Raw genomic sequence first — 461373 nt, 5'->3', positions numbered from 1 at the left:
CTGCATATGCATTTGCCTAACGCAAATAGTACGGGTGTAACTACGTCGTGACGGTGACGTACGTTTCGTGCACGTCAATTACGACGTAGCGTCTCCTTCTTGTGGCGAAGATTCTGACCAAGAAGCGTAAGTGGTTCCTGTGGAAGTTCTGGGGCTACCTCTTGTTGCCGATCATCGCCCTGGGGGCGTGGTCGCTGAGCTTCGGAGCTGCGCCGATCGCTGTTCTTTCCGGGCTCGCCACCGCCTATATGCTGCTGCAGGCGCCCGTGCCGTGCGGTGCACCGATCCGGAAGCGCAATACAGACAGCGATCAGGAGTATTGCCGGCGGAATGCGCGCGGACTCCTCGGCGGCTGCAATCAGAACGTTCAGCACAAGTGGGCTAATCTGCGCCTGTTGGCGGCACGTAGCCAGTGGGGTCAGTTTCTGTCGAGAGTGATGAAGGACGGTAAGGGGTTCGCTGCGAGTGTCAGCGCTGTCGCAACCTCCGGCGCCACGATCATTGCGCTCGGTGCACTGATCGTCAGTGTGTTGAAGTAATTCCTCCGTTCGAGCAGGCCGCCTCGGATGACCTGCTCCTCAGGAGCAGTCCGCGGCGGGGATCCAACCTGCCCCGGCGACGACCGCCGTCGTGACGGCCAGAGCGACTCGCGGAAAGACGCCGGCGCGGCGGCTGACGGGGCGGCGGTGCTGTGCGGCGGTCACGCCCGGCTCGTCGAACCCCGGCAAGCGGCCGTTGCGCCGTTCGACCTTGAATAGTCGGTACTGCATACGGCCGTTCGGCTCAAGGATCGGCCGGACCGTCACCAGGCGCGAAGTGGCCGCCCGAGGAGTGGCGATCCGGCCGGGCGCCATCGAGATGCGTCTCCGCCCGACCGGAAGCGCCGGCGGAGCTACGCCACGTCCGACGGGTCGTGGCAGGGGGCGTTGACGTCGGGCACTCCGAGGATGTCCTGGCAGATCGGGTCGGTGATCGGAGGCGAGGCGGGCGGGGGCTTGTCCTGGTCACCGGGAGCCGGTCCCTGCTGACCGGGCTGGTGCATCTCCGGCGGCGGCCATCCGGGAGGCGGGGGCGGAGGCTGCATGGGCTGCGTCATCGCGGTGCTCGTCGACACCGGCTGGACGGCGTGTCCGGGGGAGAGGGCCAGCGCCCCCACGACCCCCGCGGCGGCGATCGTTCCGCACACCATCCGCCGGGCGAAGGCGACCGCCTCGTCCCTGATGTTCCGACTGTCCTGATGTGTCATGAGCGGGACCGTAGGGACGCGCCTCGGGAGCCCTCCCGAGCGAGGGACAGGGCGCGTGCACCCGCTCCAGGGCGGCGGTGCGCTGCCAGGCGCGACTCACCAGGCGGCGCTCGAGGCTTCGGGCGTGACGGCACGGCGGAGCTGATCTACCTCGTCGGCTGCCACAGCCTGGTGTCGGTGCTGCTCAACGCGTTCGACGTGGACGTCTCGGGAGCGGACGAGACCACCGGCGGATCCTGAGTGGTGCGACGGGTATCAGCCTGTCGTGCAGCGGATCGCACGTGTCGTCGTCGCAAGATCGGGTAGTTCGATCTTCGATGCACTCGTCGCGTCGGCGGGGCCGGTTCTGGCCGCCATGGACGGTGCCCGACACGACCGGAGATCGTCATGAGCTCTCGTACGTCACGTCCGCCGCGCAGCCAGCAGGTGGCCCGGTGGGTCGCCGGTGCCGGCATGGCCTTCGCCGGCATCTCGCACCTCACGTTCGCCCGGGACGGCTTCCAGGCCCAGGTCCCGAACTGGGTCCCGATGGACACCGACGAGGTCGTCCTGCTTTCGGGGGCGGTGGAGATCTCGCTGGGCCTCGGCCTCGTCGCCCTGCCCAAGGAGCGTCGGCGGATGGCCGGGCTGACCACGGCGTTCCTGGTCGCGGTCTTCCCCGGCAACATCGCGCAGTACCGGAACCGCGCCGACGGCCTCGGCCTGGACTCCGACCGGAAGCGGTTCGTCCGCCTGCTCGTCGAGCCGCTGATGTGGGCCACGGCGCTGCACGCCGGAGGCCTGCTGCCGACCCGGCCCGGGCGTCGCCGCTGATCGACGGCCCGACCCGGTCCGGCCCCGCCGCCGCTGAGCGACGGCAGGCCGGACGGGGGAGCAGGGTGCGTCAGCGCGCGGCGAGTCCCGTCCGCGGCTCCCAGCCGAACAGGCGGCGGGCCTTGGCGACCGAGATCGCGCCGGAGTCCGGACGCTCGAGGTCACGGATCTCCGGGGCGTCGTCGCCGTAGGCCTTCGCGACGAGGTCGGCGAGGGGCTCCCCGCGCAGGTTGTCCGGCTGCGCCGCGTAGACGACCTCGTGGCCCGGGGTCTCCGTCGTCGCCGCACGCAGGGCGAGGTCGCCAAGGTCGTCGGCGTCGACGAACGTCCACTGGTTGAACGACGGCGCGATCTCGGCCTCACGGGTCCGCTTGATGAAGTCGCCGTACATCTCGCCGGTGGTGACCAGCGACGGGCGGATCGACACCGCGGTGACGGGCACGGCGTTGTCCTGACGGCGGACCAAGGCGTCGAGCATGTGCTCGCCGAGCACCTTGGTCAGCGCGTAGGCCTCGCGGGGACGCAGCGGGTGGTTCTCGTCGACGGGCAGGTAGTCCGGCAGCAGCACCGGGTCGCCGGTCATGTAGCCGGGTGCGGTCTCGCTGGACATGGCCACCAGCCGCGGGACGCCGACGAGCCGGACCGCCTCGGCGACGTGGAACAGCGCCGGGAGGTTCGTGTCGAAGATCGCGACCTCGGTGTCCTGGAACGGCTCGGGGATGCCGGCGGTGTGGACGACGGCGTCGGGCCGGACCCGTCCGACGAGGTCGACGGTCTGGCCGAAGTCGGTCAGGTCGGCGCGCAGGTAGGGCGCGGCCGACGGGTCGGTCGGGCCGTAGGACGGCGGGGCCTGGTCGGTGGCGGTGACGTCGTGTCCCGCGGCCTGCGCGGCCGCGACGGTGGCGCGGCCGACCTTGCCCAGTGCTCCGGTGACGAGGATCTTCATGCCGCCGGATTTCCCGATGTGATCACCGGGAAACGGCTCAGCCCGCGACGAGGGGTGCGACCTTCGTCCCCAGGAGCTCGATCGAGTGCAGGAGGTCGTCGTGGGCCAGGCGCGGGTTCGTCATCTGCAGGTTGATCCGCTCGACGCCGCCGAGCTGCTCGGACACGCGCAGGCACTTCGCGGCGACGGTCTCCGGGTCCCCGACGAAGAACGCGCCGTCGGGCCCGCGGGTCGCGTCGAACTGACGGCGGTTCGGCGGCGGGAAGCCGCGCTCCTGGGAGACCTTGGTGAACATCTCGGCCCAGCCCGGGTAGAACGCCGAGGTCGCCTTCTCCACGTCGTCGCCCAGGAAGCCGAAGCAGTGCAGGCCCACGCGCAGCGCCTCCGGCGGGTGGCCGGCCTGCGCGCCGGCCCGGCGGTAGAGGTCGATCAGCGGCGCGAACTGCTGCGGCTGGCCACCGATGATCGCGACCATCAGCGGGAGGCCGAGCAGGCCGGCGCGGACGAACGACTGCGGGGTGCCGCCGACGCCGATCCACACCGGCAGCCGCTCCTGCACCGGGCGCGGGTAGACGCCCTGCCCGGTCAGCGCCGGGCGCAGCCGCCCCGACCAGGTCACCTCGGCGTTCTCGCGGATCTTCAGCAGCAGGTCGAGCTTCTCGTCGAACAGGTCGTCGTAGTCGGCGAGGTTCAGCCCGAACAGCGGGAAGGCCTCGGTGAACGACCCGCGCCCGACGACGAGCTCGACCCGGCCTCGCGAGATCAGGTCGACGGTCGCGAACTCCTCGAACACGCGCACCGGGTCGGCGGCGGACAGCACCGTCACGGCACTGCGCAGCCGGATCTGCGACGTCCGGGCCGCCGCGGCGGCGAGGATGACGGCGGGTGCCGAGTCGTAGTACTCGGCCCGGTGGTGCTCGCCGATGCCGAACGAGTGCAGCCCGACCTGGTCGGCGAGCGCGATCTCCTCCAGCAGGTGCGCCACGCGCTCCTGCGGCCCCACCACTGCCTCGGTGGCCGGGTCGGTCACGGCTGCCACGAAACTGTCGATTCCCAGGTGCACGGACCCACCCTGTCAGGCGCCGCGGGTGCGGCCCCACCCGAGCGTTCGGGATCACCCCGAGCCGGCCGGGACGGCCCCGGCACCGGAGGAGGTCAGCCGGTGACGTCACGCCCGATCAGCGTCCGGGCCACGATCCACTGCTGCAGCTCGTTCGCACCCTCGAAGATCTCCAGGATCTTCGCGTCCCGGTACATCTCCTCGAGCCGTACCGACTCGCCGCTCTCCGAGACCTGTCGGGCGAAGCCCAGCGCGCCGTGGATCTGAATGGCCTCCCGGACCAGGTCGTTGGCCAGCCGGGTGCCGTAGGCCTTCGCCATCGCGGCCTCCGGCTCGGCGGAGCGGTCGCCGCGGTCGAGCAGGGTGGCGGCCTTCTGGTAGAGCGTGCGGGCGCACTCGATCTCGGTGGCGCGCTGGGCCATCGTGAACTGCCAGTGCTGCATCGCGCCCAGCGGCCCGCCGAAGACCTGACGGGTGCGCAGCCGCTCCACGGCCAGGTCCAGCGCGGCCTGGGCGACGCCGACACCGGCGGCGCCGATCCCGATCCGCCCGCGCACGAGCGCCGACAGCGCGACGCCGAGCCCGGCCCCGGGCTGCCCGAGCAGGTTCTCGCGCGGGACGTGCACGTTCTCGAACACGATGTCGGCGGTGATCTGGCCGCGGTGCCCCATCTTCAGGTCCGGCGTCCCGACGCGGATACCGGGCGAGGACAGGTCGACCAGGAGCATGTGCGCCCGGTCGCTGCCGGCCCCGGCGCGGACCAGCACCGACACCCAACCGGCCACGACGCTGTTGGTGATCCAGCGCTTGCGGCCGTTGACGACGAAGCCGTCGGGCGTCTCCTCGGCGACGGTCTGCATCCGCTCCGCGGTCAGGTCCGAGCTGGTCTCCGGCTCGGTGGTGGCGAAGGAGAACGCGACCCGGCCGGAGGTGAGCTCCGGGATCAGGCGGGCGCGGAGCTCGTCGGAGGCGAACGTGAGCGTCTGCGGGACGAGGATGCACTGCCCGTCGTAGACCCCGGCCATCGACGACGAGTGGTAGGCGATCTCCTCGGTCACCGTGCAGGTGCCGAGCATCGGGTGCTCGAGACCGCGGCCGAAGTCGGAGCCGAACGGGACGGCGAACAGCCCCTCGTCGGCGAGACCCCGGAACGCCTCCCACGGGAACGAGTCGGCGGACTCCTCGCGCCACCCGATGTCCCGGGCGAACGGCGCCAGCCGCTTCTCCACCGCGGCGCGGGCCTCGGCCCGCAGGGCGACGGTCTCCTCCGGCAGCCAGACGTCGTGGGTCATGCGGTCCTGGGTGCGGGGGACGGTCGGCTCGGTCGTCGTCAACGGGACCTCCTCGTCGGGGAGGACGACGCTACCAGTCACTTCTGACTGTTTCTGTCCGATACCGGGGCGGATCACCGGGTGGGGCCTGCCACGGTGCGGCATCGGAGGTAGCGTCGCCCCCTCGTCGCGCAGGGTGACCCCCTCGCGAACAACAGGAGCCACGGCTCCGTACCTGTGAGGAGCACAGGATGAGCATCACGCCCGACGCACTGGCCGACGAGCTGGGCACCGACGTCCGGACCGTCGTCGCGCAGGCCCGCGACCTGATGGAGGCGGGATACGAGAAGGTCCTGACCGTCGGGCCGGGTGCCTCGGAGACCGACGGTGACGTGGCGTGCCTGACCGACGAGGCCGCCTCCGAGATCCGCTCCCGGGTCTCGACGGTCGCCGCCGGCGCGCGCTGACCCACCCTCCGTCCGGCGGGACTCCGCCGGAGGGCCCGGTCGGCGCGGTGGACGTGCCGGTCGGCTGGGCCACGGACGGGGGACGGTTCGCCGAGGTGTCCGCGGGTACGGCAGGGACGACACCGGCGCCCGTGCCCGTCCGAGGACCGGGGCGTCGCCGAACGCCCTGGAGGACCCCATGGAACAGACCCGGCTCCGCAGCCTGCTGCAGGACGAGCTCGACCGCCTCGACACCGAGTCCTCGGCCGAGGACGCACTGCGCCCCGACCGCAGCGACGCCGACCGCGGCGCCGAGGGCACCGACTTCGGCGACAACGGGTCGCGTGCGACCGAGTCGATGGACGACGAGCTGATGATCGGGACGATCCGCCGTCAGCGGGCGCAGGTGGCCGCCGCCCTGGAGCGCGTCGACTCCGGCACGTTCGGCCGGTGCGCCGTCTGCGACCGCGAGATCGACGACGAGCGTCTCGAGGCCCGTCCGGAGACCGACCGGTGCCGCGAGCACCCGGAGGATGCGGCGTCGATCGGGTCGGTCGAGCACTGAGCAGGCGTCAGCTCCGGCGGAACGCGGGGTAGCCGGCCGCGGCCTCCTCCTCGCACTTCTGGCGGTAGGTGCCCACGCCGCCGATGTAGGACAGCATCCGGCGGGGCTTGCCCTCGACGTTCGACCCCATGTACCAGGACGTCGTCTTCGGGACGAGCGTCGCGTTCGCGACCTCCTCGTGGTGGGCCACCCACGCGTCCTCGCCCTCCCGCGTCGGCTCGATCACCGACTTGCCCTCCTGGCGCAGGTCCCGGATGGCGCCGTTGATCCACTCGGTCTGCTGCTGCAGGCAGGTGGTCATGTTGCACAGCGCCGCGGACGGGGCCAGCGGCACGGCCGTGGTCAGCATGTTCGGGTAGCCGTGGACCATCAGGCCCATCGTGGTGCGGATGTCGCGGCCCCAGTCCTCGGTCAGCGACCGGCCCTCGCGCCCGCGGATGTCGATCCGGGTGAGCGCGCCGGTGCCGGCGTCGAAGCCGGTCGCCAGGATGATCAGGTCGAGCTCGTGCACGGACCCGTCGGCCAGCTCGATCCCCTCGGGCACGACCCGGGAGATCGGGTTGTCCCGCACCCCGACGAGGTCGACGTTCTCCCGCAGGTAGACCTCGAGGTAGTCGGTCTCGAGCGGGACGCGGTGGGTGCCGAAGCCGTAGTCGGTCGGGACCAGGACGTCGATCAGGCGCTGGTCCTTCAGCCGCGCCCGCATCTTCTCCCGGACGAACTCCGAGATGGCCTCGCTCACCTCCTCGAAGAAGAACATCTCCCCGAAGCTCGCGAGCCAGAACTTCAGCGACCCGTCCTGGTAGATCTCCTCGAGGATCTCCTGACGCCTCTCCGGGCTGCAGTCCGCCCAGACGTTCTCGAAGTCGTACTCGAACCCGGTGAACGTGTGCGGGATCCGGTCGCGCAGCTCTTCGAAGCGGCTCTTGTACCGGTCCTGGTCGGCCCGGGAGTACTTCGGGTTCTTCATCGGCAGCGCGTACTGCGGGGTCCGCGCGAAGACGGTCAGGTGCCCGACCTCGGCGGCGATCGTCTGGATGACCTGGATCCCGGTGGCGCCGATCCCGACCACGCCGACGCGCTTGCCGGCCAGCTCCACGTCCTCGCGCGGCCAGCGCGAGGTGTGGAAGATCGTCCCCCGGAAGTCCTCGCGGCCGGGCAGGACGTTCTCCATCGGCGCGGACAGCATCCCGGCGCAGGTCACGAAGAACTGCGTGTCGACGGTCTCGCCGCGGTCGGTGCGCAACGTCCAGCGGCCGCGGTCGTCGTCGAACCGGGCCTCGGTGATCGTGGTGGAGAACTGGATGTCGCGGCGCAGGTCGAGGCGGTCGGCGACGTAGTGCAGCCAGCTCTCGACCTCCGGCTGGCCGGGGAACTTCTCGCTCCAGCTCCACCCCTTGTAGAGCTCCTCGGAGAACAGGTACTGGTAGATGTAGCCCTCGCTGTCGAAGCGCGAGCCCGGGTAGCGGTTCCAGTACCAGGTGCCCCCGACGTCGGCCGCGGCGTCGTACGCGCGCACGCGCAGCCCCTGCTCGCGGAGCTGGTGGAGCTGGTACAGCCCGGCCACCCCCGCACCGAGGACGACGGCGTCGACCTCCAGGGCGGCCGAGCTCTCGTCGGGCCGGGTGCTGCTGTCGGTCGCGGACGTCATCGTCGTTCACCCTCACTGCGGCCTGGGTCACGGACGCCGTCCATGCTCCGGGCCCACCGGGGTGCCGGGGTGTCCCATATCGGGACGTGCCCGGGGTCAGACGGAGATTCCGTACTGCCGGATCTTGCGGTAGAGGGTGGAGCGCCCCAGCCCGAGCGCCGCGGCCGCGGCGCTACGGTTCCCGCCCACCTCCCGCAGGGCGGCGACGATCGCGTCGCGTTCGATCTCGTCGACCGGGCGCAGCGCGCTGCGCGGCACGCTCTGGCACGACGCGGGCAGGTCGTCGGCGCCGATCGTGCCGACCGGGCGCCGGGCCAGCGCGGTCACCAGCGCGTCCCGCAGCTCGTCGACGTTGCCGGGCCAGCGGTGGCGTCCCAGCAGGCGCAGCGCGTCCCGGGACAGCCGGACGTCACGGTCCGGGGCCAGGACGGCCAGCAGCTCGTCGGCGAGAGCGGGCAGGTCGGGGCCGCGATGACGCAGGGCCGGCACGGTCGCCGACGCCCGGAACATCGCCGTCAACGGCGCGGCGCGTCCCACGCCGCCGAGGGAGCCGGCGGACGCGGTGGCCGCGACGGTGCCCGGGGCCCGTCCGTCCGCGGCGGAGCCGAGCGCCCGGACGAAGGCCCGGACCGCGGTCGGGGACAGGCGGTCGACGTCGCGCAGGACGTGGAGGACCGGTTGCCGGTCCGCGCGCAGCACACGTGCCGCGACGCCGGCGGGCTCGGCCTCGACCTCGTCCGCCTCGATCGCGACGACCCGTCCGTCGTCGTGCAGCGACCGGTGGAGCTCGGTGAGCAGGTGCAGCCGCCCGCTCCCGCGCTCGCCGAGCAGCAGGACCGGGTCACCGGCGCGCAGCGCGCTCTCCACCGTCGACGCCGCGTCACACCACGCCGGGGTGCGACGTCCGGCCGGTTCGGGACGGGAACGCGGGCCGGCCGGGGTGTCCACCTCGTGCAGCACCGCGACCGTGGCGACCATCCCGGCGACGTCCGGCCCGGCCGTCACCGCCGTCCCGCGCAGCCGCACCCGCGTCCCGGACGGCAGGTCGACCCGCTCGTCCACCGCGTCGCGGCGCAGCATCCGGAACCGCACGTGGTCCTGCAGGGCCTCGAGGTCGCCCGGGTCGAGCAACGTCTGCATCGGGGAGTTCGCCATCACCACCCGCTGCCCGACGGCCAGCACGGCCCGGCGGCCGTGCACGTCGGCGCGGGAGAACGCGTCGAACAGCGCCTGTTGAGGGAGTCCGCGGTCGTGCAGCAGGTCGTCCTCGACGCGCCGCGCGGCGGAGCGGACCAGCGAGTGCATGACCGGCGACGAGTGGTCGCTGAGGCAGCTGATGTCGAGGACGCCGGAGATCCGGCCGGTGAACGGGTCCCGGATCGGGGCGCCGGCGCAGGCGAACGACTGCAGGGTGTCCACGAAGTGCTCGGCGCCGACGATGTGCACGGACTCGCCGTACTCCAGGACCGTCCCGACGCCGTTCGTGCCGACCGCGCCCTCGGCGTAGCCGAACCCCTGGGCGAAGTAGACGCGGTCGAGGACGCGGGCGAACCCCGAGGCGGTGTCGCGACGGCTCAGGATGCGCGCGCGGTCGTCGGTCAGCGCGACGCAGATCGGGATGTCGGAGAGCTGTTCGGCGAGCTGCTCCATCGACGGCCGGGCGCACCGCACCAGCCGGGAGCCGACGTCGAGGCCGGAGTGGTACTCACTGGCCACGCCCTGCGGGGCGACCCCGCTCGAGGCGCTCCGCCGCCACGAGGCGGCGACGTGGCCGGGCACACCGCGCAGGTCGGTGCGGCCGCGGTCCAGGAAGTCCTCCCGGGCGGTCGTGAGCAGACGCCGCCGATCCGCGAGGTCGGCCATGACCTCACCTCCCTGTGGTCTACATCACATGGTGGAGCAAGAGCCGAAGACTCGCGCGCTGGCGTGTGCGACTGGCGCTGCTGGGCGAGAGGGACGCGGCCGAACAGAGCAGGAACAGCTGTAACGGGACGACTCGAGCTTGCGACACATGGGCGCATACATCGGTTGAGGGGCGTGAGATGAGGACGGCGTACAAGGTCTGGTCCGGGCTCGCGGCGGGCGTGTTCTGCATCGTCGCTGTCACCGACCTGTCCCGTACCGGAGCGACTCCGGCCCCCGCACCGACCGTCGTCGCAGGCTCCACCACGCCGACGACGCCGCCTCCAGGACACGGTCCGGCGGCAGTGGCATCGCAGACCAGCAGCCCGGCGACGGTCGGCGAGCTTGTAAGTGTCACGAAGGTCGTCGACGGCGACACCATCGAGGTCACTGGTGGTCGCAAGGTCCGCTTCCTGGGGATCGACGCCTGCGAGACCGACACGCGGGGCGGTCGGGAGGCGAGAGAGTCGCTCGAGCTCTCCGTGTCCGGCCAGCAGGTGCGGCTGGTCGCCGACGGTCGCCGCGACGTCGACGACTACGGCCGCCTGCTGCGCCGTGTCGAGCGGGACTCGACCTACGTCAGCGACTACGACCCGTACATCAACGACATTGGTCTCTCATTGATCGGTGACGACGCGGTCGGCGTCTATGAGCGCAAGAACGACGCGCCCGCTGCCTACCTGGCCGAGCTGCGCGAGCGGGACTACAGCAGCGCGCGCGACTGCACCGGGACCCCGGTGGCGCCCGCCTCGAGCGGCGGTGGCAACTACGTCTCAAACGGTGATGTCAACATGCCTGACGGCGCGCTGACAGGCGGGTACTGCGCGCGGAAGTGGTGGTGCTGAGCATGTCTAGTCGAAGCTCCACCTCGCTCGGGGCCAAATTTGTCGGTGCCGTCCTCGTCCTCGGCTTGGTGCTGCTGATCCTGAAGTGGGCACTCATCACTGCGGCGATCCTGATCGTGCCGTTCGGCGTCTGGTGGGCCTGGGATCAGACGAGGGATCAGCGGGCAACCCGCCGAGCGGAGGCTCAGCAGATGACGGACCGGCGACGCCGGGACGAGATCGAGTCCCGCGCCAGTGTGGATGCGGCCGGTGGATGCGGCTGGTGCGGATCCCGGATCGCCCATCGCGACGACCGCGGGACCCTTGTCTTCCCGGTGGACTTCCACCGTGCAGAGATCGAGGAGCAGCTCCGCTCTGCGTCTGCGTCGAGGTGAGACCTCGCTCCGCCCGAAACGGCGGTCCGAACGCGAGTCACGAACGGGTACTTCTACGGCCAGCGAATTTTCCGCGGGCTGGTGTCGCCCTACGATTCCCGCATGCTCGAGCCCAATGAAGAGATCGTCCGTCGGTTTTTCGAACGTAAGGGCTACTTCGTACGTTCTCGGCTGCGGTACAGGGTTCCGAACGGCTACTCCGACATCGACCTACTGTTGCTGCGTCCCGACGGGACGGTCGGTGCTGTTGAGGTCAAGGGCTGGCACGCAGAATCTATTACCGCAAGCACTCTTACCGAATGGCCGGTCTGGAACTTCACGAGCGCAGCTGCCGACGAAGCGATCTACTCCACGGTCGGCCGTAGGGTTGATATCGAGAGATTCCTGGTCGTAGGGCAGATAGGTAAGAACAGTAAGGACGCTGTCTTGTCGGAAGCGCGGACCCGCGGCGTCCAAGTCATCGAGTTTCCCGAAATCCTCGGCCTGCTCGTTCGCGAAGTCTCGCTTAACGAGAACGCCGACTCCGATGCAGAGCACATGATCAGGTTGCTCCTGCGGTACGGGTTACTGTCGAAGGACTCCTAGGCCGAGGAATCCAACCCTGCACTGCTCCTCGCCAGGCGGGTCTCGAGGCCGTCGACGAGGAGGTCGACCTTCTCGGCGATCCACGTGGTCGGAGGGTCGTCGACGGAACGCACGATCGCATCCCGCACGCGGTCGTCGAGCGGCTCCGGGGTGACCCTGGCCTGCTCCCGCCGGACGGCTCCGCCGGGGGCGGTGCCGGGGCTGTCGATCCACGGCAGGATCGCGAGCTCGAAGACGCCGGTCCCGGCGAGGATGGTGTCCCGGGGGGTGAAGCCCGCCTCGAGCAGCTGGTCGGTCATCTCGCGGAACAGCGCGACCATCCGGCAGGGGCGCTCGGGCAGTGCGACGATCGCCTGCGCCATCCCCGGGTGCCGGTGCAGCAGCAGGAACAGGGTGGCCGAGGTCTGCGTGAGGTACTTCTGCCAGGGCTGGCCGGGGGCCGGGAACTCGGTCTCGGCGAGGATCTCGTCGACGGCGGCCGAGAGCAGGGCGTCGAAGCTCGGGAAGTGCCGGTAGAACGTGGAGTACTTGACCCCCACCTTCGCCGTCACCGTGCCGACGGTCAGGTCCGCGAATCCGATCTCGCGGGCCGCTGCGAGCAGCGCGGTGCGATCGGTCAGCGGCGGTCTGCCTGTCCGCCTTGGTTTCTCTTCGGTCACTCCTCCGATACTACCGATGAGTAGGTCAGCCTGTCCTTGATCGAACACACGTCACACCCGCGGAGTCCGAGGTGGTTGGATCGCGGTGTCGGGATCGGACGGTGCTGGGGGACTCGTGACGGACGAGGAGCTGGTCGTCGAGTTCGCACTGACCCGTCTGGACAACCCGGGTCTGGACCTGCAGGAGATCGCCGCCCTGGTCGTCCGCCGGGTCGGGACGGAACGGATGCTGCAGTTCGCGTCGCAGAACCTCGCGGTGCGCGGCGAGCTGCGCGGTGGCGCGTTCGACTCGGCCACCGAGTACGTGCTCCGGGTCGTCCTGCGTCTGCGCGACGGCGACGACGGCTGAGCAGGACGGCCCGGACTCCCGCACCTAGTGGAACGGCTTGTGCGGGATCGCCGCGTCGTTGAGCTGCTGGTCCATGTCCACCCAGATCGCGCCGTCCTCGATCTTGCAGGCCCACACCGGGATCGGGGCGACCGCCGGGACGCCCTTCGGCTCACCGGTCCGCAGGTCGAAGCAGGAGTTGTGCGCGGGGCAGATGAGGGTGTCGTCCTCCTGCAGGTAGCCCTCGTTGAGCGGCTGCTGCTGGTGGGTGCAGGTGTTGTGCACCGCCGCGACCTCGTCCTCGTAGAGACGGACGAGGCAGACCGGCTCGCCCATGTCGACGACCATCATGTCGCCCTCCTCGAGCTGGTCCAGATCGGCGACCGCTTCCCAGGCCATGGTGTCTCCTCAGGTGGTGGTGGTTCGTGCGCGTCGGCCCTTGGGCAGGGAGCCCCGGACCTCGATCCAGCCGTTCCGCACCCGGGCCGGGAGCACCGGCTGCGGGTGGTGTGCGGGACCGCGGACGATGTGGCCGTCCCGCAGGTCGAACAGCGACTCGTGCAGGGGGCAGGTGACGATGCAGTCGCTGACGGGGCCGCGGCTGAGCAGCGCGCCGGCGTGGCTGCAGAGGTCGTCGATCGCGTAGATCTCGTCGCCGTCGCGGTGCAGCATCACCTGCCGTCCGTCGACGACGACGCCGGCCGACGCGCCGTCGGCCAGCTCGGCGTCCTCGATCGCGCGGGCCCAGCGGTTCGGCCCGGTCGTCGTCGCGACCCGGTTGACCATGACGGCCTTGCCCTGCACCAGGTGCCCGCCGACGTAGCCCGCGGCCGCGGTGACGGCCATGCTCGCGACGCCCAACGCCTGCGCGGGACGCCGGTGCCCGGACACCCGTGCGGCCAGCGACGCGGCCTGCAGCGCGGTCCCGGCGAGGTTGAGCATCCCGTGGAACATGCCCACCTTGCGGTCCTCGCCGTCGCTGACCGACCAGTCCGTGACCCCGGTCGCGATGGTGCCCGCCGCCGCGGCCAGGCCGGCCGCACTGAGCGTGCCCGCGGGGTCGAGCCGCCCGCGGGTGCCCCGTCCGGGGACGTCCTTGCCGAGGGCGTCGAGCACGACGGAGCCGGCCCAGAAACCGATCGGCAGGTCGCTCAGGGCCGCGTGCAGCGAGTGCCCGGCCCACCGGCCACCGTGCATGAGCTCGACGGCGACGTTGCCCCGGTGCCTGTCGTAGATCGGGTCGACGACCGCCGAGACGTCCTCGGTGACCTTCGTCAGCCAGGGCCACCGCTCCACCGCGCGGAACACGTCCTGATGCCAGGTGGCCAGCCGGGACGCACCGCCCGGGGGCGTCGCTTCGGTCTGCTGATCCGTGCCCGTCATCGTTGCTCCCGCTCCTCGCCGTCGCCGACGACGGGATGCTCGCACGTGTGTGACGGTGATCACGAGGGGTGGATCATTTTGCGACTGACCAGGTCCACCGTGACGTGGTCGAGGGCGACCCGATGCGAATCCGTTCTTGCCGATCACGGGGTCGGTGGGATCCGCTGGTGCGGAGGTCCGCCGTCGGCGGGCCCGCCACGCGTCACGTCCCTCGAGCAAGGAGGCCCGATGGAGTCCGCGATCCCCGCGCACCTCACCGTCCCGCGTACCCGCCCGTCGCGGGTTCCCGACGACTTCCGGCCGGCGTACCCGTCGTTCGTGGCGCGGACGCCGGAGTCGACGGCGCAGGTCGTGATGGCCTACCTCGGTGCGCAGCTGCCGGCGGGAACCGAGCCGGGTGGGGTTCCCGCGGCACTGGCGCAGGCGCTGGCCGGACCCGACGGCCCGGCCCACCACGACCGCGCCACGCAGGTCGTGCGCGACGGGCCCGTCGACGTCGTCACCGTCGCCTACTGGGACGACCCGGCGGCGTTCGACCGTTGGTTCGCCCGACACCGGGAGCCCTGGCTGACCGACCGCGACGGCGGCGGCCGGTGGGTCGAGGTGATCCGGCCCCGGGTCGAGGAGTTCGAGACGATCTTCGGTGCGCGGAGCCGTCCGGAGGGCGTCGCCGTGCTGGCCGAGGGCTTCAGCGACCAGGTCCGCGAGCACGCCTACTGGGGCGGGATGCGCGACCGGATCCCGGCCTCGCAGACCGGCCCGCTGCACGACCCGGGAGGCCTCGACGTCGAGCGCGACGGCGACCGCGTCCGGGTGCGCCCGCGCGGCAGCGTCTGCCTGATCCGCTCCGGGCAGGACTGGACCGACACCGCCCCCGACGAGCGTGAGATCTACCTGGAGGACATCGAGCCGAACCTGCGCGCCGGGATGGACTTCCTGGAGAGCGACGGTCTCGGCATCGGCTGCTTCGCCAACCGCTACCTCACCGTGCTCGACGCCGACGGCCGTACCACCGAGCGCAGCTACGGCCTGAGCTGGTGGCGCACGCTGGCCGAGCTGGAGCGCTGGTCCGAGTCGCACCCGACGCACCTGGCGATCTTCTCCTCGTTCGGGAGGATGGTGGCGGCCCGCGGCTCCACGAAGCTGCGGCTCTACCACGAGGTCTCGGTCGTCGGACCGGACGAGCAGTGGTTCGAGTACGCCGGATGCCACGAGCGAACCGGTCTTCTGGCGGCTCTGGGTAGCTGACGCTCCGCGTTCCCGCATATGCGGATTGAGAGATTGTAAGATCATGTGAATGAGTGTTCGTCCGGAGTGACGCGTGTCGGCCCTCCCGGTGGTCGAGCGTGATCACGACCCCGATGAGGTGGAGTCCACATATGAGCGTGACCAGTGACGCGAGGGCGCCGCTGCGCGGCGTGGACCGGTTCTCGACACGATCTACGGGCTGAACGCCTCGGTGTTCATCCCGGACGTCGAGCGCGCCCGCTCGGTGGCCCGGCAGTTGCGCTCGGGCACGGTCGGGCACAACGCGTTCCGGAACGGGTTCAGTCGAGCGCGGTACCCCACAGCGCCAGGTCGGCGGATGCCCGCGACCGGACCCGGTGCGTCATGGCGACGATCGCCGGGCCCTCGTCCGCGCACTGCGGGCACGGATGCCACGCCATGCCGCCCCGTCCGTCCGGGACCGGCGCGAACGGCAGCGACGTACCCCGGTGGTGCCAGACCTGCTGGCAGGACGGGTCGCTGCAGCGGTAGGACGGCGGTGCCGTCGGCTCGTCCCACGTCATGGCGATCGTCTCCTCGGGTCCGCCGGCCACCTAGTCACACTGTAACTACTGACCGGGCGTCCCGTCAGGGACGCGACCGCTCCCGGCCCGGTACGAACGGAGGTTCGGAATGACGCGGTCGCCGATGTCGTTCCCGCATTCGGGACGGACGGAACGGAAGGCGTACGAGCATGAGCAAGACATGGTTCATCACCGGGGCCTCGCGGGGCTTCGGACGCGAGTGGACGATCGCCGCGCTGGAGCGCGGTGACTCGGTCGCCGCGACCGCACGGGACGCGGCGACCCTCGACGACCTGGCCGAGAAGTACGGCGAGCGCGTGCTGGCCGTCGAGCTCGACGTCACCGACCGGGACGGCGTGTTCGCCGCGGTCGCCCGCGCGCACGAGCGGTTCGGCCGGCTCGACGTGATCGTCAACAACGCCGGCTACGGGCAGTTCGGCCTGGTCGAGGAGCTCAGCGAGGCCGACGTCCGGGACCAGATCGAGACGAACCTGTTCGGCGCGCTGTGGGTCACCCAGGCCGCGCTGCCGTTCCTGCGCGAGCAGGGGTCCGGGCACATCCTGCAGGTCTCGTCGATCGGCGGGATCAGCGCGTTCCCGAACGTCGGGATCTACCACGCGTCGAAGTGGGCACTGGAGGGGATCAGCCAGTCGCTGGCCCAGGAGGTCGCCGGGTTCGGCATCCACGTGACGCTGATCGAGCCGGCCGGGTACTCGACGGACTGGGCCGGTTCGTCGGCCCGGCACTCCACACCGATTCCGGCCTACGACGAGTTCCGCGAGGAGGCCCAGCGCCGGCGTGCGCAGCGCACGTCGACCCCGGGCGACCCGGCGGCGAGCTCGGCGGCGGTGTTCAAGGTCGTCGACGCGGAGACCCCGCCGCTGCGGATCTTCTTCGGCGACGGCCCGCTCGCCATCGCGACGAAGGACTACGAGTCCCGCCTCGCGACGTGGCGGGAGTGGGAGCCGGTGTCGATCGAGGCGCACGGCACGAAGTAACAGCTCCGACGACGACGGCCCGCGGTTCGGCTGGACCGCGGGGCCGCGCCTCGTTCTCGGCCGACGCTCGAACGCAAGTCCGGGAGACCCGGAGCAGTCCGGGCGGGACCGCCTGCGTGTCCCGGTCGCAGATGCCGCACGGATCCGCGTGCCCCGTTCGGCCGGGCGTAGCAATCTCACGGCGGGGCGTGTTTCGGGCGGCGGTAACCCTCCGTACGGGGTACCCATGGGGCATGGAACTGCGCGGGTACTGCGAGGTGACACTCCTCGACATCGGTGGGAAGGAGCTCCTCGACGACGCTCGTGCGGAGGCCACGACGTTCGCGGACCTCTACCACCCGTGGGACGGCGTCGGCGTGCCACCGACCGCCCGGCTGGAGGCCTGGTGGTACGTGATGGGGGCGCGGGTGCAGAAGGCGCTCTCCGAACGCGACATCCCCGACCGCTGCGGGTGCCAGGTCGAGGACACGGGCTGACCGGGCGTCAGGACCCCTCGCGCACCGGGAGCTCCACGCAGTCCGCGGCACACGACCCGTCGGCCGGTGCGGGTGCCTCCGGGGCCGGCCGGTGCAGCACCGCTCGCTCGGGGACGACCACCACCTCGTCGCCGCGCACGCTCGCGTTGCCGTCGACGATCAGCGAGTACCCGCCGGCGTCGCGCGGCGGCCACAGCAGCGTGACGGCGTCGTCGCCCTCGATGTTGCGACGGCTGCTGCGGCCCACCTCGGAGACGCGCAACGCGCCGTCGACGGCCGTGACGCCCACCGCCACGACGTGCGGGCGCGGTGAGGTCCCCAGCGTGAGCAGGTAGGCGAACGCGAAGCCCTCCATCGTCTCGGCGATCGAGCCCGTCTCCACCTTGATGCTCATCCGGCCAACCTACGGCCGGCAGCCCGCCGCGGACCACGGTCCGGCGCCGTGGCGGCGGCCGCCGGGTCGGCGCATGATCGTTCCCAGTCGCCGCACCCGGATCCGGAGGACACCGTGACCGCACCACCGCCCCGTCCGCCGTTCGACGCCGAGCTGGAGGCCGCGCTCGGCGAGGTGCACCGGGTCGTCCCGCCCGGAATCACCCCGGACATGGTCGAGCAGGTCCGGCGGGCCCGCGACGAGTCCTCGCCGTCGTTGGGCGAGATCGTGGCGGGGCGTCCGATCGACGTCTCCGAGCACGTCGCACCCGGTCCGGACGGGGACGTGCCGGTGTCGGTGGTCCGCCCGCGTGACCAGGTCCGTGGCGCGCCGGTCGTCTACTGGTGCCACGGCGGCGGGATGTTCATGGGTGACCGAGCCACCGGCGGGGAGCAGTTCTGCGACTGGGTGGAGCAGCTCGGGGTGGTCGTGGTCAGCGTGGAGTACCGGCTCGCGCCGGAGCACCCGGACCCGGCGCCGGTCGAGGACTGCTACGCCGGACTGGTCTGGACCGCCGGGCACGCCGCGGAGTTCGGGGCCGACGCGTCGTCGCTGGTCGTGGGCGGTGCGAGCGCCGGCGGAGGGCTGGCGGCCGGGGTGGCGCTGCTCGCCCGCGACCGCGGCGGTCCGGCGATCGCCGGGCAGCTGCTCGTCTACCCCATGCTCGACGACCGGAACGACACCGCGTCGGTGGCGCAGTTCGAGGGCGTCGGGGTGTGGGACCGGGTCAGCAACGAGACCGGGTGGGGCGCGCTGCTCGGCGAGCGGCGGGGCACCGCCGACGTCTCCTCGTACGCGGCACCGGCCCGCGCGCAGGACCTGACCGGGCTCCCGCCCGCCTACGTCGACGTCGCGTCCACCGAGACGTTCCGCGACGAGGACGTCGCCTACGCCACCGCCCTGTGGAACGCCGGGGTGCAGGCCGAGCTGCACGTCTGGCCGGGCGGCTTCCACGGGTTCGACGGCTTCGTCCCCGGCGCGGACCTGTCCCGGCGGGCCCGCGCCGCGCGGGTGGCCTGGCTGACACGGCTGCTGGGCCTGTAGGTCCGGTTGCCCCACGGCGCCCGGGGGTAAGACGGAGGACGTGGAGTACACGAAGCTCGGAACCACCGGAATGGACGTCTCCCGGATCTGCCTCGGCGCCATGAGCTACGGCGTGCCGAACCGCGGAGGGCATCCCTGGTCGCTCGACTACGACGACGCCCTGCCGTTCTTCCGCCAGGCCGTCGAGGGCGGGATCAACTTCTTCGACACCGCCGACATCTACTCCGACGGCACCAGCGAGGAGATCACCGGACGCGCGCTGCGCGAGCTCACCGACCGGGACGAGGTCGTCATCGCGACGAAGGTGTTCATGCCGCTGAAGAAGGGCCCGAACCGCGGCGGGCTGTCCCGCAAGGCGATCATGCAGGGGATCGACAACAGCCTGCGACGCCTGGGCGTCGACCACGTCGACCTCTACCAGATCCACCGCTGGGACTACGACACACCGATCGAGGAGACGCTCGAGGCGCTGCACGACGTCGTCAAGGCGGGCAAGGCGCGCTACCTCGGGGCGTCGTCGATGTGGTCGTGGCAGTTCGCGCAGGCGCTGGCCCTGCAGGAGCACCACGGCTGGTCGCGGTTCGTCACGATGCAGAACCACTACAACCTGCTCTACCGCGAGGAGGAGCGGGAGATGCTGCCGTTGTGCGCCGACGCCGGCATCGGGTCGATCCCGTGGAGCCCGCTCGCCCGCGGCCGCCTGACCCGTGACTGGGACACCTCGACCGCCCGCGCCGAGACCGACGACTTCGGCAAGACCCTCTACCGGGACACCGACCGCCGGATCGTCGACGCCGTCGCCGAGATCGCCGGCAAGCGCGGCGTGACCCGTGCCCAGGTGGCGTTGTCCTGGGTCGCGAACCGGCCAGCGGTGAGCGCACCGATCGTCGGGGCGACGAAGGAGAAGCACCTCGCCGAGGCGCTCGGGGCGCTCGACGTCGACCTGGACGAGTCCGAGAACGCCGCGCTGGAGGAGCACTACGTGACCCGGGAGCCCGTCGGGCACACGTGATCGCCGCAACACCGGGATCTTGATCGAGATTCGGTCCGCATGTGCGTGGGTAGGCATGTGTGCACGGGAATCGATCCGGAAGGACCCGAGAACATGAGCACGATGCGCGCGATCCAGGTGGCGAAGGCCGGCGGAGACCTCGAGCTGGTCGAGCGGGAGGTCCCGCAGCCCGGATCCGGCGAGGTCCGGATCCGGGTGAAGGCCTGCGGCGTCTGCCACAGCGACATGTGGGCCAAGGAGGGCGCGCTGCCGATCACGCCGTACCCGATCATCCCCGGTCACGAGATCGCCGGGACGATCGACGAGGTCGGCGACGGCGTGTTCGGCTCCTGGAAGGCCGGTGACGAGGTCGGGGTCGGCTGGTTCGGTGGGGCCTGTTACCACTGCGAGCGCTGTCGTCGTGGTGACTTCATCACCTGCGAGAACGGGAAGATCCCCGGCATCTCCTTCGACGGCGGCTACGCCGACTACGTCGTCGTCCCCGCGGACGCGCTGGCCCGGATGCCCGCGGGCCTGTCCGCGGCCGAGGCGGCGCCGCTCCTGTGCGCGGGCGTGACCACGTTCCACGCGCTGCGCGAGAGCCCGGCCCGCCCGGGAGACCGCGTCGCCGTGCTGGGCGTCGGCGGTCTCGGGCACCTCGGGATCCAGTTCGCCGCGAAGATGGGCATGGAGGTCGTCGCGATCTCCCGCGGCACCGACAAGGCGGACCTGGCCAAGCAGCTCGGCGCCCACCACCACATCGACAGCGAGGCCGTCGACGCCGGGCAGGCCCTCGCCGAGCTGGGCGGCGCGACCGTCATCCTGGCCACCGCCACCAGCGGTGCGGCAGCGAGCGCGCTGCTCCCGGGCCTGGCCGGGCGCGGGCAGATGATCGTCGTCGGCGCGGCGGAGGACCCGCTGGAGGTACCGGCCACGGCGCTGATCATGCCGGCGGCCGGGGTCTCCGGGCACCCGTCGGGCACGTCGCAGGACTCCGAGGACACCCTGCGGTTCTCCGACCTGACCGGCGTCCGCCCGATGATCGAGACGATGCCGCTGGAGAAGGCCGCCGAGGCCTACGACCGGATGATGGCCAACGACGCCCGCTTCCGGATGGTGCTCACCACCGAGTGAGCGGTCAGCGCCGGACGCTGACGTGCACGTGGTCGAAGTGGCCGCCCGTGGCGTCGGCCGGGTCGTAGACCCCGCCGCCGTTGTACGGGCGGCCCCAGCCGTCGGTGTCGCCGGTGCCGCGGTACCAGATCCGGCCCTGCCAGATCACGTACCGGACGCCCAGGTCGGAGGCGTTGTCGCGGAGCCAGTTCGCGACGGCCCAGCCGTTCGCGAGTTCCTCCCCCTCGGGGAAGGTGCCGGACCGGGTCGGGAAGAAGTCGCAGGCCCGCCCGGCCGGGTGGTCGCTGCTCGGGTTCCAGGCGTGCTCGGACCAGCAGGTGGCCGCCCGGACCGGCGCGTTCCGGCCGGGCTCGCCGAACTCGGCCAGGGTGCGGTCGTAGACGGCGCGCGCGGTCGGGGTGAGGCAGCCGGACGTCGTCGGGTCGTCGACGGTGCACGCCTCGGGCGGGCGCGGGCTCAGGGCGTCGGAGATCGAGAAGCCCCGCGAGTCCGCGACGACGGCGACGACCCCGGCCAGCACCGCGAGCGCCAGCAGCACACCGAGGACGGGCAGGGCTCTCGTGCGCACGCGCTCCACGTCCGTTTCGCCGGGATCAGGACCCGATCAACGTACGGCGACGGCAGGGCGTTCCCGCCGGCGCGTCACACCCCGCGCGGCAGCCACTCCCGCCGCGACGCACCGCGCGCGACCAGCACCGGGTCGTAGTGTCCCGGCGTCGCCGACATCTCCACCTGGTCGGTGACGCCCTGGTAGGCGCCCAGCGCGGTGTCCGCGGTGAACGTCTCCGGGTCGAGGTAGCGGTGCTCCTCGGCCGAACCGGCGGTCGCGTGCGCCCACTCCTTGTCGAAGATCCCGAGCGAGAGGATCCACAGCGCGACCCGGGTCAGGGAGACGTGCACGTGGTACGAGCCGCCCTCGACGGCCCGTCGCCGCAGCGCCGCCACGACCCCGGCCTGGGCCAGCCACGGGACGATGTAGTCGTTCACGACCATGATCGGGGGCAGCCGCGGCTTCTCCTCCGAGCCCTCCAGCAGCATCATCCCGGTCACCGACCCGGCCGACTGGTCGAAACCGGGGCGCTGCGCCCACGGACCGGACCGCCCGTGCAGCGACACCGAGACGTACACCAGGCCGGGGCGCTCGGCGGCGGCCTCGGCGGGGGTCAGGCCGATCTCGGACAGGAACGCGGGACGGCGGTTGTGGAAGAACAGGTCCGTGCCCTGCAGCAGCTCGGTCAGGGCGGCACGGTCGCGGCGCGGGTCCAGCCACGACGAGCGCATCCCGACGTTCGCCGAGGCGTAGGTCGTCTCGTGCTCGGTCTCGCCGGGGCGCCACAGGTTCAGCACGTCCGCGCCGTGCAGGGCGAACGACCGCCCGAACCCGGCGCCGGCGATCACGTGCCCCATACCCAGCGCCCGCAGCCCGGAGAACGGCTGCGCACCGGCGTCGGGCAGGGGCTCGGGCGCCGAGTCCCCGATCCGCGTGACCTCGATCAGGGGCAGGTCGGCGAGCACGTCGCGGTACTGACGGGTCTCCAGCATCTCCGGCAGCGTGCGCAGCATCGGCATCACCACGCCGGCGTCGGCGGCGGCGTCCTCCAGCTCGGAGGCCTTCCAGCCGGCGATCGCCTCGGTGACCGCGGGCTTCGTCAGCGGCACGCCGAGCAGGTCCTGGGCGCGTTGCCGCAGGCCCGGGTACATGTTCTGCGGCATCACCCAGCGGCCGTCGGCGCAGCGGAAGAACGTGAACGCCATCGCGTTGCCGGTCTCGACCGTCGAGGTGACGGGATAGTCGCCGAGCCGTTCCCAGGTGCGGTCGTAGAACGGGCACAGCCGGTGCGGTGCGCGCCGCAGGTCGATGCCGACGTCCTGGCCGGGCCCGCCGCGGTCGCGGTGCAGCGCCGCCGCGGCGACCGACTTGACCGCCAGCCCCAGCGCGGCCGCCCCGCCGACCCGGATCGTGCTCGGGACGATCGGGTCCGCGCCGGTGAACTCCACGCGTCCGCCCGCGTCGGCGGCGGAGAGCCCGACGCCGCCCAGGACGGTCTCCAGCTCGGCGTGCGGGTCGAACCCGTCCGCGGTGTGCGCCGGGGACTCCGCGGCGCGGCGGAGACGGTCGGTCAGCGGGTTCACGTGTGCCTCTTCTCTTCCCGGGCCGGTCGGACCGGATCGTGCGGGGCGGGACGGGTATCGATCGTGCCCCCGGGCGGCCGACCCGGCACGATGGCGCCGTGATCGAAGACGCCCGGCTCCCGCCGGAGGGACACGGCCCCTCCGGGGATGCGACGCGCCGGCTCCCCGACGTCGAACGACGGCGGCGCGCGGCCGCCAGCCTGCGACGGCTGCTGCCCGGGCTGCGCCGCGACGCCGAGGCCGCACTCGGCGGGACGGACGCGGTGGCGTTCGTCGCCCGCGTCGAGCGCTCCTACCCCGACGTCCACCTCCCGCTGGACGCGCTCTACGGCCGGGGTTCCGGCGTCGACGCCCTGACCCGGCGGCTGCTGCGCGTCGCCCTGGACGCCGCGGCGGCGCGCCCGCCGGAGCTGCGCGCGCTCGACCGTCGCCGGGAGGTCGACCCGCGCTGGTACCAGGACCCGCGGATGGTCGGCTACGTCGCCTACACCGACCGGTTCGCCGGGACCCTGGCCGGGGTCACCGGCCGGCTGGACCACCTCGCCGAGCTCGGCGTCACCTACCTGCACCTGATGCCGCTGCTGAAGCCCCGCGAGGGCGAGAACGACGGCGGGTACGCCGTCGCCGACCACGACGCCGTCGACCCGCGCCTGGGCACGATGGCCGACCTGGAGCACCTGGCCGGCGAGCTGCGCGCCCGCGGGATGAGCCTGTGCGTGGACCTGGTCCTCAACCACACCGCGGCCGAGCACCCGTGGGCGCGCGGCTGGCTGGCCGGCGACCCCCGCTACGCCGGCTTCTACACCGCGTTCGCCGACCGGGAGATGCCCGACGCCTACGAGGCGACCACCCCGGACGTGTTCCCGGACCGGGCGCCCGGGTCGTTCACGTGGGTCCCGCGGGCCCGCGGCGGCGCGGGCGGCTGGGTCCGGACGACGTTCTGGGACTACCAGTGGGATCTCGACTACTCCAACCCCGAGGTGTTCGCCGCGATGCTGGGCACCGTCCTGCGCCTGGCCGGGCACGGGGTGGAGATCCTGCGCTGCGACGCCGTGCCGTTCCTCGGCAAGCGTCTCGGGACCAACGGCCAGAACCAGCCCGAGGTGCACGACCTGCTCCAGGCCCTGCACGCGCTCACCACGGTCGCGGCCCCGGCGACGGTGCTCAAGGCCGAGGCGATCGTCGCGCCCGAGGACCTGGTGCCCTACCTCGGCGGGCACGACCGCTACCGCCCCGAGTGCGAGCTGGCCTACCACAACCAGCTGATGGTCCTGCTCTGGTCGAGCCTGGCCACGAGGGACGCGCGCCTGGCCACGACCGCGCTGCGGCGGATGGCTCCGGTGCCGGCGGAGGCGTCCTGGGCGACCTACGTGCGCTGCCACGACGACATCGGCTGGGCGGTGAGCGACACCGACGCCGGGGCCGTCGGCTGGGACGGGCCGTCGCACCGCCGCTTCCTCAACGACTTCTACTCCGGGCGCTTCCCCGGCTCGTTCGCGCAGGGTGCGCTGTTCCAGGAGAACCCGGAGACCGGCGACGCCCGGATCTCCGGCAGCGCCGCGTCGCTCTGCGGGATCTCCGACGCCGTCGACCGCGGCGACGCCGGCGCGCTGGAGGCCGGGATCCGGCGGCTGCTGCTCCTGCACGCGGTGGTCTACGGCTACGGCGGTGTGCCGCTGCTCTACTCCGGCGACGAGCTGGCGCTGCGCAACGATGTGTCCTACCTCGACGACCCCGCCCTGGCCGACGACAACCGCTGGATGCACCGGCCGTGGTTCGACGACCGGCCCTTCGCCCGTCGTCGTGATCCGTCGACGGTGGAGGGACGGCTGTTCGCCCGCCTCCGCGAGTTCGCCGCCGTCCGGGCCGAGCAGCTCGCCCTGCACGCCGGGGCGCCGACCGACGTGCTCGAGACCGACGACCCGGCCGTGCTGGTCTGGCGACGACGGCACCCGCGCAGCGGGACGTTCGTCGGCCTGGCCAACCTCTCCGACCGCCCCGCGTCGGTGGACGCGGGGCTGGTCGCAGGGCTGGACACGGTCCTGTCCTTGGACGGCCCGGTCCCGGTGCACGACGGTCGCGCGCACCTGCCGGCGCTCGGCTTCGCCTGGCTCGCCGAGCCCTGACCGGACCGTCCGCGGGCGGTCAGGGGTAGGTGATCAGCGGCTTCACCACGCCGTCGGACTTCGAGCTCATCGTCTCGAACGCCGCCTCGACGTCACCGATGGCGAACCGGTGGGTGGTCATCGGAGTCGGGTCGACCTTGTTGGTGTCGAGCAGGCGCATCAGCCGCGACATCCGCTCCCGGCCGCCCGGGCAGAGGTCGGTGACGATCTTCTTCCCGGACATGCCGAGCCCGAACGCGTCGAGCGGGATGGACAGGGTCGGGCCCTCGACGCCGTGGTAGCCCAGGTTGGAGATCGTGCCGCCGGCCTTCGTCGAGCGCAGGCAGCCCTCCCAGGTGTCGGGGTGCCCGAGCGCCTCGATCGCGCCGTCGACGCCGCCGTGGGTGATGTCCATGATCTGCTCGGCGACGTTGCCGTCGGCCGGGTCGATGACGATGTCCGCGCCGAACTGCTTGGCCAGCGCCGCTCGGCCCGGGATGCCCTCGACGGCGATGATCAGGCCCGCGCCGCAGAGCTTGGCGCCCATCGTGGCCGAGAGACCGACGGCGCCCTGGGCGAACACGGCCGCCGTCCCGCCGATCGGGATGTTCGCGTTCTCCGCCCCGATGAAGCCGGTGGAGAGCATGTCGCAGGCGTAGACGGCGACCTCGTCGGCCAGGCCCTCCGGGATCGGGGCGAGGTTGTAGTCGGCGTCGTTGACGTGGAAGTACTCGGCGAGGTTGCCGTCCTTCTGGATGGTGAACCGGTAGCCGCCCAGCGGCCCGCCGCACTGCGAGGTGTAGCCCTGCTGACAGGCGTCACAGGTGCCGTCCGGGGTGACGGCGTTGACCGCGACCCGGTCGCCGACCTTGCAGGTCGTCACGCCCTCGCCGACCTCGTGCACGATGCCGACGCTCTCGTGACCGAGCAGCCGCCCGTCGGGGACCGGCAGCGCGCCGGCCACGGTGTGCACGTCGGAGGTGCAGATCAGCGACGCCGTGGTGCGGACGACGGCCTCGCCCGGGCCCGCCCGGGGGATGTCCCGCTCGACCAGGCCGACCTCCCCGACTCGGAGAATGGCGAGGGCGCGCATCGTGTCGGGCATGGAGCACTCCTGTGGGGTGAGGCCGGGGCATCGTCGCCGCCGTGTGTGACCTGGACCACGATGCCCGGGGACGGTCCCCGGCGGCTTGTACGAACGTGCTCCCGCCTGGCACGTCCTTGCCGTGGGGTGTCCGACATGGATCGACCGCGCAGGTGGGGCCGCCGCGCGGCGCGGCGAATCATCGACGAACCCTTATGTGATCACGGTCACGTCTCGTACGGTGGGGCGACGGGTGTGGACGGGGAGGTGCGCGGTGCCGGACGACCACGTCGTGCCCGCGCGGGACCTCCCGCCCGACTACACCGTCGTGGCGCACCGCCGGGGACGGACATCGCTGCGCTGCCGGGTCGGCGGCCGCTGGCGGCAGGAGTCGCTCGGCCCGGGCGACGTGTCGCTGCTGACCCGCGACGCCGAACCGCTCTGGGACCGCCCGGCCGGCGTCGAGGTCGTGCAGGTCCCGCTCAGCCGCACGGCGCTGGCACGGGCCGGCCGGGAGATGTACGGCCGCGACGTCGCCGACATCGAGCTGCGCGACGTCATCCGGACCGAGGACCCGGCGATCCACCGCACCGCGCTGCTGATCGGCGACGAGACGGAGCTCGGCGCGACCGGCAGCGGTCTGATGGTCGAGGCCCTGTCGTCCCAGATCGCCGTGCACGTGCTGCGCCGACACGCCCGGGTGCGGCTGCGCGAGCCCGGTGGCACCGAGGCCCTGACGTTCGCCCAGGAACGCCGCGTCCGCGACCACGTGCACCGGAACCTGGACGCGTCGCTGACGCTCGACGAGCTGGCCGCCGTGGCCGGGATGAGCCGCTTCCGGTTCGCCCGCCGCTTCCGTCTGACCACCGGTACGACGCCGCACGAGTTCGTGCTGCAGGCCCGCGTCGGCCGGGCCCGCGTCCTCCTGGAACGGAGCGCCACCCCGCTGTTCGAGGTCGCCGCACGCTGCGGCTTCGCCGACCAGAGCCACCTGACCCGCGAGTTCCGCAAGCGCACCGGGACGACACCGGGCCGTTACCGGTCGGGCACCCGGTAGGCGCTGCAGATCGGCACGTTCGCTCCACCTGAAAGCTTTCGAGTAACTTGAAAGTCAGCTTGAAAGCTTGAAAGATGTGAGACGTGGATCCCCAGGACCTCGAACTCCTCCTGACCGGTCTCCGGCAGCTCGGCGGCGAGCCGACCGACGTCGAGGTCAAGAGAGCTGAGGGTGGTCTGCCGACCACCGTGGCGGAGACGGCCTCAGCATTCTCCAACGGCAACGGTGGACTGATCGTGCTCGGAGTCGACGAGCCGGGTGGATTCGTCGTCGTCGACGTGGGGGATCCGGTCAAGCTCCGCAATGACCTCGCATCCGCCTTGAGCGACCAGCTCGAGCCTCCCGTCCGGGCATCCGTCGAGATGGTGGACACCGGGAACGGAATCGTGGTGGTCGCCGAGATCGTCCCTCTGCCCTCCGACCTACGACCCTGTTTCGTCGTCAAGCGTGGCATCGCGAACGGGTCCTACGTCCGGACCGGCGACGGTGACCGGCGGATGACCCAGGCCGAGATCGGGCTGGCGATCGCGAACCGAGGGCAGCCGACCTACGACATCGAGCCGGTGACGGGCGCCGGTCTCGACGACCTGGACCCCGGCGCGGTCGGACGGATGCTGGAGCGAGCTCGATCGACCAGCCGGTCGTTGCGCGACGTCGGCGACGAGGTCGCACTGAGTCGGCTGCGGGTGATCGTGCGCGACGAGTCGGGTGAGTACGTACCGTCCCTCGGCGGCCTGCTCGCCCTGGGCGAGTTCCCCCAGAAGTTCTTCCCTCAGTTGATGGTCTCGTTGGTCGTCTACCCCGGTAGCGATGCGAATCGTCCCGGCGAGTCGCCCCGATTCCTGGACAACCCGGTCTTCCGGGGGTCGATTCCCGAACTCGTCAGCGAATCCGTTGCGGCGATCCGCCGCAACATCGCCGTCCGCGGGTTCGTCACCGAGGCTGGCCGGCAGGAACAGCTCGACTATCCGATGGAAGCGGTCCGCGAAGCAGTGGTGAATGCGCTGCTGCATCGTGACTACAGCCCGGTGACCCGAGGGACGCAGATTCTCATCGAGCTTCATCCGGACAGGTTGATCGTACGTAGTCCCGGCGACCTCTTCGGACCGGTCACGCTGGTGGACCTGGGCGAGGAGGGAGTGTCGTCGTCGAGGAACTCCTATTTGGCGCAGCTCCTCTCCGACACCTACATGCCCCGCAGCGACCGCCTTGTCGCCGAGAACCGGGCCTCCGGGATCCCGACGATGATCCGCGAGCTCCGGCGTTCGGGTCAGGCCCGGCCCCGCTTCGTCAACCCACCCGGTCGGTTCGAGGTCCGTCTCGCCCGTTCGGAGCTCATGGACCCGGACACCAGACGGTGGCTCGACGAGGTGCGACGACCCGGCTTCACCCAGCTGCACGATCTTGCGCTGGCACTGTTGGCGCACGGTCAGGACCTGAGCAACGCCGATCTCCGGGAGTACGGCGCCGATCGCGTCGAGGCGACGGGGGTTCTCGGGGACCTGGTCGCGACGGGTCTCGCCACCCGCACCGGCGGGCGTCGGTACGCGCGCTACCGGCTGGCCGGGCGGACCCGATCGGACGACGGCCTCTTTCCCGATCCACTCGATGCGGCGGACGAGGCGTCGACCTACGACGCGGTGGTCGCCGCGTTCCGACGGTCCGGACGTACGACGGCGGTCGACCTGGCCAGGGAGACACGCCGTTCTCGACCGACCGTGCTGAGTGTGGTCCGGCAACTGATGGAAGAAGGACTCGTCCGTGCGGACGGTGCTCCGACGAGCCCTCGTCGTGGTTACGTGTGGCAGGAGCCTCGGACAGCGGGGGACCGGGATCCGCGTCGCTGATCCGTGGCCGCGCCACCGTGCCTCGCGGCCCGACCTTCGGCACGATGGCCCCGACGGACGTCGAAGATCAGGAGGCGACATGGTGGCAGCGCGCGCGGTCGGAAACGGGAGCAGGGTCACGACGACCGGCCGGTACCTGCTGGTCCTGGGGGACGCCCTGTTGGGTGACGACGACTCCGCGGCCCGCAGTGCGGTGCAGGAGCTGACCGGGCTCTCGGAGGTGACCAGCACCCGCGACGCCGCGGGGCCGACCACCGCCGGAGGGGGCGCCCGGCCGACGCTGTTCTCCCGGCTGGGCATCGCCGTCGCCGACCTGACCTCGGAGCAGCTGCGCGCGGCACGCGCCGACCGGCGCCTGGTCGGGGTGGAGCCGGAGCGGGTGCAGTACGCGATCGGCAACCCGCTGTCCGAGGAGTACCTGCGCGGGTTCTCCGACGCCGCGCGGTTCCTGCACGAGCAGGCCGCGGGTGCGGGCGCCGGCACGGGGACGGTCGGCACCGCGCAGTTCGGCGACACCGACAAGGTGACCTGGGGTCTGCAGGCCACCGGCGCCGACCAGAGCCCGGAGACCGGCAAGGGGATCACCGTCGCGGTGCTCGACACCGGTCTCGACCTCACCCACCCCGACTTCGCCGGCCGCCAGATCGAGTCCCGCTCGTTCGTAGACGGGCAGCCGGTTCAGGACGTGCAGGGCCACGGCACGCACACCGCCGGCACCACCGCGGGCCCGCTCGCCCCCACCACCGGCCGCCGCTACGGCGTCGCGCACGAGGCCACCCTGATCATCGGCAAGGTCCTCGGCGACGACGGCTCCGGCACCGACGCCGGCATCCTGGAGGGCATCGACTGGGCCATCACCAGCGGCGCCCGGGTGATCTCGATGTCGCTGGGTTCGGACGTCAACGAGGTCTCGGCGGCCTACGAGAACGTCGGGCGCCGGGCGCTCGACGCCGGCTCGCTGATCGTCGCGGCGGCGGGCAACAACGCCGAGCGCAGCAAGGGCAACGCCGGCTTCGTCGGGATCCCGGCCAACAGCCCGTCGGTGATGGCGGTGGCCGCGGTGGACAGCGCGCTGGCGATCGCCGACTTCTCCGCCGCGAGCTCGGCCGTCGAGGGCGGCCAGATCGACATCGCCGGACCGGGCGTCGACGTCTACTCCAGCTGGCCGTCGCCGCAGAACACGAACACGATCTCCGGCACGTCCATGGCGACGCCGCACGTCGCGGGCATCGCCGCGCTGTGGTCGCAGCGCACCGGGGCGACCGGGCAGCAGCTCTGGGCCCAGCTCGTGCAGGCCGCGCAGCGGCTGCCGCTGCCGTCCGGCGACGTCGGGTCCGGGCTCGTCCGGGCACCCGGCGCCTGAGGGAGGGGAGGCACCGTGTCGGAGAAGGTGACGATCTCGGTCGCCGACGGCCACGTCGACCGGATCGACGAGGTCGTCGCCCGGCTCGAGGCGGCCGGCGTGCAGGTGGAGAACGTCCTGCGCGCCGTCGGCGTGATCACCGGGTCGTGCGAGGAGTCGGGCATGCAGGCCCTCGGCGTGCTCGACGGGGTCGGCTCCGTCGAGAAGGACCGCACGGTGCAGCTCCCGCCGCCCGACTCGGACGTGCAGTAGGTCAGTAGTTCGCGCAGGCCTCGCTCGTCGGGTCGGTCACGCAGATCGCCGGCGTGCCCGAGCCCGGCGACGAGCTGCTCAGCGACCCGAACGGCGAGGTCGAGAGCGTGTCGCGCAGCTGCACGTACCTGATCCCGCCGTAGACCACGAACGCCAGGAACACCAGGCTCGCCAGCGACACGAGGACGTAGGTGACGACGCGGAGCGCGGTCATCGCACCCGAGTCCCGCACGACCACGGTCGTCGCCGGGGCGGCGGGCGCGGACCGGGCTGCACGGGGCCCCACCAGGTCCCGGACGTGCGTCGGCCGCGGCTGGTCCGCGTCCTGCCGGGCGTCCGGCGACGGCTGCCGGGGCACCTGCGGGGCCGGGCGCGGCAGCCGCGGGTACGGCTCCCCGGCGTCGTACTGCCGGGCGGCATCCGGGCCCGCCTGGCTCGGTGCGGGGTCCGGGGACGGGCCGGCGTCGCGCTGGCGCGGGAACGGGGACGGCACGCGGCCGGCGGTCACCGGGCGGTCCGCGGGGTTGCCGTGACGGGGCGTCGGGATCTCCGACGCCGGGTCCCCGGACCCGTGCTCCTGCGGTGCGGACACGGCGGCGCCGGCGCCCGGCCCGGGGTCGGCGTCGCCGGCCTCCCGCCTGCGCTGCACGGTCGTCGGCCAGGGCTGCGGCTCGGTCACGGTCTGCCTCCGATCGGTCGGTGTGCGGGCCTCACACCCCTGACACCGGCCCCCGGACCTGCGGCGTTAGCGCGGACGGCCGGACTCCACCCGTCGTGGTGAACCTGCTTCCGCTCCCGCACCCGGACGTGTAGGTGGCGCCGTCACCGCGTGTAGATCCCGGTCGGGACGGCGTGATAGCCCTTCTCCCCGACGGCGCGGGCGAGCGGCGAGCGGGCGTCACCGGTCGTGGCGATCAGCTCCATCACCGCGTGCACGTCGTGGCGCGGGGTCCAGCCGAGGTCGGCGCGGGCCCGCTCGTTGACGTAGACGCGGTCCAGCGCCGGCAGCATCCGCCAGCCGCGCGCGTCGAGGAACCGCGCCAGCTCCGGCACCCGGCGCGCGACGACGGCCGGGGCGTCACGGCCGAGCTCGGCCAGGTCGTCGCGGGTGAACGGTGTGGTCGCGCTGACGACGTAGCGCCCGAACCCCAGCCCGGGGGCGCGCGTGGCGGCGAGCAGGTGCGCGTCGACGACGTCGGTGATCTCGACCCGGCGGTAGAGGTACTCGACGAGCTTGAGGTTCGTGTCCGGGTAGGCGTCGCGGACGTCGTCGCGGTCGTCGCCCTCGGGGAAGAACCGCGAGGTCCGCAGCACGACCACCGGCAGCCCGAGGTCGCGCGCGGTGAGCTCGCACAGGTCCTCGGCGGCGGTCTTGGTCGCGCCGTAGACGTTGCGGACGACCGGGGCCACGTCCTCGGTGATCCACGCCGCGGGCGCGCCGGCCGGGGGCGACAGGGCCCGGCCGAACGCGCTGGTGCTGCTCGTGAACACCAGGCTCGTCACCCCGGCCGCGGCGGAGGCCTCGAGCAGGGCGAGCGTCCCGCTCACGTTGACGTCGACGAACGCCTGCCGCGGGTGCGAGCCGACGTGCGGCTTGTGCAGCGTCGCGGTGTGCAGCACGTGCGTCACGCCGTCGAGCGCGCGCCGGACGACGCCGGGGTCGGTGACCGACCCGACCACCGACGTCCAGGGCGAGGGCAGCACGTCGAGGCCGACGACGTCGTCGCCGCGGCCGCGCAGCGTGCGCACCAGCGCCTCGCCGAGGTGTCCCGAGCTGCCCGTGACCAGGAATCTCTCCACGTCAGCAGACTCGACCACCTCGGCGGGGCCACGGGCAACCCGGTTCAGCTGAACCGCGTCGCTCACTCCGAGCCGAGCAGCTCCCGCAGCTCGGCGACCGCGCGGCGCAGCTCGGTGGCGAACGCGGTCATCTGCCCGGCGACGGCCTCCGGGGTGCTCAGGTGCACGTGCAGGCGGTCCGGGAGCAGCACGTAGGCGACGCCGATGCACTGCTCGCTGGTCGAGCCGAACCCGAAGTACCGGATGTGCGTCGACGGGGCCGAGCTGGTCGAGAGGTAGTCCGACCGCATGATCTGCCAGCCGGGGGAGTCGAACAGTGCCATCGGCTCGGTCACGCCGATGTCGGCGCCGCGACGCTCCTGGATCAGCTCCAGCTCCCACAGGTGCTGCTCGGGGGCGTCACCGGCCTGGCACTGCTTGGCCCGCGCACCGTGCGCGGCCGCGGCGGCCCGGAAGGCCTCCCGGCGGGCACCGGCGTCGGAGGAGGCGTCCTCCATCGCGTCGACGAACGCGACGACCTGGGGCGTCACCACCCGCATCGCCTCGGTGCGCCCGCCCCGGAACTGCCGGGTCGCGATCGACTCGTAGGTCGCCGCGGTCAGGCCGCGGGCCCGGCGGTGGGCGAGCTGGTAGGCCATCTGCACGAACGCGTCCGGCGAGCTGCCCAGCGATTTCGCCACCTCCGCGCCGAAGTCGTCGAACGTCAGCACGGTCGTCGCGGTCGCGGCCAGGAACGCGTCGAAGTCCTCGGCGGCGGCGCGGACGTCGGCGCGCAGCGCGTCGTCGAGCACGAACTTCACCGGCGTGACGGCCGGCTCGCCCTGGCTGCGCGCGCCGACCCGCTCGGCATGGGCGGAGACGGGCTCGCCGAGCATCGCGTCGACCAGGGTCAGGATCGTGGTGCCGTCGAGCAGGCAGTGCTCGACGTTGATCCCGGCGGTGCCGTCGGCGAGCACGACGAACGAGACGGCCTTGTCGAACCAGCGGTTGCCGCTGTCGCCGGCCAGCATCGCGCGGCAGATCTGCTGGTCGCGGTCGTCGCCTGAACCGGTGGGGGTGACGTCGTCGAGGTCGACGCAGAACAGCGCGCGCTCGATCAGGTCGATCGCGTCCGCGTTGGCCGGGTCGAGCGCGGCGAGCGCGGACCGGGACGCGGCCCACTCGGCGCGGGCCTTCGTGGTCAGGGAGCCGACCGACTCCTCGACCGGCGCCCGGTCGGTCGCCGCGGCCAGCACGGTGCGCATCCCGGCCGCGATCTCGTCGACGGTGTGCGGGTGCCCGTCGGCGCCGAGGACGTCCATCCGGTGGATCCGCCCGCGGGACAGCACCAGGATGTGGCGCTCGGTGGAGGGACCGGGCCACTCGTCGGAGTACGGCGTCCGGACGGTGTCCTGTGGCGCCCCGGGGATGCGGGTGGTGGAGAACAGGTGCCTGCTCTGCTCCATCGACTGCGGCGCGCCGCGGGCGAGCAGCGGCGGGAACGACTCGTCGTCGAGCTGTGCCTTGTGCCCGAGTGCGGCGACGGTCAGCTCCGCGGCACGGGTGGGCTGGTCGGAGTCCGAGTCCCCGAACAGGAAGAAGAAGTTCGCGTTGAGCGCGATCCGGTCCCGGCGGCCGAGGTAGCGGCGCGGCCAGAACTCGTCGAGCCAGCTCGCGACGTCGTCCCGTGCGGCGAAGCGCTCCAGGTCGGCGTGCAGCGCGCGGGCGGGGCCGTCCGGGGCGAGGAGCTCGTCGGTCGCGGCCCTCGTCGTGGCCAGCTGCTCGTCGGTCAGCAGCGGGGCGCACCACTCCAGGAACCGAGCGGCGCTGTTCTCGAGCGTCGGCAGCGGCACCTGCGGCAGGCGGTCGTCGTTGCCGAACGTGGCGGTGGAGACGTCGGTGTCGGTCACGGCGTCAGTCCATCAGCTCGTCGACGCGGACCGCACGCGGGCGGTCGTGCACGTCGGTCACCCGCCCGAACAGCTGCCGGGTGCGGTCGGGCGAACCGACGACCCCGGGCCGCTCGCTGAAGGAGAAGATCGCACTGTGCCGGTCGGTCGGCCCGGCGACCTCGGTGACCCGGTGCAGTGAGTACCGCCCGCGGAACAGCTGCAGGTCGCCGGGACGCAGGGCGATCCGCCGGATGAGGTGCTCGCCGCGACCGGCCAGCACGTCGGCGACGTCGTCGGGGTTCTCCGCTCCGGCGCTGCGGATGTCCGGGCAGTACTCGAAGACGCCCCCGGCCTCCGGGGCCTGGGTGAGCATGCTGATCGCGAACTCGTTGGTGTCGAAGTGCCAGGGGTGCGACCGCCCGTCGGTCACGACGTTGAGACACAGGCCCGCGAGCGGGTCGGCGAGCTCGTGCAGCTGCGCCAGCCCGAAGCAGTCGGCGAGGAAGGCCTGGAAGCCCGCGTCGCGGTAGAGACGGTGGATCGCCGCCGAGTCCGGGATGTGGTCGCGGGCGACGAACGCGTTGCCCCGCTCGAAGCGCACCCGCGCCGGGTGCCCGGGCGGGAGGGACTCGTCGACGGCCCCGGTGTTGTAGACGTTGACGGTGCGGGTCTCGACGAAGGCCCGCGGCGCGACGTCGCGGCCCTCGGTCCGTAGCCGGTCGAGCCAGGAGTCCCGGACGAACCCCGGCAGCACGGCACAGCCGTCGGCGGCGAGCGCGGTTCGGGCCCGCGCGACGGCCGCGGAGTACGTTTCGGCGCAACGATTTCCGAGTGGATAACGCTCGGTGTCCACGATGTCGGCCGGACCGAATTCCGGGTGCGATTCCTGCGAGAAATGTGCGGGGCTCTCGGTGTCCGTCACAGGCACGGTGCTCACCGCGCTCCTCTCCGGTCGGCGTCGTCGCTGCGTCATTCAAGCCGTACGGCGTCGCGGATGTCCATGCGTGCCAGCGTCTGTCCGGGCGGCCGGTCCCTCGCGGTGATCGGCGAGAGCGTCGATGCCGCAGCTCACGGCGGGTGGCCGTCGTTCCGTCCGGGGTCCGGCCCGGAGGCCTGCCCGGCTGCCCGGGTGGAGGGGACGGCCGTGCCCCGGCGTCGCCGACCTGTCCGTACCGCCGGGGCCACCGGGCCCGAGAAATGGGAACGGTGTCACGGATCGTCTGTCCGGGGAGCATTCTCGTTGCTCCGCACAATCGTGCATCGAAGAATTCAGGAATGCGGTTTTCACACGATCGGGTGACATCGTTGTCGGTGGCGTGTCGTTGGGCTCGGTAACGGGGGGCTCGCGCTTGCGGGCGTCCGTTGGGGCACGTCCGCCGACGTTTCCCCCGCCCCGGGGCGAGCCCGGGGTGACGGCACGGGCATGCGACGAGACACTGGAGACATACGTGTTCGAAGGATTCAACGAGACGTTCATCCGGGATGCGATCGACCGCAGCTCGGAGAACCCGATGGACCGCCGCCGCTTCCTCCGGGCGGCCGGTCTGACCGGTGTCGGTGTGGCCGGCCTGGGCGTCCTCGGCGGCGGGATCGCGCTCGCCGGTGACGAGGGCGACCACGGCAAGGGCGGCAGCGAGGCCGGCGGACCGTCCGACGCCGCCGTCCTCAACTTCGCGCTGAACCTCGAGTACCTCGAGGCCGAGTTCTACCTCCGCGCGCTGACCGGCGAGGGCCTCAAGGACAACCAGATCGACGGTGCGGGCACCCTCGGCGAGGTGACCGGCGGCTACAAGGTCAACTTCGAGACCAAGCTGGGCAAGCAGTACGCCGCCGAGATCGCGGGCGACGAGAACGCCCACGTCGACTTCCTGCGCAAGGCCCTGGGTGACGCCAAGGTCGCCCGCCCGGCCATCGACCTGCAGGACGCGTTCACCGCCGCCGCCACCGCGGCCGGTGTGATCAAGCAGGGCGAGACCTTCGACCCGTTCAAGGACGAGACCAGCTTCCTGCTGGGCGCCTTCATCTTCGAGGACGTCGGGGTCACCGCCTACAAGGGCGCCTCGCCGCTGATCGCGAACAAGACGTTCCTGGAGGCCGCGGCCGGCATCCTGGCCGTCGAGGCCTACCACGCCGGTCTCGTGCGCACCCTGCTGCTCGCCGGCGGCGCCGCGGACATCGCGAACAAGATCTCCGACGCGCGTGACTCGCTCGACGGCCCGGACGACCTGGACCAGGGCATCACCGACTCCGACGGCGACGCGAACATCGTGCCGGCCGACGCGAACTCGATCGCGTTCTCGCGTACCCCCGGTCAGGTGCTGAACATCGCGTACCTGAACCCGGCGCAGGTCACGAAGGGCGGCTTCTTCCCGGCGGGCGTGAACGGCGAGGTCAACACCTCCGACGCCAACGGCTGAGTCCCACCTCACGTCCGGCGCGGGCCGGTGTCCACACCAGCCCGCGCCGGATGGGACCCTGACCTCACGACCCCCGGGACCGACCCGGGGCACCTCGACCCGAGGAGATCCACATGGGAGCGATGAGCCCCACCCACTGGTTGATCGTGCTGGCCGTGCTGCTGCTGCTGTTCGGCGCCAAGAAGCTGCCCGACCTGGCCCGCTCCGTCGGCCAGTCCACGCGCGTCCTGAAGGGCGAGATGCGTGGGCTCAAGGAGGACGAGGAGGCCGCCAAGCCGGCCGTCGCCGCGCCCGCGCCCGTGGAGCAGTCCACTCCGGTGGAACAGCGCGGCGCAGTGCGCAACGACGCCGCCTGACTCCCCGATCGTCCGAAAAGCCGTCTTCACCTGCGGATACCTCATGATCGTGATGTGGGACGGCTCACGGAGAGCGAGTGATCGACAGGTGGAACGTCTCCCCTCAGGTGTGCGATTTTCTAGGTGGATGCAACACCGCATCGCACAGCGCAACGGGTGACCGTTGCTCATCGGAGGAGGTAGACCATGTCTGTGCTGCTCGCAACACTGATCGTCGGGGCCGGTACAGGCGTGGGGATCGCGGCCGGACTGGCGGCCTACGCCCAGAAGAACTGGGCCCGCCGGACCGGGAACGCCCACGCCGTGGCCTCCCCGACCACCGCCTGAGCCGGGCGGACACGAACGACCCGAGCCGGGGGAGCATCGCTCTCCCGGCTCGATCCGTCTCCGGGCGTCGTACGGTGCCCCGATGACGGGAACGGTGCTGGTGACCGGCGGCAGTCGCGGCGTCGGAGCCGCGACGGCACGGCTGCTCGCGGAGCGCGGACACGACGTCGTCATCGGCTACCGCGCAGACGGCGTCTCGGCCGACGCGGTGACGGCCGACTGTCGCGCGTCCGGGGTCCGGGCCGTCGCGGTGGCCGCGGACCTGGCCGTCGAGGCCGACGTGGTGAGGCTGTTCGACACCGCCGTGGCCGAGCTCGGCCCGGTGACCGGGGTGGTGGCCAACGCCGGCGGCGCGCCGTCGCGGCAGCGCCTGGAGGACATGACCGCCGCGCGGATCGACGAGGTCCTCTCACTGAACCTGCGGGCTGCCCTGCTGTGCTCGCGGGAGGCGGTGCTGCGGATGGCACCCCGGCACGGCGGCGCCGGTGGGGCCCTGGTGCACGTGACGTCGCGGGCCGCCGTCCTCGGCTCGCCGGACGAGTGGAACGACTACGCCGCGGCCAAGGCCGGCGTCGAGGCGCTCGTGGTGGGTCTGGCCAAGGAGGTCGTCGCCGACGGGATCCGGGTGAACGCCGTCCGGCCCGGGCTGATCGACACCGACTTCCACGCGACCGCGGGGGAGCCCGGCCGGGTGGAGCGGATGGCGCCCGGCATACCGATGGGCCGCGCCGGGCGTCCGGACGAGGTCGCCGGCGCGATCGCGTGGCTGCTCGGCGACGAGGCGAGCTACGTGACCGGAGCGGTCCTGGACGTCACCGGGGGACGGTGACCGGGCGTGTAACGCCTCCGCTCCGATCCGCGAGTCCGGCACCGATCCACGTCGGGGGGAACCGGAAGGGCTGGTGGCAGGGTGGACGAGGGACTGGCGGACGCCAACCACTACACGGTGTCGGGGGACGGGCTGGAGATCACGGTCTCGCCCGGGCCGGCCGGTGAGGTGCAGCTCGGCTACCGGGGTGCGGCTCCCGCGCGGACGTTCACCGCGGACGAGGTCGTCGACGAGCAGGGCATCGTCGGGAGCTCGGTCTCGGTGACGCTGCAGGAGGCCCCGGACCGCGGCCGCACCACGCTGACCGTGCTCGTGCCGCGCGTGCGCGTGCGCCCCGGCGAGCGGGTCCGAATACAGACGATCGGCATCACGACGGTGCACCTCGCCTCGATCGCCCCGGCCGCGGACCACGGCCAGCTCGAGCGCAGCACGATCACCGAGCTGCAGGGTGTCGCGACCTTCGTCCGCATCTAGGGGGCCGGGCTACCCTCCGGGCGTGACCGAGCAGCCCGGACCCGCCACCGCCGTCGACGCGCGCCCGCCCCTGCTCCGCCAGGTCCTGACGCTCCTGGTCGCGGTGCTGTTCCTGGTGGCCGGGATCGCGCTCACCACCGGGCCGCTGCTCGCGCTGCCGGTCGGGGTGCTGGCGATCCTGTTCTTCGCGCCCGTGGCGGTCTACCAACTCGCGCAGCTGGTGCGGGGCCGGCCGCGGGTGGTCGTCGACGACGCCGGGATCGTCGACCATGCCTCGCCGGCCGGGATGGGGCGGCTGGGCTGGGACCGGGTCACCGGCGCCCGCGTCGAGCCGTTCGACGAGAAGAGCAGCCTCGTCGTCGTCGAGGTCACCGATCCCGACGCCCTGGTCCGCGACTCGGGGACGTTGCTGCGACGGACCCGTCAGTCGTCGCTGGAGCGGTTCGGCAGCCCGGTGGTGGTCCCGGTACGCGGGCTCGGCGTCGACGCCGACGTGCTCTGCCGGGCGATCCTGGAGCGGGTCGCCGGGTCGTGAGCCGGGGTCAGTAGGACGCGCGGAGCGTGCGGCCCGGGAGCGTCCGCGAGACGCCCCAGCGGCGACGGGGCTCACGACGCGTCTCGACGCCGACGCCGGTGGCCTCCGCGCACAGCAGGCAGCGGGAACCGGGCGGGCTGGACAACGACGCGGGCAGCACCACGTGGCCGCAGACGGCCGTGCACTGCCCCGTGCCGGCGGCGAGCGAGTCGGCCAGCACGACGTGCGCGACGACGTGGTTCATGCCGTCACGGGCGCAGGTGACGAGGGCGTTCTGGTCACACTCGACGTCGGCCACGACCGGGGCTCTGCGGTTCACCGGAGCATCCCTCGATCGGTTCCCGGGCTACAGGCGTGCGAGCCGTGATCCGATGGATCAAGCGGAACGAGCACGGCGAGCACCTCCGGACGGCGGGTGTGAAAGTCCATGGTGAACCCGCCTGCGTGCAGATGCAAGTGCATCCGCACGAACGGCCGAACCCGCGAAGATCGTCGTCGCGCAGAGTGGTGAGGGCCACGAATGTGCGCCCGGTCGCGCCGCGCCCCCCGGGTCCGCGATCACGCGGTGTCGGCCCGCCGACCCTCCGGCCCGGGTGGCCAGCAGGGGGTTCACCCCGCCCGGGGTCCGGAGAAAAGCCGGTCCCGGTGGGCCGTCCGAGCGTGCTCCCGGTCACAGAACACGCACGTCGGACGCATGAACGACCCCCTCAGCGGCTGCATCCGGCGTAGGACGCTGTTAACTTTTCTCGACATGATCGCACCCGAAGAGGCCGAGACAGGAGCGCCTGCGCGCTCCCCGGACGCCGTATCCGACATCGAGATCCGCGTTCCGGAGCCGGCCGACGGTGTGGGCATGTGGCGACTCGCCGTCGAGTCGCAGGTGCTGGACGCCAACTCCCGCTACGCCTACGTGCTGTGGTGCCGGGACTTCGCCGCGACCTCGGTCGTCGCCGTGCGCGGCGACCGGGCCGTCGGCTACGTCACCGGATACATGCGGCCGGAGGCGCCGACGACCGTCGTCGTCTGGCAGGTGTGCGTGGACGCCAGCGCCCAGGGCGAGGGTCTCGCCGGCCGGATGCTGGACGCCGTCTACGACGGTGCTCCCGGCGTCGACCGGATGGAGACCACGATCACGCCGGACAACGACTCGTCGATCCGGCTGTTCACCTCGTTCGCGAAACGACACGACGTGCCGATCGAGCGCAGCGATCTGTTCGGACGAGAACTGCTCGGGGACGGTCACGAACCCGAGGACCTGTACCGCATCGGCCCGACGACCAAGGGTGAGACGACATCATGACCGTTTTCGAGGATCTCGAGTCCGAGGTTCGCAGCTACTGCCGGAACTGGCCGGTCGTGTTCGACACGGCCAAGGGCAGCCGGCTCACCGACGTCGACGGAAACGTCTACCTCGACTTCTTCGGCGGTGCCGGTGCGCTGAACTACGGGCACAACCCGGAGGCGCTGAAGAAGCCGCTGCTGGACTACATGGCCCGCGACGGCATCACGCACGGCCTGGACATGTACACGGTGGCCAAGGGCGAGTTCCTGCACACGTTCCAGGACAAGATCCTGGCTCCGCGCGGGCTCGAGTACAAGGTCCAGTTCCCCGGCCCGACCGGCGCGAACGCCGTGGAGTCCGCGCTGAAGCTGGCGCGCAAGATCAGTGGCAAGGAAGCCATGATCAACTTCACGAACGCGTTCCATGGTATGACGCTGGGCGCGCTGTCGGTCACCGGCAACTCGATGAAGCGCACCGGGGCCGGCATCCCGCTGGTGCACGCCACGCCGATGCCCTACGACAACTACTTCGACGGCAAGATGCCGGACTTCATGTGGTTCGAGAAGCTGCTCGGTGACTCCGGCTCCGGCCTGAACGACCCGGCCGCGGTCATCGTGGAGACGGTGCAGGGCGAGGGCGGGCTGAACCCGGCCCGCATCGAGTGGCTTCAGGGTCTCGACGACCTGTGCAAGCGCAAGGGCCTCCTGCTGATCGTCGACGACGTCCAGATGGGGATCGGCCGGACCGGCCCGTTCTTCTCGTTCGAGATCGCCGGCATCAAGCCCGACATCGTCTGCATCTCCAAGTCCATCTCCGGCTACGGCCTGCCGATGGCGCTGGTGCTGATCAAGCCCGAGCACGACATCTGGGGCCCGGGCGAGCACAACGGGACGTTCCGCGGCAACAACCCCGCGTTCGTCACCGCCGCCGCGGCGATCAACGAATACTGGAGCGACGACGCGCTCGAGAAGTCGACGATCGCCAAGGGCGAGCGCGTCGAGGAGGCGTTCAACAAGATCGCCCACGACACCCCGAGCACCGAGATGTTCGCGAAGGGCCGCGGGCTCGCCCGGGGCCTCCAGTTCGAGAACGCCGAGCTCGGTGACAAGGTGGCGGGGGAGGCCTTCCAGCGCAGGCTGCTGCTGGAGACCGCGGGACCCTCCGATGAGGTCCTGAAGGTCCTGTGCCCCCTGACCACGACCGACGACGAGCTCGACGAGGGTCTCGCGATCATCGCCGAGTCCGTCCGAGCAGCAACCGGGAGCTGAGCACCACATGATCGTCCGCACGCTTGACGAGATCACCGACACAGATCGGGACGTCGAGGCAGAGAACAAGAACTGGCGGAGCAAGCGCATCGTCCTGGCCAAGGACGGCGTCGGCTTCTCCGTGCACGAGACCGTGCTCAAGGCCGGCACGGTGAACGACTTCTGGTACGCGAACCACATCGAGGCCGTCTTCATCACCGAGGGTGAGGGCGAGCTCTACGACAAGGACAACGACGTCACCTACCAGCTGGCGCCCGGCTCGATCTACGTGCTGAGCGGCAACGAGAAGCACCAGGTGCGTCCGAAGACCGACATCAAGACGGTTTGCGTGTTCAACCCGCCGGTGACCGGCCGGGAGGTGCACGACGAGAACGGCGTGTACCCGCTGATCACCGAGGGCTGAGTCTCTCTCCCACGACGAGGGCGCCCCCACTCCGGACCGGAGTGGGGGCGCCCTCGTCGTGTGTGCGGGTCTCCCGGCGTCAGAACGGTGAGAGCTCCGGGCGCTTCGGGCGGTGGTCGTCCCAGACCTGCTCGCCGCGCAGGCGCTTGCCGACGTAGGGCATCACGTGGTGGCGGAACCAGCGCAGGTCCTCGCGCTGCCGCGCCACCCACGGGGCGGGCTCGCCGTCCGGCCACGGGGTGCGCCAGTCCGCGTCCACCGGCTCGCCCAGGGCCTCGAGCACGCGCAGCGCGACCCGCTCGTGGGCGTCCGGGAGCAGGTGCAGGCGGTCGCTCGCCCAGGCCCGCGGGTCGGCGAGGGCGTCCATCGCCCACAGGTCCACGACCCGGCAGCCGTGCCGCTCGGCGCTCGCCCGCATCAGCTCGTTGAAGCAGGCGATCCGGCCGCGCAGGCGGCGGATGAACGGGTGCATCCGGCCCAGGTCGAAGCCCGTGAAGATCAGGACGTCGGCGCCGGTGGCGACCAGGCGCCCGAGCGCGGCGTCGAAACGGGCGGCCAGGTCGTCGGTGTCGCAGGAGAAGCCGATGACGTCGTTGCCGCCGGCGCAGAACGTGATCAGGTCCGGGCGGACCCGCTCGGCCACCGGCACCTGGTCGGCGACGATCTGGTCGAGGACCTTCCCGCGCACGGCGAGGTTGGCGTAGGTGAACCCGGGATGGCGCTGGGCGAGCTGCTCGGCGACCCGGTCCGCCCAGCCGCGCGGGCGGCCGTCGTCGGTGAAGTCGTCGAGACCCTCGGTGAAACTGTCGCCGATCGCGATGTAGCTCCGGTGGTGCACGGCTACCGCCTCCCCACGTCCGTCGGCGGTCCCCTGGCCGCCTGACGGTCGTTCGCTCCGCTTCACCGGCGTGTTACCCGCCGGTACCCCCAGGATCACCCCATCGGGGCCGTCGGGCCAGGGGGAGGCGTGCGGACCGCGGAGGATAGGGCACCCTTGGTGGGTGACCTCCGACCGTGAGCCCGCCACCTCGTCCGAACCGGGGCTGGCGGAGATCCTGGGCGGCCGGTCGGGCGCGGTGGACGCGGCGGTCCCGGTCGTCGCCTTCGTCGTCGTGTGGCTCTCGACCGACGCCGCGGGCGTGGGCTCGTCCATCCGCTGGGCCGCCGGTGCCGCCGTCCTCGCGGCGGCCGTCGTCGCCGGGATCCGGCTCGCCCGCGGGGACCGTCCGCGGGCCGTCCTGCTGGGGCTTCTGGGCGTGGCGGCGGCCGCCGCGGTCGCGCTCTACACGGGCCGGGCGGAGGACTTCTTCCTGCTCCAGATCGTGTCGAACATGGCGAGTGCCCTGGTCTGGGCCGTGTCGATCGTGATCCGGTGGCCACTGCTGGGCCTGGTCGTCGGCGGGTTGCTGGGGCAGCGCACGCGCTGGCGCGGCGACCCCGACCTGGTGCGCGGCTACCAGCGGGCCAGCTGGGCGTGGGTGGCGCAGTACGCCGTCCGGCTCGCGGTCTTCCTGCCCCTCTACGCGGCCGACCAGGTGGTCTGGCTCGGCATCGCGCGGGCCGTCGTGAGCCCCGGTCTGGTGGCGTTGAGCGTGCTCGTCTCGTGGCCGTTGCTGCGTACGGCGCTGCCGGCCGATCATCCGGGAATCCGTCACCCCCGGTGACCCTGCGCGACCGACTGCGACGGTAGGATCGTGACGTCTTCGTGACAATCGGCCGGTCCCCCGACCCCGCCGGTCGGCGTGAACATCACCACATCGTGTGATCGTCCGGAGGCGTGCGCGGATCCGCGCACGTTGTCACCAGCGGAGCACTCGGCGACGACCCCACCAAGGAGCCATGCCTCACCAGCAGAACCCGGACCGCGGATCCGCCGACGCCGTACCCGGCGCCGGCCGACCGCCCCGGAACCCCGGGCACGACACGGCCACCCCCGACGCGCCGCAGCTGCCGCGCCAGCGACGCGAGATGCCGGCACGGCCGCCGCTGAACGCGACGCCGCCGGGAGGACGCCCGGCGACCCCTCCCCGGTCGGGTCCGCCCGCGGGCAGGCCGCAGGGCCGCCCGGGACCGGCCGGGCCGGTGAACCAGCAGCGTCCGACCCGGGCGATGCCCGGTCCCGGGACCCCCGAGGTGCCCGTGACCGGCGCGATCGCGCCCGGCGCCGGCTCGCCGGGCAGCGTGCTGCCGCGGACCACGCGGAACACCTCGGTGATGCCCGGGAACCTGCCCGGTCCCCTCGGTGGTGGGCCGAACGGTCCCGTCGGGCCGAAGGGACCCGGGGGACGCGGTCCCGGCGGCGGTTCCGGTGGGGACGGCGGCTCGGGCAAGGGCGGTTCGGGCAAGGGCGGGGCGTCCGGTGACGGCAAGGACGAGAAGCCGGCGTCGGACCTGAGCGTCAACAAGGTGGTCGCCGGGGCCGGCGCCGCGATCGTCACGGCGATCCTGGGCTCGTTCCTGGGTGCGGTCGGAACGATCCTCGGCGCGGCGCTCGGCTCGATCATCACCACGGTCGCGACGACGTTCTTCCAGCGCTCGATCGACGTCACCCGCACGAAGGTCGTCGGGACCACCCAGCGCATCAAGGAGCGCAAGGGCGGGCCGGGCGGCACCGCGGTCTGGCAGGCGGCGGCACAGGACGGTGGCACCGGCCTGGCCGGGCCGGACGGCCAGGAGACGGTCCTGCTGGACCCGTCGGCCACGAGCACCCGCCCGCCCGGCAAGGGACGGCACTGGACCCGCGTGCGGATGACCCGCAAGCAGGTCGTCTGGTCGGTCGTCGGGGCGGTGCTGGCGTTCGGCCTGGCGATGTTCCTGGTCACCGGCATCGAGTGGATCAAGGGCGGGACGATCACCGGCGGCGGCACCGGCACGTCGATCGGCAACGTGGTCTCCGGTTCGGCACCGCGGACGACCGAGAACACCGACACCGGCAGCAGCGACTCCACGTCGACGTCGGAGTCCTCGACGTCGACGTCGGAGCCGGACTCGTCGTCGAGCAGCACCGCCACCTCCGACCCGTCCTCGACCTCGGAGAACGGCAACGGCAGCGGCGACTCGGGCTCGTCGTCGAGCAACCCGCTGCAGGACGGCCTGAACCGGGTGCTGCCCTCGCAGCAGCCCGAGTCCGGGCAGCAGCAGTCCGGGCAGAGCGGTTCCGGCGGCAACTCCGGGGGCGGGGCCGCGAGCTCCAACTGACCTCCCCCGCACGTAGACCCCCGCACGCAGGCCCCGCCTCCGGTGATCCCGGAGCGGGGCCTGCGTCGTGTGCGGGGCGTCGTGCGGGTCAGCCCGCCGCGTCGAGCCGGTTCTTCAGACGCCGGGCGGCGTCCTGCGGGTCGGAGGCCTCGGTGATCGCGCGGACGACGACGATCCGGCTCGCCCCGGCGTCGAGGACCTCGTCGAGACGGTCGTGGTCGATCCCGCCGATCGCGAACCACGGCCGTTCCGGCTCCCGGCCGGCGACCGTGCGGACGAGGTCCAGGCCGGGGGCGGGGCGACCGGGCTTGGTCGGCGTCGGCCAGCAGGGGCCGGAGCAGAAGTAGTCGACGCCCGGCTCGCCGGCCGCGGCGGCGGTCTCGGCGTCGCTGTGGGCGGACCGGCCGATGATCACGTCGTCGCCGACCACCCGGCGGGCCCAGGAGACCGGCAGGTCGTCCTGGCCCAGGTGCAGCACGTCCGCGCCGGCGGCCAGCGCGACGTCGGCACGGTCGTTGACCGCGAACAACGCGTCGTGCCGGGCGCAGGCGTCGGCGAACACCTCCAGCGCCGCGAGCTCGGCCTTCGCCTCCAGCGGCCCGTCGGGTCCGCCCTTGTCGCGCAGCTGGACCACGTCCACGCCGCCGGCCAGGGCGGCGTCGAGGAACTCGGCGAGGTCGCCGCGGTCGCTGCGGGCGTCGGTGCAGAGGTAGAGGCGGGCGGTGTCGAGTCGTCGTCGCAGTGACGCTGCATCTCGTCGGGGCACGGCGGGAAGGCTACGGCGTAGCCTGGGGGCGAAGGTGGAACACGGGAGTCCGGCGACGCACCGGGCTGAGAGGGGACCGGCGAGGGTCCCGACCGTCGAACCTGATCCGGGTCATGCCGGCGCAGGGAGGGAGATCGTGGGAATGCATCTGGCCGTCGTCGGTGGCGGAGTGATCGGGCTGTCCGCGGCCTTCTCGTGCGCGAGCGCCGGGTGGCGGGTGACGCTGGTGGACCCGTCGCCGTGCTCCGGGGCGTCCTGGGTGGCCGGCGGCATGCTGGCCCCGGTCACCGAGAGCTGGCCCGGCGAGGAGGACCTGCTCGAGCTCGGCGTCGCGTCGGTGCGGGCGTGGGCGTCGTTCGCGGCCGACCTGGAGGCGGCGGCCGGGCGTCCGGCCGGGTTGCGGACCGAGGGCACCGTCGTCGCGGCGACCGGATCCGGTGACCGCGCCGAGCTGGACGCGCTGGCCGGGTACCTGGGCCGCCTCGGACGTCCGGTGCAGCGGCTCAACGGCCGTGAGCTGCGCCGTCTGGAGCCCGCGATCGGGCCGGACGTGCGGGGCGGGCTGTCGGTTCCCGACGACCTCGCGGTGGACAACCGGGTGCTCCTCGACGCCCTGCTCGCCGCCTGTGCACGGGCCGGGGTGGTCATGGACGCACGCGCCGCGACGGCCGTCCTCGACGACGGGGAGCGGGTCCTCGGGGTGCGCTGCGCCGAGGGGCCGGACGTCGACGCCGACGCGGTGGTCGTCGCGGCGGGCGCGCACTCGTCGTCGCTGCACCCGTCGCTGCGGGGCCTGGTGCGTCCGGTGAAGGGCGAGATCCTGCGCCTGACCCGCCGCGCGGGCGCGCTGCCGCCGCCGGCGCGCACGGTCCGCGCACTGGTCGACGGCCGTCCGGTCTACGCCGTCCCGCGCGACGCGCCCGGTCACGGCGACCTCGTCGTCGGGGCCACGACCAGCGAGAACGGCTTCGACACCGACGTCACCGTCGGTGGGGTGCGGGACCTGCTGCGCGATGCGGAACGGATCCTGCCGGGCATCGCGGAGTACGCGCTGACCGAGAGCGCGGCGGGGCTGCGCCCGGGCAGCCGGGACAACCTGCCGCTGATCGGCACGACCGGGCCGCAGGGACTCGTCGTGGCGACCGGGCACGGACGCAACGGGATGCTGCTCGCGCCGGTCACCGCGGCCGCCGTCGTGGACCTGGTGAACGGGGAGCCGGTGCCCGACCACGTGCGCCCGGCCGACCCGGCCCGGTTCGCCTCCGTCCCGGCCGGGAAGGGCTGAACGATGCAGATCTGGATCAACGGGACCGAACACCGGCTGGATGGGACGCCGACCGTCGCCGACGCGCTGTCGGCGGCAGGGGCGCCGGAGCGCGGCGTCGCGGTCGCGGTGGACGGCGACGTCGTGCCCCGCGCTCGGTGGGCCGGGCACGTGCTCGTCGAGGGTGCGCGGGTGGAGATCCTGACCGCGGTGCAGGGAGGCTGAGGCATGAGCGAGATGGAGCCGCTGGTCGTGGGCGGGCGCAAGTTCGGATCGCGGCTGGTGATGGGCACCGGCGGCGCGTCGAACCTGGAGATCCTGGAACGGGCGCTCCTCGCGTCCGGGACGGAGCTGACCACCGTCGCGATGCGGCGGGTCGACGTCGCCGGCGGGACCGGCCTGCTGGACCTGCTGCGCCGCCTGGAGATCGAGGTGCTGCCGAACACCGCCGGGTGCCGCTCGGCCGCCGAGGCCGTGCTGACCGCGCGGCTGGCCCGGGAGGCCCTGGAGACCGACCTGGTCAAGCTCGAGGTCGTCGCCGACGAGCGGACGCTGCTGCCGGACCCGATGGAGCTCCTCGACGCCGCCGAGCAGCTCGTCGACGACGGGTTCACCGTGCTGCCCTACACCAACGACGACCCGGTGCTGGCGTGGAAGCTGGAGCAGGCCGGGTGCGCCGCGGTGATGCCGCTGGGCTCGCCGATCGGCACCGGGCTGGGCATCCGCAACCCGCACAACATCGAGATGATCGTCGACCGGGCCGGGGTCCCGGTGGTGCTCGACGCCGGCATCGGCACCGCGTCCGAGGCCGCGCAGGCCATGGAGCTGGGCTGCGACGCCGTGCTGCTGGCCACCGCCGTCACCCGCGCCGGGGACCCGGAGCGGATGGCGCACGCGATGCGCCTCGGCGTCGAGGCCGGCTGGGCCGCCCGCGGGGCCGGACGGATCCCGCGCCGGTACTGGGCGCAGGCCTCGTCCCCGGAGCGCGAGGACGTCTAGCCCTCTCCGACGGTGTAGGTCAGGTGCGTCACGAACGGGGTGTGCCGGGCCGACACCGGGGTGAGCTCCGTGCGGGCCACGCCCTCGAACAGCCGCTCGCCCCGTCCCAGCAGCACCGGCGCGACGTGCAGGCGCAGCTCGTCGATCACTCCGGCGGCCAGGCACTGGTTGACCGTCGACGCGCCGCCCGCGACCGCGACGTCCTTCCCGCCCGCGGCCTCCCGGGCCCGCGACACGGCCTCGCCGACGCCGCCGGTGACGAAGTGGAACGTCGTCCCGCCCTGCATCGGCAGGTCCGCCCGCTCGTGGTGGGTCAGCACGAACACCGGGCCGTGGTACGGCGGCTCCGGGCCCCACCAGCCGGTCCAGTCCAGGTCCCAGCCGCCGCGCCCGGGGCCGAACATGTTGCGACCCATCACGTAGGCGCCGGCGGCGGTGATCGCCTCCAGCTCGGCGGCGTTGGTCACCGCGTCGTCGAACATCCACCGGTGCAGGCTCTGCTCGACCCCGACGCCGAGCGGCGCCTCCAGGCTCTGGTCCGGTCCGGCCACGTAGCCGTCCACCGACATCGCCATGTCGCAGGTCACGATGCTCATCGCCGACTCCCGATCCTCGCTCGCCGGGCCGCCGTCGGCCCCGCTCCCACCCTCCGGTCGGAGCCGTGCCTGGGTTCTCGACATCGAGCCGGGAAAGGTTTCGCGGTCAGTCGGCGGGGGTGACTCCGGCGGCGTGCCGGCGGGCCAGCTCCTGGTAGAAGCCCGGGTTGTTGCGCACCCACCACGCGGCCGACTCGGTGAGCGGGCCCTTCTCCTTCGCCGCCGGGCCCAGCACCAGACGGTCCGCCGCGATCTCGACGTTCGGTGCGACGAGCGACCCGGCCGCGACCATCGCGCCCTCACCGATCCGGGCGCCGTCCTGGATCGTCGCGCCGTTGCCGACCACCGCGCGGGCGCCGATCACGCAGCCGTGCACGACACAGAGGTGCCCGATCGTCGCGCCCTCGCCGACCTCGGTGAACGGGTCGTCGCCGCCGTGCAGCACCGAGCCGTCCTGCACGTTCGCACCCGCCCGGACGAAGATGGTCCCCAGGTCGGCGCGGAGCACGGCGTTGTACCAGACCGACGCCCCGGCCTCGACGCGGACGTCGCCGACGAGGGTGGCGGTGGGGGCCACGAAGGCGTCCGGATGCACGGTCGGGGTGAGCCCGTCGAGGGAGAAGAGCGGCATGATCGCAGCCTGCCACCCGGCTGCCGGAGGGCTGAGTGCGGTTCAGCTGAACCGCGGCCGAGGTCGAGTGACGCCGCATTGCTCCCGATCGGCCGCGGGTCCGCCATGGTGCGTCACCCGGGCGGTTCAGCTGAACCACCCGGGTAAGGGGGAGACCTACCGGCCGGGTCGGGGCCCGGCGGGGGCGCGCAGGCCCAGGGCGGAGAGCTCGAGGGTGGCGAGGTGGTGCACCACGGCCGGGTCGCCCTGACGCCAGGCGGTGGCCGGGTCGGGGGCCACCTGGACCAGACGGCGGACCGGGACCCGTCCGAGCGCGCGCAGGGCGAGCAGGTCCGGGCAGGTGTCCCGGGCGACGACGGCGGCCCCGGCGCGACGGGCGTAGCGCAGGCGCAGCGGGAGCCAGCCCAGCAGGACCGGCAGCAGCGCGCCGAGGACCACGAGCACACCGGCCCAGAACGCCACGGTCGCGATCGTGTCGCCGTACTCCTGCCCGGCGCGGACCAGGTCGGCCCCGGTGCCCGTGGCCGGGTCGAACGCCCGCGCCAGGTCCTCGCCGATGAACGGGATCCCGCGTGCGGCGCCGGCGGCACCGGCGAACGTCTCCCCGATCCGCCCGCCCGCCTCGGTCAGCGTCCGCCCCGGCGCCTGCAGGGCGAGCAGGCCGTCGTACACCGCGACGCCGGCGACGACGGAGAGCACGACCCAGACCACCGCCAGGACGTCCGCGGTGAGCTGCAGGCCGAGTCGATCCGGTTGTTCCGCGTAGAGGCGCACCCGCCCTCTCTACCGCACCGGTTCCCGGACGGCGGCCCGGCGGTGGCCGCCCGGAATCGCGGTGGCCGTGCACCACCCCGGGATGGTGGGGTGATCGCCGTGGACGACTCGCTCGCCGTGAACCGCGCCGGCTGGGACGACCGGGCCCCGCTGCACGCGGCCAGCCCCGGCTACGCCGTCGAGGAGCTGATCGCCGACCCGGCCCGGCTCTCCGGCGTGGTCCGGTTCGACCTGCCGCTGCTCGGTGACGTCACGGGGCTCCGCGCGGTGCACCTGCAGTGCCACATCGGCACCGACACGCTCTCGCTCGCCCGTCTCGGCGCCCGGGTGACCGGGCTGGACCTGTCCCCGGCGTCGCTGGAACAGGCCCGCCGGATCGCCGAGCGGGCCGGGGCCGCGATCGACTACGTGGAGTCCGACGTCGCGCGGGCGGCCGAGGTGCTGCCCCGGCACGCCTTCGACCTCGTCTACACCGGCATCGGCGCGCTGAACTGGGTGCCGAGCATCGAGCGCTGGGCCGATGCGGTCGCGGCGCTGCTCGCACCGGCTGGGCGGCTGTTCGTCCGCGACGGGCACCCGATGCTCTCCGCGATCGACGAGGAGGCCCCCGGCGAGCTCACCGTGCGCCACCCGTACTTCGAGACGCCGGAGCCGATGGTCTTCTCCTTCGGCGGGACCTACGTCGAGACCGACCGGCCGACCGCCGCCACGGAGTCGCACGAGTGGAACCACGGCCTCGGCGAGATCGTCACCGCGCTGCTGGACCGCGGCCTGACGATCACCGGCCTGGTCGAGCACCGCAGCGTGCCCCACTGCGCGCTGCCCGGGCGGATGTCCGAGCGCGACGACGGGGAGTGGGTGCTCGACGAGCACCCCGAACGGGTGCCGCTCACGTTCACGCTGCAGGCGGTCGCGCCCGGCTGAGCCGCTACAGCAGGCCCAGCTTCGTCGCCGCGTACACCGCCTCGGCGCGGCGGGAGACCATCAGCTTGCGCATCAGGTTGCCGACGTGGAACTTCACCGTCGTCTCGGAGATGAACAGCTCGGCGCCGATCGCCCGGTTGGACAGGCCGCGGGCGAGCAGGCGCAGCACGTCGAGCTCGCGGTGGGTGAGGCGCTCGCGGTCGGGCATGCCGCCGGAGAGCGAGCGGACCATCGCCGAGGCGCTGCGGGCGTCGAACGCGCTCTCGCCGCGCGAGACGGCCCGGATCGCGCGCACCAGCTCGGTGGTGTCCACGTCCTTGACCACGTACCCGCGGGCCCCGGCCTGCACCGACTCCACGACGAGCCGGTCCTCGGCGAACGTCGTCAGCACCAGCACACCGATACCGGGGTGCGCCGCGCACAGCCGTCGGCAGACGTCGAGGCCGTCGGTCTGCGGGCCGGAGGCCAGCTTCAGGTCCAGGAGCACCACGTGCGGACGCCCGGCGTCGACGGCGGTGATCGCGTCGGCCGGGCTGCCCGCCTCCCCGACCACGCGCAGGTCGTCCTCGCGCTCGAGTACGGCGCGCAGACCCTGGCGCATGATCGAGTGGTCGTCGACCAGCACGATCCGGATCGGTGCCGGCGGGGCCGACCCTCCGTTCCGGGAACTCGTGCGTGCGGTGTTCACTGCGGCTCCGATCCTCGTGTGGCCAGGGGGACGTCCACCTGGACCTGCAGCCCGCCGATCCGGGAGCGCCGGAAGCGCAGTGCGCCGCCCATCTCCTGGGCACGGGTGTTCATGTTGACCAGACCGCGGTGCTCTCCGGACGGGCCGCGCAGGTCGGCGGCGCGCAACGTCCGGCGGATCTCCTCGGGGCTCGCGCCGCCGTCGTCGGAGATCGTGAGCCGCACCCGGTCGGGCTGGTAGGCGAGCCGGACGACCGCGCGCGAGGCGGCCGCGTGCATCGCGGTGTTGAACAGCGCCTCGCCGGCGATCCGGAACAGCGACTGCTCGTGCTCCGGGGGCAGCGGCACGGGGGTGCCACCGATCTTGACCTCGACCCGGAGCTCGTCGGGCATGTGCACCGTGGAGAGCTGGCGCAGCATCGACGGCAGGTCCTTGTCGCCGTGGTCGTCGTCGTTGAGCGCGTAGATCGCCGAGCGCAGCTGCTCCACCGCACGCCGGGTCAGGTCCTTGGCCGTGTCCAGGTGCCCGACCAGCTTGACGTCGTCGAAGTCCCCGCCCTGGACCTCGCTGCGGCAGAGCTCGATGTGCATCCCGGCGGACAGGGCGTACTGGGTGACGCTGTCGTGCAGCTCGCGGGCGATCCGGTGCCGCTCGTTGTCGAGCACCTCGCGCTGCCGCGCCGCCCCGAGCGCCTGCTGGGTGCGCATCAGCTCCTCGTTGCGGGTGCGCAGGTCCTCGGCCTGACGCGCGGTGCGGACGTGCAGCCGTTCCGAGCGGTCGAGCAGAGAGCAGTTCTGCAGCGCCGACGCCGTCTGCCCGGCCAGGATCCGCAGCACCGAGTGGTCGGTGTCGTCGATCTCGCGTTCCGGCGGCGTCCAGGCCACGAAGCCGCCGACCGTGCGGCCGTTGAGCCGGATCGGCACGTGCAGGTGCCGGCGGGCCTCGACGTCGTCGTGGTGGGCGTGCTCGTCGACGACCGGGCCACCGTCCTGCACCGCCTCGACGTGGCGGCGCACCTTGTCCGGCACCAGTGTCAGGTTCGACCACTCGACGCCGTCCGGCCCCAGCACGACATGGCGGGGGAGTGCGTCCGGCAGCTCGCCCGCGACGAGCGCGAAGACGACCCAGTCCGCGGAGAGGTGGTCCGCGGCCGCGTCCGCGACGGCCCGGACGAGCGCCTCGGAGCCCTCCATCGTGCGCACCAGCGCCGCCGAGATCCGGTCCAGGGCCAGGATCACGCGGCGCAGGCGCTCGGCGCTGACCCGGTACTCCGGGTAGAACGACGGCTTGCCCGAGCGCAGCCCGGTCAGCGCGTCGAGATCGGCACGCTGACGGACGCCGTTCGCGTTCGGCGCGGGCGTGCGGCGGCGGGGGAACGGGGCGGCGGTCACGGCGCCGCGGTCGCCCTCCCGGGAAGGGCGATCACCCTGCTCGCCGTCACAGGGCCTCCCGGAACAGGCGCTCGATCTCCTCGACCGAGGCCGAGCGCGGGTTCGTGGTCAGGCACGCGTCGCCGAGGGTGAGCTGCGCAAGGCGCGGCACGTCCTGGTCCCGCACGCCGAGCGCGGCCAGCCCGGTCGGGACGCCGACCTCGTCGGCCAGCTTGCGGACCTCGGTGGCCACCATGTCGACGGCCTCGTCGCCGGGCATCCCCGGCCGGGCCGGCAGCCCCATCGCCTGCGCGATCGGCACGAACCGGGTCGGCTCGTCGGCGCCGTTGAACCGGATCACGTGCGGCAGCAGGACACCGTTGATCACACCGTGCGGCAGGTCGAGCATGCCGCCGACCTGGTGGCTCATCGCGTGCGTCGCACCGAGGATCGCGTTGGTGAACGCCAGCCCGGCCTCGAGCGCGGCCTGGGCCATCGCCGAGCGGGACGCGTCGTCGTGGCGGTGGATCATCGTGGTCGGCAGGTTGCCGTGCACCAGCGCGACCGCGTGCAGGGCGTGGGTGTCGGTGAGCGGGCCGTGCGCCAGCGAGACGAAGGCCTCGATGCCGTGGGTCAGGGCGTCCAGGCCGGTGGCGGCGTTGAGCCAGTCCGGCATCGTGACCAGCAGCCGCGGGTCGATCACCGAGACGTCCGGGACGAGCGCGCGCCCCATGATCGTGATCTTGGTCAGCCGCTCGGTGTCGGTGATGATGCAGAACTGCGAGACGTCCGCGCCGGTGCCCGACGTGGACGGGATCATGACCAGCGGGGGGATCGGGTTCGCGATCCGGTCGATGCCCTCGTAGTCACCGATCGTGCCGCCGTTGGCGGAGAGCAGGGCGACGCCCTTGGCCGCGTCGATCACCGAGCCGCCGCCGATGCCGAGGACGACGTCGCAGCCCGATGCCATGTAGCGCTGGTAGCCCGCCTGGATCTCGTGGTCCTTCGGGTTCGGCGTGATCTCGTTCCAGAGCTGGGGCCGCAGCCCGGCCGCGCGCATGTGCCGCAGCAGCTCGGCGGGCCAGCCGGCCTCGGTCAGGCCCGGGTCGGTGACGACGAACGGGCGGCTCGCGCCGAGACGGACCGCGGCGTGCGCGGCCTCGGGCAGCGAGTCGTGGCCGAACACGATCTCCGGTGCGTGGAACTTGGACAGCCGCGGGCTGCCCTCCCGGGGGTGGCCGGGTGGGTCCGCCATCGTGTCCTCGTCGAGCAGGAGCACCGTGTCCCCGGCATGGCCGGTGTCACCGGTGAGGACCACATTGCCCTCCAGGACGACGTCGTGACTTTCGCGTTCGGGCACGTCGGGTGTGTTGCCGCGAGACTACAGGGCGACACCCTCTCGCGACCCCACGATTCGCCGTCCGGTCCTGCGCCGCCTCCCCGAAAGGACGGGCGCCGTCGTCGTCCCCGGCGGGGTCAGGACGCGTGGATCGGGCCCTCCCGCTCGGCCAGCCGGGAACCGGCGGCACCCCAGTGCTGGGCGATCATCTCCGCGGCGATCGAGACGGCGGTCTCCTCGGGCGTGCGGGCGCCGAGGTCCAGGCCGATCGGCGAGGACATCTTCGCGATCTCGGCGTCGGTGACGCCGTTCTCCTTGAGCCGGGAGATCCGGTCGTCGTGCGTGCGTCGCGAGCCCATCGCGCCGATGTAGCCGACCTCGGGCAGCCGCAGCGCGACCTCCAGCAACGGCACGTCGAACTTCGGGTCGTGGGTCAGCACGCACAGCGCGGTGCGGGCGTCAATCCGCCCGGCCTCGGCCTCGGCCTGCAGGTAGCGGTGCGGCCACTCGACGATGACCTCGTTCGCGCCGGGGAACCGGCTCGCCGTGGCGAACACGGGGCGGGCGTCGCAGACCGTCACCCGGAACCCGAGGAACGAGCCCATCCGCGCCACCGCGGCGGCGAAGTCGATCGCGCCGAACACGATCATGCGGGGCGGCGGGGCGAAGGACTCCACGAACACCGACAGGCCCTCGCCGCGGCGCTGCCCGTCGACGCCGTAGGTCACCATCGCGTTGCGCCCGGCGTCGAGCAGGCCGCGCACGTCGTCGCGCACCGCGTCGTCGATCCGGGACGAGCCGGTGCCGCCCTCGACCGAGTCCGGCCAGACGATCAGGCGCTTGCCGAGACGCTCCGACGGGCCGGCGACCACGGTGGCCACCGCGACCGGTTTCTCGTCCCGGATGGCCTCGGCGATCCGGCCGAACTGCTCGTAGCTCTCCGGCGACACCTTCTCCACGAAGATGTCCAGGATGCCGCCGCAGGTCAGGCCGACGGCGAACGCGTCGTCGTCGGAGACGCCGTAGCGCTGCAGGACGGGGCGGTCCTCGCCGAGCACCTGCTGCCCGAGCTCGTAGACCGCTCCCTCGACGCACCCGCCGGACACGCTGCCGACGGCCTCGCCGCCCGGCCCGACCAGCATCGACGCGCCGGGCTGACGTGGCGCGGAGCGGAACGTCCCGACCACGGTCGCCAGCGCGGCCGGCTCGCCGTTCTTCCACCAGCCTTCTAACTGGTCGATGACATCACGCATCTCTGACCACCTTCAGCAGCTTCTCCAGCGTGTCCAGGCTGTGCCCGGCCAGCAGTTGGTCCAAGTACGGCAGGGCCGCGACTATTCCACCCTGCACGGGGGCGTAGCCGTCCTTGCCCGCGTGCGGGTTGACCCAGACCAGCTGATGGGCCAGCCGGGAGAGCCGCTGCACCTGGGTGCCGAGCAGCTCGGTCTCGCCGCGCTCCCAGCCGTCGGAGAACACGACGACCACCGCGCGACGGGCCGCGCCGCGCTGTCCCCAGCGGTTCACGAACGCGGCGAGCACCTCGCCGAGGCGGGTCCCGCCGGACCAGTCCGGGATGGCCTTGCCGGCCGCGGTCAGGGCCCGTTCGGCGTCGCGCTGGCGCAGCTCGCGGGTGATCCGGGTCAGGCGGGTGCCGAGCGTGAACGCCTCCACCGAGCGCGGGGAGCGGCGGACGAACACGTGCGCGAAGCGCAGCAGCGCGTCGGCGTAGGGCTCCATCGAGCCGGAGACGTCGATCAGCAGCACGACCTTGCGCGGGCGCCGCGAGACGTCGCGGCGGCGGATGTCGCTGAGCTCGCCGTGGTTGCGCAGCGCGGCGCGCAGCGTGCGGTCGGGGTCGGCCTCGCCGTGCCGGGACCGGCGCTTGCGCCGTGACGCCCGGGTCGGCGGCTCCGGGCGCAGCAGGGCGAGCAGGCGTCGCAGGTGCTCGCGCTCGGCGCCGGAGAGCTCGGCCAGGTCGCGGCTGCGCAGCACCTCGGTGCCGGTGGCCGCGGCCTTGATCTCCGGGCCGGCCTCCTGCTCGTCGTCCTCGCCCTCGCCCTCGCGGGTGGGCGCGAGGGAGGCGAGCTTGGGCGCCGGTGGCGGGCGGTCGTCGCGGACGCGGGTGCGCCCGCCCTGCGCCGGCTCGAACCAGGCCTCGAAGGCCAGGTCGTAGCGCACGATGTCGTCCGGGTCGGAGCACAGCGTCAGGCGCCCGGCCCAGTACGTCTGCATCCGGCTGGTGACGTCGAGGGTGTCGAGGGCCTGCAGGAACGCCGCGACGCGGTCGGTGGTGACCGGGACGCCGGCGCTGCGCAGGACCTCGGCGAAGCCGACCAGCCCGAGGACCGGGTCGCCCCCGGCCTCGGCGTCGGTGTCCGCGGGTGTCGGCGGAGAGGTTCGCGCCATCGAGGACGACCTAGGACGCGAGCAGCGCGTCGAGCTGGTTGCGCACCCGGTCGGCGTCCTCGCGGTACTTGAGGACGGCGCCGAGCGTGCGCGCGGCACTCTCGACGTCGAGGTGACGGGCGCCGACGAGCTGCAGCGCGCGGGCCCAGTCCAGCGACTCCGCGACGCCGGGCGGCTTGATCAGGTCGGACTGGCGCAGCTTGTGCGCGGCCCCGGCGACCTGCGCGGCCAGCTTCTCCGGCAGGTCGGGCAGGCGGCTGTGCAGGATCTCGATCTCCCGGTTGACGTCCGGGTGGTCGAGCCAGAGGTAGAGGCAGCGGCGCTTGAGGGCGTCGTGCACCTCGCGCGTGCGGTTGGAGGTGAGGACGACGATGGGCGGCGTCGTCGCCCGGATCTCACCGATCTCCGGGATGGTGACGGCGTGCTCGGTGAGCACCTCCAGGAGGAAGGCCTCGAACTCGTCGTCGGCGCGGTCGATCTCGTCGATGAGCAGCACCGACGGCGTGGTCTGCAGGGCGCGCAGGATCGGCCGGGCGAGCAGGAAGCGCTCGTCGTAGAGAGAGGCCTCCACGCTGTCCGCGTCGAGCTTCGCGCCGTCGACGCCGGCCGCGGCCTCGAGCGAGCGCAGGTGCAGCAGCTGGCGCGGGAAGTCCCAGTCGTAGAGGGCCTGCCCGGCGTCGATACCGTCGTGGCACTGCAGGCGGATCAGCTCCGCCCCCGTGGTCTGGGCGAGCGCCTGGGCCAGGGCGGTCTTGCCGGTCCCCGGCTCGCCCTCGCAGAACAGCGGACGGTTCATCTGCATGGCGAGGTAGGCCGCCGTCGCGAGACCGTCGTCGGCCAGATAACCGGTGGCGCGCAGTGCGGTGGCCAGCTCGGCGGGGCTGCCCGGCAGGGACTTCCGCGAGCCGTCGGATACGGGAGCGTTCACCCGGCCAGCATGCAGGACGGACGGGGCCCGGGCCACATCGGGCGTTGCTCGTGGACGGTCACGCTCGGTGGCTCGACGGCCTACTCTTCGTCATTTTTGATGATGCGATCATGGCAATGCTTCCGTTTTGGATCTATTTACGTCTGCGTGATGTGACCGTGATCCGAGCGCTCCGACCTGCATCTTTAACGATTCTCTGATAATTACAGCCATGTAACAGTGATTCCGGACACCGATTCCGTCATTGACTGCGGATAGCACTCGAAACGTACTGTTCCGCCTCGGTCGATCGCATCAGATCGGTCCGAATGCATCCGGAATCGCCGCGCCGGCTCCCTGTCCCGCGGTTCGCCGGTCCGTCGAGACAGAAGGACGGGACAGGGACGAGGAGTTCTTTCCGATCGACGCCGGCGACGGCGTCGCTCCCCGGGTCCCGACTCGACGCTCCCCCGCGACGATCGGCGGGCACATCCGTGCCCGGTAGACCTCGAAGAACTCTCGGACGGCGCGGTGGAGTCAGCAATGAACCAGGGAACCAAGGGTCGAAGTCTCCTGCGCCTGACTGTGGCGGGAGCCGTCGCCGTCGGCGCATCGGCCGCGATCGCCGGTACCGCCTCCGCAGCCCCCGACGACACGTGGGACGCCCTCGCCCAGTGCGAGAGCGGCGGCAACTGGTCGACGAACACGGGTAACGGCTACGCGGGTGGGCTGCAGTTCTCGCCGTCCACCTGGAAGGCCTTCGGCGGCAGCGGGTCGGCGTCGAGCGCGAGCCGCTCGGAGCAGATCGCCGTCGCGGAGCGGGTGCTCGCCGCCCAGGGCTGGAACGCCTGGCCGAGCTGCTCCAAGAAGACCGGCGCCAGCGGGAAGGCCGAGACCTCGAAGCGGGTCACCGCCGCCGCCGACGAGCCGGAGAAGAAGGCCACGCCGAAGGCGTCGAAGAAGAAGGCCGCTCCGAAGGCCACCACGCAGTCGGCCCCGAAGGCCACCGGCGGCGGGTACACCGTCGTCGCCGGCGACACGCTGTCGAAAATCGCCGCCTCGAACGGCACCAGCGTCGCGTCCCTGGCCTCGGCCAACGGTCTGGCCGACCCGGACGTGCTGTCCGTGGGCCAGAAGCTCAGCCTGCGCTGAGCCCGCTCTCCTGAGCCGACGACGGCCCGGGGCCGGGGAGGTGGGTTCCTCTCCCGGCGCCCGGGCCGTCGTCGTCGGGCACCGGCGGGTCTCAGGTCGAGTTGACCCACTCGTCGTCGCCGTCGGTGAACCGCTGGTGCTTCCACACCGGCAGCAGCCGCTTCACCTCGTCGACGAGCTCGGCACACACCTCGAACGCCTCGCGACGGTGGTCCGCGGCGACCGCGCAGGCCAGGGCCACGTCGCCGATCTCCAGCGGTCCGACGCGGTGGCTGACCGCGATCGCCCGGACCCCGCTCGCCCGCGCCGCGACGTCCGCGGCGACCTGACCGACGATCGATCCGGCGGTGGGGTGGGCGCTGTACTCCAGGCCCTGCACCGACCGTCCGCCGTCGTGGTCGCGGACGACCCCGGCGAACGTGACGACCGCGCCGGCCCCGGCGTGGTCGACCAGGCGGGCGTGCTCGTCGACGTCGAGGGGTTCTTCGCCGACGGCTGCGCGCACGACCTGCGCCGTCACATCGGGGGTGGTCATCGGTGGTCTCCTCCGTGCAGCTGGTCGACGGCGTGGTCGAGCACGTTCTCCAGGACCCCGAGGCCGTCCTTCACCCCGCCGGTGGACCCGGGCAGGTTCACCACCAGGGTGCGACCGGCCACGCCGGCGAGCCCGCGCGACAGTACTGCCGTGGGGACGGTCGGGGCGCCCGCGTCGCGGATCGCGTCCGCCAGGCCGGGCACCTCGTAGTCCAGGACGGCCCGTGTGGTCTCCGGGGTCGCGTCGGTGGGGGAGATGCCGGTGCCGCCGGTCGTGATCACCACGTCGACGCCCTCGGCGACGGCCGCGCGCAACGCCTCCCCGACCGGCTCGCCGTCCGGCACGACGGCCGGGTCCGGCGTCTCGTACCCGCGCCCGCGCAGCCAGTCCACGATCAGCGGCCCGCCGCGGTCGGCGTAGACCCCGGCCGCGGCCCGGTTCGACGCCGTCACGACCCGTGCGGTCCGTTCGCTCACGCCTGGTCCCCCTCGTCGTCCCGGCCGGCGGGGCGCACCCAGGTGCCGGTCTTGCCGCCGTCCTTGCGCTCCACCCGGACCGCGTCCAGCACGGCGGCCGGGTCGACCGCCTTGATCATGTCGTGCAGGGTCAGCCCGGCCACCGCGACCGCGGTCAGGGCCTCCATCTCCACACCCGTGCGGTCGGTGGTGCGCACCTGCGCCCGGATGTCGATCCGGGACCCGCTCGCGACGAGGTCCAGAGTCACGCCGCTGATCGCGATCGGGTGGCACAGCGGCACCAGGTCCGGGGTGCGCTTGGCCCCCATGATCCCGGCGATCCGTGCCGTGGCCAGGGCGTCGCCCTTCGGCAGGCCGTCGGTGTGCAGCAGCCCGACCACCTCGGCGGTGGTGTGCAGGACGCCGGTCGCGACGGCGGTACGGCGCCCCGGCGCCTTGTCCGAGACGTCCACCATGCGGGCCGCGCCGGCGTCGTCGACATGGCTGAGCGCAGGCTGGTCGTGACGGTGATCCTCGTGCTCGTCCACGGGCGAGACCCTACGTCCCCGCACCGTGGTCGCCCCGACACGCCCGCGCCACCGGAACGGGTGACAACGTGTGATGTGAATCACGTTTGGCGAACCGATTCATTCTGTGTTCTCACCGTTTTCCGTTCGTGATTCGTCGCTCTGACCAGCAATGATCGGAAAATGATCTTTAACGTGCTGGTCAGGGCGCCGGGCACGCAGCGTGTCGCAGGACTTTCGCTCGCCCCGGACGCGTCGTACCTTGCCTGTGGCCCGGACGACTCCCCCATTGCGTCCAGGCCCCGGAACCGCAGCGCTCCCTGTCCGGCGGATCTCCGGCCCCCGAAGCACGAAACAACGTGGGACAGGGTGGATCGACCGGTCGGCTCGCCGACCACACCGTCACTCCCCGTCGGTGGATCCAGGTGCGCAGCGGCGGAGATCTGCCATGGCTCGTTACCGCGGCAAGCATCGCAAACCCAGCACCACCGGTCGCAACATCGCACGGACCGCCGTCGCCGGCGCCGTGGTCGGAGCACCGTTGGTCACCCTCATGCCCGCGGCCAACGCCGCGACGGACTCCACCTGGGACAAGCTCGCGCACTGCGAGAGCACCGGGAACTGGGCCGCCAACACCGGCAACGGCTTCTCCGGCGGCCTGCAGTTCACGAAGTCCACCTGGAAGGCCTTCGGCGGCGCGAAGTACGCCCCGGTCGCCCACCAGGCCACCCGCGCCGAGCAGATCGCGGTCGCCGAGAACGTGCTGGCCGAGCAGGGCTGGAACGCCTGGCCGTCGTGCTCGAAGAAGGTCGGCGCCTCCGGCAAGTCCACGCCGCGCACCGTCGAGTCGGACAGCGGCACGAACGCCCCGCAGCGCCAGCGGCTCAGCGCCCCGGCGCCCGCCGCCGCCCCGGCCGCCCCCGGTGCCGCCTACGTGGTGAAGGCCGGCGACACGCTCGGCAAGATCGCCTCCGCGCACGGCATGGGCGACTGGAAGCAGCTGCTCGCGAAGAACCCCGGTCTCGGTGGTGGGGACATGATCCACCCCGGCCAGAAGCTCGCCGTCCGCTAGGACGCCGCGCTCCTGCCGGATCGGCAGGGGACAGTACCGATCTCCGTCGCGCCCCGGCGCGGTGCGGACCACGTGGTCCGCACCGCGCCGGGGTGTTCTGCGGTCCGGGCCCGGGTCGCTCTCAGGCGCCGGTCAGGCGGCGCAGCTGCTCGGGGGTGTCCACGTCGTCCGGGACGGCCAGGTCCCCGCACTCGACGAGCTCCAGGCCGGGGTGGCCGGCGAGGTACCCGCGGGCCCCGGCGTCACCGGTCGCGGACTCGGCCACCGCGGCCCAGTGGTGGCGGCCGATCAGCACCGGGTGCGCGGCCTTCCCGTCGTAGGCGGCGCGGCGCAGGACGTCCGGGTCGGGCCTCGACGCGGGTGCGTCCGTCCCGGCGGTGCGCCGGATCGCCCCGGGCGTGATCCCGGGCAGGTCGACCAGGTGCACCAGGGCGGCGTCCGGGGCGGGCAGGAGCTCCGACAGCGCGTGCAGGCCGCGGCGCAGGGAGGCGCCCATGCCCTCGTCCCAGTCGTGCGCGACGACGGCGCGCACCTCCGGCGGCAGGCCGTCGGCCCGCAGGGCGGTCTCGACCTCCGCGGCGCGGGCGCCCAGGACGACCGTCACCGGGTCGCAGCCGCCGTCGGCGAGCACGCGGACGGCGCGCAGGGCCAGCCGCTCGCCCTCGAACCGGACCAGCGCCTTCGGCCCGCCCATCCGCCGTCCGGCGCCGCCGGCCAGCAGCAGGCCGGCGACGGCGGGCGCCGCGTCCCCAGGGATGGCGGTGCTACTAGCGGTTGATCTCGGTGACCGGGTGCTCGTAGGGCACCTCGGCCAGCGGGAACTCGACGTCGCCGAACGGGGACATGTTGCCCTGCACCGGTCCGAGCAGCTCGGTCAACGGGTGCTCGCCGTCGGGCAGCTCGGGCCAGGCGGGGTCGATACGGCCGGTGTCGAATGCCTTCGCCACGATCTCTCCTACGGTTGCTCGGGCGGGGCGACGGCGACGCCCCGGACGGCCCCAGTATCCCGTAACGCCCCCGCGGCGTCTCCCCCGCGTCGTGACCACCGGTGTGACACCGGTCGTGGCGCCCGGTCGCGGTGAGCGGTGTGGCGCGGCACGACTACCGTGGTGGGGATGCAGACGTCCCTGGTCGACTGGCTGCGCGGCCAGGACGACGAGACCCTCGCCGCACTGCTGCGGGTGCGCCCGGACCTCGCCGTCCCGCCGCCCGCCGACCTCACCGTGCTCGCCACCCGGGCCGGCATCCGCGCCTCGGTGCAGCGGGCCTGCGAGGAGCTCGACACCGTCGCGCTGGCGGTGCTGGAGGCGCTCGTCGTCGCCGGGGCCGAGACCGTGCCCACCGATGCGGCCGAGGTCGCCCGGCTGCTCGGCCCGGACGTCCCGGCGGGGACCGTGGAGTCGGGTCTCACCGCGCTGCGCGACCGGGCGCTGGTCTGGGGCCCGGACGACGAGCTGGCCCTGGTGCCCGCGGCGCGCGAGGTCGTCCCGCCGTATCCCGGTGGCCTGGGCCGTCCGGCGAGCGGCCCGGCGGCCGTCGACGACCTGGCGGGTCTGCTGGCCGACGTGGACTCCGACGAGCAGCGCGTGCTCGACGCCCTCGTCGCCGGACCGCCGATCGGGCGCAGCCGCGGGGCGTCGGACCCGTCGACGCCGGTCGGGCGCCTGGTCGCGCGGGGGCTGCTGCTGCGGGTGGACACCGAGACCGTGGAGATGCCCCGCCAGGTCGGTCTCGCGCTGCGCGGGGACCGGCCGATGGGCGAGATCCACCTCGAGCGTCCGGACGTCGTGACGAAGGACCGTGAACCGTCCACCGTGGACGGCACCGGCGCCGGGGCGGCGCTGGAGCTGCTGCGCCGTGCGGACCTGCTGATCGACGCCTGGGGGCGCAACCCGCCCGGAGTGCTCCGTTCCGGCGGGCTCGGCGTGCGGGACCTGCGCCGCGTCGCCAAGGACTGCGACACCGACGAGACGACGGCGGCGCTGCTGGTCGAGCTGCTGCGCGCGGCCGACCTGGTCGGCGAGACCGAGACGACGCAGCCGGAGTGGCTGCCCACCACCACGGCGGACGCGTGGCGGGCGAGCCCGGACGAGATCCGCTGGGCGGAGCTGGCCCGCGCCTGGATCGACCTGCCCCGGCTGCCCGGCCTGGTCGGGCGCCGCGACGACGCCGACCGCCCGATCGCCGCCCTGTCCGACAGCGTCCGGCGCCCGCCGGCCGGGCGGGACCGCCGCCGCGTGCTGGCCGCGCTGGCCGAGATGCCGCCCGGCCGCTCGGTGGGGTCGGCCCCGGCGCTGGCCGAGCTGCTGGCCTGGCGCGCGCCCCGGCGCGGCGGACGGCTGCGCGACGACGTCGTGTCCTGGACGATCGCCGAGGCCACCGCGCTCGGCGTCGTCGCCCTGGACGCGATGACCACGGCCGGACGGGTGCTGCTCGAACGGCCGTTGCACGACCCCTCCCCGCGGAGCTCGGCCGACCTGTCCGCGGCGCTGTACGCGGCCCTGCCCGAGCCGATCGAGCACGTCCTGCTGCAGGCCGACCTGACCGCCGTCGCCCCCGGGCGGCTGTCCCCGGAGCTGGCCCACGAGCTGGGGATCCTGGCCGACATCGAGTCCGCCGGAGGGGCGAGCGTCTACCGCTTCACCGAGAACAGCCTGCGCCGCGCGCTCGACACCGGGCGGACCGCCGAGGACGTCCGCGCGACCCTGGCCGCCCGCTCGGCCACGCCGGTGCCGCAGTCGCTGTCCTACCTCGTCGACGACGTCGCCCGCCGGCACGGGCGGCTGCGCGGCGGGACCGCGGCGTCGTTCCTGCGCTCCGACGACGAGGTACTGATCTCGGAGGTCCTCGCGCACGCCGACGCGCCCGGGCTGGGCCTGCGCCGCCTCGCCCCGACGGTCGCGGTCAGCTCGCTACCGCTGGCCGAGGTGCTCGACGGCCTGCGTGCGGCCGGGTTCAGCCCGTCCGCCGAGGACGCCGGCGGTGCCGTGCTGGACCTGGGGGAGCGGGGGCGGCGGACCGAGCCGCGGCGCCGTTCCCGGTCCGGGGTCGTCTCCGAGGGCCCGCCCGCCCGGCAGGCCGAGGACCTGGTGGCCCGGATGCGCTCCGGCGACGCGCTCGCCGGGATGCGGCCCAGCGCGGAGCGCCGTCGTGCCGCGGGGTTCGACACCCCCGCCGAGGCCGCCGCGGCGATCCGCGGATCGACCACCACGCTCGCGTCACTGCAGGACGCGGCGCGCAACCGGCAGAACGTCTGGATCGGCTACGTCGACGCGCACGGTGTCGCCGGCGAGCGCGTGCTCGCCCCGACGACGATCGGCGGCGGTGTCGTCGAGGGCCGGGACGCCCTCGACGGCGAGATCCGGCGGGTGCCGCTGCACCGGATCACGTCGGTCGCCGTCGTGGACGGCTGACCGCCCGCCCTCGTCGACGACGGGGCGGGCGGGTCGTGCGGGTCAGCGCGGCGCGCCGGCGGCCATCCGCTGGTGCATGGCGTGCTGGACGAGCGCGATCAGGCACTCCTTGGTCGACGCCCGGTTGCGCGCGTCGCAGGTGACCATCGGGACGGACGGGTCGATCGACATCGCCTCGCGGACGTCCTCGACGTCGTGGGCGAGGATCCCGTCGAACGCGTTCACCCCGACCACGTAGGGCAGGCCCCGGTCCTCGAAGAAGTCGATCGCGGCGAACGAGTCCGCGAGACGGCGGGTGTCGACCAGCACGACGGCACCGATGGCGCCGCGGACCAGGTCGTCCCACATGAACCAGAACCGCTGCTGCCCGGGCGTGCCGAACAGGTACAGCACCAGCTCGGCGTCGAGCGACACGCGGCCGAAGTCCATCGCGACGGTGGTCGAGACCTTGTTCGGGGTCGCCGAGAGGTCGTCGTGCGAGGCACTGGCCTCGGTCATCACGGCCTCGGTGGTCAGCGGCATGATCTCGGAGACGGAGCCGACGAACGTCGTCTTCCCGACGCCGAACCCACCGGCCACCACGATCTTGGCCGACATCGTCGCGGTGCGGGCGACGGGCTGTGGCCTAGAGCCGACGGAGTCCACTCAGAACCCTTTCCATCAGCGCGAGGTCCGGCAGGTCGCCGGCGGTGCTCGCGGTCTGGTGCACGGTCACGGTGCCTCCCGAGGCCATGTCCCCGAGCAGGACCCGGGCCACGCCGAGCGGGAGGGAGAGCAGCGCGGCCACCTCGGCCACCGAACGGGTCTGCTCCAGGAGCAGGTCCGCCACGGAGCGGTGCTCCATCGGGAGCCGGTCGAGCTGGCTGCGCGCCCGGTTGCTGACCGAGACCAGGGTCTCGATGGCCAGCTCGTAACCGGACTTGGTCCGGCCCCCGGTCCAGGCGTAGGGCCGCACCGACGCGGCGCCCCCGACCGGGGACTGGACCGGTGGTGGCGGCTGCGGCGGCGCCGCGGCCGGTGGCGGCGGCCTGTCCTGCTCGGCCGCCAGTTCCGCCGCCGTGGGCGGCAGCCCGTAGGCGGCCGACCCGGTGATCGGCCCGGTGAGCTCCGCCGGTGACGGTGGCGGCTCGGCGGAGGGGCTGGAACGTCCCCACCTACGCTTCTTGGGCTTGCGCCCGGCGTCGAGGCTGAACCCGTTCATCACGTCGGCGAACGTGGGTTCGTACCGGCGGTCGTCGTCGTCCGGACCGGTGCTCATCGGATCTCACCTGCCTTGGCCGATCCTGCGGTGGGGGACATGGAAGGTACTCGCTCCCGGGCTCAGGGCCCGAAGGAGCCCTGGAGCTCGGCGCGCAGCTCCGGCGTCAGGAGCTGGCCGACCCGGTCGACCAGCAGCGTCATCTCGTAGCCGACCAGGCCGATGTCGCAGCTCGGCGACGCCAGCACGGCCAGGCAGGACCCGTCGCTGATCGACATCAGCAGCACGATCCCGCGGTCCATCTCGACGACGGTCTGCACGACGCCACCGGCGTCGAAGCAGCGCGCCGCGCCCTGGGTCAGGCTGATCAGCCCGGACGCGACGGCGGCGAGCTGGTCGGCGCGGTCGCGGGGCAGCCGGTCCGAGGACGTCAGCAGCAGCCCGTCCGACGACACCACGATCGCGTGCGCCACTCCGGGGACGCGCTCGGCGAAGTTCGTGACCAGCCAGCCGAAACGGCTCTGACTCGGCTGTGCCTGTGGTGCCCTCACGTGTTCTCCTCGTGTTCGGACGTGTTGGAACGGTCGCCGGACGGTTCGGGGGCCCCGTTGCCGGCTCGACTGGTGCTGGTGCGGCGGCCCTCTCGACCCTGCCGCACCCCCTGCTGGTAGCTGGCCAGCCGGCCGCGCACGTTCTCGGCGCTGCGCGTCTCGGACGCGGGCGGGCTCAGCACGGTGGATCCTGCCGCACTGCCCGGGAGCAGCCGCGCGCGCGGGCGCCGCTTGGGCAGCCCGGCCGAGGTCAGCTCGTCGGAGCGGTCCGGCTCCTCGGCCCCGGCCGAGGCCTGACGCCAGACCTCGTCGGCGGGCGAGGCGAACGCGGCGTCGTCGACGCCGGACGCCGGTGCGGCACTGCCGGCCGCGTTGGCGGTCGATGCGGCCGGGCGCGGCGACGGACTGGGGCGCGACGACGCGTCGTCGCCGGAACCCTTCGCGCCGTCGGCCCCGCCGGGGGCGCCGTCCTGCCAGCGGACCGGGACCGAGCGGTTCGACCGGAACCAGGCCGACGCGATCTCCTCGAAGATCGGGGTGGTCTGGCTGATGTCGTACCCGCCACCGGCCCGTGCGGTCTCCATGCCGCCGGGGCGGCGCAGCTGGCCGCGGTCGCCCTCGACCGGAACGGCCGGGGCGAACAACGCGTCGGGGGAACCCTCGGCGGCCCGAGCCTGACCCGAAGCGTTCTGGCCCTGTGCCGTCCGGCCCGGGCCGACCGGCGCGGCCTGGCCCGCCTGGTTCTGCGCCGCCTGGTTCTGCACCGCCTGGTTCTGGGGCATCGGGGCCCGGGTTCCGGGGCCGGCCTGGCCCGAGGGGCCGGAGGCCGCCGACGCGACCGGGGCACCCAGCGGACGGCGCTGCGGCAGCGCGGGCCCGCCGGGCATCACCGGGCGGCCGGACGGCGCGGGCCGCGGCCGGACGGGGAGGTCGCCCCGTGCCGGTCCGGCACCGCCCATCGGCTGCCGTGCCGCGGGCCGGGTGACCGGCAGGGCGGTGGTGTCGGAGTCGACGTCCCCGTCCCCGTCCCGGTCGCGGTCGCCCTGGTCGCTGCTCTGCTCGGCGGTCCGTCCCGTGCCTGCGCGGTCGTCGTCGGGCTGCTGCCCGGTGACGGCCAGGCCGTGGGCGGGCGTCGCCTCGTCGTCGGACCCGGACCCCGGGGTCTCCTCCGGCTCCGTCCCCGTCGTGGCGGCGGACGCCGCGACCCGGTCCTCGTCGTCCTGCCCGGAGACAGGGTCGGAGGCCCGGTCGACGTCCTCCTCGGCGGAGGTCTCGGGCGCGGCGGGGTCGAGGGCGGTGGAACCGAGGGCGGTGGCGTCGTGCGTGGTCCCGGCGGCGTCGGTGGTGACCGGCTCGCCGGCGGACCCGTCGTCCGCCGTGGCGCCGGCGACCGTCACGTCCCGGTCGTCGGACGCCCGGCCCGCGGTGTCGTCCCGGACGTCCTCCCCGGACCCGTCGTTCCGGTCCGCGTCCTGGTCGCCGCGCCGGCCGACCGCCGCGGCCACCGCTCCGCCGACGACGGCCGCGGCCGCGCCGAACAGCGGACGCCGCGAGCCGTGCTCCCCGGTCGTCTCCCCGTCCTTCTCCGCCGGGGTCCCGTCGGCGTCCGCGGAGTCCACGGCGTCTGTGGCGTTTGCGGAGTCGTCGTGGGTGGAGTCCCCGCCGGCCGGGCCGGGGGTGTCGTCGTCGGAGTGGAGGTCGTGGAAGCCGTTGCGCCGCTCCGGGTCGACCGCGGGGGTCTGCCCGGTACCGGCGGACCCGTTCTGCTCCGGGACGGACGGGGTGAACATGTCCGCCCCGTCGTCGGTGTCAGGGGTGCCGGTCGTGGAGAACGCCTGCGCGTCCTTGATGCCGTTCGGTGACGAACCGTTCACCGAGGCTTCCTGTCCGTTCGCCGACTGATCGAGACTGGTCGGCTGAGCGGAACCGTTGCGCCGCAACGCGGAGCCCGGAGTGCGGGTCGGCAGCTTCGGCGCCGAGCCGTTGCGGGTCGTGGTCGCGCCGGACTCGAACGTCGGCGTCATCGGGCCGTCCGTACCGGCGACCATCGAGGGCAGCGGCCCGTTGCGGCCGGCACCATTGGTCGCGGTACGCGGACGGTCCTCGACCGGCGGCATCGGCCAGGAGCCACTGGTGGACCCGTTCTGCTGCTCCGGCAGCGCCGCCGGACCGTCGCCCCGGCGGGGGACCGGTGCCGCCGAGGGCACCAGCGTGGCGGGGATCGTCACCGACGCGCTCAGACCGCCGCTGCGCCCGGCGCCGGACGCCGACGACAGCCGGACACCGACCCGGTGCCGGGCGGCGAGGCGGCCGACCACGAACAGGCCCATCCGGCGCGAGGCCGACACGTCCACCTCGGACGGCCCGCCGAGACGCTGGTTCGCGTCCGAGAGCTCGGAGTCGGCCATGCCGACGCCGCGGTCGGAGATCTCGATCAGCAGCGACTCGTCGGTGGTGCGGGTGGTGCTCATGACGACCTGCGAGTCCGGCGGCGAGAAGTTCGTCGCGTTGTCGAGCAGCTCGGCCAGCAGGTGCACGAGGTCGTTCGCGGCGCGCCCGGCGATGGTCGCGGTCGGCGGGGTCTGCACGACGACCCGCTGGTACTGCTCGACCTCCGACACCGCGGCCCGGAGCACGTCCACGACCTGCACCGGGGCGACGTTGCGCTTGGCCAGGTCGGTGCCGGCGAGGACCAGCAGGTTCTCGCTGTTGCGCCGCATACGGGTCGCGAGGTGGTCGAGCTGGAACAGGTTGGACAGCTGGTCCGGGTCCTGCTCGTTGCTCTCCAGCTGCTCGATCAGCTGCAGCTGGCGCTCGACGAGGGCCTGGCTGCGTCGCGACAGGTTGACGAACATGCTGTTCACGTTCTGCTGCAGCGCGGCCTGGTCGGCGGCGAGGCGGATCGCCTGGCCGTGCACCGCGTCGAACGCCCGGGCCACCTGGCCGATCTCGTCGCGGCTCTCCAGCGGCACCGGCTCGACCAGTGCGCTCGGCGCCTGGCCGGCGCGCATGCTCTGCACCGCCTGCGGCAGCCGTCGCTCGGCGACGTCGAGGGCCGAGGTGCGCAGCACGCGCAGCGAGCGGACCAGCTGACGGCCGAGCAGCAGGATGATGCCGATGGTGAGCAGCAGGCCCAGCATCAGCAGCACGGAGTTCAGACCGGCCGTGTTGCCGGCGTCGTTCGCGGCCTGGGTCCGGCCGCCGACGAACGCGTCCTCGGCCTGCTGCGAGGAGTTGCGCACGACGGTCGTCGACCGGTCCACCGCGGCGTTCCAGGCCGCCGGGTCGGCCACCACGGGCCGGTCGGCGGGCGTGGCCATGATGGCGTCGCGCAGGGCGACCCGGTCGTTGTTCGCCGGGTCCTGGTCGAAGTTGCCGAACTGCCCGACCTGCTCCGGCGTCAGGGACGCCTGGAAGTCGCTGGCGGACGCCTGGTAGGCGGCCTCCGCGCCGTTGACCAGGGCCTTCTGCGGCTCCTGGAGCTGCGAGGCGGCGATCGCGCCGTTCAGCACGGCGCGCTCGAGCTCGAGGGCCTCCTGCGCGTTGCCGCCGGCACCGAGCGCGGTCACCAGACCGGCGGTGTCGGCGGTCTGCAGCTGCCCGAGCAGCGCCCGGTCCAGGCCCAGCGTGCGCTGTACGACCGCGGTGTAGCGGTTGGTGACGTCGAGCGCCTGGGTCGGGCCCGCGGCGACCTGCGAGCGGATGACCGGCAGCTGGGCCAGCGTCGTCTCGGCCTGGCGGCGGGCGGTGGCGAGCTGGGGCGCCTGCGCCTCGGCGGTGTCGAGCTGCTGGGTGGTGCGCTGCACGGCCTGGTCGGTCGCGACCTGGGCGCTGTCCACGGCTCCCCGGTCACCGACCCGGTTGCCCGCGACGAACGTCACGGCGGCGGACCGCTCGGCCTGCAGGGACCGGCCGAGCGCACCGATCTGCTGGTGCACGGTGACCAGGCCGCTGCCCTGCCCGAGCTCCTCGGCGACGTTCGCCTGGTCGATCACCCGGATCGCGCCGATGGTCAGCGCGAGGATCAGCGGGACCAGGCCCACGACGGCGAGTTTCGCGACCAGGCTCCAGTTGCGCGGGTCGAGCCGCTCCGACCACGTGCGCCGGTGTTCGGTGCTGGTCACAAGGTCTCCCTGTCGGGTTCCGGCGCGGGCAGCGGGCTCCCCGGACGACGGCCGCGGGCACCCGGGCCGTCGGCGTCACGGTGCGGGCGGTGGGCACTGGGAGGGGCCGCCGGGCCGGACGGACCCGGACGCGGCCCTGTGACGGGGAGGGGGAGCATCGGCTGTACTGGAGCGCCTTTCCGTTCTCGGTGGCCACGCGCCACGGTCGTCGTCGAACCCCTGTTCGGGGCCCGCGTGACGCCGGTCTTCGCTTCCACTCCGACACGCGCCGACCGGTATCGGCGAGCCCGGAGAGGATATCCGGATATGATCGCTGTGGGACTCGTGAAGAACTTCGCGGACGGCTTCGAAGTCTAGCCGCTGTGGCGGGCCCTCCCGAGTGGCGTAAAGGGCCGTTCTGCCCAATCACGTCGTGTGACCCGCGACGACCGCTCGCCGATCCGCACCGTCCGGCGGACCCGGGAAATCCCGGTTCCGTCGTGGAAGGGATTCGCTCCGTGACCGACGGACCACTCATCGTCCAGTCCGACAAGACCCTGTTGCTCGAGGTCGACCACGCCGACGCCCCTGCGGCCCGTGCGGCGATCGCACCGTTCGCAGAGCTGGAACGCGCTCCGGAGCACGTGCACACCTACCGGGTCACCCCGCTGGCGCTGTGGAACGCCCGTGCCGCGGGCCACGACGCGGAGCAGGTCGTCGACGCGTTGGTGCGCTGGTCGCGCTACCCCGTCCCGCAGGCCCTGCTCGTCGACGTCGTCGACACGATGGGCCGCTACGGGCGGCTGCAGCTGTCCAACCACCCCGCGCACGGCCTCGTGATGACCGCGCTGGACCGGGCCGTGCTGGCCGAGGTGCTGCGTCAGAAGAAGATCGCCCCGATGCTCGGGGCGAAGCTCGACGAGGACACCGTGATCGTGCACCCGTCCGAGCGCGGGCGGCTCAAGCAGGCGCTGCTCAAGGTCGGCTGGCCGGCCGAGGACCAGGCCGGGTACGTCGACGGGGAGGCGCACAGGATCGAGCTGGACCAGTCCGGCTGGCAGCTGCGCGACTACCAGGCCCAGGCCGTCGACGGGTTCTGGGAGGGCGGCTCCGGCGTCGTCGTCCTGCCCTGTGGCGCGGGCAAGACCCTGGTCGGCGCCGCGGCGATGGCCCGGGCCGGCGCGACGACCCTGATCCTGGTCACCAACACCGTCTCCGGGCGGCAGTGGAAGCGCGAGCTGATCGCGCGCACCAGCCTGACCGAGGACGAGATCGGCGAGTACTCCGGCGAGCGCAAGGAGATCCGCCCGGTGACGATCGCGACCTACCAGGTCGTCACGCGCAAGACCAAGGGCGAGTACCGGCACCTGGAGCTGTTCGACTCCCGCGACTGGGGCCTGGTCGTCTACGACGAGGTGCACCTGCTCCCGGCCCCGGTGTTCCGGATGACGGCCGACCTGCAGTCGCGCCGGCGCCTCGGCCTCACCGCCACCCTCGTCCGCGAGGACGGCCGGGAGGGCGACGTGTTCTCGCTGATCGGCCCGAAGCGCTACGACGCGCCGTGGCGCGACATCGAGGCGCAGGGCTGGATCGCCCCGGCCGAGTGCATCGAGGTCCGGGTGACGCTGACCGACGCCGAGCGGATGAGCTACGCCACCGCCGAGGCCGAGGAGCGCTACCGGATGGCCTCGACCGCGCACACGAAGCTGGCCGTGGTCCGCGCGATCCTGGACAAGCACCCGGACGAGCCGACGCTGGTGATCGGCGCCTACCTCGACCAGCTCGACGAGCTCGGCGAGGTGCTCGACTCCCCGGTCATCCAGGGCTCGACGCGCAACAAGGAGCGCGAGTCGCTGTTCGAGCAGTTCCGCAAAGGCGAGATCAACCGCCTGGTCGTGTCCAAGGTCGCGAACTTCTCGATCGACCTGCCCGAGGCGACGGTCGCGGTGCAGGTCTCCGGCACGTTCGGGTCCCGGCAGGAGGAGGCGCAGCGCCTCGGCCGGCTGCTGCGGCCCAAGGGCGACGGGCGGCAGGCGCACTTCTACTCGGTGGTCTCCCGCGACACGGTCGACACCGACTACGCCGCGCACCGCCAGCGGTTCCTGGCCGAGCAGGGCTACGCCTACCGGATCGTCGACGCCGACGACCTGCTCGGACCGGCCCTGCCCGACGGGACCGGGCCCGACGCCGGCTGACGGTCCGGGCGACCGCTCCGTCCCCGGCGTGGTCGCCCTGCGTGCACGCGGGCGCCGGACGGGCGGCCATCCGGACCGGATCGGTCATCCGATCCGGTGCGTGCTCCCCGGACCCCCTGCTCGTTGGGCACACTGGGAGCACGAGTCCACCCGGCGGCGACCGGTTCGTGGCTCGCGCCGGTGGAGAGGGGGTCCGCATGTCGCTCGGCCTGTGGATCGGTCTCGGCCTCCTCGCGTGGGTCGTGCTCGCGGTGGGTGTGGCGCTGCTGATCGGGCGGATCGTCCGGCAGCGCGACCGCCAGGTCCCCGACGACGCACCCGGCGCCCCCTCGTCCGGACCGGCCGAGCCGGCGTCGTCGTCGGGGCAGGGCATCCCCCGGCAGGGCGGCCCGCCGGACGCCTCGGCCTGAGGGGCGACCCCGGGAGTCCCGCGGGCGATGTCCGGGTCCGGCTCCGGGGTTCGCCGGAGGCCGTGGCCCGCCGCGGTCGGCAGGCTCTGATGCATGGACACCACAGAGAACCGCACCGGAACCGACAGCACCGCCCCGGAGCCCGGAACGGCCGCCCCGTTCTCCGGCCCCTCCTCGTACTCCGACCCGGTCTCCTTCGCCGACACCGCCCCGACCTCCGCGGTCGTGGCGGCCGGTCCTCCGCCCCGTGAGCACCGCCGGTTCACGCTGCGCCGCAGCCGCACCGACGTGTGGCTCGGCGGCGTCTGCGGCGGGCTGGCCTCCGAGCTCGACGTCGACCCGGCGTTGGTCCGGGTCTCGACGGTCGCGGTCACCCTGTTCACCGGGGGCGGCCTGGCCCTGGTCTACCTCGCGGCGTGGATCCTGGCGCCGCGCGAGAAGCTCGCCGTCGTCTGACGCCGGACCGGTGGCCCGTCAGGGGGTCGGGCCACCGGGGACGTGTCAGCCGTGGTGGCTCGCGTGCCGGATCTCGTGGCGCTGCTCGGCGAAGGTGTGCGTCTCGACGCCGACGAGCGCGGCCAGGATCGCGGCCACGATCAGCAGCGTGACCAGGGCCGGGAGGAACACGAGCACCGGCGAGAGCACCACGAGCAGCACCGCGGTGCCGATCCGCAGGACGCTCGTGACCCCGGTCAGGTAGCGCTTGAACCCGACGTAGGCGAGCAGCACCAGCGCGATGCCGCCGACGAGCGCGGCGAGCGGGACGCCGTAGATCGGGTCGGTCAGCTCGTGCTCCTCGCCGCCGCCGACGTAGAGCAGGACCTTCTTCAGGCCGAGCGAGAGCATGATGATCCCGACGACCATCGGCAGGTGCAGGAACGTGTAGCCGCCGCGGGCCAGGCGGATCTGCCGGTCGCCGTCGCACCCGGCCAGCGCGCGCTCGCAGAGCAGGGCGCTGACGTCGAAGTAGGACCACCACAGCGACCCGGCCACGGCCAGTCCCAGCACCGACGCGGCGATGATCGGCCAGGAGACCGGGAGCTCGGCCACGCCGATGCCGATCGAGACGATGGACTCGCCGAGCGCGACGATGATGATCAGCCCGTGCCGTTCGGCGAAGTGCGCGGCCGAGGCGAGCCGCCACTTGGTGCCGCCCAGCGCGGTGCCCACGTAGTCACCGAGCACCGCCGCGATCCACAGCACCGTCTGCACGGTGCCGGTGGTCTGCGAGGCGATCAGCAGCAGCACGGTGCCGGCGGTCATCGACACCGCGAACCGCAGGACCTGCCCGCGCAGCACCGGGTCGCCGCGGCTGACCATGAGGAACAGGACGACGTGCACCGCGCGCACCACGAAGTAGCAGACCGCGAACACGACCGGCCCGGACAGCCCGCCCGGCAGGTCGTCGAACGCCTCCGGGATCGTGATCGCGGCGACGAACACCGCGGCCATGGCCACGAACATGCCCAGGCGCATCACGCCCTCGTCGGCCTTCACGACGTTGCCCAGCCAGCTGTAGCCGACCCAGCACCACCACATGACGGTGAGGATCAGCGCGCCGCGCAGGAGCGCCTCCGGCGTCGGGTCGTCGGCCATCCAGTCCGTGACCCGGGTCAGCGCGAACACGAAGACCAGATCGAAGAACAGCTCCAGCGGGGTCACCACGGACTGTGCCGGGTTCTCCTCGAAGCGGACGCGTCGCGGGGTCGCCATGACCGCAGATCCTGACATCAGGATTGCGCGGCGAGAAGACCGGGCGGATCGAGCACCGATCCGCACCTCTGCCGTCGATCCGCACCCGGGGCGGTGGGTGCGGATCGACGGTGGGGGTGCGGGCCGGGTGGTTATCGGGCGGTGGGGCGGCGGTGTCCGGACCAGTTCGCGAGCCGCTCGGTCGGCCCGGCGCCCGGTGCCGGCTCCACCACCGGCCCGAACGGGACGCCCTCGACGCGGATCGCCGCCGGGATCTGGTTCTGGGCCACGGCGAGCACGGCCTCGGCCAGGTCGGGATCGGCCTCGGGGTCCTGCCCGGTGGCGACGGCCAGGTCCCAGCCGTGCACGAGCGTCTCGTTCAGGTAGCCGCCCAGCGCCTCCCGCCCGGAGACCTCGCCCCACGGCACGGTCACGGTGCGCTCCAGCAGCGCGTCGCCGTCCGGGCCGCCCCAGCCCGCCCGCAGCGCGGCGACCTCGGCGACGTAGGCCGCGGCCGGCCCGTCGGCCGGGAGGTCGGTGCTGACGGGCGGGTGCGCCATGGGGTCGGTGCCCTCGGCGAGCGACCGGGGACGGCGGGCGGTGGTCACGAGGTGCCCGAGCAGGGCGCGGACGTCGAACTCCTCGCAGGGCGTCGGGTCGGCCATCCGGTCCGCGGGTACGGCCGCGGCGAGGCCGGCGACCCAGTCGAGTGCGCGGAAGTAGGAAGGGCGGGGATCGGCCTCGGTGATGTCGGTGTCGGGTGCGGTGGTCTCGGTGCGTGTCGTCATGGGGAGAACCCTGACCGGTAATCACGACACCTACTGTCGTGATTCTCTGGCAGTCTTCGTCCCGTGCGCGCGGACCGTCTCCTCTCCCTGGTGCTGCTGCTCCGCCACCGCGGCCGGATGACCGCGGCGGCGCTCGCGGCCGAGCTGGAGGTGTCGGAGCGGACGGTGCTGCGCGACGTCGACGCGCTCTCGACGGCCGGCATCCCGGTCTACGCCGAGCGCGGACGGGCCGGTGGGTTCGCGCTGCTGCCGGGGTTCTCCACCGACCTGACCGGCCTGACTCCGGGGGAGGCGGTGGCCCTGCTGACGTCGGGCTCGGCGTCCACACCGGGGGCCCTGGGCCTGGGCAGCGAGTTCTCGTCGGCGATGCGCAAAGTGGTCGCGTCGATGCCCGAGCAGGCCCGCACCAGCGCGACCGGCGCCGCGGAACGCGTCCTCGTGCGACGGGGCGGCTGGCTCTCGGATCCCGACGGCGAGTCCGGCGACGCGCTCGCCGCCGTCCAGCACGCGGTGTTCGCGGGGCGACGGCTGCGGATCGGCTACGCCTCGCGCAGCGACGAGGCGCCCCGGGAGCGCACGGTCGACCCGATCGGGCTGGTCGAGGCGGCCGGCCGCTGGTACCTGCTGGCCACCGACGGCGGTGCCGACCGGACCTACCGGGTCTCGAGGATCGCCTCGGCCGAGGAGCTCGACGAGCCCGCCCACCGGCCCGAGGGCGTCGACCTGGAGCGGCTGTGGCTGCGCCGCCGGGAGGAGTTCCGCGGCCGGCTGACGGGGATGCCGGTCCGGATCCGGATCCCCGCCGCCCGCCGCGACGAGCTGGCCCGCGCGTCGGTCGTGTTCGTGGCCGAGCACCCGGTGGGGGACGGCCTGCTCGAGGTCGACGCGCTCGTCGGCGACCTGCAGCACGCCGAACGGGCCCTCTGGTCACTGACGCCCGGCGTCGAGGCCCTGGACCCACCCGAGCTGCGGGAGGCTCTGCGATCCCGCGCCGATGCCGTCCGCGCCGCCCACACCTGACGGCCCCGGCGTGACCGAAGCCCCGGACACGCCGCAGGGGCGGCACCGGTTGCCCGGTACCGCCCCTGCGGAGTTGGTGCGTGGAACTAGGAGGCGTGGATCAGAAGTCCATGCCGCCCATGCCGCCCATGCCACCGGTCGGGTCGGCACCGCCGCCGCCGCCCTTCTCGGGCTTGTCGGCGATGACGGCCTCGGTGGTCAGGAACAGCGCCGCGATGGACGCCGCGTTCTGCAGCGCCGAGCGGGTGACCTTGGCCGGGTCGATGATGCCCGCGGCGACGAGGTCCTTGTACTCACCGGTGGCGGCGTCGAGCCCCTCACCGGAGGGCAGGTTCCGGACCTTCTCCGCCACGACGCCGCCCTCGAGGCCGGCGTTGACCGCGATCTGCTTGAGCGGGGCCTCGAGCGCGACCTTGACGATGTTCGCGCCGGTCGCCTCGTCGCCGTCCAGGCCGAGACCCTCGAACAGGCCGGCACCGGCCTGGATGAGGGCGACGCCGCCACCGGCGACGATGCCCTCCTCGACGGCCGCCTTGGCGTTGCGGACGGCGTCCTCGATGCGGTGCTTGCGCTCCTTGAGCTCGACCTCGGTGGCCGCGCCCGCCTTGATCACCGCGACACCGCCGGCCAGCTTCGCGAGGCGCTCCTGGAGCTTCTCGCGGTCGTAGTCGGAGTCGGTGCGGTCGATCTCGGCACGGATCTGCGCGACGCGACCGGCGATCTGGTCGGCGTCACCGGCACCGTCGACGATGGTGGTCTCGTCCTTGGTCACGACGACCTTGCGGGCGGTGCCCAGCAGCGACAGGTCGGCGTTGTCCAGCTTGAGGCCGACCTTCTCCGAGATGACCTCACCACCGGTCAGGATCGCCATGTCGGCGAGCATGGCCTCGCGGCGGTCACCGAAGCCCGGGGCCTTGACGGCGACGGACTTGAAGGTGCCACGGATCTTGTTGACGACCAGGGTGGCCAGGGCCTCGCCCTCGACGTCCTCCGAGATGATCGCCAGCGGCTTGCCCGACTGCATGATCTTCTCGAGTAGCGGCAGCAGGTCCTTGACCGTGGAGATCTTGGACGAGACCAGCAGGATGTAGGGGTCCTCGAGCTCGACCTCCATACGCTCCGCGTCGGTCACGAAGTAGGGCGAGATGTAGCCCTTGTCGAAGCGCATGCCCTCGGTGAGCTCGAGCTCGAGCCCGAAGGTCTGCGACTCCTCGACCGTGATGACGCCTTCCTTGCCGACCTTGTCCATCGCCTCGGCGATGAGCTCGCCGATCTGCTTGTCGGCGGCGGAGATGGAGGCCGTGGCAGCGATCTGCTCCTTGGTCTCGACCTCCTTGGCGCTCTTGAGCAGCGCCTGGGAGACGGCCTCGACGGCCTTCTCGATCCCGCGCTTGAGGCCCATCGGGTTCGCACCCGCGGCCACGTTGCGCAGGCCCTCGCGGACGAGTGCCTGGGCCAGCACGGTGGCGGTGGTGGTGCCGTCACCGGCGATGTCGTCGGTCTTCTTGGCGACCTCCTTCACCAGCTCGGCGCCGATCTTCTCCCAAGGGTCCTCGAGCTCGATCTCCTTGGCGATCGACACACCGTCGTTGGTGATGGTGGGCGCGCCCCACTTCTTCTCCAGGACGACGTTGCGGCCACGCGGGCCGAGCGTCACCCGGACTGCGTCCGCGAGGGTGTTCATCCCTCGCTCGAGGCCCCGACGGGCCTCCTCGTCGAACGCGATCTGCTTCGCCATGGGGGTGTTGCCCTCCGATAGACATGATCATGTGGTCGGATCCGGTGCCCGCGACGGACGACCGGCAACCCTGCGCCGGTCTCACCGACCCGACCTGGCACTCCACAGCATCGAGTGCCAGTGGACTCCGACTCCGTTTCTAGCACTCGCAGGGGTCGAGTGCAAGGCGACCCGGCCCGGGCGTCCGTTCCTCCCGCACGCGCGCGAGGATGGCCCGATGAGCGCCTCCGGATCGACGTCCTGGTCCTCCGCCGGCGGGTCCGCCCCGCGCACCGTGGCCGAGCACGCGAAGGCGGTGGCCTCCCTGCTCGTGGCCACCGCGAGCGAGGACGTGCCGCTGTCCGAGGCGAGCGGACGGGTGCTGGCGCGGGACCTCACCTCCGTGGTGGCGCTGCCGCCGTTCGACAACTCCGCGATGGACGGTTACGCGGTGCGCGCCGCCGAGGTGGCGGGCGCCTCCGAGGCCTCGCCGGTGACGCTGCCGGTCGGCGCGGACATCCCGGCCGGTCGGACCGACGTCCCGACGCTCGAGCCGGGCACGGCGCACCGGATCATGACGGGCGCCCCGATCCCGCACGGCGCGGACGCGATCGTCCCGGTCGAGCGGACCGACGCCGGCACCGAGACCGTCACCATCTCCGCCGCCGCCGACGCCGGGGCGCACGTCCGTCACTCCGGCGAGGACACCGCGGCCGGGCAGGTGCTGCTCACCGCCGGGACGGTGCTCGCCGCCCCGCAGATCGGGCTGGCCGCCGCGTGCGGCTCGGCGACGCTCGCCGTCCGCCGTCGTCCGCACGTCCTCGTGCTCTCCACCGGCTCCGAGCTCGTCGCGCCCGGGACGCCTCTGGAGCACGGGCAGATCTACGAGTCGAACGGCACGATGCTCGCCGTCGCCGTGCGGGAGGCCGGGGCCACCGCGGAGCTGCTCAGCTTCGTCCCGGACGACGTCGACAGGTTCCGCGCGGTACTCGCCGAGAAGGCCGTGGCCGGGGTCGACCTCGTGCTCACCTCCGGTGGCGTCAGCGCCGGCGCCTACGAGGTGGTCAAGGACGCGCTCACCGGCAACGGCGTGGAGTTCGGCAAGGTCGCCATGCAGCCGGGCGGCCCCCAGGGCGCCGGACGGCTCCGGCTCGACGGCGCGGGGGTCGAGGACGGGGTCGCCGTGGCGACACTGCCGGGCAACCCGGTCAGCTCGCTGGTCTCGTTCGAGGTGTTCGTCCGGCCCGCGCTGCGCGCGGCGATGGGCCACCCGAGCCCGGAGCGTCCGGTCGTGTCGGTCCGGCTGGACGGTGCGCTGGGCTCGCCGGCCGGTCGTCGTCAGTTCCGGCGGGGGGTCCTCGACGCCCGCGCCGGGACCGTCGCCGAGATCGGGACCGCCGCCTCTCACCTGATCGGGGCGCTCGCCCGGGCCGACTGCCTGATCGACATCCCGGCCGAGGTGGAGCGTGTCGAGGACGGCGAGCCGGTCGACGTGTGGCTCCTCGACGCCTGAGCAGGGGGCGTTCGCCGTGCTCGGACGCGCACCCCGACGGCTCGCCGTTGGTCCGTCTTGCTGAAATGTGACTCAGATCATAGACTGACCGGGCAACGATCTCACCGCACGCGACGTCAAACAGAGTGAACATTCGGCCGATCGGTGTAGATCAGTGGTTCCGCCAACGGTGATCTAGACGACGGGTCGTCAGCTCAGGAATACTTTTACCCGTGAAGGGGCACTCCCTTCACAGCACAGAGCCCACCGCCCGTCGCTGGGGAGCGGACGAGCGGTTCCAAGGTCGGGGTCGTCGTCTCGGGGGATGACGGCCCCGACCCTTTGCGTGCACCCGGTGGTCACCGGATCTTCCCCGCCCCGCCGCCGTGACGATCCCGGGCCCGGCACCGCCCGTTGCGGGGTTCCGCGTAGCGTGTCGCCGACAGTCCGGATCGGCGCACATGTCCAGGTCTTCTCCCTCGACCCGGACGCGGTGAACCGGCGCAGCGTAGACCGACAGCACCGGCCGCGGCCGTCGCCGGTCACCGGGAAACGGTGGCCCGCGCGCCCTCCGGCGCGGAGGAGCCGACAACCACCCATGCCCGACTCCACCGGGACCTCGCCGACCCACATCGCCCGACTGGTGCGGGAGGCGGTCCCGCCGATGCACCCGGGCGGCCGGCCGATCGTCGCCGGGGTCGGCCTCGCCGCGGCCGGTCTGCGGCTGCTGACCGGGCGGGGCGGCGCCACCGGGCTGCTCGCGACCGCCGCCGCGGCCGCGTTCTTCCGGGCCCCGCACCGCACGCCCCCGGCCCGCACCGGCGTCGTGCTCGCCCCCGCCGACGGCACCGTCGCGACCGTCGGCGAGGTCGTCCCGCCTCCGGAGCTGGACCTGCCGCGCGATCCCTGCGTGCGGGTGAGCGTGTTCCTCTCGCTGCTCGACGTGCACGTCCAGTGGGTCCCGGTGCACGGCCGCGTCCGCGCCGTCACCTACACCCCCGGGGCGTTCCTCTCCGCCGACCTGGACAAGGCCAGCGAGGACAACGAGCGCAACGCGATCACCGTCGAGACGGCCGCCGGGCAGCGCGTCGGCGTCGTCCAGATCGCCGGGCTGCTCGCCCGGCGGATCGTCTGCCCCCTGACCGCCGGCGACGAGGTCGCGGCCGGTGAGCTGTTCGGACTGATCCGGTTCGGGTCGCGGGTGGACACCTACCTGCCCCCGGGGGCGTCCGCGCTCGTGACGCCCGGGCAGCGTAGCGTCGGCGCGGAGACCGTGCTGGCCGAGCTGCCGCCCGTCCCCGGCGGGGATACGGGGCCGCGGGCATGAGTCCCGCGACGCCGCGCCGTCCCGAGGGCGGCTACCCCGCCGGGGTGCGGCTGCTGCCGAACGCGGTGACCGTGCTGAACCTGTGCGCCGGGCTGTCCGCGGTCTACTTCGCGCTCGGTGGCCGGTTCGAGTTCGCGATCGGCTCGATCGCCGCCGCGGGGCTCTGCGACGCGCTCGACGGCGGGCTGGCCCGCCTGCTCGACGCCAGCAGCCGGATCGGCGCCGAGCTCGACTCGCTCGCCGACCTCGTCTCCTTCGGGGTGGCCCCGGCCCTGGTCATCTACATCTGGGGCCTGCAGGACACCCGCGCCGGGTGGGTCGTCGCGCTGGTGTTCGCGGTGTGCATGGCGCTGCGGCTGGCCCGCTTCAACACCCTGATCGACGACGACTCGGCGCCGCCGTTCGCCCGCGAGTTCTTCGTCGGCGTCCCGGCCCCGGCCGCGGCGATGACGGCCGGCATCCCGCTCTACCTGTGGCTGCACCTGGGACCGGGCTGGTGGTCGTCGCCGATCGTGGTCGCGGTGTGGGCGCTGGTCACCGCGGGCCTGATGGTCAGCCGGCTGCCGACGCTGTCGCTGAAGACGATCCGGGTGCCGCAGCGGGCGATCGCCCCGCTGCTCGTGGTGATCTGCGTGATCGTCGCGGTCCTGCTCACCGTGCCGTTCCTGGGGATCACGATCGCGGCGCTGCTCTACCTCGCGCTGATCCCGTACACGATGTACCGCTACCGATGGCTCTCGAAGCACCCGGAGGCCTGGGACGTGCCGGTGCGCCAGCGCCGCGCCGTCGCCCGCGCCGCCCGCTCCGCGCGCCGCCTCGGCCTGCGCCCGCCGCTGCGCCGCCGGGTCGCCGGACGGGCCGGGGCGATGGCCCGCGGCATGGCCCGCCGCCTGGGCAACGAGGACCGGCCGTCGTCGAACGGGATCCCCCCGGCGTCGCCGCGCCGCGGCCCGACGCCCCCGCGTGGCAGCCGGCGCAACCTCGGTCTGCGCCGCCGCTGACCGGCCCTCCGGGCCTGCGCCGCTGATCGGGCCTCGGGCCGGGACGTCAGGCGAGGCGCTCGTCGCGGACGGCGGCCCAGCGCAGGGAGTCGGTGATCCCCTCGGCGACGGTGTGCTCCGCCGTCCAGCCGAGCAGGTCCCTCGCCCGGTCGCTGCGGGTGTAGGCGCCGGCGACGTCGCCGGGCCGGGCGTCGGCGGTGCGGACCTCCACCGGCTCGTCGACGACGCCGTTGAACGCCTCGACCAGCTCGGTGACGGTCGTCCCGGTGCCGGTGCCCAGGTTGATCGCGAGCGAGCGGTGCGCGCCCAGCACGTCGTCGAAACGCTGCAGGGCCGCGACGTGTGCGGCCGCGAGGTCCCAGACGTGGACGTAGTCGCGGATGCCCGAGCCGTCCCGGGTCGGCCAGCCGGTGCCGGTGACCGAGAACGGGACACGTGCGTCGCGGGCCTCGATCAGCTTGCCGAGCGCGTGGCTGGGACGGCGCAGCTGCAGGCCGGTGCGCAGGCCCGGGTCGGCGCCGATCGGGTTGAAGTAGCGCAGCGACAGCACCCGCAACGGCGTCCCGGCGGCGACGTCGGTGAACATCTGCTCGCAGACGGCCTTCGTACGCGCGTACGGGCTCTCCGGCCCGAGCGGGGAGTCCTCGTCGACGCTGAAGTCGTCGTTCGCGCGGTAGATCGACGCCGAGGAGCTGAACAACATCCGGGTGGCGCCGTGGCGGAGCAGGTGGCCGACGAACTCCAGGCTCGTCGACACGTTGGCCCGGTAGTAGCCGACCGGGTCGGCGACCGAGTCCGGGACGACGATCAGTGCCGCGCAGTGCACGACGGCGTCGATGTCCGGGTGCTCGGCGAACACGCGGTCGATCACCGCGCCGTCGGCGATGTCGCCCTCGACGAAGTGGCGGCCGCGGGTGAACTCGCGCCGCCCGGTGACGAGGCTGTCCACGATCACCGGTTCGATCCCCGCGTCGAGGCAGGCGGAGGCGACCGTGCTGCCGATGTAGCCGGCGCCGCCGGAGATCAGGACCTTCATCGTGGGGCGGGCTCCTCTGCGGGGCGGTCTCTCACGGGCCCGGGCCGGACCGCCGACGAGCGTAGGCGCCGCCGCGCCGGGCCGGGCCCGCGGGCCCGGCGGTCCTCGGCGATAGGTTGGGTGTGTGCCGGACCCGTCGCTGACCCTGGTCGCCCGCCTCGCCTCCTCGGCCGCCGACTCCCGGCGCGGGGTCGTCCGGCTGCACCCGGAGGTGCTCGACGCGCTCGGGCTGCGCTCCTGGGACGCGGTCTCGCTCACCGGGGCGCGGGTGACCACCGCCCTCGCCGTCGCCGACGGCAACGGTGCGATCCCCGGTCAGGCCCGGCTCGACGACGTCACGCTGTCCAACGCCGGGCTGACCGACGGGGCGCAGGTGGTGGTCTCGCCGGCCGCCGTCGTGCCCGCCCGCACGGTGCGCCTGGCCGGGTCGCGGCTGGCCAGCTCGATGGTCACCCCGGAGACGGCGCGCCTGGCCCTGATGGGCAAGGTCCTCGCGCCCGGTGACGCGGTGTCGCTGCTGCCCCAGGACATCGCCCCGCCGCCCGGCGCCGACGTGCACTCCGCCCGCCGCGCGCTGAGCAACGCCATCGGTGGGGCGTGGACCAGCGAGCTGCTGACCGTCGCCGAGGTCGAACCGGCCGGGACGGCGGTGGCCGTGCAGCCCTCGACGGTCGTCGGCTGGCACGGCGGTGCGAGCACCGGCGATCCCGCGCCCACGGCCCGCGCCACGAACCCGGCGGTGGCGGGGAGCCCGGGCACGCAGGCCCCTCCGATCACGGGGGCCGACGGCGTCCGTTCCGCGTCCACGCGCCCCGGGGAGACCCCGGCGGCCCCGGAGCCCGACGTCGCGGCCGCCCCTGCCGGGGAGGCCCTGCCGATCGACGCGCTCATCGGCAACGTCGCCGCCGCGCGCCGGCTCGTCGAATGGCTGGAGCTGACGTTCCAGCGCCCCGAGCTGCTCACCCGCCTCGGCGGGTCCCCGAGGCTCGGCGTGCTGCTGGCCGGGCCGGAGGGCGTCGGCAAGGCGACGCTCGTGCACAGCGCGGCCGCCGCCGTCGGGGCGCGGTGCGTCGAGCTCGTCGCGCCCGCCGCCGCGGCGCTGGAACCGGCCTCGGCCGCGGCCCGGGTGCGCGAGGTGCTCGCCGCCGCCCGCCCGGTCGACGGCGTCCCGGTCGTGCTCCTGGTCAACGACGTGCACGCGCTGCTCCCGGCCGCGACCCCGCCGCCGCTGGCGCAGCTCGTGCTGGACGAGCTGCGCGCCGCCACCGCGCCCGGTGGGCCCGCGCTGGTCGCCACCACCTCCGAGCCCGAGGGCGTCGACCCGCGGCTGCGCGCGCCCGACCTGATCGACCGCGAGCTCGTCGCGTCGCTGCCCGACGGCCGGACGCGCCGCGAGCTGCTGGAGCGCCTGCTGGCCGACGTCCCGCGCGCCGGCGACGTCGACCTCGCCGCGGTCGCCGAACGCACCCCCGGCTTCGTCGTCGCCGACCTGACCGCCGTCCGCCGCGAGGCCGCGATCCAGGCCGCGCTGCGCGGCGGCAGCGGAGACGGCGCGGAAGGGGACGCGGACGGGGACGGACCGCAGGTGTGCCAGCAGGACCTGCTCGACGCCGTCGGCTCGGTCCGTCCCATCTCGCTGTCCGACAGCGGCACGCTGGGCAGCGGCGGGATCACCCTGGACGACGTCGGGGACATGACCGAGGTCAAGCAGGCCCTGACCGAGGCCGTGCTCTGGCCGCTGCGCTACCCGGACTCGTTCGCCCGCCTCGGCGTCGACGCGCCGCGCGGCGTGCTGCTCTACGGCCCGCCCGGCGGCGGCAAGACGTTCCTGCTCCGCGCCCTGGCCGGCACCGGCAACCTCAACGTGTTCGCGGTCAAGGGCGCCGAGCTGCTCGACAAGTACGTGGGGGAGTCCGAGCGCGCGGTCCGCGAGCTGTTCCGCCGCGCCGCCGAGGCCGCGCCGTCGCTGCTGTTCCTCGACGAGGTCGACGCCCTGGCCCCGCGACGCGGCGGCTCCACCGACTCCGGCGTCGCCGACCGGGTGGTCGCCGCCCTGCTCACCGAGCTCGACGGCGCGACGCCGCTGCGCGAGGTCGTCGTGGTCGGGGCCACGAACCGCCCGGAGCTGGTGGACCCGGCCCTGCTGCGCCCCGGACGCCTCGAGCGCCTGGTGTTCGTGCCGCCGCCGGACGCCGCCGCGCGCGAGGACATCCTGCGCGCGTCCGGGCGCAACATCCCCCTCGCCGACGACGTCGACCTGCCCGCACTGGCCGCGGACCTGGAGGGCTACTCGGCGGCCGACTGCACCGCGGTGCTGCGCGAGGCGGCGCTGACGGCGATGCGCGAGTCCCTCGACGCCGTCGAGGTCACGGCGGCGCACCTGGCCGCCGCGCGCACGTCGGTCGGGCCGTCGCTGGACCCGGCGCAGGTCGCGGAGCTGCAGGCCTACGCCGACCGGCGGGCCTGAGACTCCTCTCGGGCCGACCCCGGGAACGACCACGGCCCCGGACCACTGGTCCGGGGCCGTGCGCGCGCTGGGGAGCGGAGTTCGGGGATCAGGCCGCCTTGAAGTCCTTGGTGATGATCACGATGATCCCCGGGGTGGCGTCCTGGATGCCGGCGAACCGGGGCTCGGAGCGGATGCCCCACTTGCGGGCCATCTCGTCCGCGGCCGTCTTCTCCGCGGTGCCCTGCCGGTAGTAGACGGTGGTGGCCGGGATGACGCCCTGCGGGTAGTTCTGCACGGCGGCGACCGTCCAGCCCGCGCGGCGGAACTCCTCGGCGGCCTTCTCGGCCAGGCCCTTGACCGTGCTGTTGTTGTAGACGCGCACCACCGGACGGGCCGCGGTGGCCGATCCGGCCGCCCCGCCCTCGGCTCCGGCGCGGGCCGCGCCGGGTGCACCGGCACCGGGGGCGCCCGCCCCACCGGCTGCGCCCGCCGCACCGGGTGTACCCGGAGCGCCGGGGGTCCCGGGCGCTCCCGGGGTGAGCGGCGTTCCGCCGCCGGCTCCGTTCGCGCCGGGGGCACCGGGGGTTCCGGGCGCACCCGGGGTCCCCGGCGCGGCGCCGTTCGCACCGCCGGCACCGTTCGCACCGGGGGTTCCGGCCGCGTTCGGGTCCGCGTCGGGAACCGCGTTCGGGTCGGCGTTCGGGTCGTTGCCCGGCGCGGCGGTCGCGCTCGGCGGCGCGGCCGAGGAGCTCTCGTCGCCACCACCGCCGAGACCGGTCAGGCCGAACAGGCCGACGACGCCGGCCAGGACTCCGACGCCGATCAGGGCGATACCGGCCACCTTCAGCGGCGAGCGGCCGCCGGGTGAGCTGGGTGCGGTCACGGCAACCTCCGGGTCGGGCACGGACGGCGCAGGGCCGTGTCGCGGGATGGCGTCACGCGCTGGACCGGCACGTCATCGCCTCAAGGCTCGATGCCGAGACGGCGCGCGGCGCGTGTGCGCTGACGGCTGGTGCGCAGCCGGCGGAGGCGCTTGACCAGCAGCGGGTCCACCGCCAGCGCCTCGGGCTTGTCGACCAGCGCGTTCAATACCTGGTAGTAGCGGGTGGCGGACATGTCGAACAGCTCGCGGATGGCCTGTTCCTTGGCCCCCGCGTACTTCCACCACTGACCCTCGAACGCGAGGATCTCGCGCTCGCGACGGTCGAGCTCACGGGAAGCGGCAGCGGAGCGGTGTGCTCCACGGCGTTCCGCAGCGGTCTCAGCGGACTCCATCACGCTCCTCGCGCGGCCGATCGACGATGTCCTGGATGGAATGACACGACTGTCATTCGCGGGGCACATTGAACCACGGGGCACCGACAGGAAACGCCCGCGACGCGCCACCCGGGAGTGAATCCTCCCGGCGTCCGCCGCCCCGGATGGCGCAGGCGCGCCGAGCGGATCGGATCGGACGTCGCAAGACCCGGACACGCATCGTGGCGGTCGGCCGTGACCGGTCGGAGATCGTCACCCGTCCGTCACGGTACGGGCGGCTGAACGCCGGACGACCGCCGAACGGCCCGTCCCGTCCGTCGTCGGCCCGTCCGATGCGGCGGGCGGATGATCCCTAGTATCCGAAGATCCGGAGAGCGGTCGACCGGTGCCGTCGCCGACGCGAGACTGTCGCCGACAGCGGGCACGCCTCGTCCGCTCCACACCGTCCGACGTCGCGCGGGGGCGCCCATGAAGGTCTGCATCATCGGCTCCGGGGCCTCCGGCATCACGGTCGCGAAGGCGCTCAGGCAACACGGCGTCGCGTTCGACTGGTTCGAGAAGGGCTCCGCCGTCGGCGGGATGTGGCGCTACGACAACGACAGCGGGACGTCGTCGGCCTACCGCTCGTTGCAGATCGACACCAGCTCCCGGAGCCTGTCCTACCCGGACTTCCCGGTGCCGGAGCACTGGCCGCCCTACCTGCGCCACGAGCAGGTGCTGGAGTACCTCGAGTCCTACGCGCGGCACTTCGGCGTCCTCGACGACGTCACCACCTCCACCGAGGTCACCTCCGTGGAGCCCCTCGACGGCGGCCGCTGGTCGGTCACCACGGCGACCGGCACCACCGGGGTCTACGACGCGGTCGTGGTCGCGAACGGTCACCTGAGCGTGCCGCGCACGCCGGAGGTCCCCGGCGACTTCGACGGCACGCGGATGCACTCGCACCACTACCGGACCCCGGAGGAGTTCACCGGCAAGCGTGTCGTCGTGGTCGGGATCGGCAACTCCGCCTGCGACATCGCGGTCGACCTGGCGCGCGTCGCCGAGCAGGTCCACCTCTCGGTGCGACGCAGCGCGTGGATCCTGCCCAAGTACCTGTTCGGGCGCCCGACCGACCACTGGGGACGGTTCTTCTCCGGTCGCCTGAAGCTGCCGACGAGGCTGTCGCGGACCGCGGTGCGGTGGGTGGCCCGCCTCGCGTCCGGCGGCCAGGAACGCTTCGGCCTGCCCGGGCCGCCGCACAAGGTCCACCAGGCGCACGGGACGGTGAGCCAGGAGCTGCTGCCCTACATCGCCTACGACTGGATCCGGGTGCACCCGACCATCGAGCGCTTCGACGGCGGCGAGGTCGTGTTCTCCGACGGGACCCGGGTGCGCGCCGACGCCGTCATCCACGCCACCGGCTACGACACGTCGTTCCCGTTCCTGCCCGACGACGTCGTGGACGCGGCCCGCCACGGCGAGCGGCTCTACCGGCGGATGGTGCACCCGGACCGTCCGACGCTGCTCTTCGCCGGTCTCGTCCAGCCGGTCGGGCCGACGATCCCGCTGGTGGAGGTGCAGGGACGCTGGATCGCGCGCGTCCTCACCGGAGCGGTGCCGCTGCCGCGACCGGCCGCGATGGAGTCCGAGATCGCCGCGCACCGGCGGTGGGTGGCGAAGACGTTCGTGGGATCGCCACGGCACCGGCTCGAGGTCGACTTCCGCGACCACGTGACGGGCCTGGCGAAGGACATGGAGACCGCGTCGTGAGGCCGGAGGGGTCATGAGGCTGGACGGGAAGGTCGCCGTCGTCACCGGCGCGGCATCGGGGATCGGCCGCGCCGGAGCCGCGCTGTTCGCCGCCGAGGGTGCCCGTGTGGTGGCGTTCGACCGCGACGCCGCCGGCCTGGACGAGACCGTCGGGGCGATCACGGCGCAGGGCGGCGAGGCGGTCGCCGTCGTCGGTGACGTGGGCGAGGCCGGTGACAACGAGGCCGCCGTCGGGACCGCGGTGTCGCGCTTCGGCGGGCTGGACGTGATGTGGGCCAACGCCGGCGTCGCGGCGCCGTTCCGGTCGATCACCGAGACCGCGCCGGAGGACTTCGACCGGATGATGACGGTCAACGCCCGCGGCCCGTGGCTGGCCGCCCGCGCCGCGTTCGGCCCCCTGCGCGAGCGGGGCGGAGGGTCGGTCGTGATCACCGCGTCGCTGTCGGGCCTGAAGGGGCGCGCCGACGCGAGCGCCTACCAGTCGTCGAAGGGCGCGACGGTGATGCTGGTCCGGTCGCTGGCCCGCGAGTTCGGCCCGCACCGGATCCGGGTCAACTCGGTCTGCCCGCTCGCGTCGGAGACCCCGATGTGGGCGACGCTGATGGAGGGATACATGGACCCCGACGTGGCCGCCGTCGAGTTCGCGAAGGTCGTCCCGCTCGGGCGCCTGGCCTACCCGGACGACGTCGCGAAGGCGGCGCTGTTCCTGGCCGGGGACGACTCGTCGTTCATCAGCGGGGTGAACCTCCCCGTCGACGGCGGCTCCTCCGCCTGAGGACCGCGGCAGCCGTACGATCACCGGCGTGACGGTCCTGCCCATCCGCATCGTCGGTGACCCCGTGCTGCACAACCCGACCCGCCGCGTCGAGCAGGTCGACGACGCGCTGCGGCAGCTCGCCGCCGACATGGTCGAGACCATGGAGGCCGCGAACGGCGTCGGCCTGGCCGCGAACCAGGTGGGCGTGGACCTGCGGATGTTCGTCTACGCGTGCCCGGACGAGGAGTCGCGCACGATCCGCCGCGGCCTGGTGGTCAACCCGGTGTTGGAGACCTCGGCGCGACCGGAGGTCATGCCGGACCCCGACGACGACCACGAGGGCTGCCTGTCGGTGCCCGACGAGAGCTTCCCGACCGGCCGCGCCGAGTGGGCCCGCGTCACCGGGACCGATCTCGAGGGCGGGCCCGTCGACGTCGAGGGCAAGGGCTTCTTCGCCCGCTGCCTGCAGCACGAGGTCGACCACCTCGACGGCCTGATCTACCTGGACCGTCTGATGGGCCGCAACCAGCGCGCGGCGAAGAAGATGCTCAAGCGCAACGCCTGGGGCGACCCGGGCCGCTCCTGGGACCCGGCCACCCAGCACGCCGAGGACGTCGAGCGGGGCTGAGCCGATGGACACCGTCCTCGTCGCCGACCGGGTCCTCGTCGGGGACGCCGGCGAGGTGGTCGAGCCGTCGCAGCCGCCCGCAGGCGTGCTCATCCGTGACGGCCGGATCGCGGCCGTCGGCACCGCCGCCGAGGTCCGTGCCCGGAGTGTCGACGCCCAGGAGCTGGCGTTCCCCGGCGGCACCGTCCTGCCCGGCCTCGTGAACTCCCACGTCCACCTGTGCGGGGACCTGAGCCGGGAGCCCTTCGGCACCGCGAGCTCCGGCGACCGGGACGCGATCGCCGCGCTGATGCGGCGCAACGCTCTCTCGGCGCTGCGCGGCGGGTGCACGACGGTCCGCGATCTGGGCGACAGCCACGGCCTCGCGTTCACCCTGCGGGACGCGATCGCGGCCGGCGAGGTGCCCGGCCCCCGCATCCTCGCGGCCGGGACGCCGTTGACGGTCCCGGGCGGGCACTGCTGGTTCCTCGGAGGCGAGGTCGAGGGCCGGGCCGCGATCGCCGACCGCATCGACCACCTGGCCGCCGCCGGGGCTGACCTGATCAAGGTCATGGCCGGCGGCGGCCAGATGACGCCCACCGGCCCGTCGATGTACTCCTCGCAGTTCGACCCCGCCGACCTGGCCTTCGTCGTGGAACGTGCCGCCGTGCACGGGCTGCGGGTCGCCGGACACGCCCACGCCACGCGCACGATCATCGAGTGCGTCGACGCGGGCGTGCACACCGTCGAGCACTGCGGGTGGCGGACCGGACCCGGGAAGGTGGAGCTCTGCGACGCGACCGCCGCCCGGATGGCGGAGGCCGGGATCGCGGCGGGGGACACGACGCCACCGCAGTGGCGGATGCTGGCCGAGAAGATCCCGTTCCCGGAGGACTTCCGGCTCGGCGACCAGCTGCCGTGGATGCGCGATCACGGCGTACCGATCCTCGTCGGCACCGACTCCGGACTGCCGAACGCGGTGTTCGACCGGTTCCCCACGTCGCTGGAGCTCTACACCGAGCGCGGCTTCGACCGTGCGCATGTCCTGGCCCTGGTCACCGCCCTCGCCGCGGACACCCTCGGGCTGGCGGACGAGACGGGCCGGGTGCGGCCCGGCCTCGCCGCCGACCTGCTGGTCGTCCCCGGCGATCCCCGCGACGATCTGCAGGCCCTGGGGCGGCCGCAGCTGGTCATGGCCCGCGGACGGCGCTTCGAGGGTTAGGAGACCACCCGGTTCTCCCACGCCCACGCCGCGACCTCGACGCGGTTGCGGGCGTCGAGCTTGGCGTGGATGTTGCCCATGTGCGTCTTGACCGTGGACAGCGAGACGAACAGGTCCGCGGCGATCTCGTTGTTCGTCCGGCCCCGGGCCACCGAGCGGACGACGTCGAGCTCGCGCGGGGAGAGCGTGTCGCCCGCGCCGCGGGCCGGGCGGGGCGCGGTGAGCCGCTCCAGCAGCCGCACCGTGACCGACGGCGAGACCAGCGCGTCCCCGGCCGCGGCGGCGCGCACCGCCTCGACCAGCAGCCGCGGCCCGGCGTCCTTGAGCAGGAACCCGCACGCCCCGGCGCGCAGCGCGCCGTAGACGTACTCGTCGTCGTCGAACGTCGTGACGACGACGATCCGCGGCGGCGACGGGTCCGCGGCCAGCGCCGTCGTCGCCTCCAGGCCGTCGAGCTGTGGCATACGGATGTCCATCAGCACGACGTCGGGGCGCAGCTCCCGGGCGCGGGTGACGGCGTCGACGCCGTTGCCGACCTCGCCGACCACCTCGATGCCGTCCTCGGCCCCGAGGATCAGGCGGAAGCCGGTGCGGACCATCTCCTGGTCGTCGGCCAGCAGCACCCGGATCGTCATGGACGCACCCCGATCGGCAGCCGGGCCGCGACCGTCCAGACGCCCGGACCGGTCGGCCCGGCGTGCAGCACCCCGTCCAGCGCGGCGACCCGCTCACCCATCCCGGCCAGGCCGAACCCGCCCGCGCCGCCGGGGATCGCCGGCCGTTCGGGGCCGACGCCGTCGTTGCGCACCGTCACCTGCAGATGCTCGTCGCGCACGTGCAGCTCCACCTCCACCGTCGCGGCGCCGGGCGCATGCCGGCGCACGTTCGTCAGAGCCTCCTGCACGACCCGGTAGCCGGTCGCGGCGACTCCCGCGGGCAGCACGGCGTGCTCGATCCCGGGGTCGGTGCGCAGCCGGACCCGGTCCCCGTCCCCGCCGACGCCCTGGTCGAAGCGCCGGACAAGCTCGGCGATCCCGGCGAGGTCGGCGCCGGGGGTCCGGGCGCCGTCGGTCTGCCCGCGCAGCACGCCGACCATGCGCCGCATCGCCGTCAGCGCGTCGGCGCCGGCGTGCTCGATCGAGGCCAGCGCCCGGTCGACCTCGTCGGGGCGGGTCCGCGCGACCACGGACGCGGCCTGCGCGGCGACCACGATCCCGGTCACGTGGTGGGCGACGACGTCGTGCAGCTCCCGGGCCAGCTCCATCCGTTCGGCGCTGCGGGCGTCCTGCAGCTGGGCCCGGCGCCGCGACGCCGCCTCGCGCAGCGCCAGCCCGATCGCCGCCGTCCCGATCCAGCCCATCACCGACAGCGAGACGAACGCGGTCGCGGTCCCGTCGAAGCCCGGACGCAGCAGCGGCGAGGAGACGATCACCGCCCCGGAGGCCACGACGACACCGACGGACTCCCGGTTCGTGGTCCGCTGCAACGCCGAGATCGTGACCACGGCCAGCGCGAGCTGCTCGCAGAACGACATCGACGGCAGGGCGGGCCAGGGGAGGGCGGGGACGACCCGCACGGTCCATCCGACGACGGTGGCCGCCGCGGACAGTCCGAACGCGACGGTGACGGCACGGTGGGGACCCAGCCGTCCGCGGGCCAGGACCACGGCCGCGACCCCCGCCCCGATCACCGGCGCGGCGACGGCGCCCGGCGTACCGGAGAGCGCGGCGACGCCGTCGGCCGCCAGCCAGAACAGGTAGCCGAGCACCTCCACCGGCGTCCGCAGCCGTCCCGCCAGCTGCGCCGCCCGTCCCGTCCCGGTCCCCTGCAACACCCGATCAGCCTAGGACCGCGACCGGCCCCGGCGGCTCGGTCGAAGGGACGAGTCCGGCGCTCCACGATCCACCCTCCGCCCGAGGTACCGGAGCGGCTCCCGGCGGGATCGTCACCGGCATGACCGAGAACCCGCATCTCACCCCGCCCGTCCTGGCCGGGCGAGGCGTGACCAAGCGCTACGGCGCGACGACCGTGCTGGACCACGTGGACCTCGACGTCGGGCCCGGGGAGACGGTCGCGGTGACCGGGCCGTCGGGCTCCGGCAAGTCGACACTGCTGCACTGCCTGGCCGGGATCACGACGCCGGACGACGGCGAGATCGTGCTGGCCGGGGAGCGTGTCGACAGGCTGACGGAGTCCCGGCGCGCGGCGCTGCGCCGGGAGCGGATCGGGTTCGTGTTCCAGTTCGGGCAGCTGCTCCCGGAGCTGCCGGCGGTGGAGAACGTCGCGCTGCCGCTGATGCTCTCCGGGGTGCGCCGGAGTGAGGCGGTGCGACGGGCCGCCGCCTGGTTCACCTCGCTGGGCATCGAGGGGCTGGAGCTGCGCAGACCGGGCCAGCTCTCCGGCGGGCAGGAGCAGCGGGTCGCGATCGCCCGCGCGCTCGTCGCCGGGCCCGCGGTGGTGTTCGCCGACGAGCCCACCGGTGCGCTGGACTCCGCCACCGGCGCGCAGGTGATCGGGCTGCTCACCGGGCTGGCCGTGCGCACCGGCACCGCACTCGTCGTCGTCACCCACGACGCCGACGTCGCGGCCCGCTGCCACCGGACGGTCTCGTTGCGCGACGGCCGGGTCGCCACCCCCACGGTCACCTCGGCCGGGGCGGGGGCGTGAGCGCCCGGCTGGCGCTGCGGCTGCTGCGCCTCGGCGGGCGTCCGGCGTGGACGTCGGCGGGTCTGGTCGCGGCCGGTGTCGCGATGGCGACGGCGCTGCTCTGCGTCGCGCTCGGGGCGCTGCACGGGCTCGACGAGCGGCAGTCGCGGACGGCCTGGCGCGACCCCGCCCCGGCCGCGTCCCCGGCGGAGGCGGTCGCGCAGCTGCGCACCCGGACCGACGCCGTCGCGGGGCGTCCGGTCACCGAGGTGAACATCGTCGCGCCCCGGGCCGGTGCGGCCCCGCCGCCGGGTCTGTCGCGGATGCCGGCGCCGGGGGAGGTGTGGATGTCGCCGGCGCTCACCGCGCCGGCCGCGACGCTGCCGCCCGGTGACCTCGCCGACCGCTACCCGGGCCCGGTGACCGGCGTGCTGGGCGACGCCGGGCTGCGCGACCCGGACGAGCTCGTCGCCGTCGTCGGACGGCCCGCGGGCGACCCGGTGCTCACCGCGCCGGGCACGTCCCCGGCCGTCGCCGTGGCCGCGTTCGACCGGCCGTCGGGTGCGGACACCGACGCCGCGATCCAGGCCGAGATCTACCGCCAGCTCACGATCGTCGCCGCCGCGCTGGTGCTGTTCCCGGCGGCCGGGCTGATCGGTGCCTCGGCGCGGCTGTCGGCGGCCCGGCGCGGCGAGCGGCTGGCCACCCTGCGCCTGCTCGGGGCGTCGACGTCACGGATCACGGTGGTGGCGGTGGCCGAGGTGACGGTCGCCGCGGCCGCCGGCGCGCTGGCCGGGATCGCGCTGGAGTGGCTCGCCGCCCCGGCACTGGCCACGATCCCGCTGGCCGGCGGCGGCTGGTTCGCCGCCGACGTGCGCCCGTCGTTCCCGACGCTGCTCGCCGTGCTCGGGGGGATCACGCTGCTGGCCACGGCGTCCGCGATCGGCGGGCTGCGCCGGGTCGTGATCAGCCCGCTCGGTGTCGTCCGGCGCCGGGACCCGCAGTTCGTGCGGGGTCTGCGGCTGCTCGGCCCGGTCGCGGCGGTCGTCGTCTTCGGGATCGCGAACGCCTACCGGCAGGCCTCGCCGATCGCGGCGGCCGGGCCGGTGTTCGCGATCGGGGTGCTGGCCCTGTTCGGGGCGGTGAGCGTCATCGGCCCGCTGGTCGTGCGCGGCGTCGGCTCGGTGATGGCGCGACGGGCGCGCTCGCCGCACCGGCTGCTGGCCGGGCGCCGTCTGCTCGACGACCCGAAGGGCGCGTTCCGCCCGCTGGCCGGGCTCACGCTGGCCGTGTTCGTCGCCGGCTTCCTCGCACCGCTGACCTCGGCGTTGTCGGCCGTCGAGCCGGGCCGGACCGACGTCGTGACGATCCCGGTGCCGGCCGCGGCGGCCGAGGCGGTCGCCGGGCGGGTCCGGGCCGAGCTCGGGCCGTCCGGGGTGGTGACCGTCGACGCCGAACCGGAGGAGTCCGCGCAGGCGGTCCCGGTGCGCGACGGCTTCGTCGCGCTGACGGTGGCGGCCCCGGTGGCCGAGCACGACCGCGTCCGCACGGTGCTCGACCGGGCCGTCCCGGGCACCCTCGCCCTGACCCCGGCCGAGTCCGCGCAGGACGTCACCGTGCTGGGGGAGGACCTGGGACGCGGTGCGCTCGTCGTGCTCGTCGCGACGTTCCTGCTCGCCGCCACCGCGGCCGGGACGACCGCCGCCGCCCGCGTCCTCGATCACCGGCACGTCCTGTACCTGCAACGGCTGACCGGGACCCCGCTGTCTGTGCTCGACCGCGCCCGCCGGGCCGAGACGCTCGCGCCACTGCTGGCCAACGGGGCGATCGCGCTCGCGCTGGGGCTGCTCTGCGCGTCCCCGTTCGCCCTGGCGGGCGCGGCGCTGCAGGCGCGGGGGCTGGTGGTGTTCGGCGGGCTGCTGGCCGCCGGCACGCTGATCGTGCTCGGGGCGACGGCGGCCAGCCGTCCGTTGCTCGCCTCGGTGACCGCGCCGGGACGCGAACGCGCCCGGTGACGCGGCCGGGTCAGGGCCGGCGCACCTGCCGGCAGGCGGACTCGATCTCGTGCCAGGCGCGGTGGGCCCGCTCGTCGGAGTCGGTCCAGGCCCTGGCCTCGGCGGCCGCGGCCTCGTCGCCGTGCTCGGCCAGGACGTGCAGCTCGACGAGCCGGTCACGCCACGCGCCGTCGGGATCGGCCGGGGTCGCGCCGTTCGGGGCGTCGATGTCGTTCGGGGACGGGACGATCCGGGGGTCGATCGACATCGTGGCGCACTCTCCTGCGGGTCACGACCGGCGTACGGACGCCGGCCGGGCTGGAGTTCCCGAGCCTCCCGGGGACCGGGGGAGCGCGACGGCAACCTGAGACACCGACAGTGCCCGCGCGGTCACCGAACCGCCATGGAACGTGACGAAGGCCGGTACCCGATCGGGTACCGGCCTTCCGTTGCGCCTCACACAGATGCGCTCCGCGGGGCTCAGGCCTTCGGCTCGAGCACGAACACGGGGATCACACGGCTGGTCTTGGTCTGGTACTCGGCGTAGGGCGGGTAGGCCTCGACGGACCGGTCCCACCACTGCTCGCGCTCGTTGCCGGAGACCTCACGGGCGACGAAGGTGCCGGTCGACGTGCCGTCCTGCACCGTGACGGTCGGGTTCGCGACCACGTTGTGGTACCAGGCGGGGTGCTCGGGGGTGCCGCCCTTGGACGCGATCATCGCGTAGGCGCCGTCGTGCTCGACCCGCATCACCGGGACGTAGCGCTGCTTGCCGGACTTGGCGCCGGTCGTGGTGACCAGGACGATCGGGCGGTCCATCACCGTCACGCCCTCGGTGGTGCCGTTCTCGAGGATCTTCTCGGTCTGCTCGCGGACCCAGTCGGTCGGGCTCAGTTCGGCGTTCTGCGTCATGTCCGCCGCAACGTCGCAGGCCGGGGCGCTATTCCGTCCCTGCGGGTGATGTCCGGCGCTCGCCGCCCGGAGATCGGGTCTGGTGCCGGGACGTGATCCGTGGTTACGGTTCGATCACATCTGAACACGCGGGAGCTCCGTGGCACGGGGCTGAGAGGGCGACGACTCGGTCGCCGACCGCTGAACCAGCCGGGTAATGCCGGCGAGGGAGGAAGTCGTCATGACGACGCTGTCCGGTCACGTGCGTCCACAGGTCACCACCGGCCCGATCCGCGGGTCGCGCAAGGCCTACCTGGACGGACCCGGGGGCCTGCGGGTCCCGGTCCGCCGCATCGACCTGAGCAACGGCGAGCACCACGACGTCTACGACACCTCCGGCCCCTGGACCGACGACACCGCGTCCGTGGACGTGCGGGCCGGGCTGCCCGCCGTGCGGACGAACTGGGTCGCGGAGCGGGAGCCGGAGAACGGGGCGGTGACGCAGCTCGCGTACGCGAAGGCGGGCGTGGTCACGCCGGAGATGCGCTACATCGCGATCCGCGAGAGCTGCGACGTGGAGCTCGTCCGGTCCGAGGTCGCGCGCGGCCGGGCCGTCATCCCGGTGAACGTGAACCACCCCGAGTCCGAGCCGATGATCATCGGCAAGCGGTTCTTGGTGAAGATCAACGCCAACATCGGCAACTCGGCGGTCACCTCCACCGTCGCCGACGAGGTGGACAAGATGGTGTGGGCGACGCGCTGGGGCGCCGACACCGTCATGGACCTCTCGACCGGCCGCGACATCCACACCACGCGCGAGTGGATCATCCGGAACTCCCCGGTCCCGATCGGCACGGTGCCGATCTACCAGGCACTGGAGAAGGTCGACGGCGACCCGCAGGCGCTGACCTGGGAGATCTACCGCGACACCGTGGTCGAGCAGTGCGAGCAGGGCGTCGACTACATGACGGTGCACGCCGGGGTGCTGCTGCGCTACGTCCCGCTCACCGCCAAGCGGATGACCGGGATCGTCTCCCGCGGCGGCTCGATCATGGCCGCGTGGTGCCTGGCGCACCACCGCGAGTCGTTCCTCTACACGCACTTCTCCGAGCTGTGCGAGATCTTCCGCCGCTACGACGTCACGTTCTCCCTGGGCGACGGCCTGCGCCCCGGCTCGATCGCCGACGCCAACGACACCGCCCAGCTCGCCGAGCTGGAGACCCTGGGTGAGCTGACGCGGATCGCGAGGAGCCACGACGTCCAGGTGATGATCGAGGGTCCCGGTCACGTCCCGATGGACAAGATCGTGGAGAACGTGCGCCTCGAGGAGCAGTGGTGCGACGAGGCGCCGTTCTACACGCTCGGCCCGCTCGCCACCGACATCGCGCCCGGCTACGACCACATCACCTCGGCCATCGGCGCGGCGACGATCGCGCAGGCCGGCACCGCGATGCTCTGCTACGTCACGCCCAAGGAGCACCTGGGCCTGCCGAACCGCGACGACGTCAAGACCGGCGTGATCACCTACAAGATCGCCGCGCACGCCGCCGACCTGGCCAAGGGCCACCCGCGCGCGCAGGAACGCGACGACGCCCTGTCCCAGGCCCGGTTCGAGTTCCGCTGGCGCGACCAGTTCGCGCTGTCCCTGGACCCGGACACCGCGCAGGGCTTCCACGACGAGACGTTGCCCGCCGAGCCGGCGAAGACCGCGCACTTCTGCTCGATGTGCGGGCCGAAGTTCTGCTCGATGAAGATCACCCAGGACGTCCGTGACTACGCCGAGGAACACGGCCTGACCAGCGTCGAGGCGATCGAGGCCGGGATGGAGGAGAAGTCCGGAGAGTTCCGCGACGAGGGCGGGCGCGTCTACCTGCCGCTGAGCCCGGCCGCCGGCGACTGACGGCCCGGGATCAGAGCAGGGCGTCGAGATCGAGCGTGACGTCGAATGGTGCGGTGGCGGAGAACGTGCCCGTCACCGCACCTCCGTCGGCGTAGCCGAACTCCCCGGCCAGGTGGCAGGCCAGCATCGACACCGGCTCGGTGAGGTCGACGATCCAGTAGTGCGCGATGCCGGCGTCGGCGTACTCGGCCCGCTTGTGCACGTGGTCGATCCGTCGGGAGCCGGGCGACAGGACCTCCACGGCGACCCGGATGTCCGATGCCAGGAACACACCGCCCTCCGCGCGAACACGCCGACGGGCCGATCGCGGAACGACGACCAGGTCGGGCCGCCGCACCGTCCCCGGTGCCCCGGGTGGGGAGAGCTGAAGGTCGACATCCATGTCGGTCAGCGACTCGAACTCGGCCGGGAGCTGACCGCGGAGCTGGAAGGCCATCTCCATCGCGGCATGGTTGTGATCGGGAGCAGGACCTGGGGACATGAGCAGTCGCCCTTCGACGAGCTCGCTGTACCCGGGCTCGATCTCGCCGATCTCCAGATACTCGGACACGGTGAGCAGATGTGACGGTGCAACCGGCTGGATCGTCATGGCTGACCTCCTCCCAACGGAGTGTCCCACGAGGTACCGACAGAATCGGGCGAGCAACGCCCCACCAGGAAGGGAACCTCCATGCCGGAGAAGACCGTCGGCACCACTCCACCCCGGGTGATCACGATCGCGGGCACCGACTCCGGGGGCGGTGCCGGGATCCCGGCCGACCTGCGGGCGTTCGCCGCGTGCGGGGTGCACGGCTGCCTGGCCGTGTGCGCGGTGACGGTGCAGAACTCGGTCGGTGTCACCGGCGTGCACACGATCCCCGTCGAGACGATCGCGGGGCAGATCCGCGTCGTGGCGCAGGACATCGGGGTACAGGCGGCGAAGACCGGGATGCTGGCCACCACCGAGATCATCGAGACGGTCGCCGCGACGTGCGACGAGGTCGGCATCGGCCGCGACCACGCCGCATCGTTGATCGTCGACCCGGTCGCGGCGTCGATGCACGGCGACCCGTTGCTGGCCGGCTCCGCGCTGGAGGCCTACCGGACGCAGCTGTTCCCGCGCGCCACGTTCGTCACCCCGAACCTCGACGAGGTGCGCCTGCTCGTCGAGCACGACGTGCACGACCGGGAGGGCCAGTACGCGGCGGCGAAGGCGTTGCACGCCCTGGGTCCACGCTTCGTCCTGGTCAAGGGCGGGCACCTGGCCGAGGACGTCGACGGCTGCGTCGACCTGCTCTTCGACGGGACGACGTTCCTCGAGCTGCCCGGCCCGCGGTTCACCACCGGCAACACCCACGGCGGCGGGGACTCCCTCGCCGCGGCGATCGCGTCCGGTCTGGCCAGGGGGCTGGACCCGGTGGCCGCGGTCCGGTTCGGCAAGCGCTACATCGTCGAGGCGGTGCGGCACTCCTACCCGCTCGGCGCCGGGCACGGGCCGGTCTCGCCGCTGTGGGCGATGCGCCGCTGGTGGGAGGACGACGATCAGGTTTCCTGATCATCACGATTCGCATCTACGGCGAGTTCCGGCAGAGGACACCGTGGATGCGGTCGTCAACGGGAGTGTTGAACCGCTTAGGGTCGGCTCATCCGCAGGTCAGGCACACGGCGACCGTCGCAGGTGACGTCCGGCGCGTATACCCTCGCGCTCGATGAGCATCTTGGGCACACGCGTTGTCCGAACCGAGGATCCGGTCTTCCTCACTCGCGGCGCGACCTACACAGACGACCTGACCGACGAGCGGCTGACCGGAGCGTTGCACCTGACGCTCGTCCGCTCCCCGGTCGCCCACGCCACGATCACCTCGATCGACACGGCCGAGGCGCTCGCCTCGCCCGGCGTCGTCGCCGTGGTCACCGGCGCCGACCTCGACCTCGACCCCGCGCTGCTGTTCCCGGGCGCGAACAAGTCGATGACCCGTCCCTTCCTGGCCACCGAGCGGGTCCGGTTCGTCGGCGAGCCCGTCGCCGCGGTCCTGTCCGAGGAGCTCTACCAGGGCGAGGACGCCGCCGAGCTGGTCGACGTCGACTACGACCCGCTCCCGGTCGTGATCGACCCGCTGGTGGCGGTGAACGACGAGACCCTGCTGTTCCCCGAGGCCGGGACGAACATCGCCGCGGCCTACGACTACGACGGCGAGCCCGACCCGGGCTTCTTCGACGGCTGTGAGGTCGTCGTCACCCGTGACCTGGTCAACCAGCGTCTCGCCGCCGCCCCGCTGGAGACGCGTGCGGCCAGCGCGTTCTGGGAGGGCGACAAGCTCACCGCCTACATCTCGAACCAGAACGCCCAGGGCGGACGGGACGAGATCGCCGGCTGGCTCGGCATCGACAAGGACAAGGTCCACGTGATCCTGCCCGACGTCGGTGGCGGCTTCGGCGCCAAGATCGGCTCGGACCCCGAGTTCGCGATCGTCGCCTGGCTCGCGCGGCAGCAGGGCCGTCCGGTCCGCTGGAACGAGAGCCGCTCGGAGAACATGACCGGGATGGTGCAGGGCCGCGCCCAGCGCCAGACGATCACCATCGGCGGCACCCGCGAGGGCAAGGTCACCCACTACCGTCTCGACGTCACGCAGGACGCCGGCGCCTACCCGCGCCTGGGCACGTTCCTGCCGATGTTCACGCGGATGATGGCGCCCGGCACCTACGACATCCCCAACGTCGAGTCCCGCGCCCGCGTCGTCGTCACGAACACGACCTCGATCGCCGCCTACCGCGGCGCCGGCCGCCCGGAGGCCACGGCCGCGATCGAGCGGGCGATGGACCTGTTCGCCGCCGAGATCGGCAAGGACCCGGCCGAGGTCCGCAAGCTCAACGTCGTCTCCCCGGACAAGTTCCCGTTCCAGACCAAGGGTGGCGTCGAGTACGACTCCGGCGAGTACGCCAAGGCGATCGACCTCGCGCTGGCCGAGTCCGGCTACGAGGGGCTGCGCGCCGAGCAGAAGGCCCGCCGCGAGCGCGGCGACGTCCGCCAGATGGGCATCGGCGTCTCCTCCTACGTGGAGATCACCGGTGGTGGCGCGTTCGCCGAGGACGCCTCGGTGGAGGTCCACCCCGACGGCAGCGTCACCGTGCTGACCGGCACCTCGCCGCACGGCCAGGGCCACGCCACGGCGTGGGCGATGCTGGCCAGCGAGCACCTGGGGATCGGCCTCGACAAGATCACCGTCAAGCACGGTGACACCGAGCTGATCCCCAACGGCGGCGGCACGATGGGCTCGCGCAGCCTGCAGACCGGCGGCATCGCGGTGCACCAGGCCGCGGGCGAGCTCGTCGACCTGGCCAAGCAGCGCGCGGCCGACCTGCTCGAGGCGAGCGTCGACGACCTCGAGGTCGACACCGACACCGCGTCGATCACCGTGCGCGGCGTCCCCGGTTCGAAGCACGTCACGTTCGCCGAGCTGGCCGCGGCCGAGCAGCTCAAGGTCGACACCACGTGGGACGGCAAGAAGGCCACGTTCCCGTTCGGCGCGCACGTGTGCGTCGTCGAGGTCGACACCGAGTCCGGCAAGGTCACCGTCGAGAAGATCATCGCGGTGGACGACGCTGGCCCGATCCTCAACCCGCTGCTCTGCGAGGGCCAGCGGCACGGCGGGATCGCGCAGGGCATCGCGCAGGCGCTGCTGGAGGAGGTCGTCTACGACGACGAGGGCCAGCCGCTGACCGGCACGTTCGCCGACTACGGCATCCCGTCCGCGGCGGAGCTGCCCAGCTTCGACCTCGTCGAGATGACCACGCCGACCCCGGTGAACCCCATGGGGTACAAGGGCATCGGCGAGGCCGGGACGATCGGTTCCACCCCGGCCACACAGAGCGCCGTCGTCGACGCCCTGTCGCACCTCGGCATCCGCCACATCGACATGCCGCTCACCCCGCTCCGTGTGTGGGAAGCGATCCAGACCGCCTCGGAGGGGGTCACCAAGTGAAGGTTCAGATCTCGGTCAACGGCGAGGACACCTCCGCCGACGTCGAGCCCCGGCTGCTGCTGGCGCACTACCTGCGCGAGCAGGTCGGGCTCAAGGCCACCAACATCGGCTGCGACACCACCTCGTGCGGGGCGTGCACCGTCCTGCTCGACGGTGAGGCCGTCAAGTCCTGCACGCTGCTCGCGGTGCAGGCCGAGGGTCAGTCGGTGACGACCATGGAGGGCCTCGAGGGCGCCTCCGAGGGTCAGCCGACGCACCCGGTCACCGCGGCGTTCCGCGCAGAGCACGGCCTGCAGTGCGGGTTCTGCACCCCGGGCATGGTCATGTCCGCGGTGTCGCTGATCAGCCACGACGACGACCTGGACGAGCGCAAGGTCCGGGAGGGGCTCGAGGGCAACCTCTGCCGCTGCACCGGTTACCACAACATCGTGCGCGCGGTCCTGGTCGCGGCGGGCAAGGACCCCGACGCCGAGCAGAAGGCCGAGGCGGAGTCCGACGCGCTGCGCACCGCTCCCGGGTTCTCGCGTGGCGAGTCCGCCGAGGAGGCCCGGGCATGATCCCTCTCGCGTTCGACTACGCGCGCCCGGACACCCTCGACGGCGCGCTCGCGCTGCTCGCCGAGAAGGGCGAGGACGCGACCGTCCTGGCCGGTGGGCACTCGCTGATCCCGGTCATGAAGGTGCGCCTCGGCGCCCCGGAGTTCGTGATCGACATCGGCCGCCTGTCCGAGCTGGACTACATCAGGGTCGACGGCGACGAGGTCGCGATCGGTGCCGGCACCAAGCACCGCGACCTGGTGACGTCCGAGGTCCTCGGCGCCGAGGTCCCGCTCGTCCCGGCCGTGGCCCGCACGGTCGGCGACCCGCAGGTCCGCGCCCGCGGCACCCTGGGTGGCTCGATCGCCCACGGTGACCCGGCGTCCGACCTGCCGGCCGCGATCCTGGCGCTGGACGGGAAGGTCGTGCTGCGCAGCCCGCGCGGCGAGCGGACCGTGGGCATCGCCGACTTCTACACCGGGGTGTTCTCCTCGGTGAAGGAGCCCGACGAGCTCGTGACCGAGATCCGCCTGCCCCGCAAGGCCGGCGTGGGCTGGGCCTACGAGAAGTTCACCCGCCGCAGCAACGACTGGGCGATCGTCGCCGTGGCCGTCTGCGACGGCAAGGTGGGCCTGGTGAACATGGGCTCGACGTCCCTGCGCGCCACCGCCACCGAGCAGGCACTGGCCGACGGGAAGTCGATCGCCGAGGCCGCCGCGCTGGCCGACGAGGGCACCGAGCCCCCGGCGGACAACGCCGGCACCCCGGCCTACCGGCGTGCCCTGGTCAAGGTCCTCACCCGCCGGGCGCTGGAGACCGCCTCCGGCGTCTGAGCGACCCCGCACATACGGAGGGCACCCCCGCCAGGGGGTGCCCTCCGTCGTCGTGAGGCCCGGGTTCGAGTTGGACGAGAGCTCCGTTCGTGCACCCGGATGGGACGAGAGCTCCGTTCGTGCGACCGGGCTCAGTCGGCGAGGCCCGCGTCCTGGGCGGCGATCGCGGCCTGGGTGCGCGAGCGCAGACCGAGCTTGGTCAGCACCCGGGACACGTGCGACTTCGTCGTCGCCTCGGTGATCACCAGGGCGGCCGAGATCTCGGCGTTGGACAGTCCCCGTCCGAGACAGGCCAGGACGTCGGACTCGCGGGCGGTGAGCAGGTCCAGCCCCGGCAGCGCGACGCGCCGGGGTGCGTTCGCGTAGCGGTCGATCACCCGGCGGGTGATCTCCGGGGCGAGCACGCCGTCCCCGCGGGCGACGGCCCGGACGGCCCCGCACAGGCTGGGCGCGTCCACGGACTTGAGCAGGAACCCGGCTGCGCCGGCGGCGAGGGCGTCGTCGACGTAGTCGTCGAGGTCGAACGTGGTCAGCACCAGGACCTGCGACGACGCCGCGTCGAGGATCCGCCGGGTGGCCTCGATGCCGTCGATGCCGGGCATCCGGATGTCCATCAGCACGACGTCCGGACGGTGGTGGTCGGCGGCCCGCACCGCGGACGTCCCGTCGGCGGCCTCGGCGACGACCTCGATGTCCTCGGCCGAGGAGAGGATCATCACCAGCCCGGTGCGGATCGCGTCCTGGTCGTCGGCGACGACGACGCGCACGGCATCCGAACTCATGACACCCATCCCAGCACGACCGGGCGGCGCCCGCGTCCCTCGAAGGTTGTAGACCCGTCCACCCGGCCGTGCCCGGGCGAGCGCGGCCCGACCGTCTCGGTGACCGTCCGCCGGGCGCGCTGATCGTCACACGGGACGCTGCTCCGCCTGCGCGTCCAGCGGCAGGGCGGCGCAGAGACGCCAGCGACCGTCCTCGGGTCCGGCGTCGAGACGTCCGCCGACGGCGACCGCCCGCTCGCGCAGGCCGAGCAGCCCGGTCCCGCCGGACGTCACCGGTGTCGACCGGGGTGCTCGCAGGGGCAGGTCGTTGTGCAGGCCCACCACGAGCGCTCCGGCGTCGTGGCCCAGGGTCAGGGTGACGGCCGCACCCGGAGCGTGCTTGGAGGCGTTGGTCAGGCCTTCCTGGACGATCCGGTACGCGGCCAGCTCCACCGCGGCGGCGGGCTCGGGTCCCTGTGGCCGCTCGTCGATGAGCTCGACCCGCAGGCCCTGCTCGCGGGCCGCGTCGAGCAACGGGCCGAGCTGGTCGAGCCGGGCCGGTGCGGTACGCGGCTCGGTGCCCGGTTCGGCGCGCAGCAGGCCGATCATCGTGCGCATCTCGGCCAGCGCGGAGACACTGCCCTCACGCGCGGCGCCGAGCACACGCCGGAGCAGCTCCGGGTCCGGGTCCGGGTGGTGCAGCACCGCCTCGGACTGCAGCGCGATCGCCGAGAGCTGCCCGGCGACGATGTCGTGCAGGTCGCGGGCCATCCGTGCGCGCTCCGCGGCCACGGCGGCGTCCCGGTCCAGCTCGGCCATCCGGGCCGCCTGCTCGGCCCGCAGGCGCTCGGCGTGAGCCAGGTCGCGGTGCCGGCGCACCTCGGCGGCCCACAGCACCGGGATCGCCACCAGCAGCAACATGTTCAGCAGGCTGAGCACGGCCACCCGGCCACCGTCGGTGACCAGCACGACCACCGCGACGGCGATCACGGCGGCGCCACTGGTCGTGATCACCGCCCGGCTCGTCCGGCGGGAGGTGTGCAGGACCGCGCAGTAGAGCACGTCGGCGAAGACCAGCACCGTGGCCAGGTCGGTCGTCCCGACCAGGAGCGGCCCGACGACGAGGGCGACGGTGACCGGGGCCAGGCCCGCCACCGGTAGGGATCGCCGGGCGACGGCGCCGAGACAGGCCGTGACCAGCACCGCCACCGAGGCCGGGGTGGGCGACTCGGACGGGAGCGGCCCCGTCCACCAGGCGATCTGCACCTCGGGCAGCCCCCACATCACGAGGACCCCGACCACCAGGTAGGCGACTGCGATCGCGGCGTCGCGCGCCCACCGCGACGCGGGCGTGGGCTCGGGTGGGTGCACGCTCACGTGCCCATCCCAGCACGCCCCGCCGGCCCCGGCGTCCGTCGAAAGGGGGAGGCGCGTGCCGCGAGGATCCATCGCGCGACCGACGACCGGGCGGACCGGACGCGCGAGACTCACCGTTCATGGGCGCATTCCTGAGCGAGAACCCGCTGGTCCTGCTGATCGGCGCGGCCGAGGTGGCCTTCTGGGTGTTCCTCGTCGCCGGTCTGGCCGCCCGCTACCTGCTGCGAAAGCCGCGGACGAGTGCGGGCCTGCTGCTCTGTGTGCCGCTGGTGGACCTGGTTCTGATCGTGGCCTCGCTCGCGGACGTGGCGGGTGGCTCACCGCCGGGCCCGGTACACGGGCTCGCCGCGGTCTACCTGGGTGTCACGGTCGCCTTCGGACACTCCCTGATCCGCTGGGCCGACGTCCGGTTCGCGCATCGCTTCGCCGGCGGGCCGGCTCCGGTCCGCCCGCCGCGCGGCGGTGCCGCACGGACGCGCCGGGAGTGGCGCGAATTCGGGAAGCTGGTTCTCGCGGCCGCGATCGCAGGAGTGGTGATGCTGCTGGTCACGGTCGTTGCGGGCAGCCCGATACCGGCACCGTCGGCGTGGCTCGACGATCCGATGTGGTCGTGGGCGGCCCGGGTCGGGATGGTGGGCGCGATCTGGTTCGCCGTGGGTCCGCTGTGGGCGACGGTGTTCCCCGGCCGCGACGAGGAGCCGGCGCGGGCCGGGTAGACCCGGCCGGTCACCGCGCCCGGTGCGGCAGTACCGCACGGACCTGCCACTGGTCACCGACCGGCCCGGCCCGCAACGTGCCGCCGACGGCCTCGGCCCGTTCGCGCATGGTGAGCAGGCCACGCCCCCCGCCGGTCGCGGCCACCGGGGCCGCGGGGCCGTCGGGGGAGAGCCCGTTGCACAGGCTGACCACGATCGCCGCGCCGGCGGTGCGGACGTCCAGCGTCGCGTGCGATCGCGGGGCGTGCTTGGCGGCGTTGGTCAGCGCCTCCTGCGAGATGCGGTAGGCGGCGAGCTCGACGGCGCCCGAGGTGAGCTCGGACGGCAGCCGGGTGGAGAGGTCCACCTCGAGCCCGGTGGCGCGGACGGCGCTGACGAGCTGCGGGAGGTCGGAGAGCCGGCCCGGTGCGCTGTCGTCCTCGCCCTCGTCCCCGGCACGCAGGACGTCGATCATGGCACGCATCTCGTGCAGCGCCCGCACACTCTCCGTGCGGATGTGGCGCAGGATCGATGCGACGGCCGGGTCCTGGTGCCCGGCCACCGTCGAGACCGCCTCGGCCTGCAGCGCGATCGACGACACGTGCCCGGCGACGACGTCGTGGAGGTCGCGGGCGATACGCCGGCGTTCGTCGTGCACCGCCGCGGCCCGGTCGAGCTGGGCGATCCGGGCGACCTGGTCGGCCGAGCGACGCTCGGCGGCGGCGAGCTCCTGGTGGTGGCGGACGTTGCGTCCCCACGCCACCGGGACGAGCACCAGCGGGATGGCCCCGGCCGCGCTGAGCAGCCCGTTCTGCCACACCGGGGTCACCGCCACGAAGCTGACGACGAGCACCGCCGCCAGTGCGGTGGCCACCGCGACCATGTTGCGGCTGAGCCGGGACGGCCCGTGCAGGGTCGCCGCGTAGAGCAGATCGGCGAACACGATCCACACCGGGACGCTCGGGCCGAGGAGAACGTCGACGATCATGAACACCGTCCCGGCGGCCAGGCCGGCGGGGGCGTGCCTGCGGAACAGCTGAGCGAGACAGATCGCGGCGAAGTTCGCCAGCAACAGTGCCGCGTGGACGCCACCGAACCGGCCGCCCAGCGCGGGCACGATCATGAGCGGGTAGAGGACCGCCCCCAGGGCCAGGGACGCCCCCACCAACGTCAGGTCCCGCGGGCTCGCCATGCGCAGCAGGCGGGCCGGTGCGGACGGAACGGGTGGCATGGCGCCATTCAAGTACACGACGGCCGCCCCGGAATCCGACCTTCTGACGATGTCCGGCCGCATCCGGCATGTCAGTGTCGGGACGGAGATCCGGTATCGAAGACCCCGGACACCCGTTGGAGGAAGAGGTTCCCATGGCAGATTCTCCGGACAACCGCTGGGCCCCGTGGTACGTCTATCTCGTCGCCATCGTGGGGTCGAATCTGCTTAAGCAACAGTTCATGGAGGGCGTCGCCGCCCCGGTGAACGTCGGCATCACGGTCGTCCTGGTCGTGCTCGTCGTGGCCCTCGTGACCTGGGTGTGGCGGGCCACCCACCGCCAGGGGTCGGACCGGTCGTCGCAGTAGCGGCGCGGTCCCGGAGGCGGTGGTGATCATTCTTTCGTCCGATGTAGCCGGCGATCGGTATCCGGACGATGGATCTCGTGACACGAGGATCCGAGCCGCAACGGCTCCACCAACAATCGGGCGGCGGTTCTGCGGATCCGGCGGCGACAACCGGGCCGATTCGCGCCGCGTCGCCGTCGACGGGGCGTCTGATCGGTCTCGACGCCGCACGCGGACTCGCCGTTCTGGGTATGTTCGTCGCGCATTTCAACCCCTACCAGACCTTTCCCGACTCGATGTTGCAGGCTCTGGTGTCCGGACGCTCCGCCGGGCTGTTCGCGGTCCTGGCCGGGATCACCACCGCACTGCTCAGCGGGGGGAGCAGGCCACCGTCGGGCCTCGACATGCGCGAGCGGCGGCTGCGGATCGCCGTCCGGGCCGTTCTGCTGTTCGCGGTGGGACTGGTGCTCTCGGCGATGGACGTCTCGGTCAAGGAGATCCTGACCGCCTACGGCGCGCTGTTCCTGCTGGCACTGCCGCTCCTGCGGGTGCGCCCGCGTCACCTGGCGGTCGCCGCGGCGGTGTCCGCCGTCGCCGGTCCGGTCCTGTCCTACGCTCTGCGCTCCGGTGTCGTGGGCGCGAACGGGGCCGGCGAGACGATGGTGTTCGGGAACTTCACCGGCCCGGCCGCTCTCGGAAACGGGCTGCTGGTGCTCACCGTGACCGGCGTCTACCCCCTGCTGACGTGGCTGCCGTTCCTGCTGGCCGGGATGGCCGTCGGGCGTCTGCGGCTGGGCGAGGCCGCGGTGCGCCGCCGCCTGGTCGTCGCCGGGGTGTCGCTCACGGTGGCCGCCTACGGGCTGTCCTGGCTGCTGATGAACCCGCTCGGCGGCTTCGCCCGGATCGCCGCGGCCACCGGCACGGACGTGGCGCGGGCCCGGGAGGCCGCCACGACGGCGGTCGGTGTGGTCCCCACCGTCCATCCCGCGGCCCTGCTCACCACGGCCTCGCACAGCGGTGCCCCCCTGGAGATCGCCGGGGTGGTCGGCCTGGCGCTCGCCATCGTCGGGATCCTGCTCGTCCTCGCCGACCGGGCCCCGCGGGTGTTCGCACCGCTGACCGCGGTCGGACGGGTGGCGCTGAGCGCCTACGTCGGGCACATCGTGGTGATCTGGGCCCTCGGGCCGGATCTGATCGCGCGGCTGTTCATCAGCACCGGCTACCTGCTGCTGGTGGTCATGGTCGTCGGCACGACGGGGCTCGCCGCGGTCTGGACGCGCTGGGCCGGGCAGGGCCCCCTGGAACGACCCGTGAGCCACCTGTCCAAGAGCGCCGCGGCCCTGCTCATCCGACGACACCGACGCCATCCCGAGAACAGGAGGTCGAGATGATCACACCTCGATGGACGACCCTGCTGATGGACGACGCGGGCCTGCGCGACATGCCCGAACTGCCCCCGGAGGCGGTGTTCACCCACGCCGAGGACGTGGCCGCGAGCCGGCCCGGTCCGGTGGAGCTCTACCGCCGCTGGGAACGCCAGCAGTGGTCCGCCGCCGACGTCGAGCTCGGTCCGGACGCCGAGGAGCTGGCCACGCTGCCGGCACCGGTCCGCCGGGCGGTCCTCGAGTCGATCACCACGTTCATCGTGGGCGAGTACACCGGGCTGGACATCCTCGGTCCGATCCTCGTCGGGTCGCCCGACGAGGAGTACTCGGTGTTCCTGGGCACCCAGATCGCCGACGAGACCCGGCACACCCACCTCATGCTGCGGCTCGGGGAGGAGGTCGCCGGCTACGACCCGGACCCGCACCGGATGCTCGCCCAGGCCTGGCGCTCGGCGGGTCCCGCGCACCAGGACCTGGCGCTGCTCGAGGGGCAGCTGGTCCGGGAGCTGCTCGAACGCCCGCGCGACTACGGGCGCTGGCTGCGCGCGGTGGTGCTGTTCCACTTCATCACCGAGGGCATCCTCGCGCTGGTCGGTCAGCGTGCGCTGGTTCGGACGCTGCGCCGGGTGGACGCCCTGCCCGGCATCCGCACCGCCTACACCGCGATGTGCCGGGACGAGTCGCGCCACGTCGGGTTCGGCACGCACGCGCTGCGCGTGGGCATGCTCGAGGGCCACCAGGACGACATCTACGAGGTCCTGGAACGGGCCGTCCCGATCGCGATGGAGTTCGACGGGCGGGGCGAGCGGGCCTCCGCCCCGTTCCGTGCCATGTGCACCGACCTGGTCCGCAAGCACCTGAGCTCCATCGGCGGCGACCCCGTCTTCGCCGACCACCTCGTCACCCACGCCGGGAGCGCCCGTGTCGGCTGAGCCCACAATCCCCCGTGCGGAGGGGCCGTCCCCGCAGGCCGCCGGAGCGTGGGCGGCGATCGTCGACGTGCTCGACCGCGCCGGGGTCTCCACCCTGTTCGGGCTGCCCGCCGACGACATCGCGCTGCTGCGTGCGCTCGCCGGGCGGCCCCGCCCCGACGTCGTCGTGGCCCGCGACCAGCGCGCGGCCGCCTACATGGCGATCGGGCACGCCCAGGCCTCCGGCCAGGTCGGTGTCGTCGTGGTCGGCAAGGGGCCCGCGGTGACCACGGTGAGCACCGGTGTCCTCGAGGCGGCGACGGCGGGCACCCCGCTGCTCGTGCTCGCCGCCGGGACACCGGCGGCCCGCCGCGACACCGGGGCGTTCCAGGAGCTCGACCAGGTCGCGGTGATGTCCCCGCTCGTGCGGCGGGCGTTGCGGGCCGACGCGCCGGAGCGGGTGGTCCCGCTGCTGCGGCACGCCCTCCTGACCGCCACCGGTCCGGTGCCGGGACCGGTCTACCTGGAGATCCCGGACGACCTGCTCGAGGTCCCCGTGCCGGTCCCGGACGGGCCCGTGCCCCCCCCGGAACGCGCTGTCACGTCGGTCCTGCCCGGTGACGCGCGGGCCTCCCGGCTCGTCGCCGGTGCGCGACGGCCGGTGGTCCTGGCCGGTGGCGGGGTCCGCAGCGCGGCCGCCGGGGCCGACGCCCTGGCCCTGGCCGAAGGGCTCGGCGCGCCGCTGTTCGTCACCGCGTCCGGGCGCGGGGCCGTCGACGAGGACCACCCCCACTTCGCCGGTGTCAGCGGCCTGTACGCACCGGAGGAGACCGCGGAGCTGTGGGCCGAGACCGACCTGGTCGTCGCCCTGGGCAGCCGGCTCGAGGAGACCGCCACCTACGGCTGGCCGGAGACGGTGGGGACCGACGTCCCGGTCGTGCAGGTGAACCGGGTGGCCTCGGAGTTCTCCACCGGGTTCGAGGGTCCGCTGGTCCTGGGCGACGCCGGCCCGGTCGCCCGCGGCTGGGCGGCCGGCGGCGCCGGCGACGCCCGGTGGCGCGCGCGCGTGCGGGACAGCTGCGCCCGCGCCGCGGCCAGGTCGCCCGAGCTCCCCGACCCGTCCTCCGGGCGACCGCCGCGGGTGCTCGACGTGCTCGCGGTACTGGAGGCGGAGCTGCCCGCGGACCGGGTGCTGGTCGGCGAGAACGGCCTGGCCGACATGTGGACCTACCACTGGCCTGCCTACACCTGCCGGTCGGTGGGCGGCTGGGTCGTGCCGTCCGAGCAGACCCCGCTGGGCTTCGGGGTCGCGGCGGCGGCGGGGGTGAAGAAGGCCCTCGGCGGGCGCTGCGTCGTGGCCGTGGTCGGCGACGGGGCGTTCACCCTCGTCGACGCCGATCTGCCCACCCTCGTCGACGCCGGTCTCGCGGTGCTCTACGTCGTCGTGGACAACGGTGGCTACGGCTGGCTGGAGAGCCAGCGCAGCCCCGGCGACGGGGTCGCGGCCGGGACCTTCGCCGCCCCGCGCGGCCACCCGCCGACGCTCACCGACCCGCGCGTGCACCACGAGGTCGTCACCGACCTCGCCGGGCTCGTCCCCGCGGTGCGTGCCGCGTACGGGGCCACCCGGTCCGGGCGGGTCGCGGTCGTCCACGTGCCGATCGGCCTGGACGACGGACCGCACGCGGAGTCCGTGCTCGAGGGCGACTTCCCGCACCTCGCCGGGACCTGACCCGGCCCGGACAGGCGGCCGCCGGCGCCCCCTCCCGATCGGGGAGGGGGCGCCGGCGGCGGCGGGGAGCGGTCAGGCCCAGCGGGTGAGGTCGCCGAGGAACCCGGGCACGGTGACGACGCCCTCGAGCCCGTCGGACTCCTGCAGCACCCGGGCCCCGACGGCGAGGTCGAGCACGCCCAGGCCGAACGGGGAGAAGATCGTCGGGCGGTCCGGGCGCAGCGCGACGTCGCCGGTCATCAGCCCGGCGAGGGTGCCGGTCACGAAGTCGCGGTTCCCGGCCCGCTGCTCGGCCAGGTGCACCGAGGTCTGCGCGGTCAGGCAGTGGTCGACGTCGTCGACGATGTTGTCGGCCCCCAGCACGGTGTCCGCGGGCAGGTCCCGCAGGGACAGCTCCAGGACCGTCTGCCCGGCCCGGAACGGATGCTCGTACCAGGGGGTCGCGGCGGTCGTGGTGAACACGACGAGATCGCACTCGCGTGCGTGCTCCGGTGCCGCCGCGGTCGTCGCCGTGATCCCGGCCCCGGCGGCGTGCCGCGCCAGGCGTTCGGCGTACTCGGGCACCGTGTCGTGGACCGCGAGCTCGTCGATCTCCCAGCCCCCCGCGGCGAGGTGGTCGACCACCGTCCGGGCGATCACGCCGGCGCCGACGACGAGCACCCGGCCGGTCCGGCGCCCGCCGAGGACGGTCTCGGCCCCCAGCACCGCGGACGCGGCCGTGCGGGCCGCGCTGATCCGGCCGGCCTCGAGGACCGCGACGGGATAGCCGGTGGCCCGGTCGTTGAGCACGAGGACGGCGGAGGCCCGCTGCCGGTTGTGCGCGACGTTGCCGGGGAAGCTGGCGATCCACTTGACCCCGGCCACCGGCTCGTCGTGCTCCAGCGAGGCGGGCAGGGAGATGATGCGGGCGTCCGGTGTGGACGGGAACCGCAGGAAGCCGCTCGCGGGGTTCACGGTCCGGCCGCGCTCGTGGGCGAGGTAGGTCTCGGCGACGGTGCGGGTCAGGTCGGGAAGTATCCGGTCGAGCGCCGCGGCGACCGCGGCCGCGGGGACGATCCGGATCGTGCCGGTCGGGTCGGTCATCTCGGGTGCACCACTCTCGTGTCGGGGCGGGTGTCGACGCGGGTCACCAGGTGACCCGCATCCGGCTCAGGCCGCGGGTGACGCCGACCGGCTTCCACGGCAGGTTCTCGGGGTCCTCGGCCAGGGTGAGGCCGGGCAGGCGCTCGCCGATCCCGCGCAGCGCGCTGACCAGCTGCAGGCGGGCCAGCGGCGCCCCGACGCACCGGTGCGGGCCGTACCCGAAGGTCAGGTGCCGCGGCGCCGGCCCGGGACCGCTGCCCGGGCTGCGGTTCGCACCCATGGCGAACACCACCACCGACTCGCCCCGTGCGACGAGCACGTCGCCGAGCTCGACGTCCTCGGTGGCCACCCGGGTGAAGCTCAGCGGCGTCGACGGCGTGTGGCGCAGCAGGTCCTCCACCAGCTCCGGGACCTCGTCCGGGCGCGTGGTGACGGCCTGCCGGCGCTGCGGGTCGAGCAGCACCGCCAGGACCGCCAGCGTGATCTGGTCCCCGGTGGTGTCGTAGCCGGCCATCAGCAGGGCCAGGCTCAGGGTCACGAGCTCACGCGAGGACAGCCGGTCGCCGTCGTCGCCCGCCTCGACGAGCGTCGTCAGCAGGTCCCGGCCGGGATGACGGCGCTTCCGCGTCACGAGGCGGTTCATGTACTGGGCGAGCAGGTAGGCCTTGCGCCGGCCCTCGGTCTCGTCGCCGTCGAGCTGGAACAGCACCGGGACCAGCGAGCGGAACTCCGGCTCGTCCTCCAGCGGGACCCCGAGGACGTGGCAGAGCACCGACAGCGACAGCCGCGACGAGTAGTGCGCCACCAGGTCCGCGGGCGGCCCCTGGTCCGCGAGCCGGTCGAGCAGCTCCGTGGAGAACCGCTCGACCGCCGGCCGGAACTCCGCGACCCGGCGTTCGGTGAAGGCCCCGGCGATCAGCCGCCGGATCCGGGTGTGCCGCGCGCCGTCCATGCTGATGATCGAGTCGGCCGACGGGTTGACCGTCATGAGCTTCTCGGTCCCCGGCGCGACCGCCGCCTCCCGGCTGAAGCGGGGGTCGGAGAGCACCCGCCGGGCCAGCGCGTGGTCGGCGACCGACCAGTAGGTCCTGCCGTCGGGCAGCGTGATGCTGCGCACCGGGACCGTGCGGTCCGGGTCCAGGCCGTCCGGCAGCGGACCCACCGGGCAGACCTCCGTCGTCGGTCGTGCCGTCACCTGCGTTCCTCCCACCGTCTCCCGGTGCCCGGAGGGGCCCGGCGTCGCGTCTGCGGTCACGTCGTGGACCCCGGGCGTGGCGTCGCCGCCGGGCCCGTCCCGGGCCCGGCCGTCCCGAGCGGGTGCGCGACCTCGTCGGAGGCGAGCCGCCCGGCGGCGATCGCCACCAGTGCGAGCGCGGCCGGGACGATCGCCGCGACCAGGAAGGTCGGGCGCAGGCCTGCGGCCTGCCCGACCGGCCCGGCCAGGGCGATCGAGAGCGGCAGCAGGCCCAGCGAGACGAAGAAGTCCAGGCCGGACACCCGGCCGAGCAGCTCGCGTGGCACCCGCCGCTGCAGGACGGTTCCCCAGATCACCATCGGGGCGTTGAACAGTGCCCCGACCACGAACCCGGCAGCGACCATGAGCCAGACCGGGGACCCGAGCCCGAAGACGGCCAGGGGCAGGCAGGCCAGCGCCCAGCAGACCATCATCGTGGTCAGGTACCGGCGCGGCACCGACGCGCCCATCACGGCCAGCGACCCGGCCGCCGCACCGGTCCCCAACGCCGCCAGGACCAGTGCGTGGTCTCCCGGGCCACCTCCCGCGGCGCGTATCGCGAACGGGGTCAGGACCTCCATCGGTCCCATCACCAGGAGCGTCGCCACCGAGGAGTACAGCAGTGTGGTCGACAGCCACCGCGTGCGCGCCACGTGGGCGAGGCCCTCCCGCAGGCCGGACCACAGCGAGAGCCCTCCGGTCGTCGCGGGGGCCGTCGCGGGCAGCCGGGCGGCCGCGACGGCGGACGCCGCGGCGACCACGGCGGTGACCCCGATCGCGGCGGCCGGTGACGCGTGGGCCACCAGCGCCCCGGCCAGTGCCGGGCCGAGTGCCTGCACCAGCACCGGCCGCAGGACGCCCTCCAGCCCGTTGGCCGGGAGCAGCTCGCCGGGCTCGACGACCCGTACCAGCAGCGCCGAGTAGCTCGGCATGTAGAGCCCGCCCGCGGTGCCCTGGACGACCGCCGCGCACACCAGCAGGCCGACGGTCAGGTGGCCGGTGGCCGACAGTGCCGCCACCGCGGCCGCGCTGACCGTGCGGACGCCTTCGGTGCCGGCCAGCAGGCGCGCCGGGCGGACCCGGTCGGCCAGGACCCCACCGAGGAGGAACGTGGCCACCGACGCCCCGGCCGTGGCGGCCGACACCACCGACACCTGCACGACCCCGCCACCGAGGGCGAGCACCTGCCAGACCGCGGCCAGCGTCCACGACCCGGTCGCGAGCAACGAGAACGTCAGCGAGGCCGCCAGCCTGCGGTAGGCGCTGCGCCGCAACGGGGCGGTCATCCGCCGGAGGCCGGCCGGCGCCGGGCCGCTCAGGGCGTGACCTCTCCGCCGGCCCGGCCGTAGACCTCACCGACCCAGTCGTCGTCGTAGACGGTGTCCAGGTACGGCACCCCGGTGTCGGGGGCGACGGCGACGGCGGTCCGGTCCGGCCAGCCGTGCTCGCGCGCCCAGCGCAGGGCGCCGCTGACCACCGTCCCGCTCGAGCCGCCGAGCAGGAATCCGGCCCCGGCGAGACGGCGGCACATCCGCACGGTCTCCGCCTCGGGCACGAGCACCACGTCGTCGACGAGGGACTCGTCCAGGATCGCGGGACGGATGGCGTTGCCCAGACCGGGGATGAAGCGGGGCGACGCGGGCCCGCCGAACAGGCTGGACCCCACCGCGTCGACCGCCACGATGCGTGTCTCGGGCCGGGTCTCCCGGAAGTAGGCCGCGCAGCCCATCGCCGTTCCGCTGGTGCCGACCCCCACCACGAGCACCTCGAGGTCGGGCCAGTACTTCGCGATCTCGGGCCCGGTCGTGCGCTCGTGGGCGGCACGGTTGGCCGGATTGTCGTACTGGTTGAGCCACAGGTAGCCCTCGGACCGGCAGAGCTCACGGACCCGCCGGGTCCGAGCGCCCACCAGGCCGGTCACCGGGTCGGGATCGCGTACGACGTGGACCTCGGCGCCGAGGGCCGACATCTGCCGTCGCATCACCTCGTTGCAGCGCACGTCGGTGACGCAGACGAACCGGTACCCGCGTCCGGCCGCCACCACGGCGAGCGCGACCCCCAGATTGCCCGAGGACGACTCCACGATCGTCGACCCCGGACTGAGCAGTCCGCGTTCCTCGGCGGAGTCCACCATTTCCTGGGCAGGTTTGAGTTTGATCGAGCCGGCGAAGTTGAATCCCTCGTGCTTCAACGCGAGAGGGGCGCCCAACAACGGTTCCAGATCGACATACAGGTCGTCGGTGTGAAAGTCCTCGGCACGTGAAATCAGCATCGGTTTCCGATGTTCGTCCGGATATCGCGGGGTGTCGTCCGGCCGGTAGGAACCGTGAATCGGACCCCTGCGAATCGGGGCGTCCTCCCCCATTTCATTCCGGCGGGCCTACCGCACGGAACCCGCGGACCGCCAGGCGATCCGACCGGCTCCGACTCTCGCATGACGGTTCTGACCACGCATCCTACGAAGGGAGGAGTCGCCAAGTGATCGTTCGCCACCTGCTCCGCAGAGGGGGAGCGAATCTCCGGCGCAGTATTACGGCCGATGTTGACGAGCGATCGACGATCTGCTTAGCCTTCACTCGATCGAGGAATGCAACGCACGAGCCTGGGGGGCTTCGTCGCCGTGTGTTCATCTGCCGTTAGTGATGGCGGACCCGAGTGGTCACTTCGATGGTGACCTGACACCGAGAGCGAATCATGCTGATCGATGCACGCGATCGTGAGACCAATTCTGCCGAGATGGGCGCCCAATGCGAGCGCCTGACGCAATTGCTCCGTGAGAACGGGGTCCGCCCGGAGGACCGGGTCGTGCTGACCGCCGCGAACTCGCGCGAGTTCGTGGTGGGGTTGTTCGCCCTGATGCACATGGGGGTGTCCGTCGCGCTGATCGACCGGTCGCTGCCGGCCGAGGAGTGCAGGGCCCTGGTCGCCGAGAGCGGGGCGGCCTGGATGCTCTCCGACCACGACGGGCTCGGCCCGGCCTTCGACGCCGTACAGATCGGCTGGCTGGACCTCACCGATCTGGTGGCCCGGACCGATCCGGTGGCCCGGACCGACGCGCGCACCGGCGACGGCGCCGCGACGCTCGACCTCGACGCCTGGGCGGCGCGCGACGACGCCCTGGTCGTCTGGACCTCGGGCAGCACCGGGCGTCCGAAGGGGATCGTCCGCTCCGGCGCGTCGGTGCTGCGCAACGGTGAGCGGACCCTCGCCCGGATGCGCTACCGGGCCGACGACGTGTTCTGCCCGCTGCTGCCCTTCACCCACCAGTACGGTCTGTCGATCCTGCTGCTCTGGTGGCAGGTCGGCGCGACCCTGGTGGTGACCCCGAGCGCTCGCATCGAGTCCGTCGCCGACCTGATCGCCCACCGGCGGGTGACCGTCGTCGACGCGGTGCCGGCCTCCTACGTCACGCTGCTGCGCCTGCTGGAGCGGCGCGACGGCGCTCCGGACCTCGGTTCGGTGCGGATGTGGTGCGTCGGCGGCGAGCCGCTGCGCGACGAGCTGCGCACCCGGGCCGCGGAACGGCTCGGCAGGCCCCTGCTCGACGGCTACGGCAGCAGCGAGCTGGGCAACATCGCCCTGGCCGGTCCGGACGACCCCACGGTCTGCGGCACCCCGCTGGACGGCGTCACCGTCGAGATCGTCGACGAGCGCGGGGTCGCGGTGCCGGCCGGGACCCTCGGGGAGGTCGTGGTGCACAGCCCGGACGTCATGTGCGGGGTGCTCGAGCCCGGCGGGCGGGTGCGCCCGGTACGACGGCCCCGCTTCGAGACCCGCGACCTCGGCCGTCTCGACGAGTACGGCCGCGTGCAGGTTCTCGGCCGCCGTCACGCCGTGCACCGCCGTGGCCACACCCTCTACCCGGACGCGATCGCCCAGAAGGCGGGTGCCTGCGGCGTACCGGTGCGGGTGGTGCCGGTCGAGGACCCCCGCCACGGGGCCCAGCTGGTGTTCGTCGTCGCCGATCCCGAGGCCCGCTCGGTGGACGACTGGCGCGCGATCCTCGCCGACCACGTGTCCCCGCACGAGCGGCCGAACCGGGTGCTGGTCCTGGACCGGTTCCCGCTGGGACCCACCGGCAAGGTGGACGAGACGGCGCTGCGCGAGCTCGCCGGGACCGGTCGCCGGCACCCGGCGACGGTCTCCGCCCGGATCCCCTTCCCGGACCGGGTCGAACGTCTCGACGACGTGGCCGCCGTGCTGCGCGACCGCCGGGACGAGGTCGTCTCGATCCTGACCGCGGTCAGCCACCACGCGACGGTCGAGGGGGAGATCGAGGCCTCGGTCGCGGCCCTGGCCGGGGCCGCACGGGAGGTCGACACGCAGGGTCCGCCGGCGCTGGAGCGGATCAGCGTCCTGATGCCGTCGAACATCCCGCTCTACGCGTACGTGCTGTACCTGCTGGTCCCGAGCCTCTACACCCGTGAGGTGGTGTTCCGGCCCTCGCGCCGCATCGCCGACGTCACCCGCAAGCTGCACGACCTGCTCGGCGACGTGCACGGCCTGCCGCTGGTGCTCGACGACGCACCGCAGCGGGAGTTCCTGGAGGGCCCGGGTGCCCGGTCGGAGCTGATGGTCTTCACCGGAACCTACGACAACGCCGAGAAGGTGCGGTCGGGTCTGCGCAAGGACCAGGTCTTCGTCTTCTTCGGACAGGGGGTGAACCCCTTCGTCGTCGGCCCGGACGCCGACATCGCCGCCGCGGTGGAGGGGCTCCTGCGGGCCCGGATGCTCAACTCGGGCCAGGACTGCTTCGGGCCCGACGTCGTGTTCGTCGACGCCACGGTCAGTGCCCGGTTCTGCAACCTGCTGTGCCGGCGCGTGCAGTCGCTGCGCTGCGGTGACTACGACGACCCGGCGACCGAGTACGGGCCGCTCTACTACAGCGACGGCCTGGACTCGGCGCTGGAGGTGCTGCGCCGCGACCGCCAGTTCGTCGCCGCGGGCGGCGCCGTCGACTTCGGGCTCGACCAGGTCGCGCCCACGGTGCTGATCCGGCCCGCGGACTCGGTGGTCACCCCGCCGGAGCTGTTCGCCCCGATCTTCAACGTGGTGCCCTACAGCACGACGGAGTGGCTGCACACGATGCTCGACCATCCCTACTTCGAGGAACGGGCGATGGGGGCCACCGTCTACGGCGACCTGCCCGGGACCGTCGAGATGCTGTCCCGGCGGCACACGGTCTCGGTGGACCGGACCCTGATCGACATCGACGACGGCAACGCGGCGTTCGGCGGACGCGGGATCCGGGCGAACTACGTCGCCCGGGGCAAGAAGCGCGTGGCCCGCCCGCTGCTGCTGAGCCAGGTCGTCGCCGACTACTTCACCGAAGGAGCGTGAGCATGTCCGACGTGGCGCGCCACCGCACCGTCATCACCGGCTGGGGTGCGGTCACCCCGCTGGCCCTGGACGCCCCGCAGACCTGGGAGGGCCTGCTGGCCGGCCGCAGCGGCATCGGGACCGTCACCGGTTTCGACTGCTCCGACCTGCCCACCTCGATCGCGGGCGAGGTCCACGACTTCGACCCCGACGTGCACCTGTCGCACCAGCAGAAGCGGCGGATGGACCGGTACTCCCAGTACGCCTACGTCGCCGCCGCGGAGGCACTCGCGGCCTCGGGGCTGGAGCTCGACGAGGAGTCCGCGGCCCGCACCGGTGTGCTGATCGGCAGCGGCTACGGGCCGACGGGTGCTCTGGCCCGCTACCACCAGATCATGCTGGACAAGGGGCCGCGGGCGGTCAGCCCGCTGGCCACCGTGGCCGGTGCCATCGACAGCGCGGCGGGCGAGATCAGCATGGCGCACGGGCTGACCGGGCCCAGCCGCGCGCTGAGCAGCGCCTGCGCGTCGGGGACCGACGCGCTCGGGGAGGCCATGCGCTGGATCCGGCACGGGGTCGTCGACGCGGTGGTGACCGGCGGGTCCGAGGACATCCTGACCCGGATCGACATGGCCAGCACCGGGAACGCCAAGGCCCTCTCGACGCGCACCGACTCCCCGCAGGAGGCGAGCCGCCCGTTCGACGAGGACCGGGACGGTTTCGTGATGGCCGCGGGGTCGGCGGTGGCGGTGCTGGAGAGCGCCGAACGGGCCGTCGCGCGCGGGGCGCCCATCCTCGCCGAGATCATCGGTTACGCGTCGACGTCGGACGCCCACCACTGGACCGCGCCGCACCCGGAGGGCCGCGGGGTCCGCGCCGCGATGACCGGCGCGCTCGCCGACGCCCACCTCACGCCGGAGGAGATCGGCTACATCAACGCCCACGGCACCAGTACCCGGCTCAACGACCGCAGCGAGCTCGACGCGATCCGCGCGGTGTTCGGCGACCACACCTCGCGCATTCCGATCAGCTCGACCAAGTCGATGACCGGCCACCTGATCGGAGGGACCGGCGCATTGGAGGCGATGGTCGCCACGAATGTGATCCGCGACCGTGCCGTGCCGCCCACCATAAACTGCTGTCAACCCATTGATCCCACCGTGAACTTCGTGGCGCACGAGGCCCAGGAACACGACGTCGACACGGTTCTGAGCAATTCCTTCGGGTTCGGGGGGCACAACGCCTCCCTGGTGCTGCGCCGGTGGGCCGGCTGATCCGCGCCCCGAGGCCTCGCCCACACCCGGACCGGACCGACGCAATGCGGGGGAGCACGAGCATGCACGCAGGTCAGAAGCGGTACCCGCTGACCGCCGCCCAGCAGGGCGTGTGGTTCGCCCAGAAGCTCAACCCGGAGCACGGGTTCACCGTCTCCGAGTACCTGGAGATCCACGGCCCGGTGGACCCGGCCACGTTCGCCCGGGCGCTGGAGCGCACGGTCGCCGAGGCCGAGACCTCGCAGATGCGGTTCGTCTCCGACGACGACGGGGTGTGGCAGTACCCGGCGCCCGGCCCCGGCCTGGTCGAGGCCGATCTCGGCGACCACGCCGACCCGCTCGCCGCGGCCCGGAGCTGGATGGAGCGCGACCTGGCGCTCGGGTTCGAGCTGGAGCACTCCCCGATGTCGTCGGACGCCCTGCTGCGCCTGGCCGACGACCACTGGATCTACTACCAGCGCTGCCACCACCTGGTCGGCGACGGCGTCAGCGGCGGGCTGTTCACCGCCCGGCTGGCCGCGGTCTACTCCGCGCTCGTCGCGGGCGAGGAGGTGCCGCCGACGCCGTTCGGCTCGCTCGCCGACTACCTCGACGCCGACGCCCGGTACCGGGCGTCCCCGGCGTACGACCGGGACCGGGAGTACTGGACCGCCCGGCTGGCGGGGGTCACGCCCGTGGGCCTGGCCGACGGGGAGGCGCCGGCCAGCGACACCCCGGTCCGGCACCCGGCGGTCCTGTCGCCGGCGCTGCTCGAGCGGCTGCGCCGGGTCGCCCGTGAGCACACGAGCACGTGGACGATGGTGCTCACCGCCGCGGTGGCGGTGTACCTGCACCTGCACTCGGGTTCGCCCACGGTCCCGATCGGCTTCCCGACCGCGGCGCGCAAGGACCCGAGGATGCGCGCCACCCCGGGCACCACGAGCAACGTCCTGGCCCTGGTCGTGGACCTGGACCCGACGGTGACGTTCGGCGAGGCGGTGCGCCGCACCACCGCCGAGGGTCGCCGGGCGCTGAAGCACCAGCAGTACCGCCAGGAGGACATCGTCCGCGACCTGGGCCGCGTCGGAGAGGCCGCGCAGCTCGCGGACGTCTCGGTGAACATCATGTCCTTCGACTACTCGCTGAACTTCGGTGGTCACCCCGTCCGCGCGCACAACCTCGCGAACGGCGCGGTCGACGACATCGAGGTCGCGGTGATCGACCGCGGCGACGGCGGCCCGGTGCAGCTGGAGATCTTCGCCAACGACGCCCTGCACGACGCCGACGGCGTGGCCGCACACATGTCCCGCCTGCTGAGGCTGCTCGACACGCTCACGGCCGACCCGTCGGCGAGGCTGGCCCGCGTCGACCTGCTCTCCCCGTCCGAGCGCGCGGCCGGGCGTGCGGCCCCCGCGCGCCCCTCGGGCGTCGACGGGGTCGTCGAACGCGTCCGCGCCGTCGCGGCCGCCGCCCCGGGCTCGATCGCCGTGACCGACGACGACGGCCCGCACCGCTACGACGTGGTGGTCGCCCGCGCGGCCGCGCTGTCGCGGGAGCTGGCGGATCGGGGCGTCGGGCCCGACGACGTCGTCGCCCTCACCGCCCACCCGGGGGCCGGCTACGTGGTGGCGGTGCTCGGGGTGCTCGGCGCCGGGGCCGCCTGGGTCCCGCTCGACCCGTCCGACCCACCGGCCCGGGCCCACGACCGGCTGCGCGCCTCCGGCGCCGTCGCCGTCGTGCACACCGCGCCGCAGGTCCCGCCGCCGGACACCCGGGGCCTTCCGCTGTCGGCGGTGCCCGGACAGGGCACCGACCCGGACCGGGCGCCCGTGCGCGGCGCCGCGCACGACCTGGCCTACGTGCTGTTCACCTCGGGATCGACCGGTGTGCCCAAGGGGGCGATGGTGCACCGCGCGGGGATGGTCAACCACCTCGAGGCCAAGATCGAGGACTGCGGGCTCGGGGCGACCGACACCGTCGTGCAGAACGCGCCCCTGACCTTCGACGTCTCGATCTGGCAGATGCTCGCCCCGCTGCTGGTCGGGGGCCGCACCCGGATCGTGTCGCGCGAGCTCGCCGCCGACCCGGCGCGATTGCTCGCGGTCTGTGCCGCCGAGGGCGTCACGGTGCTGGAGCTCGTCCCCTCGGTGCTGCGCACCGTGCTGGAGGCCTGGGACGACGCCGGCGCGTCGGAGGTGCCGGACCTGACGGCCCTGCGCTGGCTGATGGTCACCGGTGAGGCCCTGCCCGCCGAGCTGGTACGGCGCTTCTCGGCCCACCGGCCCGGCATCCCGATGATCAACGCCTACGGGCCGACCGAGTGCTCCGACGACGTCACCCACGCCGTGCTGGCCGCGGGCGAGGTGCCCCCGGCGGGCGCGGTCCCGATCGGCCGGGCCGTGCGCAACACCGGTCTCTACGTCCTCGACGGCGCGCTGCGGCCGGTGCCGCCGGGCCTGCCCGGCGAGCTCTACGTCGGCGGCGACGGGGTCGGTCGGGGCTACCTCGACGACCCGGCCCGCACCGCCGCCACGTTCCCGGCCGACCCGTTCTCCGCCCGGCCCGGCCGCCGGATGTACGCCACCGGCGACGTCGTCCGGACGCTGCCGGACGGCTCGCTGGTGTTCCTGCACCGGCGCGACGACCAGGTCAAGATCAGGGGGCAGCGGATCGAGCCGGGCGAGGTCGAGGCCGTGCTCGCCGACCTGCCGCAGGTACGGCGCATCGCGGTCACGGTGCGCGAGCGGGGGCCCGCGGACCTGCAGCTCGTCGCCCACGTGGTGCCGGCGCACCCGGGTGTGACCGCCGACGAGCTGCGTGCCGCGGCCGCGGCGCTCCTGCCGGAGGCGATGGTCCCCGGTGCCGTCGTCGTCGTCGACGCGTTCCCCTACACCGCCAACGGCAAGCTCGACCGCGACCGCCTGCCGCCGCCGCCGGAGCGCGCGGCGGGCCGCGCGGCGCGCACCGCGGGGGAGACGCTCCTGGTCGAGCTGTTCGCCGAGGTGCTCGGGCTGCCGGTCGAGCAGGTCGGCGTCGACGACGGGTTCTTCGCCCTCGGCGGTCACTCCCTGCTGGCCGGCCGTCTGCTGTCGCGGATGCGCCACCGGACCGGCGCGACGGTCGGTCTGCGCACGCTGTTCGAGCACCCGACCCCGGCCGGGCTCGCCGCGGCCCTCGACGACCCGGCCCCCACCTCGACGTCGTCCGCCGCACCGTCGGCGCCCGTCCCGGTGACACCGCAGCGCCCGGAGCACCTCCCGCTGTCGGCGTCCCAGCGCCGCCTCTGGTTCCTGGAGCGGCTGCACCCGTCGGCCGGTGCCTACAACGTGCCGCTGGCCCTGCGACTGCACGGGTCCCTCGATCCGGACGCGCTCCGGGCGGCGCTGCGCGACGTCGCCGCCCGGCACGAGAGCCTGCGCACGGTCTTCCCCTCCGACGGCGAGGAGCCCCGGCAGGTGGTCCTCGATCCCGGCGACGCCGCCGTGCACGCCGCGGCCGACCCGGAGGTCGAGGACGTCGACGCCCCGGGCCTGCCGGCACGCCTGGAGGCGGCCGCGGCAGCCGGGTTCGACCTCGCCGCCCGGCCGCCGATGCGGGTCCGGTGCTGGCGCGTCGGACCCGCCGAGCACGTGCTGCTGGTCGTGCTGCACCACGTCGCCGCCGACGGCTGGTCGCTCGTCCCGTTCCTGCGCGACCTGGCCACGGCCTACCGCGCCCGGCGCGACGGGGTCGCGCCGGCCTGGGCGGGTGCCGCCGTGCAGTACGCCGACGTCGCGCTGGCCCAGCAGGCCGCGCTCGGCTCCGCGGACGACCCGGACGGGCCCCTGGCGGCGCAGCTGGGGTACTGGCGCGACGCGCTGGCCGGGCTGCCCGAGGTCCTCCAGCTCCCGGTCGACCACCCGCGGCCGGCCGTCGCCTCGCACCGCGGTGCGAGGGTCCCGTGGTCGCTGCCCGCGCCGGTGCGCGCGCGGCTGGCCGCCCTCGCCGCGGAGCACCGGACGAGCCTGTTCATGGTGCTGCACGCCGCCGTCGCGGCCCTGCTCACCCGGCTCGGCGCCGGGACCGACGTGCCGGTGGGCACCGTCGTCGCGGGCCGGGCGGACGAGGACGTCGCCGACGTCGTCGGCTTCCTGACCAACACGCTCGTGCTGCGCACCGACACCTCCGGCGACCCGGCCTTCACCGAGCTGCTGGCCCGGGTGCGCGAGCGTGACCTGGAGGCCTTCGACCACCAGGACCTGCCGTTCGACACGCTGGTCGAGTCGCTCAATCCCGCCCGCTCGCTGTCGCACCACCCGTTGTTCGCGGTCCTGCTCGTGCTGCAGAACACCCCGGACCCCGATCTCGCCCTGTCCGGTCTGACCGTCGCGCACGAGCCGGTGCCGGTGCCGATCGCGAAGTTCGACCTCTGGTTCGACCTGCGCGAGGAGATCGACGCCGACGGGGCGCCCGCGCTGACCGGTGAGATCGAGTTCGCCACCGACCTGTTCGAGACCCGGTCGGTGGAGCTGCTCGGCGAACGCCTGCGCGCCGTGCTCGAGGCGGTCGCCGACGACCCGCGCCGCCGGCTCGGCGACCTGCCGGTGCTCGTGCCCGGCGAGCGGGAACGGCTGCTGACCGACGGGAACGACACGGCCCGCCGCGGCGCCCCCGGGCTGCCGCAGGACCGTCTGCGCGCCCGCGCCGCCGAGCGGCCCGACGCCGTGGCGCTGGTGCACGGCGCGACGTCGTCGACCTACGGTGAGCTCGCCGCCCGCGCCCGGCGCCTCGGACGACGGCTGCGCGCGTCCGGAGCCGGCCCGGAACGGGTCGTGGCCGTCTGCCCGCGCGCCGGCGCCGACACCGCCGTCGCGCTGTGGGGGGTGTGGGAGGCGGGCGCGGCCTACCTGCCGCTCGGCCGGGACCTGCCACGGGACCGGATCGCGTTCCTGCTCCGCGACGGCGCGGCGACGTGCGTCCTGGCCGACGAGCCCTCGCCGGCCCTGCGGGACGCGGCCGCCTCGGCCGGGATCGAGCTGCTCGGCGTCGACGGGCCGGACGGCCCGGAGCCCGACGTCGGCACGGACGCGGACCTCGCGCCCGTCCCCGGGCCCGACGCGCTGGCCTACGTCATCCACACCTCCGGCTCCACCGGGACCCCGAAGGGCGTCGCGGTGTCCTACGCCGCGGTCGACGACCTGCTCGCGTGGAGCGAGGGGTACTTCGCCCCCGGGGAGCTGTCCCGGGTGCTGTTCGCGACCGCGCTCGGGTTCGACGTGTCGGTCTTCGAGCTGTTCGCGCCGCTCGCCGCCGGCGGGACGGTCGAGGTGGTCGAGGACCTGACCGTGCTCGGCGAGCGCGGCGGGTGGAGCGGCGGCCTGGTCAGCGGCGTGCCCTCGGTCCTGGCCCACGTCCTCGACGGCGACGTCGCGCTGCACGTGTCCACCGTGGTCACCGCGGGCGAGGCGCAGCCGGCGTCGCTCGTGGAACGCCTGCGGACCGTCGCGCCGGGCAGCGACGTGGTCAACCTCTACGGGCCCACCGAGGCCACCGTCTACTGCCTGGGACGGCGGTCGGGTCGCTCCGGTACGCCCGCCGTGGTGCCCGCGGGGAGGCCGCTGGCCGGCACCCGCGCCTACGTCCTCGACGACCGCCTGCACCCGGTCCCACCCGGCGTCGCGGGAGAGCTCCACATCGCCGGTCCGTGCCTGGCCCGCGGCTACACCGGTCGCCCCGGGCTCACCGCCGACCGGTTCGTCGCCGACCCCTTCGGACCCGCGGGCACCCGGATGTACCGCACCGGGGACCTGGTGCGGCGCACCCCCGACGGAGAGCTGGTGTACCTCGGGCGCCGCGACGACCAGGTGAAGATCCGCGGGGTGCGGATCGAGCTCGGCGAGGTGGAGGCCGCGCTGGCCGGGCTCCCCGGCATCGCCGCCGCGGCTGCCGCGGTCCGGCCGGGCACCGGCGGTGACCCCCGCCTGGTCGGCTACGTGGTGCCGGCCGGCAGTGCGCCCGACCCCACGGCGGTCCGCGCCGCGCTCGGGTCGTCGCTGCCCCGCTTCCTCGTCCCCGACGTCGTCACCGTGCTCGAGGACCTGCCGCGCAACGCCAACGGCAAGCTCGACCGCACGGCGCTGCCCGCACCGGACACCGGGCCCGCGTCCGGCCCCGGCGCGCCGGGGCGCCCGGCCGCGACCGCCCACGAGGCACTGGTCTGCCGGGTCGTGGCCGAGCTGCTGGGCCGCGACACGGTCGGGGCGGACGACGACTTCTTCGCCCTCGGCGGGCACTCCCTGCTGGCCACGCGCCTGATCGCCCGGCTGCGCGGCGTCCTCGGGGTCGAGCTCCCGCTGCGCAGCGTCTTCTCCACGCCGACCCCGGCCGGGATCGCGACGGCCCTCGCCGGTGCGGGGACCGGCGACGCGCCGGTCCGCCCGCGCCACCACGAGCACCCGATCCCGCTCTCGGCCGGGCAGGCCCGGCTCTGGATGCTCGACCGGCTCGGTGTGCCGGACGGGGCCTACACCGTCCCGATCGGCGTGCGGCTGCGCGGCGCGCTCGACACCGCGGCGCTGGCCGGGGCCGTCGGCGACGTCGTCGCCCGCCACGAGCCGCTGCGCACCCTCTACGCGGCCGGGCATCCGCGTCCCCACCAGCGGATCCTGCCCGCCGGTGCGGCCGCCGAGCGGATCGCCGCCCGCGTGCGCCCCGAGCCCGTCGGGCGTGCGGAGCTCGCCGACCGGCTGGCCGGGGCCGCCGCGGTGCCGTTCGACCTCGCGGCCGATCTCCCGGTGGTGCCCCGGCTGTTCCGGCTCGCCGACGACGAGCACGTGCTGGTGCTCGCCGTGCACCACATCGCCGCCGACGGGTGGTCGCTGGCCCCGCTGCTGCGCGACCTCGGGGCGGCCTACCGCGCCCGTGTCGAGGCACCGCTCGACCCCCGGCCGGCGTGGCCGGAGCTGCCGGTGCGCTACGTCGACTACGCGGCCTGGCAGGCCGAGACCCTGGGCGAGACGTCCGACCCGGACTCGGTCGCCGCGCGGGAGCTGGCCCACTGGCGCTCGCAGCTGGCAGGGCTGCCGGACACGGTGACGCTGCCGGCGGCCCGGCCCCGCCCCGCCGTGCCCGGGCACGGCTCGGACCGCGTCGACTGGCGGATCGGGCCGGAGCGGCACGCCGCGCTGCGCGCGCTCGCCCGCCGTCATGGCACGACCCTGTTCACCGTCGTCTCCGCGGCGCTGTCGGGGCTGCTGACCCGCCTCGGCGCGGGTACCGACATCGCGCACGGCACGGTGGTGGCGGGCCGCACCGACGAGGCGCTCGACGACCTGGTGGGCTTCTTCGTCAACACCCTCGTGCTGCGCACCGACACCGCGGGCGACCCGACGCTGGCCGAGCTGCTCGACCGTGCGCACCGGGTGAGCCTGGAGGCCCTGGGCCACCAGGCGCTGCCCTTCGAGCGGCTGGTCGACGAGCTCGCCCCGGCCCGGTCGATGGCCCGCCACCCGCTGTTCCAGATCATGCTGGTGGTCCAGAACGTCGACGAGCCGGACCTGGACCTCCCCGGCGTCACCGCGAGCGAGGTCGACCTCGGGGTCGGCGCGGCCAAGTTCGACCTGAACCTGGACCTGCGCGAGCACCACGACGCCGACGGCGTCCCGTCCGGCGTGGACGGGGTCGTCACCCTGGCCCGCGACCTGTTCGACGCCGAGACGGTCGCCGAGACGTGCGCGCGCCTGGACCGGCTGCTCGACGCCATGGTGACCGACGGGGGCCTCCGCCTCTCCGAGGTCGACCTGCTCTCGGCGTCCGAGCGGCGGGTCGCGCTCGGCGCCGCACCCACGGCCGCCGTGCCCGGTCCCGGCTCCTCCGGGACCACCCTGGTCGACGGCTTCGAGGCCACCGTGCGGGCGTACCCGGACGCGGTCGCGGTCACCGACGGGCCGCGCACGCTGACCTACCGCGAGCTCGACGCGTACGCCGACGAGCTGGCCGCGACGCTCGTCGACGGGCACGGGGTCGCGCCCGACCGCCGGGTGGCCCTGCTCCTGCCGCGCTGCGCCGACCTCGTCGTCGGGATCCTCGGCGTGCTCAAGGCGGGCGGCGCCTACCTCCCGCTGGACCCCGACCAGCCCGCCGGGCGGATCGCGGACCTGGTCGCCGACGCGGCCCCGGACCTGGTGGTCACCGCCCCGTCCGTGTCCGGGACGCAGCTGCCGCCGGGTACCGCCGTGATCACCCTCGACACCGCGCACCGCCCGGTCCCCGCGCCCGTCGAGCGGCGGGAACGGGTCCGGCCGACCGGCGCCGACGCCGCGTACGTGATCTACACGTCGGGCTCCACCGGGCGGCCCAAGGGCGTGGTCGTCACCCACGACTGCGTGGTGCGGCTGTTCACCCACACCGCGGCCGAGTTCGCCGTCGGGCCGTCCGACGTGTGGACGCTGTTCCACTCCTACGCCTTCGACTTCTCGGTGTGGGAGATCTGGGGGCCGCTGCTGCACGGCGGCCGGCTGGTCGTGGTGCCCTACGACACCAGCCGGTCCCCGGAGGCGATGCTGCGCCTGCTCGTCGACGAGCGCGTCACGGTCCTGAACCAGACCCCGTCGGCGTTCGACCAGCTCATGGCGGCCGACGCGGCCGACCCCGGCCTCGGCGACCGGCTCGTACTGCGCGAGATCGTCTTCGGCGGTGAGGCGCTGGACCCGGGCCGGCTGGCCACCTGGTTCCGGCGGCACGCCGACGACGCCCCGCGGCTGACCAACATGTACGGGATCACCGAGACCACCGTGCACGTCACCCGGCTGCCGCTGACCGCCGCCGACGCCCGGCCCGGTACGGCGAGCGTGATCGGCGGGCCGATCGCCGACCTGCGCGCACTGGTGCTCGACGAGCACCTCGCGCCACTGCCGCCCGAGGTGCCCGGCGAGCTCTACGTCAGCGGGGGCGGCGTCGCGCGGGGCTACCTGCACCGGCCCGGCCTGACCGCCGGCCGGTTCGTCGCCGACCCGTTCGGGTCCGGGACGCGGATGTACCGCACCGGGGACGTCGTGCGGCGGCGCCGCGACGGTGGCCTGGAGTTCGTCGGCCGTGCCGACCACCAGGTCAAGGTCCGCGGGTTCCGGATCGAGCCCGGTGAGGTGGAGGCCGCCCTGACCGCCCGTCCGGGCGTCCTGGCCTCGCACGTGGCCGCCCGTGAGCTCCCCTCCGGTGAGACCGCGCTGGTGGCCTGGGCCGTCGCCGCACCCGACGGACCCCCGGTGGACGGGCCGGGCCTGCGCGCCGAGCTGACCGGCGTGCTGCCGGGGCACATGGTGCCCGCGGTGATCGAGGTGCGCGGGTCGTTCCCGCTGACCCCGAACGGCAAGCTCGACCGGGCCGCGCTGGCCACACCGCGGGTCACGGCCGGCACCGACGGCGCGACGGCGGGCTCGCCGCGCGAGCGTCTCGTCGCCGCGGCCGTCGCCGAGATTCTCGGCCTGGACGCCGTCGGTCTCGACGACGGCTTCTTCGACCTCGGCGGGGACAGCATCGGGGCCATCCAGCTGGTCGCGCGGATCCGTTCCGACGACCTCGTCCTGACCCCGCGCGACGTGTTCGAGCACCGCACCGCGCGGGCACTCGCGGCCGTCGCGCAGGAGCCCGACACGCAGGTGAGGGTCGCCGACGACGCCGTCGGCGACGTGCCGGCCACCCCGATGATGCGCTGGCTGGGAACCGCACCCGCCACCGACGGGTTCCACCAGAGCCGCCTGGTCGGCCTCCCGCCCGGGATCGATCCGGCCGACCTGACCGCCGCCCTGCAGGACGTCGTGGACCACCACGACGCGCTGCGGCTGCGTCGCGACCCCGGGACCGGGGTGGTCTCGGTCGGGCCCGTCGGATCGGTGCGGGCCGCCGACCTGCTCCGGCGGGTCGACGTCGCGGGGGAGCCCGGCGCCGACCGCGCAGGCAGGGAACGCGACGAGGCCCGCGCGGCCCGCTCCCGCCTGGCCCCGGCGCGGGGCCGCGTCCTCGAGGTCGTGCACCTCGACGCCGGCCCGCACGAGCCGGGGCGGCTCCTCCTGCTCGCCCACCACCTCGTCGTCGACGAGGTGTCCTGGCGGATCCTGCTGCCCGACCTCGCCGCCGCCTGGCGGGGCCGGGCCGCCGGCCAGGACACCACCTTCACGCCACCGGCGACGTCCTACCGCGGATGGGCCCGGTCGCTGGCCGACGCCGCCGGCGACCCGTACTGGCAGGCCCAGCGGGGGTACTGGCGCCAGGTCCTGGACGCCGCCGACGGCGACCCCTTGGACGCGCTCGTGCTCGACCCGGCACGCGACACCCTGGCCACGGCGGAGACGGCCACCGCCACGCTGGCCCCCGGCGAGACCGAGCTGCTGCTCACCACGTTGCCGTCGGCCTTCCGGGCACGCGTCGACGAGGTGCTGCTCACCGGCCTGGCCCTGGCCGTGCGACATCGCCACGGCACCGACCGGCCGGTCAGGGTGGAGGTCGAGTCGCACGGACGCGACACCGCGCCGTCCGGGGCGGACCTCTCGCGCACCGTCGGCTGGTTCACCACGCTGTACCCGGTCCGCCTGGACCCGCCCGCCGTGGACTGGCCGGAGCTGCTCGCCGGCGGTGCCGCCTGCGGACCGGCGCTCAAGGACGTCAAGGAGGGTCTGCGCGCCGTTCCCGACGGAGGCCTGGGCTTCGGGCTGCTGCGGTGGCTCGATCCGGACGCCGGGGCCGAGCTGGGCTCGCTGCCGTCACCGCCGATCGCCCTGAACTACCTGGGACGGGCCGGGGTCGCCGACGACGGCGGCGCGGCCTGGTCCCCGCTGCCCGAGCCCGAGGTGGCCGTGGCCGACGCGGCGCTGCCGCTGGCGCACGTCCTGGAGATCAACGCGGTGACCGAGGTGACCGAGCACGGGCCCCGGTTCCGGGTGCACGCGACGTACGCCCCGGCCCTGCTCGGCCGGGACGACGTCGAGTCCCTGCTGCGGGACTGGCTCGCGGCGCTGCGCGGTCTCACCGCTCACGCCGCCGCCGGCGGGGCGGGCGGCCTGACCCCGTCGGACCTGTCCCTGGTCTCGATCGACCAGGCCACGATCGACCTGATCGAGGACGACGACGGCGGGTTCGAGGACGGGTTCGACCAGACCGACGAGACCGACGACCAGATCGACGACGAGTTCGTCGGCGACCGGTCCGGCCGCGGCGACCCCCTGCGGGCCGCCGGACGGGCGAGGACCGGGACGCCGGCCGGGAGGTACGGCTCGTGAGCGAGTCCACTGTCGAGGACGTGCTGCCGCTGACCCCGTTGCAGGAGGGTCTGCTGTTCCACGCCCTCTACGCCGACGAGGGCACCGACGTCTACACCGTGCAGCTGACCGCCGACCTGCACGGCCCGGTGGACGCCGGCCGTCTGCGGCGCGCCGGGCAACAGCTGCTCGACCGGCACGCCACGCTGCGCGTGGGGTTCCGGCACCAGGGCCTGGACCGCCCGCTCGCCGTGGTCCGGCGCGGCGTGCGCCTGCCGTGGCGGGAGGTCGCGCTCGACGCCGACGGTGCCGACCCCGACGGTGCCGACCCCGACGGTGCCGACCCCGACGGAGGGGACGCCGAGCGCCGGTGCGCCGAGCTGGTGGAGGCCCAGCGCGCCACCCGGTTCGCGATGCACCGCGCACCGCTGCTGCGGATGATGCTCGTCCGGCTGCCGGGCGGGCGGGCCCGCGTCGTGCTGACCGTGCACCACATCCTGCTCGACGGATGGTCGTTCCCGGTGCTGCTCGACGAGCTGTTCACCCTCTACGACGCCGGGCCCACCGCACTCGGGCCGGTGGTCGGCTTCCGCGAGCACCTCGCGTGGCTGGCTGCCCAGGACACCGACGCGGCGCTGGACGCGCACGCCCGGGCGCTGGAGGGGGTGCCCGGGCCGACCCTGGCCGCGGAGCTGGGCCGCCGGGTCCCGGGGTCCGTCCCGGCCCCGCTGACCGAGACCGTCGAGCTCTCCGCCGACCTGACCGCCCGGCTCGCGGCGACGACCCGCCGGCACGGGTGGACGACCAACACGGCGATGCGCGCCTGCTGGGCGATCGTGCTGGGGACCGCGCTCGGGCGCACCGACGTCACGTTCGGCGCCACCGTCTCCGGCCGCCCCGCCGAGCTGCCCGGCGTGGAGCGGATGGTCGGCCTGTTCATCAACACGCTGCCGGTGCGCGTGCGCTGGTCCTGGGACGAACGCCTGGACACCCTGCTCGACCGCGTGCAGGCCGCGCAGGCCGACCTGCTCACCCACCAGCACGTGGGCCTGGCCGAGGTGCTGCGACGGGTCGGGCGGACCGAGCTGTTCGACACCAGCACCGTGTTCGAGAACTACCCGGTCGACGCCGAGGCGACGCCGGTCCTCGCCGACGGCGTGCGGATCACCGACGTGCAGGCCCGTGACTCCACGCACTACACGGTCGGGCTGGCCGGGCTGCCCGGCGACGACCGGCTCGGCTACCGGTTGACCTTCCGCGGTGACGTCCTCGCGCGGCCGGTGGTCGCCCGCCTGGCCGCGCAGATGCAGCACCTGTTCAGCCAGCTCGCCGACGACCCGTCCCGGCCGCTGGCCGGTCTGGACCTCCTCCCGCCCGACGAGCGCGCCCGCCCCGCCGCCGTCACCGACGGCGGGGCGGGCAGGGACGGGGACGGGGACACCGTCGTGGGCCTGCTGCGGGCGCGGGCCGCCTCCGCCCCGCACGTGCCGGCGGTGCGCGACGGCGCGACCGAGCTCGACGCCGCCGCCCTGCACGCCGCGGCCGGCGCGCTCGCCGACCGTCTCGTCGCCGTGGGCGCCGGGCCGGGACAGCGGATCGCCGTCGCCCTGCCGCGCGGGGCGGACGCGGTGGTCGCGGTGCTGGCCGTGCTCGAGTCGGGGTCGGCCTACGTGCCGCTCGACCCGGACCAGCCGGTCGAGCGGCTGCGCGCGATCCTCGACGACACCGCTCCGCTGCGGGTCCTCACCGTCGGTGCCGGGCCGGCCGTCGCGCTGCCGGTGCCGGAGGGGGCCGTGCTCGACGTGACCGGGTGCGCCCGTCCGCCGGCCGCACCCGGGGACGGGTTCTCGCGCCCGCGGCCGCACCCGGACGACGCCGCGTACGTGCTCTACACCTCGGGCTCCACCGGCACCCCCAAGGGTGTGGTGGTGACCCACCGCGCGGTCGCGAACTACCTGCGGTGGGCGGTGACCGCGCTGCCGTCGCTGCGCGTCGGGGCGCTGCTGCACGCGCCGCTGACCGTCGACGGCACCGTCCCGTCGCTGCTCGGCCCGCTCGCCGCGGGAGGGTGCGTGCAGGTCGGGGAGCTCACCGACGGCGACGCCGTCCCCGGTGGCCTGCTGAAGATCACCCCCAGCCATCTGGAGCTGCTCGACGCCCTCGGTGACGGGTTCGACCCGGGCGCCGAGCTGCTCGTCGGCGGCGAGGCGCTGTCCGGTCCGACGTTGCAGGCGTGGCGCGCCCACCGGCCCGGCGTCCGGGTGGTGTCGGAGTACGGACCGACCGAGGCCACGGTCGCCGTGACCGCGCTCGAGGTCCCGGCCGGCGACGACGCACCGGCCGGCACCGTCCCGCTCGGCACCCCTCTGCCCCGCACCCGGATACATCTGCTCGACACCGCGCTGCGGCCGGTGGCCCGCGGCGTGGTGGGGGAGGTCCACATCGCCGGGGCCGGTCTGGCCCGCGGCTACCTCGGGCGGCCCGCACTGACCGCCGAGCACTTCGTCGCCGACCCGTTCGGCGACCCGGGCGGGCGTCTCTACCGCACCGGCGACCTCGCACGCTGGTCCGAGGGCTGGGAGCTGGAGTTCGTCGGCCGGGCCGACGACCAGGTCAAGATCCGCGGGCACCGGGTGGAGACGGGCGAGGTCGAGGCCGCGCTCACCGCGGACCCGCGGGTCGCGCGCGCCGCCGTCGTCGCCCTCGGCGCGGCGGACCCGGACACCGACACGACACTCGTCGCCCACGTGGTCGCTGCCGGGGACACGCTCGACCGGGAGGCCCTGCTCGCCGACCTGCGCGCACGCCTGCCCGAGCCGATGGTCCCGTCGGCGGTCGTGCTGCACGACGAGCTGCCCCGCACCCCCGGTGGCAAGGTGGACCGGCGCGCGTTGCCGGCCCCGGACGCGGTGCCGTCCCGGCCGGGCCGGGGACGCCGTCCCGCTACCTTCGCCGAGCGCGTCCTGGCCGGGCTGTTCTCCGAGCTGCTCGGGATCGGCGACGTGCGCGCCGACGCCGACTTCTTCGCCCTCGGCGGGCACTCGCTGCTCGCCACCCGGCTGGTCAGCCGCATCCGGTCGGCGCTCGACGCCGAGGTCGGCGTCCGGGCGGTGTTCGAGGCGCCGACCGTCGCCGGCCTGGCCCGTCTCGTCGGCGGGGCCGCGCCCGGACGGCCCGCGGTGACCCCGCAGCCGCGCCCGGACCGGATCCCGCTCTCGCTGGCGCAGCGCCGGCTGTGGTTCCTCGAGCAGATGGGCGAGGACCCCGGCGCCTACCACCTGCCGGTGGCGCTGCGCCTGCGTCCGGCCCGTGCGGCCCTCGACACCACGGCCCTGATCGACGCCTGGGGCGACGTACTGGAGCGGCACGAGGCGCTGCGCACCGAGTTCGCGGTGCACGACGGTGAGCCGTACCAGCGCATCCTCTCCCCCGAGCAGGCGCGCGCCGGGCTGGCCGCGGCCGTCGTACGGGTCGAGATCCGCCCGGACGAGGTCGACGCGGTCCTCGCCCGGCACGCGGCGCGTCCGTTCTCCCTCGATGCGGAGCTCCCGCTGCGGCTGGTGCTGGCGCACGTGCACGGCCGGGACCCGGTCCTGCTCGTGGTGCTGCACCACATCGTCTCCGACGGCTGGTCGTGGACCCCGCTGCTGCGTGACGTCGCCGTCGCCTACACGCGACGGACCGGCGACGGCGACACGGCGGCCCCCGAACCGCTCCCGGTGCAGTACGCCGACCACGCCCTGTGGCAGCGCGACGTCCTGGGCGCCCGGGGCCGGCTCGACGAGCAGCTCGCGTTCTGGACTGACGAGCTGGCCGACCTGCCCCCCGCCCTGGACCTGCCGACCGACGGTGCGCGCCGCGCGGGGGACCCCGCCCCGGCCGCGCACCGCGTCCCGGTCGCACTCGACGCGGGGATGCACGCCCGGCTCGTCGACACCGCCCGCGAGCACCGGGTGAGCGTGTTCATGGTGCTGCAGGCCGCGCTCGCCGTACTGCTGACCCGGTACGGCGCCGGGACCGACATCCCCGTCGGCACCGTCACCTCGGGCCGGACCGACGCGGCGCTGGAGGACCTCGTCGGCTTCTTCGTCACCACCTCGGTGCTGCGCACCGACACCTCGGGCGATCCGACCTTCGCCGAGCTGCTCGCCCGGGTACGCCGCACCGACCTGGCGGCGTTCGCCCACCAGGACGTCCCGTTCGAGCGGCTGGTGGAGGTGCTCAACCCGCCACGCGCGCTGGGACGTCACCCTCTGTTCCAGGTGATGCTCGCCCTCGGCGAGGACACCGACCCGGGCCTGGGGGCGTGGGGAGGGCTGGACGTCACCGAGGAGCCACTGGAGACCGCGAACGCCAAGTTCGACCTGCTGGTCGACCTGGTCGAGCACCGCGACGCCGACGGCCTGCCCGCGGGCGTGCGCGGGTCCGTCCACCACGCCACCGACCTGTTCACCGCCGCCACCGTGGAGTCCCTGGTGGAGTGCTGGACCCGCCTGCTCGACGCGGTCCTCGCCGAACCGGGGGTGCGGATCGGCGCGGTCGACCTGCTCGGCGCCGACACGCGGCACCGCATGCTCGAGACCTGGAACGAGACCGGTCGACCGCGCCCGGAACGGGCCCTGACCGACCTGTTCGACGACCTGGTGCGCCGCAGCCCGCAGGCGTGCGCGGTCGTGGCCGGGGACCGCACGATGACCGTCGCCGAGCTGGACGAGGCCTCCGACCGGCTCGCCCGGGCACTGCGGGAGCACGGCGTCGGCGCGGAGTCGGTGGTGGGGATCGCGCTGCCCCGCACACCCGGGATGATCGTCGCGGTGTGGGCGGTGCTGCGTGCCGGCGGCGCCTACCTGCCACTGGACACCCGGATGCCGCCGGAGCGGATCGCCACCGTCGTCGACGACGCGCGCCCGGTGCTCGTCCTCTCCGATCCCGCGACCGCACCGCGGCTGCCCTCGAGCTGTGTCGCCCCGATCCTGGACGTGACCGGGCCGGACGCCGTGCCCGCACCGCGGGAACACGCCCCGGCCGGACGGGCGGCGCCGCCCCGGCACCCGGACGCGCTCACCTACGTCATCTACACCTCCGGCTCGACGGGACGGCCCAAGGGCGTCGCCGTCGGCGATCGGGCCGTGGTCGACCTCGTGCTGTGGGGCGTCGACCACTTCGGACCCGAACGGCTGTCGTCGGTGCTGGCGGCCAGCTCGCTCGCCTTCGACGTGTCCGTGTTCGAGCTGTTCGTGCCGCTGCTGGCCGGTGGGCGCCTCGAGCTGGTCGACGACCTGACCGCGATGGTCGACCGCGGCCCGTGGAGCGGCGGGATCGTCTGCGGTGTCCCGTCGGTCACCGCCGACGTGGTCGACGCCGGCGCCGACCTCACCGCGCGGTCGGTGGTGCTCGCCGGTGAGGGGCTGCCGTCGGCCACGTTCGACCGCATCCGTTCCCGGATCCGCTCCGAGGAGCTGGTCAACCTCTACGGTCCCACCGAGACCACCGTGTACTGCACCGGCTGGCGCACCACGACCGGCCCGGGCGGGCTGGACGGCCCGGCCGCCCCCACCGGTACCCCGCTGGACAACACCCGCGTCTACGTCCTCGACGCCGCGCTGTCGCCGGCGCCCCCCGGCGTCGTCGGAGAGCTCTACGTCGCCGGCGCCGCGCTGGCCCGTGGCTACCGGGGCCGTCCGGACCTGACCGCCGGCCGGTTCGTCGCCGACCCTTTCGGCCCCCGCGGCACCCGGATGTACCGGACCGGCGACCTCGCCCGGTGGCGGGCCGACGGGCTGCTCGAGCACGCCGGCCGCGCCGACGACCAGGTGAAGGTACGCGGCGTGCGGATCGAGCCGGCCGAGATCGTGGCCGCGCTGGCCGAGCACCCCGACGTGGTGCGCTCCGCCGCGCTCGCGCGCCCGGACGCCCGCGGGGACGCCGAGCTCGTCGCCTACGTGGTGCCCGCGCCCGGTGCGGCGCCGGACCCGGCGGCGCTGCGCGAGCACGTGGCCGCGCGCCTGCCCGCAGGGATGGTGCCGGCCGCGGTGGTCCTGCTCGAACGCCTGCCGCTCGGGCCCACCGGCAAGCTCGACCGGGCGGCCCTGCCCGCACCGGCCGCGGTGACCGTGCAGCCCGGCCGGGACCCGTCCGGCCCGCTGGAGGAACGGCTCTGCCGTCTGTTCGGCGAGGTCCTGGCCGGCCCGGTGCCCGGCCCCGACGACGACTTCTTCGCCCTCGGCGGGCACTCCCTGCTGGTCACGAAGCTGGTCGGGCGGGTGCGTGCCGAGCTCGGGCGGGAGCTGGCGCTCCGCACCGTCTTCCTGGCCCCGACCCCGGCAGCGCTGGCCGTCGAGCTCGCCGACGCCGGTACCGCCCGCCCGTCGGTCCGCCCCGGCTCCGGGGGTGACGCGCTCTCCTTCGCCCAGGCGCGGCTGTGGTTCCTCGAGCACCTCGACGGTCCGGGCGGCGCCGGGCGCTACCACATCCCGATCGCGCTGCGGCTGACCGGAGAGCTCGACGTCGCGGCGCTGCGTGCGGCGCTCGTCGACGTCACGGTCCGGCACCCGGTCCTGCGCACCTCCTACCCCGACGACGGCGGCCGTCCCCGGGCCCGTGTCCACCCGGCGGCGGAGGCGGAGCGGCTGCTCGGCCCGATCGGCCCGTACCCCGTCGACCCGGCCCGGGCGGTGTCCGAGCTGACCGCCGCGGCCGGTGCCCCCTTCGACCTGGCCGCCGCGCCGCCGTGGCGGGTCCGCCTGTTCGCGACCGCACCGGACGAGCACCTGCTGCTGCTCGTCGTGCACCACGTCGCGGCCGACGGGTGGTCGCTGACCCCGCTGCTGCGCGACCTGGGCACGGCCCACCGGGCGCGCGCCGCCGGTGCCGCACCGTCGTGGGAGCCGCTGCCGGTGACCTACGCCGACCACGTGAGCTGGCAGCACGAGACCCTGGGACGCGAGGACGACCCGGACAGCGAGATCTCCCGGCAGCTCGGCTACTGGCGCGACCGGCTCACCGGGCTGCCCGAGGTGACGGAGCTGCCGACCGACCGGCCGCGCCCGGACATCCTGGGCCACCGGTCCGGGCTCGTGCGCCTCTCGGTCCCGGCGCCGGTGCACGCGGCGCTGGCCGGCCTGGCCCGGGCCCGCTCGGCGAGCGTGTTCATGGTGCTGCACGCCGCCCTCGCGGGCCTGCTCACCCGGCTCGGTGCCGGCACCGACATCGGGGTGGGCACCGCGGTCGCCGGGCGCGGCGACCCGGCCGTCGACGACGTCGTCGGGCTGTTCGTCAACACCCTGGTGCTGCGTACCGACACCGGCGGCGACCCGGGGTTCACCGAGCTGCTCGACCGGGTCCGCGCGGACGACCTGGCGGCGTTCGCGCACCGCGAGATGCCGTTCGACCGGCTCGTCGAGGTGCTCGCGCCGGAGCGCTCGCTGGGCCGGCACCCGCTGTTCACCGTGATGCTCGTCCTGCAGAACACCGCAACCCCCGACCTCGACCTCGGCCCCACGACGGTCGTGGCCGAGGCCGACGCCGGGACCGGACCGGCGAAGTTCGACCTGTCGTTCGACCTCACCGAGACCGTCGACGCGAACGGCGACCCGGCCGGGATCGAGGGCACGGTCGTCTTCGCCCGGGACCTCTTCGACGACGACACCGTGTCCCGCCTCGCCGCGCGCTACACCCGGCTGCTCGACGCCGCGACGTCCGAGCCGGGACGGCCGCTGGGCTCGCTCGACCTCATGGCCGACGGCGAGCGGGACGCGGTGCGGGTCGCCGCCGAGGGCGCGCCCCTGCCCGCGGCGCCCACCGGGATCGTCGAGCGGTTCGAGCGGTGGGCGGCCCGGACCCCGGACGCCGTGGCCCTCGTCGACGGCGGGCGGTCCACCACCTACGGCGAGCTGGCGGCCCGGGCCGGGCGCTGGGCGGAGGTGCTCGTCGCGGCCGGCGTAGGGCCGGAGACGCCGGTGGCACTGCTGATGGGCCGCTCCACCGACCTCGCGACCGCGATGCTGGCCGTTCTCGCGGCCGGCGGTGCCTACCTGCCGCTGCACGACGCCTACCCGGTCGAGCGCCTCGACGCCGTCCTCGGCCAGGTCGCGGCGCCGGTCCTCCTCACCGACCGGGAGCCCCCGCCGGGCCTGGCCCTCCCGTCCCGGGTGCTGCGCCCGTCCGACCTCGACCGCCCGTCCGACGGCCGTGACGGTGCGGCTCGTCCGGTCGTGCCCGCCCCGGGACCCGACCGGCTCGCCTGCCTGATGTTCACCTCCGGCTCGACCGGCCGGCCCAAGGGCGTGGCGGTCACCCACGGCAACATCACGGGCCTGGCCGACGACCACGCGTTCTCCGGCCCGGCGCACGACCGTGTGCTCTGGCACTCCTCACCCGCCTTCGACGCCGCGACCTACGAGCTGTGGGTTCCCCTGCTCGGTGGGGGCACGGTCGTCGCGGCCCCGGCCGACGGTCTCGACATCCGCGCGGTGCGCCGTGCGATCGCCGAGGACGGCGTCACGGCGATGTGGCTGACGGCGGGTCTGTTCCGGGTGCTGGCCCTGGAGGACCCGGACGCGCTGCGGGGGCTGGGAGAGCTGTGGGTCGGCGGCGACGTCGTCCCCGCCGACGCCGTGGCCCGCGTCCGCGCGGCGTGCCCGGACCTCACCGTCGTCGACGGGTACGGGCCGACCGAGACCACCGTGTTCGCCTCCCGGGAGCGGATCCTGCCCGGGGACACCGTCGGGCCGCGGATACCGATCGGGGCACCGATGGACGCGACCGGGGTGCACCTGCTCGACGGGCGGCTCGCTCCCGTACCCGTCGGTGTCGTCGGCGAGATCTACCTCGGCGGCGTCGGTACCGCGCGCGGCTACACCGGGCGCACCGGCCTGACCGCGGAACGCTTCGTCGCCGACCCCGTCGGCCCGGCAGGGGGCCGGCTCTACCGCACCGGCGACCTGGGCGTGCGACGCGGCGACGGCCGGGTCGAGTTCCTCGGCCGCGCGGACGACCAGATCAAGCTGCGCGGGTTCCGGGTGGAGCCCGCCGAGATCGAGGCCGCGGCCGTCGGGCACCCGGAGGTGGACGCCGCGGTGGTGACCCTGCGCCGCGACGGGTCGTCGCCGCGGCTCGTCGCCCACCTGGTGGGGCCCGCGGACCTCGACCTCGGCGCGGTCCGCGCGGAGATCGCCCGCGTGCTGCCCGAGTACATGGTGCCCGCGGCGTTCGTGGTGCTCGACGCGCTGCCGCTGACCCCCAACGGGAAGGTCGACCGCGCCGCCCTGCCGGCGCCGGACCCGGCGGCCCCGGTCACGCAGGAGGTGCCGGCCGCACCGGTCTCGACGCCCGAGCGCGTGCTCGCCGGTGTCGTCGCCGACGTCCTGGGCCGCGGCCCGGATGCGGACGTCCCCGTCGACGAGGGGTTCTTCGCCCTCGGCGGCGACAGCATCACCTCCATCCAGCTGGTCAGCCGGGCCCGGGCCGCCGGGCTCGACCTGACCCCCCGCGAGGTCTTCGAGCACCAGAGCGTGCGGGCGCTGGCCGCGATCGCGCGACCGGTCGACCCGGAGCGCGACGCCGCCGTGCCCGGGTCGGACGACGGCGGCGCCGGCGAGCACCGGCCGACACCGATCGCGGCCTGGTTCCTCGACGGCGGCGGCCCGGTGACCGGCTTCCACCAGAGCCGGGTCCTCGTCTCCCCGCCCGAGCTGACCCGTGAGCACCTGACGACCGCCGTCGGCGCCGTGCTGCGCCGCCACGACGCGTTGCGGTCGCGCCTGGTCCGCGACGGCGCGGGAGACCGGATCGTCGTCGACCCGCCGGAGTCGGTCGTCGCGGCGGACCACGTCGTGCGGGTGCCGGTCGCCGGTGACGACCCGGACGCCGTGCACGCGGCACACGAGCAGGCACGCCGGGAACTGGACCCCGGGCGGGGCGCGATGCTGCGCGTCGTCTGGTGCGACGCAGGACCGGACGTACCGGGGCGGCTGGTCCTGGCGGCGCACCACCTCGGGGTGGACGCGGTCTCCTGGTCGATCCTGGTGCCGGACGTGGTGGCCGCCCTGCGGGCGGCCGGCTCCGGCCGCGACGCCGCCCTGCCCCCGGTGCCGACCGGCTTCCGGCACTGGGCCGCCGCGCTGACCGGCGCCGCCGGGGACCAGCGGTGGCTCGACCAGCACGCCTACTGGGCCGAGGTGCTCGACACCGCGTCCCCGGTCCTGTGGGAACGGACGCCCGACCCGCGCCGCGACACCCTGGCCACCGCCCGCTCCCACCGGTTCGAGCTCGGCGCCGACCACACCGCGGCGCTCGTGCACCGGGCCCCCGCGAGCTTCGGGGCCGGGGTGCAGGACGTGCTGTGCAGCGCGCTCGGCCTGGCCGTGCGGGAGTTCTCGCGCCGGCACGGACGAGCGGCCCCGGCGCGGATCGTGCTCGACCTGGAGGGCCACGGACGTCACGGCGAGCTGGTCGGCGATCTCGACCCGACCCGCACCGTCGGCTGGTTCACCGTGTTGCACCCGGTCGCGGTCGAGGTGGCCGACGCCGCCTGGGACGAGGTCGTCGGCGACGGCGAGGTGGTGGAGGACTCGCTGAAGCGGGCGAAGGAGTCGCTGCGCGCCGTGCCCGACCACGGACTGGGCTTCGGCCTGCTGCGCCACCTCGGCCCCGGTGCCGTCGCCGGGGACCTCGCCCGGCGCGACGGGCCCCGGATCGCGCTGAACTACCTGGGCCGGATCACCGGCGCGGGTCCGGCCGGGGACGGCGCGCAGGCGTGGGCCCCGGCGCCGGAACCGGTCCGGGTGCCGCCGGGGGAGCCCGACCTGCCTTTCGCCCACCCCGTCGAGGTACTGGCCTCGGTCCGGGAGGGACCCGGCGGGCCGGCCCTGGTCGTCGAGCTGACGTGGCCGGAGCGGCTGCTCACGGCCGGCGACGCCGTCGAGCTCGCCGGGCTGTGGGCCGCCGCGCTCGTCGCGCACGCCGAGCACCTCGCCGGCTCCGAAGGGGCGCTGACCCCCTCCGACGTCCCGTCGGTGGACCTGTCGCAGGACCAGCTCGACTCGTTGCAGGCCCGGCTGCGGGCCGTCGGAGGGATCTGAGTGACACGCCCGATCGAGGACATCACCCCGCTGACCGACCTGCAGGCGGGGATGGTGTTCCACGCCGCCGAACGTCCGGACGCGCCGGATCCCTACACGGTCCAGCTCACCGTCGTGATCGAGGCCGGAGCTCGCCCGGTCGAGCCGCTCCGGTGGCGGCGCGCGGTCGACGCCCTGGTCGCGCGGCACGCCTCGCTGCGCACGCTCTTCGTCCACGAGGGCCTGGAGTCGCCGGTGGCCGTGGTGCGCCGCGACGCCCGGCCGGCCTGGGCCGTCGAGGACCACACGCAGCTCACGGAGGCTGCGGCCGAGCGACGGTACCGGGCCCACCACGACGCCGAACGGGCCCGGCGGTTCGCGCTCGACCGCGAGATCCCGGTCCGCGCCGCGCTGCACCTGCTGCCCGGCGGGCGCGCCCGGCTCGCCCTGACCCTGCACCACCTCGTCGTCGACGGCTGGTCGGTCCCGGTCCTGCTCGACGACCTGATCGTGCTGCACGACGCCGACGGCGAGGCGGGCACGCTCCCGCCCGCACCGGCGTTCCGCCCGTACCTGGACTGGATCGCCGCCCAGGACACCGAGACCTCGCTCGCGGCCTGGGACACGACACTGGCCGGTCTGGAACCGCTGCGCCTGGCCTCGGCGGCGCCGTCGGCCTCGGCGGCTCCGCGCAGCACCGTCGTCGAGATGTCGGCGGAGCGCACCGCGGCGCTGACCGCCGCCGCGCGGGCCGGCGGCTGGACCACGAGCACGCTGCTGCAGGTCGCCTGGGGTCTGGTCCTGGGCCGGGTGAGCGGGCGCCGCGACGTCGTGTTCGGGGGCACGGTCTCGGGGCGCCCGCCCGCGCTCGCCGACGTGGAGCGGGCGGTCGGGCTGTTCATCACCACGCTGCCGGTGCGGGTGGACGCCGCGCCGGGCGACCGGATCGCCGACGTGCTGGACACCGTGGCCCGCGCCCAGGCCGACCTGTCGGCGCACCAGCACGTCGGACTGGGCCGTCTGCAGCGCCGGCTGGGCCGGGGCACGCTGTTCGACACGACGCTGGTGGTGGAGAACCTTCCCGGCGCCGGCGGCGCGGCGGAACCGGTCTCGACGGCCGGCGTGCGGGTGGTCGACGTCGAGGCCCGCGACTCCACCCACTACCCGCTCACCGTGGTCGCGATCCCCGGCGAGCGGTTGCGGGTGCGGTTCGACCACCACCCCGACGCCCTGGACCCGGACCTGGTCAAGCGCCTCGCCGAGATGCTCGAGGGCGCGCTGGACGCGATCGCCGCCGGTACCGGCCGCAGGGTGGCCGACCTGGTCCTGGTCCCGGACGGGGTCCGCGCGCGGGTCCGGCGCGCCGGGAGCGGGGCCGCGGTCGACGTCGGCCCCGGCACCCTCACCGAACGGCTGTCCGAGGCGGCGCGCCGCCGTCCCGGCGGGCCGGCCGTGATCGCCGCCGGCACCGTGCTCGACCACGCGGGACTGCACGCCCGGGCGCACCTGCTCGCCCGCCGGCTGATCGCGGCCGGGGCGGGGCCGGAGCGGGTCGTCGCGGTGGCGGTCTCCCGGCGGCCCGAGCTCGTGGTCGCGCTGCTCGGCGTGCTGCACGCGGGCGCCGCCTACCTGCCGCTGGACATGGAGGCCCCGGTGCAGCGGCGGGCGCAGCTGCTCGCCGACGCCCGCCCGGCCGCGGTCCTGACCGCCGCGGGGGAACCGGACGCCGGGACCGGCGACGAGCCGGGTCCGCCCGTGCTGACCGTCGACCTCGCCGAGCCCGGCGACCCGCGGCCGGTCACCGGCGCCGAACGCGGCGCGCCGCTGACGCCGGACTCCCTCGCCTACCTGATCTACACCTCCGGCTCGACCGGGCGGCCCAAGGGTGTCGGGGTCTCGCACGGGGCCGTGGTCAACCGTCTGGAGTGGATGCAGGACGCCTACCGGCTCGACCCCGGTGAACGGGTCCTGCAGAAGACCCCCAGCACCTTCGACGTCTCGGTGTGGGAGTTCTTCTGGCCGCTGCTGCAGGGCGCGGCGCTGGTCCTGGCGGCGCCCGGCGACCACCGCGACCCCGCCCGGCTCGCCGCCACGATCGTCGAGCACGACGTGGGCACCGTGCACTTCGTGCCCACGATGCTGGAGGCGTTCCTGGCCGGTCTCGACGGCCCGGCCGCCGACGCGGTGGGACGCACGCTGCGCCGGGTCGTCTGCAGCGGCGAGGGCCTGCCCCCCGCGGTGCGCGACCGCGCGCTGCGTCGCTGGGACGGGGTCGAGCTGCACAACCTCTACGGACCGACCGAGGCCGCCGTCGACGTCACCGCCGACCGGTGCGTGCCCGGCACCGACGACGTCCCGATCGGGCGCCCGGTGTGGAACACCCGGTGCCGCGTCCTGGACGCGACCCTGGCCGAGGTGCCCCCGGGCGTGGTGGGCGAGCTCTACCTCGCCGGCGACCAGCTGGCCCGCGGGTATCCGGGCCGCCCGGCACTGACCGCGGGGCGGTTCGTCGCCGACCCCGCCGGGCCGCCGGGCACCCGGATGTACCGGACCGGCGACCTGGCCCGCTGGGGCGAGGACGGCCTGTTGCGCCACGCCGGCCGGGTCGACGACCAGGTCAAGATCCGCGGGCAGCGGGTCGAGCCGGGTGAGGTCGAGGCGGTCCTGGGCGCGCTGCCCGGGGTGGAGGCCGCGGCCGTGATCGCGGTGCCCGACGCCACCGGTGCGCCGCAGCTCGTCGCCTACGTGGTCGCCGGCGACCCCGGGCCCCTGCGCGACGCGCTCGCCGCCCGGCTGCCGGCCGCGATGGTGCCCTCCGCGGTCGTCGCCGTGCCCACCCTGCCGGTCACGGCGCACGGCAAGCTCGACCGGGCCGCGCTGCCCGCCCCCGGCCGGCCGGAGGGCGGCGGGCGCGGACCGCGGACCACGACCGAATCCGTGGTGTGCCGGGTCCTCGCGTCCGCGCTGGGCCGGGACTCGGTCGGCGCCGAGGACGACTTCTTCGCCCTCGGCGGCCACTCGATGCTGGTCCTGCGCGTGGCCGCGGAGCTGCGTCAGGCCCTCGGCGTCCCGGTCGACGTGCGCACCGTCGTCGAGCACCCCAGCGCCGCGGCCCTCGCACGGCGTCTCACGACCGGTGCCCTCGACGAGGGGTCGCCGCTGGACACCGTGCTGCGGCTGCGTGCCGGTGGGGACGCGCCCCCGCTGGTCTGCGTCCACCCGGCCGCCGGTCTGAGCTGGTGCTACCTCGGCCTGCTGGGGACGCTCGACCCGTCGGTGCCGGTGTGGGGACTGCAGGCGCGCGAGCTGGTCGCCGACCCCGGTGAGGCGCCGTCGGGCATCGCCGAGCGCGCGGCGGACTTCGTGGCCCGGATCCGGGCCCTGCGCCCGCACGGCCCCTACCGGCTGCTGGGGTGGTCGGTCGGCGGCCGGATCGCGCACGAGATGGCCGCGCAGCTGGAGGACGCCGGTGAGGACGTCGACCTGGTGGTGGTGCTGGACGCCTACCCGCACACCACGCTCGCCGCGACCGACCGGGACACGATCCTCGCCGACGCCTCGGCCCGCACCGACGGCGCGGCCGCCGACGCCGACCCCGCGCAGCGTGTGCGTGCCGCGCTCGGCGACCACGACTGGCTCGACGACGACACCGCCGAGCGCGTCCTGCGCACCTACGTCTCGGCCACCGGCGCGCTGGTCGGGGCGGAGCCGTCGGTGCGTCGCGGCGACATGGTGTTCTTCGGCGCCGAGCACGCCGGTGACGACTACCGGCCCGAACAGTGGCGGCCCTACCTCGCGGGCGATCTCGTCTGCCACGCGACCGGGCGCCGGCACGACGAGATGGCCGACCCCGCGGTCCTGTCCGCGGTCGGTACGGCCCTCACCGAGATCCTCGCCGACCGCGAGGCCACCACAGATGGAGGAGAGCACCCATGACCAACCCGTTCGACGACGAGAACGGCTCGTTCCTCGTGCTGGTCAACGACGAGGGCCAGCACTCGCTCTGGCCGGCCTTCGCCGACGTCCCGGCCGGCTGGGAGGTCGTCCACGGCGGGCCCGACGGCACCGCCCGCGCGTCCTGCGTGGAGTACGTGGAGACGCACTGGACCGACCTGCGGCCGCTGAGCCTGGTCCGGGCGATGGGAGAGGTGTGAGGGCGGCGACCGCCGGGTCCTGGCTGAGCTCGCCGGAACACGACGACCCGCGGCTGCCGCACCTGGTGTGCCTGCCGTGGGCCGGCGGCTCGGCGGGGTCCTTCGCCCCCTGGGTCGACGCCCTGGCCGGTGTCGCCGTCGTCCACCGCGTCCGGTACCCGGGCCGGGAGTCGCGCTTCGGCGAGCCGTGCGTGCGGGACATGGACGCGATGGCCGACGCCGTCGCCGAGGCCGTACGTCCCCTCTGCGCCCGCCCGACCGTCCTGTTCGGGCACAGCATGGGGGCCGCGGTCGCCCACGAGGTCGCGCTGCGCTGCGAGCGCTCGGGGCGACCGCCCGCACTGGTCGTGGTCTCCGGGCATCCGGGCCCGGGGACCTACCGGGGACGGGATGTGCACCGGATGGACGACGAGGCGTTGCTCGTCGAGTTGGACCGGCTGGCCGGGGAGCCGGGGATGCTGACCCGGCATCCGGAGCTGCGGGAGATCCTGCTCCCGGTCGTGCGAGCCGACCTGGGGCTGGTGGAGTCGCACTCCGCGCGGCCCCCGGCGCCGATCCGCTCCCCGCTCGCGGTGTTCCGCGGAGCGGACGACCCGGACGTCTCCGACGAGCAGGCCCGGGCCTGGCGACGGTCGCAGGCCGACGGAGACCTGGTCCGTCACGAGGTCTTCCCCGGCGGCCACTTCTACCTCGAGCAGCACGCCGACCGGGTCCTGGCGGCCCTGTCCCGGCTGCTCGGGTCGCTGCCGGCGGGGGCGGGGGTCCCGTGCTGGTCGGGGTGATCATCGCCTGCGAGGTCGCGTTCTGGGTGTTCCTGCTCGGGGGTCTGGCGGCGCGCTACCTGCTGCGCCGCCGGCGGCTGAGCAGCGCGCTGCTCGTCGCGGTGCCCCTGGTCGATGTGATCCTGCTGGTCGTGGCCGCGATCGACCTCGCCACCGGCGGGACGCCGGGGACGGTGCACGGCCTCGCCGCGGTCTACCTCGGGCTCAGCGTGACCTTCGGGCCCTCGGTCGTGGCGGCCACCGACGTGCGGTTCGCGCACCGTTTCGCCGGCGGACCGCCGCCGAGCAGACCGCAGGGACGGGCGGAGAAGGTCCGGCACGAGTGGGTCACGTGGCTCCGCTGCGCGGGTGCCGCCCTGATCGCCGCGGCCGGGGCCGGGGCGATGCACCTCGTCGCCCCGCCCGGCGTCGACCCGCTGACCCTGTGGGGGTTCCCGGCCCAGCTGGGGATCGTCACCGCGGTCTGGCTCGCCGTCGGGCCGCTGCCCGCGACCTTCACGCGCGAGCACCGAACGCCCGCCGAGCAACCCGCTGCGTCCGCCGCGGGGGAGAGGAACGAGAGCCGATGACGATCCGCGTGCTCCTGGTCGACGACAAGCCCGAGGTCCGCTCCGGACTGCGGCTGATCCTGTCCGCGGCCCCCGACGTCGAGATCGTCGGGGAGGCCTGCGACGGCGGCGACGCGGTGGCACGCGCGCGCCGCGGCGACGTCGACATCGCGTTGATGGACGTGCGGATGCCCGGCGTCGACGGCATCCGGGCGACCCGGCTGATGGTCGGGGACGACCTGTGCGAGGTGCTGGTCCTGACCACGTTCGACCTGGACGAGTACGTCCTGGGGGCGTTGCGCGCCGGTGCGGCGGGGTTCCTGCTCAAGACGACCGCCGCCGACCGGCTCGTCGAGGCCGTCCGCTCCGTCGCCGCCGGTGACGGCGTGCTGGCCCCGGAGGTCACACGCACCCTGCTGCGCACCCTGGCCGATCCCGCCCCACCCACGGTCGGGGCGCCCGCGGGCTACGCCGACCTGACCGAACGCGAACGCGAGGTGCTCGACTGCCTGGGACGGGGCCTGTCGAACGCCGACATCGCCTCCGCCCTGTTCATCAGCGAGACCACCGTCAAGAGCCACGTGTCGCGGGTGATGGCCAAGCTGGAGGTCACGTCGCGGCTGCAGGCCGCGGTCGTCGCCGGCCAGGTCGCCACCGCCGCCCGCCCGGGCGTCACCGCCGCCCGCTGACAGACCACCCCCAACGCGTCCCAGGAGGACCGCTCGTGAGTGACAACCTGATGCGACTCGACACCCCGGGCCACGACGTCGTGGTCCAGGTCGCCGACCGGGCCGAGAGCCCGCTCGGCGTGGTGATCGCCTCGCTGGGCGAGTACCCGGTCTACGACGAGGCCGCCTACGCGCTGATGGGCCGCGACGAGGTCCGCAACGCCGCCTACCGGGCGGCGATCGCGGCCACCGTCGAGGGCCGCACCGTCGTCGACATCGGCACCGGCCGCGAGGCGCTGTGGGCCGTCACCAGCGCGCGCGCCGGGGCCCGGCACGTCTACGCGATCGAGGAGATGCCCGACAACGCCGCGCTGGCCCGCCGGGCGGTCGCCGAGGCCGGGTTCGCCGACCGGATCACCGTTCTGGAGGGCTCCACCGGCACCGTGGAGCTGCCCGAACGGGTCGAGGTCTGCATCTCGGAGATCATCGGCACCATCGGCGGCTCCGAGGGCGCCGCCGCCGTGCTCAACGGTGCCGCGGAGCGCTACATGCTGCCCGGTGCGGCCTACATCCCGCTGCGGTGCGCCACCACGATCGGGGCCGTGGACCTGTCCGGGATCGCCCCGGAGGGCATCACCGCCTACGAACGCGACCACGTCCGCTACCTCGAGATGATCTTCGCGGCGATGGGCGGGCCGTTCGACGTGCGCACCTGCGTCAGTGGTCTGCGCTGCACCCCGTACCTCACCGACCAGGCCGAGGTCGAGCACCTCGAGCTCACCGGGGCCGCCACCGCGTCCGGGAGCGACGCCCGCACGCTCACCGTCCGCCGCGACGGCCGGCTGCACGGCCTCTCGCTCGGCGTGCGCCTGTGGGTCGACGCCGGCCAGGATCCCATCGACTCCACCGACGCCTCGACGAGCTGGTTCCCGGTGTGGGTGCCGGTCAGTGCCGAGGGGGTCCCGGTACGGGCCGGTGACCGCGTCCGGGTGGAGTTCGGCTGGCGGCCCGCCGCCGACGGCATCCATCCGGACTACCGGCTCTCCGGGCGCATCGAGCGGGCCGACGGTGTCCCGGCCGCGTTCACCTGGGACTCGCCGTACCGCGGGTCCGGGTTCCGCGGCGACGACTTCCACCGCACGCTCTTCCCGGCGCCGGCCCCCGCCGACCCGGCCCCGTGACCGGAGAGGAGAGGCCCGGACATGGTGATCCATCAGGACGTGGTGCGGAGCGGACCGGCAGCTGCACCCCCGTCGACCGGCCCGGAGCCCGTCGACGGGCGTGACCCGGTCCTGCGCCTGGGCCTGCTCGGCGACCCGGGCAGCGTCACGGCCCACCCCGACGGCCCGGACGGGACCGAGCCGCACGGCGCCGCCTGGGCGCGGATGACCGTCGACGGCGCGCCGTGCGTGGCGTTCGCGCTCGACCCACGGGTCAGCGCGGGCGCCCTGAGCACCCGGACGTGCGCGACGATCCTCGACGCCTACCGGGCCGCCCGGGAGGCCCGGGTCCCGGTCGTCGGGCTGTGGCACTCCTCCGGGGCGCGCCTGCAGGAGGGCGCCGCCGGGCTCGACGCCGTCGCGCAGGTCTTCCGCGCGATGACCGCGGCGTCCGGCCGCATCCCGCAGATCTCGGTCATCGTCGGCCCGGCCGCGGGCGGGGCGGCCTACGGCCCGGCCCTGACCGACGTCGTGGTCACAGCTCCGGAGGCCCGGATGTTCATCACCGGGCCGGACGTCGTGCACACCGTCACCGGTGAGCGGGTCGGGGCCGACGAGCTGGGCGGGCCCGACGTGCACGGCACGCACAGCGGCGTCGCCCACGTCCGCGGTCGCGATCTCGCCGACGCACTCGGCGCGGCGCGCCGGTTGGTGACGCTGTTGCACCCGGACCGGCCGGAGTCCGTCGGCGAGGTCGCCGACCGCGACCTCGCCGCGCTCCTGCCGGCCGCCCGCAAGCGGGCCTACGACGTCCATCCGGTCATCGACGGCGTGCTCGACGGGCCCGGACTGGAGCTGCACCCGGACTTCTCGCCCAACATCGTCACCGTCCTGGGCGCCCTCGGCGGGCGCACGATCGGGGTGGTGGCCAGCAACCCGCTGCGCAAGGGCGGATGCCTCGACGCGCAGGGTGCGGAGAAGGCCGCGCGCTTCGTCCGGATGTGCGACGGGTTCGGGGTGCCGCTCCTCGTCCTCGTCGACGTGCCCGGATACCTGCCGGGCGTGCAGGAGGAGTGGGGCGGTGTCGTGCGGCGCGGGGCGAAGCTGCTGCACGCCTTCGCCGAGGCGACGGTCCCGTCGGTCTCGGTGATCCTGCGCAAGGCGTTCGGCGGGGCCTACATCGCCATGAACTGCCGCGGCCTCGGGGCAGGGACCGTGTTCGCCTGGCCGGGCGCGGAGATCGCCGTGATGGGGGCGCCCGCGGCGGTGCGGATCCTGCACCGGCGGGAGCTGCGCGACCATCCCGACCCCGGGGCCCGCGAGGAGGAGCTGGTCCGTGAGCACGCCGCGCGGGCCGGCACACCGGACGAGGCGGTCGGTCTCGGGCTGGTGGACCGGGTGATCGACCCCGACCGGACCCGGTCGCTCGTGGCCGCCGCCCTGCGCGTGCCGGCCCGGCGCGGCGACCACGCCAACATCCCGCTGTGAGACGGCTGCCCGGAAGGGCGGCCGTCCCCCGTGAACCGGAGACCCGAGATGACCGACGCCGACACGCGGTACCTCCGCATCACCGCCGAGATCCCCGCGACCGTCCTCGAGCTGGGCTGCGGCCCCGGCGACCCCGCGGTGGCCGGGCGGTCGCTGCTGCTCCTGGAGTCGATGAAGATGGAGATCCCGGTCCGGCCGGCCCGGTCCGGGACGGTGTCCGAGGTCCACGTCGCCGTGGGGGACTTCGTCCGCACCGGTGACCCGCTGGTCTCGCTGCGCGTCGGCTGACCGCGCCGGCGCACCCCTCCCGGGAGGGGTGCGCCGGCGCGGTGCGGCCGTCAGCCGCGGGCGGTCACGGCGGCGTAGGCGTCGACGATGCCGTCGCCGTAGAGCGAGTTGAACCGGGCCGTGCCCGTGCAGGGGGCGTCGTACTCGGCGTCGCGGCCCTCCCGGGCGTAGCTCTGCACCGGGCCCGGGCACGCCTTGTCGGCGGCGGTGGCGAGCACCGTCCGCTCGACGGCGGCGGGGTTCATGCCGAACCCGCCACCGCGGGTGGGCTTGCCGAACCGGCTCACGACCAGTGCCGCGACGCCGCTGACGTGCGGCGCGGCCATCGAGGTGCCCTGCAGGTAGGCGTAGTAGCCGCAGTTCCCGCTCGCGTCGCAGGCCCGCTGCACGCCGAACCCGGCGCCCTGCGCGGTGACGGTGCCGTCCGCGGCGACGTCGCCGACGGCCTGCAGCACCGCGCGCGGGAACGTCGAGAGGATCTGGTTCTCGTTGGCCTGGTAGCTCGGGGTGCCGAAGCCGTCGCGCAGCCAGCCGCCCGGAGCGGCCAGTGAGATCTGCTCGGTGCCGTGGTTGGAGTAGTCGGACTTGGTGCCCGACGGCCCGACCGCCGACACCCCGATCACGTGCGGGCCCTCCACCGGCAGGTCCAGGCAGGACCGGTTGTCGATCGGGCGCGGGTAGGCGCTGTTGGCCGGGTAGCTGGGGCTCAGCACGTCGGTCCGGGGGTTGCCGAGGTCCTCGTGGTTGTTGCCGAGCGATCCGACCAGGGTGACGCCCTTGCCGTGGGCGTAACGCAGCGCGCGCTGCATCGCCTCGATGGTCGTGCGCTGCTCCGCCTGCGCCTGCGGGGAGTCCGCCGGGTTGGCCCTGCAGTTGAACAGCCACGGGTCCACCGCGAACGACATGTTGACCACGTCGACGCCGGCGTCGGCGCCGTAGGTCAGCGCGTCGACGACCGGCTGCAGGAACAGCAGGCCGGAGTCCTGGCCGCCGCGCAGGTTGACCAGACGGACGCCCGGGGCGACCCCGGACGAGCCGATCCCGTTGGCCGCGGCGGCGACGATCCCGGCGACGTGCGTGCCGTGGCCGTTGTCGTCCCGGTCGACCGGGTCCAGGCAGCTCGCGACCTCGCACGGCCCGTCGGACGGGGCGCCGGTGGGATCGGTCGGGATGTCGCGCGCGAAGTTGCGGGACAGTCCGAGGTCGACCTGCCCGGCGAGATCGGGGTGGCTCGCGTCGATGCCGGAGTCGATCACGCCGACGAGCACGCGCCGGTCACCGTCCTCGACCGCGCGCGCCGCCCCGGCGCGGACCATCGCCATCCCGTACCGGGAGGCGTCGAGCGGGTCGAGCCGGGCCCCCGGGTCCGTCGGCCGCAGCCGCGGCTCGACGCTCTGCAGCGGTGGCAGGCCGCCGGGACCCTGCCGCGTCCGGTACTCCTGCTCCACCGTGTCGCGCTGCGGTGGCGGTCCCGCCTGCGCGGGGCGTCCCCGGCCGGGACGTTCCGGGTCCGCGGCGACCGCGCCGATCGACCGGGCGCGGGTGGCCCCCAGGACCCCGGGCCGCGTGCCGACCGCCTCGGCGAACCCCTCCGCCGGCGCCGTGACGACCAGCGCCCCGACCGCCGGGTTGCTCCGCACCACGGTTCCCCCCGCGGCCCGGACGGCGTCGCGCCCGGCGGCCTCGCCGGCCCCCTCGCGGAGCAGGACGGTGTACTCCTCGGCGCCCGCCGGCTCCGGTTGTGCGACCGCGGCCGGCGCGGCGAACACCACCGCCGTCAGCGCTGTCGCGGCGACCACGACCAGTGCGCGGCCACGCGGTTCTGTCACTCGATTGCGTCTCATCATCTCCCCCATACGGGTGAGGCTAGCGGCGTGATCGCGCCCGATAACGACCGGTCCGCGTGGTTCATCACCCGGTTCCGCACCGTCCATCCGGGCGTCGGAAACCGTTCTCCCGCGGGTCGTCACGGTCGCGGAACTGGTTCGAAAGTTCGACGACAGCGCCGGGGTGGTCCGGCAGCCTCGTCCGTGGCGGCATCGGTGCGGCCGCCCCACGACCCCGCGCCCACGCGACCCCTCGGAGGAACCCATGAGCCCGGCCCGAGTCCCGACCGGCTGGCGGCGGGTCGCCGTCGTCGTTTCCGCCGCGCTGCTCCTGGCCGGATGCGGGTCCGGGGCCCTGGACGGCATCGCCGCGGGCTCGGGGGACCGGGACACCGGCACGAGCACGAGCGCCGCGGCCGACACCGGCGCCGTCACCGCGGAGCAGGAGGAGTGGATGTCGGGCCTGTGCACCTCGCTCGCCGCGGTCGCCGACGTCGCCGGGACCCGGCGCACGGCGGAGGGCTCCGACGTCCGGGAGCTGCCCCGCGTCCTCGCCGAGCGCGTGCGGAAGGTGGAACGGGCGGTCGCCGATCTCGACGCCGAGCTGACCAGGCTCGGCCCGCCCCCGGTGGAGCGGGCCGGCTCGGTGCAGGACGAGCTGCGGGAGCTGGTGGAGAAGCGGCGCGCCTCGCTCGAGAAGTCGGCGACCTTCGTCGAGGACTCGGACCGGGGCGGCGCGATCGGCTACGTCCAGACCGCCCGCGCGGCCCAGTCCGCCTACACGGCGGGCCCGGTTCTCGTGAACGACGTCTCGAAGGTCCCGGAGCTGGAGGAGGCCTTCGCCGCCACCCCGGCGTGCCGCGAGGCCGACCCGGGGGACGACGCCGACGCGACGGCGGGCCCGCGGTGACCCGTCCGGCGGCGGGACACGTGAACGGAACGGCCGTCCCGACGGGCGGCGGGATCGGAACGGAGCATCGATGACGGACGAGCAGGGCCTGCTGGCCGGGCGCACCCTCCTGGTCACCGGGGTGATCACCGAGTCCTCGATCGCCTTCCACGTCGCGCGGCTGGCCCAGGAGCAGGGCGCGACGGTGATCCTCACCGGGTACGGGCGGATGTCGCTCGTCGAGCGCATCGCGCGACGGTTGCCCACACCGGTCCCGGTGGTCGAGCTGGACGTGACCGACGCCGGGCATCGTGAGACGCTCGCCGCGCGGGTGGGGGAGCACACCGACCACCTCGACGGCGTCCTGCACTCGGTGGCCTTCGCCCCGGCCGGGGCACTGGGTGGGCGGTTCCTGGACACCACGTGGGACGACGCCGCGACCGCGCTGCACGTCTCGGCCTACTCGCTGCAGTCGGTCGTGACGGCGCTGCGGCCGCTGCTGGGTTCCGGGGCCTCGGTGGTGGGGCTCGACTTCGACGCCTCGCGGACGTTCGCCGACTACGACTGGATGGGCGTGGCCAAGGCCGCCCTGGAGTCCTGCTCGCGCTACCTGGCCCGCTACCTGGGCCCTGCGGGGATCCGGGTGAACCTCGTCGCCGCCGGTCCGCTCGCGACGATGGCCGCGCGCAACATCGCGGCCGGTGGCGAGGACGGGGTCGGCGCCGAGTGGGACCGGCGTGCGCCTCTGGGATGGGACACCGCCGACGCGTCGCCGGTCGCGCGGGCGTGCGTGGTGCTGCTCTCGGGCTGGCTCGACGCCACCACCGGCGAGATCGTGCACGTCGACGGCGGGGCGCACGCCGTCGGCGACCGCGGTGACGGGGGCGCGGCGTGACCGCCGGGCCCGGCGCCGCCGTGGTGCTGGAACCGGACGAGGTGCCGGCCCGGGCCGGGAGCCGGCTCGGGCTCAGCGGATGGCTGGAGGTCTCCGCGTCCCGCGTCCGGGACTACCGGCGGGCGACGGCCGACACGTCCGCTCCGGACGCGGTGCCCGGACTGCTGCTGCTGTCGCTGCTGAGCCCGCTGGTGGCGCAGGTGCTCGAGGTCGGGAACACCCGCAACGCGGTCAACCACACCGTCGGGCCGGTGCGCTTCCCCGCCCCGCTCGCGGTCGGGGGCCGTGTCCGGGCGGCTGTCGACCTGTACTCGGCCCGGTGGCGTCCCCGCGGGTTCCTGGAGGTCGTGGTCGAGGTGGCGATGCTGGACACGGACGGGCACGAGGTCTGCACCGCCCGGCAGGGCACCCTCTACGCGACAGGAACGGACGACGCCCGGGACCTCACACCTCGATGACGAGCCACCCGCCGTGGTGCTCGGAGACGGTGTAGGGCCGTCCGGTGCGTTCGCCCATGGCGGTCAGCACGGAGGTGTCGAACAGGCGCACGTGGCCCCAGGTGGCACTGGCCTCGTCCTCGAACGGGACGGCGACGACGACGCGGCGTCGCGCCAGGCGCAGCATCTCGGCCACCACCTCGTCGCCCTCGGCCTCGGGCAGGTGCTCGACCAGGTGCACCGCGAACACGGTGTCGGCACAGCCGTCCGGGCGGGCGACGGCGCGGGCGTCGGCGACCATCACGTCCAGGTCCGCGCCGAGCTGCGGCGCCATCCGGGACAGCAGCTCCACGGTGCCGCCGGTCAGGTCGGTCGCGGTGACCCGGTACCCGGCCGCGGCCAGGCGCAGCGACAGGAACCCGAAGCAGCACCCCAGCTCCAGCACCTCGTCCCCGGCGACGAGCTCCAGCGCCCGCTCGTGCACCGGCTTCATCTCGGCGTTCGTGCCGCCGGGCACCGGCTCGCCGGCCAGCGCGTCGACGGTGTTGCGGTAGAACGCCAGCCACGCGTCGTCCGGGGCGTCCGGGTCCTTCGCGGCACCGGTCACGACCGCGACGAACGCCTCCTCGAAGGCCTCCGGCGCCAGCAGGCCCCTCCGGACGAACGTGGAGTCGAGCCAGCCCGCGAGGTCGTTGCTCAGCTGGTCGAGTCCGATCATGGACGGCTCCCTGGTACGTGCGGCGGTGCGGTGCCGTCGACGTTAGGTGGTGCACCCCGCCGCGACCACGGGCTCGCGGGACAACCCTCCGAGCGGAGGCGCAGACCTGCCCGGTCGGTCAGGTGGAGGCGTTACGGCCGTGGTCCACGCACCGTGGGGCGCAGGGCCGAACGGTCCAGTGACGCGAGCGACGGGTACCCGTCCACGGCCATCAGCAGGTCGGCCTCGGCCAGGAACGAGCGCAGCACGTGCACGATCCCGTCCTCCCCGCCGAGCGCCAGCCCGTAGGCGTACGGCCGCCCGACCCCGACGGCGGTGGCGCCCATCGCCAGCGCCAGCACCGCGTCGGTGCCGGAACGGACGCCGGAGTCGAACAGCACCGGAGCGCGCCCGTCCACGGCGTCGACGACGTCGGGCAGCATCTCCAGCGAGGAGAGCCCGCCGTTGGCCTGGCGCCCGCCGTGGGTGGAGACGTAGATCCCGTCCGCGCCGGCGTCCAGGGCGCGGCGGGCGTCGTCCGGGTGGCAGATGCCCTTGAGGACGATCGGCAGGTCGGTCAGCCCGCGCAGCCAGTCCAGGTCGTCCCAGGTGAACGCGTGCCCGAACACGCCGGCCCAGTACCCGGTCGCGGCGGCGAGGTCGTCCTCCGGCGTCGCGTTCAGATGTGACCGGAACACCGGGTCGGAGGTGTAGTTGGCGATGCAGTTGCCGCGCAGCTGCGGGAAGTTCGCCGTCGACAGGTCGCGGGGGCGCCAGCCGGTGACCCAGGTGTCGAGGGTGACGACGATCGCCCGGTACCCGGCCTTCTCCGCGCGCCGGACCAGGCTCTCGGCCAGCTCACGGTCGTTCGGGGTGTAGAGCTGGAACAGCCCCGGGGTGTCGCCGAGCGCGGCCGCGAGGTCCTCCATCGGGTCCACGGTCAGCGTCGAGGCGACCATCGGGACGCCGGTGCGCGCGGCCGCTCGGGCGGTCGCCAGGTCCCCGTGCCCGTCCTGCGCGCACAGCCCGATCACGCCGACCGGGCACAGGAACAGCGGCGTCGGGAGCGTCATCCCGAACATCTCCACCGTCAGGTCCCGCGACGTGGCGCCGACCATCATCCGCGGCACCAGGCCCCACCCGCCGAACGCGTCGGCGTTGGCGCGCTGGGTGCGCTCGTCCCCGGCGCCGCCGGCGACGTAGGACCAGATCGACGGCGGCAGCGCGGACTGCGCGCGGCGCTCCATCTCGTCGAAGGTCATCGGCAGCGCGGGCACGTGACCGCGCAGGCCCCCGCCGTAGATCTCGAGCTGGTAGTCGCCGTAGGACCGTTCCGCCATGCCCGCATCCTGCCCCACCGTTAGCGTTGTCAGCCATGGCAACCGTTCCCGCCGTCGTCGCACCCCGCCCGCTCCCGATCGACGACCCCGGAGCGCTCGTCGACTCCGAGATCGAGGTCGGTGCCCCCGGCCCGCACGACCTGCTCGTCGACGTCCGCGCCGTCTCGGTCAACCCCGTGGACGGCAAGGTGCGCTCCTCGTTCGACCCGTCCGACGGGCCGAAGGTCCTCGGTTTCGACGCCGCCGGCGTCGTCGTCGAGGTCGGTGACGCCGTGTCGGGCTACGCGCCCGGCGACGAGGTCTACTACGCCGGCGCGATCGACCGGCCCGGCAGCAACGCCCACCGCCAGCTCGTGGACTCCCGGATCGTCGGGCGCAAGCCGTCCACGCTGGACTTCGCCGCGGCCGCCGCCCTGCCGCTGACCTCGATCACCGCCTGGGAGTGCCTGCACGACCATCTGCGGATCACGCCCGGGTCCACCGGCACCCTGCTCGTCGTCTCCGCCGCCGGCGGCGTCGGCTCGATGGTGTTGCAGCTGGCCCGCCGGACCGGGCTCACCCTGGTCGGGACGGCGTCGCGGCAGGAGTCGCAGGACTGGGCCCGTGAGATGGGCGCGCACGAGACCGCCGACCACCACGACCTCGTCGGCAGCGTGCGCAAGGTCGCCCCGGACGGCGTGCAGTACGTGTTCTCGCCGGTGTCCGAGGGCAACGTCGAGGCCTACGCCGAGCTGATGACCCCGCGCGGGGTCGTCGTCGCGATCGACGAGCCCGAGGGCCTGGACACGCTGCCGCTCAAGACGAAGAGCCAGGCCTGGCACTGGGAGCTGATGTTCACCCGGCCCCTGTCCGAGCCGGGGTCGACGGTGCAGCGCGAGATCCTCGACGAGGTCGCCCGCCTGGTCGACGCCGGCGAGCTGCGGACCACCGAGACCGTCCGCCTGCAGGGCCTGACCGCGGAGAGCGTCCGCGAGGCCCACCGTCTGATCGAGTCCGGCGGCACCATCGGCAAGATCGTCATCGAACGCACCTGAGACACGGCTCCGCCCGCGACCCCGACGGGGCCGCGGGCGGAGTGCGTCCGTGCCTAGCGGCCGATCAGCTCGCCGGCCATCTCGTTCGTCGTGTTCTCCAGGCCCGACAGGTCCCGGACGACGCGCACGCGGTCGCAGTGCTCGGCGTACGCGGGCAGGTCGCACCGGCCCAGGCCCCACGAGTACCGGGGCTCGGGGGTCAGCCAGATCGTCTCCCGGGCGCGCCGGGTGATCTCGATGAACGCCTCCATGTTGGGGTCGTTCCCGTTGCCGCGGCCGTCGCCCAGGATCAGCACCGTGGAGCGGCGGGTGACCGCCGTCGGGTGGTCCTCCAGGAACTGCCCGAACGCGAGCCCGTAGTGCGAGTTCGCGTCCACGTCGAGCTGGTCGCCACCGAAGATCATCCCGAGCGCCTGCTCCACGGGGTGGTCGGCGAACAGGTCGGTGACCTCGACCAGGTCGGCCACGAACGCGAACGAGCGCACCTGGCCGAACAGGTCCTGCAGCCCGTGCACCAGGTGCAGGGTGAACCGCGCGGTGGCCCGCACCGACAGCGAGACGTCGGCCAGCACCACCAGACGCGGCTTGTCCTCCTGGCGCTGCACCGTGACCGGGTTGAACGGGATCCCGTCGTAGCGCATGTTGCGCCGCATCGTGCGGCCCGAGTCGATCCGCCCGCGCGGGGACACCCGGCGCCGGTGGGTCAGCGCCCCGTGCAGCGACTTGGCCAGGCGCCGCAGCGAGTCCTCGAGCTGCATCCGCTCGGTCTCGTTCGCCCGGTCCACCTCGGCGACCCGGTCGATGTCGTCGTGGCCCTCGACGATCCGCTGCTCGATCTCGAGCAGCTTCTCCAGGTGGGCCTTGATCGCCTCCGGCAGGCCCTCCAGCACCCCGGCGAGCCGACGGCGCAGCGCGGCCGCGTCGTCCTCGTTGCCCTTCTCCGCCTCGGAGAGCGCGTCCTCCTCGGAGTTGAGCCAGCCGAGCAGGGCGTCCTGCTGGGCGACCGAGAGGTCGGCGTCGACCTTCGTACCCTGGGCCTGGGAGATGTCGCCGGGCAGGCCGCCGCCGGAGAACCGGTCGGTCTCGATCTGGACCCGCTGGCCCTCGGTGATCTCCTGGCCCTCGTTCTCCTTGGAGAACACGATCTCGTCGGTCATCGCCGCCAGGTCGACCTTGTTGGCCTCCTGGTGCAGGTTGTACTGCTCGGCGAGGTCCTCCGGGTCGAAGTAGTCCCGGATGTCGACCGGGGCGCCGTGGTCGTGGCCCTCCTGCGGGGTGTCGCTCGGCTCCTCGGAGAGGGTGAAGTCCTCCAGCAGGCCGTCGTCGGTCAGGTCGCCGTGGCCGTGCCCGTGGCCGTGCCCCGTGTCCTCCTCGCCGACCTTGACCAGCGAGAAGAACAGGTCGAAGACCTGGTCGAAGACCTCCTCGTCGCGCCGGTCCTTGATCAGCGAGACGCGCAGCGCCTCCTTGAGGGTCGACTTGTCGGACATGACGCCCGGCTGGCCCGCGCACAACATCGCGTCCACGGCCTCGGAGACCGAGATGCGGATCGCGCGTATGCGGAGCAGCCGGACGAAACGATGGATGCTCGCTTCCACGCTGTCCTCCTCCGCCGATCTAGATCGGGCGCTTGCGGCTGCCGCCGAACGACCGGGAGCCCTGGCCGGGCGTCACCTTGCGGATCTGCGAGGGCGGCGGCGCGGTCCCGCCGGGCAGGCCGCCGTAGATCCCGCCGTGCCGGCCGGGTGCGTCCTTGCCGGCGCGCTTCGCGACACCGTCGACGTCGCCGTCGTCCGGGTCGTCGCTCGCCGCGGGGCGGGTGGACGGGGCGGGCTTCGGAGCCGGGGCGGCGGGCTCGTCGTGCGAGTGGTCGCCGTCGTGGCCGTGCCCGTGGCCATGGCCGTGCCCGTGGCCCTCGTCGATGACGGCGTTCGGGTCGACCAGGCGCGGCAGCGCGTCGAGCGCCTTCTTCACGTCCTTGTCGTATTTGACGACGACGGACACGGTGTCGGACAGGACCTGCGCGTTGAGGTCGTCGACACCGAGGACGGCCAGGGTGCGGGCCCAGTCGATCGTCTCCGAGATGCTCGGGGCCTTGCGCAGCTCCAGCTCACGCAGGCCGCGCACGACCGTCACGAGCTCCTCGGCGAGGGCGTCGGACAGCCCGGTCTTCTTGGACTTGACGATCTCCAGCTCACGCGCGGCGGCCGGGTAGTCGAGGAACAGGTGCAGGCAGCGGCGCTTGAGCGCGGCGGCCAGGTCACGCGTGTTGTTCGAGGTCAGCAGCACGTAGGGGCGCTTCTCGGCCTTGAACGTCCCGACCTCGGGCACCGAGATCTGGAACTCGCCCAGCGTCTCGAGCAGCACGGCCTCCAGCGCCTCGTCGGCGCGGTCGACCTCGTCGATCAGCAGCACGACGGGCTCGGGGGACCGGATGGCCTCCAGCAGCGGGCGCGGGGCGAGGAAGCGCTCGGAGAAGAAGACGCTGTCCTGCTCGCCGATCCGCTCGACCGCGGACGTCAGATCCGGGGCGTCGGCCACGACCTGGCCGATCTTCTCCCGCAGGATCTGGGTGTACATGAGCTGCTTGCCGTAGTCCCACTCGTACAGGGCCTTGGTCTCGTCCTGGCCCTCGTAGCACTGCAGGCGCAGCAGGCGGCGGCCGGTGGCCAGCGCCAGCATCTTGGCCAGCTCGGTCTTGCCGACGCCGGCCGGACCTTCGAGCAGCAGTGGCTTGTCCAGCCTCGTCAGCAGGTAGACGGTGGTGGCCAGACGCGTGTCGGCGATGTAGCCCTGCCCTCGCAGGGCCTCGACGACCTCGTCCACGGACTCGAAGGGCGCATCCCCGACACCGGAACCGGCTGGGACATCGGACTGCGACGGGGCAGCAACAACCTCGGACACGAACTCTCCTTCCGGGGCCACGTCCATGACAGGAACGCGGCGGCACGCAACCAGCGGGCCCACCCGACCTCCAGTATCACTCCCGGAGGCGGGGTGGGCCCGCTGGGCCGCGTCATATGACGGAACTACTCACCATCGGGCCAGGCCCGAGGGGTCGATCAGGGGATGAGCTCGTCCAGGTCACCGTTGAACGAGTGCTCGACGACCGGGCGGACCGTCTCGAACGTGCACTCCTTCGGGTTGCCCGGGGTGCAGGCGTCGCCCAGGACGTGGTTCGTGACCCGGTCGATGTCCGCGGCGTCACCCTTGACGACCTTCTCGTTCTCGTAGAACTTGGTCGGGCCGATGCCCAGCCGGTTCTTCGAGTACGAGTCCTTGGTGACGTCGTTGAACTTCTCCGGGATGCCCACGTCGCGGAGCAGCCGGATCGACGCGGCGAGCGCGGCGTCGGCGGCCTGCGGCTTGGTCATGCCGTGGGTGTCGATGCCCATCGCCTCGGCGATGTCGGCGAACCGGCTGTAGGCGACCGGCATGTTGAACGCCCACACGCGCGGCAGCGCGATGGCGTTGTTCAGGCCGTGGTGCAGGTCGTAGAACGCCGACACCGCGTGCGAGATCGAGTGGATGATCCCGAGCCCGCCGGAGTTGAACGCCTGGGCGGCGATGTACTGCGCGTACATCATGCCCTCGCGGCCGGCCAGGTCCTGGCCGTTCCACACCGCTGCCCGGAGGTGCTCCGAGGTCAGCTTGATGGCGTGCAGCGCGTTGCCCAGCGACGGCTGGAAGTTCAGCCGCGAGACGTAGGGCTCGGAAGCGTGCGCGAGCACGTCGAAGCCACACTGCGCGGTGAAGTCGACCGGGCAGTCGTAGTAGAGCACCGGGTCGTCGATCGCCAGGCTGGTCACCGAGGCGTCGTCGAACGCGACGTACTTGTGGGGGTTGTCCGGGTCCGTCGTCGTGTCGGTGATGACGTAGGCCCAGGAGGTCTCCGAGCCGGTACCGGCCGTGGTGGAGACCGCGATGTGCGGCGGGTTCGCCGGGTTCTCGGACTTGTTGAAGCCCTCGAACTCGTTGACGTTGCGGCCGTCGTGGGCGACCGAGATCCGCGCGCCCTTACAGGCGTCGTGCGAGGAACCGCCGCCGATGGAGACGAACGAGTCGCAGTTGTTCTGCTGGTAGAGGCCCACAGCGTCCATGACGTTGTAGTCCTTGGGGTTCGACTCGACCTTGTCGTACACGACCACCTCGAGGCCGTGGTACTTCATCGACTCGACGATCTTGTTGACGATGTCGGTGCCGCGCAGGCCCGACGTCATCACCAGCGTCTTCTTGAAGCCCAGCTTGAGGGCTTCCGGTCCGATGAGCTCGTGCGAGCCGGGGCCCATCAGTGCCCGGGGGAACGGGTGGAACTCCTTGATGGGGAACGGCTTCAACAGTTCGTCAACCTGCATGGCAGCCCTTTCTGGTGCAGGGGGTGGGTCAGCACCGGACGCTAGGGGTGCCGTGACCGCTCGCACAGGGCTTGCCGCAACAACCGTCGCGACAGCGGGGCAGGATCCCCCTCCGTACGGAGGGGTTCAGGGTGAGGTTCTCCCTGATCGGGAACTCCCACACTGTTGCAAGAATATGGCAACAAGGTCTGTCACGCAACGGCGCGGCCGGCGGTCAGGACAGGGCGTGTCCCAGCTCGCCGGCCCGGGCCAGCAGCTCCTCGGCGTCGCGGGCGACCACGACCGCGTCGACGATCTCGTCGTACACCGGCATCGCGCAGGAAGCCTGGTCCCAGTAGCGGCGTGGTTCCGGGGTGATCCAGCCGACCCGGTGCGCGCGGCGTCGCAGCCGGCGCAGCTCGTCGTCGCCCGAGGGCAGGCCGTTGCACCGGCCGTCGCCGACGAACAGCACCGCGGTGCGCCGGTCGGTGAGGTCGGCGAACCCGGAGTTGAGCTCGGCCATCACCCGCCCGTAGTCGCTGGTCGCGTCGAGGTCCAGGCCCGGGGCGGCGAGCACCGCGGCGAGCGCCTGTTCACCGGAGGTCCGCAGGAGACGGTCGGTCACGTCCACCGGGATGTCCACATAGGCCAGGACGCGGCAGCGGAACGCCATCCGGTGCAGGGTCTGGGCGAGGCGCAGCACGAACGCCGTCACCGATCGGACCGACAGCGAGACGTCCGCGACGATCAGCAGCCGCACCCGGTCCGGCACCTGCTTGCGGACGAGGAGGTGGAACGGGACGCCGTCGCTGCGCATGCTGCGCCGCACGGTGTGCCGCACGTCGAGCGGCCCGTGCGCGTGCTCGCGGGGGACCCGGCGCGGCGCGCCCCTCATCCGGTGCAGCAGCTCGTGGCAGGCGCGCTGCATGTCCGCGGGGTCGAACCGGGTGCCGTCGGCGGCATCCGGGTCCGGACGGATGCCGGAGACCTCCTCGGCCAGCGCGGAGACGAACGCGGCGATCGCCTCCACCAGGCGTCCGAGCTGGGTCTCCGACAGCGTCTCCAGGTCACCCTCGGGGCCGTCGGCGTAGACCGAGTACGGGTCGTAGGCCGCCAGCCACGCGATGATCGCCTCGGGGTCGTCCCAGTCGATCGAGCCGGACGCCTGTGAGCTGCCCGAGTCGGTCAGCTCCTTCGCGACGGCGGTCCCGGCCCGTTCCAGGTCGACGGTGTAGCTCATCCCGCGACGGCCCTCGTCCTCCTCCGACGACACCTCCAGGTCGGAGTCGGAGCCGCCCATCGCGACGTCGTCGTCGTCGCGGTGTGGGTCGAACCCCCGCTCTCGTTCGTCCGTGTCGAACAGGTCGCCGACGTCGCGGGTGGTCGGGTCGTGGTCGGCGTAGGAGGCCGACCGGTCGTCGTCCCCGGTCAGTCCGAGGTCGGTCGGCAGGCCGCCGTCGGGACCGCGCATCCCCGGGCCCGCGACGCCGCCGGTGCCGGCCGTGGGCGCTGCGATCAGTCCGAAGAAGACGTCGAACGTGCGCTCGAAGCCCGGTCGCTCGTGGTCGTACTTCACGGTGACCGCGCGCAGGGCGGGTCGCAGGACGTCGAGGTCACCGGCCCCGAACAGGGCCAGCACGCGCCGGACCTCGATCACCTCGGCGGGCGACGCGGAGACTCCCTGGCTCCGCAGCACCCGTCCGAACGCGGCGGAGAGCACGGCCAGGACGCGGCCGCCCCCGGCCGCGGGCGACGTACCGGCCGTCACCGCACGCCCCGCCGGTACCGGTCGGCCGCCGCGCGGCCGCCGGTGCTCGCCCCGCCACCGCCGCGTCCGGCGAACGCCGAGCTGGTCGGGCTCTTCCCGCGCGTCGAGCTGTTCACCCAGCCCTCGTCCGTGGCCACGTCCACCTCGGACTCCCCGGCCTCGTCTCCGTCGAGACGCCTGACCGCCATGTCCATGTCGGAGCCGTACTTCAGCAGCGCGGCCAGCAGGAACCTCCGGACCTCGTCCCCGGCGCCCCGGTCCAGCACGGCGGCGGCGCGGGCCGCGTCGATCACCTCGGAGATCGACGGCGACTTGCGCAGCGGCATCTCACGCAGCCTCCGGGCGAGCTCCACGACGCCCTCGACGACGTCGGCCGCCACTTCGGGAGCGCGCCGGGAGACGATCTCGGTCTCGCGCGCGGTGTCCGGGAAGTCCACGTGGTAGTGCAGGCAGCGCCGCTTGAGGGCGGGCGAGAGCTCACGGGTGTCGTTGGAGGTGAGCACGACCCACGGCGTCGACCGCGCGGTGAACGTCCCGATCTCGGGCACGGTGACCTGGCCCTCGGCCAGCACCTCGAGCAGCAGCGCCTCCATCGACTCCTCGGTGCGGTCCACCTCGTCGACCAGCAGCACCACCGGCTCGTCGGAGAGCACCGAGTCCAGCAGCGGGCGGACCGACAGGAAGTCCTCGGTGTAGAGGCCGGTGTCGGTGGCCTGCAACCGGGCCGACGCCTCCGCCATCGACGCGGTGTCCGAGAGCAGCTCGCCGATCCGGTCGCGCAGCATCTGGACGTGCATCAACTGCTTGCCGTAGTCCCACTCGTAGAGCGCGCGGCTGTCGTCGAGACCCTCGTAGCACTGCAGCCGGACCAGACGCCGCCCGCTCGCGGCGGCGAGGGCCTTGGCCAGCTCCGTCTTGCCGACCCCGGCCGGGCCCTCCAGCAGCAGCGGCCGCTCCAGGCGGGTCGCCAGGAACACGACGACCGCGAAGTCGGGGTCGATCACGTAGTTCTCGCCGGACAGGGCCTCGGTCAGCTTCTCGGCGCTCTCGTACACCGTTCTCCTCGGATAGGCGGGACACACGCGACGTCGCCGCGCCCGGACCGGCCGGGCGCGGCGACGTCGTGGTGGCGGCGGCGGATCAGTGCTGCTGCTTCGGCTCTCGGCCGCCGAGCCTCAGTACGCGTCGGCGAACGCGTGCTTGACCAGCGGAACCAGCGAGTCGACCGTGCTCTCGCGGGGGTTTCCCGGGGTGCAGTAGTCGCCCATCATGTGCTCGGCGATGCTCCGGACGGTCTTGTCGTCCGTCGGGATCGCGTCACCGACACCGGCGTACTTCCCGGTGTTCATCCGGTTCTTGTCGTAGCTGTCGGACTTCAGGACCCCGAAGTTGTCCGGGATCCCGACGTCCTTCGACAGGCGGATGGCCTCCTCGACCGCGGCGTCCGCGGCCTGCACGGTGGTCATGTTCGTCGTGTCGACCCCCAGGGCCGTCGCGATGCGGGCGTACTGGGGGTAGCGCGACGGCAGGTTGTACTCCCACACCCGCGGCAGGGCGATCGCGTTGTTCAGCCCGTGGTGGGTGTCGAAGTACGCCGACACCGCGTGCGACGTCGAGTGCACCAGCCCGAGACCGCCGGAGTTGAACGCCTGCGCCGCGATGTACTGCGCGTGCATCATCTTCGAGCGGGCCTGCAGGTTGCGTGGCTCGAACACGGCCTCGCGCAGGTACTGCCCGACCAGCTCGATCGAGAACAGCGCGTTGCCCAGCGACGGCTCGAAGTCCAGGCGCGAGACGTAGGGCTCGGAGCCGTGGGCCAGGACGTCGAACCCGCAGTACGCCGTGAAGTGCTGCGGGCAGCTGTAGTAGAGCAGCGGGTCGTCCAGGGCGAGGGTGGTCACCACGGCGTCGTCGAACCCGACCCACTTCTTCGGGTTGCTCATGTCGCTGGTGTTGGTGATGACGTAGGCCCAGGAGGTCTCCGAGCCGGTGCCGGCCGTGGTGGAGACCGCGATGTGCGGCGGGTTCTGCATGTTCGTGGACTTGGAGAAGCCCTCGAACTCGTTGATGTTGCGGCCGTCGTGGGCGATGACGACGCGGGCGCCCTTGGCGGCGTCGTGCGAGGAGCCGCCACCGATCGAGATGATGCCGTCGCACTTCTCGCTGTTGTAGAGCGCGGCGGCGTCCATGCAGTTGTAGTCCTTGGGGTTGGACTCCACCTGGTCGTAGACGACGACGTCGACACCCTGGTACTCGACCTTGCCCTTGAGCTCGTCGACGATGCCCGAGCCGCGCAGACCGGACGTGACGAACAGGACGCGCGTCATGCCGAGGTTCTTCGCCTCGACCCCCAGGATGTCGTGGGCCCCGACCCCGAGCAGGGCGCGCGGGAACGGGTGGAACTCCTTGATCGGGAAGTCCCAGATCTGGTTGAGCTCGATGGCCATGGGCTCTCCTCGGTGAGGGCTGTCTCGCGTACAGACCTCACCTTGGCTACTGCAACTTATTCGCAACAGCTACCAATGGGTGTCACCGTGCCCGGCCGGTCGGACCGGACCGCTCCTGCCCTGTCGGAGGGGAGCGCTCAGACCTTGGCGGCCACCCAGGAGCGTCCGGCGTCGGTGAACCCGTGCCGGGCATACCAGTCCTGCGGCCAGTCCCGGGCCAGGGTGCTCAGGGCGACGAGGTCGCAGCCGGCCGCGGCGGCGCGGTCGCGGGCGGCCTCGAGCAGGGCCCGCCCGTGCCCGCGGCCACGGTGCTCCGGCTCGGTCTCCAGCGAGTCCAGCCAGGCCGTCGCGCCGTCGATCTTGAGCAGGCAGGACGCGATCACCGTCACGCCGTCGAGCACCGCCAGCGGGACGACCCGGGTCGCGGTGTCCTCGACGCGGTAGCGGTCGGTGAGCTGGGCGATCTCGTCGTCGGAGATCTCCGGGAGGGTGCGGCGCCAGACCGCGTCCCACTGCGGGCGGAGTGTCTCGAGGTCGACGTCGACGACCCCGTCGGTGCCGCCCGCGCCCTCCCGTGCGGCGGGCGCGGTCATCAGGCGCAGCTCGTCGACCGCCCAGCCGTGGCCGTAGAGGTCCCCGGCCGCGCCGGCGAGCGTCTCGCCGTAGAGGGTGGCAGCCCGGTGCGGCAGCCCGTCGAGGGCCCGGTCCGCCTCGGCGACGACGGCGGCGGCATCGGCCGTCCCTTCCACGAGCAGCTGGTTGTGCATCCGCGAGGCCGGCACGGCGTCGGTGCGCACGGCGACGCCGCCGGTCACCGCGATCTCGGCGGTCGCGGCCCGGCGCAGCAACGAGGGCTCCAGGAGCGCGGCCCGGTTCGCGGCGTCCGGTACCGGCACCGACGGCGCACTGAACCGGCCCTCACCGTCCGGTCGGTAGGGCAGCACGGTCAGCACCGCCGACGCCGGCAGCGCTCCGTAGGCGTGCGGGAACCGCATCGACTCCGGGTCCCCGGGCACGCCCGGTTTCCAGCGGACCTCGATCCCGGCGCGGTCGATCGCGGCCCGGTCGAGCACGAGCAGGACCATGTCGCGCCGGCCGGCGAACAGCCGCTGGGCCGGCAGGGCGACCTGCTCGGCCGTCGAGAGGTGCACGAATCCCACCTCCTGAAGGGACGGCGGCGCGACCGAGCCCGAGGTCAGGGCGGCGCGCCAGTCGGCGGGGGTGCACAGGTGCAGCAGGGGGTCCTCCACGGGTGACAGCATGCCGCCCCCTCCGTTCGGACGGGCGGTGCAGGCGATCCTTGCTTTCGGCACCGGGTGCCAATAACGTCCGAAACCGTTGCCCGTCCCGTCACGCAGGAGGTACGCCGATGGCCCCGATCGAGCAGAACGAGTCCGCGTCCCAGGAGCCGCTCGTCGAGGAGACCCTCGTCGAGGAGGTCTCCATCGACGGCATGTGCGGTGTCTACTAAGCCGCTCGCCACCGAGACGGTGACCGGTCCGGGGTCGGGTTTCGACCCCGGATCGGCCTACCGGTGCAGCCCGAACGTGGCGCTGCGCCCGGAGCCGTTCGGTGCGCTCGTGTACGACTTCGTGACCCGCAAGCTGTCGTTCCTCAAGACCCCGGAACTGGTCGAGGTCGTCAAGGGCCTCGAGCACCACCCCGACGTGCACGCCGCGATCTCCGCGGCCGGCGTCGCGGAGGCTCAGCGGCCCGCCTACGTCAAGGCTCTCGCCGGTCTCGCCGAGTCCGGCACCATCGAAGCCCGCTGAGCGCCCTCGCCCCGTCCCGCCCGACGCGCCCCGATGCTTGAACACCACAGTGGAGTGTGCCCGTGAAGCTCGTCGATCACTTCCAGTACGGCTTGAACTCGCCCATCTGTCTGACGTGGGAGCTCACCTACGCCTGCAACCTGGCGTGCGTGCACTGCCTGTCCTCCTCCGGTCGCCGCGACCCGCGTGAGCTCGACACCGCCGAGGCCAAGCACGTCATCGACGAGCTGCAGCGGATGCAGGTCTTCTACATCAACATCGGCGGCGGCGAGCCGACCGTGCGCCCGGACTTCTGGGAGCTCCTCGACTACTCGATCGACCACAACGTCGGGGTCAAGTTCTCCACCAACGGCATCAAGCTCGACAAGAAGCGGGCCAAGCAGCTCGCCGCGACCGACTACGTCGACATCCAGATCTCGATGGACGGCGCGACCGCCGCGGTCAACGACCACGTGCGCGGCCCCGGCTCGTTCGACACCTCGATCCGCGCGCTGGAGAACCTGGCCGAGGCCGGGTTCGGGCAGCCGAAGATCTCGGTCGTGATGACCCGGGAGAACGTCGACCAGCTCGACGACTTCAAGGCCATCGCCGACAAGTACAACGCGCAGCTGCGGATCACCCGGCTGCGCCCGTCCGGCCGCGGCGCGGACGTCTGGGACGAGCTGCACCCGACCGCCGGCCAGCAGAAGCAGCTCTACGACTGGCTGGTCGCGAACGGGGACAACATCCTCACCGGCGACTCCTTCTTCCACCTCTCCGCGTTCGGTGAGGCCCTCCCCGGGCTGAACCTGTGCGGCGCGGGTCGCGTGGTCTGCCTGATCGACCCGGTCGGCGACGTCTACGCCTGCCCGTTCGCGATCCACGAGAACTTCCTGGCCGGCAACGTCCGCTCGCCCGGCGGGTTCCAGGAGGTCTGGCAGAACTCGGAGCTGTTCACCGAGCTCCGCCAGCCGCAGACCGGTGGCGCCTGCGCGTCCTGCAACCACTACGACTCCTGCCAGGGCGGGTGCATGGCGGCGAAGTTCTTCACCGGCCTGCCCCTCGACGGCCCGGACCCGGAGTGCGTGCGCGGCTTCGGCGAGCAGATGCTGGCCGACCGGGACGCCGGGACCGTGATCCCGAAGTCGGACGTGAACCACTCGCGCTCGGAGCCGCGCAACTCCCGCACGCCGAAGGCGCCGACGATGCTGAGCCTGGCCCCGCCGCCGCGGCGCCCGGACCGCGCCTGCGACGAGAGCCCGCTGGCCGGCATGCCCGTCCCGGACGCCGCACCCGTCGCGGTGCCGGTCGCCGGGAGCTGACCGACGCGCGAGTGATCGATTCTTGTGGGCGGATCGGTGCCATCCATGGCACTGATCCGCCCACACTCGTCGATCATGACGTCGTGGCCGATGGGCTGACCGCACCGGTGCAGATCCGGGGGCGGTGGGCTCCGTCGCGGGTGCTGTTCGGCCCGCACGAGACGAACCTGGGGTACCGGCGGGAGATCTCGGACGCCCACGTCGCCTACTACGCCCGGCGGGCCGAGGGTGGCGCGGGCCTGATCGTCACCGAGGTCGCGTCGGTGCACCCCTCCGACCATCCCTACGAACGCGCGCCGCTGGCCGCCCACTCAGGTCCGGGCTGGTCCGCGGTCGCCGGGGCCTGCCGTCCGCACGGTGCCCTGGTACTGGCCGGGCTCGGACACGCCGGTTCCCAGGGCTCCACCGCGTACTCGCAGCGTCCGCTGTGGGGACCGTCGCGGGTACCCGACGTCGTCACCCGCGAGGTGCCGATGGTGATGGAACGGCCCGAGATCGACGCGCTCCTCGACGGGTTCGGCGACGCCGTGCGGGGTGCCGTCGCGGCCGGTCTGGACGGGGTGGAGATCAACGCGGGGCAGCACTCCCTGCTGCGCCAGTTCTGCTCCGGGCTGACCAACCACCGGACGGACGACCACCGGGACCGCGGGCTGCTCCTACGGGAGGTCGTGGACGTGGTGCGGGCCGCGCTCGGGCCGGACCGGATCCTGGGCCTGCGTCTCTGCGCCGACGAGCTCGCGCCCTGGGCGGGGATCACGCCGCCCGACGGCGCCGCCCTGGCCGCGTCGGTCGCCGACGCCGTCGACTACCTGGTCCCGGTGCGCGGCAGCGCCCTCTCGGTCTCCTCGACCCGCCCCGACCTGCACACGCCGCCCGGCTTCAACCGGGAGCTGTGCGCCGCGGTCCGGGGCACCGGGTCACTGACCGTCCTGCAGGGCAGCGTCGTCGACCCGTCGATGGCGGAGGCCGCGCTCGCCGACGGCACCGCGGACCTCGTCGAGATGACCCGCGCCCAGATCGCCGACCCCGACCTCGTCGCGCTGGTCCGTGCCGGCACCCCGGAGCGGATCCGGCCCTGCACGCTGTCCAACCAGCTCTCCCTCGCGCGCGACCCGCGCAACCCGATCGTCGGCGACGAGGCCGAGCCGAGGTCCGGGCGCGAGACCACCGACCCGCCGGTCGACGGGCGCGATCCGGTGCCGCGGGACGTCGTGGTCGTCGGGGGCGGGCCGGCCGGTCTGGAGGCCGCCCGGACGCTGGCTCTGCGCGGGCACCGGGTCGCGCTGCACGAGCGCGACCGCGTCCTCGGCGGGTCGCTGCGTCTCGCCGCCGCGGTGCACGGGCGGGCGCGGATCGGGGTGCTCCTGCCCTGGTGGGAACGTGAGCTCCAGCGCCTCGGGGTGGAGGTGCGCACCGGCGTCGCGGTGACGGCGGAGGATCTCGACGAGGCCGAGCGGGCCGGCGCGGCGGTCCTGTTGACCACCGGGTCCCGCCCCGCGCCGGCGGCCTTCCCCTCGGACGTCCCGGTCGTCCCGGCGGCCGAGTTCGAACGCACGGTGCTCACCTCCGGGTCGACGTCGGCCGCGGTGACGACGGCGCTCGCCTCCGCAGGCGGTGCGCCGCGCGGGATCCGGGGTGTTCCGCCCGCCGTCGTCGTGTTCGACCCGGTCGGCGACTGGACCGGGGCCGGGGTCGCCGAGCAGCTCGCCGCGGCGGGCGTCGCGTGCACGCTCGTCACCCCGGACGCGGTGGCCGGCGACCAGCTCGGACGCACCGGTGACCTCGCCGACGCCAACGCCCGGCTGGAACGCGCCGGCGTCACCCGCGTCCTGTTCTCCACCCTGCGCTCGGTGACCGGTGGGACCGCCCGGATCGAGGACGTCCACACCGGAGCGGCACGCGATATCCCCTGCGACCTGGTGGTCGACTGCTCGGCGCGCCTGCCCGAGGACACGCTGTGGACGGCGGCACCGCACCGGCTCCGGGCCGGTGACGCCGTCGCCCCGCGCACGATCGCCGAGGCCGTCGGGGAGGGACGCCGTGCGGCCCTGGAGATCGGTGCCGGGCGTTCCGCGACCGTCCTGTCCGGGTCGTCGTCGTGACCGGCCTGCTGCACACCCCGCTGCGTCTGGGCCCGCTGACGTTGCGCAACCGGGTCGTGTTCACCGCGCACCTCACCGGCTACGCCACCGACGGCCTGCCCACCGCGCAGCACGCGGCCTACTACGCCGCCCGCGCGGCCGGCGGCGCCGGGCTGGTGATCACCGAGGAGCACTCGGTGCACCCGCACGACCGTCCCTACGAGAAGGTCGTGCGCGGTCACGACCCGGCCGTCCTGCCCGGCTACCGGGCGATCACCGAGGCGGTGCACGCCCACGGCGTCCCGGTGCTCGCCCAGCTCAACCACAACGGCGGCCAGGCGTCGGGGATGTACTCGCGCGAACCGGTGCCCGCCCCCTCGGCGCTGCCCGACCCGATGTTCCGCGAGGTCGCCCGCGCCATGACCACCGACGACGTCGACGAGGTCGTGGCGGCCTACGCGCGCACCGCCGCGCACTGCGTCGAGGGCGGGTTCGACGGCGTCGAGCTGCAGTGCTCGCACGCGTCGTTGCTGCGGATGTTCCTGTCCCCGGCCACGAACCGGCGCACCGACGCCTACGGCGGCCCCCTGGCGAACCGGGCACGGATCGTGCTCGACGTCGTCGCGGCCGTCCGGGCGGTGCTCGGGCCGGAGCGGGTGCTCGGCGTCCGGATCGGCGCCCACGAGGGGATCGACGGCGGCATCGGGCTCGACGACGGCGTCGCGCTGGCCCGGCTGCTCGAGGCCACCGGTCGGGTCGACCACGTCAACACCTCGATCGGCGTCGCGACCGCGTCGCTGCACCTGATCGAGGCGTCGATGCACACGCCGTCGGGCTACGCGGCGTTCATCCCGTCCGCGATCCGGGCCGCGGTGTCGCTGCCGGTGATCGGCGTCGGGCGGTTCACCGAGCCCGCGCAGGCCGAGGCGGCGCTGGCCGCGGGGGAGTGCGACCTGGTCGGGGTGGCCCGCGGGCAGATCGCCGACCCGGAGTTCGCCGCCAAGGGCGCCGACGGGCGCCCGGTGCGGACGTGCGTGGGCTGCAACCAGGAGTGCGTCGGGCGGGTCGGGCTCAACCGGTGGCTGGGCTGCACGGTCAACCCGCGGGCCGGGCACGAGGCCGTCCCGTTGCCGTCGCCGGTGGTGCGGGGCCTGCGGGTGGTGGTCGTGGGCGGCGGGCCGGCCGGGCTGTCCGCCGCGGCGGCCGCGGCCCGTCGCGGGCACCGGGTGACGCTGCTGGAGCGGGACCCCGCGACCGGGGGTCAGGTCGCGCTGGCGGCCACCGCGCCCGGGCGGACCGAGATCGGGCACGTCGTACGCGATCTGCTCGGTGAGTGCGTGGCGTCCGGGGTGGACGTCCGCACGCGTGTCGAGGCGGATGCGGACCTGCTGCGCGGGCTCGGCGCGGACGCGATCGTGCTGGCCACCGGGTCCGCTCCGGTCCCTCCGCCGTGGGCGGTCCCGGGCGTCGTGCCCGTGCACGACGTCCTGTCCGGCGCGGCGGAGGTGTCCGGCCGGGTGCTCGTCGTCGACGAGACGGGCTTCCACCAGGCGACGTCGGTCGCCGAGCTGCTCGCCGCCCGCGGGGCCCTGGTCGAGATCGTGACGCCGGCGATGGTCGTCGGGCAGGACCTCGGCGTCACCCTGGACCGGGAGGGCTTCCGTCGGCGCGCCCACGCCGCCGGGATCGACACGACCACCGACAGGGTGGTGACGGCCGTCGACGGCCGACCTGGGGCTTTGCGGGTGACGCTGCTGCACCACCCGACCGGCCGGACCGAGTTCCGGCAGGTCGACGGGGTGGTCACGGCGTTGTCCACAGCTCCCCGCGATGATCTGTGGACAACCCTGGGGGCGGCCCCGGACGTGGTCCGGATCGGCGACTGCCTGGCCCCGCGCCGGATCGACGCCGCGGTCCGGGAGGGCGAACGCGTCGCCGTCGAGATCGACACGCGCGCGCCGATGACGGAACGGGCAGTCTGACGGCGTGCTCCTCGGCGACCTGACCTGGACCGATCTCGACCCGGCCTCCGGGGCCGCGGCACGCACGCTCGTCGTCCCGGTGGGGTCGGTCGAACAGCACGGCCCGCACCTGCCGCTCGACACCGACGTCCGGATCTCCTCGGCCGTCGCCTCGGGCGTGCACGACCGCGACCCGTCGCTGGTGCTCGCGCCCGCCCTGGCCTACGGCGCCGCGGGGGAGCACGAGGGCTTCCCCGGGACGGTCTCGCTCGGGCACGAGGCCCTGCGCGCGGTGCTCGTCGAGTACGGGCGGTCGGTGTGCCGGTGGGCGTCGCGGCTGGTCCTGCTCAACGGGCACGGCGGCAACGTCACGACGATGGTCGAGGCCGTGACGCTCCTGCGCTACGAGGGCCGCGACGTCGCCTGGACCCCGTGCATTCCACCGCCCGCCGTGACGGCCGGTATCCCGCTCGACGCGCACGCCGGGCGGATCGAGACGTCGCTGATGCTGGCCCTGACCCCGCATCTGGTCCGCCTCGGGGCCGCCGCGCCCGGTGCGACGGGCCGCCTGCGCGACCTGCTGGAACCGATGCGCACCGGCGGCGTGGTCTCGGTCAGCCCCAACGGCGTGCTCGGCGACCCGTCCGGCGCCTCCGCCGACGAGGGACGACGACTCCTCGACGGGACGGTCACGGCCGTCGCCGACGCCGTCCGTCGCTGGGAGCCGGACGCGTCGACCGGCAGGCTGGCCTGAGAGTCCCTGCCACCGGCCGGCGCCGAGATGTACGAGAGCCCCGTTCGTACCGGATGGCTGGACGAACGGGGCTCTCGTACGGGTGGGCGGATCAGGGCGACGACGCCACCAGGAGAGGCACCAGCTGCTCGGCGGTGCTGAACGATCCGTGCTGGCCGGGCAGGCCCGCCATCATCGGTTCGGCCTCCGACCGCACGACCCCCGCCGTCCCGCGCATCGCCGCGACCACGTCGCCGACCCGGTCCCGCATGCCGGACGTGACGGGGCCGAACCAGTTCCGGTCGACCGCCTCCTGCCCGGGGAGCACCCACGCGTCGTCGCCGAGGGTCTCCCGCCAGGTGGCGAGGACCTCGTCGGCGGCGCCCGGGCTCGTGTAGATCTGCCGGGCCCGGGGGTCCCCGCCGAGGAGCGTGACGCCGTCGCGGAGCACGTCGTCATCGTCGTCGGCGTCGTAGACGCGGGTCAGTCCGACCATCCCGTGGTCGCCGGTGACGGCCAGCAGCGCGCCGGCCGGGAGACCGTCGAGCAGCATCTCCACCAGGTGGTCGAGCAGGCGCAGCTGCCATCGCCATGGAGCCGAGCCCGGGCCGTGCACGTGGCCGAGCAGGTCCAGCTCGGAGTGGTAGCCGTAGGCCAGTCGCGGGCCCGGGCCGGTCAGGCCGTCCAGGAACGCGGTCGCCAGGTCACCGAGCGCGTGCACGCCCCGGTAGGTCCCGCCGCGCAGGCCGGAACGGGTGAGCCCGGACGTCCGGAACTCCCGGCCGGACACGACGGTGACCTCCACCCCGGCGGCCGCGGCGCGCTCGAACAGGGTCGGCTCCGGCTGGACCCGCTCGGGCACCAGGCGCTCGCGCAGGTCGGTCCCGCCGTCCCTCCAGCTCAGCGCGTCGAGCAGGGTGTCCTCGACCCGGAACCGCACGCCCAGCGTCCCGTGCGCCCCCGGCGGCAGCCCGGTGCCGAGCGAGGTCAGGCTGATCGGCGTGCTGGACGGGAACCCCACCGTCAACGGCCCGGCGTCGGCCATCGCGGCCAGCACCGGCGCGTCCGCGGCGTGCGCGGCGAGCAGCTCGTGGCCGAGGCCGTCGATCAGCAGGAGCCCCGCCGCCCGCGACGGCGGGAGGCCGAACGCGCCGACGTCGGTACCGATACCGGTACCCAGCGAGGTGAGCAGGGCCGGGAGCACGTCGGACAGCGTCCCCGCGCCGTAACGGGGCAGGAGGGACTCCGGGGTCTCGGTCACGAGGGTGAGTGTGACGAGTCCGGCCCCCGCCGGGGCAACCGGGAATGCGACGCTGAAGGGGATGGCTCCCCCCGCCGCGGCCGACGGACCGCACGACCTCCGCCTGCCCGACGGGTTCCGGGTCGTCCTGGACCGCCGCGCCCGCCGGATCGACGGCGGCGAGGCGCTGCTCGGGGGCGCCCCGCCGCGGCTGGTGCACCTGAGCCCCACCGCTCGCGACCTGCTCCCGGCCGGGCCGCGCACCGCCCTGACCGTCACCGACCCGACGACGCGTGCGCTCGCCCGCCGCCTGCTCGACTCCGGCCTGGCGCACCCCGTGTTCCCCGACGCCGGGAAAGAGGGGGAGGAGGTCCCGGGCGCCGAGGACGTCACCGTCGTCGTGCCGGTCAAGGACCGGTCGTTGCTCCGTCTGCTGGCGACGCTGCCGGCGAACGTGGGCGGTCTCGTCGTCGTCGACGACGGGTCGGACGACCCGGGCACCGTCGCCGCGGGTGTGGTGGCCGCCGGCGGGACGGTCGTACGCCACGAGCGCCCGCGCGGCCCGGCCGCGGCCCGCAACGCCGGGGTGGCGGCGGCGCGGACACCGTTCGTCGTGTTCCTCGACTCCGACGTCGTGCCCGAGCCGGGCTGGCTCGCGCCCCTGCTCGCGCACGCGGCCGACCCGGCGGTGGCGATGGTGGCCCCGCGGATCGTCGCGCTCGGACCGGTCTCCGACGGGGGCGGGGCGCGCGGCGCGATCGCGCGCTACGAGGCCGTCCGGTCCTCGTTGGACCTCGGCCCGGACCCGGCGCTGATCGTCCCGCGCTCGCGGGTCGCCTATGTCCCGAGCGCGGCGATGCTGGTGCGCGTCGACGCCGTCAGCGGGAGTGGTGCCGACGGACGGGAGCGCATCGCGTTCGACGAAGGGATGCACGTCGCCGAGGACGTCGACCTGGTGCTGCGGCTGCACGCCGCGGGCTGGCGGATGCGCTACGAACCCACCGCCCGGGTCGCCCACGACCATCGCACCGACCCGTCGGAGTGGCTGGCGCGCAAGGCCTTCTACGGCACCGGCGCCGCCCCGCTCGCACAGCGCCACCCCGGGGCCGTCCCGCCGGTCGTGCTCTCGCCGTGGTCGGCGGCGGTGTGCGTGCTGCTCCTGCTGCAGCGTCGCTGGTCGGTGGCCGGCGCCGCCGTCGTCACGGCGGTGGCGACCGAGCGGCTCTCCCGCAAGCTCACCCGGCTGGACCGTCCGCGGCTCTCGGCGGCGCGGCTGACCGCGCTCGGCCTGTCGGGCGCGGTGTGGCAGGTGGGATCGGCGCTGACCCGGCACTTCTGGCCGGTCGTCGCGCTCGCGCTGCCCTTCTCCTCGCGGGCCCGTCGCGCCGTGGCCGCCGCCGCGCTGGCCGAGGGGATCGCCGACTGGTGGGTCCACCGCGACCGCGACCCGGCCGCGCGCCCCGGGCCGGTCGGGTTCCTCGTCGCCCACCGTCTGGACGACCTGGCCTACGGCGCAGGGCTGTGGTGGGGGGCGCTGCGGCGCCGGACGACCGCACCGCTGCGTCCCACCGGACCCGGAACCGCGCCGAAGCAGAAGTAAGCCTCACCTATGTTGTCAAGACCTGACCACTCCGTGTGGGCTGGTCCGAACGGGTGGTCTCTGTTGTGTCTCCGTTCCGCGTGTGCGGCATGCGGGGGGATCGGTTGCCCGCGCCTGCGGAAGGTGATCGGAAGCGGCCTCGTGGTTTGCGCGGGACAACGCGGCTCATGCCGCGGACCTGCGGATACGCGACCTTGCAACGCAGGATGATCGGGAGTGTGATGTGGGCGCCGCCACCCCGGACGTGTGCGGCGCCGAGGCGCGCCACCGCCTCCCGCGGCGGCGCAGCCTCGGTGGTCCCCGGTAGATCCCGCGCGGCCACCAGCGCGTGGTCGCGGACGAGGAGTGAGATTTCATGACACAGGTCAGGGTCACCGTCGACGGCGTGAACTACGCCGACGAGGTCGAGCCCCGGTTGTTGCTCGCGCAGTACCTCAGGGAGACCCTGGGCAAGACGGGGACACTGATCGGCTGCGACACCAGCAACTGCGGAGCATGCACCGTCCACCTGAACGGACGCAGCGTGAAGTCCTGCTCCGTCCTGGCCGTCCAGGCCGACGGGGGAGAGGTCACCACGATCGAGGGGCTGGCCCGCGACGGGCAGCTGCACCCGGTCCAGGAGGCCTTCCGCGAGTGCCACGGTCTGCAGTGCGGCTACTGCACGCCCGGAATGATCATGGCTGCGGTCGACCTGCTCGGGGACAACCCCGACCCGACCGAGCACGAGGTCCGCGAGGGCATCGAGGGCAACCTCTGCCGTTGCACCGGTTACCAGAACATCGTGCGGTCGGTCCAGAGCGCGGCGAAGAACATGAAGCCCGGTGCCGTGGCGCAGAGCGCCCCGGTCGCCGGTGGAGGTAACTGAGTTGACGACGACCGCCGAACCCACCACCACCGAGATCGGCAAGGCCCGCGTCCGCAAGGAGGACGCGCGGCTGATCGCCGGTCGCTCCCGCTACACCGACTCGATCACCCCGCCCGGCACGCTGCACATCGCGGTCGTGCGCTCCACGCTGGCCCGCGCCACGATCACCTCGATCGACAAGTCCGAGGCAGAGAAGGCCCCGGGCGTGTACGGCGTCTACACCGCCGCCGACCTGGGCGCCGAGGCCGTCGGCATGCCCTGCGCGTGGCCGATCACCCCGGACCAGAAGGCCCCGCAGCGCCCAGTGCTCGGCATCGGCCGGGTCAGCTTCTCCGGTGAGGGCGTCGCCGTCGTCGTCGCCCGGTCCCTGGCCGAGGCCAAGGACGCCGCCGAGCTCGTCGAGGTCGACTACGACCCGCAGGACGCGATCCTGGACATGGAGGCGGCGTCGAAGGACGGCGCCGACCTGGTGCACCCCGACCTGGGCACCAACGTCTCCGCGACCTGGGTCTTCGACTCCGGCGAGGCCGGCACCGGCGCGAGCGTCGACGAGGCCATCAAGACCGCCGAGGCGGACCCGGACTCGATCGTCGTCAAGCGCCGCTTCCGCCAGCAGCGCCTGATCCCCGCGTTCATGGAGCCCCGCTCCTGCGTGGTGGACCCGACCGGTGAGCAGATCACCATCTGGTCGGCCACCCAGGTGCCGCACATCCTGCGCACGATGACCACCGTGACGCTCGGCATCCCGGAGTCCAAGCTCCGCGTGATCGCCCCCGACGTCGGCGGCGGTTTCGGCGGCAAGATCGGCGTCCTGCCCGAGGAGATGCTCTGCGTGCTCATCGCGCAGAAGCTGGGCAAGCCGGTCAAGTGGACCGAGACGCGCTCGGAGTCGATGCTCACCGCGCACCACAGCCGGGACCAGATCCAGGACCTGACGATCACCGCCAAGAAGGACGGCACGATCACCGGCCTGGACGTGCACCTGTTCGCGGACATGGGCTCCTACCTGGGCCTCGTCGGCCCCGGTGTCCCGATCCTCGGCGCGTTCATGTTCAACGCGATCTACAAGATCCCGGCGCTGAAGTTCACGTGCTCCAACGTCTTCACGAACAAGGTGCTGACCGACGCCTACCGCGGCGCCGGACGCCCGGAGGCCACCTTCGGCATCGAGCGGATGATGGACGAGCTCGCGGTCGAGCTCGGCCGGGACCCGATGGAGCTGCGCGAGCAGAACTGGATCACCCACGAGGAGTTCCCGTTCACCACCGTCGTGGGCCTGACCTACGACACCGGCAACTACGAGCAGGCCACCGCCCGTGCGATGGAGCTGTTCGACTACGCCGGCCTGCGTCGTGAGCAGGAGGAGCGCAAGCGCAACAACGACCCGGTCCAGCTGGGCATCGGCATCTCGACGTTCACCGAGATGTGCGGCCTGGCCCCGTCCCGCGTCCTGGGCTCGCTGTCCTACGGCGCCGGCGGCTGGGAGGCCGCCAGCATCCGGATGCTGGCGACCGGCAAGGTCGAGGTCATCACCGGTGCGTCCGCGCACGGGCAGGGCCACGAGACCGCGTTCTCGCAGATCGTCGCCGACCAGCTCGGCGTGCCGTTCGAGGACGTCGAGATCCTGCACGGCGACACCCAGGTCTCGCCGAAGGGCCTCGACACCTACGGCTCCCGGTCCCTGGTCGTCGGCGGCATCGCGATCGTCAACGCCGCGGAGAAGGTCGTCGCCAAGGCCAAGAAGATCGCCGCGCACCTGCTCGAGGCGTCCGAGGACGACCTGGAGTTCGCCAACGGCACCTTCACGGTCAAGGGCACCGACAAGGGCAAGGCCATCCAGGAGATCGCGTTCGCCGCGTTCATGGCGCACGACTACCCGGAGGACATGGAGCCCTCGCTGGACTCCGACGCCGTGTTCGACCCGGAGAACTTCTCCTACCCGCACGGCACGCACCTCGCCGCGATGGAGGTCGACACCGACACCGGTCGCGTGAAGCTGCGCAACTACGTCTGCGTCGACGACATCGGCAACGTGATCAACCCGTTGATCGTCGAGGGCCAGGTGCACGGCGGTCTCGCCCAGGGCATCGCGCAGGCCCTGTTCGAGGAGGCGAACTACGACGACCAGGGCACCCTGGTCAACGCCACGTTCGTCGACTACACGATCCCGGCGGCGTCGGACCTCCCGAGCTTCACCACGGAGACCGTGTCCACCGCGGCGACGTCGAACAAGCTCGGTGTGAAGGGTGTCGGCGAGGCCGGCACGATCGCCTCCACCCCGGCGATCGTCAACGGCGTGCTCGACGCGATCCGTCACCTCGGTGTCAAGGAGATCGAGATGCCGACGACGTCGCAGCGCGTGTGGCGCGCTCTGCAGGTCGCCAAGGGCGGCAACCCGATGGAGACCCCGAGCGACACCCACTCGCCGGGTGCCGGCCTCGGTTCGATCGACCCGAACAACCCCAAGGGAGAGGTCCAGTGATCCCGGCCAAGTTCGACTACGTCCGGCCGACGTCGGTCGAGGAAGCCGTCACCGCACTGCGTGACGGGGGCGAGGACGCCAAGATCCTCGCCGGTGGACAGAGCCTGCTCCCGGTACTGCGGCTGCGGATGGCCGCACCGAGCGTCGTCATCGACCTCGGCGGCATCCCGGAGCTGCGCCGGATCTCCGAGGACGGGGACCGGATCGCGATCGGCGCGATGGCCGCGCACCACGACGTGATGCGCGACGACCTGGTCCGCACGCACGTCTCGCTCCTGGGCCAGGCCACCGAGACGGTGGCCGACCCTCAGGTGCGTCACCGCGGCACCCTGGGCGGCGCGCTCGCGCACGCCGACCCGGCCGGTGACCTCGGGGCGGCCGCCCTGGCGCTGGACGCCGAGTTCGTCATCCTGGGCGCCGAGGGCACCCGGCTGGTGCCGGCCTCGGAGTTCTTCACCGACTACTTCACCACCGCGATCGGCGAGGGCGAGATCCTCACCCAGGTCCGGTTCCCGAAGTACACCGGCTGGAAGACGCACTACGAGAAGTTCAACCGCACCGCCCAGGCGTGGTCGATGGTCGCCATCGCCGTCGCGCTGAAGGTGGACGGCGGCACGATCTCGGAGGCGCGGGTCGGGCTCACCAACATGGGCGCCACCCCGATCCGGGCGACCGGTGTCGAGCAGGCGCTCGTCGGCCAGACCGCGGGCAAGGACGTCGCCAAGGCGGCGGCCGAGCACGTCACCGAGGGCACACACGCACCGAGTGACGCGGATGCCGCAGCCGACTACCGTGAGCACCTGGCGAAGGTGCTCACCGGTCGTGCGGTCCTGACGGCCGTCGGCTGAGAGTTCTCGAGTAGACGGGTTGGGCGCCCGTCCGGGGTCTCCCGGGCGGGCGCCCACTCGTTTTCGACCCTTTCCGCCCCGACGAGGAGGCAGTAACAGATGCAGCTGGAGAACAAGTTCACGATCGCCGCGCCCATCGAGGAGGCGTGGGCGGCCCTGAACAACCCGGAGACGGTGGCCCCCTGCTTCCCGGGCGCGACGCTCACCGAGTACGAGGACGACTCGTTCACCGGCACGGTGAAGGTCAAGCTCGGCCCGATCTCGCTCACCTACAAGGGCAAGGGCACCTACATCGACCGGGACGACGCGAACCACAAGGTCGTCATCGACGCCAGTGGCCGCGACGCCCGTGGCAACGGCACCGCGAAGGCCAAGGTCACCGGCTCGATGGTGGCCGCGGGCCCGGACAAGACCGACGTCACGATGGTCACCGACATGACCGTCACCGGACGTCCGGCGCAGTTCGGCCGGGGCGTCATCTCCGACGTCGCGGACAAGATCATCGGCCAGTTCTCGTCCTGCCTGGCCGACAAGCTGAACTCCGGTGAGGCCAACGGCTCCGGCCCGAAGCACGCCGCCGACGAGACGTCGCCGATCCCGGCCGTCCCGCCGCCGCCGGGTGGGCAGCCGGTGACCCCGGCGACCACGACGCCGACCTCCACCGGCCCGCGCAAGCCGGCCCCGCAGAGCAACCCGGTCGAGGCCATCGACCTGCTCGACTCGGCCGGTGCCCCGGTGCTCAAGCGCCTCGGCCCGGTGCTGGGTGCGGTCGCGGCGCTCGTCGCCGTGTTCCTGATCATCAAGCGGGCGCGTAGCTGAGCCACGGCACGTCCGTTTCGGAACGGGCCGGCCCCTCGCGGGGCCGGCCCGTTCCGTTTCCCGGGGCCGCTCGCGCGGTGCGACGATGGGCCCATGCGTGCCGGCGAGCGGAACTGCCTGACCGACGTGGCCGGACTGCGGGTCGGGCAGGCCGCGCTGGACGGACCCGGTGCCCTGAGCGGCACCACCGTCGTCCTGTCCCCGCCGGGTGGCGCCACCGGCGGCGCGGACGTGCGCGGCGCCGCCCCGGGCACCCGGGAGACCGACCTGCTCTCCCCGTCCGCGACCGTCGACCGGGTGCACGCGATCGTCCTCAGCGGGGGCAGCGCGTACGGCCTGGACGCCGCGACGGGGGTGATGGCCCGCTGCGAGCGCGACGGCGAGGGGTTCGCGGTCCCGGGCGGCGTGGTGCCGATCGTGCCGTCGGCGGTGCTGTTCGACCTCGGCCGCGGGGGCGACTTCACGGCGCGTCCCGGCGCGGACCTGGGGGCCGCGGCCTACGACGCGGCCTCGGACGGCGCCGTCGATCAGGGGGTGAGCGGCGCGGGCACCGGTGCCGTGGCCGGAGGGCTCAAGGGCGGGGTCGGGACGGCGAGCGTGGTGATCGACGCGGGCTACACCGTGTCCGCACTGGTGGTGGTCAACGCCGTCGGGTCCGGGGTGGACGCTGCGACCGGTGAGCTGCTCGGCGTCCGGTCCGGTCTGCCCGGCGAGTTCGGCCACGTCCCGGTGCCCGGTCCGGGCGGTGCGGAGGCGCTGCTCGCCGCCGCGGCCGCGCACGCCGGTTCGACGAGCGCCGGGACCGCGACGTCGCTGGTGCTCGTGGCCACCGACGCCACCCTGGACAAGGCGGGCTGCGGGCGGATGGCGACGATGGCCCACGACGGGCTGGCGCGGGCGATCCGGCCGGTGCACACCGTGATGGACGGCGACGTCGCGTTCACCCTGGCCACCGGCACCCGCCCGGCCCCGGACCTGACCGCGACGTTCGCCCTGCACGCCGCGGCCGCGGACGTCGTGACCCGCGCCGTCGTGCACGCACTGCTCGCGGCGGAGCCGGCCGGGGGACGGCCGTCCTACCGGTCCGTCCTGGCCGGGGCGGTGAGATGACGGCCGACCCGTGGGGCGGGATCCCGCGCCCGCCGCGGCCCCCGGCCCCGGTCGATCCGGACGAGCTGCGGGTCCTCGGCCTGCGACGGCGCACCGCGGTCGCCCGGGCGGTGAACGAGGTCAGCCGGGGCGTCCACGTCCGCGCCTTCGAGTTCGGCTGGACGGTGTCGACGGTCTCCGGCCACATCTGCGTCTGCCACACCCTCGACCACCTGCTCGACGTCACCGCACGCCCCGAGGACGTCCGGATGCTGCGGGCCACCGCGCTCGCGGCGGCTGACGGGGCGGCCGGCGGGGCCTAGGGTCGCGCAGCATGGCCAAGGAGATTTTCGTGGCGTTCGGCATCGACGTCGACGCCGTCGGTGGGTGGCTGGGGTCCTACGGCGGGGAGGACTCGCCGGGTGACATCTCGCGCGGCGTGTTCGCCGGGGAGGTCGGGGTGCCGCGGCTGAACCGGCTGCTGGCCCGCTACGACCTGCCCGCGACCTGGTTCTGGCCCGGTCACTCGATCGAGACGTTCCCGTCGGAGTTCGACGCCGTCGTCGCGTCCGGGCACGAGATCGGGGTGCACGGGTACTCGCACGAGAACCCGATCGCGATGTCCCGGCAGCAGGAGTCGGACATCCTCGACCACTGCATCGACCTGATCACCGACCGGGCCGGGGCGCGACCCACCGGCTACGTCGCGCCGTGGTGGGAGTTCTCCCGGGTCACCAACGAGCTGCTGCTCGAACGCGGCATCACCTACGACCACTCGCTGATGCACCGCGACTTCGAGCCCTACTACGTCCGGGTCGGCGACTCCTGGACCCCGATCGACTACGACAAGCCGGCCCGGGAGTGGATGAAGCCCCTGGTCCGCGGCGAGGAGACCGACCTCGTCGAGATCCCGGCCAGCTGGTACCTCGACGACCTGCCGCCGATGATGTTCATCAAGACCAGCCCGAACTCGCACGGTTTCGTGAACCCGCGCCACATCGAGGAGATGTGGCGCGACCAGTTCGACTGGGTGTACCGGGAGTCCGACTACGCCGTCTTCACGATCACGATCCACCCGGACGTCTCCGGACGGCCGCAGGTGCTGCTGATGCTGGAGCGTCTGATCGAGCACATCAACGCCCACGACGGCGTCCGCTGGTCCACGTTCGACGGCATCGCCCGGGACTTCCTGGCCCGCCGGCCCCGCACGTGACGGCCGGTCGCCCGACGGGATGCGGCTGATGTGCGGAGGCTGCGGCGGCCCGCCGCCGGACCCGGACGGTGCCCGGGTCGCCGGGCCGCGACGACGGGCGGCGGTGGCGCGGGCGGTCAACGCGGCCCGCGGGGACTCCGCGGTCCGGGCGATCCCGGGCGGGTGGACGGTCTCCGGCCGGACCGGCCGTGTGACGGTGGCCCGGACCCTGGACGAGCTGCTCACGGCCGCCACCCCGCCCACCGCCGCCACCCTGCCCGCCGCTGCCATCCTGCGCAGCGCAGCCCTCACCGCCGCCGACTCCGCCTGAACGAGCGGCACCCCCGTCGGAAAGGTTCCGACGAGGGTGCCGCTCGCTGCACGTGTGCAGGCCCGCCCGGGCCCGGCGCCGGCTGAACCAGCGGCACTCCCGCCGGAAAGGTTCCGACGGGAGTGCCGCTCGCTGGGCCGGGGGAGGGTCAGTCGTCGGCCCGGTCGTCGTCGCGGTCGTCGTTGTCGTCGCGGTCGTCGCCGTCGCGGAGGTCGTCGGTGTCGTGGTCGACGACGGCGCCGGTGGCCGAGTCGACGTCGACGTCGTGCTCGGCGGTGCCGTTCGTGACCTCGACCTCCCAGACCCGGCGGTCGTCATCGTCGTCGTCGAGCTCGGTGGAGTCGGTGATCCGGCCGCCGCCGACACGCTCGAGGGCGATCCGCTCGGCGGTGGCGCGGTCGATCGCGGGAGCGGCGCCGGGGGCCGGGGCGCCGGGCGCGGTCCCGTCGGCCGGGGTGGTGCCGGCGGCGGTGAGCGAGACCGGCGTCGCGGGGGTCTCCGAACCGGCGCCGAGGGCGAGGGCGGTGCCGCCGCCGAGGGCGAGCAGTCCGGCGGTGGCGACGGCGGCGAGGGTGAGGGAGCGGGCGGCCATGATGTCCTCCGAGGGAGTCGGTGTCTGTCGGTTCCTGCTGACACCGATGACAGTGCCGCCCGCCGCCTCAACGTCGCGCTGCATGATCCCTAACGCCGTCTTAGGACTCGGGACGCTGCGGGGCGCCGAGGTCCAGCACCACCCGCAGACCGCCCTCGGGTGGCCGGTCCAGCGTGAGCGCGCCGGAGGCCTGGTCGGCCGTGCGACGGGCGATGTCCAGGCCCAGGCCGGTCGACCCGCCCCCGCTGACGCCCCGCTCGGCGGCCGCGGCCCCGGCCGGCAGGCCGGGCCCCGAGTCGGCGACGACCAGCCGCGCTCCGCCCTCACGGCGCGCCACCAGCGACACGGCGAACGCGGTCCCGTCGGGGGTGTGGGCGAACACGTTGCCCAGCAGCGCGTCCACACAGGCCTCCAGGTCGCCCTTGCCGATCGCGACCGGCAGCGGCCCGTCGGCCACGTCCACCCGCACCTCCCGCTCGGTGTCCTCGGCCAGCACCGCCCAGAACGCGACGCGGTCGGAGACGACGGCCGCGGCGTCGCAGGTCGCGGCGTCGGTGCCGCGCCGGCGCGCATGCTCGATCGCGCCCGTCACCGCGCGCTGCACCCCGTCGACGCCCTCGGAGATCCGGGCCGCGTCGGCCGGGTCCCGCAACGACTCGGCGTCCAGGCGCAGCGCGGTCAGCGGCGTGCGCACCCGGTGCGCGAGGTCGGCGACGTTCTCCCGCTCCTCGCGCAGCAGCTCCGAGATCCGTCCCGCGAGCCCGTTCAGCGCCCCGGCCACGATCCCCAGCTCGGCCGGGGCGGCGGCGTCGGCGCGGGCGGCCAGCTCGCCGCGGGCCAGCCGGTCGGACACCTCCGCGAGGTCGGTCGTGGCGTCGACCAGCGAGCGGGCCAGCCGGTCGGCCAGCAGCAGCCCGCCGGCGAGCAGCAGCAGCGACAGCCCGGCCAGCAGGAGCCAGGACCGTCCGACGCCGCGGGTCAGCTCCGCGTCGGGCACCAGGATCCGGATCGCGCCGCCCGCCCCGGCGGAGTCGCGGACCGCGAACACGATCTCCCTCCCGCCGGCGACGTCGGTGGACGCGCTCGTCCCGCGGGCACCGAGCTCGACCAGCGGGGTCCGCGGGGCCGGGGTGCCGAGCACCCCGCCGTCGGGGAGGTACAGGGTGACGTCGGCGACCGTCGTCGCGTCCACCTGCGCGACGCTCAGGTTCAGTGCGGCCCGGTCGGCGGTGGCGACCAGCGGCGTCAGCGACTGCGCCTCGGCGGTGGCGGTGCCGACGGCCCGGTCGATCGCGACCGTGCGCACCAGCAGGGCCAGCGGCACCGCGAACGCGACCAGGACGAGCAGCATCATCGCCCCGACCAGGGTGAGTATCCGGCGACGCACGGCCCTATCCCCCCGTGGGTGCGCTCAACCGCACCCCGACCCCGCGCACCGAGTGCAGGTAGCGGGCGTTCTGCGCGGTCTCGCCGAGCTTGCGGCGCAGCCACGACAGGTGCACGTCGACGGTCTTGTCGGCGCCGCCGTAGGGCTGCTGCCAGACCTCGGTGACCAGTTCCCGCTTGCTCACCACCTGCCCCTCCCGCGAGGCCAGGTAGTGCAGCAGGTCGAACTCGCGCGGGGTCAGCTCGACCGCGGCGCCGGCGAGTGTGACCTGCCGCCCCCGCGTGTCGATCCGCAGGTCCCCGACGACGACGGCCGGGTCCGGCTCGGCCTCGACGGCGCGGCGCAGCACGGCCCGGATCCGGGCGTCGAGCTGGGCGGCCCCGAACGGCTTGACCAGGTAGTCGTCCGCACCGGCGTCGAGAACGGCGACGATCTCGGCCTCGTCGTCGCGGGCCGTCGCGACGATCACCGGCACCCGGGAGACGCCGCGCAGCATCTTCAGCATCGCGGTGCCGTCGAGGTCGGGCAGGCCGAGGTCGAGCACCACGACGTCGGGGCGGTTGCCGACGGCGCCCTCCAGGCCGGCCATCGCGGTCGGCGCCGAGTCGACGGCGTGCCCGCGCTCGCCCAGACCGCGGATCAGTGCACCCCGGATCGCGGGGTCGTCCTCGATGATCAGAACCTGCGCCACCTGCAGGACCGTAGGCCACGCGGGCGCGGGTCCGCGGCGACGCGGGGCGATCTTGGGGCTCGCTTAGCCCCGCTTTAACCCGGCACGGGCGCATGCTGGGCCCATGTCGCGCCGATCCGCCCGTACCGGGGTGCTGCTGGCCCTGTGGGTCGCCGCCGCGGCCGGTGCGCTGCTGCTCGGCCTCTCCGCCGTCGGGTCGATCTCCAGCGGCCTGACCGGCGGGGCGTCGTCACCGCCGCTGAGCTCCGGGGAGATCGAGGCCCGTCTGGCGCTCGCCGCCCCGGCACCGCCGAGCGCACCGCCCGCTGCCCCGCAGCAGGGCACACCGGGCGTGGTGCCCGCCGGACCGGCCGGGACGGTGCTCGTGCGCTGCGTGGACGGGGTCCCGTCGGTGGTGTCGGTGAACCCCGCCCAGGGGTACGAGGCCGGCGACGACGACCGCGGGCGCACGGTGAAGCTCGAGGGCGATGACATCGACGTCTCGGTGGCGCTGCGCTGCGACGGCGCCCGGCCCGCGGGCACCGTCACGGTCGAGCAGGACGACTGACCTGCACGTCCCGCACGGTCAGACCTTGCAGACGCAGCCCCGGTCGGTCCGGGCGGAGGCGTTCGAGGCCGAGCAGAAGCGGCGGCCGATCGCGTCGTGGTCGGCCCACGGGTGCGGGCACGACTCGCAGATCGGTCCGGTGTCGGACTCCACGGCGGTGGATTCCAGGGTGTCGTGCTGGGGTGCCGACGTCATGCCGGTGTCCTCGGTCCTCGGGGCGCCGTGCGTCCCGGACTGGGCGGAAGTCGGGAACGACGGAGCTCGGTCGCCCGCGTACGGAGAGGTCCCGACGCCTCCGACGGTACGCGCAGCGGTTTCAGTGCGCCGTTCCGCACGGTCCGTGCCACCGTGGAGGGGAGACGGCGACGGGCCGCACCGGAGGTGTGCGCCGGATCGCCGATCACCCCCTGGCCCCCGGGGAGCACATGCAACGCAGTACCCGCCAGTGCCCCGGAAGGGACCCTTCATGACCAGCAGCACCGGACAGACCACCACCGGCACCACCGACATCCGCGAGTTCGGCCACGAGCTGTGGAGCTACCTGACCGGCAAGGGTGCCGTCGTCGAGTACGCCTTCGACAACCTCTCGGTCGAGGTCCCCAAGACGACCGGCCCGGACTCGCCCCGCGCGACCTGGAAGATGCACGGCACCGTCCGCGTGCGCACCAGCGACAACGACAACACCGGCTCGGTCACCAAGCCCGCCGGTAACGGCAACGGCGCGGCGTGACCGCCGGGCCGGCCGGCTGGAGCGTCGACGCCGACCTGACGATCAGCGTGGACGCCGGCCCCGGTCGCGGTACGACGGCGCACGTCACCGGCTCCGGCCAGGACCTGCACGTCCGCGCCGAGCGGCCGGACCTGCTCCTGGCCGCCGCCGGCGGGACGGCGAGCGGGCCACTGGCCCGTGAGCTGTCCGCGGCGGGGCTGACGGCGGAGCTGCACGGCCCGCGGGGCCGTGTCCTGAGCCTCGACCCCGGCCGGACCAGCCGCCTCGGCGCCCTGGTGTTCGCCAGCCGGCACGTCGTCGTCGACAAGGGCGGCTGGCGGGTGCTCGCGTCGTCGGTGTGGCACCGCGCCCGCGCCTCCCGGTCCCGGCCGGGCCGGTCGTCGTGAGCACGCCCCGTCCCCCGGCCGCTCCGGCGCAGGGCCGGTGGATGGACTCGCCGTCACGGCTCAACGCGTTGCACCGGATCAGCGCCGTCGTCCTCGGCGTCGCGGTGGGGGTCTTCGGGGTGCTCGGGTTCGTGAACCGGCTGCCGTTGTTCACCACCGACGGCGCGCCGGTCCTGGGCCTGAACTCCAACGGGCTGCTGTCGGCGATCTCGCTGGTCGCCGGCGTGGTCCTGCTGACGGCGGGCGCCTACGGCCGGTTCACCGGCCGCCTGCCGTCGCAGAACCCGTACAACAGGGAACGGCACACCGACGTCGACGCCGAGCCGGGCTACCTGCCGACGGTCTACCCGCACCCCGACGACGCGGCCGCCGCGCGGGCTCTGGGCGATGCGGAGTCCGCGGTGTCCCGCGGCGTCGCCACACCCGAGCAGCTGGCCGGGGTCCGGGCCGCGGCCGGGAACCGCCGGCACGAGGACCGGGTCACCAGCTGGCGCACCGGCGCGCACCGGCGGGACGCGGGCGATCAGCCGTAGCGGCGGCGTTCGTGGAAGAAGTCGTCGACGACGTGCAGGGCCCCGGACCGGGCCGTCTCGTCGTAGACGTACTTCCCCACGGCCAGGTCCAGGACGCCGAGGCCGAACGGTGAGAACACCACGGTCCGGTCCGCAGGCACCGTGACCCGCCCGGACATCACGTCGTCCAGCGTCCCGTCCAGGAAGTCCCGGTTGCCGGTCCGCTGCTCGACCAGGTGCGGCGACGTCTCGGCCTTGAGACAGTGCTCGACGTCGTCGACGAAATTTGCCGACTCCAGCAGGATCTCCGGCGCCAGGTCGCGCAGCGACACGTGCAGCACCAGCGGGTGGTGGTCGAACCACGCCGTCTCGGTGACGTGCGGGGTGGCCGCGACGGTGGCGAACACGACCAGGTCGGACGAGCGGATCAGCGACTCGGCGCTGTCGTGCACGGTGACCCGGGCCGTCGTGTCGGTCCCGCGCAGGTAGCCGCCGAACCCGGCGGCGCTGTCGGCGGACAGGTCGTGCACGCCGATCTCGTCGAAGGAGAACCCGGTCCCGGCCAGGAACGTGTGGATGTAGCGGGCGATCAGGCCCGTCCCGACGAACCCGACGCGGACCGGCCGGGCCCGGCCGCGGCTGAGCCGGTCCGCGGCCAGCGCCGCCGACGCCGCCGTCCGGGTCGCGCTGATGATCGAGCTCTCCAGGACCGCGAACGGGTAGCCGGTGTCGTGGTCGTTGAGGATCAGCACGGCCGAGGCACGCGGGATCCCGGACGCCACGTTGCCCGGGAAGCTGGAGATCCACTTCAGGCCGTCCACCCGGACGTCGCCGCCGATCGAGGCGGGCAGCGCGATGATCCGGGAGGTGGGCCGGTCGGGGAACTTCAGGAAGTACGACGGCGGGTTCACCGAGTCCCCGGCGCCGTGCAGCCGGTAGGTGGCCTCGACGAGGTCGACGATCTGCTTCTCGCGTCCCTGCAGGGCGGCCCGCACCTGGGCCCCGGAGATCACCGAGAACGGCGGCGGGGCGAGCGGGGCGGTCGGTTCGGTCGTCGTCATCTCAGACCACCGTCCGGATCGGGTCGGCCATCGCGACGAGGACCTCGCGGTCGCCGGTGAAGGCCTCGCGGCTGTGCGCGGTGGCGATGTTGTCGACGAGCAGCAGGTCGCCGGCCTGCCAGGGCTCGCGAACGGTGTTGGCCTCGTAGACGTCGGTCAGCAGCTGCACCACGTCGTCGCCGATCGGGTCGCCGTTGCCGAAGCGCGTGGTGAACGGCAGCCCGTCCTGGCCGTAGACCTCCACGAGGTACTCGCGGACCTCGGGCGCCATCGTCGCCTCGTTGAGGAACGCGATCTGGTTGAACCAGCAGCGCCGCCCGGTGAGCGGGTGCCGGACCACCGCGCCGCGCCGCTGCGACGTGCGCAGCCCGCCGTCGGGCTGCCAGGCGAAGTCGATCGCGTTCGCGCGGCAGTAGGCCTCCACCGCGCCCCGGTCGTCGGTGCCGAACGCCTCGGCGACGGTCGCGCCGATCTCGTCGTTGTAGCTGCGGGTCAGGAGCCAGCCCTCCCGCTCGAAGCGGTCCACCAGCGCCGGCGGCAGCGCCTCGAGGACGGTCGCGGCGTCGGCGACGCCGGTCGCGCCGCCGCCCGCCGGCGCCTGCAGGCAGGCGAACATCATCATGCCGGGGACGTCGAGGGCGTAGCTGAGCTCGTGGTGCATGCACATCGGCTGGTTGGCCGGCCACGTCGAGGACGAGTAGACGCCCTCGGCGTAGACCTCCCGGGACGCGAACGCCTCCCGCTCGATCATCAGCGAGTCGGCCAGCCCGCGGAAGACGTCGGTGACGTCGGCGGCGTCGCGCAGCCCCAGGCCGCGGACCAGCACCGACCCGTACCGGGCGACGACGGCCCGCACCCCGGCGCGGTACTCGTCCCAGCCCAGGCCGCGGATCGAGTCGGCGGAGAGCATCGGCGGCCGCCCGGGGACGAGGTCCACGTCGAGCAGTGAAGCGGCGGAGGGGGATGTCATCACGGTGTCCTCTCGAGCTGTTCGGTGGTGCTTGCGGAGCGGCTGTCGACGAGCGCGGCGAGGTCGGCCAGGACCGGGTGCGCGGTGATGTCCTTGAGCGAGACGATCCGCTCCATCGCGATCGCCAGCTTCACCGCCGAGAGCGACGAGCCGCCCCGGTCGAAGAAGTGGTCCTCACGGCCGATCTCGTCGGCCCCGACGCCGAGCACGGTCGCGAAGGCGGTCGCCAGCCGCACCTCGGTGGGCGTGCCCGGGGCCGTGTGGCCGGTCTCGGCGGTGCCGAGGTCCGCGGCGAGCGCGGTCAGGGCCTTGGTGTCGATCTTGCCGTTGGCCGTGAGCGGCAGAGCCTCACGGAAGTGGAACGCGGCCGGGACCATGTAGACCGGCAGCGACGCGCCGAGGCGCTCGCGCAGGACGTCGACGTCGATCGTCTCCGGGCCCGAGTAGAAGGCGACCAGGTGCCGGCTGCGGTCGGCCCGCTCGGCGACGACCACGGCGCCGTCGCGGACGCCGGGGACCCGCAGCAGCGTGTTCTCGATCTCGCCGATCTCGATCCGGAAGCCGCGGATCTTCACCTGGGTGTCGCGGCGGCCGAGGAACTCCAGCTTGCCCTCGGGCAGCCAGCGGCCGTGGTCGCCGCTGCGGTAGAGCCGCTCGCCCGGGCGGTGCGGGTCGGCCGTGAACGCCGCCCGGGTGCGCTCCGGGTCGTTGACGTAGCCGCGGCCGACACACACCCCGGAGAAGACGATCTCGCCGGGCGCCCCGAGCGGCACCGGCGCCAGGTTCTCGTCGACGACGTAGAGGTGCACGTTGTTCACCGGCGGGCCGAGCGGGACCCGGTCGCGGTCCGGCGCCCGGTCCATGACCTCGTGGTTGGTGTCGTCGGAGGTCTCGGTCAGGCCGTAGGCGTTCGCCAGCCGGATGCCGGGCCGGGCGGCGAACCAGCGGGTGGTGAGCTCCTTCTTCAGCGCCTCCCCGGTCGTCGAGACGCAGTGCAGGTCCGGCAGCTCCCGCGGGTGGGCGTCGAGGTAGGACAGCACCACCTCGAGGTAGGACGGCACCAGCTGCAGGACGTTGACGCGACGCTCGGCGATCCGGTCGACGAACCGCGCGACATCGAGGATCCGCTCCTGCTCGACGATGACGGTCCGCCCGCCCACCAGCAGCGCGGACACCAGCTGCCACAGCGAGATGTCGAAGCACTGCGGGGCGGTTTGGGCGACGACCTGGCCCTCGCCGATCCCCAGGTCGTCGATCTTGGCGTAGAGGTGGTTGACCATGCCCGCGTGCTCGCACATCGCGCCCTTGGGGCGGCCGGTGGAGCCGGAGGTGAAGTAGATGTAGGCGAGCCGGTCCGGGCCGATCTCCAGCCCCAGGTCGGTGTCGTCGTGGGCCTCGCGGCAGGCGTCGCCGACGAGCAGTGCCCGGGTCCCGGGCAGCTCCTGCAGTGCCGCGTCGAGGGTGTCCGTGCTGCCGGTCTCGGTCAGCACCAGGCGGCACCCGGCCTGCGACAGCGTCGTCGCGATCCGGTCGGCCGGGAAGTGCGGCTCGATCGGCAGGTAGGCCCCGCCCGCCTTGAGGACCGCGACGACCGACGCCGCCCAGTCCAGGTTCCGCTCGGTCACCACCGCGACGGCGTCCTCGGGGGCGAGGCCCCGGGCGAGCAGCGCCCGTCCGATGCGGTTCGCCCGGGCGTTGAGCTCCCGGTAGGTCCAGGAGTCGTCGCCGTGCACCACCGCGACCGCGTCCGGGTGCGCGGCGGCCCGCTGCTCGAACAGCTCGTGGAAGCGGGCGTCGGGCAGCTCCCGGCGCGGCCCGGCGAGCCCGTCGATCTGGAACCGCAGCTCGTCGGGGGAGAGCAGGCCCTGCCCGTCGCGCGGTGCGTCGGGGTCCGCGGCGATCTGCGCGAGGGCGGTGAGGTGGTAGCCGGCGATCCGGGTGGCGGCGTCGGCGTCGAGCACGTCGGTCCGGTAGCGCAGGCGCAGCACGGGCCCGTCGTCGCTCGGGGTGACGCCGAACCGGAGCACGGTCGTCGCGGCGAGGTCGCCGCCGTCGCCGGTCGGGTCGAACTCCGTCTCGAACGGCCATGCCGCCACGTCGAGCTCGCGGGCCAGGGCCTCGATGTCGACGTCGGAGTGGGCCAGCAGCTCCGACCCGACCCGGTGGGCGTCCTGGAGCAGCTCGCGCCACGGCCCCGGCCCGGCGACGAGCCGGCAGGGCAGCACCTGCCCGCCGGTCACGTAGCCGGTGACCACCTCGCGCTCGCCGGACAGTGCCGCGAGCACGGCGGCGTGCGCGGCCAGCAGCGCCGACTCCGCGGCCCCGGACTCCGGCGACTCCGACATCGGGGGCAGGCGTGTCGCGTGCTCGGCCACACCGGGCCTCGGGGTGAGCGTCCAGCGTGGGATCGCGGTCGACCCACCCGCGGTGAGCACCTCGCGCCAGTACGCGCGGTCGACCTCTGCCGGCGTCGCCATCGTCGTCCTCCTCGCTTCTGCGCGTCCCGTCACGCCGCGGCGTGGCGGGCCCCCGCGTCGTGTGTGGGTACCGCGAGCTCACCGGCGGGGTTCCCGCCCCAGGACGTGCCCGACGGAACGTCCTCGCCTTTCATCAGGAAGGAGTCGGCGGCCAGCACCGCGGCATTACCGATCGTCACGCCGTAGTGCACGAACGCCCCGACCCCGAGCGTGACGCCGGCGCCGATCGTGGTGCGGTCGGACTTGAAGGCGCCGTCCTCCTGGGAGTGGCACTGGACGATCGTCCCCGCGTTGAGGGTGGCGCCGTCGCCGATCGCGGTGAACGAGCGCTCGGTGAGGAAGCAGCCGTCGTCGAAGACCCGGCGCCCGATCCGGACCCCGAGCAGGCGCCAGAGCACGGTCTTGAACGGGGTGCCGTCGAAGGTCTTGAAGTAGGTCTCCGACGGCACCTTCCAGGCACGCTCGTGGCGCCAGAACACCGGGTCGTAGATCGAGCAGCCGTCCGGGGCCAGGGTCTGCAGCACGTCGACGGCCCGCTCGACGGCCACGTAGTAGACGACGGTGAACGCCAGCGTCGCGACCGGGATCGCCGCGTAGGCCGCCGCGCCGTAGGTCGCGGCGAGGTCGGACGCGCCGGAGGCGATCAGCAGGATTCCGAACAGGTGCATCCACCGGACGACCAGCCGCAGCGCGATCGTGACGGCGTTGTGCCGGTTCTTGCCGGCCAGCCGGCGCCGCATCTCGTCCGGGGGCAGGTCGAAGCCGGTGTCGCGGTCGACCGAGCGCGGGATCTCGAAGCTGGGCGAGCCGAGCAGGCCGACCCCGGTCCGCACCGGCCCGTCGATCGGAACCATCACCTTCGTCGCGAGCAGGCAGTTGTCGCCGGTGCGGCCCTGCGAGGGGTAGGCGATGTGGTTGCCGAGGAAGTTGTCCGCCCCGATCGACGTCGGTGACACCCGGAACGACGAGGCCGAGAAGTCGGCGTTGACGATCGACAACCCGTCGGCGACGACGGTCGCGTGGCCCACCGAGCTCAGGAACGGGCTCTCGTGCTGCACCGCCATGCCGAAGTTGGAGCCGGTCTGCACGACCGGGGACAGCCTGTAGCCGATGGCGCCCAGGTAGCCGGTGATGAACGAGCTGTCGCCGAACAGCTCGGTGAAGAACTTGCGGTTCGTCATCTTCGCGATCAGCCGGTGCGCCCAGTAGTGGAAGCCGTAGAGGCGGTAGGTCCGGTCCGGGGTGAGGGTCGGGGCGAGCACGCGGGGGACGGTGACCATGAGCAGGAACGTCAGCAGCGCGCCGCCGAAGAACAGCACGGCGGAGGCGAGCAGTGCCTCGGTGTAGAACGCGGTGCTGGTGAACGCGGGTGCGGTCCGGTCCAGGAGCGCCGCGAGCTGCGGGACCTCGGTGAGCGCCAGCGCCACCCCGCCCAGCACCAGCGGCAGCGAGACGACCAGCAGGTTGACCAGCTGCACGACCGCGTAGAGGACCCGGCGCGGCGTCCCGCACGGCTCCGGGACGAGCGAGCGGTAGTCACTGTCGGTGTGCTGCGCGGGCGAGCCGTGCCAGCTCTGCCCGGCCGGCACCGCCTGCCCGGTCTGCAGCGACGAGGTGTGTCCGAGCAGGGCGCCGTCGCCCATCGCGGTGCCGATGTCGAGCACCGTCTTCTCCCCGACGACCACGTCCGCGCCGAGGGTGACCGCGCCGATCTCGATGACGCCGTCGTGTGCCCGGTAGCACGAGACGAAGGAGTCCTTGCGGATCACGGTGCCGTCGCCGACCGTCAGCAGGTCGGTGCACACGGGCACGTTCCTGGAGAAGATCGCGACCCCGCGGCCGACGTCCGCGCCGAGCGCCCGCAGGTAGAACGTGTAGATCGGCGAACCGAGGAACAGCACCAGCGGGTTCGACCGGACCAGCGTCCGCACGATCCAGAAGCGCAGGTAGGACATGCTCCAGACGCGGATCCGGGCGGGTGCCCACCGCCCGACCAGCGCCCACTTGAGCGCGATCGGCAGGGCGCACACGCCGGTGAAGCCCACGACCCCGGCGGCGAGCGCACGCAGGTACTGGTCCAACAGGCCGACGCCGGCGGAGACCCACTCGTAGCCGCGCAGGGCCAGGACCGCGGCGAGCGCGGAGTACCCGAGGTAGAACAGCAGCTGCAGGGCTCCACAGAGGACGAACCGGGGCGTGCCGACCGGTTCCGGCAGATCGAGCGGGACCGCCGGTGCCGACGCCGCGGGGCCCGCCGTCGATGCGGTCGCGGAGCCGGGGCCGGCGAGCGCGGTGGCCAGGCCCCGGATCGTCGAGTGTGCGTAGACGTCCTTCATCGACACCGGCGGGAGGTCGACCCGCTTGCGCAGCCGCGCGCAGAACCGGGCCATCGTCATCGAGTCCGCACCGAGGTCGTCGAAGAAGTGCGCGTCGGCCGTGACCGGCGTGCCCAGCACCTCGCCGAGCACCTCGAGCAGGCTGCGCTCGGCCGGGCTGGAGCCGTCGTCGGCCAGGGCCGAGGCCAGCGCCCGCACCGACGGGTACCGGTAGACGTCCTTCATCGACACCGGCGGCAGGCCCGGGTGCCTGCGGGCCCGCGCGCAGAAGCGGGCCATCACCATCGAGTCCGCGCCGAGGTCGTCGAAGAAGTGCTGCTCGGGCGGCACCCGGGTCATGTCGAGGACGTCGGCGAGGACCTCGCCCAGCGCGGCCTCGGTCGTGGGCGCGACGGCGACCGGCGCGGGTGCGAGTGCTGCGGCCGGCACGACCGGCAGCGGCGTCGTCAGCGCGGGCTCGACGCGGTCGTCGCGGGTCTGCGTCCGTCCGTCGACCCGTCCGCGGTACTCCAGCTCGCCGTCGGCGTTGACCACGCCCAGGTCGCCGGTCCGGTAGATCCGCCCGGAGGGGTTGCCGGGGATGCCGAGGAAGTCGCGGACGAAGACCTGATCGGTGAGGTCGTCGTGGTTGAGGTAGCCGCAGGCCAGGCCGATGCCGGCGATCCCGATCTCGCCGACGTGCCCGTGCGGCAGCGCGCGGTACGGATCGCCGACGTCGAGGACCACGGTGCTGTAGGTGGGCAGCGGGATCCCGATCGTCGCCGGCCGGTCCGGCCGGAGCTCGGACCAGGTCGCGGTCACGGTGGCCTCGGTCGGGCCGTAGACGTTGAGGAACCGGCGCCCGGGCCGGTGCCAGCGGGCGATCGTCTCCGCGGGGGCGTCCTTTCCGCACATCAGCAGGAACCGCAGGCCGGGCAGGTCCTCGCCGATCGTGTCGAGGACCTCCGGGACGGTGCACAGCGCCGTGACGCGCCGGTCGGCGAGGAAGGTCCCGAGGTCGTCGCCGAGCAGGGCGGGCCCGGCCGGGCGGGGCACCAGCGTCGCGCCGCTGACCCACGGCACCCAGATCTCCTCGACGGAGAAGTCGAACGCGATCGCCATCCCCTGGTAGACGCGGTCGGTGGGGCGGAAGCGGTAGATCTCGGCGGCGACCTTGACGAAGTTGCAGATGCTCGCGTGGTCGATCGCGACGCCCTCCGGCCGCCCGGAGACCGACGCGTAGCTGATGTAGGCGAGCGGGTTCTCCCGGGTGCCGCGGTCGGCGTCGAGGAGCCGGCCGGGGTTCATCTCCTCCAGCAGCCGCTCGAGCAGGTCGACGTGGACCAGGTCGGCGCCGCTCGCGGTCAGCAGCTCGATCTGCGGCACGCGTCCGGCCACCCGCGACATCGACAGCACCGTGTGCGCCCGGGAGTCCTCGACGATGTAGGCGAGGCGCCCGGTGGACGACGCGACGTCGAGCGGGACGTAGGTCGCCCCGATCTTGAGCACGGCGAGCATCGCGACGTAGGAGTGGGCGGCCGAGTCGAACAGCAGCGCGATCCGGTCCCCGCCACCGGCCCCGCGCAGGCGCAGGTAGCGGGCGAGCCGGTTGGCCCTCGCGTCGAGCTCGGCGTAGGTCAGCGACAGCTCGTCGGAGTCCACCGCGAGCCGGTCGGCCCGGCCGTAGTCGGAGATCCAGTCGCAGTGCCGCTCGAAGAGCTGGTCCAGGCGCTCGTCGCGACGCACGCGCCAGCCCTGCGCCTCGTGCTGGTCGACGAGCACCAGGTCGGACACACGCGCAGGGGGGATCGGCCGCTCGATGTGCTGCGGCACGGACACGTCGCCTCCCCCGAGCGCGGGGCCGGCGACGGGCACGTCCTGCCGGTCGGCGCTCGCGCAGAGGCTGGCAGCGGCGTCCGTGCTGGTCAACGGCGTTCTCGCGGGGCTCGGCGGGCCGGCATGAGCGGACCCGGGACGTCCCCCCAGCTCACCGGTGTGTGACGGCCGTCCCACCGTCTCCGCGGACGCGGCCGGGCGCCGGCCGGAATAGCCAACCTTGACGATGGTCATGTCCGCCCGCTCCGTCCGTCCCGCTGCACGGATCGAGCATCGCCGGGTGCGGGCCGCCGGTCGCCCGGGCAGCCCCTACGACGTGGGGCGCAGGCACCCGGGGGTTGTCCCTACCCGGGAAAGGGGGACGGCTCCGCGGGCTCGGGTGTGCACACGATCGAACGGAACGCCTCGGAGGACGACCGTTGTCGTCAGTCGGAACGAGCCGGACCAGCAGAGACGAGGCGGTCACGATGTCGGTCATCACCAGCCCCCAGCAGTTCAACCAGGACGACCTCTACATCGACCTGGAGCAGACGATCGGGCACGAGCTCTACCTCAAGTGCGAGGGCTTCAACTTCGCCGGATCGGTCAAGCTCAAGGCGGCCAACGCGATGGTGACCGCCGCCGAGCGCGACGGGACCCTGGTGCCCGGCTCGGCGATCGTCGAGTCCTCGTCCGGCAACCTGGGCGTGGCGCTGAGCATGATCGCGGCGAACCGCGGCTACCGGTTCGTCTGCGTCACCGACTCCCGCTGCAACCTCGCGACCCGCCGGCTGATGGAGGCCCTGGGCAGCGAGGTGCACATCATCACCGAGCCCGACCCGCAGGAGGGCCTGCTCGGTGCCCGCCTGAACCACGTCCGGCACCTGGTCGCGACCGAGGGCTACGTGTGGCTCAACCAGTACGCGAACCCGAACAGCGCGCAGGCCCACTACGACACCACCGGGCCGGAGATCGCCCGCCAGTTCCCGCAGCTCGACGTCCTGTTCGTCGGCGCCGGCACCACCGGCACCCTGATGGGCTGCGCCCGCTACTTCAAGGAGAACCACCCGGACGTCCGGATCGTCGCGATCGACAGCGTCGGCTCGGTGACGTTCGGGACGCCGGCCTCGCGCCGGATGATCCCCGGCCTGGGCAGCGGCCGCGTCCCGGAGATGCTGGACGAGTCGCTGATCGACGAGGTGGTCCACGTCGAGGAGGCCGACACGATCCGCACCTGCCACATGCTGGCCCGCACCGGTTTCCTGTTCGGCGGCTCCACCGGCACCGTCGTCAGCGGCGCGAGCGCGTGGCTGGCCGAGCACGGCACGCCCGGCACGACCGCGGTGACCATCGCCCCCGACCTGGGCGAGCGCTACCTCGACACGATCTACCAGAGCCACTGGGTCGAGGACCTCTACGGCGACGTCGACGCCGCGGACGTCCCCGCGGACGTCCCCGCGCAGCGCACCGAGATGGCGTGCGCGGCGGCCTGAGGCCGGGGCGGGCTCAGCTCGCCCCGGCCCCGGCTTCCGCCCCGGCCCCCGCCTCCGCCAGCAGGTGCTCGCAGGTCCGCACCACGACGTGCGCGACGTCCCGCACGCTCCTGGTCGACGCCGGGTGCGACGCCCACCGCTGCCACCGCGCCAGCTCCTCGGCCGCCGCCCGGCGCACCTCCTCCGGACCGTCCCCCTCATCCAGCCCCAGCCGGACCCGGACCCCGCTCCCGGCCGTGCCCAGCAGCCGCTCCGCGGAGCTCCGCATCTCCGCCGGCAGCATCACGTTCCCGGTCCGCAGCACGTCGGCGAGGTCGAGCTCGACGAGCTCGTGTGCCCCCGACCGCAGCCGCTCCAGCTCGTAGCGCAGGCGGTGCGCCGCCTCCTCGTCCGGCGGTGAGGTCGCGACGACCTGCTCGAGGGCCACCAGCGCCGCCCGCACCTGCGTCACCCCGGACCGCTCGTCCAGCCGGGCCGCGATCGCCCCGATCCCGGCGGCGTCGCCGGTACCGCGATAGGCGGCCTCCGCGGACCGCAGCAGGTCCCGCATCCGCTCCCGCAGCGAACCGGCCCCGTTCTCCCCGGCCACCTTTTCCCGGACCCCGTTGACGGAGCCTCCCTCCGACGGCTCGGGGGCGGCCCCACCGGGTTCGGCCGGCAGCGGGATCGTTCCCTCCACCGTGGTGCCCTCTCCCGGCGCGGAGCGGATCGCGATCGTGCCTCCGACGGCGGCCAGCCGCGTGCTGACGTTGCGCATCCCGCGCCCGGCCGAGGTCGGGATCCCGATGCCGGGGATCGGGTCGGGGGTGAAGCCGGGGCCGGTGTCGCGCACCCGCACGCGCAGCGATCCGCCGACCTCGGCGACGGTGATCGTCACCGGAGCGCCGGGTGCGTGCTTGCGGGCGTTGTTCACCGCCTCCAGGCAGCAGAAGTAGGCGGTCTCGCCGATCTCGGCGGGGTAGCGGCGCGCGGTGACGACACCGCCGTCGTCGTCGATCGTGATCGGCGGCTCGGCTCCGGACAGGGCCGCGGTCAGGGCGGCGACGAGCCCCTGCTCGGCCAGCAGCGCCGAGGAGACCCCGGTCGAGGTCTCGGCCAGCACCGCCTCGGTGACGTCGATCTGGGTCAGGAGGTGGTCGAGACGTTCCCGGGCCTCGTCGAACTGCCCGGTCTCGACCTGGTGCTCGACCAGGCCGAGCGTCAGCCCGAGGGTGACGAGGTGGTGCTGGGCGCCGTCGTGCAGGTCGCGCTCGATCCGGCGCCGCTCACCGTCCATCTCGGCGACGGTCTCGCGGCGGGCCACGGCGATCTTCTCCCCGTGTGCGACGGCCGCGCGCAGCTGGCGTTCCAGCTCGATGCCCGACCGGCTGGCCTGCAGCACCACGCCGAGGCTGTCGGCGATGTCGGTGAGCAGGTGCCGTCGCTGCGCGTTCAGCCCGGCGACGGCGGCGCGGTCGACGGCGATCTCGCCGAGCTCGTCGGTGCCGTGGCGGACGGCGACGGTGACCAGGTCGTCGCTCCCGCCCCCGCCGTCGGAGGCCCAGGCGTAGGTGCGGTCGCGCAGGCCGGGCCGGCGCACCGTCAGCCGGCACAGCGTCGCGCCGAGCCCGCGGCCGACCGCCTCGGCCACCCGTGCCAGGTCCGGCGCGTCGCCGCCGGTGGTCCGGGACAGGGCCGCGACCCCGGCCAGCACGCTGTAGGGGGTCGGCCGGTCGCCGTAGAGCAGGCGGTCCACGAGGTTCTCCACCCGTAGGTAGAGCGGCAGCGCGACGAGCGCGACCGGCACCGCGGCCAGCGCGGAGAGCCCGACCGACAGCGCTCCCGCCGGGGCGGGGTCGCCCATGGCCGCGCGCACCACCGCGAACAACCCTCCGGCGACGGCGGCGACGAGCGTCGCGGCGAGGCCCCGGCTGAACACCCGCTCGGCCGTCCACAGCCGCGAGCCCCCGGTGACCGCCACCAGCACCGCGGCCGCGATCGCCACCGAGGCGATCCGGGAGAACCAGAACATCAGGGCGGTCGGCGACCCGGCGGCCGCGTCCGTGTGCGCCGTCGGGTCGTAGAGCGTCAGGCCCGGCTGGCCCAGGGCGGCGAGCACGAGCGTGACGACGGCGAGCACGACGGCCGTCACGAACGTCGCGGCCAGCGCGCACAGCAGCAGCCGCGCCTGCGTGCGCTGCTCGGCGGTGGCGCCGCGGCGGACCCGGGACGGCAGCGCGACCAGGCCCGCGACCGGGACGCCGAACCCGAAGAACAGGATGCAGCTGATCGTGTGCGGCAGCACCGCCGTGCCGAACCCGACGACGAGCAGGCTCGCCGCCGCGGCCACGACCACCAGCCCTCCGGCCGGGCCCTGCCACCCGGCCCGGCTCTGCCATGCGGTCGGCCGCGTGGCCGTCGGGAACACCAGCAGCGCCAGGACGTAGGCGGCGCAGGCGAGGGCGTGCAGCACCACCTGGTGCAGTTGCCCGGCGGAGAACCCGGTCGCGATCTCCACGGCGACCGCCGCGGCGTGCGCCTGCAGGTTGAACGCCCCGGCCGACCCGATCATCGCGACCACCAGCAGGCGCATCGACCAGGAGCGCCCGCCGGTGCGCAGCAGGACCGCGGCGAGGACGAGGTTCAGCAGGCTGCAGCCGTAGTCGAGCACCGCCTGGTCGAGCGGCTCACTGCCCGGCGCCGCCTGCGCCACGCCCCGGGCCCACCCGCTCCCGGCGGCCGCGGACGCCTGCACCGACTCCAGCGCGCCCGGGACGTACCGGGCCAGTGCCACGACGAGACCGACGCCGAGCCAGGCGAGCGAGACCACCGCGGTGGCCACGAGCAGGACGACCCAGGCGGCGGTCCGTCCCCGGGTCACCGTGCCCCCTCGACGTGCGCGGACCCGTCGACCAGCGGTTCGAGACGGTCCGGGAGCCACGCGAGCAGGACCGTCGCGTCACCGGTGCGGGCGAGCTCCATCTCGCCGCCGAGCGCGGCCAGCCGTTCGACGTCGATCGCGAGCGCCGTCCGCAGGTCGTCGGCGTCGGCGCCGGGCGCGGTGTCGGTGATCCGAGCGGAGAACCGTCCGCCGCCGATCGCGAGGGTCACCTGCAGCGCCGGGTCCTCCGGGCGGACGGCGAGGTGCGCCAGCGCGGACGCGGTCAGGTAGTAGATGCCCGACTCGATCTCCCAGTCCAGGCGCCGGCCCAGGTCGGCGTCGATCCGCACGGCCCGGGGCAGGTCGGCCACCAGCTCGTCGAGGGCTCCGGCCGGGCCCTGGTCGCGCAGCACCGCCGGGTAGATGCCGCGGGCGATCGACCGGAACCGTTCCAGCAGGTCGTCGAGCCCGGCCCGGGCCCGGCGCAGCGTGGCGCGGACCTGCCCGGGCGGGGTGGCACCGTCGCCGAGCTCGGACACGGCGAGCTCGAACTCGCCGCGCAGGGCCGTCAGACGGTCGGCGGTGGCGTGCGAGAGCTCCCCGACCAGGCGTCGGCGTTCGACGTCGCGGGCCCGGCTCAGGCGTTGCCGCGACCGCTGCAGCTCCTGCGCCAGCTCGTCGGCCCGGCGGACCCGCTCCTCGAGCTCGGTCCCGCGCTGCACCTCGCGCAGCAGCGACCCGGCCCCGTTCGCGACGTCCTGCATCAGCGCCCGGTCGGCCGGCGTGACGGGGGCGTCGGGCTTGCCGATGGCCAGCGCGGCGCGCAGGACCGGGCCGTCCAGGACCGGCACGACGTGGTCGGTGTCGGCGCGTGCGAGCAGCACCGGGAGGTTCTCCACGGTTTCCGCGCCGTCGTCGCCGGGCGGGTGGACCGCGGCGCTGACCAGCCGGTCGGAGACCGCCAGCCACAGCACGGCGCGCCGCGCCCCGGTGCCCTCGGCGAGCACCTGCGCCAGGCCGGGGAGCGCCTCGTCGAGCGTGCCGGCGCGGATCCGGGCGGCCGCGTCGGCGAGCGCCGAGTACGGCGTGGCGGTGCGGTGGTGGGTGTGGCGCCGGATCCAGCCGTCGATCCGCGGCAGCCCCGCCCCGAGACCCGCGGTGACGACGGCGGCCACCGCGAACGGCAGCAGCGCCGCGGCCTGCTCCGGGCCCAGCAGCGGCGCGAGCACCCCGACGAGCACGGCGAACACCGCCACCACGCCCGCGCCGACGACGAGCAGGCGCAGCAGCCGAGCCGCGATCGTCGCGTCCATCCCCATCACCCGCCCCCGGGACCCGAGCAGCGCCACGCTAGGGCCGCGACGACCGGTGCGGAAGCCGCATCGTCAATCGGTACGAACTCAGGCGGTGCTGTCCTGCGACCGCAGGTACGTCAGCACGGCGAGGACGCGACGGTGGTGCTCGGAGGCGTCGGTGGACAGGCCGAGCTTGCCGAAGATGTTCGCGATGTGCTTCTCCACCGCCTTCGGCGTGACGAAGAGCTGGGCCGCGATCCCGTTGTTGGACCGGCCCTCGGCCATCAGCCGCAGCACGTCGAGCTCGCGTTCGGTCAGCGCGGCGACGGCGTCCTTGCGCTCCCCGCGCGGCCGCTCCACCAGCCGTTTCGCCAGCACCGGCTCGATGACGATCTCCCCCTCGCGGATCCGCGTGAGCGTGTCGGTCAGCACGTCGACACTGCCGACCTTCTCCTTGAGCCGGTAGCCGATCGCGTCGGTCCCGATCTCCATGATGCGCATCAGGTAGTGCGACTCGGCGTAGTGCGACAGGAACAGCAGCCCCATCTCGGGATGGGCCGCGCGCAGCCGCTCCGCGGTGACCAGGCCGCCGTCCGGCTCCGGCGGCATCCGGATGTCGAGGATCGCGACGTCGGCGGTCTCCCGCGCCAGCAGGGCGACCAGCTCGTCGCCGCCCGCGGTACATCCGACGACCTCGTGCCCGGCCGCCTTGAGCAGCATCAGCAGCCCCTCGCGGAACAGGGCGCCGTCCTCGGCCAGTGCTACCCGCACGGGAACCTCGCAGTGATCGTGCCGGTGCCGGGTCGCGGACCGGGGGAGACGTCGACGGTGCCGCCCAGCGGCTCGGCCCCGTCGCGAAAGTGTGCGGCGTGGCCCGGGTCCACCCCGTCGACGACGACGACGAGAGCGTCACCGGCCCGTCGCGCGGAGACGGTCACCGGGTCGCCCCCGGCCGGCAGCGCACCCAGGCACGCGACGAGCGCGAAGTACGCGGCGCCCTCCGCCGCCGGTCCGTAGCGCTCGTCGGGGGCGGTGATCATGACCGCGGCGTCGAGCCGTCCGGCCTGCTCGCGCAGCGCCGGCCCGAGGCCGGCCTCGTCGAGCAGCGCCGGGTAGATCTCGCCGGCGACCTCGCGCAGCTCCTGCAGCACGCCGGCCAGCTCCTCCTGCAGGTCGTCGATCGAGGAGTTCAGGTCGGCCTCGCCCTCGGGGATCCGGTGCCGGAACAGCCCGAGCTGCAGGGTCAGCGCCGAGATCCGCAGGGCGGCGCCGTCGTGCAGGCGCCGCTCCAGGCGTCGGCGTCGCGACCACTGCTGCCACCCGACGCGGGCGTCGTCCGCGACGACGTGCGGCGTCGCGACGGTGGACCGCGGGGGTTCGAGCGTCATCGGACGAGCCTGACGCCCCGGCTGCCGGGGGGTAAGAGTGCAGTCCCCACACCGGGGTAGGGCTGTCCCCCTTGTGTCGATCACGCCGGGTTGCCGACGGTAACGGATGGCGATCCACAACGACGTCATGCCCACACACCGTCCGTCCGGGGAGGGGTTCGCCGTGTCCTACAGCCTGGGGGTGGACCTCGGCACGACGTTCGTCGCGGCGGCCGTCGCCCACGACACGCAGGTCGAGATGTTCACCCTCGGCGACCGCAGCGTCGTCTCGCCGGCCGCCGTCTACGCCCGCGAGGACGGGACGATGGTGACCGGCGACGCCGCCGTCCGCCGCGCCGTCAGCAGCCCCGACCGGGTCGGCCGCGAGTTCAAGCGGCGCCTCGGCGACCCCACCCCGGTGATCCTCGGCGGCTCGCCCTACGCCGTGACCGCGCTGCTCGGGACCGTCCTGCGCGACGTCGTCGACCGGGTCGTGGAGACCGAGGGCGAGCAGCCCTCGCGCGTCGTCCTGACCCACCCCGCGAACTGGGGGCCGTACCGCCGGGAGCTGTTCGACGAGGTGCCCCACCTGGCCGGGCTGAGCTCCGGTCCGTCGGGCCCGCCGCGCACGGTCACCGAACCGGAGGCCGCCGCCGCGCACTACGCCGCGTCGCGGCGCCTCGACGACGGCGACGTCGTGGCCGTCTACGACCTCGGCGGCGGCACGTTCGACGCGACCGTCCTGCGCAAGCACGCCGGCGGCATCGAGATCCTCGGGAGCCCGGAGGGCATCGAACGGCTCGGCGGCGTCGACTTCGACGAGGCGATCCTGTCGCACGTCAACTACAACGCCGGCGGTGCGCTCGCCGAGCTGGACATGGGTGACCTGCAGACCTCGGTCGCGATGGCCCGTCTGCGTCAGGACTGCGTCCTGGCCAAGGAGGCGCTGTCGATCGACAGCGAGACCACCATCCCGGTGTTCCTGCCGCACCGGCACTTCGACGTCCGGCTCACCACCGCCGAGTTCGAGGACCTGATCCGCGCCCAGGTGGAGTCCACCATCGGCGCGCTCACCCGCACGCTGCGCTCGGCCCAGGTCGAGCCGTCCGACCTCAGCGCGGTGCTGCTCGTCGGCGGGTCGTCACGGATCCCGCTGGTCGCCCGCATGATCTCGGCCGAGCTCGGCCGTCCGATCGTCGTCGACACCCACCCGAAGTACGCCGTCGCGCTGGGCGCCGCCGAGCTGGCCCGGATGGACGGGGCGCGGGACCCGGGGCAGGCCGCACCGGCGGCTGCGGGCCGTCCGGAGAGGCAGACCGCCGCCCCGGTCGCTGCTGCTCCGGTCGCGGCCGCGGCCGTGCCGGCCGCGGCGCTCGCCGGTGCCTCCGCACTGCGTCCTCCCTCGACCGACGCGCCCCGCCCTGCTCCCACCCACTCGGCCCCCACTCACGCCGCCCCCACTCACCCGGCCCCCACTCACCCGGCTCCCGCCGCCGCTGCTCCGGCCGGCTACGCACCGGCGGGTCCGCCGGCCGGGATGCCGCGTCCCGGCGGCGGTGGCGGTGCCCCGGCGGGCATGCCCCGGCCCGGCGCTCCGGCCACCGGCATGCCGCGGCCCGGGTCGCCCGGCGCCGGCTCGCCCGCCGCCGCTCCCGCCGCTCCGTCGACGGGGATGCCGCGTCCCGGTGCCCCGGCAGCCGCCGCCCCCGCGACGACGATCCCCGCTGCGAGTCCCGCGCCCGTCGCCGCGGCGATGCCGGCCCCGAGGGCCGAGACGCCGGCGCCGCCGGCCGAACAGCCCGCCACGGGGACAGAGCCCGCTCCGGTGGGGCCCGGTCCGGTGGGGTCCGGGACCCCGCCGCCGTCGCTGGGAAGCCCGTCGGGCGGAGGCGGTGGTGGCGGTCGGCGCCGGTTGCTCACCGTGGCCGCGGTCGCGGTCCTCGCCCTGCTCGCCGGGGTCGTCTACTTCGCGACCGGCGGGTACGGGCTGGTCCTCGGCAACGGCCAGGCCGCGCCACCCGCCACCGGGGCGCCGCCCGCGCCCGACGAGGTCGCGGCGGCCGTCCCGATCCCGAGCCTGGGCACCGCGGTGCCGGCCGGCCCGACGTCGGGCTTCGTCGCGGTGTCGCCGAACGGCCGGCTCGCCTACGTGGCCAACCGCGCCGCCGGGTTCGTCACCGTCATCGACACCTCGATCAACCGGACGACCGCCACGATCCCCATCCCGGCCGGACCGCCGCAGTACCTCGCGTTCGCCCCGGACGGGTCCCGCGTCTACGTCAGCATCTTCAACGAGCAGCGGACGATCGCCGCGGTCGCCGTGCTCGACACCTCGGACAACTCGGTCGTGGCGACGATCCCGGTCCGGACCCGGCCCTACGCCCTCGCCGTCACCCCCGACGGCAGCAAGGTCTACGTGCCCAACCACGACTCGGGCACGGTCTCGGTGATCGACACCGCGACGGACCGGGTGTCCGCGGAGATCGCGGTGGCGCCGAACCCGCACTGGATCGCGTTCTCCCCGGACGGCAGCCGCGCCTACGCCGCCAACCACGAGTCGAACCTGATCACCGTGCTGAACACGACCGACAACTCGGTGCTCGCCGAGGTGCCGGTGGGGACGAGCCCGCACAGCGTGGCGGTGAACCCGTCCAAGCCGCTGGTGGCGAACGTGAACTACGACAGTGCGTCCGTGTCGATGATCGACACGGACACGAACGAGGTGGTCGCGACCGTGCCCGTCGGGACCAACCCGCAGGCCATCGCCTGGTCCCCGGACGGACGGTTCGCCTACACGGCGAACCTCAAGGACAACACGGTGTCGGTGATCAGCGCCGAGAGCTACGCCGTGACGGCCACGATCCCGACCGAGGACTCACCCACCAGTGTCGGGGTGCTGCCGAACGGCAAGCAGGCCTACGTCACCAACCTCAACAGCGGGACGCTGACGGTGCTGAACACCTCGGGGTGAGGCTCAGCCCCCGGCGAACGGGGGCAGGACGTCCAGGGCGGTGGCCCCGCCGACCCGCAGGTCGCGGTCACGGACGGCGACCTCGTCGAGCAGGAAGCTGCAGCGCTCGAGCACCCGGGCCAGCTCGGCACCGTGCAGGGCGCGGACGGCGTCCAGCACGTCGGCCACGGTGGCGTCGGCGGGGATCTCGACCTTCTCCTGCGGCAGGCCTGCGGCGGCCTTCGCGGCGGCGAAGTAGCGGACCTCGATCGTGGTCAGGGTGGGGGCGCTCATCACTGTCTCCAGGGTCGTCACGGACTCAGCCGCCGATCGCACTCATCGGACGGTCCGGCTGCAGGAAGCTGGGGTCGTTGATGCCGTGGCCGGCGAGCTTGGCCCACATGGCGTCGCGCCACACATCGGCGATCTCGCGGTCCGAGGAGCCGCCGCGGAGCATCGCCCGCAGGTCGGTCTCGGTGTTGGCGAACAGGCACGAGCGGACCTGCCCGTCGGCGGTGAGCCGGGTGCGGTCGCAGGCGCCGCAGAACGGGCGGGTGACCGAGGCGATCACGCCGACGACGGCCGGGCCGCCGTCGACGAGCCAACGCTCGGCCGGGGCGCCGCCGCGCTCCTCGGAGTCCGGGGTCAGCGTGAAGCGCTCGCCCAGCAGCTCCAGGATCTCGCCGGCCGTCACCATCTCCGTGCGCTCCCAGCCGTGCTGGGCGTCGAGCGGCATCTGCTCGATGAACCGCTGCTGGTAGCCGTTCTCGACGGCGAAGGCCAGGAGGTCGGCGGCCTCGTCGTCGTTCACGCCGCGCAGCAGCACGCTGTTGATCTTCACCGGGGCCAGGCCCGCGTCCCGGGCGGCGGCCAGGCCGTCGAGGACGTCGGAGAGCCGGTCGCGACGGGTGATGGAGGCGAAGCGGTCCTGGCGCAGCGTGTCCAGCGAGACGTTGAGCCGGTTCACCCCGGCCGCGGCGAGCGCCTCGGCGCGGCGGGCGAGCCCGATGCCGTTGGTGGTCAGCGAGATGTCCGGGCGCGGGAGCATCGCCGCCGACGCGCCCAGGACGTGCTCGAGCCCCTTGCGCAGCAGCGGCTCGCCACCGGTGAAGCGCAGCTCCTCGATGCCCAGCTGTGACACCGCGACGCCGATCAGGCGGATCAGCTCGTCGTCGGTGAGCTGCTCGTCGCGGGGCATCCAGTCCAGACCCTCGGCCGGCATGCAGTAGGTGCAGCGCAGGTTGCAGCGGTCGGTCAGCGAGATCCGCAGATCCGTCGCGACCCGCCCGAACGTGTCGACGAGCCGGGGGTCGTCGGGCCGGGCCGGGTCCCTGGTCGGGCCGCCGCGCAGGGCGGGGAGGCCGAGTTCGGTCGCGGTCATGCCCCCACGCTAACCGTGTCCCCGCCGCCACGCCCAGGGGGGATATTCCCAGCTCAGAGCGTGTTACCGCGTCTGCGGACCGGGTGATCCACCTCGTCCGCAGACGCGGGAGTGGTCACCCTGTACCTAGTCCAAAGGATAGGTACAGGGTGACCACTAGCGCTTGAACTCCTGGCGGGCGACGGTCCGGATGTGGACCTCGTCCGGGCCGTCGGCGAAACGCAGCGCGCGGGCCCAGGCGTAGAAGTAGGCCAGCGGGGTGTCGTCGCTCATCGCCGCGCCGCCGTGCACCTGCATGGCGCGGTCGATCACCGTGCAGGCCATCCGCGGCACCACGACCTTGATCGCGGCGATCTCCGTGGCGGCGCCCTTGGCCCCGTGGTTGTCGATCAGCCAGGCGGTCTTGAGCGTGAGCAGGCGGGCCTGCTCGATCTCCATCCGGCACAGCGCGATCTGGTCGCGGACCACACCCTGCTCGGCCAGCGGCTTGCCGAACGCGACCCGCTCCTGGGCGCGGGCGACCATCAGCGACAGCGCGCGCTCGGCCATCCCGATCAGGCGCATGCAGTGGTGGATCCGGCCCGGGCCGAGGCGGGCCTGGGCGATCGCGAAGCCGCTGCCCTCCTCGCCGAGCAGGTTCGTCGCCGGTACGCGCACGCCGGTCAGCGAGAGCTCGGAGTGACCGTGCTGGTCCTGGTAGCCGAACGTCGGCAGGTGCCGGGTGATCTCCAGGCCGGGGGTGTCGCGGGGGACGAGGATCATCGACTGGTGGCGGTGGGCGGGCACCGAGTCGTCGTCGTCGGCGGTGGTCTTGCCCATCACGATGAAGATCTGGCAGCGCGCGTCGGCGGCGCCGGAGATCCACCACTTGCGGCCGTCGATCACGTAGTCGTCGCCGTCGCGGCGGATCCGGGTCTGGATGTTGGTCGCGTCCGAGGAGGCGACGTCCGGCTCGGTCATCGCGAACGCCGACCGGATCTCACCGGCCAGCAGCGGCTCCAGCCACTGCTCCTTCTGCTCGGCGTTGCCGAACAGGTGCAGCGTCTCCATGTTCCCGGTGTCCGGGGCCTGGCAGTTGATCACCTCGGGCGCGATCACCGGCGACCAGCCGGAGACCTCGGCGACCGCTGCGTACTCCAGGTTCGACAGCCCCGAGATGTCGGGCAGGAACAGGTTCCACAGCTTGCGCTCGCGGGCCTCCGCCTTGAGCTCCTCGACGACCGGGGGGTGGTCCCACTCCTGTGGGGTGCCCCGCCGCTCGGCCCGCCACGCGTCGTAGACGGCCTCGGCCGGAAGGATCTTCTCGTCGAGGAAGGCGCGCATGCGATCGGTGTAGTCGGCCGCCACGGCACTGGGTGCGAAGTCCACGACCTGATTCGACCACATCACGGGCCGGACGGGGCGGGACGTGATCCGAGCGGCCGAAACCGATCTGCGACATTCACGGCATGGCGCTACCGCACCGGCGATCATAGTATCCCGCCCGTGCCGCACTTCAGGATCTCCGAGGCCGCCCGGCTGCTCGGTGTCAGCGACGACACCGTCCGCAGGTGGGTCGACGCCGGGGCGCTCCCCGTGCAGAACGACACGTCGAACCGCAAGGTCATCGACGGAGCCGCGCTCGCCGGGTTCGCCCGCGACCACGCCAGCGTCCCGGCGGACCCGTCGGTGGTGCAGCGCTCGGCCCGGAACCGGATGGTCGGCCTCGTGACCTCCGTCGTCGCCGACACGGTGATGGCGCAGGTGGAGATGCAGTGCGGGCCACACCGCGTGGTGTCGCTGATGAGCAGCGAGGCCGTGCGCGAGCTGGGTCTGGAGCCCGGCTCGCTCGCGGTGGCAGTGATCAAGTCCACGAACGTCGTGGTCGAGACCCCAGGAGGTCATCTGTGACGCAGCGTCGCCGAAGGATGGGCAAGGCAACCGGCTCCGTGGCGGTCGCCGCCGCAGCGCTGATGGTGCTGGCCGGATGTGGTGGCGGCGGTGACTCGAGCGCCCAGGGCGGTGCCTCCTCCGGCGCCGCCGCGCCGCAGACGCTCAACGTCTTCGCCGCGGCATCGTTGAAGGACACGTTCACCACGATCGAGAAGCAGTTCGAGCAGGAGAACCCGGGCACCGACGTCAAGCTGACGTTCGCCGGCTCCTCGGACCTGGCCACCCAGATCGCGAACGGTGCCCCCGCCGACGTGTTCGCCTCGGCCGACGACAAGAACATGGCCAAGGTGACCCAGCCGGGCCTGAACCAGGGCGAGCCGGCCAGGTTCGCCACCAACACGCTGCAGATCGCCGTCGCGCCGAACGACCCCAAGGGCATCAAGGGCCTGTCCGACCTGGCGAACCCCGCCAACAAGGTCGTCGTCTGCGCCCCGCAGGTGCCGTGCGGCTCGGCCGCGCAGAAGGTCGAGCAGGCCGCGGGCGTCGACATCGAGCCGGTCAGCGAGGAGCAGGACGTCAAGTCGGTCCTGTCCAAGGTAACCAGCGGCAACGCCGACGCCGGACTCGTCTACGTCACCGACGTGACGGCCGCCAAGGGCACCGTGCAGGGCGTGAGCTTCCCGGAGTCGTCGAAGGCCGTGAACAACTACCCGATCGTCGCGCTCAAGAGCTCGCAGAACGCCGAGCTCGCGACCAAGTGGGTCCAGGCCGTCACCGGCCCGACCGGCCAGCAGACGCTCAAGGCCGCCGGGTTCGGAGCACCGTGACGGGTCGTTCGTGACGGCACCTGCCAAGACCCGGCACGAGGCGGGGGTCGGCCTCCCTTGGTGGATGTGGATCCCCGCCTCGATCGGTTTCGCACTGATCGCACTGCCGGTCTTCGGACTGCTGCTGCGCGCCGACTGGGCGGAGATGCCGTCGCTGCTGCTCAGCGACGCCGCCCTGGACGCGCTGCGGCTGTCGTTGATCACGGCCGGTGTCTCGACCGTGCTGTGCCTGCTCTTCGGCGGTCCGCTGGCCGTGATCCTGGCCCGCGGACGGCTGGAGCGACGGCCGCGGCTGCTCGGCTCGATCCGGTCGATCGTGCTGCTGCCGCTGGTGCTGCCCCCGGTCGTCGGGGGTCTGGCGCTGCTGTTCCTGCTCGGGCGGACCGGTCTCGTCGGCCGGGGTCTCGACCTCGCGTTCGGGATCACCGTCCCGTTCACCACGGCGGCGGTGATCCTGGCGCAGACGTTCGTCGCGATGCCGTTCCTCGTCGTGTCGCTGGAGGGGGCGCTGCGCACCGCCGGTGAGCGCTACGAGGCGGTCGCGGCCACGCTCGGCGCGTCACCCGCGCTGGCGTTCCGGCGGGTGACGGTGCCGCTGGTGCTGCCCGGGCTCGCGTCCGGTCTGGTGCTCGCGTTCGCCCGCTGCATGGGCGAGTTCGGCGCGACCATCTCCTTCGCCGGAAGCCTGGAGGGCACCACCCGAACGCTGCCGTTGCTGGTCTACCTGCAGCGCGAGTCGGACGAGTCCGGCGCCGTCGCGCTGTCGTTGCTGCTGGTCGTGGTGTCGCTGGTCGTGATCGTGGTCGGGCGTCCGCGCGGGATGGACGGTCGGGGATGAGCGAGTCGGTCGGTCTGTCGCTGCAGGCGTCGCTGCACCGGGCGGGGTTCTCGCTCGAGGTCTCCCTCGACGTCGCACCCGGCGAGGTGCTGGCGGTGCTCGGCCCGAACGGGGCCGGCAAGTCCACGTTGCTCGGCATCCTGTCCGGGCTGCTGCGCCCGGACTCCGGGCACCTGCGGGTCGGCGACCGCACCCTCGTCGACGTCGACGCCGGCGAGTTCGTGCCGGTGCACCGCCGCGGCGTCGGGTTGCTCGCGCAGCAGGCGCTGCTGTTCCCGCACCTGTCCGCGGCGGCCAACGTGGCGTTCGGCCCGCGCGCGCAGGGCGTCCCGAAGGCCGAGGCCGACGAACGCGCGCGGGACCTGCTCGGCCAGGTCGGCGTCGGTGAGCTCGCCGACCGCCGCCCGTCGCAGCTCTCGGGTGGTCAGCAGCAACGGGTGGCACTCGCCCGCGCGCTGGCCCCGCAACCCGGCCTGCTGCTGCTCGACGAGCCCCTCGCCGCCCTCGACGTCGACGCCACCCCGGCCATGCGCACGCTGCTGCGCCGGGTGATCCGCGACGGCAAGCAGACCGCGCTGCTCGTCACCCACGACGCCCTCGACGCCCTCGTGCTCGCCGACCGGGTCGTCGTGCTCTCCGGCGGCCGGATCGCCGAGCAGGGCGCCACCCGCGACGTGCTGGCCCGTCCGCGCAGCTCGTTCTCGGCACGGATCGCCGGGCTCGACCTGATCCCCGGGATCGCCGCGTCCGGTGCCCTGCGCACCGCCGACGGGATCGAGATCCACGGCGCCTCGGTGGAGGTCACCGACGGTGAACCCGCGGTGGCGGTGTTCCCGCCCTCGGCCGTCGCCGTGCACACCGAACGGCCGACGGGCAGCCCCCGCAACGTGTTCCGGGTGCGCCTGGCCGCCCTCGAGCCGCGTGGCGACACCGTCCGTCTGCGCGCCTCCGCCCCGGACGGGGCACCCGCCTGGGTGGACGGTCTCGCCGCCGACGTCACCCCCGCCGCGGTCGCCGAGATGGGTGTCGACCCCGGCGACGACGTGTGGTTCGCCGTGAAGGCCGCGGAGGTCGCGGTGCACGGGACACATTCCTGAGCGTCACCCCATGGGTCACACGTGTCACCCGGAGCACCATCGTGTCTCTGGCACCTCGTGTCACAGACGCCTAGCGTCACTTTTCGTGATCCGCATGCTCCTCCGTGTCGTCCTGCTGGTGACGATCAGTGCCGTGGCCGGTGCACTCTGTGTGCCCGCCGCGTCCGCTGCGCCCTCGGCGGCCACCGCGTCCGGCTACATCGTCCAGACCGGGTCGGCGGAGCAGACCGAGAAGGTGGCCGCGTCGGTCGGGGTGACGCCGACGAGCACGTTCGACGAGGCGGTGCACGGTTTCGCCGCGAAGCTCGACCGCGTGCAGGCCGCCCGGATGCGGGCCGAGCCGGGCGTCCTCGGCGTCGAGGAGGACCGCGAGATCACCCCGTTGGAGCCGCGCGGCGCGACCCACCAGGACGCCCCGGAGGCCGAGGGCACGCAGGCGAAGCCGGTGAACTGGGGCCTGGACCGCATCGACCAGCGGAATTTGCCGCTCGACGGGAAGTACACGACGACGGCCACCGGTGCCGGGGTCGACGTCTACGTCCTCGACACCGGCGTCGACGCGAGCCACCCCGACTTCGGCGGCCGCGCCTCGCTGGACACGAACACGATCGACACGCAGAACGAGGACTGCGACGGGCACGGCACCGTCGTCGCCGGGATCGCGGCCTCGACCACCTACGGCGTCGCCAAGGGGGCCCGCGTCCACGGTGTGAAGGTGCTCGACTGCAACGGCACCGGGACCCTGTCGTCGCTGATCGCGGGCATCGACTGGGTGGTCAAGAACAAGAAGGGCCCGTCGGTGGCCGTCATGTCCTGGAGCTACGCCGGGTCGCCGACCCTGCAGGCCGCGCTCAAGCGGATGGTCGACTCCGGGGTCTTCGCCGCGTCCTCGGCCGGCAATACCGGCGGCAACGACTGCACCGCCCTGCCGCGGGCGTCGAAGGACGTCCTGGTGGTCGCGAACTCCCAGATCGACGACCAGCGCGCCACGAACTCCTCGACCGGCCCGTGCGTCTCGCTCTACGCGCCGGGCAGCCGGATCGTCTCGACGGTCCCGGGCGGTGGCGTCGCGTCCTACAGCGGCACCTCGATGGCGGCCCCGTTCGCGGCCGGTGTCGCCGCGCTGTACAAGCAGGCCAAGGGCGACGCCCCGGCCGCGACGATCCGCAGCTGGATCACCGACAACGCCGTACCCGGCGTGATCAAGGGCGGTTCGGTGGACGGCACCGCCGACAAGCTGCTCAACACCGGCGGGTTGTGACCCCTCCCGCGGGCTACTCCTCGCCCGCGGCCATCGGCTGCTGCTCGTCGACCCACTCCCACCCGACGCCGGCCTCGAGGAGGTCCCCGAGATCGGCGTCGAGCCGCGCGAGATCGACACCGGCGGGCAGGACCGTGATCCAGACTCCCTGGTCGCTCCAGAGCCAGGCCAGGCGGCGCGTCGGCCTCTTCCCGTCCGGGAGCCCGCGCAGGGTCCGGGCCACCGCCACCGGGATCACGGTGCTGAGCTGTTTGGCCGTCCCGAGGTAGTCGAGCGCCAGCCGCTCTCCGCCGACCGTCAGCGTCACCCGGGTCCGGGCCGCCCGCACCCCGTCCACCCATTCGACGTCGATGTCCCCGGCGACGATCGCGACCTCGCCGGCGGTCAGCCGGGCCAGGTCGTCGATCTGGTGACGCAACGAGCCGGGGTCCTGCTCGACGTGCGAGTCGTGGAACGCGAGAGCCGCGGTGTGGTCGTCGAACCGGAACCCCGGGTTCCAGTAGTCGGCCTCGTGCAACGCGGCCAGCACCGCCTGGACGGTCACCGGCTCGCCGTGGTCGGCGACGGCTTGCTCCAGGAGACGCGGATCCGGCACCTGCGGCCGGAAGATCTCCGCGTCGGCCAGGACCGACACGACTTTCGCCACTGCATCCCGGCCGGGTCCGGACAGAGTCGGCCGCACCTCCGGCTGCTCGTCCCTCGGGCTGTCGTGAATCGATCCGTCTCCGCTCGGCTCGGCTCCGGCCTGCCCGGCGGCGCCCGTCCCCGGCAGCTCCACGCGGCCCGGCTCACGGTGGCCCGGCTGGTGGTGGGCCCGCTCGCGCTCCGCGGTACGCCAGCTGCGGACCGCCCATCGGCCCAGGAGCGCCAGGACGACCAGGGCGGCCAGGAACGGGAGGCCCCGGTCGAACGCCGAGCGCCCGGCGGTGCCCTCCACCTCGGCCGACACCCCGATCACGACGAGATAGCCGGCCGCGACCACCGCGCAGACGGCCTCGACGATCGCCACGACATGGCCGTGTGACCAGGGGCGCGGTGCCATGCCGGTCAGCTTAGGGCCGGCCGATCACGCGGCGGAGGCCACGAGGTCCGGGAGCAGGGAGGCGAGCGCGAGATCGATGTCGAGCGGCTCGCCGCCCCAGTCGGGGGTGAGGGTCCGGTCGTCGATCGGGTGGTCGTGGCCGGTCAGCGCGGTGGCGTCGCCCTCGGTCGGGTCTCCGGTGACCGGAACGGTGGTCCCGTCGGGGCGGGTGAAGGCGAAGCCGCCGTCGCCGTCCGGGATGAGCCGGTAGTCGCGGTCGTGGATGAGCGTGTGGTGGTGACCGCAGACCAGCGCGAGGTTGTCGAGGTCGGTCGGCCCTCCGAAGCGCCACCACAGGACGTGATGGGCCTGCAGGTGACGGGTGGCCTCGCAGCCGGGGGCGACGCACCGGTCGCGGTCGCGGACCCGCAGGGCCCTGAGCTGTGCGGGGGAGACGGTGCGTCGGCGTCGGCCGAGGTACAGCGGGTTGCCGCGGCGGTCGACGAGGATGGCCTGCACGGCTGCGGTGCAGGTCAGGCGTGCGGCGACGGTGGGTGCGACGGGAGGTCCGTTCTCGATCCAGGCGTGGGGACGGGGTGTGCGGACTGTGCTGCCGGCCGGGTCCGGCTCGTCTTCCTCCGGGTGGGCGGCCGCGCGATCATCGTCACAGCGCTGGCGGGGGATCCGGACGGTGTGCTCGGCGTCGGACGTGGTGTCGCCCGTGGTCGCGGGTGCGTCGTCGAGATCGGTGCGCAGGTGCACGACCAGGGTGGTGTCGGTGGTCGTGGCGCCGGTCAGGAGGCCGTGTAAGGCGTCGGCTCGGCGGGCGGTGAGAGGCTCGGCGGCGACGCCCCGGGGTGGTTCGTGGCCGGGTGGGCCGGGGTTCAGCGGTTCAGCTGAACCGCCGGGCTGGTCGTCGAGGGCGGCGTCGACGGCGGTGAGGATCTCGTGTGCGCGCTCGGCCGGTAGGCGCAGGCGGATCGTGATCGAGCCGTCCTCGTTGCTGTCGTGGTGCAGGCCGCGGCGGGTGTGCGGGGTGCGGGGATCGATCACCGCTCGGGTCGCGCGAACCATGCTCTCGAGGTGCGCGGTGGTGCCGTGCAGGGCGACGACCAGCAGGTGGTGCTCGGTCTCGGGCGTCGCGATGCGGGTCAGGGCGCGGACCTTGGAGTAGGAGATCCGGCCGGCGGCGAACGCCTCGGTGGTGGCCGGTAGATCGGCGAGGGCGTGGGCGACGCGGAGGTGGTCGCGCGCCGTGCGGTGGTTGAGGCCGACGCGCCAGCCGAGCCAGTGGGCGCACGAGCGCACCCCGGCGCCGGCCCAGGACTGCCGGGTGTCGAACTCGGCGAGGAGCTGCAGGAAGCGGCAGGTCCCGGCGGCGAGGTGGCCGGCGAGCGTGACGAGCTCGGCCTCCACCCGGTCGTCGGGGAGGGCGCCGAGATCCGACGTCGATGCGAACATGCGTTCGATGTTATCGGCAGGGACCGACAGTTCCGGCCGGTCGCCGAGGCGGGGTGGCGGCCGGGCGGTTCAGCTGAACCGCCCCCGTTCGTGGTCCGGGAGGCGTTCCGGAGGATGCCGGGGATAGCGTCTGCGCGTGCCCGGAACGACCTTGGACGAGCTGACCCGCCGGTATCTCGTGCCGGGGACCGCGCAGAGCCCCACCTTCACCGAGGACACCGAGTGGGTCCCCGTGATCGACGGGATCGACTACTTCGCACAGGTGTCCGCGCTGCTCGACCGCGCCGGGCCCGGGGACAGCTTCTTCGCGACCGGCCTGCAGATCGAGTCCGACATGGACCTCACCGGCCGTGCTCCCGGGGACGAGGGCTACCGGCCGTTGACCGACCTGCTCGCCGAGAAGGCGTCGGCGGGGGTGGACGTGCGGATCCTCCTCACCGCGGCGGTGTTCAGCGGGTCCGTGCCGGGAGTCAAGATCGGGCCGTTCCGGGCGAACGTGTTCGCCGCGCTCGCGTTCCGGGAGCACGCGTCGTTGCGCGGGCGGGTGCTGCTGGACTGGTCCGGCGCCGGGATCGGGTGCCACCACCAGAAGATGGTGGTGCTGCACGTCGGTGGCGAGCTGACCGCGTTCGTCGGCGGGCTGGACCTGTCGGCGAACCGCTACGACGCCGAGCCGCACGACCGCCTCTCGATCGGCGAGGAGCGCTGGGGTTGGCACGACGGCGCGGTGCGGCTGCGCGGTCCGGCCGCGGCCCGGGTGTGGGAGGTCTACCGCGGACGGTGGCTGGAGGCCGCGTCGCTGCCCTCGCGCGACGTGTGGTTCCCGCCGGCGCGCTGGGAACAGATGAACCCGGAGCCCTACCTGCATGACCTGCCGCCCGCGCCGGACGTCCCGGCGTACCCGTCCCCGGGGACCTCGGTGCAGGTGCTGCGCTCGTTCCGGCCCTGGAAGATCGACCAGTGGTTCGCCCTGTACCGGCGGCACTGGACGGTGATGCCCAAGCACGGCGTGCGTGAGGTCTTCCACGCGCTCGCGGCCGCGATCCGCGGCGCGCAGCACTACATCTACCTCGAGGACCAGTACTTCTACGAGGCGCCGGGCGGGCGCCGGGCGTTCCGGCTCTACGGCCTGCTGCGCGACGCCGCGGCGCGCGGGGTGAAGGTCGTCCTCGTCTGCTCCGGGCGCAAGGACCCGGCCGACGGCGGCGTCAACAAGTTCCGCCGCCGCGTCACCGGCGACATCCAGCGCGGCGTGATCGACCAGCTCGACCCGGCCGACCGGGGCAACGTGATGATGCACCGGATCGAGGACCTCACGGTGCACACCAAGCTGATGCTCGTCGACGACGTGTTCGCCGGCGTCGGGTCGGCGAACTTCTTCAGCCGGTCGATGCGCGGCACCGACTCCGAGCTGTCGACGGTCATGGTCACGACCGGCGACCACGTCCGTGAGCTTCGGGTCCGGCTGTGGGCGGAGCACCTGCGCACCCCGCTGACCGACGAGCTGCGCCCCGCGCTGGAGGACATCGACCTGGCGATCGGGATCTGGCACCCGCACTGGCTGCCCCCGGACTCGCCGGCCGGGAGCTGGCGCAGGCCGGGCTACCCGGCGGGGTTCGCCCCGGCCGAACGCGTGCTGGTGCCGGTCGGGCCGTGGCCCGAGCCCTCACCCCGCCCGCTGCGCCGCGCCGCGGACGGTGCGAAGAAGGGGGCGAAGGCCGGGGTGAGGAAGATTCAGGCCGGTACCAACCGGTCGAAGCCGCAGTAGGGGACGAGCACCGGCGGGATCGTCACGCTGCCGTCGGGCTGCTGGCCCTGCTCGAGCAGCGCGACGAGCGTCCGGCCGATCGGCAGGCCGGAGCTGTTCAGCGTCGCCGCGAAGCCGCGGGTGCCGTCCTTGGCCTTCGTCCGGATCGACGCGCGCCGGGCCTGGAACGACCCGAAGTCCGACGCCGACGCGATCTCCCGGTACGCGCCCTGCCCGGGCAGCCACACCTCGATGTCGTAGGTCATCTCGGCGGAGAAGCCGATGTCGCCGGCCGCCAGCTTCACCACGCGGTAGGCCAGGCCCAGCTCCTGCATGACCGTCTCGGCGTGGGAGAGCAGCAGCTCCAGCTCCGTCCGCGAGTCCTCCGGGCGCACGATCCGGACGAGCTCGACCTTCGAGAACTCGTGCAGCCGGATCAGGCCCTTGGTGTCGCGGCCGTAGCTGCCGGCCTCCGAACGGAAGCACGGCGTGTGCGCGGTGTAGGCCAGTGGGAGGTCCTCGGCGACGAGGGTCTCGCGCGCGTGCAGGTTCGTCAGCGGGACCTCGGCGGTCGGGATCAGGAACAGGTCCCGGTCGGCGACGCCGGTGCGGAACAGGTCCTGCTCGAACTTCGGCAGCTGCCCGGTGCCGGTCATCGTCTCGCGGTTGACCAGCGTCGGGACCGAGAACTCGGTGTAGCCGTGACGCCCGGTGGCGACGTCGAGGAAGTAGCGCGCGAGCGCCCGCTCCAGCGCCGGACCCTTGCCGCACAGCACGGCAAAGCGCGGTCCGGCGAGCTTCGTGGCCCGCGCCAGGTCCAGGATCCCGAGGCTCTCGCCCAGCTCGACGTGGTCGCGCGCGCCCTCGGCGGGCAGCGGCTCGCCCCAGGTGCGGACCAGCTCGGCGTCGGCGTCGCTGGCGCCGTCGGGCAGCTCGTCGGCGGGCAGGTTCGGGATGCCGAGGAGGAACTCGGTGAGCTCGGCGTCGAGACGCTTCTGCTCCTCGTCGGCCTCCGAGACCGTCGTCTTCAGGTCCCGCGACGCCTGGACCAGGGCCGGACGCTCCTCCGGCGTCGCGCCCTTCACCGCGGTCGAGAGCCGCTTGGACTCCGCGCGCGCCTCGTCGCCGCGCTGGATGGCGGCGTTGCGACCGGAGAAGACCTTCTCCAGGTACGCGAGATCGAGGGTGAAGCCGCGGCGTGAGAGCTTGCGTACGGCGTCGGCGGCGGGGTCGAGCAGGACGCGGGGATCGTGCATCGATCCAGCGTATCGGCAGGGTTCCACTGGGTTCCGCGCCGGTTGTTGGCATCGGGGGACCGGTCGGGACAGGATGTGCGCGTGACCACCGGAACCCCACTCGTGCCCTCCTACGCCTCCGGCGTCTCGGACACCCCGCTGCTCGGCGACACCATCGGCGACAACTTCGACCGCACCGCCGCGGCGTACCCCGACGTCGACGCGCTCGTGGAGGTCTCGACCGGGCGCCGGTGGACCTACGTGCAGCTGCGCGAGGACGTCGACAAGGTCGCGTGCGGGCTGCTGCAGGCGGGCCTGCAGGTCGGGGACCGCCTGGGCATCTGGGCGCCGAACATGGCCGAGTGGACGCTGGTCCAGTACGCGACGGCGAAGATCGGCGTCGTCCTCGTCAACATCAACCCCTCCTACCGGACGCACGAGCTGGAGTTCGTGCTGAACCAGGCGGGGATCTCGGTGCTGGTCGCGGCGCGGGAGTTCAAGACCTCCGACTACGCCGGGATGATCGAGCAGGTCCGCCCGAACTGCCCCGACCTGCGCAAGGTCGTGATCATCGGCTCGCCGGAGTGGGACGAGGTCGCGGCCGGCGGCGACGCCGGGGACCGGGTCCGGCTCGCCGAGACCCAGGCCGGGCTCTCGACCGACGACCCGATCAACATCCAGTACACCTCGGGCACCACCGGGTTCCCGAAGGGCGCGACGCTGTCGCACCACAACATCCTCAACAACGGTCACTCGCTGGGGCGGATCCTCGGCTACGGCCCGGACGACCGCGTGTGCATCCCGGTGCCCTTCTACCACTGCTTCGGCATGGTGATGGGCAACCTGGGCTGCACCACCAACGGCGCGACGATGGTCATCCCGGCGCAGGGCTTCGACCCGAAGGCGACGCTGCACGCCGTCGCGCAGGAGCGGTGCACCTCGCTCTACGGCGTCCCGACGATGTTCATCGCCGAGCTCAACGACCCGGAGTTCGGGTCCTACGACCTGTCCTCCCTGCGCACCGGGATCATGGCCGGCTCGCCGTGCCCGGTGGAGGTCATGAAGCAGGTCGTCGACCGGATGGGCATGACCGAGGTGACGATCGCCTACGGCATGACCGAGACCTCCCCGGTCTCCACCCAGACCCGCCGCGACGACTCGCTCGAGCTGCGCGTGTCCACCGTCGGGCGGGTGCTGCCGCACCTCGAGGTGAAGGTCGTCGACCCCGAGACCGGGGCCACGCTGCCCCGCAACACCCCGGGTGAGCTCTGCACCCGCGGCTACTCGGTGATGCTCGGCTACTGGAACCAGCAGGAGAAGACCGACGAGGTCCTCGACCGTGCGCGCTGGATGCACACCGGCGACATCGCGGTGATGGACGACGACGGCTACGTCAACATCACCGGCCGGATCAAGGACATGGTCATCCGGGGCGGCGAGAACGTGTACCCGCGCGAGATCGAGGAGTTCCTCTACACCCACCCGGACATCCTCGACGCCCAGGTCATCGGGGTCCCGGACGTGAAGTACGGCGAGGAGCTGTGCGCCTGGATCACCCAGCGCGAGGGCACCACCCCGCTCGACGCCGCCGCGGTGCGCGAGTTCGCCACCGGCAAGCTCGCGCACTACAAGATCCCGCGCTACGTGATGGTCGTCGACGAGTTCCCGATGACGGTCACCGGCAAGGTCCGCAAGGTCGAGATGCGGGCGTCCTCGGTCGAGACGCTGGGCCTCGGCGACGCGGCGGGCGTGCGGACCGCCTGATCACCCGGGCCGATCGGGCACCGGAAGACGGTGCGCGATCGGGTGATGCGGAGCTAGGCTGTGGTGAGCGCGTCCGGTCGTCCTCGGGCATCCGGGCGCGTTTGTCGTGCAGTAGCGCAGGAATCGAGGAGCACGGTGCCCACCGGCAGGGTCAAGTGGTACGACGCGGAGAAGGGCTTCGGCTTCCTCTCCCAGGACGACGGCGAGGACGTCTACGTCCGCAAGGCGGCACTGCCGTCGGGGGTGGAGGCGCTCAAGTCCGGCCAGCGCGTCGAGTTCGGCATGGCCGAGGGCCGTCGCGGCCCGCAGGCGCTGTCCGTGCGCGTGGTCGAGAAGCAGGCGTCCGCGGTGGAGAACACCCGTCGTCCCGCCGAGGAGCTGCACGGCCTGGTCGAGGACATGATCAAGCTGCTGGAGGGGCGGGTGCAGCCGACGCTGCGCCACGGCCGCTACCCCGACCGCAAGACGGCCAAGCTGGCCGCCGAGGTGGTCCGCGCCGTCGCCCGGGACCTCGACGGCTGACCGTCGCTCACGGAGCGACGAGCACCCACGTCGCGCGGACCGGGAACGTGATCTGGCCACTGGCCGGGTCGGCCACCGGTGCCGGGCCGAACAGCTGGACCTGCGCGGTCACCAGACGGTCGCGGGGGTCGGGCAGCGTCAGCGTGTACTCGGTGCGCTGCCCGGGCGTCGCGATCGGGCTGCGGCCGTCGGTGCGCGTCCTCCCGTCCGGGCCCAGGTAGGCGAACGCGACCTGCCACGGCGCGCTGGAGACCTCCTCCGGCACCGTGATCGTCACCGGGGTGCCGGGTTCGACGGGCGCGGTGAGCCGGGCGTTGGCGTCGTCGGCGCAGTTCTGCAGCTGGTTGTCGCAGTACTGGGTGGGTGCGGCGGTGAGGGTGTTCCCGCCGATGTCGAACGTGACGGTCGGCGGGGCGGAGGTGCCGCACCCGGCGAGCACCAGCGCCGCGGCGGCGGCGAGTCCGGCGAGGGTGGGTCGGTTCACGCGCACCCGGCCAGCCTACGGAGCCGATCTAGGACGCCGCGCGGATCCCGAGCCCGGGCACCAGCGTCGCCCCACGGTTGATCATCGCGGCCTGGAGCCCGACCACCGCGATCACGCCCGCGACCACGGCGAACCCGATCCAGTACGTGCTGTGCGGGAGCAGGACGCCGAGCGCGCCGCCGAGCACCCAGGCCAGCTGCAGCACCGTCTCCGAGCGCCCGAACGCCGACGCCCGGGCGTGCTCGGGCAGGTCGCGCTGGATCACCGCGTCCAGGCAGACCTTGGCCATCGCGCTCGCCGTCGACCCGATCAGCGCGGCGACGGCGGCGGTCACGATCCCGGGCAGCGCGGCGGCGAGCACGGCCGCGGCCAGCGCGGCGGCGACGCAGCCCAGGACGACGCTCTCGGAGCGCCCGAACCGGATCCGGGACCCGACCGCGTTGCCGAGGAACAGCCCGGCTCCGGCCGCGGCACCGACGACGCCGATCAGGAACAGCTGCTGCGACGGCGCCTGCCCGGGGTTCTCCTCGGCCGCGGACTTCACCACGAACGCGACGAACAGCGTCAGGAACCCGGTCAGGATCCGGACGGCGCTGGTGCCCCACAGCGCGACCAGGACGCTGTGCCCGGTCGGGGACCGCCCGCGCCGGGTCGAGCGCAGCGACGCCGCGACCTCACCGGCCGTCGACTCCACCCACCGCGGGATCCGCAGGCACAGCACGGCGCCGACGACGCCGAGCGCCGCCGTCCAGTAGAGGGCTCCGGGGGACCCGAACGGCAGTGACACCCCGGCCGCCACGGCACCGGCGACGCCGCCGGCGACCATGCCGAACGTCGTCAGGCGCGAGTTCGTGGTGGCCAGCGTGATCCGCGACGGCAGCACCCGGGGTGTCACGGCCGCCTTGAGCACCAGGAACGACTTGCTCAGCACCATCGCGCCGAGCGCGGCCGGGTAGAGGATCCAGTTGTCGTAGTTGAGCGCCATCACCACGGCCAGCACCGCCCGGCCGCCGCAGGACACGGCCATCGCGATCCGCCGTCCGCGCTGCAGTCTGTCGAGCATCGGCCCGATCACCGGCGCGATCACCGCGAACGGTGCGACGGTGATGGCCAGGTAGAGCGCGACGTTCGTCTTCGACTCGGCCGTGGCGGCGGCGAAGAACAGGGTGTTGGCCAGCGCGACGGCGACCGCGGCGTCGAGCGCGTAGGTCGTCATCGTCGCGTAGGTCAGGGCGGTGAGCCCGGAGCGGTCGGCGCCGTCGGCGGTCGCGGCGCGCCGGAACGTGTCAACGGCGCGCCCGGTCAGCTGGCGGCTGCGGAACGCCGCGACCCGGGTGACGGTCAGCTTGCGCGGCAGCTTCCGGGTCGGCGGGTCCGGTGTGGGGATCGTGTCGGCCGGGATGCGGACGGTGGGGTCCTCGGGCGTCGGGCCGGTGCCGTCGGAGGGCAGGAACACCGTCGGGTCGGTGGACACGCCACTGCTCACGCGCTGCGGGCGGCGCCCGCGGCGACGGAACGGGTTACCGGGGCGTGCCACCCCGCCATTGTGGCAAGCAGAGGTGTCAGGACGGGAGCCGCACGCGGAACAGGGCCGGCCACAGTTTCCCGGTGAGCAGGTACTCGTCCCCGCCCAGGTGGGCGATGCCGTTGAGCACGTCGACACCCGCGCTCCGCTCCGGGGTGAGCAGGCCGGACGCGTCGACGACGGCGGTGACCTCGCCGGTGCCCGGGTCGATCCGGACGATCCGGTCGGTGCGCCAGACGTTGGCCCAGACCTGCCCGTCGACGCACTCCAGCTCGTTCAGGGCGGGGACCGGGTCGCCGTCGAGGGTGACGTCGACGGTGCCGGTCTGCGCGAACGTCGCCGGGTCGTGGAAGCGCAGCGTGGACGTGCCGTCGGAGCGCACGAGACGGCCGCCGGGACCGCCGCCGAGATCGCAGAGCCCCCAGCCCTCGCCGTCCGTCGGGACCTCGCGCAGCAGCCGCAGCGACGCCCGGTCCCACTCCAGGGCGACGCCGTCTTTCCAGGTCAGCTGCCAGATCCGGTCGCCGGAGACGGTGATGCCCTCGCCGAAGTACCCGTTCGGGACCGGCACCGAGCGCCGCAGGGTGCCCGTCGCCGGGTCCAGCTCGCGCAGCTGGGAACGCCCGGCCAGGCCGGTGCCCTCGTAGAGCGTGCCGCCGTCGAGCTCGAGGCCCTGGGTGAACGCGGTCCGGTCGTGCGGGACCTCGCCGAGCACCGCGGGCCGCGCGGCGGGCGCCGTCACGGCCGGGTCTCCCGTCGTGCCGCACCCCGCCACGCCCGCGGCCACGGCGAGCACGGCCGCCGCGGCGAGGAAGCTCCTGCGTCCCGTCACCTGGCCATCGTGCCCGGGTGGCACAATCAGGGGGTGAGCGCACCCACCCCCACCGACGCACCGCCCGCGCTGCGCGACGCCGTGGACCTGGCCCGCTCCGCCGCCGTCGAGGAGGCCGCGGCGGAGGTCGGCGACGACTCCGCCGGCACCGTCGGCGAGCACCTCGGCTGCGAGGCCGAGTCCGACGGCGGTCTGACCCACTTCTTCTCCGCCGAGCTGCCCGGCTACCACGGCTGGCGCTGGGCGGTCACGCTCGCCTGGGTCGGCGACGGGGAGCCGGTGACGGTCAGCGAGGCCGTGCTGCTGCCCGGCCCGCAGGCCCTCGTGGCCCCGGCCTGGGTGCCGTGGGACCAGCGCGTGCAGCCCGGTGACCTCAAGCCCGGCGACCTACTGCCCGCCCCGGCCGACGACCCGCGCCTGGTGCCCGGCTACGCCGAGTCCGAGGACCCGGCCGTCGAGGAGGTCGCGACCGAGGTCGGGCTGGGCCGCGAGCGCGTCCTGTCCGTCGCCGGCCGCGACGAGGCCGCGGCGCGCTGGCAGGACGGCGAGTACGGCCCGTCCGCGGACCTGGCGAAGGCCGCGCCCGCGACGTGCGGGACCTGCGGGTTCCTGATGTCGCTGGCCGGGTCGATGCGCGGCGTGTTCGGCGTCTGCGCCAACGAGTACTCCCCGGCCGACGCGCAGGTCGTCGCCGTCGGGTTCGGGTGCGGCGCACACTCCGACGTGGTGGCCGACATCGGCTCGCCGGTGCACGTCTCCGCGCTGGTCTACGACGACGGCGTGGACCTGGAACCCGCGAGCTCCTGATCGCCTCCTCCGATCCGTTCGGTACGACAGGGCTGCGCACGGCGGTCCTCGACGCGTGGGCGTCGTCGCCGACACGGTTCCGCGAGGACGCCAACGCCGAGGAGGACCTGCGTCTCGGCGGCTACGCCGACACCTGGTGCGTCGAGCTGGTGCAGAACGCCGCCGACGCGGGACACGCCGCCGGCGGGCCCGGCCGGGTGCGGTTCACCGTCGCCGGTGACGAGCTGCGGGTCGCGAACACCGGGGCCCCGCTGGACGCCGCGGGCGTGACGGCGCTGGCGTCGTTGCGGGCCTCGGCCAAGCGCGACGACGACGGCGCGACCGGCCGTTTCGGCGTCGGGTTCGCCGCGGTGCTGGCGCTCACCGACGAGCCGCGCCTGGTCACCACCGGCGCGGACGGTGACGCGGTGGGGGTGCGCTTCTCCGCGTCGGCGACGGCGGAGGAGGTCGCGGCGCTGCCCGGCCCGGCCGCCGAGGCGCAGCGCCGGGACGGGCGGGTGCCGGTGCTGCGGCTGGCGTGGCCGCTCGACGCCGGCGAGGACCCGGTCCCGTCCGGGTTCACCAGCGAGGTCCGGCTCCCGCTGCGCGACCCCTCCGCGGCGTCCGCGCTGCTCGACGAGGTCCGCGCGATCGCCCCCGACCTGCTGCTCGCGCTGCCCGGACTCGGCGCGATCGAGGTCGGCGACGACGTCGTCGAGCGGTCGGAGGAACCCGGGGGTCTGGTCCGGGTCGGCCCGCGACGGTGGCGGCTCGTGCGGCGCTCGGCGGACGTGCGGTCGACGGCGGCGGCGGCCGAGGAACGCGACGGCGCCGGCGCGGTGGTCGTCTGGGCGGTACCGGTGGACGACGACGGGCACCCCCGGCCCCTCACCGCCGACAGGACCCAGGTGCTGCACGCCCCCACCGCGAGCGCCGAGCGGCTCTCCCTCCCGGCGCGGCTGATCGCACCGTTCCCGCTGGACCCCGACCGTCGCCGGATCCGCGACGGCGCCCGCACCGACGCCCTCGTCGCCGCCGCGGGGCGGGCCTACGCCGACCTGGTGACCGCCCTCGATCCGGCCGACCGCACCGCCCTGGTGCCGGAGCCCGCGTTCCCCCGCTCCGTGCTCGACGGCCGGCTGCGCGAATCCGTCGGCGACGCCCTGGACGGCGCGGACTGGCTGCCCGGCGCCGGCGGCACGGACCTGGTGCCGCGGCGCGCGGAGTGGCTCGACGTGCCCGGCACCGACGGGCTGCCCGAGCTGCTGGCCGGGGCGGACCCGTCGTTCGCCCGGCTGGTCGCGACCGGGCCGCCCCCGCCATCCGGGCTCGACCTGGACCGGGTCCCGCCGCCGGAGCTGGTGGACCGGCTGCTCTCGGTCGAGGCGTCGCCGGACTGGTGGCGGCGGGTCTACGCGGCGCTCGCGCCGGCGCTCGACGCGGTGCCGGGACTGGCCGACGACCTGCGCGCGCTGCCCGTCCCGCTCGCCGACGGACGGGTCGTACGCGGGCCCGGATCGGTGCTGCTGCCGGACGAGGGCGGCGACGACGCGGTCACCGCGATCGCCGCGCTGGGGATCTCCGGCCTGCACGTCGCCGCACCCGAGGCCGTGCATCCGCTGCTGCGCCGGCTCGGCGCCGGGGACGCCGACCGGGCCGCGCTGCGCGCCCACCCCGCGCTGCGCGAGGCCGTCGCCCGCTCGCTGGACGACGCCGACGCCGGTCTCGACGTCGAACCGCTGGCCCGCGCCGTCCTCGCCCTGCTCGAGGGCGCCGGACGGGAGAGCTGGGCCGGAGCACTCGCCCTCACCGACGACGACGGCGTCCCCGCCCGCGCCGACGAGCTCGTCCTGCCCGACGCCGCGATCGCACCCGTGCTGGACCCGGACGCCCCGGTCGGGGTGCTCGCGCAGGAGTGGACCGACGCCGGTCGCGACGCGCTCGTCGCGGCCGGGGTGCTGGACTCGTTCGCGGTCGTCACCGCGCCGGACGGCGGCGACCTGGATCTGCACGACGCCGACGCCTGGCTCGACGAACACGAGCCCGGAACCGAGCCCGTGGTGGCGGTCCGCGATCTGGACCTCGTCGCCGACGACGCCTGGCCGGCCGCGCTCGCGCTCCTGGCCGGTGACCGCGACACCCGCGCCGCGGTGCTCGTTCCCGGCGGCTACACGGCCTGGTGGCTGGCCCGGCACGCGAGGATCGGCGGGCACCCGGCGAGCCACTGGCGCACCGCGTCCGCCACCGGCCTGGCCGGGCTCTACGACCCCGTGCCGGTCGGGAACGGCGACGAGGCGGTGCTCGCCGCGGCCGGCGTCCGCGACCGCCTGCACGTCGACGGCCCCGGCGATGCCGCGGACCTGCTGGACCGCCTCGGGGACGACCGCCGCGAGGCCGGGCCCGGCCTCGTCGTCGCCGCGCACGCCGTGCTGGCCGAGGCACTGACCGCGGAGCGGGTCGACGTCGCCGACCTCGACCCGCCGGACCGGGTCCGCGCCCTGACCGGCGCCGTCGTCGCGGCGGAGGGTGCCGTCGTCCTGGACGCGCCGTGGGCGGCGCCCGCACTGGAGGGTCGCGGCCTGGTCACCGGCGGCGACCCGGACGTCCTCGCCGAGCTGCTGGACCTGCCGTTGGCCTCGGAGACCGTGCGCGGCAAGCCGTCCGAGCCCGCCGCCGGTACCCCGGTCCGCTGGGCCGAGGTGACCGAGGTCGTGGTGGCGTGCCACACGTTGGGCGTCGGCGTCCCGGACGGCGAGCTGGTCCGCCACGACGAGCTCCGCGTCGACCTCACCGCCCCGGAGCAGCGGCGGATCACCGTCGCGGCCTGGCCCGGCGCCGACGGGCGGTGGCACGCCTCGGACCCGCTCCGCGCACTGGTCGGTGCGCTGTCAACCACCTCGCGTGCTAGGAAGTGGACGTGACACGGTCGGAGCTGCCGCAGCGGGTCGCCGTCCTGTCGGTGCACACCTCGCCGACCGAGCAACCGGGCACCGGTGATGCGGGCGGCATGAACGTCTACGTCGCCCAGACCGCGATCCGGATGGCACGCCGCGGCGTCGAGGTCGAGATCTTCACCCGGGCGACGTCGTCGGAGCAGCCGCCGTTCGTCGAGCTCGCCCCGGGCGTGCAGGTCCGCTACGTCGCGGCCGGGCCGTTCGAGGGTCTCGGCAAGGACGACCTGCCCAGCCAGCTGTGCGCGTTCACCGCCGGTGTCCTGCGCGCCGAGGCCCGGCACGAGCCCGGCTACTACGACGTCGTGCACTCGCACTACTGGCTCTCCGGGCAGGTCGGCTGGCTCGCCCGGGACCGCTGGGGCGTCCCGCTCGTGCACAGCGCGCACACCCTGGCCCGGGTGAAGAACGCCGCGCTGGCCGCGGGGGACACCCCGGAGCCGCGCGTGCGGGTGATCGGCGAGGACCAGGTCGTCTCCGAGGCCGACCGGCTCGTCGCGAACACCGAGATCGAGGCCAAGCAGCTGATCGACCTCTACGACGCCGACCCGCAGCGCACCGTCACCATCCCGCCCGGCGTCGACACCGACCGCTTCCGGCCCGGCGACCGGCGCGCCGCCCGCGCCCAGCTCGACATCGCCGACGACGCCGTCGTGCTCGCGTTCGTCGGCCGCATCCAGCCCCTCAAGGCCCCCGACGTGCTGCTGCGCGCCGCGGCCGAGCTGCTCCACCGGGACCCGTCGCTGCGCGAGCGCCTGGTCGTGCTCGTCGCCGGGGGGCCGTCGGGGAGCGGGATGGCCGAGCCGACGGCGCTGCAGGAGCTGAACACCGAGCTCGGCCTGGACGACGTCACGCGTTTCCTGCCGCCCCGCGGCGGGGACGAGCTGGTCCACGTCTACCGCGCCGCCGACGTCGTCGCCGTCCCCAGCCACAACGAGTCGTTCGGCCTGGTCGCCCTGGAGGCCCAGGCCTGCGGGACGCCGGTGGTCGCGACCCGGGTCGGCGGGCTCCCGGTGGCGGTCGCCGAGGGCCGCTCCGGGCTGCTGGTGACCGGGCACGACATCGGCGACTGGGCCGACGCCCTGGGCGAGCTGGCCCTGGACCCGGACCGTCGCGAGCGGATGGCGTCGGCGGCCGCCGAGCACGCCCACCGCTTCTCCTGGGACCGCACGACCGAAGCCCTGCTGGGCGCCTACGACGAGGCCCGCCGCGAGTTCCACGCGCGGGTCGGAGGACGCGCATGACCACACACCCCGGGGCCGACACCCTGATCGCCGACGCCCTCGCGGACATGGAGGTCGACCACGCGCACCGCGGCGAGGGGCAGTTCATCGTCACCCTGCCGGGAACGTCCCGCCTGCAGACGCACTGCTGGCTGCTGGTGCGTGACCAGACGATGGCGGTGCAGGCGTTCGTCTGTCGTCAGCCCGACGAGAACCACGTCGGCGTCTACAAGTTCATGCTGATGCGCAACGCCCGGCTCTACGGCGTGCACTACTCCCTGGACCGGGTCGGCGACATCCACCTCGTCGGCCGCATCCCCCGGCACGCCATCACCGCCGACGAGATCGACCGCGTCCTGGGCTCCGTGCTCGAGGCCGCCGACGGCGACTTCAACACCTTCCTCGAGCTGGGCTTCGCCTCCTCGATCCGCCGCGAGTACGCCTGGCGGTCGCAGAACGGCGAGTCGACGGCCAACCTCAAGGCCTTCGAGCACCTCTTCGCCTGATCCCTAGGATGGGGCGCATGTCGATGCGCAGCCCGTACCCGGACGTCGAGATCCCCGACGTCTCGCTCACCGAGTTCCTCTTCGCCGACGGCTTCGGCGACCGGGCCGACGCACCGGCACTGCTCGACGGCGGGTCCGGGACGTCGATCTCCTACGCCGAGCTGGCCGGCATGATCGAGAAGATCGCCGCGGGCCTGGCCGAGCGCGGGATCGGGACCGGTGACGTCGTCGCTCTGTTCGGTCCGAACTCCCCGCAGTGGGCCGCGCTGTTCCACGGCATCCTGCGCGCCAACGCGATCGTGACCAGCGCGAACTCGATGTACACCGGCGGCGAGCTGGCGCACCAGCTCGAGGACTCCGGGGCGAAGATGGTCATCACCGTCTCGCCGTTCCTGGACCGCGCCCTCGACGGCGCGAAGCAGGCCGGCATCGACGCCGCGCAGGTCCTGACGATCGACGCCACCGACGGCCACGAGTCGCTCGCGGACCTTCTCGCGACCTCGGCGCAGCCGCCGGCGCTGACGACGACGTCGACCGACACCGCGGTGCTGCCCTACTCCTCGGGCACCACCGGCCTGGCCAAGGGCGTCATCCTCACCCACCGCAACCTGGTCGCGAACCTGCTCCAGATCGAGGTCATGGGCGACGTCAACTCCCAGACCAAGATCATGGCCTTCCTGCCGTTCTTCCACATCTACGGCATGACGGTGATGATGAACCAGGGCCTGCACGCCCGGGCCACCGTCGTCACGATGGCCAAGTTCGACCTGGCCGAGTTCCTGCGGATCACCGTGCAGTACCAGGTCGACCGGCTCTACATCGCCCCGCCGGTCGCGGTCGCGCTGGCCAAGCACCCCAGCATCGACGACGTCGACCTGTCGTGCGTCAAGACCATCTTCTCCGGCGCCGCCCCGCTCGACGGCGAGCTCGGCCGGGCCGTGGCCAAGCGACTGGACTGCACGGTCCTGCAGGGCTACGGCATGACCGAGCTGTCCCCGGTCAGCCACTGCATGCCCGACGACCGCGGCGACCTCGACCTGAACTCCTCGGGCTTCGCGCTGCCGAACATCGAGTGCAAGCTGGTCGACCCGGAGTCCGGCCAGGAGGTCCCGGTCGGCGAGCGCGGCGAGCTGTGGGTCAAGGGCCCGAACGTGATGGTCGGCTACCTGAACAACTCCGACGCCACCGACGCGACCAAGGACGCCGACGGCTACCTGCACACCGGTGACATCGCGGTCGTCGACGACGAGGGCGTCTACTCGATCGTCGACCGGGTCAAGGAGCTGATCAAGTACAAGGGCTACCAGGTGCCGCCGGCCGAGCTGGAGGCCCTGCTGCTGACCCACGACGAGATCGCCGACGCGGCCGTCATCGGGGTCAAGGACGCCGACGGCGAGGAGATCCCGAAGGCCTACGTGGTCAGGCAGGCCGCCGGCGCCGACCTCACCGAGGACGACGTGATGACGTTCGTCGCGGAGAAGGTCGCGCCGCACAAGAAGGTCCGCGTGGTCGAGTTCATCGACCAGATCCCGAAGTCCGCCGCGGGCAAGATCCTGCGCAAGGACCTCCGCGCCCGAGAGACCGCCTGATCCCTGTGTCCACCCCACAGCAGCCCGGTGACTCCTGGGCCTGGCCCTCCAACGAGCAGGCCCGGGGCGACCTCGCCCAGCTCCTCGAGGAGGCCGCGAAGGCCCTGCGCGACGGGCGCGCGACCGTCCACCGCAGCGCCACCAGCACGACGTCGGGCGGCCCGAGCCGCCTCGACGTCGATCTGGAGTGGTCGCCGCCCGGCGCGTAGGGATCAGGCGCCGACGTAGGCCGCCAGGTGCTGGCCGGTCAGGGTCGTCCGGTCGGCGACGAGGTCGGACGGCGTGCCCTCGAAGACGATCCGGCCGCCGTCGTGGCCCGCACCGGGACCGAGGTCGATGATCCAGTCGGCGTGGGCCATGACGGCCTGGTGGTGCTCGATCACAATCACCGACTTGCCGGAGTCGACGAGCCGGTCGAGCAGCGCCAGCAGGTTCTCGACGTCGGCGAGGTGCAGGCCGGACGTCGGCTCGTCGAGCACGAGCACGCCGCCCTTCTCGCCCATGTGCGTGGCCAGCTTGATCCGCTGGCGCTCTCCGCCGGACAGCGTGGTGAGCGGCTGCCCGATCGTGAGGTAGCCGAGCCCGACGTCGGTGAGCCGTTCGAGAATCTTGTGCGCGGCCGGCGTCCTCGCCTCACCCTCGCCGAAGAAGGCGAGTGCCTGCGCGACCGACATCGCCAGCACCTCGCTGATGTCCTTGCCGCCCAGGTGGTACTCCAGCACGGCCGAGTCGAACCGCCTGCCCTCGCACAGCTCGCAGGTGGTGGCGACGCCGGCCATCATCGCCAGGTCGGTGTAGATCACCCCGGCGCCGTTGCAGCTGGGGCACGCGCCCTCGGAGTTCGCGCTGAACAGCGCCGGCTTCACACCGTTGACCTTCGCGAACGCCTTGCGGATCGGCTCCAGCAGCCCGGTGTAGGTGGCCGGGTTGCTCCGGCGCGACCCGCGGATCGCGCCCTGGTCGATCGCGACGACGCCGTCGCGGCCGGCGACCGAGCCGTGGATCAGAGAGCTCTTGCCCGAGCCCGCCACCCCGGTGACGACGACGAGCACGCCGAGCGGGATGTCGACGTCGACCCCGGTCAGGTTGTGGCTCGTGGCGTCGCGCACCTCGATCGCGCCCGACGACGTCCGCACCGACTCCTTGAGGTGGGCGCGGTCGTCGAGGTGGTGCCCGGTGAGCGTGTCGGCGGCGCGCAGCCCGTCGACGGTGCCCTCGAAGACGACCTGGCCGCCCGCGCTGCCGGCGCCCGGTCCGATGTCGACGACGCGGTCGGCGATCGCGATCGCCTCCGGCTTGTGCTCGACGACGAGCACGGTGTTGCCCTTGTCGCGCAATGCCAGCAGCAGCTCGTTCATCCGCGCGATGTCGTGCGGGTGCAGGCCGATCGTGGGCTCGTCGAAGACGTAGGTGACGTCGGTGAGCGACGAGCCGAGGTGACGGATCATCTTGGTGCGCTGGGCCTCGCCGCCGGACAGCGTGCCCGACGGACGGTCCAGCGAGAGGTAGCCGAGCCCGATCTCGACGAACGAGTCGAGCGTGTGGCGCAGCGTGGTGAGCAACGGGCCCACCGACGGCTCGTCGAGATCCCGCACCCAGGCGGCCAGGTCGCTGATCTGCATCGCGCAGGCGTCGCCGATGTGGATCCCGCCGATCCTCGACGACCGGGCCGCCTCGGACAGGCGCGTGCCGCCGCACTCGGGGCAGGTGGTGAACGTGACGACCCGCTCCACGAAGGCCCGGATGTGCGGCTGCATCGCCTCGACGTCCTTGGACAGGTACGACTTCTGGATCTGCGGGATCAGGCCCACGTAGGTCAGGTTCGTCCCGTCGACCTTGAGCCGGGTCGGCTCCTTGTACAGCAGGTCGTCGAGCTCCTTCGCGGAGTAGTCGCGGATCGGCTTGTCCGGGTCGAGGAAGCCGCAGCCGCGGTAGATGCGGCCGTACCAGCCCTCCATGCTGTAGCCGGGAACCGTGAGCGCGCCCTCGTTGAGCGACTTGGCGTCGTCGTAGAGGGCGGTCAGGTCGAAGTCGTTGACCGCTCCCCGGCCCTCGCAGCGCGGGCACATCCCGCCGGTGATGGAGAAGGTCCGCTTCTCCTTGACGGTCTTGCCGCCCTTCTCCAGGGTGACCGCGCCCGCGCCGCTGATCGAGGCGACGTTGAACGAGAACGCCTGCGGCGAGCCGATGTGGGGCTCCCCGAGACGGCTGAACAGGATGCGCAGCATCGCGTTGGCGTCGGTGGCGGTGCCGACGGTGGAACGCGGGTCGGCGCCCATCCGCTGCTGGTCGACGATGATCGCGGTGGTCAGGCCGTCCAGGACGTCGACGTCGGGGCGGGCCAGCGTCGGCATGAACCCCTGCACGAACGCGCTGTAGGTCTCGTTGATCATCCGCTGGGACTCGGCGGCGATCGTGTGGAATACCAGCGAGCTCTTGCCGGAGCCGGAGACGCCGGTGAACACCGTCAGCCGTCGCTTCGGGATCTCGACGTGCACGTCCTTGAGGTTGTTCACGCGCGCGCCGTGCACGCGGATCAGGTCGTGGCTGTCGGCGTCGTGCATCGTCGCCCCCTTCAGCGAACTTCGTTGATGCGGATCAGGTTGCCGGTGGGGTCGCGGAAGGCACAGTCGCGGACGCCGTAGAACTGCTCGGCCGGTTCCTGGACGACGTCGGCGTCGCCGGCCTGCAGCTTCTCGAACAGGCCGTCGAGGTCGTCGGTGGCCAGGGTGAGCGCGCCGTAGCTGCCCTTGGCGATCAGCTCGAGCACGGTGCGGCGCTCGTCGTCGGTGATGCCGGGGTCGACGGCCGGCGGGTGCAGCACGACCGCCGTGCCGGAACCGCCCGGGGGACCGACCGTGATCCAGCGCATGCCGTCGTACCCGACGTCGTTGCGGACCTCGAAGCCGAGGGTGTCGCGGTAGAAGGCCAGGGCCGCATCGGGATCGGTCTGCGGGAGGAAGGCGTAGTGGATGTCGATGTTCATGGAGGTCACGCTAGGTGCGGCGCGCGAGCCGGTGCTTCTCGATTCCTGACCGGTCGCCGGACCTGCCGGGTGATGCACGACGGCGTCTCCGCGGTGGCCGGGGCGTTCTCGGCCCGGTAGGCGCTCGGCGACATCCCGACCAGCTCGCTGAACCGGGCGCTGAACGTGCCCAGCGACGAGGACCCGACCGCGAAGCAGACCTCGGTGACGCTCAGGTCGCCGCGCCGCAGCAACGCCATCGCCCGCTCGATGCGCCGCGTCATCAGGTACGAGTACGGCGACTCGCCGTAGGCACGCCGGAACTCGCGGCTCAGGTGCCCGGCCGACATGTGCGCGCCGCGGGCCAGCGCCTCGACGTCGAGGGGCTGGGCGTACTCGCGGTCGATCCGGTCCCGGACGCGACGCAGCCGCGCGAGGTCGTGCAGGCGCTGCGCCTCGTCGGGTCGGCCGGTCACGCGGGAGATCGTGCCACGTCAGGGCGCCGGTGGGGTCACCTCACCGTGTCTCGTCGACCAGCCACGTCAGGTACTCGGCGCTGCCGCCCTCGATCGGCGTGGCGATGATCTCGGGCAGGTCGTAGGTGTGGTGACGGCGCAGGTGCTCGGTCAGCTCCGTGAGCCGGTCCGCGGCGGTCTTGATCTCCACCCGCCACTCCGGCTCGGTCTGGACCTCGCCTTCCCAGCGGAACACGCTGGTCACCGGCCCGACGACCTGCGCGCAGGCTCCCAGCTTCGCCTCGACCGCTCCGGCCGCGAGGGCGAGGGCGGACTTCTCGCTGTCGGTGGTCGAGGTGACGACGAGGTGCTCGGCAGACATGCCACGACGGTACGAGGGTGACCTCACGTTGCGGACGCGGGCTGCCGGGTAACCCGACGACATGACTTCCGCATCGCGTCAGGGCACCGTCGCCGTCGTCACCGGGGCGGGCTCCGGGATCGGCGCCGCCACCGCCCGCCGCCTCGCCGCCGACGGGGCGACCGTCGTGCTGACCGGACGCACCGAGGACAAGCTCAAGACCGTCGTCGCCGAGGCCGGGGACGATGCCGGGCGCATGCACGTCCGGATCGTCGACTCGTCCGACGAGAAGGCCGTCGGGGAGTTGTTCGACTCCGTCGTCGCCGAGTTCGGACGTCTCGACACACTGGTGAACAACGCCGCCGTCGCCCGGCCCGGGAAGGTCACCGAGACCGACACCGAGAACTGGTCGCTGGTGATGCGCATCGACGTCGACGGCGTGTTCTTCGGCTGCCGCGCCGCGGTGCCGCACCTGTCCGAGACGGGCGGCAGCATCGTCAACGTCGCGTCGGTCTCGGGCATCGGGGGCGACTGGAACAACGTCGCCTACAACGCCGCCAAGGGCGCCGTGGTGAACATGACGAAGGCGATGGCGATGGACCACGCCCCGGACGGGGTCCGGGTGAACGCGGTCAGCCCCTCGCTGACGATGACCGACATGACGGCCGGGATGACCGACGACGAGGACTTGATGGCCCGCTTCGCCGACCGGATCCCGATGGGCCGCGGCGCCCGGCCGGAGGAGATCGCGGACGTCATCGCGTTCCTGAGCAGCCACGACGCGCGTTTCGTCACCGGCGTGAACCTGCCCGTCGACGGCGGTCTGAGCGCCTCCAACGGTCAGCCGCGGATGTGAGGGGGCGGTTCAGCTGAACCGCCCCGCTCAGGTTTCCGCTAGCTCCGCGACGTCGTCGGCGCAGCCCCAGGACAGGGTGATCCCGGAGCCGCCGTGGCCGTAGTCGTGGATCACGCGAGGTGTGTCGGCGCCGGCCGGTTCGGCCTCCAGGCGCACGGTCGGTCGGGCCGGGCGCAGGCCCGCGACGTGCTCGAGGACCTCGGCCCCGCGCAGCTCCGGGACGATGTCGATGCAGCGCTCGACTATCGCCGCGCCGGTCGCCGGGTCCGGGGTGGCGTCCCACTCGCCCTCGTCGAGGGTGCCGCCGAGGATCGCGTCGTGGGCGCGGGGGTGGACGTAGGCGCGCCCGCCGGGGTGCTGCTCGTCGCGCACCGACAGGGTCAGTCCGGGGTGGGCGACGCGCACGATCTGGCCGCGCACCGGGACGACGCTCGTGTCGCCGACCAGCGTGCGGGCACCCAGGCCGGAGCAGTTCACGACCAGGTCGGCGTCGCGGCCGGCGTCGGCCAGGGACTCCACCCGCCGTTGCTCGAGGGCGCCCCCGCGGCGTCGCACCTCGTCGACGAGCCAGGGCAGGTGCACCGGCATCTCCACCAGCGGCACGGCGAACCGCAGGCCGTAGGGGTAGCCGGCGGGGAGCTCGTCGGCGCGGGCGGGCCGGACCTCGCCGACGGCGTCGGCCCACCACTGCTCCGGCGGCGGCTCCCGGTAGAGGGTCAGGCTCTCGCGCATCACCACGCCCGGGACGCCGGCGCGGGCCTGCGCGGCCAGCTCGGTGAACGTGCGGCGGCCCCAGTCGAGGACCTTGTCCCGGGGTCCGGCCCGGGTCGGGAACCACACCGCGGCGGCCAGGTGGGAGGTCGACTCCGCGGGCGGCCGGTCGGTGAGGACACGGACCGTCCAGCCCCTGCCGATCAGCCGGAGTGCGCAGCTCAGGCCCGCGATCCCCGCTCCCACCACGACGGCGTCACGACGTTCCGGCACCCCGCCATCGTCTCAGCGATGAGTTTGCGCCACCGAGCCGGTCGGAACCGGTGGACGCAGTACCGCAACGCAAGGAGTGAGACCGATGACCCTTCCCGACGTGGTGTCCCGCGAGGAGTGGCAGGAGGCCCGGGTGGCCCTGCTGGCCCGGGAGAAGGAGCTGACCCGCGCCCGCGACGCGCTCAACGCCGACCGCCGCCGGCTGCCGATGGTCGAGATCACGAAGGACTACGTGCTGACCGGCCCGGACGGGCCGCTGTCGCTGCTCGAGGCCTTCGGCGGCTACCGGCAGCTGATGGTCGGGCACTTCATGTTCGACCCGGCCTGGGAGAGGGGCTGCAGCAGCTGCACCGCCGGCGCGGACGAGCACTCGGACGGCCTGGTCGAGCACCTGCACGCCCGCGACACGCACCTGGTCCACGTCTCCCGCGCACCGATCGAGAAGATCGAGAAGTACCGGGCGGAGAAGGGCTGGTCGTTCCCCTGGTACTCCTCGCACGGCAGCGACTTCAACTACGACTTCCACGTGACGCTCGACCCGTCGGTGGCGCCGGCCGAGTACAACTACCGGTCGGCGGCCGAGCTCGGGATCGAGATCCCGGAGGGGGAGTCGATGGAGCTGCCGGGGATGAGCTGCTTCCTGCGCGACGGCGACCGGGTGTTCCACACGTACTCCCAGTACGCCCGCGGTGCGGAGTCCACCGGTGGCTCCTACTACTTCCTCGACCTCACCGCGCTCGGGCGCCAGGAGGACTGGGAGGAGCCGAAGGGCCGGTCGAAGCACGGAGCGGTCCCGGACTTCTCCTGACGGTCGGACGGTCGTCACCCCGGGATGCCAGGGTGGCGGCCATGACCGCACTCCTCTCCGGTGACGACCTCGCCGCCCGCGCCGCCCAGGCCCTGCGGGTCCCGCTGCAACGCGAGCTCGGCATCGAGCTGATCGACGCTACCGAGCCGCAGACCGGCGCCGCGTTCGTCGTCGGCGAGCTGGCCGACAACGGCGCGGGCGGCACCCACGCCGGGGCGCTGGCCGTCGGGCTCGAGCTGGCGGCACTGCTCGCGACGCTGCCGCACCTCGCGCCGACCGAGCACGCCGTCACGGCCTCGACGTCGACGACCCTGGCCGCGGCGGCGCGGACCGGGCAGCGGGTCGAGTTCCGCGGCTCGGTCGACCGTCGTACCGGGCGGCTGGCGTTCACCACGGTCGTCGCCACCTGCGAGGCCACGGTGCTGGCCCGGGCGAACATCGTGAAGTCCGTGGTCACCCTGCGCTGAACCGTCTCAGTAGGCGGCGTCGAAGAACGCCAGCTCCAGGTCGACGGCGCGCACGAACATCGCCGCCACCTCCTCGCGGCGCGGCGGGCTCAGCTCCTCGCCGGCCCGGTCGAACTCGGCCCGCAGGAACGCCACCCAGGACTCGAAGTCCGGCCCGCGGTGCAGGTCGATCCACTCGGTGTGGATGGGATCGGCCGGGACGTCGGCACCGGGGCGGGTGGCCCAGTCCAGGTAGAGCCACTCGGCGACGAGCAGCACGGCCAGCGCCTCCGGGTAGCCCGCGACCCGGGACTCGTCCATCAGGTCCCGGAACCCGATCGTCGGGGCCAGCAGCTCGGGCGCGGTGCGGTCGCCGTCCGGGACGCCGAGGGCGGTCAGCGAGCGGTCGAAGAAGTCGTTCTCCGGACCCGCGACCAGGCCGAGCTGCCGGGCCAGCCGCACCCGCGGCTCCGCCCGGTCCGCCCCCGCGACGGCGGCGCCCATCAGGGCCGTGAACGCGTCGACGAACTGGTGGTCCTGCACCAGGTACCGGGTCAGGACCTCCCGCGGCACCGAGCCGGACCACAGCTCGTCGACGAACCGGTGCCCGACGGCGGCGTCCCAGGCCGGGGCCGTGGCCTCACGCAGCTGCGCACTGAACGACATGTGCCCAGGCTAGGTCCCGGGTTCCGCCGGTGTTTCCGGCCCGTTCCGAGATGTCGTGGGACCCGGACGGCCCCTGGCGCGGGCGGGACGCGGGGGTCACGATGACGCGGCGCCCGAGCGTTGCAGGGTGACACGGCGGGGCGACATAGCGGGGCGACACGGCACGAACCGGGGGCGGGGACATGGCGGACACCGAGAGCGGCCCGAGAACCGGGACGGACACCGGCGCGGGGACCGAGCTGCAGGCGGGACTGCGCGACCGGCATGTCACGATGATCAGCATCGCGGGGGTGATCGGGGCCGGGTTGTTCGTCGGCTCCGGCACCGCGATCTCGACGGCGGGCCCGGCGGTGTTGCTGTCGTACCTGTTCGCCGGGGCACTGGTCGTGCTCGTGATGCGGATGCTCGGGGAGATGGCGGCGGCGCAGCCGGACTCGGGGTCGTTCTCCACCTACGCCGACCGCTCGATCGGGCCGTGGGCCGGGTTCACCGTCGGCTGGCTCTATTGGTGGTTCTGGGTGCTGGTGATCCCGGTCGAGGCCACCGCCGCGGCGACGATCCTCAACTCGCTGGTCACATCCGTCCCGCAGTGGACGTGGGCGCTGATCATCACCGCGTTGCTGACCGCGACGAACCTGTTCAACGTGGCCAACTACGGCGAGTTCGAGTTCTGGTTCGCCCTGCTCAAGGTCGTCGCGATCATCGCCTTCATCGTGTTCGGCGCACTCGCCGTGCTCGGCCTGCTGCCCGGGGCGGACGGCGACGTGAGCGGCCTGTCCCGGCTCGTCGAGGTGGGCGGTTTCCTGCCCAACGGGTTCGGCGCGGTGATCGCCGCGGTGCTGGTCACGATGTTCAGCTTCATGGGCACCGAGATCGTGACGATCGCCGCGGCCGAGTCGGCGAACCCGGCCGAGCGGATCGGCAAGGCCACCCGCTCGGTGATCTGGCGGATCTCGATCTTCTATCTGGCGTCGATCCTGCTGGTCGTCGCGATCGTGCCGTGGAACGACCCGCGGCTGCCGGAGAACGGCTCCTACCAGGCCGCGCTCGAGGTGCTCGGGGTCCCGGGCGCGAAGATCATCGTCGACGTCGTGGTGCTGGTCGCGGTGGCGAGCTGCCTGAACTCGGCGCTCTATACGGCGTCGCGGATGCTGTTCTCCCTCGGCAAGCGCGGGCAGGCGCCGCCCGCGGTGACCCGGACGACCGGTGGCGGGGTCCCGCGGGTCGCGGTGCTCGCGTCGACGGCGATCGGGTTCGTCACCGTGATCGCGAACTACGCGTTCCCGGAGGAGGTCTTCGCCGCGCTGCTGGCCACGTCCGGTGCGGTCGCGCTGCTGGTCTACCTGGTGATCGCGGTGTCGCAGCTGCGGATGCGCCGCCTGCTCGAACGCGACGGCACGGCGATGCCGGTCCGGATGTGGGGCTACCCGTACCTGACCTGGGCGGTCGTGGTGGTGATCCCGCTCGTGCTCGTCTACATGGCCGTCGCGCCCGACTCGGACTCCCGGTTCAACCTCGCGATGACGGCGCTGATCGCGCTCGTGGTGGTGGTCGTCTCGATCGTCGTCACCCGGCGGCAGAAGGGGGCCGTGGTGCGCGCGGGCCGGTCCGGGCCGCGCTGAGGGCTCCCGTCACCCGCCGTTTACCCTGGTCACGCGACACGGACGGTGCGAGGGGGCGGACATGGGCGGGCGGACTCTGGTCCGTGGGAACGGACAGCCGCTGTGGCAGCAGCTTCTGACCGACCTGCGCGAGCGCCTCGACGGCGGTGACTTCGACGCCGCCCTGCCCAGCGAGTTCGCCCTGGCCGCGGAGTACGAGGTCAGCCGGCACACCGTGCGCGAGGCGCTGCGGCGGATGCGCGACGACGGCGCCGTCGTCGCCACCCGCGGGCGGGTCGCCCGGCGCGCCGAGCCGACCGCGATCGAGCAGCCGCTCAGCGCCCCCTACAGCCTCTACCGGGCCGTCGAGGCGACCGGGCGGACGCAGCGCAGCGTCGTGCGCCAGTTCGACGTGCGCGCCGACGGAGTGATCGCCGCGCGGCTGGGCCTGGAGGAGTCGACGCCGCTGGTGCACCTGGAACGGCTGCGCCTGGCCGACGCCGAGCCGCTGGCCGTGGACCGGGTGTGGCTGCCCGAGGAGCTCGCCGCGCCGCTGCTCGACGTCGACTTCAGCCACACCGGCCTCTACGACGAGTACCGCCGCCGCTGCGGGATCCGGGTCACCGGCGGCCGCGAGAACATCCGGGCCGTCGTGCCGGCCGAGGGCGAGCGGCATCTGCTCGGGATCGACGAGGGCGTCGCGGCGCTGGTGATCGAGCGCTGCGGGATGGCCGAGGGCCGCGCCGTGGAGTGGCGGCACACGCTCGTGCGCGGCGACCGGTTCACCGTCACCGCGCAGTTCTCCGACAGCGCCGGCTACCGGGTCGACCTGGCGGAGTAGCCGCCGGCTCAGGCCGGGACGGACACCCCGACGCCGCCGCGGGTCTGCGCGCCGTAGCGCGCGATCTCGGCCGGCAGGTCGAGCCGGGCGATGCGCATCTCGTGGTCGTCGTCCAGCTGCGCGGCCGGCACCAGCCAGCTCACCTCGAACTCCAGACCGTCCGGGTCCTGGGCGTAGAGCGCCTTGGTCGACCCGTGGTCGGAGGCGCCGACCAGCGCCCCGCGGGCGGTGAGCACGTCGGAGATCCGGGCCAGCTCGGCGAGCGTGTCGACCTCCCACGCCAGGTGGTAGAGCCCGACCGAGCCGCGCCCGGCGGCCGACGACACCGCGTCCGCACCGACCGCGAACAGGCCCAGGTCGTGGTCGTTTGAGGAGCCCTCGGCCTGCAGGAACGCGGCCTTGCCGGGGATCCCGGCGACCTGCCGGAAGCCCAGCGCCTCGGTGTAGAAGGCCAGGCTGCGGTCCAGGTCGCGGACGTAGAGGACGGCGTGGTTGAGGCGCTGGACGGGCACGGGGGGTCTCCTCGGTCGGGACAACTGGTTGAACTCTCAATCGATACGGTACGCGTGAAAACATGAGAGTTCAAGTACGGTGGCGTGATGGACGACGTGCGGTGGCTCGACGGGCGGGAACGGCACGCCTGGATGACGCTGCTCGCCACCACCGCCCGGCTCGACGGCGCCCTGGACCGGCAGATGCAGCGCGACGCCGGGATGCCGCTGGCCTACTACCAGATCCTGGCCATGCTCTCCGAGGCTCCGCAGCGCACGCTGCGGATGACCGACCTGGCCGAGATCACCCAGAGCTCGCAGAGCCGGATCTCGCACGCGGTCAAACGGCTGGAGCTGCAGTCCTGGGTGCTGCGCCGTCCCTGTGCCGACGACCGTCGCAGCACCCTGGCCCAGCTCACCGACACCGGGCACGCCGCGCTCGTCGCCGCGGCACCCGCACACGTCCGCGCCGTGCGGACCCACCTGTTCGACGCGCTGAGCAGCGAGCAGGTGGGCCAGCTGCGGGACATCCTGGGGGCGGTCCTGTCACAGCTGCCGGACGGGCAGACGGGCTAGCTGGCAGGCTGTCGCGCATGTCGACTCTCGTACTGCTGCGACACGGCCAGAGCGTCTGGAACGCGGAGAACCTGTTCACCGGCTGGGTGGACGTCCCGCTGTCCGAGAAGGGCGAGGGCGAGGCCCGCCGCGGCGGCGAGCTGCTGGCCGAGAGCGGCGTGCTCCCCGACGTCGTGCACACCTCGCTGCTGCGCCGCGCGATCGCCACCGCGAACCTCGCGCTCGACGCGGCGGACCGGCACTGGATCCCGGTCGTGCGCGACTGGCGTCTCAACGAACGGCACTACGGCGCGCTGCAGGGCAAGGACAAGAAGCAGACCCTGGAGACCTACGGCGAGGAGCAGTTCATGCTCTGGCGCCGGTCCTACGACACGCCGCCGCCGGAGATCGAGAAGGGCACCGAGTTCTCCCAGGACGCCGACCCGCGCTACGCCGGGATCGACGCGCCGCTGACCGAGTGCCTGGCCGACGTCGTCGACCGGTTCCTGCCCTACTGGCACGAGTCGGTGGTGCCGGACCTGCGCGCCGGGAGGACCGTGCTGCTCGCCGCGCACGGCAACTCGCTGCGCGCCCTCGTGAAGTACCTCGACGGCATCTCCGACGCCGACATCGCCGGGCTGAACATCCCGACCGGCATCCCGCTCGTCTACGACCTGAACTCCGAGTTCATGCCCTCGACCCCGGGTGGTCGCTATCTCGACCCGGACGCGGCGCAGGAGGCCATCGCCGGAGTGGCGAACCAGGGTCGGTAGTCGCGCTGCGCGACCCCGAGGCTGAACCGCGGGTGAACGGGCGCCGAATACTGGCTCGTCAGAGCGTCGGGCGGGTCACCATCCGGGGTCGACGCCTGTGTCCGCGGTGCCGGTGATGCCTACTATGCGGCCGTGACCACGCTTGCGTGGCTGATCGCGGCCGTCGCGCTCGGTCTCGGCCTCCTGGCCGGTGCCGTGGCGCATCGCGCACTCGGCAGCTCCCCCTCCCCGTCGGCCCGCCGCCGGGACCGGGGGCATCCGGCCGACCGGGCGGCCCCCGCGCTCGCCGACCTCCTGCACCGCACGTTCCGCCAGTCCGGCTCCGGCCTGGCGGTGATCGCCGGCAACGGTGACGTGGTGGCGCACAACCCGCGGGCCGACGCGCTGCGCGTCGTCGTCGACGACGTCCGGCTCGACCCCCGGGCCTGGGCCGCCTGCCAGCGGGTGCTGGCCGGTGGGTCCCGGATGGAGGTCGACCTGTCCCCGCTCGAGCGTTCGCCGCGCGGGCCGGTCGCGGTGCAGGCCAGGGTCCGGGCGCTGGGTGACGGGTTCACCCTCGTCGAGGCCGTGGACACCTCGGAGGTCTCGCGGCTGGAGGCGACCCGGCGCGACTTCGTCGCGAACGTCTCGCACGAGCTCAAGACCCCGGTCGGGGCGATCGCACTGCTCGCCGAGGCGCTGCTCGACACCCTCGACGGGCTGGAGCCGGCCGAGGAGTCGGCCGACGACGCCGTCGAGGTCCGCCGGTTCGGCGACAAGATCCTGCGCGAGGCCAACCGGCTGGGGAACCTGGTCACCGAGCTGATCGCGCTCTCCCGCCTGACCGGCGCCGAGCGGCTGCCCGAGCTGGCCGCCGTCGAGGTCGACGACGTCGTGGCCGAGGCGCTCGCGCGCAGTCGCAGCTCCGCGGAGTCCGGCGCGGTCGAGATCACCGCCGATCCGGCGTCCGGCCTGGTCGTCGACGGGGACCGGACGCTGCTGGTCACGGCCCTGACCAACCTGGTCGAGAACGCGATCGCCTACTCGTCCGCGGACTCGTCGGTGTCGGTGACCCGGCGCGCGGTGGACGGCTCGGTGGAGATCGCGGTCACCGACCGGGGGATCGGCATCGCCGCCGAGCACCAGCAGCGGGTGTTCGAGCGGTTCTTCCGGGTCGACCCCGCCCGTTCCCGGGCCACCGGGGGCACCGGGCTCGGCCTCGCGATCGTCAAGCACGTGTGCGCCAACCACGGGGGAGAGGTCCGGCTGTGGAGCAGCCCGGGCACCGGCTCGACGTTCACCATGCGGCTGCCGGCCCGCCTCGGCGTGTCCGACCGGGGCGACAGCGCACCCACCACGCGTTCCGCACTTCCAGCTGGAGGATGAGATGACCAGGGTTCTGATCGTGGAGGACGAGGAGTCCTTCGCCGACCCGATCGCGTTCATGCTGCGCAAGGAGGGGTTCACCACCGCCGTCGCGGCGAACGGCAACGACGCGCTGTCCGAGTTCGACCGCAACGGCGCCGACATCGTGCTGCTCGACCTGATGCTGCCCGGGATGAGCGGCACCGACGTCTGCAAGGCGCTGCGCTCCCGCTCCGCCGTCCCGGTGATCATGGTGACGGCGCGCGACAGCGAGATCGACAAGGTGGTCGGGCTCGAGCTCGGCGCCGACGACTACGTGACCAAGCCGTACTCGGCGCGCGAGCTGATCGCCCGGGTGCGGGCGGTGCTGCGCCGCGGCGGCGAGGGCACCACCGAGACCGACAGCGGCTCCGGGATCCTGGAGGCCGGCCCGGTCCGGATGGACGTCGAGCGCCACGTCGTCTCCGTCGGGGGCAGCGAGGTCGCACTCCCGCTCAAGGAGTTCGACCTGCTGGAGTACCTGCTGCGCAACGTCGGGCGGGTGCTCACCCGGGCCCAGCTGATCGACCGCGTGTGGGGTGCCGACTACGTCGGCGACACCAAGACCCTCGACGTCCACGTGAAGCGTCTGCGGTCCAAGGTGGAGCACGACCCGTCCACTCCGCAGCACCTGGTCACGGTGCGGGGACTGGGTTACAAGTTCGACGTGTAGCGGATCGGTGGGCGGAGAGTGACGGGCACCTCCGGGACTCCCCGATAACGGGTCGGTAACCTGTCGTGGTGCGCCTGGCCGTGCTCGACGTCGGATCCAACACCGTCCACCTGCTCATGGTGGACGCCCACAGCGGCGCTCACCCCAAGCCGATGTCCTCGGACAAGGACCAGCTGCGCCTGGCCGAGAACCTGGACTCCCGGGGGGCCCTGACCAAGGGCGGCGTCCGGGCGCTGGTCGAGAGCGTGCACAAGGCGCGCGACTCCGCCCGCGCCGCCGGCTGCGACGACCTGATGGCGTTCGCCACCTCCGCGCTGCGCGACGCCACCAACTCCGCCGAGGTCCTGGCCAAGGTGCACGACGAGACCGGGGTCTCGCTCGAGGTGCTGCACGGCGAGGACGAGGCGCGCTACACCTTCCTCGCCGTCCGCCGCTGGTTCGGCTGGTCCGCGGGGCGTCTGCTGGCCCTCGACATCGGCGGCGGCTCGCTGGAGATGGCGGTCGGGCGCGACGAGATGCCCGAGGAGGCGGCGTCGCTGCCGCTGGGCGCCGGGCGGCTGACCCGGGAGTGGTTCACGGGCGACCCGCCGAGCCGCGCCGAGATCGACCGCCTGCGGGCGAAGGTGGACGCCGACCTCGCCCCGGTCGCCGGGCGGCTGCGGATCGCCGGGGACCCGGACCGCGCCGTCGGCACGTCGAAGACGTTCCGTTCGCTGGCCCGCCTGGCCGGCGCCGCCCCGTCCAGCGAGGGGCCGCGCGCGCCGCGGACCCTGTCCGCGGTCGGGCTGCGGCAGCTGACGGCGTTCATCAGCCGGATGTCCAGTGGCGACCTCGCCGAGCTGGAGGGCGTGAGCCCGAGCCGGGCGCACCAGCTGGTGGCCGGTGCCGTCGTCGCGCAGTCCGCGATGAGCGCGCTCGGGGTGTCCGAGCTGGACATCTGCCCGTGGGCGCTGCGCGAGGGAGTGATCCTCCGCCGGTTCGACCAGCTCGACGGGGCCGAGCGGGGATCGAGACCGACGAGGGCCGACCGCTCGGCGCAGGAATCCGGGACCGGACTTGGACCCTCGGCGACGCACAGGGCACGGTGGTCGGGATGAGTGTGGACAGCGGAGAGCCCCGTCAGCGCACGGTCGCGGAGCTGCTCGCCGAGAACAACGGCGCGCAGACCGGCCGCCGCCGGCGCCGGCGTGCGGTCGACGACGAGCCGGACGCCGGCTTCGTCGACGCGCCGGTGGACGCCGGGCGCGTCGCGTCCCCGCCCCGGCTGCCCGAGCCGCCGCCGAGCCGGGAGCCGGTGCCCTACGGCGCCCCTCCCCGTGGTGCCGGTAACGGCGCACCGCGGCCGTCCGCCTTCGAGCCGAGCGGTTACGAGCCCAACGGTTACGCCTCGAACGGCTACGGATCCAACGGCGGTCACGGCCCCGACGGGTACGGCTCCAACGGTGCCAACGGGCACGGGCCCCACGGCCGCGACGCGAACGGGTACGGGGCCACCGGGTCCGACCGCGGCGCCCCCGCGCCGGCCGGGTACGGCCGCGGCGGTCAGGACGGCGGCTACGACACCGGTGCCCCCGACCGCGAGGCCTTCCGGCCGCCCGCTCCGCGCGGCGCCCCGGCCGGTCCGCCCCCGCGCCCCGAGCCCTACCCCGACCGCCCGGCACCCCCGCCGCCCCCGCAGGCCCTCGCGCCGCAGTCAGTTGCACCGCAGGCCCTCGCGCCGCAGTCAGTTGCACCGCAGGCCCTCGCGCCGCAATCAGTTGCACCGCAGGCCCTCGCACCGCAGGCCCCGCCGCCCGCCCCGCCGTACCGCGGCGAGCCGGTACCGCCGCCCGGGCCGCCGGTCCGCGGCGGTGGCCGGACCGAGCAGATCGCGCGCTTCGACGAGACCGGTGACGGCCCCACCGGCGCGTTCGACACCCGTCCGCCGCGCGGCGCCGACGCCGACGGCTGCCCGCCGACGCAGTACGGCGCCCCGGTGCTGGACGACGACGGCGGCCCGCCCACGCAGCTCGGCGGCCCGCCGCTGCACGACGACGTCGACGGCGAGTGGACCGACTGCCCGGAGGGCGAGGCCGACGACGTCCGTCCGCGCGGCCGTCGCGCACCGGTGCCGTCCGACGGCGGTCCCCCCACCGAGGCCGGGTTCGGCCCGGCCGACCTCGACGACCTCGACGACGACTACGAGGACCACGGCGAGCGCGCCGCCGGTCTGACCGACGACGAGGACGAGCCGCCGCGCCGCAAGCGGGGGCTCCTCGGCCGCCGGACCGCGGCCGCGGAGGCCGACCGTGCCGACGCCGGGCCGGACGTCGACGACGTGCCGCCGGAGCGGGCGGCCGGGACCGGCCAGGCGTGGGCGATGGTCATCGCCCAGTGGATCGGCGGCGCCGTCGTGGGCGCCGGGGTCTGGGTGGGCTTCCGGTACCTGTGGTTCTCGCTGCCGGTGGTCGCGCTGGCCCTGGCCGTGGTGCTCACCGTGGGCCTCGTGCTCGGGGTGCGGGCGCTGTTGCGCAACGACGACCTGAAGACGACGATGTTCGCCGTGCTGGTCGGACTGCTGCTGACGGTGTCCCCGGCGATACTCGTGCTCCTGGACCGGTAACGATGAGCGACCGGGGGGCGACTGCACGTCATGTGAGTGTTCCGGTCGCGCTGTCCACCGCATCGGTCTACCCGGAGGGCGTCGAGGCGGGCTTCGCCATCGCCGCGGAGCTGGGCTACGACGGTGTCGAGCTGATGGTCTGGACCGACCCGGTCAGCCAGGACGTCCGGGCCGTCGACCGCCTGTCCCATCGCTACGGCGTGCCGGTGCTGGCGATCCACGCGCCGTGCCTGGCCGTGACCCAGCGGGTCTGGGGCGCGGACCCGGTGGAGCGGATCCGCCGCTCCGTCGACGCCGCCGACAAGCTCGGCGCCCGGACGGTCGTGATGCACCCGCCGTTCCGCTGGCAGCGCCGCTACGCCTCCGCGTTCGCCGACGAGGTGGCCCGCGCGGGGGAGTACCAGGGCGTCGCGCTGCCGGTGGAGAACATGTTCCCGGTGACCCGGGGCGCGATCAGTACCGTGCCCTACGCGCCCGGCTACGACCCGACCGAGGTCGGGCACCGCAACTACACCCTCGACCTCTCGCACACCGCCGCCGCCGGCTCGGACGCGCTGGCGATGATGCGGCGGATGGGCGACCGGCTGACCCACCTGCACCTCACCGACGGCTCCGGCCGCCCGAAGGACGAGCACCTGGTGCCCGGCCGCGGCACCCAGCCCTGCGCCGAGGTGTGCCAGACCCTGGCCGACGGCGTGTTCGCCGGCGCCGGCGGCGTCGTCGTGCTGGAGGTCAGCACCCGCCGCTGCCGCACCCGCCTGGAACGGACCGGGCTGCTCGCGGAGTCGCTGCTCTTCGCCCGCCTGCACCTGGCGCCGACGGCCACGTACCGGCCGACGCCGCAGGTGCCCGAGCCCGCCGGCCGGTCCTGACGGACGTCACACGGTCCCGGCGTGGTCGGTGACCGCGTCCGGGTGATAGGTCTGTCCCCCATGAGTGCCCCATCGGTCCGCACGGGCCGTCCGTTCTCCGACGCCCACGTGCTCGCCGACCTCGGCGGGGGCCGCTACCGCGCCGAGCTCGACGACGTCTGGGCCGTCGGCCCGAAGGCCCACGGCGGGCTGCTGCTGGTGCTGCTGGCCCGCGCCGCGCTGTCCCGCCTGGCCGCCGAGACCGGCACCGAACTGGACCCGCTGGCGGTCTCCGCGGACTTCCTGCGCGCACCCGACCTGGGTCCGGTCGAGCTCGTCACCGAGCCGCTCAAGATCGGTCGCACGGTGTCGTCCTGCGCGGTGCGCCTGGTGCAGGGCGACAGGCTGATGCTGCACGGCACGGTCACCGCCGGGGTGCTCCCGACCGACGCCCCGCGCTGGGCCGAGGAGTCCACCCGCCCGGCCGAGCCGACACCGGACGCGGTGGACCCGAACCCGCCGGACCGCCCCGCGAAGGGCCTGTCCTCGGCCTGCGAGCTGCGCTACCCGCCGGAGGCCAACGCGTTCGCCCGCGGCGAGACCGGCCCGCCGGTGATGAGCGGATGGGTGCGCCCGCACGGCGAGGACCCCGACGTCCTGTTCGCGCTGCTGGCCGGCGACATCCTGCCGCCGACGGTCTTCAACCTCGGTGGCAGCCCGGGCTGGGCGCCCACGGTGCAGCTCACCGCGCTGCTGCGCGGACACCCGGCGCCGGGCTGGCTGCGTGTGGACTCGCGGTCGGAGGCGGTCGTCGGGACGTGGTTCGACGAGGACCTCTCCGTCGTCGACTCGTCCGGGCGCCTGGTGTGCCAGGCCCGCCAGATCGCACTGGCCCCCCTGCCCCGGGACTGACCTGCCCCAGGGCCGATCGGCTCCGGTCCTACGATCCGGCCATGACACGTATCGCGGTACTGGGTGGCGGGCGGATCGGTGAGGCGCTGCTGAGCGGGTTGCTCGCGGCCGGGCACGGGGCGGACGGGCTGGTGTTCAGCGAGCGCTACCCGGAACGGGCCGCGGAGCTGTCGGACAGGCTCGGGATCGCCGCGGCGCCGCTCGCCGAGGCCGTCGCGGGCGCCGGCACCGTCGTCGTCGCGGTGAAGCCGCAGGACATCGCTCCGCTGCTGACCGACGTCGCCGCGTCGCTCGAGCCCGGCGCGCTCGTGGTCTCGCTGTGCGCGGGGCTGCCGACCTCGCTGTTCGAGGGCGGGCTGCCGGACGGGACGCCCGTCGTGCGCGTCATGCCGAACACCCCGATGCTGCTCGGCGCCGCGATGTGCGCGATCTCCCCGGGCCGCCACGCCACCGACGCGCACCTGGACACGGTGGAGTCGATGCTGGCGACCGTCGGCGCCACGCTGCGGGTGCCGGAGTCGCAGCAGGACGCCGCGACCGCGATCTCGGGCTCGGGGCCCGCCTACTTCTTCCTCGTCGCCGAGGCGATGATCGAGGCCGGGGTGGCGCTGGGTCTGGCGCGCCCCGCGGCGACCGAGCTCACCGTGCAGACGGCGCTGGGCGCGGCCCGGATGCTGCGCGAGTCCGGCGAGCACCCGGGCGTGCTGCGGGAGAACGTGACCTCGCCGGCCGGGACGACCGCGGCGGCCCTGCGCGAGCTCGAACGCCACGGCGTCCGGTCCGCGTGGATGGACGCGATCGTGGCCGCGCACGATCGGTCGGTGGATCTCGGCCGCGCCGTGCGTTGACCCGTTCGCCGGAAAGAGCGACTCATCGTCACTCTGACGCGCGACGCCGTGACTCGAACGGATGGCCCCACTGGATGCCGATCGTCACATCCGTCCCGGTACTCTCGTCCAGAACATCGCGTTGCGACGGAGCGAACTCCGGCGGTCGCGGTGCGACGAGGAGAAGGTGGTGTTCGGATGGCAGCCGAGCGTCCCGAGGCGTTACGTCCCAGCCAGGTCCAGTTCCTGACCGTGGCCGAGGTGGCGTCGATGATGCGCGTGTCCAAGATGACCGTGTACCGGCTCGTGCACTCCGGCGAGCTGCCCGCGGCCCGGGTCGGCCGCTCCTTCCGGGTCCCGCAGCGCGCCGTGGAGGACTACCTCCGCAACGCCTACTTCGACGCCGGCTGAGCGAGCGCCCTAGCCTGGGCCACCCGGCGGTTCGTCCGCGACGACCGGTAGAGTGATGGTTCGGCTGTCGACCCTCGCCGGTCGCGGGCGTCCGCGTGTTGCACGTGGACGTTGCCGGCCCTTCGGCCACCCCGGTGTGCAGGGTCGTGCGAAGACCTCAGGACGAAACGTAGAAGGAGCGCTCCATGGGCTCGGTCATCAAGAAGCGGCGCAAGCGGATGTCGAAGAAGAAGCACCGCAAGCTGCTGCGCAAGACCCGGGTGCAGCGGCGCAAGCTCGGTAAGTGATCCACGCCGGCCGCGTGCACCTTTCAGCCCGATACCGGAGCTGGGTGCGCGCGGCCGGTTTCGTGTGACCGGTGTGGGGCCGTGGCGACGGACCTCACGTGTGCGCGCCGCTCACACCACTCCGTGCTGCCGCTAGCATCATCTCTTCCCGGCGTTCCTCTCTCGACGTCTCTGCGAGGTCGCATCCATGCCGCAGCCGACCCCCTCCGTGGTGCTCGTCACCGGCGTGAGCGGGTTCCTGGGCGGGCACCTCGCGGCCCGCCTGGCCGCGAACCCGGACATCGACCGGGTCCTCGGGGTGGACACCGTCCCGCCCCCGCGTGACCTGCTCAAGCGGATGGGCCGCGCGGAGTTCGTCCGCGCCGACATCCGCAACCCCCTCATCTCCAAGGTCATCTCCTCCGCCTCGGTGGACACCGTCGTGCACGCGTCGCTGTCCGCGAGCCCCGGCTCCGCCGGGGGCCGGGCGACGATGAAGGAGATGAACGTGATCGGCACGATGCAGCTGCTCGCCGCGTGCCAGAAGGCGACGACGGTCCGGCGCGTCGTCCTCAAGTCGACGACCGCCGTCTACGGCTCCAGCCCGCGCGACCCCGCGGTGTTCGACGAGGCCACCGGCCCGAAGGACCTGCCCTCGGGCGGCTACGCGAAGGACGCCGCCGAGATCGAGGGCTACCTGCGCGGCTTCCGCCGCCGCCGCCCGGACGTCACGACGACGGTGCTGCGCTTCGCGAACTTCATCGGCCCGCGCATCGACACCGTCCTCACCCGGTACTTCGCGCTCCCGGTGGTGCCGACCGTGCTCGGGTTCGACGCCCGGGTCCAGCTGCTGCACGAGGAGGACGCGCTCGCCGTCCTCGAGCGCGCGGCGACCCACGAGCTGCCCGGCGTGTTCAACGTGGCGGCCGACGGCGTGCTGATGCTCTCGCAGGCCATCCGCCGGGCCGGCAAGGTCGCGGTCCCGGTGCCGATGAGCGCGGTCGGGCCGGTCAGCCGGGTCCTGCGCGGGGCCCGGGTCGTGGACTTCTCACCGGAGCAGATGCGCTTCCTGAACTTCGGCCGGGTGGTGGACCTGCACCGTCTGCGCGAGGAGTTCGGGTTCGTACCGCGCTGGACGACGACGCAGGCCTTCGACGACTTCGTGCGGGGCCAGGCGCTGAGGCCGATCCTCGGCGCCGAGCGCATCGAGGCGATCGAGCGCGGTGTGCTGAGCGTGGCGAAGGCGTTGCGGTGACCATGCGGGGAAAGACGAACCAGGGGGACGACGCGATGACCGAGGCCCGGGTGATCCCGATCCGGGGCAGCCGTGGTCCGGCCCGGACCCGGCGCCGCGACGAGGACCCCCGGCACCGCGACGACACCGCGCGCCCGTCCGTGGTCGAGGCGGTCGCGCCACCGGCCCCGGAGGAGGCCGACGAGACCCCGCCGCCCGGCTGGGAGATCGCGCTCACCGAGGTGCTGGAGTTCCTGCGCCGCCGCCTCGCCGGTGACTACGCCGTCGACGAGTTCGGGTTCGACGCCGAGCTCGCCGACAACCTCGTGCTGCCGGCCCTGCGCCCGCTCTACCAGAAGTGGTTCCGGGTGGAGACGATCGGCATGCACCACGTGCCGGACACCGGTGGTGCGCTGCTGGTCGCCAACCACTCCGGCACGCTGCCGCTGGACGCGATGATGTCCACCGTCGCCGTGCACGACGAGCACCCGGCCCGGCGGCACCTGCGCCTGCTCGGGGCGGACCTGATGTTCCGGCTCCCGGTGGCCGGCTCGGTGGCCCGCAAGAGCGGTGCGACGCTGGCCTGCACCCCCGACGCCGAGCGCCTGATGTCCAACGGCGAGCTGGTCGGGGTGTTCCCGGAGGGCTTCAAGGGCATCGGCAAGCCGTTCCGGGACCGCTACAAGCTGCAGCGCTTCGGCCGCGGCGGATTCGTCTCGGCCGCGCTGCGCACCGGCGTCCCGATCATCCCGTGCGCCATCGTCGGCGCCGAGGAGACCTACCCGAAGATCGGCGACATCGCGCCGCTGGCGCGCCTGTTCGGGGCGCCGTACTTCCCGATCACGCCGACGTTCCCGCTGCTCGGCCCGGCGGGTCTGGTCCCGCTGCCGTCGAAGTGGTACATCGAGTTCGGCGAGCCGATTCGCACCGACGACCACACCCCGGCCGACGCCGAGGACCCGATGCTGGTGTTCAACCTGACCGACCAGGTCCGCGAGACCATCCAGCACACCCTCTACCGGCTCCTGTCGCAGCGCCGCAACGTCTTCCTGGGCTGAGGCCCCACCCCGGGAGGGGACGGGGCGGCTCAGCGCTTGCGGTAGGCCGCGCCCGCGGCGATCGCACCGGCCAGCGCGCCCGCGCCGAGCACGGACGGGACGCCGATCCGGGCCGCCTTGCGCCCGGTGCGGAAGTCGCGGACCTGCCACTGCCGGGCCTTGGCCACGTCGCGCAGCTCCGAGTCCGGGTTGACCGCGACGGCGGTGCCGACCGCGGAGAGCATCGGCACGTCGTTCACCGAGTCCGAGTAGGCCGCGCAGCGGCGCAGGTCCAGCCCCTCGGACGCGGCCAGCGCGCGGACCGCGTGGGCCTTCGCCGGGCCGTGCAGGATCTCGCCGACCAGACGGCCGGTGTAGAGCCCGTCGACGCTCTCGGAGACGGTGCCGAGCGCACCGGTCAGGCCGAGACGCCGGGCGATGATCAGGGCCAGCTCGACCGGGGTGGCGGTGACGAGCCAGACGCGCTGCCCGGCGTCGAGGTGCATCTGGGCCAGCGCCCGGGTGCCGGCCCAGATGCGGTCGGCCATCAGCTCGTCGTAGATCTCCTCGCCCATCGCCACCACCTCCTCGACCGGCCGGCCCGCGACGAACGACAGGGCCATGTCCCGGTGCCCGGCGATGCCGCCCTTGTCCTCGCGGCCACCGACCCGGAACTTGAGCTGCTGCCACGCGAAGCCGCGCATGTCCGCGGCGGAGAAGAACTTGCGCGCGGCCAGGCCGCGGGCGAAATGGAAGATCGACGCGCCGACCATCATCGTGTTGTCGCAGTCGAAGAACGCCGCGGCGGTGAGGTCCGGCGGCGGGTCGTCGCCGCCGTGCTCCTCGTGGTCGCCCGCGGCGACCGCGGCGGCGGCGGAGGCCTCACCGGCCCGGCGTGCCGGGTCCAGGGCGGTCACCCGGTCCAGGACCTGCCCGGACTCGGCGATTCCCGCGACCTCGGAACGTCCGTTGCCGGTGGCACCGCCGTCCCCGGTGGGCGTGCGCGGCTCGGGATCGGTCACCACGACCAGCCTCTCTCGGGTGCGGGCACGAACATCGTCACCCTACTGCGCTCCTCGCTCCGGGGCCCCCGTGTACCGCGACCGTCACGCCGGGGGCGTCGTCGTCGGGGCACCGGGGGACCCCGGGACGACGGCGGGGCCGCCACAGCGTGTGCTGGGGCGGCCCCGTCCGGCGGTGCCGTGTCGTTCGGTCAGCCGATCGTGACCGGGCCGATGCCGGGCAGCAGCGGCGGCAGCGTGATCGGCGGCAGCAGCGGCTTCGGCGTGTCGGTGGTCGACGTCGCCGAGCTGTCCGAGCTCGACCCCGAGGAGCTGCTCGGGCTGCTCGGCTCACCGCTCTGCGAGCGGGCCGGGTCGCCACCGAGGACCGGGCCGAGGCCCGGCTGCTGCGACTCCGAGGAGCCGCTCGACGACGGGCTCGGCGAGCTCGAGCCGGACTCGCCGGTCGAGGTCTGCGGCTCCGACGACCCGGTGCCGGACTCGCCGGTCCCGGGCTCGGTGGAGTCCTGCTCCGAGGTGGCGGTGCCCGAGTCCGGGACGCAGGCCGCGGACGAGGGCAGCGGACCCAGGTCGTCGACGGAGTCGGTGCCCGACCCGGCGCAGCCGGTCTGGGCCCGCAGCGCCTCGGTGCGGGTCAGGACCCGCTCCAGCAGCGCGATCGAGTCGTCGGCCTCAGGGACGATGGTCTGCGGCATCGACGCCCGCAGCTGCTCCATCCGGCTGGACTGCGCCGTGGCCCAGGTGCGGAGGTCGCCGAGCTGCGAACCGCCCGCCGAGCGGTCCTCGGACAGCATCAGCCGGCTGCCGTTGCTGGTCGCGGTGTCGAAGTCGTCGATCGCGGAGGTGACCGTCGACGGGTCCGGAGGGGTGCTCCGGCCCATCAGGCTCTCGATCTCGTCGACCCGGGTGCGGGCCAGCTCGAGCTGGCGGGCGGCCTCGGCCTGGTCGCCGAACGTGAACGCCCCACCGGTGGTCTCGGTGACGCGCTTGACGCCGTAGAGCGAGTCGCCGGGCAGTGCGTTGCGGCTGGCCGTCGCGGCCACGCCGGCCAGGACCGCCAGGGCGGCCACGGCCGTCACGACGACGCCGAAGCGCTTGCGCAGGCTCGGCCGGCGGCGGGCGGACGGGCGTGCCGACGGGCGGCCGTCGGAGGGACGGCTCTCGGCGCGGGTCTCGGCCTGGTCCGGGTGGTCGTCGGGCAGCACGTGCCGGGCGCGCCGGCCGCGGACGCGGCCCTCGCCGGCCGACGCGGACAGCGTGCGCTCCCCGGCCGCACGCCCGATCGACGCCGCGGGCGTCTCGGGTGCGGGGGCCGGGGTGGTCGGTGCCGGAGTGGGGGTGGTCGGGGCCGGGGCGGCGGCCTCGGCCGGGACCGGGCGTCCGACCGGTTCGGTGAGGGGACCCGCGTCGCGGATCGGCGCGCCGATCCGCTGGGTCGGGTCCTCCGGGTGCGGCGGGCGCGGGGCGGACCGGCCGAGCCCCTGCTCGGCCATGGCCTCGAAGAGCCGCCGGCGCATGCGCTCGGAGGCCTGTGGATCAGCGGACAGCGACGGGCGGCTGCGGTCCAGCGCGGCTGCCAGCGCGATCTCGTGCGCGAGCTCCTCCGCGGCGGACGCGCCGGGAGGAGCGTTGTCGTACCCGTCCTCGGCCCGCTGCCTGTCGTCGTCGTGCCATGCCCCCGGCATGTCGTCCGTCCTCACTGCAGTCCTGCGCTGCTCATCAGCGTCGCGCTCAACCTGCGCTCGTCTACACAACGACGCCGGAGCGCGGAGGTTACGGCAGAAATACCGTTCACCGCATCGAGTAGCGCATTCGTCGCAGTGGCGGATCCGGGGAGTCCAGTTAGCCCGTTCGGCCCACTCATCTCAGGCCTTCCGGTAGCAACTGGGCGAGCCGACGGACCGCTCGATGCTGCAGGGCCTTGACGGCGCCCTCGTTGCGGTCCATGAGCTCGGCGGTCTCGGCGACCGAGAGTCCCTTCAGGAACCGCAGCTGGATGCACTCGCGCTGGTCGGGGTTGAGCTTGTCGATCGAGGCGAGCAGCTCGGAGTTCGTCGCGTTGTCGAGCACCTGCTGTTCGGGACCGCCGGTGGCCGGGGACAGCTCGACGATCTCGGAGGTGGTGGACTCCAGCCGGTACCGGCTGGACTTCACGTAGTCGAAGATCAGGTTCCGGGCGATCGTCACGAACCAGGCACCGATGTCGCGGCCCTGGTAGCTGACCGAGCCGATCCGGCGCAGCGCGCGGACGAACGTCTCCTGCGTGATGTCCTCGGCGAACGAGCGGTCGCCCATCCGGAACAGGACGTACCGGAACACGACGTCGTGGTAGCGCTCGTAGAGCTCGCCGAACGCGCGGACGTCACCGGCCTGGCTGGCCTCGACCAGCGCCCAGGAGTTGCCCTCGTCGGTCGGGGGTTCCTGGGCCTCGGGGCCCGCCGGAGGCCCGGCGGGGTGGTCCTGCTCCGCCCGGGGCGGCTGCCCCTGGGCGGGGTGCGCCCCCGACTGGCGGGGACTGCGGGGGGACGGCATGGCCCGGGTCGAACCCGGGGGCCCGTCGGCCGGCGCGGTCGTGTCGACCGTGTCTGGCTGGGCGATGGTCGGGGGAGCAGAAGGCATGGACACCTCCCCGTCCGGCTGGGGGCGGACGGAGTCGTCGGTCCGGTCCTCGTCGGACACGGGCGTGGCCCGTGACTCGTCGCGGACGTCGGGGTGGACGTGCGGGCGGAGAAGCCGCTGCGGTCGCATCGGCCGTGTCATGAATCCCGGAGGGGCCGGCAACGGTCATCGCATCGCGGCTGGGCCGGCGGTGCGCTGGCGACTAGCTGCATGCCACTCCCTCGGGTGAGACGCGCGTCGAACCGGAGGCTCGCGCGTTGAACCTCATGTAGCGGCGGAGCATACGACGCGATCAAGTGTCTGATCGCACTCGCCGCCGTTTACCGTGCCCGCTGTCCGACGAGTGGACGGTCACGCGCGGTCAGTGCACTGGTAGCTCAGCGTGTCCGCTCAGCTGCGGGGTGTTTGGGACGACGAGCGGTGGGGAACGTGTCGGGCCTCACGGGTACGCACGCTATCGCCCTCCGCGGACCCGCCCGGGCCCGGTCTCCCCGCGGCTTTGGGAGACTGGTCCGGTCCGCTGAGGAGATCCCGTAGGAGGAATCGCATCGTGACCAGCTCCGGCCCCGACCGCCCGGCTCCGGTGCACGTCGCGGACCTGCTGACCCGCGCGGCCGCCGACCGTCCGGACTCCGACGCCGTCGTCGACGTGACGGCGGGGACGACGCTGACCTGGTCCGCCCTCGACGCCGCGGCCACCGCCGAGGCCGCCCGCCTGCGCGGGGCCGGGGTGCGGCCGGGTGACCGCGTGGTGATCGCGCTGCCGGACGGCGCCGGGTTCTGCGTCGCGCTGTTCGGCGCACTGCGCGCGGACGCGGTGGCGGTCCCGGTCGGGCCGGGCTCCGTGCGCCGCGAGCTGGACGTCATCTTTTCCCAGGCGGGGCCGTCCGTCGTCGTCGCCGAGGAGGCCGAGACCGCCACCGCCGAGGCGGCGGCCGAGGCGGGGGCCCGTCTGCTCGGCCCACCCGACCCGGACGCCGCACCCGGCGGCCCGGCGCCGGAGCACACCCCGGAAGAGTGGGGCGGCGAGGCGCTCGCGGTCCTGGTCTTCACCTCCGGCACCACCGGGCGACCGCGCGGGGTGCAGCTCTCGCACCGCGCCCTGCTGGCCAACCGCGAGCAGACCGCGGCCCTGCGCCCGGCGCCGGTCACGCCGAACGACCGGGTGCTGCTCGCGCTGCCGCTGTTCCACGTCTACGGGATGGCCGCCGGCCTGCTGCAGGTCTGCTGGGCCGGGGCGACCGTCGTGCTGCCCGGCCGGTTCGACCCCGCGCGCACGGCGGAGGTGCTGGTGTCGACGCGGGTCAGCGTCGTGGCCGGGGTGCCGTCGATGTTCCGGGCGCTGCTCGACGTGCCCGCGCCGCAGTTGCGCGAGGCGTTCGGCGGTGTCCGGCTCTGCACCTCCGGCGGCGCGCCGCTGCCGGCCGCGTGGCTGACCGCGTTCCGCGAGGCGACCGGGCTGTCCCTGCACGAGGGCTACGGCCTGTCCGAGGGCGGGCCGGTGATCACGACGAACGACCTGGGCCGTCCCCCGAAGGCCGGTGCGGTCGGGCGGGCGCTGCCCGGGGTCGAGATGCGGCTGGTGGACTCGGACGGCGCCCCGCTGGTCACCGACGAGCCGGAGCCCGACGACCCCGAGGAGCTGATCGACGACGGGTCGGACCCGACCGACGACACCGGCCTGATCGCACTGCGTGGGCCCAACCTGTTCTCCGGCTACTGGCCGGACGGGCACGGCGGCCCGGACGCCGACGGCTGGTTCCGCACCGCCGACGTCGGCTACCTCGACGCCGACGGCGACCTGCACCTGGTCGACCGATCGTCGGACCTGGTGATCGTGAACGGGTTCAACGTCTACCCGCGCGAGGTCGAGCAGGTCGTCGGCGAGCTGGACGCGGTGGCCGAGGTCGCCGTCGTCGGGGTGCCGGACGACCGGACCGGCGCGGCGGTGAAGGCCGTCGTGGTGGCCGCGCCGGGGTCCGGGCTGACCGAGGAGCAGGTGCGCGAGCACTGCGCGGTCCGGCTCGCCCGGTTCAAGCGCCCGGCGGTGGTCACCTTCGCCGAGGAGCTGCCCCGCACGCCGACCGGCAAGATCGCCCGCCGCACCCTGGCCCAGCTGTGAGCGGGCCGGGTGTGAGCGCGCACGCCGTCCGTGTCCTGAGCCGTCAGGGCTGCCATCTCTGCGACGTCGCGGCGGAGGAGGTGGCGCGGATCTGCGCCGAGCTGTCGGTGCCGTGGGACACCGTCGACGTCGACACCGACCCCGAGCTGCGCGCCGAGTACGGCGACCGGGTCCCGGTGATCCTCGTCGACGGCCGCGAGCACGGCTTCTGGCGCGTGGAGGAGGAGCGGCTGCGCGCGGCCCTGTCGTGATCCGGCGCATGATGGGTGATGTCCGCCGAACCGGCGGGTGATCCCGCACCGAAGGCAGCTCCGTGACGTCGACGACCTCCCCGCCCGCCCCCACGACGCCCGCGCCCGCGCGGCTCGCCACCGGGCAGGCCGCCGGGATCGGTCTGGCCGCCACGGTGCTCGGCGTCGGGGCCGGGCAGCTCGTCGCCGGGCTCTTCTCGCCGTCGTCGGCGCCGCTGCTGGCGGTGGGGGACCGGGTGATCAACCTGTCCCCGCAGCCGCTGGTCGAGTTCGCGACCTCGACGTTCGGCACCGCGGACAAGGCCGTCCTGATCGCCGGGATCGTCGTGCTGCTGGTCGTCGTCGGCGCCGTGGCCGGGCTGGTCTCGCGCCGCGACGAGCGTCCGGGCTCGGGGGTTCTCGCCGGACTGGGCGTCGTCGGGGTGGCCGCGGTCGCGACCGGGTCGTCGTTCGGCCCGCTGGACCTGCTCGCCCCGGCCGCGGCCCTGTTCTCCGCGGTGTGGGCGTTCCGGCGGCTGCACCGGGTCGGGCTGCGGGCGGGCCGGCAGCGCGAGCCCGCCGCCGGGCTGACCCGGCGCCGCCTGCTGGCCGCGGGCTCGGCCGCCGGTCTGGGCGGGCTCCTCGCCGGTGCGGCCGGGGTGGGCCTGGGCTCGGGGCTCTCGGCGACCGGGGGCCCCGCGGCGTCGCGGGACGCGGTGACCCGGCGCCTGGCCACGGCGACGGTCACCCGGGCGCCCGCGCTGCCGCCGGGCGTCGACCTCCCCGACGCCGGCGTGACCCGGTTCGCCACCGCGAACGCCGACTTCTACCGGATCGACACCGCGCTGCGGGTGCCGTCGCTGACCGCCGAGTCCTGGCGCCTGCGGGTGCACGGGATGGTCGCCCGCGAGCTGGACATCGGGTTCGACGACCTGATGCGCCGCCCGCTCGTCGAGCGCTGGGTCACGATGACGTGCGTGTCGAACGAGGTCGGCGGCGATCTCGTCTCGAACGCCCGGTTCGTCGGCGTCGACCTGCGCGAGCTGCTGCTCGAGGCGGGGCCGCTGCCCGGCGCCGACCAGGTCCTGTCCACCAGCACCGACGGCTGGACGGCCGGCAGCCCGACGTCGGTGCTGCTCGAACCCGGCCGCGGCGCGCTGCTCGCGGTCGGCATGAACGGCGAGGCGCTGCCCCGCGAGCACGGCTTCCCGGTGCGGATCGTCGTGCCCGGCCTCTACGGCTACGTCTCGGCGACGAAGTGGCTCGAGCAGATCGAGCTGACGACGTTCGCCGACCGGCAGGCGTACTGGATCGACCAGGGCTGGGGCGTGCTCGGCCCGATCAAGACCGGCGCCCGGATCGACGTCCCGGGCGCGTTCGCGAGCGTGCCGGCCGGACCGGTGACGATCGCCGGGTCGGCCTGGTCGCAGCCGCGGGGGATCTCCCGCGTCGAGGTCCGTGTGGACGGCGGCCCGTGGCAGGAGGCGTCGCTGGCCGCGACACCCGGCGGCGACACCTGGCGGATGTGGAAGGCCGTGCTGGATCTGCCCGCCGGACGTCCGACGGTGGAGTGCCGGGCCACGGACGCCGACGGGTCGACCCAGACCGACCAGCGGGCGGACCCGATCCCCGACGGCGCCACGGGCTGGCCGTCGCGCCGGTTCACGGTGGGCTGAGACGGACGACCGGGCGATGCGGAGCGGTGAGCGCTGCGTCACGGTGTCGCCGTGACGATGCCCTCGATGCGGGGAAGGTCACGACGAGCGGTGGATTTCTCTCGATCACCGGTCGGTCCTGGTCACCGCCCCGGTGAGCACGTCAGAGGCCAAGATCGCAACTTTGTGCGGGCCTTCACAAGCGGCTACCGTGAGTTCTCGTCGCCGGGCCCGCGGTATTACCGCAGGTGCTCTGGCCACGCGTGCCCCGACGCGCCCCCGGCCGAGTCGCTCGGCGGCGGTGCCGTACGGGGACAGCATCGACCATGGACAGGCCCGAGACAAGAGCTGCGAGGAGGCGCCCGCGTGACCACTCCGCCCGAGACGCCTCCGGCCGCCCCCGTCGCGAAGCGGCCGGTCCCCGAGGCCACGGTCACCCGGCTCGCCGTCTACCTGCGCCTGCTCGGCGAGTTCGCCGAGAACGGCGCGGAGACGGTGTCGAGCGAGGAGCTCGCCACGGCGTCCGGGGTCAACTCGGCCAAGCTCCGCAAGGACCTGTCCTACCTGGGCTCCTACGGGACCCGCGGCGTCGGTTACGACGTCGCCTCGCTGCAGCACCAGCTGGAACGGGTGCTCGGGCTCGACCACCACCAGTCGGTGGCGCTGGTCGGGGTGGGCAACCTCGGTCACGCCCTGGCCGGATACGCGGGTTTCGCCGGGCGCGGCTTCCCGGTCAGTGCGATGTTCGACGTGGACCCCGACCTGGTCGGGATCCGGATCAACGGCATCGAGGTCGGGCACGTGCGCGACATCGAGGCCGTGTGCCGCGACCGCGGGGTGACGATCGGGATGGTGGCGACGCCGGGACCGGCCGCCCAGGGCGTGTGCGACCTGCTCGTGCGCGGCGGGGTGCAGTCGATCCTGAACTTCGCCCCGGTGGTGCTGCAGGTGCCGGCCGACGTCGAGGTCCGCAAGGTCGACCTCGCGGTCGAGCTGCAGGTGCTGGCGTTCCACGTGGCCCGTCGCCACGTCGCGGGCGGGTCGGACGGTGCGGGTGCCACGGCGTCCGCGCGGGCCGGCGGCACGAACGACGGTGACATGAATGTCGGTACGAACGGATCGGTGGTGTCCCCACGATGAGTGTCCTCGTGGTCGGCCTGTCACACCGCAGCGCGCCGGTGGAGATGCTCGAGCGTCTCGCGGTGGCTCCGGCCGAGGTGCCGAAGCTGCTCGAGGAGATGCTCGACCGTGCCCACGTCGACGAGGCGGTCCTGCTCTCGACGTGCAACCGGATCGAGGTCGTGGCCGTCGTCGACGCGTTCCACGGCGGCCTCGGCGACGTCACCGAGGTCCTGGGCCGGCACGCCGGCTTCGAGCTCGGTGAGCTCTCCGAGCACCTGTTCGTGCACTACGCGGGCTCCGCGGTGCAGCACCTGTTCTCCCTCGCCGCGGGCCTGGACTCGATGGTGGTCGGCGAGTCGCAGATCCTCGGGCAGCTGCGCTCGGCCTACGCCGCCGCGGACGCCGCCGGCTCGGTCGGCAAGGTCCTGCACGAGCTGGTGCAGCAGTCGCTGCGCGTCGGCAAGCGGGTGCACGCCGGCACCGGGATCGACGAGGCGGGCGCCTCCGTCGTCTCCGAGGCGCTGCGCGACGCCGGGCGCGAGCTCAGCCCGCAGGCCGGGCGGCCCTCCGGGAACACCGCGGACCAGGACGACTCCGGGTCCGACGTCTCCGGCCTGGACGGCGCCCGCGCGGTGATCGTCGGGGCCGGCGCCATGGGTGCCCTGGCCGCCGCGCACCTGCGCCGCGCCGGGGCGTCGGAGATCGTCGTGCTCAACCGCTCCGCCGAGCCCGGCGCGCGCCTGGCGGAGAAGGTGCTCGACCAGGGCACCCCCGCCCGCTCCGGCCCGCTGTCCGACCTGACCGCCGAGCTGGCCGGCGCCGACCTGCTCCTGGCCTGCACCGGCTCGATCGGCACGGTCGTCGGGGTGGACCCGGTGATCGAGGCGATGGCCGGCCGCGCGAGCCGCCCGCTCGTCGTCTGCGACCTGGGCCTGCCCCGCGACGTCGACCCGGCCGTCGCAGACGTGCCCGGCGTCGCGGTCGTCGACCTGATCACGCTGCAGCGCCGCCTGCTGGACTCCGTCGACGGCGGCTCGGTCGCCGTCGCCCAGCGGATGGTCGCCGAGGAGGCCCAGAGCTACCTCGCCGGTCAGCGCAGCGCCGAGGTCACCCCGACCGTCACCGCGCTGCGCCGCCGCGCCTCCGAGGTCGTCGACGCCGAGCTGCTGCGCCTGGACTCGCGCCTGCCGGACCTCGACGACAAGGTGCGCGAGGAACTCTCGCGCAGCGTCCGGCGCGTCGTGGACAAACTGCTGCACACGCCGACGGTGCAGGTCAAGCGCCTGGCCGAGGGTCCGGACGGCGAGGGCTACGCGGCCGCGCTGCGCACCCTGTTCGAGCTCGACCCGAGCGCCGCCGCGGCCGTCGCCGCGCCGTTCCGCGGGCCCGAGGGCGAGGACGGCAACCTGGCCGCCGCGCTGAACCCGACCACGATGGGCACCATGCCCCCGGAGCAGGGAGACGCATCATGAGCGAGATCCCGGCACTGCGGATCGGCACCCGCCCGTCGAAGCTGGCGATGGCGCAGTCCGGCACGGTGGCCGAGCGGCTGCGCGCCGCCGGGCACCCGTGCGAGCTCGTGACCGTGTCCACCAGCGGCGACCGCTCGATGGCCCCGGTCGTCGAGCTGGGCGTCGGGGTGTTCGTCTCGCAGCTGCGCGAGGCGCTGGCCGCCGGCGAGATCGACGTCGCCGTGCACTCCTACAAGGACCTGCCCACCGCACCGGACCCGCGCCTGACCCTGGCCGCGGTCCCGGAGCGCGAGGACCCGCGGGACGCGCTGGTCTCCAGCCGCGGACGGGTGCTCGGCGAGCTGACCCCGGGCTGCACCGTCGGCACCGGCTCCCCGCGCCGGATGGCCCAGCTTGAGGCGCTCGGCCTGGGGCTGGAGGTCCGCGCCATCCGCGGCAACGTGGACACCCGGATCGGGAAGGTGCGCTCCGGCGAGCTCGACGCCGTGGTCGTGGCCGCGGCCGGGCTGCGCAGGCTGGGCCGCATCGACGAGGCCGACGAGCTCCTCGACCCGATGATGCAGATGGTGCCGGCCCCCGCACAGGGAGCGCTGGCGCTGGAGTGCCGGGCGGGCGACACCGAGCTCGCCCGGATGCTCGTCACCACACTGGACGACGCCCCGACACGTGCCGCGGTGACGGCCGAGCGGGCGGTGCTGGCCACCCTCGAGGCCGGCTGCAGTGCACCGATCGGTGCACTCGCCGACGTGGTGTCCGACCTCGACGAGGACGGGCACGTGATCGAACGGCTCTCGCTGCGGGCCGTCGTCGGCACCACCGGGGGTTCGCTGCTGCGGACCTCCATCACCGGAGAGATGGACGCCGCCGAGAAGCTCGGAGCTGCGCTCGCGCACGAGCTCCTCGACATGGGCGACGGCGAACTGCCGGTTCCGGCGGACGCCGGTCGCCCCGATGACCGCCGTATCGGGAGTTGAAGAATGACCACTGGACCTACCACCCCGGGACGGATCGCCTTCGTCGGCAGCGGGCCCGGCGACCCCGGGCTGCTCACCGTGCGCGCACGTGAGGTGCTGGCCGGTTCGCCGCTCGTGATCGTCGACCCGGACGTGCCCGACGCGATCCTGGCCCTGACCGCCGACGGTGCCGAGGTGCGTCCGGCCGTCGGGCAGCCCGGTGACGTCGCAGGCGATCTGCTGGCCGAGGCCGGCAACGGTCGCTCGGTGGCGCGCCTGGTCTCCGGCGACCCGCTCACCAACGACGCGATCGTCGCCGAGGCGCTGGCCGTCTCGGCCACCGGTTCCCCGTTCGACGTGGTGCCCGGCGTGCCGTCGTCCACCGCCGTCCCGGCCTACGCCGGTGTCGCGCTGGGCTCGGCGCACGTCGAGGCCGACGTCCGCGCCGGGGTCGACTGGGCCGCGCTGGCCGCGTCCCCGGGACCCGTCGTGCTGCACGCGACCGCCGCGCTGCTGGCCGACGTGACCGCCGGTCTGGCCGCGCAGGGCGTGCCGTCCGAGACGCCGGTCGCGATCACCGCCGGCGGCACGACGTCGACGCAGAAGACGCAGTCCTCGACGCTGGGCACGATGGCCTCCGACGGCGCCGACCTGGAGGGCTCGCTGGTGCTCGCCGTCGGCGACGCCGCCGGCCGCCGCGGTGACCTGTCCTGGTGGGAGTCGCGCGCGCTCTACGGCTGGCGCGTCCTGGTGCCGCGCACCAAGGACCAGGCCGGCGTGATGAGCGAGCGGCTGCGGATGCACGGCGCGATCCCGGAGGAGGTCCCGACGATCGCCGTCGAGCCGCCCCGCTCGCCCGCGCAGATGGAGCGCTCGGTCAAGGGCCTGGTCGACGGCCGCTACCAGTGGGTCGTGTTCACCTCGACCAACGCCGTCAAGGCGGTCTGGGAGAAGTTCGCCGAGTTCGGCCTCGACGCCCGCGCGTTCTCCGGCGTCAAGATCGCCTGCGTCGGCAACGCGACCGCGGAGAAGGTGCGCGAGTTCGGCATCGTGCCCGAGCTGGTGCCCGACGTGGACGAGGCCCAGACCTCGACGTCCGAGGGCCTGCTGGAGATCTTCCCGCCCTACGACGACGTGCTGGACCCGGTCGACCGGGTGCTGCTCCCGCGCGCCGACATCGCCACCGAGACCCTCGCCGCCGGCCTCGGCGAGCGCGGCTGGGAGATCGACGACGTGACCGCCTACCGGACCGTGCGCGCCGCCCCGCCGGCCGCGCCGATCCGTGAGGCGATCAAGACCGGCGGTTTCGACGCGGTCTGCTTCACCTCGTCGTCCACGGTGCGCAACCTGGTCGGGATCGCGGGCAAGCCGCACACCCGCACCCTGGTCGCCTGCATCGGCCCGGCCACCGCGGAGACCGCGCGCGAGTTCGGCCTGCGCGTCGACGTGCAGCCCGACGAGGCCCGCGTCCCGACGCTGGTCGACGGTCTCGCCGAGCACGCGGCGAAGCTGCGCGCCGAGGGCGCGCTGCCGCCGCCGCGGAAGGTCAAGGCCCGCCGCCGCTGACCCGGCGTCCACGACGGCCCCCGCACCGCCTCCTCGGCTGTGTGGGGGCTGTCGTGTGTCCGTGGTGTCGGGTGGATCCTGGACACACGCAGGGGTGCCGTCGGACGTAGGGTTGCGCGCATGGGTTTCCCGGAGCAGCGGCCGCGCCGGCTGCGTACGACCCCAGCGCTGCGCCGGATGGTGTCCGAGACCGAGGTCCGGCCCCGGCAGCTGGTGCTGCCGATGTTCGTCAAGGAGGGCGCGACCGGCCCGGTGCCGATCGGCTCGATGCCCGGTGTCGTGCAGCACTCCCGCGACTCGCTGCGCAAAGCCGTTGCCGAGGCGGCCGAGTCGGGCATCTCCGGCATCATGCTGTTCGGCGTCCCGGAGCGCCACGACGCGACCGGCAGCGCCTCGCTCGACCCGGACGGCATCCTCAACGCCGCCCTGCGCGACGTGCGCTCCGAGGTCGGCGACGAGATCGTCGTGATGAGCGACCTGTGCCTCGACGAGTTCACCGACCACGGCCACTGCGGCGTGCTCGACGCCCAGGGCCGGGTCGACAACGACGCCACCCTCGACGTCTACGCGCGGATGGGTGTCGCGCAGGCCGACGCCGGGGCGCACGTGGTCGGGCCCAGCGGGATGATGGACGGCCAGGTCGGCGTCATCCGCGCGGCGCTCGATGCGGCCGGGCACACCGACACCGGGATCCTCGCCTACACCGCGAAGTACGCCTCGGCGTTCTACGGGCCGTTCCGCGAGGCCGTGAACTCGCAGCTGCGCGGGGACCGCAAGAGCTACCAGCAGGACGGCGCGAACGCCCGGGAGGCGCTGCGCGAGCTGGCGCTCGACCTCGAGGAGGGCGCCGACATGGTCATGGTCAAGCCGGCCCTGGCCTATCTCGACATCCTCGCCCGGGTCGCCGACGCCTCCGACGTGCCGGTCGCGGCGTATCAGATCTCCGGGGAGTACGCGATGATCGAGGCGGCCGCGGAGCGCGGTTGGCTCGAGCGCGAGCGCACGATCCTGGAGACGCTCACCTCGATCCGCCGCGCCGGTGCGGACGTCATCCTGACCTACTGGGCCGTCGAGGTCGCCGGGATGCTCGACTCCTGACCCCGGCCGGGCCGGTCCGCGGAGTCGATCGCTCCTCGATCGGTACCGCCGGACGTGGCACGTCGCCGAGCTGCGCCACTACCGTGGGGGCGTGAGCTCGACACCGGATCCGCAGCAGCCGTCCCCGTCCGAGGGGAACACGACGCCGGGCACCGGTGACACGACGCCCGCCGAGCAGACGCCCACCGGGCAGTCCACAGAGCAGCCCACCGGGCAGTCCACCGGTGGCGCGGCCCCGCAGGAGCAGGCGCCGGTCTACTACCGCCCGGGTCCCTCGTCGGGGCACTACCCGCAGTACCCGCAGAACCCCTACGGCGGCAAGGCCTACGGCAACCACCCCTACGGGCAGCAGATCTACGGGCAGCCGGGCACGCCGGTCCAGAACCCGCAGCCCTACGCCCAGCCGACCTACCCCCAGCCCACCTACCCCCAGCCCGCCCAGCAGCAGCCCGGCGCCTACCCGCCGCCGCAGGGGCAGCCGGCCGGGTACCCGCAGTACGGGCAGGACGCCTGGGGACGGCCGCAGGCGGGCCCGGTGCCGCGGCCCCGGTCGGTCACGCTCGCGCTGGTGCTGTTCCTGCTGCCCGCCGCGCTGTTCCTGATCGGTGGCCTGGGGCTGGCCTTCGCGCCGCTCACCCCGGAGATGCTCTCGGCCCAGCCGCAGGTCGACGAGGCGCTGGCCCAGTCCGGCCTGACGATGACGCAGTTCCTGTCGTTCATCCGGACCGCCGGGGCGATCTTCGCCGTCGGCGCGGCGGTCTACGCGCTGCTCGCGATCGTGGCGTTCCTCGGCAAGTTCGGGGCGCTCGTCGGGCTGACCGTGCTCACCGTCGTGTTCGACCTGTTCTGGCTGGTGGCGTTGCTGGGCAGCCTCGCCGCCCCGGCCGGTGCGCTGGTCCCGCTGGTCATCCTCGCGGTCAGCATCGCCGGGCTGGTGCTGATGTACCAGGCCCCGGCGCGGGCGTGGTTCACCGCGAAGCGGGCCTGAGGCGGGCCAGAGCGGGCCCGAGCCGGGTCCGGGCGGCCGCGACGAGCGTCACCCCGGCGGGTCCGGGGGGCACGGGCCGATGTGTCCTCCGGCTGGGAGACTGGCGGCGTGAGCCCGACACAGCCGTCACCCTCCGCCCGTCCCGACCCCGTCGAGTCCGCGCGCCTGTTCGAGCGGGCGTCGGAGGTCATCCCGGGCGGGGTGAACTCGCCGGTCCGGGCGTTCAACTCGGTCGGCGGGACGCCGCGGTTCATGGTGTCGGCGAAGGGCTGCCGCCTCACCGACGCCGACGGCGCGACCTATGTCGACCTCGTCTCCTCCTGGGGCCCGATGATCCTCGGGCACGCGCACCCGGCCGTCGTCGAGGCGGTGCAGCAGGCCGCGTCGCAGGGGTTGTCGTTCGGCACCCCGACGCCCGGTGAGATCGACCTGGCCGCCGAGATCGTGGACCGGATGCCGGTCGAGCAGGTCCGCCTGGTCAACTCGGGCACCGAGGCCACGATGAGCGCGATCCGCCTCGCCCGCGGCATCACCGGGCGCAGCGTGATCGTCAAGTTCTCCGGCTGCTACCACGGCCACGTCGACGCGCTGCTCGCCGACGCCGGCTCCGGCGTCGCCACCCTCGGACTCCCGACGAGCCCGGGCGTCACCGGCGCGCAGGCCGCGGACACCGTCGTCGTCCCCTACAACGACCTCGACGCGGTGCGCGCGGTGTTCGAGGCGCGCGGCTCCGAGATCGCCTGCGTGATCACCGAGGCGGCGGCCGGGAACATGGGCGTCGTCCCGCCGGTGCCCGGGTTCAACGCCGGTCTCAAGGAGATCGCGCACGCCCACGGCGCGCTGCTGGTGATCGACGAGGTGATGACGGGCTTCCGCGCCTCGGCCACCGGCTGGTACGGCTGCGACGGCGTCGCCGGCGACCTCTACACGTTCGGCAAGGTCATGTCCGGCGGGCTGCCCGCGGCGGCGTTCGGCGGCTCGCGCGAGCACATGTCGCACCTGGCCCCGACCGGGCCGGTCTACCAGGCGGGCACGCTGTCCGGGAACCCGGTCGCGGTGGCGGCCGGCCTCACCACGCTGCGCCAGGCCGACGCGGCCGTCTACGCGACGCTGGCGGAGAACGCGACGCGGCTCGGCGACCTGTTCACCAAGTCCCTGTCCGCGGCCGGCGTCCCGCACACGGTGCAGTACGCCGGGACGATGTTCTCGGTGTTCTTCTCCGAGGACCCGGTGACCGACTACGCCGGCGCGAAGGCGGCCCAGACCTGGCGTTACCCGGCGTTCTTCCACGCCCTGCTCGCCCGCGGCGTCTACTCCCCGCCGAGCGCGTTCGAGGCGTTCTTCGTCAGTACGGCTCTCGACGACGACGCGTTCGCCGAGATCGAGGCCGCCCTGCCCGAGGCCGCGCGGGCCGCCGCGGCGGCGGTGGAGCCGTCGGCATGACGACCCCCGACGCGACCGGCCCGGTCACGGTGGTGCACATGCTGCGCCACGGCGAGGTGCACAACCCGGACGGCGTCCTCTACGGACGGCTGCCCGGGTTCCACCTCTCCGACCGCGGTGAGGCCCAGGCCAAGACCGTCGCCGAGGCGCTGGCCGGCCGCGACATCGCGGCCGTGGTGGCGTCACCGCTGCTGCGCGCCCAGCAGACCGCCGGCCCGATCGCCGCCGAGCACGGGTGCGAGATCGGCACCGACGAGGGCCTGATCGAGGCCGGCAACGACTTCGAGGGCGAGCGGTTCGGCGTCGGCGACGGCGCGTTGCGGCACCCGTCGCGGTGGCGGCTGCTGCGCGACCCGTTCACCCCGTCCTGGGGTGAGCCGTACCTGGCGATCGCGCACCGGATGCTCGGCGCGGTGCACGCCGCACGGGCCCTGGCGCCGGGTCGCGAGGTCGTGTGCGTGTCGCACCAGCTGCCGGTGTGGACCGCGCGCCGCTACCTGCTCGGGCAGCGCCTCTGGCACGACCCGCGCAAGCGCCAGTGCGCGCTCGCGTCGCTGACCAGCGTCGAGTTCACCGGCACGCGCATGACCGGGCTGAGCTACTCGGAGCCGGCCGGCTCCAGCGCGGCGACGGTGACCGGGGCATGAGCGGCTCGGGGCGGGTGCTGGCCGCCGTCCTCGCCGCGGTCCTGCTCCTCGCGGGCTGCTCGACCAGCAAGGACGCCGTCGACTCCAGCGGTGAGTTCCAGTTCGTCGCCCCCGGTGGGCAGACCCGGATCACCTACGACCCGCCGGAGTCGCGCGGACGCGTCACGGACCTGTCCGGCGACAGCCTGCTGCGCCCCGGCACCCGGGTCGGGCTGGACAGCTACCCGGGCAAGATCGTCGTGCTGAACCTGTGGGGCTCCTGGTGCGGGCCGTGCCGGACCGAGGCGCCGGAGCTGGAGTTCGTCGCGCAGAACGCTAAGGACACCGCGGTGCTCGGCGTCGACGTCCGCGACGACCGCCAGGCCGCGCAGGACTTCGTCCGCGACCGCGGCCTGACCTACGACTCCATCTACGACTTCCCCGGCCGCACGCTCACCGCGCTGTCCGGCTACCCGCGCAACGTCGTGCCGTCGACGGTGGTGCTCGACCGCCAGCACCGGGTGGCCGCGGTGTTCCTGCTCCCGGTCGGTGCCTCGGACCTGATGCCGCTGGTGGGGCGCCTCGCCGCCGAGCCGGCCACCCCCGCCCCGGCGCCGTAGATGACGTCCGACACGGTTGCACTACACGTTGTAGAACCCGGCGCGCGACCGGGGCCGGACCACGCCTACCCTGGACGATGATGGACGCCACGACCACGCTCGCGGTCTCGGGTCCGCTGCTGGTGGCGGCGGCCGTGGCCGTGCTGGCCGGTGCCGTCAGCTTCGCCTCGCCGTGCGTGCTCCCGCTCGTCCCCGGCTACCTCGCCTACCTCGCGGGCCTGGTCGGCGCCGAGTCCCCGCCGGTCACCCCGGAGGAGGCACGGGCGCGCCACGCGCGCGTCTCCGCGGTGTCGTCCGGTGGCGCCGGGTCCGGCGGCGCGACCCTGACCGCCCCGGAGACCGCCGTGCGCGGCGACGGCCGGTGGCGCGTCGCGGGTGCGGCGATGCTGTTCGTCGTTGGGTTCACCGTGGTGTTCGGCGCGATCCTCGTCGGCGTCGTGTGGCTCTCCGACGCCCTGGTGCGCAACGAGGCGCTGCTGCAGCGCATCGGCGGCGTCGTGATGATCGTGATGGGGCTGGCGTTCGCCGGGCTGGTCCCGATCCTGCGCAACGAGCGGCGCGTGCACTGGGTGCCGCGCGCCGGCCTGTGGGGCGCCCCGCTGCTGGGTGCGGTGTTCGGCCTGGGCTGGGTCCCGTGCGTCGGACCGACGCTCGCCGGGGTGCTCGCGGTCGCCGCGGGCACCGGGGGCGGGTCGCTGCGCGGGGTCGTGCTCACGCTCGCCTACTGCGCCGGGCTCGGGCTGCCGTTCGTCGTCATCGCGTTCGGGGCGACCCGCGCGGTCACGGCGCTGGGCTGGCTGCGCCGGCACACCCGCACGATCCAGATCGCCGGCGGCGTGATGCTGGTCGTGGTCGGGGTCCTGCTCGTCAGCGGTCTGTGGGGCGGGCTGCTCGCCCAGCTGCAGGTCGCGATCTCCGGATTCACCCCGGCGATCTGATGAGCTCCCCGCCGACCGCGCCGACGCGGCCCCGCTCGGACGACCTGGACGACGATCCGCCCCCGGGCGGGTTCTCGTCGGGCCCGCTGGGCCGGGCGCTGGCGTTCCTGCGCAACACCTGGCGCGGCCTGACCAGCATGCGCACCGCCCTGGTGCTGCTGTTCCTGCTCGCTCTCGCCGCGCTGCCGGGCGCACTGCTGCCGCAGCGCTCGCTCAACCAGAGCCTGGTCGACCAGTACTACGCCGACCACCCGACGATCGCGCCGGTCGTCGACACCCTCGGCGGGTTCGAGGTCTTCGCCAGCACCTGGTTCGCGGCGATCTACCTGCTGCTGATGATCTCCCTGATCGGCTGCGTGCTGCCGCGGGCGCTGGAGTACTACCGCGGCGCCCGCGCCGCGCCGGTGACGACGCCGCGCAACCTCGCCCGGCTGCCGCACCACGACGAGGCCGAGAGCGACGACGACGTCGAGGCGGTCCTGGCCCGCACCCGGACCCGGCTGCGGGGCTGGCGGACGATCGAGCGCTCCGAGCCCGGCGGCGTCCGCACGGTCTCGGCCGAGCGCGGCTACCTGCGCGAGACCGGCAACCTCGTCTTCCACCTGAGCCTGATCGGGCTGCTGATCGGGTTCGCCGGCGGCAAGCTCTACGGCTACGAGGGCGACGTGATCGTCCTCGCCGACGGCAGCGAGTTCTGCAACACCTCGATCCTGGGCTACGACTCGTTCCGGGCCGGGCTGCAGGTCGACGGCACCGAGCTGAACCCGTTCTGCGTCAAGGTCGACCGGTTCGACGCGTCCTACCTGCCCAACGGGCAGCCGTCGACGTTCTCGGCGGGCATCGGCTACCAGTCGGCGTCCGACCTCGAGGACGGCACGACGACCTGGCGCCCGGACACGCTCTCGGTCAACCACCCGCTGCGCACCGACGGCGACCGCGTCTACCTCACCGGCTACGGCTACTCGCCGCAGTTCACCGTGACCTGGCCGGACGGCACCAGCCGCACCGGCGAGATCCAGTGGCGGCCGGTGGACCGATCCACCCAGCTCGCCGAGGGCGCCACGAAGTTCGAGCGCCCCGGCGTCAGCGACCCGGAGCAGCGCACGAACAGCCAGCTCGCGCTGACCGGGACGTTCGCCCCGACCGCGGCGCTGGACACCGACGGCAACCTCGCCTCGGCCTACCCGGCGCTGCGCAACCCGGTCGTCGAGCTGAACGTGATGCGCGGCGACCTCGGCATCGACGACGGCCGCGGCCAGTCGATCTTCACCGTGGACCAGGGGAAGGTCGACTCCGGCGAGCTGCGCAGCGTGGCCCGCGCCGACCTCGCCCCGGGCCAGACCACACGTCTCGACGACGGCACCGTGGTGCGCTTCGACGGCGTCGGCTCCTGGGTGAACCTGCAGGTCGGGCACGACCCCGGTCAGACCTGGGTGCTGGTGTTCGCGGTGACGATGGTGGCCGGCCTCGCCGTGTCGCTGTCGATCCGGCGGCGCCGGTTCTGGGTGCGGGTCATCCCTTCCGGGGCCGCGTCGTCCGGTGTGGGCAGCCACGTGCAGCTCGGTGGCCTCGCACGCACCGACCGCGCCGGGTACGGCGACGAGTTCGACCGGCTCGCCGAGGACCTGCTGCGCCCCGGGCCCTCAGAAGACCTTTCCGACGGTGACACACAGAAGAAGGACGGTTGAGTCCATGCTCGTCGATCCGATCATGTCGATGTGGAGCGACCGCCTGTTCCAGGGAGCGGTGGTCGTCTACCTGATCGCACTGCTCGTGCACGCCGCGGAGTACGTCACCCACCGCTCGCCGAAGGCGGCCCGCGCCGCCGCGGCCGTGGGCTCCGGCTCGGGCGACGGCGGCTCGGTCGCCGTCGCCACCCCGCCGGACGGCGTCGACACCACGGCGGTGGAGAGCGGGGACGTCCCGGCGGACGACACGGCGCGGCGGGCGAGGTCCGACCGCTACGGGCGGATGGCCGTCTCGCTGACCGTGCTCGCCGTCCTGGTGCACCTGGCGTCGCTGGTCGCCCGGGGCGTGGCCGTCTCGCGCTGGCCGCTGGGCAACATGTACGAGTTCACCTCCGCGCTGTGCCTGCTCGCGGTGGTGTCCTGGCTGGTCGCGCTGCGCCGGATGCCGACGATCCGCACGGTCGGTGTGTTCGTGCTCAGCCCGGTGCTGATCCTGCTGTTCCTGGCCGGCACCGTGCTCTACGCCCAGGCCGCGCCCGTCGTCCCGGCGCTGCAGTCCTACTGGCTGATCATCCACGTGACGACGATCACGCTCGGCTCCGGCCTGCTGCTCGTGCCCGGTGTGGCGAGCCTGCTGTTCCTGATGCGCCGCTCCGGCCGCCCGGCGGGCCTCGTGGCCAAGCTGCCGTCGGCGGACGTCCTGGACCGGATCGCCTACCGCGTCACCGTGGTCGGGTTCCCGATCTACACGTTCGCGGTGATCTGCGGAGCGATCTGGGCCGAGGCCGCCTGGGGACGCTTCTGGGGCTGGGACCCCAAGGAGACCGTGGCCTTCGTCGCGTGGGTGATCTACGCCGCGTACCTCCACGCCCGGGCGACCGCCGGATGGCGGACGACACGCGCGGCGTGGATCAACGCAGCGGGTTTCGCCACCATCCTGTTCAACCTGTTCTTCATCAACATGGTGGTCGCAGGGCTGCACTCCTACGCGGGGTTGTGAGTCCGCTCGACCGGTGCCCGCACGACGACTACCGTCGGACGACGTGAGCGAGCCTGTGCCGGACGAGCAGCCCGAGGGGTCCGTGGGCCGGTATGTCCGCGAACGGTGGGGCGCAGCGGAACCGCAGCCGCGCTCCCGCCGGCGGTTCCGGCGCTCGAGTGGCCCCGAGGCACCGGTGACGACGGCCGCGACGCAGGCTCCCGCCGAGCCGGCCCCCGCCCCGCCCCGCCACGACCCGGCACCTCACGACCCGGCGCCTCGCGACCCGGCCGGTCGCGTCGCGTCCATGGGGGAGGCGGCGCGCGAGCCCGAGCGGGGTTCGACCGCGATCGGTACCCGCACCCCGCCCGGCGGGATCGCCTGGGGCGCGGAGCTCCCGGACGTCGACGACGACCTGGTCTCCGAGATCGAACCGTCCACGCCGCCGTCCGGAATGGACCTGGGCGCGATCCGCGCCGCCCGCACCGCCGCCCCGCACGGCGGCGTGCCGCGGGCCGAGGCCGCCCTGCCCGAGACGGCCCTGCCGGAGACGGCCCTGCCCGAGGCCGCTCCACCCGAGACGGCCCCGCATGAGACGGCTGCGCCCGAGGCGGCCCGGCCCGCCGCGTCGACCCGCCGTCAGGACCGGGAGAGCCGGGAGGCGGCCGCGCGCGCCGCCGAGGACTCCGCCGACGCCGAACGCGCCCGCGCCGAGGCCGAGCGCAGACGTGCCGACCGGGAGTCCCGCGCCGTCGAGTCCGCCCGTCGTCTCGAGGCGGCCCGCCGCGCCGACGTCGCCCGGGACGAGGAGTCCGCCCGCCGCGCCGAGGCCGGCACCTGGACCACGCGCGGTGACGACCCCACGGAGGACGGGCCGGAGGCCGGTGATCCGCCCCGGGTCCCGCCGGCGCGCGGCTCCGCACCGGACGACAGGCCGGGCGTCGTGTGGCGGCGTTCCGTGGCCCGCCGCCCCGCGCCGTCGGCGTCGAACGGCGACGCGCCCGGAACTTCCGACGTCTCCGGTGGCCCGGCCCCCGTCGTCCCGGTGTCCGTCGACTCCGCCACCGGCGAGATCGCACCGGTCACGGCGGCCGCGGCCGCGGATCCCGTCCCGGCCGCTCCCGGGACGGCGAGACCGGCCTGGGACGCGTCCGAGGCCCGGACCGCCCGGCCCCAGCCCCCGCGCTGGACCGCACCCGAGGCCGTCGAGACCCGGGAGGCGCAGCGGCGCCGCAGCGAGAACGGCGGGATGGACGCCGACCTGGCCTCGGCCCGGCTGCCCCGCACCACCCGCCGCCCGCCGCGGTCCGGGTGGCGCCGCGCGATCTACGTGCTCTCCCGCGGCTACCTCAACCCCGGCGAGAGCCCGGCCGACATCCGTGAGCGTGAGCTGACGATGCGGGTCAACAAGCCGCTGCTCAGCGCGCACAAGATCGCGATGCTGAGCCTCAAGGGCGGCGTCGGCAAGACGACGATCACCGCGACGCTGGGCGCGACGTTCGCCTCGCAGCGCGGCGACCGCGTCGTCGCCGTGGACGCCAACCCCGACCGCGGCACGCTCAGCCAGAAGATCCCGCTGGAGACCACGGCCACCGTGCGGCACCTGCTGCGCGACTCCCAGCGCGTCCGCCGCTACACCGACGTCCGCGCCTACACCTCGCAGGGTTCGTCACGGCTGGAGGTGCTCGCCAGCGAGCAGGACCCGGCGGTGTCCGAGGCGTTCAGCGAGGGCGACTACCGCCAGGCCGTCGACCTGCTGGAGCACTTCTACAACCTCGTGCTCACCGACTGCGGCACCGGCCTGATGCACTCGGCGATGTACGGCGTGCTCGGCATGGCCGACCAGCTGGTGATCGTCTCGTCCGGCTCGATCGACGGCGCGCGCAGCGCCTCGGCGACGCTGGACTGGCTCGACGCGCACGGCAACGGGGACCTGGTGCGCAACGCCGTCGTCGTGATCAACACGGTGCACCGGCGGGCGGGCAGCGGGGTCGACCTGGACCGGGTCGCGGAGCACTTCGCCGGGCGGTGCCGGGCGGTGGTGCGGGTGCCGTTCGACGGGCACCTGGAGGAGGGCGCGGAGATCGACCTGGAGCGCCTGGAGCCGCAGACCCGGACCGCCCTGCTGGAGCTCGCGGCGTCCGTGGCGGACGGCTTCCCTTCGTAGGCTCTTTACCTTCCCTTGCCCCGGATCGGCGCACCGTCCGGGGCGGGGGAGGAGATCCACGTCACGTCGTGGCGGGCGGATCCTCCTGGCCACGGACCTTCTCGTCGAGCTGCTTGAGGAACTCGGGGTCGTCGTCCGGCCCGCTCGCCCGCGGCCTGGCGGGACGCGTCCCGGCGCTCCAGGGCGTCTCCGGGGTCTGCGAGGGGTCGGACACCATCTGCTCGGCCTTCAGCGTCCTCCACAGAACGACTGCGAAGACCGCGGCACCGAGCAACACGAACAGGAAAAGCATCAGGCCACCTCCGCTGCCAACAGTAGCGGAGGTGGCCTGATACCCGGGTGAAGTGCGGTGACCACGTCACCCGGTGGGACGGGGGCTCGCGTCAGTGGGCGAGCGTCGCCTCACTGGTCAGGTCCGCGAGCAGGCCGCGCACCTCGGACTCGCGGAAGCGGCGGTGGCCGCCCGGCGTGCGGATCGAGCCGATCCGGCCGGCCGAGGCCCACCGGGTCACGGTCTTGGGGTCCACCCGGAACAGGGTCGCGACCTCGCCCGGGGTCAGCAGTCGCTCTGGTGCCTGTGTCGGAGCTGCCATGTCGTCCTCCCGAAAGGGTCACGCTCGTCGTGTTCCGGGCCATCGTGACACCTCAGACCCCAGGTACTCGAACGGTTGTCCGGAGGTAAAGGGTTCTTAAAGGGCAAAACGCGCGAGTCGGCGGAATCGGACGAGTCGTGACACGCCGGGCGCGGCCGCTCCGTAGCTGCGGGCCACCGTACGACGTCCGTCCGCCGGTGCCGGGACGTAGGCTCGGAGCCATGACCGCACCGACCCCACCATCCTCCACCGCCGCGGGCCAGCGTGGGCGGGAACCGGGTCTGGCCGCGACCGTGGCGCTGTACGCGCTGGCCCGGATCGCCCTCGTCGCCGTCGTGGCGGGCCTGCTGGCGCTGGCCGGGGTGCCGCTCCTGCTGGGCCTGCTGATCGGCCTGATCGTGGCGCTGCCGCTGTCGATGGTCCTGTTCCGGGGGCTGCGGGCACGGCTGGACCGGGCGATCGCCGTCCGGACCGCGAGCCGCGGGGCCGAGCGGGAGTCGCTGCGCGCGCAGCTGCGCGGCGAGCAGGCGCCGCCGGACTCAGCCCAGGCCGGCGACGGCGAGACCGACGGCCGTCGCGGCTGACCAGGCCAGCAGCAGGAACCCGGTGTCGCGCAGCACGGGGATCAGCTCCATCCCGCCGGCCCCGCCGAGCACCCGTCGCAGCGGACGCAGCGCCAGCGGCAGGGCCAGCAGTGCGCAGAGCAGGGCGGGCCGGTCGAACGCCGCGCCGATCGTGATCAGGAACGGCAGCCCGACCAGCACGAGGTAGAGCACCCGCGTGCCGCGGTCGCCGAGCACGACGGCCAGCGTCCGCTTGCCGGAGACGCGGTCGGTCGGGATGTCGCGCAGGTTGTTCGCCACGAGCACCGCGCACGTCAGGGTGCCCGCGCCGACCGCACCGATCAGGGCTCCGGTGCCGATCGTGCCGCTCTGGGTCAGCGCGGTGCCCAGCACGGCGACCGGGCCGAAGAACACGAACACGGCGACCTCGCCGAGCCCGGCGTAGCCGTAGGGCCGGCTGCCCCCGGTGTAGTACCAGGCCCCGACGATGCACAACGCCCCGACGACGATCAGCCACCACTGACCGGACACCGCGACCAGCACCAGGCCGGCCAGCGCGGCCACACCGAAGCACGCGAACGCCGCCGCCTTGACCGTTTTCGGCTCCGCCGCCCGGGACCCGACGAGCCGCAACGGGCCGACGCGCTCGTCGTCGGTGCCGCGGATGCCGTCGGAGTAGTCGTTGGCGAAGTTGACGCCGATCACCAGGGCGATCGCGACCACCAGGGCCAGCAGTGCGGAGCCGGGTGCGACCACCCCCGCTCCGATCGCGGCGCCGGTACCGACGAGGACGGGGGAGATCGCGGTGGGCAGGGTGCGTGGACGCGCTCCCTCGACCCATTCCGTCACGGTGGCCACGGGGAGAACCTATCCGCCCCCGGGGCCCTGCGCCGCCCCATGATCGGCAACAACGCGGATCCCTGCACCCGTGCAGCTCTTCGCACGAACCGGGTGATCACCGCCTCGCTCCGGCCGTGCCCCCGGTGGCCGTGCCTCGCCGAGCGTCACGTTCCGGCGGTGGGGCCCGCCGTTTCGTGACACCCGATCCTCCACGGCGAACGTGACATCATCGGGCGTCACGTTTCGGCGGCCGCGGTCGCCATGTCGTGACGCTCGGCGTCGAACGGACGGTCCCGCCGACGGACCGGGCCCGTGGAAGGCGACGCCGTCCTGTCCCGGCCGGTCGGTGCTCCGACCGGCCGGAGGTGGCGCCCGCGGGGTGACGCCCGGGGGGGACGGGTCAGGGGGTCGCTACGGACGGGGCGCGTTGTGCCGCCCCGGTTCCGGGGGTCGCGGCCTGGCGGGTGCCCGCGTCGGTGGGTGCGGCCGGTGCCGTCGGCGATGCCGGGCCGGGGGCCTCTGCCGGGGCCGACGTCGTCGGGTCGTCGGCGGTGGAGGTGCCGGTGCCCGGGGCGTCGGAGGTCGTCGACTTCTGCGTCGTCTTGTCGGCCGGTCCGGGCGTCGGGTCGGTGGCGGGCCCGGTGGCCTTCTGCGCCGCGCCCGCCTTGTCCGCGGCCTTCTCACCGGCGCTCTCACCGGCGCTGTCGGCGGGCGGGTCGGTCGCGACGGCGTCCCCGGCCTTGTCTCCCGGAGCGGACGGAGCGGACGGAGCGGCCAGGGTGGCGGGGGAGTCGGCCGGAGCGGCGGGCCCGCAGGCCGGGACGTCCGTGGGCGCCGACTCGACCGCGTTCGCCGGGATGTACTGCCCCTCACCGATCCGCAGCCAGGCCTGCTCGCCCGTGCCCTGCGTGCACTCCACCGGCACGTCGGCGCTGTCCGCGGCGATCCCGACGACCGGCGACCCGGCGTCCGGGGACGCGTGCACGTCGACCTCGTCCTCGGAGCCCTCCGTGCTGACCGTCGAGAGCCTCACCGACCCCGTCCACAGGTAGTCCACCTGCACCTGGGAGTTGTCCTTGAGCCCGAGCGCGTCCCAGAAGATGCCGTCGCCGAGGTCGATGCCGGCCGGGTTGGCGGGCCTGCGGCCGAACTGGTCCTTGCCGCCGTTGTGGCCGTTGCGGAACGCCGCCTGCGCCTGCGGGACGCCCTGGGGCAGGTCCTTGAACCGCTGACGCTCGGGCGAGGGGTTCCAGTAGTCGTCCTGGGTGTTCCAGGGGCCGATGTCCCAGACCGGCGCGAACGCACACCGCTTGTTCGGGGCGCAGACCTTCACCGAGTAGTCGCTCTTGCCGTTGGGGGACAGTGCACGCCGCGAGGGCAGGGCCACGAACCGGTCCCGGTTCGCGATCTTGTGCCCGTTCGCGGTGGTGCCGCCGACCAGGCCCTCGCGGGTGGCGAACACCGAGTAGCTGCGCGGCCCGGCCTCGGTCATCGGATCCGACTCGGCCTCGGACTCCGACGCCGGAGCGGCCGACAGCGTCACTCCGCGCACGGTGGGCGGGGTGCCGCCGGTGGAGGTGAGCACGATCCGGCCCTGCACCTCGTCGACGGCGCGGGGAAGCTCGGTCCGTCCGCTGCCGGGCGCGTCGCCGGGGGTGGCCGGGATCCACTCGGTCCAGCCGCCGTCGGCACGCTTGCCGCGGACGTCGATGCCCGCGGTGGAGCCGGGCGCGGCGTCGGTGACGAGCGTCGAGTCGACCTCGGTGGTCGGACGGTCCAGCGGCCGCGACGGCAGCGTCAGCAGCCCGGTCGGGACGATCTCGGCCGGGTCGGCCGAGGACTCCGTCGCGTCTCCCGGGGTCGCCTCTCCCGCCTCCGACGGGTCCTCGGCGGGTGCTCCGACGGCGGTGTCCGCGTCGAAGCGCGCCGTCCCGTCCACGACGACGACGCCGGTACCCTCGCCTGCGGACAGGTCCGGCTGCCAGGTCGCCGACTCGGCCGCCGACGCCGGCGAGACCGCCGCTGCCACCAGCGCGCCGGTCACGGCGAGCAGGCCGACTCCGCGCAGTCCGGCCCGCATTCTGGTCCGCATCCTCGCTACCCCCGGGGGTTGGTGTGACTCGTGTGACGACAGGTGTTCCTGTGTCGCCAGTGGTCGCAGCAGACCTCATCCAGATGTAGTTGGCAATCAACGCAGCGTGACGGCCACCAAGGGGTGTACGGGGCTCTCACCGGTTCGGGTAGGCCGGATGCCTCACAATCGGTCGCAGGGCGTGTGCGCAACGCGATCAGGTGGTGCGGACGCCCTCCAGGACGCGGGCGACGGTCGCCCGGTCGGGCTTGCCGATCCCGCGCTCCGGGATCTCGGCGGCCCGCACCAGCACCCGCGGGACGGCGGCCCGGCCCTCGGCGTCACGCACCGCGGCCCGCAGCACGTCGTCGTCGGGGGCGGGGCCGTCGGAGCCAGGGCTGTCGGAGCCGGGGCCGTCGGTGACCACCATCGCGGCGACGATCTGTCCCCACTCCGGGTCCGGCAGCCCGACCGCACACGCCCCGCGCACCCCGGGGACGGCGAGCAGCGCCCGCTCCACCGCGGCCGGGGCGACCTTCTCCCCGCCGGTGTTGACCATGTCGTCGACCCGGCCGAGCACGGTCAGGCGCCCGTCGCGCCACCGTCCCAGGTCGCCGGTGCGGAACACCCCGCCGTCGAACGCGCCGGCGTCCGCGGCCGGGGCGGCGAGGTAACCGTCGGCCAGCGTCGGTCCGCCGAGCAGCACCCGTCCGGTGTCCGGGTCGGCACCGGTGGGCTCGACCGCGACCGTCACGCCGTCCAGCGGGACACCGTCGTAGACGCAGCCCCCGCACGTCTCGCTCATGCCGTAGGTCGTGACGACGGCGATGCCGGCCTCCCGCGCCCGCGCGGCCAGACCGGCGTCCAGGGCCGCGCCGCCGACCAGCACCGCGCTGTAGCCGCCGAGGGCGTAGCGGGCGGCACCACCGTCGTCGAGGATCCGGGCGAGCTGGGTCGGGACGAGGCTGGTGTAGCGCCGCGCCCCGTGCGGGAACCGTCCGGTGGCCCGGGCGAACCCGGCCGGCCGGAAGCCGTCGCGGACGTCCTGCACGATCGGCTCACCCCCGGCGAGGACGGCGCGCAGCAGTACCTGGATCCCGGCGACGTGCTCGGCGGGAAGCGTCAGCAACCAGCGCCCGGGCCCGCCGAGACGCGCCTCGGTGGCCCGCGCCGAGGCGCGCAGGGCGTCGGCGGTCAGGGCCACGTACTTCGGCTCGCCGGTGGACCCCGAGGTCGCGACGACGACGGCGACGCCGGGGTCCACGGTCGTCACCGGAGGGGTGACCACGGCCGTGGCCGACACGGGCAGCACGGCGGGACCGGCACCGGAGACCGCGGCGTCCAGAGCCTCCGTCAGATCGGCCACCGACGGGCCGGACCCGTCCACGGGGACGACCCGCAGCGTCCGTTCGGTCACGGTCGTTCCTCCTCCACCCCTGTTCAGGGGCCGTGTCCTGCTCCGTCCGGCCCCACTCTGCCACTCGCCGAATTACTCATATCTAGGGATCAAGAGGCAGCTGGTCTAACACCGGACGCGTGCCCGGCGACATACGGGTCAGTCACCCCCGGCAACCACTTCACCACGAGGAGTACTCGATGAGCGCCACCGAGCCGCAGGCCCCCCGTCCGCAGGCGCCCCGCCCGGCCGAGCCCACGCCGTTCTCCGACGACCCGACCGACCGCATCCCGGTCGTCGCGCCGGAGGGTCTCTTCGCCCCGAACCTGCCGCGTCCGCGCACCGCGCGCTGCGCGAACCCGACCGGAGCCCCGAGCGTCGAGGCCCGGGCCCGCCGGATCGCCCGCCCCACCCCGATCGACCGCCCGAGCCCGTCGCTGGCCGGCGACCTGGCGGCGCTGGCGTTCGACCCGCCGTCGCAGCTGCTGCGCGCGATCCCGGCCCAGCGCACCCCGAGCGCGGCCGAGTCCGCCGCCTGAGCACCTGCCCGCCTGAGCGACTACCCGACGGCGCGCTGCAGCGACAGACGCCCGTCCTCCGGCCCGGTCGAGGCCCACTCGCCCGACTCCGCCGTCCAGCTCCACCCGTCGAACGTCACCCGCTCCAACCCGAACCGCGCCGCGTGCGCGACCAGCCAGTTCGCGATCTCCCAGCCCCGCACCCCGTCCTGCGGGCCGCTCAGCACCGACGTGCCGAGCTCGCGCGCGGCCACCGTCGCGACGTCCTCCGGTGCCGTCGCCGCCGCCAGGTCGTGGCAGGTCAGCGCCGGACCGTTCCGCCCGGTCAGGGCCGCCGCCATCGTCGCGGCCTGCGGCTCCCACTGCGCGTAGAGACTCCCGTCGAACGAGCGCTGGATCAGCTGCGCCGCCTCGGCGACGTCGAGTGTCGGCCACTCGGGCTCGGTGCGGAGCTTCCGGTAGAACGCCTGGGAGGCGTACACCGGGTCGGTGACCTGCTCGTAGGTCCCCCACCCCTGGCTGGGCCGTTGCTGGAACAGCCCCGCCGAGTCCCGGTCCCCGCCCGGGAGGTTCCGCAGTCCCGACTCCTGCAGCACGGTCGCCAGCGCCACCGTGACGGCGTGGTCGGGCATCCCCATCGCCGCCCCGACGCCGGCGATCGTGGCCGCGTTGCCGGCCTGCTCGACGCTCAGGCTCACCTCGCGAGCACCACCGGTCACCGTGCACCCCGGCGTGCCCGGGATGTTCTGCACGAGCACGTAGACCCCGGTGACGACGGCCAGCAGGAGCACCAGCGTCAGCACCGGGCCGCGCCACGGCCGCCGCACCCGGACCCGGCCCGGCGGCGCGCTCCGGTAGCGGACGGTCGGCGGCTCCCTACGACTCATGGCGGTGACTCATGGGCTCAGTAGTGCCAGGGGTAGGGCGCCCAGTCCGGCTCCCGCTTCTCCAGGAACGCGTCACGGCCCTCGACGGCCTCGTCGGCGGCGTAGGCCAGGCGCGTCGCCTCGCCGGCGAAGAGCTGCTGGCCGACCAGGCCGTCGTCGATCAGGTTGAACGAGTACTTGAGCATCCGCTGCGCGGTGGGGGACTTGCCGTTGACCTCGCGCGCCCACTGCAGGGCGGTCGCCTCCAGCTCCCGGTGCGGGACGACGGCGTTCACCGCTCCCATGTCGTGCATCTGCGCCGCGGTGTAGGTCCGGCCCAGGAAGAAGATCTCCCGGGCGAACTTCTGCCCGACCTGCCGGGCGAGGTAGGCCGAGCCGTAGCCGCCGTCGAAGGACCCGACGTCGGCGTCGGTCTGCTTGAAGCGGGCGTGCTCGGAGCTGGCCAGGGTCAGGTCCGCGACGGCGTGCAGCGAGTGCCCGCCGCCGGCCGCCCAGCCCGGCACGACCGCGATCACGATCTTGGGCATGAACCGGATGAGGCGCTGGCACTCCAGGATGTGCAGCCGCCCGGCGCGCCCGGCCTGCACGGTGTCGGCGGTGTCGCCGTCGGCGTACTGGTAGCCCGAGCGTCCACGGATGCGCTGGTCGCCGCCGGAGCAGAACGCCCACCCGCCGTCGCGCGGGGACGGGCCGTTGCCGGTGAGCAGCACGCAGCCGACGTCCGGGCTGGTCCGGGCGTGCTCGAGGGCGGTGTAGAGCTCGTCGACGGTGCCGGGGCGGAACGCGTTGCGCACCTCGGGCCGGTCGAACGCGATCCGCACCGCGCCGGTGTCGACCGCGCGGTGGTAGGTGATGTCGGCGAAGTCGAAGCCCTCGACCTTCTTCCAGGCCTGCGGGTCGAACAGTTCGGACACGGTGTCGGACATGTCGTCAGAGTAGGCACGCGCCGCGGGCGGGCGAGCGGAGGTCGCCGGGACGGGGCCGGATCGGGCCCGTCCGTGGCGTCCGGGAGGATCCCGGGCGGGTGGCCGACGCCGTCCGTTTCCTCCCGGTGCAGGCGATTCCCGCGCCGGATCGCGAAGGAGTGTCATGCGCTGGGTTCTCGTGGCCGTCGTCGCCTTCCCCGGTCTGCTGCTGGCCGCGCTCGGCTACCACCACCCGACCGGTCTCGACGTCGCCACCGCGAACATGTGGTGGACCATGCACGTCCCGCTGGTCCCGGTGTTCCCGCTGCTCGGGGTCGCGTTGTGGGTGCTGCTGCGCCAGGAGCGGGGCGTGGTCGCGTGGATCGGCAAGATCGGCGCGTACCTGTTCGGCTGCTTCTACACCGCGCTGGACTGCCTGGCCGGGATCGGCGCAGGACTGGTGCTCGACACCGAGAAGCGCGGCCAGCAGTCGATCATCGAGCTGATCCGGATCGGGGACCAGCTGAGCTACGTCGGTACCGGCGCCTACCTGGTGGCGACGGTCGCCGTGGCCGGCCTGATGCTGCGACGGGCCGGGTGGTGGGCGCTGCCGGGGTCGGTGCTGCTGATCGGCGCCGCGATCCCGTTCATCACCTCGCACATCTTCTGGCCGGACGGGGTCCTCGCCATGGCCGCCACCGGGATCGGCGCCGGCCTGGTCGAGTGGAGCCGCCCGGCCACCCCGCGCCCCGTCCACGCCCCCACCCCGGACCCCGTCCGCACGGCGTAACCCGACGTCCCGAAGGGTCCCCTCGCAGCCCCGGCGTCCCGAGGCCTCGCCCTCGGGTTCGAGCCCCGGCCCGCCCGCCCCACGTCTCAAGGGGTCCCCTCGTAGCTCCGGAAGCCCCGAGGGGTCCCCTCGCCGGCTCCGCCGCCCGGCACGGTGCCGGCTCCCGGCCCGGCCCGGCCCGGCGACCGTCGGGCGTCCCAAGGGGTCCCCTCGCGGCCGCGGGCGTCCCGCGGGGTCCCCTCGCCGCCGGCTCCGTCGCCCGGCACGGTGCGGGTTCCCGGCCCGGCCCGCCGGCCGTCCGAGGTTCCAAGGGGTCCCCTCGCGGCTCGTGGAGTCCTGAAGGGGCCCCTCGCAGCCCCGGGCGTCCCGGGGCCTGGCCATCGGGTTCGAGCCCCGGCCCGCCCGCCCCACGTCTCAAGGGGTCCCCTCATAGCTCCGGCCCGCCCGCCGCACGTCCAAGGGGTCCCCTCGTAGCTCCGGGCGTCCCAAGGGGTTCCCTCGCCGCTGGCTCCGTCGCCCGGCACGCTCCCGGCTCGGCCCGGCCCGGCGGCCGTCCGACGTCTCAAGGGGTCCCCTCGCGGCTCGGGGAGTCCCGAAGAGTCCCCTCGGGGCCGGCGGGCCGGCGGCCGATGCGGGCGTTCACGAGATCAGCACATGCGCGAACCCCGATGTGTCGGACAGACTCGGCCCCAGGTGTTCCACCCGCAGCCGTGTCGGACCCATCCCCGGAGGTTCTGCCCATCATGACCATCCCCGACGTGAACCTGACCGAAGAGACGATCTTCACCTGGGGTGCCCCGCCCCTGAAGTTCGGAGCCGGAGCCGTCGACGAGATCGGCTTCGAGATGGCCGGTTACGGCGCCAAGCGCGTCCTGATCGTCACCGACCCGGGAATCCACGCGATCGGCGCGCCGGAGCGGATCGCCGACTCGCTGTCGCAGCACGGTGTGAGCTCGGAGATCTTCGACGGCGTGCACGTCGAGCCGACCGACGACTCGATGATCAAGGCCACCGAGTACGCCCGTGCGCAGGGCCCGTGGGACGGGTTCGTCGCGGTCGGCGGCGGGTCGGCGATCGACACCGCGAAGGCGATCAACCTGCTGACCAGTGGGCCCGGCGAGCTGATGGACTACATCAACAAGCCGATCGGCAACGCGAAGGTCCCGGAGGGCCAGCTCAAGCCGCTGATCGCCGTCCCGACGACGGCCGGCACCGGCTCGGAGTCCACCGCGATGTGCGTGCTGGACATCCTGTCGATGAAGGTCAAGACCGGGATCAGCCACTGGCGGCTGCGCCCGACCCTGGCCGTGATCGACCCGCTGCTGACGATGTCGCTGCCGCCGGAGGTCACCGCGGCGTCCGGAATGGACATCGTCTGCCACGCCGTGGAGTCCTACACCGCGCGCTGGTACACCAGCTTCGACCGCAAGAAGCCCGAGGAGCGGGTCACCTACTGCGGCTCGAACCCGGTCTCGGACCTGTGGTGCGAGAAGGCGATGTCGCTGCTCGCGCAGTCGTTCCGGGACGCCGTGCACCGCGGAGCCGACGACCTCGAGGCCCGGTCGAACATGATGATGGCCGCGACGTTCGCCGGGATGGGCTTCGGCAACTCCGGCGTGCACATCCCGCACGCCAACGCCTACCCGATCGCGGGCATGGTCAAGGACTTCCGTCCGGCCGGGTACCCGCAGGACGAGCCGATGGTCCCGCACGGCATGTCGGTGTCGCTGACCGCTCCGGAGGCCTTCCGGTTCTCCTTCGAGTCCGCCCCGGACCGTCACCTCAAGGCGGCCGAGCTGATGGACCCGCGCGCGGACAAGCTCAACGACCAGCGCGAGCAGCTGCCGGCCGTCCTGATCTCGCTGATGCGCGACATCGACATCCCCAACGGCATCGGCGGCGTCGGCTACACCGAGGCCGACGTCCCGGACCTGGTCCCCGGCACGATGAAGCAGCAGCGCCTGCTGGCCACCTGCCCGAAGCCCCCGACCGAGGACGACATCGCCGACATCCTCACCAAGTCCATCGAGAACTGGTGACCCCCCGCCTCTGACTTCTCGCACCATCCGGCCGGCTCGACGCGCACTCCGCATGCGAACGCGCACCGAGCCGGCCGGCGCGTGTCGCACGGGGTGCGCGCCCGCGTGCACGGTGCGCTCCGGCGGGGTGAGTGCTGCATCCGACACGTCCGACCGTGGGGCGTGACCGGCGTCGGCCGGTATCGCTATGTAGCGTCGCGGCGGGCGAGAGGAGATCTGTTGAGCCTGGACAGCGCACGCGAGACGACCACCACCGACGGCATCACCCCCGAGGCGAGCGCCGCGCTCGCGGACGACCTGCGGGCCGCGATGGGCGGCGCCGTGCGGTTCGACGCGGGCAGCCGTGCCATGTGGTCGGCCGACGCCTCGAACTACCGCGGCATCCCGATCGGTGTCGTCTCCCCGCGCGACGCCGCCGACGTCGAGGCCGCGATGGCCGTCTGCCGCGAGCACGACGTGCCGGTGCTCCCGCTGGGGTCGCGCACCTCGATCGCCGGGCAGTCGGTGAACGTCGCGGTCGCGATGGACCTGCGCACGCACCTCAACAAGATCATCGAGGTCGATCCGGAGAAGAAGTCGGCGCGGGTGCAGCCCGGCGTGGTCTGCGACGCCGTACGCGACGCGGGCAAGCCGCACGGGCTGACGTTCGGCCCGGACCCGTCCACGCACAACCGCTGCACGATCGGCGGGATGATCGGCAACAACGCCTGCGGGTCGCACTCGGTGGCGTGGGGCAAGACCGTCGACAACGTCCGCGAGCTCGACGTGCTGACCTACCGCGGCGAGCGGCTCGTCGTCGGCCCGAACACCCCCGGTGAGGGCCGGATCCCGCAGGCGCTGCGCGCGCTCGGCGAGCGTCTCGGCGACGACATCCGCGGCTACCCCGACCTGACCCGGCGGGTGTCGGGCTACAACCTCGACCAGCTCCTGCCCGAGGCCGGCTGGAACCTGGCCAAGGCCCTGGTCGGCACCGAGGGCACCTGCGCCACGATCCTCGAGGCGACCGTCGACCTCGTCGACTCCCCGCCCGCCCGCGCGCTGGCCGTCCTCGGCTTCCCGGACGCCTACGCGGCCGCGGACAACGTGATGGTCGTGCGCGAGCAGCGGGGCCCGAACGGCCAGGGACCGCTGACGATCGAGGGCATGGACGCCGGGCTGATCGCGGCCCTGCGCGCCCAGCGCCCCACCGAGACCACGAGCCGGATGCTGCCCGAGGGCAAGGGCTGGCTCTACGTGGAGGTCGGCGGCGAGACCCGCGCCGAGGCCACGGCCGCCGCGGAGACCGTCGCGACCGCGATGAAGGCCTACACGGTCTCGCACATCGTGGTGTCCGAGCCGTCGCAGATGGCGCAGCTCTGGCGGATCCGCGAGGAGGGCGCCGGCGTCGTCACCCGGTCCCCGGACGGTGGCGAGGCGTGGCCGGGCTGGGAGGACTCCGCGGTCCCGCCGGAGCGTTTCGGCTCCTACCTGCGCGAGTTCGACAAGGTCCTGGAGCGCCACGGCCGCCGCGGCGTCTACTACGGGCACTTCGGCGACGGCTGCCTGCACGTCCGGATCGACTTCGACCTGCTCTCGCAGCCGGGCATCGCGAACTTCCGCCAATTCATGATCGACGCCGCCGACCTCGTCGTCGCGCACGGCGGGTCGCTGTCCGGCGAGCACGGCGACGGCCAGGCCCGTGCCGAGCTGCTGCCGCGGATGTACCCGCCGGAGATCATCGCCGGGTTCTCCGACTTCAAGGCGATCTGGGACCCGGACGAGAAGATGAACCCGGGCCGCGTCGTGCGCCCGGCGACGATGGACGAGAACCTGCGCGTCTTCGTCGGGATGCCGACGATGACCGACAAGCCGATGCTCGCCTTCGCCGACGACCGCGGCAGCTTCACCCGCGCCACCCGCCGCTGCCTGGGCGTCGGCAAGTGCGCGATCGAGGGCAGCGGGGTGATGTGCCCGAGCTTCAACGTCACCAAGGAGGAGAAGCACTCCACCCGCGGGCGCGCCCGGCTGCTGTTCGAGATGGCCAACGGCGAGATCATCAAGGACGGCTGGCAGTCCGACGAGGTCGCCGAGTCGCTCGACCTGTGCCTGTCCTGCAAGGGCTGCAAGTCCGACTGCCCGGTCGGGGTCGACATGGCCTCCTACAAGACCGAGTTCCTGGCCCAGAGGTTCAAGGGGAGGATCCGTCCGGTCACGCACTACTCGATGGGTGCGCTGCCGCTGTGGCTGTGGATGGTCGGCGCGCTGCCGGCCAAGGCCGTCGACGGGCTCAACAAGCTCGCGAAGCGCCCCAAGCTCTCCGCGCTGGTGAAGAAGCTGGGCGGGATCACCCAGGAGCGGGACATCCCGGAGATCGCGCGGGAGACGTTCACCGCCCGGGCCGGTGCCCGCGGGTACTCCGAGGGCACGATCGTGCCGGACCTGGGCATCGCGCCCGGCAGCCGCGGCCGGGTGCTGCTGTGGACCGACACGTTCACCGAGCACTTCGACCCGGTGATCGCCGACGACGCCGTCGCCACCCTCACCGCGCTCGGCTACACCGTCGAGCTGCCCCCGCGCGCCGTCTGCTGCGGTCTGACCTGGACCTCCACCGGCCAGGTGGGCGCCGCACGGAAGGTTCTCGGCCGCAGCCTGCGCACGATCGAGCCGTGGCTCTCCGCCGGGGTCCCGGTCGTCGGGCTGGAGCCGTCGTGCACCGCGGCGCTGCGCTCGGACGCCCACGAGCTGCTGCCGGACGACCCGCTGGTCGGGAAGCTGAAGACCGGCGTCCGGACGTTCGCGGAGCTGCTCTCCGAGCACACCGAGGAGCTGTCGGCCGCGGCCGGGCGCAACTCCGCACCGGACCCGGAGGTGCTGGTGCAGGTGCACTGCCACCAGCACGCCGAGCTCGGCACCGAGGCCGACCGGGGGGTGCTCGACTCGCTGGGTGTGAAGTCGACCGTGCTCGACTCCGGGTGCTGCGGGCTGGCCGGCAACTTCGGCTTCGAGGACGGGCACTACGACGTCTCGATGGCCTGCGCCGAGCGCGTCCTGCTGCCCGCGGTGCGCGCGGCCGAGCCGTCGGTCGACCTGCTCGCCGACGGTTTCTCCTGCCGCACCCAGGTCCGCCAGGCCGGGGAGCGCGAGCCGGTGCACCTGGCCCAGCTCGCGGCCCGGGTCCTGCGGGGAGCGGGGCGCCCGGGGTCGTGATCGTCGCGGCGGGAGCGGGACCGACCTGGTCGGTCGGTCCCGCTCCCCTCGCCGTGATCATCGGTCGGTCGGTGTTCCGCGCACACCGACGCGGGCGCGCCCGCCCGGACGTGCCAGAGTGCGGGACATGACGTCTCGCGGGGAACGTGCGCTGGTGCTCGGTGGCGGAGGGCTGACCGGGATCGCGTGGTTGTACGGGATGCTGACCGGCCTGGCCGAGCAGGGCGTCGACCTGTCCCGTGCCGACCTGGTGGTCGGGACGTCGGCGGGGTCGGCCGTCGGGGCGAACGTGGCCTGCGGCCGCGACCTCGACGAGCTCTACGCGACGCAGCTGGTCACCGGCACCGGTGAGGTCGCCGCGTCCGCCGGGCGCGGTCTCGCGCTGCGGATGGCGCGGGCGGCGCTGCTCGGCCCGCGGGGCGCGCAGCAGGTCCGGGCCCGGATCGGGCGGATGGCGCTGGCGACCGACACCGTTCCCGAGCAGGAACGTCTCGACATCATGGAGTCACGGCTCGGCGGCGCCGTCTGGCCGTCCGACCGCGACCTGCAGGTGACCGCCGTGGACGCCCACACCGGGGAGTTCCGGGCCCTCGACCGCGACTCCGGCATGACGCTGGTCGAGGCCGTCGCGGCGAGCTGCGCGGTGCCGGGCGTCTGGCCGCCGGTGACGGCCCTGGGCACGCGCTGGGTCGACGGCGGCGTCCGGTCGATGGCGAACGCCGACCTCGCGGCCGGGTACGAGCGCGTCGTCGTGCTGGCTCCGCTGACGTCCGGGTTCGGGGCCATGGCCAAGCCGCGCACCCAGGTGGAGGCGCTCGCGGCGTCGTCGAAGGCCGTGCTCCTCAGCCCGGACGAGGCGGCGCGCAAGGCGTTCGGGAGCAACGTCCTGGACCCGGCGCAGCGCCCGCCCTCGGCCCGCGCGGGACGTGCCCAGGCGGCCGCGGTGGCCGCGCAGGTCCGCGCGGTCTGGAACTGAGCACTATTCCCGTCGCCCGCGTCGGGTTCCCGACACCGTCGCGGCGCATGACCCCGGCCGGGCCCGGGTAACCGTTCTTCATGGTTCCCACGATCAAGTTGAACGACGGTGTGGAGATCCCGCAGCTCGGATTCGGTGTCTTCCAGATCGAGCCCGGCCAGGTTGCGGAGAAGGTCAAGGCAGCCCTGGACATCGGCTACCGCCACATCGACACCGCGCAGATGTACGAGAACGAGGAGGGTGTCGGCAAGGCGATCGCCGACTCCGGCATCCCCCGCGACGAGCTCTTCGTCACCACGAAGCTCAACAACGACGGGCACTCGCGTGACCTGGCCGCGAAGAAGCTCGACGAGAGCCTCGACCGGCTCGGCCTCGAGCACGTGGACCTCTACCTGATCCACTGGCCGCAGCCGACGCAGAACCGCTACGTCGAGACCTGGCAGGGCTTCGAGGACGCGAAGAAGGCCGGCAAGACCCGGTCCATCGGTGTCTCGAACTTCAACCCCGAGCACCTGGACCGTCTCGCCAAGGAGACCTCGACCGTGCCGTCGGTCAACCAGATCGAGGTGCACCCGCACCTGATCCAGGCCGCGCTGCGCGAGTACAACTCCAACCACGGCATCGCGACCGAGGCGTGGAGCCCGATCGGGCAGGGCAAGGGCCTGCTCGAGGAGGAGGCCATCGCGACGATCGCGCAGCGGATCGGCAAGACGCCGGCCCAGGTCGTGCTGCGCTGGCACATCCAGCACGGCAACATCGTCTTCCCGAAGTCGAACACGCCCTCGCGGATCGAGGAGAACTTCAAGATCTTCGACTTCGAGCTGACCGGCGACGACGTCGCCTCGATCGACCGCATGAACGCCGATGCGCGGATCGGGCCCAACCCGAACGACTTCGGCTGAGCTGTTACGGTCGAGAAGATGTTGGCAATCACGGAGAACGCGGCCGAAGCCATCAAGTCGCTGAGCACCGAGGCGGAGCTGCCGGACGACGGCGGCCTCCGGATCACCGCTCCACAGCCCGAGGAGGGCCTGGAGCTGGCGCTCGCGCAGTCCGCCGACGAGCAGGACACGGTGTTGCGCGGGGAGGGTGTGGCGGTGTTCCTCGAACCCGCCGCCGCCCAGATCCTGGACGACAAGGTGCTCGACGTGCAGGCCGTCCCCGGTGAGAACGGCGAGGACGAGCTGCGGTTCGCCATCGTGTCCCAGGAGGACGCGGTCGAGCCCGGCGCGGCCGACGCGAAGGCCTGAGCAGCAGAACCCGTACGCGACGCGGCGGGCCGGTCGAGCGTTACAGCTCGGTCAGCCCGCCGCGTTCGACGTTCCAGCGCCGGGTCGCGCGGACGGTGTCCAGCATCCGGCGGTCGTGGGTGACCAGCAGGACGGTCCCGGCGAACGACTCGACGGCCTGTTCGAGCTGCTCGATCGCGGGCAGGTCCAGGTGGTTCGTCGGCTCGTCGAGCACCAGCAGGTTCACCTCGCGGGCCTGCAGCAGCGCCAGTGCGGCGCGGGTCCGCTCGCCCGGTGACAGCGACGCGGCCGGGCGCAGCACCTGCTCGCGGGTCAGGGCGAACTTCGCCAGGAGCGTGCGCACCTCGGACTCGGGCCAGTCCGGCACCTCGGTGCCGAACGAGCGCAGCAGCGTCTGCGAGCCGAGGAACGCCCCGCGGGCCTGGTCGATCTCCCCGACCCGCACCCCGGCGCCGAGCCCGGCCGAGCCGGAGTCGGTCGGGATCCGCCCCAGCAGCGCACCGAGCAGCGTCGACTTGCCGGAGCCGTTCGCGCCGGTGACCACCACCCGGTCCGCCCAGTCGACCTGCGCGGTCACCGGGCCGAGCACGAAGTCCCCGCGCCGGACGACCGCGCTGTCGGCCCGTGCGGCCACGGCGCCGGAGCGCGGCGCGGACGCGATCGTCATCTGCAGCTCCCACTCCTTGCGGGGCTCCTCGACGACCTCCAGGCGCTCGATCGCCTTCTCCGTCTGACGGGCCTTCGACGCCTGCTTCTCGCTGGTCTCCTTGCGCATCGCCTTGATGTTCTTGTCCGGCTCCGAACCGGCCTTACGGCGGACGTTGCGGACGCCCTGGGCCATCCAGTTGCGCTGCATGACCGCGCGTTCCTTGAGGCCGCCGAGCTTGTCGGCGTACTCGTCGTAGGCCTCGCGGGCGTGCCGGCGGGCGACCTCGCGCTCGGTCAGGTAGGCCTCGTAGCCGCCGTCGTAGATCCCGACCTGCTGCTGGGCCAGGTCCAGCTCGACGATGCGGTTGACGGTGCGGGCCAGGAACTCCCGGTCGTGGCTGACGACGACGGCCGGGGTGGCGCGCGACCCGCCGCGGGCGAGGCCGCCCACGAACTCCTCGAGCCGGGCCAGGCCGTCGAGGTCGAGGTCGTTCGTGGGCTCGTCGAGCAGCAGCAGGTCGTAGCGCGAGAGCAGCAGCGCCGCCAGCCCGGCGCGGGCCGCCTGCCCGCCGGACAGGCCGGTCATCTCCGCGTCCGGGGAGACGCCGAGGCCGAGGTCGGCGAGCATCTCCGCGGCGCGCTCGTCGAGGTCGGCGCCACCGAGGGCGAGCCAGCGGTCCAGGGCGACGGCGTAGGCGTCGTCCGCGCCGGGAGCACCGTCGGTGAGGTCCTGCGCGGCCGCGTCCATCGCGGCCAGGGCGTCGGTGACGCCGGTGCGCCGGGCCAGGAACGCGGCGAGCGTCTCGCCCGGGCGGCGGTCCGGCTCCTGCGGGAGGTGCCCGACCGTCGCGTCCGGTGGGGCGAGGGCGACGGTGCCCTCGTCCGGGGCCTGCTCACCGGCCAGCAGGCGCAGCAGCGTCGACTTGCCGGCGCCGTTCGCGCCGACCAGCCCGATCACGTCGCCCGGCGCGACGATCAGGTCGAGACCGGAGAACAGGGTTCGTGCGCCGTGGCCGGTGGACAGTCCGGTGGCGTGCAGGGTCGCGCTCATGAGGTCCCGAACGCTACCGGCCGCCGCCGGCGGTCGTGCGCGGATATCGTCGCCGGGGCAGCGATATCCGCGCACGGGCCGGCGTCAGCCGGGGTGTCAGCCGACGAGCGCGGCGCCGTAGAGGCGCTGCAGGGCGTCCCAGTGGCGCTGCTCGGCCTCGTCGTCGTGGGTGGGGTTGTCCGGCACGGAGAAGCCGTGCGCGGCCGGGTAGGTCTCCAGCGTGTAGGTCAGGCCCGCGGCGGACAGCGCCTGGTCCAGGCGCTCGAACTGCTCGGCCGGGAACGAGTCGTCGTTCTCGGCGCCCGCGACGTAGACGGTGGCGCGGATCCGGTCGGCCAGGCGGTGCGGGCTGTCCGGTGCGTCGCTCGCGAGGTTCCCGCCGTGGAACGAGGCCGCGGCGGCGACGCGCTCGGGCTGGGTCGCCGCCGTGCGCAGCGAGAGCGCCCCGCCCATGCAGTAGCCGGTGGTGCCGATCGCGGTGCCGGCGACCTCGGGACGCTCCAGCAGGGCCGTCACGTAGGACTCGGCGTCCACGGCGACGATCTCGCTGGTCAGGCTGGACATCAGGTCGCCGAGGCGGGCGCGCTGGTCCGGGTCGGTGAACGCGGTGGCCAGGTCGAACGGTTCCCAGTCGCCGTGGCGGTAGTAGACGTCGGGCACCAGGACGGCGTAGCCGAGGACGGCCAGGTGCGCGGCCATGTCGTGCATCGCGGCGCGGACCCCGCCCGCGTCGACGTAGAACAGGACGCCCGGCCAGGGGCCGTCGCCGTCGGGGGTGTGCAGCGTCGCCGGGGCGTCGCCGTCGTCGGTGCGGATGGTGAGCTCGGTGCGTGGCATGGCGGCTCCCTGCGTCGTCGGTGACCCCGGGGGTCGTGGGTGATCGCAGGGCCCGTTCTACGCCCCCGTGACGCAGCGCACCCGCCGGGGTCGCCCGTCCGCCGGGCGGGGACCACCGGAGGGGACCACCGGGCGGGGCTACCGCGCCGGGGGCAGCGCGTCGTCGGCGTCGAGGCGCCGGGTCCGCGTCTCCGAGTACGTCGCCACCGCGACGATCGTGACCACCGAGCAGGCCGCGACGTAGATCGCGATCGCGTAGCCGTTGCCGTACACCGCGAGCAGCGACGCCGCGATCAGCGGCGCCAGCCCGCCGGCCAGCACCGACGCGAGCTGGTAGCCGATCGAGACGCCGGAGTACCGCACCTTCGTGCCGAACAGCTCGGACAGGAACGCCGCCTGCGGCCCGTACATCGCGCCGTGGAACAGCAGCCCGACGACGACGGCGGTCGCGACCAGCGCGAAGTTCTGCGTGTCGAGCAGGGCGAAGAACGCGAACGCCCACGCCCCGATCCCGACCGCGCCGAACAGGTACACCGGGCGCCGCCCGACCCGGTCCGAGACCGCACCCCAGATCGGGATCGTCACGATGTGCACCGCCGCCCCGATCAGCACCGCACCCAGCACGAACGACGTCGGCAGCCCGAACCGCACCTGCATGTACGTGCTCACGACGATGGTGAAGATGTAGTAGGCGACGTTCTCGGCGAACCGCGCGCCCATCGCGGTCAGGACCTCGCGGGGGTACAGGCGCAGGACGTCCAGGATCGGCATCACGTCGCGCGTGCCGGCCGCGGCCCGCTCGGCCGCGCGGGCCTGGGCGTCGCGGAACACCGGCGACTCCTCGACCGACAGGCGCACGTACAGCCCGATCAGCACCAGCACCGCGGAGAGCAGGAACGGGATCCGCCAGCCCCAGGACTCGAACGCCGCCTCGCTCTGCACGACCGCCATCACGGCCAGCAGCCCGTTCGCGAGCAGCTGCCCGGCCGGTGCGCCGGCCTGCGGCCAGCTCGCCCAGAACCCGCGCCGGGCCGGGTCACCGTGCTCGGAGACGATCAGCACCGCGCCGCCCCACTCGCCGCCGAGCGCGAAGCCCTGCACCAGCCGCAGCAGCACCAGCAGCAGCGGTGCGGCGATCCCGATCGTCGCGTAGCCCGGGAGCAGGCCGATCAGGAACGTCGAGACGCCCATCATGAGCAGGCTCAGGACCAGCAGCTTCTTGCGGCCGATCTTGTCGCCGTAGTGGCCGAACACGAGCCCGCCCAGCGGCCGGGCGACGAACCCGATCGCGAACGTGCCCAGCGAGAGCAGCGTGCCCGCGGTCGGGTCCGCGTCCGGGAAGAACACGGCCGGGAACACGATCGCGGCGGCGACGCCGTAGAGGAAGAAGTCGTACCACTCGACGGTCGTGCCCAGCATCGACGCGGACACGATCTTGACGATCGACGAGCGTTCCGGTGGTGCACCGGACGGGCTGGTCGCGCCCCGTACCTCGGACATGACGGCTCCCCCTGCCGGACGGCTGTGACGGTGGGTCACGCTACGGCCTGGATGTCCGGAATTCACCGTTCCGTGTGGACGCAATCAGGCACGAGGATCGGGGGATGGACGCTGCGCCGTACGCACCCCTGCCCGAGGACGCCGACCGGATCCTGGTGGTCGTCGCCCACCCGGACGACATGGAGTACGGCGGCTCCGGGGCCGTCGCCCGGTGGACGGCGCAGGGCCGGGAGGTGACGTACCTGCTGGTGACGCGGGGTGAGGCCGGCATCGACACGATGGCGCCGCCGGAGTGCGGCCCGGTCCGCGAGGCCGAGCAGCGGGCCGCCGCGGCGGCCGTCGGGGTGGACGTCGTGGAGTTCCTCGACCACCCGGACGGTCTGATCGAGTACTCGGCCGGCCTGCGCCGCGACATCGCTGCGGCGATCCGCCGGCACCGCCCGCAGCTGCTCGTGACGGGCAACCACCACGACACCTGGCCCGGCGGCGGGCGGAACATGGCCGACCACGTGCACACCGGGCGGGCGGTGATCGACGCCGCGCGCGACGCCGGGAACCGGTGGCTGTTCCCGGGGGTGGGCGGCGAGCCGTGGGACGGCGTGCGCGCCGTCGCCGTCGCGGCCTCCCCGGAGGCCCGCCACGCCGTCGACATCACCGCGACGTTCGACCGCGCGGTCGCCTCGCTCGCCGCGCACCGCGCCTACCTCGACGCCCTCGGCGGGGCCATGGCCGACCCGGAGACGTTCCTGCGCGGCGGCGCCGCGGAGGCGGGGGCGCGACTGCCCGGGGCGGAGCTGGCGACGCCGTTCGAGCTGATCGAGCTCTGAGACGCCGCCGCCCCGGCGACCTGGACGGTCGCCGGGGCGGGAGTGCGGTTCAGCCGAACCGGATCAGGACTGCAGGGCCGGGTAGTCGGTGTAGCCCTCGGCGCCGCCGCCGTAGAACGTCTCCTGCTGCGGCTCGTTGAGCTCGGCGCCCCGGGTCCAGCGCCGGACGAGGTCCGGGTTGGCCAGGAACGGGCGGCCGACCGCCACGGCGTCGGTGGTGCCGTTCTCGATCAGCTCGGCCAGGACGTCGCGGTCGGAGTCGGTCCCGAAGCCGGTGTTGAGCACGAACGTCGTCGGCCACGCGGAGCGCAGCTTGTCCACGATCGGGTCGTCGGCCTCGGCGATCACGTGCAGGTAGGCGAGGCCGAGCGCGGCCAGGCCGGACACGAGGACCTCGTAGACCGACAGGTCGTCCTCGGTGATGTCGTTGAACGGGTGCCCGGGGGAGATCCGGATGCCGACCCGGTCGGCGCCGATGGCGTCGACGGTGGCCTTCGCGACCTCGAGGGTGAACCGGGCGCGGTTCTCCGCGGACCCGCCGTAGGCGTCGGTGCGGGCGTTCACGCCGTCGGCCTGGAACTGGTGCAGCAGGTAGCCGTTGGCGGCGTGCAGCTCCACGCCGTCGATACCGGCGTCGACGGCCAGCTTCGCGGCGTGGGCGAACTCCTGCGCGACGCCGGGGAGCTCATCGGCCTCGAGGGCACGCGGCGTGCTGTGGTCCTGCATGCCGTTCGCGGTGAAGATCTGGCCCGCGGCCTGCACGGCCGACGACGAGACCGGCGTGGCGCCGCCGTTGGAGTCGGTGTGCGAGATGCGACCGGCGTGCATCAGCTGCACGACGATCGTGCCGTCCTTCTCGTGCACGGCGTCGGCGACGCGGGCCCAGCCGGCCTTGTGGGCGTCGCTGTAGACGCCCGGGGTGTTCGGGTAGCCCTGGCCGACGGCGGAGGGCTGGCTGCCCTCGCTGACGATCAGGCCGGCACCGGCGCGCTGGGCGTAGTACTCCGCCTGCAGCGCGTTCGGGGTGCCGTCGGCGTCGGCGCGGTTGCGGGTCAGCGGCGCGAGCCACACGCGGTTCGCCAGCGACCAGGCGCCGACGGTCTCCGGGCGCAGGAGCGGGCTGTCGGGGGAGAGCGGGGTGCTCACGGTGAGGTCGTCCTCTCGTAGATCGGGGCGCGGATCGACGCGCTCGACTTCTGTGAGGGTTCAACGACCCGTGGGCGGCGGGACCTTCCCGTCCGGGCCTTGGCGATCATCACGTTTGAGCGGTGCGACCACCGACACCCGCGCGACTCCCCGGACGCGGCTTAGGCTCGGGGGAATGAACCCGTCCACCACCCAGGCCCGGGTGATCGTCGACGAGCTCGCCCGGTGCGGCGTGGCCGAGGCGGTGCTGTGCCCGGGCTCGCGCAACGCCCCGATGGCGTTCGCCCTGCGCGACGCGGACACCGCCGGGCGGATCCGCCTGCACGTGCGCACCGACGAGCGCACCGCCGGGTTCCTGGCCCTGGGATTGTCGCTGTCCTCCGGACGCCCGGTGCCGGTGGTCGTCACGTCCGGGACGGCGGTGGCGAACCTGCACCCGGCCGTGCTGGAGGCCTCGCACGCCGGGGTGGCGCTGCTCGCGCTGACCTCGGACCGCCCGCCGGAGCTGCTCGGCACCGGCGCCAGCCAGACGATCGACCAGTCGCGGATCTTCGGCGCCGCGGTGCGCTGGACCGGCGCGACGGCGGTCGCCACCGACGACCCGCGCGCCCCGGCCCGCTGGCGGTCCACGGTCGCCCGGGCCGTCGCCGCCGCGACCGGGGCACCCGGGACGCCCCCGGGGCCGGTTCAGCTGAACCTCCCGTTCCTCGAGCCGCTCGTCCCCGACGGCGACGCCGGCAGGGCCGGTGACCTGGGCGGACGTCCGGACGGGCTGCCGTGGACCGAGGTCTCCCCGGTGCACCGCGCCGCGCCGCCGCTGCCGCTGGACCCCTCCGCCCCGACGCTGGTCGTCGCCGGGTCCGGGGGGCCGGACGTCGACCCGGCGCTGCTCGCGGGCGCCCCCGTCGTCGCGGAGCCGTCCTCACCGCTGTGGTGCCACGCCACCCGGACCGCGCCCTGGCTGCTCGGCCGCCCGGAGCTGCGCCCGGAACAGGTGCTGGTGGTGGGCCGCCCGACGCTGCACCGCGGCGTCTCCGCGCTGCTCGCCGACCCCGGCGTCGCCGTGTACGCCGTCGCCGGGGCGCACGGCGAGCCCTGGACCGACGTCGCCGGTGCCGTGCGCGCGGTCGGCTCGGTGCCGCCGCTGCGCCCGCCGCCGGAGTTCCGCGACGCCTGGCACGCCGCCGACGGGGCCGCCTCGGCCGCGCTGGACGCCGCCCTGTCCTCCGGCGAGGGCGACGGCGCCCCCGGCCTGCGCCTGGCCCGCGACCTGGTGGCCGCCCAGCCCGGCGGCGCGCAGCTGGTGATCGGCTCGTCGAACCCGGTGCGCGACGTCGCCCTGGCCGCCGCGCCGCGGGCCGGGCTCACGATGCGGGCCAACCGCGGCGTCGCCGGCATCGACGGCACGGTGTCCACCGCCGTCGGCGCGGCCCTGGCCCACGACGGCCCGACCGTCGCCCTGCTCGGCGACCTGACGCTGCTGCACGACACGACCGGGCTCTACCTGGGCCCGTACGAGCCGCGCCCGGACCTGACGCTGGTCGTGCTCAACGACGACGGCGGCGGCATCTTCCACCTGCTCGAACAGGGGTCGGAGCAGCACGCGCGCTCGTTCGAGCGGGTGTTCGGCACCCCGACCGGGGTGGACCTGCAGGCGCTGGCCTCGGCCGCGGGGATCGGCTACGCGCGGTTCACCGGCGACCCCGCCGACCTCGTCGCACAGCGGGGCGCGGGCGTGCGGATCGTCGAGGTGCGGGCGCGCCGCGACGGCCTCCGGGACACCCACGCCGCGCTGCGGGGGATCGTCGAGCGCGCCGCCGACCGGGCGGTGGAACGGGTCCGGACCGGCTGAGCCGCGGCGCGGGGTCTCAGCCCTGCAACGCCTCGCGGACCGCGCGCATCTTCGCCGCGGCCTCCCGGACCTCGACGTCGGGGTCGGAGTCCGCGACGATCCCGCAGCCGGCGAACAGCCGCGCCGTGGCGCCGTCGAGCTCGGCGCAGCGCAGCGCGATGCCCAGCTCACCGCCGCCGCGGGTGTCGAGGTAGCCGACCGGCCCGGCGTAGCGGCCGCGGTCCATCCCCTCGATCTCGGAGATCAGCGCGGCGGCCGCGGCGGTCGGGGTCCCGCCGACGGCGGCGGTCGGGTGCACGGCGCCGAGCAGCCCGAGCAGCGACACCGGACGCGCCGGGTCGAGGTGCCCGCGCACGTCGCTGGCCAGGTGCGAGACGTTCGGCAGGGTCAGCACGCGCGGCGCCGCGGGGACCTCGAGGTCGCGCACGAGCGGGCGCAGCGACGCGGCGAGGGAGTCGACGGCGTAGGCGTGCTCGCGGCGGTCCTTGCCGGAGCCGAACAGCGCGCCGCCCAGGTCGTAGGTCCCCGACGACGTCGACGGGGTCTGGTCGCGCCGCTCGCCCGGCCAGATCGTCCCGGCCAGCACCCGCGACTCGACGAGCCCGTCGCTCAGGCGCAGGAGCAGCTCCGGGGTGGCCCCGACCAGCCCGTCGACGGCGTAGCTCCAGCACGTCGGGTAGCCGCGGGACAGCCCGTGCAGCAGGAATCGCGGGTCCAGCGGCGTCTCGGCGCGGGCGACGACGTCGTGCGCCAGGACGGCCTTGCCGAGCTCGCCAGCGCGCATCCGGCGCGCGGCCTCGGCGACGACGGTGCGGTAGCGGCTCGGCGAGACCCGTCCGTCGGAGTAGCGCAGCCGCCCGCCCGGACGGACCGGCGTCACGGCGGGCAGCGCACTCGGTGCGGGTTCCGGGCCGCCGGCCGGGACGATCTCGGTCATCCAGGCCCGCGAGCCACGGCGCCCGACGACGACCCGCGGCACGACCAGCACCGAGCCGGGGGAGTCGTCGGCGAAGGTGAAGCTGGCGAACGCGACCGCCCCGGTACCCGGCAGCGCCACGTCGTCGCGGACGTCGAGGCCCGCGCAGAACTCCTGCCACCAGCGGTCGGCGTCGGCGAAACGGTCGGGCCCGGTGCCGGTGAACCGTGCGACCTCGCCCCACCCGACGATGCCCTCGCCCTCGCGCACCCAGCTGAGCACACCGGAGTCCGCGGGCAGCACGTCGAGCAACGGGCCGGTCAGCCGGATCGGCCGTGTCCGGACCCGCAGCGCCGTGGTGGCCGGTGCGGCAGTCACGCCTTCGAGAGTAGGCAACGGCCGACGCCCGCGTGCGGTTGGCGTTGGGAGGCACCGGCCACACCCGATCGTCGCAGCCCTAGGATCGGGTGCCGTGACCAGTCCCGCGAGCGACGTCCTGGCCGAGAGCCGGGCCACCGCGGCCCGGCTGCTGCGGGCCGCCCGGCGCCGCATCCCGGAGATCCTGATCGGTCTCGGCGTCGTGCTCACGGTGCTGGCCGTGCTGGCGCTGGCCGGGGCGTTCGTCGACGACGTCCGGATCGCCTCGAACCGCGCGACCACCGCCGCGAGCGTGCTGGACGGGTCGACGTACTGGCGCACCGTCGTGCAGTTCGTCGACGACCAGGGCGGGCTCCGCACCCCGGCCGTGTACTACCCGGCGGGGCTCGAGGCCGGGCAGAGCATCTACGTGGAGTACGACACGACGAACCCGTTGCGGGTCCGGGTGGCCGGGCGCAGCGCCGTCGACGGGATCCTGCCGATGGCCGGCGGGCTGGTCGTGCTGTGGCTGGTCCTGGCGCCGGTCATCGTGTGGCTGCGTCGCCGTCGTGCCGCCGCCTGAGCGGGTCCAACCCGGGTCTAACCCCACCAGAGCCGCAGCATCTCGTGACAGACCTCGGGCCGGACGACCAGCAGGCCGCCCGAGGGCATCGGGTCCGGCCGCCCGGACCGGTCGACCACGACCGCCCCGGCCTCGCGGGCCAGGCACAGCGCCCCTGCGACGTCCCACTCGTGGTAGCGCTCCAGCACCGCGGCCACCGCGTGGCCCAGCGCGACCTGGGTGACCGCGAGCGCGGCCGAGCCCAGCACCCGGACGCCCGCGTGCGCGTTCCGGACCCGGCTCACGAACCCGGCCTCCGGGTCCTCCGCGCAGACCAGCGAGCCCGCCACGACCGGCTGGGCCAGGGCGCGGACCGGGACGCCGTTCGCCCGGAAGCCCCGCCCGCGCGCGGCGGCGTAGATCTGCCCGCGCCCCGGGTCGGCGACCACCCCGACGGCCGGGCCGGAGGCGTCGACGAGCGCGAGGCTGTAGGCGCACCAGGGCAGGCCGGCGACGTAGTTCGCCGTGCCGTCCACCGGGTCGACGACCCAGCGCATCGGCGCGTGCTCGGCCGCGGCGTCGGCGCCGTACTCCTCGCCGACGACCGGGAACAACGGGAACTCCGCGGCCAGCACCCGGCGCGTGTGGCGTTCCAGGGTGCGGTCGGTGTCGGTGACCCAGTCGAAGGGGTTCGCCTTCGTCCCGGTGGTGGCGGGGCGGCCACCGGAGTGGTCGCGCCCGATCGTCGCCGAGATGACCTCGGCGGCGTCGTTGGCCAGCCGTCCGGCCGCCTCCAGCGCGCGGGAGAGCAGACCGGGGTCGACCGGCTCCGGCGTCGGGAGCTGGGGGAGCGGCAACGAGGCGACCGTCATGTGGACCTAGTGTCGGGGTGCGGGGTGACCCCGTCGCGTCCGTGAGATGACGGGCCGGGGCCGGCCCGGCCAACTCCGTACCCGGACGCTCAGTGTTGGCCGACTGTTGGACGACGGGTCACGCGCGGGACGGCACCCGGCGTCACCGCCGCACCATGGTCATTCCCCGTGCGAGTCGCCATCGTGTCCGAATGCTTCCTGCCCGTGGTCAACGGCGTCACCAACTCGGTCCTGAGGGTGTGCGAGCACCTGCGCGCCGGTGGGCACGACGTCCTCGTCGTCGCCCCGGGGGCCAGCGAACCGGAGAGCCACGAGGGCATCCCGGTCGTCCGGATCCCGGCGCTGGAGCTGCCCGTGGTCAACTCGATGCCGGTCGGCGTGCCGAGCCGGCGGATCCTCACCGCGCTGCGGACGTTCCGGCCCGACGTCGTGCACCTGGCGGCGCCGTTCGTGGTCGGCGCCCGCGGTCTGGCCGCCGCCCGGCGGCTGAACGTGCCGACGGTCGCGATCTACCAGACCGACGTCGCCGGTTTCGCCGCGTCCTACGGCCTCGGGCTGACCGCCCGGGCGGCGTGGCGCTGGACGTGCCGCCTGCACAACCAGGCCGACCGCACGCTGGCCCCGTCGAGCTGGGCGACCGGCGCGCTGCGCGACCGCGGTGTCGCGCGGGTGCACCAGTGGGCCCGCGGCGTCGACACCCGCCGCTTCACCCCGTCGCGGCGCTCGGAGTCCTGGCGCGCCCGGCTGGCCCCGAACGGGGAGCTGCTGGTCGGGTTCGTCGGGCGTCTGGCCCCGGAGAAGCAGGTCGACCGCCTCGCCGTGCTGGGCGACCTGCCCGGCGTGCGGCTGGTCGTCGTCGGCGACGGGCCGAGCGCGGAGCGGCTGCGCGAGATGCTGCCGGGTGCGGCGTTCCTCGGCCAGCGTGGCGGTGACGAGCTCGCCGACATCTACGCCTCGCTGGACGTGTTCGTGCACACCGGGCAGGCCGAGACGTTCTGCCAGGCCGTGCAGGAGGCCCTGGCCTCCGGCGTCCCGGCGATCGCCCCGGACGCGGGCGGCCCGCGCGACCTGGTGCTGCCCGGCCTCACCGGCTACCTCGTCGCGCCGCGGCCCGACGGCGGCGAGCCCGGCGACCCGGCCACCGACGCCGCCGACCGCGAGCTGCGCGAGGCCGTCCTGGCGCTGACCGACCCGGCACGCCGGGCCGCGTTCGGCTCGGCCGCCCGGCAGTCGGTGCTGCGCCGCACGTGGACCGCGGTCGGCGACGAGCTCCTCGCCCACTACGGCGACGTCCTGCGCGCGGGAGAGCGCCACGTGCCGGTGCACGCGGCCTGAGACGGTGCGGATCGTCCAGCTCGCGAACTTCTACGGTCCCCGCTCCGGCGGCCTGCGCACGGCGCTGACGGCGCTGGGCACGGGCTACGTCGCGCGCGGGCACGAGGTCGTGCTCGTGGTGCCCGGCGCCCGTGCCCGCGACGAGCGCATGCCCGGCGGGATCCGGCGGATCGAGGTCCCGGCGCCGCTGCTGCCCGGCACCGGGGGCTACCGCGCCGTCGACCCGTGGCGGGTGACGCGGCTGCTGGAGCGGCTGCGCCCGGACGCGATCGAGGTCTCCGACCGGCTCACGCTGCGCGGCCTCGGCGGGTGGGCGGCGCGGCGCGGGGTGCCGAGCGTCGTCGTGTCGCACGAGCGCCTCGACCGGCTGCTCGACCAGTTCCTGCTCCCGGACCGGCCCGCCCGCGCGCTGGCCGACCTGGCCAACACGAGGATGGCCGCGGCCTACGACACGGTCGTGTGCACGACGTCGTTCGCGCGCGCCGAGTTCGACCGGATCGGGGCGGCGAACGTGCGCCAGGTCCCGCTCGGGGTCGACCTGGCGACGTTCTCCCCGCGCCGGCACGACGCCGGGCTGCGCCGCGACCTGGTCTCCGGTGCGGGCACGCTGCTGGTGCACTGCGGCCGGCTGTCACCGGAGAAGCACCCCGAGCGCAGCGTCGACGCCGTCGCCGCGCTGCACGACGCGGGCGCGTCGGTGCACCTGGTCGTCGCCGGTGACGGGCCGCGGCGGGCCGCGCTGGAACGCCGCGCGTCCGGGCTCCCGGTGACGTTCCTGGGCTTCGTCGGCGACCGCCCGCGCCTGGCGAGCCTGCTCGCCTCGGCGGACGTCTCGATCGCGCCGGGCCCGCACGAGACGTTCGGGCTCTCCGCGCTGGAGGCGCTGGCCAGCGGTACCCCGGTGGTGGTGTCGCGGTCCTCGGCGCTGCCCGAGATCGTCACCTCCGACGCCGGGCACCCGGCCTGCGGCGCCTCCGCCGAGGACTCCCCGGAGGCGTTCGCCGCCGGGATCACGACGGTGCTGGCCGCCGACCCCGACGGTCGACGGCACGCCGCCCGCTCGCGCGCCGAGCAGTTCGGCTGGCCCGAGTCGGTGGAGGGGATGCTGGCCAGCCTGACCGCGGCGGCCTGAACCGCCTCCGTAGTCGTGCGGATCCGGGCCGGTCCCGGGCGGAGCAGGGTCACCGTCATGGTCGGACACACCGTGCACGTCGAACCGTCGGGCGAGCTCGCCGCCGTCGACACCTCCGAGGCCGCGCGCCTGATGCCGATGCTGCTCGGTGGGGACACCGGTGCCCTCGACGTCGTGCTGGCCCGCCCGCAGCGGCAGATGCCGCCGGTGCTGTTCGCGGCGGCGGCGCTGCTGCACGCCCGCGGGAGCCACGCCGAGGGCGCCGCCTGGTTCTACGCCGCGCAGGTCCGGGCCCGGTTCGACGCGAACCGCTGCACGGACCCGACCGCGGCCGGCGCCCTCGACGTGCTGCGTGAACGGTTCGGCGAGCCGATCAACCGGTGGGCCTTCACCGGCCGCGACCGGGTCCGCCGGGCCGCGATCACCGGCGTCGCCTGGGACCGGCGCGCCCCGCACGACTACGACCATCGCTGGATCGCCCTGCACGGGATGGGCGCGTTCGGCCCGCAGCGCGGCCCGGTGAGCGTGCCCGCGGCGCAGTGGCCCGCGCTGGCCGCCCGCACCCGCGCCGAGTACCTGACCGGGCTGCGGGAGGCCGTGCGCGAGTACCTGAGCTGAGCGCTGCCCGTACTGTCGGGGGCGTGTCCCGGGCCGATCTCGACAAGGATCCGCGCGACGTCGCCACGATGTTCGACGGCGTGGCGCGCCGCTACGACCTGACCAACACCGCCCTGAGCGGCGGTCAGGACCGCTACTGGCGCGCCCAGACGCGCCGCGCGCTGGCGCCGCAGCCCGGTGAGAAGGTCCTCGACCTGGCCGCGGGCACCGCGGTGTCGACGGTCGAGCTGGCCCGCGACGGCGCGTGGTGCGTCGCCGCGGACTTCTCCCAGGGGATGCTGCGCGCCGGGTACCGCCGTGACGTCCCGAAGGTCGCCGCGGACGCGCTGCACCTGCCCTTCGCCGACGCGTCCTTCGACGCCGTGACGATCTCGTTCGGCCTGCGCAACGTCGCCGACCCGGACGCCGGGCTGGCCGAGCTGGCCCGGGTCACCCGGCCCGGCGGGCGCCTGGTCGTCTGCGAGTTCTCCACGCCCACCTGGACGCCGTTCCGCGTGGCCTACCAGGAGCTGATGCTCGCCCGGGTGCTGCCCGCGATCGCCCGCGGCGTGTCGTCGAACCCGGACGCCTACATCTACCTCGCCGAGTCGATCCGGGACTGGCCGGCGCAGCCGCGGCTGGCCGAGCGGATCGGTGCGGCGGGCTGGGAGCGGGTCGCCTGGCGCGACCTGACCGGCGGCGCCGTCGCGCTGCACCGGGCGTTCAAACCCGCCTGAGCCCTCCGCAGAACACCCGGGACGTTCTCCACCTGCCCCGGGGATGCGGAGCTGTACCCGCATCCGTGCGCGCGTATGCCGGTGGCCTGGCTTACACTGGCCCCGGAAGTTCGTGAATTTCTTCACAAGCAGTGCGGGCGTCGAGCGGGGGGCGTGTCCATGAGCAGCGCAGATGGCCTCCCACCTGGGTCTTCGTCGAAACTGAACTAAGGCTCGCCTGGGTCGTTCGTCACAAGGGGACGCGCATAAGGTCCCCACCGTTCGACGGGCGTCGATCACCGGCGACGACGTCGCCCCTGCTCGATGTGCACAGACCTCGACTACGAAGGTGTAGGAGATGCTCGATCCCTATCTCCCGCTCGTCCTGCTGTTCGCGTTGGCGGCGGGGTTCGCGTTGTTCTCGGTCGTGTCCGCGCCCTACATCGGCCCGCGGCGCTACAACAGCGCCAAGCTGGACTCCTACGAGTGCGGCATCGAGCCCTCACCGGCACCCGTCGTGGGCGGCGGCCGGATGCCCGTCGCCTACTACCTGACGGCGATGCTGTTCATCCTCTTCGACATCGAGATGGTCTTCCTCTACCCGTTCGCGGTCAGTGCGGACGTCTTCGCGGGCGCCGGCCTGGGCGTGTTCGTGCTGGTGGAGATCGCCCTGTTCATCGTCACGGTCGGTTTCGCCTACGCCTACGTCTGGCGTCGCGGTGGGCTGGACTGGAACTAGGAGTAGCGACACATGGGACTCGAGGAGAACCTGCCCAACGGGGTTCTGCTGACCAGCGTGGAGAAGCTGGTCAACTGGACCCGCAAGTCGTCGCTGTGGCCGGCCACGTTCGGCCTGGCCTGCTGCGCGATCGAGATGATGACGTCCGGTGCGCCGCGCTACGACCTCGCGCGCTTCGGCATGGAGGTCTTCCGCGCCTCGCCTCGCCAGGCCGACCTGATGATCGTCGCGGGCCGGGTCAGCAACAAGATGGCCCCGGTCCTGCGCCAGATCTACGACCAGATGCCCGAGCCCCGCTGGGTCCTGGCGATGGGCGTCTGTGCCAGCTCCGGCGGCATGTTCAACAACTACGCGGTCGTGCAGGGCGTGGACCACGTCGTGCCGGTCGACATGTACCTGCCGGGCTGCCCGCCGCGCCCGGAGATGCTGATGGACGCGATCCTCAAGCTGCACGCCAAGATCATGGACGAGCCGCTGGGCGCCAAGCGTGCCGCCGAGCTCGCCGAGAGCGGCTACCGCACGCCGATGGTCCCGTCGTCGGTGAAGTTCGCGCCGAAGTCCAAGCAGCTGGGCGCGCTGCAGACCACGCGCAACCAGGACGTCCCGAACTACCTGGAGCCGGGCAGCGAGCCGAAGCCGTCGCTGCCGCAGATCCCGACCGGGGGTGCACAGTGACGACCGGACCCGACGATCCCGGCAGCACCGGGACCTCGAAGGACGACAAGGAGCGCACCGGCGCCGCCCAGTCGTCGGCCGAGGAGAGCGGCACCTCGCTCGACGAGCAGCGCGCGGCCGGCGGGGAGAGCCCGGAGACCGGAGCCCGTCCCGCGTCGATGGGCGGCGAGGTGCCGGTCGCGGCGACCCGCACCCGGTCGGGCATGTTCGGCGTCCGCGGCACCGGCGACACCTCCGGCTTCGGCGGCCTGCGCCTGCCCGGCTACGCCCCGGCCCCGGCCGAGCGGCCCTACGGCGGCTGGTTCGACGAGATGGCCGACGAGCTCGGCGCGGCGATGGACCAGAACGGGATCCCGCGCGCCGCGATCGAGCAGGTCACCGTCGACCGCGGCGAGATCACGTTCTACGTGCAGCGCGAGAAGGTCGCCGAGATCGCGAGGACCCTGCGCGACGACCCGGGCCTGCGTTTTGAGTTCTGCTCCGCGGTGTCCGGTGTGGACTACAGCTCGCCGGACGGCGCGCCGGTCGACAAGTCGCTGCACGTCGTCTACCACCTGCTGTCGATGACCTACCGGCGCCGGATCCGGCTCGAGGTCTCGTTGAACTTCGACGACCCGCACGTGCCGAGCGTCGTCGAGACCTACCCGACGGCGGACTGGCACGAGCGCGAGACCTGGGACATGTTCGGCGTGATCTTCGACGGTCACCCGGCCCTGACCCGGATCCTCATGCCGGACGACTGGGACGGCCACCCCCAGCGCAAGAGCTACCCGCTCGGCGGCATCCCGGTGGAGTACAAGGGCGCGGAGATCCCCCCGCCCGACGAGCGGCGGGCCTACTCATGATCCACAAGCTGGCGCGGAAATCCCCACTGCGTAGCGACGAGCGGAGGGCGTACTCGTGAGCACCACGGACTCCGGACCCGGCACCGACCCGTACACCGCGACCGAGCGGGAGACGACCGAGGGCACCGTCTACACCGTCACCGGTGGCGACTGGGACACCCTGATCGACTCCGAGCACGACGACCGCATCGTCATCAACATGGGTCCGCAGCACCCGTCGACGCACGGCGTGCTGCGTCTGGTGCTCGAGCTCGAGGGCGAGACCGTCACCCAGGGCCGTGCGGTGATCGGCTACCTGCACACCGGCATCGAGAAGAACTGCGAGTACCGGACGTGGACCCAGGGCGTCACGTTCGTGACGCGTGCGGACTACCTGTCCCCGCTGTTCAACGAGTCCGCGTTCTGCCTGGCCACCGAGAAGCTCCTCGAGACCGAGGTCCCGCGCCGCGCGCAGTTGATCCGGGTCCTCCTGATGGAGATCAACCGGATCGGGTCGCACCTGGTCGCGCTGGCCACCGGCGGCATGGAGCTCGGCGCGCTGACCGGCATGACGTCCGGGTTCCGTGAGCGCGAGGAGGTGCTCCACCTGCTGGAGCACCTGACCGGGCTGCGGATGAACCACGCGTTCATCCGTCCCGGCGGGCTCGCCCAGGACCTGCCGGCGGACTGGGCCGAGAAGGTCACCGACTTCCTCAAGGTCATGAACACCCGCCTGCCGGACTACGACAAGCTGCTCACCGGGCAGCCGATCTGGCGTGCGCGGATGGAAGGCGTCGGCTACCTGCCCGTCGACGGCTGCCTCGCCCTCGGCGCGACCGGGCCGATCCTCCGGGCGGCCGGGCTGCCGTGGGACCAGCGCAAGACCGAGCCGTACTCCTGCTACGAGGAGTTCGACTTCGAGGTCCCGACCGCGACCGAGGCCGACTGCTTCGCCCGCTACCGGCTGCGCGTCGCCGAGATCCACGAGTCGCTCAAGATCATCGAGCAGTGCGTGACGAAGATCGAGCCGGGCCCGGTCATGGTGGCCGACCCGAAGATCGCCTGGCCGGCGCAGCTCTCGGTCGGCAGCGACGGCATGGGCACCACGCTCGAGCACGTCCGCAAGATCATGGGTCAGTCGATGGAGTCGCTGATCCACCACTTCAAGCTGGTGACCGAGGGCTTCCACGTCCCGCCGGGCCAGGCCTACGTGCCGGTCGAGTCCCCGCGCGGCGAGCTCGGCGCGCACCTGGTCTCCGACGGCGGCACCCGCCCGGTCCGCGTGCACATGCGCGACCCCAGCTTCGTCAACCTGCAGACGATGCCGGCGATGAGCGAGGGCGGCCAGGTCGCCGACGTCATCGCGGCCGTCGCCTCGATCGACCCCGTGATGGGAGGTTGCGACCGATGACCCTCCCGGAGGGCCTGCCCGAGTCCAACAGCGCCTCGACCGCGAAGCCGGCCGAGCAGGTCTACAACGCCGTCGTCGACGAGCCGGGCGCGGTCTCGCCGACGTTCGACGAGCTCACCCGGCAGCGCGCAGGCGAGATCATCGCGCTGTACCCGGAGTCCCGGTCGGCGCTGCTGCCGCTGCTGCACCTGGTGCAGTCGGTGGAGGGCTATGTCAGCTCCGACGGCATCCGGTTCTGCGCCGAGGCGCTGGACCTGAGCCTGGCCGAGGTCACCGCGGTGGTCACCTTCTACACGATGTACAAGCGCACCCCGTGCGGTGAGCACCTGGTCAGCGTGTGCACGAACACGCTGTGCGCGGCGCTGGGCGGCGACGACATCTACGCCCGCCTGCAGGAGCGCCTGGGCACCGACGGGCGTCCGCTGGGCCACGAGGAGACCGTCGGCGAGCCGGGCAGCACCGGCTCGATCACGCTCGAGCACGCCGAGTGCCTGGCCGCCTGCGACCTGGCCCCGGTGCTGCAGGTCAACTACGAGTACTACGACAACCAGACCGTCGACTCGGCGACCGAGCTGGTGGAGGCGCTGCGCCGCGGCGAGCGCCCGCACCCGACCCGCGGTGCCCCGCTGACCGACCTGCGCACGATCGAGCTGGAGATCGCCGGGTTCGCCGACGACCCGGACGTCCGGGTGGCGGGACCGTCGTCGGCGGTCGAGTCCGTGCGCGGCGCCCGGATCGCGCAGGACAACGGCTGGGTCGCCCCCGCGATGCCGGACGAGCCCCCGGCCATGCCCGCGCTACCGGAGAAGAAGTGATCGCATGAGCACCGCTCCCGAGCAGGCCACCGCCACCACCCGCCCGGACCCGCTGACGCCGGTCCTGACCCGGCGCTGGCTCTCGCCGCGTTCCTGGTCGATCGAGACCTACGAGCAGCTCGAGGGCTACACCTCGCTGCGCACCGCGTTCGACGCGCACCCGGACCAGCTGATCCAGCTGATCAAGGACTCCGGCCTGCGCGGCCGTGGCGGGGCGGGCTTCCCGACCGGCATGAAGTGGGGGTTCATCCCCCAGGACGACGGGTCGGGCAAGGGCCCGGGCGCCAAGCCCAAGTACCTGGTGATCAACGCCGACGAGGGCGAGCCGGGGACCTGCAAGGACATCCCGACGATGATGGCCGACCCGCACTCGTTGATCGAGGGCTGCATCGTCACCAGCTACGCGATCCGCGCGAACTTCTGCGCGATCTACGTGCGCGGCGAGGCGATCCACTGCATCCGCCGGCTGCGCGCGGCCGTCGCCGAGGCGAAGGCCAAGGGCTACCTCGGCCGCGACATCCTGGGCACCGGCTTCGACCTGGAGATCGTGGTGCACGCCGGTGCGGGCGCCTACATCTGCGGCGAGGAGACGGCGCTGCTGGACTCGCTGGAGGGCCGTCGCGGCCAGCCGCGGCTCAAGCCTCCGTTCCCCGCCACGTCCGGTCTCTACGCCTCGCCCACCGTGGTGAACAACGTCGAGACCATCGCCTCGGTTCCCGCGATCGTCAACGGCGGCTCGGCCTGGTTCCGCACGATGGGCCGGGAGAAGAGCCCCGGGCCGAAGATCTACTCGGTGTCCGGGCACGTCGAGCGCCCCGGCCAGTACGAGGCCCCGCTGGGGATCACGCTGCGCGAGCTCCTGGAGCTGGCCGGCGGGATGAAGGACGGCGTCCCGCTGAAGTTCTGGACGCCGGGCGGTTCGTCGACGCCGCTGTTCACCGCCGAGCACCTCGACGTCCCGCTGGACTTCGAGGGCGCCGCGGAGGCCGGGTCGATGCTCGGCACCACCGCGGTGCAGGTGTTCAACGAGACGGTGTCCGTGCCGTGGGCGGTCATGAAGTGGACCGAGTTCTACAAGCACGAGAGCTGCGGCAAGTGCACGCCGTGCCGGGAGGGCACCTACTGGCTGGTGCAGATCCTGGAGCGGATGGTGCACGGCGAGGGCACCGCGGAGGACGTCGAGACGATGCTCGACGTCTGCAACAACATCCTCGGGCGCTCGTTCTGCGCCCTCGGTGACGGCGCCACCAGCCCGATCACCAGTGCCATCAAGTACTTCCGCCAGGAGTTCCTGGACCTCGTCGCGGAACAGCCCGCGGTGCAGCGCCCGGACCAGCTGGCCGAGCTCACGGGAGCATCCGCATGACCCTCTCCCCGGAGAAGGCCGAGACCACGCCCGTTCCCGAGGGCCACGTCCGGCTCACCATCGACGGACGTGAGATCGACGCGCCCAAGGGCGAGATCCTCATCCGCACCTGCGAGCGGCTCGGGATCATCGTCCCGCGCTTCTGCGACCACCCGCTGCTCGACCCGGCCGGGGCCTGCCGTCAGTGCCTCGTCGAGGTCGAGATGGGCGGCCGGCCGATGCCCAAGCCGCAGGCCAGCTGCACCATGACCGTCGCCGACGGGATGGTGGTCAAGACCCAGCACACCTCCGCGGTCGCCGACAAGGCGCAGCAGGGCGTGATGGAGCTGCTCCTGATCAACCACCCGCTGGACTGCCCGATCTGCGACAAGGGCGGCGAGTGCCCCCTGCAGAACCAGGCGATGTCCGGCGGCCGGGCCGACTCCCGGTTCGTCGAGACCAAGCGGACGTTCCCGAAGCCGCTGCCGATCTCGTCGCAGGTGCTGCTCGACCGGGAGCGCTGCGTGCTCTGCCAGCGCTGCACCCGCTTCTCCGAGGAGATCGCGGGCGACCCGTTCATCGACCTGCTCGAGCGCGGCGCGAACCAGCAGATCGGCATCGCCGAGGACGCGCCGTTCCAGTCCTACTTCTCCGGCAATACGATCCAGATCTGCCCGGTCGGCGCGCTGACCAGCGCCGCCTACCGGTTCCGGTCGCGGCCGTTCGACCTGCGCTCGACGCCGAGCACCTGCGAGCACTGCAGCTCCGGCTGCGCGACGCGCGTGGACTCCCGGCGCGGGACGGTGCTGCGGCGCCTGGCCGGCAACGACCCGTCGGTGAACGAGGAGTGGCTCTGCGACAAGGGCCGGTTCGCGTTCCGGTACCTGCAGGCCGCCCAGCGGATCATCCGCCCGATGGTGCGCGGCTCCGACGGCGTGCTCGCCGAGACGTCCTGGACCGACGCGCTGGACAAGGCGGCCGCGGGGCTGCTCGCGGCGCGGGAGAACGGCGGGATCGGCGTGCTGCCCGGCGGCCGCCTGACCGTCGAGGACGCCTACGCCTACGCCAAGTTCGCCCGGATCGCCGGTCGTACGAACGACATCGACTTCCGCGCCCGTCCGACCTCGGACGAGGAGCTGGAGTTCCTGGCCGCGCACGTGGTCGGCACCCACCCCGACGACGGCGGCGCCAGCTTCCTGAGCCTCGAGGACGCGCCCGCGGTGCTCACCGTCGGGACCGACCCCGAGGAGGAGTCCGGCATCGTCTTCCTGCGGCTGCGCAAGGCGTGGCGCAAGAAGGGGCTGCGGCACTTCCAGCTCGGGCAGTGGACCACCGTCGGTGCCGAGAAGACCGGCGCGACCGTGCTGCACGCGGTGCCCGGAGCCGAGGCGGCCGTGCTGAACGAGGCCGGTGCCGAGCTGACCGACGCGCTGAGCGCGCCGGGCGCGGTGATCCTGGTCGGGGACCGGGCGGCCGAGTCGCCGGGTCTGTACTCCGCGGTGTCCGCGCTGGCCGCGCGCACCGGCGCCACGATCGCCTGGGTCCCGCGACGGGCCGGTGACCGCGGCGCCCTCGAGGCCGGCGCGGTGCCGAACCTGCTGCCCGGCGGCCGCCCGGTCACCGACTCGACCGCGCGCGCCGAGGTGGAGCGCGTCTGGGGCCTCGACGAGCGGACGCTGCCGGACACCCCGGGCCGCGACACCGCCGCGATCCTCGACGCCGCCGCGCACGGCACGATCACCGGTCTCGTCGTCGGCGGGGTGGACCCGAACGACCTGGCCGACCCGCAGGCCGCGCTCACCGCGCTGCGCGAGGTCGGGTTCCTGGTCAGCCTGGAGATCCAGACCTCCGCGGTGACCGAGCTGGCCGACGTCGTGCTGCCGGTCGCCCCGGACGCCCAGCGCTCGGGCAGCTACGTCAACTGGGAGGGTCGCCGCCGCGAGTTCGGCGTCGCCCTCGACGCCAGCGGCGTACTGCCGGACTGCCGGGTGCTCGACACCCTCGGGGTCGAGATGGACCACGACCTGTTCACCCAGACGCCGTCCGCGGCCTGGGGCGAGCTCGAGCGCCTCGGCGGGCGCGGCCCGTCCGGCGCGGCGGTCTCCGCCGCCGCCGGTGAGCCGGCCCGTCCGGCGTTCGGGCAGGCCGTGCTCGCGACCTCGCGCCAGCTGATCGACGACGCGACGCTCGCCGAGGACGAGCCGGCCCTGGCCGGCACCGCCCGGCGGGCCTACGCCCGGGTGAACCCGGCGACCGCGGAGCGGCTCGGCCTGGCCGAGGGCGCCGACGCGGTGGTCCGCAGCGACCGCGGCGCGCTGACGCTGCCGGTCGCGCTGGCCGACCTTCCGGACGGCGTGGTGTGGGTTCCCACCTGCTCGCCCGGCTCGCACGTCCGGCCCACACTCGGGGTCGGCCACGGTGACCTGGTCGGCGTCAGCCCGGCCGGCACGAACGGGGGCGCGGCGTGACCGTCGAGGTGTTCCGGCAGGCGGGAGCCGCTCTGCTCCCGGCTCAGCAGATCCCGGTGGACCCGGTGACCGGGCTGACCCGGACCCAGCAGCTGCTGGCCGACGACCCGATCTGGCTGGTGCTGCTCAAGGTCGTCGTGCTGTTCGGCCTCGGCGTCGTGCTCACCCTGTTCATGATCAACTGGGAGCGCAAGGTCGTCGGCCGAATGCAGCACCGTCCGGGCCCGAACCGGACCGGGCCGAACGGCTGGCTGCAGAGCCTCGCCGACGGTCTGAAGCTGGCGTTCAAGGAAGAGATCATCCCGGTCCTCGCGGACAAGAAGGTCTACTTCATCGCCCCGGTGATCTCCACGATCCCGGCGTTCGTCGCGTTCTCGGTGATCCCGTTCGGCGGCGAGGTCTCGATCTTCGGTGAGCCCACCGTGCTGCAGCTGGTGGACCTGCCGGTCGGCGTGCTCGTGGTCCTGGCCTGCAGCTCGATCGGCGTCTACGGGATCGTGCTCGGCGGCTGGTCCTCGGGCTCGCCGTACCCGCTGCTCGCCGCGCTGCGCAGTGCCGCCCAGGTGATCTCCTACGAGATCGCGCTGGGCCTGTCGATCGTCGCCGTGGTGCTCTACTCCGGCTCGATGTCCACCGCCGACATCGTCGAGAAACAGGCCGGCGGCTGGTACTTCTGGCTGCTGCTGCCCAGCTTCGTCGTGTTCGTGATCTCGATGGTCGGCGAGACCAACCGTGCCCCGTTCGACCTCCCCGAGGCCGAGTCCGAGCTGGTCGGCGGGTTCCACACCGAGTACTCGTCGCTGAAGTTCGCGCTGTTCTTCCTGGCCGAGTACGTCAACATGGTCACCGTCTCGGCGATGGCCACCACGCTGTTCCTCGGCGGTGGGCGCTGGCCGTGGCCGCTGTCGTCGTTCAACGACAACGGCTGGCTCATGTTCGTGGCGTTCCTGGTGAAGACGCTGTTCTTCCTGTTCATCTTCATCTGGCTGCGCGGCACCCTGCCCCGCATGCGCTACGACCAGTTCATGCGCCTGGGCTGGAAGGTCCTGGTCCCGCTGAGCCTGGTCTGGATCGTGGCCGTGTTCGGCATCCGCACCTACGTCAACACCGGCGGCGACAACTACACGCTCCTGCTGCTGCTGATCGGGTTCCTGGTGCTGGTCGTGATCGGGGTGGCGTTCATGCTCCCCGACCGCAAGAGCGTCGAGCCCGAGATCGAACCGGCATCGGACTACCCGGTGCCGCCACTGGACCTGAAGGTCCCGTCGTCACCGCCGAAACGGCGGCGTGCGGTCGCCGCGTCCGGGAGCACCGGGTCCACCGGGACCCGTGAGACGGCCGGCGCGATCGCGGGCGAGAGCGGAAAGGAGGGCGAGTAGATGTTCGACTTCTTCAAGGGGTTCGGCGTCACGTTCGGGACGATGTTCAAGAAGGTCGTCACCGAGGAGTACCCGGAGGACTTCCCGCCGGCCGCGCCGCGCTACCACGGGCGTCACCAGCTCAACCGGCACCCGGACGGGCTCGAGAAGTGCGTCGGCTGCGAGCTGTGCGCCTGGGCCTGCCCGGCCGACGCGATCTACGTCGAGGGCGGGAACAACACCGAGGAGGCCCGGTACTCGCCCGGTGAGCGCTACGGCGCGATCTACCAGATCAACTACCTGCGTTGCATCGGCTGTGGCCTGTGCATCGAGGCCTGCCCGACCCGCTCGCTGACGATGACCAACTTCTACGAGCTGGCCGACGACAACCGGCAGGACCTGATCTACACCAAGGAGCAGCTGATGGCCCCGCTGCTCCCGGGCATGGAGCAGCCGCCGCACCCGATGCGGCTCGGTGACGACGAGCAGGACTACTACGTCCAGGGCCCGACCCTGGCCAGGGCGACCGCACGCGGCGACGAGACGCAGGGCGACGTGGTGGGGGAGCAGGCCCGATGAGCACCCTCGCCGCCGCCACCGGAGCGGTCCTCGCCCAGGGTGGGGTCGACGCCCTCACCTCGACCGGTGAGGCCATCGCGTTCTGGATCTTCGGTCCGATCGCGCTGGCCGCGGCAGTGGGCATGGTCTTCGCCCGGCACGCCGTGCACTGCGCCCTGCTGCTGGCGCTGACGATGTTCTCGCTGGCGATCCTCTACGTGATCCAGCAGGCCCCGTTCCTCGGGTTCACGCAGATCATCGTCTACACCGGCGCCGTGATGATGCTGTTCCTGTTCGTGCTCATGCTGGTCGGGCGCGACAGCCGCGACTCCGTCGTCGAGGTGCTGCGCGGCCAGCGGGTCGCGGCACTCGTCCTCGGCCTGGGCATGGCCGGGCTGCTGGTCGCGGCCCTGGCCCGGGCGCTGACCTCGGTGCAGCCGGCCCCCGGCGCGGGCCTGGGCTCGAACAACCTGGGCGGGATCGGGCGGCTGATCTTCACCGTCTACCTCGGCCCGTTCGAGCTCACCTCCGCGCTGCTGATCACCGCCGCGCTCGGGGCGATGGTGCTGGCGCACGCGCAGTCCTCGACCCACGACAAGCGCACCCAGCGCCAGACCGTCGTCGCGCGGCTGCGCGGCGAGCACGCCCGGATCTCCCCGCTGCCCGGCCCGGGCGTCTACGCGACCGCGAACTCGGTCGCCGTGCCCGCCCTGCTGCCGGACGGGTCGATCGCCCCGGAGTCGCTCTCGGACATCATCGAGTCGGTCGCGGTGGACGTCCCCGACACCTCCACCCCGGACGCGCACTCGCTGACCGGGCGCTCGTCGCCGGACCGGTCGATCGACGCCGGTGAGCCGAGCGACGTCATGACCCCCGAGGATTCCCACAGCGGGTCGGAGAAGGACCGATGAGCCCCACCTACTACCTGCTGCTCTCCGCGCTGCTGTTCTCGATCGGCGCCGTGGGCGTGCTGGTCCGGCGCAACGCCGTCGTCGTGTTCATGTGCATCGAGCTGATGCTGAACGCGGTGAACCTGACCCTGGTGACGTTCTCCCGGATCAACGGGACCCTCGACGGGCAGGTCATGGCGTTCTTCGTGATGGTCGTCGCCGCCGCCGAGGTCGTGGTCGGCCTGGCCATCATCACCTCGATCTTCCGCACCCGTCAGTCCTCCTCGGTGGACGACGCGAACCTGCTCAAGTACTAGGAGCGCTCCCTCGTGATCACCACGCTCCCCGCGCTCTCCGCGCTCGCGCAGGAGGCGCAACCGGCCGTCGACGAGGCGACCGGAACCGCGTCCCTGGCCTGGCTGCTGTTCGCGCTGCCCGCGGCCGGTGCCCTGGTCCTGTTCGTGACCGGCCGCCGGTCCGACCGGTGGGGCCACTGGCTGGGGCTCGCGACCGTCGTCGCGTCGTTCGTCATCGGCCTGCTGGTCTTCGTCGAGACCCTCGGCCTGGCGCCGGACGCCCGGACCCGTGAGCTGCCGCTCTACAGCTGGATCGGCTCCGGCTCGCTGAACGTCGACTTCGGACTCCGGCTGGACCCGCTGTCGCTGACGTTCGTGCTGCTGATCACCGGCGTCGGCTCGCTGATCCACCTGTACTCGATCGGCTACATGAGCCACGACCCGGGACGGCGGCGCTTCTTCGCGCAGCTGAACCTGTTCGTCGCGGCGATGCTGGTGCTGGTCCTGGCGAACAACTTCGTGCTGCTCTACCTGGGCTGGGAGGGCGTCGGCCTGGCGTCCTACCTGCTGATCGGCTTCTACCAGGACCGCCCGGCCGCGGCGACCGCCGCCAAGAAGGCGTTCCTGATGAACCGCGTCGGCGACGTCGGGCTGGCGCTGGCGATCTTCCTGATCTGGCTGGAGCTGGGGTCCACCCAGTACACCGAGGTGTTCGGCCGGATCGGCGAGGTCCCGGGCGGGACCGTCCTGGCGATCACCTTGCTGCTGCTGCTCGGTGCGTGCGGCAAGTCCGGCCAGTTCCCGCTGCAGTCCTGGCTGCCCGACGCGATGGAGGGCCCGACCCCGGTCTCGGCCCTGATCCACGCGGCGACGATGGTCACCGCGGGCGTCTACCTGATCGCCCGCACGAACCCGATCTACGACCTCACCGAGACCGGACGCCTGGTCGTCGCGCTGATCGGTGTGGTGACGCTCCTGATCGGGGCGATCATCGGCTGCGCCTACGACGACATCAAGAAGGTGCTCGCGTACTCGACGGTCAGCCAGATCGGCTACATGATCCTGGCCGTCGGGCTCGGCCCGGCCGGTTACGCGCTCGGCATCTTCCACCTGCTCACCCACGGCTTCTTCAAGGCCGGGCTGTTCCTCGGGGCCGGCTCGGTGATGCACGCGATGAACGACGACGTGGACATGCGCCGCTTCGGCGGGCTCTGGCGCAAGATGCCGGTCACGTTCGTGACGTTCGGTCTGGGCTACCTGGCGCTGATCGGGTTCCCGTTCCTGTCCGGCTACTTCTCCAAGGACGCGATCATCGAGGCCGCGTTCGCCCAGGAGGGCTGGCAGGGCTGGGTGTTCGGCTGGGCCGCGGCCCTGGCCGCCGGTCTCACCGCGTTCTACATGACGCGTCTGATGATCATGACGTTCTTCGGCGAGGAGCGGTGGCGGACGGTCCCCGCGCACAACGGCGAGGCCTACCACCCGCACGAGTCCCCGGCGTCGATGACGGTGCCGATGATCGTGCTGGCGTTCGGCTCGGTCGGCGCCGGTGCGCTGCTCTCCGGGGTGCTCCCGGAGTGGCTGGCCCCGACGCTCGGTGAGCTGCGCGAGCTCGAGGGCGGGGCGCTGCCGCACGCGGTCGTGCCGTGGCTGGTCCTCGCGCTCTCCGCGCTCGGCGTGCTGGCCGGCTACCTGTTCGTGGGACGCAAGCCGGTCCCGGTGGAGCGTCCGGAGCGGGTCTCGCTGCCGGTCCGCGCCGCCCGCGCCGACCTCTACGCCAACTCGATCAACTCGAGCGTCGTCGAGCGTCCCGGGATCTGGCTGACCCGGATCCTCGTCTACTTCGACAACCGCGGCGTCGACGGCGCCGTGAACGGCATCGCGGCCGGTCTCGGGGGAAGCTCCGGACGGCTGCGACGACTGCAAACCGGCTTCGTACGGTCCTACGCGCTGTCCATGCTGGGCGGCGGCGTCCTGATCGTCGCGGCCATGCTCGCTGTGAGGTTCGCCTGATGCAGTCCGATGTCGCAGTTCCCCCGATCGTCCCGGGCTCCGGGGGCAACGTCCTCCTGATCGTCCTGCTGCTGCTCCCCCTCGTCGGGTCGCTGGTGATGTACCCGCTGCGCGCCAACGTGTCCCTGGCCAAGGGCGTCGCGATGGGCGTCGCGCTGGTCGAGCTCGTGCTCGTCGTCGTCGCGTGGGCGGGGTACGACACCGCCGCCGCGGCCGCCGGGACCCGGTTCCAGCTCGAGTTCTCCGCGACCTGGATCCCCGCGTTCGGCACGCACATCGCGTTCGGCGTCGACGGCGTCGCGCTGGTGATGATCGCGCTGACCGCGTTCCTGGTGCCGATCCTGATGCTGTTCGCCTGGGCCGAGAAGCTCCCCGAGGGACGGACCGCGTCCGGCTACTTCGGTCTGCTGCTGGCCACCCAGGCGATGCTCGTCGGGGTGTTCGCGGCGACCGACGTGTTCCTGTTCTACGTCTTCTTCGAGGCGATGCTGATCCCGATGTACTTCTTGATCGGGCGTTTCGGCGGCCCGAACCGGCAGTACGCGGCGGTCAAGTTCTTCCTGTACTCGCTGCTCGGCGGCCTGATCATGCTGGCCTCGCTGATCGGGCTCTACGTGGTCAGCGGCGAGCAGCTGGGACAGGGCACGTTCACCTGGGCCGAGCTGCAGGCGATGGCGGCGTCCGTGCCGACGTCGACGCAGATCTGGCTCTTCCTCGGGTTCTTCGTCGCCTTCGCGATCAAGGCGCCGCTGTTCCCGTTCCACACCTGGCTGCCCGACGCCGGTGCCGAGGCCCCGATCGTCGGCGCGGTGCTGCTGGTCGGCGTGCTGGACAAGGTCGCGACCTTCGGGTTCCTGCGCTACTGCCTGCCGCTGTTCCCGGCGGCCAGCCAGACGCTGGCACCGCTGGTGCTCACGATGGCCGTCGTCGGCATCCTCTACGCGGCGCTGCTCGCGGTCGGGCAGACCGACATGAGCCGGTTCGTGTCCTACACCTCGATCGCGCACTTCGGCTTCATCGCGCTGGGGATCTTCGCCTTCTCCAGCCAGGCCTTCGCCGGTGCGACGCTCTACATGGTCAACCACGGCCTCTCCACCGGCATGCTCTTCGTGATGGTCGGCCTGCTGATCACCCGCGGCGGGTCGCGCAAGATCGCCGACTACGGCGGCGTGGCCAAGCTGGCCCCGCTGCTGGCCGGCTGCCTGCTGGTGGCCGGGATGTCGTCGCTGGCGCTGCCGGGCACGAACTCGTTCGTCAGCGAGTTCCTGGTGCTGATCGGCTCGTTCCCGAACGAGCCGGTGTTCACCATCATCGCGACCGTGGGCATCATCTTCGCCGCCCTCTACGTGCTCTGGTTCTACCAGCGCACGATGCAGGGCCCGGTCCGCGGCGACGCGGTGACCGGCGTACTGGAGGGGGCCGGGGCCGGTGGCCCGGGCGCGATGGTCGACCCGGGGGTGGCGGCGAAGCGGGCCGGCACCGGGTTCCCGGACCTGGGCCGGCGTGAGATCGCGGTGGTGACCCCGCTGATCGTGGCGATCGTGGTGCTCGGGTTCTTCCCGGCGCCGCTGCTGGACGTGATCAACCCGTCGGTGACGGCGACGATGCAGGAGGTCGGCCTGGCCGACCCGGTGCCCGTGGGAGGAACAGCGCGATGAACGCGGCGAACGATGTGGTGGCCGTGCTCGCCCAGCAGGCGATCCCGGCCCCGGCGATCGACGGCGTCGCCGTGGCGCCGCTGCTGGTGGTCCTCGGCGGTGCGTGCATCTCGGTGCTGATCGAGGCGTTCCTGCCCCGGCACCAGCGCTGGCCGGTCCAGGTCACCTGGGCCGGGCTGGTGATCGTCGCGGCCCTGGTCGCGCTGGCCGGGTACGCGCTCGGCTCACCGCAGCCCCTGGTGACCCTCGGCGAGTCGCTGTCGGTGGACAACCCGACGCTGTTCCTCTGGGGCACCCTGCTGCTGCTGGCGATCCCGAGCCTGCTGATGATCGCCGACCGATCGGTCGAGCCGGGCGGGGCGTTCATCCCGTCCGCGGCCGAGCGTGCGGCGAGCCGTGTCGGAGCCGCCGGCGGCGGTGGCGGCACCGGTGGGTCGTCCGAGCACGTGGACCGGTCCTACGGGCTTCCCGGCCAGGCGCCGACGATGCAGACCGAGATGTTCCCGTTCGTGCTGTTCGCGCTCGGCGGGATGATGGCCTTCGTCGCGGCGAACGACCTGCTGACGATGTTCATCGCGCTCGAGGTGCTCTCGCTGCCGCTGTACCTGATGTGCGGGCTCGCCCGCCGTCGCCGCCTGCTCTCCCAGGAGGCGGCGGTCAAGTACTTCCTGCTCGGGGCGTTCGGCTCGGCGTTCTTCCTCTACGGCCTCGCGCTGCTCTACGGCTACTCCGGCTCGGTGCGCCTGTCCGAGATCTCCGCCGCGACGGCCGGCAGCACCCGCTCGGACACGCTGCTGTTCGCCGGTCTGGCACTGCTGCTCGTCGGGCTGCTGTTCAAGGGCTCGGTGGCGCCGTTCCACACCTGGACCCCGGACGTCTACCAGGGCGCCCCGACGCCGGTGACGGCGTTCATGGCGGCCTGCACGAAGGTCGCCGCGTTCGGCGCCATCGCCCGCGTGCTCTACGTCGCGTTCGGCTCCACCCGCTGGGAGTGGCGCGGGGTGCTGTGGGCCGTCGCGGTCCTGTCGATGGCCGTCGGCGCCGTGCTGGGGCTCACCCAGACCGACGTCAAGCGGATGATCGCCTACTCCTCGATCGCCCACGCCGGCTTCCTGCTGCTGGGCACGATGGCGATCACCCAGGAGGGCACGTCGGGCACGCTGTTCTACCTGCTGGCCTACGGCTTCACCACGATCGCGGTCTTCGGGCTCATCTCGCTGGTCCGCGACGCCGACGGCGAGGCGAGCCACCTCTCGCAGTGGGCGGGCCTGGCCAAGCGCTCCCCGGTCGTCGCCGGGACGATGACGTTCCTGCTGCTCGCCCTCGCCGGACTGCCGCTGACCAGCGGGTTCACCGCGAAGTTCGCGGTGTTCTCGGCCGCCCTGTCGGACGGCATGGCGCCGCTGGTCGTGATCGCCCTGGTGGCGAGCGCGGTCGCCGCGTTCTTCTACCTGCGGGTCATCGTGCTGATGTACTTCAGCGAGCCGGCGGCCGACGGGCCGACGGTCGTGGTGCCGGGTGCGTTCACGACCGCGGCCATCACTCTCGGTGTGCTCGTCACCCTTCTGCTGGGGATCCTCCCCACACCTGCCCTCGAGTGGGCCGGTGGCGGCGCGTTCAGCGGCTGACCTTCGTAGGCTGTGGGGGTGGAGACACAGAGCGTCGCCGGGGTTCAGCTGGCCGACCCGGCGCTGGCCGAGGCCACGGCGGACGGCCTGAAGCGGGTCGAGGACCTGCTGCACCGTGAGGTGCAGGGGGACTACCGGTTCGTGACGGAGACGTCGCTGCACCTGATCGACGCCGGCGGCAAGCGGTTCCGGCCGCTGTTCACGCTGCTGGCGGCACAGGTCGGGCCGCACCCGGAACGGGACGACGTGATCACGGCGGCGGCCGTGGTGGAGCTGATCCACCTGGCCACGCTGTACCACGACGACGTGATGGACGCGGCCACGATGCGCCGCGGCGCGGAGAGCGCGAACTCCCGCTGGGACAACTCGGTCGCGATCCTGACCGGGGACTTCCTGTTCGCCCACGCCTCCCGCCTGGTCGCCGACCTCGGCCCGGACGCGGTCCGGATCATCGCCGAGACGTTCGCCGAGCTCGTCACCGGCCAGATGCGCGAGACCCGGGGCCCGCGGGCCGACGACGACCCGGTGGCCCACTACCTGCGCGTGGTGGGGGAGAAGACCGGGTCGTTGATCGCGACGTCCGGTCGCTACGGGGGCATGTACTCCGGTGCCTCCCCGGAGCACGTGGAGGCGTTGCGGCGCTTCGGCGAGATCATCGGGACCGCGTTCCAGATCTCCGACGACATCATCGACATCGCCTCACCCGCCGACGACTCGGGCAAGACGCCGGGCACCGACCTGCGTGAGGGCGTGCACACCCTGCCGATGCTCTACGCGCTGCGCGAGGAGGGCCCCGAGCACGCACGGCTGCACGCGCTGCTCTCCCGCCCGCTGACCGACGACGCCGAGGTCGACGAGGCGCTCGGCCTCCTGCGCGCGGGCAACGGCATCGCCGAGGCGCGTCGGACCGTCGCCGGCTACGCCGAGGAGGCCCGCAAGGAGCTCGCCCAGCTGCCGCCGTGCGCCGCGATCGACGCCCTGTCCACGCTGGTGGACTACACCGTCGAGCGCACCGGCTGACCGTCGCTGCGCCGGGTCCGGCGCAGCAGGTCGACGGTGAACACGGCCAGCGCGACCCAGATCAGCCCGAACCCGACCCAGCGTGCCGGGGGCATGTCCTGCCCGACGACGAGGACGCCCCAGAGGAACTGCAGGGTCGGGTTCAGGTACATCAGGACGCCGAGGACCGACAGCGGGATCCGGCGCGCCGACATGCCGTAGAGCAGCAGCGGCAGCGCCGTCGCCGGGCCGGCCGAGAGCATCAGCAGCAGGTGCCAGGGCCCGAGGCCGACGAACGTGCCGTCGCCGGTCAGCTGCAGCACCAGGATGTAGATCCCGGCCAGCGGGAACAGCACGATCCCCTCGGCGGTGAGGCTGGTCGTGGCCGGGAGCGGGACCGTCGCCTTGATCAGCCCGTACAGGCCGAACGACGCGGCCAGCACCATCGACAGCCAGGGCACGGTCCCGTTGCCGATGCTGATCACCAGCACCGCCGCCGCACCGAGCGCGAGGGCGGTCCACTGCAGGACGCCGAGCCGTTCCCGCAGTACGAGCACTCCGAGCAGGACGCTGACCAGCGGGGTCATGTAGTAGCCCAGCGCGGCCTCGACGACCAGGTCCACCGACACGCCGTAGATGAACAGGCCCCAGTTGACGGCGATGAAGACCGCCGCCGCGGCGACGGTGAGCCAGCCGCGCAGGCCCAGGCCCCGCAGCGGCGCCCACCCGCGGAGCAGGGTGAGGACGACCGTCATCAGCACCGTCGTCCACAGGATGCGGTGCGCCAGGACCTCCAGCGGGGCCGCCGGGTCGAGCAGCGGCCAGAACGCGGGGAACAGGCCCCACAGGGCGTAGGCGCCGACGCCGAGGGCGACACCGCCGCGGTCGAGCGCCTTCTCGTCGTGCCCCGTCGTCACGCCCCCATGAGATCACCTCGACCCTTTCGGCGCCCCGTCATTCGAAAGGTGGGTGTCGGGGGCGGCGTGGAGGGGGTCGGCGCGGCACGATGGCGGGGAGGTGACCGGCGCCGGGGCCGGGTGGGACCGCGGCCGTGCGACACCTGTGCGGTGGGCACGATCCGTGATATCAACCATCCGTTCGCGGCCGTCCGGTCCGGACACCGATCGGAGGGCCGACATGGGCCAGAGCGTGTTGTGGCTGCTCATCGCCGTCATCGTGATCATCGTGATCGTCGCGCTGGTGCTGCGCGCGCGGTCGAGGTCGCGTGCCCGCGCGGAGCAGGAGACCGGATCGTCTGCCGGGTCCGCCCCGGCCGACGCGCCCCCGCCGGGAGGACCGCCCGCACCGCAGGCGGGGACGGGCGGCTCCGCCGGCACCGACGCCGGCCCGCCGCCCGTGGAGGAGTCGCGACCGCGGCACGCTCTGCGTGAGGACCCGGCCGACGCGGCGCCGGCCGGCGGGTCCGGCTCGGGTTCCGGTTCCGGGAAGGCGGCCGGTGCTGCCGCCGCGGCGGTGGGTCTCGGTGCGGGCGGGGCCGCCTACGCCGCGACGCGCGGGGACTCCACCGACGGGCAGACCACCATCGACGGGCAGAACTCCGGCGTCGAACGCTCCGGCGACGGTCGGGGCCCGGGTGCGTCGGTCCGGGACGAGGGCTCCGCGCGTGAGCCGGTGACACCGCCGTCCGGATCCCCGGCCGTCGTGCCCGGCTCGGACACGACCACCCCCGCGAGCGGGTCGCCCGCCGTCTCCGGCGACGGACGCCTCCCGGCCGCGACCGGCGGCGACGCGCTGTTCGCCGACTCCTCCACGACGGGCCCGACGACGCCCGGCGCCACCGCACCGAGGTCGTCCCCGTCCTCTGCCCCTTCCGCGGCCGAGGCGACCACCCCGGGCGCGAGCACCCCGGGGGCGAGCGCCTCCGGTGTCACGGCGGCCGGTGGTGCCGTGGCCGGTGCGACGGTGGCCGGTGCCGCCACGGTCGGTGCGACCACGACCGACGCCCCGACCGGTACCGCCTCGACCGACACCGGCGGGGCCACGACTCCGTCGACCCAGATCTGGCAGACCGGCTACGACCCGCGGCAGGACCCGCACAAGCTCACCAGCACCGCGGGCGGGTTCATCTCCGACGGTGCGGCTCCGGGGGGCGCTCCCGCGACGGCGTCCACCGGCACGCCCTCGTCCGGCGGTGATCCCACGACGCCCGGTGCGGGGCCGGAGAGCAACGGTGCCGGGTCCCCGGCCGCTCCGGCGGGAGCGGGCACGGGCGAGGGGGAGGGGTCCGGGACGAGATCGTCCACGGTCGCGACCGGTGTCGCGGCCGCGGGCGTGGCCGGTGCCGCCGCCGTCGGGGTCGCCGCGTCGGGCGCGGACGACGACACGCCCTCGACGACCGCTCCCGCCGGCGGCACGGCAGCCGCGACGGGCACGGCACCCGCGACCGGTACGGCACCGGCGGCCGGCACGGCCGCTGCGGACGGGACCACGTCGTCCGCGGCGACCTCGGGTGCGGTCCCGACCGGTACGGAGACCGACTCGACCGCCGATGCTCCGATCGGGACGGGCTCCGGCCCGGTGGGTGCCGGGACCGATGCGCCGGGTCAGGCCGCGGGCACCGGACAGGCCGGCCCGGCCCACCCGGGCGGTCCGGCCGCCGCGGACAACCGCTTCGGCGGCTCCGCGCTGGCGTCCCTGGACTCGGGCCTGATCGGCCCGGCCGGGACCCCCGGAGGAGCGGTCGCCGGGAGCGGGGTGCCGCGGGCCGCGGAGGGCCCGCACCCGGGCTCGATCCACGCCCCGGCCGACGGCTCCGCGCCGCCGGACACGCACCAGGTCAAGGCGCACAGCGGCTCGCGCCGCTACCACACGACGGAGTCGCCGTACTACATCCGCACCCGCGCCGACATCTACTTCATCGGCGTCGTCGAGGCCCAGGCCGCCGGCTTCATCGCCTGGAACGAGCGTCCCGGCAAGCGGTAGCACCGCCGAACCCACATCGGGCCCCACCCCGCCCCGGCGGAGTGGGGCCCGACGTCGTCAGCAAGCGGCCCGGCGCGGCCCGGCCCGGCTCGGCTCGGCTCGGCCCGGCCCGGCCCGACGCGGTCCAACCCGGTTTGCGGCCTGCCGCCAGACGAGCGTCACGAGATGTCGGTGTGGCCCGCCGTTTCGTGACGCCCGATGCCGCTCTCCGCCGATGACGGGCCGCGCACTCGTCGAGCGTCACGACATGTACGTCCCCCTCGCCACAACGTGACGCCCGATGTTCGTCCCCCCACGGCGACACACAACCCGGCCGGCGAGCGTCACGCGATGGCGGAGTGGCCCACCGTTTCGTGACGCCGGACGCGGGCGGGCCGGCGCGGGAGCGGACACACGTCGGGCCCCGTCCCTGCAGGAGGAACGGGGCCCGACGTCGTGTGCGGCCGGTCAGGCGACGATCGTCCAGGTGTCGCGGCCGTCGAGCAGCTTCTGCAGGTCGGCCTCGCCATTGGCGGCGTCCTTGGCCTGCTGCACCTGGGCGCGCGCGGCGTCGTCGTAGGTGGTCCGCTCGACCTGCCGGAAGATCCCGGTGATCGTGTGGGTCAGGTCCTGGTCGGACAGGCGCGAGAGCGCGAACGCGAGCTCGTGGTCTCCGGCGTCGTGCACCACGATCTGCGACGGGTCGACCGAGGCCGCCTCGACGACCTCGAGCCCGAACCCCTTCTGGACGACGGCGTGGGTGCCCAGGCCGTCCTCACCCTCGGCGCCGAAGCGGATCGGCTCGCCGTGGGTGACCGGGATCAGGCGGTTCTCGTTCTCGCCCTTGCGGAGCACGTCGAAGCTGCCGTCGTTGAAGATCGGGCAGTCCTGGAAGATCTCGACCAGGGCCGACCCGCGGTGCGCCGCGGCCGCGCCGAGCACGGTCTGGAGGCTCTTGCGGTCGGAGTCCAGCGCCCGGCCGACGAACGTCGCCTCGGCGCCGAGTGCCAGCGAGATCGGGTTGAACGGGTGGTCCAGCGACCCCATCGGCGTCGACTTGGTGACCTTCCCGACCTCCGACGTCGGCGAGTACTGGCCCTTGGTGAGCCCGTAGATCCGGTTGTTGAACAGCAGGATCTTGAGGTTCACGTTGCGGCGCAACGCGTGGATCAGGTGGTTGCCGCCGATCGAGAGCGCGTCGCCGTCACCGGTGACGACCCACACCGACAGGTCCGGGCGCGACGTCGCGAGCCCGGTGGCGATGGTGGGGGCGCGGCCGTGGATCGAGTGCATCCCGTAGGTGTTGAGGTAGTACGGGAAGCGGCTCGAGCAGCCGATGCCGGAGACGAAGACGGTGTTCTCGCGCTTGATCCCCAGGGTGGGGAGGAACTGCCGGACGGCGGCGAGCACGGCGTAGTCGCCGCAGCCCGGGCACCAGCGCACCTCCTGGTCGGAGGTGAAGTCCTTCGCGGTCTGCTTGGCGTCGGTGGTGGGAACCCCGTCGAGACCGCCGATCGACGGCAGTCCCAGGTCGGTGGCGGTCATGCCTGCGCTCCAGTGGTTGACGCGGAGTCGGTTGCGGCGTGGGTGGCGTGCGGGTGGGTCCCGGTCAGGTAGTCCAGGAACACGTCCTGCAGCTCCTCGGCACCGAAGGGCAGCCCGGCGACCTTGGTGTAGCTCTTGACGTCGACCAGCTGCTTCGCGCGCAGCAGCATCGCGAGCTGTCCGAGGTTCATCTCGGGGCAGAGCACGGTGGAGTACGACCCGAGGATCTCGCCCAGGTTGGCCGGCATCGGGTTGAGGTTGCGGATCTGCGCGGTCGCGACCTTGTGGCCCTTGCCGCGCACCCGGCGTGCGGCGGCGTTGATCGGGCCGTAGGTCGAGCCCCAGCCGATGACGAGCATGTCGGCGTCACCGTCGGGGTCGTCCACGGTCAGGTCCGGGACGTCGATGCCGTCGATCTTGGCCTGGCGCAACCGGACCATGCGGTCGTGGTTGTCCGGGTCGTAGGAGATCGAGCCGCGGCCGTCGGCCTTCTCCAGGCCGCCGATCCGGTGCTCCAGCCCGGCAGTGCCGGGGATCGCCCACGGACGCGCCAGGGTGTCGGTGTCACGCAGGTACGGCCAGAACTCGCCGGTCCCGTCGGGGGCGTTCGGCTCGGTCGCGAAACCGGGGTCGACGGGCTCGAGCGAGTCCGCGTCCGGGACCTTCCACGGCTCCGAGCCGTTGGCCAGCGCACCGTCGGAGAGCAGCATGACCGGCGTCCGGTACTTCACCGCGATCGCCGCGGCCTCGACCGCGGCGGCGAAGCAGTCGCCCGGGGTGCAGGGCGCGATGATCGGCAGCGGCGACTCGCCGTTGCGGCCGAACATCGCCTGCAGCAGGTCGGCCTGCTCGGTCTTGGTCGGCAGGCCGGTGGACGGGCCACCGCGCTGCACGTCGACGACCAGCAGCGGCAGCTCCAGCGCGACGGCCAGACCGACCGTCTCGCCCTTGAGCGCCACACCCGGGCCCGACGTCGTGGTGACACCGAGCGCGCCGCCGAACGAGGCGCCGAGCGCGGCGCCGACGCCGGAGATCTCGTCCTCGGCCTGGAACGTGGTCACGCCGAAGGCCTTGTGCTTGGACAGCTCGTGCAGGATGTCCGACGCCGGCGTGATCGGGTACGAGCCGAGGAAGACCGGCAGCCCGGTCGTCCGCCCGGCCGCGACCAGCCCGTAGGACAGTGCGGTGTTGCCGGTGATCTGGCGGTAGGTGCCGGGCGCGAGCTTGGCCGGGGCGACCTCGTAGGTCACCGCGAACGCCTCGGTCGTCTCGCCGTAGGCGTGCCCGGCGCGGAAGGCCAGGATGTTGGCCTCGGCGAGGTCGGGACGCTTGGCGAACTTCTCGCGCAGGAACCGCTCGGTGGACTCGCTGGGCCGGTGGTACATCCACGAGAGCAACCCGAGCGCGAACATGTTCTTCGCGCGCTCGGCGTCCTTCTTGGACAGCCCGGTCTCCTCGAGTGCACCGCGGGTCAGGGTCGCCATGGCGACGCCGTGCACCGCGTACTTCTCCTCGAGCGAGTCGTCCTCGAGCGGGTTCGCCTCGTACCCGACCTTGGTCAGGTTCCGCTTGGTGAACTCGTCGGTGTTGACGATCAGGATCCCGCCGTGCGGCAGGTCGGCGATGTTCGCCTTGAGCGCGGCCGGGTTCATCGCGACGAGCACGTCGGGACGGTCGCCGGGGGTCAGGATGTCGTAGTTCGCGAAGTGCAGCTGGAACGACGACACGCCCGGCAGGGTCCCGGCGGGGGCCCGGATCTCGGCGGGGAAGTTGGGCAGCGTCGACAGGTCGTTGCCGAAGTTCGCCGTCTCGGAGGTGAAGCGGTCGCCCGTGAGCTGCATACCGTCACCGGAGTCGCCCGCGAACCGGATCACGACCCGGTCGCGCTGCACGACCTCGGAGTCGCGGGTCTCGACAGGGGTGTCGCTGGTCGTCATGGGCAGGTCAGTCCCCGGTTCTCCTCGACGGTGGTGCGCTAAGGCGAGGTTAACTCCTCGTGAGAGGTGGTGTCCGCTCACCCGGTCCCACGTCACATAACTCAAGTTACGTTATGTGGTGATCTCCATCACTTCTTGCTGATCTTCGCCTGCAGCGCCGCGACACGCTTGCGGAAGTCCTCCGAGTGCACCGACTCGGCCTGGGCGCGGACCTCGATGTCGGTCGCGTCGGACTGGGCGTCCAGCCGCGAGGTGACGCGCATCGTGGCCTTGGTCTGCTCGATCAGCTTCCGGTCCGCCGAGGCCGCCCGTCCGGCGAGCTCGCGGGCGCCGTCGAGCAGCGCCTCGTCGGACTCGTAGGCGCGCCAGACGAGCCCGACGCGCTGGGCCTCGGCGGCGTCGAGGACGTCGCAGAACAGTGTCATCGCGGCCGCACCCTGGGCGCCGAGCACCCGGTTCGCCATCCACGTGTAGCCGCCGCCGGGGTGCAGGCCCAGCTGCATGAACCGGACGTCGAACCTCGCCGTCGGGCCGGCCAGGCGCACGTCACAGGCCAGCGCCAGGTTGATGCCGGCGCCGACGGCGGCGCCGTTCACCGCGGCCAGCGTCGGCAGCGGGCACGCCGCGATGGCCAGGAACCCGGAGTAGACGCGCCGCAGCGTCTCCGGGTCGGCCTCCTGCAGCTCGGCGAGGTCGCCACCGGCGCAGAACGCGGGCGCCTCCCCGGTGATCACGATCGCGCCGACCCTCTCGTCGGCGACGGCGGCGTCCACCGCGGCGACGAGCTTCCCGGACAGCTCCAGGTTCAGGGCGTTGCGACGGGCGGGGTTGGAGACCGTCAGCACCGCGACGCCGTCGTCGGTGATCTCGGTCCGGACCTCGGTGCTCATTTCTCCTCCGCGGGGCCGAGAACGTCGTCGGTGCTCATGGTCGAAAACTATCCCCTCGCATCTGTCCTCCGCACGGTGCCGGTGCCGCCCAGGGGAACGTGGCGCCGGGCACACGTCCGGCGACGGCGGGGAACGTGCATCCGGTACCGCTCGTTCACCGGGCGGGGCGAGAAGAACGAAGGAAAGGAGGGCGCCGTCGTGCACCGTCACATGAACGGACTGAAGACGGCCGTGCTGCTCGCCGGGATGAGCGCGGTGATCCTGCTGCTCGGGTCCTTCTTCGGACGGACCGGCCTGGTCATCGCCGTCCTGGTCGCGCTCGGCGTGAACGGCTACTCCTACTTCAACTCCGCGAAGCTCGCCCTGCGTGCGATGCACGCCCAGCCGATCACCGAGGCCGAGCACCCGGCGCTGCACCGGATCGTCCGCGAGCTGAGCCAGAAGGCCCGCCGGCCGATGCCGGCGCTCTACATCAGCCCCACCAACGCCCCGAACGCGTTCGCCACCGGCCGCAACCCGCGTCACGCCGCCGTCTGCGCGACGACCGGGCTGCTGGAGCTGCTCGACGAGCGCGAGCTGCGCGCCGTCATCGGCCACGAGCTCAGCCACGTCTACAACCGCGACATCCTGATCTCCTCGGTGGCCGGCGCGATGGCCGCCATCATCGGGTTCCTGGCCAACATGGCGATGTTCGCCGGGATGTTCGGCGGCAGCGAGAACCGCCCGAACCCGATCGCGATGATCCTGATCGCGCTGCTCGGGCCGGTCGCGGCCGGCGTCGTGCAGATGTCGGTGAGCCGCTCGCGGGAGTACCAGGCCGACGCGTCGGGAGCGGAGCTCACCGGCGACCCGCTGGCGCTGGCCTCGGCGCTGCACAAGCTGCAGTACGGCACCGCGGCCACGCCGCTGCCGCCGGAACCGAGCCTGACCGCGCAGTCGCACCTGATGATCGCCAACCCGTTCCGCCCGGGCGAGCGGATGGCCCGCTGGTTCTCCACGCACCCGCCGATGGAGGACCGGATCGCGCGCCTGCAGGAGATGGCCCGGCGCGGCTGAAGGGTCCCTCCCGCCGCCCGGACCGTCTCCTCAGGACTCGGCCAGCGAGCCCCGCATGAAGTCCAGCACCGAGTCCTGGTCGATCGTCGTGGGCTGCCTGGCCGCCCGGCTGATGCCGCCCTTGTCCCGGTTCATCAGCAGCGGGATGTCGGGCTCCCCGTCCTCGGTGACCTGGGCCATCGACCAGCGGCCGAACGTCCGCCCGTCGAGCAGGCGCTCGTCGATGACGGAGACGCGTTCGTGCCGGACGTCGCTCGCGATGTGCTCGTAGAGCCGGCGGACGGCCTGCTCGTCACCCTCGAGGGCCTGCACGAACCACTCGTCGGAGATGAGCAGTGCGCCGGTGACGTTCTGGCGCTTGTTGTTGCTCCGGGCGACGCTGAAGATCTCGCCGAGGACGGCCTTGCGCTGCTCCTGGGGGATCCTCATGTGGCTGCGGTAGATCAGGCGGAACGTCGGGTCGGGGGACGCCGTCGTCGCGTCGGTCATGTAGGTGGTCTCCTCGAGCTGGGGCCGCCGCGGCGCTCTCCGCGTGCCCGTCGTGGAGATCACTCGACGTCGAGCCCGCCGAGCACGCCAAGGGCAGGCGGGTGCAGGATCCGGCCCGCCGAGTCTCTGTGACCGGTACCACAGAACACGTCTCAGTTTGCGACGGGCGCGCTCCGGGACCGGACGGGCGGGCCTCTGGTAACGGAACGATGTCGGGTTCACGATGTGAAGGACGGAAGCCCCACCCCGCGCCGAGAAGGACATCACGATGACGGCTCCCCGACAGCCCCGGCACCGGCTCGCCGACGATCTCGAGGTCCCCGCCCCGGCCGGGCCGGCCGACTCCCCGATCCAGGAGCCGCCGACGCAGGTGCTGCCGATCATCCCGTCGCAGCGTGCCGCGGTCCCGCAGGTCTTCCCGACCTCCCCGCCGGTCATCGACGAGCAGGCCAGGGCGCAGCACACCGGCCCGCAGGCGTGGGCGTCGTCGTCGGTGCGGCAGCAACGTTCCGGCCGGTCCCGGGGCAGGGTCCTGCCCCTGGTGCTCGCCGGGGCGACCGTGCTGGTGCTGGCGCTCGGGGTGGGCGTCGTCGTCGTCGAGTCGGGGGCCCCGGCCGACGCCGCACCGATCAGCGGCCCGTAGGCCGGGACCACCCGGCGGGGGCGGTCCGGCCGGACCGGTCAGACGGGGGAGCCCTCGGCCGGCTCGGGGGAGGCCTGCAGCTCGCCGACGGGGACCCGGTCGGCTCCCCAGCTGCGGTGGATGTAGCCGGTGACCTGCTCGATCTCCGCAGGTGAGACGCGGTCCGGGTGACCTCGCTCGAACGGGTCCACGTGGTAGATGTAGAGCCGCGACGCGAACTGCTCGAACGGCAGCGAGCCCTCACCGAAGCGCTCGCCCTGGCCCGCGGTGCTGACCACGACGCCGTCGCCCCAGTCCTGCCCGCTGTCGTTGTTCGGGTTGTAGAAGTAGACCCGCATGTCGTCCTGCGGGTCCGGGGCGACCCGCAGGATCGTGATCGCGTGCCAGCCGATGTAGCGGGCGGCGCTGTCGGTGACGGCGACACCGGCCGGCTGCGGGTGGATCAACGGCTGGTAGCCGTTGTAGGCCGGGTGGTAGCTGGCGTAGAAGTTTCGGATGAAGTCGTCGAGGTCGATCAGGTTGCCGGTCTCGACGTCGACGTCGATGTAGAACCCGCGCCCGGCCCACCAGCCGTGGAACTCGGGGTTGACCCAGCGGTGCGGGTCGCCGGGACGGCCGGCGCACCGGCGTCCCATCTCGGCGTAGATCCGGTCCAGGTGCGGCACGACGAGCAGCGACACCGGGTCCAGGTCGGTCGGCAGCGTGGTGGCCACGCCGGAGACGCTCTCGCGCGACGAGATCGGCTGTCCCTCGAAGTGCATGATGATCTCGTCGTCGCGGGCCGCCCAGACCACCATCTGCAGCAGGTAGTCCGGGTCGTTGTAGGCCCACATCGACAACGCGCGCGCCGACTGGCACGTCGGGTTGTCGCCCTGGCCCACGCCGAGCGGCAGGCCCAGCATCGACAGCACCCCGGCGAGCAGCCGCGCGCTCGGCGACGGCGTCGGGCCGTAGGCGGTGGTCAGGCGCTCCTGCGCGTAGGGCGAGAGCGGTAGCGCGAGCTGGCGCCACAGCGACGGCTCGACCGCCGGCTCGTAGAGGATGCCGCGGTCGAGCATCAGCGCCAGCCCGTAGATGCACTGGGCGGTCTGCGGGTGCACCGCCTCCTCGATCAGGCGCCCGACCAGGTCGTGGAAGCGCAGCATGCAGTCGCGCCCGGTGTTGGACAGGCCCAGCGCCTCGGCGAGCAGGTAGTCGTTGCCCTCACGCAGGTACCGGAGCAGCTCGGCGTGGTAGGGCGAGACGAGCCCGGTGTCGTGCATCGCCCGGGCGAAACCGGACGCCTCGAACTGCAGTGCGCTGGCGTCCATCGCCTCCAGCCGGGACCGGTAGACGTCGATGCCCGGGTCCTCCCGGGACGCCTCCGTGGTGCCGAACAGGCTCGTGATGAGCCGGTCCAGCCCCTGACCCGACGCGCCCAGGTCGACGTCCGGGTCGCTGCGGTAGACCGCGATCTGCGTGATCATCTTCTCGACCTGGTCGACCTGGATCGGACGTTGGCGCAGGATCCGCCAGATCTCGTCGACCAGACGGTCGAGGACGCTCTCGTAGCCGATCCGCTCGCCGAGGTGACGGAACAGGTCCCGGATCAGCTGGGCCAGCCGGCCCTGCTTCGTCCGTTCGGCCTCGCTCGGCGGGGTGAACAGCATCGTGATGTTCGTGGCCAGGATCTGCGAGACGAACTGGTGCGCGTCCTCGGCCGAGACGTCCGGGTGCACGTAGTCGCCGGTGGCGATCGCGAGCATCCGCAGCTCGCTGGTCGCCTCCAGCAGGACCGTGTCCGCGTCGCCGCTGCGCAGCCCGGCCGCACCGAGGGCGGGGACCAGGATCTCCGGGGAGTCCCAGTCGGTCCCCCGGAACAGCCCGGCCTCGTCCAGGGCGGCCGCGCGGGCCTGCACGGCGGCGCAGCCTCCCGGCTGCTGCAGTGCACGACGCAGAGAGTCCAGGACCCGGCGCAGCTTGAGCTGCTTGCCGAAGTCCCGGCTCTCCGCCATGGCCCGCGTGGCGTCGTCGAGCGCCGCCAGCCGTTTGACCAGCGTGGCGTCGCCGTCAGCCGTGTCGATCTCGGTCAACGACTTCTCCTGAGCGCTCGAGCCCCCGAGAGGACATCAGACGTAGAAATCAAGATCCTCTTGTCTCTTCAGTAGATCGCGCATCTGGTACGGCTCGTCACCGAAGAAGTACACCAGTCCCCAGTGCGTACCGAAGGCGGTGCGCTTGGTGACCGTCTCCTCGAGGGGCGCCGAGAGCTCGTGCGACTCGAAGTAGTCGTGGTCCTCGGTCTCCTCCGGGATCGACAGCTCGCTGACGACCCGGCGGCGCGGGTACACGCCGAAGCAGCCCGCGTAGCCGCGCGCGTCGACGACCTCCTTCGGGAAGAAGGCGTCGATCTCCTCCTCGGTGGTCTTCGGGTCGAAGGCCAGGACGAGGGCCTGGTAGGCGTTGAAGCCGTAGGCGCGCTCGAGCAGCTCGAACACCTTGAAGCCCGGCGGACGGTAGGCGACCTCACCGAAGTACATCTCGCCGTCACTGGTGACGAAGTACTCGGGGTGCACGAATCCGAACTCGATGTCGAACGTCTTGATGAGCTTCTCGATCTGTGCCGTGATGGCCGGCCGGTACTTCTCCAGCTCGGGCGTCGCGGGCACGAACACCGAATAGCCGAGGGTGACGTACTCCGAGATGTTCAGGAACTTGATCTTGCCATTGTGCACCCAGGCCTCGACGGCGAATTCCCATCCGTCGAGGTGGGACTCCATCAGGACCGGGAACTCCTCCTCCGGAATGGTGTCGACCTCGTCCGGAGTGCGGATGACGCGGTGTCCGAGGCACCCGGCCTTGTCGAAGGCCTTGAGGTGGATCGGGTCGTTCGGGTCACCGTCGAGCTTGAGCAGGGTCTGGTTGACCCGCTTCAGGAAGCGGATCACGTCGGCCTTGTCGTGGGCCTCCTCGAAGATCCCGACCCGGATGCCGCCGAGCTGGGCGCGGCGCTTCATCAGCGCCTTGTCGCGCAGCAGCATCGACTGGCCCAGCAGGCGCGGGTTGTCGAGCAGCACGGAGTTGATGGCCCCGGCCCACTCGACGGTCTCCTCGTACAGCGGGATGGCGACGTCGACGCCCTCGTTCTGCAGCGTCTCCGCGATCTCCATCGAGCGGTCGTTGAGCCGCTCGAAGTTCCACGGGATGTACGGGATGTCGTTGTTCTTGCAGTACTCCTCGGCCCAGTCCGGCGCCACCACGACATAACGGCGGTCGAATCGGTCGAGAGCCTCAACCGCGTTCAGGCTCCATCCCAGAAGGGCTACATATCCCTTTTCCGGGTTCCTGCTGATCGGCTCAGGCTGTGCCATCGGCAGTTCCTCCCATTGCAACGAGTTCAATTGTCTCGAACATCTTGTCGGGGACCCTACCTGCCACAGGGGAGCGTGACAGGGCCTGTGGCGGGGAGGTGCCGGGACACGCACGGCTGCTACGGACTACCCGGTCGGGGTCGCACCCGGGACGCCGCAGGCGTCCTGCCTGCGACGTCGGGGGGCTGCGCACCGGGGGTCGGTGGCGTTTGCGACAAGTGCTCACGGCACGGGGTGAACTCGTTCACGCCGGACCGCGGATCACGGCGTCCGGCCGCGGTGGGAGGGGCTCAGCGGTAGTTCGTGAACTGCAGGGCGATTCCGAAATCCTTGCCCTTGAGCAACGAGATGACCGCCTGCAGATCGTCCTTCTTCTTGCCGGAAACGCGCAGCTGGTCGCCCTGGATCTGCGCCTGGACGCCCTTGAGCTTCTCGTCCCGGATCGACTTGCTGATCTCCTTGGCCTTGTCCTGGGCGATGCCCTGGAGGATCTTGCCGCCGGCCTTGTAGGCCTTGCCGGACAGCGCGGGCTCGTCCACCTCGAGCGCCTTGAGCGAGATGCTGCGCTTGATCAGCTTCTCCTTGAACACCTCGATGCCGGCGAGCAGCCGCTCCTCGGTGTCGGACTCGAAGGTGATCGCCTCCTCGCCCGCCCACGACACCGTGGTGTTCGTCCCGCGGAAGTCGAAGCGCTGCGAGAGCTCCTTCACGGCCTGGTTCAGGGCGTTGTCGACCTCCTGGCGGTCGACCTTGCTCACCACGTCGAACGACGGGTCGGCCATGCGTCCTCCTCTGCGAGGCCCCCTGCGGGGACCGGTCGGTTGGTGTCGTATCCTTCTCCACGCGCTAGGGCACAGCGAGCGCACCCCGGCAGGTTGCCCGAGTGGCCAAAGGGAGCGGACTGTAAATCCGTCGGCATCGCCTTCGAAGGTTCGAATCCTTCACCTGCCACACCACACGAAAACGACCCCCGACCAGCGGAAACGCGGGCGGGGGTCGTTCTCGTTCCGGGCTACTCCCCGAAGGGCCTCTTCAGCCACGGGTTCGCCGGCTCCAGAGGGAGCCACCACTCGTGGGAGACGGGGCCCGGCGCGCCCCCCGGGTCGTCGGGGTCGTCCCCGGGCGACACCGGCACCGCCGCGGCGGCGTCGTTGAGACCCCGGCAGCGGCCGCAGAGGAACGCGGTCGCCTCGAGATCCTCACTGTCGGGATCGTGTCCGACCACCAGCCAGCGGTCGCACGTGCCGCAGACGATCACGCTGTCCTTCTCCCCGCGCGAGACCGACCGGCGTATCCGCCGCCCCGCCGCGTCGGCGAGCACCCGGGCGCGGTAGCGGCCGACCGAGGAGGAGTCCGGCGGCATCGATGTCCTCCGGATTCGTGTCGGGCGTCCCGGCCGGGAGCGCGGACATCGATTGTCCCCCAACGGGGGGATCCTTCGTGCGGCATCGGGTGTGGGCCACGCGACCGTCAGGCGGCCAGTACCGCGGCCGTCGCGCTCATGACCGGGACCAGCACCAGCCCGATCGAGTCGTACAGGATGTGGGCGCCGGTCGAGACCCACAGGTTCTTCGTGCGGATGTAGGCCAGCGTCAGCACCAGGCGGGCCGAACCGATGATCAGCAACGCCTGGGCGACGTTCCAGTCGTAGGTCGGCAGGTGCAGCGCGCCGAACCACACCGCGGTCGCGAGCCAGGCCAGCAGCACCGCCGGGCGGTGGGACAGACCCGCGCGGGCGGTCAGGACGTGGAGCAGCGCGAGGAACGGGAGCATGGTCAGCAGCTCCTCGCCGAGCAGCTGGACGGCCTCACCGCCCCATCGCAGGACGTCCTGGCCGATGCCGCCGAGCGGCTGGGTCGCGAGCGGGTTGGCCGACGTCGTGAACAGCAGCCGGACGATGATCGCCATCACCGAGCTGACCAGCAGGCTCAGCACCGCGAAGCCCGCCATGAGGCCCACGTCGCGCAGGCGCACCCGGCGGAACAGCGCCGTCCAGTTCCGCCCCACCGCCCACGCCAGGGCACCGAGCATGATCGCCGTGAACGCCACCTGGGCGAGGAACGCGACGACGCCGGATCCCGGGGTCAGGGTCAGCACCAGGAAGGCCGCCCCGCAGGCGAGCCAGACCGCCGCCCACCGGCCGGTGGAGATCCCGGTCGGGGACCCGTCGTGGAACGGGAAGTCGGCCCCGTCCCGGCGCTCCACGGCCCGCCCGAACCTGTCCGACGTCATCTCGCCGGTGCTCATGGGGTCCCCCTGCTGGGTCTGGGCAGACGCAGGAGGTTACGGGCGCACCGCCCGGCGTCGCTACGGCCCGGACCCGGCTCGACCCGAACGGCCGCGCCGCGAGACGTCGAGGCTCAGGCCGTCGCGCCGCGGCGGAACTCGACCGGGTTGACGCCCCGGACCCGCTTGAACGCCGCGCTGAACCCGAAGGCGTCGGAGTAGCCGACCTCGCGGGCGATCTCGGCGAGCGTCGAGCCCTCCCGCTCGGTCATCAGGTCGGCGGCGAGGGTCATGCGCCAGCGGGTGAGGTAGGTCAGCGGCGGTTCGCCGACCAGGTCGGCGAACCGCTTCGCCAGCGTGGCCCGCGACACCCCGGTCCGGCCGGCCAGCGACGACACCGTCCACGGCGCCGCCGGGTCGTCGTGCAGCAGGCGCAGCGCGTCACCGACCACCGGGTCGCGCTGCGCGGCCCACCAGGCCGGGGGCTCGCCGCCCGGCCGGTCGAACCACTCGCGCAACGAGCACACCAGCATCCAGTCCAGCAGCCGGTCGAGCACCACCTGCTGGCCCGGCGCGTCGACGGCGACCTCCGCGGCCAGGAGGTCGCGCACGGCGTCGGCCGACCCGTCGGGGGCGATGCGCAGGACGTCGGGCAGCGCGTCCAGGAGTCGCCGGCCGATCTCGCCCCGGACCGGGTAGGCGCCGGTGACCAGCGTCGTCGCGCCGGCGACGGCGTCGAACGGGCCGTCGTGCCAGCCCAGCCGATGACGGGTCCCGCCCTGGTCGGGCGTCGCACACTCCTCGCCGCACTCGATCGGCTCGGCGGTGGTGCCGACCTCGTCGACGAAGGAGAACGGCGCGGGACCCCGCACGATCACCGTGTCGCCGGTGGCGACGTGCTCGGGCGGGTGGCCGTCGGGGACGATCCACCCGGCGCCGTCGAGCACGGTGCACAACGTCAGCGGGGCGCCGTCGACGAACCGCAACGACCAGGGCGCGGTCAGGGTCGTGCTGCCGAACAGCGATCCCTGCGCGCGCACCCCACGGAACAGGTCCCCGAAGACGTCCACGCCAAACAGGTTAGACGAATGGACAGGCGAACCGGCTTCTCGACCATGGATCGTCCGATCCGGCGCCGCCAGGATCGACGGCATGAGCAACGGAACCACCCTCGTCCTCGGCGCCACCGGTAAGACCGGACGTCGCGTCGCCGCCCGGTTGCGGCTGCGCGGCGTCCCGGTGCGCGCGGCATCCCGATCCAGCGAGACCCCGTTCGACTGGTCCGCTCCCGACGGATGGGACGCAGCGCTGCGGGGCGTCGAGGGCGTCTACGTCGTGCCCCCGTCCGTGCCCGGGCCGGTGCACGGCTTCGCGGACCGGGCGCAGGCCGCAGGCGTGCGACGCCTGGTCCTGCTCTCCGGGCACGGCGCCGACCTCTGGGGCGACACCGTGTTCGGGCGCGACATGCTCTCGGCCGAGGACGCGGTGCGCGGCTCAGGTCTGGAGTGGACGGTGCTGCGGCCCTCGAACTTCAGCCAGAACTTCAGCGAGAAGCTCTTCCACGCCCCGCTCGTCGACGGCGAGCTGGCGCTCCCGGCCGGTGAGGTTCCGGAGCCGTTCATCGACATCGAGGACGTCGCTGACGTCGCGGCCGCGGTGCTGACCGAGCCGGGCCGGCACGCCGGACGGGTCCACGAGCTGACCGGCCCGCGCCCGATCACGTTCGCCGAGGCCGTCGACCTGATCTCCCGGGCGTCCGGGCGGCCGATGACCTACGAGCAGATCTCCGTCGACGAGTACGCCGCGGCCCTCGTCGAGGCGGGACTGGGCGCGGAGGAGGCCGGGGCCGTCGCCGCGATGTTCGAGGTGATCGAGCGCGGCGTCATCACCGGGACGACCGACGGCGTCGAGACCGTGCTGGGACGCGCGCCCCGGACGTTCGAGGACTACGTGCTGCGGACCGCGGCGGCGGGGGTCTGGCGACGATGACCACGGTCCGCACGACCGATCCCTACCTCCCCTCCTCCGGAAGGACCGCGATGACCACCGGCTTCTCGAGAACCGACTTCCTCACCGCCGACGACCTCGACTTCCTCCGCCGGCCGCTGTTCGGCTTCCTGTCCGTCGCCGGCGGCCCGGACCCGGCACAGCCCCGGCCGGTGTGGTTCGAGGCCACCGACGAGGGCACGATCGAGCTCTTCACCGACCCGGCGTCGCCGAAGGTGCGCCGCCTGGGTCGCGATCCCCGCGCCTCGATCATCGTCGCCACCCCGGTGGGGGAGCGCGAGCGGTGGGTGTCGGTCACCGGCCGCGTCACGATCGAGTCCGACGGGGCGCACGACCTGCTGGCCCGCCTCTTCGCCCGCTACTGGGACGACCTTCACGACCCGGCCCGGGCCGAGGAGCTCGCCGGGATGCTGGCCGCGGACTGGGTCCGGATCGTCCTCCACCCGGAGACCGTGCGCCGCTTCGCGAACTGAGCTCCGCGCCGCCGGGTCGGCGACGGCACCGCGACCGGTCGGGTGGACGGACGGTGTCCCCGGCGGTGATCGCTAGACTCTTCCGCCGTGTGTACCGGACGCGACACATGCCTGTTCCTCGTGGACCCGCTCCCCGGCGCCGACCGCGTCGCGCGCGCGCACCTGGGGCCCTGGCTCATCGAGCACGCCTTCGACGACGACGACGCCCACGACGTCCTGGTCGCGGTCAGTGACGCCCTCGCCGAGGCGATCGCCGACGAGCGGCGCAGGGGCGGCGCCGAGATGATCCAGGTCGGGAGCGCCGTCGAGGACGTGGGCGACGGGACGACCGGTCTGTCCGTGCGGATCGTCGATCAGACGACCATGCCGCTGAGCCGGGGCGGGCTGTCCGCGGGGCGGAGCCTCGCGCTGGCGGGAGGCCTCATGGAGCAGGTCAGCGTCCACTCCGAGGCGCACGCCGGTCGCGTGATCATGCTGCGGACGCGCCCGCTGGGCAGGAGGAGCGACCGCGCGGGCTGACGGCGGAGCGCATCGGCGGGTCCGCGGTGTCCGGCAGCATGACCGGTGCCGTCACGACCCGCCCGCGACCACCGAGGACCACCTCCCATGCTGATCGCCCGCTCGATCGCCTTGTTCGTCGTCGCCGCCCTGCTGGAGATCGGCGGCGCCTGGCTCGTGTGGCAGGGCCTGCGCGAGCACCGCGGGTGGGTCTGGATCGGTGCCGGTGTCGTCGCGCTCGGGCTCTACGGATTCGTCGCGACACTGCAGCCCGACGCGAACTTCGGCCGCATCCTCGCCGCGTACGGCGGGATCTTCGTCGCCGGCTCGCTGGTGTGGGGCATGGTCGCCGACGGGTTCCGGCCCGACCGCTACGACGTCACCGGCGCCCTGATCTGCCTCGCAGGCGTCGCGATGATCATGTACGCACCCCGCTCCGGGGCCCTGTGAGCCGCCCCGGCGATGCGTCCCGAGAGGTCGGGCGGCACCGTGGAGTACGCCACCGACCGGGAGGTGTCGAGGCTCGTCCGGGCACCGGTCTCCTCCCGGGGCGGTCCGGCGTGTCCGGCCGCTCCGGGCCGTAAGGTGGTGGTCGTCCCTTGCGCGCCGAGGGTGACTCGGACGGGGGAGGTGTGGTCGTGGACGTCATCAGGACCCCCGCCGCTCCCGGGGTACCGGAGATCGCGGCCGCGTTGCTCGCCCCGGAGCGCCTGAGCGCGGTCATGGCGACCGGCTTGCTCGACTCGCCCCCGGAACAGGCCTACGACGACCTCGTCGAGCTGGCCCAGGAGCTCACCGGAGCCCGCAACGCGGTGTTCACGGTGATCGACACCGCCCGCTCGTACCGCAAGAGCGCCCGCGGCCCGGGTCCGCCCGCAGGCACCCAGGAGCCGGTCCACGACGCGCCCGGGCAGCTGGTGGTCGCCCTCGGCGAGCCCCTGGTCGTCGACGACGCTCCGGCCGACGAGCGGGTGTCGGGCATGGGGATCGTCCGGTCCATGCGGGTCGGATCGGTCCTGTGCCTGCCCGTGTACGGCGCCGACGAGCAGGTGATCGGCGCCCTGTGCGTCTCGCACGAGCGCGCGCACCACTGGTCGCCGCGGGTCGTGCACCTGCTGGCCACGGTCGCCCGGGCCATCGGCAGCCAGATCCGGCTGCGCTCGTCCCTGGTCGACAGCCGGCGCCGGGCCGACCAGCTCGGGGTACGGCTGGCGGACTCGCGCCGGAGCCAGGCGGACCTCTACACCGCGCTGGGGGAGTCCCGGACGCAGTCCCGGGCCCTGCAGGCCGGCCTGCTGCCGCCGGTGCTCTCGGCGATCCCCGGCGCCGATGTCGCGGCGGCCTACGTGCCCGCGGGTTCCGGCACCGAGGTGATCGGCGACTTCTACGACCTGTTCCGCGCGGGTGACGACTGGTGCGCGGTGATGGGCGACGTCTGCGGCAAGGGCATCGAGGCCGCCCAGATCGCCGCGCTGGCCCGGTACACGATCCGCGTCACCACCACCTGGGAGTCCGACCCGGCCGCGGTGCTGCGGCGGCTGGACACGGCCCTGCGCGCGGAGTTCGGCGGGACCTTCCTCACCGCCACGGTCGCGGTCCTGCGCCCCGACGGCGCCGGGGGCCTGACCGGGACGCTCAGCAGCGCCGGGCACGAGCCGGTGCTGGTCCTGCGGGCCGGTGGCGACATCGACGTGGTCGGCACCGGCGGCACCATGCTCGGCGTGCTCGACGCACCGCTGCTGCACACCGAGACGGTGCACCTGCGCTCCGGTGACCTGATGCTGCTCTACACCGACGGCGTGACCGAGGCCCGCTCCGGGCCGGGCGCCGAGCTGTTCGGCGACCAGCGGCTGCTCGATGCCCTGCGCACCTGCGGCGGCCGGACCGCCGAGGAGACGGTGCACCGCATCTACACCGGGGTCACCGACTACGCCCGCGGCAACGCCAGCGACGACACCGCGGTCCTCGCGGTCCTCGCCGCGCAGCAGCAGGACTGACCGGGACGGTCCGCCACGCCCCCCGGGGCGGGCCGGACGGCCACGAACAGTGCGTCCTGCGCGGGGGGCGAACCCGCCTGCGGAACGCGCTCGGAACGCCGGACATACAGGCCCGGCGTCGCGGCCGCCCGGCCCACCACGTCGAGGAGGCCCTCGACGTGCAGGTACTGCACCACGACGAGGTCGACGACGTCGGCGCTCGCGTACCGGGCCACATCGGCGACCTGCCAGCCGACGCGCACCCCGTGCTCCCGCGCGATCGTCGCGCCGCGTCCGACCGCCACTCCTGGGCGGTCAGCATCCCGCCGATCCTGCCGCAGACGGGCCGTGTACGGACCCCATCCGGTGTGGACGCACCGCGGACCGCCGCGTGGGGTGCCCGGGCCTCCGCCCGGGACGGGTGAACGCCACTCCGGACCGGTGACACACGTCCGGGGTCCCGCTGTCCGGTGACCCCGGCCGGGTGGCTCGGGTGACGGTGCGTAGTTCCGCTTCCGGATACGCGGCCGTTCGTGTAATCGACGGCGACACAACGTCACGAAGCTGGGACGAATGCGCAGATTCCGGTCCGCAGGAGATGCCTGATGAGAGCAATAACGTCCCGGAAAGTAATGCCCTTCATCCGATAGAGGTAGATCGTTCGTTGATTCGATCGGGTGGCCGATAGCGTTCAGTTCATCAGCGGGGCTCCCAACAACCGCCGCTGAACACGACGGGTCCATCACGGACCCCGTACACAACGGAGAAAAACTGTGCTGAAGAAGGTCGGAATCGTCGCCGCCACCGTCACCGCCGGTCTGCTGGCCGTGAGCCCGCTCGCGTTCGCCGGTGACAAGGGCGGCGAGTCGGGCGGCCACCACCGTGGCGGCGCGGACCAGGTCAACTTCTCGGACAGCAGCCGCAACAGCAGCCAGAACGGCCTGGTCAACGTGGGCGATGTCAACGCCCTCAACAACGTTGCCCTCTGCCCGCCGATCGACGCCAACGTCGCGGTCGGCATCCTGGGCGTGCTGGCCCCGACCGGCAACGCCGCCGACGGCACCGGTGCCGAGGGCAGCTGCTCCGCCGGCGACTCGCTGAACCAGCTCAACAACGACTGAACAATCGTCTCATCTGAGTCGGAAGCGGCTCGCCACTGAGCGATGACCACACGCCGGACCCGTTCCACGGGTCCGGCGTGTTGTCGTTTCCGCGGTGTTCCCGGAAACGGGGCGAGGCTAGCCGAGAAGTGTCCGTCGCCACACCTGCGGATGTGCGTCGACGTGCTCCGCATTCGCCCACCACGGGGCCAGGTCGTGGTGCACGACCAGGTGATCGCCGACGTCGGGGATCGGGACCCGCCACACGGCGTCGGCCGGCGGGACGAACCCGGCGAGGACGTCGTGCAGATCGCGGACGTACCGGCCGACCCCGGCCAGGCCGTCGTCGGTGCCGTGGAACGCGGTCCGGTCCGGGAACACCGGCTCGCCGGGCACGAACGAGAGCACCGCGCGGCCCCGGTCGTCGAGGCCGAGCGGGCGCGGGACGCCGGGGAACCCGGCGTCGCGCAGGTGCCCGAGCAGGGCCTGCACCGCCGGTGTCGACGGCGTGGCGGGCCGGCGGACGGTGTCCCCGACCCGCACCACCCCGTCGCTGACGTTGCCGCCGGTCAGCGGGATCTCCTCGGCCACGCGCACCCCCCGTCCCCGGTCGCAGTGAACCGGACGCGACCGGGGACGGGCGAGCGGACTGCGCGTCAGGCCGGGCGGATGACGACCTTGAGCGCCTCGTTGGCGGCGGCGTTCTTGAACACGTCGTAGGCGTCGTCCATCTGGTCGAACGTGAACGAGTGCGTGCCCATCTTCTCCGCCGGGATCCGGCCGCTGCCGACCATCTTGAGCAGCGTCGGGATCGAGACGGTGTCCACCAGGCCCATCGTCATGGTGACGTTCTGGATCCACATCGTGTCCATCGGCAGCGTGACCGGCGCCCCGTGCACACCGATGTTGGCGATGGTGCCGCCGGGACGGACCAGCTTCGCCGAGGTCAGCAGGGTCTCCGGGTACCCGACGGCCTCGATCGCGACGTCCACGCCGAGGCCGTCGGTCATCGCGAGGACCTCGTCGACCTGCTGGTCGCCGGCCTCGACCACGTCGGTCGCACCGAACTCCAGGGCCCGGCTCAGCCGGAACTTGTTGGAGTCCACCGCGATCACCCGCGAGGCGCCCCACAGCCCGGTGGTCAGGATCGCCGAGAGCCCGACCGCGCCCGCGCCGACGACCGCGACCGTGTCCCCGGGGCGGACGTTACCGGCCAGCACGCCGACCTCGTACCCGGTGGGCAGGGAGTCGGCGAGGAAGATCGCCTGCTCGTCGGTGACGTTCTCCGGCACCGCGTAGAGGGAGGTGTCGGCGTAGGGCACGCGCACGAACTCGGCCTGGGTGCCGTCGATGAGGTGCCCGAAGATCCAGCCGATGCCGCCGACGGTCTGGCAGTGCGACGGCATCCCCTTGCCGCAGTACTCGCAGCGCCCGCACTTGGTGATCGCCGGGACCAGCACGCGGTCGCCGACGGCGAACCCGCGCACGGCGTCGCCGACCTGGGTGATTGTGCCGACCGCCTCGTGGCCGAGGATCCGGCCGTCGGTCACGGCCGGTACGTCACCCTGCAGGATGTGCAGGTCGGTGCCGCAGATGGTGGTCGTCTCCACCTTGACCACGACGTCGGTCGGCTCGCCGATCGTGGCGTCCGGAACGTCCTCCCACGCCTTCTGGCCCGGGCCGTGGTACACGAGTGCCTTCATCACTACCTCCGTTGGTCGTCGATGACTCCCGGACGTGCGCGGGCGGCCGGGACCGCTCACCGACGGTAGTGGTGTGGCTCACATATCAGTGTCTCACTATGGGACCGCTCCCCTGTTGATCAGCGGAATCGATCTAGGGGTGGTGCGGCAGGGTCACGTGCGACGGGTGGTCCGCGCCGTGCCGGATCTCGTAGGCGATCCGGCGTCCGGACGTCGCGGTGGCGACCCGCTCGCCGGTGCCGTGGTTGCGGGCGAACCGCGGGAACGCCGCAGCGGCGACCTGCACCCGCAGCCGGTGCCCGGCCCGGACCCGGTAGCCGGTGGGGCTCAGCGGGATCCGCACCGCGACCGTCCCGTCCGGGGCGACCGCCTCGGCCTCGGGCACGAGGCGGTGCATCCCGTCGGTGATGTTGAGTGAGCGGCCGTCCGGTTCGACGTCGCAGAGCCGGACGAACACGTCGCCGTGCCCGCCGTCGGTGCGCACATAGATCACGGCGCTGACGTCGCCGAGCAGGTCGAGGTCGGTCTCCAGGACCGGCCCGGTGTAGACGAGGACGTCCTCGCGGGCCTCGGTGCCGCGGTTGTCGTGCTGCTTCGACGGCGGCTGCAGCATCGGCCCGCCGACGGCCGGGGTCGGGTCGGCGGGGTCGTAGACGAACCGGTCCACCTCACCGCGGGCACCGGGACCGTCGGTGGTCAGACGCCCGGCCGGGGCGAGGTGCCAGTCGGTGGCCTCGGCGTCCGGCGGCGGCCAGGACGGCAGGTCGGTCCAGCGGTCGGCGTGCTGGACGTAGACCCGCACCGGGGCGCGCCCGTCGTCCGGCTCGCCGTGCAGGTGCCGCCGCAGCCAGTTGATCATCTCGTGCGCGGTGGTGGCGAGCGACCCGCGGTCGCCGTGGGTCCACGGCCCGATCGTGATCCGCGCCGTCGCGCCGCCGCGCTGCAGGGCGGTGAAGTCGACGAGCTGGCGGTCCAGGAACAGGTCCCACCAGCCGGTGACCATGCTGACCGGTGGCATCCGGGCGGGGTCGAACCCGTCGTGCTCGGCCGGTCCCCAGAATTCGCCGGGGGAGTCCGCGTGCTCGATGAAGTCGCGCCAGAACACCACCGGGGCGCCGGCGATCGCGACGTCGGCGGCCTGCAGCGGCAGCGCGGTGACCGCGCGCTGCTTGCGCCGGCTCAGGATCGGGGTGGCCAGGAACCCGGTCACCGCGCCGATCCGCTCCTGGCGCCCGATCTGGTTCACCCAGTTCGCCAGGTTCAGCAGGCCCGGGGCGCCGCCCGGGTAGAACGTGCTGGTGAACTCCGACGCGGTGATGTCGGCGTTCATCGAGACCAGGCCGGGGTCGGCGTAGGGCGCGATCGCCCACTGGGTGTGCCCGACGTAGCTCGGCCCGACCGTGGACACGCGGCCGTCGCTCCACTCCTGCTCGCGCAGCCAGGCCAGGGTGTCGAGGCCGTCGGCGCGCTCGTGCAGGAACGGGCGGAACTGCCCGCCGGAGCCGAACGTGCCCCGGGTGCTCTGCATCAGCACCTGGAACCCGCGCCGGGCCAGCAGCGTCCCGATGATCGAGCCCAGGCCGTCGCGCCCGTAGGGGGTCCGGCTGAGCACCGTCGGGCGGGGGCGCAGCGGGCCCGGCGGGCGGTAGAGCGTGGCCAGCAGCTCGACGCCGTCGCTCATCGGGACCCGCAGGTTCTCGTCGGTCACGTACGCCGCGGGCGGCTCGGTCAGCCCCAGCTGCCGGTCGACCAGTCGTCCCGCGATGCCCACTCGTCCCACCTCTTCCGCGGCCCACCCCCTGCGGGCCGTCCCTGATCGTAGGGACCGACCCGGACAATCCGATTGCCGTCCCCTGATAGGGGTCGGTATCCAGGTGCGGTGACCGACATCGCGACGCCCGTGGCCGTCCCGACGCCGACCGACGGCGTGGTCACGCTGCGCCCGCACCGGGCGTCGGACGCCGACGATCTCGTCGCGTGGGCGCGCGACCCGGAGACGATCGCCTGGACCAGCGTCCCGGTCCCCTACGACCGTGGCGACGCCCTGAGCCGGATCCGTGCCGCCGAGGCCGGACGTCGGGACGGCAGCGCGGTCGCCTGGGTGATCGAGGCGCCCGACGACGACGGTGTCCCCCGGTTCGCCGGGCAGATCGACCTGCGGACCGGGCCGCCCCCGGACGTCGGGTTCGGACTGTCCCGGTGGGCGCGCGGGCGTGGGTTCATGACGCGCGCGCTGCGGCTGGCCGCGGACCGGGCCTTCGACGACATGGGTCTCCCGGTCCTGCACTGGTCGGCGATGGCGGGCAACCGGCCGTCCTGGCGGGTCGCGCACGCCTGCGGGTTCACGTTCGAGGGCACCCGGACGATGGCGGTCCCGACGCGGGACGGGCTCGCCGACTCCTGGCACGCGGTGCTGCGCCCGGACCCGGACCGTCCGGTCTCCGGTCGCACTCCGGAGACGACGTGGTGGCCGGTGCCGGTGCTCGAGGGCGACGGCATCCGGCTGCGCGCACACACCGACGCGGACCTGCCCCGGATCGTCGAGGCCTGCTCGGATCCCCGCGCCCGGCACTGGAACGCCACCCTGGCGAACCCCTACGGCCTCGACGACGCGCGCGCGTTCGTGCAGCGGATCCGCCTGCAGGAGTCGCTCGGGCAGGCCGTGACCTGGGCGATCGCCGACCCGGACGACGACCGTCTGCTCGGCAACGTCACGGTGTTCGGCATGGACCGGCCGTACTGCCCGGGCGGCGGCGAGGTCGGCTACTGGGCGCACCCCGACGCGCGTGGCCGCGGCGTCGTGACCGCGGCCGTACGCAGGGTGCGGGAGCACGCGTTCACCCCGGTCGCCGACGGCGGGCTCGGCCGCACCCGCCTGCAGCTCGGTGCGTCCTGGGACAACACCGCCAGCCGTCACGTCGCCGAGCGCAACGGCTTCCGCCTGGTCGGGCATTTCCGGCGGGACGGGGTCGCGGGGGTCGACAACGAGATCGTCGACGACGGCGCCTGGTACGACCTGCTGCCCGACGACGTCTGAGACCGCCCGGCACAGGTGCGCGGGGGCCGGGCGTCGGTCGACGACCCGGCCCCCGGCGTCTCGGGGGGCGGACGGTCGTCAGGCCTCGATGATCGTGACGGTGGCGGCGGTGCCGTCGACCTCGATCAGCGCGCCGTTGGGGATGCGGCCGGTGGCGTCGGTCGCGGAGACGACGCACGGGATGCCGAGCTCGCGGCTGACGATCGCCGCGTGCGAGAACGGCGCCCCGACGTCGACGACGACGCCGGCGGCCGCCACGAACAGCGGCGTCCAGGACGGGTCGGTGATCGGTGCGACCAGGATCTCGTCCGGCTCCAGGGCCGACGGGTCGTTCGCGTCGAGCAGCACCCGGGCCTTCCCGCGGACGACGCCGGTGCAGCCGGACACGCCCTGGATCGTCTCCCCGGTCAGCGCCACGGTGTGCGACTTGCCGGAGCGGCGGACCCACTCCGAGGTCGGCGGGGCGTCCCCGACGACGACGAACGGCGGCTCCAGGTCGAACAGGTCGAGGTAGACCTTCTCCCGGTCGCGCACGGTCTGCGTGAACGACCCCGGATCGTTCAGGTAGGCGGGCAGCTCGTCGGCGAAGAGCATGAAGATCTGCGCGGCGGAGTCCAGGTGACCGGCCTCGACGCCGCGGCGGCCGAGCTCCAGCGCGGGCAGGCGCAGCTCGTGGATCAGCATCGCCGCGGTGGTGCGGGACCGCTCGCGGCCGCGCAGCCACAGGGCGGCGGCGTGCAGTGCGGCCTCGAACTGCCCGGACGCCTCCTCGTTGCCCGAGAGCAGCTCGCGCACCGTCGCGGTGGCCTCCTCGCGCTGGCGCACCCGCTCGGCGGTCTTCACCTCGGGGGCCTCGGCGTCGGCGACGCCGCGCATCCGGTCCACGGTGTACAGCGCGAGCGCGGGCTTGAGGCTCCACGTCAGAGCGCGCAGCTCCCACTCCGCCGGGCCGCGGAAGTCCCATTCGGACAGGAACGCGTCGAGCTCGGCGCGGAACGCGGCCACCTCGGCGTCGTCGCTGCCGGCGATCCGCTCGTACAGGCCCTCGACCCCCTCGTCGAACAGCGCGGCGACCGCACCGGACCGAGCCTTGCGACTCAGGCTCCACATTCCGGTCGACGGACCGGTCGAGTCGACGTCCCCGATGCCGCCCACCAAGGTCAGCGACAGCTCCGGCCTGCCCACCGCGGCGGCGACCTGGGCGATCGCGCCGAGACCGACCCCGGACTTCAGGCTGGACTCGATGTGGCGCTGGAACAGCCCGCGCAGCACGTCGTTGAACGAGGTGAGCCGCTCGACCAGCTCCGCGTCGGACAGCGACGCGATGTCCGGGCGCGCGGCCCGGATCCCGAGGACGGTCTCCCGGTCGGCGTCGTAGGCCGGCAGGCCCTGCGCGAGCAGGACCTCGTTCATCAGCCAGGCGCCGGCCTTCTCCGAGAACGCCGGGTCGTCGTCGAAGTCGCGCCTCTCGCTCTCGTAGGACGGGATGCCGGGCATGTCGCCGAAGTACTGCAGGTCGACGGCCTCCGCGCCCATCCCGGGCACGCGCACGCCGAACAGTCGCATCAGCGACATGTTGATGTAGAGGTAGCTGCCGAACGCGGGCAGCACGTTGTTCTGCACGGAGGAGTCGTAGAGGTCGTGGTCCCACACGCCGCAGGCCACGAACGCGTCCTCCCAGCCGGGCTCGAGGTTGGCCTGGAATCCGGTGGAGGCGTTCAGCGGGGAGATCGGGTCGGGGAAGATCTCGCCCACGTTCGCCCGCGAGTACAGCGGGAAGGTCTTCGAGGATCGGTCGAAGATCGGCCAGTCGGTCACGGAGATGCTCTCCCTCGTCGCTGAGTCCGTCCCGCGGGGCGGGCGGTCTGTCGAACACCGGATCGTCGGCGCATACGCTCGAAGCAATGTGCGACGTTTCAGTCACATAATGGTGTGGTCCAGGCCACCTGTCAAGGACGCGCGGACCGGGCTTTCGGCAGGTCACGGGGTGTGTCGGTGCTCATCCGCCGCCGTCCGCCCAGCCCTGCAGGACGGCCAGTTCCGGCAGCAGCCGGGCGAGGACGTCGTCGTCGGTCTCCGCGGTCCCGCCGGGCCCGTCACCGGGGTCGCCGCCGGGGGTGCCGGCGCCCAGCCACACCGCCCCGGTGGTGCCGTCGATGGTGATGACGTCCCCGGGGCCGAAGAGCCGGGTGCCGCCGGCGTCGCGGACGTCGTCCGGCCCGACGGTCAGCGACGCGGCGCCGACGACGGCGGGCAGGCCCCACCCGCGGGCGACCACGGCGGCGTGGCTGACCAGCCCGCCGGTGCTGGTCAGGATGCCGGCGGCGACCGACATCCCGTGCACGTCCTCCGGACTGGTCTCCGGCCGGACGAGGACGACGTCGCCGTCGCTGTCCGCGGCGGCGTCCGCGCTCAGGACGACGGCGCCGGTGGCCCGGCCCGGCGACGCGCCCAGGCCGGTGGCCACGACGCCCGCCGGACCGGCCGCGTCGCGACCGGCGGCCAGCACCTCGGCGCGGGCCCGGTCCCGGACGTCGGCCGGGACCCGCGCGACGGCCTCGTCGTGGCCCAGGGCGATCGCGGGGTCGGCGACCATCGCCACGGCCGCGCGCACCGCGGCCACGGCACCACGCTTGCCGACCCGGGTCTGCAGGATCCACAGGCGGCCGCGCTCGACCGTGAACTCCACGTCGCAGAGGTCGCGGTAGTGCGCCTCCAGCCGGTCCAGGTGCCCGCGCAGCTCGGCGTAGGCGTCCGGGAGCACCGCGCCCATCGACGCGATCGGCATCGTCGCCGCGGTCCCGGAGACGACGTCCTCGCCCTGCGCCCGGGGCAGGAAGTCGCCGTAGGGCCCGGCCCGCCCGGTCGAGGGGTCACGGGTGAACACGACGCCGGTACCGGAGGAGTCGTCGAGGTGGCCGAACACCATGGCCTGCACGTTCACCGCGGTGCCCAGGTCCTCCGAGATCCCCTCGTGGGCCCGGTAGGCCCGTGCCCGCGGGCTGTCCCAGCTGCGGAAGACGGCCTCGACGGCGTCGCGCAGCTGCGTCGCGGGGTCGTCCGGGACGGTCAGCCCGGCGCCGGTCAGGGCCCTGCGGATCGCGTCCACCTCGGCGCGCAGGGCGTCGGCGTCGCGCCGGTCGGCGGGCCCGTACCCGCCGGGCGCCCCGTCCAGCACCTCGGCGGGTGCCCCCAGCACGGTGGTCGCGTACATCGTCAGGAAGCGGCGGTAGCTCTCCCATGCGAACGCCGCGTCCCCGGTCACCGTGGCGAGGCCCGCCACCGTCTCCGGGTTGAGCCCCAGGTTGAGGACGGTGTCCAGCATCCCGGGCATCGACCGCGGGGCGCCGCTGCGCACGGCGAGCAGCAGCGGGTCGGCCGGGTCGCCGAAGCGGCGCCCGATCCGGTCCTCCAGCGTGCGGCGGTGGGTCCCCAGCAACGCGTCGAGCCCGTCCGGCCAGCCGCCCTCGCGGTAGGCGCGGCACAGCGGCAGCGACACGGTGAACCCGGGCGGGACCGGCAGCCCCAGCGCCGAGGTCATCTCGGCGAGCCCGGCCCCCTTGCCGCCGAGCAGGTCGGCGAGCTCGCGGGCGGGCGGCTCGTGCGGGTGGTCGAAGTCGAAGACCGGGTCCTCGACGCGGGTGGTGGTCATCGCCGCCGTCCTCGGTGTCGTCGGGGCCTCAGTGGCCGTCGGCCGCGGTGCGTTCCCGGCCGAGCGTGCTCATCAGGTCCTGGTGCAGTTCCATCCACACGTCGTGATAGCTCGACGACAGCGGCGCGGCGAAGGCTTTCGGGTCGCCGCCGCGCAGCCGGGTCAGGGCTCCGGTGAGAGCGGGGGCATAGCGGGCGAACCGTGGCAGGGCGCCGGCGAGGCCGTCGGTGAGCGCGACGGCGCGGGGGTGCAGCCCGCCGAGCTCGGCGATCATGGCGTCGTCGTAGGCGGTGTCGGAGTGGTCGTTCGACGACCCGTCCGGGAGCAGCTGCCAGCGCGAGCAGATCTCCTTGAACGGCAGGTTGAGCTCCAGGAACGCCTCCTCGGCCCGCTCCACCTCCGTGCGGGCGCCGGTGGCGTCGAGCTCGGCGGCGAGGAGACGGGCGTGCTCGGCGCGCCCGTCCGGGGTGAGCATCCAGCCGGAGATCCGCCCGGTGCGCTCCTTGGCCCGCCCCGCCGCGGCGGCGACGTCGAGCTCCGCGGTGACGGCGGCGGCATCGAGGCCGGTCCGCTCGGCGACCGTGTCGACGGCGACGAAGCCGGACAGCCGCAGGGTGTGCAGGACGAGCAGGGTGGGGTCGGTCCCCTGCCGGGTGGTCTCGCCGGTCATGGCGGTCTCCGTTGCTCGGGACGCCGTGCTCTGGGGCGTCGGTGCTCTGGGGCGTCGGTGTCGGGGCGGGCGGCTCAGGCGGGACGGGCGCGCGGCTCGGCCGGGGAGCGGGCGAGCTGCAGGTGCGGGGTCTCGTTGATGCTGCGCAGCTGGCGCCGGCCGGAGCGCGCGGCGACGAGCCGGCTGAAGGATGTGTAGTCGGGCTGCACGAACATCCCGCGCGGGCGCCCGAGCACCACCGACAGGAACGAGTTGATGACGCCGTTGTGGCAGACCACGGCGACCGTGGCGCCGGCGTTCGCGGCGATGATCTCGGTGAACGCCTCGGCCACCCGGGCCTCGAACGCGTCCGGGTCGAACGTGTGCGCGCCCCATTCGCCGGTCTCCAGGGCGCGCCACAGCACCTCGCGGTCAAGCGTGACCGACTCGGCCGGCACGTAGGCCGGTGCCCCGATGTCGAACTCGGCGAGCCGCGGATCGACCCGGACCGGCAGGTGGAGGTGGGTCTCGAGGGCGCGGGCGGTCTCCCGTGCCCGGCGCATCGGGCTGGTGACGACGACGTCGGGTGCCGCGGCGCCGTCGCGCGCGAGGTAGCGCCCGAGCAGGTCCGCCTGGCGGTGGCCCTCCTCGGTCAGGCCGGGGTCGGCGCCACCGCGGAGGTCGCCATCGGACCGCACGGTCTCCGGGCGGCCGTGGCGCACCAGGATCAGGTCCACGGGCCACCTCCACCGACCCGGTGTCCGGGCCGTCCGCTCGATAATGCGAACGACGTTCACATCAGGAAGGCGACGATAGCCCGGCGGAGGTCCGGGTCACAACCGGTCAGCCCGACGCGGGACGCACCGGGATCGAGCGGTGCCACACCTGCGCGACGGCGAGCGCGAGATCCTGCAGCTCCTCCGGGCGCGGGGCACGCTCGGCCAGGCCGATGTGCACGTAGGCCATCTGCTCCACGGCCGAGCCGAGCACCTCGGCGAGCAGCGTGAAGTTCGTGTCCTCGATCCGGCCGTCGCGGTGCAGGCGTTCCAGCCAGCGCGCCGTGCGGTCGATGAACACCGCGCGCTGCTGCAGCCACAGGTCGGTGAAGCCCTCGTCGGAGCGGATGGCCGCGGCCTCGCGCATCACCCGGAGCAGGTGGCGGTTACGGGTGTAGGAGACCAGGTAGGCCGAGGTCAGATCCACCATCGAGGACAGCGCCAGCGGGTCGCCCGCCGTCGAGCGGCGGCTGGCCCCCACGAGTGCCTCCAGGCCCGGCTTCAGTGCCTCGAGGAAGATCTCGTCCTTGCTCGTGAAGTGCCGGTAGAAGTTGCCCTGCGAGACCCCGGCCCGGTAGACGATGTCGGAGATCCGGGTACTGGTGTAGCCGTACTCGGAGAAGCAGTCCGCCGCCGCGTCGATGAGCTGGCGGCGGGTGCGCAGGCCGCGGGCGTTCTTGCCCCGGACCTGACGGGCGGGTGCCTCGGACGGCGGGTCCGCGTCCGCGGTCGCGTGCGTCTCCGCCACGGGGCCCCTCTCGTCGCGCCGGCCGCGATGCGAAGGACTCGTCACCGCGAGGGTCGGGTCACTGTACCGGTGCGGCGACCGCGCGGGTGGCCAGCAATCCGCCGTCGACCCGCAGGTCGATGCCGTTGACCCAGGACGCGGCGGGCGAGAGCAGGAACGCCGCCGCGGCCGCGACCTCGTCGGCGGCGCCGTGCCGGCCGACGATCTCCGCGGCGCCGTCGACCGAGGGCATCGTGGCGCGGAAGTCGGCCAGGATCGGGGTGGTCACCGGGCCCGGGCTGATGCTGGAGCAGCGGACCCGGCGGGGCAGCAGCCGTACGGCCAGCTCCACCGCGTACCGGTGCACGATCTTCTTCGACAGCTGGTAGGCCTCCGGGCCGTCGTCGCCCGCCGCGGCGAGGACGTCCGCGTCGGGCGCCGAGACCAGGCGTGCGACATCGGCGTCGGGGACCGGTGAGCGGTAGCCGGCCAGCGAGGCGAGCAGGACGACCGAGCCGCCGTCGCGCACCCGGGGGAGCAGGGCCTCGGTCAGCGCGCGGGTGCCCACGACGTTGACGGCCATGACCGTCGCCGCGGGTGCTGTGCCCGGGACGCCGGCCACGCAGGCCAGGCCGTCGAGGGGGCCGGCGGCCCCGATCCGCCGCGCCGCCGCGGCGATCGAGGCGGGGTCGGTCAGGTCGCAGTGCACCGGCTCGACCCCGGGCGGGAAGCCGTCGCTGCGGTCCAGCCCGAGCACCTCGTCCCCGCCCGCGGCCAGCGCGGCGGCCAGCGCCGCCCCGATGCCCGACGACGCCCCCGTCACCACGTGACGCGACACCACGGCGTGCCCTCCTCCTGCAGTACGTTGCGACGCGAGCACTCTCCCATTCGGCCCGCCGGAATGTATAGTCTCGTTCGCAAAGCGAGCGACTCCCGAAGAGGTGCGTGCCATGCCGCAGGCGTCCCCGGTCCCCGACGGCATCGACCTGCTCGACGCGCGGACGTTCGCCGACGCGCGCGACGGCGCGATGTTCCGTGCCCTGCGCGACGAGGCGCCGCTGTTCTGGAACGACGAGCCGGGCGACGGCGCCGGGTTCTGGTCGGTCACCCGCTATGCCGACGTGGAGGCCCTGGCCAAGGACCCGGAGCGCTTCCGCAACGCCGACGGCACCCAGATCCCCAGCCGTCGGGCCGAGGGCGACGGCCCGCGCCAGATCCACAACATGGACGCGCCCGAGCACGCCCCGATGCGCCGGATCCTGACCCGGACGTTCATGCCGCGCCAGGTCGAGCTGCTCGACCGGCGGGTCGAGCAGGTCACGGCCCGGCTGCTCGACGAGGCGCTGGAGCTGGGCGAGTTCGACTTCGTGAAGGTGATCGCCTCGCGGCTGCCGCTGCTGGTGTTCGCGCCGATGCTGGGCGTCCCGACCGAGGACGCGGACCTGCTGCTGCGCTGGACGAACGAGATCGCCAGCGAGGACCCGGAGTACGCCGCGGCGCCCGGGACGATGGAGGCCGCGCGCGACGAGCTGTTCGCCTACTACGCCGACCTCACCGAGAAGCGCCGGGCGGACCCGGGCGACGACATCGTCTCCACGCTGGTCACGGCGGAGATCGACGGCGGGCGGCTCGAGCTGGACCGGCTGCTGCCCTACTACCTGGTCCTGACCGTGGCCGGGAACGAGACGACCCGCAACCTGCTGTCCGGCTCGGTGCACGAGCTGGGCACGCGCGGTCTCTGGCCGCGGCTGCACGCCGGGCCCGACCTGCTGCGCAGCGGGATCGAGGAGATGGTCCGCTGGGTGTCGCCGGTGGTGCACATGCGCCGCACCGCGGCCGTCGACGTCGAGCTGCACGACCGCACCGTCCGCGCCGGGGAGAAGGTCGTGCTGTGGTTCGCCGCGGCCAACCGCGACCCGCGGGTGTTCGACGCCCCCGACGAGTTCCGCCTGGACCGGACCCCGAACAAGCACCTGGGCTTCGGTGCCGGCCCGCACTTCTGCCTGGGCGCGCACCTGGCCCGGATGGAGACCCGGGTGTTCTACGAGCAGCTGATCGCCCGCGACATCCGGATCGAGCTCCTCGGCGAGCCCGACCGTCTGCTGTCGAACTGGTTCCGCGGGATCAAGCACCTGCCGGTGCGCATGACCCGGGGCTGACCTCCGGATCCCTCATGGGGATGACGGCGGTCACGCCTGCGCGCGGATCGCCGGAACTGTCGGGGTCCGCGCGTACTCTCCCGGGCGTGCAGCTGGTGCGGATGACATGTTGCGGCCGGGAATGGGTCGGCCCCGATCGGGCGCACTGCTGCGCCCGCACCGGAGGGTGCGGTCAGGTCTTCGACGACGCCGTCCTCTGGGACTCGCACCGCAAGGCCGGCCACTGCCTCGACCCGCGGACGCTGGACCTGGTCCAGACCCGCAACGGCATCTGGCTGCGCACGCTCGACCAGGCCGGCTGAGTCCCGCCGGGAGCCGGCTCAGCCGGTGGCGCGGCTGATCCCGCGGAACACCGCCGGCTCGTCGCCGGGGTTGTGCACCGAGGCGAGGTTCAGCCCGGTGAACCACAGGACGGCACCGGCGGCGAAACGGCGGCGACCACCGGCCCGGCAGCGCAGCTCGATCTCGCCCGCCTCCACCACGATCAACGTGCCCCGCCACTCGTCCTCGTCGTGCGGCCGGGAGTCCCCGGGGGCGACGGTCACGGTGCGCGCGGCGAACGACGTCGCGCGGTCCTCCGCCATCGACTCACCGTCCCCTCGTCCGACGGCACGATGCCGTCGTAGTGGTGGACGGTCCGCGTCGCCGGAACTCATCTGTCCCGGCCCCACGGGTTCGCGGGTGACGGAACCGGTCCGACGATGATCTATCCGACCGGCGACCGCAACGCCGAGGTCACGGCTTCGCGCCCGATCCGGGTGGCCTCCCGGACGCGCTCCGGGTCGGTCGTCAGACCGCGCACCCCGGCCGAGCGGGTGGGCGCGATCGTGAGCAGGTGCGCGCCCTCGCGGCCCGGGTGCGCGGCGTCGGTGATCAGCGCGAGGCTCTCGCCGTGCCGGGCGACGTCCTGGGTCATCCGGCCCAGGCCGGGGGCGATCCGGTCCAGCGAGCGGGCCCACAGCGGCGCCCGGGCGCCCGGGTCGTGGCGGGTCAGCTCGGCCACGGTGCGGGTCATCAGGGCCAGCACGTGCGTGGCGCCGTCCTCCAGCGCCCGCGCGACCGGCAGCGGGTCGCCGACCGACCCGTCGATCCAGCTCTCGCCGTCGATCCGCACCGGCGGGCCGGTGAGCAGCGGGATCGCCGCCGTCGCCCGCATCGCGCGCTTCCAGTCGTCGCCGTGCGGCAGGCCGGTGAACACGTGCGGCTGCAGGTCCCCGGCGTGGGTGAGGACCACTCGCAACGGCACCGGGCTCTCCACCAGCGACTGCCAGTCGGTCGGCTTGGAGTGCACGAGGATGTGCTCGAGCAGGTGGTCGAGCGAGACCACCGGGTTGCGGGTGCCGAACCGGCGTGGGTCGATGAAGTCCCGGTCGGCCATGTCGTCGACGAAGATGCGCGCCGCGTCGGCGCCGTGCCCGAGCACCAGCGCGGTGCCCACGTACGCCCCGGCCGAGCTGCCGTAGACGACGTCGAACCCGTCGGCGAGCCCGGCGTCCTCCAGGGCGTGCACCATCCCGCCGGCGTAGGCGCCGCGCATCCCGCCGCCGCCGACGACGAGCGCGAGCGTGTGCGGGTCCGAGCGGGTGCCGGGCCGGCTGCCCTCGGCGCGGCGGCGCCGGAGCAGATCGAGCACCTCCCCGTCGCCGCGGGCGGCCGTGTCACCCCGGCCGCGGGCGGCCGGGTCACCCCCGCCGCGGGCTACCGTTCGATCGTCGTCGCCGAGGGCCGACGGGTCGGTGGCGCTCGCTCCGGACATGACCGTCATCCTCCGGTGTCGGCCGGGTCACCGCCGGGCCGGGCTCCCGCGCCGGGCCGTTCGTGGGCCGTGCACCGACGCCCCGGCGCCGCTGGCCGTCCGCGGGTCGGGGGGCGGAAAGGCGGTCACCGCGCGCTGTTAGGTTCCGCCGGACGGGGGGTGGGCGTGACGCAAAGACGATCGTGGGATCTCGGCGCTCTGGAACAGACGCTGTTGGCACCCCTGCACGCCCGCGCCCAGGACGCCCGCCGCCGCCGGCCGCTGGTCCCGGACCCGGTCGCGGCCGGTGTCGTCGACGAGATCGGCCCCGAGATCGGGACGGGTGCGACCGGTCCGGCCGCCGCGCCCCGGCTCGACGACCTGGCCACCGTGCTGCGCGGCGCGATCCTCGACCACTGGGTCCGGGAGTTCCTCGCCACCCACCCGGCCGGGACCGTCGTCGAGCTCGGGGCGGGGCTGAGCACCCGCGCCGAGCGCCTCACCTCCTCCGGCGGGGACTCCTTCCCCGGGGCGAGCTGGGTCGACGTCGACCTGCCGGGCGTCACCGAGCTGCGCCGGACGCTGCTGCCGGACGCGGCCGGGCGCCGGTTCGTCGCCGGTTCGATCCTCGACGAGGACTGGCTCGACGTGGTGCGCGAGCTGCCCGGCCCGTACCTGCTGGTCTCGGAGTCGGTGCTGACGCTGCTGCCCGAGCAGGGGGTGCAGCGGGTCGTGTTCACGGTCGGCTCGCTGCTGCCCGGGGCGACGCTGCTGATGGACACCGTCGGCCGGTCGGTCGCGGACCGGTTGCAGCGCTGCGAGCCGCTGTGCTCGCGCGGCCTGATGTTCGACTGGACGTGTGAGGACCCGCGGGAGCTGGAGCCGTGGGGGTTGCGGCTGCAGGAGTCACGCGGGGCCGGTGAGCTGCCCGAGGCGGTGCAGCGCGGCCTGCCGCTGTCCGGCCGGGCGCTGGCGGTGGCCCTGAGGGCGGCTCCGCAGCTGCGCGGTCACCGGCTGGCGCGCTACGAGGTCGCCGCGGTCTGATCCGCGAGGGTCTCCCGATCCGGGCCGCAACGCAGTCGTGGCCCGGCTCCGCTCCCCAGCGGCCGGGCCACGACGTGTGCAGAGGTTCCGCGGCGGTTCCGGCCTCCCCAGACCGGTCCTGCTCGGTGACGTTCCCGGCCCCCCGGGGCGGGGTGCGCCGCCCTGCGTGGCGGGCGCACATCCCCCTATTGAGCGAGACGCCCCGTGGTGACGACGGGCGTCGGCGGATCATCAGAACTGTGGAGACGGGTCGTGGGTAGGGTCGATGACGTGACCGAAGCGAAGATCGAGGCCGACCCGGCCGAGGTCGGTCTGGACGCCGAACGGCTGGCCCGGATCGACGCGCATTTCCGCCGCTACGTCGACGACGGCAAGCTCCCCGGCTGGACGATCGCCGTCGCCCGTCGCGGGAGGATCGCCCACCTGAGCCACTACGGCCACCGCGACGTCGACGCCGGCCTGCCGGTCGGGCCGGACACCCTGTTCCGGATCTACTCGATGACCAAGCCGATCACCTCCGTCGCGGCGCTGATGCTGTGGGAGGAGGGCGCGCTCGAGCTCACCGACCCGGTCTCGCGGTTCATCCCGGCCTACGCCGAGCAGCGCGTCTACCGCGGCGGCTCCGCGCTCAACCCGGGCACCGACGCGGCCGTCGAGCCGATGCGGGTCCGGCACCTGCTCACCCACACCGCCGGGCTGACCTACGGCTTCCACCACGCGCACCCGGTCGACGAGATGTACCGCGGCAAGGGCTATGAGTTCGGCGCCCCGCGCGGGGTCGACCTGGCCGGTGCCGCCGAGGCGTTCGCGTCGTTCCCGCTGCTGTTCCAGCCGGGCACGGAGTGGAACTACTCGGTGGCCACCGACGTGCTCGGCCGCGTCGTCGAGGTGGCCTCCGGCCGGACGCTCGACGAGTTCTTCCGCGAGCGCATCCTCGGCCCGCTGGGCATGGACGACACCACGTTCCACGTGCCCGCCGACGACCCGCGCCTGGCCACGCTCTACAACGCCAGGCCCGATGGCGGACTCGTCGTGAACAAGGCGCTGGGGGAGTCGATCACCCGCGAGCCGACCTACCTCTCCGGCGGCGGCGGGCTGGCGTCGACGGTCGGTGACTACCACCGCTTCACCCAGATGCTGGCCCGTGGCGGCGAGCTGGACGGGGTGCGCCTGCTCGGCCCGCGCACGCTGGCCCACGCCACCCGCAACCACCTGCCCGGCGGCGCGGACCTGGACACGGTAGGGCGTCCGATCTTCGCCGAGTCCGCGTTCGCCGGCGTCGGGTTCGGGCTCGGGTTCTCCGTCGTGCTCGACAACGCCCGCACCCACCAGCTCACGCCCGAGGGCGCCTACTCCTGGGGCGGGCTGGCCTCGACCGCGTTCTGGGTCGACCCGTCCGAGGACCTCACGGCGTCGTTCTTCACCCAGCTCGTCCCGTCGAGTGCCTACCCGATCCGGCCCCAGCTCTCGACGCTCGTCTACCAGGCGGTGGTCTCGTGAGCGAGCTCGGCCACCGGCGCGGACCGGCGTCGCCCGCTCTGGCGTTCGTCGTCCGGGTGCTGGTGGTGGCCGCGTCGCTGTGGGTCGCCACCGTCCTCGTCGACGGCATCGAGCTCGGTGCCTCCTCGACGGGCACGCGGATCGGCACGCTGCTCGTCGTGGCCCTGATCTTCGGCGTGGTCAACGCGGTGGTGAAGCCGCTGATCAAGGTGGTCGGCTGCCCGTTCTACGTGCTGACCCTCGGGCTGATCGGGCTGGTCGTGAACGCCCTGCTGTTCTGGCTGGTCGGCGGCCTGTCCGGGTTCGTCGGACTGCCCTTCGTCGTCGACGGGTTCTGGCCCGGCTTCTGGGGCGCGATCATCGTCGCGATCGTGGGCTTCGTCCTGCACCTGATCATCCCGGACCGGATCGACGCCCGGTAGCGGGTGCCTACACGGGCCAGGTCTCGCGGCGGAAGGCGCCGTCCCAGAACATCCACTCGTAGCGCGACGTCGTCGTGAAGTGCTCGCGCATCAGGCCCAGCTCGCGCTCCGAGGCCAGGGCGCCGATCCGATCGGTCGCGTCCAGCACGGCGTCGACGACGGCGCCGAACTCCTCGCCGCCGTACATCGCGATCCAACGCTGGTAGAGCGGGTCCGGCGAGCCGGCCGCGAGCAGGTGCTCCCCGACCCGGCCGTAGATCCAGTAGCAGGGCAGCACGGCGGCGACGGCCTCGGCGTAGGACCCGCCGTACGCGGTCGCCAGCAGGTAGCTGACGTAGGCGCGGGTCGCCGGGGCGACCGGCAGCGCGGCCGCCTGCTCCGAGGTCAGGCCCAGCCCGCCCAGCAGGTCGTCGTGCAGCTCCTGCTCGGCCGAGATCGCGCCGGCGGCGTGCTCGGCGAACATGGCCAGCTCGTTCTCGCCGGGGGCCTTCGCGGCGCAGATCGCCAGCGCCCGGGCATAGCCGCGCAGGTAGTGCGCGTCCTGCACGATGTAGTGCCGGAACGTCTCGTGCGGCAGCGAGCCGTCGGTCAGCCCGGTGACGAACGGGTGATCCAGAACCGACCGGTAGATGTCGGAGACGTCGGACCACAGCAGGTCACGGGTACGGGTACCGGTGTCGATCGACATGTCCTCCACCGTAACGGTCGGTGACCTGAGAGCCTGCCCACTTCCACACCTTCGACGGCATCACATCACGGGTTCGTGAGTCACCATGTCCTCAGCGATGCGACTCAGTGCGGAGCGCACCGAGCAAGGTCTGTACCCGACATCGCGGAGGTGGTGGGGATGACTCCCGCACCGATGGACCATCACGAGAAGATGCGGATCCGCGCGGCGGCGTTCCGCGCGACGCGTCTCTACCCCGGGCCGGTCGGCGAGCTCGTCTCGCGCGAACTGCTCTCCTGGGAGGACTTCGGCTACCGCCTGGGCGGGAACCGGCTGGTCATGGAGCTGGTCGACCACGTCCTGAAGAACCCGGACCAGCGGTCGCCGGAAGCGGCGGCCTGACGGTCCACGGTCACCCCGCGGCGGCGGCGCGCACGTCCTGGCCGAGTACGCCTAGCGCAGCGTCGTGGTGGCGACCTGTGCCGCGGGGCCGGTGGGCACGGAGCCGTCGAACACCCCGGCGAACGCGGCGGACATCACCAGCAGTGCGGCCAGCGTGGTCACGCTGCCGGCACGGCCGGCGATGAGCAGTGCCCGGTCGGTCCGCGACAACCGGGCGACGACGGCCCGGTGCCGGCCGGACTCGACCGGCTGCCCGGCCCGTGCGACGTCCGACGGGACGCGCGGCGACGGGATCCGGATGCCCGGCCCGGCCTCGGCACGGGCGGACCGGTCCGACGGCGGGCGGGGCGCCGGAATGTCGAGCGTCCGGGCGGCCGGAGTGGTGGAGCGGGGAACGGCGACGGTCTGGGGCAGCGCGGACACGGGAATCACCATGGTCTCGTCAGGTCGGACTCGGGGAGACGGCCCATCCGGCTGGGCCGGACGGACGCGGTCGGGATCCGGTGCGCTGCCGGTTCCGTTATGACCCGAGTGTCGTACCCCATTGCTCCATCGTTAACGGTGATCGGCGCGTTCGCTCTCTCGGTGCGCCTGAATCACTCGTCGGGATGACATCAATCCGATGACGGTGACCGACCGTCAGCTCCCGTTCACCCGGCTGCGAGCTCCTGGCGCAGCTCCCGCTTGAGGACCTTGCCCGCCGCGGACACCGGGATCTGCTCCACCAGGCGCACCTCGCGGACGCGCTTGTAGTGCACCACCTGATCGTTCACGGCCTCGATCGCCGCCTCGGCGCCCGCCTGGTCGAGCCCGGGGGCGACGAGGAACGCCACCGGCACCTCGCCGGCCGTCGCGTCCGGTCGGCCGACGACCGCCGCACCGACCACACCGGCCTGGCCGAGCAGCAGTTCCTCCAGCTCGCGCGGGTACACGTTGTAGCCCTTGTAGAGCAGCATGTCCTTCTGCCGGTCGACGATCCGCAGGAAGCCGTCGTCGTCGAGGACGCCGACGTCGCCGGTGCGCAACCAGCCGTCGACGAGCGTGGCGGCGTTCTCCTCCGGGCGGTCGAGGTAGCCGTCCATCACCTGCGGTCCGCGGATGTGCACCTCGCCCTCGGTCCCGGCGCCGACCTCGTTGCCGTACTCGTCGACGACCCGGATCTCGGTGTCGGCGATCGGCCGCCCGACGGTGCCGGTGCGGCGTTCCGCGGAGCGACCGGCCGGGCCGAGCGTCGCGGCCATCGTGACCTCGGTCAGCCCGTAGCCCTCGCTGATCACGATGTCGTCGCCGAGCCAGGCCTGCAGGCCCGCGATCACCTCGCCGGGCAGCGGCGCGGCCCCGGAGGTCAGCGAGCGCACCGTGCTCAGGTCGCCCGCGGACTCCCGCCGGGCGAGCAGCGCGCCGAACACCGGCGGTGCGCCGCTCATCGACGTGACGCCGAAGCGGACCGCGTCGGCCAGGTAGGCGTCCGGGTCGAACCGCCCGTGCACCACGGTCCGGCCGCCGGTCAGCAGCGGCACGTTGAGCCCGCCGATCGCGCCCATCGCGTGGAACCACGGGGCGATCCCGATCGCGCAGCCCTCGCCGAGCCGGGTCGGGAACTCCGACTCCGGGCCCTGGTCGACGAGCACGACTCCGCGCCCGTGCGGCCCGTCGACGACGGCGGGGATCGCGCCGGTGCCCCAGCAGCTCGACTGCAGGGTGTTCACCAGGACGTTGCGATGTGTGATCCGTACGCCCTTGGACCGCCCGGTCGTCCCGCCGGTGTAGGCCAGGTGCGCCAGGTCGTGCGCCGGGTCGATCTCGACCTCGGGCGCGGTGGTCGCGGCGTCGGCGTGAAACCGCTCGAAGTCGGTGACGCCGTCGCCGGCCGTGTAGCGGTGCGCCGGGTCGACGATCTGTTCCGGGCCGGTGACCAGCACCGTCCGCAGCGACGTCCGCTCCCGCACCGCGGTCACCGCACGCAGCGCGGGCTCCCAGGTCAGCACGGCCACCGCGCCCGAGTCGGCGAGCTGGGCGCCCAGCTCGGCCGGGGGCAGCAGCGGGTTCGCCGGGGTGACGACGGCGCCGGCGAGCAGCGTCCCGAAGTAGCCGATCGCGTACTGCGGGCAGTTCGGCAGGTGCAGCGCGACGACGTCGCCGTGACCCACGCCGGAGGACCGCAGCGCGTTGGCGAAGGCGGCGGCGCGGGCGAACAGCCCGGCGAAGCCGATCTCGCGGCCCTGCTGGTGCAGCATCGTCTGGTCACCCCACCGGTTCGCGGCACCGCGCACGAGCGCGGTCGCGGGCAGGTCGGGGTAGTCGATCGACGGTGCGGGTGAGACCGAGACGGTCACGAGGAACCTCCGGGGGAGACGGAGACGGGCAGGTACTTGATGCCGTTGATGAACATCGACCGCAGCCGGCGCGGTTCACCGGTGACGGCGATGTCCGGGGCGCGGCGCAGCAGCTCGGTGAACATCACCGAGATCTCCCGGCGGGCCAGGTGCGCGCCGAGGCAGAAGTGGGGTCCGGGCCCGCCGAAGCCGACGTGCGGGTTCGGCGAACGGCGGACGTCGAAGGCGTCCGGGTCGGTGAAGTGCTCCGGGTCCCGGTTCGCGGCCCAGTAGAACAGCGCCACCTTGGCGTCGGCCGGGAGCTCGGTGCCGCCGAGGACGGACGGCTGCGCCAGCGTGCGTCGCATGTAGATCACCGGCGAGGACCAGCGGACGATCTCCTCGACCGCGGTCGGGGTGACCCCGGCCGGGTCGGCGAGCCACGCGGCGCGCTGCTCCGGGTGCTCGGTGAGCAGCTGCAGGCCCCAGCTGATCGCGTTGCGGGTGGTCTCGTTGCCGGCCACGACGAGCAGGATGAAGAAGCTGCCCAGCTCGTCGGGGGTGAGGCGCTCGCCGTCGATCTCGGCGTTGACCAGCGCGGAGGTGACGTCGTCGGTGGGGTCGGCCAGGCGTCGCTCGCCGAGGTCGCGCATCAGGGCGGCGAGCTCGGCACCGGCGCCGAGCAGCGCGGCGACGATGTTGCCGGCGTCGGGTACGTACTCCGGGTCGGCGGCACCGAGGATGACGTTGGTCTTCTCGTAGACGAGCCGGTACTGGCTCTCCGGCACGCCCATCATGTCGCAGATGATCTTCAGTGGGAGCCGCGCCGAGATCTGCTCGACGGCGTCGCACTCCCCGGCCTCGAGCAGGTCGTCGACGATCACCGCCGCCGTGCGCTCGACCTCCTCGGACAGTGCGGCGAGCCGGCGCGGGGTGAACCCACGGGAGACGATCCGGCGCAGGCGGGCGTGCCGCGGGTCGTCGGCGTTGATCATCGAGCCGAAGAACTCGTTGAACTCGGCGGGGGTGTCGGCCACCGACGTCGCGCCCGGACCGGAGCGGAACACCCCGGGCACACGGCTGGCCTCGACGACGTCGTCGAGCCGGGTGAGCGCGTAGTAGCCCGGCCCGGGGTCGACGAACGCCGACTCCGGCTGCTCGAAGAACGGGATGCCCGGCTGCGCGCGCAGGCGCGCGAACCCGGCGGCGCGCTCGGCGATCGGGGCGTTCCAGAAGCCGTCGATGTCCGAGAGATCGGCCGCGTGCTGAGTCGGCATCGTCGCCGTCCTTCCCCGCCGTGGTGTGCGGACCTCCCCACACTATGCAGAGATCAACGACGGGGCATCGGACGCGAGGGTCGGTGATGGTCCGTGCGGGTCAGCCGCCGGCGCCGTTCCCGCCCGGCGCCGCGGCCGGCCGCACACTCGCAGCGGGTGCGCCGGCGTTCTCCGCCGGCGTGTCCACCCGCAGGCCGGACCGGGCCGTCAGCGCGGCGACGGCGTCCGCGAGCGGCCGCGCCCCAAGGTCCGCGGCCGCCCCGGCGGCGAGCCGGAGGTCGTCGGCGGCGTCGCGGCGCAGGCGCGCGGCGCCGGCCGGGTCCGCGGTCGCGGCCGGCAGCAACGCGGCCTCGGCCCGGCGGAACCGGGCGTGGGCCTGCCGGTAGCCGTCGCCGTAGCTGAAGGCCTCGACGACCGCCGTCCACGCGTCCGGGTCCGGCGTACGGCGCACCCGGGTCAGCTCCGCCTCCGCCCGCCGCAGCCAGGCCCGCCCCTCCGGGCCGACCTCGGTCCCGCGGGTGAGGCCGAGGCGGGCGACGTCCCGGGCGGAGCGGACGAGGACCTCCGCCTCCCGTCGCGCGGTCACCTCGTCCGCTGTCGAGGCCGCGATCGCGTCGGCGCACGCCGCGACCCCGAGCGCGCTGAGCACGAGCTCGCCCATGTGGTGGGGGACCTCACGCCGCAGGCCCCGCAACGCCTCCTCAACCCGCCGCGCCGCGACGTCCGGTTCCCCGCGCCAGAGCGCCGACTCGGCCCCGGCCTGCCCGAGCAGCAGCGGACCCGCGGACCGTCGTGGGCGTCGGCGAGCTGCACGGCCCGCTCGGCGACCAGGCGGGACTTGCCCACCCCGGCGTCACCGGAGAGCAGCACCGTCGACGCCCGGCCGTCGCGCGCCCGGCCCAGCGCAGCGCTCAGCGTGGCCCGCTCGGACACCCGCCCGACCAGGCCGACACCCGACCCCGGTCTCGGCACGGCGACATCGTGGCACGGGCCACCGACGGTTCCGGACCCGTTTCCCGGCCCGTCCACGAGCCCGCCCGGCGGTGCCACGGGCCCGGTACCCAGGCGCAGAGGTCGTGGCCGTCCGCCGTGACGCGGGTGCCCGACGGCCCGGCGTCGGCGGTGCTGCTCTCCCCGGCCCGGCGGGGGTCGGCGCGTGCGGCGGGCGCGGGCGAGCAGACGGCCCAGCCGGAACCGCTCCGCCTCACCGGTGTAGCGCCGGCGCCGCTCCTCGGCCAGGGCCATCAGGGAGTCCATCGGGATCTCGTTCGTCAGCATGGACCCGGCGTCGGGCTGAGGGGCCCGCCCCGGCATCGGACGATCACGTCGTCCCGGGCGGGTCCCGGACGCGTCGCGCCCGGTCCCGCCGGGTAAGGCCCTCAGGGCCGATGGTCGTTCCGCGGGCTTCTCTCAGTCCTGAGGCGGAGGGATCAACCCCCGCCGGTAGGCCGGGACGAGGTTCTGCGGGACCAGGTGCCGCCGACCCTCCAGCGTGATCGGCACCAGCTTCGGCGCGTCCGCCTTCCACTGCGACCGCCGGTGGCGGGTGTTCGACCGCGACATCCGCCGCTTCGGGACTGCCATCTAGAGCTCTCCTTCTCGATCGGTCCACCCGGGCCGCTGCTCGCCGCCCTCGGTGGGACGGGTGACGGTGGGGGACGGGTCCTCGCACGGTTCGTCGTGCGCCCATCCGAACGGGTCCGGGAGGTCGGCCCAGGCCTGCTCACCCGCGGCGATCTCGACGTCGGTCAGCAGGGCCGAGCGCAGTGCGGCGTCGATCTCGTCGGGGTCCGCACCGTGGCAGAGCACGACGAGGTCCTGGGCGCGGTCGCCCCAACGCGGGTGCCAGGCCAGCGCGGCCAGTGCGCGGCGCTGCTCGTCGACGTCGTCCCAGACCGAGGGCTCCTGCCCGGCCAGCCACTCGTCGGCGTGCCCGACCCGCAGCCCGCCGCCGGCGCTCTCCACCCACAGCACGGCGTCCGGCCGGGTGGCCAGCCAGATCCGGCCGCGGCTGCGCACGACCCCCTCCAGCAGGTGGTCGATCGCGTCGTGCAACCGGTCCGGGTGGAACGGTCGCCGCGCGGAGAACACCAGCGTGCGGACGCCGGCGTCGGCGTCCAGCGGGGGAGCGCCGCGCAGCAGCGGGTCGTGCACCCCGCTCGGGATTCCCCGCCGGGCGCCGTCGGGCAGGTCGCCGCAGAACACGCGGTCGTCGACATCGGTCAGGCGCAGCCGCGGGGCGAGCGGTGTCAGGCGGTCCAGGACGGCGGAGGTCCGGGCGAGCTCCCACACGTCGGTGTCGCTGGACGGGGGGCCGGGCGGCGGGACGGTGACGATCAGGTCGGCGAACTCCGCCTGCCCGACCGCGACCTGGGCGACGGTGCGCTCGTCGTCGGGCAGCGTGCTCAGCCCGCGTTCGGGCAGCGTGTCGTCGCCGGTGGCGTCGTCGAGCCACCGTGTCGGGTCCAGGACGGTGACGACGCCGCGCAGGTCCACCAGGTCGGTGACGGCCGGCCGGTGCGGCTCGCCGTCCGGGCCGAGCAGGACCGAGTTCAACGCCCAGCACACCGGCTCCGGCTCCAGCCCGGGGTCCAGGTGCAGCACGATCCGCCGGACCGTCCCGGCGAGTGCGGCGATCGTGGGCAGGACGTCCTCGCGCACCGTGCAGCTGACACAGCCGTGTGCCAGCTCCAGGACCGTGTGCTCGTCCTGGCCGGCGTCGCGCAGGCGCCGGTGCACCCGGCCCCGTCGCAGGTCACGCATGTCGTGGTGCAGCACGACCACCGACGGGTCGCGCTCCCGGATGCGCCGGATCGTCGCCTCGACGCCCTCCCGGGCCATCCCGCCCAGGACGACGAGCTCGGTGCGTCCTGCGTCGCGGGGGTGGTCGTGGGACCGGTCGTCGGGCCGGTCGGAGGAGCCCGGTCGCGGGCTCTGGTCGGTCATCGCTGCCTCCGGCGGGGAGTGGTGGGTACCGGTGTAGGCTAAACGAAAATGAATGTCGTGTTGAGAGGAGGGGCCACGTGGCACGCACCACCGACGTCCGCCCGATCGTGAAGATGCGGTCGACGGCGGGTACCGGGACCACCTACGTGACCCGCAAGAACCGGCGCAACGACCCGGACCGCCTGGTCCTGCGCAAGTACGACCCGAAGATCCGGCAGCACGTCGACTTCCGGGAGGAGAGGTAGGAATGCCGCCCAACCGCAAGGCCGAGCGCACCCCCCGGCGCAAGGCCAACCCGCTGCACACCCGCGGGATCACCGAGGTGGACTGGAAGGACACCGCGCTGCTGCGCACGTTCATCTCCGACCGCGGCAAGATCCGCGCCCGCCGCGTGACCGGGCTGACCGGCCAGCAGCAGCGCCGGGTCGCGGTCGCGATCCGCAACGCCCGCGAGATGGCGCTGCTCCCGTACCCGCACTCCGGACGGGGGTGAGCCGATGTCACGCCGTTGTCAGCTGACCGGGCGGGAGCCCGGGTTCGGCAAGAACGTGTCCCACTCACACCGCCGCACGTCGCGCCGGTTCGACCCGAACGTCCAGCAGAAGCGCTTCTGGCTGGCCGAGGAGAACCGGTGGGTGCGGCTGCGCCTGTCGACTAAGGGGATCAGGACCGTGGACCGGATCGGTGTCACGGCCGCCGTGGCCCGGATCCGGGCGGCCGGAGGGAAGGTCTGATGGCGACCAAGGCCAAGATCGCGGCCAACGAGCGGCGCAAGGTCGTCGCGGCCCGCTACGCCCAGCGCCGGGCCGAGCTCAAGGCGGTGCTCGCCCGACCGTCGAGCACCGACGACGAGCGCGCCGCCGCGGCCGCCGAGCTGCGACGGCAGCCGCGCGACGCCAGCCGCACCCGGATCCGCAACCGGGACTCCACCGACGGCCGCCCGCGCGGGCACCTGCGCAAGTTCGGCGTCTCGCGGGTCCGGCTGCGCGAGCTCGCGCACGCCGGCATGCTGCCCGGGGTCACGAAGTCGTCCTGGTGATCGCTCCGGGCCCGCGTCGGGCAAGGCCACGGCGCGGGCCCTGACCAGGGCGGACACCGTAACCGGAACCCCTTATCGGGACCGCGGAACCGGTGTGTAGAGTTATTCAGGTCCGCTTGGGAGATCGAGTGCAGCTCCCGGGTGCGACTCTGCCGCCCCCTTAGCTCAGTCGGCAGAGCGTCTCCATGGTAAGGAGAAGGTCTACGGTTCGATTCCGTAAGGGGGCTCTGCCGAAGCGTCGTCCGAAGTCGATCGTGACGCACTTCGCATGGCGGTGTAGCTCAGGTGGTAGAGCAAACGGCTCATAATCGTTGTGTCGCCGGTTCAAGTCCGGCCACCGCTACCACACCGACGAAGTCACGAAGTACCTGCTGGGAGGCACCCGCGATGGCCAAGGCCACAGACGTTCGGCCGAAGATCACTCTGGCCTGCGAGGAGTGCAAGCACCGGAACTACATCACCAAGAAGAACCGGCGCAACGACCCCGACCGCCTCGAGGTCAAGAAGTTCTGCTCGAACTGTGGGACGCACCGCGCCCACCGCGAGACCCGCTGACGCCGCTCTCGTAGCGAAAGCCGGTACCGCACGTGCCCGACGCGTCCTGGGTCGGCCGGGCTCTCGAGCCCGCCAGCCCGTACCAGGTCGGCCGGGAGAAGATCCGTGAGTTCGCCGCCGCGATCGGTGACGACTCCGCGGTGTCGAACGACGTCGAGGCCGCCCGTGCCGCCGGGCACCGCGACCTCGTCGCCCCGCCGACGTTCACCGTCTGCTTCACGATGCCGGTGATCGAGGCGTTCCTGCGCGATCCCGCGTTCGACTGGGACTACACACGCATGGTCCACGGCGACCAGCGCATCGCGTTCACCCGGCCGATCGTGGCCGGCGACGAGCTGACCACGGTCGTGCACGTCGACGAGCTGCGTACCCGCGCCAGCAACCACATGCTGACGCTGCGCTGCGAGGTCGCCGACGCCGACGGCGAACCGGTGGCCACGACGCACGCCCTGCTGGTCACCCAGGCCGGGGAGGCTGCGGAATGAGCGCGTCCGGAGCCGCCGCAGGGGACGAGCTTCCCCCGCTGCAGGTGCATCTGACCCGGGCCGACCTGGTCCGCTACGCCGGTGCGTCCGGTGACCTCAACCCGATCCACTGGAGCGACCGCGTCGCGACCGGCGCGGGCCTGCCCGGCGTGATCGCGCACGGGATGCTGACGATGGCCCTGGCCGGGCGCCTGCTCACCTCCTGGACCGGCGACCCGTCGTCGGTGCGCAGCTACGGCACCCGCTTCACGCGCCCCGTCGTCGTCCCGGACGACGACACCGGCGCCCTGGTCGAGCTCTCCGGGAAGGTTTCCGACGTCCGCGACGACGACGGCGTGCGGATCGCGACCGTGGACCTCGCGGCGCGCTTCGACGGCAAGACGGTTCTCGGGCGCGCCCGGGCCGAGGTCGTCCTCCCCTCCTGAGCGGCCGTGCCCCCTGCCGGGGGGCGATCACCGTTCACCCCGCCGAACGTTCCCGACGGCCCGGCCGCCGCTCCCCGGCGCGTCCCGCTTGCCCGCCGGGGGCCCCGGGTCGATGCTCGCCCGCGGCACAACCCGTTACCGGAGAGGAGCACGGCGTGAAGTTCGGCAAGCTCGTGGACAAGGCCTGGGAAGACAAGACGGCCGCGGAGATCCTGCAGGCCCCGCCGTCGGCGCTCGAGGGGCTCACCGAGAAGCACGACGAGCAGCTCGCCGCGCTCGGCATCAAGACCGTCGGCGACCTCGCGTCGTGGAAGTACGCCAAGCGTGCCTCCGCACTCGCCGACCTGGCCGACACCGACAAGTAGTGACGCGCGGGGCCCGGGTGCTCCCGGGCCCCGCGCACCGGTGTGCGGACCCGTGATCGGGGGCGCGTTGTCGGGCCCCCGACACCGGTGCCGTACACTCGACTGGCCGGGTGCACCGGTGGTTCTCGGTGCGCCCGTCCCGCGTCCGTCGTGATCGTTCTCGACGGTGTGGGACACGTAGGGGTGTAGCTCAATTGGCAGAGCAGCGGTCTCCAAAACCGCAGGTTGCAGGTTCAAGTCCTGTCACCCCTGCCACTACGCGGCAGACAGCTGGGACACCAGCGGCAACAGCACGACACGGTGAACACGGGCGAGACGACGTGAACCGAGGACGGGCGCCCCGCGTCCGCCCCGGGTGAGAGGACAACGTGAGCGACGAGCGCGATTCGGAGCGGTCGGGGCAGGAACGCCCGAGCACCGCCGCCGACCGTCGTGGGCGGCGGTCCGCAGCGTCGTCCGACGGTGCCTCCACCTCGGGCAAGGGCCGGGCCACCCCGGCCCGCGGCGCCACGGCGACCGCGGAGAAGGGGTCGATCGTCGCCCGTCTCGTGCGGTTCCTGCGCGAGGTCGTCGCCGAGCTGCGCAAGGTCATCTGGCCCACGCGTTCGCAGATGGTGACCTACACGATCGCCGTGCTGGTCTTCGTGTCGTTCATGGTGGCCCTGGTGTTCGCGCTGGACACACTGTTCGCGGAAGGCGTCGCGCTGCTGTTCGGCAACTAGCCGGCGGCACCGACCACAGCGATGCGGTGACGAGCACGACACCGACGAAGGAAGCGAGAAGTACGTGACCTCCCCAGACGGCGGCCCCGGGCTGACCGACACCGACCGTGAGGTCGACGTCGACACGACCGACCGCGACGTCGACGCCGCGAACGAGGCGGCGATCGACGCCGTCCCCGCGAGCAGCGACGACCTTCCCGAGCAGTCCGTCCAGGACGCCGACGTGGAGGCCGCGCACGGCGAGGACGCGGTGTCCGACGAGTACACCGACCCCGACGACGTCGAGACCCCGGGCGCGGCGGCGGAGACGCTGACCGACGAGTCCGACTCCGGCGAGGACTCGGGCGACGACGAATCCGGCGACGACGAATCCGACGACGACACCACCGAGGGTGCGGACGCCGAGGCCGTCGAGGCCGACGGCGAGGCCGAGCCCGAGGAGGAGGTCGACCCGGTCGAGGAGATGCGCACCGCACTGCGGCGCGCACCCGGCGACTGGTACGTCGTGCACTCCTACGCCGGATACGAGAACAAGGTGAAGTCCAACCTCGAGACCCGGGCCCAGACCCTGGACGTCGAGGACTTCATCTTCCAGGTCGAGGTGCCCACCGAGGAGGTCACCGAGATCAAGAACGGCCAGCGCAAGCGGGTGCAGCGCAAGGTGCTGCCCGGCTACATCCTGGTCCGGATGGAGCTCAACGACCAGTCCTGGGGCGCAGTGCGCAACACCCCCGGCGTCACCGGCTTCGTCGGTGCCACGTCGAAGCCGTCGCCGCTGACGCTCAACGAGGTCCTCAAGTTCCTGCTGCCGAAGGTCGAGGCGCCGAAGAAGGACGCCGAGACCGGTCGCAGCGGTGCGGCGGCGTCCTCCGGCGGCGGCACGACCACCGTCGAGGTCGACTTCGAGGTCGGCGAGTCGGTCACCGTCATGGACGGGCCGTTCGCGACCCTCCCGGCGACGATCAACGAGGTCAACCTCGACGCCCAGAAGCTCAAGGTGCTCGTCTCGATCTTCGGTCGCGAGACGCCCGTCGAGCTGGGGTTCAACCAGGTCTCCAAGATCTAGCCAGGAGAATCTGGGCAGTTCCCCTCCCCAGAAGTCACGGCCGTGGCAGGCAGGCTGCGGCGTGCACGTCTATCGATCACGAGGAAACACGAGATGCCACCCAAGAAGCGGAAGCTCTCCGCGATCATCAAGCTCCAGATCTCGGCCGGTGCGGCCACCCCCGCGCCGCCGGTCGGCCCCGCGCTCGGTCAGCACGGCGTCAACATCATGGAGTTCTGCAAGGCCTACAACGCGGCGACCGAGGCCCAGCGCGGCGACGTCGTCCCGGTCGAGATCTCGGTCTACGAGGACCGTTCGTTCTCGTTCGAGCTCAAGACCCCGCCGGCGGCGAAGCTGCTGCTCAAGGCGGCCGGCGTGCAGAAGGGCTCCGGCGAGCCGCACAAGACCAAGGTCGCCTCGGTGACCATGGCCCAGGTGCGCGAGATCGCCGAGTCGAAGATGCGCGACCTGAACGCGAACGACATCGACCAGGCCGCGAAGATCATCGCCGGGACCGCCCGGTCGATGGGCATCACGGTCGACGGCTGAGTCGTCACCACCAGCACCCAGTGAGCGTGGGAGAGCCGGGCGCGGCTCGGACCACGACCTGACCTTCGGGCCCGTGAGGGCCTTCAGAGAACGAGGACAGACATGGCACAGCGCAGCAAGGCCTATCGCGAGGCCGCCGCGAAGATCGACGCGGACGAGCTCTACAGCCCCCTCCAGGCGGCCACCCTGGCCAAGGAGACCTCCAGCAAGAACACCGACTCCACCGTCGAGGTGGCGATGCGCCTGGGCGTCGACCCGCGCCGCGCGGACCAGATGGTCCGCGGCACCGTGAACCTGCCGCACGGTACCGGCAAGACCGCCAAGGTGATCGTCTTCGCCACCGGTGACAAGGCCACCGAGGCCGAGGCCGCCGGCGCCGACGCCGTGGGCGCCGAGGACCTGATCGAGCGCATCCAGGGTGGGTGGCTCGACTTCGACGCCGCGATCGCCACCCCGGACCAGATGGCCAAGGTCGGCCGGATCGCCCGCATCCTCGGCCCGCGTGGCCTGATGCCGAACCCGAAGACCGGCACCGTGACGCCCGACGTCACGAAGGCGGTCAACGAGATCAAGGGCGGCAAGGTCAACTTCCGGGTGGACAAGCAGGCCAACCTGCACATGGTCATCGGGAAGGCCTCGTTCGACACCGAGAAGCTGGTGGAGAACTACGGCGCCGCGCTGGACGAGATCCTGCGTCTCAAGCCGTCGGCCGCCAAGGGCCGCTACGTCAAGAAGATCACCGTGTCGACGACCACCGGACCCGGCATCCCGGTGGACCCGAACCGCACGCGCAACCTTCTGGTCGACGAGCAGGCCTGAGTCCCGGCGCTCGAACACCACGAAGCCCCCGCCACCTCCTCGGAGGTGACGGGGGCTTCGTCGTGCGCGGCGGGCCCGCTCAGGCCCAGTCGGCCAGGACGGAGTCGACGTCCTCGGGGGCGGTCCCGCGTCCGGCGACCTCGGTGCCGGTGCGGGAGAACCGCGGCGCCGGGGCGGCCTGCGGCACACCGTCGGAGGTGACGATCGTCGACCGTGCGGCCAGGTGCGGGTGGTCGGCGACCTCACCGAAGGCCAGCACCGGGGTGACGCAGGCGTCGGTGCCGTCGAACTGTTCGGCCCACTCGTCCCGGCTGCGGGTGGCGAACACGTCGGCGAAGCGCTTCGACGTCTCGTCCCAGCGGGTGGTGTCGAACTGCTCGGGCAGGTCGGCCGGGTCGATCCCGAGACCCTGCAGCAGCTGGGCGTAGAACTGCGGCTCGATCGCGCCGACGGCGACGTGCCGGCCGTCGGAGCAGGTGTAGGTGTCATAGAACGGCGCGTGCCCGTCGAGCAGGTTGGTGCCGCGCTCGTCGTTCCAGCGCTGGTGCCCGAGCAGGCCCCAGACCATCTGCACGAGGATCGACGACCCGTCGACCATGGCCGCGTCGACGACCTGGCCCTGTCCGGAGCGCTCCGCCTCCCACAGCGCGGAGACGACGCCGATCACCAGCAGCATCGAGCCGCCGCCGAAGTCGCCGACCAGGTTCAGCGGCGGCACCGGACGCTCACCGGCGCGGCCGATGGCGTGCAGCGCACCGGTCAGCGAGATGTAGTTGATGTCGTGCCCGGCCCGCTTGGCCATCGGCCCGTCCTGCCCCCAGCCGGTCATCCGGCCGTAGACGAGCTTCGGGTTCCGGGCGTGGCAGTCCTCCGGCCCGACGCCGAGGCGCTCGGTGACGCCGGGGCGGTAGCCCTCGAGCAGCACGTCGGCGTGCTCGACCAGGCGCAGCACGGTCTCCTTGCCGGCCGGGTCCTTCAGGTCCGCGGTGACCGAGCGGCGGCCGCGCAGCGTCGGGTCCGGGACGTCGTCGGACCCCAGCTTGAGACCGCCGGACGGGCGGTCGACGCGCACGACGTCGGCGCCCAGGTCCCCGAGGATCATCGCGGCGTGCGGCCCGGGGCCGATCCCGGCCAGCTCCAGCACGCGCAGACCGGCGAGCGGCCCGTTCCCTCTGCTCACGTGACAACAACTCCTTCGTCTCGTCTCGTTCGTGGCGACACTACGACGACGTGGGACGGGGGCGGTCGCGCGAGGGCGAGGGGTTCGGTCACACCGACCGGCCCGTCGCCTCCGGGCTCGGAGGGGCCTCAGGTGGCCCACTCCCAGAAGCCCTGCGCGAGCTCGTCCACCGAGCGTCCGGCGTCGTCGCGCTCCTGGATCGTGAAGTGGTAGCGGCCGCTCTGCCAGTTGTCCTTGTCCGCGACCTCGCGCAGGCAGTCACCCGCCCAGTCGTGCCACTCGGCGGGGTTCGCCGGCGCCGGCTCGGGCGTCTCGCACTCCACGTCCGCGATCGGGTGCAGGTTGCCCCGCAGCGGGTGCCACATGTGAACGTCCAACCACAGGTTCATACGTCCTCCGATGACGGCGGGAACGGGTCCCGCACGAGAATCGGAAGTTGATCACCTTCGGTTCGGTGGACGTACCGATGTCACCCGAAAGGATGATCAGGCACGGAGGAGGTCCTCGCGGCCGTCGCGCTCCAGGCTCTTCTTGTACGGGCCGAAGAGCTGCTTGGCCAGCGGCAGCACCTTGAGCAGCTTCGCGACCGGACCCTTGGCCCGGACGTCGCCCTTGGCCAGCGCGACCGGCAGCACGACCTTGCCGAGCCAGAACCGGTTGCCGGTGTCGGCGGTCATGAACAGCTCGACGTTCGGGTCCGGCCCGACGCCCGCGCCGGTGTGCAGCTCGGCGTTCGGCATGTCCACGGTGATCACCGCGTCCGGGTCGGTGTAGACGACCCGCAGCACCACACCGGACGGCTTGAGCTTGGCGACCAGGGCCTCGTCCTCCATGCCCATCCGGAAGACCCCGCCGAGGTAGGTGTAGACCTCGGCCTCGTCGGTGAACAGTGCCATGGGTTCGTGCCTCCGAAGTGCGCCTGCGCCTGCGCTCGTCCCGCGCCCGGGCGACGACCCACGCCGGCCGCCTCCCGGGGGGAGTCTGCCGCGCGGGGCGTCGCCGGAGCAGTCCACGATCGGGCCACCCCTGGCCCGCCCGGGCCGATCACCGGGTCACCCGTCGCCGGGTCACCCGTCGCCGGATCACTCGGGGTCGAGCAGCCCGCACCGGCCGGCCAGGGCGGCGGCCTCGATCCGGTTCGCCGCGCCCAGCTTGTGCAGCAGCGAGGCGATCATGCGCTTCGCGGTGCGCTCGCTGACCAGCAGCGGGCGGGCGATCTCGGAGGTCTCCAGTCCCTTCGCCAGCAGCGTCCACAGCTCGACGTCGCGGTCGGAGAGCTTGTCCAGCAGGCCGTCACCGGTGCGGTCCGCGTCGGCGAGCAGCGCGTCGAGCAGCTCCGCGCGCAGCACCCGGACCCCGGCCGAGATGGCCAGCAGCGGCGCGACCAGCACCTCCGGGTCGGCGGACTTGCCCAGGTAGCCGTGCGCCCCGGCGCGCAGCGCGGCGGCGGCCAGCTCCAGGTCCTCGGTGCCGGACAGGGCCAGCACCCGGGTCGCCGGGTAGGCGGCGCGGATCCGGCGGATCGTCTCCACCCCGCCCAGCGGGGGCAGCGCCAGGTCGACGATCGCGATGTCCGCACGGTGGCGCCCGACGAGCGCGACTGCCTCCTCGCCCGCGGTGACCGACCCGGCCACCCGGAACGTGTCCCCGGCGCGGGACTCCAGCAGCAGGGCGAGGCCCTGCGAGAACAGGGCGTGGTCGTCGACGATGACTACGACGTGCTGACCGTCCGACACGGACGCGAGCCTAGTGTGGCGCAGCATCACCGACGTCAGCAGCGGGGAGTGCCGATGATCGAGGGTGGGGCCGACGGGGCCGACGGGGACGGGGTGCGCCCCGACGAGTGGCCCCAGCGCACCTCGGAGGAGCGCACCGCCGTCGTCCTGCGGCTGGGTGTCGTCGTCGCGGCGATCGCGCTGCTCGTCGCCGACCCCGGGCTGGCCGGGGACCGGCTGGGCGTCGCCGTCGCGCTGGTGGCGGGCGGCCTGGTCTACGCCCTGGTGCTGGGCGCGGCCGGACTCGCACGGCGGCACCTGCCGGTCCCGCCGGCCGTACTGACCGGTGTGGACGGTCTGCTGGCGCTCTGCGCGTGCGCGCTGACCGGCGGGGTGGGCAGCCTGATGATCGGCGCGCTGCCGCTGGTGGTGATCGCCGCGTCGCTGCGCACCGGACCGGTCGTCGGGCGGCTCGCGGCGGCCGCGCTCGGGATCGGGTTCACCGCGGCCGCGCTGCTCGGCTCCGACCCGGCCGTGACGATCCAGCGGCGCCTGCTCACGGGTCTGTGGTGGACCGGGTTCCTGGTCGCGACCGCGGTCCTGGTCGGGGTGCTGGTGCGGCTGCTGGAACGCCAGCTCCGGGCGACCGCGGAGTCCCGCGCCCGGGCCGAGACCGAGCACGAGCGCTACCTGTCCGAGCGGGCCCTGCGCGACCGTCTGGTCTCCGAGGGCCAGGCCCGCCTGGACGGCGCGCGGGTGGTGCTGCACGAGTTCCGCACCCCGGTCGCCTCGCTGACCGCGCTGACGTCGGACCTGGCGGCGGACCGGTTGTCCGAGGACTCCCGGCGCACCGCGACCCGCCTGCTCGCCGACCACGCCGTGCACCTGCAGGACATGCTCGACGGGCTGGCCGACCTCGCCGTCTCCGCGGGCAGCCCGCTCGGCCGGGTCCGGCCGCGCCGGGTCGTGCTCGCCGAGCTGGCCGACGGGGTGCTCGACGCGGCGGGCGTCGAGGGGCACCGGCGCCGCGCCGTCGTCGACCCGCCGGAGGCGTCGGTCCGCTGCGACCCGCAGCGCCTGCGCCGGCTGCTGACGAACCTGGCCGAGAACGCGGCCCGGCACAGCGGCGACGAGCCGGTCGAGCTGGAGCTGCGTCACGCCGGCGGCGTCCTGGTCGCGGACATCCGCGACCGGGGGCCGGGGCTGCCGCAGGGGCAGGAGGGTGTCGTCACCGCGAAGGGCGTCGCGCTGGGGGAGCGGCGCGGCACCGCGGGACTGGGCCTGTGGATCGCCGAGGCGCTGGCCACCGCGATGGACGGGGAGCTGAGCCTGCAGCCCCGCGACGGCGGCGGCCTGACCGCCCACCTGGAGCTGCCCCTCCCCGCCGCCTGAGCTGGCACCCGGGGGCCAGGAGCGGCTCGGGTGACCCGTTCGGGTCGCGGGTGGCGTGGGTCATGATCGGTCCCATGCGGACGACTGCGGCGGTGCTCTGGGAACCGGGTGGCAAGTGGGAGGTCGAGGAGGTCGAGCTCGACGCCCCGAACGCCGGTGAGGTTCTCGTCGAACTGACAGCATCGGGTCTGTGCCACTCCGACGAGCACATGGTCACCGGTGACCTGCCCGTCGCGTACCCGATGGTCGGTGGGCACGAGGGCGCCGGCAGGGTCATCGAGATCGGGCCCGGGGTGACCGAGGTGGCCGTCGGCGACCCGGTCGTGATGACGTTCCTGCCCAGCTGCGGGCGCTGCCCGTACTGCGCCCGCGGGCTGCCCAACCTGTGCAACGACGGCGCAGGCGCCACCCTGGGCCCGCAGCTCGACGGGACCTACCGCTTCCACGCCCGCGGTGAGGACGTCGGCCAGATGTGCCTGCTCGGCACGTTCGCCCGGCACACCGTCGTCCCGGTGAAGTCCGTCGTGAAGATCGACGAGGGCTTCCCGCTGGACCTCGCCGCGCTCGTCGGCTGCGGCGTGACGACCGGTTTCGGCTCGGCCGTGCGGTCGGCCGGCCTGCGCGCCGGCGACTCGGCCGTCGTGATCGGTGTCGGCGGGATCGGCGCGAACGCGGTGCAGGGCGCCCGGGTCGCCGGGTGCCGCTACGTCGTCGCCGTCGACCCGGTGGAGTTCAAGCGCGAGCAGGCGCTGACCCTCGGTGCGACGCACGTGGCCGCGAGCATCGACGAGGCGTGGGAGCTCGTCAGCGAGCTGACCCGCGGGCAGCTCGCCGACGCCGCGATCCTGTGCACCGGCGTCGCCGAGGGCGCGGACCTGCAGCCTGCGCTGCAGCTCGTCGGCAAGGGCGGACGGGTCGTGGTCACCGCGCTCGGGCACGCCGAGGAGGACACGGCGTCGCTGTCGCTGCTGGAGCTCACGCTCTACGAGAAGCAGATCCGCGGCGCCCTGTTCGGCAGCTCCGCCGCCCAGCACGACGTCCCGCGCCTGCTGGAGATGCACAACCTGGGCCAGCTCAAGCTCCGCGAGCTGATCACCAAGGAGTACACCCTCGACCAGGTGAACGAGGGTTACGAGGACGTGCGGGCGGGCCGCAACATCCGGGGCCTGATCCGGTACCAGTAGGAACGACGCACCGCACCACCACCGACGGCAAGGGAGCCAGCGACGTGACGGCGACGAAGCGGACGATCGAGCACGGCAAGCGCGACGGGTTCGCCAGCCTCTCCGGAGGCGGGCTGAAGCAGGACTCGTTCCCGCTGCGCTTGTTCGCCAAGGGCAACGCGAAGCACTGGAACCCGGCCGACATCGACTTCACCCAGGACGCCGCCGACTTCGCCGCGATGACCGACGACGAGCGGTGGCAGTGCTGCGCGCTGGCCGCGCAGTTCCTGGCCGGCGAGGAGTCGGTGACCCAGGACCTGCAGCCGTTCGTCGCCGCGATGGCCGCCGAGGGCCGCTTCGCCGACGAGATGTACCTGACCCAGTTCGTGTTCGAGGAGGCCAAGCACACCCAGGCCTTCCGGCTCTGGTTCGACGCCGTCGGCATGACGAGCGATCTCCACGAGTACATCGAGCACAACGAGCACTACATGGAGATCTTCACCGAGGCGCTGCCGGAGAGCCTCTACGCGCTCGGTGACGACCCGTCGCCGCGCAACCAGATCCGGGCGTCGGTGACCTACAACCACATCGTCGAGGGCACGCTCGCGCTCACCGGCTACTTCGCCTGGCACAAGATCTGCGCCGAGCGCGGCATCCTGCCCGGGCTGCAGCAGGTCATCAAGCACATCGGTGACGACGAGCGCCGCCACATGGCGTGGGGGACGTTCACCTGCCGCCGCCACGTCGCCGCGGACGACGGCCTCTACGACGTCGTCGACGAGCGGATGCAGGAGCTGATGGTGCCCGCGATGGGCGTCGTCACGGGAACGGTGGACCGTTTCCCGGAGGGGCGGGTGCCCTTCGACATCGACATCAACGAGCTGGCCGAGTACGCGATGGACAAGCTCGGACGGCGTCTCGGCGCGATCGAGTCCGCCCGCGGCGCGGACCTGTTCGTGATCGACGTGGACGCCGAGCCCGAGGCGCTCGAGGAGCAGTTCCACGCCGAGGACCAGCGCGAGCTCGTCGCCGCGGCAGCCGGCTGAGGCCGGGAACGCGAGGAGGGGGACGGCGATGGTGCGGGCGGACCGGTACGACCGGCGGCGCGAGATCGAGGCGATGGACCCGGCGACGGAGTTCCTCGAGATCTACCGGATGACCGCGGGGCTGGAGTTCCCGTGGGACGTCACGCAGGCGCTGAGCCTGGCGCTGTTCCGCACCTACGCCGTGCCCTCGATCGGTGCGCTCCTGGGCGAGACCGGGGAGTTCACGGCCGCGACCCAGAAGCGCTACGACGACACCACGCTGATCCTGGAGTCGGTGGTCGAGCACGGTTTCGAGGGCGAAGGTCTGGCCGCGATCCGGCGGATGAACCGGATGCACCGCAGCTACGACATCTCGAACGACGACATGCGCTACGTGCTGGCCACGTTCGTGGTCGTCCCGATCCGCTGGATCGAGCGCTGGGGCTGGCGCCCGCTCACCGAGAACGAGCGGGTGGCGGCCGCGAACTACTACCGCGAGCTCGGCCGGCACATGGGGATCCGCGACATCCCGGTGACGTGGCGGGAGTTCGCCGACCTGCAGGACGCCTACGAGGCGCGGCACTTCGGGTTCGACACCGGTGGGCGCGCCGTCGCCGACGCGACCCTGGAGCTGGCGACGACGTTCACCCCGAACGACCGGGCCCCGCGCGCGGTGACGCGGACGTTCGTCCGGTCGCTGATGGACACGCCCCTGCTGGCGGCGCTGGGTTACCGGGTCCCGCCGCGCGCGGTCCGCGCCGCCGCGTCGGCGGTGATGCACGCCCGCGCCGCGGTCGTGCGGCGGATGCCGGTGCGCACCGAACCGGTCCTGGTCCGGGACTCGCCGAACATCCGCAGCTACCCCGGCGGCTACGACGTCCGCGAGCTGGGCACGTTCCCGGTCTGCCCGGTGCATCGGGCAGACCGGGATGCGAGCTAACCGACCAGGTCGGCGATCGTGCGCAGGTGCTCCGGGCTGCCGCTGACGACCATCGTCGTGATCAGCGAGTCCCGGAAGTCCGGCAGCTCCTCGGCGATCTTCGCCTTCGGCCCGACGAGCGCGACCTGCTCCACCATGGACAGCGGGACGGCGGCGATCGCCTCGTCCTTGCGCCCGGCCAGGTAGAGCTCCTGGATCTTCTGGCACTCGGTCTCGTAGCCCATCCGCGCGAAGACCTCGTAGTGGAAGTTCGCGCCCTTGGCGCCCATGCCGCCGATGTAGAGCGCGAGCATCGGGCGGACCCGGTTCGCCGCGGCCTCCACGTCGTCGTCCACCACGACCTGCACCATGCACACCACGTCGAAGTCCTCCGGACGGCCGCCGCGGGCGGTGAACCCGGTCTCGAGCGACTCGCGGTAGTGCGCGTCGTGGCGCGGCGCGTAGAACAGCGGCTGCCAGCCGTCGGCGATCTCCGCGGCGAGCGCGACGTTCTTCGGGCCCTCCGCGGCGAGCAGGATCGGCAGGTCGGTGCGGTAGGGGTGCAGCGTCGAGCGCAGCGGCTTGCCCAGGCCCGACGACGGCAGCCCCGCCCCGCCGGTGTACGGGATCGGGTAGTAGGGCCCGTCGGAGTGCGCCTTCTCCCGCGCGATCGTGTCCCGCAGGATGCCCACGTACTCCCGGGTCCGGGCCAGCGGCTTCGGGTAGGGCTGGCCGTACCAGCCCTCCACCACCTGCGGGCCGGACGCGCCGATGCCCAGCGCGACCCGTCCACCGGTGAGGTGGTCGAGGGTCATCGCAGCCATCGCGGTGGCCGTCGGCGTGCGCGCCGACATCTGCACCACCGACGTGCCCAGCCGCATCCGCGTCGTCCGCGAGCCGTACCAGGCGAGCGGCGTGAACGCGTCCGAGCCGTAGGCCTCGGCCGTCCACATCGAGTCGAAGCCGAGGTCCTCGGCCGCGGCGACCTGCTCGTCGGTGCCCGGGGGCGGGCCGGCGCCCCAGTACCCCAGGGCCAGCCCGAGCTTCACGACGTCGCCTCCGGGACGGTCACCGGCAGGCGCTTGATGCCGTTGATGAAGTTGCCGGCCAGCCACTCCGGCTCGCCGACGGCCAGGTCCGGCACGCGGGTGAGCAGCTCACCGAACAGCGAGCTGAGCTGCATCCGGGCGAGGTGGCTGCCCAGGCAGAAGTGCGGGCCGCCGCCGCCGAAGCCGATCTGCGGGTTCGACTCGCGGGAGATGTCGAAGACCTCCGGCGCGTCGAACACCTCGTCGTCCCGGTTGCCCGAGTGGTAGAACATCACGACCTTCTCGCCCTCGGCGATCTTCTGGCCGCGGATCTCGCCGTCCTTGCGGGCGGTGCGGCGGAACGTGAGCACCGGGCTCGCCCAGCGGACGAACTCGTCCACGGCGCCGCCGATCCGGCCGTCGAAGTCCTCGATCAGCCGCTGCTTCTGCTCCGGGTTGCGGTCCAGCGCGAGGATCGCATGGCTCGCGGTCTGGCGGGTGGTGTCGTTGCCGGCCACGCAGAGCAGCACGAAGAACGCCGCGATCTCCTCGTCGGTGAGCGCCACCCCCTCGACCTCGGCCTGCACCAGCGCCGTCATCAGGTCGTCGGCCGGCTCCTCGCGCCGCGCGGCCGACAGCTCGAACGACGCGGTGTGCAGCGTCATCAGCGCGTTGAGCAGCACGCTCATCGCGTCGCCGTCGCCGACGTAGTCCGGGTCGTTCCAGCCGACCATGGCGTTGGCGGCGTCGGCGACCTCCTGGCGCTTCTCCTGCGGGATGCCGATCATCTGCGAGATCGTCCACATCGGCAGGCGCGCGGAGACGGCGGTGACGAAGTCCGTCTCCCCGGGCGTCGAGACCAGGTCGTCGACGATGCTCCGGGCCTGCTCCCGGATCTGCTCCTCGATCTGACGGACCCGCTTCGGTGTGAACACCGAGCTGATCACCCGGCGCGACTTGTTGTGCCGGGGTGCGTCCATCGCGAGGATCGAGTGCGCGGCCTCGAGCACGTCCTCGGGGACGTCCTCGAGCATCACGCCGCCGTACTCCTGCCCGGAGCCGAACGTCTCGGCGTCGCGGCTCACGGCCACGATGTCGGCGTGCTTGACGACCGCCCAGAAACCCGGGTCGTCCGGGTTCGGCAGCAGGTCGGTCTCGGCCGGGCGGTGCCAGGACAGCGGGCGGTCCCGGCGCAGCTCGGCGAAGGACTTCTCGCGCTCGTCCGGCGGCAGTGCCCAGAAGGCGAAGCTGGAGATGTCGATCGGATCGTGCGTGCGTTCCTCGGCGGCGGTCACGTCCGGGCCTCCTTGTCGGATCTCTACGGTGAAATCTCGTGGTGGGGAGCTCAGATCTCGGGCGGCGGCACCATGCCGGAGTTCACGGCCCCGCTGATGCCGCCGTCGACGACGATGTTGTGCCCGTTGATCCAACCGGAGTCCGGGCCGGCGAGGAACAGGACGGGTCCCGCGATGTCGGCCGGGGTCGCGTGCCGGCCGATGAACGTCGAGAGCGCGTCCAGGGTCTCCTTGCCCATCGACTCCTCGAAGTCGGTGAGGATCGGGGTGTCCACCGGGCCGGGGGAGACGGCGTTCATCCGCACCCCGGACTCCCAGAACACGGGGGCCATCAGCATCGTGTAGACGGTGAGGGCCTCCTTGGCGAAGTTGTAGGTGTTGCCCTCCTGGGGGTTCTCCGCGAACCAGGCCAGGCCCTCGTCGAACGTGTCGGTGGCCAGCAGCTCGCGGATCGTGTCCAGGCGCTTCGGCCAGCCGAAGCCGGCGATCGAGGCGACGTTGACGATCGCCCCGCCCTCGGCGATCTGCTCCACGACCGACTCGGTCAGCTGCCGCAGACCGAGCAGGTTGACCTTCAGCACGACCTCCGACGGTGCGGTGCCGGGCACGCCGGCCACGTTGCACAGCACGTCGTAGGTGCCGTCGAGCGCGGCCACGGCCTGCTCGATCGACGCCGGGTCGGACAGGTCGCAGTGGACGTGCCGGGCGACGGTGACGCTCGGGTCCTTGAGGTCGAGCGAAGTGACCTCGTCACCGGCGTCGACGAACCGGCGGGTGACCTCGTCGCCGATGCCCGACGCCGCACCCGTGACGAGGATGCGGCGACTCACGCGACCACCAGGTCCTCGCGACCGTCGGCCTTGAGCCGCTCGACGTAGACCGGGAACAGCCGCTTCGACAGCGGGGCGAGCTGGAGCAGCTTGGTGACCGTGCCGTCGACCTTCACCTTGCCCTTGGCCATGGCGAACGTCAGGTTGACCTTGCCCTGCCAGTAGGCGTTGGCGGTCTCGGTGGACATCGTCATCGTCGCCGCGGCGTCGGGGGCGCCGGGGTCGGAGCCCTTCCAGACCTTGCCGCCGGCCAGGTCGATGATCAGTGCGCTGTCCGGCTCGGTGCACTGCTGGCGCAGCACCAGACCGGTCGCCCTGAGCTTCGGCTCCAGCTCCGGATCCGCCAGTGCGGTCTCGAAGATCCCCCCGATGTAGCGGTACAGCTCGTCCTCGTCGGAGAACCCGGCCACGTCACCCTCCACGTCGATCGATGCGTGCTTGCCAGCGGAACGTAACATAAATTACGTTACTGCCAACAGATCGAGGGACGGAGTCGTCGATGACCGCAACCGTGACCGGCACGGAGGGTGCACCGGGCACCGGGGCCGTGGACCCGTCGGCCGAGGTCGCCCGCCTGCGCGCGACGTTCGCCGGCGGCCGTACCCGGGACCGGTCGTGGCGGGTGGTCCAGCTGCGCGGGCTGGAGCGGATGCTCGTCGAGCGCGAGTCCGAGTTCGCCGAGGCGCTGGCCTCGGACCTCGGACGCCCGGCCGTCGACGCCTGGCTGGCCGACCTCGCGCCGACCACCGCGGAGTCGGTGTACGCCCGCAAGCACCTCGCGCGCTGGATGAAGCCGCGCCGCGTGGGCCTGCCGCTGTCGGTCCAGCCCGGACGTGCGCGCTACGAGTACGAGCCGCTCGGCGTCGTGCTGGTGATCGGGCCGTGGAACTACCCGGCCTACCTGACGCTCTCGCCCCTGGTCGCGGCGTTCGCCGCGGGCAACTGCGCCGTCGTCAAGCCGTCGGAGTACGCGCCGGCGATCGCCGAGCTGCTCGTCCAGCTGTTGCCGCAGTACCTCGACCCGGACGCGGTCTCGGTCGTCACCGGTGGCCCGGAGGAGACGCAGGCGCTCCTGGCCCAGGGCCTGGACCACGTGTTCTTCACCGGCAGCCCGGAGGTCGGGGCGAAGGTGATGGCCGCGGCCGCGCCGCACCTGACCCCGGTCACCCTCGAGCTCGGCGGCAAGAGCCCGGTGATCGTCGCGGCGGACGCCGACGTCGAGGTGGCCGCGCGCCGGATCGCCTGGACGAAGCTGATGAACTCCGGCCAGACCTGCGTCGCGCCGGACTACCTGCTGGTCGACGCCGCGGTGCGGGACCGGCTCGTGGCCGCCGTCGCGGAGGCGACACGGAAGTTCCGCGGTGGTGCCACCGGCGGCCTGCGCGTCGTCGACTCCCGGCAGGCGACCCGGCTGGCCGGGCTGCTGACCGACTGCGGCGGCACGGTCGCGGCCGGCGGGACGTTCGACCCGGAGGCGCGCACCGGCGAGCCGACGATCGTGGTCGACCCCGACCCGGGCTCGCGGCTGATGCGCGAGGAGATCTTCGGGCCGATCCTGCCCGTGGTCACGGTGGAGAACCTCGAGGCCGCGATCGCGCACGTCAACTCCGGGCCGAAGCCGCTGGCCGCGTACGTGTTCAGCCGGTCGAAGGAGACCGTGGCCCGGGTGACCCGCGAGGTCCCGGCCGGGGCGACGGTCGTCAACCACCTGATGTTCCACGTGCTGGTGCCGCAGCTGCCCTTCGGCGGTGTCGGACGCAGCGGGATGGGCGCCTACCACGGGTGGTTCGGGTTCGAGACGTTCTCGCACCGGCGCTCGGTGCTGACCAAGCCGACCCGCCCGGACCCCGGCTTCATCTACCCGCCCTACACCGCCGCGACCGAGAAGCTGCTGCGCCGCTTCTTCTGACCGGCCCGCCCCCACCCCTGGAGAGGAACCACCCATGTACCCGGGTGCCCACGCCGTCACCACGCCGGACAAGGCGGCGGTGATCATGGCCGAGACCGGCGAGACGCTCACCTACGCCGAGCTCGAAGCCGACTCGGTGCGCCTGGCCGCGGTGCTGCGCGAGGCCGGTCTGCGCCGCGGCGACAGCGTCGCCCTGCTCTCGGACAACGACATCCGCTGCTTCGTCGTCTACTGGGCCGCGCTGCGCTCGGGTCTCTACGTCACCGCGGTGAACCACCACCTCTCCGCGGACGAGGCCGCCTACATCGTCGACGACTGCGGCGCCCGCGCCGTCGTGGTCTCGGCGTCGAAGGCCGACCTCGCCGTCGCCGTCGCGGACGTCACGCCGACGGTGACGCTGCGGCTCGCGTTCGGTGGCGAGGTGACCGGGCACCTCGACCTGGCGACCGAGCTGGGACGGCACCCCGCGCAGGCGCCGGAGGACCAGCCGCGCGGCGGCGACATGCTCTACTCCTCGGGGACCACCGGACGTCCGAAGGGGATCCGCCCGCCGCTGCCCGAACGTCAGGTGCACGAGCCGGGCGACCCCTACGTCGCGGTGTTCGGGGCGATGTACGGGTTCGGCGCCGACACCGTCTACCTGTCCCCGGCCCCGCTCTACCACGCCGCGCCGCTGCGCTTCGGCGGTGTCGTGCAGGCACTGGGCGGCACGGTCGTGGTGATGGGGAGGTTCGACGCCGAGGGCGCGCTGGCGACCATCGAGCGGTTCCGGGTCACGCACAGCCAGTGGGTGCCGACGATGCTCGTCCGGATGCTCAAGCTCCCCGACGACGTCCGCGCCCGCTACGACGTGTCGTCGCTGCGGGTGGCCGTGCACGCCGCCGCGCCGTGCCCCGTCGAGGTCAAGCAGGCGATGATCGACTGGTGGGGCCCGGTCCTGTACGAGTACTACTCCTCGACCGAGGGCAACGGCATCACGTTCATCGACTCCGAGCAGTGGCTGGCCCGTCCCGGGTCGGTCGGGCGCGGCGGGGTCCTGGGCGACGTCCGGATCTGCGACGACGACGGCAAGGTGCAGCCGCCCGGCGAGGTCGGGACCGTCTACTTCGAGCGCGACGAGCTGCCGTTCGTCTACCACAACGACCCGGAGAAGACGGCGCAGGCGCAGCACCCGGAGCACCCGGCCTGGACCACGACCGGCGACCTGGGCTACGTCGACGACGACGGCTTCCTGTTCCTGACCGACCGCAAGTCCTTCATGATCATCTCGGGCGGGGTGAACATCTACCCGCAGGAGATCGAGAACGTCCTGACCCTGCACCCGTCCGTGCACGACGTCGCCGTGATCGGTGTGCCGGACCCGGAGATGGGGGAGTCGGTGAAGGCCGTCGTGCAGGTCGCGCCCGGTGTGGACCCCGGACCGGGCCTGGCGGACACGCTGATCGCCTACGTCCGCGAGCGGATCGCCGGCTACAAGACCCCACGCTCGGTGGACTTCGTCGACGAGCTTCCGCGCACTCCGACCGGCAAACTGGTGAAGCGGGAGCTGCGCGACCGGTACCGTCCGGGCGTCTGAACGACTACCCGCGCCGCGGGACGGGGAAGTGGTGGCAGTGCCGAGGAGATCCGGGCGCCAGATCGCCGCCGAGCAGTACTTCGGCGCGGCGATGACGATCCTCGCGCGCGACGGCGCGGCCGGGCTCAAGATCGGCCCGCTGTGCCGCGCCCTCGGCGTGACCAGCGGGTCCTTCTACCACCACTTCGGCAGCTGGGCGGGCTTCGTGCGCGCCCTGCTGCAGTACTGGGAGGCCGAGCAGACCTCGCGGGTGGTCGAGATGGCGCGCGCCACGACCGACCCGGTGGAGCGGATGGTCGTGCTCAAGCGGCTGACCGTCGAGCTGCCGCACGACTCGGAGGCGGCGATCCGGGCCTGGTCCTCGATGGACCCCGAGGTCGGGCGGTCCCAGCGCCGCGTCGACGCCCAGCGGCGGATGGCGGTCGAGCAGGTCATCGCCGGCGTGGTCGGCGACCAGGAGGTCGCCGGCCGGCTCGCGGTCCTCGGACTGTCCATTCTCGCCGGGTTCCAGCAGACGTGTTCCCCGCGTGACCCGGCGTTGCTCCGGGAGCTGTTCGACGACTACCAGGCCATGATCATGCAGCACGCCGGAGTGGGCCTGCCCGGACCGGCGTGACGCCGCCGTTCGGGTGGTGTCCATGCCGCGCAACGCTCTCGTTATCGATCTTGGTCTGAGCAGAGTGTGACCGTCCGCACGGTGCAACCGGTTCGGCGGGACGGCCCAATGTCGTGCGGGTGGCGCCTACTCCTCGTCGTCACTCTCCGACGCAGAGTCGCCATAACATAAATTACGGTGTGGTATCGAACGCGCCCTTTCGCCTACCTGGAAGTAACCGACGGGCGCCCGCCTCGTTGATCGATCAGCACCGGTCGGGGCCACGCCGGGCCCACCGGCTCGCGTGCGCCCCCGCCCAGGCGGTGCGTTGACTTCGGAGCAGGCGCAAGGAGGCGGCGGGTGACCGGTGTCGAGGTGAAGGTCGAGGGGCTGTCGAAGTCCTTCGGTCGGGCCAACATCTGGTCCGATGTGACACTGACGCTCCCCCCGGGTGAGGTGTCGGTGCTGCTCGGCCCGTCGGGTACGGGCAAGTCGGTGTTCCTGAAGACGCTGATCGGGCTGCTCAAGCCCGAGCAGGGCTCGATCGTCATCCACGACACGGACCTGGTGAAGTGCTCGGAGTCGCGGCTCTACGACCTGCGCAAGCTGTTCGGGGTGCTGTTCCAGGACGGCGCGCTGTTCGGGTCGATGAACCTCTACGACAACATCGCCTTCCCGCTTCGCGAGCACACGAAGAAGTCCGAGACCCAGATCCGCGACATCGTCGCGGAGAAGATGGACATGGTCGGTCTGGCCGGCGACGAGGGCAAGCTTCCCGGTGAGATCTCCGGCGGTATGCGCAAGCGCGCCGGGCTGGCCCGCGCGCTGGTGCTGGACCCGGAGATCATCCTGTTCGACGAGCCGGACTCGGGTCTGGACCCGGTGCGCACCGCGTACCTGAACCAGCTGATCATCGACCTGAACGCGCAGACCGACTCGACGTTCCTGATCGTCACCCACGACATCAACACCGCGCAGACCGTCCCGGACAACATCGGGATGCTCTACCGCAAGCACCTGGCGATGTTCGGTCCCCGCGAGGTCCTGCTGACCTCGGACGACCCGGTCGTCGCCCAGTTCCTCAACGGCCGCCGCCAGGGCCCGATCGGCATGTCCGAGGAGAAGGACACCGCGCAGGCCGAGCGGGAGATGGCCGAGGCCGGCGAGCTCGACGGCCTGCCGGAGATGAAGGACCAGCTCGAGACCTCGCCCGGGATGCCGGACCGGGCCGCGGTGCACCGCCGCCGGGAGCGCGTCGAGGGCATGATGCACGAGCTGCCCCAGGCCGCCCAGGACGCGATCCGCCGCTCCTACGCCAACTCCGACGGTGGCGACGCGGGCGGTTCGCCGTGGGCGGAGAACCGCGAGCGCGAGCAGGTCACGGTCGTGGCCGGCAGCGCGCCCGCACCGGAGGCGTCCGAGCAGACCGACGTCGTGCCGGCCACCGACGGGTCCGCCCCGACCGAGGCCGTCCCGGCCTCCGGACAGGCGGAGCCCGCTGCCGCCGACGACGAGCGCCCCACCGACGTGCACCCGCGGATCACCGAGGAGGTCGCGCCCGACCGCGGACAGGAGTCCGGAGGCGGGAAGGCCGAGGGCGGCGCGGCCGAGGGCGGCGCGGCCGAGGGCAGGCACTCGTTCCGGCTCTTCGGCGGCCGCAAGGGCCAGGACTCGTGAGCGCCCCCAGCCCGATCACCCGGGCCCTGACGCCGGTCGGGAAGCTGTTCAGCCTCGGCGCCGACATCCTCAAGCAGGCGTTCCGGCCGCCGTTCCAGCTGCGCGAGTACATCGAGCAGACCTGGTTCGTCACGAAGGTCTCGGCCCTGCCGACCGCGCTGTTCACGATCCCCTTCGGCGCGACGATCGCCCTGCTGCTCGGTGAGCTGACCCGCCAGTTCGGCGCCCAGTCCCAGACCGGCGCCGGCTCGGTGCTCGCGATCGTGCAGCAGGCCGCGCCGATCGTCACCGCGCTGCTGATCTCCGGCGCCGGCGGCAGCGCCGTCTGCGCCGACCTCGGCGCACGGACCATCCGCGAGGAGATCGCGGCGATGGAGGTGCTCGGCATCTCGCCGATCCAGCGCCTCGTCGTACCGCGGGTGCTGGCCATGGCCACCACGGCCGTCGTGCTCAACGGGCTGGCCACGGTCGTCGGCGTCGGCGGCGGCTACTTCTTCAACGTCATCATCCAGGGCGGGACGCCCGGCGCCTACATCGCCAGCTTCTCCGCCATCGCGCAGGTCTCGGACATCGTCGTCAGCGAGCTGAAGGCGTTCCTGTTCGGCCTCACCGCCGGCATCGTCGCCTCCTATCGCGGGCTGAACCCACCGCCCGGCGCCAAGGGGGTGGGCGACGCGGTCAACCAGTCCGTCGTCATCTCCTTCGTCCTCGTGTTCATGCTCAACCTGGTGCTGACGGCTCTGTACCTCGAGCTCGTGCCGCCGAAGGGGCTGTAGACCAGTGGCCATCTCGTCCTCGCCCCTGGGTGCGCGCCTCCGGCGCGGCCTGCAGGCACCGCTCGACCAGCTCGAGGAGCTGGGCGACCAGCTCTCGCTCTACATCCGGTCGATCCTGTGGATCCCGCGCACGGTCAGCCGCTACGGCAAGGAGGTGGCCCGGCTGCTCGCCGAGGTCTCCTTCGGGTCCGGCGCGCTGATCGTCATCCTCGGCACCGCGGGCGTCATGGCCTCGCTGTCGCTGTTCGTCGGGTCGCTGGTCGGCCTGCAGGGCTTCCGCGCGCTGGACTCGCTCGGCGTCGAGGCCTTCACCGGCTTCATCACCGCCTACTTCAACACCCGCGACATCGCCCCGCTGGTCGCCGCGTCGGCGCTGACCGCGACGCTCGGCGCCGGGTTCACCGCCCAGCTCGGCGCGATGCGGATCTCCGAGGAGATCGACGCGCTGGAGGTCATGGCGGTGCCCAGCGTCCCGTACCTGGTCACCACGCGGGTGATCGCCGGGATCATCGCGGTCATCCCGATCTACACGATCGGCCTGCTCGCCAGCTTCGCCGCGTCCCGGCTGAACGTGACCCTGATCAACGGGCTGCCCGGTGGTACCTACGACCACTACTTCGACCTGTTCCTACCGGTCAGTGACGTCCTCTACTCGTACCTGAAGGTCATCATCTTCTCCGCGGTGATCATCCTGATCCACTGCCACTACGGGTACCGGGCCAAGGGCGGACCGGCCGGCGTCGGCATCGCCGTCGGCCGCGCGGTGCGGCTGTCCATCGTCAGCACCGCGATCCTGGACTTCTTCCTCACCCTGGTCATGTTCGGCACCGACACCTCCGTGCGGGTCGCGGGATGAGGTCGTCGCGCAAGGTCCTCCAGGGACTGGTGTTCGTGGTGGTCATCGTCGGGCTGCTCGGCCTGTCGGTGGCGAAGTACAACGGTGTGTTCGAGGCCGGCGTCCCGGTGACGCTGCAGGTCGACCGCACCGGTACGCAGCTGCAGGAGCGCGGCGACGTCAAGGTCCGCGGCCTGATCGTCGGGAAGATCGAGTCGGTCTCCACGACCGGTCCGAGCTCCACGATCGAGATGACGATGAACCCGGACATGATCGACCAGATCCCGTCCAACGTCACCGCCCGGCTGCTGCCGAAGACGCTGTTCGGCGAGAAGTTCGTGTCCCTGGTCCCGCCGCCCGCGCCGTCGGGCCAGTCGCTCGCGGCCGGCGAGGTGATCGGGGAGGACCGCAGCCAGTCCGCCCGCGAGGTCGAGCAGGTCCTCGACAACCTGCTGCCGCTGCTGCAGGCCGTCCGGCCGGACCAGCTCGCGTCGACGCTGGGCTCGCTGTCCTCGGCCCTGCAGGGTCGCGGCGACCAGCTCGGGACGACGCTGGAGCAGCTCAACACGCTGACCAAGGGGCTCAACCCCGCGGTGCCGGATCTGCAGGAGGACCTCCGGCAGCTGGCCGACTTCTCGCAGAACCTCTCCGACGCCGCGCCGGACCTGCTGGACTCGACCGACAACCTGACGACGACGCTGCGCACGATCGTCGAGCAGCGCGACGGCCTGCGGAACACCTACCGCTCGGTCACCGCCGCATCCGACGACCTGCGCGCGTTCCTCGACGCCAACGGCGAGAACATCATCGGCCTGGCGAGCTCGAGCCGTCCGACGCTGGAGACGCTGGCCCGCTACTCGCCGGAGTTCCCCTGCCTGACCGGCCAGCTCGTGGACCTGATCCCGAAGATCAACGAGGCGGTCCACCCGAACGACGAGCCGGGCATCCACATCACGCTCGAGATCGTCGCGAACAAGGGCAAGTACCTGCCGAACCAGGACGAGCCGCGCTACGAGGACGACCGCGGCCCGCGCTGCTACGACATCCCGACCCCGGACGGCACGCAGTACCCGCCGGACGGCCCGTTCCGGGACGGCTCGGTTCCGGGCCCCGCCCCGGTCGGGCAGCCGATGGGCAACCCGGACGACTTCGGCGACAGCTTCGGCACCTACGACGGGACGAACAGCTTCGGCCTGATCCAGGACCAGAGCGCGATCAACGGTGCCGGACCGTTCCCGGTCCTTCCCGTGACGCCGCTGTCGTCCACACCGCTGGGTGGTGTCCTGCCGGGGATCACCCCGAGCTCCTACACGGGCTCGGACATGGGTGTCGGCAACTCTCCCGGTGAGCAGCAGGTGGTCTCCGAGCTGCTCGCGGTGCAGCGCGGCGGCTCGCCGACCGCCGTCCCCGCCTGGAGCACGATGATGGTCGCGCCGATGATGCGCGGCGCGGAGGTGAAGGTCTCGTGAGTCGCCTCCCGATCGGAGCCCTGGTCAAGTTCCTCGTCTTCGCCGTGATCACCGCGCTGCTGACGACGGTGCTCGGCCTGACGATCGCCAACTCCCGCGGCGGCACGACCACCGACTACAGCGCGCGGTTCGTCGACGCGACCGGTCTGCTGCCCGGTGACGACGTGCGGATCGCCGGTGTCGTCGTCGGCTCGGTGTCCGACATCGAGATCGTCGACCAGCGCGTCGCGCTGGTGAACTTCAACGTCGACTCCGGCCAGCAGCTGCCGGCCTCGGTGAACGCCACGATCAAGTACCGGAACCTGATCGGCCAGCGCTACGTGTCGCTGGACCAGGGCACCGGGCCGACCGGCGAGGTCATGCCCGCCGGCGCGTCGATCCCGCTGGAGCGCACGCGCCCGGCCCTGAACCTGACCGTGCTGTTCAACGGGTTCCAGCCGCTGTTCCAGGGCCTGGACCCGGAGCAGATCAACAAGCTGTCGATGGAGATCGTGCAGGTCCTGCAGGGCGAGGGCGGGACGGTGCAGAGCCTGCTGGCCAGCACCGCGTCGCTGACCAACAGCATCGCCGACCGCGACGCGGTGATCGGCCAGGTCATCACGAACCTGAACCTGGTGCTGCAGACGGTGAACCAGAACGACCAGGGCCTCAACGAGCTGATCAGCTCACTGCAGGCGCTGGTGTCCGGGCTGGCCCAGGACCGTGAGCCGATCGGCAACGCGCTGCAGTCGATCGGGACGCTGACCCAGGTCACCGGCGACTTCCTGGAGCAGGCACGCCCGCCGCTGCGCGACGACATCCGCAACCTGGGCGACCTGGCCACGCAGCTCGACCAGGGGCAGCCCGCCGTCGAGCGGTTCCTGCAGTTCTCGCCCTACAAGCTGAACAAGATCGGGCGGGTCGGCAGCTACGGCAGCTGGTTCCAGTTCTACCTCTGCCAGGTGGGCGGCCAGATCGGCGTGAACGAGGTGCCCGGCCTGCCCGGGTTCTCGATCCCGAAGATCCCGTTCGAGCTCCCGAAGGACGACGCCGCCCGCTGTGGCGCCGACCCGGACCAGGACGGCCTGAGCGCCGCGAACGGTGACCTTCCGGCCGGGCCGGGGACGACCCCGGACAACCGCGCCGCCGGGCCGGCGATGCCCGCCGAGCCGACCACGTCCTCGCTCGACGGCCTGGTGAGCGCCCCGCTCCCCACCTCCGAGCCCCGCGAGACCGACTCCAGCCAGAACCCGGTCGCGCCGCTGCTGCCCCAGACGGGAGGCAACTGATGGCCCAGCCCGGAGAGAAGCGCCCGGTGCTCGTCGCCACGATCGGGATCGTCGCGATCCTGGCGATCACACTGGCCGCGTTCAACTTCAAGGCCCTGTTCGGGGGCGGCTCGACCTACTCCGCCGAGTTCCCGGAGGCCGCCGGCCTGCAGGCCGACGACCAGGTGACGGTGGCCGGCGTCGAGGCCGGTCGCGTGCAGAGCGTGGAGCTCGACGGCGACCACGTCCTCGTCACCTTCACCGTGACCGACGCGTGGGTGGGGAACCGGACCACGGCCTCGATCGAGATCCGCACCCTGCTCGGCTCGAAGTTCCTCGCGCTCGACCCGCGCGGCGACGGCGAGCAGGACCCGGACCAGGTCATCACCCGGGACCGGACCAAGTCGCCGTTCGACGTCGTCGACGCCTTCAACGGGCTGTCCGGCACGATCGACCAGCTCGACACCCAGCAGCTCGCGGCGAGCCTGACCACGCTGTCGGACACGTTCCGCAACACCCCGCCCGAGGTGCGCGGCTCGCTCGACGGTCTCTCCCGGCTGTCGCAGACGATCTCGAGCCGGGACGCGCAGCTCAAGTCGCTGCTGGCCGGCACCCGGCAGCTGTCCACGACGCTGGCCGACCGGCGCGGCGACGTGGTCCGGCTGATCAACGACGGCAACCTGCTGCTCGGCGAGCTGCAGCGCCGCAAGGAGGCGATCAGCGCCCTGCTCGACGGCGTGACGAAGCTGTCGGTCCAGCTCCGCGGACTCGTCGCGGACAACCAGGCGCAGCTGCGCCCCACGCTGGAGACCCTGGACAAGGTGCTCGAGGTGCTCGAGCGCAACCGGGACAACCTGGGTGAGGTGCTCGACAAGGAAGCGGTGTTCGTCCGCGTGTTCGGCAACGCCCTCGGCAACGGCCGCTGGTTCGACAACTACACCTGCGGGCTGCTCCCGCCGCCCATCGGCCCGATCGGCGGTGACTGCTGATGGCCACCACCTGGGCCCACGACCGGCGCCAGATCCAGTTCGTCGCACTCGTCGGGATCGTCGCCGTCGTGGTCGCGGCCGGGATCTGGCTGGTGACCTCCGGGTCCGGCCGGCCGATCACGGCGTACTTCACCAACACCTCGGCGCTCTACCCGGACAACGACGTGCGGATGCTCGGCGTGCCGATCGGGAAGATCGACACGATCACCCCCGAGGGCAACCAGGTCCGCGTCGACATGACCATCAGCGACGACGACGTGGTGCTCCCGGCCGACGTCAAGGCCGCGATCGTCTCGCCGAGCCTGGTCACCGGGCGCTACGTGCAGCTCACCCCGGCCTACACCGGGGGACCGCAGTGGCAGGGCGAGCCGGTCCCGGTCGAGCGCACCGCGGTGCCGCTCGGCGTCGACGACCTGACCCGCACCGCGACCGAGCTGTCCCGGGCCCTGGGCCCGCAGGGTGCCAACTCGACCGGGGCGGTGTCCGACGCGCTCAACGTCGGCGCGCAGAACCTCGACGGCAACGGCCGCGCCCTGAACGACACCATCCGCAACCTCGGCGGTCTCGGTGCGACGCTGAACGGGTCGTCGAAGGACCTGTTCGGCACGATCACCGAGCTGCAGAAGTTCGTGGCCACCATCAAGGAGAACGACCCCGGGGTGCGCGAGCTCAACGGCAAGCTCGCCGACGTCACGAGCTTCCTCGCCTCGCAGCGCGGCGAGCTCGGGACGTCGCTGCGCGAGCTGTCCTTCGCCCTCGGCGAGGTGGCCGGCTTCGTGCAGGACAACCGGGCCACGCTCAAGTCGAACGTGGACAAGCTGGCCGGAGTCAGCCAGGAGATCGTGGACCACCAGAAGGCACTGGCCGAGATCACCGATGTCGCCCCGGCGGCGCTGGGCAACCTGGCCAACATCTACAACGGCTCCTCGGAGACGCTGGACACCCGGGTGAACTTCAACGAGCTGTCCCAGCCGTTGCCGAACCTGGTGTGCCAGTTTGCTCAGTCGCAGCAGCCCAAGGGCCCCGACGGAATGCCCTTGCCGATTGTGGGGGACCTTGGTACCGCCTGCACGAACATTCTGTCGGGGTTGAGCATCCTTCCCAACCCGATCGCGCCGCCCGGAACCGAGGGTGGGCTGCCGGCCGCGCCAGGGCTGCCGCTGAACCCGCTGCCCGGTACGCCGCTGTCGTCCACCGGTGACCCGGCGGCCCCGCTGCTGGCCCCGCTGGGCGCGAACCCGCAGACGCCCGCCCCGGCGGCCGGCCCGTCCGCGACCCCCGCGCCGACGACCTCGGCGCCCGCATCACCGACCCGTGAGCCGTCCGGTGGCGGTCTCTTCGGCGGACTCCTCGGAGGCGGATCATGAGCCGGCGGATCACCCGGCTGGTGGCCCTGCTGACGGTCGTCGGGCTCACCGCGACCGGCTGCGGCGCCCTCTCCGGCGGGCTCAAGGGCGTGCAGCTGCCCGGTGGCGCGAACCTGGGCGACGACCCGTACCCGGTGCAGATCGAGTTCGGCGACGTCGTCGACCTGGTGCCGCAGTCGCTGGTCCGGGTCGGGGACGTCCCGGTCGGCTCGGTGGAGACGATCGCGGTCGAGCCGAACAGCTGGAACGCCGTGGTGACCGTCCTGGTCAACCGCGGGGTCACGCTGCCGGCGAACGCCGACGCGAAGGTGCGGACCACGTCGCTGCTGGGGGAGAAGTTCGTCGAGCTCTCCAGCCCGGCGCAGCCCGCCCCCGGCACGCTGGCCGAGTCCGGGAGGATCGGGCTGCAGAACGCCGGTCGCGCGGCGGAGGTCGAGGAGGTCCTCGGCGCGCTGTCGATGTTGCTCAACGGTGGCGGCGTGGCCCAGATCAAGACGATCTCGACCGAGCTCAACAAGGCACTGTCCGGGCGCGAGCCCCAGGTGCGCGAGCTGCTGGACAACGTGAACCGGCTGGTCGGTGCGCTGGACTCGCGCAAGGAGGACATCAACCGGGCACTGGACGGGCTCAACCAGCTCTCCGCGACGCTGGTGGAGCGGCGGCCGTCGATCGAGAACGCCCTGCAGAACCTCAGCCCCGGCCTGCGCGAGCTGGAGTCGCAGCGCGCGCAGCTGGTGAACATGCTCCGGGCCCTCGACCGGCTCTCCGGCGTGGCCACCGACGTGATCAACCGCAGCCGCGAGGACGTCCTGGCGGACCTGGAGAACCTGCGTCCGATCCTGCGCAACCTGGCCGACTCCGGCCAGGACCTGCCGGACTCGCTGCAGCTGCTGCTCACGATCCCGTTCACCGACAACGCCACCGACGCGGTCGCCGGTGACTACACGAACCTGTACGTGACCGCGGACCTGGACCTGGGCGTCATCCTGAACAACATCCTGGCCAGCAACCAGACCCCGCTGGCGAACAACCCGCTGACCGCGCAGCTGCCGCCGAACGCGCGGCTGCTCGCGCCCCTGCTCGGGGCCGACGGTCAGCCGGCGCCCGTCCCCGGGGTCCCGGACACCGTCGCCCCGCCCGCGGCGGGGGCCCCGGCCCCGCCGGCCCCGGCCGCACCCGGTGCCACGGCGACCCCGGCTCCGGCCCCGACCCCCAGCCCGACCACGACCCCCGCACCCACCCGCGACAGCGGTGGCGGCGGTCTGTTCGGCGGACTCCTCGGAGGTGGCTCGTGATCTCGAGGACCGTACGGATCCAGCTGCTCGCCCTGGCTCTGGTCGCCATCATCGGCATCGGCTACACCGGGTTCCGGTACGCGGGACTCGACCGCGTCTTCGGCGCGACGACCTACCCGGTCACCGTGCAGCTGGCCGACTCCGGTGGCATCTTCACCGGCGCCGACGTCACCTACCGGGGTGTCAGCGTCGGCCGGGTCGGCCCGCTGACGCTGACCGACGCCGGGGTGGACGTCCAGCTCGACATCGACAACTCGGCGCCGTCGATCCCGTCGGACACCGCGGCCGAGATCCGCAACCTCTCGGCCATCGGCGAGCAGTACGTCGACCTGCAGCCCGGACCGGAGGGCGGCCCGACGCTGGCCGCCGGGTCGGTCGTGCCGGTGAACCGGACCACGACGCCGGTCGGCGTCGAGGACCTCGTGGTGAACCTGGACAACTTCGTGAAGACGGTGCCGCTGGACTCCCTGCGGACCGTCGTCGACGAGGCGGGCCAGGGGTTCGCGAACACCGCCCAGCCGTTGCAGCAGCTGCTCGACACCACCGGCCAGTTCACCCAGGCCGGGATCGACGCGCTGCCGCAGACCACGGCGCTGATCCGGGACGCGCGCCCGGTGCTGACCACGCAGAACGAGACCGCCCCGCAGTTCAAGGAGTTCGCCGCGAGCCTGAAGCTGGTGACCCAGCAGCTCAAGGACTCCGACCCGGACCTGCGCCGGATCATCCAGAACGCGCCCGAGGCGGGCGACCAGATCAGCGGGCTGCTGCGCGAGAGCGGGCCCGGGCTCGGCGAGTCGATCGCGAACCTGCGCGAGGTCTCCGAGGTGCTCGAGCCCCGTCAGGCGGCGCTCAAGCAGATCCTGGTCACCTACCCCGGCCTGGTCGCCATCGCACCGAAGGTGCTGCCCGGCGACGGCACGGCCCACCTGGGTCTGGCCCTCAACATCAACAACCCGCCGGTCTGTACCCGCGGCTACGAGGGCACCACACGACGTAGCGCCCAGGACGTCTCGGAGGTCCCGGTGAACTCGGGCGCCTTCTGCGGGGAGCCACCCGGCAGCGTGACCAGCGTCCGGGGAATGCAGAATGTTCCCCGGGCGGAGACCCCCATGCCGTCCGAGGACGCGGGCGACACCCCGGCACCACCCCCCGCGGCCGGACCGGACCCCGTCGCGGGCGGGCCGATCCTGTCGCCGGCCCTCGTCACCGACTTCGCCCAGATCCTGGGCGGTTCCTGACGGCTGTGCCCCCGCAGCCCGAGGAGGTAGCTCCCCATGTCCGTCCCCACCGATGAGCGTCCGCCGCCCCCGGAAGCGCCGACGGCGCCCCCCGGGCGGCTGGCCCGCGCCCTGCCGATCGCCTCGGTCGTGGCCGCGGTGCTCGCCCTCGTGTTCGGCGCGCTCTGGCTGATCTCGCTCAACAGCGACTCGGTCTCCGTGGCCTCCGACCGGGACGCGGTCCTCCGGGACGCCCGGCAGGCCGTGCTGAACCTGAACACGCTCGACTTCCACAACGCCCAGGGCGGGCTGGACCTCTGGATCCAGTCCTCCACCGGGTCCGTGCGCGACGAGTTCGAGAAGAACCGCGACGCCTACGCGCAGCTGGTCACGCAGCAGAAGCGGACCACCAGCGCCACCATCGCCGACGCCGCCGTGGGCGAGCTCGACGACCGGGCCGGCGTGGCCCGGGTCCTGGTCGGCGTCGACGTCACCGTCACGCCGGAGGGTCAGCAGCCCACCGTGACCCGTCAGCGGATCGAGGCGGAGATGACGAGGACGGACGACGGCTGGAAGGTCAGCGCGCTCGACCCCTTGCTGACGCCCGGCGCAGGCGGCTGACCACCGGCCCCGCGCCCCGCGTCTCTCGCATCCCCGGCCTCCGGGCCACCCACTGAGGTCGACCGACACCAGGAGGTCACCGCAATGTCCACGAACCGCCGCCGCCCCACCACCGGGCCACGCCGCCCGCAGGTGGCCGGCCGCCCCCGCCCCGCGGGCACGTCCGGCCCCGGGGAGTCCACCGAGGCCGCCGAGAGCGCCCTGGCCGTCGACGAGCGCACCGGTGTCCGCTCCTCGTCGGGCCGCACCCGCGAGGACCGCGCCCCGGCCTCGTCCACGGGCCCGTCCACGGCCCCGTCCGCGGGCGCCACGACCCGCGAGCCGTCGGCGCCCGCCGGTCCGGCGTCGCCCGGCGCCGACTCGTCCACTCCGGACGCGTCCACTGCGGAGACGTCCACCGCGGACACGTCCACCGCCGACACCGAGATCGACGAGTCGTCGGCCGGGACCGGTCCGGCGGAGCCGCCCCGCGCGGCCCCGGTCGGCGGTGGCCACGACGACGGGACGCCCGCGGAGTCGCGCGGCGCGCGGCGCCGGATGCCGATGCCGTCCGCGCCGACGACCCGTCGCGGCACCGCACTGCTGCTCGCCGTGACCGTCCTGCTCTCCGCCGCGGCGATCTTCTTCGCGGTGTCCTTCTTCGGCATGCGCTTCACCGGCGCGGCAACGAACACCGCCCTGAGCGACGTCGGCGCCACCGCGGCGGTCAGCGAGCAGATCGGCGAGGCGGCGACGAAGGTCTACTCGTTCGACTTCGCCCGGCTCGACCAGGCCGAGGCCGACGCACGCGCCGGCATCACCGGGCCGTTCGACCAGCAGTTCGACCAGATCTTCGCCAACGTCCGGCAGCTCGCGCCCCAGCAGCAGGCCGTCGTCACCGCGACCGTGCCGAAGTCGGCGGTCGCCAGCATCACCGGCGACACGGCGACGGTGTACCTGTTCGTCAACCAGGTGATCACTCGCGTCGACGACACCGGCAAGAAGGTCCAGGGCGGCGCCGCCGCGCGCCTGCGGGTCGACGCGCAGAACGTCGACGGCCGCTGGAAGATCGCCGGGATGTCCCCGGCCTGACCGCACCGTCGAGCCCGACGCACCACGCACGCCGGTCCCCGGACCCCGCCCGCCGCGGGGCCGGGGACCTCGCGTATTCTCGTCCACAGTTCCACCGAAGACCGCAGGTCTGCGCCCGGCAGGGCGTACGAAGGCCCCGTCACGTACGGGCGGCCCGCGCAGGAGGACGAGGCCAGTTCCGGGCGCCTACATGTGCCCGCCTCTCACGCCCCGTGCCGTCTGCGCACGGGGCGTTCGTCGTTCTCCGGGTCCGGACAGCGGTGGTCCGCACACCACCCGAGAGGAGGCAGGGATGGCCCGACCCGACAAGGTCGCGGCGGTCGACGAGATCGCCAACCGGTTCCGGGATGCGTCCGCATCGGTGGTCACCGAGTACCGCGGACTCAGCGTCGCGAAGCTCACCCAGCTGCGCCGTGACCTGGGCGACGACGCGAGCTTCCGCGTCGCCAAGAACACCCTGGTCAAGCGCGCGGCGGACGACGCCGGAGTGCAGGGCCTCGACGGCCTGCTCGCCGGACCGACGGGGATCGCGTTCATCAAGGGCGAGCCGGTCGACGCCGCGAAGACGATCAAGAAGTTCGCGAAGGACAACCCTGGTCTGACGATCAAGGGCGGCTACATGGACGGGCGCGCCCTGTCCACGGCCGAGGTCGAGCAGCTCGCCGACCTGGAGTCCCGTGAGGTCCTGCTGGCGAAGCTGGCCGGAGCCATGAAGGCGAACCTGAGCAAGGCCGCCGGTCTGTTCGCCGCGCCGGCCTCGCAGGTCGCGCGGATGACGCAGGCGCTGGCCGACAAGAAGGCCGCCGAGGGCGGGGCTCCGGCCCCGTCGGACGACGCTCCCGCCGACGCCCCGTCGGAGGCCGCCGAGGCCGCTGCGCCGGCCGAGGCGTCCGCCGAGAGCTGATCGCCGCACCGCCGTAGTACTCGGCTGATCACTCAGCCACGCAGTCACCACCATTCTTTGGAAGAAAGGACCGCCACCATGGCGAAGCTGTCCACCGACGAGCTGCTCGACGCGTTCAAGGAGCTCACGCTCATCGAGCTGTCGGAGTTCGTGAAGAAGTTCGAGGAGACCTTCGACGTCACCGCCGCCGCCCCGGTCGCCGTCGCGGCCGCCGGCCCCGCCGGTGGTGGCGCGGCCGCCGAGGCAGAGGAGGAGAAGGACGAGTTCGACGTCATCCTCGAGGGCGCCGGCGACAAGAAGATCCAGGTCATCAAGGTCGTCCGTGAGGTCGTCTCGGGCCTGGGCCTGAAGGAGGCCAAGGACCTCGTCGAGGCCGCCCCGAAGCCGCTTCTGGAGGGTGTCGCCAAGGACGCCGCCGAGGCCGCCAAGGCGAAGCTCGAGGAGGCCGGCGCGAAGGTCTCCGTCAAGTAGTCACCTGACGGAGCCCACGCGGGCACCACGCACGAACGCGGAGAGGGGCGGGACCCACGGGGTCCCGCCCCTCTCGTGTGCCCGGACCCCGCCTTCCGGTGTGCCCGGGTCTCTCGTGTGCCCCGACGCCGCGCCGGCCCACGGCGTGTCGCGGAATACATTCGTGACCGTTCGGCGTTCGAGCTCGTAGATCCCGACCGGGGGAAGCCGCCGGTCGGCGGAGCAGAGAGCCGGTCGTCCCGTAGAACGAACCACTCGACGACGCGTGGAGGCTTGACTCGGTGCGCCGGGCAGGTCACTCTTAGGTCTCGATGGTTGCCTTACTGCTTCACTCGGCGACCTGTCTCGACAGCTGCCCTTCGAGCGGCTAGACTTCTCCTTTGCGCTGCCTGCGTCCAGGTCTCGCGTGCACGCTGTCGGAAAGTCCGGGCCGGTGACGGTTGTCGGAAACCGTCCGGTGGGGTGTTCGCGGAATCTGGTCGCGGGCCGCGCCCGACAACAGACGGCGTGCTTCGTGGCCGGTCCTGCTGCCGTCCGATCCGCCGGGCCCGAGTCGATCCTCGGGCCCTGGGGAACGAGCAGACGGTAGCGCCCCGGCCCCGGCGTACGCCAGACGAGAAGCGCAGTTCTCGGAAGGACGCATCTTGGCTGTCTCCCGCGCCGCCGCGACCACCTCGACCCTCGCCAGTACGGCCAACCCGAACTACCCAGGGGCGCCGACCCGGGTCACCTTCGCGAAGATCCACGAGCCGCTGGAGGTCCCTGATCTCCTCGACCTGCAGATCCAGTCCTACGAGTGGCTGGTCGGCAGCGAGGCCTGGTTCCAGCGGCGGATCGAGGCCGGCGACGACCTCCCGGTCAGCGGTCTGGAGGAGATCCTCACCGAGATCTCCCCGATCGAGGACTTCTCCGGCTCCATGTCGCTGTCCTTCTCCGACCCCCGCTTCGACGAGGTCAAGGCCTCCGTCGAGGAGTGCCGGGACAAGGACATGACCTACGGCGCCCCGCTGTTCGTCACCGCGGAGTTCACCAACAACACCACCGGCGAGATCAAGAGCCAGACGGTGTTCATGGGTGAGTTCCCGGTGATGACCGACAAGGGCACGTTCATCATCAACGGCACCGAGCGTGTCGTGGTGTCCCAGCTGGTCCGTTCGCCGGGTGTCTACTTCGACCACTCGATCGACAAGACCACCGAGAAGGACGTCTACTCGGTCAAGATCATCCCGAGCCGGGGTGCCTGGCTCGAGTTCGACGTCGACAAGCGCGACACCGTCGGTGTCCGCATCGACCGCAAGCGCCGCCAGCCGGTCACCGTGCTGCTGAAGGCGCTGGGGTGGTCCAACGAGCAGATCGCCGAGCGCTTCGGGTTCTCCGAGACGCTGATGACGACGCTGGAGAAGGACCACACCGCCGGGCAGGACGAGGCGCTGCTCGACATCTACCGCAAGCTGCGTCCTGGCGAGCCGCCGACCCGCGAGTCGGCGCAGGCCCTCCTGGAGAACCTGTTCTTCAAGGACAAGCGCTACGACATGGCCAAGGTCGGCCGCTACAAGGCCAACAAGAAGCTCGGCGTCGGCATCGAGCCGTCGGTCGGCACGCTGACCGAGGACGACGTCGCGACCACCATCGAGTACCTCGTCCGGCTGCACGCCGGCGACACCACGATGACGGTCAACGGCGACACCGAGATCCCGGTCGAGACCGACGACATCGACCACTTCGGCAACCGCCGCCTGCGCACGGTCGGTGAGCTGATCCAGAACCAGGTGCGGGTCGGCCTGTCCCGCACCGAGCGCGTCGTCCGCGAGCGGATGACGACCCAGGACGTCGAGGCGATCACGCCGCAGACCCTGATCAACACCCGCCCGATCACGGCGGCGATCCGGGAGTTCTTCGGCACCTCGCAGCTGTCGCAGTTCATGGACCAGCACAACCCGCTGGCCGGGCTGACGCACAAGCGCCGCCTGTCCGCGCTCGGCCCGGGTGGTCTGTCCCGGGAGCGTGCGGGCATGGAGGTCCGCGACGTGCACCCGTCGCACTACGGCCGGATGTGCCCGATCGAGACCCCGGAGGGCCCGAACATCGGCCTGATCGGGTCGCTGTCGAGCTTCGCGCGGGTCAACCCGTTCGGCTTCATCGAGACGCCGTACCGCAAGGTCGTCGACGGCATCGTCACCACGCAGATCGACTACCTGACCGCCGACGAGGAGGACCGCTTCGTCGTCGCGCAGGCCAACGCGCCGCTGAACGAGGACGGCTCCTTCGTCGAGGACCGGGTCCTGGTCCGCCGCAAGGAGGACGTCGACCTGATCGCGCCGACGGGCGTCGAGTACATCGACGTCTCGCCGCGTCAGATGGTGTCGGTCGCGACCGCGCTGATCCCGTTCCTCGAGCACGACGACGCGAACCGCGCCCTGATGGGCGCGAACATGCAGCGTCAGTCCGTCCCGCTGCTGCGCAGCGAGTCGCCGCTGGTCGGCACGGGCATGGAGCTGCGCGCGGCGGTCGACGCCGGCGACGTGGTGGTGGCCGAGAAGGCCGGTGTGGTCGAGGAGCTGTGCGCCGACTACATCACCGTGATGGACGACGAGGGCCTGCGTCAGACCTACCGTCTGAACAAGTTCCGCCGCTCCAACCAGGGCACCTGCAACAACCAGAAGCCGATCGTCGACGAGGGCGTCCGGGTCGAGGTGGGCCAGGTGCTCGCCGACGGTCCGTGCACCGAGAACGGCGAGATGGCCCTGGGCAAGAACCTGCTCGTGGCGATCATGCCGTGGGAGGGCCACAACTACGAGGACGCGATCATCCTCTCGCAGCGCCTGGTGCAGGACGACGTGCTGACGTCGATCCACATCGAGGAGCACGAGATCGACGCCCGGGACACCAAGCTCGGCGCCGAGGAGATCACCCGGGACATCCCGAACGTCTCCGAGGACGTCCTGGCCGACCTCGACGAGCGCGGCATCATCCGGATCGGCGCCGAGGTCCAGCCCGGCGACATCCTGGTCGGCAAGGTGACGCCGAAGGGCGAGACCGAGCTGACCCCGGAGGAGCGCCTGCTCCGCGCGATCTTCGGCGAGAAGGCGCGCGAGGTCCGCGACACCTCGCTCAAGGTCCCGCACGGCGAGAACGGCAAGGTCATCGGCATCCGGGTCTTCTCCCGCGACGACGACGACGAGCTGGCGCCGGGCGTGAACGAGCTGGTCCGCGTGTACGTGGCCCAGAAGCGCAAGATCTCCGACGGTGACAAGCTCGCTGGCCGCCACGGCAACAAGGGCGTCATCGGCAAGATCCTCCCCGCCGAGGACATGCCGTTCATGGAGGACGGCACCCCGGTCGACATCATCCTGAACACCCACGGTGTTCCGCGACGGATGAACATCGGCCAGGTCCTGGAGACCCACCTCGGGTGGATCGCCAAGACCGGCTGGGAGATCGAGGGCAAGCCGGAGTGGGCGTCGAAGATGCCCGAGGAGCTCTACTCGGTGCCCGCCGACACGAAGACGGCCACGCCGGTCTTCGACGGTGCGCGCGAGCACGAGATCACCGGGCTGCTCGGGTCCACGCTGCCCAACCGTGACGGCGACCGCATGGTCGGCTCGGACGGCAAGGCGAACCTGCTCGACGGGCGTTCCGGGGAGCCGTACCCGTTCCCGGTCGCGGTCGGCTACATGTACATCCTGAAGCTGGCCCACCTGGTGGACGACAAGATCCACGCGCGCTCCACCGGCCCGTACTCGATGATCACCCAGCAGCCGCTCGGCGGTAAGGCCCAGTTCGGTGGCCAGCGCTTCGGTGAGATGGAGTGCTGGGCGATGCAGGCCTACGGCGCGGCGTACACGCTGCAAGAGCTGCTGACCATCAAGTCCGACGACGTCGTGGGCCGGGTCAAGGTCTACGAGGCGATCGTCAAGGGCGAGAACATCCCCGAGCCCGGGATCCCCGAGTCGTTCAAGGTGCTGCTGAAGGAGCTTCAGTCGCTGTGCCTGAACGTCGAGGTGCTCTCCAGCGACGGGGCGGCGATCGAGATGCGCGACTCGGACGACGAGGACCTCGAACGTGCCGCGGCGAACCTGGGCATCAACCTGTCCAGCCGCCCCGGTTCGGAGTCGATGACCGTCGACGACGTCGTGAACTAGGCCCAGCGGCCTTCTTCTCAGCAGCCGAAAGCCTTTAGAGGAACAGAGGACATACGTGCTCGACGTCAACTTCTTCGACGAACTGCGTATCGGCCTGGCCACCGCCGAGGGAATCCGCCAGTGGTCGCACGGCGAGGTCAAGAAGCCCGAGACCATCAACTACCGCACCCTGAAGCCGGAGAAGGACGGGCTCTTCTGCGAGAAGATCTTCGGTCCGACCCGGGACTGGGAGTGCTACTGCGGCAAGTACAAGCGCGTCCGCTTCAAGGGCATCATCTGCGAGCGCTGCGGCGTGGAGGTCACCCGCGCCAAGGTGCGGCGTGAGCGGATGGGGCACATCGAGCTGGCCGCCCCGGTCACGCACATCTGGTACTTCAAGGGTGTGCCGAGCCGGCTGGGCTACCTGCTCGACCTGGCGCCGAAGGATCTCGAGAAGATCATCTACTTCGCCGCCTACGTGATCACCTCGGTGAACACGGAGCTGCGCCACAACGACATGTCCACGCTCGAGAACGAGATGAGCGTGGAGCGCAAGCGGGTCGAGCAGACCCGTGACAGCGACCTGGAGGCCCGGGCCCAGAAGCTCGAGGCCGACATCGCCGAGCTCGAGGCCGAGGGGGCCAAGGGCGACGTCCGGCGCAAGGTCAAGGACGGCGGCGAGCGCGAGATGCGCCAGCTCCGCGACCGTGCCCAGCGCGAGCTGGACCGGCTCGAGGAGATCTGGACGACGTTCTCCAAGCTCGACGTCCAGCAGCTGATCGCGGACGAGAGCATCTACCGCGAGCTCTACGACCGCTACGGCGACTACTTCACCGGTGCCATGGGCGCCGAGGCGATCCAGACGCTGCTGAAGAACTTCGACATCCCGGCCGAGGCCGAGAAGCTCCGCGAGATCATCCGCAGCGGCAAGGGCCAGAAGAAGCTGCGGGCGCTCAAGCGGCTCAAGGTCGTCGCGGCGTTCCAGACCACGGGCAACTCGCCCATGGGCATGGTCCTCGACTGCGTCCCGGTCATCCCGCCGGACCTGCGCCCGATGGTGCAGCTCGACGGTGGCCGCTTCGCGACGTCGGACCTGAACGACCTGTACCGCCGCGTGATCAACCGCAACAACCGTCTCAAGCGACTGATCGACCTCGGCGCGCCCGAGATCATCGTCAACAACGAGAAGCGGATGCTGCAGGAGGCCGTCGACGCACTGTTCGACAACGGCCGCCGCGGCCGGCCGGTGACGGGCCCGGGCAACCGGCCGCTCAAGTCGCTGTCGGACCTGCTCAAGGGCAAGCAGGGCCGTTTCCGCCAGAACCTGCTCGGCAAGCGCGTCGACTACTCCGGCCGTTCGGTCATCGTCGTCGGCCCGCAGCTCAAGCTGCACCAGTGCGGTCTGCCCAAGCAGATGGCGCTGGAGCTGTTCAAGCCGTTCGTGATGAAGCGCCTGGTGGACCTCAACCACGCGCAGAACATCAAGTCGGCCAAGCGGATGGTCGAGCGCGGCCGCTCGCAGGTGTGGGACGTGCTCGAGGAGGTCATCTCCGAGCACCCGGTGCTGCTCAACCGTGCGCCGACCCTGCACCGCCTGGGCATCCAGGCGTTCGAGCCGCAGCTGGTGGAGGGCAAGGCCATCCAGCTGCACCCGCTGGTCTGCGAGGCGTTCAACGCGGACTTCGACGGTGACCAGATGGCGGTCCACCTGCCGCTGTCGGCCGAGGCGCAGTCCGAGGCACGGGTGCTGATGCTCTCGAGCAACAACATCCTCTCGCCCGCGTCGGGCCGTCCGCTGGCCATGCCGCGTCTGGACATGGTCACGGGTCTGTTCCACCTGAGCCGGCTCCGCGAGGAGGCCACCGGTGCGGGGGCCTACTACGGCTCCTCGGCCGAGGCGATCATGGCCTACGACCGGAAGGTGCTGCACCTGCAGGCGCCGATCAAGATCCGGCTGCCCGGGGTCACCCCGACGACCGGTGCCGAGATCGGTGACGACGGGATCTGGCGCGCCGAGACGACGCTGGGCCGCGTCCTGTTCAACGAGCTGCTCCCGGCGGACTACCCGTTCATCAACGAGCCGCTGCCGAAGAAGCGTCAGGCCGCGATCATCAACGACCTGGCCGAGCGGTACTCGATGACCGAGGTCGCGCAGGTGCTGGACCGTCTGAAGGACGCCGGCTTCTACTGGGCCACCCGGTCCGGTGTGACGCTGTCGATCGACGACGTGGTGGTCCCGCCGAACAAGCAGGAGATCCTGGACGGCTACGAGGTCAAGGCCGACCAGATCAACAAGCGCTACCAGCGCGGCGCCCTGTCGCACCAGGAGCGCAACGACGAGATGGTCAAGATCTGGACGCAGGCCTCGGAAGAGGTCGCGCGTGCGATGGAGGCCAACTTCCCGCAGGACAACCCGATCCCGACGATCGTGCAGTCGGGTGCGGCCGGAAACATGGCCCAGGTCCGCCAGCTGGCGGGCATGAAGGGCCTGGTGGCGAACCCCAAGGGCGAGTACATCCCGCGGCCCATCAAGTCGAACTTCCGCGAGGGCCTGTCCGTGCTGGAGTACTTCATCTCCACGCACGGCACCCGGAAGGGTCTGGCGGACACCGCGCTGCGGACCGCCGACTCGGGCTACCTGACCCGTCGACTCGTCGACGTGTCGCAGGACGTCATCGTCCGCGAGGTCGACTGCGGCACCGAGCGGGCGGTCACCATGCAGGTGACCGAGGAGACGGCCGACGGCCGGCTCATCCCGCACCGTTACCTGCGGACCTCGGTCTACGCGCGGTCGTCGGCCGAGGACGTCACCGGCCCGGACGGCGAGCTCATCGTCGCCCGCGGTGGCGACCTGGGTGACCCGGCGCTGGACGCGCTCGTCGCGGCCGGTGTCAAGCAGATCCGCGTGCGCAGCGCGCTGACCTGTGCGTCGGCCTCGGGCATCTGCGGTCGTTGCTACGGCCGTTCGATGGCCACCGGCCAGCTGGTGGACGTCGGCGAGGCGGTCGGCATCGTCGCGGCGCAGTCCATCGGTGAGCCGGGCACGCAGCTGACGATGCGTACGTTCCACGTCGGCGGTGTGGCGGGCGACGACATCACGACCGGTCTTCCGCGTGTCACCGAGCTGTTCGAGGCCCGGGTCCCGCGCGGTAAGGCGCCGATCGCCGACGTCGACGGCCGCATCCGGATCGAGGACGGCGACCGTTTCTGGAAGATCACGCTGATCCCGGACGACGGCAGCGAGGAGATCGTCTACGAGAAGCTGTCCAAGCGGCAGTGGCTCGGGATGACCTCGGTCGACGGCTCCGAGCGGCCCCTGGCCGACGGCGACCACGTCACGGTGGGCCAGCTGCTGCTCGAGGGCACGGCCGACCCGCACGAGGTGCTCCGCGTGATGGGCCCGCGTGAGGTGCAGCTGCACCTCGTGCGTGAGGTGCAGAAGGTGTACCGCACGCAGAGCGTGGACATCCACGACAAGCACATCGAGGTGATCGTCCGGCAGATGCTGCGCCGGGTCACGATCATCGACTCGGGTGCCACCGAGTTCCTGCCCGGCGCACTGGCCGAGCGGGGCGAGTTCGAGTCGGAGAACCGCCGGGTCGTCTCCGAGGGCAACGAGCCGGCCTCCGGCCGTCCGGTGCTCATGGGGATCACGAAGGCCTCGCTGGCGACCGAGTCGTGGCTGTCCGCGGCCTCGTTCCAGGAGACCACCCGGATCCTCACCGATGCCGCGATCAACGGAAAGCGCGACAAGCTCGTCGGGCTCAAGGAGAACGTGATCATCGGTAAGCTGATCCCGGCCGGTACCGGCATCAACCGGTACCGCAACATCCAGGTCCAGCCCACGGAGGAGGCCCGCGCGGCCGCCTACGCGCTGCCGAGCTACGACGACGGCTACTACAGCCCCGACGTGTTCGGCACGGGCACCGGTGCCGCGGTGCCGCTGGACGACTACGACTTCGGTCGCGACTTCCGCTAGGAGTCGCCCGTGCCGGGCCCACGACGGTGGGCCCGGCACGACCCGAAGGTCCCGCGACGGGGCCGGACACCACTCTCCCGTGGTGGTGTCCGGCCCCGTTTCGCGTTCCCACCCCGGCCGGCACGGAACGAGAGCTCCGCCCGTACAGCCGGGATGAGCGAGAGCTCCGGTCGTACAGCCGGGATGAGCGAGAGCTCCGGTCGTACAGCCGGGATAAACGGGAGCCCGCTCGCGCAGCGCCGATCCGGGTCCCGCCGCCGCGGAGACTGGACGAGAGCCCCTTTCGCGCAGCCGAGTTGGACGGGGGCTCCGTTCGCGCAGCTGGATGGGACGCGAGCCCCGTTCGTGCGGCGGGTGGCGGCTGTATCGCCCACCCGAAGAGATGGACGAGAGCTCCGCTCGTGCGACCGGCATGGACGACGGCTCCGTTCGTCCATGTGCTCGGGCCCGCCCTTCCCGGCCGGAGCGGTATCGGGATCAGTGCCGGCGGTGGGGTGAGGCGATCACGGCGGGGAGTGGGCGCCGGGCGCACTCCGCGCGGGCGTCGCGGAGGCGGGCCAACACCTCGGATCGTCGCGTGGAGACGTGCGACGGAAGGCTGCGCAGCACCGGGACACCGGCCGCGACCAGGGCGTTGTGGCGGTCGAGGGTGCGCTCATGATCGTCCGGCGACAGGTGGAACTCACGCGAGTCGATCTCCCAGGCCAGTCCGACGTCGGCGAACCAGACGTCGACGCAGGCCAGGAAGGTGCCGTCCGGTCGGTAGAGCCACGCGTTGCGCATCGGCTCCGGGAACCGCCCGGTCCGCAGCAGCTCGACGACGGCGGCCTCGGCGGCGGACCGGGCCCCGGCCGAGATCTCGGTCAGTACCTGCCGCGGTAGCGCACTCCCGCGCTGGGAACCGGCCTCGAGCTCGGCGGCCAGGGCGGGAACACCGCACCGTCCCGTCTGGACGGCCTCCGCGAGCGTCGCGCGCACCTGGTCGCGCAGGTGAAGCCTCCGACAGGTGTCGAGGACGGCACGCACGGGTGGGGCGAGCGGCCACCGTCCGGCTCCTGCGGGAGGGAGCCGATCGGTCCGCTCCAGGAGGCTCGTCCCGTGACCGGTGCGGCGCGATGTCGACGGGACGAGCAGATGCACCGGTCCCGACGGGGCCGGCATCCGGTTCATGCCGAGCAGGTCCAGTGCGTCCAGACCGGTGATCAGCGCGCCGTCGCCCGCGTGCAACAGCGCGGCACGACGGCGGTCGGCCCGCGTCGGAGGCGCGTTGTTCAGCTTGACGACCGACGGCATCAGCCACATCCACGGCCCACCGGCGCGACATCTGTGCGCGATCGTGCTCCGCGGGACGCCGAGGGCCATCAGCGCCGACACGGTCACGACGGTGGAGCCGCACAGCGCGGTGTACTCGTCGGCGGCGAGTGAGCGGGTCATGGGACCAGCCTGCGGTCCGGACGCCGATCCGCCGCCGCCGATCCCCGACCTGTGGACAGAGATCCGACGTTGTGGACAACCGCCGCTGCCACCTGCCCGGCCCCATGCGCGCGGCGCGATCCGGCCCGGCTCTGCTCGCCAGGAACGACGGGGTGCACGGCGTGCGGACGCCCGCCGCCGGTCGCATGAGAGCTGCTACCGCGCATCCCGGACGGCCGAGAGGAGCTCTCGCTCGATCATCGGGAGCCTGCAGGGTGCGGCGGCATGCCGGACCCGCCGAGCTCGGTCACAGCTCAGGAACCAGCGGCGGGTTCCGGCGAGAGCTGCTCTCGTCCACTCCTGTCGGACGAGAGCAGCTCTCGTTCGACGGGGTGGTGGCGCATGAGGGTGCACGAGAGGTGCTGTGGTCCACCCCTGTTGGACGGGCGCTGTCCTCATTCATCCGAGGGCCGGGTGGAAGCAGCTCTCGACCGACCGAGGGTGGGCCAGTGGTGCTCCGGCCCGTCCGAGGATCCGGCGAGCTGCTCCTGTTCATCCGAGGACAGGACAGGACAGAACAGGGCAGGTGCTGCGCTCGTTCTTCAGGGGCCGGACGGAGAGGGTCAGCGGAGGCAGTCGGTGCGGAGGGACGCGCCGAGCTCGGTGACGGCGTCGTCGGCCTCGCGCAGGGTGCCGGCCAGGACCGGGAAGGCGTGCCACATGCCCTCGGCGCGACGGTAGGTGGTCGGGACGCCGGCGGCGCGGGCGCCTTCGACCAGGCGGTCGGCGTCGTCGAGCAGGACCTCACCGGCGCCGGCGACGACGTGCAGGGGCGGCAGGCCGGTCAGCTCGGCGTCGAGGGGACGCAGGTCCGCCGGGTCGGTCGTTCCCCGGTAGTCGCGGGCGGCGTCGGGCAGCCAGGCGGGGTCGAGCATCGCGTCGGTGGAGGCGTTGCGCGACAGGACGGGGGAGGTGCAGTCCAGGTCGAGCCACGGGGAGATCAGCCCGATCGACCCGGGGAGGTCCTCGCCGTTCTCGCGCAGCCGCAGCACCACCGACATCGCGAGGCCGCCGCCCGCGGAGTCACCGGCGATCGCGATCCGCCGGGCCGGGTGCCCGGCGATGCGCAACGCGCGGAACGCGGTCAGCGCGTCCTCGACCGCAGCCGGGTGGGGGTGCTCAGGCGCGAGCCGGTAGATCGGTGCGTGCACCGGGGTGCCGGCGGCCCGGCTCAGCCCGGCCAGCAGGGCGCGGTGCGAGGCGGGGGAGCCGACGACGTAGCCGCCACCGTGCAGGTAAAGGATCCGGTGCGGGGAGGTGACCGGCCCGGCCGCGGAGACGACCTCGGTGGGGACCCCGCCCAGGGCGCCGGTGGCCCGGCGGGTGCCGCGGGGGAGCGGCAGGACCGCCCCGGTGAGATCGAGCAGGCGGCGGCGCACCGGGACGGGGAGCCGCGGGGACAGCAGCGGGGCCACGACGGCGCTGGTCAGGAGCCGGTTGGCGGCGAGCGGTAGAGGCACACCGGACGATAACCACGGGCGTCCCGACGACCTCGCCGGACACCATCGCCGACGTGCGGGAATGGACGACGAGCGGACAGCGTTGTGCGACGAGCGGGTGAGTCGTCTTGCCTGTCGGGGCGGGTTCGGGCACGCTCTCGGCACGGCGTCTCGCCGTGGCCGGACCCGCTTTGACCCTGTTCGAGCGGGCCGAGTACGCTGTTGTCTTGCGCTCGACCTCGGTCGGGCCACTCCGTGTGCCCCGCAGCGCCCGGGCTCGTGAGGTGTCGAGGACGACTCCGACGGGCGGGCCGCAGCGACAGCACGGACGCTCCACCCGATCCCCCGCGGCTCGCGCCTCGGTGGGTTCCCGGAGCGACACGCCCGACCTCGGGTATCGGAACGACAGCCTCGGCCGTCGCTCCGCGCCCCGGCTCCGAACACGACAGTGAAGACGCCCGACACAGTCGAGCACGCCGACGGGAAGAAGTAGACGGCACATGCCCACGATCCAGCAGCTGGTCCGCAAGGGCCGCGAGGACAAGGTCACCAAGACCAAGACCGCCGCCCTCAAGGGCAGCCCCCAGCGCCGCGGGGTCTGCACGCGCGTCTACACGACGACGCCGAAGAAGCCGAACTCGGCACTGCGGAAGGTCGCCCGCGTCAAGCTCAGCAGCGGCATCGAGGTCACCGCTTACATCCCCGGTGAGGGCCACAACCTGCAGGAGCACTCCATCGTGCTGGTCCGCGGCGGCCGCGTGAAGGACCTGCCCGGTGTGCGCTACAAGGTGATCCGCGGCTCGCTGGACACCCAGGGCGTGAAGAACCGCAAGCAGTCCCGCAGCCGTTACGGCGCGAAGAAGGAGAAGAGCTGATGCCCCGCAAGGGTCCCGCTCCGAAGCGTCCCCTGGTGTCCGACCCGGTCTACGGGTCCCCGCTGGTCACCCAGCTGGTGAACAAGATCCTCCAGGACGGCAAGCGCTCGCTCGCCGAGCGGATCGTCTACGCCGCCCTCGAGGGCACCCGGGACAAGACCGGCACCGACCCGGTGGTGACGCTCAAGCGCGCACTGGACAACGTGAAGCCGGCTCTCGAGGTCCGCAGCCGCCGTGTCGGTGGCGCGACCTACCAGGTCCCGGTCGAGGTGCGCACCGTCCGCCAGACCACCCTGGGCCTGCGTTGGCTGGTCACCTACTCCGGCCAGCGCCGCGAGAAGACGATGGTCGAGCGGCTGATGAACGAGCTGCTCGACGCGAGCAACGGCCTCGGCGCCAGCGTCAAGCGGCGCGAGGACATGCACAAGATGGCGGAGTCGAACCGAGCCTTCGCCCACTACCGCTGGTGACGGACCAGAAGTCCGCGCCAACCGCGAGGGAGATCTGAGACCGTGGCACCACGGGACGTGCTGACCGACCTGACCAAGGTCCGCAACATCGGCATCATGGCGCACATCGATGCCGGCAAGACCACCACCACCGAGCGGATCCTGTACTACACCGGGATCAACTACAAGATCGGTGAGGTGCACGACGGCGCGGCGACGATGGACTGGATGGAGGAGGAGCAGAAGCGCGGCATCACGATCACGTCCGCCGCGACGACCTGCTTCTGGAAAGACCACCAGATCAACATCATCGACACGCCGGGCCACGTGGACTTCACCGTCGAGGTGGAGCGCAACCTGCGCGTGCTCGACGGCGCGGTCGCCGTGTTCGACGGCAAGGAGGGGGTCGAGCCGCAGTCCGAGCAGGTCTGGCGGCAGGCCACCAAGTACGACGTCCCCCGGGTCTGCTTCGTCAACAAGATGGACAAGCTCGGTGCGGACTTCTACTTCACCGTGCAGACGATCCAGGACCGCCTGAACGCGCGCCCGCTGCCCATCCAGCTGCCCATCGGCAGCGAGGGTGACTTCATCGGCGTCGTCGACCTGGTCGAGATGCGCGCGCTGACCTGGCGTGGCGAGGTCGCCAAGGGCGAGGACTACGCCATCGAGGAGATCCCGGCCGACATGGCCGACAAGGTCGCCGAGTGGCGCGAGAAGCTCCTCGAGGCCGTCGCCGAGACCGACGACGACCTGATGGAGTCGTACCTCGGCGGCGAGGAGCCGACGGTCGAGCAGATCAAGACCGGTATCCGGAAGATCGTGACCGACCGCATCGCCTACCCGGTGATGTGTGGTTCCGCGTTCAAGAACAAGGGCGTCCAGCCCATGCTCGACGCGGTCATCGACTACCTGCCGTCGCCGTACGACCTCCCGCCGGTCGAGGGCTTCCTCACCGACGGCGAGACCCCGGCCAGCCGCAAGCCGGCCAAGGACGAGCCGTTCGCGGCGCTCGCGTTCAAGATCGCCGCGCACCCGTTCTTCGGCAAGCTGACCTACATCCGGGTCTACTCCGGCCGGGTCGCCGCGGGCTCGCAGGTCCTGAACTCGACCAAGGACCGCAAGGAGCGCATCGGGAAGGTCTTCCAGATGCACTCCAACAAGGAGAACCCGGTCGACGAGGCCATGGCGGGCCACATCTACGCCGTCATCGGCCTCAAGGACACGACCACGGGCGAGACCCTCTGCGACCCGCAGTCGCCGATCGTCCTCGAGTCGATGACCTTCCCGGAGCCGGTGATCCAGGTCGCGGTCGAGCCGAAGACCAAGGCCGACCAGGAGAAGCTGGGCGTCGCGATCCAGCGGCTCGCCGAGGAGGACCCGACGTTCCAGGTCTCCCTGGACGACGAGACCGGCCAGACGATCCTCGCCGGCATGGGTGAGCTGCACCTCGAGGTGCTGGTGAACCGCATGAAGAGCGACTACAAGGTCGAGGCCAACATCGGCAAGCCCCAGGTCGCGTACCGCGAGACCATCAAGCAGCCGGTCATCAAGTTCGAGTACACGCACAAGAAGCAGACCGGTGGTTCGGGCCAGTTCGCCCGGGTCATCATCAACCTGGAGCCCCTCACCGAGGGCGACGGTGCGCTGTACGAGTTCGACAACAAGGTCACCGGTGGCCGCATCCCGCGGGAGTACATCCCGTCGGTGGACGCCGGCATCCAGGACGCCATGCAGTACGGCATCCTCGCCGGTTACCCGGTTGTCGGAGTGAAGGCCACGCTGACGGACGGCCAGTACCACGAGGTCGACTCGTCCGAGATGGCGTTCAAGGTGGCCGGCTCCATGGCGTTCAAGGAGGCGGCTCGCAAGGCGAACCCCGCGATCCTCGAGCCCATGATGGCCGTCGAGGTCATGACGCCCGAGGACTACATGGGTGACGTGATCGGCGACCTCAACTCCCGTCGTGGCCAGATCCAGGCCATGGAGGAGCGTGCGGGTGCCCGCGTCGTCAAGGCGTCGGTCCCGCTGTCCGAGATGTTCGGCTACGTCGGTGACCTGCGGTCGCGGACCCAGGGCCGGGCGAACTACACGATGACGTTCGACTCGTACGCGGAGGTTCCGGCCTCCGTGGCGAAGGAGATCATCGCGAAGGCGACGGGCGAGTAAGAGGCACGTGCCGCGGGCCTGTAGGGTCCGCGGCCCGCTCCTCTTTCCTCTCTCGGAGCAACCACCCCAGAAAGCATCTGCACAGCCTGCCGTCAGCACGGCGGACAGAAAATCTCAGTCCAGGAGGACCCTGCAGTGGCGAAGGCGAAGTTCGAGCGGACCAAGCCGCACGTCAACATCGGCACCATTGGTCACATCGACCACGGCAAGACCACGCTGACGGCGGCCATCACTAAGGTTCTGCACGACAAGTACCCGACCCTCAACGAGGCGTCGGCGTTCGACATGATCGACAAGGCGCCGGAAGAGCGTCAGCGCGGTATCACGATCTCCATCGCGCACGTCGAGTACCAGACCGAGAAGCGGCACTACGCGCACGTGGACTGCCCCGGTCACGCGGACTACATCAAGAACATGATCACCGGTGCGGCGCAGATGGACGGCGCCATCCTGGTGGTCGCCGCGACCGACGGTCCGATGCCCCAGACCCGTGAGCACGTGCTGCTCGCGCGTCAGGTCGGCGTGCCCTACATCGTGGTGGCGCTGAACAAGGCGGACATGGTCGACGACGAGGAGATCATGGAGCTCGTCGAGATGGAGGTCCGTGAGCTGCTCAGCTCGCAGGACTACCCGGGCGACGACCTCCCGATCGTCCGCGTCTCGGCGCTCAAGGCGCTCGAGGGCGACGAGAAGTGGGCCGAGAACATCGTCCAGCTGATGGACGCTGTCGACGAGGCCATCCCGGAGCCGGAGCGCGACACCGAGAAGCCGTTCCTCATGCCCGTCGAGGACGTCTTCACGATCACCGGTCGCGGCACGGTCGTCACCGGTCGTGTCGAGCGCGGCATCGTCAAGGTCAACGAGACCGTCGACATCGTCGGCATCAAGCCGAACAAGACCAGCACCACGGTCACCGGTGTCGAGATGTTCCGCAAGATCCTCGACGAGGGCCGTGCCGGCGAGAACGTCGGTCTGCTCCTGCGCGGCATCAAGCGTGACGACGTCGAGCGCGGCCAGGTCGTCGTGAAGCCGGGCTCGATCACCCCGCACACCGAGTTCGAGGGCCAGGTCTACATCCTGGGCAAGGACGAGGGCGGACGGCACACGCCGTTCTTCAACAACTACCGCCCCCAGTTCTACTTCCGGACCACGGACGTGACGGGCGTGGTGACCCTGCCCAGCGGCACCGAGATGGTCATGCCGGGCGACAACACCTCGATGAGCGTTCAGCTGATCCAGCCGATCGCCATGGAGGAGGGCCTGCAGTTCGCCATCCGTGAGGGTGGACGGACCGTCGGCGCCGGCCAGGTCACCAAGATCAACTCGTAGTAGCACCCCCCGGTCGGGGACGCCGCATTCCGGTGTGGCATCCTTGACGGGTTGCACGGTGAGTGTGGCGCGTAGGAGCGCCGGTTCGAGAGAACACGGTCCTACGCGCCACGCTTGCCGTCGGCCCTGATACACAGCTCCATCCCCGTGGTGGAGAGCGGTGACCCGGGCCCCGGGTAGTTTCCGACCAGGGCAGATTTATGAGCGTCGAGCGCGACACGCCCGACCTCGTGGACCGGAGCCACCGGCCGAGATGCCAGAAATGGCGCTGCTGCCGGAGGCCCGGGAGAACCAGCCAGACATGTGAGACCTGAACAGCGCGCGGGCCGCGGTCGCGGAGCCCCGGAGAGATCCGGTGCCGCTTCGACGACGTGAGATCTGCGGGGTGACCGTGCGAGGTACGGGGCCCACCGGCGAACACCGCGAAGTTGAGCGGCAGGAAGAAGAGGACGACCGACGACCATGGCGGGACAGAAGATCCGCATCAGGCTCAAGGCCTATGACCACGAGGCAATCGACGCGTCTGCTCGCAAGATCGTGGAGACGGTGACGCGTACCGGTGCCCGGGTCGTCGGGCCGGTGCCGCTGCCGACCGAGAAGAACGTGTACTGCGTCATCCGCTCGCCGCACAAGTACAAGGACTCGCGCGAGCACTTCGAGATGCGTACGCACAAGCGCCTCATCGACATCCTGGACCCGACGCCGAAGACGGTGGACGCGCTCATGCGCATCGATCTGCCGGCCAGCGTCGACGTCAACATCCAGTAGGCGGCGAAGACGATGACGACTAAGACTCAGAAGACGCACCAGGTCAAGAACATCACCGGCCTCCTCGGCACCAAGCTGGGCATGACCCAGGTGTTCGACGAGAACAACCGGATCGTCCCGGTCACGGTGATCCAGGCCGGGCCGAACGTCGTGACCCAGGTCCGTTCCCCCGAGACCGACGGCTACTCCGCGATCCAGGTCGCGTACGGCGCGGTCGACCCCCGCAAGGTGAACAAGCCGGAGACCGGCCACTTCGCCAAGGCGGGCGTCACCCCCCGGCGCTACACGCTGGAGTTCCGCACCTCGGACGCGGCCGACTACGCGATCGGCCAGGAGATCACCGCCGAGGCGTTCTCCGAGGGCTCCGAGGTCGACGTGGTCGGCACGACCAAGGGCAAGGGCATGGCCGGCGCCATGAAGCGCCACGGCTTCCACGGTCTGGGCGCCTCGCACGGTGTCCAGCGGAAGCACCGCTCGCCCGGCTCGATCGGTGGCTGCGCCACCCCGGGCCGCGTGTTCAAGGGCCAGAAGATGGCCGGCCGGATGGGTTCGAACCGTCAGACCACGCAGGGCCTCAAGGTCCACCGGGTCGACGCCGAGCGCGGGCTGCTGCTCGTCAAGGGCGCGGTTCCCGGACCTCGCGGTGGACTCGTCGTGGTGAAGACCCCCGCGAAGGGTGATGGCAAGTGAGCACCGTGGAGATCCAGACGCCCGAGGGCAAGGTCGACGGCAACGTCGAGCTCCCCGACAGCGTGTTCGACGTGACGGCGAACGTGTCGCTGATGCACCAGGTGGTGACGGCGCAGCTGAACGCCGCGCGCCAGGGCTCGCACGACACCAAGACCCGTGCCGAGGTCCGCGGCGGTGGCAAGAAGCCGTACCGCCAGAAGGGCACCGGCCGCGCCCGCCAGGGTTCGACCCGGGCACCGCAGTTCGTCGGCGGTGGCACGGTGCACGGCCCGACGCCGCGTGACTACAGCCAGAAGACCCCGAAGAAGATGAAGGCCGCCGCCCTGCGCGGTGCGCTCTCCGACCGGGCCCGTGCGGGCCGCGTGCGGGTCATTTCCTCCGTGGTCTCCGGCGACACCCCGTCGACCAAGGCGGCCCGCAAGGTCGTCGAGGCGGTCACCGAGGGCACCGGGAAGCGCGTGCTGCTGGTCGTGGAGCGCGAGGACACGAACGCTCTGCTGAGCCTGCGCAACCTCCCCGAGGTGCACCTGATCGCGCCGGACCAGCTGAACACCCACGACGTGCTGATCAACGACGTCGTCGTGTTCACCTCGACCGCGCTCGACCTGTTCCTGGCCGGCCCGGTCGCCAAGCCGCGGACCGGCAGCCGTCGTGCCGCCTCGTCGGCAGAGGAGGCTGACAAGTGATCACGGACCCGCGGGACATCCTGCTCGCGCCCGTCGTGTCGGAGAAGAGCTACGGGCTGCTCGACGAGCAGCAGTACACCTTCGTCGTGCGACCGGACGCGAACAAGACGCAGATCAAGATCGCCGTGGAGAAGGTGTTCGGGGTCAAGGTGCTCAGCGTCAACACGCTGAACCGCCCGGGTAAGCGCAAGCGCGCCCGCACCGGCTACGGCAAGCGCAAGGACACGAAGCGCGCGATCGTCACGCTCTCCCCGGAGAGCAAGTCGATCGACGTCTTCGGTGGTCCGGCGAGCTGAGGGGCGAGCTGAATCATGGCCATTCGTAAGTACAAGCCGACGACGCCGGGCCGCCGTGGCTCCAGCGTCTCGGACTTCGCCGAGATCACCCGGGACACCCCGGAGAAGTCGCTGCTGCGTCCGCTGCACAACAAGGGCGGCCGCAACGTGCACGGGCGGGTCACCACCCGGCACCAGGGCGGCGGCCACAAGCGTGCGTACCGGCTGATCGACTTCCGCCGGAACGACAAGGACGGTGTGCCGGCCAAGGTCGCGCACATCGAGTACGACCCGAACCGCACCTCGCGGATCGCACTGCTGCACTACGCCGACGGCGAGAAGCGCTACATCATCGCGCCGGCGCGGCTCAAGCAGGGCGACCCGATCGAGAACGGCCCCCAGGCCGACATCAAGGTCGGGAACAACCTGCCGCTGCGCAACATCCCGACGGGCACCGTGGTGCACGCGATCGAGCTCCGCCCCGGTGGCGGCGCGAAGATCGCGCGTGCGGCGGGCTCCGGGGTGCAGCTGGTGGCGAAGGACGGCCCCTACGCGCAGCTGCGCATGCCGTCCGGCGAGATCCGCTACGTCGACGTCCGCTGCCGCGCGACGGTCGGCGAGGTCGGTAACTCGGAGCACTCGAACATCAACTGGGGCAAGGCCGGCCGGATGCGGTGGAAGGGCAAGCGCCCCTCCGTCCGTGGTGTGGCCATGAACCCGGTCGACCACCCGCACGGTGGTGGTGAGGGTAAGACCTCCGGTGGTCGCCACCCGGTCAACCCGGCAGGTAAGCCCGAGGGCCGTACCCGCCGCACCAAGCCGTCCGACAAGTTGATCGTCCGCCGGCGTCGTACCGGCAAGAAGCGCTGAGCAGGGAGGTAAAGATGCCGCGCAGCCTGAAGAAGGGCCCGTTCGTCGACGACCACCTGCTCAAGAAGGTGGACGCCCTCAACGAGACCGACAAGAAGACGGTGATCAGGACCTGGTCCCGCCGCTCCACCATCATCCCGGACATGATCGGCCACACGATTGCGGTGCACGACGGCCGCAAGCACGTACCGGTGTTCGTCTCGGACTCGATGGTCGGGCACAAGCTGGGTGAGTTCGCCCCGACCCGCACGTTCCGGGGTCACATCAAGGACGACCGCAAGGCGCGCAGGCGCTAGAGCGGCCCGAGTAGCGACAAGGAGAGGTGGAGAAGATGGCTGACACAGCCGAGACCACCGGCACCGCGCTCGAGCTGACTCGAGCGCACGCCGTGGCGCGGTTCGTCCGCATGTCGCCGATGAAGTGCCGGCGCATGGTGGACCTGGTCCGCGGAGTACCGGTGTCCGAGGCGCTGGCGATCCTGCGGTTCTCGCCGCAGGCCGCCGCCGAGCCGGTGGCCAAGGTCGTGGCGAGCGCCGCGGCCAACGCCGAGAACAACCTGGGCCTGGACCCGGACACCCTCGTGGTGGCCGTGGCCATGGTCGACGAGGGCCCGACGCTGAAGCGGATCCGTCCGCGCGCCCAGGGGCGTGCGTACCGCATCCGCAAGCGGACGAGCCACATCACCATCGAGGTCGAGTCCCGTCCGGCCGGTACGGCCGGCGGCGGACGTCGTGGTGCGAAGGGGAGGGCCCGCTGATGGGGCAGAAGATCAACCCGCACGGGTTCCGTCTGGGCATCACCACGGACTGGAAGTCCCGCTGGTACGCGGACAAGCAGTACAAGGAGTACGTCAAGGAGGACGTCGAGATCCGCCGCATGCTCTCCAAGGGCATGGAGCGGGCCGGCATCTCCAAGGTCGAGATCGAGCGGACCCGGGACCGCGTGCGGGTGGACATCCACACCGCGCGTCCGGGCATCGTGATCGGCCGGCGCGGCGCCGAGGCCGACCGCATCCGGGGCAACCTCGAGAAGCTGACCAAGAAGCAGGTCCAGCTCAACATCCTCGAGGTCAAGAACTCCGAGTCGGACGCCCAGCTCGTCGCGCAGGGCGTGGCCGAGCAGCTGTCCAACCGCGTGGCGTTCCGCCGTGCGATGCGCAAGGCGATCCAGTCGGCCATGCGCTCGCCGCAGGTCAAGGGCATCCGGGTGCAGTGCTCCGGACGTCTGGGCGGCGCCGAGATGTCGCGGTCGGAGTTCTACCGCGAGGGCCGGGTGCCGCTGCACACGCTGCGCGCCGACATCGACTACGGCCTGTTCGAGGCTCGCACCTCGTTCGGCCGGATCGGCGTCAAGGTCTGGATCTACAAGGGTGACGTCGTCGGTGGTCGTCGCGAGGGAGCCCCGGCTGCGGCCGCGGCCGACCGCGCACCCCGTCGCGAGCGTCCGGCCCGCCGGCGTTCGGGTGCCTCGGGCACCACGGCCACCAGCACCGAGGCCGGTCGTGCCGCGGCGTCCGGTGGCGTCGCCACCGCCGAGGCCCCGGCCGAGACGACCGCGACCACCAGCGGCACTCCGAGCGAGGGTGGGGAGGCCTGAGCCATGCTGATCCCACGCAAGGTCAAGCACCGCAAGCAGCACCGCCCGCACCGGACCGGAATGGCGACCGGCGGCACGAAGGTCTCGTTCGGCGACTACGGCATCCAGGCTCTCGAGCCGGCCTACGTCACGAACCGTCAGATCGAGTCCGCACGTATCGCGATCAACCGGCACATCAAGCGTGGTGGCAAGGTCTGGATCAACGTGTTCCCGGACCGCCCGCTGACCAAGAAGCCGGCCGAGACCCGTATGGGTTCCGGTAAGGGTTCGCCGGAGAAGTGGGTCACCAACGTCAAGCCGGGCCGGGTCCTGTTCGAGATGAGCTTCCCGAACGACCAGACCGCGCGCGAGGCGCTGCGACGTGCCATCCACAAGCTGCCGATGAAGTGCCGGATCGTGACCCGTGAGGGTGGTGACATCTGATGGCGACCAGCGGTGGCACCAAGGCTGCCGAGCTGCGTGAGCTCTCCGACGAGGAGCTCACGGTGCGCGTTCGCGAGGCCAAGGAAGAGCTGTTCAACCTGCGCTTCCAGATGGCGACCGGGCAGCTGGACAACAACCGGCGGCTGCGGGCCGTCCGCCACGACATCGCGCGGGTCTACACCGTCATGCGCGAGCGTGAGCTGGGCCTGTCCGCTGCCCCGATCGACAACGAGGGCGCGGCATGAGCGACGACGAGAGCACGCGCGGGGAACGCAAGGTCCGCGAGGGCCTGGTCGTGTCCGACAAGATGGACAAGACCGTGGTCGTCTCGCTGGAGGACCGGGTCAAGCACCCGCGGTACAGCAAGGTCATCCGCCGGACCAGCAAGGTCAAGGCGCACGACGAGGGCAACACGGCCGGCATCGGTGACCGTGTCCGCCTGATGGAGACCCGCCCGCTGTCGGCCACTAAGCGCTGGCGGCTCGTGGAGATCCTCGAGAAGGCGAAGTAGGAGACACAGTGATCCAGCAGGAGTCGCGACTGCGCGTCGCCGACAACACCGGTGCCAAGGAGATCCTGTGCATCCGGGTGCTGGGCGGCTCGGCGCGGCGCTACGCCGGGATCGGCGACGTCATCGTCGCCTCGGTCAAGGAGGCCATCCCCGGTGCCGGCGTGAAGCGCGGTGACGTCGTCAAGGCGGTCATCGTGCGCACGGTCAAGGAGAAGCGTCGCCCGGACGGCAGCTACATCAAGTTCGACGAGAACGCCGCCGTCCTGATCCGTCCGGACAACGGGCCCCGAGGGACCCGCATCTTCGGCCCGGTCGGTCGCGAGCTGCGCGACCGCCGCTTCATGAAGATCATCTCCCTCGCTCCGGAGGTGCTCTGACATGAAGGCGAAGATGAAGGTCAAGAAGGGCGACACCGTCCAGGTGATCGCCGGCAAGGACAAGGGCGCCAAGGGCAAGGTCATCCAGGTCTACCCCGAGCGTGAGCGTCTGCTGGTCGAGGGTGTGAACCGGATCAAGAAGCACACCCGGATCAGCCAGAACCAGCGCGGTGCGGAGTCCGGCGGGATCGTCACGCAGGAGGCTGCCATCCACGTCTCGAACGTGATGGTCGTCGACTCGGACGGCACCCCGACCCGGATCGGGAAGAAGACCGTCGAGGGTGACGACGGCAAGTCCCGCCGGGTCCGGATCTCCAAGCGCAACGGGAAGGAGATCTGAGATGACGACTGCAGAGCAGACGGAGAAGACCCACCCGCGTCTCCAGACGCGGTACCGCGACGAGATCATCCCCGCCCTGCGCGAGGAGTTCGGCTACAAGAACGTCATGCAGGTCCCGGGCATGGTCAAGGTCGTCGTGAACATGGGCGTCGGCGACGCCGCCCGTGACTCGAAGCTGATCGACGGTGCCCTGCGCGACCTGGCCATCATCACCGGCCAGAAGCCGCAGATCCGCAAGGCGACCAAGTCCATCGCGCAGTTCAAGCTGCGCGAGGGCATGCCGATCGGCGCGAAGGTCACCCTTCGCAACGACCGGATGTGGGAGTTCCTGGACCGGCTGCTGACGATCGCGCTGCCGCGTATCCGCGACTTCCGCGGGCTGTCCGGCAACCAGTTCGACGGCCGCGGCAACTACACGTTCGGTGTCAGCGACCAGTCGATGTTCCACGAGATCGACCCGGACAACATCGACCGGCCGCGCGGCATGGACATCACCGTCGTCACGACGGCGACCACGAACGCCGAGGGCCGGGCGCTGCTGCGCCACCTGGGCTTCCCCTTCAAGGAGAGCTGAGCACGATGGCGAAGAAGGCGCTGGTCAACAAGGCGAACAAGAAGCCGAAGTTCGCCGTGCGGGGTTACACCCGCTGCCAGAAGTGCGGGCGTCCGCGCGCGGTGTTCCGCAAGTTCGGGCTGTGCCGCGTGTGCCTGCGCGACATGGCACACGCCGGCGAGCTGCCGGGCGTGAGCAAGTCCAGCTGGTGACAAACCCACCAGCCGTTTCCTATCGCCACAGGCCCTCGGCGGTGACGAGCGCACGCCGCTCGGCACTCGGGGGAACCACGGCGGGAAAGAAGTTCACATCATGACGATGACCGATCCGATCGCAGACATGCTGACCCGTCTGCGGAACGCGAACTCGGCCTACCACGACCGCGTGGTGATGCCCCACTCGAAGCTGAAGGTCGCGATCGCGGAGATCCTGCAGAAGCAGGGTTACATCGCGTCGCACCACACCGAGGACGCCGAGGTCGGCAAGTCCCTGGTCATTGAGCTCAAGTACGGCCGCAACCGGGAGCGCAGCATCGCCAACGTGCGACGCGTGTCCAAGCCCGGTCTGCGCGTCTACGCGAAGTCGACCAACCTGCCGCGGGTCCTCGGAGGCCTCGGCGTAGCGATCATCTCGACCTCGCAGGGTCTGATGACCGACCAGCAGGCCTACCGGAGTGGCGTGGGCGGGGAAGTCCTCGCCTACGTCTGGTGAGAAGGGAGAACTGACGATGTCCCGCATCGGAAAGCTGCCCATCACCGTCCCGTCCGGAGTCGACGTCACGATCGACGGCCGCACGGTCACCGTGAAGGGCCCCAAGGGCACCCTGTCGCACACCGTCGTCGAGCCGATCACGGTCGAGCGCGACGACGACGGCACGGTGCTGATCAAGCGTCCCGACGAGGAGCGCGAGACGAGGGCCTTCCACGGCCTGTCCCGCTCGCTGGTCAACAACATCGTGGTCGGCGTCAGCGCCGGCTACGAGAAGAAGCTCGAGATCCACGGCGTCGGCTACCGGGTCCAGCTCAAGGGTTCCAACCTCGAGTTCGCCCTGGGCTTCAGCCACCCGGTCGTCATCGAGCCGCCGGAGGGCGTGACGTTCGCCGTCGAGTCGCCCACGCGCTTCTCGGTCACCGGGATCGACAAGCAGCTGGTCGGCGAGACCGCTGCCAACATCCGCAAGCTGCGCCGTCCGGACCCGTACAAGGGCAAGGGCGTGCGGTACGCCGGCGAGCAGATCCGCCGCAAGGTCGGAAAGACGGGTAAGTGATGGCCGAGACGAACAGCACGGTCTCCGGTGCCGCCCGGCGGCGGATGGCCTCCCAGGTGTCGCGCAAGCGGCGCGACTCGCGTACCCGCCGGCACGTCCGGCTGCGCAAGAAGATCTCCGGTACCCCGGACCGTCCCCGTCTCTCGGTGAACCGCAGCTCGCGGCACATCACCGTGCAGCTGATCGACGACCTGGCCGGTCACACGCTGGCCCAGGCCTCGAGCCTGGACGTCGACGTCCGCGCGCTGGACGGCGACAAGAAGGCCAAGGCGTCCAAGGTCGGGGAGCTCATCGCCTCCCGCGCCAAGGCCGCCGGCGTCACGGCGGTCGTGTTCGACCGCGGTGGCCTGGCCTACCACGGCCGGATCGCCGCGCTGGCGGACGCCGCCCGCGAGGGAGGCCTGGAGTTCTGATGAACGACACGCAGATCATGCGGACGACCTGCTCGCAGGGTCGGACCGTTGACACAGTTGAAGGGAACGTCTGATGCCGGGACGTGCACGGCGCGACGGCCCCGGAGGCCCCGCAGGCTCCGGCGGCCCGAGCAACGACAACCGCAGCGGCGGCGGCCGGGACCGTCAGGGCGGCGGCCGCGGCGGGGCGCAGGACAAGACCCCGTACATCGAGCGGCTCGTCACGATCAACCGGGTGTCCAAGGTCGTCAAGGGTGGTCGTCGCTTCAGCTTCACCGCCCTGATGATCGTGGGCGACGGTGACGGCCTGGTCGGCATCGGCTACGGCAAGGCCAAGGAGGTGCCCGCGGCGATCGCCAAGGGTGTCGAGGAGGCCAAGAAGAGCTTCTTCCGCGTCCCGCTCATCGGGGGCACGATCGTGCACCGGGTGCAGGGCGAGGCGGCGGCGGGTGTGGTCATGCTGCGCCCGGCCAGCCCCGGTACCGGTGTCATCGCCGGTGGCCCGGTGCGCGCCGTGCTCGAGTGCGCGGGGATCTCCGACATCCTGTCGAAGTCGCTGGGCAGCGACAACGCGATCAACGTCGTGCACGCGACGGTGGCCGCGCTGCGCTCGATCCAGCGTCCCGAGGAGGTGGCCGCGCGTCGTGGCCTGCCGCTCGAGGACGTCGCCCCGGTGTCGATGATGCGGGCGCGGGCTGCCGCGGCCGAGGCTGCGAGGGCCTGACCATGGCGACCTGGAAGATCACCCAGACGAAGAGCCGGATCGGCTGCAAGCAGAACCAGCGCGACACGTTGCGCTCGCTCGGCCTGAAGAAGATCCGGCAGTCGGTGGAGCGTCAGGACGACCCGCAGACCCGCGGCTACGTCCACACGGTGCGCCACCTCGTGACCGTGGAGGAGGTCGGCTCATGAGCGACAACGAGACCACCCCCGGCGTCATCAAGCTGCACGACCTGCGTCCCGCCCCGGGCTCGAAGAAGGCCCGGACCCGCGTCGGACGTGGTGAGGGCAGCAAGGGCAAGACCGCCGGGCGAGGCACCAAGGGTACGAAGGCCCGTAAGACCGTGTCGCCGCGCTTCGAGGGCGGGCAGATGCCGCTGCACATGCGGCTGCCCAAGCTCAAGGGCTTCAAGAACCGGTTCCGGGTCGAGTACCAGGTCGTCAACATCGGCGACCTGGCCCAGCTCTTCCCGAACGGTGGCGAGGTCGGCGTGGCCGAGCTGGTCGCCGCCGGTGCGGTCCGCCGCAACGAGCTGGTGAAGGTGCTGGGGGAGGGTGAGCTCGAGGGCATCACCCTGACCGTCAGCGCGCACAAGTTCTCCGCGTCCGCGCGCGAGAAGATCTCGGCAGCCGGCGGGTCCGTCTCCGAGCTGTAGTTCCCCGGCGCCGTCCACGGCCGCTCCCCGACCCCTACGGGTCGGGCGGGCCCGTGGGCGGCGCCGAACTGCTGTGTGGCCGCTGTTAGAGTCGCCGCACGGGGTTTCGGAGTCCCCGCCACCGTCACGGTGGCGAGACGAGGCCGGTCACCGGCTCGGACCGCTCTCGCAGCGGCAGGACTCCGGTCCCACATCCGGCCGGGCCGTTCTGGCCGGCGAGGAGGCGGCGTCGGGCCGCCGACGTCGTAGGAGGATCACCGAGTGCTCAGCGCGTTCCGGTCGGCCCTGACCACTCCGGATCTCCGCAAGAAGATCCTCTTCACCCTGGGCATCGTCGCGATCTACCGGCTGGGTGCCAACATCCCCTCGCCGGGTGTGTCGTACGTGAACGTCCAGGAGTGCGTGCGCCAGGTGGAGGGCGGCGAGAACTCCAGCGTCTACTCGCTGATCAACCTGTTCTCCGGTGGCGCGCTGCTGCAGCTCTCGATCCTGGCGCTGGGCATCATGCCCTACATCACGGCCAGCATCATCGTGCAGCTTCTGCAGGTGGTGATCCCGCGGTTCGAGCAGCTGAAGAAGGAAGGCCAGTCCGGCCAGGCCAAGCTGACGCAGTACACGCGGTACCTGACGATCGGGATCGCGATCCTGCAGTCCACCGGCTTCGTGGCCCTGGCCGAACGGGGGCAGCTGTTCGGCAACTGCACCCTGCCGGTCATCCCGGACTCCAGCATCTTCACGCTCAGCATCATCGTGATCGTGATGACCGCCGGTACGACCGTCGTCATGTGGCTCGGTGAGCAGGTGACCGAGCGCGGCGTCGGCAACGGCATGTCACTGCTGATCTTCGCCTCGATCGCGCACCGCATCCCCGCCGAGGGCAAGCAGATCCTGGACAACGCGGGCGGGCTGGTCTTCGCCGGTGTCTGCGTGTTCGGTCTGGCCATCATCGCGAGCGTCGTGTTCGTCGAGAACGGCCAGCGCCGCATCCCCGTCCAGTACGCCAAGCGCATGGTGGGCAGGCGGATGTACGGCGGCACGTCGACCTACCTCCCGCTCAAGGTGAACCAGGCCGGCGTCGTCCCGGTGATCTTCGGTAGCTCGCTGCTGTACCTGCCCGACCTGATCGCCCGGCTCGCCGGGAACGACGGCGGAGCCTTCCAGCAGTTCGTCCAGACCTATCTGGTCGACCAGTCCAACTGGTTGCACATCATCCTGTACGTCGCACTGATCATCTTCTTCACGTACTTCTACGTCGGCATCACGTTCAACCCCGACGAGCGTGCCGAGGACATGAAGAAGTACGGCGGCTTCATCCCCGGTATCCGGCCCGGCCGGCCGACCGCGGAGTACCTGAACTTCGTGCTCAGCCGCATCACGCTGCCCGGTTCGCTGTACCTCGGCCTGATCGCGGTGCTCCCGAACTTCTTCCTCGGGATCACCGGCAGCGGCCAGAACCAGAACTTCCCGTTCGGCGGCACCGCGGTCCTGATCATGGTGACCGTGGGCCTGGACACGCTGAAGCAGATCGAGAGCCAGCTCATGCAGCGCAACTACGAGGGCTTCCTGCGTTAGGCTCGCCGCGCGTGGCGCTCCCGTGAACTTCTCGCGTGACGTTCGCCGCCCGTCCCAACGTCGTCGGTGCGCATGTAGCAGTGTTGTCCCAGCCGGCGACGGAGCCGGATCACGAAAGAGCTAGGGGAGGTCGGGTTCGCGTGCGACTCGTTCTGGTTGGCCCGCCCGGTGCGGGCAAGGGAACCCAGGCGGAGCAGATGGCCAAGCGGCTGGACGTCCCGCACATCTCGACCGGTGACCTGTTCCGGGCGAACCTCAAGGACGAGACCGAGCTCGGTCTCGAGGCGAAGCGCTACATGGACGCCGGGAACCTGGTGCCCAACGAGGTCACCGTCGCGATGGTCAAGGACCGCCTCGGCGACTCCGACGCCGCGAAGGGCTTCATCCTCGACGGCTTCCCGCGCACGACGTCGCAGGCCGGCTCGCTGGGCGAGATCCTGAAGGACAAGGGCCTGGAGCTCGACGCGGTCGTGCAGTTCGAGGTCGACGACGAGGTCGTGGTGCAGCGGCTGCTCGCGCGCGGCCGCAGCGACGACAACGAGGACGTCATCCGCAACCGTCAGCAGGTCTACCGGGACGAGACGTTCCCGCTGCTGCAGTACTACGCGGACCGCCTGGTCGTCGTGGACGCCGTCGGCGAGGTCGACGAGATCACCGAGCGGGTGTTCACCGCGCTGGACAACCGCGGGGCGTAGAGGGAGAGAACGGCGAAGTGAACTCCGGCCGGACCGGTCTGCTGGGCGCCATCGCGCGCTACCGCGGACGCGACATCGAGCTCAAGACCCCGGGCCAGCTGCAGGCGATGCGGGCGGCCGGTGCGCTGGTCGCGTCGACCCTGGCCGCGGTCGTCGAGCAGACGAAGCCGGGTGTGAGCACGGCCGATCTCGACGCCGTCGCCGAGCAGACGATCCGGGCCGCGGGCGCGGTGCCGTCGTTCCTCGGCTACCACGGGTTCCCGGGCAGCATCTGCGCCTCGGTGAACGAGCAGATCGTGCACGGGATCCCGTCGCCGTCGCTCGTCCTCGCCGAGGGGGACCTGATCTCCGTGGACTGCGGGGCGATCCTCGAGGGCTGGCACGGCGACGCGGCCGTGACGATCCCGGTCGGGAACGTCGCCGCGGCGGACCTGGCGCTGTCCGAGGCGTGCCGGGGTGCACTGGCCGCGGGGATCGCCGCCGTCCGCCCGGGCGCCCGGCTGACCGACGTCTCGTTCGCCATCCAGGAGGCCTGCCGCGAGGCGGCGAACCGGGACGGCGCCGACTACGGGATCGTCGCCGAGTACGGCGGGCACGGCATCGGCACGTCGATGCACATGGACCCGTTCCTGCCGAACCACGGCGACGCCGGCCACGGGCCGAAGCTGCGTCCCGGGATGGCGCTGGCCGTCGAGCCGATGCTGACCGCGGGCGACCCGGAGACCGTCGAGCTCGAGGACGGCTGGACCGTCGTCACCGCCTCGGGCGGGCGCGCGGTGCACTGGGAGCACACGGTCGCGGTGACCGAGGACGGGCCGTGGCTGCTGACCGCTCCGGCCGATGAGGACACCGTCCTCGGTTCTTGATCGGTCATCCCGCCACTCCGGTGAGGACGGGTGTCACATGGAGACGGCACCGGGGTCGTTGTTGCTCTAGGTTCTGCGCATGGGCGAAGAGGCCGGGCAGTCGCCACCGAGCGAAGCGCAGGCGAAGCGAGAGTCGACACCGGGACGGACGACGTCGGTCGGTGTGCCGAAGGAGTCGGTGGAGGGTGAGCGCCGGGTGGCGCTCGTCCCCAAGGTCATCGAGAAGTTGCAGAAGCGTGGGGCCGAGATCGTCGTCGAGTCCGGTGCCGGGCTCGAGGCGCTGATCCCGGACGAGGCGTTCACCGACGCCGGCGCGACGATCGGGGATCCCTGGTCGTGCGACGTCGTGGTCAAGGTGGCGCCTCCGACGCAGGACGAGATCAGCAAGCTGGGACGCGACAGCACGCTGATCGGGTTCCTGGCCCCGCTGACGTCGCCCGAGACGATCGAGGCGTTGAGGTCGGCCGGTGTGCAGGCGTTCGCGATGGAGTCGATCCCGCGGATCTCGCGTGCGCAGGGCATGGACGCGCTGAGCTCGCAGGCGAACGTCTCCGGGTACAAGGCCGTGCTGGTCGCGGCGCAGGAGTCGACCCGCTTCTTCCCGATGCTGACCACCGCGGCCGGCACCGTGAAGCCCGCGACCGCGCTGATCCTGGGCGTCGGCGTCGCGGGCCTGCAGGCGCTGGCGACGGCCAAGCGCCTCGGTGCGCGCACCACCGGCTACGACGTCCGCCCGGACGTCGCGGACCAGGTGAAGTCGCTCGGCGCGCAGTGGCTCGACCTCGGCATCGAGGCGGCGGGCGAGGGCGGCTACGCCCGGGAGCTCTCCGACGACGAGCGCCGCAAGCAGCAGGAGCAGCTGGAGCTGGCGATCACCGGCTTCGACGTCGTGATCACCACCGCGCAGGTCCCGGGCCGGGAGGCGCCACGGCTGGTCAGCGCGAAGGCCGTGGAGGGCATGCGGCCGGGCAGCGTGATCGTCGACCTCGCCGGTGAGGGCGGCGGGAACTGCGAGCTCACCGAGCCGGGGCAGACCGTCGTCAAGCACGACGTGACGATCGCGTCTCCGCTGAACCTGCCGGCCACGATGCCGGAGCACGCCTCCGAGCTCTATGCCCGCAACATCACGGCGCTGCTGGAGCTGATGCTCTCCGACGGCGTGCTGGAACCGGACTTCGACGACGAGGTCCTGGCCAAGAGCTGTGTCACCCGCGACGCTCCCGCCGCACCGGCCGGGGACGCGGACGCGAAGGAGGAGAGCTGATGGAATCGGGCAGCCTGCTGGCGAACATCGCGATCCTGGTCCTGGCCGGGTTCGTCGGGTTCGCCGTCATCTCGAAGGTGCCGAACACGCTGCACACCCCGCTGATGTCGGGCACGAACGCGATCCACGGGATCGTCGTGCTGGGCGGGATGATCGTGCTCGGCGAGCTGGAGAACGCGACGGTGCTGGAGATCATCCTGCTCACCGTCGCCATCGCGTTCGGAATGATCAACGTGATCGGCGGCTTTCTCGTCACCGACCGCATGCTGGGCATGTTCAAGGGCAAGCAGCCGCCGAAGCCGGGGGCCGAGAAGGACACCGGCGACGGTGACGCCCAGACCCTGACCGCCGAGAAGGCAGCGAAGGGCGGCGCGTGATGGAGATCGTCGAGCCGGTCCTCTACCTGATCGCCTTCGCCCTGTTCATCTACGGCCTGATGGGCCTGACCGGGCCCCGCACCGCCGTCCGCGGCAACTGGATCGCCGCGGTCGGCATGGCGATCGCGATGCTCACGGTGCTGGGCGTGGTGATCGTCAACGGCGCGAACAACATCGTCTGGATCCTCATCGGACTGGTGGTCGGCACGATCCTCGGCGTCCCGTCGGCCCGGCGGGTCAAGATGACCCAGATGCCGCAGATGGTGGCGCTGTTCAACGGTGTCGGCGGCGGCACGGTGGCCCTGATCGCCTGGTCGGAGTTCCTGGCCACGCCCGGCTTCGAGGGCCGGGCGGGTGTGTTCGTGGTCGCCTCGCTGTTCTCGGCGATCGTCGGCTCGATCTCGTTCTGGGGATCGCTGGTCGCGTTCGGCAAGCTGCAGGAGATCCTCTCGTCCTCGCCGATCGGGCTGGGCAAGGCGCAGCAGCTGGTGAACGCGATCCTGCTGATCGGTGCGATCGTCTGTGCCGTGTTCGCGGGGACGGGCAACACCTCGCAGCTGTGGATCGTCGCGGTGCTGGTCCTGGCCGGGATCCTCGGCGTGATGGTCGTGCTGCCGATCGGCGGCGCGGACATGCCGGTCGTCATCTCGCTGCTCAACGCCATGACCGGTCTGGCGGCGGCCGCCGCGGGCCTCGCGCTGAACAACACGGCGATGATGGTCGCCGGCATGATCGTCGGTGCGTCCGGTTCGATCCTGACCAACCAGATGGCGCAGGCGATGAACCGGACCATCCCGGCGATCGTCGCCGGCGGGTTCGGCGGGGCCTCGGTGGCCGCGGCCGACGACGACCCGAACAAGACCGTCAAGTCCACCTCGGCGGCGGACGCGGCGATCCAGATGGCCTACGCCGAGCGCGTCATCGTGGTGCCGGGGTACGGCCTGGCCGTGGCGCAGGCCCAGCACGCCATCAAGGAGATGGCCAAGCTGCTGGAGGCCAAGGGCGTCGACGTCCGGTACGCGATCCACCCGGTCGCCGGCCGGATGCCCGGGCACATGAACGTGCTGCTGGCCGAGGCCGAGGTCTCCTACGACGTGCTCAAGGAGATGGACGAGATCAACGACGACTTCTCCCGCACCGACGTCACGATCGTGATCGGGGCGAACGACGTCACGAACCCGTCCGCGCGCAACGACAAGAGCTCGGCGATCTACGGCATGCCGATCCTCAACGTCGACCAGAGCCACAACGTCATCGTGCTCAAGCGGTCGATGAGCTCCGGGTTCGCCGGCATCGAGAACCCGCTCTTCTTCCTGGACAACACGTCCATGCTCTTCGGCGACGCGAAGTCGTCGGTGGAGAAGGTGACCGAGGAGCTCAAGGCCCTGTAGCGGCGCGTCGGCCGTCGCGTCCTCGTCCGGCCCGTCCCCGAATCCGGGGGCGGGCCGACGCCGTTCGTGCCCTACCCCACGTGCAGCGGTTCACGCAACGTCCGTACACTGGTCATTCGGCGCGCCTCGTGGCGCCGGTTCCGTCGTGCCTTCCGCACCCCAGGTCCCGTCGTTTCGTCGCTCGCCGGGGTGTGGGCTGTCCCGGTTCACACCGAACCTGTCACGGATAGCGGAGGACATGGCCAAGAAGGACGGGGCGATCGAGGTCGAAGGCCGGGTCGTCGAACCCCTGCCGAACGCGATGTTCCGCGTGGAGCTGGAGAACGGGCACCGGGTCCTCGCGCACATCAGCGGGAAGATGCGGCAGCACTACATCCGGATCCTCCCCGAGGACCGGGTGGTGGTCGAGCTGTCGCCCTACGACCTGAGCCGCGGCCGCATCGTCTACCGCTACAAGTAGGACCGTAGGGCAGGCACGCACGACCGCCAGCTGAGACACGCAGAAAACAGAGGCAGAAGACGTGAAGGTCAAGCCCAGCGTCAAGAAGATCTGCGACAAGTGCCAGGTGATCCGCCGTAACGGCCGGGTCATCGTGATCTGCTCGAACCTGCGGCACAAGCAGCGCCAGGGCTGAGCAGTCGCTCGTCGCGATCGTCTGATCGCAGCAACACAGAAGCACCCGACGCACCTGCCGGGCCACACGGGCCCGGTACACACCCCCGGAACCAGGCCGGGGCCCGGAGCAGCACGCGGCATCCGGGACGGGCGTCGGGCAGACCTGGCCCGAGAACAGCAGAAGGAGAACCCGCCGCATGGCACGAGTTGCCGGCGTAGACCTCCCCCGCGACAAGCGGATGGAGATCGCGCTCACCTACATCTTCGGGGTCGGGCGTACCCGCTCGAAGCAGATCCTCGAGGGCACCGCGATCAGTCCGGACCTGCGGTCCAAGGACCTGACCGACGAGGACGTCACCAAGCTCCGCGAGTACATCGAGGAGCACCTGCGGGTCGAGGGTGACCTGCGCCGCGAGGTGCAGGCCGACATCCGCCGCAAGATCGAGATCGGGTCCTACCAGGGGATCCGTCACCGCCGCGGACTGCCGGTGCGCGGCCAGCGGACCAAGACCAACGCCCGCGGGCGCAAGGGTCCGAAGAAGACCGTCGCCGGCAAGAAGAAGGCAGGTAAGAAGTAATGCCGCCCCGTACACGCCAGGGCGGTGCCGGAGCCAAGAAGGTCCGCCGCCGCGAGAAGAAGAACGTCGCGCACGGTCACGCGCACATCAAGTCGACGTTCAACAACACGATCGTGACGATCACCGACCCGACCGGCGCCGTGATCTGCTGGGCCTCGTCCGGCCACGTGGGCCTCAAGGGCTCGCGCAAGTCGACGCCGTTCGCCGCGCAGCTCGCTGCGGAGAACGCCGCGCGCAAGGCCGCCGAGCACGGCATGAAGAAGGTCGACGTGTTCGTGAAGGGTCCCGGCTCCGGCCGCGAGACCGCGATCCGTTCGCTGCAGGCAGCCGGCCTCGAGGTCGGCACCATTTCCGACGTCACCCCGCAGCCGCACAACGGCTGCCGCCCGCCCAAGCGGCGCCGGGTCTAGGGGAGGGAGCACAGACATGGCTCGTTACACAGGCCCCATGACCCGCAAGTCCCGCCGGCTGAAGGTCGACCTCGTCGGCGGCGACCAGGCGTTCGAGCGTCGCCCGTATCCGCCCGGCCAGCACGGCCGGATCCGGATCAAGGAGACGGAGTACCTGCTCCAGCTGCAGGAGAAGCAGAAGGCCCGCTTCGCCTACGGTCTGCAGGAGAAGCAGATGCGCACCTACTACGAGGAGGCGCACCGTCGCGAGGGCAAGACCGGCGACGAGCTGCTCCAGCTCCTCGAGTCGCGCCTGGACAACGTCGTGTACCGGGCCGGCCTGGCCCGCACCCGGCGGATGGCCCGTCAGCTCGTGAACCACGGACACTTCCTGGTCAACGGCAAGAAGGTCGACATCCCCAGCTTCCGCGTCTCCCGCTACGACGTCATCGACGTCAAGGAGAAGTCGCGGAACACGGACCCGTTCGTGATCGCCAAGGAGCTCTTCGGCGACCGTCCGGTGCCGGCGTGGCTGCAGGTCGTCCCGTCGAACCTGCGCATCCTGGTCCACCAGCTGCCCGAGCGGGCTCAGATCGACACCCAGGTCACCGAGCAGCTCATCGTCGAGTACTACTCGAAGTAGCGCTCGACACCCCCGGGTCCCGAATGGTGGGGCCCGGACGTCCGGCCCGTCAGGGCCGGCCATTGGGCACTATCCGCGACATCAAATAGCGGTTGTCGCGGGTGCATAGGAGGCACATTCATGCTGATCTCTCAGCGCCCCTCTCTCACCGAGGACACGGTCACCGAGACCCGGTCGCGGTTCGTCATCGAGCCGCTCGAGCCGGGCTTCGGCTACACCCTCGGCAACTCCCTGCGCCGGACCCTGCTCTCGTCCATCCCCGGCGCGGCCGTCACCAGCATCCGCATCGACGGCGTCCTGCACGAGTTCACCACCGTCCCGGGGGTGAAGGAGGACGTCACCGACATCATCCTGAACCTCAAGGAGCTCGTGGTGAGCTCCGAGGAGGACGAGCCGGTCACGATGTACCTGCGCAAGCAGGGCCCGGGAGCGGTCACCGCCGGCGACATCGTGCCGCCGGCCGGCGTCACCGTGCACAACCCGGACCTGCACATCGCGTCCCTCAACGACAAGGGCCGGCTCGAGGTCGAGCTGGTCGTCGAGCGGGGCCGCGGCTACGTGCCGGCCATGCAGAACAAGGCCACCGGCGCCGAGATCGGCCGCATCCCGGTCGACTCGATCTACTCGCCGGTCCTGAAGGTCACCTACAAGGTCGAGGCCACCCGTGTCGAGCAGCGCACGGACTTCGACAAGCTGGTGCTCGACGTCGAGAGCAAGCCCTCGATCAGCCCCCGGGACGCGCTGGCATCGTCCGGCAAGACCCTGGTGGAGCTGTTCGGCCTGGCTCGTGAGCTCAACACGGACGCCGAGGGCATCGAGATCGGACCGTCTCCGCAGGAGGCGGACACCATCGCGGCGTTCGCGATGCCGATCGAGGAGCTCGACCTCACGGTCCGCTCCTACAACTGCCTCAAGCGTGAGGGCATCCACACCGTGGGTGAGCTGGTCGGCCGCAGTGAGGCCGACCTGCTCGACATCCGCAACTTCGGTGCCAAGTCGATCGACGAGGTCAAGATGAAGCTCGTCGGTCTCGGCCTGGCCCTCAAGGACAGCCCGCCCGGATTCGACCCGTCGGCCGCGGCCGCCGAGTACGGCTCCGACGGGTTCGACCCGGACCAGCCGTTCGGCGACGACGGCCAGGACTACGCAGAAACGGAGCAGTTGTAGCCATGCCACAGCCCACCAAGGGTGCCCGCCTGGGCGGTTCGGCCGCGCACCAGCGGCTGATCCTGGCCAATCTGGCGACCTCGCTGTTCCAGCACGGCCGGATCACCACGACCGAGGCCAAGGCCCGCCGTCTCCGCCCGTATGCGGAGCGGATCATCACCAAGGCCAAGGTCGGCGACCTGCACAACCGTCGCGAGATCATGAAGCTGATCCGCGACAAGGACGTCGTCCAGCGTCTCTGCACCGAGATCGGCCCGTTCTTCGCCGACCGCAGCGGTGGCTACACCCGCATCACCAAGGTGATGCCGCGCAAGGGTGACAACGCCGCGATGGCCGTCATCGAGCTGATCCAGTCGAAGACGGTCGCCGACGAGGCCGACCGGGCACGTCGCTCTGCCGGTTCGCGTGGCGCGGCTCCGGCCGCGACGTCGGCCCCGGCCGACACCACCGACGCCGACGCCGACGAGTCGGCCACCGCGGCGGCCGAGGCCGCCGACGAGGCCGCCGAGAAGGCGCTCGACGCGGCGGTCGAGGCCGAGGAGGCCGCGCCGGGCAGCGACGTGGCCGACCGTGCCGTCGACGCGGCCGTGGCCGCCGAGGAGGCCGCGGACGCCACGTCCGAGGCCGCCGAGGAGTCCGGTTCGACCGAGGACGCGCCCTACGGTGCGGGCAGCCACGCCCCGCTGGAGGACAAGTCCGAGGCGCCGGCCGGTTTCCCGGTCAAGGGCAACGAGGACTCGAAGATCTACCACGTTCCGGAGTCGGGGCACTACGCCCGGACCATCGCCGAGGTCTGGTTCGCCACCCCCGGTGACGCGGAGGCCGCAGGCTTCCGCCCGCCGAACGCGAACGAGGCCACGGACGCCGACTCCTGACCGACCGCACCACCGAAGTCGAGCCCGCCGTCCTCCCGGACGGCGGGCTCGACGTCGTTGAAGCCCCGTCGCGGCGCTTCCGCCTGGACATCGCCTACGACGGCACCGACTTCTCCGGCTGGGCCATGCAGCCCTCGCAGCGCACCGTGTGCGGGGTGCTGACGGAGTCGCTGTCGACCGTGCTGCGCCAACCGGTGTCGCTGACCGTCGCCGGGCGCACCGACGCCGGGGTGCACGCCGACGGACAGGTCGCGCACGTCGACCTGCCGGAGTCGGTCGAACCGGACCGGCTGGTGCGGCGGCTGAACCGGCTGCTGCCCGCCGACGTCCGGGTCCGCGCGATCACGCCGGTCCCCGCGGAGTTCGACGCACGGTTCGGCGCGCTGCGCCGGCACTACCGCTACCGCGTCGCCACCGCCCCGTACGGCGCGGACCCCCTGCGTGCCCGCGACACCGTCGCCTGGCCGTACGCGCTGGACCTCGACGCGGTGAACGCCGCGTCCGGGCTGCTGCTCGGCGAGCACGACTTCGCCGCGTTCTGCAAGCGCCGCGACGGCGCGACGACCGTCCGGGCGCTGCAGGAGCTGTCCTGGGCGCCCGCGCCCGGGGAGGACGGCGTCGTGGTGGCCGCGGTGTCGGCGGACGCGTTCTGCCACTCGATGGTGCGCAGCCTCGTCGGTGCGCTGCTCGACGTCGGGCGGGGCCGCCGGGCGCCGGAGTGGCCCGCCTCCCTGCTGAGCCGGGCCGCCCGGGCCAGCGAGGTCGTCGTGGCGCCCGCGCACGGGCTCTCGCTCGTGGGCGTCGACTACCCCGACGACGCCGAGCTCGCCGCCCGGGCCGAGCAGACCCGTCGTGTCCGGGTGCCGGGCCAGGCCTGACCGACCCGCTCCGTCAGGTGCCCCAGGGGCGGAGGACCTCGTCGGCCCAGGCGGCGAGCAGCGGCTCGTCGTGGCTGACGGCCAGGACGCCGAGCCCCCGGCCGGTCACCTCCTCGCCGACGACCGAGACCAGTGCCGCGGTCGTGGACGCGTCGAGCATCGCCGTCATCTCGTCGCAGAGCAGGTAGTCCGGCGACGGCGCGAGCGCGCGGGCGAGGCAGGCCCGCTGCAGCTGGCCGTCGGAGACCTCGTGCGGGCGACGCGTGCGCAGCTCGGCGGTCAGGCCGACGGCGTCGGCGACCTCGTCGACGCGGGCCCGCACCGCACGCTCGTCGCCCCGGCGGGTGGCGCGCAGCGGCTCGGCCAGGATGTCGTGCAGCGTCATCCGCGGGTCGGTGGCCGCGCGGGGCGACTGGAACACCACCCCGATCCGGGTCCGCAGCTCCACCGGTGCGCCGTGGCGGAACCGGCGCACCGGCGTGCCGTCCACCTCCACGGAACCGGACCAGGGCGCGTGCAGCAGGGCGAGGACGCGGGTCAGCGTCGACTTGCCGCAGCCGCTGGGGCCGGCGACGCCGAGCACGCGCCCCGGGCGCACCGTCACGTCGACGTCGTCGACGACGCGTGCCCCGCGCCGCCACCCGGCCACCAGGCCCCGTCCGGCCAGCCCCGGCGGCTGTACATCGGGCACGGTCACCGCGATCGCCCCGGGACGTGGCAGGCGAGTGTCCGGTCGCCGTACGTGACCGGGTGCGGGTCGTCGGTGCACGCCGACGGGTCGGCCGCGTGCGCCGGGCACCGCTCCAGGAACGGGCAGCCGTCCGGGAGCGCCGAGAGCTGCGGCGGGTGCCCGGGCACGGGGCGGAACCCGGCGTCGGGCAGCGCGTCGAGCAGGCCCGCCGTGTAGGGGTGCCACGGGTCGGTGAAGACGTCCGACGCGGGACCGGTCTCGACCAGGCGGCTCGCGTACATCACGGCGACGTCGTCGGCGACGCGGCGGGCGGCGCGCAGGTCGTGGGTGATCACCAGGACGGCGTGCCCGGCGCCGGCGAACCCGGCGAGGGTGTCCATCGCGTGGTCGACCAGCGGGCGGTCCAAGCCGGCGGTGGGCTCGTCGGCGAGCAGCACCGGGGGCGACCCGGCCAGCGCGGCGGCGAGACCGACCCGCTGTGCGGTCCCGCCGGAGAGCTCGTGCGGGTACAGCTCCAGGACGCCGCGGTCGAGCCGCACGCGCTCGACAAGCTCGGCCGCGGTGCCGTCCGCGCCGAGCCGTCGCATCGTCTCGCGCAGCTGCGCCCCGACGGTGCGGGTCGGGGTGAGGTGGGTGGCCGCGGACTGGGGGACGAGCCCGACGAGACGCCCGCGGACCCGGTCGCGCAGCACGTCCTCGCCGGCGGTGAGCAGCTCCAGGCTCTCGTCCCCGGTCCGCAGGAGTGCCCGTCCCCGTGTGGACGCGGTGGCCGGCAGCAGCCCGGTGAGCGCCTCGGTGAGCACGGACTTGCCGCAGCCGGACTCGCCGACCAGGGCCAGCAGCCGTCCGGGGCGCAGGGCCAGGGTGGCGCCGCTGACCGCGCGGACCCAGCGCGGGCGCACCCGTCCGAGGCGGAACCGCACGTCCAGGGCGTCGACGGTGAGCACGGCGTCGTCGGAGCGCGCGGCCCCCTCGGTCCCGCCCTCCGGGGACGCGGGGCGGGAGCGGGTGTCCGGCACGCCGGTCACAGCGCCAGCTCCGAGCGCCGGCGGGGCAGCGTCCGGTCCCGCCACCACGCCCCGATCCCGGCCACGCACAGCGTCGTCACGGCGAGCAGCACCGACGGGAACACCACGATCCACCAGCTCCCCAGCAGCACCGCCTGACGGCCCTCGCCGAGGATGTTGCCCAGGCTCGCCAGGTGCGGGGGCAGGCCGAGGCCCAGGAAGCTCAGCGCGGTCTCGTGCCACACCGCGTGCGGCAGGATCAGCACCGCGGACAGCACGGCCTGCGGCACGACGGCGGGCAGCAGGTGCCGGCGCAGGATCCGGACCCGCGACGAGCCGCCGCTGATCGCCGCGTCGACGAACGGGCGGCGGCGCAGCGACAGCACCTCCGAGCGCACGACCCGGGCCACCGTCGTCCAGTGCGTCAGGCCGATCGAGGCGATCACGGCGAGCACGCTGCCCCGGTAGAGCGCGACGATGACGATGCCGAGCAGCAGGTGCGGGACCGCGTTGACGCCGTCGACGACCCGCATCAGGAGCCGGTCCGGCCAGCCCCCGAGCAGTCCGGACGCGGCGCCGAACAGGGTCCCGATCACCGTCGAGATCACCGCGCAGGCCGCCGCCACCTGCAGCGACACCCAGAGCCCTGCGAACGAGCGGAGCAGCACGTCGCGCCCGACGCCGTCGGTGCCGAACGGGTGCGCGAGCGAGGGGGCCTGCCGGATCGCGGTGTAGTCGACGGCGCCCTCGTCGAGCCCGCCGAGCCACGGCACGAGCAGCGCGGCCAGGGTCAGCACCGCGAGCCCGCCGGCCCCGGCGACGAGCCGGGCGCGCCCGAGACGGGCCGAGCGGCCGCCGCGCGGCGAGCCCGGACGGCGGCGCCCGGCCGGGGTCCAGGAGCCGGGCCCGGGGTCGGACGGTGCGGGGCCCGGTGTGCGGGCCGGGGCGAGGTCAACCATCCGCGGCCACCCGGGGGTCGAGCAGGACGACGGCGACGTCGGCGGCCAGTGACCCGAGCAGCACCGCGACCGTCGTCAGCAGCGTCAGCGCACCGAGCAGCGGGAAGTCGACCGCGAGCGCGGCGGTGACCACCGCCCCGGCTATGCCCGGCCAGGAGAACACCGTCTCCACCAGCACCGCCCCGGTGACCAGCTCCGGCAGACGGTTGCCGAGCACCGTGACGAACGGCAGCAGCGCCGTCGGCAGGGCGTGGCGCAGCACGACCGTGGTCTCGGCGAGGCCGCGGGCGCGGGCGCCGGTGACGTGGTCGTCGTCGAGGGCGGCCAGGAGCGAGGCCCGCACGTGCAGCACCAGCCACGGCGTCTGGGACACCCCGAGCACGACCGCGGGCAGCACGAGGTGCCGTGCCACCTGATCGACCGTCGCCGGCGCCCCGGCGTCGGTCAGCCCGGCGACGGGCAGCACCGGCCAGGCCACGGCGAACACCGCGATCGCCCCCAGCGCGAGCACGAACGGCGGCAGGCCCTCCAGCGTGTGCCCGACGGCGGTGACGGCCCGGTCGAGCCACCCGCCCTGGCGCCACGCCGCGGCGACGCCCGCGACCAGCGAGAGCACGACGGTCACGACGAGGGACACGACCGCCAGCAGCACCGTCCACGGCAGACGTTCGGCGATGACCGTGGCCACCGGCTGGCGCAGCGACAGGCTCTGTCCCAGGTCGCCGGTCAGCAGCCCGCCGATCCAGCGCAGCAGCTGCAGCCCGACCGGGTCGTCGAGCCCGAGCTGGGCGCGCACGGCCGCGATGTCGGACTCGCGGGCGTCGAGGATCCCGGCGCCGAAGTACTGGAAGACCGGGTCGAACGGCGACGCCGCGGCGAGCAGGAACACCAGCACCGCGACCGCCGCGACGACGGGGATCCCGAGCGCGAGCCGGGTCCCGACCAGCCGCGCGACCTCCCGGCCGCGCCGGCGCGAGACCGGGAGGGAGAGGCCCGTGCTCACGTGCGCGGCGTCCAGTCCTCGACGTTCCACCACGGGCCCCAGGTGGTGCCGTGCGTGTGCGGCTCCACCACGGGCCGGTAGCCGTCCCAGCGGTCGCGGCTGACGTAGCTGTGCCCGAGGAAGGCCAGGAACACCATGCCCGGGTCGGCGACGTAGGCCTGCTGGAACCGCCGGACCTGCGCGGCGCGGGCCGCTTCGTCCGGGGCGCGCAGCGCGGCGTCGAGCGCGGCGTCGACGGCCGCGTTGCGGTAGGAGCCGGGGTTGTTGTAGCCGTCGGCGGCGTTGGCCGATGCCAGCAGCTGCCAGCTCTTGAACGCGGGGTCGAACGGGTCGCCGCCGCCGAGCACCATCGCGTCGCGGCCCAGCCGGGCCTTGATCGCCTCCTGGCCGAGGCCCTCCAGCGCGACGGTCACCCCGACCGCGCGGGCGTCCGAGGCGAAGGCCTGGGCCAGGTCGCGGCGGACGGTGTCGGTGGCCGAGTACATCAGCGTGAACCGGGCCGGGGTGCCGCCCCGCGATCGCGTCCCGTCCGGGCCGCGGACCCAGCCCGCGGCGTCCAGGATCCGCCCGGCCCCGTCCGGGTCGTAGCCGAACACCGCGGTCGGCTCGACCAGCTCGGGCAGCACCGACGGGATCGGCGTCGAGGCCGGTTCGCCCTGACCGGCGAGCAGCCCGTCGATCATGCCCTGGCGGTTGACCGCGCGGTTGAGGGCGGCGCGGATCGCCGGGTCGGCCGTCACCGGGTTCGCGAACGGCATCGTGACGGTGCGGTAGTCGGCGCTGGCGTGCTCGCGCAGCACCAGGCCCTGCGCGGCGCCGCCGTCGGCGACCGAGCGGGCCAGCGCCGGCGGCAGCACGGTGCCGTCGAACTCACCGGCGGCGACGCGCTGGGCGCGGGTGTTGTCGTCGGTGGCGAAGACGATCGTGATCCGCTGCACCGCCGGTGCGCCGCCCCAGTAGGCGCTGTTCGCCTCCAGCGTCATCGACGAGCCCTTGCGCCACTCGCCCAGGCGGTAGGGCCCGGTGCCGACCGGCGCGGTGCCGACCGGGGAGTTCGCCAGCGGCCCGGGGGCGGCGAGCGCCTCCGAGGGCAGGACCCCGAGCGTCAGGCGTCCCGGGAACTCCAGGAACGGGTAGCTCAGGTCGAACCGGACCGTCGCCGGGCCGGTCGCCTCGACGCCGGTGAGCATCGGCAGCGACGAGCGGATCGTCGACGCTCGGGACGGGTCGAGGATCGCGCGGTAGGTCGCCACGACGTCCGCGGCGTCGAAGGCGGTGCCGTCGTGGAACGAGACGCCGGTGCGCAGCGGGACCGTCCACGATCGACCGTCGGGCGCCGCGGTGGCCGGTGCCGCGGCCAGGCGCGGCTGCAGCACCCGGTCGGCGTCGTGGCCGTAGAGCCCGTCGTAGATCTTCGACGCGCCCTCCTGCCCGAACCCGAGCAGCGGGTTGAGGTCGTCGGGCTCGTACCCGTCGGCCAGCACCATCGATGACGGGGTGGCGGCGGGGCCGGAGGTCGGGGCGGTGCAGGCCGTGGCGCCCACGGCGAGCACGGCGAGGACCGAGACGGCGGCGATGCGGACACGGCTCACGCAACGGCACATTATGGGCAGTAGAGATCGAGAGGCAACGCCTTGATTTCGGCATCGCCGTGTGCGTGCGCTGCGACGACGCCGGTCGTGGCAGGCTCGGCCGGATGACGAGCGGAGAGCGTGGACGTGCCGCGCAGGCGGATCCGTCCTGGATGGACGTCGCGCTGGAGCAGGCCCGGATCGGTCTGGCGAGCGGCGGGATCCCGATCGGGGCCGCGCTGCTCGGGCCGGACGGGACGGTGCTCGGGCGCGGGCACAACCGCCGCGTGCAGGACGACGACCCGTCGGTACACGGGGAGACGGCCGCGTTCCGCGACGCCGGGCGCCAGCGCGACTACCGGGCCACCACGATGGTCACGACGCTGTCCCCGTGCTGGTACTGCAGCGGGCTCGTCCGGCAGTTCGGCATCGGCGCGGTGCTGGTCGGGGAGAGCCGCACGTTCACCGGCGGGCACGACTGGCTGGCCGAGCACGGCGTCGCGGTCACCGTGCTCGACGACGCGCGGTGCGTCGCGCTGATGGAGGAGTTCGTCGCGGCGTCGCCGGAGCTGTGGAACGAGGACATCGGGGTCGCGCCGGAGTAGAAGTACCCCGTTCCCGGCGATCGGGGCCGGGAGTCCGGAGCGCTGCCTACCGTCGGCCCGTGCCCACGCCTGCACCGCACCCGTCCCCGCGGGACGGGATCTCGTGACCGCCGCCGACACCCGTCCGGCAGCGGATCCCGCCCCGGCCCACGATGCGGCCGCACCGCCTGCGGAGAGCGGTACCCGGACCTTGCGCGCGCCGGCGACCCGCGACCAGGTCGACGCCTACCGCTTCGGTCAGCGCCGTCTGGAGGCCGCGCTGATCCGGGCCGACCCCGTGCCGCTGCACGAGCAGATCCGCTCGCAGCGGCGCGCCGCGTTCGCCGGGGTGCTGCTCGGGCTGCTGGCCCTCGGCGTGGCCGGGCTGCTGGCGAAGCTCTCACCGGCGACCGACTGGCAGCAGAAGCAGATGGTCGTCGGGGACCGGTCCGGCACCGTCTACGTGGTCACCCCGGAGCCGAGGCGGCTGGTCCCGGTGGCGAACCTCGTCGCCGGACGGCTGGTGCTCGCCGCGCTCGGCGAGCAGGGCGGGACGGCGGTGCCGGCGACCGTCTCCGACGACACGCTCGCCACCGCGCCGCGCACCCCTCCGGCCGCGGTCGCCGGTGCGGTCGGGGTGCGCCCGGACGGCCCGCCCGTCCCGCCGGCGTGGGCGGTCTGCGACACGCAGGCCGACCCCCGCGCCGAGGGGGCCGGGCCGGGTACGACGACCGTGCTCGCCGGCGCCCTGGGCGCGCCGTCGGGGCCCGCGCCCGGACTGCTGGTGGCCGGCCGCGGCGGGTCGTCCTACGTGGTCCTCGACGGCGTCCGGCACCGGGTCGACACGTCCGACCGGGCCGCGATGGCGGCACTCGGCGTGCTCGGCGTGCCCACCCGCGAGGTCAGCGACGGGCTGCTCTCGGCGCTGCCGGAGGGTGCTCCACTGCGGACACCCGAGATCGACGCGGGCGTCACCGTCGCCGGTCTCGGCCGGGCCGGGGACGTCGTGACGAGCAACCCGCTGGGCGCCGAACCCTCCTACTACGTGGTGCTCGGACCGGACGCCGCGACGGGTCGCGCGGGCGGTCTGGCTCCGGTCCCGGTCACCCTCGCCGACGCCGTCCTGGCCCGCAGCGGGCAGGGCGAACCGGCGACGCTGGCGCAGGGCCAGGTCGCGCAGAGCACGCTGTCCGGCACGCTGGACACCGACGGCTGGCCGGCGGCGCGGATCGCCCGCGCCGACCCGTCGTCGATCCCGACGCTGTGCTGGACGTGGCGCGACGGGCGCAGCGGCGTCGTCGCGACCGACCGGCTGCCGGTGGCGGCCGGGGCGGTCACGATCGACTTGGCCGGGGCGGACGGGGCCGGGCCGCGGCTCGACGCCGTCGTGCTGGCGGCGACCGGTCCCGGGCCGGTGGAGTCGCGCGGCAGCACCGGCGGCGGCACGCGGTGGCTGCTCTCGAGCGCCGGGGTGTTCGTCGGTGTCGCCGACGACCGGACGGCCGCCGCGCTCGGGACGACCACGACCGGCCGTGCGCCGGAGGAGGCCCTGCGCCTGCTGCCCCGCGCCCCGGCCCTGGACCTGGGCGCGGTCCGGGAGATCGCGGACGTCCTTCCGCCCGGCTGACCGTCGGCCCCGTGGCCCGCGCACGGCCCGGCGCCGTCCGATCATCGCACCGGCCACACGCGGTCGTGCGTGGATATCGCTGCTGGAGCGACGGTTTCCGCGCACGGGGTGTCAGCGGCGGGCGAGCGGTTCCGGTGTGTGCTCGGGCCGCCGGTGGTCCGGGTGGTCAGCCGGGCCGGGGCGTCGGTCTGTGCGGGCGCGCCCGGTCTCGCGGCGGAGGCGCCGGAGCAGCGCCGACACCGCTCCGAGCAGGACGAGGGCCGCGGCGATCCCGGTGCTCAGGGCGACCGTGTGGTCCGGGCGGCGCTGCCCGAGCCCGGGCAGGAGGGTGCCGGTCCCGGCGCGGGAGGCGACGTCGGGTCCGGTGCCGGTGCGCGGCCCGGTGACCGAGCCGCCGGCCGGGTCCTGCGACGGGCTCAGCAGCAGCGGCTCGGCGGTCAGGGCGGCCAGCGGGTCGAGCACGCCGTAGCCGACGCGGGGGTCGCGTCCGGCCGCGGGATGGCGGGCGGTGGCCCGGATCCGGTCGGCGACCTGGTCCGGGGTCAGGCTCGGGAAACGCTGGCGCAGCAGCGCCGCCACCCCGGCGACGACCGGAGCGGCGTAGGACGTCCCGTTCAGGACGGGCCCGGTCGCCCCGCCACCCACGCTCAGCGAGGCGACGGCGACGCCGGGCGCGGCGACGTCGACCCAGGGCCCGGGCACGCTGAACGGGGCGACCCGGTCGTCGCCGTCCACGGCGGCGACGGCGATGACGTCGTCGAACAGCGCGGGCATCGGGCGCAGGCCGGCGGCGCCGGTGCAGGTGCCGGACGGGTCGACGTTCCCGGCCGCCGCGACGACCACCACCCCGGCCTCGCTCGCGGCGCGGACCGCGGCCCGCAGCGGTGCCCCGGCGGAGTCGGCCTGCGCCTGCGGCACGCAGACCACCTCGGAGATGTTGACGACGGTCGCGCGCAGCGCCACCGCGCGGGTGATCGCGTCGGCGAGGGTGCCGATCTCCCCGGCCGGGCGGTCGCGGCCGTCCGGGCCGGTCACGGTGAACCGGGAGCTGGACTGGCGCAGCGAGAGGACCTGCGCGCGCGGCGCGACGCCGGAGCCGGTGCGGGTGACGGGATCCGGTACCGCGGCGATCAGGCCGGCGACCTCGGTGCCGTGGCCGTCGCAGTCGTCGAGACCGTCGCCGCCGGCGAGGTAGTCGCCGCCGCCGATCAGACGTCCGTCCAGACGGGGGTGCGGCGACACCCCGGTGTCGATCACGGCGACGCGCTGCCCGTCGCCGTCGGCGAGACGGTGCACCGCGGCCAGGGGGTCGGAACCGCGCACGGCCGACGCCGGTGACGTGCCGGAGGACGCGGTGCACTCGACACGCTGGGTCAGTCCGGCCGCCGGTCCGGGGGCGTCCGGGCCGGGGTCGGCGGCGGTCGGCCGCAGGGGCCGAGACGCGGACGGTGACGCGGTTGTCGCGGGTGCGAGCGCCGTAGGCGAGGTCGAGGAGGACGCCGGGCGGACGACCGCGGCCGAAGCGACCCCGGGGTCGACGGCCGTCGTGGGGACGCCCGCCGAGCCGACGGCCTGCGCGGGGGCGACGGCCGACGCAGGGGTGGCGGCCGGCGCAGGGGCGACGGCGGGCGCAGGGGTGACGGCGAGCGCAGGGGTGACGGCGGGTCCGACGGTGAGCGCGGGGGCGAGTGCCAGCGCGACACCGGCCGCGGTGAGCGTGAACCGCCCGGCGCGGCGGCCGCTCATGCGCCGCGCACCAGGGCGAACAGGCCCATCGCGGCCAGTGCCGCGGGGATCGCGGCCGCGGTCAGGACCAGCTCCAGGATGTCCAGCGTCCGCCGTCCGACCGGCGACATCGTCGTGGTGGCGGTGCGCGCCGCGACCAGTACGACGACGCCGAGTCCGGCGGCGACCAGCATGCGTCCGATCGCGCCCTGGGCCAGCGCGACCGGGACGGCCGCCCCGACCGTCGCCAGGACCGCGGCCGTGCCGAGCACCCGCGCGGGAGCGGCCTCGGCGAACGCCCGGGCGCGCAGCAGCAGCACCGCGACCGTCACCGCGACGAGCACCGGCCCCGTCCACCCTCCGCCGGCCGCGGCGACGACGGCGCCCCCGGCCGCCAGCAGCGCGGCCGGTGCGGAGAGTCCGGCGAACAGCCCGCGGGCCAGCGCCGCCCGCTCCGCCATCTCCGGGCCGGTCAGCGCGGGGGTGTCGGCGCGGGAGATCTCGTCGAGGTCGGTGGGCACGGCCGGGTCCGGGACGCCGCCCAGGCGCAGCGCGATCCGCGGCAGCAGCGGTCCGACCGCGAGGGCGACGGCGGTCAGCCCGGCCGCGACCGCCGGGACGGGAGCGTCGAGCACGAGCCGGGCGACCGCCGCGGCCGCGATCACCGGCGCGGCGACCGCGACCCCCAGCAGCGGTGCACTGACCACCCGCAGGATCGCCTGCCCGCACACCGCGGCCAGGCCCGCCGCCGCGGCGGCGATCAGAACGTGCCCGGCACCCCACGGCGCGGGCAGCGCCAGCAGACCGGCCGCGGCGGCGGGCGGGACGGCGGCCAGCGCGGCGGCCTGCGCGTCGAACCGGACCTCATCGCCATCGGGGTCGCCATCGGGGTCGCCGTCGGGGTCGGCCGCGGACGACGTCCGCGCGCACTGCAGCAGTGCCGCACCCGCACCGAGGACGGCGATCCCCACCGCCGCAACCATCGCCGTCACCCCGATACCGGGGACGCCGCGGACCGTGGCCAGGACCGCCGACGCCGCGGTCACCACCGCCAGCGCGGCCAGGGGCGCGGCCCAGCGCGCCGCCGGGTCGCCGCCGGCGGACTCGCGCACCGACGCCGCGAGGGCGTCGGCGGGGTCGTCGAACACCGGCAGCGGCAGCGGTGCGCGGCGCGGTCCCAGGTGCAGCAGCTCGCCGTCGAGCACACCGAGCCCGGCCAGCGTCGCCTCGGTCGGCAGCGGCCCGCCGGCCGGTCCGCTGAACCGCCACGGCTCCGGGACCCCCGTGCCCCGGCCGGGCTCGGCGATCAGCTCCAGCACCATCGGGACGAGCTCGGCGACCGGTACGTCGGCCGGCAGCGCGAGGTCCACCCGTCCCCGCGGGGTGATCACGCCGACCCGGGCCCAGAGGCCGGCCGGCGCGGGCGACGCAGCAGGCGGCACGGCGGGCGACGGGGCGTGGGTGAGCTGCTGTTCGGGCACGGCACTCGGCTCCTGAGGAGGCGTCGGAGAGGGGCGTCGGGGGTTTCGCGAAACGGCCCCGGGGAGCCCGGGGCGGCTGCCAGTATCGGCACATCGGCCCACCTCCCGAGGGCGTTCGGCGGAACTCGTGACGCGGTGCGGGAGAACGCTTCTCCGACGTCAGGAGCACCATGAGCAGCACGGTCGGGGTGCGCAGGCCCCGTCGCACCGTCCCGCGCGCGCCCGGCGGGGAGCTGGTGATGGAGCCGCCGCCGGAACCGGAACGCGTCGTCCCCAGTGGACTGATCGGCCGTCTGCTGCCGCTGGTGATGGTGTTCGGCTCCGTCGGCTTCGTGCTGATGCGCCCGGAGGAACCGACGTCGTGGATGTTCGGCGGCATGTTCGCGATCTCCGCGCTCGGGATGCTCGCGAGCGGGGGAGGCGGGCGCGGTGCCGGTGCGCGCACCGCGACGATGGACGAGGACCGCCGCGACTACCTGCGCTACCTCGACGTGCTCGCGCAGCGCGTCGGGGAGATCTCCCGCGAGCAGCGCGAGGCGCTGGAGACGGTGCACCCCGACCCGGCGGCGTGGCCCGCGGTGCTGGCCGCGGGACGGCTCTGGGAACGCCGCGCGTCCGACACCGACTTCGGGCAGCTGCGCGTCGGCGTCGGGCCGCAGCGCCTGGCCACCCGGCTGACCGCGCCGCAGACCGGGCCGGTGGAGAGCCTGGAGCCGATCTCCGCGCTCGCGCTGCGGCAGTTCCTGCGCCGGCACTCGCTGGTCGCCGACCTGCCGGTCGCAGTGGACACCCGGGCCAGCTCGACGGTCTGGCTGGAGCCGGCGTCCGACTCCGATGGTGACCTGGGTCCGGCGCGCGCGCTGGCCCGGTCGATGGTGGCCCAGTACGTGCTGTGGCACAGCCCCGCCGACGCGCAGCTCGCCGTCGTCGCGTCGGGGGAGGCGACGGTGCACTGGGAGTGGGCGAAGTGGCTCCCGCACGCCGCGCACCCGCGCCTGACCGACGCGGTCGGGCCGCTGCGGATGCTCACCGGCGACCCCGACGAGGTGCGGCGGTGGTGGGTCGGCGAGGCCGTCGCCGGGCAGCGGCACCTGCTCGTCGTCGCCGACGGCGAGGGCACCGGGCCGGGCCCGTGGGCGGGCGTACCGGGGGTGACGGTGCTGCGGGTCGGGGCGGCGCAGGGGCGACGCGCGGCGCCGTCGGTGGTGCGGCTGGCGGTCGGTGCGGACGTCCTGTCCCGGGCGGGCGGCGCGGGGGCGCGGCTCGGACGCCCGGACGCGTTCACCGTCGCCGAGGCCCGCGCGCTGGCCCGGCGCCTGGCCCGGTACCGGCCCACCGAGGCCCTCGACGGCGCCGACGACGACGCTCCCACCGGCCCGTCGGGGCTGCCGGATCTGATCGGTCTCGACGGCCTGTCCGCCGACCGCGTCGCCGCGCTGCGGGCGCGGCGGCGGCACAGCGACGCCGACCGGCTGCGCGTCCCGCTCGGTACCGACGCGTCCGGACGGCCGGTGCTGCTCGACCTCAAGGAGTCCGCGCAGGGCGGCGCCGGACCCCACGGGCTGTGCATCGGGGCCACCGGTTCCGGCAAGTCCGAGCTGCTGCGCACGCTCGTCCTGGGCCTGGTCGCCACGCACTCCGCGGACGAGCTGAACCTCGTCCTCGTCGACTTCAAGGGCGGCGCGACGTTCCTCGGGTTCGCCGACCTGCCGCACGTCTCCGCCGTGATCACGAACCTGGCCGACGAGCTGACGCTGGTCGACCGCATGGGCGACGCGATCGCCGGTGAGATCACCCGGCGTCAGGAGCTGCTGCGCGCGGCGGGGAACTTCGTCGGCGCGGCGGACTACGAGGCCGCCCGCCGCGGTGGGGCGGACCTGGCGCCGTTGCCGGCGTTGCTGATCGTCGTCGACGAGTTCTCCGAGCTGCTCGCCCAGCGTCCGGAGATGATCGACCTGATGGTCACGATCGGCCGGCTCGGCCGCTCGCTCGGGCTGCACCTGCTGCTCGCGTCGCAGCGCCTGGACGAGGGACGGCTGCGCGGGCTGGAGTCGCACCTGTCCTACCGGATCGCGCTGCGCACGTTCTCCGCCGCGGAGTCGCGCGCGGTGCTCGGCGTGCCGGACGCCCATCAGCTCCCGCCGACGCCCGGCGCGGCGTTCCTCTCCGCCGGGACCGACGAGCTGCTGCGCCTGCGCGCGGCCTACGTCTCCGGCCCGCCACCGGCGGCGACACCGGTCGCGGCCGCCGGACGGGTCGTGCGCCGTCGCGCCCGCCCGTTCTCCGCGCGGCCGGTCCCGGACCTCCCCGCGCCGCGCACGGCACCCGGACCGGTCACCCCGGAGGTCCCCGCTCCCGCCACGCCGTCGGTGCTGGAGCTCGTGGTCGCCGCGGTGAGCGGGCCCGGGCCGCGGGCGCACCGGGTGTGGCTGCCACCGCTGGACGTCCCGCCGGTGCTGACCGAGGTGCTCGGAGCCGTGACGCCGGTGCCCGGCCGCGGGCTCGGCGCGTCCGGCCCGGTCGGGCGCCTGTCCGCCCCGATCGGGCTGGTCGACCGCCCCTACCTGCAGCGACGCGACCCGCTGGTGCTCGACCTGTCCGGCGCGGCCGGGCACCTGGCCGTCGTCGGCGGTCCGCGGGCGGGCAAGTCGACGGCGCTGCGCACGGTGGTGCTCGCCCTCGCCCTGACCCACACCCCGCACGAGCTGGGGATGCACGTCCTCGACTTCGGCGGCGGCGCGCTCGGGCCGCTGGCCGCACTGCCGCACGTCGGCACCGTCGCCGACCGCCAGCAGCCGGACCTGGTGCGCCGCACGCTGGCCGAGTTCGCCGCCGTGCTGGACCGGCGCGAGCGGGTCTTCCGCGACGCCGGCGTCGGGTCGGTGGAGGAGTTCCGGGCCCGGCGCGTGGCCGGGGAGTTCGCCGACGAGCCGGCCACCGACCTGCTGCTCGTCGTCGACGGCTACCTCACGCTGCGCACCGAGTTCGCCGACACCGAGGACCGGCTGACCGCCCTGGCCGGGCACGGCCTGTCCTACGGCGTGCACCTGGCGGTCGCGGCCGGGCGGTGGACCGAGATCCGGTCGGGTGTGAAGGACCTGCTCGGCAGCCGGATCGAGCTGCGCCTGGGGGAGCCGTCGGACTCCGAGATCGACCGCCGCCGCGCAGCCGCGGTGCCGTCACGTCCCGGGCACGGGCTGGCACCCGATGCCGAGCCCGCCGTCATCGCCGCGCCCGCCCTCGACGACGGCGACCCCGCCGCCGCGCTGCGGACCGTCGCCGCCGCGTGGGACGGGCCCGGAGTCCCCGCGGTGCGGCTGCTGCCGGAGAGGATCACCGTCGAGGAGCTGCCGCCCGGGCCCGGCCACGGGATCCCGATCGGTGTCGACGAGGACCGCCTCGCGACCGTCGAGCTCGACCCGGACGAGCCGCACCTGCTCTGCTTCGCCGACGCCGAGAGCGGCAAGACCACGCTGCTGCGGACCCTGGCCCGCGGGATCTGCGAGCGGTTCACCCCGGATCAGGCGCGGATCGTCGTCGTCGACCACCGGCGCGGCCTGCTCGGCGCCGTCCCGGACTCGCACCTGATCGGCTACGCGAGCACCGCCGCGGCCACCGCGGAGGCGGCGACGGAGATCGCCGGCTCGCTCGGGCGGCGGATGCCCGGACCG

The 461373-nt window shown here is 73.2% G+C and carries 426 protein-coding genes, 4 tRNA genes and 2 pseudogenes (1 of these 432 cut by a window edge); 273 read left to right on the top strand and 159 right to left on the bottom strand.

What is annotated here, in order from left to right; genetic code table 11:
* Window positions 1-101 precede the first annotated feature (101 nt).
* Window positions 102-539: a hypothetical protein gene (locus EV383_RS28160; RefSeq protein WP_130292794.1), complete on the top strand. Its 438-nt coding sequence runs from the start codon at window positions 102-104 to the stop codon at window positions 537-539.
* A gap of 353 nt (window positions 540-892) precedes the next feature.
* On the opposite strand, the gene EV383_RS28155 is transcribed toward EV383_RS28160, so the two are convergent.
* On the bottom strand, window positions 893-1246 hold the full coding sequence (locus tag EV383_RS28155; RefSeq protein WP_130292792.1) for a hypothetical protein: 354 nt from the start codon (window positions 1244-1246) through the stop codon (window positions 893-895).
* Window positions 1247-1633: 387 nt separating this feature from the next.
* Here EV383_RS28155 and EV383_RS28150 point away from each other — a divergent pair, with 387 nt between their 5' ends.
* Window positions 1634-2059: a DoxX family protein gene (locus tag EV383_RS28150; protein WP_130292790.1), complete on the top strand. Its 426-nt coding sequence runs from the start codon at window positions 1634-1636 to the stop codon at window positions 2057-2059.
* Between the two features lie 70 nt (window positions 2060-2129).
* Here the strand turns inward: EV383_RS28150 and EV383_RS28145 are convergent, their stop codons facing one another.
* The 3 genes from EV383_RS28145 to EV383_RS28135 form a co-directional block, all read right to left on the bottom strand.
* Entirely contained in the window at window positions 2130-3005 is an 876-nt protein-coding gene (locus tag EV383_RS28145) for an NAD-dependent epimerase/dehydratase family protein (RefSeq protein WP_130292788.1), read from the bottom strand.
* Between the two features lie 37 nt (window positions 3006-3042).
* Window positions 3043-4068: an Atu2307/SP_0267 family LLM class monooxygenase gene (locus EV383_RS28140; RefSeq protein ID WP_130292786.1), complete on the bottom strand. Its 1026-nt coding sequence runs from the start codon at window positions 4066-4068 to the stop codon at window positions 3043-3045.
* 92 nt (window positions 4069-4160) lie between these two features.
* Complete coding sequence (locus EV383_RS28135) at window positions 4161-5399, bottom strand: acyl-CoA dehydrogenase family protein (RefSeq protein ID WP_242623343.1); 1239 nt, start codon at window positions 5397-5399, stop codon at window positions 4161-4163.
* Between the two features lie 188 nt (window positions 5400-5587).
* On the opposite strand from EV383_RS28135, the gene EV383_RS28130 reads away from it, so the two are divergent.
* Window positions 5588-5803, top strand: a complete 216-nt coding sequence (locus tag EV383_RS28130; RefSeq protein ID WP_130292784.1) for a hypothetical protein — start codon at window positions 5588-5590, stop codon at window positions 5801-5803.
* A gap of 178 nt (window positions 5804-5981) precedes the next feature.
* The gene (locus EV383_RS31495; protein WP_165438530.1) at window positions 5982-6347 is read left to right on the top strand and encodes a TraR/DksA family transcriptional regulator; all 366 of its coding nucleotides are present in this window, start codon (window positions 5982-5984) and stop codon (window positions 6345-6347) included.
* A gap of 7 nt (window positions 6348-6354) precedes the next feature.
* Here EV383_RS31495 and EV383_RS28120 read toward each other — a convergent pair whose 3' ends face one another.
* Window positions 6355-7998, bottom strand: a complete 1644-nt coding sequence (locus EV383_RS28120; RefSeq protein WP_130292782.1) for a flavin-containing monooxygenase — start codon at window positions 7996-7998, stop codon at window positions 6355-6357.
* Between the two features lie 96 nt (window positions 7999-8094).
* Entirely contained in the window at window positions 8095-9861 is a 1767-nt protein-coding gene (locus tag EV383_RS28115; protein ID WP_130292780.1) for a sigma-54-dependent Fis family transcriptional regulator, read from the bottom strand.
* A 344-nt stretch (window positions 9862-10205) separates the two neighbouring features.
* Between EV383_RS28115 and EV383_RS28110 the strand changes: the two genes are divergently transcribed.
* From EV383_RS28110 to EV383_RS28100, 3 genes are all read left to right on the top strand, one after another.
* Window positions 10206-10745, top strand: a complete 540-nt coding sequence (locus EV383_RS28110; RefSeq protein ID WP_130292778.1) for a thermonuclease family protein — start codon at window positions 10206-10208, stop codon at window positions 10743-10745.
* On the top strand, window positions 10733-11119 hold the full coding sequence (locus EV383_RS28105) for a hypothetical protein (protein ID WP_130292776.1): 387 nt from the start codon (window positions 10733-10735) through the stop codon (window positions 11117-11119). The genes EV383_RS28110 and EV383_RS28105 overlap by 13 nt, the downstream gene beginning before the upstream one ends.
* Before the next feature lie 102 nt (window positions 11120-11221).
* A complete protein-coding gene (locus tag EV383_RS28100) occupies window positions 11222-11704 on the top strand; it encodes a nuclease-related domain-containing protein (RefSeq protein ID WP_130292774.1) in 483 nt (160 codons plus the stop codon).
* Here EV383_RS28100 and EV383_RS28095 read toward each other — a convergent pair.
* Window positions 11701-12363: a TetR/AcrR family transcriptional regulator gene (locus tag EV383_RS28095; RefSeq protein ID WP_278044855.1), complete on the bottom strand. Its 663-nt coding sequence runs from the start codon at window positions 12361-12363 to the stop codon at window positions 11701-11703. The two genes, EV383_RS28100 and EV383_RS28095, sit on opposite strands and share 4 nt — an antisense overlap.
* 115 nt (window positions 12364-12478) lie before the next feature.
* Here EV383_RS28095 and EV383_RS28090 point away from each other — a divergent pair, with 115 nt between their 5' ends.
* On the top strand, window positions 12479-12712 hold the full coding sequence (locus EV383_RS28090) for a hypothetical protein (RefSeq protein ID WP_130292770.1): 234 nt from the start codon (window positions 12479-12481) through the stop codon (window positions 12710-12712).
* A gap of 24 nt (window positions 12713-12736) precedes the next feature.
* Here EV383_RS28090 and EV383_RS28085 read toward each other — a convergent pair whose 3' ends face one another.
* Both EV383_RS28085 and EV383_RS28080 read right to left on the bottom strand, forming a co-directional pair.
* Complete coding sequence (locus EV383_RS28085) at window positions 12737-13090, bottom strand: Rieske (2Fe-2S) protein (RefSeq protein ID WP_130292768.1); 354 nt, start codon at window positions 13088-13090, stop codon at window positions 12737-12739.
* 9 nt (window positions 13091-13099) lie between these two features.
* Complete coding sequence (locus tag EV383_RS28080) at window positions 13100-14074, bottom strand: Rieske (2Fe-2S) protein (protein ID WP_130292766.1); 975 nt, start codon at window positions 14072-14074, stop codon at window positions 13100-13102.
* Window positions 14075-14302: 228 nt separating this feature from the next.
* Between EV383_RS28080 and EV383_RS28075 the strand changes: the two genes are divergently transcribed.
* Window positions 14303-15322: a phenylacetaldoxime dehydratase family protein gene (locus EV383_RS28075; protein WP_130292764.1), complete on the top strand. Its 1020-nt coding sequence runs from the start codon at window positions 14303-14305 to the stop codon at window positions 15320-15322.
* A gap of 299 nt (window positions 15323-15621) precedes the next feature.
* Here the strand turns inward: EV383_RS28075 and EV383_RS28065 are convergent, their stop codons facing one another.
* On the bottom strand, window positions 15622-15894 hold the full coding sequence (locus tag EV383_RS28065; RefSeq protein ID WP_130292762.1) for a hypothetical protein: 273 nt from the start codon (window positions 15892-15894) through the stop codon (window positions 15622-15624).
* A gap of 140 nt (window positions 15895-16034) precedes the next feature.
* On the opposite strand from EV383_RS28065, the gene EV383_RS28060 reads away from it, so the two are divergent.
* A complete protein-coding gene (locus tag EV383_RS28060; protein ID WP_130292760.1) occupies window positions 16035-16862 on the top strand; it encodes an SDR family oxidoreductase in 828 nt (275 codons plus the stop codon).
* A 233-nt stretch (window positions 16863-17095) separates the two neighbouring features.
* Window positions 17096-17338 (top strand): hypothetical protein, encoded by a 243-nt coding sequence (locus EV383_RS28055; RefSeq protein WP_130292758.1) that lies wholly within the window; start codon window positions 17096-17098, stop codon window positions 17336-17338.
* Between the two features lie 7 nt (window positions 17339-17345).
* Here the strand turns inward: EV383_RS28055 and EV383_RS28050 are convergent, their stop codons facing one another.
* Window positions 17346-17732, bottom strand: coding sequence for a pyridoxamine 5'-phosphate oxidase family protein (locus EV383_RS28050; protein ID WP_130292756.1), 387 nt, complete (start codon window positions 17730-17732; stop codon window positions 17346-17348).
* Window positions 17733-17846: 114 nt separating this feature from the next.
* Here EV383_RS28050 and EV383_RS28045 point away from each other — a divergent pair, with 114 nt between their 5' ends.
* From EV383_RS28045 to EV383_RS28035, 3 genes are all read left to right on the top strand, one after another.
* Window positions 17847-18815, top strand: a complete 969-nt coding sequence (locus EV383_RS28045; protein WP_207223679.1) for an alpha/beta hydrolase — start codon at window positions 17847-17849, stop codon at window positions 18813-18815.
* A 40-nt stretch (window positions 18816-18855) separates the two neighbouring features.
* The gene (locus tag EV383_RS28040; RefSeq protein ID WP_130292753.1) at window positions 18856-19827 is read left to right on the top strand and encodes an aldo/keto reductase; all 972 of its coding nucleotides are present in this window, start codon (window positions 18856-18858) and stop codon (window positions 19825-19827) included.
* Between the two features lie 93 nt (window positions 19828-19920).
* Window positions 19921-20940, top strand: a complete 1020-nt coding sequence (locus EV383_RS28035) for an alcohol dehydrogenase (RefSeq protein ID WP_130292751.1) — start codon at window positions 19921-19923, stop codon at window positions 20938-20940.
* 4 nt (window positions 20941-20944) lie between these two features.
* On the opposite strand, the gene EV383_RS28030 is transcribed toward EV383_RS28035, so the two are convergent.
* Together EV383_RS28030 and EV383_RS28025 are read right to left on the bottom strand one after the other, a co-directional pair.
* Window positions 20945-21508 (bottom strand): VldE C-terminal domain-containing protein, encoded by a 564-nt coding sequence (locus EV383_RS28030; protein WP_130292749.1) that lies wholly within the window; start codon window positions 21506-21508, stop codon window positions 20945-20947.
* A gap of 74 nt (window positions 21509-21582) precedes the next feature.
* Window positions 21583-23073 carry a CoA transferase gene (locus tag EV383_RS28025; protein WP_130292747.1) on the bottom strand — a complete coding sequence of 497 codons (1491 nt, stop codon included), beginning with the start codon at window positions 23071-23073 and terminating at the stop codon, window positions 21583-21585.
* 98 nt (window positions 23074-23171) lie between these two features.
* Here EV383_RS28025 and EV383_RS28020 point away from each other — a divergent pair, with 98 nt between their 5' ends.
* Window positions 23172-25199, top strand: a complete 2028-nt coding sequence (locus EV383_RS28020; protein ID WP_207223678.1) for an amylosucrase — start codon at window positions 23172-23174, stop codon at window positions 25197-25199.
* A 19-nt stretch (window positions 25200-25218) separates the two neighbouring features.
* Here EV383_RS28020 and EV383_RS28015 read toward each other — a convergent pair whose 3' ends face one another.
* Window positions 25219-26283, bottom strand: a complete 1065-nt coding sequence (locus tag EV383_RS28015; RefSeq protein WP_130292745.1) for a zinc-binding dehydrogenase — start codon at window positions 26281-26283, stop codon at window positions 25219-25221.
* 253 nt (window positions 26284-26536) lie between these two features.
* Here EV383_RS28015 and EV383_RS28010 point away from each other — a divergent pair, with 253 nt between their 5' ends.
* The 4 genes from EV383_RS28010 to EV383_RS27995 all read left to right on the top strand — a co-directional run bounded on the left by EV383_RS28010 (window position 26537) and on the right by EV383_RS27995 (window position 30781).
* Complete coding sequence (locus EV383_RS28010; RefSeq protein ID WP_130292743.1) at window positions 26537-27319, top strand: AraC family transcriptional regulator; 783 nt, start codon at window positions 26537-26539, stop codon at window positions 27317-27319.
* An 83-nt stretch (window positions 27320-27402) separates the two neighbouring features.
* Window positions 27403-29166, top strand: a complete 1764-nt coding sequence (locus EV383_RS28005) for an ATP-binding protein (protein ID WP_130292741.1) — start codon at window positions 27403-27405, stop codon at window positions 29164-29166.
* 79 nt (window positions 29167-29245) lie between these two features.
* Window positions 29246-30529, top strand: a complete 1284-nt coding sequence (locus tag EV383_RS28000) for a S8 family serine peptidase (protein ID WP_130292739.1) — start codon at window positions 29246-29248, stop codon at window positions 30527-30529.
* A gap of 15 nt (window positions 30530-30544) precedes the next feature.
* Window positions 30545-30781 (top strand): ketohydroxyglutarate aldolase, encoded by a 237-nt coding sequence (locus EV383_RS27995; RefSeq protein WP_130292737.1) that lies wholly within the window; start codon window positions 30545-30547, stop codon window positions 30779-30781.
* Between the two features lies 1 nt (window position 30782).
* Here EV383_RS27995 and EV383_RS27990 read toward each other — a convergent pair whose 3' ends face one another.
* The 4 genes from EV383_RS27990 to EV383_RS27975 all read right to left on the bottom strand — a co-directional run bounded on the left by EV383_RS27990 (window position 30783) and on the right by EV383_RS27975 (window position 35308).
* On the bottom strand, window positions 30783-31460 hold the full coding sequence (locus EV383_RS27990; protein WP_130292735.1) for a hypothetical protein: 678 nt from the start codon (window positions 31458-31460) through the stop codon (window positions 30783-30785).
* Between the two features lie 143 nt (window positions 31461-31603).
* On the bottom strand, window positions 31604-32581 hold the full coding sequence (locus tag EV383_RS27985; protein ID WP_130292733.1) for an NAD-dependent epimerase/dehydratase family protein: 978 nt from the start codon (window positions 32579-32581) through the stop codon (window positions 31604-31606).
* 62 nt (window positions 32582-32643) lie between these two features.
* On the bottom strand, window positions 32644-34470 hold the full coding sequence (locus EV383_RS27980) for a choline/carnitine O-acyltransferase (protein WP_130292731.1): 1827 nt from the start codon (window positions 34468-34470) through the stop codon (window positions 32644-32646).
* Between the two features lie 4 nt (window positions 34471-34474).
* Complete coding sequence (locus EV383_RS27975; protein WP_130295130.1) at window positions 34475-35308, bottom strand: HalD/BesD family halogenase; 834 nt, start codon at window positions 35306-35308, stop codon at window positions 34475-34477.
* A 655-nt stretch (window positions 35309-35963) separates the two neighbouring features.
* Here EV383_RS27975 and EV383_RS27970 point away from each other — a divergent pair.
* The 6 genes from EV383_RS27970 to EV383_RS27950 all read left to right on the top strand — a co-directional run bounded on the left by EV383_RS27970 (window position 35964) and on the right by EV383_RS27950 (window position 39390).
* A complete protein-coding gene (locus EV383_RS27970; RefSeq protein ID WP_130295128.1) occupies window positions 35964-36869 on the top strand; it encodes a ferritin-like domain-containing protein in 906 nt (301 codons plus the stop codon).
* 113 nt (window positions 36870-36982) lie between these two features.
* Window positions 36983-37225, top strand: coding sequence for a Sec-independent protein translocase subunit TatA (gene tatA / locus EV383_RS27965; protein WP_130292729.1), 243 nt, complete (start codon window positions 36983-36985; stop codon window positions 37223-37225).
* A 186-nt stretch (window positions 37226-37411) separates the two neighbouring features.
* On the top strand, window positions 37412-37552 hold the full coding sequence (locus EV383_RS31490; RefSeq protein WP_165438528.1) for a hypothetical protein: 141 nt from the start codon (window positions 37412-37414) through the stop codon (window positions 37550-37552).
* Window positions 37553-37634: 82 nt separating this feature from the next.
* A complete protein-coding gene (locus EV383_RS27960) occupies window positions 37635-38381 on the top strand; it encodes an SDR family oxidoreductase (RefSeq protein ID WP_130292728.1) in 747 nt (248 codons plus the stop codon).
* Window positions 38382-38462: 81 nt separating this feature from the next.
* On the top strand, window positions 38463-38855 hold the full coding sequence (locus tag EV383_RS27955) for a hypothetical protein (protein ID WP_130292726.1): 393 nt from the start codon (window positions 38463-38465) through the stop codon (window positions 38853-38855).
* A 22-nt stretch (window positions 38856-38877) separates the two neighbouring features.
* Window positions 38878-39390: an STM3941 family protein gene (locus tag EV383_RS27950; RefSeq protein WP_130292724.1), complete on the top strand. Its 513-nt coding sequence runs from the start codon at window positions 38878-38880 to the stop codon at window positions 39388-39390.
* 7 nt (window positions 39391-39397) lie between these two features.
* On the opposite strand, the gene EV383_RS27945 is transcribed toward EV383_RS27950, so the two are convergent.
* Complete coding sequence (locus EV383_RS27945) at window positions 39398-39709, bottom strand: hypothetical protein (protein WP_130292722.1); 312 nt, start codon at window positions 39707-39709, stop codon at window positions 39398-39400.
* A gap of 432 nt (window positions 39710-40141) precedes the next feature.
* On the opposite strand from EV383_RS27945, the gene ectA reads away from it, so the two are divergent.
* Genes ectA through EV383_RS27930 form a run of 3 tightly spaced genes read left to right on the top strand, consistent with a single transcriptional unit; the run spans window position 40142 to window position 42343 of the window.
* On the top strand, window positions 40142-40690 hold the full coding sequence (gene ectA, locus EV383_RS27940; RefSeq protein ID WP_130292720.1) for a diaminobutyrate acetyltransferase: 549 nt from the start codon (window positions 40142-40144) through the stop codon (window positions 40688-40690).
* On the top strand, window positions 40687-41940 hold the full coding sequence (ectB, locus tag EV383_RS27935; RefSeq protein WP_130292718.1) for a diaminobutyrate--2-oxoglutarate transaminase: 1254 nt from the start codon (window positions 40687-40689) through the stop codon (window positions 41938-41940). Before ectA ends, ectB begins: the two co-directional genes overlap by 4 nt.
* Before the next feature lie 7 nt (window positions 41941-41947).
* A complete protein-coding gene (locus EV383_RS27930; protein WP_130292716.1) occupies window positions 41948-42343 on the top strand; it encodes an ectoine synthase in 396 nt (131 codons plus the stop codon).
* 79 nt (window positions 42344-42422) lie between these two features.
* Here EV383_RS27930 and EV383_RS27925 read toward each other — a convergent pair whose 3' ends face one another.
* Window positions 42423-43181, bottom strand: coding sequence for an SGNH/GDSL hydrolase family protein (locus EV383_RS27925; RefSeq protein WP_130292714.1), 759 nt, complete (start codon window positions 43179-43181; stop codon window positions 42423-42425).
* A 163-nt stretch (window positions 43182-43344) separates the two neighbouring features.
* On the opposite strand from EV383_RS27925, the gene EV383_RS27920 reads away from it, so the two are divergent.
* Both EV383_RS27920 and EV383_RS27910 read left to right on the top strand, forming a co-directional pair.
* Window positions 43345-44007: a DUF3159 domain-containing protein gene (locus EV383_RS27920; RefSeq protein WP_130292712.1), complete on the top strand. Its 663-nt coding sequence runs from the start codon at window positions 43345-43347 to the stop codon at window positions 44005-44007.
* Between the two features lie 175 nt (window positions 44008-44182).
* The gene (locus EV383_RS27910) at window positions 44183-45541 is read left to right on the top strand and encodes a hypothetical protein (protein ID WP_165438527.1); all 1359 of its coding nucleotides are present in this window, start codon (window positions 44183-44185) and stop codon (window positions 45539-45541) included.
* A gap of 88 nt (window positions 45542-45629) precedes the next feature.
* Here EV383_RS27910 and thiE read toward each other — a convergent pair whose 3' ends face one another.
* Window positions 45630-46307 (bottom strand): thiamine phosphate synthase, encoded by a 678-nt coding sequence (gene thiE / locus EV383_RS27905; protein ID WP_130292706.1) that lies wholly within the window; start codon window positions 46305-46307, stop codon window positions 45630-45632.
* Window positions 46308-46449: 142 nt separating this feature from the next.
* Between thiE and thiO the strand changes: the two genes are divergently transcribed.
* The 3 genes from thiO to thiG are packed head-to-tail and all read left to right on the top strand — an operon-like array spanning window position 46450 to window position 48570.
* Complete coding sequence (gene thiO, locus EV383_RS27900) at window positions 46450-47592, top strand: glycine oxidase ThiO (RefSeq protein WP_207223876.1); 1143 nt, start codon at window positions 46450-46452, stop codon at window positions 47590-47592.
* Between the two features lie 3 nt (window positions 47593-47595).
* Window positions 47596-47796 (top strand): sulfur carrier protein ThiS, encoded by a 201-nt coding sequence (gene thiS / locus EV383_RS27895; protein ID WP_130292704.1) that lies wholly within the window; start codon window positions 47596-47598, stop codon window positions 47794-47796.
* A gap of 12 nt (window positions 47797-47808) precedes the next feature.
* The gene (gene thiG, locus EV383_RS27890) at window positions 47809-48570 is read left to right on the top strand and encodes a thiazole synthase (RefSeq protein ID WP_165438603.1); all 762 of its coding nucleotides are present in this window, start codon (window positions 47809-47811) and stop codon (window positions 48568-48570) included.
* On the opposite strand, the gene EV383_RS27885 is transcribed toward thiG, so the two are convergent.
* From EV383_RS27885 to EV383_RS27875, 3 genes are all read right to left on the bottom strand, one after another.
* Window positions 48567-49166: a dihydrofolate reductase family protein gene (locus EV383_RS27885; protein ID WP_130292700.1), complete on the bottom strand. Its 600-nt coding sequence runs from the start codon at window positions 49164-49166 to the stop codon at window positions 48567-48569. The two genes, thiG and EV383_RS27885, sit on opposite strands and share 4 nt — an antisense overlap.
* Before the next feature lie 106 nt (window positions 49167-49272).
* Window positions 49273-49797 (bottom strand): gamma carbonic anhydrase family protein, encoded by a 525-nt coding sequence (locus EV383_RS27880; RefSeq protein WP_130292698.1) that lies wholly within the window; start codon window positions 49795-49797, stop codon window positions 49273-49275.
* Between the two features lie 156 nt (window positions 49798-49953).
* Window positions 49954-50571: a hypothetical protein gene (locus EV383_RS27875; protein ID WP_130292696.1), complete on the bottom strand. Its 618-nt coding sequence runs from the start codon at window positions 50569-50571 to the stop codon at window positions 49954-49956.
* A 99-nt stretch (window positions 50572-50670) separates the two neighbouring features.
* On the opposite strand from EV383_RS27875, the gene EV383_RS27870 reads away from it, so the two are divergent.
* Window positions 50671-51495 carry a class I SAM-dependent methyltransferase gene (locus EV383_RS27870; protein WP_130292694.1) on the top strand — a complete coding sequence of 275 codons (825 nt, stop codon included), beginning with the start codon at window positions 50671-50673 and terminating at the stop codon, window positions 51493-51495.
* A gap of 4 nt (window positions 51496-51499) precedes the next feature.
* On the opposite strand, the gene EV383_RS27865 is transcribed toward EV383_RS27870, so the two are convergent.
* The 6 genes from EV383_RS27865 to EV383_RS27840 all read right to left on the bottom strand — a co-directional run bounded on the left by EV383_RS27865 (window position 51500) and on the right by EV383_RS27840 (window position 58190).
* The gene (locus EV383_RS27865) at window positions 51500-52096 is read right to left on the bottom strand and encodes a MadR family response regulator transcription factor (RefSeq protein WP_242623525.1); all 597 of its coding nucleotides are present in this window, start codon (window positions 52094-52096) and stop codon (window positions 51500-51502) included.
* A gap of 83 nt (window positions 52097-52179) precedes the next feature.
* On the bottom strand, window positions 52180-53574 hold the full coding sequence (locus tag EV383_RS27860; RefSeq protein ID WP_130292689.1) for a MadS family sensor histidine kinase: 1395 nt from the start codon (window positions 53572-53574) through the stop codon (window positions 52180-52182).
* 46 nt (window positions 53575-53620) lie between these two features.
* The gene (locus EV383_RS27855) at window positions 53621-54808 is read right to left on the bottom strand and encodes an iron-containing alcohol dehydrogenase (protein ID WP_130295124.1); all 1188 of its coding nucleotides are present in this window, start codon (window positions 54806-54808) and stop codon (window positions 53621-53623) included.
* A gap of 221 nt (window positions 54809-55029) precedes the next feature.
* On the bottom strand, window positions 55030-56145 hold the full coding sequence (locus EV383_RS27850; protein WP_130292687.1) for an XdhC family protein: 1116 nt from the start codon (window positions 56143-56145) through the stop codon (window positions 55030-55032).
* Entirely contained in the window at window positions 56138-57298 is a 1161-nt protein-coding gene (locus tag EV383_RS27845) for a vWA domain-containing protein (RefSeq protein WP_130292685.1), read from the bottom strand. The genes EV383_RS27850 and EV383_RS27845 overlap by 8 nt, the downstream gene beginning before the upstream one ends.
* Before the next feature lie 10 nt (window positions 57299-57308).
* The gene (locus tag EV383_RS27840) at window positions 57309-58190 is read right to left on the bottom strand and encodes an AAA family ATPase (RefSeq protein WP_130295122.1); all 882 of its coding nucleotides are present in this window, start codon (window positions 58188-58190) and stop codon (window positions 57309-57311) included.
* Between the two features lie 558 nt (window positions 58191-58748).
* On the opposite strand from EV383_RS27840, the gene EV383_RS27835 reads away from it, so the two are divergent.
* Entirely contained in the window at window positions 58749-59357 is a 609-nt protein-coding gene (locus EV383_RS27835; protein ID WP_130292683.1) for a transglycosylase family protein, read from the top strand.
* 91 nt (window positions 59358-59448) lie between these two features.
* Here EV383_RS27835 and EV383_RS32780 read toward each other — a convergent pair.
* Both EV383_RS32780 and moaC read right to left on the bottom strand, forming a co-directional pair.
* Window positions 59449-60368: pseudogene (locus EV383_RS32780) on the bottom strand (molybdenum cofactor biosynthesis protein MoaE).
* Window positions 60365-60895 (bottom strand): cyclic pyranopterin monophosphate synthase MoaC, encoded by a 531-nt coding sequence (gene moaC / locus EV383_RS27820; protein ID WP_278044854.1) that lies wholly within the window; start codon window positions 60893-60895, stop codon window positions 60365-60367. The pseudogene EV383_RS32780 and the gene moaC overlap by 4 nt, the downstream one beginning before the upstream one ends.
* Before the next feature lie 427 nt (window positions 60896-61322).
* Between moaC and EV383_RS27815 the strand changes: the two genes are divergently transcribed.
* Complete coding sequence (locus tag EV383_RS27815) at window positions 61323-61946, top strand: LysM peptidoglycan-binding domain-containing protein (protein WP_130292677.1); 624 nt, start codon at window positions 61323-61325, stop codon at window positions 61944-61946.
* Window positions 61947-62067: 121 nt separating this feature from the next.
* Here the strand turns inward: EV383_RS27815 and EV383_RS27810 are convergent, their stop codons facing one another.
* Window positions 62068-62703 carry a nucleotidyltransferase family protein gene (locus tag EV383_RS27810; RefSeq protein ID WP_278044887.1) on the bottom strand — a complete coding sequence of 212 codons (636 nt, stop codon included), beginning with the start codon at window positions 62701-62703 and terminating at the stop codon, window positions 62068-62070.
* Window positions 62704-62713: 10 nt separating this feature from the next.
* Window positions 62714-62893 (bottom strand): hypothetical protein, encoded by a 180-nt coding sequence (locus EV383_RS27805; RefSeq protein WP_165438526.1) that lies wholly within the window; start codon window positions 62891-62893, stop codon window positions 62714-62716.
* 168 nt (window positions 62894-63061) lie between these two features.
* On the opposite strand from EV383_RS27805, the gene EV383_RS27800 reads away from it, so the two are divergent.
* Window positions 63062-65359, top strand: coding sequence for a helicase-associated domain-containing protein (locus tag EV383_RS27800; protein WP_130292673.1), 2298 nt, complete (start codon window positions 63062-63064; stop codon window positions 65357-65359).
* Between the two features lie 42 nt (window positions 65360-65401).
* Here the strand turns inward: EV383_RS27800 and EV383_RS27795 are convergent, their stop codons facing one another.
* The 4 genes from EV383_RS27795 to EV383_RS27780 all read right to left on the bottom strand — a co-directional run bounded on the left by EV383_RS27795 (window position 65402) and on the right by EV383_RS27780 (window position 71232).
* On the bottom strand, window positions 65402-66004 hold the full coding sequence (locus EV383_RS27795; RefSeq protein ID WP_423213669.1) for a GTP-binding protein: 603 nt from the start codon (window positions 66002-66004) through the stop codon (window positions 65402-65404).
* Window positions 65985-66617 carry a DUF742 domain-containing protein gene (locus EV383_RS27790; protein WP_130292672.1) on the bottom strand — a complete coding sequence of 211 codons (633 nt, stop codon included), beginning with the start codon at window positions 66615-66617 and terminating at the stop codon, window positions 65985-65987. Before EV383_RS27790 ends, EV383_RS27795 begins: the two co-directional genes overlap by 20 nt.
* A gap of 62 nt (window positions 66618-66679) precedes the next feature.
* Window positions 66680-67108: a roadblock/LC7 domain-containing protein gene (locus tag EV383_RS27785; RefSeq protein WP_130292671.1), complete on the bottom strand. Its 429-nt coding sequence runs from the start codon at window positions 67106-67108 to the stop codon at window positions 66680-66682.
* Window positions 67105-71232: a sensor histidine kinase gene (locus EV383_RS27780; protein ID WP_130292670.1), complete on the bottom strand. Its 4128-nt coding sequence runs from the start codon at window positions 71230-71232 to the stop codon at window positions 67105-67107. Before EV383_RS27780 ends, EV383_RS27785 begins: the two co-directional genes overlap by 4 nt.
* Before the next feature lie 497 nt (window positions 71233-71729).
* Here EV383_RS27780 and EV383_RS27775 point away from each other — a divergent pair, with 497 nt between their 5' ends.
* The 3 genes from EV383_RS27775 to EV383_RS27765 all read left to right on the top strand — a co-directional run bounded on the left by EV383_RS27775 (window position 71730) and on the right by EV383_RS27765 (window position 74272).
* Window positions 71730-73406 (top strand): DNA repair helicase XPB, encoded by a 1677-nt coding sequence (locus EV383_RS27775; RefSeq protein ID WP_130292669.1) that lies wholly within the window; start codon window positions 71730-71732, stop codon window positions 73404-73406.
* Window positions 73407-73603: 197 nt separating this feature from the next.
* Window positions 73604-73816 carry a hypothetical protein gene (locus EV383_RS27770; RefSeq protein ID WP_130292668.1) on the top strand — a complete coding sequence of 71 codons (213 nt, stop codon included), beginning with the start codon at window positions 73604-73606 and terminating at the stop codon, window positions 73814-73816.
* A gap of 93 nt (window positions 73817-73909) precedes the next feature.
* Window positions 73910-74272 (top strand): PspC domain-containing protein, encoded by a 363-nt coding sequence (locus EV383_RS27765; protein ID WP_130292667.1) that lies wholly within the window; start codon window positions 73910-73912, stop codon window positions 74270-74272.
* Window positions 74273-74317: 45 nt separating this feature from the next.
* Here EV383_RS27765 and EV383_RS27760 read toward each other — a convergent pair whose 3' ends face one another.
* Together EV383_RS27760 and EV383_RS27755 are read right to left on the bottom strand one after the other, a co-directional pair.
* Window positions 74318-75529 carry a low temperature requirement protein A gene (locus tag EV383_RS27760; protein ID WP_130292666.1) on the bottom strand — a complete coding sequence of 404 codons (1212 nt, stop codon included), beginning with the start codon at window positions 75527-75529 and terminating at the stop codon, window positions 74318-74320.
* Between the two features lie 131 nt (window positions 75530-75660).
* Window positions 75661-76296 carry a TIGR03086 family metal-binding protein gene (locus EV383_RS27755; RefSeq protein WP_130292665.1) on the bottom strand — a complete coding sequence of 212 codons (636 nt, stop codon included), beginning with the start codon at window positions 76294-76296 and terminating at the stop codon, window positions 75661-75663.
* A 63-nt stretch (window positions 76297-76359) separates the two neighbouring features.
* Here EV383_RS27755 and EV383_RS27750 point away from each other — a divergent pair, with 63 nt between their 5' ends.
* Window positions 76360-77316, top strand: a complete 957-nt coding sequence (locus tag EV383_RS27750; RefSeq protein WP_130292664.1) for a helix-turn-helix transcriptional regulator — start codon at window positions 76360-76362, stop codon at window positions 77314-77316.
* Window positions 77317-77416: 100 nt separating this feature from the next.
* Here EV383_RS27750 and groL read toward each other — a convergent pair whose 3' ends face one another.
* Window positions 77417-79054 (bottom strand): chaperonin GroEL, encoded by a 1638-nt coding sequence (gene groL / locus EV383_RS27745; RefSeq protein ID WP_130292663.1) that lies wholly within the window; start codon window positions 79052-79054, stop codon window positions 77417-77419.
* A 217-nt stretch (window positions 79055-79271) separates the two neighbouring features.
* On the opposite strand from groL, the gene moeA reads away from it, so the two are divergent.
* The 3 genes from moeA to pssA all read left to right on the top strand — a co-directional run bounded on the left by moeA (window position 79272) and on the right by pssA (window position 82853).
* The gene (moeA, locus tag EV383_RS27740; protein WP_130292662.1) at window positions 79272-80546 is read left to right on the top strand and encodes a molybdopterin molybdotransferase MoeA; all 1275 of its coding nucleotides are present in this window, start codon (window positions 79272-79274) and stop codon (window positions 80544-80546) included.
* A gap of 577 nt (window positions 80547-81123) precedes the next feature.
* Entirely contained in the window at window positions 81124-81852 is a 729-nt protein-coding gene (locus tag EV383_RS27735; RefSeq protein ID WP_130292661.1) for a phosphatidylserine decarboxylase, read from the top strand.
* A complete protein-coding gene (gene pssA, locus EV383_RS27730; protein ID WP_130292660.1) occupies window positions 81849-82853 on the top strand; it encodes a CDP-diacylglycerol--serine O-phosphatidyltransferase in 1005 nt (334 codons plus the stop codon). Before EV383_RS27735 ends, pssA begins: the two co-directional genes overlap by 4 nt.
* Before the next feature lie 46 nt (window positions 82854-82899).
* Here pssA and galE read toward each other — a convergent pair whose 3' ends face one another.
* Window positions 82900-83889: a UDP-glucose 4-epimerase GalE gene (gene galE / locus EV383_RS27725; protein WP_130292659.1), complete on the bottom strand. Its 990-nt coding sequence runs from the start codon at window positions 83887-83889 to the stop codon at window positions 82900-82902.
* 124 nt (window positions 83890-84013) lie between these two features.
* Between galE and EV383_RS27720 the strand changes: the two genes are divergently transcribed.
* Window positions 84014-86356: an AAA family ATPase gene (locus tag EV383_RS27720; protein WP_130292658.1), complete on the top strand. Its 2343-nt coding sequence runs from the start codon at window positions 84014-84016 to the stop codon at window positions 86354-86356.
* Between the two features lie 88 nt (window positions 86357-86444).
* On the opposite strand, the gene EV383_RS32775 is transcribed toward EV383_RS27720, so the two are convergent.
* Window positions 86445-87221, bottom strand: a complete 777-nt coding sequence (locus tag EV383_RS32775) for a LytR C-terminal domain-containing protein (protein WP_130292657.1) — start codon at window positions 87219-87221, stop codon at window positions 86445-86447.
* Between the two features lie 80 nt (window positions 87222-87301).
* Window positions 87302-87613 (bottom strand): nucleoid-associated protein NapA, encoded by a 312-nt coding sequence (locus tag EV383_RS27710; RefSeq protein ID WP_130292656.1) that lies wholly within the window; start codon window positions 87611-87613, stop codon window positions 87302-87304.
* A gap of 450 nt (window positions 87614-88063) precedes the next feature.
* Here EV383_RS27710 and EV383_RS27705 point away from each other — a divergent pair, with 450 nt between their 5' ends.
* From EV383_RS27705 to EV383_RS27690, 4 genes are read left to right on the top strand one after another with little or no spacing between them, the layout of a single operon-like run.
* A complete protein-coding gene (locus tag EV383_RS27705; RefSeq protein WP_207223677.1) occupies window positions 88064-89347 on the top strand; it encodes a flavin-containing monooxygenase in 1284 nt (427 codons plus the stop codon).
* Window positions 89348-89360: 13 nt separating this feature from the next.
* Window positions 89361-90122, top strand: coding sequence for an SDR family NAD(P)-dependent oxidoreductase (locus EV383_RS27700; RefSeq protein ID WP_130292654.1), 762 nt, complete (start codon window positions 89361-89363; stop codon window positions 90120-90122).
* Window positions 90123-90150: 28 nt separating this feature from the next.
* The gene (locus tag EV383_RS27695) at window positions 90151-90732 is read left to right on the top strand and encodes a peptide deformylase (protein WP_130292653.1); all 582 of its coding nucleotides are present in this window, start codon (window positions 90151-90153) and stop codon (window positions 90730-90732) included.
* 4 nt (window positions 90733-90736) lie between these two features.
* A complete protein-coding gene (locus EV383_RS27690; protein WP_130292652.1) occupies window positions 90737-91933 on the top strand; it encodes an amidohydrolase family protein in 1197 nt (398 codons plus the stop codon).
* Here EV383_RS27690 and EV383_RS27685 read toward each other — a convergent pair.
* Together EV383_RS27685 and EV383_RS27680 are read right to left on the bottom strand one after the other, a co-directional pair.
* Window positions 91930-92568, bottom strand: coding sequence for a response regulator (locus EV383_RS27685; protein WP_130292651.1), 639 nt, complete (start codon window positions 92566-92568; stop codon window positions 91930-91932). The genes EV383_RS27690 and EV383_RS27685 overlap by 4 nt on opposite strands.
* The gene (locus tag EV383_RS27680; RefSeq protein WP_130292650.1) at window positions 92565-93767 is read right to left on the bottom strand and encodes a sensor histidine kinase; all 1203 of its coding nucleotides are present in this window, start codon (window positions 93765-93767) and stop codon (window positions 92565-92567) included. The genes EV383_RS27685 and EV383_RS27680 overlap by 4 nt, the downstream gene beginning before the upstream one ends.
* A 119-nt stretch (window positions 93768-93886) precedes the next feature.
* Between EV383_RS27680 and EV383_RS27675 the strand changes: the two genes are divergently transcribed.
* A complete protein-coding gene (locus EV383_RS27675) occupies window positions 93887-94600 on the top strand; it encodes an ABC transporter ATP-binding protein (protein ID WP_130292649.1) in 714 nt (237 codons plus the stop codon).
* Window positions 94597-96594 carry an FtsX-like permease family protein gene (locus EV383_RS31485; RefSeq protein ID WP_165438525.1) on the top strand — a complete coding sequence of 666 codons (1998 nt, stop codon included), beginning with the start codon at window positions 94597-94599 and terminating at the stop codon, window positions 96592-96594. The genes EV383_RS27675 and EV383_RS31485 overlap by 4 nt, the downstream gene beginning before the upstream one ends.
* A gap of 10 nt (window positions 96595-96604) precedes the next feature.
* Here EV383_RS31485 and EV383_RS27665 read toward each other — a convergent pair whose 3' ends face one another.
* Window positions 96605-96841 carry a hypothetical protein gene (locus EV383_RS27665; RefSeq protein WP_130292648.1) on the bottom strand — a complete coding sequence of 79 codons (237 nt, stop codon included), beginning with the start codon at window positions 96839-96841 and terminating at the stop codon, window positions 96605-96607.
* A 212-nt stretch (window positions 96842-97053) separates the two neighbouring features.
* The gene (locus tag EV383_RS27660) at window positions 97054-97485 is read right to left on the bottom strand and encodes a nitroreductase family deazaflavin-dependent oxidoreductase (RefSeq protein WP_130292647.1); all 432 of its coding nucleotides are present in this window, start codon (window positions 97483-97485) and stop codon (window positions 97054-97056) included.
* 220 nt (window positions 97486-97705) lie between these two features.
* Between EV383_RS27660 and thiC the strand changes: the two genes are divergently transcribed.
* Window positions 97706-99364: a phosphomethylpyrimidine synthase ThiC gene (gene thiC / locus EV383_RS27655; protein ID WP_130292646.1), complete on the top strand. Its 1659-nt coding sequence runs from the start codon at window positions 97706-97708 to the stop codon at window positions 99362-99364.
* 10 nt (window positions 99365-99374) lie between these two features.
* Here the strand turns inward: thiC and EV383_RS27650 are convergent, their stop codons facing one another.
* Window positions 99375-99953 (bottom strand): Uma2 family endonuclease, encoded by a 579-nt coding sequence (locus EV383_RS27650; protein ID WP_130292645.1) that lies wholly within the window; start codon window positions 99951-99953, stop codon window positions 99375-99377.
* Window positions 99954-100034: 81 nt separating this feature from the next.
* On the opposite strand from EV383_RS27650, the gene thiD reads away from it, so the two are divergent.
* The 4 genes from thiD (at window position 100035) to EV383_RS27630 (ending at window position 104695) form a co-directional block, all read left to right on the top strand.
* Window positions 100035-100898, top strand: a complete 864-nt coding sequence (gene thiD, locus EV383_RS27645) for a bifunctional hydroxymethylpyrimidine kinase/phosphomethylpyrimidine kinase (RefSeq protein WP_130292644.1) — start codon at window positions 100035-100037, stop codon at window positions 100896-100898.
* Between the two features lie 154 nt (window positions 100899-101052).
* Complete coding sequence (locus EV383_RS27640) at window positions 101053-103326, top strand: xanthine dehydrogenase family protein molybdopterin-binding subunit (protein ID WP_130292643.1); 2274 nt, start codon at window positions 101053-101055, stop codon at window positions 103324-103326.
* Complete coding sequence (locus EV383_RS27635) at window positions 103323-103883, top strand: (2Fe-2S)-binding protein (protein WP_130292642.1); 561 nt, start codon at window positions 103323-103325, stop codon at window positions 103881-103883. The genes EV383_RS27640 and EV383_RS27635 overlap by 4 nt, the downstream gene beginning before the upstream one ends.
* Complete coding sequence (locus tag EV383_RS27630; protein WP_130292641.1) at window positions 103880-104695, top strand: FAD binding domain-containing protein; 816 nt, start codon at window positions 103880-103882, stop codon at window positions 104693-104695. The genes EV383_RS27635 and EV383_RS27630 overlap by 4 nt, the downstream gene beginning before the upstream one ends.
* A 131-nt stretch (window positions 104696-104826) precedes the next feature.
* Here the strand turns inward: EV383_RS27630 and EV383_RS27625 are convergent, their stop codons facing one another.
* Window positions 104827-105477, bottom strand: coding sequence for a response regulator transcription factor (locus EV383_RS27625; RefSeq protein ID WP_130292640.1), 651 nt, complete (start codon window positions 105475-105477; stop codon window positions 104827-104829).
* A 126-nt stretch (window positions 105478-105603) separates the two neighbouring features.
* Window positions 105604-106833, bottom strand: coding sequence for a sensor histidine kinase (locus EV383_RS27620; protein ID WP_130292639.1), 1230 nt, complete (start codon window positions 106831-106833; stop codon window positions 105604-105606).
* Between the two features lie 119 nt (window positions 106834-106952).
* Here EV383_RS27620 and EV383_RS27615 point away from each other — a divergent pair, with 119 nt between their 5' ends.
* On the top strand, window positions 106953-107549 hold the full coding sequence (locus EV383_RS27615) for a hypothetical protein (protein WP_130292638.1): 597 nt from the start codon (window positions 106953-106955) through the stop codon (window positions 107547-107549).
* 10 nt (window positions 107550-107559) lie between these two features.
* On the opposite strand, the gene EV383_RS27610 is transcribed toward EV383_RS27615, so the two are convergent.
* Window positions 107560-108759, bottom strand: a complete 1200-nt coding sequence (locus EV383_RS27610; RefSeq protein ID WP_165438524.1) for a sensor histidine kinase — start codon at window positions 108757-108759, stop codon at window positions 107560-107562.
* 134 nt (window positions 108760-108893) lie between these two features.
* Between EV383_RS27610 and EV383_RS27605 the strand changes: the two genes are divergently transcribed.
* From EV383_RS27605 to EV383_RS27590, 4 genes are all read left to right on the top strand, one after another.
* Window positions 108894-109106 (top strand): hypothetical protein, encoded by a 213-nt coding sequence (locus EV383_RS27605; RefSeq protein ID WP_130292636.1) that lies wholly within the window; start codon window positions 108894-108896, stop codon window positions 109104-109106.
* A 68-nt stretch (window positions 109107-109174) separates the two neighbouring features.
* On the top strand, window positions 109175-110476 hold the full coding sequence (locus tag EV383_RS27600; protein WP_130292635.1) for a heparan-alpha-glucosaminide N-acetyltransferase domain-containing protein: 1302 nt from the start codon (window positions 109175-109177) through the stop codon (window positions 110474-110476).
* Window positions 110473-111402, top strand: coding sequence for a ribonucleotide-diphosphate reductase subunit beta (locus EV383_RS27595; RefSeq protein WP_130292634.1), 930 nt, complete (start codon window positions 110473-110475; stop codon window positions 111400-111402). The genes EV383_RS27600 and EV383_RS27595 overlap by 4 nt, the downstream gene beginning before the upstream one ends.
* On the top strand, window positions 111392-113113 hold the full coding sequence (locus tag EV383_RS27590) for a thiamine pyrophosphate-binding protein (protein ID WP_130292633.1): 1722 nt from the start codon (window positions 111392-111394) through the stop codon (window positions 113111-113113). The genes EV383_RS27595 and EV383_RS27590 overlap by 11 nt, the downstream gene beginning before the upstream one ends.
* Before the next feature lie 72 nt (window positions 113114-113185).
* Here EV383_RS27590 and sbnB (EV383_RS27585) read toward each other — a convergent pair whose 3' ends face one another.
* Genes sbnB (EV383_RS27585) through EV383_RS27570 form a run of 4 tightly spaced genes read right to left on the bottom strand, consistent with a single transcriptional unit; the run spans window position 113186 to window position 117702 of the window.
* Window positions 113186-114196 carry a 2,3-diaminopropionate biosynthesis protein SbnB gene (sbnB, locus tag EV383_RS27585; RefSeq protein WP_130292632.1) on the bottom strand — a complete coding sequence of 337 codons (1011 nt, stop codon included), beginning with the start codon at window positions 114194-114196 and terminating at the stop codon, window positions 113186-113188.
* Between the two features lie 43 nt (window positions 114197-114239).
* Entirely contained in the window at window positions 114240-115391 is a 1152-nt protein-coding gene (locus EV383_RS27580; RefSeq protein ID WP_130292631.1) for a cytochrome P450, read from the bottom strand.
* Window positions 115392-115447: 56 nt separating this feature from the next.
* A complete protein-coding gene (locus tag EV383_RS27575) occupies window positions 115448-116716 on the bottom strand; it encodes an MFS transporter (RefSeq protein ID WP_130292630.1) in 1269 nt (422 codons plus the stop codon).
* 29 nt (window positions 116717-116745) lie between these two features.
* On the bottom strand, window positions 116746-117702 hold the full coding sequence (locus EV383_RS27570) for a pyridoxal-phosphate dependent enzyme (protein WP_130292629.1): 957 nt from the start codon (window positions 117700-117702) through the stop codon (window positions 116746-116748).
* A gap of 422 nt (window positions 117703-118124) precedes the next feature.
* On the opposite strand from EV383_RS27570, the gene EV383_RS27565 reads away from it, so the two are divergent.
* The 12 genes from EV383_RS27565 to EV383_RS27515 all read left to right on the top strand — a co-directional run bounded on the left by EV383_RS27565 (window position 118125) and on the right by EV383_RS27515 (window position 153381).
* Window positions 118125-120770, top strand: a complete 2646-nt coding sequence (locus EV383_RS27565) for an aldehyde dehydrogenase family protein (RefSeq protein ID WP_130292628.1) — start codon at window positions 118125-118127, stop codon at window positions 120768-120770.
* Window positions 120771-120772: 2 nt separating this feature from the next.
* Entirely contained in the window at window positions 120773-122023 is a 1251-nt protein-coding gene (gene fabF / locus EV383_RS27560; protein ID WP_130292627.1) for a beta-ketoacyl-ACP synthase II, read from the top strand.
* A 62-nt stretch (window positions 122024-122085) separates the two neighbouring features.
* Complete coding sequence (locus EV383_RS27555) at window positions 122086-133254, top strand: non-ribosomal peptide synthetase (RefSeq protein WP_165438523.1); 11169 nt, start codon at window positions 122086-122088, stop codon at window positions 133252-133254.
* A complete protein-coding gene (locus tag EV383_RS27550; RefSeq protein ID WP_165438522.1) occupies window positions 133251-144314 on the top strand; it encodes a non-ribosomal peptide synthetase in 11064 nt (3687 codons plus the stop codon). Before EV383_RS27555 ends, EV383_RS27550 begins: the two co-directional genes overlap by 4 nt.
* Window positions 144315-148229, top strand: a complete 3915-nt coding sequence (locus tag EV383_RS27545; protein WP_130292624.1) for a non-ribosomal peptide synthetase — start codon at window positions 144315-144317, stop codon at window positions 148227-148229.
* Window positions 148226-148447, top strand: coding sequence for an MbtH family protein (locus tag EV383_RS31480; RefSeq protein ID WP_165438521.1), 222 nt, complete (start codon window positions 148226-148228; stop codon window positions 148445-148447). Before EV383_RS27545 ends, EV383_RS31480 begins: the two co-directional genes overlap by 4 nt.
* Entirely contained in the window at window positions 148444-149229 is a 786-nt protein-coding gene (locus EV383_RS27540; protein WP_165438520.1) for a thioesterase II family protein, read from the top strand. Before EV383_RS31480 ends, EV383_RS27540 begins: the two co-directional genes overlap by 4 nt.
* Window positions 149214-149798, top strand: coding sequence for a hypothetical protein (locus EV383_RS27535; protein WP_207223675.1), 585 nt, complete (start codon window positions 149214-149216; stop codon window positions 149796-149798). The genes EV383_RS27540 and EV383_RS27535 overlap by 16 nt, the downstream gene beginning before the upstream one ends.
* Window positions 149795-150466 carry a response regulator gene (locus tag EV383_RS27530; RefSeq protein WP_130292622.1) on the top strand — a complete coding sequence of 224 codons (672 nt, stop codon included), beginning with the start codon at window positions 149795-149797 and terminating at the stop codon, window positions 150464-150466. Before EV383_RS27535 ends, EV383_RS27530 begins: the two co-directional genes overlap by 4 nt.
* 35 nt (window positions 150467-150501) lie before the next feature.
* The gene (locus tag EV383_RS27525) at window positions 150502-151626 is read left to right on the top strand and encodes an SAM-dependent methyltransferase (RefSeq protein ID WP_130292621.1); all 1125 of its coding nucleotides are present in this window, start codon (window positions 150502-150504) and stop codon (window positions 151624-151626) included.
* A gap of 21 nt (window positions 151627-151647) precedes the next feature.
* Entirely contained in the window at window positions 151648-153093 is a 1446-nt protein-coding gene (locus EV383_RS27520) for an acyl-CoA carboxylase subunit beta (protein WP_130292620.1), read from the top strand.
* Between the two features lie 48 nt (window positions 153094-153141).
* On the top strand, window positions 153142-153381 hold the full coding sequence (locus EV383_RS27515; RefSeq protein ID WP_130292619.1) for an acyl-CoA carboxylase biotin carboxyl carrier protein subunit: 240 nt from the start codon (window positions 153142-153144) through the stop codon (window positions 153379-153381).
* Window positions 153382-153431: 50 nt separating this feature from the next.
* On the opposite strand, the gene EV383_RS27510 is transcribed toward EV383_RS27515, so the two are convergent.
* A complete protein-coding gene (locus EV383_RS27510) occupies window positions 153432-155225 on the bottom strand; it encodes a S8 family serine peptidase (RefSeq protein WP_130292618.1) in 1794 nt (597 codons plus the stop codon).
* 247 nt (window positions 155226-155472) lie between these two features.
* On the opposite strand from EV383_RS27510, the gene EV383_RS27505 reads away from it, so the two are divergent.
* From EV383_RS27505 to EV383_RS27495, 3 genes are all read left to right on the top strand, one after another.
* Window positions 155473-156117: a hypothetical protein gene (locus EV383_RS27505; protein ID WP_130292617.1), complete on the top strand. Its 645-nt coding sequence runs from the start codon at window positions 155473-155475 to the stop codon at window positions 156115-156117.
* A 70-nt stretch (window positions 156118-156187) separates the two neighbouring features.
* The gene (fabI, locus tag EV383_RS27500; protein ID WP_130292616.1) at window positions 156188-156991 is read left to right on the top strand and encodes an enoyl-ACP reductase FabI; all 804 of its coding nucleotides are present in this window, start codon (window positions 156188-156190) and stop codon (window positions 156989-156991) included.
* Window positions 156988-157449, top strand: coding sequence for a hotdog family protein (locus EV383_RS27495; protein ID WP_130292615.1), 462 nt, complete (start codon window positions 156988-156990; stop codon window positions 157447-157449). Before fabI ends, EV383_RS27495 begins: the two co-directional genes overlap by 4 nt.
* On the opposite strand, the gene mftM is transcribed toward EV383_RS27495, so the two are convergent.
* Both mftM and EV383_RS27485 read right to left on the bottom strand, forming a co-directional pair.
* Window positions 157436-158146: a mycofactocin oligosaccharide methyltransferase MftM gene (gene mftM / locus EV383_RS27490; protein WP_130292614.1), complete on the bottom strand. Its 711-nt coding sequence runs from the start codon at window positions 158144-158146 to the stop codon at window positions 157436-157438. The two genes, EV383_RS27495 and mftM, sit on opposite strands and share 14 nt — an antisense overlap.
* A 131-nt stretch (window positions 158147-158277) precedes the next feature.
* Window positions 158278-159465, bottom strand: a complete 1188-nt coding sequence (locus tag EV383_RS27485; RefSeq protein ID WP_130292613.1) for an alpha-hydroxy-acid oxidizing protein — start codon at window positions 159463-159465, stop codon at window positions 158278-158280.
* 35 nt (window positions 159466-159500) lie between these two features.
* On the opposite strand from EV383_RS27485, the gene EV383_RS27480 reads away from it, so the two are divergent.
* Window positions 159501-160499, top strand: coding sequence for a zinc-binding alcohol dehydrogenase family protein (locus EV383_RS27480; protein ID WP_130292612.1), 999 nt, complete (start codon window positions 159501-159503; stop codon window positions 160497-160499).
* 53 nt (window positions 160500-160552) lie between these two features.
* Here the strand turns inward: EV383_RS27480 and EV383_RS27475 are convergent, their stop codons facing one another.
* From EV383_RS27475 to EV383_RS31475, 7 genes are all read right to left on the bottom strand, one after another.
* Window positions 160553-162097, bottom strand: coding sequence for a VWA domain-containing protein (locus EV383_RS27475; protein WP_130292611.1), 1545 nt, complete (start codon window positions 162095-162097; stop codon window positions 160553-160555).
* Between the two features lie 19 nt (window positions 162098-162116).
* On the bottom strand, window positions 162117-163325 hold the full coding sequence (locus EV383_RS27470; protein ID WP_242623338.1) for an AAA family ATPase: 1209 nt from the start codon (window positions 163323-163325) through the stop codon (window positions 162117-162119).
* 236 nt (window positions 163326-163561) lie between these two features.
* Window positions 163562-164854 (bottom strand): NDMA-dependent methanol dehydrogenase, encoded by a 1293-nt coding sequence (gene mdo / locus EV383_RS27465; protein WP_130292609.1) that lies wholly within the window; start codon window positions 164852-164854, stop codon window positions 163562-163564.
* A 214-nt stretch (window positions 164855-165068) separates the two neighbouring features.
* Complete coding sequence (gene madC, locus EV383_RS27460; protein ID WP_130292608.1) at window positions 165069-166601, bottom strand: MadC family VWA domain-containing protein; 1533 nt, start codon at window positions 166599-166601, stop codon at window positions 165069-165071.
* A complete protein-coding gene (locus EV383_RS27455; RefSeq protein ID WP_130292607.1) occupies window positions 166598-167656 on the bottom strand; it encodes a MadB family AAA-type ATPase in 1059 nt (352 codons plus the stop codon). Before EV383_RS27455 ends, madC begins: the two co-directional genes overlap by 4 nt.
* Window positions 167657-167776: 120 nt before the next feature.
* Window positions 167777-169048: an NDMA-dependent methanol dehydrogenase gene (gene mdo, locus EV383_RS27450; protein ID WP_130292606.1), complete on the bottom strand. Its 1272-nt coding sequence runs from the start codon at window positions 169046-169048 to the stop codon at window positions 167777-167779.
* Window positions 169049-169185: 137 nt separating this feature from the next.
* Window positions 169186-170310, bottom strand: a complete 1125-nt coding sequence (locus tag EV383_RS31475) for a GNAT family N-acetyltransferase (RefSeq protein ID WP_165438519.1) — start codon at window positions 170308-170310, stop codon at window positions 169186-169188.
* Between the two features lie 107 nt (window positions 170311-170417).
* Between EV383_RS31475 and mftA the strand changes: the two genes are divergently transcribed.
* The 6 genes from mftA to mftE all read left to right on the top strand — a co-directional run bounded on the left by mftA (window position 170418) and on the right by mftE (window position 176917).
* Window positions 170418-170519 (top strand): mycofactocin precursor MftA, encoded by a 102-nt coding sequence (gene mftA / locus EV383_RS27440; protein ID WP_130292605.1) that lies wholly within the window; start codon window positions 170418-170420, stop codon window positions 170517-170519.
* Entirely contained in the window at window positions 170509-170820 is a 312-nt protein-coding gene (gene mftB, locus EV383_RS27435; RefSeq protein WP_207223674.1) for a mycofactocin biosynthesis chaperone MftB, read from the top strand. The genes mftA and mftB overlap by 11 nt, the downstream gene beginning before the upstream one ends.
* Before the next feature lie 62 nt (window positions 170821-170882).
* Window positions 170883-172121: a mycofactocin radical SAM maturase gene (gene mftC / locus EV383_RS27430; protein ID WP_130292604.1), complete on the top strand. Its 1239-nt coding sequence runs from the start codon at window positions 170883-170885 to the stop codon at window positions 172119-172121.
* An 83-nt stretch (window positions 172122-172204) separates the two neighbouring features.
* Entirely contained in the window at window positions 172205-174223 is a 2019-nt protein-coding gene (locus tag EV383_RS27425) for a mycofactocin system FadH/OYE family oxidoreductase 1 (protein WP_130292603.1), read from the top strand.
* Complete coding sequence (locus tag EV383_RS27420; RefSeq protein ID WP_207223673.1) at window positions 174220-176184, top strand: mycofactocin system FadH/OYE family oxidoreductase 2; 1965 nt, start codon at window positions 174220-174222, stop codon at window positions 176182-176184. The genes EV383_RS27425 and EV383_RS27420 overlap by 4 nt, the downstream gene beginning before the upstream one ends.
* Before the next feature lie 4 nt (window positions 176185-176188).
* Entirely contained in the window at window positions 176189-176917 is a 729-nt protein-coding gene (gene mftE, locus EV383_RS27415) for a mycofactocin biosynthesis peptidyl-dipeptidase MftE (protein WP_130292602.1), read from the top strand.
* A gap of 91 nt (window positions 176918-177008) precedes the next feature.
* Here mftE and EV383_RS27410 read toward each other — a convergent pair whose 3' ends face one another.
* Window positions 177009-178157, bottom strand: a complete 1149-nt coding sequence (locus EV383_RS27410; RefSeq protein ID WP_130292601.1) for an alkaline phosphatase family protein — start codon at window positions 178155-178157, stop codon at window positions 177009-177011.
* Between the two features lie 61 nt (window positions 178158-178218).
* Between EV383_RS27410 and mftF the strand changes: the two genes are divergently transcribed.
* The 9 genes from mftF to EV383_RS27365 all read left to right on the top strand — a co-directional run bounded on the left by mftF (window position 178219) and on the right by EV383_RS27365 (window position 187362).
* A complete protein-coding gene (gene mftF / locus EV383_RS27405) occupies window positions 178219-179736 on the top strand; it encodes a mycofactocin biosynthesis glycosyltransferase MftF (RefSeq protein ID WP_130292600.1) in 1518 nt (505 codons plus the stop codon).
* A 355-nt stretch (window positions 179737-180091) separates the two neighbouring features.
* On the top strand, window positions 180092-180601 hold the full coding sequence (locus EV383_RS27400; protein WP_130292599.1) for a (2Fe-2S)-binding protein: 510 nt from the start codon (window positions 180092-180094) through the stop codon (window positions 180599-180601).
* Window position 180602: 1 nt separating this feature from the next.
* Window positions 180603-183083, top strand: a complete 2481-nt coding sequence (locus EV383_RS27395; protein ID WP_130292598.1) for a xanthine dehydrogenase family protein molybdopterin-binding subunit — start codon at window positions 180603-180605, stop codon at window positions 183081-183083.
* Window positions 183080-183931: an FAD binding domain-containing protein gene (locus tag EV383_RS27390; RefSeq protein WP_130292597.1), complete on the top strand. Its 852-nt coding sequence runs from the start codon at window positions 183080-183082 to the stop codon at window positions 183929-183931. The genes EV383_RS27395 and EV383_RS27390 overlap by 4 nt, the downstream gene beginning before the upstream one ends.
* 99 nt (window positions 183932-184030) lie before the next feature.
* Window positions 184031-184750 (top strand): SRPBCC family protein, encoded by a 720-nt coding sequence (locus EV383_RS27385; RefSeq protein WP_130292596.1) that lies wholly within the window; start codon window positions 184031-184033, stop codon window positions 184748-184750.
* Between the two features lie 93 nt (window positions 184751-184843).
* Complete coding sequence (locus EV383_RS27380) at window positions 184844-185860, top strand: P1 family peptidase (RefSeq protein ID WP_130292595.1); 1017 nt, start codon at window positions 184844-184846, stop codon at window positions 185858-185860.
* Window positions 185857-186162 (top strand): hypothetical protein, encoded by a 306-nt coding sequence (locus tag EV383_RS27375; RefSeq protein WP_130292594.1) that lies wholly within the window; start codon window positions 185857-185859, stop codon window positions 186160-186162. The genes EV383_RS27380 and EV383_RS27375 overlap by 4 nt, the downstream gene beginning before the upstream one ends.
* An 11-nt stretch (window positions 186163-186173) precedes the next feature.
* Window positions 186174-187052, top strand: a complete 879-nt coding sequence (locus tag EV383_RS27370; RefSeq protein WP_130292593.1) for a polysaccharide deacetylase family protein — start codon at window positions 186174-186176, stop codon at window positions 187050-187052.
* Window positions 187053-187080: 28 nt separating this feature from the next.
* On the top strand, window positions 187081-187362 hold the full coding sequence (locus EV383_RS27365; protein WP_130292592.1) for a hypothetical protein: 282 nt from the start codon (window positions 187081-187083) through the stop codon (window positions 187360-187362).
* A 148-nt stretch (window positions 187363-187510) separates the two neighbouring features.
* Here EV383_RS27365 and EV383_RS27360 read toward each other — a convergent pair whose 3' ends face one another.
* The 3 genes from EV383_RS27360 to EV383_RS27350 form a co-directional block, all read right to left on the bottom strand.
* Complete coding sequence (locus EV383_RS27360; protein WP_130292591.1) at window positions 187511-187954, bottom strand: PepSY domain-containing protein; 444 nt, start codon at window positions 187952-187954, stop codon at window positions 187511-187513.
* Between the two features lie 100 nt (window positions 187955-188054).
* Window positions 188055-189341 (bottom strand): sensor histidine kinase, encoded by a 1287-nt coding sequence (locus tag EV383_RS27355; RefSeq protein ID WP_130292590.1) that lies wholly within the window; start codon window positions 189339-189341, stop codon window positions 188055-188057.
* Between the two features lie 4 nt (window positions 189342-189345).
* The gene (locus EV383_RS27350; RefSeq protein WP_130292589.1) at window positions 189346-190032 is read right to left on the bottom strand and encodes a response regulator transcription factor; all 687 of its coding nucleotides are present in this window, start codon (window positions 190030-190032) and stop codon (window positions 189346-189348) included.
* Between the two features lie 103 nt (window positions 190033-190135).
* Between EV383_RS27350 and EV383_RS27345 the strand changes: the two genes are divergently transcribed.
* Window positions 190136-190579 carry a hypothetical protein gene (locus tag EV383_RS27345; protein ID WP_130292588.1) on the top strand — a complete coding sequence of 148 codons (444 nt, stop codon included), beginning with the start codon at window positions 190136-190138 and terminating at the stop codon, window positions 190577-190579.
* A gap of 18 nt (window positions 190580-190597) precedes the next feature.
* Here the strand turns inward: EV383_RS27345 and EV383_RS31470 are convergent, their stop codons facing one another.
* Window positions 190598-190774 (bottom strand): RGCVC family protein, encoded by a 177-nt coding sequence (locus EV383_RS31470; RefSeq protein WP_165438176.1) that lies wholly within the window; start codon window positions 190772-190774, stop codon window positions 190598-190600.
* 271 nt (window positions 190775-191045) lie between these two features.
* Between EV383_RS31470 and EV383_RS27340 the strand changes: the two genes are divergently transcribed.
* Genes EV383_RS27340 through EV383_RS27330 form a run of 3 tightly spaced genes read left to right on the top strand, consistent with a single transcriptional unit; the run spans window position 191046 to window position 192228 of the window.
* The gene (locus tag EV383_RS27340) at window positions 191046-191309 is read left to right on the top strand and encodes a hypothetical protein (protein WP_130292587.1); all 264 of its coding nucleotides are present in this window, start codon (window positions 191046-191048) and stop codon (window positions 191307-191309) included.
* On the top strand, window positions 191306-191695 hold the full coding sequence (locus EV383_RS27335) for a hypothetical protein (protein WP_130292586.1): 390 nt from the start codon (window positions 191306-191308) through the stop codon (window positions 191693-191695). The genes EV383_RS27340 and EV383_RS27335 overlap by 4 nt, the downstream gene beginning before the upstream one ends.
* On the top strand, window positions 191692-192228 hold the full coding sequence (locus EV383_RS27330; RefSeq protein WP_130292585.1) for a hypothetical protein: 537 nt from the start codon (window positions 191692-191694) through the stop codon (window positions 192226-192228). The genes EV383_RS27335 and EV383_RS27330 overlap by 4 nt, the downstream gene beginning before the upstream one ends.
* Here the strand turns inward: EV383_RS27330 and sbnB (EV383_RS27325) are convergent.
* Genes sbnB (EV383_RS27325) through EV383_RS27310 form a run of 4 tightly spaced genes read right to left on the bottom strand, consistent with a single transcriptional unit; the run spans window position 192219 to window position 200869 of the window.
* Window positions 192219-193268, bottom strand: coding sequence for a 2,3-diaminopropionate biosynthesis protein SbnB (sbnB, locus tag EV383_RS27325; RefSeq protein WP_130292584.1), 1050 nt, complete (start codon window positions 193266-193268; stop codon window positions 192219-192221). The two genes, EV383_RS27330 and sbnB (EV383_RS27325), sit on opposite strands and share 10 nt — an antisense overlap.
* Window position 193269: 1 nt before the next feature.
* Window positions 193270-194238, bottom strand: a complete 969-nt coding sequence (locus EV383_RS27320; protein ID WP_130292583.1) for a TauD/TfdA family dioxygenase — start codon at window positions 194236-194238, stop codon at window positions 193270-193272.
* Window positions 194238-196715, bottom strand: coding sequence for a non-ribosomal peptide synthetase (locus tag EV383_RS27315; RefSeq protein ID WP_130292582.1), 2478 nt, complete (start codon window positions 196713-196715; stop codon window positions 194238-194240). Before EV383_RS27315 ends, EV383_RS27320 begins: the two co-directional genes overlap by 1 nt.
* Window positions 196716-196744: 29 nt before the next feature.
* Entirely contained in the window at window positions 196745-200869 is a 4125-nt protein-coding gene (locus EV383_RS27310; RefSeq protein ID WP_242623337.1) for a Pls/PosA family non-ribosomal peptide synthetase, read from the bottom strand.
* A gap of 464 nt (window positions 200870-201333) precedes the next feature.
* Between EV383_RS27310 and sbnA the strand changes: the two genes are divergently transcribed.
* The gene (sbnA, locus tag EV383_RS27305; RefSeq protein ID WP_130292580.1) at window positions 201334-202338 is read left to right on the top strand and encodes a 2,3-diaminopropionate biosynthesis protein SbnA; all 1005 of its coding nucleotides are present in this window, start codon (window positions 201334-201336) and stop codon (window positions 202336-202338) included.
* A gap of 13 nt (window positions 202339-202351) precedes the next feature.
* Here the strand turns inward: sbnA and EV383_RS27300 are convergent, their stop codons facing one another.
* The 4 genes from EV383_RS27300 to EV383_RS27285 form a co-directional block, all read right to left on the bottom strand.
* A complete protein-coding gene (locus tag EV383_RS27300) occupies window positions 202352-205198 on the bottom strand; it encodes a sensor histidine kinase (RefSeq protein ID WP_130292579.1) in 2847 nt (948 codons plus the stop codon).
* Window positions 205195-206511: a sensor histidine kinase gene (locus EV383_RS27295; protein ID WP_130292578.1), complete on the bottom strand. Its 1317-nt coding sequence runs from the start codon at window positions 206509-206511 to the stop codon at window positions 205195-205197. The genes EV383_RS27300 and EV383_RS27295 overlap by 4 nt, the downstream gene beginning before the upstream one ends.
* Window positions 206512-206598: 87 nt before the next feature.
* Window positions 206599-207264, bottom strand: a complete 666-nt coding sequence (locus EV383_RS27290) for a response regulator transcription factor (protein WP_130292577.1) — start codon at window positions 207262-207264, stop codon at window positions 206599-206601.
* Window positions 207255-207881, bottom strand: a complete 627-nt coding sequence (locus EV383_RS27285) for a histidine kinase (RefSeq protein WP_165438517.1) — start codon at window positions 207879-207881, stop codon at window positions 207255-207257. Before EV383_RS27285 ends, EV383_RS27290 begins: the two co-directional genes overlap by 10 nt.
* Window positions 207882-208008: 127 nt before the next feature.
* On the opposite strand from EV383_RS27285, the gene EV383_RS27280 reads away from it, so the two are divergent.
* Window positions 208009-210831, top strand: a complete 2823-nt coding sequence (locus tag EV383_RS27280) for an Hsp70 family protein (protein ID WP_130292575.1) — start codon at window positions 208009-208011, stop codon at window positions 210829-210831.
* Window positions 210832-210834: 3 nt separating this feature from the next.
* On the opposite strand, the gene EV383_RS27275 is transcribed toward EV383_RS27280, so the two are convergent.
* The 3 genes from EV383_RS27275 to EV383_RS27265 all read right to left on the bottom strand — a co-directional run bounded on the left by EV383_RS27275 (window position 210835) and on the right by EV383_RS27265 (window position 213559).
* Window positions 210835-211104, bottom strand: coding sequence for a MoaD/ThiS family protein (locus EV383_RS27275; RefSeq protein ID WP_130292574.1), 270 nt, complete (start codon window positions 211102-211104; stop codon window positions 210835-210837).
* A gap of 25 nt (window positions 211105-211129) precedes the next feature.
* A complete protein-coding gene (gene moaA / locus EV383_RS27270) occupies window positions 211130-212191 on the bottom strand; it encodes a GTP 3',8-cyclase MoaA (RefSeq protein WP_130292573.1) in 1062 nt (353 codons plus the stop codon).
* A gap of 156 nt (window positions 212192-212347) precedes the next feature.
* Entirely contained in the window at window positions 212348-213559 is a 1212-nt protein-coding gene (locus EV383_RS27265) for an acyl-CoA dehydrogenase family protein (RefSeq protein WP_130292572.1), read from the bottom strand.
* 117 nt (window positions 213560-213676) lie between these two features.
* Between EV383_RS27265 and EV383_RS27260 the strand changes: the two genes are divergently transcribed.
* The 6 genes and pseudogenes from EV383_RS27260 to EV383_RS27240 all read left to right on the top strand — a co-directional run bounded on the left by EV383_RS27260 (window position 213677) and on the right by EV383_RS27240 (window position 218086).
* On the top strand, window positions 213677-214081 hold the full coding sequence (locus EV383_RS27260; RefSeq protein ID WP_130292571.1) for a TOBE domain-containing protein: 405 nt from the start codon (window positions 213677-213679) through the stop codon (window positions 214079-214081).
* A gap of 17 nt (window positions 214082-214098) precedes the next feature.
* Window positions 214099-214890 (top strand): molybdate ABC transporter substrate-binding protein, encoded by a 792-nt coding sequence (gene modA / locus EV383_RS27255; protein WP_130292570.1) that lies wholly within the window; start codon window positions 214099-214101, stop codon window positions 214888-214890.
* A gap of 64 nt (window positions 214891-214954) precedes the next feature.
* Entirely contained in the window at window positions 214955-215728 is a 774-nt protein-coding gene (locus tag EV383_RS27250; protein WP_130292569.1) for an ABC transporter permease, read from the top strand.
* Between the two features lie 62 nt (window positions 215729-215790).
* Window positions 215791-216216 (top strand): annotated as a pseudogene (locus EV383_RS33220) (ABC transporter ATP-binding protein); the annotation flags it as partial.
* 39 nt (window positions 216217-216255) lie between these two features.
* Entirely contained in the window at window positions 216256-216825 is a 570-nt protein-coding gene (locus EV383_RS33215) for a TOBE domain-containing protein (protein ID WP_423213704.1), read from the top strand.
* A 94-nt stretch (window positions 216826-216919) separates the two neighbouring features.
* On the top strand, window positions 216920-218086 hold the full coding sequence (locus EV383_RS27240; RefSeq protein ID WP_130295107.1) for a S8 family peptidase: 1167 nt from the start codon (window positions 216920-216922) through the stop codon (window positions 218084-218086).
* Window positions 218087-218099: 13 nt separating this feature from the next.
* On the opposite strand, the gene EV383_RS27235 is transcribed toward EV383_RS27240, so the two are convergent.
* Together EV383_RS27235 and EV383_RS27230 are read right to left on the bottom strand one after the other, a co-directional pair.
* Window positions 218100-219128 carry a hypothetical protein gene (locus EV383_RS27235; protein ID WP_130292568.1) on the bottom strand — a complete coding sequence of 343 codons (1029 nt, stop codon included), beginning with the start codon at window positions 219126-219128 and terminating at the stop codon, window positions 218100-218102.
* Window positions 219129-219152: 24 nt separating this feature from the next.
* Window positions 219153-220568 (bottom strand): HNH endonuclease signature motif containing protein, encoded by a 1416-nt coding sequence (locus EV383_RS27230; protein WP_130292567.1) that lies wholly within the window; start codon window positions 220566-220568, stop codon window positions 219153-219155.
* Between the two features lie 136 nt (window positions 220569-220704).
* On the opposite strand from EV383_RS27230, the gene EV383_RS27225 reads away from it, so the two are divergent.
* Window positions 220705-222336 carry a phospholipase D-like domain-containing protein gene (locus tag EV383_RS27225; RefSeq protein ID WP_130292566.1) on the top strand — a complete coding sequence of 544 codons (1632 nt, stop codon included), beginning with the start codon at window positions 220705-220707 and terminating at the stop codon, window positions 222334-222336.
* Here EV383_RS27225 and serS read toward each other — a convergent pair.
* Entirely contained in the window at window positions 222303-223571 is a 1269-nt protein-coding gene (gene serS / locus EV383_RS27220) for a serine--tRNA ligase (RefSeq protein WP_130292565.1), read from the bottom strand. The two genes, EV383_RS27225 and serS, sit on opposite strands and share 34 nt — an antisense overlap.
* A gap of 81 nt (window positions 223572-223652) precedes the next feature.
* Here serS and EV383_RS27215 point away from each other — a divergent pair, with 81 nt between their 5' ends.
* Together EV383_RS27215 and EV383_RS27210 are read left to right on the top strand one after the other, a co-directional pair.
* Window positions 223653-225314: an AMP-binding protein gene (locus EV383_RS27215; RefSeq protein ID WP_130292564.1), complete on the top strand. Its 1662-nt coding sequence runs from the start codon at window positions 223653-223655 to the stop codon at window positions 225312-225314.
* Window positions 225315-225449: 135 nt separating this feature from the next.
* Window positions 225450-225836, top strand: a complete 387-nt coding sequence (locus tag EV383_RS27210; protein WP_130292563.1) for a cold-shock protein — start codon at window positions 225450-225452, stop codon at window positions 225834-225836.
* Window positions 225837-225843: 7 nt separating this feature from the next.
* Here EV383_RS27210 and EV383_RS27205 read toward each other — a convergent pair whose 3' ends face one another.
* The 3 genes from EV383_RS27205 to EV383_RS27195 are packed head-to-tail and all read right to left on the bottom strand — an operon-like array spanning window position 225844 to window position 228677.
* A complete protein-coding gene (locus tag EV383_RS27205) occupies window positions 225844-226326 on the bottom strand; it encodes a DUF2771 family protein (RefSeq protein WP_130292562.1) in 483 nt (160 codons plus the stop codon).
* A gap of 22 nt (window positions 226327-226348) precedes the next feature.
* Complete coding sequence (locus EV383_RS27200; protein ID WP_242623336.1) at window positions 226349-227857, bottom strand: MFS transporter; 1509 nt, start codon at window positions 227855-227857, stop codon at window positions 226349-226351.
* Window positions 227858-227882: 25 nt separating this feature from the next.
* Window positions 227883-228677 (bottom strand): glutaminyl-peptide cyclotransferase, encoded by a 795-nt coding sequence (locus tag EV383_RS27195; RefSeq protein WP_423213668.1) that lies wholly within the window; start codon window positions 228675-228677, stop codon window positions 227883-227885.
* A 33-nt stretch (window positions 228678-228710) separates the two neighbouring features.
* Between EV383_RS27195 and EV383_RS27190 the strand changes: the two genes are divergently transcribed.
* Genes EV383_RS27190 through EV383_RS27165 form a run of 6 tightly spaced genes read left to right on the top strand, consistent with a single transcriptional unit; the run spans window position 228711 to window position 235941 of the window.
* A complete protein-coding gene (locus EV383_RS27190) occupies window positions 228711-229484 on the top strand; it encodes a DUF3027 domain-containing protein (RefSeq protein ID WP_130292561.1) in 774 nt (257 codons plus the stop codon).
* Window positions 229382-232384 carry a sacsin N-terminal ATP-binding-like domain-containing protein gene (locus tag EV383_RS27185; RefSeq protein WP_130292560.1) on the top strand — a complete coding sequence of 1001 codons (3003 nt, stop codon included), beginning with the start codon at window positions 229382-229384 and terminating at the stop codon, window positions 232382-232384. Before EV383_RS27190 ends, EV383_RS27185 begins: the two co-directional genes overlap by 103 nt.
* Complete coding sequence (mshA, locus tag EV383_RS27180; RefSeq protein WP_242623335.1) at window positions 232381-233658, top strand: D-inositol-3-phosphate glycosyltransferase; 1278 nt, start codon at window positions 232381-232383, stop codon at window positions 233656-233658. The genes EV383_RS27185 and mshA overlap by 4 nt, the downstream gene beginning before the upstream one ends.
* Complete coding sequence (locus EV383_RS27175; protein WP_130292558.1) at window positions 233655-234143, top strand: type III secretion system chaperone family protein; 489 nt, start codon at window positions 233655-233657, stop codon at window positions 234141-234143. Before mshA ends, EV383_RS27175 begins: the two co-directional genes overlap by 4 nt.
* Before the next feature lie 17 nt (window positions 234144-234160).
* Complete coding sequence (locus EV383_RS27170) at window positions 234161-235732, top strand: AMP-binding protein (protein WP_130292557.1); 1572 nt, start codon at window positions 234161-234163, stop codon at window positions 235730-235732.
* 5 nt (window positions 235733-235737) lie between these two features.
* Window positions 235738-235941 (top strand): hypothetical protein, encoded by a 204-nt coding sequence (locus EV383_RS27165; protein ID WP_130292556.1) that lies wholly within the window; start codon window positions 235738-235740, stop codon window positions 235939-235941.
* 3 nt (window positions 235942-235944) lie between these two features.
* On the opposite strand, the gene EV383_RS27160 is transcribed toward EV383_RS27165, so the two are convergent.
* Genes EV383_RS27160 through cutA form a run of 4 tightly spaced genes read right to left on the bottom strand, consistent with a single transcriptional unit; the run spans window position 235945 to window position 239534 of the window.
* Complete coding sequence (locus EV383_RS27160) at window positions 235945-238296, bottom strand: ATP-binding cassette domain-containing protein (RefSeq protein ID WP_130292555.1); 2352 nt, start codon at window positions 238294-238296, stop codon at window positions 235945-235947.
* 11 nt (window positions 238297-238307) lie between these two features.
* On the bottom strand, window positions 238308-238718 hold the full coding sequence (locus tag EV383_RS27155; RefSeq protein ID WP_130292554.1) for a VOC family protein: 411 nt from the start codon (window positions 238716-238718) through the stop codon (window positions 238308-238310).
* A gap of 5 nt (window positions 238719-238723) precedes the next feature.
* Complete coding sequence (locus tag EV383_RS27150; protein WP_130292553.1) at window positions 238724-239173, bottom strand: helix-turn-helix transcriptional regulator; 450 nt, start codon at window positions 239171-239173, stop codon at window positions 238724-238726.
* Window positions 239174-239213: 40 nt separating this feature from the next.
* Window positions 239214-239534, bottom strand: a complete 321-nt coding sequence (gene cutA, locus EV383_RS27145; protein ID WP_130292552.1) for a divalent-cation tolerance protein CutA — start codon at window positions 239532-239534, stop codon at window positions 239214-239216.
* A 61-nt stretch (window positions 239535-239595) separates the two neighbouring features.
* On the opposite strand from cutA, the gene budC reads away from it, so the two are divergent.
* Window positions 239596-240369, top strand: a complete 774-nt coding sequence (gene budC / locus EV383_RS27140) for a meso-2,3-butanediol dehydrogenase (protein WP_130292551.1) — start codon at window positions 239596-239598, stop codon at window positions 240367-240369.
* A gap of 27 nt (window positions 240370-240396) precedes the next feature.
* Here the strand turns inward: budC and EV383_RS27135 are convergent, their stop codons facing one another.
* Entirely contained in the window at window positions 240397-241353 is a 957-nt protein-coding gene (locus EV383_RS27135) for an FAD-dependent oxidoreductase (protein WP_130292550.1), read from the bottom strand.
* An 85-nt stretch (window positions 241354-241438) separates the two neighbouring features.
* Between EV383_RS27135 and EV383_RS27130 the strand changes: the two genes are divergently transcribed.
* Window positions 241439-242161 carry a DUF899 domain-containing protein gene (locus EV383_RS27130; RefSeq protein ID WP_130292549.1) on the top strand — a complete coding sequence of 241 codons (723 nt, stop codon included), beginning with the start codon at window positions 241439-241441 and terminating at the stop codon, window positions 242159-242161.
* A gap of 41 nt (window positions 242162-242202) precedes the next feature.
* The gene (locus EV383_RS27125; protein ID WP_130292548.1) at window positions 242203-242628 is read left to right on the top strand and encodes a hotdog family protein; all 426 of its coding nucleotides are present in this window, start codon (window positions 242203-242205) and stop codon (window positions 242626-242628) included.
* A gap of 6 nt (window positions 242629-242634) precedes the next feature.
* Here the strand turns inward: EV383_RS27125 and EV383_RS27120 are convergent, their stop codons facing one another.
* On the bottom strand, window positions 242635-243273 hold the full coding sequence (locus EV383_RS27120) for a TenA family protein (protein ID WP_130292547.1): 639 nt from the start codon (window positions 243271-243273) through the stop codon (window positions 242635-242637).
* A gap of 182 nt (window positions 243274-243455) precedes the next feature.
* Between EV383_RS27120 and EV383_RS27115 the strand changes: the two genes are divergently transcribed.
* Both EV383_RS27115 and EV383_RS27110 read left to right on the top strand, forming a co-directional pair.
* Window positions 243456-244895 (top strand): amino acid permease, encoded by a 1440-nt coding sequence (locus tag EV383_RS27115; RefSeq protein WP_130292546.1) that lies wholly within the window; start codon window positions 243456-243458, stop codon window positions 244893-244895.
* A 61-nt stretch (window positions 244896-244956) separates the two neighbouring features.
* On the top strand, window positions 244957-245715 hold the full coding sequence (locus tag EV383_RS27110) for a GntR family transcriptional regulator (protein WP_130292545.1): 759 nt from the start codon (window positions 244957-244959) through the stop codon (window positions 245713-245715).
* Window positions 245716-245723: 8 nt separating this feature from the next.
* On the opposite strand, the gene EV383_RS27105 is transcribed toward EV383_RS27110, so the two are convergent.
* A complete protein-coding gene (locus EV383_RS27105) occupies window positions 245724-246227 on the bottom strand; it encodes a VOC family protein (protein ID WP_130292544.1) in 504 nt (167 codons plus the stop codon).
* Between the two features lie 87 nt (window positions 246228-246314).
* On the opposite strand from EV383_RS27105, the gene EV383_RS27100 reads away from it, so the two are divergent.
* From EV383_RS27100 to EV383_RS27040, 13 genes are all read left to right on the top strand, one after another.
* The gene (locus tag EV383_RS27100; RefSeq protein ID WP_130292543.1) at window positions 246315-246782 is read left to right on the top strand and encodes a MarR family winged helix-turn-helix transcriptional regulator; all 468 of its coding nucleotides are present in this window, start codon (window positions 246315-246317) and stop codon (window positions 246780-246782) included.
* A gap of 17 nt (window positions 246783-246799) precedes the next feature.
* Window positions 246800-247534 carry a phosphoglyceromutase gene (locus EV383_RS27095; protein ID WP_165438515.1) on the top strand — a complete coding sequence of 245 codons (735 nt, stop codon included), beginning with the start codon at window positions 246800-246802 and terminating at the stop codon, window positions 247532-247534.
* Between the two features lie 132 nt (window positions 247535-247666).
* A complete protein-coding gene (locus tag EV383_RS27090) occupies window positions 247667-248899 on the top strand; it encodes a sensor histidine kinase (protein WP_242623334.1) in 1233 nt (410 codons plus the stop codon).
* Window position 248900: 1 nt separating this feature from the next.
* Window positions 248901-249590 (top strand): response regulator transcription factor, encoded by a 690-nt coding sequence (locus tag EV383_RS27085; RefSeq protein ID WP_130292542.1) that lies wholly within the window; start codon window positions 248901-248903, stop codon window positions 249588-249590.
* 68 nt (window positions 249591-249658) lie between these two features.
* Window positions 249659-250687, top strand: coding sequence for a Ppx/GppA family phosphatase (locus EV383_RS27080; protein ID WP_130292541.1), 1029 nt, complete (start codon window positions 249659-249661; stop codon window positions 250685-250687).
* Window positions 250684-252192 (top strand): hypothetical protein, encoded by a 1509-nt coding sequence (locus EV383_RS27075; RefSeq protein WP_130292540.1) that lies wholly within the window; start codon window positions 250684-250686, stop codon window positions 252190-252192. The genes EV383_RS27080 and EV383_RS27075 overlap by 4 nt, the downstream gene beginning before the upstream one ends.
* A gap of 32 nt (window positions 252193-252224) precedes the next feature.
* Window positions 252225-253064, top strand: a complete 840-nt coding sequence (locus EV383_RS27070; RefSeq protein WP_242623333.1) for a sugar phosphate isomerase/epimerase family protein — start codon at window positions 252225-252227, stop codon at window positions 253062-253064.
* Between the two features lie 60 nt (window positions 253065-253124).
* Window positions 253125-253955, top strand: coding sequence for a thioesterase family protein (locus EV383_RS27065; protein ID WP_130292538.1), 831 nt, complete (start codon window positions 253125-253127; stop codon window positions 253953-253955).
* Between the two features lie 41 nt (window positions 253956-253996).
* Complete coding sequence (gene proC / locus EV383_RS27060; protein ID WP_130292537.1) at window positions 253997-254803, top strand: pyrroline-5-carboxylate reductase; 807 nt, start codon at window positions 253997-253999, stop codon at window positions 254801-254803.
* A gap of 177 nt (window positions 254804-254980) precedes the next feature.
* Window positions 254981-255193, top strand: coding sequence for a helix-turn-helix domain-containing protein (locus EV383_RS27055; RefSeq protein WP_130292536.1), 213 nt, complete (start codon window positions 254981-254983; stop codon window positions 255191-255193).
* Window positions 255194-255378: 185 nt separating this feature from the next.
* Window positions 255379-255480: a 30S ribosomal protein bS22 gene (locus EV383_RS27050; protein WP_010241351.1), complete on the top strand. Its 102-nt coding sequence runs from the start codon at window positions 255379-255381 to the stop codon at window positions 255478-255480.
* 187 nt (window positions 255481-255667) lie between these two features.
* On the top strand, window positions 255668-256714 hold the full coding sequence (locus EV383_RS27045) for an NAD-dependent epimerase/dehydratase family protein (protein ID WP_130292535.1): 1047 nt from the start codon (window positions 255668-255670) through the stop codon (window positions 256712-256714).
* 2 nt (window positions 256715-256716) lie between these two features.
* Window positions 256717-257751 carry a lysophospholipid acyltransferase family protein gene (locus tag EV383_RS27040; RefSeq protein ID WP_242623522.1) on the top strand — a complete coding sequence of 345 codons (1035 nt, stop codon included), beginning with the start codon at window positions 256717-256719 and terminating at the stop codon, window positions 257749-257751.
* A 29-nt stretch (window positions 257752-257780) separates the two neighbouring features.
* Here EV383_RS27040 and EV383_RS27035 read toward each other — a convergent pair whose 3' ends face one another.
* The 3 genes from EV383_RS27035 to EV383_RS27025 form a co-directional block, all read right to left on the bottom strand.
* Complete coding sequence (locus EV383_RS27035; protein ID WP_423213703.1) at window positions 257781-258656, bottom strand: HAD family hydrolase; 876 nt, start codon at window positions 258654-258656, stop codon at window positions 257781-257783.
* Window positions 258657-258943: 287 nt separating this feature from the next.
* Window positions 258944-260437, bottom strand: a complete 1494-nt coding sequence (locus tag EV383_RS27030; RefSeq protein ID WP_130292534.1) for a DUF5667 domain-containing protein — start codon at window positions 260435-260437, stop codon at window positions 258944-258946.
* A gap of 175 nt (window positions 260438-260612) precedes the next feature.
* Window positions 260613-261371, bottom strand: a complete 759-nt coding sequence (locus tag EV383_RS27025; RefSeq protein ID WP_341273748.1) for a sigma-70 family RNA polymerase sigma factor — start codon at window positions 261369-261371, stop codon at window positions 260613-260615.
* Between the two features lie 550 nt (window positions 261372-261921).
* Between EV383_RS27025 and EV383_RS27020 the strand changes: the two genes are divergently transcribed.
* From EV383_RS27020 to EV383_RS33210, 16 genes are all read left to right on the top strand, one after another.
* The gene (locus EV383_RS27020; protein WP_207223670.1) at window positions 261922-263493 is read left to right on the top strand and encodes an AMP-binding protein; all 1572 of its coding nucleotides are present in this window, start codon (window positions 261922-261924) and stop codon (window positions 263491-263493) included.
* Window positions 263494-263504: 11 nt separating this feature from the next.
* Window positions 263505-263744: a glutaredoxin family protein gene (locus tag EV383_RS27015; protein WP_130292533.1), complete on the top strand. Its 240-nt coding sequence runs from the start codon at window positions 263505-263507 to the stop codon at window positions 263742-263744.
* Between the two features lie 62 nt (window positions 263745-263806).
* Window positions 263807-265399 carry a molybdopterin-dependent oxidoreductase gene (locus EV383_RS27010; RefSeq protein ID WP_130292532.1) on the top strand — a complete coding sequence of 531 codons (1593 nt, stop codon included), beginning with the start codon at window positions 263807-263809 and terminating at the stop codon, window positions 265397-265399.
* A gap of 345 nt (window positions 265400-265744) precedes the next feature.
* The gene (locus EV383_RS27005) at window positions 265745-266518 is read left to right on the top strand and encodes a redox-sensing transcriptional repressor Rex (RefSeq protein ID WP_242623332.1); all 774 of its coding nucleotides are present in this window, start codon (window positions 265745-265747) and stop codon (window positions 266516-266518) included.
* Window positions 266515-267972, top strand: coding sequence for a glutamyl-tRNA reductase (locus EV383_RS27000; RefSeq protein WP_130292531.1), 1458 nt, complete (start codon window positions 266515-266517; stop codon window positions 267970-267972). The genes EV383_RS27005 and EV383_RS27000 overlap by 4 nt, the downstream gene beginning before the upstream one ends.
* Window positions 267969-268946, top strand: a complete 978-nt coding sequence (gene hemC / locus EV383_RS26995; protein ID WP_130292530.1) for a hydroxymethylbilane synthase — start codon at window positions 267969-267971, stop codon at window positions 268944-268946. The genes EV383_RS27000 and hemC overlap by 4 nt, the downstream gene beginning before the upstream one ends.
* A gap of 3 nt (window positions 268947-268949) precedes the next feature.
* Entirely contained in the window at window positions 268950-270491 is a 1542-nt protein-coding gene (locus EV383_RS26990) for a bifunctional uroporphyrinogen-III C-methyltransferase/uroporphyrinogen-III synthase (protein ID WP_130292529.1), read from the top strand.
* 120 nt (window positions 270492-270611) lie between these two features.
* Window positions 270612-271589, top strand: a complete 978-nt coding sequence (gene hemB / locus EV383_RS26985; protein ID WP_130292528.1) for a porphobilinogen synthase — start codon at window positions 270612-270614, stop codon at window positions 271587-271589.
* A 91-nt stretch (window positions 271590-271680) separates the two neighbouring features.
* Window positions 271681-272577, top strand: a complete 897-nt coding sequence (locus EV383_RS26980; protein WP_130292527.1) for a hypothetical protein — start codon at window positions 271681-271683, stop codon at window positions 272575-272577.
* Between the two features lie 108 nt (window positions 272578-272685).
* Complete coding sequence (gene hemL, locus EV383_RS26975; protein ID WP_130292526.1) at window positions 272686-274020, top strand: glutamate-1-semialdehyde 2,1-aminomutase; 1335 nt, start codon at window positions 272686-272688, stop codon at window positions 274018-274020.
* Window positions 274017-274667 carry a histidine phosphatase family protein gene (locus EV383_RS26970; protein WP_130292525.1) on the top strand — a complete coding sequence of 217 codons (651 nt, stop codon included), beginning with the start codon at window positions 274017-274019 and terminating at the stop codon, window positions 274665-274667. Before hemL ends, EV383_RS26970 begins: the two co-directional genes overlap by 4 nt.
* On the top strand, window positions 274664-275266 hold the full coding sequence (locus tag EV383_RS26965; RefSeq protein ID WP_130292524.1) for a TlpA family protein disulfide reductase: 603 nt from the start codon (window positions 274664-274666) through the stop codon (window positions 275264-275266). Before EV383_RS26970 ends, EV383_RS26965 begins: the two co-directional genes overlap by 4 nt.
* Before the next feature lie 80 nt (window positions 275267-275346).
* Complete coding sequence (locus tag EV383_RS26960; RefSeq protein ID WP_130292523.1) at window positions 275347-276204, top strand: cytochrome c biogenesis CcdA family protein; 858 nt, start codon at window positions 275347-275349, stop codon at window positions 276202-276204.
* Complete coding sequence (gene resB / locus EV383_RS26955) at window positions 276204-277892, top strand: cytochrome c biogenesis protein ResB (RefSeq protein ID WP_130292522.1); 1689 nt, start codon at window positions 276204-276206, stop codon at window positions 277890-277892. The genes EV383_RS26960 and resB overlap by 1 nt, the downstream gene beginning before the upstream one ends.
* 4 nt (window positions 277893-277896) lie before the next feature.
* Window positions 277897-278892, top strand: coding sequence for a c-type cytochrome biogenesis protein CcsB (gene ccsB, locus EV383_RS26950; protein WP_130292521.1), 996 nt, complete (start codon window positions 277897-277899; stop codon window positions 278890-278892).
* A 286-nt stretch (window positions 278893-279178) separates the two neighbouring features.
* Window positions 279179-281038 (top strand): MinD/ParA family ATP-binding protein, encoded by a 1860-nt coding sequence (locus EV383_RS33210; RefSeq protein WP_423213667.1) that lies wholly within the window; start codon window positions 279179-279181, stop codon window positions 281036-281038.
* Window positions 281039-281099: 61 nt separating this feature from the next.
* On the opposite strand, the gene EV383_RS26940 is transcribed toward EV383_RS33210, so the two are convergent.
* Together EV383_RS26940 and EV383_RS26935 are read right to left on the bottom strand one after the other, a co-directional pair.
* Window positions 281100-281330, bottom strand: a complete 231-nt coding sequence (locus EV383_RS26940) for a hypothetical protein (RefSeq protein WP_130292520.1) — start codon at window positions 281328-281330, stop codon at window positions 281100-281102.
* A 91-nt stretch (window positions 281331-281421) separates the two neighbouring features.
* Window positions 281422-281631, bottom strand: a complete 210-nt coding sequence (locus EV383_RS26935; RefSeq protein ID WP_130292519.1) for a BldC family transcriptional regulator — start codon at window positions 281629-281631, stop codon at window positions 281422-281424.
* Between the two features lie 221 nt (window positions 281632-281852).
* Here EV383_RS26935 and EV383_RS26930 point away from each other — a divergent pair, with 221 nt between their 5' ends.
* Window positions 281853-282215, top strand: a complete 363-nt coding sequence (locus tag EV383_RS26930; RefSeq protein WP_130292518.1) for a DUF4229 domain-containing protein — start codon at window positions 281853-281855, stop codon at window positions 282213-282215.
* On the opposite strand, the gene EV383_RS26925 is transcribed toward EV383_RS26930, so the two are convergent.
* The 3 genes from EV383_RS26925 to menE all read right to left on the bottom strand — a co-directional run bounded on the left by EV383_RS26925 (window position 282171) and on the right by menE (window position 286522).
* The gene (locus EV383_RS26925; protein WP_130292517.1) at window positions 282171-283052 is read right to left on the bottom strand and encodes a 1,4-dihydroxy-2-naphthoate polyprenyltransferase; all 882 of its coding nucleotides are present in this window, start codon (window positions 283050-283052) and stop codon (window positions 282171-282173) included. The two genes, EV383_RS26930 and EV383_RS26925, sit on opposite strands and share 45 nt — an antisense overlap.
* A 382-nt stretch (window positions 283053-283434) precedes the next feature.
* Window positions 283435-285114 carry a hypothetical protein gene (locus tag EV383_RS31465; RefSeq protein ID WP_165438175.1) on the bottom strand — a complete coding sequence of 560 codons (1680 nt, stop codon included), beginning with the start codon at window positions 285112-285114 and terminating at the stop codon, window positions 283435-283437.
* Between the two features lie 208 nt (window positions 285115-285322).
* On the bottom strand, window positions 285323-286522 hold the full coding sequence (menE, locus tag EV383_RS26920) for an o-succinylbenzoate--CoA ligase (RefSeq protein WP_242623331.1): 1200 nt from the start codon (window positions 286520-286522) through the stop codon (window positions 285323-285325).
* A gap of 179 nt (window positions 286523-286701) precedes the next feature.
* On the opposite strand from menE, the gene EV383_RS26915 reads away from it, so the two are divergent.
* The gene (locus tag EV383_RS26915; protein WP_130292516.1) at window positions 286702-287040 is read left to right on the top strand and encodes a hypothetical protein; all 339 of its coding nucleotides are present in this window, start codon (window positions 286702-286704) and stop codon (window positions 287038-287040) included.
* Window positions 287041-287060: 20 nt separating this feature from the next.
* On the opposite strand, the gene EV383_RS26910 is transcribed toward EV383_RS26915, so the two are convergent.
* Both EV383_RS26910 and EV383_RS26905 read right to left on the bottom strand, forming a co-directional pair.
* Window positions 287061-287906 carry a hypothetical protein gene (locus tag EV383_RS26910; RefSeq protein WP_242623330.1) on the bottom strand — a complete coding sequence of 282 codons (846 nt, stop codon included), beginning with the start codon at window positions 287904-287906 and terminating at the stop codon, window positions 287061-287063.
* Window positions 287907-287923: 17 nt separating this feature from the next.
* Window positions 287924-288832, bottom strand: coding sequence for a 1,4-dihydroxy-2-naphthoyl-CoA synthase (locus tag EV383_RS26905; RefSeq protein WP_130292515.1), 909 nt, complete (start codon window positions 288830-288832; stop codon window positions 287924-287926).
* Between the two features lie 163 nt (window positions 288833-288995).
* On the opposite strand from EV383_RS26905, the gene EV383_RS26900 reads away from it, so the two are divergent.
* The 6 genes from EV383_RS26900 (at window position 288996) to EV383_RS26875 (ending at window position 297052) form a co-directional block, all read left to right on the top strand.
* Window positions 288996-289601, top strand: a complete 606-nt coding sequence (locus tag EV383_RS26900; protein ID WP_130292514.1) for a hypothetical protein — start codon at window positions 288996-288998, stop codon at window positions 289599-289601.
* Between the two features lie 743 nt (window positions 289602-290344).
* A complete protein-coding gene (locus EV383_RS26895) occupies window positions 290345-291640 on the top strand; it encodes a hydroxyacid-oxoacid transhydrogenase (protein ID WP_130292513.1) in 1296 nt (431 codons plus the stop codon).
* A 309-nt stretch (window positions 291641-291949) separates the two neighbouring features.
* Window positions 291950-294826 carry an FAD-binding and (Fe-S)-binding domain-containing protein gene (locus EV383_RS26890; protein ID WP_130295081.1) on the top strand — a complete coding sequence of 959 codons (2877 nt, stop codon included), beginning with the start codon at window positions 291950-291952 and terminating at the stop codon, window positions 294824-294826.
* A gap of 127 nt (window positions 294827-294953) precedes the next feature.
* Entirely contained in the window at window positions 294954-295802 is an 849-nt protein-coding gene (locus tag EV383_RS26885) for a patatin-like phospholipase family protein (protein WP_130292512.1), read from the top strand.
* 80 nt (window positions 295803-295882) lie between these two features.
* Window positions 295883-296704 carry an aldo/keto reductase gene (locus tag EV383_RS26880; protein WP_130292511.1) on the top strand — a complete coding sequence of 274 codons (822 nt, stop codon included), beginning with the start codon at window positions 295883-295885 and terminating at the stop codon, window positions 296702-296704.
* An 18-nt stretch (window positions 296705-296722) separates the two neighbouring features.
* The gene (locus EV383_RS26875) at window positions 296723-297052 is read left to right on the top strand and encodes an adhesin (protein ID WP_130292510.1); all 330 of its coding nucleotides are present in this window, start codon (window positions 296723-296725) and stop codon (window positions 297050-297052) included.
* A 40-nt stretch (window positions 297053-297092) separates the two neighbouring features.
* Here EV383_RS26875 and EV383_RS26870 read toward each other — a convergent pair whose 3' ends face one another.
* The 3 genes from EV383_RS26870 to EV383_RS26860 form a co-directional block, all read right to left on the bottom strand.
* Window positions 297093-298751, bottom strand: a complete 1659-nt coding sequence (locus EV383_RS26870; protein ID WP_130292509.1) for an ABC-F family ATP-binding cassette domain-containing protein — start codon at window positions 298749-298751, stop codon at window positions 297093-297095.
* A gap of 96 nt (window positions 298752-298847) precedes the next feature.
* Window positions 298848-299588 carry a dienelactone hydrolase family protein gene (locus tag EV383_RS26865; protein WP_130292508.1) on the bottom strand — a complete coding sequence of 247 codons (741 nt, stop codon included), beginning with the start codon at window positions 299586-299588 and terminating at the stop codon, window positions 298848-298850.
* 138 nt (window positions 299589-299726) lie between these two features.
* Window positions 299727-301088 (bottom strand): MFS transporter, encoded by a 1362-nt coding sequence (locus EV383_RS26860; RefSeq protein WP_130292507.1) that lies wholly within the window; start codon window positions 301086-301088, stop codon window positions 299727-299729.
* A 104-nt stretch (window positions 301089-301192) separates the two neighbouring features.
* Here EV383_RS26860 and EV383_RS26855 point away from each other — a divergent pair, with 104 nt between their 5' ends.
* Window positions 301193-301915 carry a PIG-L deacetylase family protein gene (locus tag EV383_RS26855; RefSeq protein ID WP_130292506.1) on the top strand — a complete coding sequence of 241 codons (723 nt, stop codon included), beginning with the start codon at window positions 301193-301195 and terminating at the stop codon, window positions 301913-301915.
* 63 nt (window positions 301916-301978) lie between these two features.
* Here EV383_RS26855 and EV383_RS26850 read toward each other — a convergent pair whose 3' ends face one another.
* Window positions 301979-303061: an alkene reductase gene (locus EV383_RS26850; protein WP_130292505.1), complete on the bottom strand. Its 1083-nt coding sequence runs from the start codon at window positions 303059-303061 to the stop codon at window positions 301979-301981.
* A 175-nt stretch (window positions 303062-303236) separates the two neighbouring features.
* Between EV383_RS26850 and menD the strand changes: the two genes are divergently transcribed.
* Window positions 303237-304913 (top strand): 2-succinyl-5-enolpyruvyl-6-hydroxy-3-cyclohexene-1-carboxylic-acid synthase, encoded by a 1677-nt coding sequence (menD, locus tag EV383_RS26845; protein WP_130292504.1) that lies wholly within the window; start codon window positions 303237-303239, stop codon window positions 304911-304913.
* A 16-nt stretch (window positions 304914-304929) separates the two neighbouring features.
* Here menD and EV383_RS26840 read toward each other — a convergent pair whose 3' ends face one another.
* Window positions 304930-306207, bottom strand: a complete 1278-nt coding sequence (locus tag EV383_RS26840) for an isochorismate synthase (RefSeq protein ID WP_242623329.1) — start codon at window positions 306205-306207, stop codon at window positions 304930-304932.
* Window positions 306208-306301: 94 nt separating this feature from the next.
* Between EV383_RS26840 and EV383_RS26835 the strand changes: the two genes are divergently transcribed.
* The gene (locus EV383_RS26835) at window positions 306302-306769 is read left to right on the top strand and encodes a DUF3592 domain-containing protein (protein WP_130292502.1); all 468 of its coding nucleotides are present in this window, start codon (window positions 306302-306304) and stop codon (window positions 306767-306769) included.
* A 17-nt stretch (window positions 306770-306786) separates the two neighbouring features.
* Here EV383_RS26835 and EV383_RS26830 read toward each other — a convergent pair whose 3' ends face one another.
* Window positions 306787-307620, bottom strand: coding sequence for an inositol monophosphatase family protein (locus EV383_RS26830; RefSeq protein WP_130292501.1), 834 nt, complete (start codon window positions 307618-307620; stop codon window positions 306787-306789).
* 168 nt (window positions 307621-307788) lie between these two features.
* On the opposite strand from EV383_RS26830, the gene EV383_RS26825 reads away from it, so the two are divergent.
* From EV383_RS26825 to EV383_RS26735, 19 genes are all read left to right on the top strand, one after another.
* Window positions 307789-308955: a glycosyltransferase family 4 protein gene (locus EV383_RS26825; protein WP_130292500.1), complete on the top strand. Its 1167-nt coding sequence runs from the start codon at window positions 307789-307791 to the stop codon at window positions 308953-308955.
* A 4-nt stretch (window positions 308956-308959) separates the two neighbouring features.
* A complete protein-coding gene (locus EV383_RS26820) occupies window positions 308960-310087 on the top strand; it encodes a glycosyltransferase (protein WP_130292499.1) in 1128 nt (375 codons plus the stop codon).
* A gap of 57 nt (window positions 310088-310144) precedes the next feature.
* Window positions 310145-310705: a hypothetical protein gene (locus EV383_RS26815; RefSeq protein WP_130292498.1), complete on the top strand. Its 561-nt coding sequence runs from the start codon at window positions 310145-310147 to the stop codon at window positions 310703-310705.
* A 23-nt stretch (window positions 310706-310728) separates the two neighbouring features.
* Window positions 310729-311421, top strand: a complete 693-nt coding sequence (locus EV383_RS26810) for a demethylmenaquinone methyltransferase (RefSeq protein ID WP_130292497.1) — start codon at window positions 310729-310731, stop codon at window positions 311419-311421.
* A gap of 337 nt (window positions 311422-311758) precedes the next feature.
* Window positions 311759-312139, top strand: a complete 381-nt coding sequence (locus tag EV383_RS26805; RefSeq protein WP_130292496.1) for an NADH-quinone oxidoreductase subunit A — start codon at window positions 311759-311761, stop codon at window positions 312137-312139.
* Between the two features lie 12 nt (window positions 312140-312151).
* Window positions 312152-312814, top strand: a complete 663-nt coding sequence (locus EV383_RS26800) for a NuoB/complex I 20 kDa subunit family protein (RefSeq protein ID WP_130292495.1) — start codon at window positions 312152-312154, stop codon at window positions 312812-312814.
* Window positions 312811-313659, top strand: a complete 849-nt coding sequence (locus EV383_RS26795; protein WP_130292494.1) for an NADH-quinone oxidoreductase subunit C — start codon at window positions 312811-312813, stop codon at window positions 313657-313659. Before EV383_RS26800 ends, EV383_RS26795 begins: the two co-directional genes overlap by 4 nt.
* Before the next feature lie 55 nt (window positions 313660-313714).
* Window positions 313715-315049, top strand: a complete 1335-nt coding sequence (locus EV383_RS26790; RefSeq protein WP_130292493.1) for an NADH-quinone oxidoreductase subunit D — start codon at window positions 313715-313717, stop codon at window positions 315047-315049.
* Window positions 315046-315864 carry an NADH-quinone oxidoreductase subunit NuoE gene (gene nuoE / locus EV383_RS26785; RefSeq protein WP_130292492.1) on the top strand — a complete coding sequence of 273 codons (819 nt, stop codon included), beginning with the start codon at window positions 315046-315048 and terminating at the stop codon, window positions 315862-315864. The genes EV383_RS26790 and nuoE overlap by 4 nt, the downstream gene beginning before the upstream one ends.
* 4 nt (window positions 315865-315868) lie before the next feature.
* Entirely contained in the window at window positions 315869-317230 is a 1362-nt protein-coding gene (gene nuoF / locus EV383_RS26780; RefSeq protein ID WP_130292491.1) for an NADH-quinone oxidoreductase subunit NuoF, read from the top strand.
* A complete protein-coding gene (locus EV383_RS26775; RefSeq protein WP_130292490.1) occupies window positions 317227-319677 on the top strand; it encodes an NADH-quinone oxidoreductase subunit G in 2451 nt (816 codons plus the stop codon). Before nuoF ends, EV383_RS26775 begins: the two co-directional genes overlap by 4 nt.
* A 74-nt stretch (window positions 319678-319751) precedes the next feature.
* Window positions 319752-321056, top strand: a complete 1305-nt coding sequence (gene nuoH, locus EV383_RS26770) for an NADH-quinone oxidoreductase subunit NuoH (RefSeq protein ID WP_130295079.1) — start codon at window positions 319752-319754, stop codon at window positions 321054-321056.
* The gene (nuoI, locus tag EV383_RS26765) at window positions 321057-321614 is read left to right on the top strand and encodes an NADH-quinone oxidoreductase subunit NuoI (RefSeq protein ID WP_130292489.1); all 558 of its coding nucleotides are present in this window, start codon (window positions 321057-321059) and stop codon (window positions 321612-321614) included.
* Window positions 321611-322504, top strand: coding sequence for an NADH-quinone oxidoreductase subunit J (locus EV383_RS26760; protein ID WP_130292488.1), 894 nt, complete (start codon window positions 321611-321613; stop codon window positions 322502-322504). The genes nuoI and EV383_RS26760 overlap by 4 nt, the downstream gene beginning before the upstream one ends.
* Complete coding sequence (gene nuoK, locus EV383_RS26755) at window positions 322501-322800, top strand: NADH-quinone oxidoreductase subunit NuoK (protein WP_130292487.1); 300 nt, start codon at window positions 322501-322503, stop codon at window positions 322798-322800. The genes EV383_RS26760 and nuoK overlap by 4 nt, the downstream gene beginning before the upstream one ends.
* 93 nt (window positions 322801-322893) lie before the next feature.
* Entirely contained in the window at window positions 322894-324789 is a 1896-nt protein-coding gene (nuoL, locus tag EV383_RS26750; protein WP_130295077.1) for an NADH-quinone oxidoreductase subunit L, read from the top strand.
* Window positions 324789-326447 carry an NADH-quinone oxidoreductase subunit M gene (locus EV383_RS26745; RefSeq protein WP_130292486.1) on the top strand — a complete coding sequence of 553 codons (1659 nt, stop codon included), beginning with the start codon at window positions 324789-324791 and terminating at the stop codon, window positions 326445-326447. Before nuoL ends, EV383_RS26745 begins: the two co-directional genes overlap by 1 nt.
* The gene (gene nuoN / locus EV383_RS26740; RefSeq protein WP_130292485.1) at window positions 326444-328075 is read left to right on the top strand and encodes an NADH-quinone oxidoreductase subunit NuoN; all 1632 of its coding nucleotides are present in this window, start codon (window positions 326444-326446) and stop codon (window positions 328073-328075) included. Before EV383_RS26745 ends, nuoN begins: the two co-directional genes overlap by 4 nt.
* Window positions 328076-328093: 18 nt before the next feature.
* A complete protein-coding gene (locus EV383_RS26735) occupies window positions 328094-329095 on the top strand; it encodes a polyprenyl synthetase family protein (RefSeq protein WP_130292484.1) in 1002 nt (333 codons plus the stop codon).
* Here the strand turns inward: EV383_RS26735 and rarD are convergent.
* A complete protein-coding gene (gene rarD, locus EV383_RS26730; protein ID WP_130292483.1) occupies window positions 329071-329991 on the bottom strand; it encodes an EamA family transporter RarD in 921 nt (306 codons plus the stop codon). The two genes, EV383_RS26735 and rarD, sit on opposite strands and share 25 nt — an antisense overlap.
* Before the next feature lie 220 nt (window positions 329992-330211).
* Here rarD and EV383_RS26725 point away from each other — a divergent pair, with 220 nt between their 5' ends.
* Entirely contained in the window at window positions 330212-332017 is a 1806-nt protein-coding gene (locus EV383_RS26725) for a sunset domain-containing protein (RefSeq protein WP_130292482.1), read from the top strand.
* 447 nt (window positions 332018-332464) lie between these two features.
* On the opposite strand, the gene EV383_RS26720 is transcribed toward EV383_RS26725, so the two are convergent.
* From EV383_RS26720 to EV383_RS26710, 3 genes are all read right to left on the bottom strand, one after another.
* The gene (locus EV383_RS26720) at window positions 332465-333541 is read right to left on the bottom strand and encodes a 2-oxoacid:ferredoxin oxidoreductase subunit beta (protein ID WP_130292481.1); all 1077 of its coding nucleotides are present in this window, start codon (window positions 333539-333541) and stop codon (window positions 332465-332467) included.
* Window positions 333538-335478, bottom strand: a complete 1941-nt coding sequence (locus EV383_RS26715) for a 2-oxoacid:acceptor oxidoreductase subunit alpha (RefSeq protein ID WP_130292480.1) — start codon at window positions 335476-335478, stop codon at window positions 333538-333540. Before EV383_RS26715 ends, EV383_RS26720 begins: the two co-directional genes overlap by 4 nt.
* Before the next feature lie 128 nt (window positions 335479-335606).
* Complete coding sequence (locus tag EV383_RS26710; RefSeq protein ID WP_130292479.1) at window positions 335607-336368, bottom strand: enoyl-CoA hydratase; 762 nt, start codon at window positions 336366-336368, stop codon at window positions 335607-335609.
* A 198-nt stretch (window positions 336369-336566) separates the two neighbouring features.
* Here EV383_RS26710 and htpX point away from each other — a divergent pair, with 198 nt between their 5' ends.
* Window positions 336567-337424: a zinc metalloprotease HtpX gene (htpX, locus tag EV383_RS26705; protein ID WP_130292478.1), complete on the top strand. Its 858-nt coding sequence runs from the start codon at window positions 336567-336569 to the stop codon at window positions 337422-337424.
* A gap of 30 nt (window positions 337425-337454) precedes the next feature.
* Here htpX and EV383_RS31460 read toward each other — a convergent pair whose 3' ends face one another.
* Entirely contained in the window at window positions 337455-337913 is a 459-nt protein-coding gene (locus EV383_RS31460) for a BLUF domain-containing protein (protein WP_165438513.1), read from the bottom strand.
* A gap of 268 nt (window positions 337914-338181) precedes the next feature.
* Here EV383_RS31460 and EV383_RS26695 point away from each other — a divergent pair, with 268 nt between their 5' ends.
* Complete coding sequence (locus EV383_RS26695) at window positions 338182-338556, top strand: hypothetical protein (protein ID WP_165438512.1); 375 nt, start codon at window positions 338182-338184, stop codon at window positions 338554-338556.
* 38 nt (window positions 338557-338594) lie between these two features.
* Here the strand turns inward: EV383_RS26695 and EV383_RS26690 are convergent, their stop codons facing one another.
* The 3 genes from EV383_RS26690 to EV383_RS26680 all read right to left on the bottom strand — a co-directional run bounded on the left by EV383_RS26690 (window position 338595) and on the right by EV383_RS26680 (window position 342688).
* The gene (locus EV383_RS26690) at window positions 338595-340628 is read right to left on the bottom strand and encodes a hypothetical protein (protein WP_207223669.1); all 2034 of its coding nucleotides are present in this window, start codon (window positions 340626-340628) and stop codon (window positions 338595-338597) included.
* 36 nt (window positions 340629-340664) lie between these two features.
* Window positions 340665-341906: an ATP-grasp domain-containing protein gene (locus tag EV383_RS26685; RefSeq protein ID WP_130292475.1), complete on the bottom strand. Its 1242-nt coding sequence runs from the start codon at window positions 341904-341906 to the stop codon at window positions 340665-340667.
* A 290-nt stretch (window positions 341907-342196) separates the two neighbouring features.
* The gene (locus tag EV383_RS26680; RefSeq protein ID WP_130292474.1) at window positions 342197-342688 is read right to left on the bottom strand and encodes a YajQ family cyclic di-GMP-binding protein; all 492 of its coding nucleotides are present in this window, start codon (window positions 342686-342688) and stop codon (window positions 342197-342199) included.
* Between the two features lie 87 nt (window positions 342689-342775).
* Between EV383_RS26680 and EV383_RS26675 the strand changes: the two genes are divergently transcribed.
* Window positions 342776-342857: transfer RNA gene (locus tag EV383_RS26675), tRNA-Tyr, on the top strand.
* Between the two features lie 61 nt (window positions 342858-342918).
* Here EV383_RS26675 and EV383_RS26670 read toward each other — a convergent pair.
* The 3 genes from EV383_RS26670 to EV383_RS26660 form a co-directional block, all read right to left on the bottom strand.
* Window positions 342919-343269, bottom strand: coding sequence for a hypothetical protein (locus EV383_RS26670; RefSeq protein WP_130292473.1), 351 nt, complete (start codon window positions 343267-343269; stop codon window positions 342919-342921).
* Between the two features lie 107 nt (window positions 343270-343376).
* Window positions 343377-344153: a CPBP family intramembrane glutamic endopeptidase gene (locus EV383_RS26665; RefSeq protein WP_130292472.1), complete on the bottom strand. Its 777-nt coding sequence runs from the start codon at window positions 344151-344153 to the stop codon at window positions 343377-343379.
* A gap of 113 nt (window positions 344154-344266) precedes the next feature.
* Window positions 344267-345202 carry an AraC family transcriptional regulator gene (locus EV383_RS26660; RefSeq protein WP_130292471.1) on the bottom strand — a complete coding sequence of 312 codons (936 nt, stop codon included), beginning with the start codon at window positions 345200-345202 and terminating at the stop codon, window positions 344267-344269.
* A gap of 82 nt (window positions 345203-345284) precedes the next feature.
* Here EV383_RS26660 and EV383_RS26655 point away from each other — a divergent pair, with 82 nt between their 5' ends.
* The 5 genes from EV383_RS26655 to EV383_RS26635 all read left to right on the top strand — a co-directional run bounded on the left by EV383_RS26655 (window position 345285) and on the right by EV383_RS26635 (window position 349107).
* Window positions 345285-346121 carry an NAD(P)H-binding protein gene (locus EV383_RS26655; protein WP_130292470.1) on the top strand — a complete coding sequence of 279 codons (837 nt, stop codon included), beginning with the start codon at window positions 345285-345287 and terminating at the stop codon, window positions 346119-346121.
* A 50-nt stretch (window positions 346122-346171) separates the two neighbouring features.
* Window positions 346172-346612 carry a pyridoxamine 5'-phosphate oxidase family protein gene (locus EV383_RS26650; RefSeq protein ID WP_130292469.1) on the top strand — a complete coding sequence of 147 codons (441 nt, stop codon included), beginning with the start codon at window positions 346172-346174 and terminating at the stop codon, window positions 346610-346612.
* A gap of 87 nt (window positions 346613-346699) precedes the next feature.
* Window positions 346700-347131, top strand: a complete 432-nt coding sequence (locus tag EV383_RS26645) for a hypothetical protein (RefSeq protein WP_130292468.1) — start codon at window positions 346700-346702, stop codon at window positions 347129-347131.
* Between the two features lie 87 nt (window positions 347132-347218).
* Window positions 347219-347560, top strand: a complete 342-nt coding sequence (locus tag EV383_RS26640; protein ID WP_130292467.1) for a YnfA family protein — start codon at window positions 347219-347221, stop codon at window positions 347558-347560.
* A 188-nt stretch (window positions 347561-347748) separates the two neighbouring features.
* Window positions 347749-349107: a PP2C family protein-serine/threonine phosphatase gene (locus EV383_RS26635; protein ID WP_130292466.1), complete on the top strand. Its 1359-nt coding sequence runs from the start codon at window positions 347749-347751 to the stop codon at window positions 349105-349107.
* On the opposite strand, the gene EV383_RS26630 is transcribed toward EV383_RS26635, so the two are convergent.
* Window positions 349038-349391 (bottom strand): hypothetical protein, encoded by a 354-nt coding sequence (locus EV383_RS26630; protein ID WP_130292465.1) that lies wholly within the window; start codon window positions 349389-349391, stop codon window positions 349038-349040. The genes EV383_RS26635 and EV383_RS26630 overlap by 70 nt on opposite strands.
* Window positions 349392-349859: 468 nt before the next feature.
* Between EV383_RS26630 and EV383_RS26625 the strand changes: the two genes are divergently transcribed.
* Window positions 349860-350207: a hypothetical protein gene (locus tag EV383_RS26625; RefSeq protein WP_130292464.1), complete on the top strand. Its 348-nt coding sequence runs from the start codon at window positions 349860-349862 to the stop codon at window positions 350205-350207.
* A gap of 117 nt (window positions 350208-350324) precedes the next feature.
* On the opposite strand, the gene EV383_RS26620 is transcribed toward EV383_RS26625, so the two are convergent.
* From EV383_RS26620 to EV383_RS26610, 3 genes are all read right to left on the bottom strand, one after another.
* On the bottom strand, window positions 350325-350777 hold the full coding sequence (locus EV383_RS26620) for an aminoglycoside phosphotransferase/kinase family protein (RefSeq protein WP_130292463.1): 453 nt from the start codon (window positions 350775-350777) through the stop codon (window positions 350325-350327).
* A 65-nt stretch (window positions 350778-350842) separates the two neighbouring features.
* Entirely contained in the window at window positions 350843-351889 is a 1047-nt protein-coding gene (locus EV383_RS26615) for an alcohol dehydrogenase catalytic domain-containing protein (RefSeq protein WP_130292462.1), read from the bottom strand.
* Between the two features lie 133 nt (window positions 351890-352022).
* The gene (locus tag EV383_RS26610; protein WP_341273747.1) at window positions 352023-353660 is read right to left on the bottom strand and encodes a CocE/NonD family hydrolase; all 1638 of its coding nucleotides are present in this window, start codon (window positions 353658-353660) and stop codon (window positions 352023-352025) included.
* A gap of 108 nt (window positions 353661-353768) precedes the next feature.
* Here EV383_RS26610 and EV383_RS26605 point away from each other — a divergent pair, with 108 nt between their 5' ends.
* Entirely contained in the window at window positions 353769-354926 is a 1158-nt protein-coding gene (locus tag EV383_RS26605) for a GNAT family N-acetyltransferase (protein ID WP_130292461.1), read from the top strand.
* Window positions 354927-355004: 78 nt separating this feature from the next.
* Here EV383_RS26605 and EV383_RS26600 read toward each other — a convergent pair whose 3' ends face one another.
* From EV383_RS26600 to EV383_RS26575, 6 genes are all read right to left on the bottom strand, one after another.
* A complete protein-coding gene (locus EV383_RS26600) occupies window positions 355005-356744 on the bottom strand; it encodes a PEP-utilizing enzyme (RefSeq protein ID WP_130292460.1) in 1740 nt (579 codons plus the stop codon).
* A gap of 181 nt (window positions 356745-356925) precedes the next feature.
* Window positions 356926-358578, bottom strand: coding sequence for a PEP/pyruvate-binding domain-containing protein (locus tag EV383_RS26595; protein WP_130292459.1), 1653 nt, complete (start codon window positions 358576-358578; stop codon window positions 356926-356928).
* Window positions 358579-358606: 28 nt separating this feature from the next.
* Window positions 358607-359248 (bottom strand): MarR family transcriptional regulator, encoded by a 642-nt coding sequence (locus EV383_RS26590; protein WP_130292458.1) that lies wholly within the window; start codon window positions 359246-359248, stop codon window positions 358607-358609.
* A 74-nt stretch (window positions 359249-359322) separates the two neighbouring features.
* Entirely contained in the window at window positions 359323-359964 is a 642-nt protein-coding gene (locus EV383_RS26585) for a histidine phosphatase family protein (RefSeq protein ID WP_165438511.1), read from the bottom strand.
* A gap of 106 nt (window positions 359965-360070) precedes the next feature.
* Window positions 360071-360751 carry a TetR/AcrR family transcriptional regulator gene (locus tag EV383_RS26580; protein WP_130292456.1) on the bottom strand — a complete coding sequence of 227 codons (681 nt, stop codon included), beginning with the start codon at window positions 360749-360751 and terminating at the stop codon, window positions 360071-360073.
* A gap of 58 nt (window positions 360752-360809) precedes the next feature.
* Window positions 360810-361571 (bottom strand): SDR family oxidoreductase, encoded by a 762-nt coding sequence (locus EV383_RS26575; RefSeq protein ID WP_207223668.1) that lies wholly within the window; start codon window positions 361569-361571, stop codon window positions 360810-360812.
* A 109-nt stretch (window positions 361572-361680) separates the two neighbouring features.
* Here EV383_RS26575 and EV383_RS26570 point away from each other — a divergent pair, with 109 nt between their 5' ends.
* Complete coding sequence (locus EV383_RS26570) at window positions 361681-362889, top strand: cytochrome P450 (RefSeq protein WP_130292454.1); 1209 nt, start codon at window positions 361681-361683, stop codon at window positions 362887-362889.
* Between the two features lie 86 nt (window positions 362890-362975).
* Window positions 362976-363191: an FDXHR family putative zinc-binding protein gene (locus EV383_RS26565; protein WP_130292453.1), complete on the top strand. Its 216-nt coding sequence runs from the start codon at window positions 362976-362978 to the stop codon at window positions 363189-363191.
* An 18-nt stretch (window positions 363192-363209) separates the two neighbouring features.
* Here the strand turns inward: EV383_RS26565 and EV383_RS26560 are convergent, their stop codons facing one another.
* Together EV383_RS26560 and EV383_RS26555 are read right to left on the bottom strand one after the other, a co-directional pair.
* The gene (locus EV383_RS26560) at window positions 363210-363473 is read right to left on the bottom strand and encodes a cupin domain-containing protein (protein ID WP_130292452.1); all 264 of its coding nucleotides are present in this window, start codon (window positions 363471-363473) and stop codon (window positions 363210-363212) included.
* 122 nt (window positions 363474-363595) lie between these two features.
* Entirely contained in the window at window positions 363596-364645 is a 1050-nt protein-coding gene (locus EV383_RS26555; protein ID WP_130292451.1) for a patatin-like phospholipase family protein, read from the bottom strand.
* Window positions 364646-364858: 213 nt separating this feature from the next.
* On the opposite strand from EV383_RS26555, the gene EV383_RS26550 reads away from it, so the two are divergent.
* The 3 genes from EV383_RS26550 to EV383_RS26540 all read left to right on the top strand — a co-directional run bounded on the left by EV383_RS26550 (window position 364859) and on the right by EV383_RS26540 (window position 367590).
* Window positions 364859-365668 (top strand): class I SAM-dependent methyltransferase, encoded by an 810-nt coding sequence (locus EV383_RS26550; RefSeq protein WP_165438510.1) that lies wholly within the window; start codon window positions 364859-364861, stop codon window positions 365666-365668.
* Window positions 365669-365938: 270 nt separating this feature from the next.
* Complete coding sequence (locus EV383_RS26545; RefSeq protein WP_130292449.1) at window positions 365939-367168, top strand: serine hydrolase domain-containing protein; 1230 nt, start codon at window positions 365939-365941, stop codon at window positions 367166-367168.
* Window positions 367165-367590: a phage holin family protein gene (locus EV383_RS26540; RefSeq protein WP_242623327.1), complete on the top strand. Its 426-nt coding sequence runs from the start codon at window positions 367165-367167 to the stop codon at window positions 367588-367590. Before EV383_RS26545 ends, EV383_RS26540 begins: the two co-directional genes overlap by 4 nt.
* Before the next feature lie 7 nt (window positions 367591-367597).
* On the opposite strand, the gene tenA is transcribed toward EV383_RS26540, so the two are convergent.
* The gene (gene tenA, locus EV383_RS26535; RefSeq protein ID WP_130292448.1) at window positions 367598-368278 is read right to left on the bottom strand and encodes a thiaminase II; all 681 of its coding nucleotides are present in this window, start codon (window positions 368276-368278) and stop codon (window positions 367598-367600) included.
* 159 nt (window positions 368279-368437) lie between these two features.
* Here tenA and EV383_RS26530 point away from each other — a divergent pair, with 159 nt between their 5' ends.
* Window positions 368438-368659 (top strand): hypothetical protein, encoded by a 222-nt coding sequence (locus EV383_RS26530; protein WP_242623326.1) that lies wholly within the window; start codon window positions 368438-368440, stop codon window positions 368657-368659.
* Between the two features lie 51 nt (window positions 368660-368710).
* Here the strand turns inward: EV383_RS26530 and EV383_RS26525 are convergent, their stop codons facing one another.
* The 7 genes from EV383_RS26525 to mrf form a co-directional block, all read right to left on the bottom strand.
* Entirely contained in the window at window positions 368711-369082 is a 372-nt protein-coding gene (locus EV383_RS26525) for a hypothetical protein (protein WP_130292447.1), read from the bottom strand.
* Window positions 369083-369309: 227 nt separating this feature from the next.
* On the bottom strand, window positions 369310-370995 hold the full coding sequence (locus tag EV383_RS26520; RefSeq protein ID WP_130292446.1) for a class I adenylate-forming enzyme family protein: 1686 nt from the start codon (window positions 370993-370995) through the stop codon (window positions 369310-369312).
* A complete protein-coding gene (locus tag EV383_RS26515; protein WP_130292445.1) occupies window positions 370992-372251 on the bottom strand; it encodes a cytochrome P450 in 1260 nt (419 codons plus the stop codon). The genes EV383_RS26520 and EV383_RS26515 overlap by 4 nt, the downstream gene beginning before the upstream one ends.
* Before the next feature lie 100 nt (window positions 372252-372351).
* On the bottom strand, window positions 372352-372912 hold the full coding sequence (locus EV383_RS26510; RefSeq protein WP_165438174.1) for a hypothetical protein: 561 nt from the start codon (window positions 372910-372912) through the stop codon (window positions 372352-372354).
* Window positions 372834-373496, bottom strand: coding sequence for an ATP-binding protein (locus EV383_RS26505; RefSeq protein WP_242623520.1), 663 nt, complete (start codon window positions 373494-373496; stop codon window positions 372834-372836). The genes EV383_RS26510 and EV383_RS26505 overlap by 79 nt, the downstream gene beginning before the upstream one ends.
* Window positions 373497-373661: 165 nt before the next feature.
* Window positions 373662-373835, bottom strand: a complete 174-nt coding sequence (gene rpmF / locus EV383_RS26500; RefSeq protein ID WP_130292442.1) for a 50S ribosomal protein L32 — start codon at window positions 373833-373835, stop codon at window positions 373662-373664.
* Window positions 373836-375197, bottom strand: coding sequence for a ribosome hibernation factor-recruiting GTPase MRF (gene mrf, locus EV383_RS26495; protein WP_242623325.1), 1362 nt, complete (start codon window positions 375195-375197; stop codon window positions 373836-373838).
* A gap of 77 nt (window positions 375198-375274) precedes the next feature.
* On the opposite strand from mrf, the gene rpmG (EV383_RS26490) reads away from it, so the two are divergent.
* From rpmG (EV383_RS26490) to rplA, 15 genes are all read left to right on the top strand, one after another.
* The gene (rpmG, locus tag EV383_RS26490; protein WP_130292441.1) at window positions 375275-375442 is read left to right on the top strand and encodes a 50S ribosomal protein L33; all 168 of its coding nucleotides are present in this window, start codon (window positions 375275-375277) and stop codon (window positions 375440-375442) included.
* A gap of 2 nt (window positions 375443-375444) precedes the next feature.
* The gene (rpsR, locus tag EV383_RS26485; protein WP_130292440.1) at window positions 375445-375690 is read left to right on the top strand and encodes a 30S ribosomal protein S18; all 246 of its coding nucleotides are present in this window, start codon (window positions 375445-375447) and stop codon (window positions 375688-375690) included.
* A gap of 4 nt (window positions 375691-375694) precedes the next feature.
* Window positions 375695-375931, top strand: a complete 237-nt coding sequence (rpmB, locus tag EV383_RS26480; protein ID WP_130292439.1) for a 50S ribosomal protein L28 — start codon at window positions 375695-375697, stop codon at window positions 375929-375931.
* Window positions 375931-376236, top strand: a complete 306-nt coding sequence (gene rpsN / locus EV383_RS26475; RefSeq protein WP_130292438.1) for a 30S ribosomal protein S14 — start codon at window positions 375931-375933, stop codon at window positions 376234-376236. Before rpmB ends, rpsN begins: the two co-directional genes overlap by 1 nt.
* Before the next feature lie 154 nt (window positions 376237-376390).
* A tRNA-Thr gene (locus tag EV383_RS26470) sits at window positions 376391-376463 on the top strand.
* Window positions 376464-376506: 43 nt separating this feature from the next.
* Window positions 376507-376582 (top strand) — tRNA-Met (locus tag EV383_RS26465).
* Window positions 376583-376623: 41 nt separating this feature from the next.
* Complete coding sequence (gene rpmG / locus EV383_RS26460) at window positions 376624-376791, top strand: 50S ribosomal protein L33 (protein ID WP_130292437.1); 168 nt, start codon at window positions 376624-376626, stop codon at window positions 376789-376791.
* A gap of 32 nt (window positions 376792-376823) precedes the next feature.
* Window positions 376824-377276, top strand: coding sequence for an FAS1-like dehydratase domain-containing protein (locus EV383_RS26455; RefSeq protein WP_130292436.1), 453 nt, complete (start codon window positions 376824-376826; stop codon window positions 377274-377276).
* Complete coding sequence (locus tag EV383_RS26450; protein WP_130292435.1) at window positions 377273-377701, top strand: MaoC family dehydratase; 429 nt, start codon at window positions 377273-377275, stop codon at window positions 377699-377701. Before EV383_RS26455 ends, EV383_RS26450 begins: the two co-directional genes overlap by 4 nt.
* 155 nt (window positions 377702-377856) lie before the next feature.
* On the top strand, window positions 377857-378066 hold the full coding sequence (locus EV383_RS26445; protein ID WP_130292434.1) for a hypothetical protein: 210 nt from the start codon (window positions 377857-377859) through the stop codon (window positions 378064-378066).
* A gap of 179 nt (window positions 378067-378245) precedes the next feature.
* A tRNA-Trp gene (locus EV383_RS26440) sits at window positions 378246-378321 on the top strand.
* 113 nt (window positions 378322-378434) lie between these two features.
* Entirely contained in the window at window positions 378435-378788 is a 354-nt protein-coding gene (gene secE / locus EV383_RS26435; protein ID WP_207223667.1) for a preprotein translocase subunit SecE, read from the top strand.
* A gap of 223 nt (window positions 378789-379011) precedes the next feature.
* Window positions 379012-379854: a transcription termination/antitermination protein NusG gene (nusG, locus tag EV383_RS26430; RefSeq protein ID WP_130295060.1), complete on the top strand. Its 843-nt coding sequence runs from the start codon at window positions 379012-379014 to the stop codon at window positions 379852-379854.
* A 93-nt stretch (window positions 379855-379947) separates the two neighbouring features.
* The gene (gene rplK, locus EV383_RS26425) at window positions 379948-380382 is read left to right on the top strand and encodes a 50S ribosomal protein L11 (RefSeq protein ID WP_130292433.1); all 435 of its coding nucleotides are present in this window, start codon (window positions 379948-379950) and stop codon (window positions 380380-380382) included.
* 102 nt (window positions 380383-380484) lie between these two features.
* Complete coding sequence (rplA, locus tag EV383_RS26420; RefSeq protein ID WP_130292432.1) at window positions 380485-381201, top strand: 50S ribosomal protein L1; 717 nt, start codon at window positions 380485-380487, stop codon at window positions 381199-381201.
* Between the two features lie 79 nt (window positions 381202-381280).
* Here the strand turns inward: rplA and EV383_RS26415 are convergent, their stop codons facing one another.
* The 4 genes from EV383_RS26415 to EV383_RS26400 all read right to left on the bottom strand — a co-directional run bounded on the left by EV383_RS26415 (window position 381281) and on the right by EV383_RS26400 (window position 384117).
* Window positions 381281-382381, bottom strand: coding sequence for a CaiB/BaiF CoA transferase family protein (locus EV383_RS26415; protein ID WP_130292431.1), 1101 nt, complete (start codon window positions 382379-382381; stop codon window positions 381281-381283).
* Between the two features lie 128 nt (window positions 382382-382509).
* On the bottom strand, window positions 382510-382758 hold the full coding sequence (locus EV383_RS26410; RefSeq protein WP_130292430.1) for a hypothetical protein: 249 nt from the start codon (window positions 382756-382758) through the stop codon (window positions 382510-382512).
* Window positions 382759-382866: 108 nt separating this feature from the next.
* A complete protein-coding gene (locus EV383_RS26405) occupies window positions 382867-383277 on the bottom strand; it encodes a sterol carrier protein (RefSeq protein ID WP_130292429.1) in 411 nt (136 codons plus the stop codon).
* A 186-nt stretch (window positions 383278-383463) separates the two neighbouring features.
* Window positions 383464-384117: a response regulator gene (locus EV383_RS26400; RefSeq protein WP_130292428.1), complete on the bottom strand. Its 654-nt coding sequence runs from the start codon at window positions 384115-384117 to the stop codon at window positions 383464-383466.
* 54 nt (window positions 384118-384171) lie between these two features.
* Between EV383_RS26400 and EV383_RS26395 the strand changes: the two genes are divergently transcribed.
* The 4 genes from EV383_RS26395 (at window position 384172) to EV383_RS26380 (ending at window position 388616) form a co-directional block, all read left to right on the top strand.
* Complete coding sequence (locus EV383_RS26395; protein ID WP_130292427.1) at window positions 384172-385488, top strand: sensor histidine kinase; 1317 nt, start codon at window positions 384172-384174, stop codon at window positions 385486-385488.
* Between the two features lie 74 nt (window positions 385489-385562).
* Window positions 385563-386672, top strand: a complete 1110-nt coding sequence (locus tag EV383_RS26390; RefSeq protein WP_130292426.1) for an NDMA-dependent alcohol dehydrogenase — start codon at window positions 385563-385565, stop codon at window positions 386670-386672.
* 44 nt (window positions 386673-386716) lie between these two features.
* Window positions 386717-387697, top strand: coding sequence for a R2-like ligand-binding oxidase (locus EV383_RS26385; RefSeq protein WP_130292425.1), 981 nt, complete (start codon window positions 386717-386719; stop codon window positions 387695-387697).
* A 28-nt stretch (window positions 387698-387725) separates the two neighbouring features.
* Entirely contained in the window at window positions 387726-388616 is an 891-nt protein-coding gene (locus EV383_RS26380) for an oxygenase MpaB family protein (protein WP_130292424.1), read from the top strand.
* Here the strand turns inward: EV383_RS26380 and EV383_RS26375 are convergent.
* From EV383_RS26375 to EV383_RS26360, 4 genes are read right to left on the bottom strand one after another with little or no spacing between them, the layout of a single operon-like run.
* On the bottom strand, window positions 388613-389644 hold the full coding sequence (locus EV383_RS26375) for an LLM class F420-dependent oxidoreductase (RefSeq protein ID WP_130292423.1): 1032 nt from the start codon (window positions 389642-389644) through the stop codon (window positions 388613-388615). The two genes, EV383_RS26380 and EV383_RS26375, sit on opposite strands and share 4 nt — an antisense overlap.
* On the bottom strand, window positions 389641-390918 hold the full coding sequence (locus tag EV383_RS26370; protein ID WP_130292422.1) for a cytochrome P450: 1278 nt from the start codon (window positions 390916-390918) through the stop codon (window positions 389641-389643). Before EV383_RS26370 ends, EV383_RS26375 begins: the two co-directional genes overlap by 4 nt.
* A 50-nt stretch (window positions 390919-390968) precedes the next feature.
* Window positions 390969-391748 carry a coniferyl-alcohol dehydrogenase gene (locus EV383_RS26365; protein ID WP_130292421.1) on the bottom strand — a complete coding sequence of 260 codons (780 nt, stop codon included), beginning with the start codon at window positions 391746-391748 and terminating at the stop codon, window positions 390969-390971.
* Entirely contained in the window at window positions 391745-392158 is a 414-nt protein-coding gene (locus tag EV383_RS26360) for an SCP2 sterol-binding domain-containing protein (RefSeq protein WP_130292420.1), read from the bottom strand. The genes EV383_RS26365 and EV383_RS26360 overlap by 4 nt, the downstream gene beginning before the upstream one ends.
* Window positions 392159-392247: 89 nt before the next feature.
* On the opposite strand from EV383_RS26360, the gene EV383_RS26355 reads away from it, so the two are divergent.
* From EV383_RS26355 to EV383_RS26270, 18 genes are all read left to right on the top strand, one after another.
* The gene (locus tag EV383_RS26355) at window positions 392248-393657 is read left to right on the top strand and encodes an aldehyde dehydrogenase family protein (RefSeq protein ID WP_130292419.1); all 1410 of its coding nucleotides are present in this window, start codon (window positions 392248-392250) and stop codon (window positions 393655-393657) included.
* Window positions 393658-393691: 34 nt separating this feature from the next.
* Window positions 393692-395233, top strand: coding sequence for an acyl-CoA synthetase (locus tag EV383_RS26350; RefSeq protein WP_130292418.1), 1542 nt, complete (start codon window positions 393692-393694; stop codon window positions 395231-395233).
* Between the two features lie 37 nt (window positions 395234-395270).
* Window positions 395271-395849 (top strand): TetR/AcrR family transcriptional regulator, encoded by a 579-nt coding sequence (locus EV383_RS26345; protein ID WP_130292417.1) that lies wholly within the window; start codon window positions 395271-395273, stop codon window positions 395847-395849.
* 339 nt (window positions 395850-396188) lie between these two features.
* Complete coding sequence (locus EV383_RS26340) at window positions 396189-397505, top strand: ABC transporter ATP-binding protein (RefSeq protein ID WP_242623324.1); 1317 nt, start codon at window positions 396189-396191, stop codon at window positions 397503-397505.
* Window positions 397502-398281, top strand: coding sequence for an MlaE family ABC transporter permease (locus EV383_RS26335; protein ID WP_130292416.1), 780 nt, complete (start codon window positions 397502-397504; stop codon window positions 398279-398281). The genes EV383_RS26340 and EV383_RS26335 overlap by 4 nt, the downstream gene beginning before the upstream one ends.
* A gap of 25 nt (window positions 398282-398306) precedes the next feature.
* Window positions 398307-399137: an MlaE family ABC transporter permease gene (locus EV383_RS26330; RefSeq protein ID WP_130295057.1), complete on the top strand. Its 831-nt coding sequence runs from the start codon at window positions 398307-398309 to the stop codon at window positions 399135-399137.
* On the top strand, window positions 399134-400585 hold the full coding sequence (locus EV383_RS26325) for an MCE family protein (RefSeq protein WP_130292415.1): 1452 nt from the start codon (window positions 399134-399136) through the stop codon (window positions 400583-400585). The genes EV383_RS26330 and EV383_RS26325 overlap by 4 nt, the downstream gene beginning before the upstream one ends.
* Window positions 400582-401853 (top strand): MCE family protein, encoded by a 1272-nt coding sequence (locus EV383_RS26320; protein WP_130292414.1) that lies wholly within the window; start codon window positions 400582-400584, stop codon window positions 401851-401853. Before EV383_RS26325 ends, EV383_RS26320 begins: the two co-directional genes overlap by 4 nt.
* Window positions 401853-402821 (top strand): MCE family protein, encoded by a 969-nt coding sequence (locus EV383_RS26315; protein ID WP_130292413.1) that lies wholly within the window; start codon window positions 401853-401855, stop codon window positions 402819-402821. The genes EV383_RS26320 and EV383_RS26315 overlap by 1 nt, the downstream gene beginning before the upstream one ends.
* The gene (locus EV383_RS26310) at window positions 402821-404188 is read left to right on the top strand and encodes an MCE family protein (RefSeq protein WP_130292412.1); all 1368 of its coding nucleotides are present in this window, start codon (window positions 402821-402823) and stop codon (window positions 404186-404188) included. Before EV383_RS26315 ends, EV383_RS26310 begins: the two co-directional genes overlap by 1 nt.
* A complete protein-coding gene (locus EV383_RS26305) occupies window positions 404185-405483 on the top strand; it encodes an MCE family protein (protein WP_130292411.1) in 1299 nt (432 codons plus the stop codon). Before EV383_RS26310 ends, EV383_RS26305 begins: the two co-directional genes overlap by 4 nt.
* On the top strand, window positions 405480-406721 hold the full coding sequence (locus EV383_RS26300) for an MCE family protein (protein WP_130292410.1): 1242 nt from the start codon (window positions 405480-405482) through the stop codon (window positions 406719-406721). The genes EV383_RS26305 and EV383_RS26300 overlap by 4 nt, the downstream gene beginning before the upstream one ends.
* A gap of 36 nt (window positions 406722-406757) precedes the next feature.
* Complete coding sequence (locus EV383_RS26295; protein ID WP_130292409.1) at window positions 406758-407321, top strand: hypothetical protein; 564 nt, start codon at window positions 406758-406760, stop codon at window positions 407319-407321.
* An 84-nt stretch (window positions 407322-407405) separates the two neighbouring features.
* On the top strand, window positions 407406-408392 hold the full coding sequence (locus EV383_RS26290) for a nuclear transport factor 2 family protein (protein ID WP_130292408.1): 987 nt from the start codon (window positions 407406-407408) through the stop codon (window positions 408390-408392).
* Between the two features lie 292 nt (window positions 408393-408684).
* On the top strand, window positions 408685-409296 hold the full coding sequence (gene rplJ / locus EV383_RS26285; RefSeq protein WP_130292407.1) for a 50S ribosomal protein L10: 612 nt from the start codon (window positions 408685-408687) through the stop codon (window positions 409294-409296).
* Window positions 409297-409374: 78 nt separating this feature from the next.
* Complete coding sequence (gene rplL, locus EV383_RS26280) at window positions 409375-409767, top strand: 50S ribosomal protein L7/L12 (protein ID WP_130292406.1); 393 nt, start codon at window positions 409375-409377, stop codon at window positions 409765-409767.
* Between the two features lie 644 nt (window positions 409768-410411).
* Window positions 410412-413909 (top strand): DNA-directed RNA polymerase subunit beta, encoded by a 3498-nt coding sequence (rpoB, locus tag EV383_RS26275; RefSeq protein ID WP_130292405.1) that lies wholly within the window; start codon window positions 410412-410414, stop codon window positions 413907-413909.
* Window positions 413910-413964: 55 nt separating this feature from the next.
* On the top strand, window positions 413965-417867 hold the full coding sequence (locus tag EV383_RS26270) for a DNA-directed RNA polymerase subunit beta' (protein ID WP_130292404.1): 3903 nt from the start codon (window positions 413965-413967) through the stop codon (window positions 417865-417867).
* A 477-nt stretch (window positions 417868-418344) separates the two neighbouring features.
* Here EV383_RS26270 and EV383_RS26265 read toward each other — a convergent pair whose 3' ends face one another.
* Both EV383_RS26265 and EV383_RS26260 read right to left on the bottom strand, forming a co-directional pair.
* A complete protein-coding gene (locus EV383_RS26265; RefSeq protein ID WP_130292403.1) occupies window positions 418345-419301 on the bottom strand; it encodes a hypothetical protein in 957 nt (318 codons plus the stop codon).
* A 602-nt stretch (window positions 419302-419903) separates the two neighbouring features.
* Window positions 419904-420800: an alpha/beta hydrolase gene (locus tag EV383_RS26260; protein ID WP_130292402.1), complete on the bottom strand. Its 897-nt coding sequence runs from the start codon at window positions 420798-420800 to the stop codon at window positions 419904-419906.
* A gap of 479 nt (window positions 420801-421279) precedes the next feature.
* On the opposite strand from EV383_RS26260, the gene rpsL reads away from it, so the two are divergent.
* The 39 genes from rpsL (at window position 421280) to truA (ending at window position 447054) form a co-directional block, all read left to right on the top strand.
* On the top strand, window positions 421280-421654 hold the full coding sequence (rpsL, locus tag EV383_RS26255; protein ID WP_130292401.1) for a 30S ribosomal protein S12: 375 nt from the start codon (window positions 421280-421282) through the stop codon (window positions 421652-421654).
* Entirely contained in the window at window positions 421654-422124 is a 471-nt protein-coding gene (rpsG, locus tag EV383_RS26250; protein ID WP_130292400.1) for a 30S ribosomal protein S7, read from the top strand. Before rpsL ends, rpsG begins: the two co-directional genes overlap by 1 nt.
* 42 nt (window positions 422125-422166) lie before the next feature.
* Window positions 422167-424269: an elongation factor G gene (gene fusA / locus EV383_RS26245; RefSeq protein WP_130292399.1), complete on the top strand. Its 2103-nt coding sequence runs from the start codon at window positions 422167-422169 to the stop codon at window positions 424267-424269.
* Window positions 424270-424404: 135 nt separating this feature from the next.
* Window positions 424405-425598: an elongation factor Tu gene (tuf, locus tag EV383_RS26240; RefSeq protein WP_130292398.1), complete on the top strand. Its 1194-nt coding sequence runs from the start codon at window positions 424405-424407 to the stop codon at window positions 425596-425598.
* A gap of 462 nt (window positions 425599-426060) precedes the next feature.
* A complete protein-coding gene (gene rpsJ, locus EV383_RS26235; RefSeq protein ID WP_003938093.1) occupies window positions 426061-426366 on the top strand; it encodes a 30S ribosomal protein S10 in 306 nt (101 codons plus the stop codon).
* 12 nt (window positions 426367-426378) lie between these two features.
* The gene (rplC, locus tag EV383_RS26230) at window positions 426379-427056 is read left to right on the top strand and encodes a 50S ribosomal protein L3 (protein WP_130292397.1); all 678 of its coding nucleotides are present in this window, start codon (window positions 426379-426381) and stop codon (window positions 427054-427056) included.
* A complete protein-coding gene (gene rplD / locus EV383_RS26225; protein WP_130292396.1) occupies window positions 427053-427742 on the top strand; it encodes a 50S ribosomal protein L4 in 690 nt (229 codons plus the stop codon). Before rplC ends, rplD begins: the two co-directional genes overlap by 4 nt.
* Entirely contained in the window at window positions 427739-428038 is a 300-nt protein-coding gene (gene rplW, locus EV383_RS26220) for a 50S ribosomal protein L23 (protein ID WP_130292395.1), read from the top strand. Before rplD ends, rplW begins: the two co-directional genes overlap by 4 nt.
* Before the next feature lie 15 nt (window positions 428039-428053).
* The gene (gene rplB, locus EV383_RS26215; protein WP_130292394.1) at window positions 428054-428887 is read left to right on the top strand and encodes a 50S ribosomal protein L2; all 834 of its coding nucleotides are present in this window, start codon (window positions 428054-428056) and stop codon (window positions 428885-428887) included.
* Between the two features lie 14 nt (window positions 428888-428901).
* On the top strand, window positions 428902-429183 hold the full coding sequence (gene rpsS, locus EV383_RS26210; RefSeq protein WP_130292393.1) for a 30S ribosomal protein S19: 282 nt from the start codon (window positions 428902-428904) through the stop codon (window positions 429181-429183).
* A gap of 35 nt (window positions 429184-429218) precedes the next feature.
* The gene (gene rplV / locus EV383_RS26205) at window positions 429219-429644 is read left to right on the top strand and encodes a 50S ribosomal protein L22 (protein ID WP_130292392.1); all 426 of its coding nucleotides are present in this window, start codon (window positions 429219-429221) and stop codon (window positions 429642-429644) included.
* Window positions 429644-430483, top strand: coding sequence for a 30S ribosomal protein S3 (gene rpsC, locus EV383_RS26200; RefSeq protein ID WP_130292391.1), 840 nt, complete (start codon window positions 429644-429646; stop codon window positions 430481-430483). The genes rplV and rpsC overlap by 1 nt, the downstream gene beginning before the upstream one ends.
* Window positions 430484-430486: 3 nt before the next feature.
* Window positions 430487-430906, top strand: coding sequence for a 50S ribosomal protein L16 (rplP, locus tag EV383_RS26195; RefSeq protein ID WP_130292390.1), 420 nt, complete (start codon window positions 430487-430489; stop codon window positions 430904-430906).
* Window positions 430906-431151 carry a 50S ribosomal protein L29 gene (gene rpmC / locus EV383_RS26190; protein ID WP_130292389.1) on the top strand — a complete coding sequence of 82 codons (246 nt, stop codon included), beginning with the start codon at window positions 430906-430908 and terminating at the stop codon, window positions 431149-431151. The genes rplP and rpmC overlap by 1 nt, the downstream gene beginning before the upstream one ends.
* Complete coding sequence (gene rpsQ / locus EV383_RS26185) at window positions 431148-431417, top strand: 30S ribosomal protein S17 (RefSeq protein ID WP_130292388.1); 270 nt, start codon at window positions 431148-431150, stop codon at window positions 431415-431417. Before rpmC ends, rpsQ begins: the two co-directional genes overlap by 4 nt.
* A gap of 8 nt (window positions 431418-431425) precedes the next feature.
* Entirely contained in the window at window positions 431426-431794 is a 369-nt protein-coding gene (rplN, locus tag EV383_RS26180) for a 50S ribosomal protein L14 (RefSeq protein WP_130292387.1), read from the top strand.
* 13 nt (window positions 431795-431807) lie between these two features.
* Window positions 431808-432134: a 50S ribosomal protein L24 gene (rplX, locus tag EV383_RS26175; RefSeq protein WP_130295054.1), complete on the top strand. Its 327-nt coding sequence runs from the start codon at window positions 431808-431810 to the stop codon at window positions 432132-432134.
* Window position 432135: 1 nt separating this feature from the next.
* Complete coding sequence (rplE, locus tag EV383_RS26170) at window positions 432136-432708, top strand: 50S ribosomal protein L5 (protein ID WP_130292386.1); 573 nt, start codon at window positions 432136-432138, stop codon at window positions 432706-432708.
* Window positions 432709-432713: 5 nt separating this feature from the next.
* Window positions 432714-432899, top strand: a complete 186-nt coding sequence (locus EV383_RS26165; protein ID WP_130292385.1) for a type Z 30S ribosomal protein S14 — start codon at window positions 432714-432716, stop codon at window positions 432897-432899.
* A 100-nt stretch (window positions 432900-432999) separates the two neighbouring features.
* On the top strand, window positions 433000-433398 hold the full coding sequence (gene rpsH, locus EV383_RS26160) for a 30S ribosomal protein S8 (protein ID WP_130292384.1): 399 nt from the start codon (window positions 433000-433002) through the stop codon (window positions 433396-433398).
* 16 nt (window positions 433399-433414) lie between these two features.
* Window positions 433415-433954, top strand: a complete 540-nt coding sequence (gene rplF / locus EV383_RS26155) for a 50S ribosomal protein L6 (RefSeq protein WP_130292383.1) — start codon at window positions 433415-433417, stop codon at window positions 433952-433954.
* Window positions 433954-434367 (top strand): 50S ribosomal protein L18, encoded by a 414-nt coding sequence (gene rplR / locus EV383_RS26150; protein WP_278044853.1) that lies wholly within the window; start codon window positions 433954-433956, stop codon window positions 434365-434367. Before rplF ends, rplR begins: the two co-directional genes overlap by 1 nt.
* A 73-nt stretch (window positions 434368-434440) precedes the next feature.
* Window positions 434441-435091, top strand: coding sequence for a 30S ribosomal protein S5 (gene rpsE, locus EV383_RS26145; protein WP_130292382.1), 651 nt, complete (start codon window positions 434441-434443; stop codon window positions 435089-435091).
* Window positions 435092-435093: 2 nt separating this feature from the next.
* Window positions 435094-435279, top strand: a complete 186-nt coding sequence (gene rpmD / locus EV383_RS26140) for a 50S ribosomal protein L30 (protein ID WP_130292381.1) — start codon at window positions 435094-435096, stop codon at window positions 435277-435279.
* Complete coding sequence (rplO, locus tag EV383_RS26135; RefSeq protein WP_130292380.1) at window positions 435276-435743, top strand: 50S ribosomal protein L15; 468 nt, start codon at window positions 435276-435278, stop codon at window positions 435741-435743. The genes rpmD and rplO overlap by 4 nt, the downstream gene beginning before the upstream one ends.
* A 261-nt stretch (window positions 435744-436004) precedes the next feature.
* Complete coding sequence (gene secY, locus EV383_RS26130; protein ID WP_130292379.1) at window positions 436005-437315, top strand: preprotein translocase subunit SecY; 1311 nt, start codon at window positions 436005-436007, stop codon at window positions 437313-437315.
* A 140-nt stretch (window positions 437316-437455) separates the two neighbouring features.
* Entirely contained in the window at window positions 437456-438010 is a 555-nt protein-coding gene (locus tag EV383_RS26125; protein WP_130292378.1) for an adenylate kinase, read from the top strand.
* Between the two features lie 17 nt (window positions 438011-438027).
* On the top strand, window positions 438028-438876 hold the full coding sequence (gene map, locus EV383_RS26120; protein WP_130292377.1) for a type I methionyl aminopeptidase: 849 nt from the start codon (window positions 438028-438030) through the stop codon (window positions 438874-438876).
* 79 nt (window positions 438877-438955) lie between these two features.
* On the top strand, window positions 438956-440140 hold the full coding sequence (locus EV383_RS26115; protein WP_130292376.1) for a Re/Si-specific NAD(P)(+) transhydrogenase subunit alpha: 1185 nt from the start codon (window positions 438956-438958) through the stop codon (window positions 440138-440140).
* Window positions 440140-440517 carry an NAD(P) transhydrogenase subunit alpha part 2 gene (locus tag EV383_RS26110; RefSeq protein WP_130292375.1) on the top strand — a complete coding sequence of 126 codons (378 nt, stop codon included), beginning with the start codon at window positions 440140-440142 and terminating at the stop codon, window positions 440515-440517. The genes EV383_RS26115 and EV383_RS26110 overlap by 1 nt, the downstream gene beginning before the upstream one ends.
* Window positions 440517-441908, top strand: a complete 1392-nt coding sequence (locus EV383_RS26105; protein ID WP_130292374.1) for an NAD(P)(+) transhydrogenase (Re/Si-specific) subunit beta — start codon at window positions 440517-440519, stop codon at window positions 441906-441908. Before EV383_RS26110 ends, EV383_RS26105 begins: the two co-directional genes overlap by 1 nt.
* 238 nt (window positions 441909-442146) lie before the next feature.
* On the top strand, window positions 442147-442368 hold the full coding sequence (infA, locus tag EV383_RS26100) for a translation initiation factor IF-1 (protein ID WP_010228514.1): 222 nt from the start codon (window positions 442147-442149) through the stop codon (window positions 442366-442368).
* 61 nt (window positions 442369-442429) lie between these two features.
* Window positions 442430-442543 carry a 50S ribosomal protein L36 gene (gene rpmJ / locus EV383_RS26095; protein WP_130292373.1) on the top strand — a complete coding sequence of 38 codons (114 nt, stop codon included), beginning with the start codon at window positions 442430-442432 and terminating at the stop codon, window positions 442541-442543.
* A 178-nt stretch (window positions 442544-442721) separates the two neighbouring features.
* Window positions 442722-443102 (top strand): 30S ribosomal protein S13, encoded by a 381-nt coding sequence (gene rpsM, locus EV383_RS26090; protein ID WP_130292372.1) that lies wholly within the window; start codon window positions 442722-442724, stop codon window positions 443100-443102.
* Entirely contained in the window at window positions 443102-443512 is a 411-nt protein-coding gene (gene rpsK / locus EV383_RS26085) for a 30S ribosomal protein S11 (protein ID WP_130292371.1), read from the top strand. Before rpsM ends, rpsK begins: the two co-directional genes overlap by 1 nt.
* A 16-nt stretch (window positions 443513-443528) precedes the next feature.
* Window positions 443529-444134, top strand: a complete 606-nt coding sequence (gene rpsD, locus EV383_RS26080) for a 30S ribosomal protein S4 (RefSeq protein ID WP_130292370.1) — start codon at window positions 443529-443531, stop codon at window positions 444132-444134.
* 120 nt (window positions 444135-444254) lie between these two features.
* Entirely contained in the window at window positions 444255-445301 is a 1047-nt protein-coding gene (locus tag EV383_RS26075) for a DNA-directed RNA polymerase subunit alpha (protein WP_130292369.1), read from the top strand.
* A gap of 2 nt (window positions 445302-445303) precedes the next feature.
* A complete protein-coding gene (gene rplQ, locus EV383_RS26070; protein ID WP_130292368.1) occupies window positions 445304-446176 on the top strand; it encodes a 50S ribosomal protein L17 in 873 nt (290 codons plus the stop codon).
* 83 nt (window positions 446177-446259) lie between these two features.
* The gene (gene truA, locus EV383_RS26065) at window positions 446260-447054 is read left to right on the top strand and encodes a tRNA pseudouridine(38-40) synthase TruA (RefSeq protein WP_278044885.1); all 795 of its coding nucleotides are present in this window, start codon (window positions 446260-446262) and stop codon (window positions 447052-447054) included.
* Window positions 447055-447067: 13 nt separating this feature from the next.
* Here the strand turns inward: truA and EV383_RS26060 are convergent, their stop codons facing one another.
* The 5 genes from EV383_RS26060 to EV383_RS26040 are packed head-to-tail and all read right to left on the bottom strand — an operon-like array spanning window position 447068 to window position 452306.
* Complete coding sequence (locus tag EV383_RS26060) at window positions 447068-447745, bottom strand: ABC transporter ATP-binding protein (RefSeq protein ID WP_242623322.1); 678 nt, start codon at window positions 447743-447745, stop codon at window positions 447068-447070.
* Between the two features lie 2 nt (window positions 447746-447747).
* Entirely contained in the window at window positions 447748-448773 is a 1026-nt protein-coding gene (locus EV383_RS26055; protein WP_242623321.1) for an ABC transporter ATP-binding protein, read from the bottom strand.
* A complete protein-coding gene (locus tag EV383_RS26050; protein WP_130292366.1) occupies window positions 448770-449711 on the bottom strand; it encodes an ABC transporter permease in 942 nt (313 codons plus the stop codon). Before EV383_RS26050 ends, EV383_RS26055 begins: the two co-directional genes overlap by 4 nt.
* A complete protein-coding gene (locus tag EV383_RS26045; RefSeq protein ID WP_207223666.1) occupies window positions 449704-450714 on the bottom strand; it encodes an ABC transporter permease in 1011 nt (336 codons plus the stop codon). The genes EV383_RS26050 and EV383_RS26045 overlap by 8 nt, the downstream gene beginning before the upstream one ends.
* Window positions 450711-452306, bottom strand: a complete 1596-nt coding sequence (locus EV383_RS26040; protein ID WP_207223665.1) for an ABC transporter substrate-binding protein — start codon at window positions 452304-452306, stop codon at window positions 450711-450713. Before EV383_RS26040 ends, EV383_RS26045 begins: the two co-directional genes overlap by 4 nt.
* A 104-nt stretch (window positions 452307-452410) precedes the next feature.
* Between EV383_RS26040 and EV383_RS26035 the strand changes: the two genes are divergently transcribed.
* Window positions 452411-452890 (top strand): nucleoside deaminase, encoded by a 480-nt coding sequence (locus EV383_RS26035; protein WP_207223664.1) that lies wholly within the window; start codon window positions 452411-452413, stop codon window positions 452888-452890.
* 103 nt (window positions 452891-452993) lie between these two features.
* Entirely contained in the window at window positions 452994-454496 is a 1503-nt protein-coding gene (eccB, locus tag EV383_RS26030; protein ID WP_165438508.1) for a type VII secretion protein EccB, read from the top strand.
* A 111-nt stretch (window positions 454497-454607) separates the two neighbouring features.
* On the opposite strand, the gene mycP is transcribed toward eccB, so the two are convergent.
* Window positions 454608-456242, bottom strand: a complete 1635-nt coding sequence (mycP, locus tag EV383_RS26025; protein WP_130292362.1) for a type VII secretion-associated serine protease mycosin — start codon at window positions 456240-456242, stop codon at window positions 454608-454610.
* Window positions 456239-457702 carry a type VII secretion integral membrane protein EccD gene (gene eccD, locus EV383_RS26020; RefSeq protein WP_165438507.1) on the bottom strand — a complete coding sequence of 488 codons (1464 nt, stop codon included), beginning with the start codon at window positions 457700-457702 and terminating at the stop codon, window positions 456239-456241. The genes mycP and eccD overlap by 4 nt, the downstream gene beginning before the upstream one ends.
* A 170-nt stretch (window positions 457703-457872) precedes the next feature.
* Between eccD and eccCa the strand changes: the two genes are divergently transcribed.
* Window positions 457873-461373 carry the 5' portion of a type VII secretion protein EccCa gene (eccCa, locus tag EV383_RS26015; RefSeq protein WP_130292360.1) on the top strand. The gene runs 399 nt beyond the window's last position, so only the first 3501 of its 3900 coding nucleotides appear in the window; it begins with the start codon at window positions 457873-457875; its stop codon lies off the right edge, out of view.

Origin of the sequence: Pseudonocardia sediminis (genome assembly GCF_004217185.1) — a bacterium.
Taxonomy (GTDB): domain Bacteria; phylum Actinomycetota; class Actinomycetes; order Mycobacteriales; family Pseudonocardiaceae; genus Pseudonocardia; species Pseudonocardia sediminis.
This window is presented reverse-complemented; position numbering and strand designations above follow the sequence as displayed.

Coding starts and splice junctions, on each gene's coding strand:
- EV383_RS28155 (WP_130292792.1), bottom strand. CDS start 1,246: ATGACACATCAGGACAGTCGGAACATCAGGGACGAGGCGGTCGCCTTC.
- EV383_RS28150 (WP_130292790.1), top strand. CDS start 1,634: ATGAGCTCTCGTACGTCACGTCCGCCGCGCAGCCAGCAGGTGGCCCGG.
- EV383_RS28145 (WP_130292788.1), bottom strand. CDS start 3,005: ATGAAGATCCTCGTCACCGGAGCACTGGGCAAGGTCGGCCGCGCCACC.
- EV383_RS28130 (WP_130292784.1), top strand. CDS start 5,588: ATGAGCATCACGCCCGACGCACTGGCCGACGAGCTGGGCACCGACGTC.
- EV383_RS31495 (WP_165438530.1), top strand. CDS start 5,982: ATGGAACAGACCCGGCTCCGCAGCCTGCTGCAGGACGAGCTCGACCGC.
- EV383_RS28120 (WP_130292782.1), bottom strand. CDS start 7,998: ATGACGTCCGCGACCGACAGCAGCACCCGGCCCGACGAGAGCTCGGCC.
- EV383_RS28115 (WP_130292780.1), bottom strand. CDS start 9,861: ATGGCCGACCTCGCGGATCGGCGGCGTCTGCTCACGACCGCCCGGGAG.
- EV383_RS28100 (WP_130292774.1), top strand. CDS start 11,222: ATGCTCGAGCCCAATGAAGAGATCGTCCGTCGGTTTTTCGAACGTAAG.
- EV383_RS28085 (WP_130292768.1), bottom strand. CDS start 13,090: ATGGCCTGGGAAGCGGTCGCCGATCTGGACCAGCTCGAGGAGGGCGAC.
- EV383_RS28080 (WP_130292766.1), bottom strand. CDS start 14,074: ATGACGGGCACGGATCAGCAGACCGAAGCGACGCCCCCGGGCGGTGCG.
- EV383_RS28075 (WP_130292764.1), top strand. CDS start 14,303: ATGGAGTCCGCGATCCCCGCGCACCTCACCGTCCCGCGTACCCGCCCG.
- EV383_RS28060 (WP_130292760.1), top strand. CDS start 16,035: ATGAGCAAGACATGGTTCATCACCGGGGCCTCGCGGGGCTTCGGACGC.
- EV383_RS28055 (WP_130292758.1), top strand. CDS start 17,096: ATGGAACTGCGCGGGTACTGCGAGGTGACACTCCTCGACATCGGTGGG.
- EV383_RS28050 (WP_130292756.1), bottom strand. CDS start 17,732: ATGAGCATCAAGGTGGAGACGGGCTCGATCGCCGAGACGATGGAGGGC.
- EV383_RS28035 (WP_130292751.1), top strand. CDS start 19,921: ATGAGCACGATGCGCGCGATCCAGGTGGCGAAGGCCGGCGGAGACCTC.
- EV383_RS28015 (WP_130292745.1), bottom strand. CDS start 26,283: ATGCCCGACACGATGCGCGCCCTCGCCATTCTCCGAGTCGGGGAGGTC.
- EV383_RS28000 (WP_130292739.1), top strand. CDS start 29,246: ATGGTGGCAGCGCGCGCGGTCGGAAACGGGAGCAGGGTCACGACGACC.
- EV383_RS27970 (WP_130295128.1), top strand. CDS start 35,964: ATGGACCGCCGCCGCTTCCTCCGGGCGGCCGGTCTGACCGGTGTCGGT.
- tatA (WP_130292729.1), top strand. CDS start 36,983: ATGGGAGCGATGAGCCCCACCCACTGGTTGATCGTGCTGGCCGTGCTG.
- EV383_RS31490 (WP_165438528.1), top strand. CDS start 37,412: ATGTCTGTGCTGCTCGCAACACTGATCGTCGGGGCCGGTACAGGCGTG.
- EV383_RS27960 (WP_130292728.1), top strand. CDS start 37,635: ATGACGGGAACGGTGCTGGTGACCGGCGGCAGTCGCGGCGTCGGAGCC.
- ectA (WP_130292720.1), top strand. CDS start 40,142: ATGATCGCACCCGAAGAGGCCGAGACAGGAGCGCCTGCGCGCTCCCCG.
- ectB (WP_130292718.1), top strand. CDS start 40,687: ATGACCGTTTTCGAGGATCTCGAGTCCGAGGTTCGCAGCTACTGCCGG.
- EV383_RS27930 (WP_130292716.1), top strand. CDS start 41,948: ATGATCGTCCGCACGCTTGACGAGATCACCGACACAGATCGGGACGTC.
- EV383_RS27910 (WP_165438527.1), top strand. CDS start 44,183: ATGCCTCACCAGCAGAACCCGGACCGCGGATCCGCCGACGCCGTACCC.
- thiO (WP_207223876.1), top strand. CDS start 46,450: ATGCATCTGGCCGTCGTCGGTGGCGGAGTGATCGGGCTGTCCGCGGCC.
- thiS (WP_130292704.1), top strand. CDS start 47,596: ATGCAGATCTGGATCAACGGGACCGAACACCGGCTGGATGGGACGCCG.
- thiG (WP_165438603.1), top strand. CDS start 47,809: ATGGAGCCGCTGGTCGTGGGCGGGCGCAAGTTCGGATCGCGGCTGGTG.
- EV383_RS27885 (WP_130292700.1), bottom strand. CDS start 49,166: ATGAGCATCGTGACCTGCGACATGGCGATGTCGGTGGACGGCTACGTG.
- EV383_RS27880 (WP_130292698.1), bottom strand. CDS start 49,797: ATGCCGCTCTTCTCCCTCGACGGGCTCACCCCGACCGTGCATCCGGAC.
- EV383_RS27865 (WP_242623525.1), bottom strand. CDS start 52,096: ATGCGCCAGGGTCTGCGCGCCGTACTCGAGCGCGAGGACGACCTGCGC.
- EV383_RS27855 (WP_130295124.1), bottom strand. CDS start 54,808: ATGGCGGACCCACCCGGCCACCCCCGGGAGGGCAGCCCGCGGCTGTCC.
- EV383_RS27850 (WP_130292687.1), bottom strand. CDS start 56,145: ATGCGTGATGTCATCGACCAGTTAGAAGGCTGGTGGAAGAACGGCGAG.
- EV383_RS27845 (WP_130292685.1), bottom strand. CDS start 57,298: ATGGCGCGAACCTCTCCGCCGACACCCGCGGACACCGACGCCGAGGCC.
- EV383_RS27835 (WP_130292683.1), top strand. CDS start 58,749: ATGAACCAGGGAACCAAGGGTCGAAGTCTCCTGCGCCTGACTGTGGCG.
- EV383_RS27815 (WP_130292677.1), top strand. CDS start 61,323: ATGGCTCGTTACCGCGGCAAGCATCGCAAACCCAGCACCACCGGTCGC.
- EV383_RS27800 (WP_130292673.1), top strand. CDS start 63,062: ATGCAGACGTCCCTGGTCGACTGGCTGCGCGGCCAGGACGACGAGACC.
- EV383_RS27790 (WP_130292672.1), bottom strand. CDS start 66,617: ATGAGCACCGGTCCGGACGACGACGACCGCCGGTACGAACCCACGTTC.
- EV383_RS27770 (WP_130292668.1), top strand. CDS start 73,604: ATGTCGCTCGGCCTGTGGATCGGTCTCGGCCTCCTCGCGTGGGTCGTG.
- EV383_RS27765 (WP_130292667.1), top strand. CDS start 73,910: ATGGACACCACAGAGAACCGCACCGGAACCGACAGCACCGCCCCGGAG.
- EV383_RS27760 (WP_130292666.1), bottom strand. CDS start 75,529: ATGGCGACCCCGCGACGCGTCCGCTTCGAGGAGAACCCGGCACAGTCC.
- EV383_RS27755 (WP_130292665.1), bottom strand. CDS start 76,296: ATGACGACACGCACCGAGACCACCGCACCCGACACCGACATCACCGAG.
- groL (WP_130292663.1), bottom strand. CDS start 79,054: ATGGCGAAGCAGATCGCGTTCGACGAGGAGGCCCGTCGGGGCCTCGAG.
- moeA (WP_130292662.1), top strand. CDS start 79,272: ATGAGCGCCTCCGGATCGACGTCCTGGTCCTCCGCCGGCGGGTCCGCC.
- EV383_RS27735 (WP_130292661.1), top strand. CDS start 81,124: ATGCCCGACTCCACCGGGACCTCGCCGACCCACATCGCCCGACTGGTG.
- pssA (WP_130292660.1), top strand. CDS start 81,849: ATGAGTCCCGCGACGCCGCGCCGTCCCGAGGGCGGCTACCCCGCCGGG.
- galE (WP_130292659.1), bottom strand. CDS start 83,889: ATGAAGGTCCTGATCTCCGGCGGCGCCGGCTACATCGGCAGCACGGTC.
- EV383_RS27710 (WP_130292656.1), bottom strand. CDS start 87,613: ATGGAGTCCGCTGAGACCGCTGCGGAACGCCGTGGAGCACACCGCTCC.
- EV383_RS27705 (WP_207223677.1), top strand. CDS start 88,064: ATGAAGGTCTGCATCATCGGCTCCGGGGCCTCCGGCATCACGGTCGCG.
- EV383_RS27700 (WP_130292654.1), top strand. CDS start 89,361: ATGAGGCTGGACGGGAAGGTCGCCGTCGTCACCGGCGCGGCATCGGGG.
- EV383_RS27690 (WP_130292652.1), top strand. CDS start 90,737: ATGGACACCGTCCTCGTCGCCGACCGGGTCCTCGTCGGGGACGCCGGC.
- EV383_RS27685 (WP_130292651.1), bottom strand. CDS start 92,568: ATGACGATCCGGGTGCTGCTGGCCGACGACCAGGAGATGGTCCGCACC.
- EV383_RS27675 (WP_130292649.1), top strand. CDS start 93,887: ATGACCGAGAACCCGCATCTCACCCCGCCCGTCCTGGCCGGGCGAGGC.
- EV383_RS27665 (WP_130292648.1), bottom strand. CDS start 96,841: ATGTCGATCGACCCCCGGATCGTCCCGTCCCCGAACGACATCGACGCC.
- EV383_RS27660 (WP_130292647.1), bottom strand. CDS start 97,485: ATGACGCAGAACGCCGAACTGAGCCCGACCGACTGGGTCCGCGAGCAG.
- thiC (WP_130292646.1), top strand. CDS start 97,706: ATGACGACGCTGTCCGGTCACGTGCGTCCACAGGTCACCACCGGCCCG.
- EV383_RS27650 (WP_130292645.1), bottom strand. CDS start 99,953: ATGACGATCCAGCCGGTTGCACCGTCACATCTGCTCACCGTGTCCGAG.
- thiD (WP_130292644.1), top strand. CDS start 100,035: ATGCCGGAGAAGACCGTCGGCACCACTCCACCCCGGGTGATCACGATC.
- EV383_RS27640 (WP_130292643.1), top strand. CDS start 101,053: ATGAGCATCTTGGGCACACGCGTTGTCCGAACCGAGGATCCGGTCTTC.
- EV383_RS27630 (WP_130292641.1), top strand. CDS start 103,880: ATGATCCCTCTCGCGTTCGACTACGCGCGCCCGGACACCCTCGACGGC.
- EV383_RS27625 (WP_130292640.1), bottom strand. CDS start 105,477: ATGAGTTCGGATGCCGTGCGCGTCGTCGTCGCCGACGACCAGGACGCG.
- EV383_RS27615 (WP_130292638.1), top strand. CDS start 106,953: ATGGGCGCATTCCTGAGCGAGAACCCGCTGGTCCTGCTGATCGGCGCG.
- EV383_RS27610 (WP_165438524.1), bottom strand. CDS start 108,759: ATGCCACCCGTTCCGTCCGCACCGGCCCGCCTGCTGCGCATGGCGAGC.
- EV383_RS27605 (WP_130292636.1), top strand. CDS start 108,894: ATGGCAGATTCTCCGGACAACCGCTGGGCCCCGTGGTACGTCTATCTC.
- EV383_RS27600 (WP_130292635.1), top strand. CDS start 109,175: ATGGATCTCGTGACACGAGGATCCGAGCCGCAACGGCTCCACCAACAA.
- EV383_RS27595 (WP_130292634.1), top strand. CDS start 110,473: ATGATCACACCTCGATGGACGACCCTGCTGATGGACGACGCGGGCCTG.
- sbnB (WP_130292632.1), bottom strand. CDS start 114,196: ATGACCGACCCGACCGGCACGATCCGGATCGTCCCCGCGGCCGCGGTC.
- EV383_RS27575 (WP_130292630.1), bottom strand. CDS start 116,716: ATGACCGCCCCGTTGCGGCGCAGCGCCTACCGCAGGCTGGCGGCCTCG.
- EV383_RS27570 (WP_130292629.1), bottom strand. CDS start 117,702: ATGCTGATTTCACGTGCCGAGGACTTTCACACCGACGACCTGTATGTC.
- EV383_RS27565 (WP_130292628.1), top strand. CDS start 118,125: ATGCTGATCGATGCACGCGATCGTGAGACCAATTCTGCCGAGATGGGC.
- fabF (WP_130292627.1), top strand. CDS start 120,773: ATGTCCGACGTGGCGCGCCACCGCACCGTCATCACCGGCTGGGGTGCG.
- EV383_RS27555 (WP_165438523.1), top strand. CDS start 122,086: ATGCACGCAGGTCAGAAGCGGTACCCGCTGACCGCCGCCCAGCAGGGC.
- EV383_RS31480 (WP_165438521.1), top strand. CDS start 148,226: ATGACCAACCCGTTCGACGACGAGAACGGCTCGTTCCTCGTGCTGGTC.
- EV383_RS27530 (WP_130292622.1), top strand. CDS start 149,795: ATGACGATCCGCGTGCTCCTGGTCGACGACAAGCCCGAGGTCCGCTCC.
- EV383_RS27520 (WP_130292620.1), top strand. CDS start 151,648: ATGGTGATCCATCAGGACGTGGTGCGGAGCGGACCGGCAGCTGCACCC.
- EV383_RS27515 (WP_130292619.1), top strand. CDS start 153,142: ATGACCGACGCCGACACGCGGTACCTCCGCATCACCGCCGAGATCCCC.
- EV383_RS27510 (WP_130292618.1), bottom strand. CDS start 155,225: ATGAGACGCAATCGAGTGACAGAACCGCGTGGCCGCGCACTGGTCGTG.
- EV383_RS27505 (WP_130292617.1), top strand. CDS start 155,473: ATGAGCCCGGCCCGAGTCCCGACCGGCTGGCGGCGGGTCGCCGTCGTC.
- fabI (WP_130292616.1), top strand. CDS start 156,188: ATGACGGACGAGCAGGGCCTGCTGGCCGGGCGCACCCTCCTGGTCACC.
- mftM (WP_130292614.1), bottom strand. CDS start 158,146: ATGATCGGACTCGACCAGCTGAGCAACGACCTCGCGGGCTGGCTCGAC.
- EV383_RS27485 (WP_130292613.1), bottom strand. CDS start 159,465: ATGGCGGAACGGTCCTACGGCGACTACCAGCTCGAGATCTACGGCGGG.
- EV383_RS27480 (WP_130292612.1), top strand. CDS start 159,501: ATGGCAACCGTTCCCGCCGTCGTCGCACCCCGCCCGCTCCCGATCGAC.
- mdo (WP_130292609.1), bottom strand. CDS start 164,854: ATGCAGGTTGACGAACTGTTGAAGCCGTTCCCCATCAAGGAGTTCCAC.
- mdo (WP_130292606.1), bottom strand. CDS start 169,048: ATGGCCATCGAGCTCAACCAGATCTGGGACTTCCCGATCAAGGAGTTC.
- EV383_RS31475 (WP_165438519.1), bottom strand. CDS start 170,310: ATGCTGTCACCCGTGGAGGACCCCCTGCTGCACCTGTGCACCCCCGCC.
- mftA (WP_130292605.1), top strand. CDS start 170,418: ATGGCCCCGATCGAGCAGAACGAGTCCGCGTCCCAGGAGCCGCTCGTC.
- mftF (WP_130292600.1), top strand. CDS start 178,219: ATGGCTCCCCCCGCCGCGGCCGACGGACCGCACGACCTCCGCCTGCCC.
- EV383_RS27400 (WP_130292599.1), top strand. CDS start 180,092: ATGACACAGGTCAGGGTCACCGTCGACGGCGTGAACTACGCCGACGAG.
- EV383_RS27385 (WP_130292596.1), top strand. CDS start 184,031: ATGCAGCTGGAGAACAAGTTCACGATCGCCGCGCCCATCGAGGAGGCG.
- EV383_RS27380 (WP_130292595.1), top strand. CDS start 184,844: ATGCGTGCCGGCGAGCGGAACTGCCTGACCGACGTGGCCGGACTGCGG.
- EV383_RS27375 (WP_130292594.1), top strand. CDS start 185,857: ATGACGGCCGACCCGTGGGGCGGGATCCCGCGCCCGCCGCGGCCCCCG.
- EV383_RS27370 (WP_130292593.1), top strand. CDS start 186,174: ATGGCCAAGGAGATTTTCGTGGCGTTCGGCATCGACGTCGACGCCGTC.
- EV383_RS27365 (WP_130292592.1), top strand. CDS start 187,081: ATGTGCGGAGGCTGCGGCGGCCCGCCGCCGGACCCGGACGGTGCCCGG.
- EV383_RS27360 (WP_130292591.1), bottom strand. CDS start 187,954: ATGGCCGCCCGCTCCCTCACCCTCGCCGCCGTCGCCACCGCCGGACTG.
- EV383_RS27345 (WP_130292588.1), top strand. CDS start 190,136: ATGTCGCGCCGATCCGCCCGTACCGGGGTGCTGCTGGCCCTGTGGGTC.
- EV383_RS31470 (WP_165438176.1), bottom strand. CDS start 190,774: ATGACGTCGGCACCCCAGCACGACACCCTGGAATCCACCGCCGTGGAG.
- EV383_RS27340 (WP_130292587.1), top strand. CDS start 191,046: ATGACCAGCAGCACCGGACAGACCACCACCGGCACCACCGACATCCGC.
- sbnB (WP_130292584.1), bottom strand. CDS start 193,268: ATGACGACGACCGAACCGACCGCCCCGCTCGCCCCGCCGCCGTTCTCG.
- EV383_RS27320 (WP_130292583.1), bottom strand. CDS start 194,238: ATGACATCCCCCTCCGCCGCTTCACTGCTCGACGTGGACCTCGTCCCC.
- EV383_RS27315 (WP_130292582.1), bottom strand. CDS start 196,715: ATGGCGACGCCGGCAGAGGTCGACCGCGCGTACTGGCGCGAGGTGCTC.
- sbnA (WP_130292580.1), top strand. CDS start 201,334: ATGTCGGTCATCACCAGCCCCCAGCAGTTCAACCAGGACGACCTCTAC.
- EV383_RS27295 (WP_130292578.1), bottom strand. CDS start 206,511: ATGGACGCGACGATCGCGGCTCGGCTGCTGCGCCTGCTCGTCGTCGGC.
- EV383_RS27285 (WP_165438517.1), bottom strand. CDS start 207,881: ATGACGCTCGAACCCCCGCGGTCCACCGTCGCGACGCCGCACGTCGTC.
- EV383_RS27280 (WP_130292575.1), top strand. CDS start 208,009: ATGCCCACACACCGTCCGTCCGGGGAGGGGTTCGCCGTGTCCTACAGC.
- EV383_RS27275 (WP_130292574.1), bottom strand. CDS start 211,104: ATGAGCGCCCCCACCCTGACCACGATCGAGGTCCGCTACTTCGCCGCC.
- moaA (WP_130292573.1), bottom strand. CDS start 212,191: ATGACCGCGACCGAACTCGGCCTCCCCGCCCTGCGCGGCGGCCCGACC.
- modA (WP_130292570.1), top strand. CDS start 214,099: ATGGGCAAGGCAACCGGCTCCGTGGCGGTCGCCGCCGCAGCGCTGATG.
- EV383_RS27250 (WP_130292569.1), top strand. CDS start 214,955: ATGTGGATCCCCGCCTCGATCGGTTTCGCACTGATCGCACTGCCGGTC.
- EV383_RS33215 (WP_423213704.1), top strand. CDS start 216,256: ATGCGCACGCTGCTGCGCCGGGTGATCCGCGACGGCAAGCAGACCGCG.
- EV383_RS27240 (WP_130295107.1), top strand. CDS start 216,920: ATGCTCCTCCGTGTCGTCCTGCTGGTGACGATCAGTGCCGTGGCCGGT.
- EV383_RS27235 (WP_130292568.1), bottom strand. CDS start 219,128: ATGGCACCGCGCCCCTGGTCACACGGCCATGTCGTGGCGATCGTCGAG.
- EV383_RS27230 (WP_130292567.1), bottom strand. CDS start 220,568: ATGTTCGCATCGACGTCGGATCTCGGCGCCCTCCCCGACGACCGGGTG.
- serS (WP_130292565.1), bottom strand. CDS start 223,571: ATGCACGATCCCCGCGTCCTGCTCGACCCCGCCGCCGACGCCGTACGC.
- EV383_RS27175 (WP_130292558.1), top strand. CDS start 233,655: ATGACCACACACCCCGGGGCCGACACCCTGATCGCCGACGCCCTCGCG.
- EV383_RS27170 (WP_130292557.1), top strand. CDS start 234,161: ATGTCGATGCGCAGCCCGTACCCGGACGTCGAGATCCCCGACGTCTCG.
- EV383_RS27160 (WP_130292555.1), bottom strand. CDS start 238,296: ATGCACGACGCCGACAGCCACGACCTGATCCGCGTGCACGGCGCGCGC.
- EV383_RS27155 (WP_130292554.1), bottom strand. CDS start 238,718: ATGAACATCGACATCCACTACGCCTTCCTCCCGCAGACCGATCCCGAT.
- cutA (WP_130292552.1), bottom strand. CDS start 239,534: ATGTCTGCCGAGCACCTCGTCGTCACCTCGACCACCGACAGCGAGAAG.
- budC (WP_130292551.1), top strand. CDS start 239,596: ATGACTTCCGCATCGCGTCAGGGCACCGTCGCCGTCGTCACCGGGGCG.
- EV383_RS27130 (WP_130292549.1), top strand. CDS start 241,439: ATGACCCTTCCCGACGTGGTGTCCCGCGAGGAGTGGCAGGAGGCCCGG.
- EV383_RS27125 (WP_130292548.1), top strand. CDS start 242,203: ATGACCGCACTCCTCTCCGGTGACGACCTCGCCGCCCGCGCCGCCCAG.
- EV383_RS27120 (WP_130292547.1), bottom strand. CDS start 243,273: ATGTCGTTCAGTGCGCAGCTGCGTGAGGCCACGGCCCCGGCCTGGGAC.
- EV383_RS27115 (WP_130292546.1), top strand. CDS start 243,456: ATGGCGGACACCGAGAGCGGCCCGAGAACCGGGACGGACACCGGCGCG.
- EV383_RS27110 (WP_130292545.1), top strand. CDS start 244,957: ATGGGCGGGCGGACTCTGGTCCGTGGGAACGGACAGCCGCTGTGGCAG.
- EV383_RS27100 (WP_130292543.1), top strand. CDS start 246,315: ATGGACGACGTGCGGTGGCTCGACGGGCGGGAACGGCACGCCTGGATG.
- EV383_RS27095 (WP_165438515.1), top strand. CDS start 246,800: ATGTCGACTCTCGTACTGCTGCGACACGGCCAGAGCGTCTGGAACGCG.
- EV383_RS27085 (WP_130292542.1), top strand. CDS start 248,901: ATGACCAGGGTTCTGATCGTGGAGGACGAGGAGTCCTTCGCCGACCCG.
- EV383_RS27075 (WP_130292540.1), top strand. CDS start 250,684: ATGAGTGTGGACAGCGGAGAGCCCCGTCAGCGCACGGTCGCGGAGCTG.
- EV383_RS27065 (WP_130292538.1), top strand. CDS start 253,125: ATGAGTGCCCCATCGGTCCGCACGGGCCGTCCGTTCTCCGACGCCCAC.
- proC (WP_130292537.1), top strand. CDS start 253,997: ATGACACGTATCGCGGTACTGGGTGGCGGGCGGATCGGTGAGGCGCTG.
- EV383_RS27055 (WP_130292536.1), top strand. CDS start 254,981: ATGGCAGCCGAGCGTCCCGAGGCGTTACGTCCCAGCCAGGTCCAGTTC.
- EV383_RS27050 (WP_010241351.1), top strand. CDS start 255,379: ATGGGCTCGGTCATCAAGAAGCGGCGCAAGCGGATGTCGAAGAAGAAG.
- EV383_RS27045 (WP_130292535.1), top strand. CDS start 255,668: ATGCCGCAGCCGACCCCCTCCGTGGTGCTCGTCACCGGCGTGAGCGGG.
- EV383_RS27040 (WP_242623522.1), top strand. CDS start 256,717: ATGCGGGGAAAGACGAACCAGGGGGACGACGCGATGACCGAGGCCCGG.
- EV383_RS27030 (WP_130292534.1), bottom strand. CDS start 260,437: ATGCCGGGGGCATGGCACGACGACGACAGGCAGCGGGCCGAGGACGGG.
- EV383_RS27025 (WP_341273748.1), bottom strand. CDS start 261,371: ATGCCTTCTGCTCCCCCGACCATCGCCCAGCCAGACACGGTCGACACG.
- EV383_RS27000 (WP_130292531.1), top strand. CDS start 266,515: ATGAGTGTCCTCGTGGTCGGCCTGTCACACCGCAGCGCGCCGGTGGAG.
- hemC (WP_130292530.1), top strand. CDS start 267,969: ATGAGCGAGATCCCGGCACTGCGGATCGGCACCCGCCCGTCGAAGCTG.
- EV383_RS26990 (WP_130292529.1), top strand. CDS start 268,950: ATGACCACTGGACCTACCACCCCGGGACGGATCGCCTTCGTCGGCAGC.
- hemB (WP_130292528.1), top strand. CDS start 270,612: ATGGGTTTCCCGGAGCAGCGGCCGCGCCGGCTGCGTACGACCCCAGCG.
- EV383_RS26970 (WP_130292525.1), top strand. CDS start 274,017: ATGACGACCCCCGACGCGACCGGCCCGGTCACGGTGGTGCACATGCTG.
- EV383_RS26965 (WP_130292524.1), top strand. CDS start 274,664: ATGAGCGGCTCGGGGCGGGTGCTGGCCGCCGTCCTCGCCGCGGTCCTG.
- EV383_RS26960 (WP_130292523.1), top strand. CDS start 275,347: ATGGACGCCACGACCACGCTCGCGGTCTCGGGTCCGCTGCTGGTGGCG.
- resB (WP_130292522.1), top strand. CDS start 276,204: ATGAGCTCCCCGCCGACCGCGCCGACGCGGCCCCGCTCGGACGACCTG.
- ccsB (WP_130292521.1), top strand. CDS start 277,897: ATGCTCGTCGATCCGATCATGTCGATGTGGAGCGACCGCCTGTTCCAG.
- EV383_RS33210 (WP_423213667.1), top strand. CDS start 279,179: ATGGGGGAGGCGGCGCGCGAGCCCGAGCGGGGTTCGACCGCGATCGGT.
- EV383_RS26940 (WP_130292520.1), bottom strand. CDS start 281,330: ATGCTTTTCCTGTTCGTGTTGCTCGGTGCCGCGGTCTTCGCAGTCGTT.
- EV383_RS26935 (WP_130292519.1), bottom strand. CDS start 281,631: ATGGCAGCTCCGACACAGGCACCAGAGCGACTGCTGACCCCGGGCGAG.
- EV383_RS26930 (WP_130292518.1), top strand. CDS start 281,853: ATGACCGCACCGACCCCACCATCCTCCACCGCCGCGGGCCAGCGTGGG.
- EV383_RS31465 (WP_165438175.1), bottom strand. CDS start 285,114: ATGCGGGCCGGACTGCGCGGAGTCGGCCTGCTCGCCGTGACCGGCGCG.
- EV383_RS26915 (WP_130292516.1), top strand. CDS start 286,702: ATGAGCGCCACCGAGCCGCAGGCCCCCCGTCCGCAGGCGCCCCGCCCG.
- EV383_RS26910 (WP_242623330.1), bottom strand. CDS start 287,906: ATGAGTCGTAGGGAGCCGCCGACCGTCCGCTACCGGAGCGCGCCGCCG.
- EV383_RS26905 (WP_130292515.1), bottom strand. CDS start 288,832: ATGTCCGACACCGTGTCCGAACTGTTCGACCCGCAGGCCTGGAAGAAG.
- EV383_RS26900 (WP_130292514.1), top strand. CDS start 288,996: ATGCGCTGGGTTCTCGTGGCCGTCGTCGCCTTCCCCGGTCTGCTGCTG.
- EV383_RS26895 (WP_130292513.1), top strand. CDS start 290,345: ATGACCATCCCCGACGTGAACCTGACCGAAGAGACGATCTTCACCTGG.
- EV383_RS26890 (WP_130295081.1), top strand. CDS start 291,950: ATGGGCGGCGCCGTGCGGTTCGACGCGGGCAGCCGTGCCATGTGGTCG.
- EV383_RS26885 (WP_130292512.1), top strand. CDS start 294,954: ATGACGTCTCGCGGGGAACGTGCGCTGGTGCTCGGTGGCGGAGGGCTG.
- EV383_RS26880 (WP_130292511.1), top strand. CDS start 295,883: ATGGTTCCCACGATCAAGTTGAACGACGGTGTGGAGATCCCGCAGCTC.
- EV383_RS26875 (WP_130292510.1), top strand. CDS start 296,723: ATGTTGGCAATCACGGAGAACGCGGCCGAAGCCATCAAGTCGCTGAGC.
- EV383_RS26870 (WP_130292509.1), bottom strand. CDS start 298,751: ATGAGCGCGACCCTGCACGCCACCGGACTGTCCACCGGCCACGGCGCA.
- EV383_RS26865 (WP_130292508.1), bottom strand. CDS start 299,588: ATGCCACGCACCGAGCTCACCATCCGCACCGACGACGGCGACGCCCCG.
- EV383_RS26860 (WP_130292507.1), bottom strand. CDS start 301,088: ATGTCCGAGGTACGGGGCGCGACCAGCCCGTCCGGTGCACCACCGGAA.
- EV383_RS26855 (WP_130292506.1), top strand. CDS start 301,193: ATGGACGCTGCGCCGTACGCACCCCTGCCCGAGGACGCCGACCGGATC.
- menD (WP_130292504.1), top strand. CDS start 303,237: ATGAACCCGTCCACCACCCAGGCCCGGGTGATCGTCGACGAGCTCGCC.
- EV383_RS26830 (WP_130292501.1), bottom strand. CDS start 307,620: ATGACGGTCGCCTCGTTGCCGCTCCCCCAGCTCCCGACGCCGGAGCCG.
- EV383_RS26815 (WP_130292498.1), top strand. CDS start 310,145: ATGGTCGGACACACCGTGCACGTCGAACCGTCGGGCGAGCTCGCCGCC.
- EV383_RS26805 (WP_130292496.1), top strand. CDS start 311,759: ATGCTCGATCCCTATCTCCCGCTCGTCCTGCTGTTCGCGTTGGCGGCG.
- EV383_RS26800 (WP_130292495.1), top strand. CDS start 312,152: ATGGGACTCGAGGAGAACCTGCCCAACGGGGTTCTGCTGACCAGCGTG.
- nuoE (WP_130292492.1), top strand. CDS start 315,046: ATGACCCTCCCGGAGGGCCTGCCCGAGTCCAACAGCGCCTCGACCGCG.
- nuoF (WP_130292491.1), top strand. CDS start 315,869: ATGAGCACCGCTCCCGAGCAGGCCACCGCCACCACCCGCCCGGACCCG.
- EV383_RS26775 (WP_130292490.1), top strand. CDS start 317,227: ATGACCCTCTCCCCGGAGAAGGCCGAGACCACGCCCGTTCCCGAGGGC.
- nuoI (WP_130292489.1), top strand. CDS start 321,057: ATGTTCGACTTCTTCAAGGGGTTCGGCGTCACGTTCGGGACGATGTTC.
- EV383_RS26760 (WP_130292488.1), top strand. CDS start 321,611: ATGAGCACCCTCGCCGCCGCCACCGGAGCGGTCCTCGCCCAGGGTGGG.
- nuoK (WP_130292487.1), top strand. CDS start 322,501: ATGAGCCCCACCTACTACCTGCTGCTCTCCGCGCTGCTGTTCTCGATC.
- EV383_RS26745 (WP_130292486.1), top strand. CDS start 324,789: ATGCAGTCCGATGTCGCAGTTCCCCCGATCGTCCCGGGCTCCGGGGGC.
- nuoN (WP_130292485.1), top strand. CDS start 326,444: ATGAACGCGGCGAACGATGTGGTGGCCGTGCTCGCCCAGCAGGCGATC.
- EV383_RS26725 (WP_130292482.1), top strand. CDS start 330,212: ATGGGCCAGAGCGTGTTGTGGCTGCTCATCGCCGTCATCGTGATCATC.
- EV383_RS26720 (WP_130292481.1), bottom strand. CDS start 333,541: ATGACCGCCACCGACCTGGGACTGCCGTCGATCGGCGGTCTCGACGGG.
- EV383_RS26715 (WP_130292480.1), bottom strand. CDS start 335,478: ATGACGACCAGCGACACCCCTGTCGAGACCCGCGACTCCGAGGTCGTG.
- EV383_RS26710 (WP_130292479.1), bottom strand. CDS start 336,368: ATGAGCACCGAGGTCCGGACCGAGATCACCGACGACGGCGTCGCGGTG.
- EV383_RS31460 (WP_165438513.1), bottom strand. CDS start 337,913: ATGACCGACGCGACGACGGCGTCCCCCGACCCGACGTTCCGCCTGATC.
- EV383_RS26695 (WP_165438512.1), top strand. CDS start 338,182: ATGACGGCTCCCCGACAGCCCCGGCACCGGCTCGCCGACGATCTCGAG.
- EV383_RS26685 (WP_130292475.1), bottom strand. CDS start 341,906: ATGGCACAGCCTGAGCCGATCAGCAGGAACCCGGAAAAGGGATATGTA.
- EV383_RS26680 (WP_130292474.1), bottom strand. CDS start 342,688: ATGGCCGACCCGTCGTTCGACGTGGTGAGCAAGGTCGACCGCCAGGAG.
- EV383_RS26670 (WP_130292473.1), bottom strand. CDS start 343,269: ATGCCGCCGGACTCCTCCTCGGTCGGCCGCTACCGCGCCCGGGTGCTC.
- EV383_RS26665 (WP_130292472.1), bottom strand. CDS start 344,153: ATGAGCACCGGCGAGATGACGTCGGACAGGTTCGGGCGGGCCGTGGAG.
- EV383_RS26655 (WP_130292470.1), top strand. CDS start 345,285: ATGAGCAACGGAACCACCCTCGTCCTCGGCGCCACCGGTAAGACCGGA.
- EV383_RS26650 (WP_130292469.1), top strand. CDS start 346,172: ATGACCACCGGCTTCTCGAGAACCGACTTCCTCACCGCCGACGACCTC.
- EV383_RS26640 (WP_130292467.1), top strand. CDS start 347,219: ATGCTGATCGCCCGCTCGATCGCCTTGTTCGTCGTCGCCGCCCTGCTG.
- EV383_RS26615 (WP_130292462.1), bottom strand. CDS start 351,889: ATGAAGGCACTCGTGTACCACGGCCCGGGCCAGAAGGCGTGGGAGGAC.
- EV383_RS26595 (WP_130292459.1), bottom strand. CDS start 358,578: ATGACCACCACCCGCGTCGAGGACCCGGTCTTCGACTTCGACCACCCG.
- EV383_RS26590 (WP_130292458.1), bottom strand. CDS start 359,248: ATGACCGGCGAGACCACCCGGCAGGGGACCGACCCCACCCTGCTCGTC.
- EV383_RS26570 (WP_130292454.1), top strand. CDS start 361,681: ATGCCGCAGGCGTCCCCGGTCCCCGACGGCATCGACCTGCTCGACGCG.
- EV383_RS26560 (WP_130292452.1), bottom strand. CDS start 363,473: ATGGCGGAGGACCGCGCGACGTCGTTCGCCGCGCGCACCGTGACCGTC.
- EV383_RS26555 (WP_130292451.1), bottom strand. CDS start 364,645: ATGTCCGGAGCGAGCGCCACCGACCCGTCGGCCCTCGGCGACGACGAT.
- tenA (WP_130292448.1), bottom strand. CDS start 368,278: ATGTCGATCGACACCGGTACCCGTACCCGTGACCTGCTGTGGTCCGAC.
- EV383_RS26530 (WP_242623326.1), top strand. CDS start 368,438: ATGACTCCCGCACCGATGGACCATCACGAGAAGATGCGGATCCGCGCG.
- EV383_RS26515 (WP_130292445.1), bottom strand. CDS start 372,251: ATGCCGACTCAGCACGCGGCCGATCTCTCGGACATCGACGGCTTCTGG.
- EV383_RS26510 (WP_165438174.1), bottom strand. CDS start 372,912: ATGGGCGAGCTCGTGCTCAGCGCGCTCGGGGTCGCGGCGTGCGCCGAC.
- EV383_RS26505 (WP_242623520.1), bottom strand. CDS start 373,496: ATGGCCCTGGCCGAGGAGCGGCGCCGGCGCTACACCGGTGAGGCGGAG.
- rpmF (WP_130292442.1), bottom strand. CDS start 373,835: ATGGCAGTCCCGAAGCGGCGGATGTCGCGGTCGAACACCCGCCACCGG.
- mrf (WP_242623325.1), bottom strand. CDS start 375,197: ATGACCGACCAGAGCCCGCGACCGGGCTCCTCCGACCGGCCCGACGAC.
- rpsR (WP_130292440.1), top strand. CDS start 375,445: ATGCCGCCCAACCGCAAGGCCGAGCGCACCCCCCGGCGCAAGGCCAAC.
- rpmB (WP_130292439.1), top strand. CDS start 375,695: ATGTCACGCCGTTGTCAGCTGACCGGGCGGGAGCCCGGGTTCGGCAAG.
- rpsN (WP_130292438.1), top strand. CDS start 375,931: ATGGCGACCAAGGCCAAGATCGCGGCCAACGAGCGGCGCAAGGTCGTC.
- rpmG (WP_130292437.1), top strand. CDS start 376,624: ATGGCCAAGGCCACAGACGTTCGGCCGAAGATCACTCTGGCCTGCGAG.
- EV383_RS26450 (WP_130292435.1), top strand. CDS start 377,273: ATGAGCGCGTCCGGAGCCGCCGCAGGGGACGAGCTTCCCCCGCTGCAG.
- rplK (WP_130292433.1), top strand. CDS start 379,948: ATGCCACCCAAGAAGCGGAAGCTCTCCGCGATCATCAAGCTCCAGATC.
- rplA (WP_130292432.1), top strand. CDS start 380,485: ATGGCACAGCGCAGCAAGGCCTATCGCGAGGCCGCCGCGAAGATCGAC.
- EV383_RS26405 (WP_130292429.1), bottom strand. CDS start 383,277: ATGGCACTGTTCACCGACGAGGCCGAGGTCTACACCTACCTCGGCGGG.
- EV383_RS26395 (WP_130292427.1), top strand. CDS start 384,172: ATGATCGAGGGTGGGGCCGACGGGGCCGACGGGGACGGGGTGCGCCCC.
- EV383_RS26390 (WP_130292426.1), top strand. CDS start 385,563: ATGCGGACGACTGCGGCGGTGCTCTGGGAACCGGGTGGCAAGTGGGAG.
- EV383_RS26380 (WP_130292424.1), top strand. CDS start 387,726: ATGGTGCGGGCGGACCGGTACGACCGGCGGCGCGAGATCGAGGCGATG.
- EV383_RS26355 (WP_130292419.1), top strand. CDS start 392,248: ATGACCGCAACCGTGACCGGCACGGAGGGTGCACCGGGCACCGGGGCC.
- EV383_RS26350 (WP_130292418.1), top strand. CDS start 393,692: ATGTACCCGGGTGCCCACGCCGTCACCACGCCGGACAAGGCGGCGGTG.
- EV383_RS26325 (WP_130292415.1), top strand. CDS start 399,134: ATGAGGTCGTCGCGCAAGGTCCTCCAGGGACTGGTGTTCGTGGTGGTC.
- EV383_RS26315 (WP_130292413.1), top strand. CDS start 401,853: ATGGCCCAGCCCGGAGAGAAGCGCCCGGTGCTCGTCGCCACGATCGGG.
- EV383_RS26310 (WP_130292412.1), top strand. CDS start 402,821: ATGGCCACCACCTGGGCCCACGACCGGCGCCAGATCCAGTTCGTCGCA.
- EV383_RS26305 (WP_130292411.1), top strand. CDS start 404,185: ATGAGCCGGCGGATCACCCGGCTGGTGGCCCTGCTGACGGTCGTCGGG.
- EV383_RS26295 (WP_130292409.1), top strand. CDS start 406,758: ATGTCCGTCCCCACCGATGAGCGTCCGCCGCCCCCGGAAGCGCCGACG.
- EV383_RS26290 (WP_130292408.1), top strand. CDS start 407,406: ATGTCCACGAACCGCCGCCGCCCCACCACCGGGCCACGCCGCCCGCAG.
- rplJ (WP_130292407.1), top strand. CDS start 408,685: ATGGCCCGACCCGACAAGGTCGCGGCGGTCGACGAGATCGCCAACCGG.
- rplL (WP_130292406.1), top strand. CDS start 409,375: ATGGCGAAGCTGTCCACCGACGAGCTGCTCGACGCGTTCAAGGAGCTC.
- EV383_RS26265 (WP_130292403.1), bottom strand. CDS start 419,301: ATGACCCGCTCACTCGCCGCCGACGAGTACACCGCGCTGTGCGGCTCC.
- rpsL (WP_130292401.1), top strand. CDS start 421,280: ATGCCCACGATCCAGCAGCTGGTCCGCAAGGGCCGCGAGGACAAGGTC.
- rpsG (WP_130292400.1), top strand. CDS start 421,654: ATGCCCCGCAAGGGTCCCGCTCCGAAGCGTCCCCTGGTGTCCGACCCG.
- rpsJ (WP_003938093.1), top strand. CDS start 426,061: ATGGCGGGACAGAAGATCCGCATCAGGCTCAAGGCCTATGACCACGAG.
- rplC (WP_130292397.1), top strand. CDS start 426,379: ATGACGACTAAGACTCAGAAGACGCACCAGGTCAAGAACATCACCGGC.
- rplB (WP_130292394.1), top strand. CDS start 428,054: ATGGCCATTCGTAAGTACAAGCCGACGACGCCGGGCCGCCGTGGCTCC.
- rpsS (WP_130292393.1), top strand. CDS start 428,902: ATGCCGCGCAGCCTGAAGAAGGGCCCGTTCGTCGACGACCACCTGCTC.
- rplV (WP_130292392.1), top strand. CDS start 429,219: ATGGCTGACACAGCCGAGACCACCGGCACCGCGCTCGAGCTGACTCGA.
- rpsC (WP_130292391.1), top strand. CDS start 429,644: ATGGGGCAGAAGATCAACCCGCACGGGTTCCGTCTGGGCATCACCACG.
- rplP (WP_130292390.1), top strand. CDS start 430,487: ATGCTGATCCCACGCAAGGTCAAGCACCGCAAGCAGCACCGCCCGCAC.
- rpmC (WP_130292389.1), top strand. CDS start 430,906: ATGGCGACCAGCGGTGGCACCAAGGCTGCCGAGCTGCGTGAGCTCTCC.
- rpsQ (WP_130292388.1), top strand. CDS start 431,148: ATGAGCGACGACGAGAGCACGCGCGGGGAACGCAAGGTCCGCGAGGGC.
- rplX (WP_130295054.1), top strand. CDS start 431,808: ATGAAGGTCAAGAAGGGCGACACCGTCCAGGTGATCGCCGGCAAGGAC.
- rplE (WP_130292386.1), top strand. CDS start 432,136: ATGACGACTGCAGAGCAGACGGAGAAGACCCACCCGCGTCTCCAGACG.
- EV383_RS26165 (WP_130292385.1), top strand. CDS start 432,714: ATGGCGAAGAAGGCGCTGGTCAACAAGGCGAACAAGAAGCCGAAGTTC.
- rpsH (WP_130292384.1), top strand. CDS start 433,000: ATGACGATGACCGATCCGATCGCAGACATGCTGACCCGTCTGCGGAAC.
- rplF (WP_130292383.1), top strand. CDS start 433,415: ATGTCCCGCATCGGAAAGCTGCCCATCACCGTCCCGTCCGGAGTCGAC.
- rplR (WP_278044853.1), top strand. CDS start 433,954: ATGGCCGAGACGAACAGCACGGTCTCCGGTGCCGCCCGGCGGCGGATG.
- rpsE (WP_130292382.1), top strand. CDS start 434,441: ATGCCGGGACGTGCACGGCGCGACGGCCCCGGAGGCCCCGCAGGCTCC.
- rpmD (WP_130292381.1), top strand. CDS start 435,094: ATGGCGACCTGGAAGATCACCCAGACGAAGAGCCGGATCGGCTGCAAG.
- rplO (WP_130292380.1), top strand. CDS start 435,276: ATGAGCGACAACGAGACCACCCCCGGCGTCATCAAGCTGCACGACCTG.
- EV383_RS26115 (WP_130292376.1), top strand. CDS start 438,956: ATGGGCGAAGAGGCCGGGCAGTCGCCACCGAGCGAAGCGCAGGCGAAG.
- EV383_RS26110 (WP_130292375.1), top strand. CDS start 440,140: ATGGAATCGGGCAGCCTGCTGGCGAACATCGCGATCCTGGTCCTGGCC.
- EV383_RS26105 (WP_130292374.1), top strand. CDS start 440,517: ATGGAGATCGTCGAGCCGGTCCTCTACCTGATCGCCTTCGCCCTGTTC.
- infA (WP_010228514.1), top strand. CDS start 442,147: ATGGCCAAGAAGGACGGGGCGATCGAGGTCGAAGGCCGGGTCGTCGAA.
- rpsM (WP_130292372.1), top strand. CDS start 442,722: ATGGCACGAGTTGCCGGCGTAGACCTCCCCCGCGACAAGCGGATGGAG.
- rpsK (WP_130292371.1), top strand. CDS start 443,102: ATGCCGCCCCGTACACGCCAGGGCGGTGCCGGAGCCAAGAAGGTCCGC.
- rpsD (WP_130292370.1), top strand. CDS start 443,529: ATGGCTCGTTACACAGGCCCCATGACCCGCAAGTCCCGCCGGCTGAAG.
- EV383_RS26075 (WP_130292369.1), top strand. CDS start 444,255: ATGCTGATCTCTCAGCGCCCCTCTCTCACCGAGGACACGGTCACCGAG.
- rplQ (WP_130292368.1), top strand. CDS start 445,304: ATGCCACAGCCCACCAAGGGTGCCCGCCTGGGCGGTTCGGCCGCGCAC.
- EV383_RS26050 (WP_130292366.1), bottom strand. CDS start 449,711: ATGGTTGACCTCGCCCCGGCCCGCACACCGGGCCCCGCACCGTCCGAC.
- EV383_RS26035 (WP_207223664.1), top strand. CDS start 452,411: ATGACGAGCGGAGAGCGTGGACGTGCCGCGCAGGCGGATCCGTCCTGG.
- mycP (WP_130292362.1), bottom strand. CDS start 456,242: ATGAGCGGCCGCCGCGCCGGGCGGTTCACGCTCACCGCGGCCGGTGTC.